426 protein-coding genes, 6 tRNA genes, 1 other RNA gene and 29 pseudogenes (2 of these 462 only partly in view) are annotated in these 461,373 nt (G+C 32.2%); 263 read left to right on the top strand and 199 right to left on the bottom strand.

From position 1 onward, the window contains the following. On the bottom strand, positions 1-390 hold the 5' end (the start) of the coding sequence (locus tag AD998_03585) for a hypothetical protein (protein KOY85356.1). Its footprint begins 1,104 nt before the window's first position; 390 of the gene's 1,494 nt are visible here — the first part of the coding sequence; its start codon is at positions 388-390; its stop codon lies beyond the left edge, outside the window. 83 nt (positions 391-473) lie between these two features. Here AD998_03585 and AD998_03580 point away from each other — a divergent pair, with 83 nt between their 5' ends. Then, positions 474-1,076 (top strand): hypothetical protein, encoded by a 603-nt coding sequence (locus AD998_03580; protein KOY85355.1) that lies wholly within the window; start codon positions 474-476, stop codon positions 1,074-1,076. Here AD998_03580 and AD998_03575 read toward each other — a convergent pair. Both AD998_03575 and AD998_03570 read right to left on the bottom strand, forming a co-directional pair. Then, a complete protein-coding gene (locus AD998_03575; GenBank protein ID KOY88035.1) occupies positions 1,073-2,068 on the bottom strand; it encodes a hypothetical protein in 996 nt (331 codons plus the stop codon). The genes AD998_03580 and AD998_03575 overlap by 4 nt on opposite strands. A 159-nt stretch (positions 2,069-2,227) precedes the next feature. Then, complete coding sequence (locus AD998_03570; GenBank protein ID KOY85354.1) at positions 2,228-3,202, bottom strand: sulfurtransferase; 975 nt, start codon at positions 3,200-3,202, stop codon at positions 2,228-2,230. A 1,318-nt stretch (positions 3,203-4,520) separates the two neighbouring features. On the opposite strand from AD998_03570, the gene AD998_03565 reads away from it, so the two are divergent. The 3 genes and pseudogenes from AD998_03565 (at position 4,521) to AD998_03555 (ending at position 6,377) form a co-directional block, all read left to right on the top strand. After that, positions 4,521-4,820: a hypothetical protein gene (locus AD998_03565; protein KOY88034.1), complete on the top strand. Its 300-nt coding sequence runs from the start codon at positions 4,521-4,523 to the stop codon at positions 4,818-4,820. After that, a pseudogene (locus AD998_03560) lies at positions 4,820-5,173 on the top strand (hypothetical protein). Before AD998_03565 ends, AD998_03560 begins: the two are co-directional and overlap by 1 nt. A gap of 388 nt (positions 5,174-5,561) precedes the next feature. Beyond that, positions 5,562-6,377, top strand: coding sequence for a 3-methyl-2-oxobutanoate hydroxymethyltransferase (locus AD998_03555; GenBank protein KOY85353.1), 816 nt, complete (start codon positions 5,562-5,564; stop codon positions 6,375-6,377). A 41-nt stretch (positions 6,378-6,418) separates the two neighbouring features. On the opposite strand, the gene AD998_03550 is transcribed toward AD998_03555, so the two are convergent. The 4 genes from AD998_03550 to AD998_03535 form a co-directional block, all read right to left on the bottom strand. Then, positions 6,419-6,949, bottom strand: a complete 531-nt coding sequence (locus AD998_03550) for a hypothetical protein (protein ID KOY85352.1) — start codon at positions 6,947-6,949, stop codon at positions 6,419-6,421. Next, positions 6,949-7,719: a diaminopimelate epimerase gene (locus AD998_03545; GenBank protein KOY85351.1), complete on the bottom strand. Its 771-nt coding sequence runs from the start codon at positions 7,717-7,719 to the stop codon at positions 6,949-6,951. Before AD998_03545 ends, AD998_03550 begins: the two co-directional genes overlap by 1 nt. 75 nt (positions 7,720-7,794) lie before the next feature. Further along, positions 7,795-9,996 (bottom strand): hypothetical protein, encoded by a 2,202-nt coding sequence (locus AD998_03540; protein KOY85350.1) that lies wholly within the window; start codon positions 9,994-9,996, stop codon positions 7,795-7,797. Between the two features lie 58 nt (positions 9,997-10,054). Then, entirely contained in the window at positions 10,055-10,843 is a 789-nt protein-coding gene (locus AD998_03535) for a hypothetical protein (GenBank protein KOY85349.1), read from the bottom strand. 41 nt (positions 10,844-10,884) lie between these two features. Between AD998_03535 and AD998_03530 the strand changes: the two genes are divergently transcribed. Genes AD998_03530 through AD998_03515 form a run of 4 tightly spaced genes read left to right on the top strand, consistent with a single transcriptional unit; the run spans position 10,885 to position 14,887 of the window. Continuing rightward, positions 10,885-11,256 carry an iojap family protein gene (locus tag AD998_03530; GenBank protein KOY85348.1) on the top strand — a complete coding sequence of 124 codons (372 nt, stop codon included), beginning with the start codon at positions 10,885-10,887 and terminating at the stop codon, positions 11,254-11,256. Positions 11,257-11,285: 29 nt separating this feature from the next. Then, the gene (locus tag AD998_03525) at positions 11,286-13,286 is read left to right on the top strand and encodes a peptidase M41 (protein ID KOY85347.1); all 2,001 of its coding nucleotides are present in this window, start codon (positions 11,286-11,288) and stop codon (positions 13,284-13,286) included. Further along, complete coding sequence (locus AD998_03520; GenBank protein ID KOY85346.1) at positions 13,264-13,461, top strand: hypothetical protein; 198 nt, start codon at positions 13,264-13,266, stop codon at positions 13,459-13,461. Before AD998_03525 ends, AD998_03520 begins: the two co-directional genes overlap by 23 nt. Then, a complete protein-coding gene (locus AD998_03515) occupies positions 13,406-14,887 on the top strand; it encodes a (dimethylallyl)adenosine tRNA methylthiotransferase (protein KOY85345.1) in 1,482 nt (493 codons plus the stop codon). The genes AD998_03520 and AD998_03515 overlap by 56 nt, the downstream gene beginning before the upstream one ends. Positions 14,888-15,004: 117 nt before the next feature. Here the strand turns inward: AD998_03515 and AD998_03510 are convergent. The 3 genes from AD998_03510 to AD998_03500 all read right to left on the bottom strand — a co-directional run bounded on the left by AD998_03510 (position 15,005) and on the right by AD998_03500 (position 16,965). Next, positions 15,005-15,082, bottom strand: a tRNA-Pro gene (locus AD998_03510). A gap of 44 nt (positions 15,083-15,126) precedes the next feature. Further along, positions 15,127-15,211: transfer RNA gene (locus AD998_03505), tRNA-Ser, on the bottom strand. Positions 15,212-15,327: 116 nt separating this feature from the next. Next, entirely contained in the window at positions 15,328-16,965 is a 1,638-nt protein-coding gene (locus AD998_03500; GenBank protein KOY85344.1) for a hypothetical protein, read from the bottom strand. A 137-nt stretch (positions 16,966-17,102) separates the two neighbouring features. Between AD998_03500 and AD998_03495 the strand changes: the two genes are divergently transcribed. The 4 genes from AD998_03495 (at position 17,103) to AD998_03480 (ending at position 22,252) form a co-directional block, all read left to right on the top strand. After that, positions 17,103-17,711 (top strand): hypothetical protein, encoded by a 609-nt coding sequence (locus AD998_03495; protein KOY85343.1) that lies wholly within the window; start codon positions 17,103-17,105, stop codon positions 17,709-17,711. A 37-nt stretch (positions 17,712-17,748) separates the two neighbouring features. Next, positions 17,749-19,026 (top strand): C4-dicarboxylate ABC transporter, encoded by a 1,278-nt coding sequence (locus AD998_03490; GenBank protein KOY85342.1) that lies wholly within the window; start codon positions 17,749-17,751, stop codon positions 19,024-19,026. Between the two features lie 120 nt (positions 19,027-19,146). After that, positions 19,147-20,295, top strand: a complete 1,149-nt coding sequence (locus AD998_03485; protein KOY85341.1) for a cysteine desulfurase — start codon at positions 19,147-19,149, stop codon at positions 20,293-20,295. A gap of 169 nt (positions 20,296-20,464) precedes the next feature. Continuing rightward, positions 20,465-22,252: a 30S ribosomal protein S1 gene (locus AD998_03480; GenBank protein KOY85340.1), complete on the top strand. Its 1,788-nt coding sequence runs from the start codon at positions 20,465-20,467 to the stop codon at positions 22,250-22,252. A gap of 35 nt (positions 22,253-22,287) precedes the next feature. Here the strand turns inward: AD998_03480 and AD998_03475 are convergent, their stop codons facing one another. From AD998_03475 to AD998_03465, 3 genes are read right to left on the bottom strand one after another with little or no spacing between them, the layout of a single operon-like run. Then, the gene (locus tag AD998_03475) at positions 22,288-23,793 is read right to left on the bottom strand and encodes a hypothetical protein (protein KOY85339.1); all 1,506 of its coding nucleotides are present in this window, start codon (positions 23,791-23,793) and stop codon (positions 22,288-22,290) included. After that, positions 23,793-24,368: a hypothetical protein gene (locus tag AD998_03470; GenBank protein KOY85338.1), complete on the bottom strand. Its 576-nt coding sequence runs from the start codon at positions 24,366-24,368 to the stop codon at positions 23,793-23,795. Before AD998_03470 ends, AD998_03475 begins: the two co-directional genes overlap by 1 nt. 11 nt (positions 24,369-24,379) lie before the next feature. Continuing rightward, positions 24,380-25,144, bottom strand: coding sequence for a hypothetical protein (locus AD998_03465; GenBank protein ID KOY85337.1), 765 nt, complete (start codon positions 25,142-25,144; stop codon positions 24,380-24,382). 116 nt (positions 25,145-25,260) lie between these two features. Between AD998_03465 and AD998_03460 the strand changes: the two genes are divergently transcribed. Genes AD998_03460 through AD998_03435 form a run of 6 tightly spaced genes read left to right on the top strand, consistent with a single transcriptional unit; the run spans position 25,261 to position 30,624 of the window. Further along, a complete protein-coding gene (locus AD998_03460) occupies positions 25,261-26,124 on the top strand; it encodes a hypothetical protein (protein KOY85336.1) in 864 nt (287 codons plus the stop codon). After that, complete coding sequence (locus AD998_03455; GenBank protein ID KOY85335.1) at positions 26,124-27,245, top strand: hypothetical protein; 1,122 nt, start codon at positions 26,124-26,126, stop codon at positions 27,243-27,245. Before AD998_03460 ends, AD998_03455 begins: the two co-directional genes overlap by 1 nt. Positions 27,246-27,263: 18 nt before the next feature. Further along, entirely contained in the window at positions 27,264-27,518 is a 255-nt protein-coding gene (locus AD998_03450; protein ID KOY85334.1) for a hypothetical protein, read from the top strand. A gap of 4 nt (positions 27,519-27,522) precedes the next feature. Further along, a complete protein-coding gene (locus AD998_03445) occupies positions 27,523-28,791 on the top strand; it encodes a peptide ABC transporter permease (protein KOY85333.1) in 1,269 nt (422 codons plus the stop codon). Then, positions 28,791-29,996: a hypothetical protein gene (locus AD998_03440; protein ID KOY85332.1), complete on the top strand. Its 1,206-nt coding sequence runs from the start codon at positions 28,791-28,793 to the stop codon at positions 29,994-29,996. The genes AD998_03445 and AD998_03440 overlap by 1 nt, the downstream gene beginning before the upstream one ends. 1 nt (position 29,997) lies before the next feature. Beyond that, entirely contained in the window at positions 29,998-30,624 is a 627-nt protein-coding gene (locus AD998_03435; GenBank protein KOY88033.1) for a polysaccharide deacetylase, read from the top strand. Between the two features lie 4 nt (positions 30,625-30,628). Here AD998_03435 and AD998_03430 read toward each other — a convergent pair whose 3' ends face one another. Next, positions 30,629-31,486 (bottom strand): ATP phosphoribosyltransferase, encoded by an 858-nt coding sequence (locus AD998_03430; protein ID KOY85331.1) that lies wholly within the window; start codon positions 31,484-31,486, stop codon positions 30,629-30,631. A gap of 87 nt (positions 31,487-31,573) precedes the next feature. After that, positions 31,574-32,578, bottom strand: coding sequence for a hypothetical protein (locus tag AD998_03425; GenBank protein ID KOY85330.1), 1,005 nt, complete (start codon positions 32,576-32,578; stop codon positions 31,574-31,576). Positions 32,579-32,722: 144 nt separating this feature from the next. Here AD998_03425 and gatA point away from each other — a divergent pair, with 144 nt between their 5' ends. The 5 genes from gatA (at position 32,723) to AD998_03400 (ending at position 37,235) form a co-directional block, all read left to right on the top strand. Then, positions 32,723-34,144, top strand: coding sequence for a glutamyl-tRNA amidotransferase (gatA, locus tag AD998_03420; GenBank protein ID KOY85329.1), 1,422 nt, complete (start codon positions 32,723-32,725; stop codon positions 34,142-34,144). Between the two features lie 61 nt (positions 34,145-34,205). After that, positions 34,206-34,283 (top strand) — tRNA-Val (locus tag AD998_03415). 6 nt (positions 34,284-34,289) lie between these two features. Beyond that, positions 34,290-34,367 (top strand) — tRNA-Val (locus tag AD998_03410). A gap of 59 nt (positions 34,368-34,426) precedes the next feature. Next, the gene (locus AD998_03405) at positions 34,427-35,779 is read left to right on the top strand and encodes a hypothetical protein (protein KOY88032.1); all 1,353 of its coding nucleotides are present in this window, start codon (positions 34,427-34,429) and stop codon (positions 35,777-35,779) included. A gap of 82 nt (positions 35,780-35,861) precedes the next feature. After that, a complete protein-coding gene (locus AD998_03400) occupies positions 35,862-37,235 on the top strand; it encodes an aspartate kinase (GenBank protein KOY85328.1) in 1,374 nt (457 codons plus the stop codon). A gap of 30 nt (positions 37,236-37,265) precedes the next feature. Here AD998_03400 and AD998_03395 read toward each other — a convergent pair whose 3' ends face one another. After that, on the bottom strand, positions 37,266-38,075 hold the full coding sequence (locus tag AD998_03395; GenBank protein KOY85327.1) for an enoyl-CoA hydratase: 810 nt from the start codon (positions 38,073-38,075) through the stop codon (positions 37,266-37,268). Positions 38,076-38,210: 135 nt separating this feature from the next. Here AD998_03395 and AD998_03390 point away from each other — a divergent pair, with 135 nt between their 5' ends. Then, a complete protein-coding gene (locus AD998_03390) occupies positions 38,211-39,842 on the top strand; it encodes a hypothetical protein (protein ID KOY85326.1) in 1,632 nt (543 codons plus the stop codon). 22 nt (positions 39,843-39,864) lie between these two features. Then, the gene (locus AD998_03385) at positions 39,865-40,080 is read left to right on the top strand and encodes a hypothetical protein (protein KOY85325.1); all 216 of its coding nucleotides are present in this window, start codon (positions 39,865-39,867) and stop codon (positions 40,078-40,080) included. 54 nt (positions 40,081-40,134) lie between these two features. Here AD998_03385 and AD998_03380 read toward each other — a convergent pair whose 3' ends face one another. The 3 genes from AD998_03380 to AD998_03370 all read right to left on the bottom strand — a co-directional run bounded on the left by AD998_03380 (position 40,135) and on the right by AD998_03370 (position 41,644). After that, on the bottom strand, positions 40,135-40,434 hold the full coding sequence (locus tag AD998_03380; GenBank protein ID KOY88031.1) for a ribosomal subunit interface protein: 300 nt from the start codon (positions 40,432-40,434) through the stop codon (positions 40,135-40,137). A gap of 67 nt (positions 40,435-40,501) precedes the next feature. Next, positions 40,502-41,383: an integrase gene (locus tag AD998_03375; GenBank protein KOY85324.1), complete on the bottom strand. Its 882-nt coding sequence runs from the start codon at positions 41,381-41,383 to the stop codon at positions 40,502-40,504. A gap of 66 nt (positions 41,384-41,449) precedes the next feature. Further along, positions 41,450-41,644: a 30S ribosomal protein S21 gene (locus AD998_03370; GenBank protein KOY85323.1), complete on the bottom strand. Its 195-nt coding sequence runs from the start codon at positions 41,642-41,644 to the stop codon at positions 41,450-41,452. Between the two features lie 203 nt (positions 41,645-41,847). Here AD998_03370 and AD998_03365 point away from each other — a divergent pair, with 203 nt between their 5' ends. Then, the gene (locus tag AD998_03365) at positions 41,848-42,846 is read left to right on the top strand and encodes a 3-oxoacyl-ACP synthase (GenBank protein ID KOY85322.1); all 999 of its coding nucleotides are present in this window, start codon (positions 41,848-41,850) and stop codon (positions 42,844-42,846) included. Here the strand turns inward: AD998_03365 and AD998_03360 are convergent. After that, the gene (locus AD998_03360) at positions 42,815-43,441 is read right to left on the bottom strand and encodes a ribonuclease HII (GenBank protein ID KOY85321.1); all 627 of its coding nucleotides are present in this window, start codon (positions 43,439-43,441) and stop codon (positions 42,815-42,817) included. The two genes, AD998_03365 and AD998_03360, sit on opposite strands and share 32 nt — an antisense overlap. Before the next feature lie 130 nt (positions 43,442-43,571). Between AD998_03360 and AD998_03355 the strand changes: the two genes are divergently transcribed. From AD998_03355 to AD998_03345, 3 genes are all read left to right on the top strand, one after another. Further along, complete coding sequence (locus tag AD998_03355) at positions 43,572-44,126, top strand: hypothetical protein (protein KOY88030.1); 555 nt, start codon at positions 43,572-43,574, stop codon at positions 44,124-44,126. Beyond that, positions 44,120-44,617, top strand: a complete 498-nt coding sequence (locus AD998_03350) for a hypothetical protein (GenBank protein ID KOY85320.1) — start codon at positions 44,120-44,122, stop codon at positions 44,615-44,617. The genes AD998_03355 and AD998_03350 overlap by 7 nt, the downstream gene beginning before the upstream one ends. Before the next feature lie 123 nt (positions 44,618-44,740). Further along, positions 44,741-45,331: a hypothetical protein gene (locus AD998_03345; protein ID KOY85319.1), complete on the top strand. Its 591-nt coding sequence runs from the start codon at positions 44,741-44,743 to the stop codon at positions 45,329-45,331. Here the strand turns inward: AD998_03345 and AD998_03340 are convergent. The 6 genes from AD998_03340 to AD998_03315 form a co-directional block, all read right to left on the bottom strand. Beyond that, positions 45,328-46,245, bottom strand: a complete 918-nt coding sequence (locus tag AD998_03340) for a ribosomal RNA small subunit methyltransferase H (protein KOY85318.1) — start codon at positions 46,243-46,245, stop codon at positions 45,328-45,330. The two genes, AD998_03345 and AD998_03340, sit on opposite strands and share 4 nt — an antisense overlap. A gap of 72 nt (positions 46,246-46,317) precedes the next feature. Then, positions 46,318-47,778 (bottom strand): hypothetical protein, encoded by a 1,461-nt coding sequence (locus tag AD998_03335; GenBank protein KOY85317.1) that lies wholly within the window; start codon positions 47,776-47,778, stop codon positions 46,318-46,320. 39 nt (positions 47,779-47,817) lie between these two features. Then, the gene (locus AD998_03330; protein KOY85316.1) at positions 47,818-48,768 is read right to left on the bottom strand and encodes a hypothetical protein; all 951 of its coding nucleotides are present in this window, start codon (positions 48,766-48,768) and stop codon (positions 47,818-47,820) included. Positions 48,769-48,815: 47 nt separating this feature from the next. Then, positions 48,816-50,273, bottom strand: a complete 1,458-nt coding sequence (locus tag AD998_03325; GenBank protein KOY85315.1) for a hypothetical protein — start codon at positions 50,271-50,273, stop codon at positions 48,816-48,818. A 63-nt stretch (positions 50,274-50,336) separates the two neighbouring features. Further along, positions 50,337-53,402 (bottom strand): hypothetical protein, encoded by a 3,066-nt coding sequence (locus tag AD998_03320; protein KOY85314.1) that lies wholly within the window; start codon positions 53,400-53,402, stop codon positions 50,337-50,339. A gap of 159 nt (positions 53,403-53,561) precedes the next feature. Continuing rightward, positions 53,562-54,050 (bottom strand): hypothetical protein, encoded by a 489-nt coding sequence (locus AD998_03315; protein KOY85313.1) that lies wholly within the window; start codon positions 54,048-54,050, stop codon positions 53,562-53,564. 44 nt (positions 54,051-54,094) lie between these two features. On the opposite strand from AD998_03315, the gene AD998_03310 reads away from it, so the two are divergent. The 10 genes from AD998_03310 to AD998_03265 all read left to right on the top strand — a co-directional run bounded on the left by AD998_03310 (position 54,095) and on the right by AD998_03265 (position 64,947). Continuing rightward, complete coding sequence (locus AD998_03310) at positions 54,095-55,960, top strand: hypothetical protein (GenBank protein KOY85312.1); 1,866 nt, start codon at positions 54,095-54,097, stop codon at positions 55,958-55,960. A 90-nt stretch (positions 55,961-56,050) separates the two neighbouring features. After that, entirely contained in the window at positions 56,051-57,928 is a 1,878-nt protein-coding gene (locus tag AD998_03305; protein KOY85311.1) for a peptidase M1, read from the top strand. A 48-nt stretch (positions 57,929-57,976) separates the two neighbouring features. Next, positions 57,977-58,459, top strand: a complete 483-nt coding sequence (locus tag AD998_03300; protein KOY85310.1) for a 2-C-methyl-D-erythritol 2,4-cyclodiphosphate synthase — start codon at positions 57,977-57,979, stop codon at positions 58,457-58,459. A 6-nt stretch (positions 58,460-58,465) separates the two neighbouring features. Next, a complete protein-coding gene (locus tag AD998_03295) occupies positions 58,466-59,350 on the top strand; it encodes a hypothetical protein (GenBank protein KOY85309.1) in 885 nt (294 codons plus the stop codon). Between the two features lie 101 nt (positions 59,351-59,451). Next, positions 59,452-60,435, top strand: a complete 984-nt coding sequence (locus AD998_03290) for a Vi polysaccharide biosynthesis protein VipB/TviC (GenBank protein KOY85308.1) — start codon at positions 59,452-59,454, stop codon at positions 60,433-60,435. Next, positions 60,411-61,040, top strand: coding sequence for a hypothetical protein (locus tag AD998_03285; GenBank protein ID KOY85307.1), 630 nt, complete (start codon positions 60,411-60,413; stop codon positions 61,038-61,040). Before AD998_03290 ends, AD998_03285 begins: the two co-directional genes overlap by 25 nt. A 64-nt stretch (positions 61,041-61,104) precedes the next feature. Then, complete coding sequence (locus tag AD998_03280) at positions 61,105-61,941, top strand: dienelactone hydrolase (protein ID KOY85306.1); 837 nt, start codon at positions 61,105-61,107, stop codon at positions 61,939-61,941. A gap of 107 nt (positions 61,942-62,048) precedes the next feature. Beyond that, on the top strand, positions 62,049-63,125 hold the full coding sequence (locus AD998_03275) for a hypothetical protein (protein KOY85305.1): 1,077 nt from the start codon (positions 62,049-62,051) through the stop codon (positions 63,123-63,125). A gap of 142 nt (positions 63,126-63,267) precedes the next feature. Then, a complete protein-coding gene (locus AD998_03270) occupies positions 63,268-64,317 on the top strand; it encodes a hypothetical protein (GenBank protein KOY88029.1) in 1,050 nt (349 codons plus the stop codon). A 138-nt stretch (positions 64,318-64,455) separates the two neighbouring features. Further along, positions 64,456-64,947: a hypothetical protein gene (locus AD998_03265; protein ID KOY85304.1), complete on the top strand. Its 492-nt coding sequence runs from the start codon at positions 64,456-64,458 to the stop codon at positions 64,945-64,947. Between the two features lie 19 nt (positions 64,948-64,966). Here AD998_03265 and AD998_03260 read toward each other — a convergent pair whose 3' ends face one another. Further along, entirely contained in the window at positions 64,967-65,740 is a 774-nt protein-coding gene (locus AD998_03260) for a hypothetical protein (protein ID KOY85303.1), read from the bottom strand. Positions 65,741-65,858: 118 nt separating this feature from the next. Between AD998_03260 and AD998_03255 the strand changes: the two genes are divergently transcribed. The 5 genes and pseudogenes from AD998_03255 (at position 65,859) to AD998_03235 (ending at position 71,754) form a co-directional block, all read left to right on the top strand. Then, positions 65,859-68,228, top strand: coding sequence for a hypothetical protein (locus tag AD998_03255; protein ID KOY85302.1), 2,370 nt, complete (start codon positions 65,859-65,861; stop codon positions 68,226-68,228). Positions 68,229-68,268: 40 nt separating this feature from the next. Next, positions 68,269-69,027, top strand: a complete 759-nt coding sequence (locus AD998_03250; GenBank protein KOY85301.1) for a hypothetical protein — start codon at positions 68,269-68,271, stop codon at positions 69,025-69,027. 20 nt (positions 69,028-69,047) lie between these two features. Beyond that, positions 69,048-69,671, top strand: a pseudogene (locus AD998_03245) (hypothetical protein). 287 nt (positions 69,672-69,958) lie between these two features. Further along, positions 69,959-70,975 (top strand): histidine kinase, encoded by a 1,017-nt coding sequence (locus tag AD998_03240; GenBank protein ID KOY85300.1) that lies wholly within the window; start codon positions 69,959-69,961, stop codon positions 70,973-70,975. Beyond that, complete coding sequence (locus AD998_03235; GenBank protein KOY85299.1) at positions 70,972-71,754, top strand: LytTR family transcriptional regulator; 783 nt, start codon at positions 70,972-70,974, stop codon at positions 71,752-71,754. The genes AD998_03240 and AD998_03235 overlap by 4 nt, the downstream gene beginning before the upstream one ends. Position 71,755: 1 nt before the next feature. On the opposite strand, the gene AD998_03230 is transcribed toward AD998_03235, so the two are convergent. Then, positions 71,756-73,327 (bottom strand): FAD-binding protein, encoded by a 1,572-nt coding sequence (locus AD998_03230; protein KOY85298.1) that lies wholly within the window; start codon positions 73,325-73,327, stop codon positions 71,756-71,758. Between the two features lie 103 nt (positions 73,328-73,430). On the opposite strand from AD998_03230, the gene AD998_03225 reads away from it, so the two are divergent. Together AD998_03225 and AD998_03220 are read left to right on the top strand one after the other, a co-directional pair. Beyond that, a complete protein-coding gene (locus tag AD998_03225; protein ID KOY85297.1) occupies positions 73,431-74,126 on the top strand; it encodes a succinyl-CoA--3-ketoacid-CoA transferase in 696 nt (231 codons plus the stop codon). A gap of 45 nt (positions 74,127-74,171) precedes the next feature. Continuing rightward, on the top strand, positions 74,172-75,002 hold the full coding sequence (locus tag AD998_03220) for a hypothetical protein (GenBank protein ID KOY85296.1): 831 nt from the start codon (positions 74,172-74,174) through the stop codon (positions 75,000-75,002). A gap of 70 nt (positions 75,003-75,072) precedes the next feature. On the opposite strand, the gene AD998_03215 is transcribed toward AD998_03220, so the two are convergent. From AD998_03215 to AD998_03170, 10 genes are all read right to left on the bottom strand, one after another. Then, on the bottom strand, positions 75,073-76,617 hold the full coding sequence (locus tag AD998_03215) for a hypothetical protein (GenBank protein ID KOY85295.1): 1,545 nt from the start codon (positions 76,615-76,617) through the stop codon (positions 75,073-75,075). A 116-nt stretch (positions 76,618-76,733) separates the two neighbouring features. After that, a complete protein-coding gene (locus tag AD998_03210) occupies positions 76,734-78,806 on the bottom strand; it encodes a hypothetical protein (protein KOY85294.1) in 2,073 nt (690 codons plus the stop codon). A gap of 135 nt (positions 78,807-78,941) precedes the next feature. After that, positions 78,942-79,736: a hypothetical protein gene (locus tag AD998_03205; GenBank protein ID KOY85293.1), complete on the bottom strand. Its 795-nt coding sequence runs from the start codon at positions 79,734-79,736 to the stop codon at positions 78,942-78,944. Positions 79,737-79,851: 115 nt separating this feature from the next. Next, entirely contained in the window at positions 79,852-80,634 is a 783-nt protein-coding gene (locus tag AD998_03200) for a hypothetical protein (protein ID KOY88028.1), read from the bottom strand. A 72-nt stretch (positions 80,635-80,706) separates the two neighbouring features. Further along, positions 80,707-81,141: a hypothetical protein gene (locus AD998_03195; protein KOY85292.1), complete on the bottom strand. Its 435-nt coding sequence runs from the start codon at positions 81,139-81,141 to the stop codon at positions 80,707-80,709. A gap of 4 nt (positions 81,142-81,145) precedes the next feature. Continuing rightward, on the bottom strand, positions 81,146-81,739 hold the full coding sequence (locus AD998_03190) for a hypothetical protein (GenBank protein ID KOY85291.1): 594 nt from the start codon (positions 81,737-81,739) through the stop codon (positions 81,146-81,148). A gap of 13 nt (positions 81,740-81,752) precedes the next feature. After that, on the bottom strand, positions 81,753-82,097 hold the full coding sequence (locus tag AD998_03185; GenBank protein KOY85290.1) for a hypothetical protein: 345 nt from the start codon (positions 82,095-82,097) through the stop codon (positions 81,753-81,755). A gap of 169 nt (positions 82,098-82,266) precedes the next feature. Beyond that, complete coding sequence (locus tag AD998_03180) at positions 82,267-84,378, bottom strand: hypothetical protein (GenBank protein KOY85289.1); 2,112 nt, start codon at positions 84,376-84,378, stop codon at positions 82,267-82,269. A 31-nt stretch (positions 84,379-84,409) separates the two neighbouring features. Next, a complete protein-coding gene (locus AD998_03175; GenBank protein ID KOY85288.1) occupies positions 84,410-84,904 on the bottom strand; it encodes a hypothetical protein in 495 nt (164 codons plus the stop codon). A 98-nt stretch (positions 84,905-85,002) separates the two neighbouring features. Continuing rightward, positions 85,003-87,285, bottom strand: a complete 2,283-nt coding sequence (locus AD998_03170; GenBank protein KOY88027.1) for a transglycosylase — start codon at positions 87,283-87,285, stop codon at positions 85,003-85,005. A 110-nt stretch (positions 87,286-87,395) separates the two neighbouring features. On the opposite strand from AD998_03170, the gene AD998_03165 reads away from it, so the two are divergent. Further along, complete coding sequence (locus tag AD998_03165) at positions 87,396-87,992, top strand: hypothetical protein (GenBank protein KOY85287.1); 597 nt, start codon at positions 87,396-87,398, stop codon at positions 87,990-87,992. Beyond that, positions 87,955-88,623, top strand: a complete 669-nt coding sequence (locus tag AD998_03160; protein KOY85286.1) for a hypothetical protein — start codon at positions 87,955-87,957, stop codon at positions 88,621-88,623. Before AD998_03165 ends, AD998_03160 begins: the two co-directional genes overlap by 38 nt. A gap of 37 nt (positions 88,624-88,660) precedes the next feature. Here the strand turns inward: AD998_03160 and AD998_03155 are convergent, their stop codons facing one another. The 4 genes from AD998_03155 to AD998_03140 all read right to left on the bottom strand — a co-directional run bounded on the left by AD998_03155 (position 88,661) and on the right by AD998_03140 (position 95,071). Then, positions 88,661-89,815 (bottom strand): hypothetical protein, encoded by a 1,155-nt coding sequence (locus AD998_03155; GenBank protein ID KOY85285.1) that lies wholly within the window; start codon positions 89,813-89,815, stop codon positions 88,661-88,663. Beyond that, the gene (locus AD998_03150) at positions 89,808-90,302 is read right to left on the bottom strand and encodes a hypothetical protein (GenBank protein ID KOY85284.1); all 495 of its coding nucleotides are present in this window, start codon (positions 90,300-90,302) and stop codon (positions 89,808-89,810) included. Before AD998_03150 ends, AD998_03155 begins: the two co-directional genes overlap by 8 nt. A gap of 13 nt (positions 90,303-90,315) precedes the next feature. Next, positions 90,316-94,647, bottom strand: coding sequence for an acriflavine resistance protein B (locus tag AD998_03145; GenBank protein KOY85283.1), 4,332 nt, complete (start codon positions 94,645-94,647; stop codon positions 90,316-90,318). 67 nt (positions 94,648-94,714) lie between these two features. Further along, positions 94,715-95,071, bottom strand: coding sequence for a hypothetical protein (locus tag AD998_03140; protein KOY88026.1), 357 nt, complete (start codon positions 95,069-95,071; stop codon positions 94,715-94,717). A 232-nt stretch (positions 95,072-95,303) separates the two neighbouring features. Between AD998_03140 and AD998_03135 the strand changes: the two genes are divergently transcribed. The 6 genes from AD998_03135 to AD998_03110 all read left to right on the top strand — a co-directional run bounded on the left by AD998_03135 (position 95,304) and on the right by AD998_03110 (position 101,802). After that, positions 95,304-95,798, top strand: a complete 495-nt coding sequence (locus tag AD998_03135; GenBank protein KOY85282.1) for an NADH-quinone oxidoreductase subunit I — start codon at positions 95,304-95,306, stop codon at positions 95,796-95,798. 125 nt (positions 95,799-95,923) lie between these two features. Further along, positions 95,924-96,442, top strand: coding sequence for an NADH dehydrogenase (locus AD998_03130; GenBank protein ID KOY85281.1), 519 nt, complete (start codon positions 95,924-95,926; stop codon positions 96,440-96,442). Between the two features lie 37 nt (positions 96,443-96,479). Beyond that, on the top strand, positions 96,480-96,800 hold the full coding sequence (locus AD998_03125; GenBank protein KOY85280.1) for an NADH-quinone oxidoreductase subunit K: 321 nt from the start codon (positions 96,480-96,482) through the stop codon (positions 96,798-96,800). Positions 96,801-96,837: 37 nt separating this feature from the next. Next, complete coding sequence (locus tag AD998_03120; GenBank protein KOY85279.1) at positions 96,838-98,775, top strand: NADH:ubiquinone oxidoreductase subunit L; 1,938 nt, start codon at positions 96,838-96,840, stop codon at positions 98,773-98,775. Positions 98,776-98,817: 42 nt separating this feature from the next. After that, positions 98,818-100,314, top strand: a complete 1,497-nt coding sequence (locus AD998_03115; protein KOY85278.1) for an NADH dehydrogenase — start codon at positions 98,818-98,820, stop codon at positions 100,312-100,314. Positions 100,315-100,401: 87 nt separating this feature from the next. Next, positions 100,402-101,802, top strand: a complete 1,401-nt coding sequence (locus AD998_03110) for an NADH dehydrogenase (protein ID KOY85277.1) — start codon at positions 100,402-100,404, stop codon at positions 101,800-101,802. 44 nt (positions 101,803-101,846) lie between these two features. Here the strand turns inward: AD998_03110 and AD998_03105 are convergent, their stop codons facing one another. From AD998_03105 to AD998_03085, 5 genes are all read right to left on the bottom strand, one after another. Next, positions 101,847-103,289 carry a hypothetical protein gene (locus tag AD998_03105; GenBank protein ID KOY85276.1) on the bottom strand — a complete coding sequence of 481 codons (1,443 nt, stop codon included), beginning with the start codon at positions 103,287-103,289 and terminating at the stop codon, positions 101,847-101,849. Between the two features lie 28 nt (positions 103,290-103,317). Then, positions 103,318-103,611 (bottom strand): hypothetical protein, encoded by a 294-nt coding sequence (locus tag AD998_03100; protein KOY85275.1) that lies wholly within the window; start codon positions 103,609-103,611, stop codon positions 103,318-103,320. Positions 103,612-103,683: 72 nt separating this feature from the next. Next, entirely contained in the window at positions 103,684-104,211 is a 528-nt protein-coding gene (locus AD998_03095) for a 3-hydroxyanthranilate 3,4-dioxygenase (GenBank protein ID KOY85274.1), read from the bottom strand. Positions 104,212-104,265: 54 nt separating this feature from the next. Next, complete coding sequence (locus AD998_03090; GenBank protein KOY85273.1) at positions 104,266-106,062, bottom strand: hypothetical protein; 1,797 nt, start codon at positions 106,060-106,062, stop codon at positions 104,266-104,268. A gap of 116 nt (positions 106,063-106,178) precedes the next feature. Beyond that, positions 106,179-106,871 carry a leucyl/phenylalanyl-tRNA--protein transferase gene (locus AD998_03085; GenBank protein ID KOY85272.1) on the bottom strand — a complete coding sequence of 231 codons (693 nt, stop codon included), beginning with the start codon at positions 106,869-106,871 and terminating at the stop codon, positions 106,179-106,181. Between the two features lie 171 nt (positions 106,872-107,042). Between AD998_03085 and AD998_03080 the strand changes: the two genes are divergently transcribed. From AD998_03080 to AD998_03065, 4 genes and pseudogenes are all read left to right on the top strand, one after another. Further along, positions 107,043-107,735 (top strand): ArsR family transcriptional regulator, encoded by a 693-nt coding sequence (locus AD998_03080; GenBank protein ID KOY85271.1) that lies wholly within the window; start codon positions 107,043-107,045, stop codon positions 107,733-107,735. A 3-nt stretch (positions 107,736-107,738) separates the two neighbouring features. Beyond that, on the top strand, positions 107,739-108,830 hold the full coding sequence (locus tag AD998_03075; GenBank protein KOY85270.1) for a hypothetical protein: 1,092 nt from the start codon (positions 107,739-107,741) through the stop codon (positions 108,828-108,830). Positions 108,831-108,836: 6 nt separating this feature from the next. Further along, positions 108,837-109,967 carry a coproporphyrinogen III oxidase gene (locus tag AD998_03070; GenBank protein KOY85269.1) on the top strand — a complete coding sequence of 377 codons (1,131 nt, stop codon included), beginning with the start codon at positions 108,837-108,839 and terminating at the stop codon, positions 109,965-109,967. Between the two features lie 169 nt (positions 109,968-110,136). Further along, positions 110,137-111,144: pseudogene (locus AD998_03065) on the top strand (hypothetical protein). Positions 111,145-111,276: 132 nt separating this feature from the next. Here the strand turns inward: AD998_03065 and AD998_03060 are convergent. Beyond that, positions 111,277-112,341: pseudogene (locus tag AD998_03060) on the bottom strand (hypothetical protein). Between the two features lie 687 nt (positions 112,342-113,028). Between AD998_03060 and AD998_03055 the strand changes: the two are divergent. From AD998_03055 to AD998_03020, 8 genes and pseudogenes are all read left to right on the top strand, one after another. Continuing rightward, positions 113,029-113,628, top strand: a pseudogene (locus AD998_03055) (hypothetical protein). After that, complete coding sequence (locus AD998_03050; protein ID KOY85268.1) at positions 113,625-114,299, top strand: hypothetical protein; 675 nt, start codon at positions 113,625-113,627, stop codon at positions 114,297-114,299. The pseudogene AD998_03055 and the gene AD998_03050 overlap by 4 nt, the downstream one beginning before the upstream one ends. Positions 114,300-114,424: 125 nt before the next feature. Beyond that, positions 114,425-115,486, top strand: coding sequence for a hypothetical protein (locus AD998_03045; GenBank protein KOY85267.1), 1,062 nt, complete (start codon positions 114,425-114,427; stop codon positions 115,484-115,486). A 174-nt stretch (positions 115,487-115,660) separates the two neighbouring features. Then, positions 115,661-116,794: a serine hydrolase gene (locus AD998_03040; GenBank protein ID KOY88025.1), complete on the top strand. Its 1,134-nt coding sequence runs from the start codon at positions 115,661-115,663 to the stop codon at positions 116,792-116,794. Between the two features lie 217 nt (positions 116,795-117,011). After that, positions 117,012-117,665: a hypothetical protein gene (locus AD998_03035; GenBank protein KOY85266.1), complete on the top strand. Its 654-nt coding sequence runs from the start codon at positions 117,012-117,014 to the stop codon at positions 117,663-117,665. 115 nt (positions 117,666-117,780) lie between these two features. Then, positions 117,781-118,659: a transcriptional regulator gene (locus AD998_03030; protein KOY85265.1), complete on the top strand. Its 879-nt coding sequence runs from the start codon at positions 117,781-117,783 to the stop codon at positions 118,657-118,659. 73 nt (positions 118,660-118,732) lie between these two features. Then, positions 118,733-119,371, top strand: coding sequence for an epimerase (locus AD998_03025; protein KOY85264.1), 639 nt, complete (start codon positions 118,733-118,735; stop codon positions 119,369-119,371). 18 nt (positions 119,372-119,389) lie between these two features. Then, a complete protein-coding gene (locus AD998_03020; protein KOY85263.1) occupies positions 119,390-119,773 on the top strand; it encodes a hypothetical protein in 384 nt (127 codons plus the stop codon). 149 nt (positions 119,774-119,922) lie between these two features. On the opposite strand, the gene AD998_03015 is transcribed toward AD998_03020, so the two are convergent. The 11 genes from AD998_03015 to AD998_02965 form a co-directional block, all read right to left on the bottom strand. After that, positions 119,923-120,369 carry a DinB superfamily protein gene (locus tag AD998_03015; protein ID KOY85262.1) on the bottom strand — a complete coding sequence of 149 codons (447 nt, stop codon included), beginning with the start codon at positions 120,367-120,369 and terminating at the stop codon, positions 119,923-119,925. Positions 120,370-120,375: 6 nt separating this feature from the next. Continuing rightward, the gene (locus AD998_03010; GenBank protein KOY85261.1) at positions 120,376-121,335 is read right to left on the bottom strand and encodes a carbon-nitrogen hydrolase; all 960 of its coding nucleotides are present in this window, start codon (positions 121,333-121,335) and stop codon (positions 120,376-120,378) included. Positions 121,336-121,388: 53 nt separating this feature from the next. Beyond that, a complete protein-coding gene (locus tag AD998_03005; GenBank protein KOY85260.1) occupies positions 121,389-123,779 on the bottom strand; it encodes a hypothetical protein in 2,391 nt (796 codons plus the stop codon). A 97-nt stretch (positions 123,780-123,876) separates the two neighbouring features. Next, a complete protein-coding gene (locus AD998_03000; GenBank protein KOY88024.1) occupies positions 123,877-124,680 on the bottom strand; it encodes a DNA polymerase III subunit epsilon in 804 nt (267 codons plus the stop codon). 4 nt (positions 124,681-124,684) lie between these two features. Further along, a complete protein-coding gene (locus AD998_02995) occupies positions 124,685-126,061 on the bottom strand; it encodes a peptidoglycan synthetase (protein ID KOY85259.1) in 1,377 nt (458 codons plus the stop codon). Positions 126,062-126,197: 136 nt separating this feature from the next. Further along, complete coding sequence (locus AD998_02990; protein ID KOY85258.1) at positions 126,198-127,595, bottom strand: hypothetical protein; 1,398 nt, start codon at positions 127,593-127,595, stop codon at positions 126,198-126,200. Positions 127,596-127,707: 112 nt separating this feature from the next. Further along, complete coding sequence (locus AD998_02985) at positions 127,708-128,427, bottom strand: hypothetical protein (GenBank protein ID KOY85257.1); 720 nt, start codon at positions 128,425-128,427, stop codon at positions 127,708-127,710. A 7-nt stretch (positions 128,428-128,434) separates the two neighbouring features. Next, positions 128,435-129,394 (bottom strand): hypothetical protein, encoded by a 960-nt coding sequence (locus AD998_02980; protein KOY85256.1) that lies wholly within the window; start codon positions 129,392-129,394, stop codon positions 128,435-128,437. Continuing rightward, positions 129,385-129,813, bottom strand: coding sequence for a hypothetical protein (locus AD998_02975; protein ID KOY85255.1), 429 nt, complete (start codon positions 129,811-129,813; stop codon positions 129,385-129,387). Before AD998_02975 ends, AD998_02980 begins: the two co-directional genes overlap by 10 nt. Positions 129,814-129,823: 10 nt before the next feature. After that, positions 129,824-130,438 (bottom strand): hypothetical protein, encoded by a 615-nt coding sequence (locus tag AD998_02970; protein KOY88023.1) that lies wholly within the window; start codon positions 130,436-130,438, stop codon positions 129,824-129,826. A 472-nt stretch (positions 130,439-130,910) separates the two neighbouring features. Next, positions 130,911-131,117, bottom strand: coding sequence for a hypothetical protein (locus AD998_02965; GenBank protein KOY85254.1), 207 nt, complete (start codon positions 131,115-131,117; stop codon positions 130,911-130,913). A 270-nt stretch (positions 131,118-131,387) separates the two neighbouring features. Here AD998_02965 and AD998_02960 point away from each other — a divergent pair, with 270 nt between their 5' ends. The 16 genes from AD998_02960 (at position 131,388) to AD998_02885 (ending at position 142,221) form a co-directional block, all read left to right on the top strand. Next, the gene (locus AD998_02960) at positions 131,388-131,570 is read left to right on the top strand and encodes a hypothetical protein (protein KOY85253.1); all 183 of its coding nucleotides are present in this window, start codon (positions 131,388-131,390) and stop codon (positions 131,568-131,570) included. A gap of 134 nt (positions 131,571-131,704) precedes the next feature. Next, positions 131,705-131,959 carry a 30S ribosomal protein S20 gene (locus tag AD998_02955; protein ID KOY85252.1) on the top strand — a complete coding sequence of 85 codons (255 nt, stop codon included), beginning with the start codon at positions 131,705-131,707 and terminating at the stop codon, positions 131,957-131,959. A gap of 94 nt (positions 131,960-132,053) precedes the next feature. After that, complete coding sequence (locus AD998_02950) at positions 132,054-133,487, top strand: hypothetical protein (GenBank protein ID KOY85251.1); 1,434 nt, start codon at positions 132,054-132,056, stop codon at positions 133,485-133,487. A gap of 124 nt (positions 133,488-133,611) precedes the next feature. Then, positions 133,612-134,907, top strand: coding sequence for a serine hydroxymethyltransferase (gene glyA, locus AD998_02945; GenBank protein KOY85250.1), 1,296 nt, complete (start codon positions 133,612-133,614; stop codon positions 134,905-134,907). A 60-nt stretch (positions 134,908-134,967) separates the two neighbouring features. Then, the gene (locus AD998_02940; GenBank protein ID KOY85249.1) at positions 134,968-136,011 is read left to right on the top strand and encodes a hypothetical protein; all 1,044 of its coding nucleotides are present in this window, start codon (positions 134,968-134,970) and stop codon (positions 136,009-136,011) included. 6 nt (positions 136,012-136,017) lie between these two features. After that, positions 136,018-136,722 carry a hypothetical protein gene (locus AD998_02935; protein ID KOY85248.1) on the top strand — a complete coding sequence of 235 codons (705 nt, stop codon included), beginning with the start codon at positions 136,018-136,020 and terminating at the stop codon, positions 136,720-136,722. Positions 136,723-136,734: 12 nt separating this feature from the next. Next, positions 136,735-137,175 carry a polyketide cyclase gene (locus tag AD998_02930; GenBank protein ID KOY85247.1) on the top strand — a complete coding sequence of 147 codons (441 nt, stop codon included), beginning with the start codon at positions 136,735-136,737 and terminating at the stop codon, positions 137,173-137,175. Positions 137,176-137,302: 127 nt separating this feature from the next. Then, positions 137,303-137,641 (top strand): hypothetical protein, encoded by a 339-nt coding sequence (locus AD998_02925; GenBank protein KOY85246.1) that lies wholly within the window; start codon positions 137,303-137,305, stop codon positions 137,639-137,641. A gap of 5 nt (positions 137,642-137,646) precedes the next feature. Then, the gene (locus tag AD998_02920; GenBank protein ID KOY85245.1) at positions 137,647-138,099 is read left to right on the top strand and encodes a GNAT family acetyltransferase; all 453 of its coding nucleotides are present in this window, start codon (positions 137,647-137,649) and stop codon (positions 138,097-138,099) included. A gap of 19 nt (positions 138,100-138,118) precedes the next feature. Further along, positions 138,119-138,625, top strand: a complete 507-nt coding sequence (locus AD998_02915; GenBank protein KOY85244.1) for a hypothetical protein — start codon at positions 138,119-138,121, stop codon at positions 138,623-138,625. Next, positions 138,622-138,951 (top strand): hypothetical protein, encoded by a 330-nt coding sequence (locus AD998_02910; GenBank protein ID KOY85243.1) that lies wholly within the window; start codon positions 138,622-138,624, stop codon positions 138,949-138,951. The genes AD998_02915 and AD998_02910 overlap by 4 nt, the downstream gene beginning before the upstream one ends. A gap of 2 nt (positions 138,952-138,953) precedes the next feature. Next, positions 138,954-139,205: a hypothetical protein gene (locus AD998_02905; protein KOY85242.1), complete on the top strand. Its 252-nt coding sequence runs from the start codon at positions 138,954-138,956 to the stop codon at positions 139,203-139,205. A gap of 20 nt (positions 139,206-139,225) precedes the next feature. Further along, positions 139,226-139,603: a hypothetical protein gene (locus AD998_02900; protein KOY85241.1), complete on the top strand. Its 378-nt coding sequence runs from the start codon at positions 139,226-139,228 to the stop codon at positions 139,601-139,603. Further along, complete coding sequence (locus tag AD998_02895) at positions 139,596-140,021, top strand: hypothetical protein (GenBank protein KOY85240.1); 426 nt, start codon at positions 139,596-139,598, stop codon at positions 140,019-140,021. The genes AD998_02900 and AD998_02895 overlap by 8 nt, the downstream gene beginning before the upstream one ends. Positions 140,022-140,030: 9 nt before the next feature. Further along, on the top strand, positions 140,031-140,858 hold the full coding sequence (locus AD998_02890) for a hypothetical protein (GenBank protein ID KOY85239.1): 828 nt from the start codon (positions 140,031-140,033) through the stop codon (positions 140,856-140,858). A gap of 67 nt (positions 140,859-140,925) precedes the next feature. After that, the gene (locus AD998_02885) at positions 140,926-142,221 is read left to right on the top strand and encodes a hypothetical protein (protein KOY85238.1); all 1,296 of its coding nucleotides are present in this window, start codon (positions 140,926-140,928) and stop codon (positions 142,219-142,221) included. Positions 142,222-142,253: 32 nt separating this feature from the next. Here AD998_02885 and AD998_02880 read toward each other — a convergent pair whose 3' ends face one another. Both AD998_02880 and AD998_02875 read right to left on the bottom strand, forming a co-directional pair. Continuing rightward, entirely contained in the window at positions 142,254-145,085 is a 2,832-nt protein-coding gene (locus AD998_02880; GenBank protein KOY85237.1) for a carbamoyl phosphate synthase large subunit, read from the bottom strand. Between the two features lie 72 nt (positions 145,086-145,157). After that, positions 145,158-145,577: a hypothetical protein gene (locus AD998_02875; protein KOY85236.1), complete on the bottom strand. Its 420-nt coding sequence runs from the start codon at positions 145,575-145,577 to the stop codon at positions 145,158-145,160. 148 nt (positions 145,578-145,725) lie between these two features. On the opposite strand from AD998_02875, the gene AD998_02870 reads away from it, so the two are divergent. Next, on the top strand, positions 145,726-146,175 hold the full coding sequence (locus AD998_02870; protein KOY85235.1) for a hypothetical protein: 450 nt from the start codon (positions 145,726-145,728) through the stop codon (positions 146,173-146,175). A gap of 66 nt (positions 146,176-146,241) precedes the next feature. Continuing rightward, complete coding sequence (locus AD998_02865; protein ID KOY88022.1) at positions 146,242-147,354, top strand: hypothetical protein; 1,113 nt, start codon at positions 146,242-146,244, stop codon at positions 147,352-147,354. 6 nt (positions 147,355-147,360) lie between these two features. On the opposite strand, the gene AD998_02860 is transcribed toward AD998_02865, so the two are convergent. Further along, on the bottom strand, positions 147,361-147,777 hold the full coding sequence (locus AD998_02860; protein ID KOY85234.1) for a transposase: 417 nt from the start codon (positions 147,775-147,777) through the stop codon (positions 147,361-147,363). 12 nt (positions 147,778-147,789) lie between these two features. Further along, complete coding sequence (locus AD998_02855; GenBank protein KOY85233.1) at positions 147,790-149,055, bottom strand: hypothetical protein; 1,266 nt, start codon at positions 149,053-149,055, stop codon at positions 147,790-147,792. A 108-nt stretch (positions 149,056-149,163) separates the two neighbouring features. Here AD998_02855 and AD998_02850 point away from each other — a divergent pair, with 108 nt between their 5' ends. From AD998_02850 to AD998_02840, 3 genes are all read left to right on the top strand, one after another. Then, positions 149,164-149,652 (top strand): hypothetical protein, encoded by a 489-nt coding sequence (locus AD998_02850; GenBank protein ID KOY85232.1) that lies wholly within the window; start codon positions 149,164-149,166, stop codon positions 149,650-149,652. A gap of 132 nt (positions 149,653-149,784) precedes the next feature. Beyond that, complete coding sequence (locus AD998_02845) at positions 149,785-151,407, top strand: hypothetical protein (GenBank protein KOY85231.1); 1,623 nt, start codon at positions 149,785-149,787, stop codon at positions 151,405-151,407. A 77-nt stretch (positions 151,408-151,484) separates the two neighbouring features. Beyond that, on the top strand, positions 151,485-152,375 hold the full coding sequence (locus AD998_02840; GenBank protein KOY85230.1) for a flavin reductase: 891 nt from the start codon (positions 151,485-151,487) through the stop codon (positions 152,373-152,375). 6 nt (positions 152,376-152,381) lie between these two features. On the opposite strand, the gene AD998_02835 is transcribed toward AD998_02840, so the two are convergent. Beyond that, complete coding sequence (locus AD998_02835; GenBank protein ID KOY85229.1) at positions 152,382-152,783, bottom strand: hypothetical protein; 402 nt, start codon at positions 152,781-152,783, stop codon at positions 152,382-152,384. Between the two features lie 60 nt (positions 152,784-152,843). Here AD998_02835 and AD998_02830 point away from each other — a divergent pair, with 60 nt between their 5' ends. Continuing rightward, positions 152,844-153,536 carry a hypothetical protein gene (locus AD998_02830; protein ID KOY85228.1) on the top strand — a complete coding sequence of 231 codons (693 nt, stop codon included), beginning with the start codon at positions 152,844-152,846 and terminating at the stop codon, positions 153,534-153,536. A gap of 114 nt (positions 153,537-153,650) precedes the next feature. On the opposite strand, the gene AD998_02825 is transcribed toward AD998_02830, so the two are convergent. Both AD998_02825 and AD998_02820 read right to left on the bottom strand, forming a co-directional pair. Next, positions 153,651-155,810 carry a hypothetical protein gene (locus AD998_02825; protein ID KOY85227.1) on the bottom strand — a complete coding sequence of 720 codons (2,160 nt, stop codon included), beginning with the start codon at positions 155,808-155,810 and terminating at the stop codon, positions 153,651-153,653. 148 nt (positions 155,811-155,958) lie between these two features. Then, on the bottom strand, positions 155,959-156,594 hold the full coding sequence (locus tag AD998_02820) for a signal peptidase (GenBank protein KOY85226.1): 636 nt from the start codon (positions 156,592-156,594) through the stop codon (positions 155,959-155,961). Between the two features lie 114 nt (positions 156,595-156,708). On the opposite strand from AD998_02820, the gene AD998_02815 reads away from it, so the two are divergent. After that, positions 156,709-157,443, top strand: a complete 735-nt coding sequence (locus tag AD998_02815; protein ID KOY85225.1) for a hypothetical protein — start codon at positions 156,709-156,711, stop codon at positions 157,441-157,443. On the opposite strand, the gene AD998_02810 is transcribed toward AD998_02815, so the two are convergent. From AD998_02810 to AD998_02800, 3 genes are all read right to left on the bottom strand, one after another. After that, positions 157,444-158,271: a hypothetical protein gene (locus tag AD998_02810; protein ID KOY85224.1), complete on the bottom strand. Its 828-nt coding sequence runs from the start codon at positions 158,269-158,271 to the stop codon at positions 157,444-157,446. A gap of 24 nt (positions 158,272-158,295) precedes the next feature. Further along, positions 158,296-159,558 carry a hypothetical protein gene (locus AD998_02805; GenBank protein ID KOY85223.1) on the bottom strand — a complete coding sequence of 421 codons (1,263 nt, stop codon included), beginning with the start codon at positions 159,556-159,558 and terminating at the stop codon, positions 158,296-158,298. A gap of 69 nt (positions 159,559-159,627) precedes the next feature. Further along, positions 159,628-162,171, bottom strand: coding sequence for a hypothetical protein (locus tag AD998_02800; GenBank protein KOY85222.1), 2,544 nt, complete (start codon positions 162,169-162,171; stop codon positions 159,628-159,630). 171 nt (positions 162,172-162,342) lie between these two features. On the opposite strand from AD998_02800, the gene AD998_02795 reads away from it, so the two are divergent. From AD998_02795 to AD998_02785, 3 genes are all read left to right on the top strand, one after another. Further along, positions 162,343-163,029 (top strand): phosphoribosylformylglycinamidine synthase, encoded by a 687-nt coding sequence (locus tag AD998_02795; GenBank protein ID KOY85221.1) that lies wholly within the window; start codon positions 162,343-162,345, stop codon positions 163,027-163,029. Positions 163,030-163,036: 7 nt separating this feature from the next. Then, positions 163,037-163,585, top strand: coding sequence for a hypothetical protein (locus tag AD998_02790; protein KOY85220.1), 549 nt, complete (start codon positions 163,037-163,039; stop codon positions 163,583-163,585). Between the two features lie 72 nt (positions 163,586-163,657). Next, complete coding sequence (locus AD998_02785; GenBank protein ID KOY85219.1) at positions 163,658-164,965, top strand: GTP-binding protein Der; 1,308 nt, start codon at positions 163,658-163,660, stop codon at positions 164,963-164,965. A 35-nt stretch (positions 164,966-165,000) separates the two neighbouring features. Here AD998_02785 and AD998_02780 read toward each other — a convergent pair whose 3' ends face one another. The 4 genes and pseudogenes from AD998_02780 to AD998_02765 form a co-directional block, all read right to left on the bottom strand. Continuing rightward, on the bottom strand, positions 165,001-165,942 hold the full coding sequence (locus AD998_02780) for a hypothetical protein (GenBank protein KOY85218.1): 942 nt from the start codon (positions 165,940-165,942) through the stop codon (positions 165,001-165,003). Between the two features lie 206 nt (positions 165,943-166,148). After that, positions 166,149-166,949 (bottom strand): annotated as a pseudogene (locus AD998_02775) (hypothetical protein). A 2-nt stretch (positions 166,950-166,951) separates the two neighbouring features. Beyond that, positions 166,952-167,608, bottom strand: a complete 657-nt coding sequence (locus tag AD998_02770; protein ID KOY85217.1) for a hypothetical protein — start codon at positions 167,606-167,608, stop codon at positions 166,952-166,954. Between the two features lie 25 nt (positions 167,609-167,633). Beyond that, a complete protein-coding gene (locus AD998_02765) occupies positions 167,634-169,652 on the bottom strand; it encodes a thioredoxin (GenBank protein ID KOY85216.1) in 2,019 nt (672 codons plus the stop codon). A 125-nt stretch (positions 169,653-169,777) separates the two neighbouring features. On the opposite strand from AD998_02765, the gene AD998_02760 reads away from it, so the two are divergent. From AD998_02760 to AD998_02740, 5 genes are all read left to right on the top strand, one after another. Continuing rightward, positions 169,778-170,437 (top strand): hypothetical protein, encoded by a 660-nt coding sequence (locus AD998_02760; GenBank protein KOY85215.1) that lies wholly within the window; start codon positions 169,778-169,780, stop codon positions 170,435-170,437. Between the two features lie 122 nt (positions 170,438-170,559). Then, positions 170,560-171,294 (top strand): Fe-S oxidoreductase, encoded by a 735-nt coding sequence (locus AD998_02755; GenBank protein ID KOY85214.1) that lies wholly within the window; start codon positions 170,560-170,562, stop codon positions 171,292-171,294. A gap of 64 nt (positions 171,295-171,358) precedes the next feature. Continuing rightward, positions 171,359-171,919, top strand: coding sequence for a hypothetical protein (locus AD998_02750; GenBank protein KOY85213.1), 561 nt, complete (start codon positions 171,359-171,361; stop codon positions 171,917-171,919). Between the two features lie 39 nt (positions 171,920-171,958). Next, the gene (locus AD998_02745) at positions 171,959-172,339 is read left to right on the top strand and encodes a nuclear pore complex subunit (protein KOY85212.1); all 381 of its coding nucleotides are present in this window, start codon (positions 171,959-171,961) and stop codon (positions 172,337-172,339) included. A gap of 71 nt (positions 172,340-172,410) precedes the next feature. Next, the gene (locus AD998_02740) at positions 172,411-173,307 is read left to right on the top strand and encodes a hypothetical protein (GenBank protein KOY85211.1); all 897 of its coding nucleotides are present in this window, start codon (positions 172,411-172,413) and stop codon (positions 173,305-173,307) included. Here AD998_02740 and AD998_02735 read toward each other — a convergent pair. Beyond that, on the bottom strand, positions 173,274-174,134 hold the full coding sequence (locus AD998_02735) for a hypothetical protein (protein KOY88021.1): 861 nt from the start codon (positions 174,132-174,134) through the stop codon (positions 173,274-173,276). The genes AD998_02740 and AD998_02735 overlap by 34 nt on opposite strands. A gap of 195 nt (positions 174,135-174,329) precedes the next feature. Between AD998_02735 and AD998_02730 the strand changes: the two genes are divergently transcribed. Further along, complete coding sequence (locus tag AD998_02730; GenBank protein KOY85210.1) at positions 174,330-175,787, top strand: hypothetical protein; 1,458 nt, start codon at positions 174,330-174,332, stop codon at positions 175,785-175,787. A 133-nt stretch (positions 175,788-175,920) separates the two neighbouring features. On the opposite strand, the pseudogene AD998_02725 reads toward AD998_02730, so the two are convergent. The 11 genes and pseudogenes from AD998_02725 to AD998_02675 form a co-directional block, all read right to left on the bottom strand. Next, positions 175,921-176,883 (bottom strand): annotated as a pseudogene (locus AD998_02725) (hypothetical protein). 172 nt (positions 176,884-177,055) lie between these two features. After that, positions 177,056-178,543 (bottom strand): annotated as a pseudogene (locus AD998_02720) (hypothetical protein). Between the two features lie 21 nt (positions 178,544-178,564). After that, on the bottom strand, positions 178,565-179,416 hold the full coding sequence (locus tag AD998_02715) for a serine/threonine protein phosphatase (protein ID KOY85209.1): 852 nt from the start codon (positions 179,414-179,416) through the stop codon (positions 178,565-178,567). Between the two features lie 6 nt (positions 179,417-179,422). Further along, positions 179,423-180,442, bottom strand: a complete 1,020-nt coding sequence (locus AD998_02710) for an ADP-ribosylglycohydrolase (protein KOY85208.1) — start codon at positions 180,440-180,442, stop codon at positions 179,423-179,425. 88 nt (positions 180,443-180,530) lie between these two features. Then, positions 180,531-181,022 (bottom strand): hypothetical protein, encoded by a 492-nt coding sequence (locus AD998_02705; protein ID KOY85207.1) that lies wholly within the window; start codon positions 181,020-181,022, stop codon positions 180,531-180,533. Positions 181,023-181,157: 135 nt separating this feature from the next. Next, positions 181,158-181,796 carry a hypothetical protein gene (locus AD998_02700; GenBank protein KOY85206.1) on the bottom strand — a complete coding sequence of 213 codons (639 nt, stop codon included), beginning with the start codon at positions 181,794-181,796 and terminating at the stop codon, positions 181,158-181,160. Between the two features lie 6 nt (positions 181,797-181,802). Beyond that, on the bottom strand, positions 181,803-182,432 hold the full coding sequence (locus AD998_02695) for a hypothetical protein (GenBank protein KOY85205.1): 630 nt from the start codon (positions 182,430-182,432) through the stop codon (positions 181,803-181,805). 163 nt (positions 182,433-182,595) lie between these two features. Continuing rightward, entirely contained in the window at positions 182,596-184,134 is a 1,539-nt protein-coding gene (locus AD998_02690) for a 2-oxoglutarate dehydrogenase (GenBank protein KOY85204.1), read from the bottom strand. A 26-nt stretch (positions 184,135-184,160) separates the two neighbouring features. Further along, entirely contained in the window at positions 184,161-184,835 is a 675-nt protein-coding gene (locus AD998_02685) for a hypothetical protein (protein KOY85203.1), read from the bottom strand. Between the two features lie 91 nt (positions 184,836-184,926). Then, the gene (locus AD998_02680; protein ID KOY85202.1) at positions 184,927-185,253 is read right to left on the bottom strand and encodes a hypothetical protein; all 327 of its coding nucleotides are present in this window, start codon (positions 185,251-185,253) and stop codon (positions 184,927-184,929) included. 2 nt (positions 185,254-185,255) lie between these two features. Then, positions 185,256-186,047 carry a hypothetical protein gene (locus tag AD998_02675; protein ID KOY85201.1) on the bottom strand — a complete coding sequence of 264 codons (792 nt, stop codon included), beginning with the start codon at positions 186,045-186,047 and terminating at the stop codon, positions 185,256-185,258. A gap of 89 nt (positions 186,048-186,136) precedes the next feature. Between AD998_02675 and AD998_02670 the strand changes: the two genes are divergently transcribed. The 3 genes from AD998_02670 to AD998_02660 all read left to right on the top strand — a co-directional run bounded on the left by AD998_02670 (position 186,137) and on the right by AD998_02660 (position 189,506). Beyond that, on the top strand, positions 186,137-187,288 hold the full coding sequence (locus AD998_02670) for a hypothetical protein (protein KOY88020.1): 1,152 nt from the start codon (positions 186,137-186,139) through the stop codon (positions 187,286-187,288). Positions 187,289-187,482: 194 nt separating this feature from the next. Beyond that, entirely contained in the window at positions 187,483-187,905 is a 423-nt protein-coding gene (locus tag AD998_02665) for a 6-pyruvoyl tetrahydrobiopterin synthase (GenBank protein ID KOY85200.1), read from the top strand. A 50-nt stretch (positions 187,906-187,955) separates the two neighbouring features. Then, the gene (locus AD998_02660; protein ID KOY85199.1) at positions 187,956-189,506 is read left to right on the top strand and encodes a serine hydrolase; all 1,551 of its coding nucleotides are present in this window, start codon (positions 187,956-187,958) and stop codon (positions 189,504-189,506) included. A gap of 16 nt (positions 189,507-189,522) precedes the next feature. Here the strand turns inward: AD998_02660 and AD998_02655 are convergent, their stop codons facing one another. Beyond that, positions 189,523-192,231, bottom strand: coding sequence for a hypothetical protein (locus AD998_02655; protein KOY85198.1), 2,709 nt, complete (start codon positions 192,229-192,231; stop codon positions 189,523-189,525). An 82-nt stretch (positions 192,232-192,313) separates the two neighbouring features. After that, the gene (locus tag AD998_02650) at positions 192,314-193,858 is read right to left on the bottom strand and encodes a hypothetical protein (GenBank protein KOY88019.1); all 1,545 of its coding nucleotides are present in this window, start codon (positions 193,856-193,858) and stop codon (positions 192,314-192,316) included. Between the two features lie 239 nt (positions 193,859-194,097). On the opposite strand from AD998_02650, the gene AD998_02645 reads away from it, so the two are divergent. Both AD998_02645 and AD998_02640 read left to right on the top strand, forming a co-directional pair. After that, the gene (locus AD998_02645; GenBank protein KOY85197.1) at positions 194,098-196,713 is read left to right on the top strand and encodes a Clp protease ClpB; all 2,616 of its coding nucleotides are present in this window, start codon (positions 194,098-194,100) and stop codon (positions 196,711-196,713) included. A gap of 67 nt (positions 196,714-196,780) precedes the next feature. Continuing rightward, positions 196,781-197,317 carry a hypothetical protein gene (locus tag AD998_02640; protein ID KOY85196.1) on the top strand — a complete coding sequence of 179 codons (537 nt, stop codon included), beginning with the start codon at positions 196,781-196,783 and terminating at the stop codon, positions 197,315-197,317. On the opposite strand, the gene AD998_02635 is transcribed toward AD998_02640, so the two are convergent. Next, a complete protein-coding gene (locus AD998_02635; GenBank protein ID KOY85195.1) occupies positions 197,314-199,899 on the bottom strand; it encodes a hypothetical protein in 2,586 nt (861 codons plus the stop codon). The two genes, AD998_02640 and AD998_02635, sit on opposite strands and share 4 nt — an antisense overlap. A 17-nt stretch (positions 199,900-199,916) precedes the next feature. Beyond that, the gene (locus AD998_02630; GenBank protein KOY85194.1) at positions 199,917-200,276 is read right to left on the bottom strand and encodes a hypothetical protein; all 360 of its coding nucleotides are present in this window, start codon (positions 200,274-200,276) and stop codon (positions 199,917-199,919) included. 165 nt (positions 200,277-200,441) lie between these two features. Here AD998_02630 and AD998_02625 point away from each other — a divergent pair, with 165 nt between their 5' ends. The 15 genes and pseudogenes from AD998_02625 (at position 200,442) to AD998_02555 (ending at position 215,056) form a co-directional block, all read left to right on the top strand. Next, a complete protein-coding gene (locus tag AD998_02625) occupies positions 200,442-201,707 on the top strand; it encodes a kynureninase (protein KOY85193.1) in 1,266 nt (421 codons plus the stop codon). A 16-nt stretch (positions 201,708-201,723) separates the two neighbouring features. Continuing rightward, positions 201,724-202,197 carry a hypothetical protein gene (locus AD998_02620; GenBank protein KOY85192.1) on the top strand — a complete coding sequence of 158 codons (474 nt, stop codon included), beginning with the start codon at positions 201,724-201,726 and terminating at the stop codon, positions 202,195-202,197. A gap of 4 nt (positions 202,198-202,201) precedes the next feature. Next, entirely contained in the window at positions 202,202-203,515 is a 1,314-nt protein-coding gene (locus tag AD998_02615) for a cell division protein FtsB (protein KOY85191.1), read from the top strand. Positions 203,516-203,958: 443 nt separating this feature from the next. Next, a pseudogene (locus AD998_02610) lies at positions 203,959-205,044 on the top strand (hypothetical protein). Between the two features lie 71 nt (positions 205,045-205,115). Next, positions 205,116-205,715, top strand: a pseudogene (locus AD998_02605) (hypothetical protein). Positions 205,716-205,905: 190 nt separating this feature from the next. Beyond that, complete coding sequence (locus AD998_02600) at positions 205,906-207,219, top strand: kynurenine 3-monooxygenase (protein KOY85190.1); 1,314 nt, start codon at positions 205,906-205,908, stop codon at positions 207,217-207,219. Between the two features lie 22 nt (positions 207,220-207,241). Then, positions 207,242-208,270: a hypothetical protein gene (locus AD998_02595; protein ID KOY85189.1), complete on the top strand. Its 1,029-nt coding sequence runs from the start codon at positions 207,242-207,244 to the stop codon at positions 208,268-208,270. Positions 208,271-208,327: 57 nt separating this feature from the next. Then, on the top strand, positions 208,328-208,867 hold the full coding sequence (locus AD998_02590; GenBank protein KOY85188.1) for a hypothetical protein: 540 nt from the start codon (positions 208,328-208,330) through the stop codon (positions 208,865-208,867). Positions 208,868-208,910: 43 nt separating this feature from the next. Next, complete coding sequence (locus tag AD998_02585; protein KOY85187.1) at positions 208,911-210,263, top strand: hypothetical protein; 1,353 nt, start codon at positions 208,911-208,913, stop codon at positions 210,261-210,263. Then, positions 210,260-211,324, top strand: coding sequence for a hypothetical protein (locus AD998_02580; GenBank protein KOY85186.1), 1,065 nt, complete (start codon positions 210,260-210,262; stop codon positions 211,322-211,324). The genes AD998_02585 and AD998_02580 overlap by 4 nt, the downstream gene beginning before the upstream one ends. A gap of 4 nt (positions 211,325-211,328) precedes the next feature. Beyond that, a complete protein-coding gene (locus AD998_02575) occupies positions 211,329-212,528 on the top strand; it encodes a hypothetical protein (GenBank protein KOY85185.1) in 1,200 nt (399 codons plus the stop codon). Further along, positions 212,507-212,932, top strand: a complete 426-nt coding sequence (locus AD998_02570) for a hypothetical protein (protein ID KOY85184.1) — start codon at positions 212,507-212,509, stop codon at positions 212,930-212,932. The genes AD998_02575 and AD998_02570 overlap by 22 nt, the downstream gene beginning before the upstream one ends. After that, entirely contained in the window at positions 212,929-213,597 is a 669-nt protein-coding gene (locus AD998_02565; protein ID KOY85183.1) for a hypothetical protein, read from the top strand. The genes AD998_02570 and AD998_02565 overlap by 4 nt, the downstream gene beginning before the upstream one ends. 205 nt (positions 213,598-213,802) lie before the next feature. Next, positions 213,803-214,453 (top strand): annotated as a pseudogene (locus AD998_02560) (hypothetical protein). A gap of 12 nt (positions 214,454-214,465) precedes the next feature. Then, positions 214,466-215,056 carry a hypothetical protein gene (locus AD998_02555; GenBank protein KOY85182.1) on the top strand — a complete coding sequence of 197 codons (591 nt, stop codon included), beginning with the start codon at positions 214,466-214,468 and terminating at the stop codon, positions 215,054-215,056. A 1-nt stretch (position 215,057) separates the two neighbouring features. Here AD998_02555 and AD998_02550 read toward each other — a convergent pair whose 3' ends face one another. Continuing rightward, on the bottom strand, positions 215,058-215,915 hold the full coding sequence (locus AD998_02550) for a hypothetical protein (GenBank protein KOY85181.1): 858 nt from the start codon (positions 215,913-215,915) through the stop codon (positions 215,058-215,060). A 161-nt stretch (positions 215,916-216,076) separates the two neighbouring features. Between AD998_02550 and AD998_02545 the strand changes: the two genes are divergently transcribed. Both AD998_02545 and AD998_02540 read left to right on the top strand, forming a co-directional pair. After that, the gene (locus tag AD998_02545) at positions 216,077-216,418 is read left to right on the top strand and encodes a PadR family transcriptional regulator (protein ID KOY85180.1); all 342 of its coding nucleotides are present in this window, start codon (positions 216,077-216,079) and stop codon (positions 216,416-216,418) included. 4 nt (positions 216,419-216,422) lie between these two features. Beyond that, positions 216,423-218,486: a hypothetical protein gene (locus AD998_02540; GenBank protein ID KOY85179.1), complete on the top strand. Its 2,064-nt coding sequence runs from the start codon at positions 216,423-216,425 to the stop codon at positions 218,484-218,486. Between the two features lie 147 nt (positions 218,487-218,633). Here AD998_02540 and AD998_02535 read toward each other — a convergent pair whose 3' ends face one another. Next, positions 218,634-220,751: a polyphosphate kinase gene (locus AD998_02535; GenBank protein ID KOY85178.1), complete on the bottom strand. Its 2,118-nt coding sequence runs from the start codon at positions 220,749-220,751 to the stop codon at positions 218,634-218,636. Between the two features lie 140 nt (positions 220,752-220,891). On the opposite strand from AD998_02535, the gene AD998_02530 reads away from it, so the two are divergent. Continuing rightward, positions 220,892-222,184 carry an X-Pro aminopeptidase gene (locus AD998_02530; GenBank protein ID KOY85177.1) on the top strand — a complete coding sequence of 431 codons (1,293 nt, stop codon included), beginning with the start codon at positions 220,892-220,894 and terminating at the stop codon, positions 222,182-222,184. 99 nt (positions 222,185-222,283) lie between these two features. Next, positions 222,284-224,713: a hypothetical protein gene (locus AD998_02525; protein KOY85176.1), complete on the top strand. Its 2,430-nt coding sequence runs from the start codon at positions 222,284-222,286 to the stop codon at positions 224,711-224,713. Positions 224,714-225,042: 329 nt separating this feature from the next. Here the strand turns inward: AD998_02525 and AD998_02520 are convergent. Then, positions 225,043-227,418: pseudogene (locus tag AD998_02520) on the bottom strand (hypothetical protein). Between the two features lie 299 nt (positions 227,419-227,717). Here AD998_02520 and AD998_02515 point away from each other — a divergent pair. The 6 genes from AD998_02515 to AD998_02490 are packed head-to-tail and all read left to right on the top strand — an operon-like array spanning position 227,718 to position 231,583. Next, on the top strand, positions 227,718-228,701 hold the full coding sequence (locus AD998_02515; GenBank protein ID KOY85175.1) for a fructose 1,6-bisphosphatase: 984 nt from the start codon (positions 227,718-227,720) through the stop codon (positions 228,699-228,701). Between the two features lie 12 nt (positions 228,702-228,713). Beyond that, positions 228,714-229,106, top strand: a complete 393-nt coding sequence (locus AD998_02510; GenBank protein KOY85174.1) for a hypothetical protein — start codon at positions 228,714-228,716, stop codon at positions 229,104-229,106. Then, a complete protein-coding gene (locus AD998_02505) occupies positions 229,099-229,863 on the top strand; it encodes a hypothetical protein (GenBank protein KOY85173.1) in 765 nt (254 codons plus the stop codon). The genes AD998_02510 and AD998_02505 overlap by 8 nt, the downstream gene beginning before the upstream one ends. Further along, a complete protein-coding gene (locus tag AD998_02500) occupies positions 229,827-230,588 on the top strand; it encodes a methyltransferase (protein ID KOY85172.1) in 762 nt (253 codons plus the stop codon). Before AD998_02505 ends, AD998_02500 begins: the two co-directional genes overlap by 37 nt. Beyond that, a complete protein-coding gene (locus AD998_02495; GenBank protein KOY85171.1) occupies positions 230,572-230,970 on the top strand; it encodes a hypothetical protein in 399 nt (132 codons plus the stop codon). The genes AD998_02500 and AD998_02495 overlap by 17 nt, the downstream gene beginning before the upstream one ends. A gap of 52 nt (positions 230,971-231,022) precedes the next feature. Beyond that, positions 231,023-231,583 carry a hypothetical protein gene (locus AD998_02490; protein ID KOY85170.1) on the top strand — a complete coding sequence of 187 codons (561 nt, stop codon included), beginning with the start codon at positions 231,023-231,025 and terminating at the stop codon, positions 231,581-231,583. Positions 231,584-231,700: 117 nt separating this feature from the next. Here the strand turns inward: AD998_02490 and AD998_02485 are convergent, their stop codons facing one another. From AD998_02485 to AD998_02455, 7 genes and pseudogenes are all read right to left on the bottom strand, one after another. Next, entirely contained in the window at positions 231,701-232,129 is a 429-nt protein-coding gene (locus AD998_02485) for a hypothetical protein (GenBank protein ID KOY85169.1), read from the bottom strand. 4 nt (positions 232,130-232,133) lie between these two features. After that, a complete protein-coding gene (locus tag AD998_02480; protein KOY85168.1) occupies positions 232,134-233,492 on the bottom strand; it encodes a succinate-semialdehyde dehydrogenase in 1,359 nt (452 codons plus the stop codon). After that, on the bottom strand, positions 233,493-234,044 hold the full coding sequence (locus AD998_02475; protein ID KOY85167.1) for a peptide methionine sulfoxide reductase: 552 nt from the start codon (positions 234,042-234,044) through the stop codon (positions 233,493-233,495). Between the two features lie 203 nt (positions 234,045-234,247). Then, positions 234,248-235,096 (bottom strand): hypothetical protein, encoded by an 849-nt coding sequence (locus tag AD998_02470; protein KOY85166.1) that lies wholly within the window; start codon positions 235,094-235,096, stop codon positions 234,248-234,250. Between the two features lie 10 nt (positions 235,097-235,106). Beyond that, positions 235,107-235,763 (bottom strand): hypothetical protein, encoded by a 657-nt coding sequence (locus tag AD998_02465; GenBank protein ID KOY85165.1) that lies wholly within the window; start codon positions 235,761-235,763, stop codon positions 235,107-235,109. Between the two features lie 117 nt (positions 235,764-235,880). Beyond that, a pseudogene (locus AD998_02460) lies at positions 235,881-236,111 on the bottom strand (hypothetical protein). A gap of 411 nt (positions 236,112-236,522) precedes the next feature. Further along, positions 236,523-239,588, bottom strand: coding sequence for a hypothetical protein (locus AD998_02455; GenBank protein ID KOY85164.1), 3,066 nt, complete (start codon positions 239,586-239,588; stop codon positions 236,523-236,525). A 140-nt stretch (positions 239,589-239,728) separates the two neighbouring features. Here AD998_02455 and AD998_02450 point away from each other — a divergent pair, with 140 nt between their 5' ends. Continuing rightward, positions 239,729-241,615, top strand: a complete 1,887-nt coding sequence (locus tag AD998_02450) for an ABC transporter ATP-binding protein (GenBank protein KOY85163.1) — start codon at positions 239,729-239,731, stop codon at positions 241,613-241,615. A 40-nt stretch (positions 241,616-241,655) separates the two neighbouring features. After that, positions 241,656-242,192: a hypothetical protein gene (locus AD998_02445; GenBank protein ID KOY85162.1), complete on the top strand. Its 537-nt coding sequence runs from the start codon at positions 241,656-241,658 to the stop codon at positions 242,190-242,192. 20 nt (positions 242,193-242,212) lie between these two features. On the opposite strand, the gene AD998_02440 is transcribed toward AD998_02445, so the two are convergent. Both AD998_02440 and AD998_02435 read right to left on the bottom strand, forming a co-directional pair. Further along, entirely contained in the window at positions 242,213-242,998 is a 786-nt protein-coding gene (locus AD998_02440) for a hypothetical protein (protein KOY85161.1), read from the bottom strand. 53 nt (positions 242,999-243,051) lie between these two features. Continuing rightward, positions 243,052-243,762 (bottom strand): cytidylate kinase, encoded by a 711-nt coding sequence (locus tag AD998_02435; GenBank protein KOY85160.1) that lies wholly within the window; start codon positions 243,760-243,762, stop codon positions 243,052-243,054. 658 nt (positions 243,763-244,420) lie between these two features. Here AD998_02435 and AD998_19250 point away from each other — a divergent pair. Beyond that, an RNA gene (locus AD998_19250) (bacterial RNase P) lies at positions 244,421-244,785 on the top strand. 75 nt (positions 244,786-244,860) lie between these two features. Beyond that, a complete protein-coding gene (locus AD998_02430; protein ID KOY85159.1) occupies positions 244,861-245,742 on the top strand; it encodes a MerR family transcriptional regulator in 882 nt (293 codons plus the stop codon). 31 nt (positions 245,743-245,773) lie between these two features. Here the strand turns inward: AD998_02430 and AD998_02425 are convergent, their stop codons facing one another. From AD998_02425 to AD998_02405, 5 genes are all read right to left on the bottom strand, one after another. Then, positions 245,774-246,799: a thiamine-monophosphate kinase gene (locus AD998_02425; GenBank protein KOY85158.1), complete on the bottom strand. Its 1,026-nt coding sequence runs from the start codon at positions 246,797-246,799 to the stop codon at positions 245,774-245,776. Beyond that, positions 246,796-247,293 (bottom strand): hypothetical protein, encoded by a 498-nt coding sequence (locus AD998_02420; protein KOY85157.1) that lies wholly within the window; start codon positions 247,291-247,293, stop codon positions 246,796-246,798. The genes AD998_02425 and AD998_02420 overlap by 4 nt, the downstream gene beginning before the upstream one ends. After that, complete coding sequence (locus AD998_02415; protein ID KOY85156.1) at positions 247,290-248,345, bottom strand: ABC transporter permease; 1,056 nt, start codon at positions 248,343-248,345, stop codon at positions 247,290-247,292. Before AD998_02415 ends, AD998_02420 begins: the two co-directional genes overlap by 4 nt. Positions 248,346-248,438: 93 nt before the next feature. Then, complete coding sequence (locus AD998_02410) at positions 248,439-249,629, bottom strand: hypothetical protein (protein KOY85155.1); 1,191 nt, start codon at positions 249,627-249,629, stop codon at positions 248,439-248,441. Next, a complete protein-coding gene (locus AD998_02405; protein ID KOY85154.1) occupies positions 249,613-250,176 on the bottom strand; it encodes a hypothetical protein in 564 nt (187 codons plus the stop codon). The genes AD998_02410 and AD998_02405 overlap by 17 nt, the downstream gene beginning before the upstream one ends. 138 nt (positions 250,177-250,314) lie before the next feature. Here AD998_02405 and AD998_02400 point away from each other — a divergent pair, with 138 nt between their 5' ends. Together AD998_02400 and AD998_02395 are read left to right on the top strand one after the other, a co-directional pair. After that, complete coding sequence (locus AD998_02400; GenBank protein KOY85153.1) at positions 250,315-250,734, top strand: hypothetical protein; 420 nt, start codon at positions 250,315-250,317, stop codon at positions 250,732-250,734. A gap of 43 nt (positions 250,735-250,777) precedes the next feature. Beyond that, positions 250,778-253,168 carry a DNA mismatch repair protein MutS gene (locus tag AD998_02395; protein KOY85152.1) on the top strand — a complete coding sequence of 797 codons (2,391 nt, stop codon included), beginning with the start codon at positions 250,778-250,780 and terminating at the stop codon, positions 253,166-253,168. A gap of 28 nt (positions 253,169-253,196) precedes the next feature. Here the strand turns inward: AD998_02395 and AD998_02390 are convergent, their stop codons facing one another. Next, the gene (locus tag AD998_02390) at positions 253,197-253,859 is read right to left on the bottom strand and encodes a hypothetical protein (GenBank protein KOY85151.1); all 663 of its coding nucleotides are present in this window, start codon (positions 253,857-253,859) and stop codon (positions 253,197-253,199) included. A gap of 190 nt (positions 253,860-254,049) precedes the next feature. Here AD998_02390 and AD998_02385 point away from each other — a divergent pair, with 190 nt between their 5' ends. After that, a complete protein-coding gene (locus tag AD998_02385; GenBank protein ID KOY85150.1) occupies positions 254,050-256,248 on the top strand; it encodes a hypothetical protein in 2,199 nt (732 codons plus the stop codon). A gap of 29 nt (positions 256,249-256,277) precedes the next feature. Here the strand turns inward: AD998_02385 and AD998_02380 are convergent, their stop codons facing one another. Then, positions 256,278-256,649, bottom strand: coding sequence for a reactive intermediate/imine deaminase (locus AD998_02380; protein ID KOY85149.1), 372 nt, complete (start codon positions 256,647-256,649; stop codon positions 256,278-256,280). 89 nt (positions 256,650-256,738) lie between these two features. Between AD998_02380 and AD998_02375 the strand changes: the two genes are divergently transcribed. Next, positions 256,739-257,407, top strand: coding sequence for a phosphatidylserine decarboxylase (locus tag AD998_02375; protein ID KOY85148.1), 669 nt, complete (start codon positions 256,739-256,741; stop codon positions 257,405-257,407). 66 nt (positions 257,408-257,473) lie between these two features. On the opposite strand, the gene AD998_02370 is transcribed toward AD998_02375, so the two are convergent. Continuing rightward, entirely contained in the window at positions 257,474-259,402 is a 1,929-nt protein-coding gene (locus AD998_02370) for a recombinase RecQ (protein ID KOY85147.1), read from the bottom strand. Positions 259,403-259,565: 163 nt separating this feature from the next. On the opposite strand from AD998_02370, the gene AD998_02365 reads away from it, so the two are divergent. Further along, complete coding sequence (locus tag AD998_02365) at positions 259,566-261,812, top strand: transcription accessory protein (protein KOY88018.1); 2,247 nt, start codon at positions 259,566-259,568, stop codon at positions 261,810-261,812. A gap of 54 nt (positions 261,813-261,866) precedes the next feature. On the opposite strand, the gene AD998_02360 is transcribed toward AD998_02365, so the two are convergent. Together AD998_02360 and AD998_02355 are read right to left on the bottom strand one after the other, a co-directional pair. Continuing rightward, the gene (locus tag AD998_02360) at positions 261,867-262,718 is read right to left on the bottom strand and encodes a GntR family transcriptional regulator (protein ID KOY85146.1); all 852 of its coding nucleotides are present in this window, start codon (positions 262,716-262,718) and stop codon (positions 261,867-261,869) included. Positions 262,719-262,831: 113 nt separating this feature from the next. Further along, the gene (locus tag AD998_02355) at positions 262,832-264,352 is read right to left on the bottom strand and encodes a malate:quinone oxidoreductase (GenBank protein ID KOY85145.1); all 1,521 of its coding nucleotides are present in this window, start codon (positions 264,350-264,352) and stop codon (positions 262,832-262,834) included. Positions 264,353-264,467: 115 nt separating this feature from the next. Here AD998_02355 and AD998_02350 point away from each other — a divergent pair, with 115 nt between their 5' ends. Continuing rightward, positions 264,468-265,316, top strand: coding sequence for a transketolase (locus tag AD998_02350; protein KOY88017.1), 849 nt, complete (start codon positions 264,468-264,470; stop codon positions 265,314-265,316). A gap of 3 nt (positions 265,317-265,319) precedes the next feature. Continuing rightward, positions 265,320-266,375, top strand: a complete 1,056-nt coding sequence (locus tag AD998_02345) for a dTDP-glucose 4,6-dehydratase (protein ID KOY85144.1) — start codon at positions 265,320-265,322, stop codon at positions 266,373-266,375. A 227-nt stretch (positions 266,376-266,602) separates the two neighbouring features. On the opposite strand, the pseudogene AD998_02340 reads toward AD998_02345, so the two are convergent. Further along, positions 266,603-268,024 (bottom strand): annotated as a pseudogene (locus tag AD998_02340) (hypothetical protein). Positions 268,025-268,142: 118 nt separating this feature from the next. Beyond that, positions 268,143-269,093 (bottom strand): annotated as a pseudogene (locus tag AD998_02335) (gliding motility lipoprotein GldJ). A gap of 908 nt (positions 269,094-270,001) precedes the next feature. Here AD998_02335 and AD998_02330 point away from each other — a divergent pair. Next, positions 270,002-271,276, top strand: a complete 1,275-nt coding sequence (locus AD998_02330; GenBank protein KOY88016.1) for an AAA family ATPase — start codon at positions 270,002-270,004, stop codon at positions 271,274-271,276. A gap of 2 nt (positions 271,277-271,278) precedes the next feature. Continuing rightward, complete coding sequence (locus AD998_02325) at positions 271,279-272,091, top strand: 4-diphosphocytidyl-2C-methyl-D-erythritol kinase (GenBank protein KOY85143.1); 813 nt, start codon at positions 271,279-271,281, stop codon at positions 272,089-272,091. A 12-nt stretch (positions 272,092-272,103) separates the two neighbouring features. Here AD998_02325 and AD998_02320 read toward each other — a convergent pair whose 3' ends face one another. Together AD998_02320 and AD998_02315 are read right to left on the bottom strand one after the other, a co-directional pair. Continuing rightward, positions 272,104-273,342 (bottom strand): MFS transporter, encoded by a 1,239-nt coding sequence (locus AD998_02320; GenBank protein KOY85142.1) that lies wholly within the window; start codon positions 273,340-273,342, stop codon positions 272,104-272,106. Between the two features lie 10 nt (positions 273,343-273,352). Then, the gene (locus AD998_02315; GenBank protein KOY85141.1) at positions 273,353-274,156 is read right to left on the bottom strand and encodes an oxidoreductase; all 804 of its coding nucleotides are present in this window, start codon (positions 274,154-274,156) and stop codon (positions 273,353-273,355) included. Between the two features lie 112 nt (positions 274,157-274,268). Here AD998_02315 and AD998_02310 point away from each other — a divergent pair, with 112 nt between their 5' ends. The 3 genes from AD998_02310 (at position 274,269) to AD998_02300 (ending at position 278,197) form a co-directional block, all read left to right on the top strand. Continuing rightward, positions 274,269-274,577, top strand: coding sequence for a hypothetical protein (locus AD998_02310; GenBank protein ID KOY85140.1), 309 nt, complete (start codon positions 274,269-274,271; stop codon positions 274,575-274,577). 75 nt (positions 274,578-274,652) lie between these two features. Next, on the top strand, positions 274,653-274,979 hold the full coding sequence (locus tag AD998_02305) for a hypothetical protein (protein KOY85139.1): 327 nt from the start codon (positions 274,653-274,655) through the stop codon (positions 274,977-274,979). 194 nt (positions 274,980-275,173) lie between these two features. After that, a complete protein-coding gene (locus AD998_02300) occupies positions 275,174-278,197 on the top strand; it encodes a hypothetical protein (protein ID KOY85138.1) in 3,024 nt (1,007 codons plus the stop codon). Positions 278,198-278,218: 21 nt separating this feature from the next. On the opposite strand, the gene AD998_02295 is transcribed toward AD998_02300, so the two are convergent. Beyond that, positions 278,219-278,917: a hypothetical protein gene (locus tag AD998_02295; GenBank protein ID KOY85137.1), complete on the bottom strand. Its 699-nt coding sequence runs from the start codon at positions 278,915-278,917 to the stop codon at positions 278,219-278,221. Between the two features lie 215 nt (positions 278,918-279,132). Here AD998_02295 and AD998_02290 point away from each other — a divergent pair, with 215 nt between their 5' ends. The 4 genes from AD998_02290 to AD998_02275 all read left to right on the top strand — a co-directional run bounded on the left by AD998_02290 (position 279,133) and on the right by AD998_02275 (position 282,961). Beyond that, positions 279,133-279,717 (top strand): hypothetical protein, encoded by a 585-nt coding sequence (locus tag AD998_02290; GenBank protein ID KOY85136.1) that lies wholly within the window; start codon positions 279,133-279,135, stop codon positions 279,715-279,717. Positions 279,718-279,829: 112 nt separating this feature from the next. Next, complete coding sequence (locus AD998_02285) at positions 279,830-281,212, top strand: hypothetical protein (protein ID KOY85135.1); 1,383 nt, start codon at positions 279,830-279,832, stop codon at positions 281,210-281,212. Positions 281,213-281,256: 44 nt separating this feature from the next. Beyond that, positions 281,257-282,360, top strand: coding sequence for a hypothetical protein (locus AD998_02280; GenBank protein ID KOY85134.1), 1,104 nt, complete (start codon positions 281,257-281,259; stop codon positions 282,358-282,360). Positions 282,361-282,391: 31 nt separating this feature from the next. Continuing rightward, the gene (locus tag AD998_02275; GenBank protein KOY85133.1) at positions 282,392-282,961 is read left to right on the top strand and encodes a hypothetical protein; all 570 of its coding nucleotides are present in this window, start codon (positions 282,392-282,394) and stop codon (positions 282,959-282,961) included. Between the two features lie 31 nt (positions 282,962-282,992). Here AD998_02275 and AD998_02270 read toward each other — a convergent pair whose 3' ends face one another. The 5 genes from AD998_02270 to AD998_02250 all read right to left on the bottom strand — a co-directional run bounded on the left by AD998_02270 (position 282,993) and on the right by AD998_02250 (position 286,596). Beyond that, on the bottom strand, positions 282,993-284,366 hold the full coding sequence (locus tag AD998_02270) for a nuclease PIN (protein ID KOY85132.1): 1,374 nt from the start codon (positions 284,364-284,366) through the stop codon (positions 282,993-282,995). A gap of 87 nt (positions 284,367-284,453) precedes the next feature. Then, positions 284,454-284,783, bottom strand: a complete 330-nt coding sequence (locus AD998_02265) for a cysteine methyltransferase (protein KOY85131.1) — start codon at positions 284,781-284,783, stop codon at positions 284,454-284,456. An 82-nt stretch (positions 284,784-284,865) separates the two neighbouring features. Then, positions 284,866-285,243, bottom strand: coding sequence for a hypothetical protein (locus tag AD998_02260; GenBank protein KOY88015.1), 378 nt, complete (start codon positions 285,241-285,243; stop codon positions 284,866-284,868). Between the two features lie 143 nt (positions 285,244-285,386). Then, on the bottom strand, positions 285,387-286,229 hold the full coding sequence (locus AD998_02255; protein ID KOY85130.1) for a hypothetical protein: 843 nt from the start codon (positions 286,227-286,229) through the stop codon (positions 285,387-285,389). 1 nt (position 286,230) lies between these two features. Continuing rightward, complete coding sequence (locus AD998_02250) at positions 286,231-286,596, bottom strand: hypothetical protein (GenBank protein ID KOY85129.1); 366 nt, start codon at positions 286,594-286,596, stop codon at positions 286,231-286,233. Between AD998_02250 and AD998_02245 the strand changes: the two genes are divergently transcribed. Next, on the top strand, positions 286,591-286,971 hold the full coding sequence (locus AD998_02245; GenBank protein ID KOY85128.1) for a hypothetical protein: 381 nt from the start codon (positions 286,591-286,593) through the stop codon (positions 286,969-286,971). The genes AD998_02250 and AD998_02245 overlap by 6 nt on opposite strands. On the opposite strand, the gene AD998_02240 is transcribed toward AD998_02245, so the two are convergent. Genes AD998_02240 through AD998_02225 form a run of 4 tightly spaced genes read right to left on the bottom strand, consistent with a single transcriptional unit; the run spans position 286,943 to position 290,628 of the window. Further along, a complete protein-coding gene (locus AD998_02240) occupies positions 286,943-287,737 on the bottom strand; it encodes an amidohydrolase (GenBank protein ID KOY85127.1) in 795 nt (264 codons plus the stop codon). The two genes, AD998_02245 and AD998_02240, sit on opposite strands and share 29 nt — an antisense overlap. Next, entirely contained in the window at positions 287,730-289,208 is a 1,479-nt protein-coding gene (locus AD998_02235; GenBank protein KOY85126.1) for a long-chain fatty acid--CoA ligase, read from the bottom strand. The genes AD998_02240 and AD998_02235 overlap by 8 nt, the downstream gene beginning before the upstream one ends. Positions 289,209-289,211: 3 nt before the next feature. Further along, positions 289,212-289,613, bottom strand: coding sequence for a hypothetical protein (locus tag AD998_02230; protein KOY85125.1), 402 nt, complete (start codon positions 289,611-289,613; stop codon positions 289,212-289,214). Between the two features lie 10 nt (positions 289,614-289,623). After that, positions 289,624-290,628: a protein kinase gene (locus tag AD998_02225; GenBank protein KOY85124.1), complete on the bottom strand. Its 1,005-nt coding sequence runs from the start codon at positions 290,626-290,628 to the stop codon at positions 289,624-289,626. Positions 290,629-290,721: 93 nt separating this feature from the next. On the opposite strand from AD998_02225, the gene AD998_02220 reads away from it, so the two are divergent. The 6 genes from AD998_02220 (at position 290,722) to AD998_02195 (ending at position 297,869) form a co-directional block, all read left to right on the top strand. Further along, a complete protein-coding gene (locus tag AD998_02220) occupies positions 290,722-292,104 on the top strand; it encodes a hypothetical protein (GenBank protein KOY85123.1) in 1,383 nt (460 codons plus the stop codon). A gap of 25 nt (positions 292,105-292,129) precedes the next feature. Continuing rightward, positions 292,130-293,281: a hypothetical protein gene (locus tag AD998_02215; GenBank protein KOY85122.1), complete on the top strand. Its 1,152-nt coding sequence runs from the start codon at positions 292,130-292,132 to the stop codon at positions 293,279-293,281. Positions 293,282-293,355: 74 nt separating this feature from the next. Further along, the gene (locus AD998_02210) at positions 293,356-293,850 is read left to right on the top strand and encodes an NADH dehydrogenase (protein ID KOY85121.1); all 495 of its coding nucleotides are present in this window, start codon (positions 293,356-293,358) and stop codon (positions 293,848-293,850) included. Between the two features lie 192 nt (positions 293,851-294,042). Beyond that, entirely contained in the window at positions 294,043-294,552 is a 510-nt protein-coding gene (locus AD998_02205; GenBank protein KOY85120.1) for a hypothetical protein, read from the top strand. Between the two features lie 1,090 nt (positions 294,553-295,642). Next, entirely contained in the window at positions 295,643-297,136 is a 1,494-nt protein-coding gene (locus AD998_02200; GenBank protein ID KOY88014.1) for a hypothetical protein, read from the top strand. 37 nt (positions 297,137-297,173) lie between these two features. Further along, on the top strand, positions 297,174-297,869 hold the full coding sequence (locus AD998_02195) for a hypothetical protein (protein KOY85119.1): 696 nt from the start codon (positions 297,174-297,176) through the stop codon (positions 297,867-297,869). 105 nt (positions 297,870-297,974) lie between these two features. Here the strand turns inward: AD998_02195 and AD998_02190 are convergent, their stop codons facing one another. Beyond that, positions 297,975-298,595 (bottom strand): 2-hydroxyhepta-2,4-diene-1,7-dioate isomerase, encoded by a 621-nt coding sequence (locus tag AD998_02190; protein KOY85118.1) that lies wholly within the window; start codon positions 298,593-298,595, stop codon positions 297,975-297,977. A gap of 1 nt (position 298,596) precedes the next feature. Next, entirely contained in the window at positions 298,597-300,756 is a 2,160-nt protein-coding gene (locus tag AD998_02185; protein KOY85117.1) for a hypothetical protein, read from the bottom strand. A gap of 110 nt (positions 300,757-300,866) precedes the next feature. Between AD998_02185 and AD998_02180 the strand changes: the two genes are divergently transcribed. The 5 genes from AD998_02180 to AD998_02160 all read left to right on the top strand — a co-directional run bounded on the left by AD998_02180 (position 300,867) and on the right by AD998_02160 (position 305,004). After that, the gene (locus AD998_02180) at positions 300,867-302,339 is read left to right on the top strand and encodes a phytoene dehydrogenase (GenBank protein KOY85116.1); all 1,473 of its coding nucleotides are present in this window, start codon (positions 300,867-300,869) and stop codon (positions 302,337-302,339) included. Positions 302,340-302,351: 12 nt separating this feature from the next. Next, on the top strand, positions 302,352-303,032 hold the full coding sequence (locus AD998_02175) for a hypothetical protein (protein ID KOY85115.1): 681 nt from the start codon (positions 302,352-302,354) through the stop codon (positions 303,030-303,032). A 72-nt stretch (positions 303,033-303,104) separates the two neighbouring features. Then, positions 303,105-303,179 (top strand) — tRNA-Glu (locus tag AD998_02170). A gap of 44 nt (positions 303,180-303,223) precedes the next feature. Next, positions 303,224-304,381 (top strand): hypothetical protein, encoded by a 1,158-nt coding sequence (locus AD998_02165; protein KOY85114.1) that lies wholly within the window; start codon positions 303,224-303,226, stop codon positions 304,379-304,381. Positions 304,382-304,383: 2 nt separating this feature from the next. Beyond that, complete coding sequence (locus AD998_02160; GenBank protein ID KOY85113.1) at positions 304,384-305,004, top strand: hypothetical protein; 621 nt, start codon at positions 304,384-304,386, stop codon at positions 305,002-305,004. A 129-nt stretch (positions 305,005-305,133) separates the two neighbouring features. Here the strand turns inward: AD998_02160 and AD998_02155 are convergent. Then, positions 305,134-305,706: pseudogene (locus tag AD998_02155) on the bottom strand (hypothetical protein). Positions 305,707-305,842: 136 nt separating this feature from the next. Between AD998_02155 and AD998_02150 the strand changes: the two are divergent. The 11 genes and pseudogenes from AD998_02150 to AD998_02100 all read left to right on the top strand — a co-directional run bounded on the left by AD998_02150 (position 305,843) and on the right by AD998_02100 (position 316,932). Next, entirely contained in the window at positions 305,843-307,261 is a 1,419-nt protein-coding gene (locus AD998_02150; protein ID KOY85112.1) for a hypothetical protein, read from the top strand. Between the two features lie 331 nt (positions 307,262-307,592). Then, complete coding sequence (locus AD998_02145; protein KOY85111.1) at positions 307,593-307,937, top strand: hypothetical protein; 345 nt, start codon at positions 307,593-307,595, stop codon at positions 307,935-307,937. Between the two features lie 282 nt (positions 307,938-308,219). Beyond that, positions 308,220-309,035: a transposase gene (locus AD998_02140; GenBank protein KOY88013.1), complete on the top strand. Its 816-nt coding sequence runs from the start codon at positions 308,220-308,222 to the stop codon at positions 309,033-309,035. After that, on the top strand, positions 309,029-309,616 hold the full coding sequence (locus tag AD998_02135) for a hypothetical protein (GenBank protein ID KOY85110.1): 588 nt from the start codon (positions 309,029-309,031) through the stop codon (positions 309,614-309,616). Before AD998_02140 ends, AD998_02135 begins: the two co-directional genes overlap by 7 nt. After that, positions 309,562-310,335, top strand: coding sequence for a hypothetical protein (locus AD998_02130; GenBank protein ID KOY85109.1), 774 nt, complete (start codon positions 309,562-309,564; stop codon positions 310,333-310,335). The genes AD998_02135 and AD998_02130 overlap by 55 nt, the downstream gene beginning before the upstream one ends. 61 nt (positions 310,336-310,396) lie before the next feature. Continuing rightward, positions 310,397-311,155: a hypothetical protein gene (locus AD998_02125; GenBank protein KOY85108.1), complete on the top strand. Its 759-nt coding sequence runs from the start codon at positions 310,397-310,399 to the stop codon at positions 311,153-311,155. A gap of 45 nt (positions 311,156-311,200) precedes the next feature. Next, positions 311,201-311,866, top strand: a complete 666-nt coding sequence (locus AD998_02120; GenBank protein KOY85107.1) for a hypothetical protein — start codon at positions 311,201-311,203, stop codon at positions 311,864-311,866. Positions 311,867-311,988: 122 nt separating this feature from the next. Beyond that, on the top strand, positions 311,989-312,399 hold the full coding sequence (locus AD998_02115; protein ID KOY85106.1) for a histidine kinase: 411 nt from the start codon (positions 311,989-311,991) through the stop codon (positions 312,397-312,399). A gap of 253 nt (positions 312,400-312,652) precedes the next feature. After that, positions 312,653-313,447, top strand: coding sequence for a hypothetical protein (locus AD998_02110; GenBank protein ID KOY85105.1), 795 nt, complete (start codon positions 312,653-312,655; stop codon positions 313,445-313,447). A 460-nt stretch (positions 313,448-313,907) separates the two neighbouring features. After that, positions 313,908-314,297, top strand: a pseudogene (locus AD998_02105) (hypothetical protein). Positions 314,298-314,580: 283 nt separating this feature from the next. Then, on the top strand, positions 314,581-316,932 hold the full coding sequence (locus AD998_02100) for a hypothetical protein (protein KOY85104.1): 2,352 nt from the start codon (positions 314,581-314,583) through the stop codon (positions 316,930-316,932). Here AD998_02100 and AD998_02095 read toward each other — a convergent pair. Then, entirely contained in the window at positions 316,912-317,148 is a 237-nt protein-coding gene (locus tag AD998_02095; GenBank protein KOY85103.1) for a hypothetical protein, read from the bottom strand. The genes AD998_02100 and AD998_02095 overlap by 21 nt on opposite strands. A 439-nt stretch (positions 317,149-317,587) precedes the next feature. On the opposite strand from AD998_02095, the pseudogene AD998_02090 reads away from it, so the two are divergent. From AD998_02090 to AD998_02055, 8 genes and pseudogenes are all read left to right on the top strand, one after another. After that, positions 317,588-318,427 (top strand): annotated as a pseudogene (locus tag AD998_02090) (hypothetical protein). A gap of 92 nt (positions 318,428-318,519) precedes the next feature. After that, on the top strand, positions 318,520-318,807 hold the full coding sequence (locus tag AD998_02085; GenBank protein ID KOY85102.1) for a hypothetical protein: 288 nt from the start codon (positions 318,520-318,522) through the stop codon (positions 318,805-318,807). Position 318,808: 1 nt separating this feature from the next. Then, on the top strand, positions 318,809-319,225 hold the full coding sequence (locus tag AD998_02080) for a hypothetical protein (GenBank protein ID KOY85101.1): 417 nt from the start codon (positions 318,809-318,811) through the stop codon (positions 319,223-319,225). Then, positions 319,212-319,934 (top strand): annotated as a pseudogene (locus AD998_02075) (hypothetical protein). The gene AD998_02080 and the pseudogene AD998_02075 overlap by 14 nt, the downstream one beginning before the upstream one ends. Before the next feature lie 701 nt (positions 319,935-320,635). Continuing rightward, a complete protein-coding gene (locus tag AD998_02070; GenBank protein ID KOY85100.1) occupies positions 320,636-321,052 on the top strand; it encodes a hypothetical protein in 417 nt (138 codons plus the stop codon). Positions 321,053-321,055: 3 nt separating this feature from the next. Continuing rightward, entirely contained in the window at positions 321,056-323,542 is a 2,487-nt protein-coding gene (locus AD998_02065; protein KOY85099.1) for a hypothetical protein, read from the top strand. Continuing rightward, a complete protein-coding gene (locus AD998_02060) occupies positions 323,529-324,002 on the top strand; it encodes a hypothetical protein (GenBank protein KOY85098.1) in 474 nt (157 codons plus the stop codon). The genes AD998_02065 and AD998_02060 overlap by 14 nt, the downstream gene beginning before the upstream one ends. Beyond that, positions 324,002-324,499 carry a hypothetical protein gene (locus AD998_02055; GenBank protein KOY85097.1) on the top strand — a complete coding sequence of 166 codons (498 nt, stop codon included), beginning with the start codon at positions 324,002-324,004 and terminating at the stop codon, positions 324,497-324,499. Before AD998_02060 ends, AD998_02055 begins: the two co-directional genes overlap by 1 nt. On the opposite strand, the gene AD998_02050 is transcribed toward AD998_02055, so the two are convergent. Together AD998_02050 and AD998_02045 are read right to left on the bottom strand one after the other, a co-directional pair. Next, positions 324,486-324,815 (bottom strand): hypothetical protein, encoded by a 330-nt coding sequence (locus AD998_02050; protein KOY85096.1) that lies wholly within the window; start codon positions 324,813-324,815, stop codon positions 324,486-324,488. The two genes, AD998_02055 and AD998_02050, sit on opposite strands and share 14 nt — an antisense overlap. After that, positions 324,802-324,981: a hypothetical protein gene (locus AD998_02045; protein ID KOY85095.1), complete on the bottom strand. Its 180-nt coding sequence runs from the start codon at positions 324,979-324,981 to the stop codon at positions 324,802-324,804. Before AD998_02045 ends, AD998_02050 begins: the two co-directional genes overlap by 14 nt. Positions 324,982-325,130: 149 nt before the next feature. Here AD998_02045 and AD998_02040 point away from each other — a divergent pair, with 149 nt between their 5' ends. The 8 genes from AD998_02040 to AD998_02005 all read left to right on the top strand — a co-directional run bounded on the left by AD998_02040 (position 325,131) and on the right by AD998_02005 (position 332,796). Further along, positions 325,131-326,294, top strand: coding sequence for a hypothetical protein (locus tag AD998_02040; GenBank protein KOY85094.1), 1,164 nt, complete (start codon positions 325,131-325,133; stop codon positions 326,292-326,294). A 63-nt stretch (positions 326,295-326,357) separates the two neighbouring features. Beyond that, entirely contained in the window at positions 326,358-327,251 is an 894-nt protein-coding gene (locus tag AD998_02035; GenBank protein KOY85093.1) for a hypothetical protein, read from the top strand. A 62-nt stretch (positions 327,252-327,313) separates the two neighbouring features. Then, a complete protein-coding gene (locus tag AD998_02030) occupies positions 327,314-327,667 on the top strand; it encodes a hypothetical protein (GenBank protein ID KOY85092.1) in 354 nt (117 codons plus the stop codon). Positions 327,668-327,672: 5 nt separating this feature from the next. After that, positions 327,673-328,872 (top strand): hypothetical protein, encoded by a 1,200-nt coding sequence (locus AD998_02025; GenBank protein ID KOY85091.1) that lies wholly within the window; start codon positions 327,673-327,675, stop codon positions 328,870-328,872. Positions 328,873-328,874: 2 nt separating this feature from the next. After that, positions 328,875-329,288, top strand: a complete 414-nt coding sequence (locus AD998_02020; GenBank protein KOY85090.1) for a hypothetical protein — start codon at positions 328,875-328,877, stop codon at positions 329,286-329,288. A gap of 26 nt (positions 329,289-329,314) precedes the next feature. Next, positions 329,315-329,674: a hypothetical protein gene (locus AD998_02015; GenBank protein KOY85089.1), complete on the top strand. Its 360-nt coding sequence runs from the start codon at positions 329,315-329,317 to the stop codon at positions 329,672-329,674. Between the two features lie 180 nt (positions 329,675-329,854). Beyond that, complete coding sequence (locus AD998_02010) at positions 329,855-332,200, top strand: hypothetical protein (protein ID KOY85088.1); 2,346 nt, start codon at positions 329,855-329,857, stop codon at positions 332,198-332,200. Then, positions 332,200-332,796, top strand: a complete 597-nt coding sequence (locus AD998_02005) for a hypothetical protein (GenBank protein KOY85087.1) — start codon at positions 332,200-332,202, stop codon at positions 332,794-332,796. Before AD998_02010 ends, AD998_02005 begins: the two co-directional genes overlap by 1 nt. Here the strand turns inward: AD998_02005 and AD998_02000 are convergent. The 7 genes and pseudogenes from AD998_02000 to AD998_01970 all read right to left on the bottom strand — a co-directional run bounded on the left by AD998_02000 (position 332,789) and on the right by AD998_01970 (position 336,579). Next, entirely contained in the window at positions 332,789-333,703 is a 915-nt protein-coding gene (locus AD998_02000) for a hypothetical protein (protein KOY85086.1), read from the bottom strand. The genes AD998_02005 and AD998_02000 overlap by 8 nt on opposite strands. A gap of 165 nt (positions 333,704-333,868) precedes the next feature. Next, positions 333,869-334,069, bottom strand: a pseudogene (locus tag AD998_01995) (hypothetical protein). Between the two features lie 71 nt (positions 334,070-334,140). After that, complete coding sequence (locus AD998_01990) at positions 334,141-334,344, bottom strand: hypothetical protein (protein ID KOY85085.1); 204 nt, start codon at positions 334,342-334,344, stop codon at positions 334,141-334,143. Beyond that, positions 334,319-335,299: a hypothetical protein gene (locus AD998_01985; GenBank protein KOY85084.1), complete on the bottom strand. Its 981-nt coding sequence runs from the start codon at positions 335,297-335,299 to the stop codon at positions 334,319-334,321. Before AD998_01985 ends, AD998_01990 begins: the two co-directional genes overlap by 26 nt. Then, on the bottom strand, positions 335,280-336,014 hold the full coding sequence (locus AD998_01980) for a hypothetical protein (protein KOY85083.1): 735 nt from the start codon (positions 336,012-336,014) through the stop codon (positions 335,280-335,282). Before AD998_01980 ends, AD998_01985 begins: the two co-directional genes overlap by 20 nt. After that, complete coding sequence (locus tag AD998_01975) at positions 336,002-336,316, bottom strand: hypothetical protein (GenBank protein ID KOY85082.1); 315 nt, start codon at positions 336,314-336,316, stop codon at positions 336,002-336,004. Before AD998_01975 ends, AD998_01980 begins: the two co-directional genes overlap by 13 nt. A gap of 35 nt (positions 336,317-336,351) precedes the next feature. Then, positions 336,352-336,579 (bottom strand): hypothetical protein, encoded by a 228-nt coding sequence (locus AD998_01970; GenBank protein KOY85081.1) that lies wholly within the window; start codon positions 336,577-336,579, stop codon positions 336,352-336,354. Between the two features lie 151 nt (positions 336,580-336,730). Here AD998_01970 and AD998_01965 point away from each other — a divergent pair, with 151 nt between their 5' ends. From AD998_01965 to AD998_01945, 5 genes are all read left to right on the top strand, one after another. Further along, positions 336,731-337,447, top strand: coding sequence for a hypothetical protein (locus AD998_01965; protein ID KOY85080.1), 717 nt, complete (start codon positions 336,731-336,733; stop codon positions 337,445-337,447). Between the two features lie 31 nt (positions 337,448-337,478). Then, positions 337,479-339,170 (top strand): hypothetical protein, encoded by a 1,692-nt coding sequence (locus AD998_01960; GenBank protein ID KOY85079.1) that lies wholly within the window; start codon positions 337,479-337,481, stop codon positions 339,168-339,170. Positions 339,171-339,175: 5 nt separating this feature from the next. After that, positions 339,176-339,805, top strand: coding sequence for a hypothetical protein (locus AD998_01955; protein ID KOY85078.1), 630 nt, complete (start codon positions 339,176-339,178; stop codon positions 339,803-339,805). Positions 339,806-340,108: 303 nt separating this feature from the next. After that, the gene (locus AD998_01950) at positions 340,109-342,091 is read left to right on the top strand and encodes a hypothetical protein (GenBank protein ID KOY85077.1); all 1,983 of its coding nucleotides are present in this window, start codon (positions 340,109-340,111) and stop codon (positions 342,089-342,091) included. A gap of 2 nt (positions 342,092-342,093) precedes the next feature. Then, entirely contained in the window at positions 342,094-342,975 is an 882-nt protein-coding gene (locus AD998_01945) for a hypothetical protein (protein KOY85076.1), read from the top strand. A 26-nt stretch (positions 342,976-343,001) separates the two neighbouring features. Here the strand turns inward: AD998_01945 and AD998_01940 are convergent, their stop codons facing one another. From AD998_01940 to AD998_01925, 4 genes are read right to left on the bottom strand one after another with little or no spacing between them, the layout of a single operon-like run. Continuing rightward, a complete protein-coding gene (locus AD998_01940) occupies positions 343,002-343,637 on the bottom strand; it encodes a hypothetical protein (protein KOY85075.1) in 636 nt (211 codons plus the stop codon). 2 nt (positions 343,638-343,639) lie between these two features. Then, positions 343,640-344,281: a hypothetical protein gene (locus AD998_01935; GenBank protein ID KOY85074.1), complete on the bottom strand. Its 642-nt coding sequence runs from the start codon at positions 344,279-344,281 to the stop codon at positions 343,640-343,642. Then, positions 344,281-345,510 (bottom strand): hypothetical protein, encoded by a 1,230-nt coding sequence (locus AD998_01930; GenBank protein ID KOY85073.1) that lies wholly within the window; start codon positions 345,508-345,510, stop codon positions 344,281-344,283. Before AD998_01930 ends, AD998_01935 begins: the two co-directional genes overlap by 1 nt. Positions 345,511-345,530: 20 nt before the next feature. Next, positions 345,531-345,986 (bottom strand): hypothetical protein, encoded by a 456-nt coding sequence (locus AD998_01925; GenBank protein KOY85072.1) that lies wholly within the window; start codon positions 345,984-345,986, stop codon positions 345,531-345,533. A 165-nt stretch (positions 345,987-346,151) separates the two neighbouring features. On the opposite strand from AD998_01925, the gene AD998_01920 reads away from it, so the two are divergent. Next, complete coding sequence (locus AD998_01920; GenBank protein KOY85071.1) at positions 346,152-346,550, top strand: hypothetical protein; 399 nt, start codon at positions 346,152-346,154, stop codon at positions 346,548-346,550. Positions 346,551-346,555: 5 nt separating this feature from the next. On the opposite strand, the gene AD998_01915 is transcribed toward AD998_01920, so the two are convergent. After that, the gene (locus tag AD998_01915) at positions 346,556-346,810 is read right to left on the bottom strand and encodes a hypothetical protein (GenBank protein ID KOY85070.1); all 255 of its coding nucleotides are present in this window, start codon (positions 346,808-346,810) and stop codon (positions 346,556-346,558) included. A gap of 192 nt (positions 346,811-347,002) precedes the next feature. Here AD998_01915 and AD998_01910 point away from each other — a divergent pair, with 192 nt between their 5' ends. The 9 genes from AD998_01910 (at position 347,003) to AD998_01870 (ending at position 353,002) form a co-directional block, all read left to right on the top strand. Beyond that, on the top strand, positions 347,003-347,935 hold the full coding sequence (locus tag AD998_01910) for a hypothetical protein (GenBank protein ID KOY85069.1): 933 nt from the start codon (positions 347,003-347,005) through the stop codon (positions 347,933-347,935). Between the two features lie 52 nt (positions 347,936-347,987). Continuing rightward, the gene (locus AD998_01905; GenBank protein KOY85068.1) at positions 347,988-348,224 is read left to right on the top strand and encodes a hypothetical protein; all 237 of its coding nucleotides are present in this window, start codon (positions 347,988-347,990) and stop codon (positions 348,222-348,224) included. Between the two features lie 305 nt (positions 348,225-348,529). Beyond that, positions 348,530-349,546 (top strand): hypothetical protein, encoded by a 1,017-nt coding sequence (locus tag AD998_01900; protein ID KOY85067.1) that lies wholly within the window; start codon positions 348,530-348,532, stop codon positions 349,544-349,546. 1 nt (position 349,547) lies between these two features. Beyond that, on the top strand, positions 349,548-350,111 hold the full coding sequence (locus AD998_01895; protein ID KOY85066.1) for a hypothetical protein: 564 nt from the start codon (positions 349,548-349,550) through the stop codon (positions 350,109-350,111). 2 nt (positions 350,112-350,113) lie between these two features. Then, a complete protein-coding gene (locus AD998_01890) occupies positions 350,114-350,893 on the top strand; it encodes a hypothetical protein (GenBank protein ID KOY85065.1) in 780 nt (259 codons plus the stop codon). 19 nt (positions 350,894-350,912) lie between these two features. After that, the gene (locus AD998_01885) at positions 350,913-351,293 is read left to right on the top strand and encodes a helicase (protein ID KOY88012.1); all 381 of its coding nucleotides are present in this window, start codon (positions 350,913-350,915) and stop codon (positions 351,291-351,293) included. Between the two features lie 10 nt (positions 351,294-351,303). Further along, a complete protein-coding gene (locus AD998_01880) occupies positions 351,304-351,621 on the top strand; it encodes a hypothetical protein (protein ID KOY85064.1) in 318 nt (105 codons plus the stop codon). Positions 351,622-351,639: 18 nt separating this feature from the next. Then, on the top strand, positions 351,640-352,635 hold the full coding sequence (locus AD998_01875) for a hypothetical protein (protein ID KOY85063.1): 996 nt from the start codon (positions 351,640-351,642) through the stop codon (positions 352,633-352,635). Positions 352,636-352,639: 4 nt separating this feature from the next. Continuing rightward, on the top strand, positions 352,640-353,002 hold the full coding sequence (locus AD998_01870; protein ID KOY85062.1) for a hypothetical protein: 363 nt from the start codon (positions 352,640-352,642) through the stop codon (positions 353,000-353,002). A 41-nt stretch (positions 353,003-353,043) separates the two neighbouring features. On the opposite strand, the gene AD998_01865 is transcribed toward AD998_01870, so the two are convergent. Next, positions 353,044-353,241 (bottom strand): hypothetical protein, encoded by a 198-nt coding sequence (locus AD998_01865; protein ID KOY85061.1) that lies wholly within the window; start codon positions 353,239-353,241, stop codon positions 353,044-353,046. 67 nt (positions 353,242-353,308) lie between these two features. On the opposite strand from AD998_01865, the gene AD998_01860 reads away from it, so the two are divergent. Genes AD998_01860 through AD998_01850 form a run of 3 tightly spaced genes read left to right on the top strand, consistent with a single transcriptional unit; the run spans position 353,309 to position 355,455 of the window. Next, positions 353,309-354,613 (top strand): hypothetical protein, encoded by a 1,305-nt coding sequence (locus AD998_01860; protein KOY85060.1) that lies wholly within the window; start codon positions 353,309-353,311, stop codon positions 354,611-354,613. Then, complete coding sequence (locus tag AD998_01855) at positions 354,610-354,939, top strand: hypothetical protein (GenBank protein KOY85059.1); 330 nt, start codon at positions 354,610-354,612, stop codon at positions 354,937-354,939. Before AD998_01860 ends, AD998_01855 begins: the two co-directional genes overlap by 4 nt. Positions 354,940-354,945: 6 nt before the next feature. Next, the gene (locus AD998_01850; protein ID KOY85058.1) at positions 354,946-355,455 is read left to right on the top strand and encodes a hypothetical protein; all 510 of its coding nucleotides are present in this window, start codon (positions 354,946-354,948) and stop codon (positions 355,453-355,455) included. Between the two features lie 21 nt (positions 355,456-355,476). Here the strand turns inward: AD998_01850 and AD998_01845 are convergent, their stop codons facing one another. Genes AD998_01845 through AD998_01835 form a run of 3 tightly spaced genes read right to left on the bottom strand, consistent with a single transcriptional unit; the run spans position 355,477 to position 356,755 of the window. Continuing rightward, positions 355,477-356,013, bottom strand: a complete 537-nt coding sequence (locus tag AD998_01845; GenBank protein ID KOY85057.1) for a hypothetical protein — start codon at positions 356,011-356,013, stop codon at positions 355,477-355,479. 5 nt (positions 356,014-356,018) lie between these two features. Continuing rightward, on the bottom strand, positions 356,019-356,405 hold the full coding sequence (locus tag AD998_01840) for a hypothetical protein (GenBank protein ID KOY85056.1): 387 nt from the start codon (positions 356,403-356,405) through the stop codon (positions 356,019-356,021). 32 nt (positions 356,406-356,437) lie between these two features. Further along, complete coding sequence (locus AD998_01835; protein KOY85055.1) at positions 356,438-356,755, bottom strand: hypothetical protein; 318 nt, start codon at positions 356,753-356,755, stop codon at positions 356,438-356,440. Positions 356,756-356,871: 116 nt separating this feature from the next. Between AD998_01835 and AD998_01830 the strand changes: the two genes are divergently transcribed. Then, entirely contained in the window at positions 356,872-357,258 is a 387-nt protein-coding gene (locus AD998_01830; GenBank protein ID KOY85054.1) for a hypothetical protein, read from the top strand. Between the two features lie 63 nt (positions 357,259-357,321). On the opposite strand, the gene AD998_01825 is transcribed toward AD998_01830, so the two are convergent. The 15 genes from AD998_01825 to AD998_01755 all read right to left on the bottom strand — a co-directional run bounded on the left by AD998_01825 (position 357,322) and on the right by AD998_01755 (position 364,161). Next, the gene (locus tag AD998_01825; GenBank protein ID KOY85053.1) at positions 357,322-357,684 is read right to left on the bottom strand and encodes a hypothetical protein; all 363 of its coding nucleotides are present in this window, start codon (positions 357,682-357,684) and stop codon (positions 357,322-357,324) included. After that, positions 357,671-357,937, bottom strand: a complete 267-nt coding sequence (locus tag AD998_01820) for a hypothetical protein (protein ID KOY85052.1) — start codon at positions 357,935-357,937, stop codon at positions 357,671-357,673. The genes AD998_01825 and AD998_01820 overlap by 14 nt, the downstream gene beginning before the upstream one ends. Then, a complete protein-coding gene (locus AD998_01815) occupies positions 357,934-358,383 on the bottom strand; it encodes a hypothetical protein (GenBank protein KOY85051.1) in 450 nt (149 codons plus the stop codon). Before AD998_01815 ends, AD998_01820 begins: the two co-directional genes overlap by 4 nt. Positions 358,384-358,396: 13 nt before the next feature. Beyond that, positions 358,397-358,708: a hypothetical protein gene (locus AD998_01810; GenBank protein ID KOY85050.1), complete on the bottom strand. Its 312-nt coding sequence runs from the start codon at positions 358,706-358,708 to the stop codon at positions 358,397-358,399. A gap of 12 nt (positions 358,709-358,720) precedes the next feature. After that, entirely contained in the window at positions 358,721-359,083 is a 363-nt protein-coding gene (locus AD998_01805) for a hypothetical protein (GenBank protein KOY85049.1), read from the bottom strand. 19 nt (positions 359,084-359,102) lie between these two features. Continuing rightward, the gene (locus tag AD998_01800; protein ID KOY85048.1) at positions 359,103-360,569 is read right to left on the bottom strand and encodes a hypothetical protein; all 1,467 of its coding nucleotides are present in this window, start codon (positions 360,567-360,569) and stop codon (positions 359,103-359,105) included. Next, complete coding sequence (locus tag AD998_01795; GenBank protein KOY85047.1) at positions 360,556-361,149, bottom strand: hypothetical protein; 594 nt, start codon at positions 361,147-361,149, stop codon at positions 360,556-360,558. The genes AD998_01800 and AD998_01795 overlap by 14 nt, the downstream gene beginning before the upstream one ends. After that, entirely contained in the window at positions 361,133-361,393 is a 261-nt protein-coding gene (locus tag AD998_01790; protein ID KOY85046.1) for a hypothetical protein, read from the bottom strand. Before AD998_01790 ends, AD998_01795 begins: the two co-directional genes overlap by 17 nt. Before the next feature lie 3 nt (positions 361,394-361,396). Further along, the gene (locus AD998_01785; protein ID KOY85045.1) at positions 361,397-361,744 is read right to left on the bottom strand and encodes a hypothetical protein; all 348 of its coding nucleotides are present in this window, start codon (positions 361,742-361,744) and stop codon (positions 361,397-361,399) included. A 157-nt stretch (positions 361,745-361,901) separates the two neighbouring features. Beyond that, positions 361,902-362,141 (bottom strand): hypothetical protein, encoded by a 240-nt coding sequence (locus AD998_01780; protein ID KOY85044.1) that lies wholly within the window; start codon positions 362,139-362,141, stop codon positions 361,902-361,904. Next, positions 362,141-362,335, bottom strand: coding sequence for a hypothetical protein (locus AD998_01775; GenBank protein ID KOY85043.1), 195 nt, complete (start codon positions 362,333-362,335; stop codon positions 362,141-362,143). Before AD998_01775 ends, AD998_01780 begins: the two co-directional genes overlap by 1 nt. Then, entirely contained in the window at positions 362,322-362,672 is a 351-nt protein-coding gene (locus AD998_01770) for a hypothetical protein (GenBank protein KOY85042.1), read from the bottom strand. Before AD998_01770 ends, AD998_01775 begins: the two co-directional genes overlap by 14 nt. A 23-nt stretch (positions 362,673-362,695) precedes the next feature. Then, positions 362,696-362,974, bottom strand: a complete 279-nt coding sequence (locus AD998_01765) for a hypothetical protein (protein ID KOY85041.1) — start codon at positions 362,972-362,974, stop codon at positions 362,696-362,698. 99 nt (positions 362,975-363,073) lie between these two features. Then, positions 363,074-363,343 carry a hypothetical protein gene (locus tag AD998_01760; GenBank protein ID KOY85040.1) on the bottom strand — a complete coding sequence of 90 codons (270 nt, stop codon included), beginning with the start codon at positions 363,341-363,343 and terminating at the stop codon, positions 363,074-363,076. Between the two features lie 401 nt (positions 363,344-363,744). Continuing rightward, positions 363,745-364,161: a hypothetical protein gene (locus tag AD998_01755; protein ID KOY85039.1), complete on the bottom strand. Its 417-nt coding sequence runs from the start codon at positions 364,159-364,161 to the stop codon at positions 363,745-363,747. Positions 364,162-364,784: 623 nt separating this feature from the next. Here AD998_01755 and AD998_01750 point away from each other — a divergent pair. From AD998_01750 to AD998_01690, 13 genes and pseudogenes are all read left to right on the top strand, one after another. Further along, positions 364,785-365,615: a hypothetical protein gene (locus tag AD998_01750; protein ID KOY85038.1), complete on the top strand. Its 831-nt coding sequence runs from the start codon at positions 364,785-364,787 to the stop codon at positions 365,613-365,615. After that, positions 365,615-366,088: a hypothetical protein gene (locus tag AD998_01745; protein ID KOY85037.1), complete on the top strand. Its 474-nt coding sequence runs from the start codon at positions 365,615-365,617 to the stop codon at positions 366,086-366,088. The genes AD998_01750 and AD998_01745 overlap by 1 nt, the downstream gene beginning before the upstream one ends. Next, on the top strand, positions 366,085-366,348 hold the full coding sequence (locus tag AD998_01740) for a hypothetical protein (GenBank protein KOY85036.1): 264 nt from the start codon (positions 366,085-366,087) through the stop codon (positions 366,346-366,348). Before AD998_01745 ends, AD998_01740 begins: the two co-directional genes overlap by 4 nt. Continuing rightward, complete coding sequence (locus AD998_01735) at positions 366,332-366,607, top strand: hypothetical protein (protein KOY85035.1); 276 nt, start codon at positions 366,332-366,334, stop codon at positions 366,605-366,607. The genes AD998_01740 and AD998_01735 overlap by 17 nt, the downstream gene beginning before the upstream one ends. After that, positions 366,567-366,857: a hypothetical protein gene (locus tag AD998_01730; GenBank protein KOY85034.1), complete on the top strand. Its 291-nt coding sequence runs from the start codon at positions 366,567-366,569 to the stop codon at positions 366,855-366,857. Before AD998_01735 ends, AD998_01730 begins: the two co-directional genes overlap by 41 nt. Next, positions 366,857-367,834 (top strand): hypothetical protein, encoded by a 978-nt coding sequence (locus AD998_01725; GenBank protein ID KOY85033.1) that lies wholly within the window; start codon positions 366,857-366,859, stop codon positions 367,832-367,834. Before AD998_01730 ends, AD998_01725 begins: the two co-directional genes overlap by 1 nt. A 1-nt stretch (position 367,835) precedes the next feature. Then, positions 367,836-368,399 (top strand): hypothetical protein, encoded by a 564-nt coding sequence (locus tag AD998_01720; protein KOY85032.1) that lies wholly within the window; start codon positions 367,836-367,838, stop codon positions 368,397-368,399. Beyond that, positions 368,399-368,686: a hypothetical protein gene (locus AD998_01715; protein KOY85031.1), complete on the top strand. Its 288-nt coding sequence runs from the start codon at positions 368,399-368,401 to the stop codon at positions 368,684-368,686. The genes AD998_01720 and AD998_01715 overlap by 1 nt, the downstream gene beginning before the upstream one ends. After that, a complete protein-coding gene (locus tag AD998_01710) occupies positions 368,683-369,774 on the top strand; it encodes a hypothetical protein (GenBank protein ID KOY85030.1) in 1,092 nt (363 codons plus the stop codon). Before AD998_01715 ends, AD998_01710 begins: the two co-directional genes overlap by 4 nt. Beyond that, the gene (locus AD998_01705; GenBank protein KOY85029.1) at positions 369,771-370,025 is read left to right on the top strand and encodes a hypothetical protein; all 255 of its coding nucleotides are present in this window, start codon (positions 369,771-369,773) and stop codon (positions 370,023-370,025) included. Before AD998_01710 ends, AD998_01705 begins: the two co-directional genes overlap by 4 nt. Next, positions 370,001-370,789: a hypothetical protein gene (locus AD998_01700; protein KOY85028.1), complete on the top strand. Its 789-nt coding sequence runs from the start codon at positions 370,001-370,003 to the stop codon at positions 370,787-370,789. The genes AD998_01705 and AD998_01700 overlap by 25 nt, the downstream gene beginning before the upstream one ends. Before the next feature lie 19 nt (positions 370,790-370,808). After that, positions 370,809-371,024, top strand: a pseudogene (locus AD998_01695) (hypothetical protein). Between the two features lie 291 nt (positions 371,025-371,315). Then, entirely contained in the window at positions 371,316-372,143 is an 828-nt protein-coding gene (locus AD998_01690) for a hypothetical protein (GenBank protein KOY85027.1), read from the top strand. A 1-nt stretch (position 372,144) separates the two neighbouring features. Here the strand turns inward: AD998_01690 and AD998_01685 are convergent, their stop codons facing one another. Both AD998_01685 and AD998_01680 read right to left on the bottom strand, forming a co-directional pair. Next, complete coding sequence (locus AD998_01685) at positions 372,145-373,620, bottom strand: hypothetical protein (GenBank protein KOY85026.1); 1,476 nt, start codon at positions 373,618-373,620, stop codon at positions 372,145-372,147. A gap of 151 nt (positions 373,621-373,771) precedes the next feature. Then, positions 373,772-373,844, bottom strand: a tRNA-Lys gene (locus tag AD998_01680). Between the two features lie 73 nt (positions 373,845-373,917). Here AD998_01680 and AD998_01675 point away from each other — a divergent pair. The 3 genes from AD998_01675 to AD998_01665 all read left to right on the top strand — a co-directional run bounded on the left by AD998_01675 (position 373,918) and on the right by AD998_01665 (position 376,811). Continuing rightward, positions 373,918-374,649, top strand: coding sequence for a hypothetical protein (locus AD998_01675; GenBank protein ID KOY85025.1), 732 nt, complete (start codon positions 373,918-373,920; stop codon positions 374,647-374,649). 61 nt (positions 374,650-374,710) lie between these two features. After that, positions 374,711-375,358 carry an acyl-phosphate glycerol 3-phosphate acyltransferase gene (locus AD998_01670; protein KOY85024.1) on the top strand — a complete coding sequence of 216 codons (648 nt, stop codon included), beginning with the start codon at positions 374,711-374,713 and terminating at the stop codon, positions 375,356-375,358. Between the two features lie 64 nt (positions 375,359-375,422). Next, entirely contained in the window at positions 375,423-376,811 is a 1,389-nt protein-coding gene (locus AD998_01665) for a peptidase dimerization domain protein (GenBank protein KOY85023.1), read from the top strand. Positions 376,812-376,848: 37 nt separating this feature from the next. Here AD998_01665 and AD998_01660 read toward each other — a convergent pair whose 3' ends face one another. The 4 genes from AD998_01660 to AD998_01645 all read right to left on the bottom strand — a co-directional run bounded on the left by AD998_01660 (position 376,849) and on the right by AD998_01645 (position 379,744). Continuing rightward, positions 376,849-377,385: a hypothetical protein gene (locus AD998_01660; protein KOY85022.1), complete on the bottom strand. Its 537-nt coding sequence runs from the start codon at positions 377,383-377,385 to the stop codon at positions 376,849-376,851. 110 nt (positions 377,386-377,495) lie between these two features. Continuing rightward, a complete protein-coding gene (locus AD998_01655; GenBank protein KOY85021.1) occupies positions 377,496-378,698 on the bottom strand; it encodes a hypothetical protein in 1,203 nt (400 codons plus the stop codon). A 3-nt stretch (positions 378,699-378,701) separates the two neighbouring features. After that, on the bottom strand, positions 378,702-379,322 hold the full coding sequence (locus tag AD998_01650; GenBank protein ID KOY85020.1) for a hypothetical protein: 621 nt from the start codon (positions 379,320-379,322) through the stop codon (positions 378,702-378,704). Between the two features lie 71 nt (positions 379,323-379,393). After that, positions 379,394-379,744: an alkylhydroperoxidase gene (locus AD998_01645; GenBank protein ID KOY85019.1), complete on the bottom strand. Its 351-nt coding sequence runs from the start codon at positions 379,742-379,744 to the stop codon at positions 379,394-379,396. Positions 379,745-379,887: 143 nt separating this feature from the next. Here AD998_01645 and AD998_01640 point away from each other — a divergent pair, with 143 nt between their 5' ends. The 4 genes from AD998_01640 to AD998_01625 all read left to right on the top strand — a co-directional run bounded on the left by AD998_01640 (position 379,888) and on the right by AD998_01625 (position 382,811). Further along, positions 379,888-380,220 (top strand): hypothetical protein, encoded by a 333-nt coding sequence (locus tag AD998_01640; GenBank protein ID KOY85018.1) that lies wholly within the window; start codon positions 379,888-379,890, stop codon positions 380,218-380,220. Between the two features lie 5 nt (positions 380,221-380,225). Then, positions 380,226-380,933 carry a hypothetical protein gene (locus AD998_01635; GenBank protein ID KOY85017.1) on the top strand — a complete coding sequence of 236 codons (708 nt, stop codon included), beginning with the start codon at positions 380,226-380,228 and terminating at the stop codon, positions 380,931-380,933. After that, on the top strand, positions 380,930-381,622 hold the full coding sequence (locus AD998_01630) for a hypothetical protein (GenBank protein KOY85016.1): 693 nt from the start codon (positions 380,930-380,932) through the stop codon (positions 381,620-381,622). The genes AD998_01635 and AD998_01630 overlap by 4 nt, the downstream gene beginning before the upstream one ends. 118 nt (positions 381,623-381,740) lie before the next feature. Beyond that, complete coding sequence (locus tag AD998_01625; protein ID KOY85015.1) at positions 381,741-382,811, top strand: hypothetical protein; 1,071 nt, start codon at positions 381,741-381,743, stop codon at positions 382,809-382,811. Here the strand turns inward: AD998_01625 and AD998_01620 are convergent. The 9 genes and pseudogenes from AD998_01620 to AD998_01580 form a co-directional block, all read right to left on the bottom strand. Beyond that, positions 382,792-383,124 carry a hypothetical protein gene (locus tag AD998_01620; protein ID KOY85014.1) on the bottom strand — a complete coding sequence of 111 codons (333 nt, stop codon included), beginning with the start codon at positions 383,122-383,124 and terminating at the stop codon, positions 382,792-382,794. The two genes, AD998_01625 and AD998_01620, sit on opposite strands and share 20 nt — an antisense overlap. A 3-nt stretch (positions 383,125-383,127) precedes the next feature. Continuing rightward, positions 383,128-384,381, bottom strand: a complete 1,254-nt coding sequence (locus AD998_01615) for a hypothetical protein (GenBank protein KOY85013.1) — start codon at positions 384,379-384,381, stop codon at positions 383,128-383,130. Beyond that, complete coding sequence (locus AD998_01610; GenBank protein ID KOY85012.1) at positions 384,381-384,917, bottom strand: hypothetical protein; 537 nt, start codon at positions 384,915-384,917, stop codon at positions 384,381-384,383. Before AD998_01610 ends, AD998_01615 begins: the two co-directional genes overlap by 1 nt. Positions 384,918-384,970: 53 nt before the next feature. Then, a pseudogene (locus tag AD998_01605) lies at positions 384,971-385,936 on the bottom strand (hypothetical protein). A gap of 4,154 nt (positions 385,937-390,090) precedes the next feature. Beyond that, positions 390,091-390,336 (bottom strand): annotated as a pseudogene (locus AD998_01600) (hypothetical protein). Positions 390,337-390,925: 589 nt separating this feature from the next. Further along, positions 390,926-391,156: a hypothetical protein gene (locus tag AD998_01595; protein KOY85011.1), complete on the bottom strand. Its 231-nt coding sequence runs from the start codon at positions 391,154-391,156 to the stop codon at positions 390,926-390,928. A gap of 142 nt (positions 391,157-391,298) precedes the next feature. Beyond that, complete coding sequence (locus AD998_01590; GenBank protein KOY85010.1) at positions 391,299-391,742, bottom strand: hypothetical protein; 444 nt, start codon at positions 391,740-391,742, stop codon at positions 391,299-391,301. Between the two features lie 22 nt (positions 391,743-391,764). After that, complete coding sequence (locus tag AD998_01585; GenBank protein ID KOY85009.1) at positions 391,765-392,199, bottom strand: hypothetical protein; 435 nt, start codon at positions 392,197-392,199, stop codon at positions 391,765-391,767. A 73-nt stretch (positions 392,200-392,272) separates the two neighbouring features. Continuing rightward, the gene (locus AD998_01580) at positions 392,273-393,502 is read right to left on the bottom strand and encodes a hypothetical protein (GenBank protein KOY85008.1); all 1,230 of its coding nucleotides are present in this window, start codon (positions 393,500-393,502) and stop codon (positions 392,273-392,275) included. Positions 393,503-393,697: 195 nt separating this feature from the next. Between AD998_01580 and AD998_01575 the strand changes: the two genes are divergently transcribed. From AD998_01575 to AD998_01565, 3 genes are all read left to right on the top strand, one after another. Further along, positions 393,698-395,893 carry a hypothetical protein gene (locus AD998_01575; GenBank protein KOY85007.1) on the top strand — a complete coding sequence of 732 codons (2,196 nt, stop codon included), beginning with the start codon at positions 393,698-393,700 and terminating at the stop codon, positions 395,891-395,893. Further along, a complete protein-coding gene (locus AD998_01570) occupies positions 395,871-396,257 on the top strand; it encodes a hypothetical protein (protein ID KOY85006.1) in 387 nt (128 codons plus the stop codon). Before AD998_01575 ends, AD998_01570 begins: the two co-directional genes overlap by 23 nt. Positions 396,258-396,336: 79 nt before the next feature. Continuing rightward, positions 396,337-396,573, top strand: coding sequence for a hypothetical protein (locus AD998_01565; protein KOY85005.1), 237 nt, complete (start codon positions 396,337-396,339; stop codon positions 396,571-396,573). Here the strand turns inward: AD998_01565 and AD998_01560 are convergent. Both AD998_01560 and AD998_01555 read right to left on the bottom strand, forming a co-directional pair. Then, positions 396,570-397,409 carry a hypothetical protein gene (locus AD998_01560; protein KOY85004.1) on the bottom strand — a complete coding sequence of 280 codons (840 nt, stop codon included), beginning with the start codon at positions 397,407-397,409 and terminating at the stop codon, positions 396,570-396,572. The two genes, AD998_01565 and AD998_01560, sit on opposite strands and share 4 nt — an antisense overlap. Before the next feature lie 22 nt (positions 397,410-397,431). After that, positions 397,432-397,887 (bottom strand): hypothetical protein, encoded by a 456-nt coding sequence (locus tag AD998_01555; GenBank protein KOY85003.1) that lies wholly within the window; start codon positions 397,885-397,887, stop codon positions 397,432-397,434. Between the two features lie 148 nt (positions 397,888-398,035). Here AD998_01555 and AD998_01550 point away from each other — a divergent pair, with 148 nt between their 5' ends. The 3 genes from AD998_01550 (at position 398,036) to AD998_01540 (ending at position 401,725) form a co-directional block, all read left to right on the top strand. Beyond that, positions 398,036-400,420 (top strand): hypothetical protein, encoded by a 2,385-nt coding sequence (locus AD998_01550; GenBank protein ID KOY85002.1) that lies wholly within the window; start codon positions 398,036-398,038, stop codon positions 400,418-400,420. Between the two features lie 28 nt (positions 400,421-400,448). Then, positions 400,449-401,018, top strand: a complete 570-nt coding sequence (locus AD998_01545; protein KOY88011.1) for a hypothetical protein — start codon at positions 400,449-400,451, stop codon at positions 401,016-401,018. A gap of 284 nt (positions 401,019-401,302) precedes the next feature. Beyond that, positions 401,303-401,725: a hypothetical protein gene (locus AD998_01540; GenBank protein ID KOY85001.1), complete on the top strand. Its 423-nt coding sequence runs from the start codon at positions 401,303-401,305 to the stop codon at positions 401,723-401,725. 66 nt (positions 401,726-401,791) lie between these two features. On the opposite strand, the gene AD998_01535 is transcribed toward AD998_01540, so the two are convergent. Next, positions 401,792-405,277 (bottom strand): methylmalonyl-CoA mutase, encoded by a 3,486-nt coding sequence (locus tag AD998_01535; protein ID KOY85000.1) that lies wholly within the window; start codon positions 405,275-405,277, stop codon positions 401,792-401,794. A gap of 104 nt (positions 405,278-405,381) precedes the next feature. Here AD998_01535 and AD998_01530 point away from each other — a divergent pair, with 104 nt between their 5' ends. Beyond that, on the top strand, positions 405,382-406,176 hold the full coding sequence (locus AD998_01530; GenBank protein KOY84999.1) for a hypothetical protein: 795 nt from the start codon (positions 405,382-405,384) through the stop codon (positions 406,174-406,176). A 22-nt stretch (positions 406,177-406,198) separates the two neighbouring features. Here the strand turns inward: AD998_01530 and AD998_01525 are convergent, their stop codons facing one another. From AD998_01525 to AD998_01510, 4 genes and pseudogenes are all read right to left on the bottom strand, one after another. Next, positions 406,199-406,996, bottom strand: a complete 798-nt coding sequence (locus AD998_01525) for a hypothetical protein (protein KOY84998.1) — start codon at positions 406,994-406,996, stop codon at positions 406,199-406,201. A 102-nt stretch (positions 406,997-407,098) separates the two neighbouring features. Further along, positions 407,099-410,158 (bottom strand): peptidase M16, encoded by a 3,060-nt coding sequence (locus AD998_01520; GenBank protein ID KOY84997.1) that lies wholly within the window; start codon positions 410,156-410,158, stop codon positions 407,099-407,101. A 79-nt stretch (positions 410,159-410,237) separates the two neighbouring features. Then, a pseudogene (locus AD998_01515) lies at positions 410,238-413,450 on the bottom strand (hypothetical protein). A 272-nt stretch (positions 413,451-413,722) separates the two neighbouring features. Then, the gene (locus AD998_01510) at positions 413,723-414,466 is read right to left on the bottom strand and encodes a hypothetical protein (GenBank protein KOY84996.1); all 744 of its coding nucleotides are present in this window, start codon (positions 414,464-414,466) and stop codon (positions 413,723-413,725) included. Positions 414,467-414,487: 21 nt separating this feature from the next. On the opposite strand from AD998_01510, the gene AD998_01505 reads away from it, so the two are divergent. Together AD998_01505 and AD998_01500 are read left to right on the top strand one after the other, a co-directional pair. Further along, the gene (locus AD998_01505; GenBank protein ID KOY84995.1) at positions 414,488-414,829 is read left to right on the top strand and encodes a hypothetical protein; all 342 of its coding nucleotides are present in this window, start codon (positions 414,488-414,490) and stop codon (positions 414,827-414,829) included. Between the two features lie 72 nt (positions 414,830-414,901). Continuing rightward, on the top strand, positions 414,902-415,426 hold the full coding sequence (locus AD998_01500; GenBank protein KOY84994.1) for a hypothetical protein: 525 nt from the start codon (positions 414,902-414,904) through the stop codon (positions 415,424-415,426). A gap of 8 nt (positions 415,427-415,434) precedes the next feature. On the opposite strand, the gene AD998_01495 is transcribed toward AD998_01500, so the two are convergent. Beyond that, the gene (locus AD998_01495; protein ID KOY84993.1) at positions 415,435-416,148 is read right to left on the bottom strand and encodes a hypothetical protein; all 714 of its coding nucleotides are present in this window, start codon (positions 416,146-416,148) and stop codon (positions 415,435-415,437) included. 94 nt (positions 416,149-416,242) lie between these two features. Then, positions 416,243-416,707, bottom strand: a complete 465-nt coding sequence (locus tag AD998_01490) for a hypothetical protein (protein ID KOY84992.1) — start codon at positions 416,705-416,707, stop codon at positions 416,243-416,245. A gap of 54 nt (positions 416,708-416,761) precedes the next feature. On the opposite strand from AD998_01490, the gene AD998_01485 reads away from it, so the two are divergent. The 4 genes from AD998_01485 to AD998_01470 all read left to right on the top strand — a co-directional run bounded on the left by AD998_01485 (position 416,762) and on the right by AD998_01470 (position 420,125). Continuing rightward, entirely contained in the window at positions 416,762-417,631 is an 870-nt protein-coding gene (locus AD998_01485; GenBank protein ID KOY84991.1) for a hypothetical protein, read from the top strand. 3 nt (positions 417,632-417,634) lie between these two features. After that, positions 417,635-417,961 carry a pyrophosphatase gene (locus AD998_01480; GenBank protein KOY84990.1) on the top strand — a complete coding sequence of 109 codons (327 nt, stop codon included), beginning with the start codon at positions 417,635-417,637 and terminating at the stop codon, positions 417,959-417,961. A 34-nt stretch (positions 417,962-417,995) separates the two neighbouring features. Beyond that, complete coding sequence (locus AD998_01475) at positions 417,996-419,372, top strand: [Fe-S]-binding protein (GenBank protein ID KOY84989.1); 1,377 nt, start codon at positions 417,996-417,998, stop codon at positions 419,370-419,372. A gap of 90 nt (positions 419,373-419,462) precedes the next feature. Then, positions 419,463-420,125 carry a hypothetical protein gene (locus AD998_01470; GenBank protein KOY84988.1) on the top strand — a complete coding sequence of 221 codons (663 nt, stop codon included), beginning with the start codon at positions 419,463-419,465 and terminating at the stop codon, positions 420,123-420,125. A 52-nt stretch (positions 420,126-420,177) separates the two neighbouring features. Here the strand turns inward: AD998_01470 and AD998_01465 are convergent, their stop codons facing one another. Both AD998_01465 and AD998_01460 read right to left on the bottom strand, forming a co-directional pair. Then, positions 420,178-420,558 carry a glycine cleavage system protein H gene (locus tag AD998_01465; GenBank protein ID KOY84987.1) on the bottom strand — a complete coding sequence of 127 codons (381 nt, stop codon included), beginning with the start codon at positions 420,556-420,558 and terminating at the stop codon, positions 420,178-420,180. 70 nt (positions 420,559-420,628) lie between these two features. Continuing rightward, the gene (locus tag AD998_01460) at positions 420,629-422,602 is read right to left on the bottom strand and encodes a hypothetical protein (protein KOY84986.1); all 1,974 of its coding nucleotides are present in this window, start codon (positions 422,600-422,602) and stop codon (positions 420,629-420,631) included. 262 nt (positions 422,603-422,864) lie between these two features. Between AD998_01460 and AD998_01455 the strand changes: the two genes are divergently transcribed. Continuing rightward, positions 422,865-425,327, top strand: coding sequence for a Lon protease (locus AD998_01455; protein KOY84985.1), 2,463 nt, complete (start codon positions 422,865-422,867; stop codon positions 425,325-425,327). Between the two features lie 34 nt (positions 425,328-425,361). Here the strand turns inward: AD998_01455 and AD998_01450 are convergent, their stop codons facing one another. Both AD998_01450 and AD998_01445 read right to left on the bottom strand, forming a co-directional pair. Next, entirely contained in the window at positions 425,362-425,616 is a 255-nt protein-coding gene (locus AD998_01450) for a hypothetical protein (GenBank protein ID KOY88010.1), read from the bottom strand. A 42-nt stretch (positions 425,617-425,658) separates the two neighbouring features. Continuing rightward, positions 425,659-426,243, bottom strand: a complete 585-nt coding sequence (locus AD998_01445) for an RNA polymerase subunit sigma (protein KOY84984.1) — start codon at positions 426,241-426,243, stop codon at positions 425,659-425,661. A 323-nt stretch (positions 426,244-426,566) separates the two neighbouring features. Here AD998_01445 and gyrB point away from each other — a divergent pair, with 323 nt between their 5' ends. The 3 genes and pseudogenes from gyrB (at position 426,567) to AD998_01430 (ending at position 430,578) form a co-directional block, all read left to right on the top strand. Next, entirely contained in the window at positions 426,567-428,537 is a 1,971-nt protein-coding gene (gene gyrB, locus AD998_01440) for a DNA gyrase subunit B (GenBank protein KOY88009.1), read from the top strand. A 135-nt stretch (positions 428,538-428,672) separates the two neighbouring features. Beyond that, positions 428,673-428,921 (top strand): annotated as a pseudogene (locus AD998_01435) (hypothetical protein). A 745-nt stretch (positions 428,922-429,666) separates the two neighbouring features. Next, a complete protein-coding gene (locus AD998_01430) occupies positions 429,667-430,578 on the top strand; it encodes a ribose-phosphate pyrophosphokinase (GenBank protein KOY84983.1) in 912 nt (303 codons plus the stop codon). Positions 430,579-430,599: 21 nt separating this feature from the next. On the opposite strand, the pseudogene AD998_01425 reads toward AD998_01430, so the two are convergent. Next, positions 430,600-430,878 (bottom strand): annotated as a pseudogene (locus AD998_01425) (hypothetical protein). Between the two features lie 457 nt (positions 430,879-431,335). On the opposite strand from AD998_01425, the gene AD998_01420 reads away from it, so the two are divergent. The 4 genes from AD998_01420 to AD998_01405 are packed head-to-tail and all read left to right on the top strand — an operon-like array spanning position 431,336 to position 435,480. Beyond that, complete coding sequence (locus tag AD998_01420; protein KOY84982.1) at positions 431,336-432,172, top strand: hypothetical protein; 837 nt, start codon at positions 431,336-431,338, stop codon at positions 432,170-432,172. Position 432,173: 1 nt separating this feature from the next. Continuing rightward, complete coding sequence (locus AD998_01415) at positions 432,174-433,439, top strand: sodium:proton exchanger (GenBank protein KOY84981.1); 1,266 nt, start codon at positions 432,174-432,176, stop codon at positions 433,437-433,439. Further along, positions 433,426-434,535, top strand: a complete 1,110-nt coding sequence (locus tag AD998_01410; protein ID KOY84980.1) for a ferrochelatase — start codon at positions 433,426-433,428, stop codon at positions 434,533-434,535. The genes AD998_01415 and AD998_01410 overlap by 14 nt, the downstream gene beginning before the upstream one ends. A 15-nt stretch (positions 434,536-434,550) precedes the next feature. Further along, positions 434,551-435,480 carry a hypothetical protein gene (locus AD998_01405; GenBank protein ID KOY84979.1) on the top strand — a complete coding sequence of 310 codons (930 nt, stop codon included), beginning with the start codon at positions 434,551-434,553 and terminating at the stop codon, positions 435,478-435,480. Between the two features lie 50 nt (positions 435,481-435,530). On the opposite strand, the gene AD998_01400 is transcribed toward AD998_01405, so the two are convergent. Then, positions 435,531-437,732, bottom strand: a complete 2,202-nt coding sequence (locus AD998_01400) for a peptidase S9 (GenBank protein ID KOY84978.1) — start codon at positions 437,730-437,732, stop codon at positions 435,531-435,533. A gap of 327 nt (positions 437,733-438,059) precedes the next feature. Between AD998_01400 and AD998_01395 the strand changes: the two are divergent. From AD998_01395 to AD998_01375, 5 genes and pseudogenes are all read left to right on the top strand, one after another. Continuing rightward, positions 438,060-438,365, top strand: a pseudogene (locus AD998_01395) (hypothetical protein). Between the two features lie 10 nt (positions 438,366-438,375). Then, positions 438,376-439,584 (top strand): hypothetical protein, encoded by a 1,209-nt coding sequence (locus AD998_01390; protein KOY88008.1) that lies wholly within the window; start codon positions 438,376-438,378, stop codon positions 439,582-439,584. Then, positions 439,559-439,942, top strand: coding sequence for a hypothetical protein (locus AD998_01385; GenBank protein KOY84977.1), 384 nt, complete (start codon positions 439,559-439,561; stop codon positions 439,940-439,942). The genes AD998_01390 and AD998_01385 overlap by 26 nt, the downstream gene beginning before the upstream one ends. Before the next feature lie 125 nt (positions 439,943-440,067). Next, complete coding sequence (locus AD998_01380) at positions 440,068-441,300, top strand: amino acid dehydrogenase (protein ID KOY84976.1); 1,233 nt, start codon at positions 440,068-440,070, stop codon at positions 441,298-441,300. A gap of 1 nt (position 441,301) precedes the next feature. Next, positions 441,302-441,730 (top strand): hypothetical protein, encoded by a 429-nt coding sequence (locus AD998_01375; protein ID KOY84975.1) that lies wholly within the window; start codon positions 441,302-441,304, stop codon positions 441,728-441,730. 35 nt (positions 441,731-441,765) lie between these two features. On the opposite strand, the gene AD998_01370 is transcribed toward AD998_01375, so the two are convergent. Together AD998_01370 and AD998_01365 are read right to left on the bottom strand one after the other, a co-directional pair. Further along, positions 441,766-442,557 (bottom strand): hypothetical protein, encoded by a 792-nt coding sequence (locus AD998_01370; GenBank protein ID KOY88007.1) that lies wholly within the window; start codon positions 442,555-442,557, stop codon positions 441,766-441,768. 11 nt (positions 442,558-442,568) lie between these two features. Further along, positions 442,569-443,666 carry an NGG1p interacting factor NIF3 gene (locus tag AD998_01365; protein KOY84974.1) on the bottom strand — a complete coding sequence of 366 codons (1,098 nt, stop codon included), beginning with the start codon at positions 443,664-443,666 and terminating at the stop codon, positions 442,569-442,571. Between the two features lie 453 nt (positions 443,667-444,119). Here AD998_01365 and AD998_01360 point away from each other — a divergent pair, with 453 nt between their 5' ends. Further along, positions 444,120-444,506: a hypothetical protein gene (locus AD998_01360; GenBank protein KOY84973.1), complete on the top strand. Its 387-nt coding sequence runs from the start codon at positions 444,120-444,122 to the stop codon at positions 444,504-444,506. A 72-nt stretch (positions 444,507-444,578) separates the two neighbouring features. Here AD998_01360 and AD998_01355 read toward each other — a convergent pair whose 3' ends face one another. After that, on the bottom strand, positions 444,579-446,150 hold the full coding sequence (locus tag AD998_01355) for a hydroxymethylglutaryl-CoA reductase (protein KOY84972.1): 1,572 nt from the start codon (positions 446,148-446,150) through the stop codon (positions 444,579-444,581). Between the two features lie 1,392 nt (positions 446,151-447,542). Here AD998_01355 and AD998_01350 point away from each other — a divergent pair. The 3 genes and pseudogenes from AD998_01350 to AD998_01340 all read left to right on the top strand — a co-directional run bounded on the left by AD998_01350 (position 447,543) and on the right by AD998_01340 (position 450,684). Then, positions 447,543-448,850 (top strand): annotated as a pseudogene (locus AD998_01350) (hypothetical protein). A gap of 94 nt (positions 448,851-448,944) precedes the next feature. Next, positions 448,945-449,880, top strand: coding sequence for a malate dehydrogenase (locus AD998_01345; protein ID KOY84971.1), 936 nt, complete (start codon positions 448,945-448,947; stop codon positions 449,878-449,880). Positions 449,881-449,904: 24 nt separating this feature from the next. Next, positions 449,905-450,684, top strand: coding sequence for a hypothetical protein (locus tag AD998_01340; protein KOY84970.1), 780 nt, complete (start codon positions 449,905-449,907; stop codon positions 450,682-450,684). 38 nt (positions 450,685-450,722) lie between these two features. On the opposite strand, the gene AD998_01335 is transcribed toward AD998_01340, so the two are convergent. Then, positions 450,723-451,331 (bottom strand): superoxide dismutase, encoded by a 609-nt coding sequence (locus AD998_01335; GenBank protein KOY84969.1) that lies wholly within the window; start codon positions 451,329-451,331, stop codon positions 450,723-450,725. 218 nt (positions 451,332-451,549) lie between these two features. On the opposite strand from AD998_01335, the gene AD998_01330 reads away from it, so the two are divergent. Genes AD998_01330 through AD998_01305 form a run of 6 tightly spaced genes read left to right on the top strand, consistent with a single transcriptional unit; the run spans position 451,550 to position 458,288 of the window. Further along, the gene (locus AD998_01330; protein ID KOY88006.1) at positions 451,550-453,337 is read left to right on the top strand and encodes an AMP-dependent synthetase; all 1,788 of its coding nucleotides are present in this window, start codon (positions 451,550-451,552) and stop codon (positions 453,335-453,337) included. A gap of 5 nt (positions 453,338-453,342) precedes the next feature. Further along, positions 453,343-454,317 carry a 6-phosphofructokinase gene (locus AD998_01325; GenBank protein ID KOY84968.1) on the top strand — a complete coding sequence of 325 codons (975 nt, stop codon included), beginning with the start codon at positions 453,343-453,345 and terminating at the stop codon, positions 454,315-454,317. A gap of 21 nt (positions 454,318-454,338) precedes the next feature. Further along, on the top strand, positions 454,339-455,883 hold the full coding sequence (locus AD998_01320) for a magnesium chelatase (GenBank protein KOY84967.1): 1,545 nt from the start codon (positions 454,339-454,341) through the stop codon (positions 455,881-455,883). A 53-nt stretch (positions 455,884-455,936) separates the two neighbouring features. After that, positions 455,937-456,842 (top strand): hypothetical protein, encoded by a 906-nt coding sequence (locus tag AD998_01315; GenBank protein ID KOY84966.1) that lies wholly within the window; start codon positions 455,937-455,939, stop codon positions 456,840-456,842. Then, positions 456,829-458,028: a phosphopantothenoylcysteine decarboxylase gene (locus AD998_01310; protein KOY84965.1), complete on the top strand. Its 1,200-nt coding sequence runs from the start codon at positions 456,829-456,831 to the stop codon at positions 458,026-458,028. Before AD998_01315 ends, AD998_01310 begins: the two co-directional genes overlap by 14 nt. 47 nt (positions 458,029-458,075) lie before the next feature. Next, positions 458,076-458,288 (top strand): hypothetical protein, encoded by a 213-nt coding sequence (locus AD998_01305; GenBank protein KOY84964.1) that lies wholly within the window; start codon positions 458,076-458,078, stop codon positions 458,286-458,288. Here AD998_01305 and AD998_01300 read toward each other — a convergent pair. The 3 genes and pseudogenes from AD998_01300 to ppnK form a co-directional block, all read right to left on the bottom strand. Beyond that, positions 458,285-458,971, bottom strand: a complete 687-nt coding sequence (locus tag AD998_01300; GenBank protein ID KOY84963.1) for a hypothetical protein — start codon at positions 458,969-458,971, stop codon at positions 458,285-458,287. The genes AD998_01305 and AD998_01300 overlap by 4 nt on opposite strands. A 313-nt stretch (positions 458,972-459,284) precedes the next feature. Continuing rightward, positions 459,285-459,776, bottom strand: a pseudogene (locus AD998_01295) (hypothetical protein). A gap of 347 nt (positions 459,777-460,123) precedes the next feature. Next, the gene (ppnK, locus tag AD998_01290; protein KOY84962.1) at positions 460,124-460,999 is read right to left on the bottom strand and encodes an inorganic polyphosphate kinase; all 876 of its coding nucleotides are present in this window, start codon (positions 460,997-460,999) and stop codon (positions 460,124-460,126) included. Positions 461,000-461,071: 72 nt separating this feature from the next. Between ppnK and AD998_01285 the strand changes: the two genes are divergently transcribed. Beyond that, positions 461,072-461,373 carry the 5' portion of a hypothetical protein gene (locus AD998_01285; protein KOY84961.1) on the top strand. 133 nt of this gene lie beyond the right edge of the window, so the window shows 302 of its 435 coding nt (coding positions 1-302); it begins with the start codon at positions 461,072-461,074; its stop codon lies off the right edge, out of view.

Genomic DNA, 461,373 nt, shown 5'->3' with positions numbered 1-461,373 from the left:
AGCATATTGAGAACCATCTTGACGAACTCCTACAAACTCGTGATAAAATTTTTGCTCTCTGATAATATTAGCAATAATGTATGTAACAGAAACAACATTGAAAAGTCTAAAGGCAATAGATAGTAAGGATACCTTTTCTTCATAAAATCCCTCTCTTAAAAAATCATATTGCTTTTTGAGTTGATTAAACCTTCTCAGAATCCATAGAACCGTTATTACTGTAATAATAATTTGTTCTACTATAAAAAAGATAAAATCCTCTGATTCATGAACAGGCTTTACACGCCAACGATACAAACCCATCGTACACCAACGCAAAAACATATCTACAATAAAAGGCATATAATAAAAATGCACAACTTTTGTTTCTTCACGAACTGGAGCACTCATAGAAATATTAGTTTTTTTGCAAATCTAATCATAAACTTGCAAACAGAAAAGAAGTCTTTTGTTAAACTTTACAATCAAGTAAAATGACTTTACAATATCTTTTTGAACTTTTAGGAACATATTTTTTTGCTATTTCTGGAGCTTTGGCTCTTGAAAATAAAGAGCAAGATGTATTTGGAGCTGCTTTTATGGGCTTCATTACTGCTATTGGGGGCGGTAGCCTTCGGGATATTCTGTTGGGCAGTTATCCACTTGTTTGGATAGGTGATATAAACTTTTTTTATGCAATTTTAGCAGGAATTCTTACATCATTAGTCGCTTGGGATTTCGTTAGAAAACTTAAAAGAACATTTTTGTTGTTTGATACTGTGGGTATTGGCTTTTTCACTATTTTGGGTGTCGAAAAAGCTCTTAGAATGGGTGTACGTCCAGAAATTGCAGCCATGATGGGTATGTTTACGGCTGTCATGGGTGGAGTTATCAGAGATACACTCAGTAATGAAGTCCCAGTTTTATTTAGAAAAGAAATTTATGCAACTGCTTGTCTTTTAGGAGCTATCGTATATTTATTTCTGCATTATTTTGGACTTGAAAGAGATTGGAACCTACTAATTTCCAGCTCTGTAATTATCACTATTCGTTTGCTTGCTGTACGTTACAAATTGAGTTTGCCAACATTGCGTTAAGCATATTTCCTACCTTTCCAAAATATTTTAAATGGAAGCAAATAATAAATGATTAAAACAATTGTCAAAATATTTGTATAAAAGTCATATACAGGCAAATACAACCAATAAACTTTCTGTTCTATTCGTTTCAATAATGTCAAGATAAATGCACTTTGAAAAACGATTTTGATACTCCAAATACCTAAAATGATTTGCCATTGTTCAGGGTTTGTAAAAAAAATACCTAAAAGGCTTACAATAAATATAAGTTTTATGAAAATATAAATTTTTGCATACCAAGGAGCTTGTACAGCTCCTTTCATCCATCGTTTGCGTTGTTGTAGAAGCATTAAAAAAGATTCTGTAGGTTTAGAATATGCTTTTACTTCTTTTTCTACAATATTGATAAAATTACCATTTTGTTTTATTACAGCCTGTAACAATGCAAAATCTTCTACAATGCTGGGTGGCAAATTTTCATAACCACCTGTTTTTAAGTATATTTCTTTCTTGATTGCCATATTGTTTCCCATGGCTGTTGTGGGCAGTCTAAAACCCGAAAATACTTTGGCTACTCCCAACGTAAAAGTCCATTCTATCGCTTGTAGTGTGTTGTCTTTTATCCATGTAAAGCCAGTTATCAAATCTTTGGTATGCCCATAGACAAGCATATTTTGAAGCCAGTCGGGTTGATGAGTAATATCAGCATCTGTAAAAAAAAGCCACTCTCCTATGGCTTGATGAGCTAACTGAGCCAATACATTTGCTTTACCAATAGTATCACCTATATTTTCAGAAATGTGGATAAGTTGAAACTTTGGCTTATTACTGATAAAGTTTTCCACAATTTCGACTGTTCTATCTGTGGACAAGTCATTTCCTATTAAGATTTGCAGTTTATTTTGTGGATAATTCAGATGATTTAACGATTCTAAGCAAGCCAAGATATTATTTTCTTCGTTTCTGACTGCAACTAAAATAGATATTGTAGGTAAATTATCTAAAATGATTTTTTGATTTTTCTTTTTAAAAAGAAAAAAACAAAGAATATCTATAATGATTACAAGTGTTGTAATAGAAAGAAATAGAAATAACATGCAATGATATTTGAAAATCAAATGTAGTTTTTTTACAATAAAAAATCCCACTTTTAAAAGTGGGATTTTGTTTTATTCAACTGTATGTTTGCGTTTCCAACCTTTGTAAGGGTTATAGCCGTTTGTCTTCTTTTGGTAATAGCCTGTTCCATCATAAGGACGTATATCTTCGTTTTCTTTACACTCTGTAGAACAAGCTCCTTTATATTCCCATCCACATTTATCACAAATTGGTAAGTGATTGTTACAATGAGGATTAGCACAATTCACCATTCTATCACACTCAGTATCACAGATATAACAATGTGAAAGTACCACAGGATTGACTTTATTTACATCAACAGCTATTCTGTTATCAAAAACATAACATTTTCCTTCAAAATCTTCGCCACCTGCTTCCATACCATATTTAATAATTCCACCATGCAACTGATAGACATTCTGAAAACCTTGCTCTAACAAATAAGCACTTGCTTTTTCACATTTAATACCTCCTGTACAGTATGTTACAATTTTCTTACCTTCTAATAAAGGATATATTTCTTTTACTTTTTCAGGAAATTCTCTAAAATTCTCAATATCTAAAGTAATGGCATTTTTGAATTTTCCGAGTTTATGTTCATAGTTAGAACGGGCATCCAAAATGATAATATCCTCATCATTTTTCATTTTCTTGAAATCTTCTGGTTCAAGGTGGATTCCTGTTTTTTGGTTAGGGTCTATTTCAGTTAAGCCAGAATGTACAATTTCAGATTTTACACGAACATGAATTTTTGTAAAAGTATGTCCATCTGTTTTTTCTATCTTAAAGTCAGTGTGTTTAAATCTTTCATCAGCAAGTACATAGTCCATATATTTCTGACAGTTTTCTTTTGTACCAGAAACAGCACCATTCAAACCTTCATTTGCAATAATAATACGACCTAAAATACCATTTTCAATACAAAACAGATGATGTTCTTCTCGATAAGCTTCTGGGTCTTGGATTGGGGCATAACAATAATAAAGTAGCCCACAATATTCTTGTTGGGGAATTGTATTTTCCATAAATACCTTTTTTGTTTAGCTCCGTTTCAGGGCGGAGTGGTTAAAAAAATTTCGCAAATTTATCGCTTTTTTAGAAGAAAATCAGAATTTTAGCAAATATTTTTTCGTTATATTAGCACTCTAAATCATTTAGACCATTTTGTTAAGTATGAAAAAGATTCTCGTTTTATTCTGGATTAGTGTGTATGCTTTTCAAGGCATAGCTCAAAAAATAGATATTGATAATCAAGGATTTCCCAATATTAAAGCTAAAATCACATCTGAAAAACCCATTACACAAGAAAACACAAAGATAACCCAAAATGGTCAAACTATCAGTTTCATAATCGCCAAAGACTCTAATAGTCAAGTAGGTGCAAAATCTATTTATTTTTTGATAGAAACATCAGGCTTCACAAGCTCCCAAGTAGTAAGTCATTTTAAGTCAGGTGTTTCCGATTTCATCAAATCTACTCCTGAAGGTACATTATTCAATGCTTCTTCATTTTGGAAAGCCAACAGCGACAGTAAAATTCTAAACAATTGGAGTGCCGATTTTACTGTCGATAAAGAGCTATTCATCAGCGAATTAAATCAAAAAATCAAACCTGTGAGAGATACTATCAAACAAGCAGATATTCATAAAGCTATTTATGATGCCATTGAGTATGTAAGCCAATCCACCAACGAGCCTGAAAAAATCATTGTGGTGCTTACAGCAGGTGTCAATAAAAGCTATTCTAATTTTAAAATTGAAGATTGTATTGATAAAGCCAATAGTAGTAAAATAAAAGTGTATTCTTTGGTTTATAAGACTGGGTTTCCGTATGCTTTGGATAATCTTAAAAAATTAGCTGACAAAACCAATGCACAAAGTGATATGGTAAGTGGTAGCTCAGAAATTACAGAAAAACTCAATAGTTTTATAGGTAGCTCAGAAAAACAATCTTCAGGAGTATATGAAATTTCTTTTACGCCACCTAACTCTGAAAGCGTAGAGGGGATTCAAATCAGTATAGATGGAAAGGCTCAAAATGTTACAATCACCAAACCTGAAAGCTCTAAAAGCGATTCAAAAACCAATAATTTACCATTATTTATAGCTATTGGTTTTGTAATAATGGCAGCTCTTGTTTTTGTATTTATTCAAAGAAATCAGAAAGCTAAAAAACGCCAACAAGAAGAGCAGAATGCCCTCAAAAAACAAATGGAACAACAAAAAGAGCAGTTTTTACAAGAGCAACAAGCATTACAGCAACAACTTCAAAATCAACAATTTACTCAACAGCCAACAGTTGTAAAAGAAGAACCTAAAAAATTTGACCCTAAAAAAACATATATTGGTGTAGGTGGTGGAACGCCAACCCTTTCTGTTACAGGAGAAGGTATCAGTAAAACTTTTGAGTTACACAAGCCCACCATGACTATTGGTAGAAAAGAAGATAATGACATTGTAATCCCTGTTCAAAGTGTTTCAGGTAAACATGCCATTTTGACAAACGAAGGAGGAAACTGGTTTATCACAGACAATGGTAGTACTAATGGTGTCATTGTAAATGGAAACAAAGTTGATAAGCATATTCTAAAACAAGGTGATAAAATACAGTTAGGAGGAGCTTTAATGACTTTTAACTTATGATGCCTCAGCCCTCTGTCATTGCTCCTGCCCCTTGGACACTCAGGGGCAATGGATATATTTTTTTGTATCGTTTTTCTAAAGAATTTATTGAAAAACAAGGTTTTTTAACAGAATTTCATAAAAAAGCTACTTTTAAAGGTGTGATTGGAAGCGTAATGCTCGTAGATTATCACACTTCGGAAGTAGGTGGATACAAAGAGCTTTTATTTATCCCTGGGTTGTTTAATTTTGAAAAGAAAACAGGTTTTAATATTTCTAAAATTTATGTTTCCACTTACGAAAGTGTCTATAATGGTATCCAGAATTGGGGTATTCCAAAAGAATTAGCAGATTTTGAGATTACTCAAATTGCTCAAAATCAAGCCTATTTTGAAGTAAAAAACAGTCAAAAAACTTTCTTTCAGGCTGATATAAAATCTTATGGCATACCTTTTTATATCAATACAGCTTTGTTTCCTTTCAATTTTTATCAACCATTAGAAAGTAAAACCTTGCTCACACAGCCCCAAGGAAAAGGCTGGGCTAAATTATGTAAGCTTAGAAATTTACAAATAGACTCCGCTTTATTTCCTGATATATCCACACAACGCCCTTTGGTATGTATGGCTGTTCGTAATTTTACTATGAAATTTCCCGTAGCAAAAAATATAGAATTGTGATAATTTTTGGATAAATAAGATAATTTACTCAATTTAACACTCCAAATTTGTATCAATATACACTCATAATTTATCGCTCCTTATGTCTGTTCATTCTGAAATAAAAAAAGTAACTACCCATAAACTCCTTGAAATGAAGCACAAAGGGGAAAGAATTTCTATGCTCACAGCCTACGATTTTTCTATGGCAAAAATTGTGGATGAAGCAGGTATAGATATTATTTTGGTGGGTGATAGTGCTTCCAATGTTATGGCAGGACACGAAACTACGCTACCCATTACTTTAGATCAAATGATTTACCATGCTTCAAGCGTTGTAAGAGCTGTTACAAGAGCTTTGGTTGTAGTAGATATGCCTTTTGGTTCGTATCAAGGTAACTCAAAAGAAGCTTTGATTTCGGCTATTCGTATTATGAAAGAGTCTGGAGGACATGCCATTAAAATGGAAGGAGGTTCAGAAATTGCAGAATCTATTACAAGAATTTTGAGTGCAGGCATACCTGTTATGGGACATTTAGGACTTACACCTCAATCTATTTATAAATTTGGAACATATAATGTCAGAGCTAAAGAAGAAGCAGAAGCTCAAAAACTTCTTGAAGATGCTGCCTTACTTGATAAATTGGGTTGTTTTGCTTTAGTTTTGGAAAAAATACCTGCTCAATTAGCCAAAAGAGTAGCTGAAAGTATTACCATTCCTGTAATTGGCATTGGTGCTGGTGGAGATGTTGATGGGCAAGTACTTGTATTACACGATATGTTGGGTATCAATAAAGATTTTAGCCCTCGTTTCTTACGCCGTTATGCCGATTTACATACAGTCATGACACAAGGTATCAATCAGTATATCAAGGACGTAAAAAATAAGGATTTTCCTAATGATAAGGAATCATATTAAACTTAAAAAACCTAAGAAAGCTATTATCTACAATTACTTTCTTAGGTTTCCATCTCTGTTATATATAAAAGTTCATGCTCTGCATCATCTTTGATTAGGTTTAATTCATATAATCTCCGTAAAAATGACACTCTATGTGTTCCTTCTATCAAATGTATTGGACTACCAAAACTACCTACACCAATTTTTATTGCTAATTTTGCATCAATTACAACAGGAGGAAAATGCCATGTTTTATTATAAGCTATATAGCTTATAATCTCATAATCAGCTCTACTCCCTTTTTCCAAAAAATCATCTATTTGGAAATACCAAAAATCAATTATTTCATTCCTATCATATCTAATAAAATCATATATTTCTCTCGTATTCTTTTTTATTCGAATGATTTTATGATATTTCAAGTCAAATTTGGGAAATCGATTATTAAATCTTTCAAAATGGTCACAACATATTTGACTTAGAAAATCATGGTCTATATGTGCTAAGTCTCCTATTTTCTTTAAATATTTTATCCATTTTTTTTCTGACTTAAATATATCAAAACTTCCCTTAAGTATTTTAGGTAACATTATACATTCACCTCTCCTTTAAAAACTTGCTCTGCTTTCCCAATAAGGTAGATGTTTTTATATAAATTTCCTTCTTTTTCATAAGAAATCTGTAAATCTCCTCCAAGCGTTTTTACTTGTACTGGGCTGGTTTGGTATTGCAATGAATAAGCTAATACAGAAGCTGTTACGCCCGTACCACAAGAGTAGGTTTCATCTTCTACCCCTCTCTCATAAGTACGAACTTGTATGGCATTTTTATCCAATACTTCCACAAAATTCACATTAGTACCTTTTTCTCTAAAACGGTCATTATAACGAATAGCTTTCCCTTTTTCAAAAACCTCGTACTGATTCAGATTTTCAACAAACTCTACATAATGAGGTGAGCCTGTATCCATAAAAAAGTAACTGTCTGTCTTCTCAATATGCTCTACTTCTTTCATTTTAAGATGCACCAAACCATTTTCTAAAAAGGCATCATGTTCGCCATCTACGGCCATAAAGCGAGTTTTAGTATCAAAAACATTTAGGAATTTAGCAAAAGCTACTGTACATCTGCCTCCATTTCCACACATAGAGCCTTCTAAGCCATTGGCATTATAATATACCATTCTAAAGTCGTAGCCTTCAGTATTTTCTAAAAGAATCAAACCATCAGCACCTACTCCAAAACGCCTGTGACAAAGATGAGCAATCACTTCTTGTGATTTAGGGAATTGCTGATTTCTGTTATCAATCATGACAAAATCGTTGCCAGTTCCCTGATATTTATAAAATTGAAGTGTCATAAATAAGTATTTTAAAAACCCTTGCAAGTGGAACTTACAAGGGTTAGATTGATGTCTTTTTAAACGTTTTATTTTTTATTTGAGTTCTATCAATTTCAAATCTGCCCTACGCATTTGGCGTTTGGCTGCTTCTGGGTCAGGAGAAGCATTTCCTCCAAAACCTTTAAATGTAATTTTATTTTTATCAATACCTTGACTTACAAAGTAATCATAAACTGCTTTGGCTCTATCCTCAGAAAGTTTTTGATTGGCATTTGCTTGTCCTTCTGATGAAGCATATCCCAAAATTTGTACTCCTACTTTTGGTTTTTGTTTAAGATAATCAGCAAAACGCTTCATTTCTTGTTTGGCTCGTGCATTTAGCTGTGTAGATTTACTATCAAAATAAGCTGTATAAGATTTATTGAGGATAATTTCACCACTATTTACAGAATAATCGTCTGTTTCTACTTTTTCAAGTGTCATAATGGTTTCATTACCAACTTTATAAGGTTTTAACTGTCCTTTATCATCAGTGTACATATATGTTACTTGCACAGCATCTTTTGCAGCTACACCGTTTTCTTTATTATCTATATTTTTATTTTTATAAATAACATCCAAAAGGTAGTTCAAAGCTACACTATCCTGAGACTCAATAATATCCTCCATCATATCATACAAATCTAAATCTCTTCCTTGAAAGTTATTAGGATTATCTCTTTCAGGGTCAAAATCACTTTTGATGGTAATTTCTTGTCCTACTTCCTTTCCATTTTCAATTTTTTTCTTGAGTGTAATTTCTTGATATAACTCATGGAAATAATCTTGATTAGGAATGTTAATATTTACTAAATAAGGCAAATAACCTTCTGCCGTAATAATCATGTCATAATTCTTACCTGGAGGGAAAATCATCAAATAATCTCCTGTTTGAGGATTAGGATTATACACATATTTTAAAAACTGTTGTGTTTCTTTATCTACAACTCTAATTTTAGCTTCTACTGGTATAGGAGGCGTTCCCGCCAAAATTTTTCCCTTTACCATTGTCAGAGCTGTTTTTTTATCATCAGGAAGAATAATCGAGTAAATATCTTGTTTTCCAGCTCCACCAGGTCTATCAGAAGAAAAATAAGCTTTCTTACCATTGGCTGTTACCACTAAATAACCATCATTAAATACTGTATTGATAGGATAACCCATATTTTCAGGTTTTACCCATTGATTATTTTGAAATGTAGTTTTAAAAATATCATTTCCTCCTATACTATTATGTCCTGTACTTGTAAAAAACAATGTTTTTTTATCAGGATGAATAAAGGGAGCATCTTCATCGTAAGGTGTATTAATGCCATCTCCTAAATTTTGAGGTTTACCCCAAGTTCCATCTGCTTGACGTTCAACTTTATAAATATCTTTCCCACCATATCCACCTGGTCTGTCTGAGGCAAAATACATCACACTTTCATCAGCACTGATACTTGCAGTACTTTCCATATAGCCTGAATTTACTTCAGCACCTAATTTTTCTGGAACACCCCAGCCATTTACATTTTGTTTACTACTATAAATGCTACCAACATTATTGGCTTCACCTATGTAAATAAACATTTTCTGTCCATCAGGCGAAAGCCCTACTGTTCCTACATTTTGGCTTGCTTTAAAATTAATAGGAGCTACTGACTCCCAAACATAATTTTTCTTTTTTCCTACAAAAACCTGTTCTTTTGCATTTTCTTTATAAGAAGAGAATGTATAAGCTAAAACACTTTCATCAGCAGAAATAAGTGGAGCAAATTCAGAAGCATCTGTATTAATAGGCTTACCCAAATTTTGTATAGGCATTTGGAGAGGCTTTGCTATAATAGTTTTAGCATAATTAGACACATCAATAGCCCTTTGGCTTTCTGTCTGAAATTTATCTGTAGCAGGAGCATTTTTCTTAAAAGCTTCAAATTGAGTAATTGCATCATCAAATCGTTGTTGTAAATGATATGCTTTTCCCAAATAATAATAAACCCTTTTAGGAGTTTGATCATTGATTTTATTTTTAGATGTTTCTAAAAAACTCAAAGATTTAATTTGTTCTTGTGCATCTTTAGATTTAATATAACAAACACCCAGTTTATAGTTTAAAATAGGGTCTTGGGGTGTTTTCTTAATAAGTGTTAGGTAAACAGGTAGAGCTTGCTCAAAGTTTCCTTGTTCAAAAGCCTCATCTGCTTTCTTTACGTCTTGTGCAAAAAGATGAAAGCAACTTAACATTGCCATGAGGCATAAAGCTATCTTAGTCATAATGTAAGAAATTTTGTCTTAGATTTAAAGCAATCTTGGTGCTAAAATATAAAAAAGATTACACTTTATCCAATAAAAATTGAATTTCCTTGAACTGATATGCTTTTAAATCACCCAAAACGTCAATTTGCAACCTTCCTAAATGATCCACACCTACAATTTTTCCTACAAAAGATTTGCCTTCTTTAGAAAACCATTTTTCTTCATCAAAACCATATAATCGTTTGTAATATTCTTGTCTTAAAAATTCTATCTTTTTCTGTTTAAGTTGCAAGTATCTTTTCTCAAGATTTATCAATAATTTTTCAATCAATATAGTCAACTCATAGTCTATCCCTGTAATCAAACTTAAAGAAGTAGCTTGTGGATACTGAAAAGATTTTTGATTGATATTCAAACCAACACCCACCACCGATTTACTAAGTGTATTGCCTGATATAATATTTTGAATTAATATGCCACAAAGTTTTTTTCTATCATACAATAAGTCATTAGACCATTTTATTTTCAATAAATCAGGATTGGGTACAAAAACTTCTAACAAATCATAGATACCAAGAGTTATAGCTATGTTGAGTTCAAATTGCTCTTTTAAATTTAAAAACTGAGGTTTAAAGATGACAGAAGTTGTGATATTTTGAAAAGGCTCAGTATCCCATGTATTGCCCTGCTGTCCTCTGCCAGCTGTCTGACAGTCTGTAAGAACTACTGTTCCATCAAAATAATCGTCATTTTGTACTAAATCTAAAGCGTAAAAATTCGTAGACTGACAAGATGGCAGATACCGTAAATCTTTACCAACAAATAAAGTATTAATTTTTTTTGAAAAATTTTCGTAATTTTGCATCTTACTTCAATATCGAACAACCAAAGTACCCAAAAAACAGAATGAAACAAAAAAAGACTCAACAAATTAACTCTGAAAATCTTTGTAACCTGATAGTCAAAGGAATGCAAGAGAAAAAAGCACAAAATATTGTATTGATGGATTTGAGAAAGGTACGCTCTTCTATTGTAGATTTCTTTGTAATTTGCAGTGGAACATCTGATACTCAGATAGATGCAATAGCAAGTTCAGTGGAGGATGAAGTGTATAAAACCGTGCAAGAAAACCCATGGCATCAAGAAGGTAGACAAAATAAGGAATGGATTTTGTTAGATTACGTTGATGTAGTCGTCCACGTTTTCAAAAAAAGTAAAAGAGAATTTTTTGCTTTAGAAGAATTGTGGGGCGATGCACAAATCACTCATATTGAATAAAAAGATTTAGAAATACTAATTCAGCCTATATGTCCGATAACAAAAGTCCGTTTCCGAATAAACCAAACATCCCTAAAGTACCCAATTCCAACAACTATCAAATGTGGTTGGTCTTTACACTCATTGCCATAGTGATTAGTGTAGTGTATTTTAGTCGTTCATATTCAGCTATCGAAACTCCTCCAAACAAGTTTGAGGAGATGCTCACCAACAAAGATATTACTGAAGTGGTGGTATATGCTGATGAGAAAGTGGCAGAAATCACGCTCAAAAAAGAAGCCGTAGAAACCCAAAAGTATGGTAGTTTGCTCAAACAACGTTCAAATTCTGTTGTGATGAAAGGACCTCATTTTTGGTTTAGAATTCCCTCAGCAGATAAATTCACTGAGCTTTATCGTGAAAGTATCATTAAAAATGGAGCAAGTCTTCGCTTCGATGAACGTTCTAATTATGGTGGAATGTTGATTCAGTGGGGTTTCTTATTCTTAATTATTTTCGCATTTTGGATGCTGATGCGTAGAATGGCAGGCGGACCAGGTGGTGGACAAATATTCAATATTGGGCGTTCAAGAGCAACACTCTTTGATGCAGAAAACAAAGTAAATATCACTTTCGATGATGTTGCAGGATTGGATGAAGCCAAAGAAGAAATCAAAGAAATTGTAGATTTTTTAAAAAATCCTAAGAAATTTACTGATTTAGGTGGTAAAATCCCTAAAGGTGCTTTACTAATTGGACCTCCAGGTACGGGTAAAACATTGTTAGCCAAAGCTGTAGCAGGTGAAGCCAATGTACCTTTCTTCAGTTTGTCAGGTTCTGACTTCGTGGAAATGTTTGTAGGTGTTGGTGCTGCTCGTGTTCGCGATTTGTTCAGACAAGCCAAAGAAAAGGCTCCTTGTATTATTTTTATTGATGAAATTGATGCAATTGGTCGTTCAAGAGGAAAAGGCTCTATGCCTGGTGCCAACGATGAAAGAGAAAATACTCTAAACTCTCTGCTTGTAGAAATGGATGGTTTTGGTACAGATTCAGGAGTTATTATTCTTGCTGCTACGAACAGACCTGATGTGTTAGACTCTGCATTATTGCGTCCAGGGCGTTTTGATAGACAAATTAGTATTGACAAACCTGATTTGGTAGGAAGAGAAGCTATTTTCAAAGTTCACCTTATTGCTCTCAAAAAAGGAAAAGATATTGATGCTAAGAAATTAGCTGCCCAAACACCAGGGTTTGCAGGTGCTGAAATTGCCAATGTGTGTAATGAAGCAGCTCTGATTGCCGCAAGACACGACAAGAAAGAAATAAATATGCAAGATTTCCAAGATGCTATTGATAGAGTTATTGGAGGACTTGAAAAGAAAAATAAACTTATTTCTCCTGACGAAAAGAGAATTGTTGCTTATCATGAAGCAGGACATGCCGTTTCAGGCTGGTTCTTAGAACATGCTGACCCTTTGGTAAAAGTAAGTATTGTTCCTCGTGGTGTGGCCGCTTTAGGTTATGCTCAATATTTACCCAAAGAACAGTTCCTTTACCAAACAGAACAGCTTATTGACGAAATGTGTATGACTTTGGGAGGTAGAGCAGCAGAAGAATTGGTTTTTGGAAAAATTTCAACTGGTGCATTAAGCGATTTAGAACGTATTACCAAAATGGCTTACGCCATGGTTACTGTCTATGGTATGAATGAAAAAATTGGAAATATTTCTTTTTACGATTCTAAACCTCAAGGTGATTTTGCATTAGGAAAACCCTATTCGGAAGCAACTGCTGAGGTTATAGACCAAGAAGTGAAAAAAATCATTGACCATGCCTACGAAAGAACCAAAGCATTGTTACAAGAGCATTACAGCGAACTTGAAATGATAGCCCAAGCTCTACTCAAAAAAGAAGTTTTATATCAAGCTGATTTACAAGAACTCATAGGAAGAAGACCTTTTGCAAAAGAAACTACTTATCAGGCTTTTACAAAAGAGAAAATTTCTTTAGAAAAAGATGATTCTCCAAATGACAATACAGAAGCTAACTAATTTCAAAGCCTCCAAAATTTTGGAGGCTTTCTTTTTTGATGGTCTTTTAGAAAAATTGGATATTTTAATTGTTTTTTGTACCTTTGCAGACTTAAATTTACAACTCTACCAATTTGTATATGAAGCAAATAATCGAAGATATTGGTATTTTAGAACAAGAAAACGAAGCTTGTGAAACTGTAAAAATCTCTAAAGAAGAAAATACAGGAAAACAACGTAAACTGTATATCGAAAGTTATGGTTGTCAGATGAATTTCTCTGATTCAGAGATTGTCACATCTGTCATGCAAGACAATGGCTTTGATACAACATCAAATCCTGAAAATGCAGATTTGATATTTCTCAATACTTGTTCCATTCGTGATAATGCTGAACAGAAAATCAGACATAGATTACAACATCTCAATGCCTTAAAGAAAAAACGCCCTGAAATGCTCATTGGAGTATTGGGCTGTATGGCTGAAAGATTGAAAACCAAGCTATTAGAAGAAGAGAAAATGGTTGATATTGTAGCTGGACCTGATGCCTACAGAGACTTACCCAAATTGGTTGACCAAGCAGATGATGGTAGCAAAGCCATCAATGTTTTTCTTTCAAGAGAAGAAACCTATGCAGATATTAGTCCTGTCAGACTGAACTCTAATGGTATCACTGCCTTCGTTTCTATCATGAGAGGTTGTGACAATATGTGTTCTTTCTGTGTTGTACCTTATACTCGTGGTCGTGAGCGTAGCAGAAATCCTTATTCTATTATAGATGAGTGTAAAAATCTTTTTGAAAATGGTTATAAGGAAGTTACACTTTTAGGACAAAACGTAGATTCTTACTTCTGGACTGATAGAGAAGATTTAATCTCTCTCAAAACCTATCAGAAAGCTATTGAAAAAGGCGAAAATCTTGAAGGACTTGAAACCATAAATTTTGCTCAATTACTTGAAAAAGTGGCTCTTGTTTCTCCTGAACTCAGAGTAAGATTTTCTACTTCACATCCTAAAGATATTACAGATGAAGTACTTTATACAATGGCAAAGTATGATAACATCTGTAAATATATCCATTTACCAGTACAAAGTGGCAATACAAGAGTTCTAGAAATCATGAATAGAACTTACACAAGAGAATGGTATTTAGATAGAGTCGCAGCTATCAGACGTATTATTGGTGAAGACTGTGGTATATCTTCAGATATGATAGCAGGTTTCTGCACAGAAACAGAAGAAGAACATCAAGAAACACTTTCTTTAATGGAAATTGTAAAATATGATTTCTCTTATATGTTCTATTATTCTGAACGCCCAGGTACCCCTGCTGAAAAAAAATTAGAAGATGATATTGATTTAGAAACTAAAAAACGCAGATTAAGCGAAATTATAGCAGTTCAAAACAAACTTTCTTTGGAGCGTAACCAACGAGATATTGGCAAAGTTCATAAAGTATTGGTAGAAGGTTACTCAAAACGTTCTCAAGAACATTTACAAGGTAGGAATACAGCTAATAAAGTCATTATTTTCCCAAAGAAAAACTATCAAAAAGGTGATTATGTAGATGTATTGGTTCATGAATGTAATTCTGCTACTTTATTTGGTAATGCAGTAGAATAAAATACTCTCTCTCATTATAAAATAAAAAGACTTGTTGGTATCAACAAGTCTTTTTTATGAGAAAATTCTATTTTTTTCACAAAGAAAAAGCCTTCAAAAATGATTTTTTGAAGGCTTTTGTCGGGGTGGCAAGATTCGAACTTGCGACCTCCTGCTCCCAAAGCAGGCGCGATGACCGGGCTACGCTACACCCCGAACTTTATTTTAGCAACTTTTGCCAAATTTTTTTTCCAAAAAAGAGGAGAGAATGGGATTCGAACCCACGCATCGGTCTCCCGATGACAGTTTAGCAAACTGCTCCTTTAACCGCTCAGGCATCTCTCCTTCCTGTTTTGAGTTTGCAAATATAGACACTTTTTTTCTATTCACAAATTTTTTATCTATATTTTTCAAAACAAGCATTTAATTCTCTGATAATCAAAAGTGAAGGTTTATTTTAGCTATCTTTTAGAGACTATTTGCTTCTCTAACATTTTGGCACTTTCAACCATTTGTATAAAATCTGAGCGATAACCATTATTATCTTTTCCCTTTGAACCTCTTGCCATTGAAAGGACTTGTTCATAATTGCTTTTTCCTTTATAGGGCGATTCTCTCAAAAGCATTCCAAAACTTGCCACTGATGCCGAAAATCTGAAATTATCTGATGTACTCTCCCAATCCTGAGAATTTTTTCCAATTACTTGAGTAATTAAAACGCTTTCTTCTTTTTTGAGTGGTTTGTATCTGAATTTCACTGTCATCAATTCATTACTTTGTGATTGATTGGAAAGTTGATTTTGTTGGTACTTCAAATCGTCCGTTTTGGAAACATATTCACTTTTTACGCCCACAGGTACTATTTCGTAAAGAGCTGTCACTGTATGCCCTGCTCCCAATTCTCCAGCATCTTTTTTATCATCATTAAAATCTTCATTTGCCATTATTCTGTTTTCATAACCAATGAGTCTATAAGCCTGAACCCATTTAGGATTAAATTCTACTTGAATTTTCACATCTTTGGCAATGGTAAACATATTAGCTCTCATTTCTTTGGCAAATACTTTTTGAGCTTCCTGAAGATTATCAATATAAAAATAGTTTCCATTAGCATTTTTAGCTACATCTTCTAATCTTCCATCTTTATAATTCCCCATTCCAAAACCACAGATAGTCAAGTAAATATCTAATTTTCGTTTTTCTTCAACCATTCTAACAAGTTCCGCAGTAGAGCTTACACCTACATTAAAATCGCCATCAGAACACAAAATAATACGATTATTTCCACCTTTAATTAAATTTTCTTCTGCAACTTTATACGCCAAAGTGATACCAGCCCCTCCTGCTGTCGAACCACCTGCTTGTAGATTGTCTAAAGCCTCCATAATTTTCTCTTTTTCACTTGCTTTGGTAGCAGGAAGAGCCAGACCTTCAGAACCAGCATAGACTACTATAGAAACTTTATCTTTATCTGAAAGTTCATTGAGTAAAATAGACATTGATTTCTTCACAAGAGGTAGTTTATTTTCATCATTCATTGACCCTGAAATATCAATCAGAAACACCAAATTAGATGGTTTGAGGTTTCTATAATCCAAGTTTTTACCTTGTAAACCAATATGAACAAGTTTGTTTTGTGGATTCCAAGGGCATGAAGCTAGCTCAGTGTTGATAGTAAATGGATGCTCTCCAGTGGGCTCTTCATAATCATAATCAAAGTAATTAATCATTTCTTCTATCCTAACTACATCTTTTTGAGGCAGTTGTCCTCTTTCGATATTATATCTTACTTGGCTATATGAAGCATTATCTACATCTATCGAAAATGTAGAAAGTGGCTCTTTTTGAGCAGATTTAAAAGGATTGTCTTCTATTTTATTATATTCATCTGTTTTATGCTGTGGGTCAGGTTCTTTGGGAGCATCTTTATCCATCATCGTTGCACTCTCTTCAGCTTGTGGAACTCTTAATTCTTGCTTTTGTACTTCATTTTTTGTGTAATTACCTGTTTCACGTTGTTGATTGCCACAACCTGTTAAAATTTGGGCAACAAAAAGCCCTACCAAGCTAACTGCTCGGATATTTGATAATCCTTTCATAGTAATAAAAAATTTGATGTGAAAAATGGAGTAGAATTTATACCATTTAGTAGAGGCTAAAACTTTTTACACTTTTTATAACAAAAACAACAAAAAGTAACCCAAAAATTGTAAGTTTGTAAGAAAAAATATAAGAAATGCTTGAAAAACATCATTTAGAGTCCTCTTTAAGTTATGAAAACTACATGAAGATGGCTCATGAGTTATTTGAAAAAGGTAAAACAACCTCACAAGACCCTCATTATAATGAACCTTGGGTTTTGGAACTTACCAAACTAAATTTTCAGCGTATTCAAAGAATAGAAAAAACTACTCAAGTTTCCGAAGATATACAACAAGAGCTACAAAGTTTGAAGAAAAATTGGATTTGGCTCATTTTGGTAGAATCTTGGTGTGGAGATGTCGCTCAGAATTTGCCTACCATTCATAAAATTGCAGAAGCCAGTAATGGCAAAATATCTCTCAAACTACTTTTAAGAGATGAAAACTTAGAGGTAATGGATATGTTTTTAACAAATGGAGGACGTTCTATACCTAAAATGGTTTGTTTAGATGAAAATTTGACTACTCTAGGAACATGGGGACCAAGACCAACTCCAGTACAAGAGCTCATGCTCAATGCAAAAGCCGAAGGAAAAACTTTTGATGAAATACATGATATAGTACATGGTTGGTACGCCAAAGATAAAACTCAAACACTTCAAAATGAATTTTTAGCTCTTATTAAATCTTGGAGCAGTCTTTAAACTAAATTTTATTTTTAAATTATTTTCAACTAAAAATATGTTTAAAAAGAATAAACTTACTTTTTATATCATTTTTGCAATGCTTTTGGGCATTGCTTGCGGTTATGTGATACATATTCGTGCCACTGAGAGCGTTATCACAGAGTTTTCTAAAAACATTAAACTTTTAAGTTCTGTTTTTATCCGTCTGGTACAAATGATTATCGCCCCCTTGGTATTTAGTACGTTGGTAGTAGGTATTGCCAAATTGGGCGATTTGAAGACTGTAGGGCGTGTAGGTGGCAAATCTTTGCTATGGTTTGTTTCAGCAAGTTTGATGTCACTTTTGATAGGTATGATACTTGTGAATATTTTAGAGCCTGGCAAGTTCATAGAGTTGAATCAAGCAGATAATGCTTCCCTAAAAGATTTGATGGATAAAAGAGAAACGTTTTCTCTACAAAAGTTTGTAGAACATATTTTTCCGAAAAGTATTGCTGAGGCAATGGCTACCAATGAAATTTTACAGATTTTAGTTTTTAGTATTTTCTTTGGTGTAGCTGCTGCAAGTATGGGCGAAAAAGCCAAGCCTATTATTAAAGCTTTGGATGCTTTTAGTCATATCATTTTAAAAATGGTTGGTTATGTGATGAATTTTGCTCCTATTGGTGTTTTTGGGGCATTATCGGCAGTGGTAGCTTCTAAAGGTTTAGGCATTTTTGAGTTTTATATCATTTATTTTGCTTATTTTTTGATAGGCATTGCTGTTTTGTGGGCTGTTCTGTTGGGTGTGGGTTATTTGATACTTGGTAAACGTATGACAGAACTCATGAAAGCCATCGGAAGTCCACTCCTTATTGCATTTAGCACAACAAGTAGCGAAGCTGTATTTCCAAAACTTACACAAGAGTTAGAAAAATTTGGTTGTAAAGATAAAATTGTGGCATTTGTACTTCCATTGGGTTATTCTTTCAATTTGGATGGAAGCATGATGTATATGACTTTTGCCAGTCTTGCCATTGCCCAAGCTTATGGTATGCACTTGCCCTCACATCCCCATTATTTAGATATAGGTACTCAACTTACTATGTTATTGGTATTGATGCTCACAAGTAAAGGGATTGCAGGTGTTCCGAGAGCCTCTTTGGTAGTAGTTTTAGCTACTTGTGCTATGTTTAATATTCCACCAGAGGGTGTTGCTCTTATTTTACCCATTGACCATTTTTGTGATATGTTTAGAAGCATGACCAACGTAGTAGGTAATGCTTTGGCTACTACTGCTGTAAGTAAATGGGAAGGCGAACTGACAGAAGGAAACCCCAGTATAGAATCTTAGATGATTTGTTGTGTATAGCTCACATTAAAGGAGATTACCTAAGTTTAGGTAATCTCTTCTTTTTTTAGCGTTGTTTATTCTCTTAGAAAGTCTTATCTTTGCTGAAAAATTGAAAGGTTTATGAGAGTTTATTTGGACAATGCAGCTACCACTCCTATTGACAAAGCTGTTGTAGAATCTATGATGCCTTATTTGACAGATTTTTTTGGTAATCCATCTTCTATTCATTGGCATGGTAGGCAGGTAAGGGCAGAAATTGAAAAAGCCAGAAAAATTGTTGCTGAGTTATTAAATGCAAGCCCTTCTGAAATATTTTTCACTTCTGGAGGTACAGAAGCCGATAATAGTGCTATTCATGGAGCATTGGAAACTTATCAGTTAGAACATATCATTACATCTCCTTTGGAGCATCATGCTGTTTTACATACAGCTGAAGAACTTGCTCATCATCACAAAGCTCAATTACATTTAGTTGAAATTGATAAAAAAGGATGTATTAACTTATCTAATTTAGAAACCTTACTCCAACAACACCCCAAAGCGTTAGTTTCTTTGATGCATGGAAATAATGAGATTGGCAACTTAATTTCATTAACCCAAGTTGGTGAGCTTTGTAAACAATATGGAGCATACTTCCATTCGGATACAGTTCAGACCATGGGGCATTATAAACATGATTTGAAAAATACCAAAGTTGATTATGTTGTGGGGGCAGCCCACAAATTTCACGGTCCTAAAGGAGTTGGCTTTTTGTATATCAATCACAAATCTAAGATAAATGCCTATATTACAGGAGGTTCACAAGAAAGAAATATGCGTGGAGGTACAGAAAATGTAGCTGGAATTATTGGATTGGCAAAAGCTTTACAACTTGCTTATGAAGATATGAGTGGACATGAGCGTCATATAAAAGAGTTGAAAGCTTATATGATGAAATCATTGAAGGATAAGATTGAGGACATAGCTTTCAATGGCATGAGTGATGATTTAGAAAATAGTTTATATACAGTATTGAATGTGAGTTTACCACCCTCAGAAAATGATGACATGTTGTTGTTTAACTTAGATATCAAAGGTATTTCTGCATCTGGAGGTAGTGCTTGTTCTTCTGGTTCAGAGTCTCGTTCACATGTTTTACAAGCTTTAGACAGCCCCAAAAACAGACCTGCTGTCAGGTTTTCGTTCAGTCGTTTTACAACCAAAGAAGATATTACATTCGCTGTAGATGTTTTAGCTAATTTATATCAAAAGGAAAAAGCTATAGCTTAAATTCTTTACTTTTCTATTTAAAACATTCTCTCAAGAGTTCATATAAAACTTTTAAGAGAATGTTTTGACTTTCAGGAAGAAATGCCTACCTTTGCGTTCCTATTTTTATAATGTTTCACTAATTCAATCTTAATGCCCGTAAGATTGATGTAAAAAGGGCAAAGTTATTATGAGTAAATCAAACGCAGATTTTAATTGGGATTTGTTGGAAGGCAACAAAGGCTTTGGTAATTCTTATACCAAAGAAGAACACAAAAAATTGATGGCAATGTACGATGCTACATTGAATGATGTTGAGGAAAGTAAAGTAGTAATGGGTAAAGTAGTTACAATTACAGACCGTGATGTTGTAATTGATGTTGGATTCAAAGCTGATGGTTTAGTCCCTCGTTCTGAATTTAGAGATATGCCAGAATTGAAAGCTGGTGATCAAGTTGAAGTTTTCATTGAGAAAAAAGAAAGCCAAACAGGTCAAATTGAACTTTCTCGTAAGAAAGCGAAAATTTTGACTGCTTGGGATAAAATACAAAGTGCTTTAGATAATGACACCATTATCGAAGGTTTTGTAAAACGCAGAACAAAAGGTGGTTTGATTGTAGATATTTTTGGTATCGAGTCTTTCTTACCTGGTTCTCAAATAGATGTTAAGCCTATCCGTGACTTCGACATTTTCGTTGGTAAGAAAATGGAAGTTAAAGTTATTAAAATCAATTATACTAATGACAACGTGGTTGTTTCTCATAAAGTCCTTATCGAGAAGGATTTAGAAGAGCAACGTGGTCAAATCCTTGCTAACCTAGAGAGAGGTCAAGTACTTGAAGGTGTTATCAAGAATATGACTAACTTTGGTGTGTTCATTGATTTGGGTGGTGTTGATGGTTTATTACATATCACTGATATTTCTTGGGGTAGAATCACTCACCCTGAAGAAATGCTTTCTTTAGACCAAAAAGTACGTGTAGCTGTATTAGATTTTGATGATGATAAGAAGCGTATATCTTTAGGTATGAAGCAATTAACTCCTCATCCTTGGGAATCTTTGGATGCTGGTATTGATGTTGGTTCTAAAATCAAAGGTAAGATTGTAAATGTAGCTGATTATGGTGCATTCTTAGAAATTATGCCTGGTGTTGAAGGACTTATCCACGTTTCTGAAATGTCTTGGTCTCAACACTTACGTAATCCTCAAGATTTCTTGAAAATCGGAGATGAAATTGAAGCTGTTGTGCTTACTTTAGATCGTGAAGAGCGTAAAATGTCTTTAGGTATCAAACAATTGACTGAAGATCCTTGGACTAAACAAGAAATGATTAGCAAATATGCAGTAGGTACAGCTCATAAAGGTACTGTTCGCAATTTGACTAACTTTGGTTTATTCTTAGAATTGGAAGAAGGTGTAGATGGTTTGGTTCACGTTTCTGACCTTTCTTGGACTAAGAAAATCAAACATCCTTCTGAATTTGTAAAAGTTAGTGATGAGTTAGATGTAAAAGTATTGGAATTGGATGTAGAAAATCGCCGTTTGGCTTTAGGACACAAGCAATTGGAAGAAAACCCTTGGGATACATTTGAAACTATCTTCACTGAAGATTCAGTACACAAATGTACAATCCAAGCAAAAACTGATAAAGGTGCTGTTTTAGAGTTACCTTATGGTATTGAAGGTTTCTGTAATACCAAAAACTTAACGAAAGCTGATGGTAGCCAACCTGAAGTAGGTGAATCTTTAGACTTCAAAGTAGTAGAATTTATAAAAGCTGATAAGAAAATTACACTTTCTCATTTAGCTACTTACACTGAAGAGAAAAAAGAGAAGAAAGAGAAAAAAGTTAAAGAAGAAGAGTCTACAGTAGCTCCTGAAACTTTAGCTGATATGGCTGAAATCTCTTCTGAAGAAAAGCCTAAGAAAAAGGGTGGAAGAAAGAAAAAATCTGATGAAGAAGAAACAGCAGAATAATATAACAAAAAGCCTCACTAAATTGTGAGGCTTTTTTATTTACCCAATTTCATCTTTATAAAATCAAGTCCCATTTTATAAAGATTATTTAATTCTGTAGAAATCTTCAACTTCAAAACAGCAGTAAAGTATAGAATTGTTATCAATCCAGCTTTTAAAGTTAGTATAAAAAGAGCTTGCCACATATTTTGAGCTTGTGGCAATAAAAGCATAGCAGCCCAAATAGCTATAGCAACAGCCAATACATACAATTGCTTTATTTGATAAGGAAGAATACCAAACTTCCAGTAAACATAAAACACTTGTGTACTGATATACAATATACTAGAAATTGTTGTTGCATATGCAGCCCCATCTATTTTATACAAATCTATCAACCAATAATTTAAAAAGATATTTACCAATACAAAAATAAATACCAAAAGGCTACTAATATAATATCTATGTGAATAGGTTATCACTTCTGCTCGTAGTCCTGAAGCTAAATTAAATAATGTAGTAAGACCTAAGAAAAAAACAACCCATTTCCCTTCACTATAAATTGCTCCTTTAGGGATAAGCATAAAAAGTTCATCAATACAACACCAAATCCCTAGAAACACAAATGCCCCTCCCATAAGCTGATGTAAAGCTACTTTATGGTATATTTCATTTAATTTTCCTGCATTATTGGTCTGAATAGCCTCTGAAAGTATAGGTATTGAGATTTGAGATAAAGCTTTTTTAGGTATTTCGATAGTGGTTACAATAAAAGTAGCTAATATAAAAATGGCACTTTGTGCTAATCCTTCTTGCCCTGCAAGCATTACTCTATCCACAAATTTGAAAATATTTTCACCCAGACCACCCAAAATAATAAAAAAACCATAAATCATCATGGGTTTAAAATAATCACTCTTGAATATTGACCAATTAATTCCCCAAAAAAGTTTTTTTAAATTTTTAATATATAGAATAAGAATAACGACAGCTAAAAAGTACATGAATACCATCCCATAAATCAGATAATCAAAGCTTATCCAACCTAATCCATAAATCAATACAATCCCTATATTGAAACTTTTTAAGAAGATTTCTCTAATTGCAGCAGGAATAGCAATACGAGAATTATTTCTACTATAAGCCTCAAAAACAATCATATACACCCAAAAGGCTGTAAGAGGTAAACTAAAAAAATGATAATCTATAATTTGAGGAGATTTTAAGCGAAAGTAATCTGCTATAGGTTCTCGAAAGGAAATGTATATTAATGAAAATAAGCCTACTCCAATCAATGAGATAAATAATAAAAAACCTAAAAAACCATCATGCTTTTTTTCTTGGTTTTTAAAGTGAATAAAAAATTTGTCTAAAATGAAAGGAGTCCCTAAATGAGCAAAACAAGCAAATACAAGGCTGTTTTCTAGCAGTAATCGGTTAATTGCTAACTGTTCGGGAGTGAGTATTTTAGTGGAAATAAACAGATTATTGATCAGCCCTAAACCTACTCCAATATAAGAAACAAAACTGGCTTTTAAACTTTGTCTAACAACAATTCCCATTATAAATCCTTTTCTCTTTCTTCAATTATTGTAACCAATTCTTTATACCAAGTTTCTCCATATTTACGAATTAAAGGTGCTTTTAAGAATTGATAAACAGGAACCGCTAATTTTTCTCCAAGTGTACAAGCTGGTGAACAAATATGCCATTGATGGTAATTAAGAGCATCATATTCAGCATACTGACTTATTCTGATAGGATACAAATGACATGAAATAGGTTTATGAAAATGTATTTTATTTTCTAGATAAGCTTTTTCAATACTACATTTCCAATGCCCTTTTTCGTCTTTTTTTGCAAAAACACATTCTTTTCCTCCTACTGTAGTGGTAGAAAAGTCTCCATCACTATCTAAAATATATAATCCTTGTTTTTCAGCAGTTTCTCTACCTATATCTGACATATAAGGTTTTACTGCTTCAAAAACTTCGTCCAGAATAGGTAGCTCATACAACTCTAGAGGTGCTCCTAAATCACCTTCTTCGCAACAAGCTCCTTGACATCTTTCCAAATCGCAGACAAACATTTTTTCAGCTATATCATCTGAAAGATATGTATTTCCAATTATGATCACTATTCTATATTTTAAGATTTATTAATCACTAAAAAAATTTCGAGTTGCAAATATAAAGGTAAAGATTCGAGTTTTTGCTGAATTTCTTTGCTTAAAAGAGTATTATGTAAAATTACTTTTTTGAGTTTTGGTAAATGAGTAGAACCAAATAATTGGATATAAGCCTCTAAAGGTGTACAATATTGTTCATAATTTTCCATATAAAACTCTGAATAATCCCAAAACTCTAAAGTCTCCAAATGCTCAAAAACACTTGTTTTTGCTAAATTTTCAATAAAATTTTGATGTGCAAAACCTGTTTGTATTTTTAAATGGATGATAGATAATTTTTGTTCAAAAAAGTTATTAGAGGGTGCTGATGGCAGTTGTAAATATTCTAATACTGGCATTTTCTTCATTACCTGCCCAATGATACCATTCTCTTCATAATCGTCATTACCTGTGATAATCACTCGATTATGATTCGTTGTATTCAAAGGAAAAACTAATTTTTTAAGATTCTTAAAAATGTTTTTAGGTTTTCCTCCTAATTTGGCCAAATCCCAGTTATTTGTACCATTAATCCCCTCATCTTCTGAATAAAGATTTAGGCTACCAATATATTCTGTTACTTCACTCTGATTAATATAATCGAAAAAAACATCACAAACAGGCATTGCAGACTCTTGTGATATAAAATCTATATCATAGAGATTATTTTTCAATGAATATCTAATTTCAAATGGTATATCACTGTTTTCTTCAATTTTTACCTGTATTTTCTCTATGATATTCATAATATAAAAGACATTTTTATAATGCAAGATAAGAAAGTTCATCTAAAATATTAGAAAGTTAACCTGAATATTTATATATTCGCCAAAACTTTTATTAGGTTTAGATAGCTTTTACCATGAATTTCCCCATTAGGAAAATTACTATCATCATAGCTTCCATTTTACTATTAGCTTATTTGTTTTCGAACTTTTGGCTATATAAAAAGCATTCTTATCTCTCTTTTCCTATTGTAAAAGATGATCCTTACTATTTTTTTGGTGATAAACTTGTAGGTTTACAACTTACTTATGAAAAAATAGAACTTACTGGTAGTTATGGCAATACCAGTGCTTGTATTTTACCCTCTGATTCTGACAAAAACATTTGGATAATCCACTTACATGGTACAAATAACATGTATTATTCCGAGTCAAATTTGTGGCGTTATAAAACATGGAATAATTTAGGTATCAATATTCTTACACTCAATTATATTACACAAGAAGGTAGTAAACAAATAGCTTCTTCCGAAAAAATGTATCAGTCAGCATTGATGGCATATAACTATTTAGTTACCAAGAGCAGTGTACCTTATGACCATATTATAGTATATGGAGAAGGTGTAGGGGCATACCCAGCTTCTAAATTGGCTAAAGAAATGCAAGTAGCTGGTTTAATTATTGAAAATGGTATTACGTCTATTCAAAATTTTTTAAAAGATTTATATCCTATTTTGATAGTTAGTTATTTGGTTGAAGAACAGTTTAATGTTCATGATTATATCAAAGAAGTTTCCATTCCCTCTTTATTTGTTTATATGGAAAGAGATGATACTTATCCTAATCAACATACCAAACAATTATTTGAAAAATCGGGAAGTATACAGAAAAGATTAGTCAATTTAAAAGATAAAAGTAAAGACCTTAAAAATAAAAATATCAAAACTTATCAAAAAGCTATTTCTGATTTTCTTAAAGAGCTAAAATTGCGTGTAATTTGATGTTTTGGGTATTTCTTTTCTTCTTTTCAATCTATTTTATCCTTGTTATTCTTTTTTCTATCATTTGGATAACAATGCCCTCTTATAAACTTCTCAAAAACACACACACAAATCTTACAGTCATTGTTGTATTCAGAAATGAAGCTCTAAATTTACCTTATATCCTTAAAGATTTAGACAAACAAACATTAGATAAAACTTTATGGGAAGTGATTTTTATCGATGACTTTTCTGAAGATGATAGTACTAAAACCATAAGAAAATTCTTAGAAAACAGTTTTATTCGTGCTAACATCCTTACAAACAATGTTTTTCAAGAAATCATCTCTCCTAAAAAAAGAGGTATTAGCCAAGCTATTAAACAAGCAAAAGGCGAGCTAATTATTTGTACTGATGCTGATTGTAGGCTTCCATCTACTTGGTTACAAGGCATCGCTTCATTTTACGAACAAACAGATGCTTATTTCATAAGTTCTTCTGTTAAGTTTTTGCCTACACAAAGTATATTTCAAAAAATGCAAGCTTTAGAATTTTCTAGTCTGATAGGTTCAGGGGCAGGGTGTATTGGTTTGCAAGCACCTACTATGTGTAATGGGGCAAATATTGCTTATAAAAAAACTATTTTTGAAGAATTAGATGGGTTTAAAGGCTCTGAGAATATTGCCTCTGGGGATGACGAGTTTTTAATGCATAAATTTGCTAAAGTATATCCTCAAAAAGTAAAATTTAATAAATCTAACAATGTAACTGTTTCTACAACACCACATTACAATTGGAAGTCTTTTTTTGAACAACGCAAAAGATGGGCAAGTAAATGGGAACATTACCAAAATTGGGCTCCAAAAGTATTAGCTTTATTCATATTTCTTATCAATTTATTATCTGTATTTCTCTACTTCTCGCCTTTTTTGATATCCAATAATATAATTTGGGTTTTAATTGGTTTGAAGTTTAGTATAGAATTTGTATTTTTGGCTTGGATATTATCTAGTTTAAAGCAAATTTGGTTATTATGTTGGATACCTCTTCTTTTTGTTGTGTATCCTTTTTATGTGTTGGTATTTGCTTTATTTTCAAGAAAAAAAAATTATATTTGGAAAGGCAGAACACATTTTATTTAAAATATCTGATTTTTTACTATGACTAACTTAGAATTTGAAGTATTAGACCAGCTTTATTTTGTAGAAAGCTTTAAGAAAGTTCAAGATGAGTTAGGTTTAGATGAAGATACATTGAAAAATGTATTGAAAGATATGATTGATAAGGGCTGGGTGAAGTGTTTCTCAGACCGTTATTCAGAAGTTACTATAGATACCAAGCAATTTGAAGAAAAATATACTTTATATCAATATTTAGCTACCAAAGAAGGCTTATTAGCCCATAACAGTCGATAATTTTATGCAAACTGTACAAGAGAAAGAAGTAGATATCGTTTATAAACCCTCATATTATGTTAGGAAACGTTTCTTTAGAAATATTTCAGCTGTAATAGGTTTGGGAGTAGTTGTAATTGCTGTGATTATTGCTTTTTTAGGTTATTTGATTATGCCTGACAATACTCCTAATGCTGATGATGGAAATCCTCATATACAAATTAAACCCCCAGGGTTTAAAGCTAAAATATTGAAAAAACACAAGAATATTCCTATTCATACTCCAACATTTGTAGAGAAATTGATTACAGGTGTTCCCAGTGAATACACTATTATTCCTATTGAAAGTTATAAAATTAATGAACAAGATTTGACTGTTTCTTATAAGGTTTTTGGAGGGATTAAAGAACAAAAGATACCTGTTATTTCAGCTGTAAAGTCTTTATTTGTGGGAGATGTGAATTCCATTAAAGAGGCTGCCCAAGCAACCAATAATTCCTTATTTCTTACAAAAGATAATTATGTGATTTATGTAAATTATGAAGGAAAAATAGAAAAAATATCTTCTTCAGACCTCATCAAAGAATTTGAAAAATATGATATAGAAGAAAGAACTTATTGGCTGGGAACAGATAAACAAGGAAGAGATATGCTAAGCCGTTTAATTTTCGGAACACGTATCTCATTAAGTATTGGTTTAGTTGCTGTACTTATTTCGGTACTTGTGGGGGTAAGTTTGGGTTCATTAGCTGGTTTTTTAGGTGGAAAAATAGACTATATCATTACTTGGTTTATGACAGTAGTATGGTCCATTCCTCAAATCATGCTTGTTATTGCGATTAGTTTAGCATTAGGTAGAGGTATTTGGGTTGCTTTTATTGCCGTAGGGCTTACAACATGGGTAGATATAGCTCGTTTGGTGCGTGGAGAAATTATGTCTATCAAAGAAAAGCAATTTGTAGAAGCGTCAAGAGCTTTGGGCTTAGGGAATTTCAGAATTGTTACAAGACATATTTTACCCAATTTGTTTGGTCCTCTGATTGTTGTTATTAGCTCTAATTTTGCTTCTGCGATTCTTACAGAAGCAGGCTTAAGCTTTCTAGGTTTAGGAGCTCAACCACCTATGCCTTCTTGGGGAATGATGGTTTATGAAGGTAAAAATTATATTGGTTCAGCAAACGGCTTCCATATGATTTTCTACCCAAGTTTAGCAATTAGTATTATGGTTTTAGCGTTTAATCTACTAGGAAATGGTCTACGTGATGCTTATGATCCTAAAACCCTTGTAAAATAATGGTTTCAACAGAATCATTACTACAAAGAAAAGAGTTAGCTCTAAGTTCGTTATTAGAAGTTACTCAAGCCATTAACAATAACATGGCAGAGGATTTCTTGTATCGTATTTATAATTTTACACTTCGGGGTAACCTTAGTATTAGTAAAATGTCTTTATGGGTAAATGATTTTGGTGTATGGAACTGTAAAACAAGTTTTGGAAGTAAAAACACTACTTCTTCAGATGTATTTTCTAACATTACCTTACAAGCTTCACAAAATGTATCTACACTTTCTGAAAGTATTTTTAATGATATATTTTCTGATTTTGAAATAGTAATTCCTATTTTTCATAAAGCCAATCCTTTAGCTTTTGTATTTGCATCAGGGATGAATGGTGGTGATGTAGATGCCGATTTTATTCGAACACTTACTAATATTTTAATTGTAGCTATTGAAAATAAAAAATTAGCTCAAAAACAATTAGAACAGGAGGCCTTAAGAAAAGAGCTGGATATTGCAGCCAAAGTGCAACAAAGACTTTGTCCAAAAGATTTACCTAATACAGAAAAATTACAAATTTCAGCTTGGTATGCACCCCACTCCTCTGTAGGTGGTGACTATTATGACTTTATTGAAATGTCTAAAGATAAATTTTTGCTTTGTATCGCTGATGTTTCTGGCAAAGGTATTGCTGCAGCCATGATGATGGCAAATTTTCAGGCTTCTTTACGAACATTGGCTCGACAAACAGATAATCTTAAGGAAATTGTTGAAGAACTCAATTATCAAGTATTACAAAATGCTCAAGGCGAAAATTTCATTACCTTTTTTGTAGCGACTTATCAATATAGTAATCAACAATTTAGCTATATCAATGCAGGGCATAACCCTCCATTTTTATCTTATCAAAATCATTTACAACGCCTTGATCAAGGAACAACTGTCTTAGGTATATTTAGTCCTTTACCTTTTATTACAGAGGCTCAGATTATCTTGAGAGATGATTTTTTTATTTTTGCTTATACGGATGGTTTATCGGAAATCATAGATGCTGATGATGAACAGTTTGGAGAAGAAAGAATTGCCAAATGTTTACAAAAATACTCTCAAAAAGATTTAGAAGTATTTCATAGTCAGATTATAGCCGAAATCAATCATTTTAAACAAGAAATGGCATATCCTGATGACATTACTTTCCTTTCTTGTAAAATTAATACTTAATATGCGTTATCATAAAACACCTGATACTCTTCAACGCATTTTTTCTTCATTTATCTGGAAAAAACCTCAAACCACACCTACCATTTACTTAACGTTCGATGATGGTCCTATTCCAGAGCTTACCCCTTTTATTCTTGATTTACTAACACAATACAAAGCTAAAGCTACATTTTTTTGTGTTGGAGATAATATTAGAAAGTATTCTACTATTTTTCAGGATATTATAAAAAATGAACACCAAATAGGCAATCATACATACAACCATCTCAATGCATGGAAAACAGACAAGAAAGTTTATTTGGAAAATATAGAATTGTGTAAACAAGAAATTGAAAATCAGGGAGCAAAAAGCAATTTCTTTCGCCCCCCTTATGGTAAACTTTCTTTCAACCTAAGAAAAGATATTATCAAAGAGCATCAAATTGTGATGTGGGATGTACTCTCTTATGATTTTGACCAAACTATCAGTCCAGAAAATTGCCTAAAAAACTCTATCAACTATACACAAAATGGTAGCTTAATTGTTTTTCATGACAATATAAAAGCTACCAAGAATATAGAATATACCCTTCCTCGATATTTAGAGTATTTTAGTGAAAAAGGGTTTATGTTTGAAAAATTATACTAAAAAATCAATTTATCATTTTTTGAATTGGAACGACTAAAATCCCCTCTGCTCCTGCTGCTTTTAAATTTTCAATAATATCCCAGAAGTAATCTTCATGAATTACTGAATGTACTGAACTCCAACCTTCCATTGCCAAAGGTAATACTGTAGGACTCTTCATCCCTGGAAGAATATTAATAATTTTGTCTAATGAATCATTAGGGGCGTTTAATAGTATATATTTATTTTTCTTAGCACTCTGTACAGCATGTATTCTAAATAAAAGTTTTTGAAGAATTGCTTTTTTGGATTCACTTAAATGAGGAGTACCCACCATCACTGCTTCTGAACGAAAAACAACTTCTACTTCTTTCAATCCATTGCTCATCAGAGTACTACCAGAGCTTACAATATCGCAAATGGCTTGAGCTAAGCCAATACTGGGAGCTATTTCTACTGAACCACTGATTTCATGGAGGCGAGCCTGTATATGATTTTCTGCTAAAAATTTACCTAAGATTTTAGGGTAAGAAGTTGCAATATCTTTGTCTTGCAAATCTTTCAATCCACTATATTCTTGCCCACGAGGAATTGCTAAAGAGAGTCTACATTTAGAAAAACCTAGTTTTTCTATCAATTCTACTTTTTGCTCTTTTTCAAGCATCACATTTTCGCCAATGATGCCTACATCAGCCACACCATCAGCTACATAACCTGGTATATCATCATCTCTTAAAAAAAGTATTTCTGCTGGGAAGTTTGTAGCTTCAGATTTTAATTTTCCTGTACCATTGTTAAAATCAATGCCACATTCTTTGATAAGCTCTAAAGAACTTTCGCTTAAACGTCCAGATTTCTGAACGGCTATTCGCAAAGTATCCATCTAATTATAATAAATTTTAAGATTATAAATAAAAAATTGAAGGGCAAATTTAGAGAAGTTTCGGAAAATACGAAATTGAAATGTATTTTAGTTTTGCAATTGAAAATCTATCATTCTTAATTCCTCATCTTCTAGTGCCTTTTGGTATAACCGAAAAACATGATGATAGGTTTCAATGCCAACTCCTTGTATAAACAATATCTTATTTCCATCATGTATTTCTTCTGAAATACGAATATTTTTACTATCTAAAAAATTAGCGACCAAAGGCTTGTATTTTTCAAAATCTTCTAAGACTTTTTTGTATCGAGTATCTATTTCTTTATATATTTCCTTAATTTTCGAATCCAAAATAATTTTTTCATACATCTTAGAATGCTTGTATTTTGCATATTGTATATACTTAAGAATAAAATATTTGAATTCTACATAAGCATGATACGAATCATAATAATTTGAGAAAAAACCTTCCCAATGTTTAGCTTCTTGAAATGATTCTCTTTCATAGAACTCTTTCGTTTCAAATGCCATCAAAGTCTGATGATAAAATGCATTCCATTCATCCAATAAGCCATGTATTCCCATTTTTTGTGGCAAAAGAGCCATATTATGGTCTGCAATAAAAGTTTTAAATCGTTCTTCTTTTAAAGAATGGGGAACTGTTTTTGCCATTTCATGAGCAGGAAATGTATTATAGATATCTGTAAGTATTTCACTTTTCTCATCAAAATAATATATCATGTAGTTTTGTCCTGGCTCGAAAGAATCTGGATTTTTTTCTAAAAATCCATAAGCTCCTCTATGTGAATAATCATGGTAAATTTCATGAATCATCAATGGAATTTCATGAATAATCACATCCCTATGTGTTGTATCTGTTAGATACGCCATAAAGTCTAAATGCCTACCAATATTGATGGTAGCACTTGGCAAATGAACAATAGAGTTGGTTTTATAATATTTATCTAAAAGCAACGCATGCTCAGGCGAGTAAATACGTAGGATTTGAATCGTATATTTTCGTGCTGAGATTTGCCCTTGGCTTAAATAGCTTAATAATAAAAAGGAAATAAGTATTAGTATTCTCTTCATGTTCTATCTTCATTGTTCTCAAAAATACAATTTTTTTATCAAGATAAATATTGATAGTTATATTTTTATATCATAATTCCTCTATAAAATTTTCTGAATTAGCTACAAAGGTTTATTTTTGCACGAATTAAAATTTTCAGAGCTTTGAAAAATTACAAAAAACTCACAGAAATACAACATGATATTGCACAAGGTAACCTTTCTTGTGTGGATTTGGTAAAAAGTCATTTAGAAGTTATCCAAGAAAAAAACACTCTTTTAAATGTATTTTTGAGTATTTATGACCAAGAAGCATTACAAAGAGCTCAAGATATTGATAATAAGATAAAGAATGGAAAAGCTGGTAAATTGGCTGGCTTGGTAGTTGGTTTAAAAGATGTAATTTGTTATCAGAATCATCCTTTACAAGCATCTTCTAAAATATTAGATGGTTTTATCTCTCAATTTTCTGCTACTGTTGTAGAACGTTTATTAGCAGAAGATGCTATTATTATTGGCAGGCAAAATTGTGATGAGTTTGCAATGGGTTCAACCAACGAAAACTCTGCCTTTGGGGCAACTCGCAATGCTGCTAATCCAGAGCATGTTCCTGGTGGTTCTTCAGGAGCTTCGGCAGTAGCTGTACAAGCCAATATGTGTCAAGTATCATTAGGCTCTGATACAGGGGGTTCTGTTCGTCAGCCTGCTGCATTTTGTGGTATTTATGGTTTAAAACCTACGTATTCTCGTATTTCTCGTTATGGCTTAATCGCTTATGCTTCTTCTTTTGATTGTATTGGAATCTTTGGAAAAAGTGTAGAAGATGTAGCATTGGTTTTAGAAGTCATTGCAGGAGCTGATGAAGTAGATAGTACAGCTTCTCAAAAAGTTGTTCCCAGTTATTCTCAAAACCTTAATTTTACACAAAAAACAAAAGTAGCATATTTGAAAGAAAGTGTTGATAGCGAAGCTATTCAGCCTGAAATTAGGCAAGCAATGAAGGATAAAATAGCTTTCTTACAAGCTCAAGGGCATACGGTAGAAGCGATTGATTTTCCTCTTTTAGAGTATATTTTGCCTACATATTATATTCTTACTACTGCTGAAGCAAGTTCTAATTTGAGTAGATTTGATGGCATCAGATATGGTTTTAGAAGCAAAGAAGTGGAAGATTTAGAACGTTTATACAAAAAAACTCGTTCAGAAGCTTTTGGCAAAGATGTTCAAAGGCGTATTATGCTTGGTACTTTTGTTTTAAGTGCCAGTTATTATGATGCTTATTATACCAAAGCTCAAAAAGTAAGAAGAGTTATCAAAGAAGCTACTGATAAAGTTTTTGAAAATTATGATTTTTGGTTGATGCCAACAGCTCCTACTACAGCTTTCAAATTAGGAAGTTTTTCAGCAGACCCTCTACAAATGTTCTTAGCTGATTTATTTACAGTACAAGCTAATGTCGTAGGTATTCCTGGTATTGCTATTCCTTGTGGAGAAGATCAAGCAGGACTACCTGTTGGTTTACAAGTACTTGCAAATAATTTCCAAGAAGAAGAATTGCTGGCTTTTGCAAAATTCTTAAGTGAGTAAAAATTTTTTATAAAAAATTTGCAAATAAAAAATAGGACTCCTATATTTGCAGTCCTATTTCGGAAGTTTAGCTCAGCTGGTTCAGAGCATCTGCCTTACAAGCAGAGGGTCGGGGGTTCGAATCCCTCAACTTCCACAAACCTTCGGGAGTTTAGCTCAGCTGGTTCAGAGCATCTGCCTTACAAGCAGAGGGTCGGGGGTTCGAATCCCTCAACTCCCACAAAAATCAAAAAACCTTATAGGCTACCACCTGTAAGGTTTTGTACTTTAAAGGCTTTTGGTATGGAAAACACTCTTCCAGCAGATTTCACAAACAAATTAGCTCATATTCTTCCTGAAAACGAGCACCAAAGTTTTTTAGATAGCCTTCAAAGCCCTCCTATTACATCTATTCGCTACAATTCTCAGAAAAAATTACAAAATTATATAGACAATCAGAAACCTGTTAGTTGGTGTAAAGATGGTTATTATCTTTCAGAGCGTCCTTCTTTTACAGAAGACCCCACTTTTTGGGCAGGTTCTTATTATGTGCAAGAGGCTTCTTCTATGTTTTTGGGAAAAGTTATTGAGCATATTTTACCCAAAAAAGCCCTTCGTGTGTTAGATTTGAGTGCTGCCCCTGGTGGCAAAAGTACACATCTTATTTCTCTTATTTCATCAGATAGTCTTTTAGTTGCTAACGAAATTATTAAAAATAGGGCTGACATTTTAGAAGAAAACCTTGTTCGTTGGGGAAATAGCAATTATATTGTTACTCAAACGGATTCGCAGGTTTGGGGCAGTTTAGAAAACTTTTTTGACATCATTGTTGTAGATGCTCCTTGTTCAGGTGAGGGTATGTTTAGAAAAGAGCCTCAAGCCATTACAGAATGGTCTTTGGATAATGTAAATCTTTGTGCTGCTCGTCAAAAACGTATTTTAGCAGATGTTTTACCTGCTTTAAAACCAAGTGGTTTTTTGGTTTATAGCACTTGTACATACAACACCCAAGAAAATGAAGAAAATTTGGCTTGGTTGGTTAAAAATCATCATTGTAAAAGTATAAAGATACCTCTAGAACATGATTTAGGAATTAAGGAATCAAGTCTTGATGATATTTTTGCTTATCGTTTCTTTCCTCATCTTTTACAAGGAGAAGGCTTTTTTATTGCTTGTTTACAAAAAACGGGCAACAATAATACTCACTCAAAAACCAAAAAGAATATTTTTACTCTTTTGCCTAAAAAACAAGTAGATATATTCAAAAATTGGATAAACATTCCTGAAAATCATCAATTTTATACTTATAAAAATCAAATATTTTTATTACAAGAACATCATACACAAAGCATTAGTCAAATAGCTGGAACAGCTTACATCAAGCATACTAGTTTACAAGTGGGTGAGTTAAAACAAAATGATTTTATTCCCAGCCATGATTTAGCCATGACAAATCTCGTAAATGCTAATATCTCTCGTTTGGAGTTAAGCTACGAACAAGCCATGCAATATCTTCGTAAACAAGATTTTACAATAGATACCCCAATAAAAGGTTGGGCTTTGATGCAATACAAAGGCTTAAATCTAGGTTGGGCAAAAATATTACCCAACAGAATCAATAATTATTATCCTGTTCATCAAAGAGTTAGAAAATAATACGAAGTTATTAACATAGCTTTTCCTAATTATCAAATAGAATTTTAAATTTGCACCTCAACCAATTAAAATTTTATCAGCTATGTTATCTGTCGAAAAAATTGGAGGGACGTCCATGTCGTCATTCGACCAAGTCCTCCAAAACATTATTTTATTTGACTCTAATCAAATTTATAACCGAATTTATATTGTTTCAGCTTATGCTGGTGTAACCAATTGGCTTTTAGAAGATAAGAAAACCCAAGCACCTGGTATTTATCATCATTTTATTCAAGGTAAAAATTTTCATAAACAGCTTGAAGAACTTACTTTACGTCTCAAAGAACTTAATAAAAAATATATTTCATTAGGTTTAAATATTCTAGAGGCTGATAATTTTATTGAAACTAGAATTCAAGAGGCTCAAAGATATTTGGATAGTTTGGCAGATGTTTTAGCTTCAGGATATTTGATAAAAGAAAATATTTTCCAAGCCGCTCGAGAAATATTGGCTTCTATTGGTGAAAGTCACTCAGCGTTCAATGCTGTAAATATCCTTCAAAATAAAGGCCATCATGCTACATTCGTAGATTTAAGTGGATTTCAAGATTCAGAAGCCCTTACCATTGACCAACGCATTCAAAAAACACTCTCTACTATAGATTTTTCAAAAACTATCTGTATTGTAACAGGCTATACAAAAGGTACAGAGGGCATCATGCGTGAGTTTGATAGAGGCTATTCGGAAGTAACTTTCAGTAAAGTAGCTGTGGCTGTCCAAGCTGATGAAGCCATTATCCATAAGGAATATCATTTGTCTTCTGCTGACCCCAATATTGTAGGAGTGGAAAATTGTGTTCCTGTGGGCTTTACCAATTATGATGTAGCCGACCAACTCGCTGATGTGGGCATGGAAGCTATTCATCCAAAAGCAGCTAAACCTCTGGAAATTAATGGTATTAATTTAAGAATAAAAAATACTTTTGAGCCTGCTCACCCTGGTACACTTATCACCAAAAATTATGTATGCCCTGATAGTCGCATTGAAATTATTACAGGTTCAGAAAAAGTAATGATTTTGGATATTCACGACCCTATGATGGTCGGTTCTGTAGGTTACGACCTCAAAATTATGCAAGATTTAGAGCATTTTGGAGTAAGTTATATTTTCAAGACTACCAGTGCCAACAGCATTTCGATGGTTATTTGGGAAAAAGATTTTAAAGAAGAGTTACTCAATATATTAAAATCGAAATATGAAAGTGTTACAGCCCGAAAAGTAGCCATTATTTGCCTCATAGGTACAAATATTAATCAGCCTGGAATGCTTGCTCGTACGGCTCAAACACTTGCTGATAATAAAATCAATATTTTGAGTATTGGCTGTGCTATGCGACAAGTAAATATTCAATTGGTTATAGAAAAAGAATACTTTAAAAATGCAATCCAAGCTCTTAATAAAGAGTTTGTGCAATAATATAAAGGCGAGAAATTTCTCGCCTTTATATTATCCTTCAAAAGTTGGTGTCTGTTTCTGCATTTGAGCTATGACTGAAATTTCAACATCTTTACTCATCAGTTGTGAGGCGTTCCAATGTGCAATAAAAGAAAGCCCTTCTTGTACTGCATGGTCTCGGCTATAAAGCAATGTTTTTTTCACTCCTCTGATAACCAGTGGAGATTTTGAAGCAATTGTAGTAGCAATTTCTTTTACACCTTCCATCATACTTTCTTTAGTAGAAAACAATTTACTTACTAACCCATACTTATCAGCTTCAGAGGCTGGCATCTTTCTAGCAGTATAAGAAAGCTCTGCAGCTACGCCTGCGGGAATAATCTTTGGTAATCTTTGAAGCGTTCCTAAATCTGCAATGATACCCATGTCTGCTTCTTTTACACAAAAATACGCATCCTCAGAAGCATATCTCAAATCACAAGCACTAATTAAATCTACTCCAGCCCCTACACATGCCCCATGAATACAAGCAACAACAGGCTTGGTACATTTTTCTACGGCATTGATGCTTTCTTGTAAACCTACTACAAATTGATATATTTTTTCTCCTGCCCTTCCTATTTCTAAATCTGCAATACTTTGTTTAAGTCCCATCAGCATTGCCAAATCGATACCTGATGAAAAGTGTTTTCCTTCTCCATAAAGCAAAATCACTCTCACATCAAGATTTTGCTCTAATGATTTTAGGGCTAACGGAAGCTCTTTCCAAAAGTCTTCATCCATTGCATTGGCTTTTTCAGGGCGATTGATACTTAAATAAGCCAAATGATTTTCTATTTTTACATTTAAAGATTGGTACATAAAATACTTTTTTTATCAAAAACAATATAATAATTGTAAAATTAAATGTTTTAACAAATCTTTTTATCATTTTTATTTGTCAAACCACTTTTTATTTTTTACTTTTAAGATTAGAAAAAAACAATTTCTGTATTCATGTTTCATTTTAATAAACCATACATTATGTTACATTCTTATCTAAACTTTTACAAGAAAACGTCTTGGCTCCTTACTTTGATTATAGTGCTATCTGGGACGAGCATAAAAGCTCAAGTATTATTAAATGAAGGTTTTGAAGGGACAACATTTGTTCCCACAGGCTGGTCCTCAGGAAATGCTCTAGTTAGTGGAACTGGGACAGGTTCGTCAACTTATTTTACAAGAATTACAACCCCCACTGCTGGAGCTGGTTGTACAGGCACATCTACTGGTGCCGCACAAATACGATATGGTATTACAACTGGTACACTTGACTCTTATTTAGCAACTCCATCATTGGTTATTCCTGCTGGAGGTGCCTCAACAAGCCTAACATTTTGTGAAACAGAACAATATACAGGTTCCTTTGGAAGTGTATTCTCTGTAAGAGTTTCTACTTCCCCTATTACCACTTCTAATGTTGGAAGTGCTACAGTTGTCTACACAAGGAATGAAAATAATGGTACTACATATACAAGCCGTACCGTTGACTTAACATCCTATGCAGGTCAAACTATTTATTTGGCTTTTGTGAATAGAAATCTAGATGGTGACACTTGGAGATTAGATAATATTAATGTAACAGCTATTTTGCCTCCAGATATTAATGTTTTAGGTACTGATAACTCATCCATTGCTACAGGCACAACTACTACATCTGTTACCAATGGAACAAATTATGGTACTTTCTCTGTAGCTTCTGGAACTGCTATTGAAAGAATTTTTACTATTCAAAATACTGGTTCAATTAACCTCACTTTAGGTACTATTACATCTTCCAATAGCAATTTTACTATTACACAACAAGCAACTTCTCCTGTAATTCCTGCTGGTAGCACAACCTTTAGGATTCGTTTTGCTCCTGGTACATTTGGAACATTCAATAGTACCATTAGCATACCAAACAACGACCCCAATGAAAATCCTTATACATTTGCTATTACAGGAACTGCTACTTCCCCTGAAATCAATATAGTAGGTTTAGGGAATAATATTAGTAACAATAAGTTCTTAACTACCACCACTGATGGTACGTTTTTGGGTGTTGTAACAGGTTCTGCAACAAGTTTATCTTCTACATTTACCATTCAAAATGCAGGTAATGAATCTCTTACTATTTCTAGTGTATCTATGAGAAGAGGCTCTTCTAGTGCTTTCTCTGTTGCAAATGTTCCAACAAGTATTGCTGCTGCTGGAAGTGCTGATTTTACAATTTCTTATGATGTTTCTAAAGGAGCTCAAATGGATACTGTGGCTATTGCTTCTAATGATGGTGATGAGTCTGTGTATCGTTTTACAGTTTCGGCTGGTGGAGTGGTTGCAAGTTTAGATAATAATTTGGCTGATGGTAATTTATTAATCACTCCTAATCCAAGTTCCAAAAACTTTAATATTAAGATTGGTGGAGCTAAATATACTTCTGTACATGCAGTTGTATATGATATGGCTGGTAGAGCAGTAAAAACACAGAATAATGCTCAATTTTCAGGTTCTATGGATATAGATTTAGGGAATTTAGAAAAAGGTACTTATATCTTGATGCTTGAAACTGGTGGTGAGAAAGTGGCAAGAAAATTGATAAAACAATAATTAACTTTTAAATTTTATAAATATGAAAAAATTTGCTTTGGCTTTAGCTTTGTTTGCAATGGTAGGTACAACTGCTGTAATTGCAAATAACTATTCTAATTCTGAAAATACAGAGTTGTTCAAAAAGAAGAAGAAAAAGAAAAAAGAAGCTTGTGCTACAGAAACTAAAACTTCTTGTGGAGATAAAGCAACTGAAGGAAAGAAAAGCTGTTGTGCTAGTAAAAAAACAGCACAGTAACCAAACAAAAAGCCCCAGTAATTTGGGGCTTTTTGTTTAAATTTATTTATATTTTTAATGCTCTAATGCCTTTTCCTTAAATTTGGTGATTTGCCTTCTCAAACTTTCTACAGCATCATCAGTAGCAGCTTCAAAAGAGCTTTTTTGTGATTTTGCAAAAATCACATTGCCTGGTACATTAATTTTTACCTCTACAATCTTATTATCTTTTTGTTCACTTTTATCTAATCGAAGAAAAACTTCCCCATCAGTCATACGGTCATAAAACGTTTCTAATTTGTCTAATTTTTTTTGAATAAAATCAAGCAATTTGATGTCTGCATCAAAATGAATAGATTGCATCTGAACTTTCATAATACATCTCATTTAAGGTTAAACCATTGATTAAGTAGAACAGGTATTTTTAGCATTTTTCTATATATTACGCCTTCGGATGAGCCTGTTCAAATATTTCTTTTAGTTTTTCTAAAGAATTATGCGTATAAATTTGTGTTGCACTAAGGTTACTGTGTCCCATTATTTCCTTAATAGCATTCAAATCTGCTCCTTTATTGAGCAAATGTGTGGCAAATGTATGCCTGAGTATATGTGGGCTTTTTTTGTTTGCATTGCTGACCAAATTCAAGTACTTTTTCACGATTCTATAAATTAGCATAGGGTAAGCAGGTTCTCCACTATCAGTTACAATTAAAAAGTCGTGTGATAGTTGTGGAAAAGCTTGTTGCTTCTGATACACATATTCTTGTATCAGATGACTTAATGTTGCTGTAATAGGAATGATTCTTTCTTTATTACCTTTCCCCAAAACCTTGATTTCCTCTCTTATATGATTAATATCTAATTCTTTGGTATTTAATAGTTCAGCTTCACGAATGCCCATATTATAAAGCATTTCAATAATGATTTTATCTCGATAGCCACTAAAATCTTCGCTAAACTCCACATGGTCAAGTAGTTTAGTTAAGTCTGCTTCTTCTATAAAAACAGGTGTTCTTTTGGGTGTTTTTAAGGCCTTGATTCTAAGAGTTGGGTTTGCTACAATATAATTTTGCTTCACCAAAAACTTATAAAAAGACTTTAGTGTAGCTATTTTTCTGTTAATAGAAGTAGCTTGTAAATTTTCTTCCGAAAGGGAAATAATCCAAGAACGGATAATGTGATAGTCAGTTTGAGCTAAATCTGATATTTGATAAGTTTGCTCTAAATAGCTTGCAAATTGCTCTAAATCATTGCGATAAGAACTCTGTGTATGGGTACTCTGACGTTTCTGAAAACTTATATATTGGAGGAATTTCTCAATCATATTTAGTGCTTAGACTTTTTCCTAAGCACTAAATAATGATTTTTTTTGATTTAAACAAACAAAAAGTTAGTTATTTTCAGCTTGTTGTAAAGTTTGGCGATAAGCAGCACGCAATACAGTTCTACGACGAGAAATAGATTTCTTTTCAAAAAAAGTACGGCTACGTAATTGCTTCAATACACCTGTTTTTTCAAATTTCTTTTTAAAACGCTTCAAAGCTTTATCTATAGTTTCATTTTCTTTTACTTGTATAACTAGCATTCTTGGACACCTCCTTCGATTTTTTTTGTGGGCTACAAAGGTAGTATTTTTTTGTCAAAAACAAAATATTATTTTTCTGTCAAGACTGTTTATACATTTTTTATAAAAACATATAATTATAAATTTCAAATATTTTATATCATTATTCAAAGATTAAAAAAATCAATGTATATTTGCCTTGTTATTTTTATTTAAACGCAGTTATGTACTATTCACAAATTAAGGGTTTAGGTTTTTATGTTCCTGAGAATATCGTAACCAATACAGACTTAGAAAAGCTCATGGATACTTCTAATGAGTGGATTATTGAGCGTTCTGGAATCCAAGAACGTCGTTTTTATACAGAAGGAAAAGATACAGTTGCAACGATGGCTGTTGAAGCAACTAAAATGGCTCTCAAAAATGCAAACTTAGAAGCTCAAGATATTGATTTCATTATTTTTGCAACACTAAGCCCCGATTTTAATTTTCCTGGTTCAGGCGTTTTGGTACAAAAATCTTTACCTTTCCGAGAAATTGGAGCTTTAGATGTAAGAGCTCAATGCTCAGGTTTTATTTATGCTCTTTCTATTGCAGATCAGTATATTAAGACTGGAATGTATAAAAATATCTTGGTTATAGGCTCAGAAGTACAATCAAATATATTAGAACTCAGCAATAGAAATAGAAATTTTGCTGTATTATTTGGGGATGGAGCAGGGGCTGCTGTAGTACAAGCAACTCAAGATGCCAATCATAGAATTTTATCTACACATCTTCATTCACAAGGACAATATGCTGAAGATTTATTCTTAGAACACCCTGGAAGCCGTTTAAAAGACAGAATGAGTCCTAAAATAATTGAAGAAGGCAAACATTTACCTTTTATGCAAGGTCAGGCTGTTTTCAAGCATGCTGTTGTACGTTTTCCTGAAGTAATTAGGGAGGCTCTTCAAGCCAATGGATATTCAGAATCTGAGCTTAATTTATTAGTTCCACATCAGGCTAATTTGCGTATTACCAAATATATTCAACAGGTAATGAATATGCCTGATGAAAAAGTAGTCAGTAATATCCAAAAATATGGAAATACAACGGCTGCCTCTATTCCTATTGCTCTTACAGAAGCTTGGCAAGAAGGGCGTGTTCGTTCAGGAGATTTAGTTTGTCTAGCTGCTTTTGGTAGTGGATTTACTTGGGCTTCCGCTCTAATTCGCTGGTAGCAAGTAGTTCTGCACAAGGTTTAAAAGTCATTCTGTGGTAAGGAGTTAATCCATATTTCTGAATGGCTTTTTTATGTGCAGGTGTTGGATACCCCATATTGCTATCCCATGCATACTCTGGATAATTTTTAGATAGTTCTATCATTTTTTTATCTCGATAGTTTTTAGCCAATACTGAGGCTGCTGCAATAGAAAAGTATTTTGAATCACCTTTCACTATACACTGATATGGAATAAAGTTATAGGGTTTAAACTTATTTCCATCTACCAATATCATTTCAGGGGTAATATTGCTCTCTTCAAATATTTTATCTAAAGCTCTATGCATAGCCAATATAGAAGCTTGTAAAATATTAATTTTATCAATTTCTTCAATTGAGGCTTCACCTATTGCCCAAGCAATGGCTTCTTTTTTGATATCTTCTTCAATACTTTCTCTTTGAGTAAAAGTAAGCTGTTTAGAGTCTGTAAGGGTTGTATGCGAGAAGTCAAGCGGTAATATGACAGCAGAAGCTACTACTGTACCCGCCAAACAACCACGCCCTACTTCATCAACACCTACCTCTATATATTTGCCTGAAAAAGAAGAAAGCATATTTATTAATTATTTGAAAAACAAGATAATGCTAAAAAAATTAAGCAATATTACTAAAAAGGTATTCTAAAATAATAAAAAAACACGAAATTTGCTTACATTTTATTTTTTAACATAAAATTGTATGCGTATTATTTTTACTATATCATTATTCTTTCTGAGTTTACTTTTACAAGCTCAAATTAACTCTCAAGTAAAAGAATCTGTTATTTATTTAAATAAAATTAGGCAGAATCCTGCTTTATATAGTAAAGAATTAGGCATTAATTTAGCTGGGATAAGCTCACGTCCTATACTTGTTTGGAATGATACATTAGCTAACGTAGCACAAAAAAAGGCAGAAGATATGGTTAAAAGAAGCTATTTTGGTCATACAGATCCTGATGGTAATGGTATTAATATTCTCATTTTACGAGCAGGTTTTACTATCCCAGAAGAATGGACAACTCCAAAGAGTAATAATTACTTCGAATCCCTTTCAGCAGGCAATGTCAACCCCAAAGAAGGCATCATTTATTTGATTAAAGATGGAGGAGTTGTTAATCATAAAGAAGCTGGGCATAGAAATCATTTGTTAGGTATAGAAAAATTTTATGCAAACCTTACAGATATTGGTATTGGCTGGGCAAATGGTGGCAAATATGGAACTTATATGTGTGTAATTATAGCAAAACATCAATGGTAGCAACAAGAAAACTATGGATAGCTCGCCATGCAGAAGCTATCGATGACTATGACGATTTCAATAGAATTCTTACAACAAAAGGTTATAGACAAGCTGTCAGTATTGGCCAAGAAATAGCTAATTATAGCGTTTCTATGAATGAAATTTGGACAAGTTCTGCTATTAGAACTTTTTTAACAGCTCATTTCTTTGCAGAACAATTGGGTTTTGATCAACAAAATATCCAAAGCCATAAAGAATTGTATAATGCTTCTGTAAGAGTTTGGTTACAGTTTATCAATCAACAATTCAACAAAAACTCTACAAATATTCTTATAGTGGGGCATAATCCTCATATATCTTATTTAGTAGAACTTTTAACAGGAAAATCATTTGAAGGCTTACAACCAAGCCAAGTTGCTTTGGTCGAATCGGACAAAGAATGGTCTGAATGGACAGAAAAAGTTGCTAATTTCAAAGCTCTTATAGTAGGATTAGAAGATAGTGATTAAGAAAAAGTATAAATCTAAACAGTTTTCATCAATTTGTTACACAAACAAAGTTTCAGTGAAAAGTTGGATAAATTATCTTTTTACTTTATTTTTGTATAAGATAGTAAGAACTTTACAAAACACGTGAGCAAAATACGTTTAGAAATTTTAGGTTTATCTTCTAGCCAAGCCCAACAAGGCTCTTTTGCATTGGTTTTAGGAGAGAAAAATGGTAGCAGACGATTACCAATTATTATTGGTATGTTTGAAGCCCAAGCTATTGCAATAGAAATAGAACGTATTACGCCCAATAGACCTATGACACACGATTTGTTTAGGTCAATGGCAGAAGCTTTTGAAATAAGAGTTATAGAGGTTATTATCTCTGATTTACGTGAAGGTGTCTTCTTTGCAAAGTTAATTTGTATTAGTGAAGATAGAAAAATTGAAATTGATGCTCGCCCTTCTGATGCTATTGCAATAGCATTACGTTTTAATGCTCCTGTTTATACATTTGAGAATGTTCTTACAGAAGCAGGTATTATTCTTACAGATGAAGAAGAAGATGATGAAGAGGATGGACATTTAGAAGAAGTCACACCCATTAATCGTCCCGAATCTCTAAAAGATTATCCCACAGATCAACTTCAAATACTTCTTACTGAAGCATTAGACAATGAAGATTATGAAAAAGCCGCTAAAATTAGGGACGAATTAGGAAAAAGAGGCTTTTAAAGTTTTTCAGCAACTCGCATTTTAGCACTTCTTGCTCTTGGATTTCTTTCTATTTCTTCTTCCGAAGGAATTATAAGTTTTTCTATAATTTTAAATGGTTTTATCTCATTCCCATAAAAGTCTTTTTCTACTTCACCAAAAAACTTTCCTTTCTGAAAAAAGTTTTTTACTAATCTATCTTCTAATGAATGATAAGATATAACCACTAATCTTCCTTCTTTTTTTAATACACTTACGGATTGAATAAGCATTTCTTCTATAACTTTCAGTTCATCATTTACTTCAATTCTCAACGCCTGAAATACTTGAGCCAAATACTTATTAAATTCTTTTTTAGGTATACAACCTTCAATTGCATTTTTTAAATCCTGAATAGTTATGATTTCTTTCTTTTTTCGGTTATTAACAACTGTGTTAGCTAATGTTTTAGCATTTTTTATTTCTCCATAAATTCCAAAAATTTTATGAAGCTCTTTCTCAGAATACTCATTCACAATATTCTGAGCTGTCAATTGTTGCTCTTGGTTCATTCGCATATCTAATTCAGCTTCAAACCGAAAAGAAAACCCCCTTTCAGCTGTATCAAATTGATGTGAAGAGACACCCAAATCAGCAAGAATACCATCTAGCTCTCCTATTATTTGTAACTTCTTGATTTCTTGTTCTAAATGCCGAAAATTATTTTTAATCAAATAAAAATTAGGGTATTTTTCTTTTATATTAACAGCATTTTCCCAAGCATCTTGGTCTTGGTCGAATGAGTATAATTTCCCCTTATTAGACAAATGTGTTAAAATCTCTTTTGTGTGTCCTCCACCCCCAAAAGTTAAATCTGCATAAATTCCATCTGAATATATGTTAAGAGCTTCTACTGATTGTTTCAGTAGTACAGGTATATGATATGCTTGTTCCATAGCAACTTGGTATAATAAAACAACCCGATAAAATTTTATTTATCGGGTTGCAAAATAAACATTTTTTAGATTTTATGGCACTTGCTTTAAATTTAATGCCTTAGGAACTTGCACTTTACGAAGTACATGCATATTTCCATTAGTAAGTTTCATATCTATTCTACCAGCAGAGGCATTATAAGGTGAAGCAGTAAAAACATAATTTACATTATCTGCTACAGGTGTTGGCATTTCCTCACCTTGTACTGTCTTCATAGTAACAATAGCAGAAGCTGATGTACTGAAGTCATTAAAGAAAGCTCTACGAGTAATGATGTGATATTCTAATAATATTGTTAACTTATCAACAGGAATATCATAAATAGAAGCAAAATTATTCAATGATAAGAAAGCTGTAAATGCTGCATCATTAGGTAACATCATCGTTACTCTAGATTTTTTCTCTAATTCTACATCCAAACCAGTAAGAGCCAATGCTTGTTTTGCTATAGCAAAAGAGTTAGCCAAATTAGATGGGTTTTCAGGTAATTGAGCTACTCTTTGACGAATATTAATTGTAGAAGGCAATATTGGGTAATCAACTTTGTGTATCACTCCATTTTTTGCAAAATGAGCATTTTGTCCTGTAAATTCTACAAAGTCATTGAATTCTCCACCTATAATACCAGCAGCATCCAACTGGATATCTTGTCCAAGTAAACTTACATAAGGTTTTTCATTACAAACACTTAGTCCAAATACTCTACCTCCTATCACATGGTATCTTAAAACACTGTCTAAGAATGCTATTTCTTCAGGAGTATCAAAGGTTGCAGGGTCAAGACCAACATCAAAAAGAGCAGCATTAGAAGGAGCTAAAAGCGTATAACTTTTAGAAGCATCTGCAAAAACACCACCTAAACCAGCCTTATTAATAAGTTGATTCAAAACAGCTAAATCTGGGTCACTATTGAGTATTTCTGCAATAGTACTTGTTGGTTGGAAGATTACGTCTTCAATACCATACACATAACCATTTTTAGAAGCTCTTTCAAAAGCTACAATAGTTTTGCCATTCAAATAAGGGTTACCATCACAGTCAAAATTAACATAAATATCTCTACCTGCTTGCAAAGTTTTATAATCTCCTTCTGTTAAATCAGCCAATTTGATATTTTTTTCTGCATTTGGTAATTCATGAATATGAGCTTTTACAGTTTCTGTAAGTACTGTAATATCTGTTTGAGCAACTGAAGCAGTTCCTAATTGTAAAAGTAATGCACTAAATGCCTTATTAGTAGGAGCAAAAACTATATAACGTTTTGATGGATTTTGATTAGCCTCAACACTAATTTGTTTGCCTATGCCTGTTAGTTCTAATGCTTCTAAAAACATTGTAAAATCTCCTTTTGTTTCACGTTGCATCACCTCCACTACATCTCTTTCATTTCTGGGTCGCAACAAAACATCTCCTTTATCATTCTTACAGCCTGATAATAGTATTATCAGTAATGTAATAGATAAGAAACTGTGTATATTTAATATTTTCTTCATATCAAAGATATTTTATTTTAGATAGTAAAATAATATATATTATTTCTTAATTTTACTTGTAACAACATCAAATGGACTGGCTGCAGCAGGGTTTTGCACAAAATAGTTCAATGTAAATGAGCCATCACAAGTATTTATCTTAGAAGGTACTGCTGCATCCAAGAAAACTACACGAGGTTGAGTTGTACTTGGGCAAGTTCCAGCTCTATAATAAGCATTTTGTGTAGCTGGTGTAAATAGTACATCTTTTGTTGCTGTATTGAACACTATTACTACAGGTGCTGGGCAAGGTGTAGGCGTTGGATACCTCGTTGCAGGGTCAAATAAACCTGTAATAGCAATAGAGTTTGTACTAATTTGAGTAGATGTTACATTATAAGTATTTGCAAGAGGTGGTGAACCCACTGCATTATCTTCTACTTTTAAAGTGCCTACAAATTTCGATATATCCAAAGGACAGTCATCATCTACAATGTATAAAACATTAGACTTATTTTTCTTATCAGGACCAGGATAACCTAAGCTAAAAGATGCGTCAGATGTAGATTCAAGAGTAATGGTTAGTTTTTTATTTCCATCTACATCATCATTATTTACAGCTGTTACAGTTAAAAATGCAAATGCTTCACCAGCTTTGATAGTAATATTAGAAGGACTTGATAAGTAGAATTGACCTTGTGGAACATCTCCAACCTCAATTTCTTCTCCATTTGTAGGAGAACCCGTCAATGTATCTATCTTTACATATTTAGCAGTGATACTAAAGCTAACGACTAAATCTTTACTAATATCAGATGTAGCACGATTGATACGAATGGTAGCAAGAGAAGGTATACTCTGAATATTACCGTTTGCATCTTCTTTTGCTGAAGATTCTGAAACACTTACAAGACTATCCTGAAAGTGAACAAAGTTATTACCTGTATAAGTTACAGGTCTACTTTTCTCACAAGAGGCAAATAAAATGGCTCCTGTGAGAATGGCAAACATATATATTATTTTTTTCATAAATACGTAGATTAAAAGATTAGCTTATTTTACCATCCTGGGTTTTGTTGGCTTTTCATGGCAGGATTAGCTTGTATTTCTCCTAAAGGAATAGGATAAACAAAACGATAATTTCCTGCTTGGATGCTACAATCAGGTGCTGTACTTGGGCAATCACCTTGACCAGGAGCTGCTCCTCTATCAAAACCTAAGTTGTAACGTTTTGCATCAAACCAACGATGTCCTTCTCCTACTAATTCTTTTCTACGTTCCAGTTGAATGTTTGCTAATACATCAGCAACATTGTCTGTTACAGAGTTATAGCCATTTATTCTATTAGTACGTAAAATACGAATATCATTTCTTGCATCAGTATTGTTGCCAAGATTAAAATTAGCCTCAGCTCTAATTAGATACATTTCTGCTATTCTAAATACTTTTACATCCACATTGCCATCACGAGCAATAGAAGTACCATTGAATCTTCCTGAGAATTTTTGATAAGATGCCGCAGCTGGAGAAGCCGCTCCATTATAAGTTACATTAAAACGAACATCATTAGTAGTTACTCCTACAAAAAGATTTCTCCAATCATTAGAAACAGTGTAACCATTCACTCCATCTAATGGAAAATTACCTGGAGCTCCTTGCCCAACATTAAAAGCTACTGCAAAGATTGTTTCAACTCCTGAATTCAAGTCATTAAACCAAACACTCTGAAAAGAAGTTGTATTATTGATTGCAGACGCTGTTAATCCAACACCAATACTTCCACTAATACTTCCAAGGTTAACACCACTTTCTGCAATTACCTTATCAGTATAAGCTTTGGCATCAGCCCAATCTTTTGCATATAAAGAAACTCTAGCTCTAATGGCTCTTACACCATGAATATCTAATCGTGTTTTTCTTATTCCATTAATAGGAATGTCTATATTACTTAGTAATGATTCTGCTTCTGTTAAGTCTTTGTAAATAAAGTCATAACATTCTTTGACAGTAGAACGAGGAGGAAAAGTTGCTTCACTTTTCGTTTTAATTGCTACTCCAAATTCAGAAGAGTTTCTATCATAAGAGGGGGCAAAGAAACGCATTAAGTCAAAATGAGCCAGTGCTCTTAAAGCTAAAGCTTGTCCTTTAATTCTATTTTTCTGCCCTGAAGCTGTTTCCGTTAAGTTATCAAGATTATCTAATACTGCATTAGCCTGATTAATAACTTGATATGGAGAACTCCATAAACGACTTACTACTGTACTACCAGAGTTATAATACCATTGAGCCAATGATCTATTATTACCTAAAGAGGCTGATGTCTCTATCATATTATCTGTACCAACATCTCCTCCTCCTGTATATCCAAATCGATAATAACCATCATTTCTCATAAAAGCATATCCTCCACTCAATACACGCTCAAAATCTGTGATTGTTTTTAAACGACTTGCTTCAATTGCATATTCTAATTCTGGGTCAAGTACTTTATTACAAGCAGCTGCAGAAAATAACATGATGCCTGCAAGTACGAAAGACTTTATATAAGATATTTTCATAAAATACTTCATTAAAAATGTTTAGAATGTAACATTAGCTCCTACAGTGTAAGTTCTTAGAGCAGGGTACAAAGCTCCTGTAGCAGTTCCTCCACCTCTTTCAGGATCAATACCTGTCCAGCGAGTAAATGTTAGTAAGTTTTGACCAATAGCAAAGACTCTTACTCCCTTAATTTTAGCCTTTTCCGTCCATTTTGTTGGTAAATTATAAGATACTTGTAAATTTCTAAGTCTTACATATCCAGCATCTTCTAAGTAACGAGTTGTAGCAGATCCTTCTTCAGTATATTGAAATGCAGTAAGTCTTCCGTCTGCTGTTTGGAAACGAGGCCAATCTGTTATATCACCAGGCTCTTGCCATCTACGTAACACTTCTCTAGAGAATCCATCTTGTAAATAACCAGGGTTGTCAATATTAGTTTTTTCATTATTATACAACTGATGTCCTGTTGCATAAGAGAAAAATACGGATAAACTAAAGTTTTTGTAATTAAATGCAGAAGTAAAACCTCCAAAGACTGTTGGAAAACGAGGTTTATATATTTTCTGAGCATCCCCATCTAAAGTAGGAGTAATATTGCCATTTTGGTCATAGAAAAGACCATCACCATTTGCAGGATTTACACCAGCATATTGCACTAAGTATGTGGAATAAAGAGGATAACCAACCTTAATAATATCTATAGTACCTGCTATTTCCTCCTGACCAGGTAGTACTTTTAGAACTTTATTTTGGTTATATGTAATATTACCACTTAAATTCCATGTAAAATCACCTACTCTTAAAACATCTGCAGCGATTTCGAATTCAATACCTCTATTTCGCAATTCGCCCACATTAACAAGAAGACTACTAAACCCTGACGTTCTTGATAATTGTCTAGGAAAGAACAAATCTTTAGTCACGTCATTGTATAAATTTACTGAACCCGTAATTCTATTTTCAAAAAAACCAAAATCAACTCCAAAGTTAGATTTTAATCTTCTTTCCCATTTCAAATCAGGAACAGGGACGTTATTTTGGAAAAATGCTAATCCATCAGCATAAACACCTTGTGTATATAAGCCAAAGGCAGGGAAATCATCTGCTATTGTACCTCTATTTGTGATTAAGTCTTGATTTGCAGTTGTTGCATAACTTGCTCTCAAACGTAGATTACTTACTTTAGAACCTTTTAAGAAATCCTCATCTGACATAACCCAGTTTGCTCCTACAGAGTAAGTAGTTACATATCTATTATCTTTTAAGAGTTTAGAAGAACCATCTCTACGAATATTAGCACTCAAAGAGTATTTTTTCTTGAATGTATAACTACCATCTAAGAATACAGAAAATAAACCATTGTTAGTAGTTAAACCGCCAACAGTAGGAATATAATTATTTGCAGGGTCATTAGGAGCAGCACTACCTGCTGTAATACCCGCCTCATTTAATAATAGAGGGTTTTGTAGGCCAAAACCTGTAAAATTAAATGTACGAAATTGACGAGCAACCACTTCTTGGAAAAGAGATATTCTGAGAGAATTATCTGCATTAATATCTTTTATATAGTTTATTGAAGTGGTTCCTGTATATGCTATTCTCCTTCTAGTACTTCTTTGAAAAAAGCCGTCTCTTTGTGAAGAACGTGTACCTCCTAATTCTGTTTTTAAATAGTTGATTTGGTAAGGATGATCTAATACCTCATTTTCTCTAGAATTCAAATCTACTCCCCAATTTGTTCTTACAGATAAACCTGAAATCCATGGTATTTGATATTCTGCGGTAATTGTAGAAAATCCTTTGATATCATCTGATTTATCACGGTTTAACATTTGTCCTTCTAAAGGGTTTGGCTGATTAGATGGAGATGTATTAATTACATTATAACCAGAAATATGAGTTGGGTCATAAATTACTTCATAAGGATTTGTCCAATACACAGCATTGATAGGAGAACCAATAGAGGTATTTCCTTCATCTGTAAAGTTACGATTAGTAAAAGACAATGTATTTTTGAAAGAGAATGTAAAATTTTTATCAACATAATCTAAATTCAAACGGCCAGAGTAACGTTTAAAGTTCGTATTTACAACTGTTCCTTCTTGATCGTAGTAGTTTAATGAACCGAAATATCTTAATTTTTCAGAACCTCCAGAAGCAGTTACTTCATGTTGTACAGTCCTTGCATTTTTAAATAATACTTTTTTCCAATCAGTAAATGTATTAGCCAAATTTTCCAACTCCCCATCTGTAGGTGTTCCCAGTCCATTCCTATCAAAAGAATAACCTAAACCTATTTCATTTTCTACTTGAATTTTTTCTTTAGAATTGAGTGTTTGTAGGAATCTATTATAATCAGGAGTACTTACACCATATTGAACATTGTATGTGAATATATTCCTATCTTTTACACCTTTTTTAGTGGTTACAACGATTACACCATTGGCACCACGAGAACCATAAATAGCTACTGCTGGTCCATCTTTAAGTACGTTCATTGATTCAAAATCATTTGGGTTTAAAGTTCCAAAAAAGTTTGCATCAATAGGAATACCATCTACAATGTATAAGGGGTCTGTACTACTGTTTACAGAACCTATACCTCTGATTAATACAGTTGCACGAGAACCTGGCTGTCCTGAAGAACTTTGTACTAAAACACCTGGTGTACGCCCTTGTAATATTTGGTCAAAACTTTGAATAGGAACATTTTCAATTTCTTTGTTACCTACTTTCCCAGCTGAACCAGTAAAAGATCTAGAACTTATTTCTCCATAACCTGTTGAAATAACTTCAATTTGTTGGATTTGATCTAGCTCTAGAGAAAAATTAACAACAGCTTGAGAACCGCTATTTATCTCTTTATCTTTAAAATCCACAGCTTTTACCACTAATATGGCACCATTAGGAACGTCATTGATAGAATATTTACCATCAACATCAGTAACTGCTCCAAGCTTGGTATTTCCTTTTACGAAAACAGTTGCCCCAATTACAGCTTGAGCTTTATCATCGGTTACCGTTCCCGACACTGTCCTTTGTGCAAAACCTTGTATTACAAAGGCTAAGACAAAGACAAAACTAAACAGTAGTTTTTTCTTCATAACTTTTTCTTTATTTTTTAGAAGTTGGTTCTTTCAAAAGTAGTAAGTCCTATTGAAAAATAAAAAAAATGCGAAACTTTTTTTTGATTAAGTTCGCATTATCGCAATTTTATTACTTAGGTTGTGTTTGTTAAGCATTTGTTAATTCATAAAATTAACTCAGTCCCAAATAGAGTATTTTTTGATTTTGAAACGAAAACTAATGAATATAATCCAAATCAAAACAATCAATATACCCAACATCCAATACAAAGATAAATCTCTAACCTCATTTTGGACATTTAAATCCCATATTTTGTACAACATGAAAGATGAATACAAGTTAATAGCTATCATGAAAGTAAAAAACCAAGCTTTTAATACTTTATAAAATTCATCTTTGCTGATTTCATTTTCTTTCCAAAAAATATTATTGGGAATATTTAATTTTTCAATAGGAATATTTTGTAACAAACGAAGAAAGAATATCATAATTAAATTAAATACGCCCACAAAGCCTAATGATACATATAAAACCCAATCTTTATGGATAATATTGATATAACTACCTACATAAATCTCTTTGGGATAGCTTTTATTAAGTATAAGCCAAACTGCTGCAAATGTGATGAAAGAAATATTTTTTAAGAATGCGATGATTAAATTCATATTTGTTTTGTTAATTGTTATCCTAGTTTTATAAATACTCCATTATGTCCTCAAAAGAAATTTTAGCCCAGCAAGTTAAAGCCCTCCAAGTAGAAAAGCAAACAGATTTACAACTATATACTGAGCAAATGCTCAAAACACCTTTACAAGAACGTAAATTGCAAGGCACTACATGGTATCCTATTAACTTATTGGAAACTGACTTTGTTTTTGATAAAATTAGAATTCAAGTAGAAAGAACACAACTCATCCATGAGCCACATCAGTTTCAGGCTGGAATGCCTGTTTCTGTATTTTCCAATCAAGAAAATGCTCAAAAAGATAGAATACAGGGCACTATTCAAAAAATAAGACAAAATATCATGACCATTGTACTACCTGTTGATGAACTTCCTGATTGGTTTGATGAAGGAAAATTGGGTATTGATATTCTATTTGATGAAACTACCTATCAAGAAATGGATAAAATCCTCCAAAATGTACTTGTTGCAGAGAACAATCGTTTGGCTGAATTGAGAGAGATTTTTCTTGGTGAAAAGCAAGCCCATTTTATTCAAAAACAAAATTTTTATCAAAATCCACAACTCAACTTTTCTCAAATTGAGGCTCTTGAAAAGACAGTTAATGCCCAAGATATAGCTATTATTCATGGGCCACCCGGTACAGGAAAAACTACTACCCTTGCAGAAATTATTTCATTTACACTTAAAACAGAAAAGCAAGTGTTGGTATGCACAGCCAGTAATTTGGCTTTGGATTGGATTGTGGAAAAACTTGTTCAAAAAAATGTTCAAGTTGTACGTATTGGTAATCCTATTAGAGTAAGTGAAAATGTAGTTAATAACACTTTAGATTACAAAGTAATTGGTCATTCACAGTATAAACAAATTAAAGCCCTTAGAAAACAAGCAGATGAGTATTGGAGTTTGAGTAAAAAATATAAAAGAAATTTTGGAGCAAGTGAGCGAGAACAACGTAAATTACTAATTCAAGAAGCTAAAAGTGCATCACAAGAAGCTGAAAAATTAGAAAATTTCATTACAGATAGTATTTTGGATAATGCTCAAGTAATTGCAACAACTTTAATAGGTGCCAATCATCATTATGTTTTCAAGAAAAAATATCATACAGTTTTTATTGATGAAGCTTCACAGGCATTAGACCCAGCTATTTGGATTCCTATTAGTAAAGCCCAAAGGGTAGTTTTGGCTGGTGACCACTGTCAACTCCCTCCTACTGTAAAATCGTATGAAGCCGAAAAGATGGGGTTAAGCAAGACCTTGTTGGAGCGTTTGATTAACAAACAGCCAGAAACTTCGGTAATGCTTAAAGTGCAATACAGAATGCATGAAGATATTATGGGCTTCTCTAATGAACAATTTTACCATAATGATTTAATAGCTCATGATTCTGTAAAAAACACTGTTTTAAGCGAGCAAGAACGCCCCTTTGTATTTATAGATACTGCTGGTTGTGGATTTGAAGAAAAACAAGGTGATAATCTAAGTATATCAAATCCTGAAGAGGCAAATTTGCTCATCAAAATTTTGGATGATTTTAAAAGTAGGTTTTCTATTCCTATTGCTGTCATTAGTCCTTACAAAGCTCAGGTAAATTATTTAAAAAGTCTTTTGGAAAATTCAGAAAATGTAAGAGTAGGAACAGTTGATAGCTTTCAGGGACAAGAAAGTGAAGCTGTTTTTATTAGTTTGGTAAGAAGCAATGATAAGAATGAGATTGGTTTCTTAGCTGATACTCGAAGGCTCAATGTGGCTCTTACAAGAGCTAAAAAGAAATTAGTTGTTATTGGAGATTCTGCAACACTTGCAAGTCATCCTTTTTTCAAAAATTTTTTAGAGTATGTTGAAAGAATAGATGCCTATCAAAGTGCTTGGGAATATTTGTACTGATAAAACATTTTGCTTTATATAACAATCATAAAATTTTTTCTACTTTTGTTGCGTTATTTTTTGCGTATTCATCAATCATTTACACTCATAATGAATAAAAACAGATATTTTTTAGTAAAATTTGCTTTTTTGTTAGCATTTGGGGCTTTTGCTCAAGCTGACCGTTGGCAACAGCGTGTTCAATACACCATGGATATTGATATGGATGTCCAAACCAATCGTTTCAAAGGGAAACAGAAATTGGTGTATTTCAACAACTCTTCTGAAACATTAGATAAAGTTTTTTATCATTTGTACTTCAATGCCTTTCAGCCCAATAGTGCTATGGATGTGCGTTCTCGTACCATTGCTGACCCTGATGGGCGTGTACGTGATAGGATTTCTAAATTGAAAGATAATGAAATAGGTTATCAGAAGATATTTTCTTTAAAACAAGATGGTACACCTTTAAAATATGCCATTGAAGGAACAATTCTAGAAGTTACATTAGCAAAACCTATTGCTCCCAAATCGCAAGTAACTTTTGAAATGGAATTTGAAGGACAAGTTCCTATCCAGATTAGACGTTCTGGAAGAGATAATGCTGAAGGAGTTCGTTATTCTATGGCTCAGTGGTATCCCAAAATGGCAGAATATGATTATCAGGGATGGCATGCTAATCCTTATGTTGGTAGAGAATTTTATGGTATTTGGGGTGATTTTGATGTAAAAATCACTATTGATTCTACTTATATGGTTGGTGGGACTGGCTATTTACAAAATGCTCAAGAAATTGGCAAAGGTTATGATACAAAAGGAAAAGCTGTAAAGAGACCTAATTCAAATAAGCTTACTTGGCATTTTAAAGCTCCCAATGTCCATGATTTTATGTGGGCTGCTGACCCTGATTTTGCTCATACCATTCGTAAAGAAGCAGATTTACCTGAAATGCACTTTTTCTACAAAAAAGAACGCCAAGTAGAAGAAAAATGGAAACAATTGCCTGATTATATGGTGAAATCATTCAAAATCATGAATGAACGTTTTGGGAAATATCCTTATGAACAGTTTTCATTTATACAAGGTGGTGATGGTGGTATGGAGTATCCTATGGCTACACTCATTTTAGGAAAACATAGAGAATTAGAAGGCTTGGTAGGGGTTTCAGTACATGAATCTATACACAACTGGTATTATGGCGTTTTGGGTACAAATGAAAGTTTATATTCTTGGATGGATGAAGGATTTACAACATTTGCAGAAGATATTGTAATGAATCAAATTTTCAATGTAAATGCTGACAATCCTCATGTAGATAGTTATAGAAATTATTTTGCTTTGGTAAAAGCTGGTCAGAATGAACCTTTGAGTACACATGCAGACCATTATAGAACAAATAGAGCATACAGTATCAGTAGTTATTCTATTGGTTCTACATTTTTGTATCAGTTAAGTTATGTGATAGGAAAAGATGCTTTTGAAAAAGGCATGAAAGAATATTTTGAAACTTGGAAGTTCAAACACCCCAATGCTAATGATTTTATCAGAATCATGGAAAAAGTATCTGGTTTGGAATTAGATTGGTATAAAGAATATTGGGTTTATACATCTAAAACTATTGATTATGGAATTAAGGCTGTTAGCTCAGAAAATAATGAAACTAATGTAGTTTTAGAACGTAAAGGAGATATGCCAATGCCCATAGATTTAGTTGTAACGTATAAAAGTGGCAAGAAAGAACGTTACTATATTCCATTAGACATTATGCGTGGTGAGAAAAAAGAAGAAATGAGTGGAGCTACTACCACTCTCATGGAAGATTGGGTTTGGGTTTATCCTGAATATGTTCTCAAAATCAGTTCTGATGTAAAAGAAATCAGTAAAATAGAAATAGACCCAACAGAAAGAATGGCAGATGTAGATAGAAATAACAACTCTTACCCTTATAAAAACACAAAAAATACAGATTTAAAAGGTAAAAAGAAATAAATTGCAGGGCGAACTAATCATTCGCCCTTTTATTTAAACATATTTTCAATGAAATTTAGAATTGGACAAGGTTACGATGTTCATCAATTGGCTAAAAATCATCCTTTTTGGCTTGGTGGAATACAAATAGAACATACACATGGAGCTGTTGGGCATTCGGATGCTGATGTACTCATTCACGCCATTTGTGATGCCCTTTTGGGAGCTTTGGCTTTAAGAGACATAGGTTACCATTTTTCTAACAAAGACCCTAAATACAAAGGTATTGATAGTAAAAAACTACTTGCTGAAGTAATGGTTAAAATTGAAGAAAAAGGTTATGCAGTAGGTAATGTAGATGCCATGATTTGTTTAGAAGCTCCTAAAATCAATCCTTTTATTCCTCAAATGCAAGAAATTTTGGCTAAAATCATGAAAGTAGAACCCGAAGATGTGTCCATAAAAGCCACTACCTCAGAAACTTTAGGTTTTGTAGGCAGAAAAGAAGGCATTACAGCTACAGCCGTTGCATTGGTTTATAAAAAAGACTAAAAGTTTATGATAGAAGATATTATTTACCAATGCCCAGTTTGTAATCATACTGAGTTTTCTCCTTTTTTGGTATGTAAAGATTATACTGTAAGTAGAGAGAGTTTTCAAATTCAAGAGTGTAAAAATTGTGGGTTTTTATTGACTTCGCCTCGTCCCTCTTTGGATACATTAGGAAACTACTATAAATCAGATAATTATATTTCACATTCTGACACACAAAAGGGACTTATCAATTGGGTATATCATAGAGTACGCAAAATTGCTTTAAAAAATAAATTAAAGTTGGTTCAGAAATATACCCAAACCAAAGGAACTTTGCTTGACAATGGGTGTGGAACGGGAGCTTTCTTAAATACTTGTATTCAAGCAGGTTGGCAGGTAGATGGTGTTGAGCCTGATGCAGATGCAAGAGGTATTGCTGAAAAACAAACTCAAAAAAATATTTTTATAGGTTTGGATGAAGCTGAGGGGAAAAAATATGATGCTATCACAATGTGGCATGTATTGGAGCATGTACCTGATTTGAACGAAACAATTGAAAAACTCAAAAAATTGCTAACAGAGAGAGGAAAGCTTATTGTAGCTGTTCCAAATTCTGAAAGTGATGATGCTTTGTATTTTAAAGAACATTGGGCAGCTTACGATGTTCCAAGACATTTATGGCATTTCAAGAAAAAAGATATTGAAAGTTTATTTAAAAAGCATGGCTGTAGTATAAAAGCTATTTGTCCCATGCCTTTTGATGCTTATTATATTAGCTTACTGAGCAGTCGTTATAAAACAGGTAAAACACAATATATCAAAGCATTGTGGAGAGGTTTTATTTCTAATAACAAGGCTGGTAAAACCAATACCTCAAGCCTGATTTATGTAATTGAAAAAAATCTGTAACTTTGAGCAATATTAAAAAAGTGAGCCATGCGTATTGAATACTATAAAATGTAAAGATCAAAACACATGACTCATCACTTATAATTTATTAACTATATAAAATGGTCGCTTTTCATCAAGAAGATTTAAGCAAGTATAATTTTTTAATTACAGGTGGTGCTGGATTTATAGGTTCAAATATTGTAGAATATCTTGTTTATCATAAAGCTAATAAAATCAGGGTTTTAGACAACCTTTCTACTGGTTTCTTTAAGAATATAGAGTCTTTTGTTAAAAATAATCAGATTGAGTTTATTGAAGGTTCTATTACTGATTCTGAGACCTGCATGAAAGCTTGTCAAGGAATAGACTATGTATCACATCAGGCTGCTTTGGGTTCTGTACCTCGTAGTCTCAACAATCCTATTGCAAGTAATGAAGCCAATGTAACAGGCTTTTTGAATATTCTATGGGCATGTAAAGAACAGAATGTCAAGCGATTGGTTTATGCATCTTCTTCTTCGGTATATGGTGATAGCCCCGTTCTTCCCAAGCAAGAAAATCAAATAGGAAAACCTTTATCTCCTTATGCTCTCACAAAGTATATCAATGAGCTTTATGCCGAAATTTTCGCTAAAAGTTATGGCACAGAAAGTATTGGTTTACGTTATTTCAATGTTTTTGGATATAAGCAAAGTCCTCAAGGTGCATATGCTGCTGTGATTCCTTTGTTTATCAATGCTTTAAAGAACAATCAAGCACCTACTATCAATGGAGATGGCTCACAGAGTAGAGATTTTACATTTGTAGAAAATGCTATACAAGCCAATATCAAGGCTATGTTTTCTAAAAATTCTGAAGCTCCCAACAAGGTTTATAATGTAGCCTGTGGCGAACGACTTTCTGTAAAAGAAATATTTGATTTGATTCGTGAAATTTTAGATAAAAAGATAGAACCTTATTTTGGAGATGCAAGAAAAGGTGATGTAAAAGATAGTTTGGCAGATATTTCACAAGCCAAAAGTTTACTGGACTATGAGCCTCAAGTTTTTGCAAAAGAAGGTTTACAAAAAACAATAGAATGGTTCTTAAAAAATCAAGCATAATGAAACAATTGCTTTATACCTGCATATTATCTCTTGTATTGTGGAGTTGCGGAGATGATGAAGAGAATTTTGCTCCTAAACCCAAAGGCTTTAACAGAATCAGTTTACCAAAAAGCGAATATGTTGGTTTGGATACTACTTATCCTTATACTTTTGAATATTCTAAACATGCAATTATTCGTAAGGATAGTTCCAAAATAGCTGAACCTTATTGGATTCATGTGATTTATCCAAAATTAGGACGAGCTGAAATCCAAATTACCTATAAAGACATCAGTGATGACCCACAAAAAAAGTTAATGGAACTTATTGAAGACTCACATCGTCTTGCTTCCAAACACCTATACAGAGCTGATGCTATGAAATATTATGAGCATAGAAATGCTGATAATCAACCTGTTTTGGCTTTGGGACTTACTGGTGAAATTCCCAGCCATTTACAGTTTTATACCACTGACTCTGTAAAACATTTTCTAAGAGCAGCTATTTATTTCAGAACTGCTACCGAAAACGACTCCCTTGCTCCTGTGATAGATTTCGTAAAAAAGGATATGTTACACATGATTGCCACACAAAAGTTTAAGAAAAATACTAATAAGAAATAGTTTCTAAAACCTTTTCTATATTCATAGTGTTCCTTAAATGTTACAACACATAAACTCAAATTTTATGAAAAAAATCTTATTATCAATTGTGATGGCACTTTTTGGTGGAGTACTATACGCCCAAACTTGTTGTCAAGTACCTTCTGCAACCAATAGTTTTGCAGAATTGGCTGATGAGCAATCTTTTAGAATGAGCCATGACTTGCCTTTACCTTACAAACATATTAGTGATGTGGGAAAAGACATTACTTTCAAGGCTGCTGATGGCACAGAAGCTTATGGTTATGAATTGAAGGCTGCAAAACCATCCAAGAAATATATTTTTGTGATTCATGAGTGGTGGGGCTTGAACGACCACATCAAGAGAGAGGCTGAAAAGATTTATAACGATTTGGGAGACGTGAATGTCATTGCCTTAGACCTTTATGATAAAAAAGTTGCTACTTCTCGTGAAGAAGCTGCCCAGTATATGCAAGCTGTAAAATCAGAAAGAGCACAAACTATTATCAAAGGAGCTTTTGCTTATGCTGGTAAGAGTGCTAAAATAGGTACAATTGGCTGGTGTTTTGGTGGAGGCTGGTCTTTACAAACTGCTCTTTTGGCTGGTAAACAAGCCAAAGCATGTGTAATGTATTACGGTATGCCAGAAAAAGATGTTGAAAAACTTAAAACCTTAAAAGCTCCTGTTTTAGGTATTTTTGCAAGCAAAGAAAAATGGATTAGCCCTGAAGTTGTAGCAGAATTTGAAAAGAATTTACAGACTCTAAAGAAAAAAGCATCTATCAATAGCTTCAATGCTGAACATGCTTTTGCCAATCCAAGTAACCCCAATTATGACAAAGAAGCTACTGAAAAAGCTTATCAACTAACCATTGCCTTTTTCAGAAATAAATTAAAATAGTTAAATGGTTATTTTACTCCAAAACTCCTAAACCTGAATTGTTTAGGAGTTTTTTATTGAGGATAGGTATAAAATTTGTATATTGTGATTTCAAATAATTAGATTCTATGCGTTTTTACTTTACTCTTTTTGCCTCTTTTTTCAGTATTGTATCGTATGCTCAAAACACAGGTTATCAATCTACAATTAAAGATACATCTGCTTGGTTTTATGCCAAAACAATTACTTCTCATGACTTAAAAAAGCATTTATATATTATTGCATCCGACTCTATGCAAGGCAGAATGACTGCCAGCATTGGACAAAAAAAGGCTGCCAAATATATTGCCAAAGAAATGAAACGTATTGGTTTATTGCCTGCTGTTGTAACAGGTAAAGATAGTTCTTATTTTCAGAAGTTTAAAGTAGTCAAATCTGGCTGGGGAATGGCTCTATATAGAAATAGGGATTCTGATAACAGAAACCCCAGTGAAGCCCTCGAAACTGAAAACGTAATAGGCTGGATTGAAGGCACAGACAAGAAAGATGAGTTTGTCATTATTTCTGCTCATTACGACCATATAGGCATTGAAGATAATAAAATTCATTATGGTGCTGATGATAATGGTTCGGGAACTTCTTCTATTTTGGAAATGGCAGAAGCCTTTATGAAAGCAAAAAAAGCAGGAAAAGGTCCAAGACGTAGCATTGTATTTATGCTGGTATCTGGCGAAGAAGTGGGTTTATTGGGTTCGCAGTATTATGCAGATTTTGACCCTATTTTTCCTGTCAATAAAACTGTTGTAGATTTGAATACAGACATGATTGGACGCATTGATGATAAATATTTAGCTACCAAAACTACTGATTATGTGTATCTGATAGGCTCTGATAAACTTTCTATGGATTTATACAACTTACAAGAAGATGTAAACAAAAACTCTTTACAACTCAAACTCGATTATACCTACAATGATGTAAGTCATCCTGAAATGCTTTATTACCGTTCTGACCATTACAATTTTGCTAAAAAAGGTATTCCTGTCATTTTTTATTTTAGTGGTTTGCATGAAGATTATCACAAACCCACTGATACTCCTGAAAAAATTCATTACCCCAAAATGACTAAAATAGCCCAACTCATTTTCCTGACAGCTTGGGAAATAGCCAACAGAGATGAGAGAATAAAATTGGATAAGAAGTAATTGATTAAATTCTTATTTTTTATATTGGATTTTCAAATATACATTCATGATTTCTTATATATCGAAGAAGATACTTTTTCTTCTCTTCATTATTATTTTTTTGGGACTGTGTAGTTCTGTAAATGCTCAGAAAAAGAAAAAAATTTTAGGCTTCTCTAGTTTAGATGATACTGTCAGTACAGAAAAAAAAGGTTTATTTTTTCTTCCACTCATTTATTATACGCCAGATACCCGATGGGCATTTGGAGGGGCAGGTGTGTATTATTTTAAAATTCCACCCAAAGATTCTTTAGAGAAAGAAACTCGAACTTCTTTTGTACAATTTTTGGCAGATTATACCCAAAATAAACAGACAGATGTTTGGGCTACATGGAATATTTTCACAAGAAATGAAGATTTTTTACTCAAAGGAGATATTCGTTTTCGTAATTTCCCTGATAGATTTTATGGTATTGGAAATAATACGTCTAAAGAAAATGAAGAAAGATATGCCTACAATCTGATGCAAATCAAGGCTATGTTTTTAAAGAAGATTAAACACGATTTTTTTATTGGTTTTGATTATGAATTTGAGAAAGAATATGGTTTTAAATATACAACTGGTGGCATTCTTGAAAGTGGTTCTATCTCTGGCTATAAAGGTGGTATAGGCTCAGCATTAGGTTTTGTAGCTGTCATTGATACAAGAGATAATATCATCAATGCTTATAAAGGCTCACTGGCTGAAGTTTCCAGTTATTTTTTTACTCCTATTTTAGGAAGCTCTTTCAATTTTGTAAATATCAATGGGGCATATCAGAAATATTGGCAGATTAAGCCTAAAAATATTATTGCTTTCCAAACCAAAGCCAAGTTTACATTTGGTGATGTTCCATTTTTAGATATGTCCACGCTGGGTGGTGAGGATATTTTGAGAGGCTACCCTAAAAACCGATTCAGAGACAAGAATTTTATTGCTTCGCAGGTAGAATACAGATTTCCATTAGTTTGGCGTTTGGGACTGACAACCTTTGCAGGAGTTGGTGATATTTTCAATAAAGCCTCTGATTTGCGTTTCAGAACACTGAAATATTCTGTCGGAACAGGTCTGCGTTTTGTGATTAACCCTGCTGAAAGGCTTAATATTCGTTTCGATTATGCCTATGGTCGTGAAGGTGGACAATATTATATTAGTGTGGCAGAAGCTTTTTAAAATAGTTATAAAAAACAAATGATTAATGAGTATGATATATGCTTGACAAATATTAACTAATCTTAGTATGAAATTATATTTTTGCTTGCTGGAGAAGCCATTATAATATTTATGATTTAATCAAGTCACAAGAAAAAGATGAAAAAGATGGTTATTTTACTTTTAGCAATATCAGCTATAAGTTTTTGTTATGGCCAAGTTTGGTTTAATGCAAAAGGCTTAACCCAAAAAAACTATATTTTTCATAAAAAACATAAAGAAAAAATTAAAAAACAATATAGGAATAAGACTTTTCTTTATTTCGTTTTAGATGGTTCTGGAGATCTACCCGATTCACTTAAAATATACATTAAAGATACCCTTTTCACTACTTTATGTTTAAATATACAAAATTGTAATTCTTCACAAGGCAATGTTTTTATGTTTAAGAGTAAACATAAATTAAACAATGTCCCTATACATTTACTATTGACTCAAAGAAAAGAGTATGTAGCATTTAAAGCAGATTTTCACAAAGGAACTTATTTATTGATTGACTTTGATGAAAATGGATGGACCATTTGGGAACACAATATCAGATGTATTACATATAGTGGAAATACGATTTGGTTTGAACATTGTTATGATTAAATAGCATATTTTTACTTTTTTACTTTTTCATTTTCTCCATCACACCAGTTCCAAAAAGAGCAAAATCATATTTTACAGGGTCATTGGCATCAAAATCTTTAAGGTTTTTGGTCAGTTCCAGAGCCATTTTCCAGTTGGTTTTAGGAAGTGTAATGAGTTTTAGCTCTCTTCCAATACGCTCCACATGCACATCACAGGGGCAGATGAGCTGAGAAGGACTTATATTTTCCCAAATCCCAAAATCCACACCTTTATCATCTTTTCGCACCATCCAACGCAAATACATACACAGACGCTTACAAGCAGAGTTGCGAGCAGGTGTAGAAATATGTTTTCGAGTACGTTTGGGGGCTTCAGGTAGGCTAAAAAATAGCTTTTCAAAACCTATTAAAGCATTTTCAATGGTTTCATCTGTATTTTTAAGATGCTGACTAAAAGCCGTTTCCAAAGATTCATTTTTACCATACCAGTATTTCAAGAAATGAATAAAATACAAGGTATCCTCTGCATTGAAGGTTCGGTGTTTAAAGCTCAGAAAACGCTTTAAATCTGATTCTTGATGATTTAAAGCAAACTTATAAGGGCTGTTATCCATTTTTTCCATGAGTTCTGTGCATTTCTTGATAATCGTTTTGCGTTGCCCCCAAGCAAGTACTGAAGCGAACAAACCTGCTATTTCAATATCTTGTTTTTTAGTAAATTGATGAGGAATACTGATAGGGTCGTTGGGTATAAAATTAGGTTGATTATACAACTCATATTGCTCTTCTAACAATTCTTTTAAATCTATCATTTTTTTTCGGTTTCTAATTTTTACGGTTCGGGGCAGAGTTTATACGGTTCGGTAAGTTTTACATTTTTAGATTCAGTGATAACCCACAAATTTGTTCAAACATCTAAACATAATTTTTATGAAAAAGATTTGGACTACACTTTTGTTTTGGTTGATACTTTTGATAGGCTATTCTCAAAACACCCAAACTGTAAAAGGCAGAATTATTGATGAAGCCTCAAAACAGCCTCTTGCAGGTGTTTTAGTGCAACTGATTGGCTCTGATACGCTCAAAAAAGGAGCAGTTTCAGATGAACAAGGCTATTTCAAAATAGAAAATGTTCCTTTGGGCAGACAGACTTTTAAAATATCCTTTACAGGTTATGAAGAAAAAACTTTTGCTGATATTATGGTAACAGCAGGTAAAGAAGTTTATCTAAATGCTGACTTACAAGAAGATTTATCTGAAATTGAATCTATTACAGTTTCTTATGACAGAACCAAAGATGGTTCTGTAACCAATAACGAATACACTACGTTAAGTGCTAGGTCGTTCAATACAGAAGAGACGAAACGCTATGCAGGTGCTTTGGGTGACCCAAGCCGTATGGCAGCCAATTATGCAGGTGTTATTTCAGGTAATGACTCCAGAAATGATATTGTGGTACGTGGAAACTCCCCTACTGGCATGCTTTGGCAAATGGAAGGTTTAAACATTCCTAATCCCAATCACTTTTCAGCTTTTGGGACAACTGGTGGTCCAGTAAGTATGCTCAATAACAACGTTTTGGCAAAATCTGATTTTATCACAAGTGCTTTTCCTGCTCAATATGGTAACGCCAGTGCTGGTGTATTTGATTTACGCCTGAGAGATGGAAATACTGATAAACACGAATTTGTAGGGCAAATTGGTTTCAATGGTTTTGAAGTAGGTGCAGAAGGACCTTTTTCTAAAAATTATAAAGGTTCTTTTCTAATCAATTATCGTTATTCTACACTTTCTCTTTTCAACACTTTGGGCATCAATTTTGGAACAGGCAATGCAACCCCTAACTATCAGGATATTAACTTAAAAATCAATCTACCTGTTGGTAAAAAAGGGAAATTCACGTTGTTTAGTCTTGCAGGGATGAGTGATGTAAGTTTCTTGGGTAACAAAGAAGATACTACCAAAAATAATTTATTTGGTGATGAGAATTCTAATACTATTGTAAACTTCAAAACAGGCATTTTAGGAGCAAGCTACGAACATCAAATCAGCCCTAAAACATTTGCTAAACTCACGTTTGGTATTATGGGTACAGAACAGAGATTTTTAGGTGATTCTATTAGTGTTATTACAAGAGAGGAGTTTAGAAACGGAGAAGCCAAATTTTCTACCCAAAAATATGCAACCGTTTTCACAATCAATCACAAATTGAATGCTAAAAACAGCTTTCAAGCTGGGGTAAACGTAGATTTTTTAAACTTTAATCTTTTTAACAAGGATATTTTTGGTGGAGGTGTAGCGGAGGCTGTCAGAATTGATATTGAAGACAATACGACACTTTCTCAAGGGTATGTACAATGGAAACATCGTTTCAGTCCATCTCTTACACTCAATACAGGTGCTCATTGGCAACATTATAGCCTGAATAATCAGCATATAGTAGAGCCTCGTGTAGGATTAAAATATTTGGTTACTCCTAAACAATCATTGAGTATTGGTTATGGATTGCATAGTCAAATTCAGAGTATTTATAGTTCTTATGTAATCACTCCAACAGCTCAAGGAGTTACTTACACCAACAAAGATTTAGATTTTACACGCAGTCATCATGCTGTATTGGGTTATGAAAATAATCTTGCTGATAAGTTGGTCTTCAGAGCAGAGGCTTATTATCAATCTTTGTTTGATATTCCTGTAGAGCAAAGAGCCACTTCATTTTCTACACTCAATACAGGAGCTGATTTTGCCCCTGTGGAGCAAGATAGCCTTGTAAACAATGGTACAGGCTATAATTATGGAGTAGAGATGACTATAGAGCGTTCTTTCAAAAACAATTATTATTTCCTGATTACGGGTTCTATTTTTGACTCTAAATACAAAGGTAGTGATGGCATAGAACGCAATACAGCTTTCAATACCAATTATGTACTCAATGTACTAGCAGGCAAAGAGTGGAAATTACGTAAAAATAATGTTTTGATTGCGAATATCAAGGTGAGTACTGTTGGGGGTAGGTTTTTCACACCTCTAAATATTGAAGCATCAAAAAGTGCTGGTGAAGCCATTTATGACAACGAAAAAGCTTATTCAGTTCGCCAAACACCTTATTTTAGAACTGATATAAAGGTTGGTTACCGTAAAGACTACAAAAAGAGCAGTTTAGAGTTTTCTTTGGATTTACAAAACCTAACCAACAATCAAAATATTTTCCAGCAGACTTACAATAGAAGAACCAATGCATTGGTGAATCAATATCAGCAAGGTTTCTTCCCTGTACCATTTGTAAGATATACTTTCTAACCAGAAGGGGCTTATAGCTCCTTCTAAACACTCTAAAACTATGTTTTTACAAGAATTAAAGTATCGAAATATAGAGTTATTTGTATTTGGAATAGTATGTTTGGTTTTAGCCTGTTTGTTTTTAATACTTTCTTACACTTCCAGCACACAAGTAAATGGTACAAACGCATGGTTTAAGCCTTTTAAATTTGCAGCATCAACATTTTTTTATAGCTGGACGATGGCTTGGTTTTGCTCTTATTTACCACAATTTAATACATCCAGATTCAGTTGGGCTGTTATTATCTTATTAGGTTTTGAGATTGTGTATATTACATTACAGGCTTTTAGAGGAAAAACATCTCATTTCAATGTAGGTACCCCCTTTTATTCGTTTATGTATAGTATGATGGCAATAGCTGCTACAGCCGTTAGTATTTATACAGCTTACATTGCTTTTTTATTTTTTCAAAATACATTTCCAGAATTACCCAATTATTATGTGTGGGCAATCAGATTAAGCCTTGTCATGTTTGTTATTTTTTCTTTGGAAGGATTTGTAATGGGTTCGAGGCTTACTCATACAGTCGGAGCAGTACATGAAGGCAGAAGTTTACCCATTTTAGGATGGAGTCTGAAATATGGAGACTTACGAGTATCACATTTTTTTGGTATGCATGCTATACAAATACTTCCTCTTCTTTCATTTTATTTTTTGAGAAATACTTCTTTAACCATTGGTGCGAGTATTCTTTATTTTGGCTTCACAGCTTACACACTTATACAAGCCTTACAAGCAAAAGCATTCTTTAGATTTTAAACATTTCAAATACTACATGTATGAAAAATCACACTAAAATTGCGTTTATCGGAGCAACAGGCAGATTAGGTTTACCAGTTGCACAAAAAATGGTTCAAAAAGGCTTTTCGGTGAGAGCTATTAGTAGAAATACTCTCCTTGCACGTACTAAACTCCCAGAAAGTATAGAAATAGTACAAGCCAATTTAGAAGACATCAACAGCCTTATAAAAGCGTTTAAAGGTTGTCAGGTGGTTTATATCAATTTAAGTACAGAAACCTTAAATACCAAACTGTCTTTTTACGAAGAAAGAGAAGGCATTAAGAATATTGTAGAAGCAGCAGAACTTGCAGGAATTGAGCAAATTATCAAGATTTCTGCTTTGGGAGCTTATCCATTGGCTACACATTTAAAAACTTATTTTTTTCCAAACGAAATCAAAAGAAAAGGAAATCAGTTTATTGAATCCTCTTCTATTCCTTTTACAATTTTTTATCCCAGTTCTTTTGAAGATAGTATGCTTTTCAATGTAAAAAACAATACTATACAATGGATTGGGAAGCCTGTAACTCAATATTGGACAAATTTGGAGGATTACAGCAATTTGGTCGTTTCAGCTATTGACAACCCAAAAGCTTTTAACCAGCATTATGCTGTACAAGGTAGAAACCTCCAAACTTATGAAGATGTTTTTGTGAAACTTAAAAAACAAAATCCTTCTCTCAAAATTCAATCTACTCCATTAGGAATGATAAAATTTTTGAGTCTTTTTAGTTCTAAGTTAAAAGTACTGTCAGCTTTATTTAACTATTTTGAAAACGACAAAGAACATTATTATGCTGAAAAAACTTGGAGTGATTTATTTGAAAACCAAGATTTTGAAACTTCTATAAGAGGTTAATAGTTTTTATTAAGATTATTTTATATCTTTAATATTATAATAAAAACATCGTGAATTCACCCAAAGCACATATCAACGATCTGAAAGCCAGACTAATAGGAATACCGACTATTAGCCTGAGTATCAATATTGCTTATCATTGGAATGATAAAGTTTTCTTTTCATCTGACGCCATATGGGGTTTGTTAATAGCTTTCCTAAATACTTTTTTTATTTGGGAAGGCTTAAGGAAAATCATGCATTTTTTGATAGAAAAATACCCAAGTTTCGAGCAAACTAAGCAAAGATTGATTACCCAAACTATTTTCTCTTTGCTTTATACTTCTCTGATTACCATTTTATTAGATTTATTTTGTAGAGTTATTAAGCCTGAAAGTGCAAAACCCAATATTTGGGTTGGGCTTGCCATTGGGCTTATACCTACTATTATTGTTACTCTTATTTATGAAAGTGTTTTCTTTTTTCAGTCTTGGAAAGCTGGCATCCAAAAGGCTGAGGCTTTGGCAAGAGCTAATGTTCAATCGCAGTTAGAGTCGCTTAAAAACCAATTAGACCCTCATTTTTTATTCAATAGCTTAAACACCTTGAGTTTTTTGATAGATGAAACCAATCAAGAAGCTCAAAAATATTTAGAAAAACTGGCAGATGTTTATCGTTATGTTCTTGTTAGTAAGCAAAAAGATATGGTAACTCTTCAAGAAGAGATGGATTTTGTGGATGCTTATATGTATCTCAATAAAGTTCGTTTCAGAGAAAATATACAACTTGAAAAACATATTGCTCCAGAAATTTTACAGAAAAAAATAGCTCCTTTGAGCTTGCAAATGCTTGTTGAAAATGCTATCAAACACAATATTATTTCTAAGGATAAGCCCTTAATGATTGATATTTTTGCTGATGACAATATTTTGGCTGTACAAAATAATTTACAGGAGAAAAAAACTTTTTATAAATCTACAAAAGTAGGATTAGAAAATATAAAGAATCGTTATGCCTTGTTGAGCAAAAAAGACATTTTTATAGAAAAAAATCAAGATTTTTTTAGAGTTGAAATACCTTTGCTATGACCAAAATACTTCTGATAGAAGATGAGTATCCTGCTGCTGAACGATTAAGCAAAATGATTCTGACATTGGGTGACACTGAAATTATTGCATCTTTGGATAGCATTGAGAATTCTATTGAATTTCTGAATTCAAAACCTCAAATAGATTTAATTTTCTCTGATATACAACTCTCAGACGGGCTTAGCTTTAAGATTTTTGAACAAGTAGTTATTCATACACCTATTATTTTTACAACTTCTTACGATGAATACGCTATCAGAGCCTTCAAAGTAAAAAGCATAGATTATTTATTAAAACCTATTAAGCAAGAAGAGCTTATCCAAGCTTACAAAAAGTACAAAGAACTTTTCAATAAAACTGAAAATCAAGATTATAGTACAAAAATAGCATCATTATTACAAGAAATTAGTCAGCAAAAAACCAAGAGTTATCAACAACGTTTTTTGGTAAAACATCAAGAACAACTCATCCCTATTGCCCAAGAGCAGATTGCTTATTTCTACTCAACCAATAAAATGGTTTGTTTGATTTCCAAAGAAGGAAAACAATTTCTGGTAGATTATACCCTTGAAGAGTTAGAAGACTTATTGAATCCTACTCATTTTTTCAGGTTGAATCGCCAATTTATTGCCTCTGTAGAGTCTATTAGCAAAATTCATCAGTATTTTCATGGAAAACTCAAATTAGAGTTAGAGCCAACATCCACAGAAGAAGTGATTGTCAGTCGAGAAAAAAGCCCTATTTTTCAGCAATGGTTAGAAATTGGCAGTAAAACTTAAATTACCCATACAATTCTGCCAATTTTTCGGCACATCTCTCTCCATCCATAGCTGCAGACATAATGCCTCCTGCATAACCAGCCCCTTCACCACAAGGAAATAAACCTTTTATTTGCGTATGCTCATAACTCATTTTATCTCTTGGAATGCTTACTGGCGAAGATGTTCTACTTTCTACACCTATTAATTGGGCTTCATTGGTAAAGTAACCTTTCATCTTTTTGCCAAAAGATTTTAACCCTTCTTGCAGTCGGAAAGCAATTTGTTCAGGCAAAACTTCTCGAAGATCTACTGATACAAGCCCTGGTTGATAGGATGTATCTAAAAGACTTTTAGATACTTTTTTTTCCGCAAAATCTACAACTCTTTGAGCAGGAGCAATCTGGGTGTTTCCACCTATCTGACAAGCTATTTTTTCTATATTTTTCTGAAACTCAAGAGCTGCAAGTACTCCAAAACTCTCAAAAGGCTTCCAATCTAACTCATCAACAGCTACAACCATTCCAGAATTGGCAAATCTGCCATCTCTTCGAGATGGAGACATACCATTTACAACTACCTCACCTTGTTCAGTAGCCGATGGCACAATAAAGCCCCCTGGACACATACAAAATGAAAATACTCCTTTCTCAACACCTTTGTATTTTACCTGCTCTACTAGACTATAAGATGCAGGTGGCAAATATTGCCCTCTCTGTTCACAATGATACTGGATTGAATCTATGATTTGTTGTGGATGCTCTATTCGTACACCCAATGCAAAAGGTTTATTTTGGATAAAAACATTTTTTTTGTGCAAAAGCTCAAATATATCTCTTGCTGAGTGTCCTGTCGCTAAAATTACGCCTATTCCTATAAACTCTTGTGTAGTAGTCTGTTTTTCACCTACTACACCTTTTATAGAATTTCCTTCTAAGATAAAATCTACAACTTTGGTTTCGAAATGAACTTCTCCACCAGCCTTGATGATACTTTCTCGAAGATCTGCTACAATCTTAGGGAGTTTGTTTGTACCAATATGTGGGTGAGCTTCTATGAGTATTTCTTCTTTTGCCCCATGAGCTACCAAAATTTCCAAAATTCTGCGAATATCTCCTCTTTTATTGGAACGAGTATATAATTTCCCATCGGAGTATGTACCTGCCCCTCCTTCTCCAAAACAATAATTACTGTTATTATTGACTACATGGTCTTTATTGATGGCTGCTAAATCTCTTCTTCGGGCTTGAACATCTTTTCCTCTTTCAATTACGATTGGCTTAATTCCTAATTCGATGAGTCTTAAAGCAGCAAACATGCCTGCTGGTCCAGCCCCCACTACAATTACTTGAGGTTTTTTACTTACATCCTGATAGTTTTTTTCGAAATTACCAAGTGGTTCAGCTTGTTCATTTTCATAAATAGAAACCTTGATATTTACTTTCACTTGCTTAGAACGAGCATCAATAGAACGGCGTTCTAAACGAATAAAAGCATGATCTGAAATTTGTAATTTCTCTTTTAAAAATTGATGTAAATTATCTGTATCAAAGCCTATTTCGGGGCTTACAACAAAGTCTAGGGTTTGTTTCATATTCAATTCTACAAATTGTACAAAGATACAATTTCTTTAGATTATTAGACTTTTGTTTGTATATTTGTCTAACTTCAAAATTATAAGATAATTACAGAATTTTATGATAAACAAAGTAATCACCGATTTAGACGCAGTCATTAAACAAATACCTGATGGAGCTACTCTTATGCTTGGAGGCTTCGGTTTATGTGGAATTCCAGAGCATAGTATTACTGCTTTACTCAAGAGTGGTGTAAAAAACCTTACTTGTATCTCTAATAATGCAGGTGTAGATGATTTTGGAATTGGCTTGCTTTTGAAAACAAGACAAGTAAAGAAAATGATTTCTTCGTATGTTGGTGAAAATGAGGAGTTTGAAAGACAATTATTAAGCGGAGAACTTGAAGTAGAATTGTTGCCACAAGGTACACTTGCTGAGCGTATCAGGGCAGGTGGTGCTGGTATTCCTGCATTTTTTACACCTGCTGGTGTAGGTACAGAAGTTGCCGAAGGAAAAGAAGTTAGAGAATTTGATGGTAAATTATATTTGATGGAACGCTGGCTCAAAGCTGATTTTGCTCTTGTAAAAGCTTGGAAAGCTGATACAGCAGGAAACTTGGTTTATCAGGGAACAGCCAGAAATTTTAACCCTATGATGGCAACAGCAGGAAAAGTTACTATTGTTGAAGTAGAAGAAATTGTACCCGCAGGCACTCTAGACCCTAACCAAATCCATACTTCAGGTATTTATGTAGATTATTTGTATCAGGGTTCGAACTACGAAAAACGCATTGAACAAAGAACTGTAAAGAAATAGTAATATAAAAACCTCTTCAATATCTAGAAGAGGTTTCCTTTTTCTATGTTATTCAAGTATATTTTAATATTTCATTTATTGATTTATCATTATTCTTTTTCCCAAAACTGTTTTCAAGATGCTTGGGGATTAGAAAAACTAAAATTTGGATATTCTACAACCTACGATGCAGAACAAGTTTTAGGCAAGGGTTTTTTAACATTTAACACCTTACGTTATGATAATGGAATTTCTCTTATTTTCAATGAAAATCAAATTTTAGAATCTCTTATATTAACTAAACCTTTTAAGGGTTCTTTCAGAAATGGGTTTCATATAATTTTAGATTCTTCTAATATTGAAGAAGTAGCTCAATCTTTTCCAGACCATGTTGCTGACTTAACACATAATGCACAACATTGTTCTCTGAAAACATCCTTAGATTCCTTCAATATTGAATTTCAAGCATCTTCCATCAAAATATCTGGTATTATAGAGTATAAAGATTATTCTCTACAAAAAATAAATATATCCCCTAAGGTTCATTATTTCTTGGAAAAGAAAGAAAGAGAAGATAGTTACTGTGAAGCTCCTTTGTATGCCCCAGAAAATGAAACTCATTTAAATTGTTGGGTTTTTGAATACAGTGGTGGTTTAATGGGACATTTAGAACCAGTTGAACAAGGTATTCATAAATATTACAGACTCAATCATAAACTTGAGAGTGAGGGTAATTTTAATAGAGGCGAAAGAACTGGAATTTGGAAGTATTATGATGACAATGGTAAACTTATTAATACCAAAGAACATTTTAATTTTCCAGCAAACTCATTATTCTTCAGCCTTTTTCTAATATCTTTATTCCTAATTTTTTATATTTCTCTAAAAAAGTCTTAGGAATATTTTCTAATAAGACCTAAAAACTTTCTTAAAACCACTTTATGCTCACCAGAAGCATACTTAAATTTTACTTTTTCAATAATTGTTCATATACTTTATCAGAAGTGTAGTTCCAAGATAACCATGAAAGTTTTTTGTAGTAATTCACAAACTCCTCTTTTTGATTATCTAATCTATTTTTACGACTTATTAGACCAGAGTAGTATTCACTTTTAGCTTCAGCAGTCATATCTAACTTATGTGCATTAGCTTGTACAATAGGAATAGTACTATGAGACCTGCTAAGCATAAAAGGAATATCAATGCTTCCTTTGTTTAGATTAGGATGGTTAAAATTAAATGAAACTATCAATACATCCCAATTCATAAAACTTGTAAACAATAACAAAATATATAACGCAATAGAATTGATATGCAATAAATAATAAGCTGTTTTTTTAGCTTTTATTTTGTGATATACAGAAACCAAGCCTATCAGAGTAAGTATCAGGAATAAAATTACGCCAATACGTTTGTAAGCAAGTCCATGTTCTTGTATATAATAATAGCATCGTAATAGGACTGAGATTAATAAAATACCATTCTGAAATAACCATAAATAAGCTATTTTCTGGAGAAATTTATTACGAGTATAGAAATTGAGATTCTGTCGAAAATAGTAAAACAAAATCCCCATAGAAAGTAATATACTGAAAATGAGTATATAAGTCCCTTCATGAACTAATTTTGCAAGCCTTACATCTGTAGAAGGTTCAAAACCAAACCAAAGAAAGCGAATATCTATAAAATTGATAACCAACAGTAACACATTCACAGACCCAATCGTTAGCATGGCTATTTGTGCTTCATTTTTGAGGTCTAATGTTTTGAATAGTCTTCCTATTTGGAGTTTATTTGGTCTGCGTTCTATCTGAAATTTATCAGGTATAGATGTTTGAGCAAAGGTAGTGTCTATTTTCCATCTATAGATAAAGCTACTTACAAGTAAAAGTCCCAAAAAACCAAATAGTAATCGAGCAAATGAAATATTTTCAAAGAAATGAGCAAAAAACTCTATAAGATTATCTAAAAACTTCTCGTTATAAGAAGCAAATACAGGATTAGCAAACAGAAAAATGCCATAGAAAATAATAAAAATGATAATAGGAACAACCAACAAACCCATTTTTCGATTATAGGTTTTTAGCTTCTTAGATTTTGGTGAAAGACCTTTAAAATTGTCTGATAGAGTAGGTAGCAGGTATTTTAGAGAACTTACTAGATTAATATAAAAGAAAATCCAAGCATTGAAAAGTTGCTTGAGTTTATGGTTTTGTAGGTAAGCAATCGTAGCTGTTAGCGAGAGTATCCATGTAATTTTACTGTTGAGGGTATTATGATAAAGCAAAACACAGTTCATCAGAAATGTACCCAAAACAAAAAGTAAAATTAAGGGTTTTGTTTTTAAAAATTGAGTATAAGGTCTTGGGCAGTACAAATAAATAGTAGCAAACAAAATCAAATTACCAAACAAGAAACCATTGAGTCCTAAATCTTCTTCCCAAAAAAATACGTTGTGTAGTAATGTGAGTATTACTAAAAATAATGGTTGTAAGAATGTTTTACGGGACATTGGGTGGGATTTATTGAGTATTTACGAAGTATAAATAATTAGACATAAGACACAAAAAGTAAGCCAAAGTTTTGGCTTACTTAGTTTTTATTTTTTATCTAATAAAAAGTCTTTCCTTAATAGCTCCCCAAGAATTTTCTCAAAAACCATTCCACACTCACCAAAAACACAATTAGGAAAAATATCCATTTGATATGGATTATTTCCAAAAGTTCCTCAGATGAATGAATAATATTAGGTTTTTTGGTGCTTAAAAGCTCTTTTTCTAATTGAGCTAATTCATTGATTTTAAAGAACTTGCCTTTTGTATTTTGAGATACCTTTCTCAGCAGTCCAAAATCTGCTGTACTGGTAAGCGTTTCGAGTTGTAAATCTTTGATAACAAACTCTCCTGAAGCTTTTTCTGTTTTCCCTAGAATATCAGCAGTAGCTGTATATTTGTATATACCTTTGGGTAGATTAGATACTTCAAATTTGGTTGTTCCACCTGTAATGGTAAAATTATAGTTGTAATTTTTCCCTTTTTCATCTTGAAGGCTCAAACTTACTTTCACGTTAGAAAGTTTTTCATATAGTTCATTGTAAGCTTCTGCTTCAAACACAACTCTTTCAAAATCAAGATATTCGTTGTTAGTTGTATAAATTCTGAATTTACGTTTGTCTTCTTTAGAAGATAAGAACTGGATTACTTTCAGAAATAGCTCATCCACCACATCATTTCTATCTGTAAGGTCAAATTCTTCCAAACGCCATTGCCAAAGCCCCTCACCTGCAAGCACTGCCGATTTATTTGCTTTTCCCATAAGCAAAGCAAGTAATGGCTTTTTGGTTTGCAATCTGCCTATATTCTGATATAAAACTGTTTCTACAGAAGTTTTAAAGCCATAGTCACCATAAGGAACAAGTAATGGAGGCATTTTAGCTAGTAATCTTAACTTTTCAGTATCTAAATTAAATTTAGAAAATGTACCATTTAACGAAGCAAATACCTCATCAATATCTCCTGAACGCCCTTTTAAATTCAATACACTATTTAATTGTGTAAATTTATTCAAATCGCTACTTTCTCCTAAAATATAGAAAACAGGTACATCTTTTTTGATAAAACTCTCTAAAACAGCATTTACAGCTCCTGACATATCAGGAACCTGATAAGCTATAATCAAATCGTAACGTTCTTCTTTGGGCTGTCCTGTACCTGCTACAAGGGCTTCAAAACTATAATTTTCATTTTTTTCAATAATGCTTCTCAATGCTTTTATATCAGGATGAGGAGCTGAAGCAAGTAAAAGTATTTTTTCTTTTCCATCAATTACTTCTACAATGGCATCTCTGGCATTGTTTTGAGCAGTCCATTCACCTTCTAATACTTCTACAGCTACTGTATAACGTTGGATACCTTTCTGGTTGGCTTGTACAAGAAAATCTACTTCCGAAATATCCTCTTTTCTGAGTCTTACAGTTTGGCTGGCAACAGTCGCTCCATTTTGGAGCAAAGACACATTGACTGTTCTCTCTTCAAATCCATTGTTTTTGATTTCGGCTACTATGGGGAATTTATTTCCTAAATAAGCCAATTTATTAAAAAATACAGCCTGAACTGCTAAATCTTTACGAATAGTAGTATCTCCAAGCCCAACTGTATAAACTGGCACATTAATATTTAAAAATTCTGGAGCAACACCTTGATTATGAATACCATCTGAAATTAGTACAATTTTATCTAAATGTCTATTTTCATAATTATTATTAATTGTAGAAAGCAATTTACCTAAATCGGAACTTGGGGTTTTAAAACGAACTTTCTTTAAATTTTCCTCATTATCAAATGTTTGAAGGTTTACTTCAATATCTTCACCTTCCAACTTGTTTTTTATTTTTTCTAATTCAGTAAGCCACTGTTTTCTTTGATTGCTATCTTGGGTGAGTGTCATGGATTGAGAATTATCCAAAGCAATTACCACAGAAGGTTTTTCTGTATTATTTCTAACACTTCTCAAAACAGGTGCTAATAGCAAAAAAGCAACTATACTCACTACTAGTGTCCTTAAAATGGCTAAAGTATAGCGTATTTTTTTATCAAAATATGTATCTCGCCAATACAATACAAAAGCATATACACCTCCTGCCAACAGACACGCCAACATCCACCAAGCTGAATAGGGAAAAATCAATGTACTTTTATCCATGAATACCTCAAATGTTCTTTACTTACTCTATAAAAACGAAATTATACTTTTTTTTGTATATATACACACAAATAGACAATAAAAAACCTCCATAGGTTAAATCTATGGAGGAATATTTTAAAAATTATAAAAATATTATTGAGCAGACCAACCACCGTCTACAGGTATAGATACTCCTGTAATTAATTTTGCAGAATCAGAAGCCAAGAATACAGCTAAATCTCCTAATTGTTCTACTGTTACAAAATCTTTGATTGCATGCTTATACAACATTACTTTTTGGATAACCTCTTCACGAGTCATGTTATGAGCTTTCATTTGGTCAGGAATTTGCCCTTCTACAAGTGGTGTAAGTACATAACCTGGACAAATAGCATTACATGTAATACCACAAACAGCACCTTCTAAAGCCAAAGTTTTTGTTAAACCTGTTACACCATGCTTAGAAGCCACATATGCAGACTTAAATTCTGACGCTTGTAAAGCATGAGCAGATGTAAGGTTGATAATTCTACCAAAACCTCTTGCTTTCATACCTTTCCAAACTGCTTTGCTTGTATGAAAAGCTGCTGTAAGATTGATGGCAATGATAGCATCCCATTTTTCTTCAGGAAAATCTTCAATAGGTGATACAAACTGAATACCAGCATTGTTTACAAGAACATCCACACTTCCAAAAGTTTGTTCAGCAAGAGCTACCATAGCTCTGATTTCTTCACCTTTCATCATGTTTGCTGGGCTAAAAAGGGTTTTTACACCATATTTTTCACCAACTTCTTTTGCTATTTTTTCTGCTGCATTTTTTTCATCATCGTTTCTAGCCAAACCATTAAACATAATATTGTAGCCAGCCTGAGCCAATGATGTTGCTATACCTAAACCTATACCACTAGAACTACCTGTTACGAGTGCACTTTTTCCGTTTGCCATAATAAATACTGTTTTTAAAGTTTGAAAAGGTTTTATTCTTTAGTTTAAAAATAGCGAAAAGCCTTTGAAAGCCAAACTTTTTCTGTAAAATCTTATCCTTCTACATTAATTTAGCTCATTTAGAGTATTTTTGTTTAAATTTTTTGTTTGTGTAAAACTGATAAGGTTTATTGAGCCACTCTTGTATAAAACTTAAAATATGCGAAAACCAAAATATTTTGGAGGGAATTATACTCTTTTTATTTTTTAATATTCCTTTTAAAATTGCTTTAGCTACTCTTTGAGATGTTTGAGAAGGGAAAAGCACAGGAGCATTTCCTGCTTTTTCAAAGAAATTAGTTTTAGTAGCAATAGGATAAATCAGCCCTAAAACACCTTTATCATTCATTTCATATCTATAGGAGTCAGCAAATCTATCCAAAGCAGCTTTTGTGGATCCATAGAGAGCATAACCAGCCAAACCCATTTTTGCCATAGCAGAGGCCGTCATACAAACATAATATTCCTTTTCTTGATTGATTTCTCTCATTTTGAGTAAACTATAAATAGGAGAAAATACATTAACCTGATATATTTTTTCCATACGTTCCCAATTGGGAGTATCCAACTTTTCGTAATAAGCAAAGCCTGCATTGGCTATAAAAATGTCTATTTGAGGGAATATTTGCAATGCATACTCAAATAAAGTACTATTATCAATTTGAGTACTTAAATCTGCTTTATAGCTTCTGATTTGAGCTTGTGGGTTTGAAATATTTAAAACAGTTTCATTTAATAGAATTTCGTTCAAGTCTACAGCTAAAATATGACACTTGTATTGAGAAAGTAAACTCAACAACTCCTTTCCAATACCTGAAGCAGCTCCTGTAAGTATGATATATTGATGATGTATTTGCATAATAAGCATTTATCCACCAAAGTATATCTTTTTACAGAAATAAAAAAGCCTCTTGAAAAAGAGGCTTCGTTTTTATGCTTTTGAGATTTTCTTATCGCTTCTGCTTTGCAAGAAACGCTGAATAATAAAAAATACCCAAACTGCTATAATCATATTGGCAAGCATCAGAAGAGATGCATTTACTTCAAAACTAAAGAATTCTGATAATTTACTAAAATTCAAACTTGGTAATTCCCAACTAATAGGTTTTAATTTAGGAATCGCTTGTCCAATAGCCACCACAAAAATAACAGCCCAAACACCTCCAAATAACCAAATTATGCCTTTATGAAAAACAGGGCGTTGTTTGGTTTTGATTTTATCCATGATATTGGCTGTGAACAATATAGAAGGTTCATCCAAAGTCCATGTTTTTTCTTCTTCCATCACTTTATGAATCCATTTAGATTCTGTGGCGAGTTCTTCTTTTTTATTTTTTTCTTCCTGAAACGAATTGAATGTTTCCATAACCTTAGCCTATTAGAGTTTCAAGTTCTTTTTTTGGTAATAAACAAGAAAGTTCATTATAGAGTTTCTTTCTTGCCCTGTGAAGCTTTATTTTTACGTTATTTTTGTCTATGCCCGTTACTTCTGCTATTTCTTCCAAATTGTGTTCTGCAAAGTAAAAAAGTGTAATAATCACAGCATCTTGCTCCGATAGAGCTTGCATAGCTATTTGAATATATTTTCTTTTTTCTGCCAAATTGAGTAAATCAAATTGGTTTTCAAAAGTAGTATCTTCAATTTGAAGTGTAGGGTGGTCTTCGTCATCTTGGTGAATAGACTCTTGCCACACTTTTTTTCGCTTTATTTTATTGAGAGATGTATTGTATGCAATTCTGTAAAGCCAAGTTGCAAATTTAGAATCTCTTTTAAAAGTATTGAGTTGCTGATATGCTTTTAAGAACACATCTTGTGCCACTTCTTCAGCATCTTCTTTATTTTTTGTAATTTTTAGGCATAGACTATATACTAGGCTTTTATGCTTATTGATAAGATAAGCATAAGCCTGAGTGTTGCCCTCCAACACTGCCGTTATATAGGCACTTTCTTCTTGTGAGGTCATTTGCCCAAAAAAGTTATTTATTAGAATTTTGTTGTTTCAAATTGATAACGTGGAATACTATCAATCCTATACCTCCCATCAAAAATATCATTGAGTTATAGGCTACTTCATCTTTCATACCTAAATTTTGGTGTAGAATATTTCCCATTAGAATACCAAATCCAATACATACAGCCAATATACCAAATTGTAGGCTATAAAATTTCTTTTCTTTTTGTTTATCTGATGGATAAAATACTGAAGCATCAGTACCTTTTTCAATAAGGGCTATTCTTTCTTTATGGCGAGTAGTATAGTGCATATACAAAACTCCAAAAACTGTGGCAAACATGCTGATAGGAACTAATATTGCTTCCATGACTGTAATATTTTAAAGTTGAACATCTACAGCCTTTGACAACACTACTTTGGAAGTGGTTACAAAAAAATTAAGATTTTTTTAGAAATTGTGTTTATCTGAAACAAATACCTTATTATCAGTTTTTTATAAAAATTTCAGATTTACTACTTATAACTCATCATTCAAATTACCTTAATTTCAGTGTAACTTTATCACCAATACCAATCCCACGCCCTGGGCGTACAGATTGTTGATAGACTTTGCCTTGCCCTTCTACTTTTACTTTTACGCCTCTGTTTTCAAGAATAAAAAGAGCATCTCTGAGGCTGTAACCTTTCAAATTAGGCATAAAACCTTTTTTTACGTCTGCTTTTTGCAAGTTAATAGAAGCATCAGGGTTAAAATTAGCCTTTGTCCATTCAGCAGTGGTGTCAATGCTTTGTGGAGAAATACCTAAAACATGATAAGCTTGCTTGAGTATAGGTGCATAAGCCGGTACTTGTGTTGAAACGAAATTGTTATTGGGTAAGCCTCCCAAACTGAGACTTCTTTGTAGTTCTATATCCTGATAAAAAAGTTTATCTGCTACTTTCTTAAAAACTGGAGCAGCTACATCACCACCAAATTGGCGTTCACCTCTTGGGTTATCTATAACCACAATACAACTGTATTTCGGCTTTTGAGAAGGAAAAAATCCTGCAAAAGAAGTATGATATGCTTTTACATATTTTCCATTCTTAAATTTTTGAGATGTACTTGTTTTTCCTGCTATTTTGTAAAGATTATTTCTTGCAAGTTTAGCTGTACCACGTTCTACCACACCCTCCAAAAGCATCTTCAGAAGCATAATTGTACTATCTGAACAGATTTTTTCTTTGAGTATGATTGTCTGAAAATCCTGAACTACCTCATCTGCATTTCTGATAGATTTAACGATAATTGGTTGTACCATTTTCCCATTATTAGCAACAGCATTATAAAACGCCAACATTTGAAGAGGTGAAATCCTTGTTTCATAACCAATTGACATCCAAGGAAGTGATGTAGCACTCCAAGTAGGGTCTTGAGGTGTTTTGATATATGGCTTTGCTTCACCTGCCATTTGGAAATCTAAAGGAGTATTTAACCCAAACTTTTGAAGGTATTCAATAAACTTTATGGGTGTTTGTTTGAATCTATCATTTACCAATTTGGCTATCCCAATACTTGAAGACACTTCAAACATTCTTTGTACTGTGATTGTTCCAAAGCCTCCTTTTTTTACATCATTAAGTCTTACGCCATAAAAATCTTTTATACCATCTTCTGTATCTACATAATCTGTAACTTTCACAGCTTTATCCTCCAACAAAGCCATCATAGATGCTAATTTAAAAACAGAGCCAGGGTCAGTGCTACCTCTATCTCCAATGGCATAATTATAATTTTCTGTATAAGAACCGTCTTCGTTTCTACCCAAATTAGCCAAAGCTTTGATTTCTCCCGTGGCAACTTCCATCACTACTACACAGCCAAAATCTGCTTCATTTTCTATAACAGCCTCACTTAAAGCATCTTGTGCGACATCCTGAATATTTATATCTAATGTTGTATGAATATCTAATCCATCTTCGGGTTCTATGTAAGAGCCTTTGTTATAAGGAACCCAATTTCCCCCTGAGATTCTTTGAAACAATGCTTGTCCTGTTCTTCCTGCCAATTGTTTATTGAACGCATATTCTAAACCCACACCTGCATCATCACTAATATAACCTAAAGTACGAGCAGCAAGCATACCAAAAGGCTTAAATCTTTGGTATTCAGGCTCAAATATCACCATTCCTCTTCTTGCTTTTTTATCTTTAGATGCTTTTTCAGGTCTAAATAAAGTCCATTCAGACATTACCTGTTTTGCCTGATAGTCAATGCGTTTATTACTTAGATAAATAAATCTCTTTTTAGCCCTTCTAGCCTTTATTATATCATTTTTATATGCTGTTGGAGTTCCTTCCTGAAAGAAATCAGATAGTTTTCGTGCTAATGTGTCTATACCTTTTTTAAAATCACTACTGTCAGGAATTGTAGGGTCTATCGCTACTTTATAATAAGGCATAGAAGTAGCCAAGAGGCTTCCATCAGTAGCATAGATGTTTCCTCTTTGGGATGGTATTTTACGAAAACGAATATCACGTTTAGCAAATTTTTCTTCCCATTTACCTTGTTGTAAAACCCAGATTCTAATAATGGATACAATAGATATTAGCGATATAGCTAAGAAGGCTATTCTGATGCGTAGTAGTATAGATTTTTTTATATTCATTGCCTAAAAAAAGGGCTTTTAGCCCTTTCATTTATTTTTTGTTATATTTCTTTTCGTCTCGGTTATAGAAAAAACTCAAGTCTTTATTTTTATCAAAAAATACTTTTAAATCACTTGCATTACTAAATTTCTCATCAATATTATCTGTTACTTCATAAATAACAAACTGCTTCTTATCAGCAGAAAGTTCTACTTTATGAAAATAATATTTATCTTCTGAGTTATCTTTTAAATTCAAGAAGTTTACATTACCAAGTTTTGTAAAATGTCCTGTCAATATTGTTTTCTTATAAGCTTTATCAGTATCGCTGTATTCATTCTTTTCAAACTGATAAGTTTTATCTGTTAGCTTAGTAATAACATAATAAGGAGCATTTTCAAACTGCGATTCTTCTCCCCAAGTACCTAAGTACTCATTTTTTATCTTTTCATTGGGTTCATTTAAAGCAAATTCAGCTGAATAAGGACATGCTGTAAACAAAAATAACATTACAAATAAGCTACAATAAGAAAATACTTTTTTCATATTTTTGTTTTTTAAGGTTTAAATCTAAACAAAAATACGTTTTATTTTTGTTTGCTTTCATCAAATTTTATGAAAGCAGTAATTTTCTTATTGAAATACTATCTATTTTTCTTTTTCTTATAATCATCCCCAACTTTTTCAATATTAGCATCCATCTTAGCACAATCTAACTCATCTAAATCGAAGTTTGCAGGCTTTTCGAAAGGTCTCTGTTTGTAAGGCAATGTCTGATCACCATAAATTCTACGCATAAAATATGCAAATGCTGGCAAAGCAAGTACTGCTCCTTGCCCTTCGTACATACTCAAGAAACGAACAGCTTTGTCATCACCACCAACCCAAACACCTGTGATAAGGTCTTGTGTTACACCTACATACAGGGCATCAGCTTGGTTTTGTGTAGTACCTGTTTTTCCTCCAATTTGGTTTTTATTGGCAAAAAGAATAGGATAACCATGTAAAGCAGCAGAAGTTCCACCTTTTTCAGTACCTGCCATAAGCATATCAACCATCATATAAGCTTTTTTCTCACTCATAACCTCTCTGATTTGTGGAGCAAATTCTTCTAAAACTTTACCATTCTTATCTGTAATTTTCGTAATCATCATTTGTTTGTTATGATAGCCTCTATTAGGAAACACTGTATAAGCTCCTAATAAGTCGTACATAGGCATTGCATGCGAACCCAAACAAATTGAAGCCACTTGAGGTAATTCTGTTTCAACACCCAATTCTTTAGCATAACGTCTCACAGCATTTACTCCAATTTCTTTGGTAATCCCTGCTGCAATGGTATTGATAGAGAAACCCATCGCTTTACGCAGAGGATACATTCCACCAGAATATCCACCATCTTGTTTGGGAATCCAGCCAGGGAATATAACAGGAACGTCAGGCATTTTATGACAAGGTGTATAACCCACATCTATGGCAGCTGCATATACAATAGGTTTGAATGTAGAGCCTGGCTGATGCCTACCTTGCCTTACTTGGTCATATTGGAAGTGACGATAGTTAATACCTCCTACCCAAGCCTTGATATGCCCTGTTTTGGGTTCTATAGACATCATTCCAATTTGTAAGAAGTGTTTATAATGGCGTATAGAATCCATTGGACTCATCACTGTATCTTTTTCACCAGCCCATGTAAACACACGCATTTGTTTGGGTTTATTAAATTCATTAAAAATGGCTTTTTCATCTTTACCATATTTAGCTTGTAGCTGTTTGTACAAGATTGTTCTTTTAGCATTTTGTTCAATATAACCTACTTTTTCTCTTCCATAATCATCAACCCAAGGGTTTCTGCCTATGGCTTTCCAGTGAGCATAAAATCTTCTTTGTTTGTCTTTCATGTGCTCTTCCATAGCTGCTTCGGCATGAGCCTGCACTTTGCTATCTATGGTTGTATAAATTCTTAAACCTGCTGTATAAATATACTCTTTTGCTTCTTTTTCATTTCTTGCATAGCCTTTTTCTATTACCCATCTAATAACCTCTTTGAAAGCCTCATTACGGAAATAAGGAGCAACCCCTTCACTATTATCTTGGGGATGGTAGTTTAATTTGATAGGTTCATTTTTATACTTCTCAAAGTCTTCTTCTGTAATAAATTTATAATTTTTCAATTGCCCTAAAACTGTATTGCGTCTTTCAATAACAGCTTTTTGTTTTTCAGGATTGACAGGGTCGTACGTACTGGGAGCTTGTAACATTCCTACAAGCATTGCAGCCTCAATCAGATTTAAGTCTGAGGCGTTTTTATTAAAATAAGTTTTAGCTGCTGCCTGAATACCAAAAGCATTATGTCCAAATCCACATTCATTTAGGTACATCGTAATAATCTCTTTTTTGGTATAACTTCTTTCCAAACGAACGGCTGTAATCCATTCCTTTAGTTTAACAATGCCTAAACCCAAATATGGGATTTTTGAAAGAGCTCCTCTATTTTCTTTACCTCTTGTATCAAAAAGGTTTTTGGCTAACTGTTGTGTAAGTGTACTACCTCCACCAGCACCTCCCATCTTGAAGAGTGCTCTACCAACAGCTTTGGCATCAATTCCAGCATGTTGCTCAAAACGTACATCTTCTGTGGCAATAAGAGCATTGATTACATAAGGAGAAATTTCCTCAAATTCGATAGGTTGTCTATCTATTGTAAAGTATTTCCCCATAAGTTTACCATCAGCAGTATAAATTTCTGATGCTTGTTCACTTTTAGGATTCTCAAGGGCTTTCAAGCTGGGCATACCACCAAATAAGCCTAAAAAGTCAATTGTAATTGCCCAAATAAATAAGAAAGCAAATAATGTCCCAAAAACAAAGCTAATCCAAATCCAACGGATTATCTTGGTATATTTACCTTTTTCAAGTTTTATCATAGTACTTTTTTTGAGCAAATGTAAGTTTTTTTCAAGCAAAAACAAAATTTTGATTGCAATCAAAATTTGTATAGTTTTTGATTACTATTTTTAGTAAAATTGCCTTTACTATGATTCTACATTGTATTATTTGGGTGTTTTTTTGGTTTAGTTTTACTACTAATATTTTTGCTCAAAACTATTATTACATTCATCCCAAAACAGGTATTCGAGAAAGGCTTCATTGGACACCCACACCCATAGGTACGTATGCTACTTATAAAACTGATTATGAAACTGGTGACGCCAAGAAAATTGAATATTTGGGTGATCCTTTAAAACAATATGCTACTACTATTTTTTTACCCAATTATGGAAAAGCTATTTTAACTGAAAAGGGGGATGATATTGAAATCAAGTTTGCATCAGGGAAAAAAAGAATTTATAAAAGCAGGCAATGTTGGGTAGATACAACCAACAAACCCTTTGTGGATTATATTGCATTTGATAGAGTTTATCAAAAAGAAGAAGATATAGATATATATTTTAGGGGTTTGGGATTAAGAAAGGAGGTAAAATGTATTATTTTAGCAGAGGATAAAATAGAAGGTACTTATCAGATTGTTATACCTAATATGGAAGGTATTTACCAGATTATTTCAAAAGAAGATATGATTTTAATACATCCAAATGGCAAGAAACAAATTTTTATATATGAACTCTATTGAAACATTCAACAAAAAAATCATGAAAAAACTCTTGTTATTAAGTATCTTATTTCTACAAATAAGTGTTGTTGTGGCTCAAAATTATTATTACATTCATCCCAAAACAGGCATCAGAGAACGCCTGATTTGGATACCTACACCTTTGGGTACAGATGCTCGTTACATTACAGATAATGATTCAGGTGAACCCAAAACCTTAAAAATTGTAGGTGACCCTTTGAAACAAAAAATAGTTTCAGTTGTATTGCCAACCAAAGAAACTGCCATACTTTCCAATAAAGGAACAGATATTCAACTCAAATTTGCCTCAGGGAAGACTCGTATCTATCAAAATAGAAATTATTGGGTAGATTTTAGCAAAAAGCCTGTTGTAGATTATATTGCTGTAAAATATGTTTGGAATAAAGTGAATAACCAAACTGATATTCGTATGTTTTTCAGAGGTTTAGGAAGTATTGAAGAAGCTGAGTTCACTATTTTAGAAAAAGATGAAGATAAAAACAAATATATTGTTACCATCCCAAACAAAGAAGGTAAATACAAAATTGAAGAAATTGAAATTGAGTATGAAAGATATTGGAAACTAACAAGCCCTGATGGAAAAACTCAAAACTTCAAAGGAGAATTTTAAAACAAAATAGCCAAGAATCTTCATTCTTGGCTATACTTTATTCTTCTTCGGCTGGCTCAGTAGCAGCTTGTAAAAAGTTTGCTCCTTTCTTTACTATCCAAGCTGATGGTGGAACTTGTTTGATAAACTCAAAAGCCACAAGTCCTGCCTCTCTGTTTTTTATTTTAATAGGAGTTGGATAAAAATGTTTTTTATCTGTTGTATAAAAAATCAAACTTTCATCACCTTCTTGAACCACAGCTTCTTCAGCAATTGCCAATACTTTACTTTCACCTACAGCAATTCGGGCATTGATATACATATTTGGCAAAAATGGCGTATTTTTCTCTTCAAAATGCACATGAATATTCACAGTTTTTGTCTGACTATCAAAACTTTGCCCTATCAAAAATACATCTCCTTCAAAAGTTTGACTACCAAGGTTAGGGCTTTGAAAATAAACCTTTTGTCCTTTTTTTATTTTTGAAATATCCTTTTCAAAAACTTGAAGTTCTACATGTAAGTGTTCTTTACTTGTAACTTCAAAAAGAACTGTTTCTGGTAATACACTTTGTCCTTTTGCTATATAGATATTTTTAATATAGCCAGAAATAGGAGAAACCACCGAAAACTGCGAAGAAATATTATTTATGCCAATGCCATTTGCATTCAAGCCAATAAATTGCAACTGTTTTTCTAAACTTGCTAATTTTATTTTTGCCATTTGGAGTTCAGAAGCTATCTTTTGTAGATTTTTCTTTGCCCCTACATCTTCTAAAGAAAGTTTTGTCTGCCTGTCAAATTCTTGTTGTAAAAAAATGATTTGGTTTTTAGCAGTCAAATAATCCTCTTGTAGCATAATGAGACGAGGTGTTTCTAAAACTGTAAGTACCTGTCCTTGAGAAATATAATCTCCAATAAGTAAGTTGGAGTGTTTCACAAAACCCTCCATTTTTGCAGTTACCACAGCTCTACTTTCTGGTGGAACATCTATGATACCATTGGCTAAAACGAAGTCGCTCATAGTTTGTTCTTGTAGGCTTTCAAGTTCTATGCCCATTGTCTGCATTTGTTTGGCATTTACTTCTACAACGGGTATAGAATCTATTTTTTTTTCTTTAGAGATAACTGGTTCATTTTTACAACTATAAAATATGCCCAATCCCATCATCACAATCCATATATTTGTTTTCATAATTTTTAAATTAATCATCATCTACTTCTTTTTCAATTTTCTTTTCTATTTGATTATTAGACTGTTCTGTTCTAATTTCAGGATGTCTAATTTCTCCACCTGAAGTACCTGTTTGCTTTGCAAAAAACAATACAACCAAACTAAAAACAACTGTAATATAGCTAATTACAGAGGCAAAACCTTTCTTTTTCCAGTTTGACCATAAACCTACAATAGCTATTAGCCCCAATACATAAGAGAGCAAAGCAAATGTTTCTGCTTTTTCTTCGTGTTCATGGATTAGTTTGTGGCTTACATCTTGCATTTTTTCTAAAACTTCTTCAGCTCCTTCTCCTGAAACAAAAGCTGGTACTGTAGCAATAGCTCCCAGTATAAATATGGCATAAGCTGTTCTTTTTATAACTTCTGACTTGAGTATCAGACCACCTAACATCACCAAAAGCCCTATGATAGGTACTATAATAGGTAAATGGTTTACAACCAAATGAAAATGTGCTGCATTCATAATTTTTTAGGTTTTAAGGTTTTAACAATTCTAAACGTAAAATCGCTTGGTTATACAAATTGACTTCGTCAAGATAATTGGTTTGAATTTGCCAAGCTTGTAAGCTATTTTGCACGAAAGTAGTATAGTCTATTTCTCCTAACTGATAACTCTTTCCTACATTCTGAAAAATCAATTCTGCTTGTGATAAAGCATCTTTTTCATAATGTCCTAAAATAAACATTTGCTTTTCTATTTCAGCAAGAAGTGTTTTTACTTCAATATTATAAACCTGCTTTTGATACTGATATTCTATTTCTGCTATTCTTTCTTTTACTTTGGATGCCTGTATATCAGCTTTATAACCTTTATTAAAAAGTGGCAAAGCAAAACCTAACTGATAAACTTGTGCCAAAGATTGATTTTCGATAGACATACCATAATAGGCTAATTTCCAGTCGGGTTGGCGATTGGCTTTGGCTACTTTTGTTTCTTGAGATGCAATATCTTTTTGCATTTTCCAGAGATTTACCCACATATTTTCATTACTAATTTTAGTAGTATCCAAAATATTGAGTTTAAAAGAGGCTGTAGTGTCCCAAGTAATCATTTCTTGCGTATTGAGCAGCAAAGCAAGAGCATATTGATGTTGTAATATGTCTATTTCAGAAGCATTAATTTGTTGGATAATTTCTTTAAAATAAGTTTCTGCACTAATCTTATCTAACAAATGCGTTTCTCCCGTTTCATGTTTTACTTTTGCCGATTTCACAAGTTTTTCATACATAGATTTTTTATTTTTCAGGAGTTGCATTTTTCTATTTAAGACAAGTCCTTCATAATAAAGCTTCTTTATTTCATAAACGAGCTGTTTTTTTTGCCATTCAAAATCTTTCTGACTATAATTTATCTTGTTTTGAGCAAGTCTTTTTTGTTCGGTATAGACTTTGGGTGGGGAAAACATTTGTGTAACCTGAAAAGAATAATCTCGCTTTGTCAGTATATTAATTTGTCCATACTGAAACTCAAATAAAGTTTTGGCAGGTTTAAAGAAAGTAGGTTTTAAGCTTTTTTGATAGGCTATCTCCAATTCTTTTGTTTGTAAAATCAGACTCTGCTTTTCTGCAATATCCAAAGCCTGATTCAATGTAACTGTTTTTTGTGCAAAAGTTATCTGGCTTGAAAACACAAAACACATAAGCATCAAGGCTGTTTTTGATAAATCTTTCATAACAGTAAGTTTTTGTTCAAAGATAATGTATAAAATAGGTAAAACTATCAGTGTCAGGAATGTAGCAGACAAAAGTCCTCCAATTACTACTGTTGCAAGAGGTCTTTGTACTTCAGCACCAGCCGAAGAAGATATTGCCATTGGCAAAAAACCTAAACTAGCTACAGAAGCAGTCATCAATACAGGTCTTAATCTCACAAAAACACCTATTAAAACTCTTCTATTTACATTTTTATATCCTTCTTTTTGTAATTGATTGAAATAGCCTATCAAAACAATTCCGTTTAAAACTGCTACTCCAAACAAAGCAATAAAACCAACTCCTGCCGAAATACTAAAAGGCATATTTCTTAGCCAAAGGGCTACAATACCACCTATTGCAGAAAGTGGAATAGCCGTAAAAATAAGAATAGCCTGTTTGATTGAATGAAAAGTGAAATATAACAATAAAAATATCAAACCCAATGCAATAGGCACTGCTATCATCAATCTTTGTTTGCCTTTTTCCAAATTTTCAAATTGCCCACCATATTCCACATAATAACCAATAGGCAGTTTAATTTTTTTCTGTTCAAAGATTTTTTGCATCTCTTTTACCACACTTTCTACATCTCTGCCTCTCACATTTGCACCTATTACAATTCTTCTTTTGGTGTTTTCTCTCGAAACTTGTACAGGAGCAGGCTGATAGCCTATTTTCGCTACTTCTTCTAATCTAATATATGTGCCATTGGCAGATTTTATATAAAGATTTTTTAGGTTTTCGATGTTATTCCTTTGTATTTCTGCCAATCTGATAACCAAATCAAAACGTTTTTCTCCTTCAAACACAACTCCTGCAACTTCTCCTGCAAAAGAGGCTCTCACAACCTGATTCAATTGTGCTATATTCAAGCCATATTGAGCTATTTTATTTCTATCATATTGAATTACCATTTGTGGCAATCCCAATACTTGTTCTACTTTTATATCTACGATTCCTTTAATTTTATGAAGTAAACGACTAGTTTGCTCTGCTTTTTTGGTCAATATATCTAAATTATCTCCATAGATTTTCAGTGCAATATCTGACTTTACCCCTGTCATGAGTTCGTTGAATCGCATTTGAATAGGTTGTTGAAAATCGAAGCTTACCCCTATAATGCTTTCCTGAAGAGCATCATTCATTTTTTCAGCAAGTTCTTCTTTTGTTTCGGCAGTTTTCCATTCTGATTTATCTTTTAAAATTACCATCAAATCATTGGCTTCAATGGGCATTGGGTCTGTGGGTATCTCTGAAGAGCCTATTTTAGATACCACAGTTTTTACTTCAGGAAATTTGAGAAGAATTCTTTCTGATTCTGTGGATATTCTAATAGTTTCGGAAAGAGATGTTCCTGTTTTGAGCCGAGTTTCAATAGCAAAATCCCCTTCATCCAATTCAGGGATAAACTCTCCCCCCAACCGAGCAAAAAGTATAAAAGAAGCAATCAAACCTATGGCTGTAAGTCCTAAAACGATTCCTTTCTTTCTTAAAGCCCAAATAATAAGAGGTTTATAAAATCTGCTTATCTTTACCATCATTTTGTCTGAAAAATTAGGCTTAAGGCTAATTTTTTTACTCAAAGCCCAAGATGACATCATGGGAACATACGTAAGAGATAAAATAAATGCTCCCAATATTGCAAAGCTAACTGCCTGAGCCATTGGCTTAAACATTTTCCCTTCTACACCAGAAAGTGATAAAATAGGCAAATAAACCATTAAAATAATAATTTCTCCAAATGCAGCAGACTGTCTAATTTTTTTTGTTGCAGAGAAGACATTATCATTCATTTGTTGTTGCGTTATTTCATAACTGAACCCTTGATGATATTTGTCTGGTGGATGACTATGTAAGTAATGTAAAATTGCTTCTACAATAATAACAGCCCCATCTACCACCAAACCAAAATCTATTGCTCCTAAACTCATCAGGTTTGCTGAAATCCCAAAAAGATTCATCATTGAAAGTGTAAAAAGCAAAGCTAAAGGGATGACACTTGCTACTACAAAACCAGCTCTCAAGTTTCCTAAAAAGAGAATCAGGACAAAAACAACGATTAGCCCACCCAAAGCAAGATTTTCTGAAACTGTAAAAATAGCTTTGTTTACAAGGTGTGTTCTATCTAAAAAAGGTTCTATCACCAAACCTTCAGGCAAAGTTTTTTGAATCTGTATGATTCTTTCATTTACTTTTGCTATCACTTGAGCAGAATTAGCTCCTTTGAGCATCATCACAATACCACCTACCACTTCGCCTTTGCCATCTTGAGTCATGGCTCCATAACGAATTGCATTGCCAAAATGAACTTGAGCCACATTTTTAATCAGAATAGGCATTCCATTTGACATATTTTTGATAACAATATTTTCAATATCAGCAAGTGTTTTTACAAAACCTTCTGTTCTAATAAAATACGCTTGTCCTTGCTTTTCAATATAGCTTCCTCCAGTATTTTCATTATTTTGATGCAATGCCTCAAAAACGTCTGTAATGGTTAGTTCGTATGCTCTCAATTGCTCTGTTTGGATTGCAACTTCATACTGTTTGACATTTCCACCAAAACTACTAACCTCTACAACACCCTCAGTGCCAGCCAAACGCCTTTTTACAATCCAATCTTGAATCGTTCTTAAATCTTGTGAGTTATATCGGTTTTCATAACCTTTTTTAGGATGTATTACATATTGATATATCTCGCCCAGTCCCGTAGAAATAGGTGCTAAAAAAGGTTGCCCCATTGAACTAGGTATATCTTTTTCTGCCAATTTTATTTTTTCTGTAATAAGCTGGCGAGCTGTATAAATATCCATTTCTTCTTTGAACACAATCGTAATTACAGAAAGTCCAAATCGGGAAATAGAACGTATTTCTTCTACCTCTTGCAAATTTGCAAAAGACATCTCCAAAGGAGCAGTAATAAACTGCTCAACTTCTTGAGCTGAAAATTGAGGTGATTGTGTAATTACTTGTACTTGATTATTGGTAATATCAGGAACAGCATCAATAGGTATTTGTGTTAGAGAATAGCTCCCCCAAATCACTAAAGCCAGTACAGCAACCCCAACAACGATTTTATTACGGATTGAAAACCCGATAATGTTATCTAACATGGAATAGAATTTTAGTTAGTAAAAGAATGAGATTGTAGATGTTTCTAAATCTCTATTAAGGATTGTACTAACTATATTTAGGGGGCTGAAAAATTCCTTTTAAGGGTTGGTAATGATATAGGTCTTGTTTATTAGGGAATATTATAGTTTTTTCTACAAACAGACCATAATACTTATCAATGTGTAAGCTTTTAATTTCTAAAGCTAACACACTACAACATTCTACATGATGATGCTGAAAAGGTAAGTGTTTATGTTTTTCATGCTTCTGACTTTTATGCTCAGAATTTGTATAGTGCATGACCATAAACTGCCAAAAGGAAAGATTATCTTGTTTTTGATGCTCTTGGTAATGCTCTACCAATGTTGGTATATCTACTAAATAACAAACATCAGTCTTTGGAAAAAGGCTAATTATGGTTATCCATAAACTTAGTAATATAGTAGATATATGTTTCATTAAGCACTACAAAATTATGATAAAACTTGTTTAGAAACAAGCTAAATTCAATGCTGTAAAAAAATACTTGGATATTTGAGGGCAATTTTTCTATATTTGAATCACCGAAGTTTTTTTGAAATAAAAAAAACAATACTTTTGTTTTCTGGTTAATTTTTTAGTATTGAACTTTAGTACACCTAATAAGTGAAGCAATATGAGACTTACCAATCGAGCAAAACAAGTCAGTAATAAAAAGATGACTTTTGCAGAAAAAATATATTTGCCTGCCATTGCAACAGGTTTGGGAATTACTATAAGCCATTTTTTTAGAAAGAAGCCTACTTTACAATACCCTGAACAACAACGACCTATGTCTCCTGTTTTTAGAGGTTTGCATATCTTAAAAAGAGATGAAGAAGGCCGAGAAAGATGTACAGCTTGTGGTCTTTGTGCTTTGGCATGTCCCGCAGAAGCTATTAGTATGGTCGCTTCTGAAAGAACCAAAGAAGAAGCACATTTGTACAGAGAAGAAAAATATGCCTCTGTGTATGAAATCAATATGTTGCGTTGCATTTTTTGTGGTCTTTGTGAAGAAGCATGTCCCAAAGAAGCTATTTTCTTGCAAAATGATGTGATAGCACCTGCTTTTACCAATAGAAATGAAGTTATCTTTGGAAAAGATAAATTAGTAGAACCTTTAAAAAAATAGTGTAATGTATTGGTATGTAGAATTAGGAGCGATAAAAGTGTTCTATTAAAAAAACTATTTGCTCAATTCTCTACACTCAATACTTTTTTTATATCTTTACCTCCACAACATCAAACAAACATCTTATGTCATTATCAGAGAATTTGTTTTACTTCCTAAGCTTTGTAGCTATTCTCTCTGCCTTAATGGTGGTATTCTCTAAAAATCCTATTCATAGTGTTTTATATTTAATTATTGTTTTCTTTGCTCTTACAGGACAATATATATTGCTCAATGCTCAATTTTTGGCAGTTGTAAATATTATAGTGTATGCAGGAGCTATTATGGTTCTTTTCTTATTTGTAATCATGTTTTTGAACTTAAAAAGAGAAACAGAACCACCTGCCAAACCAAAAGTTTTACAATTTGCCGCTGTTATTTCTGGAGGATTATTACTTTTGGTCATTATTGCTTCTTTAAAAACTTTAGAACCTTACAAAATACAAAGCAATGTCAAAGGAGATATTGGTTTAGTAGAAAATTTAGGAAAAGTTTTATACAACGATTTTCTATTACCATTTGAATTGGCTTCTATTCTTTTCTTGGCTGCGATGGTCGGTGCTGTTATGCTGGGTAAAAGAGAAGGTGGAGAAAGAAATTTTTAATAAAACATTTTTTATAGATTAAAATTGTAGCAATATCATGCCTGAAATCATAACCAAAATCCCTCTCGAATACTTTATTATTTTAGCTTCTACATTGTTTTGTATAGGAGTAATTGGGGTACTTACTCGTAAAAATGTTCTTATTATTTTTATGTGTGTAGAGCTCATGCTCAATGCAGTTAATATGTTATTTATTGCTTTTTCAGCATATAAAGGTGATGCGTCAGGGCAAGTTTTTGTATTTTTTATTATGGCTGTAGCTGCTGCTGAAGTAGCTGTTGGTCTTGCTATTATTGTTATGATTTATAGAAATACTCGTTCAGTAGATATTGGACAACTCAATAAAATTAAGTACTAAGATTGTTGCTTGTTTATAACTGCAATACCACAAAAAAATGGATAATAAGACTTTAGCTTTACTTGCATTACTTTTGCCTTTCATTGGTTTCTTAATCAATGGATTAGGCTTTAAACGACTACCAAAATCTTTGGTTGGCATAGTAGCAGTGGCAATGCCACTTGCTTCTTTCATCATTACTTTAATATTATTCGGAAAATTTCAAAGTAGTGGCTCTAAAGCCATGACATTTGTATATGCAGACTGGATTTCCATTCATGATATTAAAATTTCTTTTTCCTTACTCATTGACCAGCTTTCTCTCATCATGCTCTCGTTTGTTACAGGAGTAGGAACGCTTATCCATGTATATTCAGCAGGTTATATGGGTGAAGATGAAGGCTATGGCAAGTTTATGGCATACTTAAACCTGTTTATGTTCTCAATGCTTGCTCTTATTATGGGTAGCAACTATATGATTATGTTTATTGGCTGGGAAGGTGTTGGATTGTGTTCGTTCTTACTCATTGGTTTTTGGAACAAAAACAGACCTTATAATGCTGCTGCTCAAAAAGCTTTTGTAATGAATAGAATTGGTGATTTGGGACTAATTTTAGGTGTATTTCTGATTTTTATCTTTTTTGGCTCTTCAGAATATAAAGATATTGAAACATTTTTGGGTGCAGAAACAAACCCATATAAAGTAGGTGCTTGGCAAGTAGTAACAATCACTATCTTATTATTTGTAGGAGCTATGGGTAAATCTGCTCAAGTTCCTCTTTATACTTGGCTTCCTGATGCGATGGCAGGTCCTACACCTGTATCTGCACTTATACATGCTGCAACCATGGTTACGGCTGGTATTTATATGGTTGTTCGTTCTAACTTTTTGTATAGTTTGGCTCCTGCTACATTGGATATTGTTTTAGTCATAGCTTTGGTAACAGCCTTATTAGCAGCTTCTATTGGTATTTTCCAAAATGATATTAAAAAAGTATTGGCATACTCTACTGTGAGTCAGTTAGGTTATATGTTTATGGCTTTGGGAGTAGCTTCTTATACTTCTGGTATGTTCCATGTGATTACACACGCATTTTTCAAAGCCTTGTTGTTCTTGGGTGCTGGTAGCGTAATTCATGCTCTACATCATGAGCAAGACATCAGAAATATGGGTGGTTTACGAAAATACATGCCTATTACATTTATTACATTTTTAGTTGCTACTTTAGCCATTTCGGGTATTCCCCCATTTGCAGGTTTCTTTTCTAAAGATGAAATTTTAATGCATTTATATCAAAAAAGCCCTGTATTGTGGGTTTTGGGGGTTGCAGGCTCCGCTATGACATCCTTTTATATGTTTAGATTATTTTTCTTAACATTTTTAGGAGAATTCAGAGGGACAGAAGAACAACATCATCATTTACACGAATCTCCTATTTCTATTACCTTGCCTTTGATGCTTCTTGCTATTCTTTCAATTGGTGGTGGTTTGATAGGTATTCCAGAAGTTTTTGCAAAAGATGCTAATTGGTTAGCTAAATTTATGGCACCTTTATTTGCTACATCACAGAAACTCAATCCACAGTTGTTTAATCATGCTCATCTATCACATAGTACAGAGTATTTGTTGATGGGTGTTTCGGTTGTAGTTGCTATTATTGCTATTATTTTTGCCTATGTTAAATTTGTTTCTAATCGTACCATTCCTAAACCAGAAGCAGAACAACAAGGTATCGGAAAGGTATTGGCAAATAAATATTATGTAGATGAACTTTACAATGCAGTATTTGTAAAGCCTATTTTAGCTTTCTCTAAGTTTTTAGGTGAATCGTTTGAAGTTTTTGTGGATTTGGTTGTAGAAGGTGTTGGACAAATCGTAAAAGGTTTGGGCAATGCTTTTAGAAAATTACAAACAGGTAGTATTGGCGTATATCTTTTTGCAATTGTAATAGGTGCTGTTATTTGGATAGCATTTAACTTATTTATATACAAGTAATTATCGTTTTTGAGAATCTTTTAGGATACTATATATTTTTAAATTATGACACTCTGGTTAGTACTCATTCCATTAATAGCGAGTTTGATTGTATTCTTTATTCGTAATGAACAGGCAAAACGTATTGCATTGCTTTTTAGCTGTTTAGAACTTGTTTTTGGAATATATCTGCTCACAAAATTTGACCCATTGGGAAAACTCCAATTTGAAAGCAATTTTGCATGGATACCTTCTGCTGGTATAAATTTTCATTTAGGAATCGATGGAATTGGCATTTTACCTGTAATTCTAACAGTTTTATTAGTACCATTCATTATCCTTTCGGCATTTGAAACCAAATATGAGAAGCCCCATGTATTTTATGGTCTAATTCTCCTGATGCAAGCCTCTTTGGTTGGGGTATTTACAGCTCAAGGTGCTTTTGCTTATTATCTATTTTGGGAAGGTGCATTGATTCCTGTATATTTCTTAGCTGCTGTTTGGGGTGGTGAAAATCGTATCAGAGTAACATTTAAGTTTTTCATTTATACTGTATTTGGAAGTTTACTCATGCTGATTGCTTTGGTGTATATGTATATGCAAACACCTGGTAGTCATTCTGATGAAATACAAGCTTTTTATGCTTTAGGTTTATCAAAAGACACACAATATATTGTGTTTATAGGTTTATTTATTGCCTTTGCTATTAAAATGCCTATTTTCCCCTTTCATACTTGGCAGCCAGATACTTACACTATTTCTCCTACTCCAGCTACCATGCTTTTATCAGGCATTATGCTGAAAATGGGTATTTATAGTGTTATTCGTTGGTTACTCCCTACTACGCCTACTGCTGTATGGGATAATTCAACCCTTGTAATGACATTGTCTATTATAGGATTGGTTTATGGAGCTATCATCGCTATTCAACAGAAAGATATTAAACGTTTGTTAGCTTATTCTTCATTTTCGCATGTGGGCTTAATGGTTGCAGGGATTTTTGCTTTCAATCATGTAGGCTTACAAGGGGCTATGATACAAATGCTTGCTCATGGTATCAATGTGGTAGGACTGTTTTTTGTAGTAGATATTATCCAAAGAAGAACAGGTACTCGCAATTTAGCTGATTTGGGTGGTATTACACAATCCGCACCAGTTCTGACTGTTTTATTTGCTATTATTATGCTTGGAAGTGTCGGATTGCCTCTTACCAATGGCTTTGTGGGTGAGTTTATGCTTTTGATAGGGATTTTTAAATTTACTTATCTCAATTTTGCAATTATGCCTTTGGCAATTGCTATTACTGTAGGGATATTGGCTGGTTCTACACTCATTTTTGGGGCTGTTTATATGCTCAGAATGTTTCAAGGAGTTATGTTTGGAGAAAAAACTCTTCAAACTGCTGAATTTAAAGATGTAACATTTACAGAAGCATTGGTGCTTGTTCCCATTGCTCTATTGGTGATGGTGATGGGTATAGCCCCAAACATATTTATAAGGCTTTCAGAACCAGCAACCAAAGAGTTATTAGATTTTGTAATTTCTAAAATTAATAAATAAGAAATATAAAATCAGAACAAGTATTGAACTCTTTGGAGAAGAACAAAAAATAAAGTTGATTTAAAACATTAAAACATAAAGATACAAATGCTATCTATATTACTTTTATCTGTATTTGGTATTGCTAATTTATTCTTGGGATTTCTCAAAAATAGACAAATTCTTTTTGTAGGAGCTATTTTATTTGTTCTCATTACTTTTGGAGCAAATTTGGTTGAGTGGAGTAATCCTCTTGATTTTGGAGCTTCTATCAATAAAGGAATGATGGCTACCGATAAAACAAGTGTTCTTTTTACAGCCGTTTTATTATTTACAGCCTTCCTTATTATGCCTTTATCTCAGAATTATATTCAGGATAAAGAAGCACAACCAGCCGAATATTATGCAATATTACTTTTCTCGCTTGTAGGTGCCGTGATGATGGTGAGCTATGAAAGTTTATTGATGTTGTTTGTGGGTATTGAAATTCTTTCTATTTCTATGTATGTGCTTACAGGTGCAAATAAACGAAACAATCGTTCTAATGAAGCTGCCATGAAATACTTTTTACAAGGCTCTTTTGCAACAGGTATTTTCTTGTTTGGTGTAGCTTTGTTGTATGGAGCAACTGGTGGTTTTTCTTTATCTAAAATACAAGAATATGTAGCCAGCACTCAAAATATTTCTCCCATGTTGTATTTGGGTTTGATGTTTACTTTGGTTGGCATGTTGTTTAAAGTTTCTATTGCTCCTTTCCATTTCTGGACGCCAGATGTATATGATGGAGCTCCTACGCTTTTCACAACATTTATGTCCACGATTGTAAAAACGGCTGGTTTTGCTGCTCTTTTCAAATTGTTATCTTCTTCTTTTGGAGCAGTTTATGGTTATTGGCAAACTGGTTTTATTACTTTATCTGTCTTGACGATTGTTGTAGGAAATTTAACTGCTGTTTATCAACAGAGTTTTAAAAGAATGATGGCATATTCGAGTATTTCACATGCAGGATATTTATTATTAGCTGTTACAGCCTTTAATGAAAGAAGTTCTTCTGCAATTTTATTTTACTCATTGTCTTATTCTTTGGCAACTGTTTGTGCTTTTGGTGTACTGATGCTTGTTTCAGCAAAAAACCATAATGAAGAATACAATAGCTTTAATGGTTTGGCAAAATCGAATCCATTTTTAGCCTTAGTGATGACTATTTCGATGCTTTCTTTGGCAGGAATTCCTCTTACATCAGGCTTTTTTGGTAAACTTTGGATTTTTATTAGTGCTTTTGAAAGAGGAATGTATTGGGCAATGGTCATTGCAGCTTTAATGTCTGCTGTGGGTTTGTATTACTACTTCAAGGTAATTATAGCTATGTATCTGAAAGAGCCTCACAAAAAAGATACAGATACAAAAATAGAGGTATCAACACCCTATATTGTTGCCCTTTTGATAGGTACTATTCTTACTGTTGTTTTGGGTTTACTACCTGACACAATTTTTGGACTTTTCAAATAAGAAAATTTATATAAAAGAAAATCCCCAAATAGGGGATTTTTCTTTTATAGTGTCATATCATCTCCTATTTTTTTAATTTCTTCTATATTTTTGAGACATTTATTTCTTAGTGACTGAAGTTTCTCTTTACCTTCATAATCATTTTTATCTAAATGCCTATATTGCTCCTCTAATGTTTGTATAGTTTTAAGTGTAATTTTGAATATTCTCATCAATTGTTCTTGGCTATGAACATGTTTGAGATTCCCATTCTGATATTGGTAAGAAAAGTCAAGTCCTACTTCTAAAATTTCATCTGCAAAAACATCTAAATAGTTTATTTTTAATGCAAAGGGTATTACTTTTCTAATAGTATCTATCAGCCTTGCAGTTACAGCAAAATCATTTTTGCCGTAATGATAAATTTGGTCAAAAGCCTGATTGACAACTCTATCAAAACTTGCTTCATTCAGATATACTTTCTCTCCTTTCCATTTAGTAAATCCAACAGATGGCATTCCAGCTTCCATAATTTCTCTGATAATTTCTCCAAGATAATCCAAACAATTAATGGCAGTAGTGGGGTCATTGACTGCTGGAGAAATGGCTTTGAGTGCAATATCTACAAGTTGCCTTAAACCAAAGTGAATATCTTGACGATAGCTTCTGAATTTTCCAATATCAAACTGTTTTCTTATTTGGTTTTCTATTTTTTTGATTTCAGGGATAGGAGCATTGAGAGCTATATATGCTATTTCTACATCTTTTTGAATAAAACTTCCTACATCATTTATTTGCTCTATAAAATCTATTTGAGGGTACTGATTAGCTATTTTTCTAAGTTTTTCGATATTAAGGCTTCTTAAATATCCAAAATTTTCGCTTTTGATTGCTATTTTGTTTGTATGTTGAGGTCTTTCTTTCGTTTCTTCTTGATGTTGCCAAGTTTTTTGAGCTATTTGAACCTCATGAAGCGTATGTAAGGTAATTTTCCGAGTAATAGAAGCTGCATTGATACTTTCTGCAATGGTTACAATAAAATGAGGAAGTACAACTCCTATCAAACAAATGCAACCATAAATTCCCAGATTTAAAATGGGCTTCATCGAATCAGGAACTACTGATTGTTCAGGAGGTATGGCATCAATGAGCCAAAATTTAAGTAATAAACAGTACACTACCCAACCCAAAAATATACCCAACGTAATCTGTGTATAAGGATTGTTAGATAAAAAATATCTGAGAATACGAGGAGAAAATTGTGTTGATGCCAATTGTAAAGCAACAATTGTGATGGAATATACGGTTGCTACTATACTTGCAAGCAGACTAGCAAGTAGATTTAATGCATCTATGTAGCCTGCTTTATCAGTTTTAATAAGAAAATTAGCTTTTGTGGTAAATGTAAGTACTACTGTAAAAATGAGTACAATATAAATTACTTTAAATGTATTTGCCTTAAAAAGCCCAAGAGCATCTTTTAAGGCTTCTTTGTTTTTGAGGCTCATGTTTTTGTTTATTATTGTTCAAAAAACATCAATCTTTTAGTTTTTTAACCAATTCTGCCACTTGTTTTGCTAAATCATCATTGTTATTATGAGGTTTTAAAGCCAATAAATCTTTGTCTAGACTTGTGATAATTTGCTCTAAGTTTTCTACACGTTGCTTTAAAGCTTCATTTTCTTTGGAGACTTGTTTTAATATGTCTAAATCTTTATCAGAAACCTTGCTTTTATCTAATTCCATTTGTTTGAGTTTTACATAATAGCTACCTAGAATCGCAACAATAGGTATTGAAAGAGCTAATATAGTTCCTATAATTCCTGTCATATAAATTTTAATCTAAAAGTGAGTAAGTTATAATAACTGTAAAACATTAAATTATGAATAATTATTACTCTTTTATTTAACTATTTTAGCAGGTACTTGTAAAACATGCCCACATTTACTGCATTTATGCAATGCTGTATTGTTATTAAACTTTGCAAATGTTTCAGGAAGTTGCTTTTCGATATTGGTGAGTTTAAAGTACTCATCATAGAGTTTATTTCCACAATTATCGCAATACCATTGGAATCCATCCGTATCTTGAGGTTTACGACGTTCTTCTATTACCAAACCTACTGTACCTGCTGGGCGTTGAGGCGAATGGGGGATTTTAGCATTGAGGAGATATATTTCACCTTCTTTAATTTCTATGTCTTTAAACTCTCCATTCTCAACAATTTTCAGTACCATATCACCTTTTACCTGATAGAAGAATTCTGGAGTTTCGTTGTAATGATAATCTTTTCTAAGATTAGGACCACCCACTACCATTATAATCATATCGCCACCAGGGTACACTTCCTTATTGCAAACAGGAGGTTGTAAAGAATCCTTATTCTCTTCTATCCATTTTACCAGATTATGAACATTAATTTTAGTCATTTTCTTGTTGTTTTATTACCGTCTAAAAATAAGAAAATGCTTTGTATTTTGAAACTATTTTTCTCCTGTTAGTTTGGTTGCTCCTAAATTTTTCCTTCCTTCTTTTTTCTTAGAGTCTTCTTCAGTTTTTTTAGGCTGTTTTGTATTATTTTCAGGTTTTTTATCAGATTTTTCTTTTTCTACTGCAACTTTCAAACGAGGTTTGGGAGCATCCAAAATATTTTTCCTTGTAGGTCTTAACTCATTTTGCCACAAGAACCCCGGCAAACGTTTGCTACCTTCTTGTAACTCATGTGGAGGTACCAAATCACCATTAATTTGGTTATAAAATGTAACATCAGAAAGTTCTTTGCCCAATTCAAATTCTGCTTTTACACTTCCACAAATAATTTTATACATACCAATCAGGCTTTTATCTTCTTTGAGCTGAAAGTAAATAGTTTCTGCATTACCAGTTACAAATACCTTATCCATTTTTCCATCTTTCAGTAAAGCATCTATGTATTTGCCTTTCATTTGGTTATAGTTTCCTACACTGTCCTTAGAAATTACAAATGCATTCTCTCTCAAAAGTATTTTATGGGGTTTATTATTCTTATTCAAAATATCCAAAGAATCTGCTGATATCTGATTACCCGCATTCCACATAACAGGCTCTTTGTAGAAACGAACCACAGAATCTTTCATATTATACACCAAAGAATCACATATACCCTGTAAATCACTTTTATAGACTTTTACATTATGATATGCAAACATCATCTTGGGTTCTTTTGCTTCTCTGATGCTATCTTGTTTGGTTTGTTTTTCATTTTTATCTTTCATTTTTGAGCCTATCGAAACGAGGGTGTCTGCAACCACCCAAAGTGTATCTTTGTCTTCGCCAATCATACGCATATATGCCCGCCCACCATAAAAACGGCTTATCCCCTGCTTTCCATTGAATTTGCCTTCTTGAGCATTGATAATAATATTATCTTTTTTAGAGAAAATTTCTGCATTTCCTTTGGCATAGCCCGAACCTTGTATTTGATCATAGTCCAAAAAGTCTCCTTTGAAACGATATTCAGTATTCTCAACTACATTTTTCTTTCCTTTTAACTTTGATTTCTTTGTTTTGGTATTGAATTCTCCCTCATCCGACTCAATTACACCATCTTTGGTCGTAATTTTAGCATTTTTCCCTTTCCAATTCATGAGTTTGTTACCATCATTGTATTGGAGTGTATCACTGGCTATTTCATACGATTGTCCATCATCTGTCGCACCTTTTGCCTTTACATTTTTACGAGCAAATAAGTTTTTTGTACCTGTATCGTAAGATCCTGATTCACTGGAAAGCTGATTCTTTCCGTCTGTCATGGTACCATTTCCAAAATAATATGCAATTTTGGAATTGATATTATAGTCTATGGCTGGAGCTCTGAGGTTTGTTTGGTCTTTTGTAAAATTTGCATCCCCTCTTGCCATCAGTGTACCAGAATTGGCATCAAAATCCATTGTTTTGGCTGAAATGGTAGATGCACCCTCTTCCGCAATTTGTACATTACCCATAGCCTTTACAAAGTTTTTTCGAGGATAAAAGTATGCTGAATCACAGAAAATGAAACGATTACCTTGTTTGAACGTAATATTTCTTCCAACAACTCTTACCAAACTATCACCACCAATCACTTCACCATAACTTGCCCCACTCAAAAGTTCTATCATATCTCCTTTTTCATATTTTACAGTATCATAAGGGAGTTTCTGATAACGAAATGTGTCTTTTTCAATCACACTTTCGGGTTGGCGTTGTTGTTTTTTATTGGGTTTAGTTTTTTGGGCAAAAAGTATATGAGCTGATAACATTAAGATTATCAGTGTTGTATATTTAAAAAAACGAAGTGTTTGATTTTCCATGCAGACCCAAAAGCAAAAACATTACCAAAATGCAAAAATACAAAGACTATTTGGCTTCTCAAAAGTTAGTTTGTAAGTAATTCACCCCAATTTCCTTGCAATGTTTCTTTTTGGAGAGATTTTTTGAGAGATTCTAAGAATTTTTTTCTAGGGATGTATTCAGCTCCAAGACTTTCCAAGTGTTCTGTATGCACCTGACAATCAACAAGATTGAATCCTTTTTTTTCTAAAGCATTAACCAAAGCAATAAAACCATATTTGGATGCATTGCTTACTTTTGCAAACATAGATTCTCCAAAAAAGCTATCCCCTAAGGAAAGTCCATAAAGTCCCCCCACTAAAACTCCTGATTGCCAAACTTCTACCGAATGAGCAAAGCCTTTTTGATGCAATGAGCAATAAGCTGCCACCATATCATCTGTAATCCACGTACCATTTTGTCCTTCTCGTTTTATCTTTTTACAGTTTAGAATTACCTGTTCAAAACTTTTATCAAATGTTACCTCAAAAGTATTTTTACGAAATAGTTGTTGCATACTTTTTGAAACTTTAACATTCTGAGGATATAACACAAAACGAGGGTCAGGCGACCACCAAATAATAGGCTCACCATCCGAAAACCAAGGAAAAATACCTGATTGATAAGCTAATAACAATCTTTCTTCAGATAAATCTCCACCTATAGCCACCACTCCTTCAGAACTTGCTCTGGTAACAGGCGGAAAATATAATTCATCTCCAAGAAAATAATAAGACATTGAATACTAATTTATAAATTATTTGAATAAATGAAGATATGATTTTTCTTACAAAAACTTACGTTGTAACCTACGTAATTTATGACTTAAATATAAATTGAATGTTAAGTTTCTGCAAAAAATTTTTTTCAAGTGATTTTATACTTAATTTTGTTTTAAAATTATATTACTATGAGTTCAAAACCTAACCAACGCATTCTTATTGCGGACGACGACCAAGATATTGTTGAGATGCTACAATACAATCTCAAAAAAGAAGGTTATGAGGTCAAAACAGCTCAGAATGGGAAAGATGCCGTTGAAAAGGCCATTAATTTCCTACCTAACCTTATTTTAATGGATATTATGATGCCTCAATTAGATGGTATAGAGGCAAGCCGAATTATCAAAGAAACATCAGAACTTGCAGAAACTTATATAATTTTTCTTACAGCACGCTCGGAAGAGTATTCGGAAGTTGCTGCTTTTGACATTGGTGCTGACGACTATATCGTAAAGCCTATTAAACCCAGAGCTTTGATGAGTCGCATTTCAGCAATATTTAGAAGAGAAAACAAGAAAACAAAATCTGAGGATTCCATTACTATCAGTGATTTGGTCATTGATAGAAAGAGCTATACTGTTACACAAGGTGAACAAGTTTTTGAGATGCCTCGCAAAGAGTTTGAACTTCTTTATTTTTTAGCTCAAACCCCTGAAAGAGTTTATTCAAGAGATGATTTATTACAAAGTATTTGGGGAACAGATGTTTATGTACTTGCAAGAACAGTTGATGTACACATCCGAAAACTCAGAGAAAAATTAGGTGAAGGCTACATCAAAACTGTAAAGGGTGTAGGTTATAAGTTTTCTACTAATGATTAAATAATGAATTGGAAATCTAAGGTTTTACCTTTTTCTTTAGCTATTTCAGTAGCAACCATTACTACTCTTTTTTTATCATTGTTTGAGGTTGTTTGGTGGTTGCTTCTTATCAATTTTTTACTTTCTTTTGCTACCTGTTTCATCTTATTTGTTGCTGCATTGGAGTTTTTGGTTTTCAGAGAAATCAATGAAATTTATCATTCCTTTGCCAAAATCAGAAAAAAAGATTTTAAAATCACAAAACATCGTCTTTCTACATTAGCAACTAGTCCCTTAGAGCAACTCAATGTAGAACTTTATGATTATGCCTCTAAAAAGCAACAAGAAATCGACTATTTAGTTCAATTAGAAGCTTTTAGGAAAGAGTTTATTGCTGATGTTTCTCATGAACTCAAAACCCCCATTTTTGCTGCTCAAGGTTTTATTCATACACTGATTGATGGAGCTGTAGAAGATCCAGAAGTTCGAGATAAATTTTTATTAAAAGCTGCAAAAAGCTTAGATGGTTTAGACCATTTGGTTCAAGATCTGATTACACTTTCACAAATGGAAGTTGGTGTCATTACGATGCAATTTAGAGAAGCTCATTTGAATTTAATTTTAGAAGAAGTTTTTGAACAATTAGAAGAAAAAGCTCTTGAACGCCAAATTTCTTTAGAAATTGATGAAAGAACTAGTCCAGAGTGTACTATTTGGGCAGACCCTTCTCGTATCAAGCAAGTCTTGATTAATTTGATTGAAAATGGAATCAAGTATGGTAAAGATGGTGGTATGGTAAGAGTTTGGCTTCTACAAACACATGATTATTGCATTATTGAAGTAGAAGATAATGGTTCAGGTATTCCTAAAAGGCATTTGACAAGAATTTTTGAGCGTTTTTATAGAGTTGAAAAAAGCCGTTCCAAAGAAAAAGGTGGTAGTGGACTTGGTTTAGCTATTGTGAAACAAATTGTAGAAGCACATGAGGGTAAAATTGATGTAGAAAGTAAATTGGATAGAGGTACAACTTTTAGAGTGCAACTTAAACGATTTCCTTCAGCGGTTCTTAAAGAGCAACAAATACCCTCAGATAAAACTAAATTAGCTATCAAATAGCCCTCTATGTCTGCTCTTTATATTCATATTCCATTTTGTAAGCAAGCATGTCATTACTGCGATTTCCATTTCAGTACTAATACTAGTTTAAAATCAAAATTGGTGGATGCTATTGGTCAAGAAATTTTATTTCAGCAGGATTATCTAAAAGGAAAACACTTAAATTCAATTTATTTTGGAGGTGGCACACCTTCTTTGCTTTCTCAGAAAGAACTTGAGAAAACTTTTGAACAAATTAGTAAGATTTATACTTGGGACAGCCACACCGAAATTACATTAGAGGCGAATCCAGATGATTTAAACCTAGAGAATATACAAATATTTAAAAATTTGGGTATTAATCGTTTAAGCATTGGTATTCAGAGTTTTGAAGAAAACCATCTTCAGTTTTTGCATAGAGCTCATAACAGCCAAGAAGCTGAAAATTGTGTTCATTTGGCTCAAAATGAAGGGATTTCTAATATCAGTATAGATTTAATTTATGCGATTCCTGCAAGTAGTCATTTGATTTGGAAAAAAGATTTGGAAAAAGCCATTGCATTAGGCGTTTCGCATATTTCGGCTTATAGTTTGACCATTGAACCAAAAACTGTGTTTGGCAGTCGTTTACAGAAAGGATTCATGCCACCCATTGATGATGGTTTTGCTGCAGAGCAATTTCAAATACTGATGGATACACTTCAAAGTGCAAGTTTTGAACATTATGAAATTTCAAATTTTGCAAAAAATGGAGCATATTCCCGCCACAACAGCAATTATTGGAAAGATGGCGAATATTTAGGTATAGGTCCTTCTGCACATTCATACAATCATATTTCAAGACAGTATAATGTTAGTAATAATACAAAATACATTGAATCTATTGAAAAACAAGTTATTCCATTTGAAATAGAAGAGCTTTCGTGGCAAGATAGACTCAATGACTATCTACTTACAGGACTCAGGACGCAATGGGGGTGTACATGGGAAAGAGTTTTGCAAATTGCTCCTCATCAAATGTTTGAAACTAAGCAAAAAAATATTTTTGAGAAATATGTAAGTCAAGGCTTACTAGAAAATTCCCCTATTGGGTTTAAACTTACTTCCAAAGGTAAATTTTTTGCAGACCAAATAGCTTCTGATTTGTTTCTAGTTTAGAACACTGTTTTACAGCCACTTATATTCAAATTTCTACAACTAAACCTAAGTTATTTTGGTAGTTTTGTCTATCTTCTTTAAATTGACAAAACTTTTAAACACTTACTCTACTCAAAACGTTTTGAGGTATGAGACACTTATTTTGCAATCATTCAAAATAGAGATACGAATGGAACAGCCCACACTTCTGAAAGTTACGATAGATAATGTTACCATTGAGGTAGAGCCTGGTACTACCATTTTGCAAGCAGCCCGAAAAATTGGTGGAGAAGTTGTACCTCCAGCCATGTGCTATTATACAAAACTGAAAGGTTCAGGTGGTAAATGTCGTACTTGTATTGTAAAAGTTACACAAGGTTCTACCAAAGACCCACGCCCTATGCCTAAACTCGTTCCTTCGTGTATTACGACAGTCATGGATGGAATGGTTGTAGAAAACTCTGTCAATGAGGAAGTACAAAAAGCAAGAGATGGCGTAGTTGAATTCTTATTGATTAATCACCCTCTGGATTGCCCTATTTGCGACCAAGCAGGTGAATGTCATTTACAAGATTTGGGTTATCAGCATGGTAAACAAGCTACTCGTTATGAGTTTGAACGTAGAACTTTTGATAAAATAGACATTGGAGATAAAATCCAGCTCCACATGACTCGCTGTATTTTGTGTTATCGTTGTGTATTCACAGCAGACCAAATTACAAATGGTCGTGTACATGGAGTTTTGAACAGAGGTGATGCAGCTGAAATCAGTACTTATATTGCCGAAGCTATTGATAATGATTTTTCGGGCAATGTGATAGATGTTTGTCCTGTAGGTGCTTTAACTGATAAAACTTTCCGATTTAAGAGTCGTGTATGGTTTACAAAACCTGTATATGCACACAGAGATTGTGATAAATGTTCTGGAAAAGTAACACTTTGGTATCAGGGAAAAGAAGTTATAAGAGTTACAGGTAGAAAAGATCATTATGGGGAACTCGAAGAATTTATCTGTAATACCTGCCGTTTCGATAAAAAACAAACTTCTGACTGGACAATTGAGGGTATTGCAGATCAAGGTAGACACTCTGTAATGATGCAAAACAAGCGTGTAAAAACGGTTATCCCTGATTTTGGCTTTAAGCAAGCAGCCAAAGAATACAAAAAAATCAATGATGCCAGAGAAGATTCCAGTTTAACTTATGAAGAATCTCGCTTGAAAAATAAACTCACAACAAGTAAATTTTTATTAAACGATAAAGATAAAAAATAACCAAAAGCCCTGAATTCAGGGCTTTTATATTTAAAACTTTTAACACTTCGTATTCTTTTATTTATTTTGTGTAATAACATCTTGAATAAACTTCATTATTGGCATTGTAGCTCTGTCATAATTAGATAAAACAACAACTGTATATCCTAGATCTGGATAAATCTCCATTGCTGCATCTACACCAGGTGCTCCACCTGTATGTCCAATAATTCTAATATTATTTTTGTACGACTCTCCAAAACCGTAACCATATTTTATTTCTGGTAAATTTCTTTCTTTCATTCCAGGAAATAATATTACCTTCCCTGTTGTAACTATTCCTAAAGTTTTTGATGTTATTAATTTATTAGCTAATAAAGCTTGTGAAAATTTATGAAAGTCAACTGCTGTAGAATATCCTCCACCCGCCGAATTCCCTTTTAATTCTAGTATTTTTGTATTATTTTCTCTATTATTTAGTTTAGGTGTTTCATTGGGCATTTGTGGTGGATTGGCATAACCAATAGCAAAATTTTCATGTATTTTATTTCTTTCATAACTATCAGTATTTTTCATATTGGCTATTACAAAAATGTTTTGACGTACATAGTCATAATAGCTCATTTTTGATACTGATTCAATAATAGCACCTAATAAAATATAACCATAATTGCTATAACTGACTTTTGTTCCTGGTTTAAATAAAAGTGGCTCTTCAAGACCAATATTTACATAGGTAGTGATTGTTTTCGCAGTATCTGCTATTTGCTCGAATCTTGGAAATCTAAAAAAATCGCCTGTACCAGAAGAATGTGTAAGTAATTGCTCTATTGTTATGTCACCAAATATTTTTTTTGGAAGATTTGGCAAATAGCTTGTTATTTTATCAGAATAGCGTAATTTATTTTTTTCTGCCAATTGAGCTATTGCAATACCTGTAAACATTTTATTCATAGAGCCTATATTAAATTTGGTTTCTATGTTATTTTTCATGTTTTGCTCTTTATTAGATAGACCCACAGCTTTTTGATAGATAATTTTATCACCTTTAGCAATGAGTACTGTCCCCGAAAATGCATCTTTATTAGACAAATCCTCAATGAGATTGTTAATATCCGCAATTTGTTTTTCGCTGACTTGATTTGTTTGTGCATTACTAGTCAAACTGATTGCCAGTAATGCAAGACTAAAGAATTTTGAAGCTTGCTTTTTCATTTTATTTTATAATTTTTATTCAAAAGTATCTATGTTTTTTTTCTCTTTTGAAACAGAGTTACCATTCCCCTATATGAAAGGATAAAACCCAAAAAGAAAGTGATTTTAATCTTTCTAAGCTTTTCATCACATCAAAAGGTGATTTGGTAACATCTTTTACATAGAAAAAAATAAGATTACTATTTTTACAACATGAAAAATCGTTTTATAGAAATCATTTTACATAGTATTTTTTGGTTAACTACTGGCTGGTTACTTACCAATAGTTTTTCTGTGCAGATGAAGTATATGAGAATTGTAGAAGGTGTAGAGAAAATCCATACTATTCGCAATAATGGGCTGATATTACAAATTTTAAGTTGCATAACTATTGGAGCCATTATCTTTTATACAACAGTATGGTTATTGCAACATCATGAACTCAAAAAAAAATCTGTATTCTTTGTTTTATTAATCTTTGGAACGGGGATTTTGTTTGCTTACTTCATAACTGTCTTTGATTTTGGCTTCAAACATCCACCATTACCATCAGCAATTGCTTTTGGAATAGTTACATTTTATTTTACCATTTCAGTTGCATACAGCATTACAAAGTTATTATATCGAAATCATGAACGACAACAACAACTAATCCTTGATAAAAAGCAAACAGAACTCACTTTACTTCGTAATCAATTACAACCTCATTTTTTATTTAATGCCTTAAACAATCTGCTCTCAATGGTAAAACCCCATGAAAATCTCAAGTTGGTAAATTCATTTGAGAGGCTTTCACAGTTGTTGCGTTATGTAATTGAAGAAACACAATCTGAAAAAGTGAGTATTCAAAAAGAGATTTCATTTCTAGAAAATTATATTGAACTACAAAAATTACGATTTACAGAAGATGAAATAGTTGTAAATTTGAATATAGAAGGGAAGTTTATTAACCAAAAGATAGAACCTGGTCTATATATCACTTTTGTTGAGAATGCATTTAAATATGGAACAGAACCTGAACAAACAAGTGTAATTGATATATATTTTGATTTGAGTGTAGAAAATAATATAAGTTTTGAGATTAGAAATAAAGTGATGATGCCAAACTTAATGGGTAACAATACAGGTATTGAATCAACTCGTAAACGATTAGAGTTAATTTACCCGAACAAACATCAACTACTTATTAAGCAAAACGAGAATTTTATTGTAACCTTAAACATTCAAACCCAATGAGAGCGATTATAGTAGATGATGAACCCAAGGCTATTGAATTATTGAAAGACTATTTGGAACATTTTGGCACTATTGAATTGGTTGCTACATTTAGAAATGGTTTGAAGGCTTTTGAATACATTTCTAAAGAGCCTGTAGATATTATTTTTCTTGACATCAATATGCCACATATTTCTGGAATTTCTTTATCTAAAATGATTCCCAAAAACATGAAAATAATTTTTACAACAGCTTATTCTGAGTATGCTGTTGAAAGCTATGAAGTAGAGGCTGTTGATTACCTACTAAAACCCATCAGTTTGGATAGATTTACACAAGCGATTAGTAAGGTACTCCCTAAGAAAGTTCAAAAGAAGGATACTCATATAAGTTGGATTTCCGTAAAAAGCGGATTTGAAACATTTAGAATAACAACAGATAAAATAATGTATTTGGAAAAAGATGGCAATTATATGACTTATTATTGCGAAAATGAAAAAGTAATAGGAAGAGAAACGATACAACAAGCCATAGAAAAATTACCAGAAACATTTATTCAAACACATAAGTCTTTCATTGTGAATTTAGATAAAGTAAAACGTTATGACCGTAACATGATTTTTATTGATGAACATGAAATACCTATTAGTGACTCGTTTTCTCAAATAGTTTTTAAACAACTTGAGAAATGATCAAAAAAAATCTGTATTGATATATGAAGAGTCATATAAATTCACAACAAGTAAATTTTATTGAATAATAAAACACTTCTCATATCGTTTATAATTCTCACAAATAGTCTTAAAGTAGTATTTTCATGAAAAAAAATTCTAAATTTTTATCTTTTATTTTCTTATCCATTTTTATTTTCTGTGATAGTTATGGACAGTTGAAAGATGACTATTCTGCCAAAATTGATAGTTTAATACAAATAAAAAATCCAAGAAGTTTTAATGGCATTATTTGGATAACAAAAAAAGGGAAAACAAAGTATTTGAAAACATATGGTTATTCAAATTTTGAAGCTAAAACACCTTTTACATTAAAGGACAACTTCAGAATTCAGTCTAATAGCAAACAAATTACAGCTGTTATAATTTTAAGAGAGGTTGAAAAAGGGAAGATAGACCTTCATACCCCTATCAGGAAATACTTGCCTGATTTCAAACAAACTTGGGCAGATACAGTCACTGTTCATCATCTGCTTAACAACACTGCTGGAATTACAGATATTACCAAACCATTGTCTTTCAAACCTGGAACAGATTATTACTATAGCAACTCTGGTTATGGTTTGTTAAGACCAATTATTGAAAAAGTTACAGGTAAAACATTTATAGAAGTAGCCAATAGTCTTTTCAAGGAGTTGAAAATGAGCAATAGCTATTGTTATGAATTAGATAAACCTAATCTTGGACTTATTAATGGATATTGGGTTTCTAAAGATTCCGTTAGCTTATTTAATTTCAAAAGACTCAATTATACCATTGAATCTTGGGCAAACTTTATCCCTGCTGGAGGTATGATATCCAATGCCATTGACTTACATACTTGGGATAGTAAACTTCATAAGGGTAAAATACTAAAACCAGAAACTTATAAGTTAATGACCAATTACGAAATTACCAATCAACACGACTCTTTTGGTAATGAAAAAGTTGGCTATGGTTATGGACTTAGAATAAGTGATAAAACTCATGTTAGGTACTTAGGACACAGTGGCAAAGGACTTGGCTTTATATCATTTAAGTTTTATATTCCTTCTAAAGATGTAGATGTCATTATTCTTCAAAATTGTTATGATGTTGATAGTAAAGTACATTACTATTTTGAATCAAAAATAAGAGAAATAGTCATTAATAGTAACTTAGTAAAATAGTAACGCCAACATTAATTATTGTAATACTCAGATAAAAGTAGATTTTAATATTATTTTTTGACAAAAAGAGAGAGATTGGATATATTTATGAGGTAGCAGTCATTGTAGAGCAGGACAAAAAACAAAATAAAAAATATGGGACGACAAATTAAAATACCTAGATTTGGATTTTTAATGATTATTGCTTCAACACTATTGACTTCTTGTCAGTTGGGACGATTTGTTTTTTACAACTTTGCAGATATAAAAGACCATAAAAAATTTCAGTCAAGACCATTAAATGCCAACACTTCACCTTTCAATTTTCAAACTACTAATTCAGGGAAATTTCCAAAAGAATTAAACGGTGTTCCATTTGATAGATATCTTGATGATAACAAGACAGTAGCCTTTTTAATTATTAGAAACGATACAATCCAATATGAAAAATATTTTAAAGGGTATGACGAACAAAGTATTGTTCCATCATTCTCAATGGCAAAATCTGTTACATCAATTTTAATTGGTTGTGCTATAGACGAAGGTTTAATAAAGTCCGTTGACGAGCCAATCACTAACTATATTCCAGAATTAAAAAAAAATGGTTTTGATAAAGTAACTATTAAACACCTTTTACAAATGACCTCTGGTATTAAGTTTAATGAAAGCTATATAAATCCTTTTGGTGATGCAGCTTCATTTTATTATGGACTTAATCTTAGAAAAGAAATTAGAAAAATGAAGTTAAAAAGAGAACCCGGTAAACAGTTTGAATATGTAAGTGGCAATACGCAACTATTAGGTTTAGTTTTAGAGCGTTCATTAAAGGGTAAAACAATTACTTCATATTTACAAGAAAAGCTATGGACACCACTTGGAATGGAATATGATGCATCTTGGAGCATTGACAGAAAAAAGAATGGGTTAGAGAAAACTTTTTGCTGTTTAAATGCAAGAGCAAAAGACTTTGCCAAAATAGGACGGCTTTACCTAAATAATGGCAACTGGAACGACAAACAAATTATTTCTCAGAAATGGGTTGAAGAATCAACCGAAGTTGATACTACAAACGGTGGTGCAGTATTTTATAAATATCAATGGTGGTTACCTACAGCTCTATATAATTTCCGTAAAGAAAATTATAATTTAAAAAACCCAACAAAAGAAAAAATAAAGCTTAGCACAGACAAAGATTTTATGGCAGAAGGTATATTGGGACAGTTCATTTATGTTAATCCAACAAAAAAATTGATAATTGTTCGACTTGGAAAGAAAGAAGGAAGAGCAGACTGGTGGAATATTTTCACGTCATTAGCAAAAGCATATTGAAAATGAAAAAGAACCACTCGCTATAATTTAACACTAAAAAATAATATAATTGGGAAAAATCTTTTCTATAAATCCCTGAAATTTCAGGGATTTTTTGTTTGTATAATTTTAATTAGCACTTTCGTATTTTGTATGGTTTTTCATATAAAATATTGACAATTTGATATATCCATGAAGTTTGATATATTGTGTATATTTATGTGTTAGCAGTTATTTTATGAAACCACTGAGTTACATATTTATAATTATCTTTTTTATTTATGGATGTGAATCAAAAAATGATGATTATGAAATAATAAATCGAACTAAAATCATTTCAAAAAATAATTGCCAAATTAAAGTTTCATATCCTGAAATAGAGGGCTTGGCAGATATAGAAAAAATGTCTGGACTAAATAAAGTCTTGGAAGAATATCCTGAACATGAATATTATGCAAAGAATTGTGAACAAAAGAAGATAAAAAAGGATGAAGTTACAGGAGAATATCAAATTTTACTAAAAACGGATAGTATATTAAGCATTGAATTTCGCACTTTAATACCACGTGAAAATTTGAAAACCGATACTATTTATCAATCAGTTGTTATAAATCCAAAACAAAGTTACAAATCAAAAAATGGAATTGTAGGACTCAAACCAGAGCAAGTAATACCAAATTTTGACCGTAGGATGCTTTTTCCATATATTGAAAAGTATGGTATCAAAAATAAGAAACATATAAATTTATTAGCTTACAAAACTGGGAGCAATTATGTTATTACTTGGACAATATCTAAAAACGATTTTATTGTTTATGTTGGTGGTGAGGGAGAATGGTTTGGGGAAAATAAAATAATGATTCCTTTAAATAAAATAAAAAACAACTACTAACAGCAGCTTGGCAAAATGGCGGGTTTAGTGCTAAATTCATCAACAATTATTGGATTGAATATTTTGTACTTCGATTTCTACCACTTCGCCAAAAACTGCAAAACGTTGGAGCGAAATGACAACAGATATAATAGAAATTAACAATTTCATAGTATTAATTGAGCAATCAAACGCTGATAAAACAATTGTACAATCATGTGCCATTGATGGAGATGCTATAGGTTTTGCTTTCTATGGTTCTGGCAATGTAGAGCTTGAAATTAAACATCAAAATCAAACAAAAATAATAACCAACACAACAGGTATTGCTATTTCTTTTTTTGGCAACAATAAAGTAGAATTTTTTCACAAAATTGGTCCAAATAGACCATTACAATCTATAAGCATTTTTTCAAAACTTAATAAACTTCAAAATTTGCCCAAAGAAGAACAGGAAATTTTTACTGATTTTTTACCAGAATTGTTAAGCCCTAAGGCAGACTTTGTAGAAGGTCCAAGGTTTTACATGACACCTAACATGCAAAATGCTGTTTACAAAATATTAACCACTAATTACAAAGGCAACACAAGACGAATGTTCTTAAAAAGCCAAATAACAGAATTACTCTCTCATTTTTTCGCCTTTCTTGCTTCCGATAAAAAAGAAAGTGTGTCAAATAAAGATAAGGAAAAGCTTTTTAAGGCTAAAGAAATCATTGCAAATAACATCTCAAGTCCGCCTTCTTTAAGTGAACTATCTAAACTTATCGGACTTAATAACAACAAACTCAAAAGAAATTTCAAAGAACTTTTTGGTGTTCCTGTTTTTAAGTTTTTGCAGGAAGAACGTCTCAATAAAGCCTATGAAATGCTGAGTACTACCAACGAAACTGTACAAGAGGTGGCTTGGTTTGTTGGATATGAAAGTTTAAGTTCATTCTCTAATGCCTTTCAGAACAAATTTGGTGTCCGACCAAATGAAATCAGACAACAATTCTTTTCAAACAAATCATAATTCTTTTAAAACAATCGCTTAAGCCAGATTCTCTGCATTTTTGTTTCATTATTCATTCAAAAAAGAATTTATTATGAAACTACTCATTATCGGAGCGACAGGTGGTACTGGGCAATATGTTGTAAAACAAGCTCTTGCCCTTGGACATAATATAACGGCATTTGTTCGTAATCCCAACAATTTTAAAATTTCTCATGCAAATCTAAAAGTTATTCAAGGTGATGTCATGGTACTATCCTCTTTACAAACAGCAATGCAAAATCAAGAGGCAGTTATTTGTTGCCTTGGTGCACCAGCTCTCAAGGCTGGAAAGTTGCGGTCTGTTGGAACAGAAAATATTATCAAAGCTATGAATGAAAATGGTGTATCTCGTTTGATATGCCAATCATCATTAGGATTTGGAGATAGTGCTGTGATGTTGAACAATGCTTCATTTTTTACAAAATACTTTATCATTCCATTTATTTTAAGGAAAACCTTGAAAGAGCATCACGTACAAGAAAGTCTGATAAAAAAAAGTAATTTAAACTGGACAATTATTAGACCTGCCACTATGGATAATGGACCATTTACTGGCATTTATAAGCATGGTTTTCCATATACAGATACTAATTTAAAACTTAAAATTTCAAAGGCAGATGTAGCAGATTTCTTAGTTACTCAATTGACTTCTACCACTTATCAAGGTAAAATTACAGGTATTTCTTATTAATCAAAACTACTAAATAAAATGAAAAACTTTAGAGCAATTTTAACAGGAGCCTTAATATGGCTATTTATTTTTATCACATTCGTCGTTCTAGGTTATACCCCTACAATTAAAGATTCATTGAATCAACAGACACTCATTGTAGCGATATTCATCATACCATTTGCACTATTTGGGGCATCTATTTTCTACAAAAATGGCAACAAGGTTCATGGTCTTATTTCTGGAACAATTATGAGTGTTACGGCTATAATACTTGATGCTTTAATTACCGTTCCATTTGTAGAAATACCAAAGGGCGGTAGCTATGAAAGCTTTTTTACATTTCCACTATTTTGGTTACTAGTTACAATAAATACTGTAACAGTGTATTTTTATTGGTTTTTTAAAATTAAACGAAGCTGAACCGATAAACCAAAAAAGGAATAGAGAACAACAACCCACTAACATCATCTCTACACAAGCAGGTATTTTGTGCTTTGTAGGAAGTTCAGTGGGTAAAATCCCTTCCTTCATATAATTGATAACCAGTAGCAGAAAACTAAATTTTTTATCTATTTATCTAGTAATCTTCGGTGATAATTGATTTGACCTAAATGATATGATAAATGAGCTATCAAGTGAAACAAAAAATAATGTGTAGAAGTAGCTTTACCCAAAACAACCAAAGGATACTCTTCTTGTAGTTGATTTTCGGACACTTTTGATAAGGATTGCTCCACAACTTCTATGGTTTTCTCAATCTGTTCAGTCAGTTTGGTTCTAGGCACATTTTTTTCTGAGAATTCTAATTCTCTATTCCTTACATAATCTGTTTTTCCTAAAATAGTCCCAATAAAATGGTTCAAATTGCCTATTAAGTGCAAACATAAATTCCCTGCTGAGTTTGAAATATTTGGTTCTATGAGCCAGATAGTAGCCTCATTCTGATAAAGTTCTATTTCCGATTTAAGTTTTTCTAAATCTCTTCGAAATAAAGTTTGAAGTGTTTGAATATTCATAAGTTTTTAATTTTCAGTAAAATGTACAATAGCCTGCCTTTCTCGGTTTACAATGAGCTTTGTCACATCAGGACGTGAGTAATGCCCCACAGCATCAAAATTTTGTCTTTCTTCTAACACTTTATTAAAATCTAAGATTGCTGTAAAAACACCTTCCTGATTTACAACAGGCTCTAAGACCCATTCACCATCTGGCGAAGCTACACAAGAACCTCCATCAGTGAGTATATCAGGAGCATTTTCTAATATTTTTTCAATATGAGGTGTATCCAAAGGAAAATCTTCTTTTCTCATTAATGCTGAAACTGACACTACAAAAGAACGACCTTCTTTAGCTATAAATCTTGTGATATCGTGTGTATTGCGAATGCTCCCAGGCCATACAGCAATATGTAAATTTTCACCTAGACCATATAGAGCTGTTCGGGGTAAAGGCATCCAGTTTTCCCAACAGTTTAGCCCTCCTACTGTAAATTGTTTGAGTGGGTGTACCTGCAACCCATTTCCATCACCTTGAGACCATGTAAGACGCTCATCATAAGTGGGTTGCAATTTTCGATGTACAGATTTTATTTCACCAAACTCATTGATATATACCAAAGAGCAATACAAACTATGCCCTCCTCTATTATGAGCTCTTTCAATAATTCCTAAATAAATAGCGATTTTATGTTCTTTAGCAAGCTTACAAACATCTGAAAGTTCATTAGTTTCTATTTGGATGGCATTTCGGATATAATGGGCATGTATTTCTTTTTGTATGGAAGCATTCCATTCTGCTCCATTAGTGAGGGCAAGCCAAAAAGGATATCCAGGGAGTAAACCTTCACCAAAAACTACTAACTCACATTTTTTGTGAGCAGCTTCTATAATTGCTTCTTTTATTTTTTCTAAAGTTTTGAGTTTATTAAGCCAAACAGGAGCTATTTGAGCCAGCCCAACTTGCAATAAATTAGATTCATTCATAAAATAAATAGTTTATTCAAAAACTCTAAAAACACTTTTTTATTGTTTGAGTATTATGAAACTTGTAAAACCTTAATAGGAGATACAAAAACTCTCAAAATAGCTTGTAGCAACAATGGCATAAGAGCTACAAAAAGTGTTAGAATAAATGCAATAATAAATATAGGATATTCAATTGTAGCTGTATATGCGAAGTTTCTTAACCATATACTTATCAGGTGATAACCCACTGGAATGGCAATGATATTAGCAAAAAAGATAAGGTATACAAAATCTTTGGAGAGTAACCAAATCAATGACCATTTGCCAGCTCCCAACATTTTACGAATGGCGATCTCTTTAAGGCGAAGCTCCGAAACAAATAAAGAGAGTCCTAAAAGTCCTAAAGAAGCTACCAAGACCATTAGTAAAGAAAAATAGACCAAAAGCTTAGCCAATGTTTCTTCTGCTATATAATGTTTTTGATAATTTTCATTTAAGAAAAAATAATTAAATGGCTCATCAGGAAGCTCCTCTTGCCAAATTTTATGTAAATATTCAATTACTTCTTTTTTTTGTTTGGGAGCAATACTCAAAAACAAATTACCTATCCGATTACTTTGTACCAGAACCAAAGGGTTTATTTTGGAATGTAATGAGCTAAAATGGAAGTTCTTAATAACTCCAACTACTTGCCCAACAACCAAAGGGTTTCCTTCTTCATCTCTACTAATAATTAGCTTTTTACCAATAGGGTCTTTCCATTTTAGATACTGGACTGTCGCTTCATTGATGATTAGAGGCTGATATTCTTGCTCTTCCGCTTCTTCAAATTTATTACCCTCTACTATTTCGAGTCCCATAACATCAATAAAATCTGTACTGACTGACATTCTACCCATAACAGCCTCTTTATATTTACCTTGATGTTCTACCTCAAATCTGAACTGAGAAATCAAGTTTGTTCCCAACATTTCAGCAGCGTTAGCTACCTTAAAAATATCAGGACTTTCCATAAATTTACTTTTCAGAGAATCAAGTTTTTCTATAATTTCTTCATTTTTAGGCAGTCGTATCACCAATACACCTTTTTTATCAAAACCTAAATCTTTGCTTTTTAAGTACAACAACTGGCGTGTCACCATCAATGTTGTTGCCATAATTACTAAAGTTACAGCAAATTGAATAACCAGCAGAGTCTTTCTAAAAGATACTCTATAATATTTTTTCTCAACAATACCTTTAATTGCATTGAGAGCTGGTATTTTAGTTAAATAAAAGATAGGATAAACTCCTGAAACAACTGTAAGACTTACAAAAACAGCTATCCAAAAAATAACGAATTTATTTTCATAGAGTGTTTTGAAAGATAAATCTTGGTTTAATACTTCTTTAAATAATGGGAAAAAAAGTTCTGCAAATGATAAAGAAACCCAAAATGCCATAAATACAAGTATTGTTGTTTCTATAAACAATTGCATCAGAATTCCTAATTTATTCTCTCCCAGCATTTTACGAATACCAAACTCTTTGATACGTTGTACAGAACGAACAGTACTAATATTGATAAAATTAATACATGCAACTGTAATCATGAGTAAGGCTATTCCGAAAAATAGATATAAATAATTTTCATTTCCATTAGCAGATATTTCAGAGTCGAGTTGAGATTGCAGGTGTATGCTTTCAATGGGTTGAACAATAGGTTTTAGAGAAATTTCTTCATTGGGAAAATAACGTTTTAGGTAATTTTTGTAATAATCATCCCAATTTTTACGAACCTTCTTTACATCACCTTTAAATGTGAAATAAGTATAAGCCCATGAAGCTCCAACAAACTTATCTTCATGATTCCATGAGATAAGAGCTTTAAAATAAAAATGTGTTTTATATGGATTTTGAATGACCGCTTTTACAGTATAATCTCCATCATAACTAAAGGCATTGGTTGTACGGAGTTGTATTTTTTTTCCTATTGGGTTCTCCTGACCAAAAATTTCTTGAGCCAATTCACTTGTCAGTATGATTTCAGGGGTTTCTTTATTCTCAAAAACACCTTTAATCGAGCCGTTTAAAACTTGATAATTGAAAATATCAAAGAATGAGCTATCAGCAAAAAAAATATCATTGTAGTAGTTATTTTTTGTTTGATAAGCAACAATTGTCCCTTCTGTGGGCAAAATTCTTGTTATTTTTTGTACTTCTTTAAATGCTTTTGGGAATGTAGCAATAATGTTAGGCTCTGTTGCTGCAATTTTACGAGTTTCTTTACCTGTTTTATATTGAATAGCTAAACGAAATATGGGTTTTTCCCAAGTACTATCATAAGAAAACTCTTTTTCCAAATATAATAAAATGAGTAAGCTTACAGCCATTCCTATAGCCAAACCTAAAATATTGATCAGTGTATAGAATGGCTTTTTTAGTAAATTTCTCCAAGATATTTTCCAATAGTTTTTAAACATACAAAGGTTACTCAATATTCAAACGCATTTTGAATATAAAAACTTATATCATTTCTTCATAAAATATTACAAATAAAAAAAGGGTTAGTACTAACCCTTATGTATTAAAAGAACGAAGTTTTATTTCTGTGAGTTTACGTTTGGAGTCAAGAGGGAAATCTGCCTTTAGATACCAGTCATAATAATTGGGTTCTTGTTTGAGTACATCTGTTACAAGCTTTCCTTTATGTTTTCCGATATTAAACACCTCTATACCCTTCTCATTTAATACCATTGTACCTGCAAAATCTACTATCTTTTCTGCTGTAATTTGGTGCAATGCCTCCATATCATTTTTGATAGGAATATATTCTTTTCCAGTCTTATCTTTAAGCATTGTGCCTTCATAATGAAGAACTTGAGCTTGCAAAACCTCAAAAGTTGCTCGTGTATCTGCTTCAGCAGTATGGGCATCTTCAAGAGTTTTACCACAATAAAACTTATAAGCTGCACTTAGATTACGAGGCTCCATCAGATGAAAAATCTTTTGAGCATCTATTAATCTTCTATTATTAATTGAAAAGTCCACACTATTTCTCAAAAACTCCTCTACAAGCATAGGAACATCAAAACGAATAATATTGAAGCCTGCTAAATCTGCTCCTTCCAAAAATACAGCAAGTTCTTTTGCAACTTGTTTGAATGTTGGAGCATTTTTTATATCCTCATCATAAATCCCATGAATCAAACTTGTATAGATTGGGATAGGAATTTCTGGGTTTATTTTTTGAGTTTTTGTAGTTTGTGTACCATTAGGCATTACCTTCAAAAAAGAATATTCTACAATTCTATCTTTAGCAATGTTAGTACCTGTTGTCTCTAAATCAAAGAACACCAAAGGTTTTTTCAGATGTAAATTCATAGAATTATCCATTATTTTGGGTAAAATCATTGGCTAACTCTTGTAATGGCATATTTGCAAAATTGCCCGAACTCATCAATAAAAGATTGGTATTCTGATAATTTTGCTCTTTTAAAAACTTTTGTAACTCTTCAGCATTTTCAAAAACTTGCAAATTAGGATTATCAAAACCTTTTTTTATCTCATCAATACTGATGGGTGGCAATTTTTTATGTTCAATGGTATGTGGATTGAAATATACCACTGCTATATCAGCAGTATTAAGCGTATGTTTATAATGAGGTAAAAACTCCTTGTTTAGGCTACTAAATGTGTGTAACTCTAAACATGCTATCAGTTTTCTTTCTGGATATAGTTTTTTAACAGCTTTTGTAGTGGCTTTTACTTTGGAAGGTGCGTGGGCAAAATCTTTGTAAACTGCACAATTAGCATTTTTGGCTAAAAGTTCTAACCGATTGGCAGCTCCTTTAAAACTACTAATTGCTTCATAAAATTTTGTTTCACTGATATATAACTTTTCGCAAATAGCTTTTGCACCACTAATATTTTTCATATTATGTTCTCCAAAAACCATCACAGAAATTTGTTGCTTATCTTTGGTAACCAAATATGTTTGTCCATTAATTACTTTATGAGTATGAGCTTGATAAGGAACATTCGCTACATCTGCTCTTTCTTTTTCACACAAAAAATTAGCCATATAGTCATCACTATCATATAGCAAAGCTCCTCCTTTGGGAGTTGAATCAGCAAATTTTTCAAACTGTCTTACATAATCATTTTCAGAAGGATAGACATTGATATGGTCCCAAGCAACCCCGCTTACAAGTCCTATATGGTGTTTGTAATAGGAAAACTTTGGTTTAGGAGCTGTTGGAGCAGCAGGATATTCATCTCCCTCAATAATAATTAGTGGAGCATCTTCACTTAACTTCACCATTACATCAAAACCATCTATTTTAGCCCCTACCAAATAATCAAAGTTACGATTATGATATTTAAGAACATGCATTACCATAGCTGTAATGGTGGTTTTTCCGTGACTACCAGCTATTACAACTCTTTGCTTATCAACACTTTGCAAATAAACATATTCTGCGTATGAATACACAGGGATTTCGAGTTCTCTAGCCCTGACCAACTCTGGATTATCTTTTCGGGCATGCATACCCACAATGATGGATTCAATAGATTTATCTATTTTTTCAGGAAACCAGCCCATTGTACTAGGCAACAGTCCTGCTTTTTCGAGGCGAGAGCGTGAAGGTTCGAATATTTCATCATCAGAACCTGTAATTTGATAGCCTTGTGTCTGAAGAGCCAATGCCAAATTGTGCATGGCACTTCCTCCAATAGCGATAAAATGTATCTTTTTATTCATTGTTGTGTCTCAAAAGTGCAAAATACTCAAGCAATATTTATTTTGCTTTGTCATGCCTAAGTTAAGAATTTTTCAAGTATAAAGGGCAAATATAAGTTTTTTCGGATAGGGTGCAAATTTGAGAGCGAATGTTTTTTTACAAGGCTTTATATTGTTGTATGATTTTAAACAAAGCTTTTTGAACTTCTAAATCATCAAAAAAATCATATAAAAGAATATGTTGGTCATAATGCAATGCTAAGGCTATTTCTAAGCGATTGAAAGCTTCTTTGTAACTTCCCATACTCATCAAGTATGCAATTTGGCGATACAATAAACTTGGGTCATCAGGTAATTCTTCCAAACCTTCTTCAATTACATTGAGGGCTTTCTCACTATTACCTTGTTCATGATAAACAAAAGACCAGTTTAGCCAAATATTTGCATTGAATGGGTCCAATTCTGCTGCATTTTGATATGCATCAATTGCCGAAAAAAGATTTCCAAATTCGTATTCTGTATCTGCAAGGGCAAGCCAATAAGTAGGATTATCAGGATTGAGTTCAGTTGCTTTCTTGAATACACTCAAAGCCTCAAACCATTTTTCTTGTGCATACAAACACGAACCTACTCCATACCAAGCTTCATCCCATAAAGCATCCGAACGAATAGCTTTTCGATAATATTCGATAGCCTGGTGATAATTTCCCAATTTTTCATAAGTAGCTGCCAAATGGCAATATGTTTCAGGGTCTTCATCTTGGTCTATATCCAAAACTTTCTGAAAAACTTCTCTGGCTTTTAAATATTCTCCTAAATTCATATAGGCTGTTCCCATACCAAAATAAGCATCTGAAAAGTCATCTTTGATGAGTGTAGCATATTCGAACGCTTGGAGAGCTTCAGCCTGTTTGCTCATTCTATCATGGATTTCTCCTAAATAATACCATGCAAGATGGCTATAAGGCTCATTATCTATGATTTTTTCATAAAACTTAACACCTTCTGATAGTTTATTTAAGCTTTCTAAAGCATACGTAAGTTCAAAAGTAGCTGGTTCATGACTGATATTTCTAAGAATTGTTTCTTTGAAGCATTCAACAGCTTCTTCTAGTTTCCCCCAATTCTGATAGACTAAGCCTAAACTAAAATATATTTCATCAGCTGATTCTTGGTGAAATTCAAGCACTTTATCAAGTGTTTCAATAGCCTCATCAAATTTACCTAAAAAACATAAAGCATTGGATTTAAGCAAACAAGTATCTAAATCGTAAGGCTGTAAAACTTCCACAGATTCTATCATTTCAAGAGCTTGATCGTAGTTACCTATATATAAAAGTAGTTGAGCTTTTTCTAATTTAAAATCTGTAGAAAAAGGATATTGAGTGAGAGCTATATTACAAGCTTTTAAGGCTTCTTTAAACTTACCTTTTTCGGAATAAAAAGCAATAATATCTTCATAAGCATCCTCTGCAAAGTGTACAGTTTCTTTGTTACGAAGCATTCCTTCAAATTTCCTGATTAAATCGTTTCTTTCCGTATCTTTAAAAGCCATATCTTGCAGTTTTTGGCACTTTTCCTAACTATTCACACAAGAAAGATAAACATTTTAGGAATTAGTGCCAAGTAAAAATTAAGTTTTTTTAGTGGTTTATGAGTCAATATATTTATTTGCTTATCAAATCTCTGATTACAACAGAGGCACAGAAGCAACCAAATAACGAAGGCATGTAAGAAATTGTTCCCAAATAAGATCTTTTATGCCTTGCTCCTTCAACATGTTGAACTTTTGTTTTATCAGGAAGCTCTGTAGAAAATACCGTCTTAAAATTGCCTTTAATCTTCCATTTACGAAGAGTTTTTCGTACTTGTTGAGCCAAAGTACAGTTAAAAGTATCATAAATATTGGCAACTTTTACTTTTTCAGGGTCTAATTTTCCTCCTGCACCCATAGCACTCACAATAGGTATTTTTCGTTTTAAGCAATTTTTTATCAATGATACTTTTGGACTGATGGTATCAATGGCATCTATTACATAATCGTATTTTGTAGTATCCAGAATCTCAGTAATTTTCTCCTCTACAATATAAGTTTCATGAACATATAATTTCAAGTCTGCATTAATATCTAAAAGTCTCTGAGCCATCAATTTGGCTTTGCTTTGCCCTTCTGAGCTAATCAGAGCTGGTAATTGTCTATTTCTATTAGTAGCCTCTACTACATCTCCATCAATAATGGTCATTGTACCTATTCCTGCTCTTGCAATATATTCAGCAGCAAAAGAGCCTATTCCTCCAAGTCCTGCTATAAGAACATGTTTATTTTTAAATTTTTCTATAGTTTCTGCTCCAACAAGGGCTTCACTTCGTTGTAACCAATTCATCATAAATATTTTAACTCAAATTCAATAGCATTAAAACCAAGTTGCAGAGGGGCATTATTACCTCCCTGATAAATTTTTCGTGAAATAATAAGGGCATGGGTAGAATAAGCCAAAAACAAACCCACAAACGTGATAAAATTGGCTGTTCTATTAGCTTTTTTATCCATAAAATTTTACTCTCCAAGTACATCAGTATTCCATGAATCAGAAAATATAGCAAAGGTAAGCCATAACCAGCACTTACAGGAAAAGATATGGCTATTTCATGTAAAATTCCAGACATTAAGAAAGATACAAACATAGCTATATTGATCCCCATTTTAGCTTTCAGAGGTTTGTATGCAATAAGAGCTGTCATTTCGGAGAATGCCATGTTCCAACGTTTTCCCCAAAACTCTTTCAATGATTTTGATTGATAAGGAGCTATAAATAATTCTTTTACATCTACACCCATTTTTCGCCATGCTCCTGTACTGATATTCAATATCCCAAAATGCAATATAAAGCTCAAACCTATAAGTCGAAGTAAATTTGCAAATATTTCTAATGAAATAAAATTTGCTGTAAAAATCAAACTTACACCTACCAAAATTCTAGAAAATCCTTTCAGAAAAAAATATGTTGTATTGTTTAACGATTCACCTCTGAATTTTTCAAAAAGTATAGGTCTCATGCCAAACCAGCCCAAAGCAAAGACAGACCACTGAATAAAATTAAGTTTCGGTTTTTGTGGATAACTTTCTACTAAAACAATTGGTTTCATAGCCACTAATTGTAGAGAAACTATCACTAACATTCGATAAAGAGGCTTTAATTCTGTACTCAACACAATAGAACCAACAGTTGTAAGAATAGCCAAAAGCCATGTAATTTTCCTTTTTATATTTTTGTTAGATAACAAACCTATACTATACCCTGCTACCCAAATAAAAATGCCCCAAAGAATTAGAATTAATAAATTTATATCCATGAGCAATTGTATAAAAATGCAAGTGCATAAACAACTGTAAATATTACAAAAAGTCCTACCAAACCTATTTCGCCCAATGTAAAGAACCAGCCTTTTGGAGCATTTGTTTTATCAAAGTATAAAAATTGAATTAATACTCTTGCAAGCCAATATATTGCAATAAAAAATGTCACACATTTCGCTAAAAAAGAAGTGTTTAGTAATTCTACTGCTCCAAAAACAGAAACCAAGCCGAAGCAAAAATTAATAACCAAAATATAGCCTGCATAAGTCCAAAACATTTGTCTAAGCAATTTTTGCAAAGGGGCTAATTCTTCTTTCCACTTTAAAAACTTAGGAATAGCAAGACTGGCGAGACTTAATACAATATGCCCTATTCCGCTCCAATAAATCAGGAATTCTAAAACATTTTTATTCATAAAAAAATGATTACGAAACCATTAAGTGTTTTCTATCATTGTGTTTTATAATTCTGAACATAGAACCTGTGTATTGTAAATGATACAAAGACGTATTATAATGCTCAAAATAATCCATTTGAGATAAAGGATAACCCAACCACCAAGAAAACAGTATTCGCATGGCACGCCCATGTGAACAAATCAGAATATTTTGTTCAGGCGATTCTAAAATAATTTTTGTGATTTCTTTTTGACGAGTTACAACTTGTTCAGGTGTTTCAGCATTTTCTATAGCAACATGTGTATTTCCCAAACGCCACTGATTGGTATAATAAAGATATTCTTGATGTGTTGCTTCACTAAAAGGCTTACCTTCATGAATACCCCAACTAATTTCATCAAGCCCTTCGTGTCTTTCGTAGGGGATGCCCACATTCAAAAAGTGCTTAACGGTTTGTTCTGTTCGTTTGAGAGTTGATAAATAGATTTTTTCAATAGGAAGATGCTGATAATACTCAAAAAAAGATTTAGCTTGTTTTTCACCAGTTTCGTTTAATTCAGAATCTACACCCCTACCTTGTGCCATCCCCAACCGATTAAACTCAGTTTCTCCATGTCTAACAATATACAAATTCTTGAGCATATCCATATTTTTTTAACACAAAAACCCGTCAGATTTTATCTGACAGGCTCTTTGAAATAACTAAATTTTTTAAGAAAATTACTTAGCTTTTTTTTCAGCAAACTCCTTCTTAATTGCCTCTATATCAACCATTTTCAAAGAAGGCTTAGTAATCAAGCGACTCACGTCTTTTACATAAGCTTTTGCACGAGCTATGTTTTTGCGATGCTTACGCTGTAATCTGGTAACTGCCATATCTGTACGATTTTAATTTCAAAAATTGAGGTTGCAAAATTAGAAAATAAAAAATTACAAGTCAAGATTATTTGCTTTTCTTTTTAACTTTTTTAGCTTTATTCCCTTTTTTGACCTAAAATAAAGAGCAGACTATGGTAGTCTGCTCTTATCAGAATTTATTTTTTATTAGAACGTATAGAATTTACGGACTAAACCTTTCTATTTGTTCTTTAAGACAAGGGTTTTGGAATTTTAATTATTTGTTTTCGCGTATGCTATCTGCTTCTTCTTCAATATTTTTCTTAATTTCTTTAGAAGCATCTTTGAACTCACGAATACCTTTACCCAAACCTTTTGCTAATTCTGGTATCTTTTTTGCACCAAAAAGTAACAGAACAATAAACAAAATCATTAATATTTCAGTAGCCCCAAGGTTACCCAAAAATAAAAAAGCTGAATACATAAATTTCTTTTTTAAACGATTCAACTGCAAAGATAATAGTTTTTTTGGTGTTTTTCAACAAAAACTTAATTTTTAAAGTAGGCGTCATTTTCAGCAAATGCTGTGCCATTTTGAAAGTCAAAAAAAATTAACTTCTAAGTATATACAGAATAACAAAAAATACTTAGATTTAGACTCAAGATACAACTAAATAAGTTTCAAAAAGCAATAAATATCTGATTATCAGAATAAAATTCATGAATCTTATTTCTAAATTAAAGAACATTTATTATGATACACCTTAACAAAGAAAAATTACTGGCTGATAGAGAAAGGCTTATTAATATTCTAAAAAGCAAGGACTTAGACGAAAATACGCATCGGCTTGTACGTGAAGATTTGCGAAGTGTAGAAAAAGAATTGGAGGAAATAGAGCCAAACATCCTAAATCATGAAGATAGTAAGCACGAATAAAAGATTTTGAACAATATAACAAGGAGAATAAAAAAATTCTCCTTTATTTTTCATCTTTTTTTTGGGATAAAAAAATAAATTGCTAATTTTGCAATCCTTTGAAAAAGAACTCAAAAACCAAAATAAATACCCCAATGGCAAATCATAAGTCTGCATTAAAAAGAATCAGAGCTAACGAGGCAAAAAGACTGAGAAATCGCTTTTACTTAAAGACAACTCGTACTTTTGAAAAGAAACTTCGTAAAACCACTAACAAAACTGAAGCAACAGAATTGCTTTCTAAAGTGAGTGCAATGTTGGATAAACTTGCAAAGAAAAACATTATCCACAGAAACAAAGCATCTAATCATAAGTCGAAATTGGCTAAATTTGTAAACGCCTTAGCTTAAGCCACAAACCTACACCTCTAAAGTGTAGGTTTTTTTTTGGCTTTTTTAGAAAAACAAATTATCTTGTTTCTCGTTTTAAACCAATAAAAAGCCTATGCTTCGAGTCCTTTCCTTTCTATTTTTTTACATGGCATTTTTTCAAAGCTATGCACAATTTTCATCTGCTCAAAAAGATTCTGTACTCAATGTCTTAGGATATGGCAGTAGCTCTTATACACTCACTGTGGGCTTTGTTCCAAACAATTACAAAGCTGATGAGAAGCCCGGTCCCTACGAAAAACTCTCTGAAAAAGAAGCTCTTGCCAAAGTAACCAATACTTATAAAGATGCTGCTATTTATAAATACTTGTGTTTAGACTTTTACTATGTAAAAAGAGATATGACACAAGCTGAAAAATATTTTAATCAAGCTCTTACAAGTTATGATGAATGGTTAGAAAAAGAGCCTACTAATGTAGAACCTTTTTTAGATGTCTTAGGACTTTTGTATGGTACAAAAAGCTATGGCATGCTTACCAAAGTTTTAGAAGAATCTCTTAATAGATTTCCAAAAGACAAAGATGTTTTAGGCTGGGCTATTTTACTTCATCTCGATTTATTCAAAGATTTTAACAAAACTCAAAAATACATCAACGACTTATTAGCCTTAGAACCTTATAATCTTACGGCTTGTACTTATCAAGTGATGTTGTATCAGTATCAATACATTATTGCCCTCAATCAAAATCAGATACCTCCTAAAGTAGATATTAGTATTGCAGAAAAAGCCTTACAAGCAAAACCCAAAGAAATTGGTTATCAGCATCTTTATCATTTTTCAAAAGTTTTAAGAGCTTATATGATAGCTATGAACAACTTCATGAAACAAGCAAATGGTGATATTACAGATTACCAGAAGCTTTTCTCTTCTCTTAATAATGACCAAATAAAAGAATACAAAGAAGCTGAGAAGTTTTTCAAAAGTCAATATAAAAAACAAAAAAAGGCTCGTAACAATATGCTGAATTCTTTGGGTTTTGTAACTATGTTTCTGAATAAACCTAAAGACGCTAAAAAATATTATCAAATGCTTTATGATGAAACCAAAGAAATAGGAGCTCTGGAAAGTCTTATTTTAATTAATTTTATCGAAAAAAATTGGAAAGAAACTGAAAGATTGTTGGAGTTCAATATTAAAGAACATAATGATATAAGAGGTTATACCTCTTTGGTTTCTTTGTATGACAAATATGATAAAAATGATACTAAAAAATTAGAAACTTTGAAAAGATTGGAGCAGACTTCCACTTCAGACGAAAACAAAGTTACAACACTCTCTACGTGGTATCTCAAAGAAAAAAACATTGAAAAAGCGACTTTATACTGTGATTTGCTCAACCCTGAAACCTCAGAAGCAAGTTGGCGAAAATTAGCTCTTGCTGTACTTAAAGATGATATAGAAAATGCTAAGGCAAATTTGTATAGAATCTTACTCAATGCTCCCAACGATAAAGATGCTCTAAATATAAAAACTATACTAAATCTGTAAAAAGAGTTTGCCCTGAAAGTATAAATTTTCAGGGCTTTTTTTATAACTTCTGATTTGTTGATATGGCATTTTTCCTGTAATTTTGTATCACTTTTTATCCATCAAATATTTTATCCTTTGTTTTATGAACTCCACTGCTTCTCACTCTCATAAAGACAGCACAATTTTTAATCTTATTGAAAAAGAACATAAACGACAATTGCATGGTATTGAGCTAATTGCATCAGAAAACTTTGTTTCAGAACAAACCATGCATGCAATGGGTACTGTACTTACCAACAAGTATGCTGAAGGTCTACCCAACAAACGTTATTATGGAGGTTGTGAAGTTGTAGATGAAATTGAACAAATAGCTATTGACAGAGCCAAAGAACTCTTTGGAGCTACTTGGGCAAACGTACAGCCTCACTCTGGTGCTCAGGCGAATGCTGCTGTAATGCTTGCAGTATTACAAGCTGGGGATAAAATTTTAGGGTTCGATCTTTCTCATGGCGGACACCTAACACATGGTTCTCCTGTAAACTTCTCTGGAAAACTGTATCAACCAAGCTTTTATGGCGTAGAAAAAGAAACAGGATTGATTAATTGGGATAAAGTAGAAGAAACGGCTCTCAAAGAACGCCCTAAACTCATTATTTGTGGGGCTTCTGCATATTCGAGAGATTGGGACTATGCTCGCCTGAGAGCTATTGCAGATAAAGTTGGTGCTTTATTATTGGCTGATATTTCTCATCCTGCTGGCTTAATTGCCAAAAAGTTATTGAACGATCCTCTTGAACATTGCCATATTATTACAACTACCACTCACAAAACTCTTCGTGGACCTCGTGGTGGCTTGATTATGCTTCGTAATGATTTTGAAAACCCTTTTGGAGTGAAAAACCCTAAAGGTAATTTGAGATTAATGTCTGAATTATTGGATTCTGCTGTGTTCCCTGGTACACAAGGAGGTCCTTTGGAGCATGTAATTGCTGCAAAAGCTGTTGCTTTTGGTGAGGCTCTTAGCCCTTCATTTGGCGAATATGCTCAACAAGTTTGTAAAAATGCCCAAATCATGGCAAATGAGTTTGTAAAGAAAGGTTATCAAATTATTTCTGGTGGAACAGATAACCACTTGATGCTCATAGATTTACGTTCTAAAGGTTTGACAGGCAAATTGGCTCAGGAAACATTGATTAAAGCTGATATTACCATCAATAAAAATGCTGTTCCTTTTGATGACAAATCTCCATTTGTTACTTCTGGTATGCGTATTGGTACAGCTGCTATTACTACAAGAGGTATGAAAGAACAAGAAATGTCGTTGATTGTAGAATTCATTGACGAAGTTTTACAAAACCATGATAACGATACCAAACTAGTTCAAATTCGTGGAAAAGTAAATGAATTGATGCAAAAATATCCATTGTTTGCATATTAACACATAAACGCAAACGCCCTCAATTGAGGGCGTTTTTTTGAATGAGTAAATATCTATAATATGTTGAATATTCAGTTTGTAGAAATGGGCAATGATTCCTATGTTACTATAAATGGAATTGAAGATAAAAATGCAGATGTGATAGGTCAAAGCCATTATTGCAAACTTTATAGAAAAGAGGCAATTGATATTATCAAAACATACACCCTCAATGATATCCAAAAGTATTTTGAAGTTTGGGTTCATGATATTTTTATTGATGATTGGCAAAGCGGGCATATATCTGCTCTATTTGATGATAGTGCAGAGATTGAAATACAAATTTCCGTTGAGAATTGGAGTAATTTGTATAGCATTACTGATTTCATAAAAGAGTTTGAAAAAATAGCTAAAACACATAATAATATTGATTTTTTTTTGTATCAAAATGCTGATAATGCTATACCCTCATTTGGTTTTCATAATTTAAAAGTATCAAAAACATCTTCCATAGGAAACATTGAAAATGGTATTATTGCCATAATCAAAGAATTTATTGAATTAGCAACAATATCTTTATTGAGTAAGATTGACAAAAATAAAATTTCCCTATTTTTCAATTTTCCAGAACACATTAAAGTTTCCTGTAAACAATATTTAGTTTATTTTGCACAGTTTTTAATGGATTTAGGTATTGATGCTGATACAGAAATAAAAGAAGATGCAGGTAAAACCCTTTTTAGAGTGATTCCAAAAGATGGAATAGATGCTTTAGAAAAAATTAGAGAAGCTTTACAGATTTATTTAAACCCTCCTACTGAAATAATTTTATCTCCAGTCTCTCTAAATGAGGATATTGCTATAATGCAATGGAAAGCAAATATTATGCACTTACAATCTCAATTAACATTGGCAAACTCTATTATACAAGCAAAAGATGCTACAATACAAAGTTTGCAATTATCAAATTATCAATTTCAAGAAATTCTAAAAACAAAAGAACCACAAAATAATGATACTGAAGATGTAATTAAAGATTTGGTAAGTGTCAAGAAATATGATGGTAGTGCTTTTTCGATTAATTTACCAGAGTTTTTAAGAAGACTCAAAAGATTATTTAAATAATTATTTATGTCATCTCATAAGTTCATTCGTAAATCGCATCGTTATTTAGGTATTTTTATTGGAATACAGTTTATATTCTGGACTGTAAGTGGCTTGTATTTCAGTTGGACAAACATAGACGAAATTCATGGAGATCATTTTAAAGCAAAACCTAAAAAAACGACTTTTAATAATCTAAAACCCATCCATGAAGTTTATAAAAATGATGTTTCGAGTATAGAATTAAGAGATATTCAGGCTATACCTCATTATTGGATTAATAATGAAAAGTTGATCAATGCTCATACAGGTGAAGAAAAACAAGGAATTACAAAGGAAGAAGCCATTGCTATAGCTAGTAATCATATCCGAAACGATTTAAAAGTAAAAAATGTTACTCTTTTAAAAGAAATCACCAAAGACCACGAATACAGAGAGAAAAAACTTCCTGCCTATGTAATTGAGTATGAACATAGAGATATAATCAAGGTGTATGTTTCGCAAGCTGATGGGAAATTCCAAACCATCAGGCATCAATCATGGCGTTGGTTTGATTTTTTGTGGATGACACACACTATGGACTTTGAAGGCAGGGACAACATCAATAACACTCTTTTACGTATATTTTCGTTATTAGGCTTGATTACTGTCTTGAGTGGCTTTGTACTGTGGTTTGTAAGTTCACCTACACTTAGAAAATTGAAAAGAAAATCTATCCCTATCAACTCTTAAATATTTAACAGTATGGATGGTATTAAATTTACTGAGAAAATACTGATTCGTTGTAAGCAAGAAACAGCCTTCGATTTTACACAAGATTATAACAATCGTCTTCGTTGGGATACTTTTCTAAAGAAAGCCGAACTGATGGATGCAGTAGAAGCAGATAAAGGTGTAAAAGCCTATTGTGTTGCTAAAAATGGCTTAGGAATGATTACTGAATATGTTTCGTTCAATAGACCCAAAGTAACAGCCATCAAAATGACTCAAGGACCTTTTATGTTCAAAAGTTTTTTAGGTTCTTGGAATTTTAAAGAAATAGAAGACAATACAACAGAAGTAACATTTTTATATTCTTTTATACTTCGGTTTCCTTTTAGTCTGCTCACAGGTTTTATCAAAAAAAATCTTCAAAATAATGTAAAGCAACGTTTGAGAGATTTAAAAAATAATTTAGAGAGGTAATATTCTTATATCATTCATCATCTATTAAAAGCAGTTTAGTCTTATTTACTAAACTGCTTTTAAATTTTATATTTCTATAATTTTCTAGAAAAGAATATATTGTGTGATATATTTCACCTTTTATTTTATGAGTTTTATTCCCTTTCAAACTATTTCTTGGGAAAACATTCCCAAAATTGAACATATAGGAGAGTTTGGTACATCTTTTTGGCAAACAATACAATATGATGGATTCAGGATACGTATTGTAGAATATTCAATGGGTTATTTAGCTGACCATTGGTGTCAAAAAGGGCATATAGTCCATTGTTTAGAAGGAGAGTTTATAAGTGAATTAGACAATGGTGAATCTTTTCTTTTAAAAAAAGGAATGAGTTATATTGTATCAGACAATCTAAGCTCACACCGTTCGTTCTCAGAAAATGGTGTAAAATTATTAATTATTGATGGAGATTTTTTAAAATAATATTTATGATACAACCTATAAATGCCTATACAGGAGACTTTTGCATTTCAACAGATAAATCTAAATTAGATTTACAAGCTGTGCATCATTTTTTATCAAAAGAATCTTATTGGAGTCAGAATATACCTTTTGAGACTGTGAAAACAGCCTCCGAAAATTCTCTAACATTTGGAGTTTACCACCATAACCAACAAATTGGTTATGCCAGAATTGTTTCTGATTATGCTACTGTTGCGTATTTAGGAGATGTATATATTTTGCCTGAGTTTAGAGGGCAAGGTCTCTCCAAATGGCTGATGGCAACGATTATGAACCATCCAAATTTACAGGGATTACGCCGATGGATTCTGCTTACAGCAGATGCTCATGGGTTGTATAAACAATATGGCTGGACTGAAATTACCAAACCCGATAGATGGATGGAGTTACACAATCCAGATGTTTATAAAATATATTAGGTCAGAGTGAATAAATATTATGAATATAGAATTAGTCTCTTGGCATTTGGGCTTTTTGGATGAATTGGTAGAACAAGCTAATAATTTTAATATTGCACGTTTTGTGAGAGATATTTTTCCACATCCTTACACTCACGAAAGTGGAAGGTTTTTTATAGAAAATGTGGCTCAACCCAATCCCAAACAAATTTTTGCTATTGTTATAGATGGAAAGCTTGCAGGTGGAACAGGTATTTTTCCACAATCTGATGTATATAGAAAAAATGCAGAAGTTGGTTACTGGCTTGGTGAAAGGTTTTGGGGAAAAGGCATAGCTACAGAAGTTCTCAAAAGAATAGTCAATTACGGTTTTGAAACTTTTGATATAACTCGTATTTATGCAGGAGTATTTGAGGGTAACATTGCCTCTATGAGAGTTTTAGAAAAAGCAGGCTTTCAGCTAGAAAAAGTTTCTTATAAAACTGTTTTCAAGAATGAGCAGTTTTTGGATGAATATCTGTATGGTATTAGAAAAGAAAAGCTATGAAAACAAGAATTATGTACATAGAAGAGAAAAGTGGAGAAAACAATCTTATTGGAATTGCCAGAATTGGGCGTGTAAAATTCTCTAAGACTGGTAAATCTATTCATTATCAAGGTAAAAATTTTGCCAGATTTTCAGGTTTCAAAGCAAATTATTTTGATACAGAAACTGGTGATGTATACTGGATTTCAGGTTGTAAAAAAGATGGATCAGATAGATTATATGGTGAAAGATTGCCTATTCTGATTGATGAAGATGCAAAAGAAGAATATTGGGTAAATATTAGAAATAAGCCTGAAAATAAAAATTTGGACATTATAAATGGCTAACTATGCATTTACGTCTGTTTATATATTTTTGTATTACTTATTTCATTTTGGTTGCATGTTCTCCAAAAAAAGAAGAAATAAAATACCCTATTCAATATACTGATTTATATAACCCTACACTTATAGACTCTCTTGTTGAAATGAGAAAGTTTATTCCAAGAGATTCTATTTTAGCATATATAAAAAACACCCAACAAATAATTTTAAAGAATTTAAGGGACATCCTTTTGATAGTATTCAGTTTAACAAAGTAATAGCTTATGAATTTGATTGGATGGAAGATAGATATCGTTATATTGTTGATGAAAACCATCAACTTGTACCAAGTATTTCACAACAAGTGGCTTTAAAACCAGATGATGTATATTTTGTGACAAGACTTTTCAGCAATAAAAACACTTATAATTGGATTGTTATGGCTTGTTTTATGCCACATTTGGGTTTGGTTTTTTATCAAGATAACAACATAGTAATGCACATTAGTATCTGTTATTCGTGCAATCGTTTAGAATCTTCTATACCTATTCCCGCAGAAACAACTATCAGTAATACATATGTAGGTTTTAATAAAAACGCCAGAGGGGAACTAAGGAAATTTTTAGATAAACATCATTTCACTTATAGCAAACATAAATCTATTCTTGATGAATAATCATTTAATTATTGACTATGACCTTGAGGTACGAATTCGTAGCATTCAGCAGAAATATACTTATGAAGGTCTTTTAGAAGGATTACCCACCAAAGAAATGAATAAAAACCGTATTCAGCGTTTTAAACAAGAAGCAGAAAGGTTTTGTGGCATGAGCCATATTCATTTAATTGAACCTATAGAAACTCCCATTCATTATAATGGCACATATCCTTTTGGAGAACCCGCACAACTACCAAGTATTATTTGTATTATGGAAGTTGGTTATTATAAGGCTTTTCGTGATATGGAGAAAGATTATTCCCGTTTAGGTATTATTTTCTTTCAAAACGATTTTGCTTTTCCAATAGATTCTGAGATTCTTGAAAAAATAAAACAAATTCCTTATAGGCAAATATGTGGTGAGTTCGAATATTAATTTTTTTATATGACTATAGAATCTTTTATTCCTAAGAATAGCCTTCTGAGAAGTCTTATTAGATGTATATATATTATAGAAAATCCTATCCAAGAAAAGAGATTCAGTTTTTTGATTTTTCCAAGTGTTAGTACCTATCTTTCAGTTTCTTTAGGAACTACATTCTCTATAAAAGAAAATACCATTACTACTCATTTCTCTGATAATCAATGTTTAGATTCATCTGTTCAGTTGTCTTTATCAAAATCGTATATTTATGAATATCAGGGATATACAAAAGAAATATGTATTTTATTCAAACCATTGGGAGTTTATTCATTTTTTGATGAACGATATCTTTGGAATAACTTAAACTCTTTTACTCCTTCTCATACTTTTCAGGATTTTTTTACAGAAATATTAATGTTAAAAGATTATGAGAATATGATAACAAGAATAGAAGATTATTTTTTAAGTATCTATACTCCTTTTTCTCATAAATATCTTCAAGAAATTGTCTCTATTTTAGAAGGTATCGACGATTATCAGAAAATAAATCTTACAGGAATTGCTCATAAATACCAAATTACCAGACAAACACTTCATAATCAGTTCAAGAAATATCTTGGTTTATCTCCTTCCCAATTCAAGCAAATATGGAAATTTCGAAAGTTTATAGATTCTAAACTTGCAGATAACTCCCATGCTAAACTAACAGATATAGTGTATGACATAGGATTTTTTGACCAATCCCATTTAATCAAATATTTCAAAAAATTTTCGTCCCTTACTCCTCTCGATTTTTTCAAGAAAATTCAAACCTCTGAAAACAAAACTATTTTGCTCGTTTGGCAGTAAATTTTACATTCTTACAATTTTATCTTTTTATGGTTTATTATTTTTGTTCAATCAAAAACTCAAAACCATGAAATATCATCTTATTTTTTCTCTGTTATTTTTCAGTTTCTTTGCAAATGCTCAAGAAGTTATAACATCAGATATTGATAACTTTTGGAAAGCTTATGACCAAATCAAACAGGTCAGTGACACCAATCAACATGCAAAAATTCTGAAAGAACTATTTTTTGATAAAGGTACTGAAGGTTTACGTCTGATTATGGAACGAAGACAGTACACTCCTGAAGAGTATCTTTCTGCAATTCGTCAATATCCTAAATTTTGGAATTCTATTAGAAAAAACACTCTGAAATCTAAAAATTTAGCTTTAGAGTTAAGTAAAGGGATTCAAAAATTGAAAAAATTGTACCCGAATTTAAAACCAGCGAATGTGTATTTTACAATAGGTGTTTTTAGAACAAATGGTACTATTTCTGGAAATAATATTTTAATTGGTAGTGAACTGGCAATGGCTGACGAAAATACCATCACAGAGGAGTTTCCTGAACGGATGAAACATTTAAAAACTTTCTTTTCAACAAACCCCATCAAGTCTGTTGTGTTGCTCAATGTTCATGAGTTTGTTCATACTCAGCAAAAAAGCATGAGACAATCTCTTCTTTATCAATGTGTTTATGAAGGTGTCGCAGAGTTTGTTTCAGTGAAGGCTATGGGGCAACCCTCTTCTACACCTGCTATTGATTTTGGAAAGAAAAACTATGCAAAAATTCGAGATAAATTTGAAAAAGAAATGTTTATGAATAATAAAACTAATTTTTGGCTATGGAGTTCTCAGAAAAATGAATTTAATATGAGAGACTTAGGTTATTATATCGGTTATGAAATAGCAGAAAAGTATTATGAAAAAACAAAAGATAAAAAAGAGGCTATCAAAACACTCATAGAACTAGATTATAACAATACAAAATTAATACATGATTTAATTGATGGTACACAGTTTTTTTCAAGTCCGCTAGGGTCACTTATACAAAATTTTGAGAAAACAAGACCACAAATTACAAAAATTACGCCTTTCGAAAACCTATCAAGAAATGTTGCAACTGGTCGTATGCAACTTACTATTTGCTTTTCTCAGCCTATGGATACTAATTTTAGAGGCTTCGATTATGGTCCTTTGGGAGAATCAAATGTATTAAGCATACAAAGAGTAGTAGGTTTTTCAGAGGATAAAAAGTCTATTGTTGTAGAGGTAGATTTAAACCCCAACAAACAATATCAACTCTTAATTACAGAACGGTTTCAAAATTTAGATGGTGTACCCTTAAAGCCTTATCTGATTGATATTACAACTATATCTAAATAAAAAAAGCCCCAATTTATTTTGGGGCTTTTTCGTTATCTACTCAAATACAAATTCCTTTCTTCATATAATTTTTGGAATGTTTCGTCTTGTAAGTTTTCCACAAACAAAATAGCTTCCCCAGTCGATTTCATTTCGGGTCCTAACTCCTTGTTTACATTTGGGAATTTATCAAAAGAGAACACAGGCAATTTAATTGCATAACCAGAACGTTGAGGTGTAAAAGTAAAGTCTTTAATTTTCTTTTCACCAAGCATTACCTTTACAGCATAATTCACATAAGGCTCTTTGTATGCCTTACAAATAAACGGTACTGTTCGGCTGGCTCTTGGGTTCGCTTCAATTACATAAACTATATTATTTTTTACAGCATATTGAACATTTATCAAACCTACAGTATTGAGAGCCAAAGCAATTTTCTTAGTAATCATTTCAATTTGTTCCACAATCATAGGTGAAAGAGAGAATGGTGGAAGCATTGCGTTGCTATCACCAGAATGGATGCCAGCAGGCTCAATATGCTCCATAATACCTATGACATAAGCTTCTTCTCCATCACAAATAGCATCAGCTTCTGCTTCAATAGCTCCTTCTAAGAAATGATCAAGTAGTATTTGATTATCAGGGATGTCATGTAAAATTTTCACAACATGCTCTTCCAATTCTTTTTCATTAATAACAATTTTCATGCTTTGTCCACCTAATACATAGCTAGGGCGTACCAAAAGAGGAAAACCTAACTCTTTAGAAAGTAGCACTGCTTCATCTGCATTGGTTACTACTCCAAAGTTAGGATATGGAATTCCTAAATCTTTTAATAGATTAGAGAATTTTCCTCTATCCTCTGCTATATCCAAAGACTCATAACTTGTACCAATAATCTTTATTCCATAACGACTAAGTTTCTCTGCCAATTTAAGAGCTGTTTGTCCTCCAAGTTGTACAATAATGCCTTCAGGTTGTTCCTTTTGAATAATATCGTAGATATGTTCCCAAAAAACAGGCTCAAAATATAAAGTATCTGCTGTATCAAAATCAGTGGAAACTGTTTCTGGGTTACAATTAATCATGATTGTTTCATAACCACATTCTTTTGCTGCCAAAATTCCATGTACACAAGAATAGTCAAACTCTATACCTTGTCCAATACGGTTTGGACCAGAACCCAAAACTACTATTTTCTTCTTGGTTGAAGTAGTTTTTGGCTCGTTTGGTAAAGAACTCTCTTTAGAGAAAGATGAATAATAATAAGGTGTAACAGCCTCAAATTCAGCAGCACAAGTATCTACCATATTATAGACTCTTTGTATACCAAGTTCTTGACGCTTTTTATAGACTTCACTCTCCAAACAACGAACCAAATGAGCTATTTGCCTATCTGCATAACCTTTTTGTTTCGCTTCAAGAAGTAGTTCTTTTGATAAATCAGTAATATTGTATTTTTGAATTTCTCTTTCAAGTAATACTATTTCTTCAATTTGGTGTAAAAACCAAGCATCTATTTGGGTAAGTTTTTGAATAGTTTTAAAAGAAATACCCATTTTAAAAGCGTCATAAATATGAAAAAGACGATTCCCTGATGGGTTTTCTAAACTTTTCAGAATAAATTGTTGATCTGTAATTTCTTTACCATCAGCACCTAAACCATTTCTCTTAATTTCTAAACTCTGACATGCTTTTTGTAGAGCTTCTTGGAAATTACGACCAATACCCATTACTTCACCCACAGATTTCATCTGCAAACCAAGTTTATCATCAGCACCTCTGAATTTATCAAAGTTCCAACGAGGAATTTTCACAATTACATAATCTAAGGCTGGTTCAAAATAAGCAGAAGTAGTTTTTGTAATTTGATTTTTGAGCTCATCCAAATTATAACCTATTGCTAATTTTGAAGCTATTTTTGCAATAGGATAACCAGTTGCTTTGCTTGCTAATGCAGAAGAACGTGATACACGAGGGTTCACCTCTATCACAATAATATCATCTTCATCTTTAGGATTTACGGAAAATTGAATATTACATCCTCCTGCAAAATTCCCAATACCATTCATCACTTTGATTGCTAAATCACGCATTTTTTGGTATGTGGTATCAGAAAGTGTCATGGCTGGAGCAACTGTAATGCTATCTCCAGTATGAATACCCATTGGGTCAAAATTCTCAATAGAGCATATAATAATCACATTCCCTACACTATCTCTAAGCAATTCTAATTCAAACTCTTTCCAGCCAAAAATAGATTGTTCTACCAGTACTTCGTGTGTTGGTGAAGCTTGTAAACCTTTTCTTAAAGCTTCATCAAAATCTTTTTCGTCATTTACAAACCCACCACCTGTACCACCAAGTGTAAAAGATGGTCTGATAACAAGTGGAAATCCTATTGCTTGGGCTATTTCTTTTCCTCTTAAAAATGATGTAGCTGTTTCTCCTTTACAAACTCCAGCATTAAGCTCAATCATTCTCAATCTAAATTTTTCTCTGTCTTCGGTAGTTTCAATAGCATCTACATCCACACCTATCATTTGAACACCATATTTTTCCCAAATGCCTGCTTTATGGCATTTGATAGCTAAATTTAATGCCGTCTGACCTCCCATAGTAGGCAAAACGGCATCAATTTTATGGCGTTGTAAAATGTATTCAATGGACTTTCGCTCTAATGGCAACAAATATACATGGTCAGCGGTAACGGGGTCAGTCATGATAGTAGCTGGATTTGAGTTAATCAGTACTACTTCGATTCCCTCTTCTCGTAATGACCGAGCTGCTTGTGAGCCAGAGTAATCAAATTCGCAGGCTTGCCCAATAACAATAGGACCAGAGCCAATAATCAGAACAGATTTGATAGCAGGTTTTTTAGGCATCTTTGCAAAAAATTTTCGGCAAAGATAACAAAGTATCTAAGAGAAAATAAAAAAATTTAGTATCTAATTTTTTTAATCTAATGGAAAGTCTTTTTTTAGCCTATCATCTAAGAAATCGGCTGTATTACTAATTTCTGTCATGATGGCTACCACCTCATCTGAACTCAAGCCATCCAAGTAACGTGAGGCTGTAACATAGACTTCATTATCAAATATTTCAAACCTTTCATTAACAAAAGAGCTATTCATTTCCAAAAGTCTTCTGAAAAAATCTTTTTGTAGTTTTCTTGGAATAGGCATAATGTATGCCATCATGGAAAGTGTTCTTTGGTCTCCTTCAGAACTTGGTGAAGAATTGAGCATTACACGAATGGTCGCCGAACCTCTTTTGAAAATCCAAGCTCCTTGAATAGGAGATTGAGCATCTTTAGGGTTCATCCCTAACTTTTTAAAAGCTTCTTCTACTGTTCTGATATAATCAAGATGCGACATAACTTAATTTTTTAATACAAATTGCTTTTCAAAGTTAATCTTTTGAAAATGTTATACAAATTTTTTAGCATTTTTTAGAATGACTTAGGAATTATCAGAGAAAATACGCTTCTTGCAGAAGTTTTGTTCATTAAAAAAATTAACGAGTATGAAATTTATGAAATTCTCACAATTAGCATTCTTGGCTTTAGTTGTGCTTATGATGGCTTGTAAAGGTAATCCTAAAGAAACTCTTACGAAAAAATGGAAAGTGGATGCTACTGCATTTAAAACCATTATGAAAGAAGAAATGGATAAAATGAAAAAAGAAAAACCTGAACAAGCTAAACAACTGGAAGCTATGTTACCTATGATGGAGGGCATGCTTACTAATATCACATTAGAGTTTAAAGCTGATGGCTCTGCTGAAATGGTTGCAATGGGAAAAACACAAACAGGCAAGTGGTCTTTAAGTGATGATGGCAAAAAGATTACGGTAGATGATAATGGTAAAAAAGAAGAAATGGATGTAGTTGAATTAAGTGCAAGTAAATTGGTTATAAAAATGGGTAAAACTGATAAAGATAAATTAAAATTACCTTTTATTCCTGCAAACTAATTTTTTCCAAAAAATATATTTCTTAGCTCTCTGTAAAATATGTATTTTGCAGAGAGTTTTTATTTTATGATAGTTAGCATCAATACAGGATTAAATAAGTTTAAAACATTCTTACAAATAGGATTGGCTATTATTGGCTTGTTGTTTGTAACATGGGTGTTTTCCGATATATTTACTTATCTACTTATATCATTAGTTATTGTTACAGTTCTAAGACCTTTGGTAGATTATATTTCTGAGATTTACATATTTAGAATTAAAATCCCTCGAGTTTTCGCAGTTTTTCTTTCCTTAACAGCTTTTGTTTTATTTATTACTTTATTTGTTCGTTTATTTCTTCCTTTATTATCAGATCAACTACGCTTGATTCGCTCCATAGAACCAGAAGTGTTAAGTTCTCAAGTTATAGAACCCATAGAGCAGTTAGAGTTTTTCTTGATAGAACAACTCAAAATGAATGAGAAACCTGGATTTATTTTAAAAGAAATCAATCTCATTCTAAAAAGTTTTTTAGAAAAAATAGATATAGGCAATATTATCAATAATTTGGCAGGAATAGCAGGTTCTTTGTTTGTATATTTATTAGCCATTAGCTTTATGACATTTTTTTTACTTTATGAAAAAGGGCTATTTCGTAAAATTGTCATTTCATCCATTCCCAATCGCTATTTCGAAGTTTTAATTACAGCTTTTTATAAAATAGAACACCTTCTTTCTAATTATTTGAGAGGAATTTTGATTGAAACCATCATTGTTTTTACTTTTTACTCTGCATTAGGCTCCCTTTTTGGTATTCCTTATGCCTTTACTATTGCAGCTTTTGCAGCTTCTATCAATTTTATCCCTTATTTGGGTCCATTTACAGGTTATGGCTTTGGGTTATTGGTTATTATTTCGAGTAGTTTCAACGATCCCTCTTTTCCTTTATCACTTACATTAATTAAATACACATCTGTATTTTTTGCTGTTCGCCTTATGGATGATATTTTCTTACAGCCTTTTATTTTCTCCAAAAGTGTAAAAGCCCATCCGTTAGAGATTTTCGTGATTATTTTTGCAGGAGCAACTTTGGCTGGAGCTTTAGGAATGATTGTAGCCATACCTTCTTACACTATTGTAAAAGTTACTTTCAAAGAGCTACAAAAAGGATTTCGACAATATCGAAGTTTTAGGGGATAGTATTTTTTACTTTTTAAACCTTTCCCATTTAATGAGCATGAATTTATCCCCTATTTCAGTAATAATCATACCTGTTCCTTTCAAATTTGAGCTATTCTGCATAAATTCTGCCAGTTCCTGATGATTAAAAATTTTATAAGTGGGATGGTAATCGTAGTTTTCAGGTGGATGAATTTTGTACTTTCGTACCCAATTCATTACTGAAACATGGCTAATTCCTAAAATTCGTTCTATTTCACGGTAGCTTATACCTTCTAGATACAACTGTAAAGCCTTCACCACATAATAGTTATCTATTTGTTTGCCTGGTTTTTGTACTGTAAAAAAATAAGAGCAGTCTTTACATTTATACCTTTGCCTTTCAGCAATTACTCCACTCTTAATAATTTTCAAGGAATTACATTTTGGGCATTGAGGCTTCATAGTATATGATTATTACCAACTTACACGAATAACCTCCAAATGCAGAAGTTCATTTTCCAACACCTCAAAAAGTCCGTTTGTACTTTCAGCTTCATCTAACGCTGCTTGTAAAACTTCTCTTACCAATTCGGGAGTATCAAAATAGTATCCAAGAGTTGGAATAATCTGATGATTTAAAATTCTTATAAAATCTAAACTTTTGGACGATTGTAATAAATAACCATGCCCAAACATAAAATCACTTCCTTTATAATAACTAATTTTTTTATTGAGAGCTTTTAAAAAATCCCCATAACTCAAATTGAGCAAGTCGTAACGAGGATATATGGGTATCATTTCAAAATGTTGCAAAAAGCTACTATCCGTATTATAATCTATTTCAGCAACATTGATAGTGCCTACAATATACAAATTGGGTGGCAAACTGAATAATTCACCAGAATTGGCTAAGGTAATTGCTATTTCATTTTCCTCTCCTATACGTTTATCTGCTCCTAATACACTGATAGTCTCTCCAAAGATTTCTGCAGGTTCAGCTCTATGCATTTCGTCTATAATCAGGATATAGTTTTGAGGTTTTTCAGGATTTTGTTCATAACTTTTTGTTGCTCTTTGAGCCATTTTCTTTAAAATACCCTCTCTGATATGTCCTTTAGAATCTGTATATTCTACAAAATGCTCATAATGGTAATTAGGATGTAAAGATATGATTTCCAATCTTTTACCTTGTTCTGCTTTCAATGCTTTTTTACTATCTTTTATTTTTTGTTTATCTAAACCTAATATCTTAATTGCTATATCCATCGCTTGAGAAGTTTTTCCTGTAGCTGGTGGTCCATAAAGCAAAATATTTTTACTAAAACTCTCTGTTTGTTCTCTTTTTTTACGAGAAGCTATTACCTTAGGAACAAATGTATTTGCTTCTTTTTCTTGTGTTTTAGATGCTTTTTTACGAAGAATACGGCTAATTTCTTTAATCAGTTCTTCTTCATTGATTTGCATTTTTTTAGCTTTCTCTGTAAGAGACCAGCCTTTTTTTCCGTAAGGGTTTGACTTAGTTGTATGAATAATCCCAGCCTCCACCAAATGCAAAGAAGCTTGTCTGATACGATTTTTTAGTTTTAAGCGAACCATTCCCCAAAATTCAGATTCTCTTTCTAAAGGCAAACCAGCTATTATCTTTTGTGCTACTTCCGAAGCTTTTAGAGGCTTTTTATGTTCTTTGAGTAATGTAACAACAGGGTAAAAAAAATCTTTGGCTTTGAAGGCTATATTCATGGTTATTCAGATTTGTATAATTCTAATGCTCAATTTTAGAAAAAAAAAATGATTTTTACTGCATTTTAGGATTTTATTTCTATTTTCAGTTGTGAAAATAAACTTATCATGACCAACAACGAAAAATTTGAACTTCTGCTTAAAAAACATAATTTAAGTATAACTCATTATATTCGCTATGTCTATTTGTTAGAAAATGAACAAAATGAGATTCTTTTCATTCACAAAACACAAAAGTCCAATGAGACAACCCTTTATTTAGGTTGGCAGATTTTTTCAGAAACATACTGGGGTTGTGACTGGGATGATGAAGATATTTTGGATTTGGCAAAAGGTGTTATTCAGCAATTCACAGAACTTTCTTTGAATGTATCAGACATAAAGTTAGTACATCTTGATAAAGACACAAACCCGCATGAAATACTTCATATCGTGTATTATGTCAAGTTTACAGATACTTCTAATTTTGAATTTTGGTATGAATTTGATAAAGAAGCTGTATGGCTCAAAAAGGATAATGCTTTAGAGTTATTAGATTTTTCAATAGATAAGGCTATCATAAATTTAAACCATATTAGCTTGCAAAATTTATTATGATGATATCATAAGCATTTATTCATAAACAAGTAAACTTATTTCTATACAACTCGTATAATTTAAAAAAGGCTCTCTTTTTTTGCTTTTTTGATAAAATATTAGTATATTGCCAACTATTGTAAGTTTACGGAAATGAGTATGAAGAAATTGTACTGTATAACGGCTTTAATATTTGCCTTTTTTGCTTCTTTTGCTCAAAAAGACTATGAAGAAGCTTTAAAGAAAAGCAACTATAATACTAGATTACTCGAAGAAAAAATTCGATTATTGGAAGGTAATTATCAATTTCAATTGCAAAACTTACAATCACAGCTTCTGTTACTATCAGCAAAAGACACCACAAATCAGAAGCAACTTTTATCTACATTACAACTTTATTTGCAGCAAGCCGATAAAAAGTATGCTCAAGAGCTTGCAGACTTAAAAAATTTAAAAAATGAACGTAAATCAGAAGTTAGTACCATAGTGCAAAGCCATGTTGGTACTCTTCAAGAACAAATAAACCAACAAGCGTCTATGTTATTGTACGGTGGATTAGGCATTATTGCATTATGCATTATGTTGTTTTTGGTTGCTCTCAAGTATATCAAAGACCAACAGGAACGTTATCTGAATGAGTTTGCCAATAACCAACATGCTCATTTGAAGAATATTATTAAAGATACCTTGCAGGAAAATCTGGGTAAGGAAATGCAACAATATTTTGCTAAAAATGCTGTGACAAGCTCTTCACAAAGTCAAGTCAATGAATTGACAAACTTTATGCAGACCAAATTAGCAGATTTAGAAGCAAAAATAGCTAACGATGTTCTCAAAAAAACAGACATTTCTGAAACTCTAATAGAGGAAACTATTGCTGAAACACCTCAAGAAGAACAGATTATTACTATTTCTGAAACCCCTAAGAATCCTAATCAAATAACAAACCCTATTCAAGAAACCTTAGAGCAAGAAACAATCATCAATCTCAACACAACTGACAAGCAAGAAGAAATTGAAATTACACAAGTAGAAGAGATAGAAGTAGAAGATACAAAAGAGGAAATAATACAAGAACATAGCTTAATCAATAATAGAGAGTGGGTTGAGCAAATTGAACAAAAAATTAATGAATCTTTACAAGCATCAACCATTGAAGAAGAAGTAGAAGAACAAGTTATTTATAACAATACGAATAAAGAACTTTTTGAAGCCAATATTTATAGTCCTGAGTATGATACTCTTCTAAAAGAGGCAATGGTCTATTATGAACAAAAAAAATATGAAGAAGCCATTGAAACTTTCACTAAAGCATTACAAGCAACTCCTGACTATAATGCTTATACTAGAAGGGCAAATTGTTATCATATTTTAAAGAAATACGACCAAGCAGCAGAAGATTACGAAAAAGCTATCAGACTGAAAAAAGATTTTATTCCTGCTTATAACAATGCCATTGAAATCTATATCCTAACTGATAATTTCTTCCAAGCTCTTACTCTTCTTGAAAGACTTTCTCAAATAGAAAAAGCTTATGCATACAAAGCTGTAGAGTTATATTTAAAACTTATTGCTCAAAAAGGTTTGATGCAGAATACTGAAAAAACTGAAAAGGAAATGGATGCTTTGCTGAGAGAGAATTTTACATTTAGTTTTTCTGTTCGTGAAATTGAAGACTGGCTTATTACAGCAGATATAGATACCACAGATAAAAAGATGATTCGAGTTAAAACTGAATTATTAAAAATGAAAAAAGAATATGCTGGGGTAGCTTAAAATCTATAAAACTTTACATCAAAAATCAGGAAAAAGGTCTATATTGCCTCTGTTTCCTGATTTTTGATTTTATAAGCATGATAAAAACAATTTCTCCAAAAGATGTTAGTGTTGCTGAATTCCATAGTTATTTTCTTTCAGCAGTTGCTCCTCGCCCTATTGCATTTGCAAGCACGATAGATAAAGATGGTCATATCAATTTAAGCCCTTTTAGCTTTTTTAATGCTTTTGGGGCAAACCCACCCATTCTTATTTTCTCCCCTGCCAGAAGAGTTCGAGATAATACAACGAAACATACCCTTGAAAATGTGAAAGAAGTAGGTGAGGTGGTTATTAATATTGTCAATTATGCAATGGTAGAACAAACTTCTCTTGCAAGTACTGAATATGATAAAGGGATAAACGAGTTTGTAAAAGCTGGTTTTACACAAATGCCTTCTACATTGGTAAAGCCTCCTCGTGTGGGCGAATCGCCTGTGGCATTTGAATGTAAAGTTTTGCAAATTATAGAAACAGGTACAGGTGGTGGAGCAGGGAATTTAATTATTTGTGAAGTAGTTTTGGCTCACATCAAAGAGGAAATTTTAGATGAAAAAGGTAAAATAAACACCAAAAAAATTGATTTGGTGGGCAGAATGGGTGGAGAATGGTACTGTAGAGCTAATGGGGATGCTCTTTTCGAAATTCCCAAACCCTTACTTACAAAAGGAATAGGCATAGACCAACTTCCTTCTTTCATCAAAAATAGTTCTGTGCTTACAGGAAATAATTTGGGTAGACTTGCCAATGTAGAACAATTACCTTCAGAAGAAGAAATTAAAAATTTTGAAGATGTAGAGGTAAAAAAACTTTTAGGTACACATTCAAATGTAGAACTGCAAAATGCTTTACACCAATATGCTCAAAAGTTATTGGAACAAGGTAAAATCCAAGAAGCATGGCTCACTTTAATGCAACAAAAGAACTAAGCTTACTTAGTTCTTTTGTTTTTGAAGAATTTTCAGGAATTCCATTGCCGATTTGTAACCTATTTCTTTACGAACCACATTACCAGTTTTATCAATAAAGTAGATACTTGGATAACTGTCTATTTCATACTTTTCTGCCAATTTAATGCCCTCACCCTTTTCACAATCTACTTTATATGGAATAAAATAAGCATTGGCAAAATCACCCACATTGGTATCTGCAAATGTGGTTTTGGTCATCAGTTTACAAGGGGCACACCAAGTAGTGTAAAAATCAACAACAAGTATTTTATTTTGTTTTTGGGCTTCTGTAAGTGCCTCCGACCATGTACCCTGAAAAAATCTGACTTGAGCATTGCTTACCTGTACACAAAAAAACAACAGGCAAGAAATGAATAATGATTTCATATTTTTTTAATTGTTTGAGATTAGATTTTGTTATATTGTTATACGATTTGAAGACTCATTATGTTACACAAAACTCAAGGTATCTGTATTCATTTTATTAAATATAAAGAAACCTCTATCATTGTTAAAGTTTATACCAAAAACTTTGGAGTACAAAGTTATCTTATAAATGGAGTAAGAAAAGAACGTTCAACTTTTAAAATTGCTCTTTTCCAGCCTCTTACGCAGCTTGATATGGTGGTCTATCATAAGGAGGGGAAAGATATGTTGCAAAGGATATCAGAAATTAGATGTCCACAACCCTATCAAAGCCTGCCCTTTGATGGTTTGAAGATGAATATTGCTTTTTTCTTGTCAGAAGTACTTTCCAAAACCTTACAAGGAGAAGAAGAACACCAAGAACTTTACGATTTTTTAGCAACAGAACTCAATGCTCTAGATGCTTCGCAAAATCCAGAAAATTTTCCGATTTACTTTTTAGTTCACTTGATTGAAAAACTGGGTTTTTTGGGCAAAGATGCTTCTGTTATTTTTGAACAACTATATCAGGTTCAGGCTATTAAACAAAAGCCTACTTATTTTGAACCTGAAATTCAATGGTTAGAGAAGTTACAACAAACCCAAAACTTTGAATCTTTAGAGATTCCGACAAGCATTCGCAAACAACTACTCAATTACCTTTTGGCTTATTATCGATTTCATTTTGAGTATTTTGGAGAGATAAAATCTCTTAATATTCTTAGAAGTTTATAAAAAACAAAATCCACTTTTCAAAAAGTGGATTTTTAAGAATGTATCATAGTTATAGTAGAACGGAAATATTAAAACAATTATCTTGCCAAAATAAGTTTTCTACTATAAAATTTTTTAAGGTTTTTTCTCTTCAATAGCAGCGTTCATTTCTTTGAATCGCTCCATCAGTTTAGAATCTGGGTATTTCTTAAAAAATGCTTCCATTTCTTCTTCAAACTTTTTACGCTCTTCTGTTTTTCCTATACATATTACTCTCAGAGCATCTATTTTATCAGGAATAGTATTGTTAGGGTATTTCTTTGATAGTTCGCCCAATGCTAATATTGTTTCTTTAAATTTCTTTTGTTCATACATTTGTGCATAGATAATCGCATATTCTTTTTGAGCAGCCTCATCTCTTGTCTGATTCTCTAAAAGATAATTTGGGTTTTCTATGAGTTTTGCATACAACGAATTAGGATATTTTTCTAATAAATTAGTTCTCATATCTTGAGCCTTTGAGCTATTTTTTTGTTGATTATAGAGCAGATACAATAAATAATAAACTTCTGCTTCATACTGACTCTTAGACATTCTTTTCACAATATCCAAATATGTATTTTCTGCATCAGGCAATTCTTCTAACTGAAAATGATAGATTTTAGCTAAATTAAAAGAAGCTCCTTCCCAAGCAAGAAGGGATTTTTCTATTTGTTCAGGAGTTTTAGGCAACAATACTTTTATCCCTTGCTTTCTATTAGCTACTTCTTTTTGTATATATTCTTGTTCAGCAATAGCTTGCTCTTTGGGGTTCCCTAAATCTTTGGGTGTATTTTCATCAATTTCATTGGAAATTCTAGAGAGGTTTCGCCAATTATCAGCCAAAGGTCTATTTCCCCATCTAGTTCTAAATTCTCTTTTACCTTCTTCAACTTGCGTAAGGTTATCAAAATACCATTCACTATTTTGTTTATCCCGTTCTTGTTGAAGTGTTCCTTTATTGGGTTGTAGATTATTTGATTCTGCTTGTTTTTTAGCTTTATCTAATGCTTTTTTTCTTTCTACTTCAGCTTTTACTTGTTTGGCAATATTTGAGTCTAAATAATCATCTAACTGACTTTCAGACATTTTTGCCATTCGTTGAAGGCTATCTTCCAATTGAGCTACACGCAAATATTTAATAAATTCATCAAGTACTTCGTGGCGTTTTGCTACTTTTTCGTAACCATCTTCATCTTTAGGTAACACTTTGATTGTACTATCATAATAAAGTTTTGCTGTTTCATATTTTCGCATTTTATCAAAATGAATCTCAGCAAGACGTAAATATGTATAAGGCTTTTGTCCTCCTGAACCTTTTGATTGAGAAGATTTTTGAAATAGTTCAATTGATTTACTCAAGTTCTTTCTTCTTAGCTCTATGACTGCCAAATCGTAATAGATTTCATCCAAAAAATCCTGATTTTTAAAATCTTTTAACATTTTTTGGAGTTTTCTTTCAGTTTTATCAGAAAAAACAACACTAGAATCTCCTGTCAGAAGCATTGCTAATTGTGTTTGCAGTTCTATTTCGTAAGTAGGCTTATTTTTCAAAACAGCCCGATAACTTTCAAAAGCCTTTTCGTTTTGTTTCTGTCTTTGGTAAATTTGCCCCTGCAAGAATAATAATCTAGCTTTTTGCTCTCCTTTTTTCATTTCAGGAATAGCCAATTCCAAACTTTTGCCAGCACGATCATAATCTTTACGTGTTCTATAAAAATGAGCTTGTATTTGATAGTAAGAAGCTAAATTAGTTTTTTCTACTTCCATTTTACGAAGATAGTTTTTTACCATATCAGCATCATTAAACTCTTTTTGTTCGATATAAGTCCTCATTAGTTCTATGAGAGCCTTTTGTTGTGTGATTTTATCTTTAGAAGTACCATTTACATATTTGAATGTATTGATAGCATCCTGATATTCTCTGTTATAAAACCTTGATTTCCCAACTAATATGTAACCGTCATCAGTCCAGTCGCTTTGTTCATGACGTTCTATGGCAAAAGCAGCCTTTTTGATACAATCATCGAATTCAGCTTTTAAGCCTTTTAGCTGATTGGTGTCTAAAGGAGGATAAACAAAAAGTATTCTGTTAAAATTATCTTTTCTTTCATTGAATAGCTTTTTTTCTATTTCTAGCATTTTCTGATTTGCTAAGAAATAACCATTATAATGTGCTGCAACATTATGATAATGCTTACAAGAAGAAATAGCAAGGATAGCTCCAAAGCTCAAGATAACACCCCAAATTCTCATTTAAATCATTGATTTTGAAAAGCAAATATAAATTAAAATAAAGTTTTATCAAAAATTACACCAATTTGTAAAACTCAATACAATAAAAAAATAGTTGAGTTCAATGAAAACCCAACTATTTTTATTTGTTAATTTCTTTATAGTTCAATTATATATTTTTCTGACTACTCACAGATTCCTCTGTCTTTTGAATTTCTATATCTTCAGTTTGCTCATGTGCAAAAAATCTTCTTTGGAAAAGTAGAATAAGCACAACTCCAACAAATATAGACGAGTCTGCTATATTAAAGATGGGAAAAGCAAAATATTCCCCTCCCCAAATAGGTATCCAATTGGGTAAAATACCTTGCCAGAAGTCAGTGAAAATCATATCTATTACTTTTCCATGAAACCAAGGTGTTGGAGAATCCACTATCACATTGTTTTTCAGGAAAACACCATAAAATGTACCATCTATTACATTTCCTAAAGCTCCTGCCATAATGAAAGTAAGACTTACCAGCAAACCCCAATGAGCCTGTTTTGTAATAAGCCCTCGCAAATAGAATCCAATAGCTGTAACAGCAACAAGTCTAAATAGAGAGAGTATTATCTTTCCATAAGGGGCAGGTAGTTTGATTCCAAATGCCATTCCTTCGTTAAGGGTATAATGGATTTTGAGCCATGAAATTCCCAAAAATGGGAATTCTTCACCTAAGTGCATATTGTTATACACCCACATTTTAGAGCCTTGGTCTAATAACAAAACCAAAATGGCTATGCCTACATATTTTAAGTATTTCATTGTATTTTTTAAAATGGTCGCAATTTAGTACATTTTTATAATAGAAACGTTATTTTTTCTAATATTCTGTTTCTTTGGAAAGATTTTTGTGCAAAAAAGTTAAAAATAGATTTTATGAAACCTATTGGAATAACTGTCTTAGTTATCATATTGTTAAGTCTTGGTTTGTGGGCATTTAGAAAAAAACCTGCACCCAAAGATCGAGTAAAAACAGCTTATAAAGAGAAAAAAGAAATTATTGAGAAAAAACTTGCAGAAAAAGGTTTAAAGCTAGAAGATATCCACATTCTCTTTGTGACATACAAAGCTGAAAAGCAGCTTGATATTTATGTAAAAAATAAAAAAGGGAGTCAATACAGCAAGCTAATAAGTTATGATATTTGTGCCAGTTCAGGAGATTTGGGTCCTAAAAGAAAAAGTGGCGATTATCAAGTTCCTGAAGGTTTTTATCATATAGATAGATTTAATCCTGCTAGCAGTTATTATCTTTCGTTAGGAGTAAATTATCCAAATCAGTCAGATAAAATTAAAAGTACAGCAAAGGATTTAGGTGGAGATATTTTTATTCATGGGTCTTGTGTAACCATTGGTTGCATGCCCATGACAGACAATAAAATCAAAGAAATTTACATTTATGCCCTTGAAGCTAAAAATAATGGGCAAAACAAAATACCCGTTTATATTTTTCCGTTTAAAATGACCTCTGAAAACATAAAAAAATATAAAAGCAATTATGCTCATCACACTTTATTTTGGGAGAATCTAAAATTGGGTTATGATAAATTTCACCAAAACTATAAAGAGCTAAGTTTCAGCATTAATAAAAATGGTGATTATCAGTTTAAATAATTATAATTTATTCATTTTGGCATACATTTGGGCTACTTGCTCCCACATAAAGTTGAATTGATGTTTTATGTCAGATGAAAATATTTGTTCTACATTTTTAGATTTTAACTCATAACGTTTTTTATTTGAAACTACTTCAATATTTGATTTGGGAACATATATTTTCTCATGAAAACCCATTTTTATCATATAAATTATCTTACTCTTATACTTTTCTTTTCGTTTATAACGTCTTCCACTTCTACTTCGCTTAACTATAATCGTTTGTTTGATATAAAAACCTAAAGAAAGACTAATAGAGGTTTTATCTAAAAATATCGTTTTTAGAGTAAAATTATCTCCTTTATAAATATTCAAAGGTCCTTCTCCTCCATTTTTCTTAATTTGAGTTGAAGAGATTCTATTATTGTAGCTAATTGGTGGATATAATTTATAAGTAATTTTGATTTTTGTATTTTCTGCCACTTCTTTACTTATAACATTTATAATAGATTTAAGCCCTGGTATTTTTTTAGGTAACTCCTTTATAGGCACAATAAAATAAAGCCAACTATCATTCATTTTTCTTTGAAAAAACCAAATTAACGAAGGTATAATACATAACAATAACCACCAAGAAAATAAAAAACTAACTATTACACTTATAATACAAGAAAGTATTAAAAGCCATTTGGATAGCTTATTTTTAAGTCTTTCATTTTTTTGCCACACAAGATGGTGTGTATAATTTTCTAAAAGATTGTCAATAATATCTAACCATTCTTGAGCTGTTTTTTCTCCTTGAATAACTTGCTTTTTGATAAAATCTCTTTGTTCTGATGTAAGCATTATTCTATGTTTTGATGAAAAATACTATTTTTTCATCCATTTTTCTATAAAACCTATCAATTCTTTTTCGTTATTAGCTGTAATATTGAGCAAATAATAAGGTTTTCCTGTTTTGAGCCATTGCCAACGCCAATCCCATAAATGTATAGACTGTTTTTCTCCATTATCCATCCACCAAGCTGTGTATAGTTGGGAATTATCCTTTCTAAGAACACCCAGCCAAATTTCTGTATTATTTATTTTACTTTTTTTGACTTGCTCAAAGGTGTAACCACTTCCTTTCCAACATATAAGAGGGCTATGTTCTATACTATAAAAGTTTTTTAGGAGTTTCTGGTAAACTAAAATCTTATCATTATTAAATTGAATAATATCATTAGGGAGTTCTTTTTTTTGTAATAAAGGAATTTGTAAAACAATATTTTGATGCTTTATCAAAATGTTCTCATGCCTCTTTAATAAAAAAGACATGAGAAGTACTATAAGAAAAACACCTCCAAACACAACATATTGCTTCCTTGAAGTTGCAGAAAATTTATTAATAAACTCCTGATATACAAGTTTTTCTTTTCTAAAAAACCATTTTATAAAGATTCCAATAGGCAATATGATGTAAACGAGTACAGAGGCTATTCCTATCCATTCATGTAAAGAGTTTTCTGGAGGAATCTGAAAGAACACTAACAACAATATTCTAACAAAATTGGCAAAAATATTTAAGAAGAATACTCCTATAAAAATACTAGATAAGAACACCCATGATAGCTCTTTTTGTAGTTTTTTTTCAATAAGAGCAAGTAATATCCAACTAAAGAGATAAGCAAGTGAAAAAAGCTTTAAACCCATACAAGCATCATCTACTGTAAAATGTTTTCCTCTCAAAATGACTACATTACCTTCTGCAAATGCTTTTAAACCTAAATTATTAAAAGCTATGGCTGTAACTTCTGAAATCCCTATTTTTAAAGGAAAACTCCAAACCGAAAATAAGTAGTCGAAGACTGGAGAAGCTATAAAAGGCAATAGAAACCATAGTTTACTAGTTTTTCCTAAAAATGTTTCTATCCACAAAATGCCAGTAAATACCCATGCAAAATAAAAGAATGTACGAACCTGAAGAATTACACCTAATATGGCAAAAAATATAACGATGGGGGCATATCGGTATGAAGTTTTAGTTTGAGTAGTAAGCCCTAAAGGAGCTATACACAAAACAACAATAGATATGTTAGATACTAAAAGAATTTGATTGAAATAGGCATATATGCCCAATATTCCCCAAAGCAATAAAAATATCCATTGGATTTTATATTTTGGGGAAAGGGAAAGATTCAATGTGTTCAAGTATTTAATTGGTTACAGTTTAAACCCTTTTCTATAGAAAAACCAAACACTCAACACCAAAATAATTATCAAAGCCCATTCATGAGGTTCTGGTACAGCACCAGCATTTTTGAGGCTCGCATTTTCTAAACTATTCTTACTTTTCTGAATATCAAAACGTTTGTAGTCTTCTTGTGTTTCTAAAACTATCAAACTAGAAAGTGGAGATACAATATAGGCTGTCTGAGCTTGTTTTAACAAATCTTCTTTAATATGTTTTTCAATAAAAAAATCCTTACCAATTTTTCGCATCAAATCATTGTAGGCAAAAAGTCGGAGTAGATGATCAGGGGCATCGGAAACTACTTTTTGTGTCGTATCTGCATTTTTTTCTGTGATTTTCATTTGAGCATTTTCCAAAACTACAGTTTGTTCATTTTCCTGATATTGAGCCACTTCTTCATTTTTCAACTGTTTAATAAACCCATTTAAATCATTTTGTTCTATAACCAAAACACGTAATTCTTTTAGTGTTTTGAGGTATGGGGTCAGTTCAGTATCTAAATTCCAATAACGAATAGGTTGTTTCAAGTCTCCTAAAAACTCTTTTAGATTTTTACCAAATTCATCTTTTTTTACATCATTGATGTTAGGTGATATAACTCCCGATTTGCCAATCACTAAAACGTTTTCTGTATGAGGCAACTTATGAAAAGCAAACATGCTAAATTTATCTTTTTGAAGGCTCTCAAATATACTTTCAGCATTTTGGGAAGTTATTTGTATAGGATTAGGATTTAATACGAAAACTCTTTTTCCCTTCGTTCCTTCAAGAATAGCTTCATACTCTTTTTCTGTCCATAAAGCATTGATATCTAAGTATACATCAGTAATGGTCTGTTTTACAAATTGTGTTTGATAGGGACTTAATTCATAGCTTTTTCCATTAAACACAAATTGTGTTGCTTTAAGGGGTTTTTCAGGGATTTCTAATTCCCAAAAACCTTTAAAATCTCCTTCGTATTCTAAATTTTGTCCCTCAGATTTCAAGAAAGATGCATTTTGAACAAAATTTTTACCATTGATAATTCTAATAAATTCTTGTGTATCATTTAATTTTGTTCCTTTAAAATAAAGACTTTGATAGACCAAACCTTTATCTGTTTTTTTAAGAGGTGCTGTAACACCTATCTTAAATTGTCTTTTTTGCTCAGGTGTACAAGGGAAAACACGCACAGTAACGCTATTTCCTTCTTGCCAATGCACCAAAGCAGGGTCTCTGACCTCTACTCCTACAATAGCTTTGTAAGCTGAGTCGGCTTTGCTTTTAGAGGTTAAATATCCTTTTTCTTCTTTTCCATTAATCCACAAAGAAAGAGATGTAACTACGCCACCTTCAGGTAAATAAAATGTATAGAGAGCTTCTTCTGTCGATGAGCGAAAGTTATCTTCGAGTCTATTTTCTATTTGAAATGTTTTTTCTGTGTAAGCAAGTCTATATTCTGGATAAAGCTCTACTTGTGTTACAATTTGATTAGTATATAGATTTTCTCCTGTCCAAAGACGTTGTTCTGTATGATGTCTTTTATCATGAATAGCTTCTAAAATTTTACGGCTTTCATGTTCATCTAAGGCATGTTTGGTAGTTATAAGGTCTAAAATAACCAAAATAGGGTTGTGTTTTCTTTCAAAACCATCAGAAAAGTCTAAAGAAAATCCTCTGCCCCAATCTTGTCTTACAAAAAAGAAATCTTTTTTGAGAGCTTGTTCTGTAAACCAGTCATTATTTAGTCTCTGAGCAATTTTTATCCAAATAGGTTTATCATCTTTGGGCTCTAAGGTATTTTTTACAAATTGTTGATTACTAATTTTAGCAATCTGACTATATTTCATAGCAAACATACTTACAAAAACTATAAATACCACAAAAGGCAATACAAAGCCTCCAGCCATTGTATAGGCAAGCCCTTTTTGATTGTTTTTATAGGCTTTGTATCCGACCAAAAATACTTGCAAAGAAAGTCCCAATGGTACGAAAGTATGCAAAGAAAGTCCCATTACCCAAAAACCAGCCAAAGACATTGGATAAAAGGGTAATAAATAAAATGCAAAATAAAAGAACATAAGTGAACCTGCACCCATACAAGCATACAAGATATATTGAATAGATTTTGGCAACAATGACCGAAAAGCATATAAAATACAACTCACAACAGCTCCAAATGTATAATAGCCCGCCCAATCTTCCAATTCTTCAAAAACTCTAATATCTATATTAAGAGCGAAACAACTGATAGTGGCAATAGAAGCCCACAGAAAAATATATTCTTGGGGAATTCTTCCTAAACGAAATTTGTATTTAGAAACTAATGCAATGCCATATCCAACCATTGTTACATAAATCCCTAAAATGTAATTGGACATGACTGGTCGAAAAATATTTCGGTCATTGGAACGTTCTGGAATAAGCAACGCAGCAGCACATAATAGAAGAAGCCCTAAACCTACCAAGAATAATGTATCTTTATAGTAAATAGGGCTTTCTTTTTTAATTTTTAAATCAGTTGGAGAGGTCATAGTTATGATAAATAAGATAATTTATAACAACAAAAAAAATACCAAACAATCATAATCTTTCATAAAAAGTATAGAATGGTTTTAAAAGGTTTTCAGATTTTCTAAAATAAATATTTCAATTTGTGGGTTAGAATTTGTTATTTTACGTCCACGTTCAAACTCTCTCAAATCATGAAATTTGGTGTAATTGTATTCCCTGGTTCTAATTGTGATGAAGACATGGTTTATACCCTCAAAGACCTCATGGGGCAAAAAGTGGTAAAACTATGGCATAAACAGACTTCTTTAGATGGTTGCGATTTTATAGTATTACCTGGTGGTTTTTCATATGGTGATTACCTACGTACAGGTGCTGTAGCTCGTTTCTCACCTATTATGAATGAAGTGGTACGTCATGCTGAAAAAGGAGGATACGTCATGGGTATTTGCAATGGTTTTCAGATTTTAGCAGAAGCTGGTTTAGTGGATGGCGTTTTGTTACGCAATACAAATCAGAAATATGTTTGTAAAAATATTTACTTAAGACCACAAACAAAAGATTCAATTATTACCAAAGATTTATCTCCTAAAAAAGCTTATAAAATCCCTATTGCTCATGGAGAAGGCAGATATTATGCACCTAAAGATGTAATTAAACGCATCAATGATAATGGGCAAGTATTATTCCGTTATTGTGATGAGAACGGTAATATTTCTGATGAATCCAACCCCAATGGTTCTTTAGAAAACATTGCTGGTATTTGTAATGCAACAAAAAACGTTTTTGGAATGATGCCTCACCCTGAAAGAGCAGCCAATACTCTTTTAGGAAATACAGATGGAAGAGCATTTTTTGAATCTGTTTTAGCTCATATTTAACAATTAAATGAAACAAACATTCTTTAGAACTCTGATAGCTACTGCATTAGTCAGTAGCTTTTCTGTTGCATTATTTCTTACATTGATAATGCTATTTTACAAAAACCCTCTCAATAGTGTACCCAAAGGCTTTGACTGGCTTTTTTTCTTAGGATTTCCTGTATGGGCTATGCTGTACTACAAACTCAAGGTCAATAACAAAACGCTTATTTTTCAGGAAGGTATGGTACTTGGAGCACTGGTAAGTTTTACGATGCTTTTATCACTTAATTTGGTGGTGCTAATTACTTATGGTATCAATCATAATATTTTGGATATTTATATACAAGACTGGATTACAGAGCTCATTACCAATAAAAAACTTTGGATAGCTAGACTTAAAACAGAAAAAGATTATGAAAGCCTCATGAATTCATATAAAAGTCTGACTATTGGGCAATATTTGTTCAAAGAATCCGCTGCTAAAATGATGCTTTTGTTCTTAGTTTCGGTTGTAGGTGCTACTGCTTTTAGGGGTGAGCCTAAGCCTATAACCACAAAGAAAGCAAAAAAATAAGTATTCATTTTGCAAGTTTTCTCATGAAGTCTAATAAATTTTATAAATTTGCTGTCTTAAAACACAAAGAGTATGTCGAATATTGTAGCCATTGTTGGACGCCCAAACGTAGGGAAATCCACACTTTTTAACAGACTGACTGAATCCAAAGATGCTATTACTGATGACCAAGCAGGTGTAACTCGTGATAGACACTATGGACTCGCAGAATGGCTCGGTAAAAATTTTACAGTAATAGATACAGGCGGATATGTAGTCGGCTCTGATGATTTATTTGAAGATGCCATCAGAAAACAAGTAACCATTGCCATTGAAGAAGCAAATGTAATTCTATTTGTAGTAGATACTATGGAGGGTTTACACCCTTTGGATAAAGAATTTGCTAAAATTCTACGCCGTTCTAAAAAACCTGTATATGTAGTTGCCAACAAAGCTGAAACTTTTGATAGAAATAATCAAGCTCACGAGTTTTATGAGTTAGGATTAGATAATATTTTTCCGATTGCTGCTGAAAGTGGCAGTGGTACAGGGGATTTATTGGATGCCGTCATTACTCACTTTGAAGAAGATGCTCCTGAAAATCCGTTTGAAGGTTTGCCTCGTTTTGCTATACTTGGACGCCCCAATGTTGGTAAATCTTCGTTCTTAAATGCTTTAGTTGGTGAAAATAGAAGTATCGTAACAGATGTTGCAGGCACTACTCGTGACTCCATAGACACACATTACAACCTTTTTGAAAAAGAGTTTATTCTTACAGATACAGCTGGCTTACGCAAAAAGACAAAAGTAAGGGATAGCATTGAGTTTTATTCTGTGATGCGTTCTTTGAGAAGTCTTGAACAGTGTGATGTGTGTATCATGCTTATTGATGCTACACAAGGACTTGAGTCTCAGGATGTAAACATTTTAAGACTTGCCGAAAAATCTAAAAAAGGAATGATTTTGATGGTAAATAAATGGGATTTAGTTCAGAAAGATACCAAAACAGCCAAATTATTTGAGGATGCTATTCGTAAGAAATTAGCTCCTATGGACTATATTCCTATTATTTTTACGTCTGTATTAGAGAAAAAGCGAATTTTCCAAGCTGTAGAAAGAGCTGTAGAAGTATATGAAAATCGTAAAAAACGTATTTCTACTTCGCAACTCAACGAAGTTATGTTGGAAGTGATTGAAAAATATCCACCACCATTTATCAAAGGCAAATATGTGAAAATAAAATATGTAACTCAATTACCTACACATACACCTACTTTTGCATTTTTTTGTAATTTACCTCAGTATGTACAAGAGGCTTATCAAAGATATTTAGAAAACCAACTTCGTAAACACTTTGATTTTGAAGGTGTTCCTTTGCAGTTGTTTTTTAGAAAGAAATAAAAAAAGCTCTCAGAAGAGAGCTTTTTTTATACAACTTATTTACAAGTTGCATAAAATAATGTTTGCTTTGTAATATTAATTTGTTTTTTAACTTTCTCAATACAAGGTAATTCTAAGTATTTATACAAAAAGGTATCTCTATTATAGTCTTTTTCTCCATTTTCTTCATTTTGCTTATAATTCAATTTATCATAGTAAGCATTTTTATTCTTATCGAATATATATCGTTTATCAATTTCTATATCATATTTATCAAAAAAATTGTATAGATGGTTGCTGTATAAATAATTTCGGCCAGCTTCAAAAGATTGTTGTATTTCTGTAATGTACTTTTTTTCTTCTTCCTCTATAGTTTTTAAAGACATTTTTTTCATTAATTTACCTCGATTAGAAGTTAAGCCTTTTGGTGTTACTTCAAAAATAAATGGGCGGTAAGTGTCTTTATTAGAATGGTATATTGCTACAAAATCATTATAATTATCATGTACTTGAAATTTATACTCTTCTTTCATAGAATCTTGGTAAGATAAGTTCATAGCTAATGCAATAGATTCAATTTTTTTAGAAAAATTGGCTACACTTGGATAAGAAACACAATTTGCATCTTCATTGAAAACAGGCATAAACTCCTCTTTACCATTTATTTGTATAAAAGTATTTCCTGTCTCAAAATTTTGAAACATTATTTTCGCTTCTTCTTTTATATTAGGGTTATATCTACCATAGATTTTAAATGAAGGGGTTATATTAGGATATAATGTTAGTGTATGATTGTCTTTCACTTCCCATTTTCCATAAATAACAGTTGCATAGGCTAGAATAATAAAATTATTATTTTCTAAAATATAATAATTTACCCCTCCTCCACCATCTCCAGCTATACCAGCTTCATGATAAACACCAACTATATCCGTTTTTTTTTGTGAAAAAGATTCTAAATAACTGATAAAAGTGAGTATTCCTATAAGATATTTCATAATTATATCATTTATTATTTTGAGCGAGTATTTGAAAGAAATACATTAGAAAAAAAATTGAAAGATACTCTTAATGAAGTAGGATTAGTCACTTTAGAGAGTGGCAAATCCAGTATATCAGCAATATTTTTGCCTAATAGGAAACGCATTTGGTCTATGAGATAATTAGAAATCCAACTGATTGTGTTTTGTTTTTTATATACATTAATAAGAGCTTTCGTAAGCTCTTTTCCTTCAAGACTTGGCCTAAACTCTTTTTCAACAATCATTTTATCTAACCAATATGCTTCTTGCATGGTGTTGGGTAAGAGTTTTTCATCTACACCTAGTAAAGCCCCAATTACATTCCAAAGATGCAAAAAACTTTCAGCTTCAGTTTGTGTGAATTCTATACCTAATTTTCTCATTCCCCTCAAGACTACATACGAAAAACTAAGATTGGTACCAGCCATATCTTCTTGATTGATAGGCATTCCCCAATCAGAATTCCATAACTGTTTATCTTGAACATAATAACGAGCTATAGCATGTAAAACTCTGATTTTCAAAATATTTTCTTTCCATTCAGTTATATTTTTTTCATCAAACTGGCTCACTTTTATAACAAATTCTCCCGTTTCTTGTAAACGTTTGAAAGTATCATTCTTGAGTCTTTGAGATAAATACAAAACTTGTACACCCTTTTGAGCAGCATAACAGTATGGAAGAGATAGTGTTCCTAGTAGAAACAAAACAACTTTTTCATGTTTTTTATAGAAAGATGAGCCATTTTTTATTTTTGAGAAATCAGCCCACAAAGGTATTGTTGTTTCACTAAAAAAAGAGATAAGACTATCATCTATCTCTTTCAATATAGGTTGTTTATCAGTAGAACCGTTCAACCATTGCATTAGTAAGTGAATTTCTTGGCGTGAATACTTTTTCAAGAGCTCTATCACCAACATATCTGCTTTTTTATCAGCAATGTAGCGGGATTTTTCTAAGATTTGTTTATCAAATGTTTTCATTTCTATCCTTGATTCATATATACAAAACCTAACCAACCTGCCAGCACGATAAATAAAACCAAAATAATACCCATAGAAAGATACAAGGCAAGTCTAATACCTTTTGCCTCTGATAATGAGTCTTCTCTCAGCTCCTGTCCTATTTTAAGTTGGATATTTGTCATTTTATGAATAGGTTCTATCATATTTCTAAACTCTTCAGACGATTCTCTAGAAAACAACATTTTCGCTCCTTCTACATCTGTTTTAGAAAGCATTATAATTTCTTTTTCTAGATGTCTGTATTTAGAAATTTCTGTTCTATAAATCAGTAAATTTTTATTTTCATCATCAACCAAATGACTTTCTGCATATTTTGAGATAAGGGAATCTATTTTTTTATTGTTTTTAGTAATACCCATAATAAGTTCTTGTTGGGTTTCTAACTCTTCTGTGTTCAGGTTTTCTTCAAGAAAAAGTCTATTTTCATAGAGTTTTTCTGTAATTTGAGCCATCTCAACAGCAGGATAAAGCCTATCATAATACAAAGCATTTACATCTTCAGCCATACGGTTTATCCCTGTAATCCCGACCAAAGAAACGATCATAATGATAATGACAACCCCTGTAAATACACCAAATACTTGTTTACGAATATTAGTTTGTTTATACCAAGCCATTTTATAAAAAATATTAATAGTTTTTTTAAAAATTTAATTGCTTCATTGTGTCTTTCACATTAAAAGTAGGTAATTGACACGTTTTATCAAAACAAACATACAATGTAGTTTTTCCATTGATAGCTGTTCTATGCTCCAAAATAGGCAATGCAGAGCTTTCATTTTTAGAACCTACTAAAATTTTATTGGGATAGAAATACTGTTCTAATTCTTTTCTAAATAATTCTAAATCTTCCCCGACAATTACGATTTCAGTTGTAGGAATAAGACTATGTGCATATAACCAAGCCCAATTAGTTGCATATTCTACCTGAATAGACAATACTCTTTTAAGTCGAGAAAGCATTTGGTTGGCTATATGTTTGTATTGTTCGTTGTCAAATAATATTCCTGCAAAATATAAATTTTGAGCCATAATAGAGTTTGAACTAGAAATTACATTATCAAAAATCTCTTTCTTTCTGGCTATTAACCCTTCGCTATTTTCATCAGTAAAGAAAAACATTTCTTCTTTTTCATCATAAAAATTTTTGATGGTATATTCTATCAAATCTCGAGCAAATTCATAATATTTTGATTTAAAAGAAACCTGATACAAAGCTAACAACCCTTCTATAACACTTGCATAATCTTCTAAATAAGCTTGTATTTTGGCAGTACCATTTTTATAAGTTCGCCATAAGAATCCTTGTGAGGATGTCATGTTACTCATTAAAAAACTTACATTTTCTTCTGCTAAATCTAAAAACTCTTTTTCTCCAAATACTTTATAAGCATCTACTATTCCTTTGAGCATCAAACCATTCCATCCTGTAAGAATTTTATCATCTAATCCTGGATGTACTCGTTTTTCTCTATAAGAAAGCAATGTATTTTTCCAAGCATGTACCTTTTCCTTCAAAATATTTATACTTATATTATTTTCTTGTGCAAAATTTTCATCCGTTTGGTTTTTATACAAGATATTGTTTCCAAATTCCCAATTTCCAGTATTTGTTATGTTATAATATTTACAAAACAATTCGGTATCCTCTCCTAAAATTTCTTCTAAATGACGTTTTTTCCAAATATAAAACTTTCCTTCTTCTCCTTCACTGTCTGCATCCAAAGCAGAGTAAAAGCCTCCTTCAGAGCTTTTTAACTCTCTCTTTACAAATTCAATAATTTCATAAGCAACCTCTTTATAAATAGGATTTTTAGTGAAACTATATGCCTCAGAGTAAAGAGTGAGTAACTGTGCATTGTCATAAAGCATTTTTTCAAAATGTGGGCAAAACCACTCTCCATCCACAGAGTATCTGGCAAAACCTCCACCTATTTGATCATAAATACCTCCAAATGCTATTTTTTGAAGAGTTATTTCCAAATGTTCTTTTGCCTCCTGATTTTTGGCAATATAAGCGTATTGTAACAAAAAACGCCAAATACTTGGCATAGGGAATTTTGGTGCTTTTGCCATCCCTCCATGTATTTTATCAAAATCTTTAGAAAGGTTCTGATACATTGTATGAAGCTCTTCTAAAGTATTAGTAGCTTGATTAGGTAATAAACCATATTTTTGAATTTCGCTAATTGAAATATTTTGAGCAAATTCATTTGCAGAGTTAGACAGTTCTTCGTAATGACTGGTAAAAGCTTGTCCAATATTTTCTAAAAGTTGTTTCCATTGTAAAATAGGGAAGTATGTTCCTCCATAAAATGGGCGTTGATCAGGCATTAAAAAGACATTGAGAGGCCAACCACCTCTTAAGCCCATTGCTTGTAAGGCATCCATGTAAATCGCATCTACATCTGGGCGTTCCTCTCTATCTACTTTAATACACACGAAATATTCGTTCATCAAGTCTGCCACTTCTGTATTTTCAAAACTTTCTCGCTCCATCACATGGCACCAATGACAAGCAGAGTAGCCAATACTTACAATAATTGGTTTGTGTTCTTTTTGAGCTTTTTCAAGAGCTTCTTTGCCCCATGGATACCATTGAACTGGATTATGGGCGTGTTGCAATAAATATGGACTGGTTTCATTGGCTAATGCATTCATGATATTAGTAAAAGGTTTCCTATAACAAAACGCTTCTTTTGTAAAATAGTTTGCTTATTTAATAAACTCATCTTCTAATAATGGTAAAAATTATATTTTCTTGCAACGATTAAACTCATTTTCTTATGAAAATAACATACCTATTTGGACTTATTTGTACACTTTCTGCTTGTGAAGGCAATATTAGCATGCAGTCAGAAAATAGTAGCCGTACAGAAAATCGGACAACGATAAAGAGTCAGACCATTCATAATGGAGACACAACTCTTAGTGATTATGAGAAAAACGACCAAAGTTTTTCAGAAAGTCAGGATAGTAAAAATATTGATTTCAATGTAAAAGATAAAACAGGTATTACAGACGAATATCGTAAAAAACTGAAAAGAGAAAATGACTCTTCAGGTATAAAAGATACTGATACTCCACAAAACACAAAAAAAAATGAAAAGAATGAGAAAAATGCTCAACCCAAACAAGAGTTAAAAGCTAATATTCAATGTGTTGCTTCTATTTCTGCTGATGAGCTTGTCAATTTAAAAAGCGAGTTAGAAGATCAAAAAATGGATATGGCTAAACTCAAAAAAACGAAAGAGCTTTTCAATAAACGTTGTATCACAAGTAAACAAGCAAGAGATATTATAAGCATTTTTAGAATGGAAAGTAATCGATTAGAATGTGCAAAGTTTTTGTATGGCAGAACACTTGACCCCAATAATTTCATGCAGGTTGCCGAAGAATTTAATTTTTCAGATACCAAAGCCAAATTAAAAAGTTATATTCAATAATTTACGAACAGTCTGATGGTTTAATCAGGCTGTTTTTTTTGTTTTTTATCTGATAGGTTATCAATATTCCAAAGTATTTCTTTTATTTTGCATCCATTGGATTTGGATAATATATATAAAGAATGAAAGATACTCCCGTAGTCGATTTATTTATCCCTTGTTTTATAGACCAACTTCGCCCTGAAATTGGTTGGGCTACTATTAAAGTATTAGAAAAAGCAGGTTGTAGGGTACGTTATAAAGCTAAACAAACTTGTTGTGGACAACCTGCTTATAATGCTGGTTATTGGAAAGAAGCGTGCAGTGTTGCTGAAAAGTTTTTAGTAGACTTTTATGATGAGCATGCTTATGTAGTTTCGCCTTCAGCATCGTGTATAGGCATGATTCGTAATAGTTATGATGAACTTATTAAAACAGATAAACACAAAAATAGTTATTATAATTTGCAGTCAAGAGCTTTTGAGCTTACAGAGTTTTTGGTCGATGTATTGGGTATTGATAAAATAGAAACGGCAAGTTTTCCTCATACAGTTGTATATCACGACTCGTGTAGTGCTTTACGTGAATGTATGATTACAGATGCTCCACGAAGACTCTTAAAAAATACAAAAGACCTTGAACTGATGGAGCTTGCTGGTAGTGAAACTTGTTGTGGTTTTGGTGGAACATTTGCAGTAAAATTCCCCGCTATTTCTACAGCAATGGCAGAGCAAAAATTAAATAGTGCTCATCAAACACAAGCAGAATATATTACATCTACCGATTTTTCTTGTTTGATGCATTTAGAGGCTTTCGCTAAAAAAAATAACATTACAACGAAATTCTTACATATATCAGAAATTTTAGCAAATGAGTAGAAAAAAATTTGTTTTTTTCCTTAAATTTCCAAATATTTCAGAATGATTTAATCTGCACAAGGATATGTCAGCAATTGACCGATACTACCAATTAATCCAAAATGAAAAAATTTTGCTAACCTATAAAGGCTCTATGGATGGTGAAACCATAAGCTTTTTGGTAAAGTTGGTAGAAAAGAGCATTACTGAAGCTGGAGAAAAATTAGCTATTAGAAAAAAAATAGTTAATATCCTTGTAGAATCACTCCAAAATATTCTAAATTACTTCGCAGAAGAATCTCTTGATAAATCTCTTGAAAATGAATCGTTTGTGGTTGTTACATGTACCAAGCAAGAATATGAGATTACAGTAGGAAATTACTTATCTGCTCAAAGGATGAAAACATTGAAGAAAAGGATAGACAATGTTAATATCATGTCTCAAGAAGATTTACAGAAAGTGTATTTGGACATACTTGAGAATCCTAAGGTATCTATGAGTAGAGGGGCTGGTTTAGGTCTAATTGATATGGCAAGAAGAACACAAAATAAAATTAATTATAGCTTTAGCCCATACGACAATGATTATGTATTATTTATGATGGGCATGGTCATTAATAGGGTAAAAGATACAGTTATTATTTAAAGTTAAACACATCAGTTATAAAATTATCACTTTATTTATATGGAAAGCCTCATCATTGAAAATACTAATAAAACGCCTAAGGTCTTTTTCAATGCTCTTAACGGAAAAATGGAATTGACAGGAAGGTCAATCCCTGAAAACTCTTTCCAATTTTATGAGCCCCTATTGCAGTGGATTGATGAATACAGTAAAACACCACAAGAGCAAACTCAATTTGCTTTTAGGTTAGACTATTTCAATACGAGCTCCTCTATGTATATTTTAGGTATTTTAAAAAAATTAGAACGCCTTCATTTAGATGGAAAAGTTGTAAAAGTATTTTGGCATTATGACTCTGAAGATGAAGATATGCTTCAGACAGGAGAAGATTTAAAACAAATTGTCAAGATACCTATAGAAATGACAGAAGCTGAAGCATAAATATTTTTATTTTATACAAAAGAATAGGGCTATGGTTATCTAACTATAGCTTTGTTTATTTTCTGAAATATATGGCAATAGCTATACAACGAAAAAGCAAGAATTTGGGTAGTTACCCTTATGCAAGTGTTATTTTGAGCATTACCATTGCACTCATGGCTTTGGGAATACTTTGTATGCTCATTATTGCTATTCTAAATTTTAGTAAAGCAGTCAAAGAAAATGTGGAAGTTCAAATCATGCTAGATAGTGGTTTGACCAATGAAGAAATTACTAGAGTTAAACAAGTATTGGAAGAGAAAAAGTATATCAGGCAACAATTTTCGGGCAAACCAGATGTTGTTTTTAAACATAAAGATGAAGCAGCCAAAGAGCTTACCAAAAATCTTCAAGAAGACTTTGTTACATTGCTTGGAGAAAATCCTCTACGTCATAGCTTCTTAATCCACATTAAATCAGAGTTTTACTCAAAAGAGAATTTAATACAAATAAAAAAGGAATTAGAAATTACTTCTGGAATTTTTGAGGTTGTATATGCTCAAGAGTTTTCTGATCAAGTCAATACCAATGTAGCAACCATTAGCTTTGTACTCTCAGGTTTTGCTCTATTCATGATGATTATTGTTATTATTTTAATTCATAATACTATTAAATTAGCTTTATTTTCTCAACGTTTTATTATTAGAACCATGCAATTGGTGGGAGCTACTGCTAACTTCATTAGAAAGCCCTTTATCAAAACAGCATTCATACAAGGACTTATGAGTAGTCTAATAGCTTTTACATTGCTTTACACAATAATCCCTTATCTAAATATTGGTTTTATCAAGGTAGAAAGACTTTATACACCTTTACAATTAGTTTTTGTAGGAATTGTTCTAGTCACACTGGGTGTTTTATTGAGTATTTTTAGTTCTTATAGAGCTGTTAATCGCTATTTAGACATGAATTTAGATGATTTATATTGAGCTTTCACAAAACGGTTTTTTCCATAAAAATCTTTGATAAGTTCAATATTTATAAAATACATTTTTTCTAACTCAGCAACTGTTTCTTGCCCTAATGCCTCATTAATTTCAAAATACAGAAAACCATTATCATTCAAAGACTTTTGAGCTATTTGAGCTATGGCTTTATAAAATACAAGAGGGCTATTATTTTCTACAAAAAGTGCTAGATGTGGCTCATAATCAAGTACATTTTTTCTCATACTATTTTTTTCGTCTTCTTTGATATAAGGTGGATTGCTAACAATAATGTCCCACATATCTTCAGGCTGCCACTTTAACACATCCGTTCTAATAAAATCAACTCTAGCCTTTAAATTATGAGCATTTTTTTGAGCTGTTTCAAGAGCCTTTTCTGAAATATCTATAGCAGTAACATTGGCACTTGGAAAATTCAGTGCTAAGGAAATAGCTATACATCCACTTCCTGTACCAACATCTAAAATTTTTTGAGGAGTATTATCTTGATGCTGTTCATAAATATAATTTACAAGTTCTTCTGTTTCGGGGCGTGGAATAAGTACAGATGCATTAACCTCAAACTTTCGATTACAAAAATAACATTCTCCTAATACATACTGTATGGGCTCATAATACTTTAATTTTTCTAAATACTCATTTTTTTGCTTTATTAAGTTCTCACTTTCAGCCACTTTTTTGTTCATTAAAATATCAGTTTGAGAAACCTGATAAAGTTTTTCTAATAGCCAAAATGTCATTGTTTCTGCCTCAGAGCTTTGGTAATATTGTTTCAAAAAACTTATAACTTCTTGTTGAATGCTTTTTATATGAGTCATATTTATTTGTGTAAATAGCTAAAATACTGTAAATTACCTAAAAAAATTAAATCTCCCATGAAAGCATTTATTTTTATTCTATCTCTGTTATGCACCCAAGTTGTTGCCCAAAACAATGAAAAACGAAATCAAGCAGTGAGGTGCCTTAATTTGTACATCCATTATTGTAATGAAACCATCCATGGCATGTGGAGTATTTTCAGGAGCTTGGAAGATTTCAATGGCGATTTACTATACAAATATGGAAAAAAAATAGAGCCTAATAGCTATTTTTCAACTTTCAGAAACGATTCTGTTTTTAAACAGATATTTAACTACAAAGATTACAAAATACCCCAACTTGTTTACGAAGAGTGTATTGCTAAAAGCTCAATTTTAGAACCACAAGATCAAAAAAATCTGAACGAAAAGTTAACAAAATTGAAAGTGATTGTAGATAAATTTATCAAAAATGGAGTATACCTTGAAGATTATTGTAAAAACAAGACTTTTCTTACAGACAATAATTTCGTTGAAGCTTTTAAAAAACTTGATGAGTATGAGGCTCTTTTTCAGGAATATGATGACGTAAAAGACAACTTATTTTCCGAAATACAAACTATTTACAAAAAAAAATACCCTCCTACTAATCAACAAAAAGCTCTTGTAAGTATCGTTGCACAAATGGAAGAGCCCATGGCTATTTATCAAAGTATGATGAATGATTTGAGTAAATGTGATACAACACAATTTGTAACAAGAAAGGAAAAAGTAAAGCCTTTGATAGATAGTTTAGAGGCTCAAATGGAGATAAAAATAAAAAACCTATATCGTTTTGGAAAAAATAATGGTTTGGACGTGGGCTGGCGTTATGAAAATGTAGTTGGTGGATTGAAAAATATGTATAAAAATCAAGAAACTTTTTTGAAAACAAATTGGGATAAAAAATCGAAGCAAGTGAGTCGTTATGAAAGAGTGAGCAAATGTATGTACTTTTATAATACAAGTTTTACAAACCGATACAATCGTTTTGGGATGGGTGTTATCTCCAGATACAATAGTTTTGTAGATTTGGCTGATGGCAAACAGATTCAGAAAGAAGCTGAAATTCCTGATTATTATATTCAAAATAAATCTATTAAATTAGATGTCTCTACAAATGTTTTGCTTTATTGGGTAGAACAACCTCATTTATACAAAGTTGTACGCCCTGAAAAAGAAACACCTCAACAAAATAACACCAATACAGCCATCACAACAACTACTAATACAACCAATACTCAAGAAAACACCTCTATCGACTTTAACAATGTAGAAGTGGGCAAGACTATTAATCTGAAAAATATTATTTTCAGAATCAGTGAAGATATTTTATTGCCTTCTTCTTATACAGAGTTGAATAGTCTTTTGAAATTCATGCAAGATAATCCGAAAGCTAAAATTTTGTTAGAAGGGCATACAGATTACTTTGGCAATCCTGAAGGCAATATGAAACTCTCTAAGAAAAGAGTGAATGTGGTAAAAAATTATTTAGTAAATAAAGGTATAGCTGGTAAACGTATTGAACTTAAATGGTATGGAGGAACTCGACCTCTTATAAAAGGTGAAACAGAAGAAGAAAGAAAAACCAATAGAAGAGTAGAATGTGTTATTTTGGAGAAATAGAATCTTAAATAGCAAATAGTTGCTCTATAAACCCTTTTTCTATTTCAAAATTTGATAATTTAATTTTATCCATTGGAAATAATACAATGTCTATTTCTAAAGATGTGTCATATTTCCAATGGATGATTTGATGAGATATTTCTTCTATCTCAGGATAAATAAGCATAAGTTTTTTTACTTCGTATTTTTTTGCATAAGCAAACATCTGATACAAATCGGCTTGTACAATCCCTAAGTCTTGGCGTGTAAAATCCAATTTTTTCCATTTGGCATCAGCAATATAAATTGCTTCATTCTCTTGATACACAACTATATCGGGAATCAGTTTAAACTGCTTTGGTGTTTCTAATAAAAAATGCTTTTTATCTTGCAATACAACATCATAGCTATTGGGAATATATTTATAAAACATTTTCCCTATGTAGCTTTCAAATACTTTTTCCATAGGAAATAAAATAGCCCAATTAACATGATTTCCTGAAAAACTTGTAAAACTTTGATGTTGAAGAAATATTTGACACCATTCTAAAACAAGCATATAATGGCTAAAAAAGCGATTCAAGTTTTTACATACTTCTAAATCTTGTTTAAGATGTTTACAGGCAGGAATTTCTGATAAAATACTGTGATATTTTTTAATTTCTTGTTTGTTTTTTAGATTTCTTGTAGCTTTTTCTAAAAATAAAAGTGTAGTTTTTATAACCCGATTGGGTATAATATCTGCTTTATATTCATCATAAACCACAAAAAATCGTTCTTGATGGAGTATATTTTTTTGAAATTGCTCTTTAAACTTAATTTTTCCCTTCAAAAAAATCTGATTTTCTTCTACTTCTATATAATCAGATTTGATACCTTTCTGAAATAGTGTTTGCAGCTCTTCTAAAAAAGATGTTATAAAAATCTCAAAAATACTGATGTTTTGAATACTTATATTAGCTTTTTGGCTGTATTTAAAGGGTATGTAATCAGCATTTTGAAGCATTTTTAAAAGTACCCTTTGAGTAGTTAAAATATGTATCTCTTCTGTTATTTTTGGTAAAATCTCTATTTGTGTTCCATCTTGCAGTTCTATTATACCTACAAAATTCTTGACCTTGAAAAAAGTTTTACCATTTTTTCTACCAAAACTCATGATACTGTCTCGTTCGCTCTCCAAAATCCAGTTTTCGAGTAACTCAAAACTATGAATAGGTAAAAATATTTGGTCAATGGTAGAATTACCTTCACCACGCCAGATATAACCATATTCTCGTATCGTATAATTTTTAGGCATAAATACTAGTATATAACTCTGTATTCTGAAGTTGTTTTATATTCAAAACAGAGTATGCTACTTTATCATCCATACTATCTACTTCTTGATTTCCAAACAACTGTCTTTTAGAGAGCTGTCTTTTTTCTAAAAACCCACAATTACCATTTTTATCAGAAAGAACGAGCCAAATTTTTTCCCAATCATCATAAAAATACTCTTGCAATAAAGGAATAACTTTAAACACAAAAATTTGTGCCAAATCACTGATAGATTGTATATTACAAAAATAAGCATGCCCAATTTGGTGTTCTTTGTCATACAAATATTCTATCCTCTGATTAATTCTGGTAAGTAATAATCTTAAATTTACACCTTCGCAGTTTTCAGAAAGTAATTCTGTATTTGGTAAAATTTCCAAAAACTCAAATCTACGTCTCAAAGCTATATCTAAATTGGCAATAGAACGGTCTGAGGTATTCATGGTTCCTATTACATACAAATTGGGGGAAATTCCAAAGTTTTCTTTGGAGTAAGGCAGTTTAGAAGTCTGTTGGTCAGATTCGCCCAAACGTTTACTTTTTTCTATCAAGGTTATCAATTCTCCAAATACTTTCGAAATATTTGCCCTGTTTACTTCATCAATTATCAGAACATAATTAGGAATATTTGATGAAGTGTTGATTTTAAAATCTCCATTTAAAAATTTCTCTAAATAACTCAAATACAATTCTTTATTAGAAATTATATCAGGCTTAAATTCTTTTTGAGAAGTAAACTGGGGACTTTGGCTTTCATAGTCATCAGTGTTGGAAGTGAGTTGATAATGAATAAATTCATGATAAAATTTATAAAAATCATTGTAAACAGCCCAATCTTCCGAGTTGTAGGCTGCTGTACCTGTAATTTTACGAATTTCCTCACGCATATTTCCCTTCTGAAAATCCTCAGGTGTTTTATTTGTTTGGTAAATAAGCTCTAAATGCTTTCTAGAAACGGTATAAGATGTACTTTTTCCCTCATAACGAACCACCAAATTCCCCCAATCAGTAATTCTTTCAATAAAAAGTGTTTTTTTAGTGATGGTAGTTATTTTTTTGGGGATTTGAGCGTTCAATCCTTCTAAATAATTCTGATAAACTTCTAAAAACGAGATAATTCCATCTTGAAAACTATCATATTCTTCTACATCTGTTTCTAAGGCTTTAAACCAGTTCAAACCTGCATCAATAGCTATTTTCTTAAAGATTCCATCTTCAATTTGATACGAAATTTGTCCACTTTCAGTTTTTGCTCTAATTCCTTCTATAAACTCTTCATAACCAAATGATTGGTGAAAAGTGACAAATTCTATTCTGCCTTCATTTTTAAGTAAATTAAATTCTTGCATATTTTCTTCTACTGAACCAAGAGGTTTTCCTAGAATTTCTAATGCTTTTTCTACTACTAAATATGTTTTGCCCGTACCTGAGGGTCCGTATAGTATTTGATTAAGAGGCATAAAAAATAGTTTTGTGAGATATTACCAAAAATGCCAGTTACTTTTTGTAAACTGATATAATATTTTATTGGAGACAATTTCTAAAGACAACTCTTCATTTTGTTGTTTTTCCAATACAACCATACTCCCATCTCCCAAGATACCAGTACCAGAAAACTCTAATTCTTTAATTTTTATGCTTTTAGTAAGTCCATTGTCTGCAAGTTCTTCTTTATAATCTTCTCCAGTATGCCCATAAAAGTGATAATTGGGGATTAAATGTTCTAAAGCCTCCGATATTTCCTCCATACCATATCCTCTTATGGATAAATCATCTTTATCATGGGTAATCAGGAGTTCTATATTTTCTTTGGTTTTCAAAAGTTTGCGAACCTGAGCTCTTTCATAATCCTGAATAAATTGCTTGTTTTCTCTACCTTTCCTATCACCTATACGCCCTATTCCTGCCCAAGTAAGTTTTATGCCATCTTTTTCAAAATATTGAATGTAACCTGTTTTACAAACATATACTCTTTTGTACACATCTATGGGAAACATTGTGGCATCCATATATTGCTTTTCCAAATTGTCTAAGTAATCATGATCTTCATGGTTACCACGAACACAAATCATATCAAGATTCAATTCATCAAGAAAACGCTTGATTTCAGGTTTTTCTTTGGTAAAGTCATCATGAAAACCCAATTCATCTCTATCATATTTTGCATGTCTAAGGGTAGCTCTATCCAAATTATTCATATCAGGAAAAGCCCCTATATCACCACATTGTACAATAAAGTCTATTTTGTTTCCAGTTTCTTGTTGGTAATAATCTACCATTTTAAAGGGCAATAATATTTTGCCATGTATATCAGCAAATATGGCAATTTTCATAGTTTTTTATTTTATTAAATACTCATACCATTTTTGAGACAACTTTATAAGTTTATCTCTACCTTCCACATTTTCAAGCATATAGTTTGGCAATGATTCTATGCCATACAAACCCGCCAAAATACCAGTAACCACAGATGCCACAGAATCTACATCTCCGCCCAGCCATATAGCTTGCTTTAATCCTTCAAATGCAGTATCAGCATGTTTGACAAAATAATATATACTCAAAGCTGTTTGCATAGCATCAGAAGGCAATCCCTTAATTCCTTCAGGGTACCAAGGTTTTATAATAGGCTGTTTACCACAAAGAATCTCATAATCAGGTTCTTGAAGCATATTTGGAGAAGGTAATTGTTCTACCAATTCAAATTTTTTTAGAAACTCTTGGTCTATGTTTTTCAAATGCTCTTTACAATAATCATAAGCATCAGTTTTTTTCCTTTTTTTTATAATTAAAAACTCTGTCAATCTTGCAACTAAAATACTGGAAGCTACTGCTTTGGGATGTGGATGTGTAGCCATAGCATTGATAGTAGCATACTCATTGATTTGCTCAGAAGGCAAAAGTCCAAATGGGATAGCCCTCATCGTTGGAGCATTGCCAGGGTTAGGTCTATTTCTCTGAAAATCTTTGATTTCTTCTATACTTTTTTCACTATTATAAACCCAACGCATAGAACCATGCCCATGTCTGCCAATTCCTTTTTCTATTTTATCTTGCTCATATTCAAGAGTCCAGTATTTCATTAATGTTTCTTCGCTAATACCCTCCCCAGAAATAATTGTTTTAACACAACCAATCGTCATTTCTGTATCATCTGTATAATCCCATTCGTTATAATTATCAACTTCTATTCCTTTGTTATTCAGCACTTTTATAACATCATTTCGTCTCATTACGAACTTAGAAAAATCTATATTTGCTTTGAGCCAGTCTCTATCTTCAAATTCTATACCTGCTCCATAGGCATCTCCGATGGCTATTCCCAGTAGTATATCTTGTAGTTGTTTTTTTGTTGTCATAGTTAGTATCTTGATTTTGCAATTTACAAAAAAACACCTCAAAAAATATATTTTTGAGGTGTTTAGATTAAACTTAATACCTAAATTTCTATTCTATTTTCATTGTACCATTTTCATCCCAAGAAAAGCGATAAGTTTCTTTTTTCTCTTCTTGGTTACTATATAGCCAATAACTATCCATCATTGCTGTATTTGGGCTTACTATTTTAAAGATAAAACTACCTCCAAACACCATTTTTCGATTGCTTCCTAATTCTTCTAATAATTGTTTTCTTCTAGAAAGATTAACTCTTGCATATTGAGCATTATTACCAGCATTTGTACTTGTTTTTTGGTTTTGATTAACATCCCAAACATCTGTATTTAAAACATAATCATAGTCTTTTTGTGTATGATTAGCCCCTGAAATTGCAGAGAAATACATCACAAAATACAGTCCTTCTTTTAGTTTAAACTTACCAACAGGCATAATATCCCATTTACTAATATCATTTGCATTACTATAAATGAGTGTTTTATAGTCTATTTGAGCAATCATTTCTTTTGGGATACGTGTTTCGAGTGCTTTTTTACACTCCATTTCCCCTATTGAATTACCTACCTCTAAAGTCGGAAAACAGGATAAGAACTTTTCAACATTATTTTGTCCGCAAACTTTCGTGGTTAGAATAAATAGGAAACTGAATAAAAATATTTTTTGCATAGTATTTTTTGTTTATCTGCTTGTAAAAATGGTTGCTTTCCCTTTTGAATCTATCAGTTTGATTCGAGTACGTATATCATTTTCTTTGTAGCTCATTAGGACTAGTTTATACTTTCCTACTTTTTTGGGAATACTAACAGTGTAGTATACCTCTCCAGAGGGTAAAGTTTGAGAATTATTAATTTGTTCTTGAGGAACATTTATGGATGTAATAAGTCCTTTTTCATTAAGAGCATAATAAAAAGGGAAGAATATAGGTCCACCTGATGTAATAATCATTTCTCCATTGGGAGCAAAACAATAAACTTCTCTGCCAAATTCTTTTGTTTCACCATTAGCAAGTATCATTGAGCCACCCATCATCCAAGAGTCTGTAAATGTAAGTATCTGTTTATTATCAGGGCGTTGTGTAATCATTCTCATATTTTCAGTATCCCTTTTTATAATATTAAGCTTGACAGGTGATTTATCCAACTTACCTTGATAACTTATATTTATAACAGCTTGTTTATCATCTGTTTCTACTACTACTTTTTCTACACTTGTAGCTGTACGATACACATAAGTTTCTATAAATGTTTGTGTTTGCCCTTGAGCATTTAAAACAAGATTGATAAATATGATAGATAACCAAAGTATTTGCTTTTTCATAAAATTTTATTTTTTATTAAATGTAAATTTTCCTGTATTTTTATTAAAAATAAGCTCGCCAAATTGCATCTTCCAGACAGGTAAACCTTTATTTTTTTTCAATTCAGAATTCAATACTACATAAAGTTTAATGGTCGTCCCTTTTCGTGGCATTTCTGCATAAAAGCATTCCGTTCCTTCTGCTCCTTTTGCTTGAATATTAGCTAAAGCATCTTGATAAGCTTTTTTTACGGCTTCTTCATCATAAATTTTTATAAAGTTCTCTTGTTTTAAATCCAAGAAATTGAGATTCAAACCACCTAAATCTGCCACTATCTCACCATATTGCCCAATTTTAGTCTCAAATATTCCAATAATATTTTTTCCTGCATTTGTTTTCCAAAGTCCATATTGTTGATAGTATTCTGTTTTTATGGTGGTATTAGTTGCTCTATCATCAAAAACAGCTATTAAATATTGCATCACATAGCCATTGGCTTCGTCTACTGTCATAGGCATAGCCTTGTATACAACAGGAGACATCCCATTACCACTTTCAGCTCTCTCTTTTGCATATTTTGCTAAAGATATTTTTTGGGCTTGTATACTATAACTATATAAAATAATAGCTACAGAGAGAAGGATTATTTTTTTCATAAGTGTTTTATTTTTATACAAAAAGAATCAAAAAAAGTGAATTTTTTATGAACGCTTTATGAACAAAAGCTTTTACTTCATGAAGCTTCATTATAAGTTTAGGAATAAAAAATACCCCTCAAAATTTGACTTTTGAGGGGTATATATTTGATATAGATTTTTTTTATACTTCCAAAAGCATTCTTTCAGGTTCTTCAAGAAGTTGTTTTACTCGTACCAAGAAGCTTACAGAGTCTTTTCCATCAATAATTCTATGGTCGTAAGAAAGTGCCAAATACATCATTGGCAATATTTTTACTTCTCCATTTACAGCCATAGGACGTTCTACAATGTTATGCATGCCTAAAATAGCCGACTGAGGAGCATTGATAATTGGCGTACTCATCATGGAGCCAAAAACACCACCATTGGTAATGGTAAATGTACCTCCTGTCATTTCAGGAATGGTCAGTTTACCATCTCTTGCTTTTACTGCAAGTGCCGCAATAGCCTTTTCAATATCAGCAAAACTCATTTGGTCTACACCACGAACAACGGGAACAACCAAACCTTTTTCTGTCGAAACAGCTACCGAAATATCCACAAATTCATTATAAACAACAAAATCACCTTCTATCTGGGCGTTTACCACAGGGAACTCTAATAGAGCAATGGCACAAGCTTTTGAGAATATAGACATAAATCCTAAGCCAATACCATGTTTTTCTTTGAATTTATCCTTGTATTTGCCTCTCAAATCCATAATAGGCTTCATGTTTACTTCATTGAAAGTCGTAAGCATGGCTGTTTCATTTTTCACAGCTACCAAGCGTTTTGCGATAGTTTTACGTAAAGAAGTCATTTTTTCTTTACGTTGATTACGTTCTCCTGTTACTTTCACAGTTTCAGTTGTTTTGTTTTCTTGTTTTGTTGTTGGGGTTTGTTCTACTTTTTTCTCAGCTTTTAAAGCATCTTCTTTTGTTATTCTGCCACCTACACCCGTACCTTGTACATCTTTAGATTCAATTCCCTTTTCTGTTAAAATTTTAGAAGCTGAAAGAGATGGATGTCCTTTTGCATAAGTTTCAGTATCTGTAGCTGTTTTACTTTCTGTTGTAGTTTGAGGAGTATTGGTTTGTGGAGTAGAAACTGTAGCTCCTCCAGCCATTACCTCTATTTTACACATCAAGTCACCTACTTTGAGTGTAGAGCCAGCCTGAGCTACGATTCTGAGTACACCTGCACCTTCTGCTGTTAGCTCGAAAGTTGCTTTATCAGATTCTATTTCTGCAACAATTTCATCCATCTTCACAAAATCACCCTCATTTTTTGTCCAACTGCCTAAAACTACCTCCGTAATGGACTCTCCTAAAGGCTTCACTCTCATCTCTATCACTTGTCCTGTTGCTTTTGCAGGTTCGGATTTAGTTTCTGTTTGAGGGGTACTTACTTTTGCTTCGGTTTTTACCTCAGTTTTAGCCCCTGCCTCAGTGTTGATTTTACATAATACTCCTCCAATGGGTACGGTTGCTCCTGCTTCTGCAACAATCTCCAATATTCCTTCTTTTTCTGCTGTAATATCAAAACTTGCTTTATCGGACTCTAAAACGCCTATTACTTCATCTAATTTGACGCTATCACCTGTATTTTTATTCCAAGAGCCTACAGTAACTTCTGAAATAGACTCGCCCAAAGTAGGGACTTTTTGTTCTATAATAGCCATAACGGATTGGTTTTCTGTATATTTAATTATCTTTTGAATATTTTGTCTAAAATTGGAGAATCTATTATTATTACAACATCAATATACCCTTGCTCATCATTTGTATCACGTATAATCAAGAGATATTTATTGTATCCTTTATAAATATCTATAACCCAATTGATATTTATTTTTTTTCCAATTTCTTGTAGTTTTGTTCCATCAGAAACAAAATAAGCAATGTAGTCTGAAAATATTGGCTCCTGATTATGTATATTAATTTGTTGTATTATCTTATCAGCTGTAACAATAATTGTATTATCCCCTTGCTCTTGTACTTGATAAATAGTGTTTTTTTCAGCTTCTATTTGCCAACTGTATCGCTCAACTGACTCAAAATGCTTATACTTTTGTACATTATTCTTTCTTAGAAAATCTATAATATCTGTTTTACCTAAGTATTCAATTTGAACATCTTCACTATCTTTCTCTTTTTTAGTAATCTCTCTTAATATAAGATTTCCATTAAAGTCTTTCACAACAAATTCTGTTGTATATTTAACGAGTTCCCATCCATTTGTTTTCAAGCAAGTATTTCTCATATAGCAATACTTATTACCACCAAAAAAACCCAGAAATTCCACTTCAGAGGACATATAAGGTTCGGGTGTGTTATTTCCCAAAAGGATTGAAAAAATCAATATTTTTAACCCTGAAAGCATTGTTTTTGTCTAAACTCTTTTGCTCCAAATATATATTTTTTTCTTGATTAAGTGAATGTTTTATTTTAACAATATAGACTTACTATTTTATTCATAATTTTATTTTTTCTTCTAGTTCAATAATAAGTTCTGCTTGCATAAAAATATAGATATCTCTTATATTTAAAATAATTATTTTCTCTTGATATTTTTGATTTGTATACTTATTTATAATTTCCTGATGATGTTTTTCCATTACAAAAGCTTTATCAGCCCATATCAATAATTCTTCTGTAAGAAGTTTGCTATTGTTTTTCAGGCATTCTTTATGGTTCGTCCCTGCTGATTGGAATTGATATTGAGGACATTTGCCTTGAAAATACACCTCAGCCGTTTTAGACCTATTTTGGTTTGCAGAACAAACAAAAAGTATATTCATACTTACGCCAAGAATATCAAGCAGGTGGCAAAAAACAAGATATTGATAAACATTACTGTGATGACCCATGCCCAACTTGGTTTGGAGAGCATAGGTATGGGTACTTTTTCAGCAGCTTTTTCAGCTACATAATTTTTGAGGTTATCCAAGCTCAGGTTTCCACCTAACTCATTTTGAGCAGAAGAAAACAAGCCCAATAAATCTATATTTCCTGTAAATTTTTTAAAAACCCTTTTGAGTGTTCCATTCATATTTTCAAGCCTTCCCAAATACTCTGGCACTGTAGTATTAAAAAAATCATCTGTTTTATCATTTTCTAATTGAGCCTTGATAGTAGGTTTTTTGTAAGCATAATCAAATAACTTATCAATGAAATACTCAAAAATGCCTTTTTTGAAGTGATTACCTATATAGTAAATAACAGATTGCAAGGCATGTTTGTGTGCTACAAAAAAGTATAAAGCAGGAAAAACGACAAATAAACAAACTATTGCACCTATGGCAAACAAGCTACCTATTCCTGCCTGATTGAGCTGATGGTCTATTTTATTTTGTAGAAATATAAAAAATATAATATTGACTATTATTCCTAACATAAATACTAAAAAAAGACGACTCACATACTTCCATGCTGTACCAGTAGTAATTTTAAGAATATTTGCTGAGCCTCCTAATTTATCTTTCCAATTAGATGGAGCAAATTTGGATACTTGTTTTTCTTCTTCAGCCATAATTTTATTTTTTGGTTCAAAGCTATTTACTATGCAATTTATCAATTTATCAGAATAAGCCAAATGGTTTAGTCAAAAGGCTCTTAGAGCTTTTTTATATTGTACTTCATTTTATTTTGAAATATATTGCTTCAACTTTATTAATTGAAAGGATGTTAAACATTGTTGGAATATTTTTGGCTATTTTTTTATCTTTTATTCTATTTACTAAGAAAAACAAACTGAAAGCAGATAAAATTCTATCCATATGGTTTTTCATAGTAGGTTTACATTTATTTCTATTTTACCTATCAAGTATTATTAATCAATATTATCAACCTTATCTTTTGTTAGGAGCATCTTTTCCATTATTACATGGCCCTATGCTTTATTTCTATACAAATGCTCTCACCAGTCAAAATAAAATTTCGTTTAAAGAATATTTTCTTCATAGTTTACCTATTGTTATTTTCTATATTACCTTAACCACCTTTATTTTTTTACCACATCAAGAAAAATTATTGGTATTCACTCAAAAAGGTTTGGGTTATGAAACTGAAAAGCTCATTCGAAAAATCCTCATTTATGCTTCAGGTATTTTTTATGTTATATTGTCTCTAAATTTATTATACAAACATTCTAAAAATATTCAAAATAATTTTTCTGATACAGAAAAGATTAACCTTGTTTGGCTACGCTATTTAATTTGCTCTATGGCTATCATTTGGTTGGCTGTATTTACTGGGAACAAAGCTTTTATATTTTCTTTGGTAGCTATTTTTGTAATACTTCTTGGATATTTTGGAATCAAGCAAGTTGGTATTTTTACTCAAACCCTATCAAACTCACCATCTATAGAAAATAATCAATCAATTAGTCAAATACCTGATACACAAATCACTTCTTTAAAATTTGAAGAAAACGAATTTAATACAAAAATATTAAAAAATTCATTATCAAGCTCTTATTTATCGGAAGTTCATCAAAAACTAATTGAATTGGTAGATAAAGAAAAACCTTTTCTCAACCCAGAACTTACCATAGCTCAACTAGCTAGTAAGATTTCAGTACACCCTAATTATTTATCTCAGGCAATTAATTTGCTTGAAGAGAAGACTTTTTATGATTATATTAATGAAAAAAGAATAGATGAATTTAAAAAAATCATCTTTAAGCCTGAAAACCAGAAATATACAATTTTAGCACTTGCTTACAATTGTGGATTTAACTCAAAAACTGCTTTTTATAGAAATTTTAAGAACGTAACTGGACTATCCCCTACTCAATATCTCAAACAACAAAATATACAACTCGAAGATAATTAAGTATCTAAAAACTATTTCGATTTAATAAAAAACTAATAATCAATTATTTTTCGAAGATGCTCTAAAAAATACACTTAGTACATGGTTTCATATTTTTTTGCAAAAACAAGAAAAAAGCTGTAAGTTTGCATGTTTTTAGCCGTTTCAGTTCGCAAGCACTAACCTGTACGGCTGCTCATTAAAACTTGCGTCTTATGGTATATGTTTGCAGAAAAGAGCACTTCAATGCTGCTCACAGACTCTACAACCCTGCGTGGAGTAAAGAAAAGAATGAAGAAGTATTTGGTATTTGTTCCAATGAGTATTTTCATGGTCATAACTTTGAACTCATTGTTACAGTAAAAGGAATACCTCAATCTGATACAGGTTGTGTGATTGATTTAAAAAAGCTTTCTAAGCTTATTAGAGAGGAAGTTGTTGATAAATTAGACCACAAAAACATCAATATAGAGGTCGATTTTATGCAAGGCAAAATTCCGAGTTGTGAGATTCTTATCATGGAAATTTGGAATATTTTAGCCCCTAAAATTAGTGGAGTTGCATACGACAAACAAGCTCAACTACATTGCATCAAACTTTTTGAAACTAAAAATAACTTTGTGGAGTATTATGGCTAATACTCCACTTTTTTATGTATTTGCTTACTTTACTAAAACTTATAAAGATTATGCTGAAAAAGTCACTTCTGCTACTTTTCTTATTCTTAGGGCTAAATTATTATCTGAATGCCCAAATAGCTCCTGAAAAATTAGATGAACTTGTCAAAAACACTTTAAAAACCTTTGATGTACCTGGTATCTCAGTAGGTATCTTAAAAGATGGGAAACTTATCTATGCCAAAGGGCATGGTGTTCGTTCGCTTAAAACCAAACAACCCATGAATGAAAACACCCTTGTTGGAATAGCCTCAAACAGCAAAGGATTTACTTGTATGGCACTTTCTATGCTGGTAGATGAAGGTAAAATTACATGGGATGATAAGGTTATCAAGCATTTACCTGATTTTAAAATGTATGATGAAGCTGTTACAAAAGAAATTACCATCAAAGATTTAGTAACTCACAGAGCTGGTTTAGGTCTTGGACAAGGCGATTTGATGTTTTTTCCTGAAGGTGGGACTCTTACTACTGAAAATATTGTGTATAATGTTCGTTATCTCAAACCTTATTATTCTTTTAGAAACACAATGGATTACAATAATATTATGTTTATTGTAGCTGGAGAAATTATCAGAAAAGTAAGTGGGCTTTTTTGGGCAGAATTTATTGAAACAAGGATTCTAAAGCCTGTCGGTATGGTTTCTAGTGTAGGTTCGTACAATCGTATAAAAAGCAATACCAATATCATTGATGCTCATGCTCCTGTAAATGGAAAAGCTATTGCCATTCCTCACGATTGGAATGAGACAGCCAATGCAGCAGGTGGAATAATGAGTAATATTACAGATATGGCAGTATGGGCAGAGTTTTTGATGAATGGAGGTGTAACTAAAGACGGAAAAAGACTTGTGAGTGAAAAACAAATGAACTATTTGTGGCAAATTCAAACTCCTTTGACTGCCAATAATATACCACCTTATAACTCACAATTTTATGGATATGCATTGGGGTGGTTTGTCAGTGATGTGAAAGGACTCAAACAAATTCAGCATACAGGTGGGTTATTGGGAACTGTTACACAATTTACACTGATTCCTGATATGAAATTGGCAATTATTGTGCTGACCAATCAACAAGTTGGAGCAGCTTTCAGTACCATTACCAACACTATCAAAGATAGCTACTTAGGTATTGAAGATAGAAATTTACTTAAAATATATTCTGAGAGAGTGAATAAATCTTGGGAAGAGGCAAACAAAGTCACTCAAGAAGTTTACAAAAAAGTAGAAGAAGCCAAAACAAAAAAAATCTCTTATATATCTGAAAATATTGTAGGTATTTATAAAGATAATTGGTTTGGAGAAGTAGAAATTTTATCAAAAAATAATCAGTATAGAATATTTTGCAAAACTTCTCCAAGACTTAAAGGAGACTTATTACCTTACTCAGAAAACACCTTTGTAGCCAAATGGGATGATAGAAGTTATGATGCTGATGCGTTTGTTATTATCTCATTTGATAAAAATGGCAAGGCCGAAAGCTTCAAAATGAAAGCTTTTTCACCTATGACAGATTTCAGTTTTGATTTTCAAAATTTAGATTTAAAAAGGGTAAAATAATTAATCAAACGCCTCATTAGTCAGATGGTCTTCTATTTGTAATGTCTTTAATTTGCTGAACATTTAAATATTCACCTATGTCTTTGAGGCGTTTTCTCCAACCTATTTTCTTTGCTAAAGCATCCAAATATTCACTGTTTTGTAAATATTTTTGGATTTTCTTCTCCATAGGTATTAATGAAACTGCCAAAAGGATATTTACAACTAATTTAAAAACAAATACCCCACCAGAAAAATTATCAATTAATGGTTCTATAAGTAAGAACAACAATTCAAACACTGTAATAATTGCCACCAAAGTAATAACAGAAGCCACACGTGATTCTGCTCCTTTCCTGTTATAAATTACTGCTGTCAGTAACAAGCCAAATAAAACTCCTATTTGCATAAGGTAAAACCACCATGTTTGCCAAAATGGAGATTCTATTTCAAAAACAAATGTTTGAGTTGGACTAAGTTCTCCTAAAGCATTTTTAGAACGATATTTTAAAACATATTCTCCACTTGGTAAATACGGAAATTCTATCAAAGCTTGACTTCTCCAAGGAGACCAATCTGAATCATCTAAACCTTTTAAATAATACTGGAACTGTGTATTTTCTTCTGCAATAAAAAATGGAGAAGCTATCTGAATTTGAAAATTTTGGATACTACCATTACTTTCTATTGTTGCTTTTCCCAATTGTTGTAATACTCCATTTCCACTCTGAACTTGTTTTATGAATAAGTCAGGGGCATAAGATTTGTTTTCTTGTGGATAAATTCGATAAATACCATTTGAATTGACTACCCATAAGTTTTTTTGAGCATCATAATAAATATCCTCAATATTAGGAATAATAGCTAAAAATTGAGATGAAAGAACAGGTTTCCCACTTAATTCTTTATACTCTATTCCTTCTGTTGCCCAAATATAAGCATCTTGATTTGTATAAAACTTACTGCCTTTTAAATTGTAGTGTTGCAATTTGACATCTGGGATAAAAATATCTCCTACAATCCATTGTTGTTTTAGCACACCAAAATTAGTAAAGAAAAGCACCTCTTTTTCAATAACCCTTACAAACGTTTTTAGATTTTTATTTTCTAATGTATATGAAATTGTTTTTTCAGGGAAGCCTTGTAAATTAAGTTTTATTTTCCATATTCTGCCCTCACCAGCTACCCACAAATTATTTTCATATTGTGTTAAATTAAATACTGTATCCTGTATATCTGCAACAGGAGTACTTTGCCAACCAATAGCAGTTTTTTGAAGAATGATAACTCCCTTTTCAGTAGCTACATACAATAGATTAGAATTAGTTTTAGAAACTTCAGCATACAATAAATTTCTATCTTCAAAGATTTGAGTAGCTATTCCAAATTGCACTTCATATAAACCCGTATTAGTAAGAGCAACAACTTTTTCCTGAAATTGGATAAGTTGTTTACATTTTCCATCTACTCCACTTATTTTTCTAAAGTTATAAGGTGTTTTCTCCAACAAATAATTACTATAATTGTAGTTATACACATTCGATTCTACAACTACTGTTACTACTTTAGGTGTCTTATCTTCTGTTTTTTTAAGAGAATTTAGTTTTTGGAGTAAGGTTTTTTTCCGGTTTTGGGCTCTTTGCCAAGCTATTTGCTGGAGTTGTCTTTGTTTTTCAGCTGCTACTTGTCCAGAAACATCATCTTTGTTGCTATAACTCAAATAAAACAATCCTGAGTTTGTTCCTACATATAATAAGTCTTTTATTTTTGTAATTGTAGATGGTTTGCCCTCAATGCCAGGGTAATGTCCATAATTATATACAGGTAGATTTAATGCTACTCTTGAAACTCCTTCTGTATGGCATAACCATAATCCTTGTTGTTTATCTACCAATACAGCACTAATTTCATTATCCGCTAAACCTGTTTCATAGCTAATAATCTGTCTGATACTCCCATCTTTTTTATTAACAATAATAGACCCTCCTGCAAGTGTAGAAATGACAAACTCTTGAGGTGATAAGTCTGTCATTTTCTCCAGAAAATGATTTTGCAGATATTCTGTAGCATAAGTAGGAAAAGGATAGATATTTTTACCATCGCAAAGCCATAATGTATTATCGTCTGTTGCTATTAATATACTTTGGTTATCAAAAGGAATAAAACTTAATATTGTTTTTTCTACAAAATCAGTTCTTATTGATGTTACATTGCCATTAGAAAGTTTACAAAATCCTTTTTCTGGCAAGTTTAAGAATATATCTTCTTTCAATACAGCCCAGCCTGCCAATTCTTCTTTCTGAAATTTATAAAGAGTTTTTATTTGACTATTGGCATAACTAAAAACGCCTTTTGAGCTATAAAATAGAACTTGAGATTCCAAAACTGCAATATCAATAATATCTCCAATTTGTTTTTGCTCATACGAAAGGTTAAAATATTCTAATTTTCCTATTTGGTTAGGCTCTATCTTTCCAAAGAACTCTTTCCCACCTACATATATAATATCCTTATTATCAATGGCTAAACTATGGGCGTTTACTTCTAAATTAATGTCATCCCATCTAAAACCATCATAACTCAGTATCCCACCTGAATGGGCAAAATATAAAATCCCTTTACTATTTTGAACAATATCTGTCACTTGTGGAACGGATGGCAGTTTATAGTTTTTTACCAATAAATTACCCCTTTGAGCAAAAACAGAAATATTTAGAAAGAAAAAAAAGAAAAGAAAACGTAGCATAATGTTTTGTGGTGTAATAGTAAATCTATGAAAGTTATTGCTAATAAACAATAATATTTTGTGAAGGTTTTGTTATCTTTATTTATGCCTGATACAATGCTGGTTCTACCATCACTACAGTTTCTTTTTCTACAATGACCTGCCCAAAATCAAGGTCTTTAGTTTTTCGTACAAATTTTTTAGGTGTTACAATCACAGGACAGAGTGTTTCGTTTCGGCGTTTAGAAAAATAGGCAGCCAATTGAGCCGCTTTTTCAATTACACTCTTAGGAAATACTTTCCCTGATTGATATTTGATAACTACATGCGAACCACTTACATCCTTGGCATGTAACCACAAATCTTCTTTATAAGCATATTTTTGTGTGAGCAAATCGTTGTTTTGAGCATTTCTTCCAACTAAAACCGTAAAACCTTCTATTTGATAGCTCTTAAAAGGGTTTTCATTGGCTTGCTTATCATCTTGAAAGTCCAAAGCATTTTCTTTCAAATAGTTTCTTAAATCTCTAATATTTTCAATGGCTTCTATTTGTTGCAGATGGTTTTGGAGCATTGTTAAATGCAATTCTCTTGCTTGCAAGTTTTCTTCGAGTTTGGCTATTTCTATTTTCTGATTCTTCGATTTTTTATAATACCATTCTGCATTTTTTTGAGGATTGTATTCCGTTTTGAGTTTAATGGTAATATCTTTTTGAGTATAAAAGTTATGTAACACGACTTTTTCGGCTTTTTCTGGAATTTGGTGTAGGTTTGCCATCAAGATATGCCCTATTTTCTCTAAATCGTGGCTATCTGAGAGGTCTTCCATTTTCAGGTAGGTTTTTTCTACATAGTTTTCTGTTTTATCTATTGCTTTCTGAAGGCTTTTGATAGCTTGGTTTTGTTCTTTTTCAAGATGGGAAAGACGTGCATAAGCGTAATAATATGCATTGAGAGCTTCTAATGCAGATATATACTCTTTAGCTTCTTCAATGGTATCAGGTAAAAAGTGTAATGCTGGTAAACCATTATACACTCCCACATAAAAATAATGATTAGTTATTTTTTGAATAAGATTTTCTGTTTGTTGCCATCTTTTATCTAAATTCTCTTCCGTGATTTGAGCCAAAAGTGTTTTATCCAGAGTAGGATATATTTTTTTTACATTACCTTCTTCTTTGATAAAATTTTCTTTGGTCTGCTCTATATTTTTGGGGATTTCGGACAAATGCAACTCCCAATCATTTTGAAGTTTTTTATGAAATAAATCTATTACATCATTTCCTTCAAATACAATTACATTCGACCTATTCCCATACATTTTAAACAAAATTGTAAAATTATCTTCTAATAAAATCACTAATGAACGGTCATTAGCCAATGCTTCAATTTTTAAGACTTTTTTACCAATTATAATGTCAAATAAATCCAATGTATTTTTTTTTGCTCTTTGAAACTCAGAAAGAGTATTGATACAAGCAAAATCAGATTGCAAAACAACTCTAATATAAAAATCTTGATTAGGTTTACAAAAACCTAATATCATTTCATCTCTGTTTTGTGTAAAACAAGTAGCCAACTCCATTCCTTGCATTTCTTTATGCAATTCTTCTCCCAATGGCTTTAAAAAGTAATAGTTTTGATGCAACATAGTTCTAAAAATTTGACAAAGATAGCTAAAAAATGGCTATTTTTCAGCATTGAGCTTAAAACTGCTAAATAGTCCGTTAGTTTTTATTCAAAGAAATAAAATATCCGACTTTTTGACACCTAAAATTTATAAATAAAAACAAAAAAATGCCATTGTGTCTATATTTTAGCTTTGGCTTAGATATTGTTCTTCAAGTATTAAAATATTTTAAAATTAGGGATTAGCAATTTACCACTATGAACTTCAATCGTTATACAATCAAAAGTCAAGAACTGATTCAACAAGCAAGTCAAATAGCTTTAGGAAATCAACAACCCATTATCGAAACAGGGCATTTACTCAAAGCTCTTTTGGGTGCTGATGAAAATACTATCAATTTTTTATTCAATAAAACAGGTTCAAACAAGAATTTGGTTGCAACCAAATTAGAAGAACTTATACCTACTTATCCAAAATCTTCTGGAGAAAGTCCATATCTTTCCAATGAGGCTGCAGCTGCCTTGCAAAAAGCAGAACGCTACTTATCTGAATTTAAAGATGAATTTGTTGCTATTGAACATATTCTTTTGGGTTTACTCTCAGGCAAAGACAAAACAGCACAAATATTAAAAGATTCGGGTTTCTCAGAAAAGCCTCTTATACAAGCTATTAAAGATTTAAGAGGGAATACTCGTGTAACAGACCAGAATGCTGAAGCAAAATATAAATCTTTAGAACGTTATTCTAAAAACTTAAACGACCTTGCTCGTAAAGGCAAAATAGACCCCGTAATTGGTAGAGATGAGGAAATCAGAAGAGTTTTACAAATTCTTTCGAGAAGAACCAAAAATAACCCCATTCTTTTGGGCGAACCAGGGGTTGGTAAAACTGCTATTGTAGAAGGTCTTGCCCAACGTATTGTAAATGGAGATGTTCCTGAAAATCTTAAATCTAAAACTATTGTAGCCTTAGATATGGGTCTTTTGGTGGCAGGAGCTAAATACAAAGGAGAATTTGAAGAACGCTTAAAATCTGTAATTAAAGAAGTTACAGATTCTGAAGGAGAAATTGTTTTATTTATAGATGAAATTCATACACTTATTGGAGCAGGTGCAGGAGGAGATTCGGCAATGGATGCCGCCAATTTGCTCAAACCAGCTCTGGCTCGTGGTGAGTTGCATGCTATTGGAGCAACAACTCTCAATGAATATCAAAAATATATAGAAAAAGACAAAGCCCTTGAACGCCGTTTCCAAGCTGTTACAGTAGATGAGCCCAACATACAAGATGCAATTTCAATTTTAAGAGGTATCAAAGAAAAATACGAATTACATCATGGTGTTCGTATTAAAGATGATGCCATTATTGCTGCTGTAGAACTTTCAAGTCGTTATATTGCTGATAGATTTTTACCTGATAAAGCTATTGACCTGATGGATGAAGCTGCTGCTAAACTCCGTTTGGAAATAGACTCTATGCCAGAAGAATTGGACGAAGTCAATCGTAGAATTATGCAATTAGAGATTGAAAGAGAGGCTATTAGAAGAGAAAAAGACATAGAAAAAGAAAATATCCTTTCAAAAGAAATTGCAGAGTTTTCTACCAAACGTGATAGCCTGATGGCAAAATGGAAAACTGAAAAAGATATTGTTGATAAAATACGTGCAGAAAAAGAAAATATAGAAAATTATAAATTTGAGGCTGAACAAGCTGAACGTAGTGGTGATTATGGAAAAGTTGCTGAATTGCGTTATGGTAAAATTTTGGAAAGTGAGAATTTTTTAAAAGCATATCAGCAACAACTCAAAGAAATGCAAGGAGAAAACTCCATGCTCAAAGAAGAAGTAACAGCTGAAAATATTGCTGAAATAGTAGGAAAATGGACAGGAATCCCTGTTCAGAAAATGTTACAGTCTGAAAGAGAAAAATTATTATACCTTGAAGATGAACTTTCTAAACGTGTGGCAGGACAAAGCCAAGCTATTCAGGCAATCGCAGATGCTGTAAGACGTAGTAGAGCAGGCTTACACGACCCCAAACGTCCTATTGGTTCGTTTTTGTTCTTGGGTACAACAGGGGTTGGTAAAACGGAACTTGCCAAAACACTTGCTGAGTATCTGTTCAATGACGAAAATAATATGGTCAGAATAGATATGAGTGAGTACCAAGAAAGTCATGCTGTAAGCCGTCTGATAGGAGCTCCTCCAGGTTATGTGGGTTATGATGAGGGTGGACAACTCACAGAAGCTGTTCGTAGAAAACCTTATAGTGTTATTCTTTTAGATGAAATAGAAAAAGCTCATTCTGATGTGTTTAATATTTTATTACAAGTATTAGACGAGGGAAGATTAACAGACAATAAAGGCAGAACGGCAAATTTCAAGAATACGATTATCATTATGACTTCAAATATGGGTTCGCAGATTATTCAAGGGAATTTTGCAAAAATTACAGAAGCCAATGAGTTTGATGTGATAGAAGATACCAAAGAACAAGTGGTTAATTTGTTGAAGAAACAAATCCGACCAGAGTTCTTGAACCGTATTGATGAAATAGTAATGTTTAGACCACTCAACAAAAAAGATATTGTCAAAATCATTGATATTCAATTAAATGGAATAAAAGTATTGCTCAAGGAGAATGATATAGAGATTGAATTTGAACCCAAAGTAAAAGAGTTACTTGCAGATGTAGGATTTGATGCTGAATTTGGAGCAAGACCACTCAAAAGGGCTATCCAAAAACGAATACTCAATGAACTTAGTAAAGATATTTTGGCAGGTAAAATTCAAAAAGATGCTATTATACTTGTTACTACTGACGAATTTGATAGGATTGTATTTGAAAATGTAGTAAAACAAGAGCAATTATAAAACAAAAAAGCCCAAATTGGGCTTTTTTGTTAAGTGCTTTTGCTAAATTTACAAAAAAATGTCTTTTATGAATCTGAAGTTTATTCCTTTGATTGTAGCCATTACAGCATGTGTTCCTGATATGAAAGAACGAGGTTATGACACTAAAAAATTAGCCCAAGAAATTAAAGATAGAAAAATCAAGAAACTTTCCCCTACTCAAATCAGTACTTGGGTATATGATAAAGGAAATTTAATTACGCAAAATCTTAATAACGCTTATAGTAAAACTGATTTTAGCAATAAAGAAATAGCCTTGCTCAACAGCTACAAATCCCTTTCAGCAATAGATTCTTTAGAAAAAGCTTATAGTGTAGATATTGAACCTCTCGAATTAAGTAATGAACAATCTTGGCAGAATTATTCCAAAAAAACAAAAGAGGTCTTAGATGCATGTTTGTATCAAACCCAAAATAATCAACCTATTCAGCCCAATCTTCAGAAATTAGAGGATGATAAGTTTCTTTTTACAAGTGCTACCAATTCTAATAAAATTATTTGGTTGGTTTTTTTTACCAAAAAAGAAGTGATTCGTAAAATAGACCAAAAAGAGTTTAATCCTTAAACCAAATCTTGATTAGGGTTTCCAACCTCATAATCATCTCTATTAAACCTATCTGGAGAAACAAGTTCTTCACTTACAACAGGTTTTTGAGGTGACAAGAAGTTTTTGAGCATATTCTCAAATGGAGCAATGACTGTTGCCAAAATCACATTCGCCAGTACTTTGTAAATAGGAATATTACCAGTATAGCTTTCTATAAAATTTTCAATATAAACATTGACAAACTCAAAAAGCATCAAAAGGGTTGTAAATGCCAAAACCAAAGTATATCTGGAGCTACGGCGTGTGAATCCTAAATATAAAGAGATGAGTATAAGAGCCAAGAAAAATGATATTTCAGAAAGGTAAAACCACCATTTTTCCCAATAAGGCAAGTCTATTTGAAATTTGAAAGATAAAGGTTGTGGGTTACCTATATCATCACTATTATAAGCTCTTACCAAAAAATTGTACTTGCCTGGTGGTAAATTGGTATAAGTTGCAATATTAGTAACATCTTTATCTGACCAATCTTTATCAAAACCTTCTAATTTATACTGATAGCGTATTCTTTCGGGAACTGTAAAATGAACCCCCACAAATTCAAAAGTGATGCTATTCTCATTATAAGGCATTTTTACAGCTATCTCACTTGATACCTTACTGAGAGGTATCCCAAAATCTGGGTCAAGTAGCTCAGAATAGTTTTTCCAGTCTGTTTTTTTATTAAATAAACGAACGTCTATTAAGTGAATAGTTGGAGGATTTGGATTTGGAATATCTTCATAAGGAAAATACTTCACCAATCCACCAAAAGTTCCTATCCAAATATTGCCTCTTCTGTCTTTATTAAGTGCATTTGGATAAGTTTGTATCAAAGAAAAACCATCAATATATCCATAGTTTTTAATTTTTTTATTGGAAGGATTGAACTTATCTATTCCATTACGATGCCCTATCCATAGATTTCCTTCACCATCTTCAATAATTCCCCATAAGTTTTGGGAAGCTAATCCATGTTGTTTAGTGTAATTAATAAAAGCATCTGCTTGTTTATAATCAACATTGGGCTTCATTTGACAAAGCCCATTTTCTGTTGCAAGCCAAATTGTTCCTTTAGAGTCTTGAGTTATTGACAGAACAATATTGTTAGCTAAACCATTTTTTGTTGTAAAATTCTGAAAAACACCATCTTGAAATCTGCTCAAACCTCTATAAGTTCCAAACCACATAATTCCATTGTTATCTTTCAGCATACATCTGACATAGTTATCAGCTAAACCCTGATTTTCGGAAAAAGTTATTATTTTTCCATTTGTTTCAATACGGCTAAGACCTTTATCTGTTCCTAACCAAATTCGTCCTTGGTCATCTTCAGCAATGCAATAAATAGTATTATCTCGGAGCCCCTCTTTTGTTGTATAATTTTTATACTTCCCTTCTTTAATTTGCAACACTCCATCTCCTATTGTCCCTATCCATAAACTATTTTTAGAGTCTAGAAATAAACTCCTTACACTTGTCTCAGCTTTTTCGATGGTTATTTTTTTGTTTTCATAGGATAATAAATGGTTACTTGTACCTATCCAAACTTTCCCCTTTTTATCTTCTATAGTGGCTGTAACAGGAACATTTTTGAGTAAATCGTTCCCAGCATCTAAAATCATAAAACGTCTATTGGTAATTTTGGAAACTCCTAAATTTCCCCCAAACCAAATATTTTCATTATTATCTTGTAAAATACAATTGATAAAATCTCCAGACAAGCCATTTTTAGGGGATATCTTTTCTTTTAGAATACTGTCTTGTAAAACATATACTCCCTCATCAGAAGTAAGCCAAATCTGATTGAGTTTATCTTTTAGTCCAGCATTAATAGACCCTGTAATTCCTTGTTTTTCAGAGAAATCTTCAAATTTTCCATCTAAATTATTTAAGCGACAGGCTCCTTTAGGTGTTCCAAACCATAAATTAAGTTTTGCATCTTGAAAAATACAATTAATCGTATTATCAAGAAGACCATCTTCAGTTGTAAATGTTTCAAAGGTTTTTCCATCAAATCGACAAACACCTTTATCTGTACCTACCCAAATTAAGTTTCTATGGTCTTGCCATAAAGAGAATATTTGGTTACTTGGTAATCCTTGAAATGTGGTATAGTTAACAAATCTTTTTCCATCAAATTTACTCAAACCTCCATTAGTAGCGACCCAAATGTTTCCATTTTTATCTTCTAAAATATAATTGGCATCATCATCTACAAGTCCCTGTTTTTCCGTAAACACCTCAAATTTATCACCAACCAATCGAGCAATACCCTGCCTTGTTGCAGCCCAAATATGATAGTTTTTGTCTTCTATCACATGGTGCACAACATTATTTAAAAGTCCTTGTGTTGTTGAAAAATTAATGAAACTTCTACCATCAAATTTACATACCCCACCTTGTGTAGCTATCCAAATGAAGGAATTATGGTCTTCTGTGATGGCATTTACATTAGACTCAGGTAAACCTTCTTTTAAACCATAATGGCGGAAAGGGTAAATTTGAGGATATGCTGTATAAAATAATACAAAGAATAAGAAGGCTAAAAAATACCTCATAGTTTCATACAAATGCCTTAATAAGCATTTTTAGGCTTTTTTTTGTTATTGTCTTTACCATTGGTTTTGGTAGAACCCTGATTCTTTTCAAGATAAGCAATTTTGGATTCTAAATCTTTTATTTTTTGTTCTAAAGAATGGATTTTTTCGTCTTTATCTTTACCTGAAGACTTAGAAGAAGTTAGTTTTCGTAAATCTTGTGTAAGAGCTTTTTTCTCTTCTTGGCTTTCTTCCAGTTGCTTATTCAATGTAAATATTGTAGCTTTTGCCTCTGTAAGGGCTACATCTTTTTCATCTACTTGGCTTTTCAGAGCATTATATTTTTTTGTAGAAACACAAGAACATGTTATCAATAAAATGAATGCGTATTTTTTCATAAAGTTATGGCATGATTTATAGTAAGCACAAAAGACAAAGATGCCGAAAATATTTATTAAAAAAAAGTATTATTTTGCTCATAAACAAACAAGTTGTTAAATTTGTTTAAAACTAATTTTAAAGTTTATATTACCACATACAATTATTCAGGATTCTATTAATATATGCTACCTTACGAAAATTCTTTGTCATTTGCCCAAAAACTTGATAGTCAAGATACTTTAAAAAGTTTTCGTGATTACTTTTTTATTCCTCAATACCAAAATAAAGATGTAGTTTATCTCTGTGGCAATTCTTTGGGCCTACAACCAAAAAACACCCTAAAAGCTCTTGAAAAAGAGCTAACCAAATGGGAAAAATTTGGTGTAGAGGGGCATTTTGAAGGAGACCAAGCATGGTGGCAATTTAGAAAACCCATAAAACCCTTGGTTGCAAGTTTATTGGGAGTTGATGGCTCAGAAGTAACCATCATGAATAATTTAACAACAAACTTACATCTCATGTTGGTCAGTTTTTACCAACCACAAGGTAAAAGAACAAAAATCTTGATGGAAGCAGGGGCTTTCCCTTCTGATCAATATGCTTTAGAAACACATCTGATTAGTAGGGGCATCAATCCGCAAGAAAATATTGTAGAAATAGCTCCCAGAAGTGGAGAACATACTCTTAAAACAACAGATATTCTTCAGACAATCGAAAATATTGGTGATGAATTAGCTCTTATTATGTTTGGAGGTGTAAATTATTATACTGGTCAAGCATTTGAAATGGATAAGATTACTCAAAAAGGGCATGAAGTTGGTGCTATGGTAGGCTTTGATTTAGCTCATGCCATTGGAAATTTACCCTTAAATTTGAGTGATTGGGGCGTAGATTTTGCCGTTTGGTGTTCTTACAAATACCTCAATTCGAGCCCTGGTGGCGTATCAGGAGTATTTATTCATAAAAAACATCATCAAAGTAATTTGCCACGTTTCGGGGGTTGGTGGGGGCAAATAGAAGAAGAACGTTTTTTAATGAAAAAAGGCTTTAAACCCATTCCAGAAGCGGATGGATGGCAATTATCAAATGAGCCTATCTTACCAATGGCTGTACACCAAGTTTCTTTAGAAATTTTTAAAGAAGCTGGTTTTGATAATTTAGTTGCAAAAAGTAAGCTTCTAACAGGTTATTTGTACTATTTGCTTACAAATTATGCTCAAGAATATATAGACGTGATTACACCATCAGAATTACCTCATAGAGGTTGTCAGCTATCTTTATTTGCTAAAAAAGATGGAAAAAAGTTGCATCAATATCTCATGCAACAGGGCATTATTACTGATTGGCGAGAGCCAAATGTCATTCGAATGGCTCCAGTTCCTTTATACAATACTTTTGAAGATGTTTATAAAGCAGTCAATAGTGTTGTTAATTTTTATCAATCTTAAAACTCCATAAAATTGTATGTCAGATATTACTATTATTTCTATTTTTGTTATTGCAGGAATAGCCCTTGTTATTGTAGAAGTTCTTTTTATACCAGGGACTACATTTGTTGGGTTGTTAGGTTTTTTAATGATAGCTTTTGGAGTTTGGTATTGTTTCGACATTTATGGAAAATTGGCTGGTATGTCATTGGCTGGAGGTTCTCTCGTGGTCATGTCATTGGCTTTTTATGCAGGTTATAAGAAAGGTGTTTGGAAAAAATTTGCTCTCAATACAGAAAACGATTCCAAACTTTCTCAAAAATCCATCAATGATTTACATGTAGGACAACAAGGGGTTGCTGTATCTGTATTACGTCCTACTGGAACTGCCGATTTTGATGGAAAAAGAGTAGAAGTTCAATCTTTGGGGGAAATGATTGATGTAGGACGAAAAATAGTCATTGTAGAAATAAAAGGAAATGAGATATTTGTAACTTTAAACGCTTCATAAAAAATTGTATCTTAATAATCGCCTCTTTCTTATACTTTTAGGCAATGTGCTATTTTTGATAGCTGCATTTCCAATGCCTTTTTTGTTACCCCCTGCAAAAGTTAGTGTATTAGTCACCATCGGACTAATAGGGCTTGATGCTTTATTGCTCTATGCAGGCAATGGTAAAGTTATGGGTAAAAGAAAAACAGGTGAGAAACTCTCTAATGGAGATGAAAATATCATTCATATTGAGTTAAAAAGCTCTTATCTTACTCCTATGTACGTCAAGATTATTGATGAGCTTCCTGAACAACTACAAAAACGTGATTTCAAATTATTAGATACACTTTATCCCAAAGAAATCAAAAAAATCACTTATACCATACGCCCAACCAAAAGAGGTGAATATGAATTTGGAAGATTAAATGTTTTTGTATCTTCATTGTTGGGCTTAGTAGCTCGTAAATTTATTTTTTCTGAAAATGTTTCTGTTCCTGTTTATCCTGCCTTTTTACAACTCAGGAAATATGAATTACTCGCTATATCAAACAGATTAAGTGAACTGGGCATCAAAAAAATAAGAAGAATTGGCAACAATAGGGAATTTGAACAAATCAAAGAGTATGTACAAGGTGATGATATGAGAACTATCAACTGGAAGGCTACAGCAAGACGTAATAACCTCATGGTCAATCATTATCAAGATGAACGTTCACAGCATATTTATAGCATTATTGATAAAGGTAGAACTATGAAGATGCCTTTTGAGAGTTTAAGTTTACTAGATTATGCTATCAATTCGGCTTTGGTTATTTCTAAAATTGCCCTACTAAAAGATGATAAGGCAGGTTTAATTACATTTGGACATAAAATAGATAGCTTTGTAAGCCCTAATAAAGATTTTATGCAGATGAATAAAATCTTGGAAGCATTATATAAACAAAAGACAGCTTATAAAGAGGCAAATTTTGAGAAACTTTATATTACTATTAAACACCAAATAAAGCAAAGAAGTCTTATTTTGCTTTATACCAACTTCGAATCCTTATCTTCTATGGAAAGGCAACTTTCTTTTTTGAGAAAAATTGCAGCACATCATGTTTTGGTTGTTATATTTTTTCATAATACAGAGTTAGATAGCCTTATCAATTCACAAGTAGAAAATACTGAAGAAATATATCATCAAACTATCGCAGAAAAACTCGCTTTTGAAAAAAAATTAATTGTAAAGGAACTTCAAAAACATGGTATTCAAGTAGTACTTACAAAACCTCAAAATCTAACTGTTAATACCATTAATAAATACTTAGAAATAAAAGCAAAAGCAATGATATAATTCCAAAGAAAATTTTGCATTTTCAAAAAATAGAAAAAAAAAGTTTTTTTAGGTAAAAAAGAATATTTTATTAATATTGCAAATAAGTTTATGTAGATATTTTACAAAAAATAACCCTTATGAGAAAAATAACTTTACTATTTTTTGGTATTTTCGCTTGCTGGCATGCTTCCATGGCTCAAAGTTCTGATTGGACTTTGGGAGTAGGTGGTACAGCATTTGATTTTGCAGTACCTGCCAAACGTTCTCTTAGTGTAAGTGACTGGAATTGGGGGGTTTACTTGACAGCTACTAAAAGAGTTCATCCAATGATTCAAATAGCTCCTTCGTTTGCTGCCGTAGAAATTAGCAATTTTAGTGATTTATTTCCTGATCAACTACAGACAACAGGTAGAAGCACTGCCGTCTTACAAGGTAGCATTGCAGGGCAATTTCACCCTTTAACAGACAAAAAATTTGACCCTTATATTACTTTAGGTGGTGGCGGTAATTATATACGTAGAAATCTTTATGGGTTAGCAGAAGGTGGTGTAGGTATAAATTATTGGATTGATGAGGCTGTTGCTTTAAATGTACAAGCAGGTTATAATTATGTATTTGATTTTGAAGATTATATGCACTATCGTGCAGGTTTCCGTTTTGGTTTAGCTAAACCTGTTGATACTGATGGTGATGGTATTCCTGACAAAAAAGATAAATGCCCCAATGATAAAGGTTTAAAGCAGTTTGCTGGTTGTCCTGATACAGATAATGATGGTATCATTGATGGTGATGATGCATGTCCTCAAGATGCAGGAAGTAAAGAATTAAAAGGTTGCCCTGATAAAGATGGTGATAAAGTAATTGACAAAGATGATGCGTGTCCTGATACACCTGGTTTAGCTGCTCTACAAGGTTGTCCTGACAAAGATGGTGATGGTATCGCTGATAAAGATGATGCGTGTCCTGATGCTGCTGGTTTAGCCACACTACAAGGTTGCCCTGATAAAGATGGTGATGGTATCGCTGACAAAGATGATGCTTGTCCTGATGCTGCTGGTAAAAAAGAATTGAACGGTTGTCCTGATAAAGATGGTGATAGTGTCGCTGACAAAGATGACAAGTGTCCAGATGTTCCAGGTATTGTTGAAGAGCAAGGTTGTCCTCGTAAAGCTCCTAAAGAAGAAGAATTAGCAGTAATTGCTAAGAAAATCAACTTTGCAACTGGTAAAGCAACTATCTTGAAAACATCTTTCCCTCAATTAGATGAATTAGCTACATTATTACAAAAATACCCTGAAGCTAAGATTTCTATTGAAGGACATACAGATAATGTAGGTAATGCTACTGCTAACAAGAAACTTTCTCAGCAAAGAGCTGATGCTATCAAGAAATACTTGGTGAGCAAGAAAGTGGGTGCTGATCGTATTTCTGCTATTGGTTATGGTTCAGAAAGACCTGCTGATGGAAGCACAGACGTAAAAGCTGCTAACAAAACTAAAGAGCAACAAGCTTCTAACCGTCGTGTTGAAATTCATTCTAAAAAATAATTAAATTTTATAACTTAAAACCTCACTAAATTATAACTTAGTGAGGTTTTTTTATGTTAAACTTTTTTGCTATGCTATCTCTCCAACATCTTGCCACTGATTTCGAATTACAAAATGCTATTCACTTAGCTGAACTCTCTGATATAGTTTATCATGATGGGAGTTATATTCGGTCCAAAATTGAACATCTATATAGCAATTTTACTTTTATTGATATTCATCCCATGTCTGGATTTGACACTGAATTATTTGTAGCTGGCAATGATAAAACTATTGTTGTTGCTTTTAGAGGAACAGAAGCTGACAGTTTAGAAGACTGGGTAAATAATTTAGATAATCGACCTTTTACTTACTCATCTGGAAATGTACATAGAGGTTTTTGGGAAGCATTAGATCAAGTATGGAATCTCACATTGGAAACAATACAGTCTTTCCGAAATAATAATCAAACTATTTGGCTTACAGGCCATAGCCAGGGTGGGGCATTAGCTATGCTTGCAGGAAGAAGACTCTTAGACATTGGAGTATCTGTGCAAAGTATTTATACATACGGACAACCAAAATCAGGTGATATGTTGTTTGTTTCTAATTATAATTCCTTTCTGAAGAACAAGACTTTCAGAATTTACAATGAAGGGGACTCTGTCATTGAAAGCCCTCCCAAACTATATCATGCAGGTGTTGGAGTAAAATTGAAGCAAGAAGGTGGCTTTGAAATACAGTATAATGCTACTATATTTGAGCAAAGTGGTGGCGACTTTTTATCGTTGTTAGATTCTATATTTGATTATGCAACTGATGGACTACAAGTACATAAGATGCAAGAATACATCAGAAGATTACAAAAAAGCTATTAAAAATATGAAAGTATGTATCATTGGTGGAGGCTTAGCAGGCTCTTTACTATCTATTTATATGGCTCGCCGTGGCTATGATGTTGAAGTTTTTGAGAAACGTACAGACAGCAGAATAAAGGGTTATGAAGGTGGTCGTTCTATTAATTTGGCTCTCTCTCACAGAGGTATTAGAGCATTGAAAGAATTGGGGGTTACTGAACAGATTTTGCCCCTTGCTATTCCTATGCATGGAAGAATGGTTCACGATTTACAAGGAAATCAAGCATTTTTTCCCTATGGAAAAGATAACTCTGAGTACATCAACTCTATTTCTCGTGGTGGATTGAATGAAGCTCTTATCAGTATTGCTGAGAAGTATAAACATGTAAAATTTCACTTTGAGACTCCCTGTCAAGACATTGATTTTGAAACAAATACAGTATATTTCAAGAATTCAAAAACTCAAGCAGATTTAATTATTGCAACTGATGGAGCTGGTTCTATCATTCGTCATAAAATGATTGATACTGAAAAAATTAGTGAAAATATTGATTTTCTTGATCATGGTTATAAAGAGTTGGAAATCCCTGCTGGCCAAAATGAAAGCTTTCTAATAGACAAACACTCTCTACATATTTGGGGACGAGATTCCTTTTTATTGATTGCATTGCCCAATCTCAATGGAAGTTTTACAGTTACATTGTTTTTACAAAATAAAGGAGACGAAAGCTTTGAAACGCTTGATACACATGAAAAAGCAAAGGCATTTTTCAAGAAATATTTTCCTGATGCATTAGCTCTGATGCCAGATTTTGAGGAAGATTTCTTCAAAAATCCTGTTGGAGTACTCGCTACCCTCAAAGCATATCCTTGGGTGATAAATAGAACTTTAATTTTAGGAGATGCGGCTCATGCTGTTGTACCATTTTACGGACAAGGGATGAATGCTTCTTTTGAAGATTGCATTATTTTCAATGATTTGATTGATGAATACAAAGAAGATTGGGATAAAATTCTTTCTATTTATCAGGAAAGGCGTAAAAAGGATACAGATGCTATTGCAGACCTTGCTGTTGAAAATTTTTATGAAATGAGAGATAAGGTTAATGACGAGGAGTTCCAACGAATGAGAAAATTGGAGCATATTTTAGAAAATACTTATCCTGAGTATCATTCCAAATATTCAATGGTAACATTTCATCCAGAATTTCCTTATTCTTTTGCAAAAGCAAAAGGGAATAAGCAAAATGAATATCTTTTGAATCTCTGTAAAAACATTACAGATATACAGAAAATTAATATTCAAGATGTTTATGAAAAACTAAAAAATCTTTCATAACGTTGATTCAAAAAATATAGTTATGAAAAAATTCTTTATTCAATTTAGTTGGATTACCATTATTGCTGTTTATTTACTCATTTTAGTAGGCGGGATAGTCAGAAGTACAGGTTCGGGCATGGGTTGCCCCGATTGGCCCAAATGCTTTGGGCAATATATCCCACCAACAGAGATTGGCCAATTACCCACAAATTATAAAGATATTTACGCTCAAAAACGTAAAGAAAAAAACTTACGTTTAGTAGGCTTCTTGAAAGCCATAGGGATGAAAGAAGCTGCTGAAAGAGTACAAAATGATGATACGATTTATATTGAAGAAGATTTCAGTGTACGCAAAACATGGATAGAGTATCTAAATAGGCTTTTAGGTGTTCTAATTGGTTTATTTATTATCGTTACTCTAGTTAGTTCTTTGAGTTATTACAAAACTAAACCCATAATTCCACTTTTATCATTCCTATCTTTAGTTTTAGTCGGTTTTCAAGGTTGGATAGGCTCTATTGTGGTGTCTACCAATCTTTTACAAGGTATGATTACTCTGCACATGTTTTTGGCAGTAGTACAAGTTCTATTGATGGCTTACACTGTGAATTTAGCAAATTCAGATGCTTTTCAATCTCGTAAAATTAGTTGGGGACTCTCTGTTTTACTTTGGGTAAATATTTCATTTTCATTTGTACAAGTGTTATTAGGAACACAAGTTCGTGAAAGTGTGGATGTTGTAGCTCATCAAATAGGGAATAGCCAACGTAGTCTATGGATTGAAAACTTAGATTGGCGTTTTTATATTCACAGAACATACTCTTTAGCCCTTATTGCCTTCAATATCTTTTTATTGTACAAATTAAGAAAGGAAAGTTTCTTTGCTTCTATTAAAAAATTCTATTGGGGTCTTATGGCTGTATTAGTATTTGCTACGCTTACAGGAGTTATCATGGCTTATTTTGCAATTCCTGCATTTGCACAACCTTTACACTTGCTTTTAGCTACCCTTATGATGGGCTTGGAATGGGAAATTTGGCTTAGAATAAGAAAAGAACCTCTTTTATAGACAAAAAGCAAGAAATGTGGATAAATTGAAATTTTCATAAATATTTATTTTTTTTATATGCTTACTCTTCAAGAAATTAGTCAAAAATCATCTGAACATCTGAATAGTTATCTTGATAAACTTTCAGAGTTTTCTCAAGAGCAGTTTTCTCATAAATCTGATGAAGAAACATGGTCTTTGGGGCAATTATACGAGCATTTAGTAACTTCAAGCACCTATTTTCTAAGGCAAGCAGAAGGTTGCTTAAGAGAAGATAAAGGTAGCTTTGAAGGAGAAAAAACAGAGCAAGGCAAACAAATATTTGCTTTTGGAGGTTTCCCTCCTGTCAAAATTAAGGTTCCAGAAAAATATAAGCCTACTTCAGAAATCGTTTCTCAAGGTGTTGAGCATTATCAGATAACTTTTAAAGATTTATTAGAATATCTACCCAAAGTAGAAACTGCCATAGAAGCAAATTCTACTACATACAAAAGGCAACATGCTATTTTTGGGATGATTACTGCAACTGAATGGGTTTGGTGTTTAGAAACACATTTAAGACACCATCTTAAGCAACTAAAAGAATTGGAAGACAAAGCGTTGCAAATTGATAAATAATCTTATATATTTACTCAAAGCATTTAATGTATTTTTTTGATTTATGAATCAACTTTCTGAAGAACAAGTAGAAGCCCTTTCACCTGATACTCCTTCCTTAAAAGCTGGCAGGGACTTAGCCAATGCAAAAAAATGGGTTAATTTGTTTTATAATGACCGAGTATTATGGGGGGAAATTCAGGGTAGTGGAAGAGATACTTACAAAACTCAAATTGACCTCAATAACACAGCTTTTAAATGTACTTGCCCAAGTCGAAAATTTCCTTGTAAGCATGGATTAGGAGCTTATTTATTATTTGCCAAAGATTCAAGCATTGTTACAAAAAGTGAGGAAGAGCCTGCTTGGGTAAAAGATTGGATGGATAAAAGAGTACAAAAAGAAGAAAAGAAAGCTACTGCTGAAGCTGAGCCTATAAGTCCTGAAAAGGCTGCCAAACAAAACAAAGCCAAAGAAAAAACCCAAAATGAACGTTTAGATAAAATACAAGCAGGTATTGCAGAGTTAGATTTATGGCTCAAAGATATGCTTAGAGCAGGCTTTTTAGCTGTTCCCGAAAAAGATTATCAGTATTGGACAAGAACTTCTACTCGCCTCATTGATGCACAAGCTAAAGGGCTTTCTGCAATGGTAAAAGAAATAAGTCAAATTAATTTCTTTCAAGCACCTGTTCAATGGCAAACTGAACTTATAGAAAAAACCTCTCATTTATACTTACTTTTAGAGGCTTTTAAAAATATAGAAGCTTTACCTGATTTACTCCAAGAAGATATCAAAGGGCTTATTGGTATTAGTAAGACACAAAAAGAAGTTTTAGACTCTACTCCTGAAAGTTTCAAAGATTCTTGGCTTGTTTTAGCTAAACAACGTTTTAATGTAGAAGAAGATAATTTAGTTGGACAAAGACAGTGGTTGTATGGCTTTAAAACCAAAAAAATGGCATTGTTATTAGATTTTGCATTTGCCAATGCTCCTATCAAAAATTCTCTTGTACCTAGTACTGTTTTAAATGCTGAATTGGTATTTTATCCCAGTAATTATCCCTTAAGAGCCATTATCAAGAGTCAAGGAAGTAGCTCCACAGATATTCCTGCAATCCCACATATGCTACAGTCGTGGCAAGAATGGCAAGAGTCTTATACAGATGCTCTTATCAAAATGCCTTGGATAGACATAGTACCCGCTCACATAGCTAACTTATCTCTTATTCAATATCAAGGACAATGGCTTTTAATGGATAGTAAAGGTCATTCGAAAACGCTCTATCTTTCTGAAGAAAAAGTTTATGAACTTTTAGCACTTCTAGGAGGTAAAAAAGCTGATTTTTCTATTGTAAGTACACTTAAAAGTATAGAGCCTGTTGGTGTTTGGTTAGAAGGCAAATATATTTTTCTATGAAAAAACCTTCTAAAATAGACCTTTATAAAAAAGAAACCTCAAACAGAAAGGGTTTGAAAATCGTTTTATTGTCTATTTTATTAACTGGTCTCATTATACCATTTTCTTTTTGGATGCATGAGTTTTCTGCAAAACGCTATATTTCCAATGTTTTACTGAAAGATAGCCAAATATATATCATTCAGACGAGTCTTTATCCTAGCGAAGATGGCGACTATACCAAAAGCAAACTTATTCTTTTAGATAAAGATTTTAAGCAATTCAAAAGCGTAGATTTGATTACAGATATAAAAAAAGTATTTGTTTTGGATAATGGCTTTGCTTTTTTGAGTTTTGACACTTGGAAAAGATTTGAAGGGATTGTAAAAGTAAATTCTATAACACTTCAATCTGAACTCATAGATAAGGGTTTTTTGACCAAAAATTATTTTCCACAAGGTATAGAGTCAATTGATTATCAAGAAATTAGTGGTTTATTAAAAGTTACAGATAAAAAAGGCTTTGTGTCATTTATAGATTTTGAGACTTTTAAAAACTACGGAAAAATTGAAAACGAATATACTTTCCGAGATAAAAATCAGAAACTAGAGCAAATACAAGAAGCTATAAACGACCATAATGTAATGTATAATCATTATGAGCAATTTAGGATGGATTATTCGCAACGTAGAAGAAAAATATATAAAACGCCCACAAATCAAAAAATAGAAGTAAGCATAAAAAATGAACAACAGCTTAAAGCAGAACAAACACAAAAAGAAGCAAATAGCTCTTCTATGGATTTTTTGGATGGGAAATTTTTAGGTGCTTCGCTCAAACATAAAAGGCTAATTGTATTGAGTTTTGAAGATACTGAACACACAAAATTTTATATTCATGGGCTTCATACAAATTTACAACAGTTGTGGCAAAAAAGTTCATTTGAACTAAATATTCCTATTAAAAATCTTATTCATACATCTTTTGCTATTGATGACAACAAAATATATTTATCATTTAATAATGAACTCATTGCCTTAGATTCTCAAACAGGTACTCTAATAAAAAGAGTAAAAATTTAATCTTATGACAATACCTAAAACTCCCAAGCCTAAGGCATCTGCCAAACAAGGCTGTATTTCTCTCATTCTAACAATTGCCCTTTTAGTAACTGGATGGCAATTAGCCCGAAAATTTCTGTTTCAGCATAGTATTCCTGATTATTATTATGCAGGACAGTTTAATATCAATCCCTATTCTGTACAAGTAAATACATTAAAGGTAGGCTTTAAAAATGATAAACCTTATATATGGATTTTTACTTACAACAAGAAATTTAACAGAGGTTATGACTACAGAATTGACATTATTGACCCTATTGAAAAAAAGCTGATAAAGTCTATTCCTTGTGAACAGACAACCTCTATAACAGCAGGCTCTCAAATGAGTGACTTTAACTGGTATAATGATTTTTTCTTTGCAGGGAATGAACTTTTAGGCTTAGAGTCAAGAAATGTGGATAATGGAGATATTAAAGAAAACAATGAAACTCTTTCCAAAAAATTTCCACAGTTGGCAAGTGGTATTGGAAAGGTTGAAAAGTCCTCTAACTGTAATCAATGTGTACAAATTACAACCAAAGATGGTTTACAATTTTTATATTTCTTTGAAAGAAATATTTTAATGGCGGAAAATGAATATAAGCAAAAAGAAGAAGCTCTTTCAAAGTTTAATGCCCCCATAGATACAACGAGTAAAGACTTTGAGTTAAAACATTTCTGGGGACTTACCCGAAAAGAGCAAAATATCAGACAACAATTATATCTCACTAAGCAACATATATATATATTAGCTCGTAATTTATCTGCTTCTGAAATTTCTAGATTGGAGGAAATGAGTAAAAGTGTTGCCAATATAGATTCCGATGAAAAACGAAATGAGTCTATTAGAAATGAAAAACTAGTCGTTTTAGTTCCCAACAAAGTGTTTTTGGAAGCTAACATAATTGCCTCAAATGCTCAATATTGTGTAGTACTACATAATCAGTCTATCGAAAAAGATGCTAAAAAGGTCATTACCTGTGTAAATAATCAAGGGAGAATTTTATGGGAACTTGTTTCGCCTAATTTTGAATCTTTTGAGAAACTTGATGGACAATATCCACAACTTTCAGGCAAAATTGGTAAAAATCAAGTTATTTTAATCAATAACACTTATCAAAATAGAGCTGTTTGTGGATTGGATATCCAAACTGGCAAGCTTATTTGGGAATTTATAGCTTATTAGTTTTTATGAATCAAGAAAATAAAATAGATATAGAACAAGTCCATAATTACTGTTTAGAAAACTTCCCTATTCTAATGAAAGAATATGGCTATGGAAAAGAAAATTTTCAGGAAGATAATGTTTTTTATTCTTTTGATAGATTTGCAGAATTTTTGATAGAAGAAGGTTTTATCAAAAATGATAACCTTCTGATTGATAAAGTTAAGGCTTATATTTTGACTTTATTGGAGTGTGGAGAAGATAAAGTCAGGAATGCTGTATATGTGAGTTTTATTGAAGGGCTTGTAGATAAAGGATACAAGTACCCTCATTTAAAAGGTTTTATAACAGATATGCCCGAAGATGTTAAAACTTTTATCAAAAGCTTTTTTATTGATGAGGTTTTGGTTAGTTTAGATGTATGATGTATGTGTTCAAAAATATATTTGAATGGTTTTACAAATCGAAATTATATGCGTTCATTCTAATTTTTTATGCATATCTGTGTTGGCTAATGCTTGAAATCACTCTACAATACATTCCAATCAAATTAGATGTAGCCTTTTTAGCCATCAAACAAGATTATATACATTTTTTACATTATCGGATAGCATTTTTTATTCATGTTTTTAGCTCTGTTTTTGTACTTTTAGCTGGTTTCACTCAATTCTCTAAATATCTCCGAAAAAAACATCCTTCTATTCATAGGAAAGCGGGTTGGCTATATATTGTTTGTATTTTATTTTTTTCTGCTCCTTCAGGTTTTATTATTGGTATATATGCTAATGGAGGTTCTTTCTCACAGTTAGCTTTTTGTATATTGGCTGTTTTATGGTTTTTATATACATATAAAGCTACTACAAGTATTATCAAACATCAAATTATCTCACACGAAATATGGATGATACGGAGTTTTTCATTAACTTTATCTGCTCTCACACTAAGAGCATGGAAGTACATTATTGTTGCGATGTTCCAACCACGCCCAATGGATGTATATCAAATAGTTGCTTGGTTAGGCTGGGTTTTAAATCTTGTTATTGCTGAAATTATAATTTTGAAGAAATATGAAAAGAAACATTTTATATAGCTTACTCATTAGCTCAACTCTATTTGCTTGTAATAGCTCTCCTTCTCAGAAAAGTGATGAAAATAAAAAGCAGGATACAGCGGTATCTCAAAACTCTGAAAAAGCAAAAGACAATATTAATTCAGAGAATCAAGAGTTTTATGGGTCTTATGTGGGTTCTTTCAACGCTATTGAAATTGAAGAAAAGGAAAAACTAAAATATACTAATAAAATAAATCTATCCATAGACCGTATAGAAAAAGACTCTATTTGGGGACATTCTGTGGTAGCAGGAAATGACAGAAAATTTAAAGGTACATTTATCAAAAAAGATACTCTTTGGTCTGTTGTAGCCAAAGAAGCAGGCAATGATCCTTATGATGGAGTTTTTACATTTGATTTATATCTTTCTAAAAAAGCAATAGAGGGTATTTGGAAGCCTTATGACAAGAAGTTAAGTAAAGAAGGCAGGAAACTTAATTTAGAGAAAAAAACTTTCAAATATGACCCAAAACTCAATATTACTGCTGATATGATTCCTGTTTATAACTCTTATAACGAAAAATCTGGTGAAAGCGAGTTAATAACTCCTGACGCCAGCAAATTTAATGCATCAACACACCAACTAACATCTAAAGATGTAGAAAATATGTATAAAAGAGATTTAGAGATTCTTAGAAATACCATTTATGCAAGACATGGCTATGCATTTAAGAATCGTAAAATGAGAGACTTTTTTGATATTTATGTGGATTGGTATATTCCCGTTTCTACAGATGTATCAAAAGAACTAACAGATTTGGAAATTAAAAATATTGAACTCATTAAGCGTTACGAAAAACATGCAACAGCTTACTATGATAGTTTTGGCAGGTAAAACATTGATTCTATGAAAACATTGATTCTTTTTATACTATTATCCACCAATATATTTGCTCAAACATCTAAATTTCAGATAATTGAGAAGACTATTTACTTAACTCAGGAACGAAAGTTTGAAGATAAAAAAACATGGTTTAATGAAGCTATTTCTATTTCTACTACTCAACCCATCAAATCCATTTCATATTGGATAGGCGTTGGAGATGAGTCTTTACAAGAGTTAAAGAAAGCTGAAAAGAAATTAAAACTCAAAAAAAATACCTTTTTAGAAGCCCTGCATACCAAAAAAATTTCCTCTCAAGATACCCAAAAACAATCAGGAGAGTTAGAAATCAGGCTTTTACACAATTATACAGATAAAAGTATCTATGATTGTGAAAAAAAATATTTAGAAGGTGGCTTCCTAATTTATCGTATCTACTCTGATTGTTATTGGTATGGAAGAAAAGCTGATAGTGGCACTTATGAACAAGCTATTGGCTGGGAATCCCCAAAAGGAAATAATGATATATCTCTCACTTCAGCCTCTTTTATTGTTCGTTCAGATAAAAAAGTTGACAAACCTATCCATATTAAAATTTTAGTAGAAACTTTATAGGCTATTTTATTTTTGTTTCTCTAATTTTCAAATCATAAACTGTATAACAATCTTTTGATAGAATTGTACGCTGGTCTTTTCCTATACAGTCTCTTGTATCTCCAGAAGCTAATATTTGTAGTTTAAGCAGATTATCACTACTCCAGTCACAATTCCAAATAAACCTTGTATCAAATGAATAGAATTTTTCTATTTTTTTGCCTTTTACATACCAAATATTTAAGCTACTATCATTAAAATAACCTCCTGCGTCATAAGAAGTTGTAGCTATCATTTTTTTATTTGGTGATATTTGAGGTATTCCATTTATCATAAATTCTTCTCCTGTAGTATCATTAATTAGTAAATAATGTGCTCCTTCATACAATGCTACAAAACATATAAAGAAGCCTATATCCTGTAAATATTCTCGATAATAATAATGTACATAGGCTTCTCCAGATCTATTATTATCCTTTAAAATTTTTAATTTCCCATTTTTAAGGCTAAATATTAAATCTAAACTATCTCTTTTTACCAAAAGTGAATCTTTCTTAATACTATACTTTTCTATATACTTTGCTCTTTCACTAACTGGATAATGGGTATATTGAATGGTATCACAGAATTTTAGAAATTCTTTTCTATCTACTAGAAAAATCCAATCTTGAAATTCCGCCTGTTCTACATCCAATCTTGTACCTTTTATATCAACAGACATTTTAAAGAAAGGATGTATTCTTTCTACTTTTTTTTCTTTTAAAAGAATATTCTCGTTTTTAGTTTTTGTTGTGTCTTGTTTACTCTTTTCCGATTTCTTTTCTTGTTGCTGACAACTTATCAAAATCAGAATTATTGGAATAAAAAGGAAAGGTTTCATACCTACATCATTTTTTATCAATATACAAAATATTCATTATCAAATCAATAAAAAATATTTTTTAATAATTAGGTAAAAATTTCACCAAGTACCTTGTATAACAAAGTACCTTTTTATATATTTGTATCAGTTATAACATACTACCTTATAACACATAGTCTATGAACTTAGAAAACACACAAGTCCAGATGCGGAAAGGGATATTAGAATTCTGCATTTTGGGAATTATAGCAAGGGGAGAAATTTATTCTTCAGATATTTTGGAGGAACTGACAAGTGCTAAAATTATGGTTGTGGATGGTACACTCTATCCCCTACTGACAAGACTCAAAAATGCTGGATTGGTTGAGTATCGGTGGGTAGAATCTGATTCTGGTCCTCCAAGAAAGTATTTTACCATTACAGAAACAGGTAAGTCATTTTTAGACCAGTTACAATTCACTTGGGATGAGCTTGTTAGCTCCACACAACAAATTATTCAAAAATCAAAATTAACTGCTTAACTATATGAAAAAGAACCTAAGTATCAATATCAGAGGCATTTTATTATATATCGAGGAAGATGGTTATGAAGTGCTTCAAGAATATTTGAGTAAGATAAATTCTTATTTTGCTAACTACGAAGGCAACAAAGAAATTGTTGAAGATATAGAAAGCAGAATTGCTGAAATATTTTTAGGCAAACTTGATTCCTACAAGCAGGTCATCACTTTAGAAGATGTACAAGCTCTTATTACACAAATGGGAGATATTACTGATTTTGAGGTAATTGAAAACATAAAAGAGCAAGTTTACAACAACACTATTCTTGAAAAAGAGCCTTCTACTAAAAAATTATTCAGAGATGAAGATAATAAAGTAATTGCTGGAGTAGCCAGTGGTTTAGCAGCCTACTTTGGAGGAGGTGAACTCATTTTTCGCTTATTATTTATTGTTCTCGCTCTTATGGGTGGTATTGGGATTTTAATATATCTAACATGGTGGTTTGCTGTACCTGTTGCCAAAACAATTACTGATAAAGTTGCCATGAAAGGTGAGCCTATTACACTCAACAATATCGAAAACAATTTAAAAATTGCATTGGAAGATAAAAAGGATGACAACAAAATCGTCAAACTTATCATGACTCCTTTTTATCTCTTAGCTCGTGTATTAGAATATTTACAACCCAAAGTAAATACAATTTTCAAACAAACGAGTCTGTTTTTGGGTAAAACGTTAGGCATTTTTTTAAGTGGTTTTGCTGTATTGAGTTTGGTAGTTGCTACACTGATTGCTCTGATAGCCTTTCGCTGGATAGATGGGGATGCTTATTGGGGACAAGATATTCCTCTCAATGTAATACTTAATAGCATCGAAAATTTAAGCTTTATTACCTTAATTAGTTATTTGGGAATATTATGTTTAGCCATACTTATGTTTTTAATAGGTTTAGGTTTAATTTTCAGAAAACGTTTTATCAATAATTCATTGGTTTGGGGCTTATCTGCCACTTCATTTGCTTGTACTGTTTTATTTTTTGTGCTAATACCTCAAACAGCTATTCATTTCAGAAAAGATTATTCTATTGAAAAAGAAGAGGTTTTTGTTTTAGATAAAAATAAAGTCCTCACACTTACTATCAATACCATAGAAGGACATGATTTTTATTATGAAGATTTTATCGATGTAAAAGGTTATGAAGGCAATACTATTAAAGTTATCAAAGTTTGGGAATCAGCAGGGAAAAATAAAGAAGAAGCCTTAAAACACATAGAAATGGTGGATTACCAAATATCCAAAAAAGATTCCTCCTTATTTTTTGACAATAATATCACATTCAAAAAAGATGCAAAATTTAGAGATCAAAATCTTTCTTTAAAAGTACTGATACCTTATAATCAGAAATTTACATTCTCTAAAGGTTTTCAAAGAAAAACCAGTTTGTATTCGAGTGTATCTTATGACAGTGAAAATGTAAAGAAAATCTGGTTTTTTACCTCTAATGGCTTGGAATGTGAGGGCTGCGATAATAGTACAATTGTAACTACAGAAAATTACGATGAACTAAAAAAGTTTACCTTAGAGAAATTTCAAGATATTGAGATTTCAGGACATATAGAAGTTCAATTTAAACCTTCCAATATATTTGAAGTACACATTTCTTCTAATTTGGCTAAAGTAGATTCAAAAAATGGAGTTTTAAGTATAGTTTCACATACAAGAGACAATATTCAAGTGATTATTCATGCTCCAATTCTAAATAAAATTAAATTATCTAATTATGCTGAAGGCGTGTTCGATTTACCTTTCACAGAGCAATTACAAGTAAATCTTGAAAATCATGCTTCTTTACATTTAAGTGGAAAAAGTAATATTCTTAAAGCAAATTTAGATTCGTTTTCTAATCTAAATGCTTGGGATTGGATAGCACAAGAAGCTATTATTGATTTAAATCGTAATAGTGAAGCCAATATTCATGTAGAAAAGAAATTGATGGTTACAGCTAAACAAAACAGTGAACTAAACTATCATGGTAACCCTACAGTTTCTACATCTATTTCACAAGACAGTCATATTCAACCACAATAATATCTATCAAATCAAAAACTTATAATTTTATGAAAAGCTATTTTTTATTAATCTTCATTTTTCAGACGGTTTTTACTTTTTTATTGTAGTAGAAACAGAACATCTATCTATTCATGCAAAAAGCCTTGCTAATCAGCAAGGCTTTTTTTAGTCAAATAATCGAGCTTGTTTTACTATCTCTTCTGTAACTTTATAAAACTCTTCATGAATATTGAAAGCCTTTTCTCCATTTTTAGGTTCGATTTTAATATAGGAACCATCTTCTTGTAAAGCATAAGAGTTTACATTATCCTTAAAATTATAAACCAGCATATTTTTGCATTGCATTCTCAAGAATTTATCTGTTATGAGGAATAAAGACTCTAAACGTCTATCAAAACTACGAACCATCATATCTGCACTACCACCATAGATTCTTGGATTGCCCTCATTATGAAAATAATATATACGTGTATGCTCTAAATAATCACCTACTATTGAATGCACTTCAATATTTTCGCTTAAGCCTTTTCTATTAGGTCTTAAACAGCATATTCCTCTGATGATAAGCTTAATAGATACCCCTGCTTGAGAAGCTTTATAAAGCTCATCTATAATTTCTTTGTCTTCTAGTGAATTTACTTTGATAGCTATTCCAGATGCTAAACCTTTTTTCGCATTTTCAGCTTCATTTCTTATTAAACTCACCAAATGTCCACGCATTTCTCGGGGAGCTGTTATGAGACTCTTATAATAATCTGGTACAGAATGCCCCGTAATTACATTAAAGAACTCCGAAACATCCTCTGCATAATCCTCATCTGTTGTAAGTAAACCCATATCTGTATAAATACGAGCTGTTTCCTCATTATAATTCCCACTCGATAAGTGAACATAACGAACAATTTGATCTTCTTCTTTACGAACAATTAAACAGAGTTTTGTATGTGTCTTATACCCTCCTACTCCATATACTACATAACAACCTGCTTTTTGTAGCCTTTCTGCCTCTCTGATATTATTTTCTTCATCAAAACGAGCCTTCAATTCAAAAAGTACAGAAACGTGCTTTCCATTTTCAGCAGCTTTAAGGAGAGCATTGGTAATTCGAGAGCTTTTAGCTAGTCTGTAAATAGTCATCTTAATAGCCAAAGTATTTGGGTCTTCAGCAGCTTGCTCCAAAAGCTCTAAGAGAGGTTCAAAAGAATTGTATGGATGGTGTAAAAGGACATCTCTTTCTTTGAGTAATTCAAATAAATCTACTTCTTGCTGAAAGCCACGCATACGCAAAGGAGGTACTTGCTCTGTTAATGGAGGCAATTCATCTACAAATTCAGGATGTTTTACAATTTGCCATAAACAAGTCAAATCCAAAAGTTTATCAACAATAAAAATATTGTCATCATCAATTTGCCAACGTTCTTTCAGAATACGCATGAGCCATTCCGAATATTTTGAAAGTACCTCAATTCTTACCACCCTACCTGTTCTACGAGTTTTAATTTTACTTCTGATTTCATTGATAAAGTTTGCTTCTAAATCATCACTTTCATCTAAAGTAAAATCTCCATTTCTCGTAATTCTGATTAAATCTACAGATAAGATTTTTACATTTTTATAAAGTTTACCAATTTGCCAACGAATAATGGTCTCTATAGGTACAAATAAAACTTCTTCATCTTCTTTTCTTCTTATTTCAAAAAAACGAGGTAAATTTTGAGGAATTTGAACAAATGATGCTTTTCTGATAGCTTTTCCATTCTCTTCAAATTGAGTTACAACTCCAAAAACCAAAACTTGTGCTCTTAGAATAGGGAAAGCATGATGACTGTCATACACCATAGGTGTAAGCATTGGGAAAATAGTTTTACGAAAATAGCTTTCTACCTGCTCTTTTTCTGTATCTCGCAAATCTCGAATAGTAGCCAATCTGAATCCATTTTCTTCAAAATGCTCTACCAAATCATGTAAGACCTCATATTGGTCTGCTACAAATTGATGAGCTTCATCCAAAAGAATTTTTCTAAAAGGTCTCCCTTTTAAACCCGAATAATCTAAACGTTCTTTTCCGTAATCCAAGTAATTATACAAACTACCAGCTCTAATTGTGAAAAATTCATCCAAATTGGACGTTGTAATAGCTAAAAACTTTAGTTTTTCAAAAATATTTCTACGTTGAGCTTTCGCTTGGTCTAAAACTCTCCAATTAAATTTGAGCCAACTCAAATCACGACTAATATAATCACTTTGGTCTATGGTATGATTTACTTTTTCTTTTACAAGCATAGATTTCACATATATTTTTACCAAATTTATTTGAAAAACCTGAAAAAACAAGTAGCTTAACAAAATAGTAACATGAACTATAAGATGTCTCAATGATTTTCTCTAATATTGAGCAAAAGTTTTAATCTAATTTTTTTCCAATGAAATACGCACCCATTCCTAAAGAACTTTTTATTGAAAATAGAAGAACTGTAGCAAATGCCCTTTTTCCTGAATCTGTTGCAGTTTTCCATTCTAATGATATTATGCCAACCAGTGCTGATGGAACAATGCCATTTAAACAAAGTAGCGATTTGTTCTATTTGACAGGTGCAGACCAAGAAGAAACCATTTTAATTATCTGCCCAGATGCTCGTGATAAAAAAATGCGTGAAATTTTATTTATCAAAGAGACCAATGAGCATATTGCTACTTGGGAAGGACATAAACTTACCAAACAAGAAGCTCACGAAGTTTCAGGCATCCAGACAATTTATTGGCTTTCAGAGTTTGAAAAAGTATTTGCTTTGCTTGCCTTTGAATCTGAAAATATTTACCTGAATACTAATGAACATACCAGAGCTGTTGTAGAAGTAGAAACTCGTGATGCAAGATTTATTAAATATTGTAAAGAAAAATTCCCTTTACACAATTACAAGCGTTTAGCTCCTATTATGCATCGCTTGAGAGCTGTAAAATCTACTTGGGAGATTTTTCTAATGAAAAAAGCCTGCCAAATTACTGAAAAAGGTTTTAGAAGGCTTTTAAATTTTATCAAACCCAACGTTTGGGAGTATGAGATTGAAGCTGAGTTATCTCATGAGTTTTTACGCAATCGTTCAAGAGGCTTTGCGTATACACCTATTATTGCCTCTGGTAAAAATGCTTGCGTTTTACATTATATTGAAAACAATCAGCAATGTAAAGAGGGTGATGTAATTTTGTTAGATGTGGCTGCTGAATATGCTAATTATGCTTCTGACCTTACTCGTTGTGTCCCAGTTAGTGGACGTTTTACCCAACGTCAAAAAGATGTATATAATGCTGTTTTGAGAGTTATGAAAGCAGCTAAAATTATGCTTGTAAAAGGTAATAATTGGGACAAATATCACAAAGAAGTTGGTAAAATGATGGAGAGTGAACTCATTGGACTTGGTTTATTGCATAAACATGAGGTAGAAAAGCAAAATCCTGATTATCCTCTATACAAAAAATATTTTATGCATGGAACATCTCATTTTTTAGGTTTAGATGTACATGATGTGGGTAGCAAATATCATACTTTTGAAGCAGGTATGGTTTTCACTTGCGAACCAGGCATTTATATTCCTGAAGAAGGTTTGGGTATTCGTTTAGAAAATGATATTTTGATTACAGAAGATGGAAACATTGACCTTATGGAAAATATCCCCATTGAAGCTGATGAAATAGAAACTTTAATGAATAGTAAATAACATGAAGCCCTTTTATAGGGCTTTTTTTATTTTAAAAATATCTTTAAAATAAAAAAAAATAGAAATATTTTTTAATTTAAGAGTTCAACTCTCAATACTATGCTACCACGTCTATTTATCTTTATTTTTTGCATTTCTTGGAATTTGCATGCTCAAAAAACTAATATTCAGGATATTGAAAGTAAACTTAATAATAAACCTAAGCCTGACTCGAATTATGTAAACCTACTTAATCAGGCTGGAGATTACTATTATGATGAGCAAAATCATTCAAAAGCTTTGGAGTATTATAAACAAGCTCTTCAAAATGCCCAGAAACTGAATTTCAAAAATGGTATTGTTCGTAGTTATAGCAATCTGGCAAGTGCTTATCGCTTTATGGGAGAGTATAATTCTTCTATTGAAAATCATAAAAAAGCTATTGAAATAAGTAATACTCGAAATGACGAAACTCAACTTGCCAAAAGTTATATCAACCTTGGAAATGTTTATAGAAACACCGCAGATTTTACAGAAGCCATCAATTGTTATCTAAAAGCTTTAGAATATTCTACCAAAATCAAACATATACGCTATCAATCTGCTTGTCTCAATAATTTAGGAGAAATCTATCGCCAACAAAACAATCTTGATGAAGCACTCAAATATTACCAACAAGCTTTAGACATCAACACCAAAATCAATGATGAACGCCAGATTGCTACAAATTTAAATAATATAGGCATTATTCATTTCAGAAAAGAAGAATACCAAAAGGCTTTGGAAGTAATTGATAAATCTGAGGCTCTTAGCGAGAAAGCTAATAACAAAAGGTTATTACAGTTAAATTATATCAACAAAGGCAATATTTATTTCAATACTAAAAAAATTACTTTAGCCAAAACCTATTTTGAAAAAGCTTTGGTATTGATTAGAGAAGCCAAAGATTTGTACAATGAAGCTCTTGTAAAGCAAAATTTAAGTCGAATTGCCTCAGCAGAAAAAGACTATAAACAGGCAGAAAAGCTCTTAATTGAGAGTTTAAGTCTTGCTGAAAAGACAGGCTCAAAAGCTATTTTAGCAGAAACTTATTACGATTATATGCTTTTAGGAGCTTACATGAATAAACCTGCAGATTCTGTTTCTTATTATGCAAACTTGTACACCAAACTGAAAAACGAACTTTATAGCCAACAAAATGCAGAAGAAATTGCTAAACTTCAAAATCGTTTTGAGTATAATCAAAAAATACAAGAAAACACTTTGTTAAAAAAAGATAATCGTTTGAAAGAGTTAGAAGCTATTGGAATGAGGCTTTTAAGTTCTAAACAAGCTCAAGAAAACGAAATACTCCAAAGAGATGCAGAGGTAAATGAACTGAAAATAAAAGAACAAGAAGCGGAGCAAAAAATACAGGAACAACAACTCAAAACAGAAAAAGAAACATCTCAAAAAGAAAAAGCTCTCAGACAATTAGAACAACAAAAAAGAGAGATTGAACAACGCCAAAGAGATAAAGAAAGAGAAACGCAAGCTATTATCAATATTTTATTAATAACCATTATTGGATTGGCTGTTATGGGGCTTGGTTATATGTTTTATTCTCTTTCAAAAATCAGAAAACAAAAACAAGCTATTGAGAAGCAAGCTATTGCTATTAGAGAACAAGCAGATGAGATTTTTGAACAATCCAATCAAATTACTGCTCAAAATGAAGAACTTAGACAAAGTTCAGAAGAAATTTTAGCCCAAAGAGATTTATTACATGAACAAAATAATCTTTTAGAAAATGAAAGAAAAAATACTTTGGATAGTATTAGATATGCAAAGAATATTCAACAAGCTCTTCTACCTTTTCCAAAGCGTTTAAACGAATATTTTTCCCATTTTTTTGCATTGTATCAACCCAAAGATATCGTTAGTGGTGATTTTTATTATTTCATTGAAAAAGAGGGAAAAGGTTTTTTGGCTCTTGCAGATTGTACAGGGCATGGTGTACCTGGTGCATTTATGAGTAGTTTGGGCATTGCGACTCTCGAAAATATTATTATGGCTAAAAATATTTATACCCCTTCTGAAATTTTACAAGAATTAGATAAAACTATTCAAGAATCTTTACACCAACAAGATACTGGAAATCAAGATGGTATGGATATTTCAATCTGTGTAATTGATAAGCATCATAAAACTATTGAATTTGCTGGTGCTCATAATGGGGCTTACATCTTGATAGATAATGAATTTAAAGAGTTAGAAGCCAATAAACATGGTATTGGAGGATATGAAATCACAAAAAATAAATCTTTTCAAAACCAAACATTATCTTTTGAGCAATCTTGTCAAATATTCTTGTTTTCAGACGGTTTCCAAGATCAATTTGGAGGAGATAAAAATAAAAAATATTCTAGGAAGAGGTTTAAGGAATTAATAGAGCAGACATCTCTGCTTTCTACTGATATTCAAGAACAATATTTAATCAATGAGTTAAATGAATGGAAAAGAGATTATGAACAAATTGATGATATCTCAGTCATAAGAGCTAAAATATAGATAACATAAAAAAGCCCCTGCATTAGCAAGGGCTTTTATTTGATTTATTATTTTTAGTTGATAATTAGTTTTTTTGTTGCTTTACCTTGTGCAGACTCCACTTGAAGCACATACATACCTCTTGCGAAACCTTCTGTACTCACTTCTACATTAGCACCTTTAACAGTTTCTTTTCTTACAACTTTACCAGAAAGATCTATAATTTGAATTGATCCTTCCATCTCTTGAGAGAATTGTAAGTTAATTTTAGCTCCTGTTGTACTAGGGTTAGGGTAGATAACTACATCCAATTCTCCTTCTAAACCATCAGTAGTTGCAAGTGTACGAGCTCCTGAACTAGTAACATTGATTGTATAGTCTTCAACTTCACCATAAGTAAATGTTGTACAAGAACTTTGACTTGCATCACTCATAGACACTCTCATACGAGTTTGCCCTAAAGTTGCTGTACTTGGTACAGTAAATGTTGAACTTAGCGTAGCACTGCTATTTGATGTTCTGTTTACAACAGTTTCACCAGCATCTAAGAAGTCTCCATCAGCATTCCAGTCTATATATACTTTCCAGTATTCTGTGTAAGCAGTTGAAGAGAATCCAGCACTATAAGAAACGGTTTGAGAAGAACCTCTTACTAAATTTGTAGAGACTCCTGTATTCAAATAACCATTGGTTTCTCTTGAAGATGTACGGTTGATACTTCCCAATTGTACCAAATCAATCCACTCATAAGTATTGTTTGTACCTCTTGAAGCACACCAAGAAGGTGTTGTAGTGGCAGTAGTTGTTGTAAATGTTGTACTTGAAGAATATGCACTTGAAGAACCTGAACAATTTGTTCTGATTTGCCACTCATAACCTGTATTTGCAGTTAAGCCTGTTACAGCCAAAGAAGTACCTGTTCTTCCTAAGAAGTCTGTCCAAGTAGTTGCACCAGTAGCTCTTACTCTTACATCATAAGAAGCTGCACCAGAAACAGTACCCCAATTCAATGTTGCACCTGAAGAAGTAATTGAAGAAGTTGTTAAGCTACTAGGGACAGCACAAACTGGAGGAGGTGTACTAGAGCCAATTCCTGTAACGATTAAAGAATATGCTTGAGCAGATGCTAATGTACCTTTGTGAGATACTGTAATTGTATAAGTTGCACCAGCTACAGGGCTATCAATAATGATTTTTTCTACGTTATCTCTAAAATTATCTCCTTTTGTTGCAGCATTTGCAGGAGCAGCAGGATCTAATCTCCAAGGTAAAGTAGTTGTTCCGTTATAAGTAACTCTGATGTCTAAGTCGTTTACAAGTCTTACAGAAGTAGAGTTAGATGTTCCATCTGCTAAAGGAGTTCCTTTAGGGTCGTTCCATGCAATTGTAACTTCTAAAGGAGCAGAACCATTTGCTACAGCATTGGTAGAATAAGTTGTTGCATTGCTTAAACTCCTTTCATCAATAATAGAAGATGTTCCTCTGTTTGTAATTACGTTTGCAGCTTTTTCAGCATTTAATAATCCCCATCCAAAACGATAGTCAGGACCAGCAGCAGAACCAGCCTCATCAGCAGTATGAATAGCCAAGCCTCTTAGTGTAGCAGAACGCATGAAACTTCCACTATTCAAGTTTTTATAATGTTGTTGAATCAGTGTAAGTGTACCTGTTACGTTAGGGCTAGCCATAGAAGTACCAGATAGTGTAGAATAAGCTGTATTGCTTGTACTTGTTGTTGAATACACACCAACACCCATCCCTGAAATATCTGGCTTGATACGACCATCGTCAGTAGGTCCCCAAGAGCTAAATGATGACATGGTTACACTTGATGGACCTGTATAGTTTGTTACAGCAGATACAGCAGCAACAACCAATACATTTTTAGCTGTAGCTGAACCACTCAATAAATTATATCCTGTTGTGCCAAATACACCACCAGGGTTATAACCTGCACCTCTATCGTTACCAGCAGCTTTCACAATAGTGTAGAAAGGAGCATTGAACGCTATTTCGTCCCATGCAGCAGCCTCACTATCGTAAAATCCAAACATCCATGTAGGTAACAAATCAGCTCTATAACCATAAGAGTGATTAGATAAAAGTAAGCCTTGAGATGCTTGTGTTGGCATTTCAGCAGTATCATTATTCCATTCATTAGCCCATAGAGTAGCCTGATGAGCCATTCCTTTTGCATTGGCAGTTACCCCTGAAGCTATCATAGTACCACCTACGTGAGTAGCATGTTGATTATTTCCATCAGATGTTGTAAAAGTAACTCCATCTTTTTGTACTACTCTTGTTCCAAACTCTTGGTGAGTTCCACGAACTGGACCACCATCCCACTCTCCCACAATCATGCCTTGTCCGTTTAGGTTTAATCCCATTGAGCCACCAGTCCAAAGTCTATTGGCTCTTGTAGTTGCAGCTGCATTCAAATTGCTTTGAGTGATGTAGTAAACTGGATTCCCGAGATTATCTACTCTTTGTAATTCAGCAAAATTACCATCTGGCATGTTTACAAAAATCTGCCATCCTTTTTTGTGTGCTAATTCAATAGCCTTTTTCTTTTCTTCAAGACGTTTGGTAGCAAACTCTTTACTAATGTTTTGTAGTTTGGAAACATTTGTTCCTGAAACAATTTTTTGGCGTTCTGACTCATTCTGAGCGAACAAACCTGTTGCGAGTAACGAAAACGCACAAGCAAGAAGTGTGTTTTTTTTCATGGGTTTAAGTTGTTTAATAGAGCATAAAAATTACGTATGCAATACTAAATAATAAAAAAATATAATGCAACAAAATTGCACAATAAAATTTCACAAAAACTACTTATTTCAGAACAAAAGAATATTTTAAAACAATTACTCAAAACAAAATCTAATAAAACACAATAAAAACTTATTTTTATTGTAAAAATATTACATAAGAAAACTTTGATAAACAACTTTATCAAAAAATTAAAAAATGTGTATCTTTGAAGCCATTTTAACCTGATTTTTAGTAATTTTTAAATTCTGCTAAAATTATGAATACATTAGTACCCTCAGTTGGTAGAACCCTCGACCGTTTTATTAAACAAGATCAAGCCCAATTTCCAAATGCAACAGGCGATTTATCTCAATTATTGAGAGATATAGCTTGGGCAAGCAAGATTATCCACAGAGAAATTAACAGAGCAGGACTCATTGATATTACAGGCTCTTATGGTACTCAAAACATACAAGGAGAAGAACAACAAAAATTAGACGTCATTGCCAATATTCGCTTTATCAGAGCTTTAAAAAATGGTGGTGAAGTTTGTGCTGTTCTTTCAGAAGAGGAAGATGAGGCTATTGATACAGGAAATTTGAATGGAAAATATGTAGTCGCCATTGACCCACTTGATGGTTCATCTAATATTGACGTAAATGTTTCTATTGGGACTATTTTTTCTATTTACAGACGAATAAGCCCTGTAGGTACACCTCCAACCAAAGAAGATTTTTTACAAAAAGGTTCTGAACAAGTAGGAGCAGGTTATGTGTTGTATGGTTCATCAACAATGCTTGTTTATACCACAGGACATGGTGTAAATGCTTTTACTTACGAAGGTTCTTTAGGAGAATACATTTTGTCAAAATCAGAATTTCAAACTCCTGAAGATGGAAAAATTTATTCTGTAAATGAAGGTAATTATAATGATTTCTCTGATAGTGTAAAGAAATACATAGATTTCTGCAAAGAGAAAAAATACTCAGCTCGTTATATAGGATCATTAGTTGCTGATTTCCATAGAAACTTATTAAAAGGTGGTATTTATATGTATCCTGCAACTCATAAAGATAAAAATGGCAAACTACGCCTCATGCATGAATGTAACGCATTGGCTTTTATCATTGAGCAGGCTGGTGGTATGGCTACTGATGGCAAAAACAGAATTTTGGATTTAGAGCCTACTGACATTCATCAGAGATGCCCTTTGTACATTGGAACAAAATCAATGGTGGAAAAGGCTCAAAGTTTTTCTTAATCATTTCTCTTTATGAACCAACTAAAAAAATATCTCTATCACATTCTACTGATTTGTATTGCTTTAGTTTGGTTTGTGAATGGTTTGTATTGTAAAGTACTAAATTTTGTACCTCGCCATAAAGAAATTGTTGGCAAAATTTTGGGTACAAACTATGCTGATATTCTCACCAAAATGATTGGTTTTGGTGAGATTTTTCTTTTTGTATGGATTCTTAGTCGTTTATATAGCCGTTTGTGTACCATAATACAAATTGTATTAGTACTTACCATGAACGTCATTGAATTTATGCTAGCACCAGAACTACTTTTATTTGGTAAGCTCAATATTTTTATAGCCATTATTTTTGCAATAATTATTTATTGGCATGAGTTTGTTTTAAAGAAATCCCTAAAGAATGCTTAATTTTTTAAAAAATCACCCATTTGCAGTAGACGCTTTCTTTGAAAGCTCTTTAGTGCTTACCTATGCTGTTCCATTTCAAGAGGCTATTCCACTGATTCCTGAATGTCTAGAGCCTGATACATTTCAAGATAAATGGGCTTTTTTGGCTATTGCAATGGTGCAAACCAAAAATCTACGTCCTAAAGGCTTTCCAAAGTTTTTAGGAAACGACTTTTTCTTGATTGGTTATCGAATTTTTGTCCGCTACCATACCAATGCTGGTAAAAGACTAAGAGGCTTATATATTTTAAAGTCTGAAACCAACAAAAAGAAGATGGAGTTTTTTGGGAATATCTTTACACATTATAATTATACCACCACAGATATTAAGCATACAGAAAATCAGAATTTTATTCAAATTAATTCTCAAAAATCTGATTTTCATTTAAAAGTAAAATATGGGGATGAAAATATTGCTTTGCCTACCACTTCTCCTTTTAAAGATTGGAAAGAAGCAAGACGTTTTGCAGGTCCTTTGCCATTTACATTTACTTATAACAAACAAAAATCAGAAGTTTTAATTATTGAGGGTGTTCGAGAAGACTGGCATCCACAACCTGTACAAGTAGAAGAAGCTCATTTTAAGTTTTTAGAAAAATTTAACTTCTCCGAAATTCATTTAGCCAATGCCTTCATCATCAAAAATATTCCTTATTATTGGAAAAAAGGAAGAATTGAAACATGGAACAAACAAAAAGAACTGCTTTCCAAGGAGTAACCAACATTGTCAAATTTAATTGGCATTTTTTTGTAATAGCTTCTTTAGTTATGATGGTTAGTTTTATAGGTTCTACTTTTAGCTCTGATTATCAATTTTATTTTCTTCTTTTAGGTGTTCTAACAACTTTAGGCACATTTATTCCTTTATTGGTATCGTGGTATGTTTATGATTTATCAGGTTTGTATAATTTTTATTGGTTAGATATTAACATTCCAGAAAACAGCCAGATAGTCAATATTCATGCAGGTTTTGACGAAACAAGCACTTTATTAAATCATAAATTCCCTAAAAACTCATTACAAGTTTTTGATTTTTACAATCCTATTTTGCATACAGAAGTTTCTATCAAAAGAGCAAGAAGGGCTTATCCACCTTATCCCAACACTCAAAATATCAGCACTTCGCAAGTACCTCTTGAAAATAATTCTACTTCTCATATTTTTATTATTTTTTCGGCTCATGAAATCCGAAACCATCAAGAAAGAATCATCTTTTTCAATGAATTGAATAGAATTTTAGCTCCTTCAGGAAAAATAATTGTAGTGGAACATTTAAGAGATTTTTGGAATTTTTTAGCCTATAACATTGGTTTTTTTCATTTTTTAGGCTTATACACATGGCTTGATACTTTCAGAAAATCTAATTTTATAATTTCTAAACAACATTCCATCACTCCATTTGTCAAACTTTTTATTTTAGAGAAACATGGACATTCATCTTAAAATTATAGGCATTATTATGGTTGTTTTGGGCATTATTCATGTAATTTTTCCACGTTATTTCAACTGGAAAGAAGATTTGAAAAGCATCAGCCTAATTAACCAACAACTTATGTATGTTCATACATTTTTTATTGGGTTTTTGGTTTTTTTATTGGGACTTTTGTCTTTGTTTTCGACGCAAGCAGATTTCAATACACCCATTGGAAGCAAAATAGCATTAGGAGTTTCTATTTTTTGGGGTGTGAGGTTGTTTTTTCAATTTTTTGTGTATTCAAGCAAACTTTGGAAAGGTAAACTTTTTGAAACCATTGTCCACGTTCTTTTTTCTTGTTTGTGGGTATATTTTACAGTTGTATTTTTTCTTTTATTCTACTCGTTTTAACTTATGATGACATAATGAAAAAATAGTATCTTTATCATTCAAGTCTAAAACTATGAAAATTTATATTTTACTCATTTGGTTATTTTTTAGCTTCTCTCAAAGTTCTTTTTGCCAAAATAAGCCTGATTTTAAAAATCAAGGAGAACAAGAATTATATTGGGCAAAAAAGTTTTTTGAAAAAAATTATAAGAAACAAAATCACAAAATTTTTGAAGGTAAAATTAAAAGAGTTGGCAATACCTTTGAATTTAGCAGTAGGAGTTTTACTTTAGATAATTCTAATGGACTTGAAATTCTATTAGAAAAAGGTGTATTTTATCCACAGATTATTTTTGGGGAATGGGTACAACCTTCGGATTCTACCCAAATATCATTTCAAGATATTATGGAACCAAAGAATGCTACTATTTCTAATTTTAAGGAGCTAAAAAATTTCACTAATAATTATAAAGTTAAAAGATTTTGGTTTTGGTTATTTAAACCATTACACATGAACCCAGATGTTTATTTAATGGAATTAACAAATGAATCCGCCACTGAATTCACCCCTTTGGAAAATTTCATGAAAGGTGCTAAGCTTACTTTTATTAAATATGCTTGGACTAATATATAAACCTACTTCACAAAAATAGCCTTCATATTTACAAATTCTCTGATGCTTGCAATAGAAAGCTTTTTGTTATAACCAGAATATTTGAAATGAATGATATTTTAGAAAAAGTAGAGGATATTAATCAGAAACTTCATATAAATGAGCATTTTTAATGTAAGAAGGTGGTTCTTTCCAACCCTCTTGTGAAATATTTGTTTGTATATAATCAGGCACTTCTGTACCTGAAAAGAGTATCATTATACCTCTTGGGTTATCTGGTAAAATTTTAATGTAATATAACTTACCAATCTCAGGGCAACAATTTTCGTGAATACTTCTTAGAATAGTTTTATTATTAAATTTATATTCTATTACAATATTAGCTGTACCATCATCAATTGTTACATCCACAATTTCAGCAATAGAATACACTCCTTTCTCGTCCAATAATTTTTTTTTGTCCTCAGCTTGTTTTATAAAATAAAGGATTAGAAAGAGAAATGAGAAAAAGCCTAATGTAACAATACAACCACTTTTTTGCCATTCAAACTCTTTTTTTTCTTTCATAAACCTACTTCACAAAAATAGCCTTCATATTTACAAATTCTCTGATGCCTGCAATAGAAAGCTCTCTGCCATAACCAGACCTTTTAATGCCTCCAAAAGGCAATAAAGGTGTAGATTTTACAATCGCATTCACAAAACAGCTTCCTGCTTCGAGTTGTTGGGCTACTTTTTCACCTTTTTCTAAGTCTTTTGTCCAAACAGATGCTCCCAAACCATATACTGAACGATTTGCCAGTTGAATGGCTTCATTTTCGTCTTGAACTACAATCACAGAAGCCACAGGACCAAATAGCTCTTCATTGAAAACCAACATGTGAGGTGTTATATTTGTTAGAATTGTTGGCTCAAAAAAGGCTTTGTTAGCTTTTGAGTTACCTAAAATCATATTGGCTCCTTGCTCTATACTTCTTTGCACCTGATTTTCTATATTTTTAGCCAAATCGGGACGTGCCAGACAAGCATAATCTGAACTTTCTTCTAAAGGATTACCAAATTGTAACTTTTTGAATGAATCTATGAACTTCTGTAAAAAGCTCTCATAGATGTCTTCTTCTACAATAAATCGTTTGGCTGCGATACAACTTTGCCCCATATTTATCATACGGCTTAGCCTTGCATTGGGAATTGTTATATCTAGATCTGCATCTGCAAGTACTACAAAGGCATCACTTCCACCAAGTTCTAAAACTGTTTTTTTCAGGTATTTTCCTGCTAAACTTGCTACTTGCGAACCTGCTCGTTCGCTACCTGTAAGTGTGACTGCCTGTACTATGTCTGAGGCGATAATACTTTCAACATCAGTTATTTCCAAAAATAAATTCTGAAAAACACCTTCTTCAAAACCTGCTTGCAGAAATATATTTTCAATTGCCAGAGCACATTGAGGAACATTAGGAGCATGTTTTAAGAATGCCACATTTCCTGCCATGAGTGAGGGTATAGCAAACCGAAAAGCCTGCCAAAAAGGGAAATTCCAAGGCATGACTGCAAAAACTGCCCCTAAAGGTTCAAAACGAATGTAGCTTTTTGTTCCTTCGGTGGCTACTATTTCATCTACCAAGTGTTTTTCTGCATTTTCAGCATAATAACGACAGAGCATTGCACATTTTTCTATTTCTGCCCTTGCCTCTCTGATTACTTTACCCATTTCTACAGTGATGAGTTGAGCATATTGCTCTTTGTTTTTTTCAAGAATTTCGGAAACTCTAAAAAACAAAGTAGATTTTTTATCAAATGGGATGTTTTTCCAAGAAGCGTATGCCTGCTTGGCTAACGTTAATTTTTGCTCAATTTGTGAGGTTTTTAGGCTTTCAAAACTGGTGATAAGCTCCTCTGTAAAAGGATTTCGACTTTCAAATGTCATTTATTTTTTCAGTTTGTCTTTAAATACTTTTTGAAGTTTTTCAATTTTGGGACGAATGACGAAGTAACAATAGCTTTGACTGCCGTTTTCATTATAATAGTTCTGATGATAATCCTCAGCCACATAAAACTTTTTAAATTCTGTAACTTCTGTTATGATAGGATTTGAGAAGACTTTTTCTTCATTGAGTGTTTTGATTACTTTCTCAGCAGTAGCTTTTTGTTCAGGTGTATGATAAAAAATAGCTGAACGGTATTGTGTACCCACATCATTACCTTGTCTGTTGCGTGTAGTGGGGTCATGTGTCCCAAAAAATACTTCCAAAATAGTTTCAACACTTACTTTGGTTTTGTCGTAAGTAAGTTGGCAAACCTCAGCATGTCCTGTTGTTTCGCTACATACTTCTTTATAAGTAGGATTATCTTTAAAACCACCTGAATACCCTGATTCTACTTTTGTTACTCCTTCTATACGTTGGAACACTGCTTCTACACACCAAAAGCACCCTGCCCCAAGTGTAATTGTTTCTAAATTTGCTGAGTTGGTTGTCATATTCTGATTTGATTGCGTTTTTTTCTGTTTTTGTCCACAAGCGGAGAGGGAAATCAATAAGAAGAATGAAAAAGCTAAAACTCTGGAAAAGATTTGCATAAACTTTGAGGTGTTTTATTCTTTCAACATTATAATGAGGCTTTTTGTTCAACAAAAAAGCCTTGATAATAAATTATCAAGGCTTTCATTTTTTATTTTACAGATTATTCTACTTTTATTTTCATACCTCTGATACCCATATCCACTACCTGCTCACCTAACAACGGTTCAAAAAAACCGTTTGGGGTGGTATCTCTCCATTCAAAACTTTTGTTGGTAGAAAGAGATGCTGTGATGATAATATCTTTGGTTTCTTTACCAGTAATCTGTAAAGGAGTATCAAATTTGGCTGTTACCACACATGAGCCTGCTGGAATGGGCGAAGTAGCTGCAATAGGGTTAGGCACAGTTGTACCTGGTGCCTGCCCTTGTGTGATTCCATTCACAGTTTCAAAAGCCCAAAATCCTTGTTTTTTATTTGCATTTATAGTAATAGAGTTGCCTTTTACTTGAGTATTCTTGATGTAAGAATTGTAGCCAATAAAAGAAGCGATTGTACCTGTCAAATCTGAGCCATTTGCTCTAAAACTAATATCATAGTTTTGGTATGCCAACGAAATTCTCAAATACTCATAACTTTGAGCCTTGATATCTTTGATAGGAATGCTCAAATATACCTCGTTTTCGCCTTTCAAAATACTTTTTTCAAAATCAATGGCTGTTTCACCTCCCAAAGCAGTTTCTGTTGCATGATACAATACACTTCCTTGCCCCAATTGAGTAAGAGCATTGGGAGATAACTCAAAATAATGAGCCGAAATTTTATTGAATGTGGGGTTTTGTCCTGCATTGCCTGCTGGCATTGTAGCAACATTTCCAAAACCATCCAAACGTTCTTGGGTAGAGTTGAATTTGAATTTAAAAATCACTTTTACTTCTGGGCTTGGGTCGTTTTTTTTACAAGAAACAGTCCCAAGACTTAAGATTCCTAAAAAAAGAATTGCTTTCTTCATATATTTTTAATTATTGAACTTGTACAGTTTTATGTTTAGGAACATAGCTTGTTTCCCAACGTCCACCTGCTCCTGTTACCTGAGAAGCTGTTCCAAAATTTTTACGGTTCAAAATCATGGATACACTACCATTGGGTAATTGTTGTAATTGATTAACTGGTAAAATCATTTGTGTTGCTCCTGCTCCTGTTTGCGAAAAAAGTCTTGCATCACCTTCTGCTTGCCCATTTACACCCAAATATACAGTTTCTCCTTGAACAAGAGCATTGCCTTGCCAAGTAAATGTAAAAGCACTATTTTTAGAAAGGTTTGTAAAGTTTGTGGGATATTCAATTGTATTTGCTATTGTTACAGTGTTTGTATATTCCTTCCCATTCACATCTTTCCAAACAAAGTTTCCAGTATTTTTTAGTCCAGCAAATTCACGTTCATAATAGGTAAGGTTTAATACATTTTTTTCAATCATAGCTCCTCCATCAAAAGTAACTTGACTATTGCCAGTAAGTTTTAGTTGTGTACCAAATTCGTTGCCAAATCTAAAATAAGCCTTAGCGAATGTTTTATCGAAATTTGCATCATAATAAAGTTCATAGATTACAAAAACTCTATTTTGATCAACACTGGCAGCATCTTCGGCAGGTGTACACGACCACAATAAAGAAGCCATTAAGAAAATAAAAAGAGAGACTTTTTTCATAAGAGTTACATTATTTTAAGTTAAAACTATGTATGCTCTAACAAATTCGTTGCCTAAAGGCTACCAAAAATTTAACCTATGTTAAATTCAGTTTTTTAAACCTCTTATTCTGCTTAAAGATGGCAAAGTAATGCCCAAATATGATGCTATTTGCTTGAGAGGAAGTTCTTGTAATATGGAAGGTCTTCTTTTTAATAAATCCTCATATCTTTCTTTGGCAGATAGTTTAATTAAGAAATCTGCTTGTTCTGCTACTCTTAAAACATAGTGTTCAGCAACCAGTCTTCCCAAACGCTCCCAAAGTGGGTTTTTTTGATAATACCCTAACAATACATCTTTATGTAATCTAAATCCCTCAACATCTGTACAAGCTGTATAATATTTTTTATTGGGGTTGTGTACATCACGAATAAATCCATAAATATCTGTAAGCAATTCATTCTCAAATGTTAACCACCCTATTCTTGGTTTGTTTTTAAACTTTTCTTCTTCTCTTACTATCCCTTGACTGATAAAATACAGGTGTTTGCATACCTGTTGACCTCCATGTATAATTTGCTCTTTCTGATAAGAAACAGGTTGAAAATTAGATAGAAATGCTATCAACTCACTTTCTTCTACTGTAATAAAATTTCGAACAAAAAATGCTATGGGTAATAAATTGACAGGAATGTTCATATATTGTTATGATAAAATTTGGGGCTTATTGTGATAAGCCCCAAATCATTTTTAAGGTTTTATTTTAATAGGCAGATTATTCTTAATTCCATTTTTGATTTTATCATCAGCCAATTTTTTCAAACTATCAGCCTGACGTTTAAGTTTTTCATTTTTAATTTTTTCTAATTCTGCTTTCAATTTAGCTTCACCTTCTTTTTTCAATCTATCAGCTTCAGCTTTTGCTTTTTCTTCTGCTTCTTTTTTAAATTTATCAGCTTCGGCTTTTGCTTTTTCTTCTGCTTCTTTCTTTTTAGCATCTAATTCGTTTTGCAATTTATTTTTCAACTCGTCTTTTTTTGCATCTACTACATTCTTTACTTCGCCTTTCAGATTGTTTTTATCTACTGTTACTTTGATGATAGGTTTTGCATAAGTACCTCCCACTGAGATAATTAAAGGAACTTTATCGAAAGCTACACCTGCACCCAATTGGCTTGTAACCAAACTATTGAGTTGCTGCCCTGCTCCTTTAGCAGGTACATCCATTTTTAAAGTATACTCTAAAGAACCATCCATGATGCCATTACTACCCGAAACATTCATCATATATTTATCAACTTTCATGTTGTAAGGATCCACTACAAAACGTCCATTCTGAATTTTGGCAGTAGTCAGCACATCAGCAAATTTTGCCGATTTGAGTTCAGGCATCTTGATTTGGTCAGCAATTTTTTCCATTAAAGGTACATTTTGAATAGCACCTTCCAAAACTGTTACAAGTCCATCACCTGTAAGCGTATTATAGATGGGCATCATGTCTTGTCCTAGATCGCCTTTCATTTTAAACTTCGTAGAAAACTTCCCTGCTACATTTTGTGTAATAGGGGCTAATTGTTTGATCGTTACAAAAGATTTAGCAGCATCACCCATTTGTAAATCTTTAATACCCAAATCAAAATCAAATTTTGGTTTCTTTTCATCTTGAGTATCATAAGTTCCATTCATTACAAAATCGCCTCCTAATGTATTGAAAGCTCCATCTTGTAGGCTCACTTTACCATCTTTCACAATAATATTTCCTTTCATAGCTCTCAATATCAGGTTATCATACACCACCTCTCCAATAGAAGAATTTAATAGAAAATCTATATTTTTAGGAATAGGAATTACTGTAAGCGGAACATCTTGTTCAGGTGTTGGATTAGCTGGTGTTGGGCTATCAACCAACCATTCATTTACATCAAATTTTTTGGATGTAAAATTAAGTTTGCCTTTGATAGTTTCATCTTTAAAGATATATCCCAAGTAGTTTGAAATAGTTCCATTGGCTTGCATATCACTTCTACCCGCAGAACCCTCAAATTTTTCTAATACCATTTCTTTTGGATTAAACTGTAAATGAGCATTGTTGACTTTTACAATGGGCATGTCTTTGGTTTCATACACAAAACTTGTCATGGTTACATCACCACTATTCGTTATTTTTTCATATTGTCCCTTATCTATATACGACATTCTACCTGCTGAAGTGATATCTCCTTTTACCCTTCCTGCCAATTTCATCCCTTCTAAAGGATATATTTTTGTGATTTTTGTCAAATCTATGACTCCATTTGCTTTTACATTGAAGTCTATATCTTCAAAATTTCTGAATGTAGCTGTTGCATTAAATGGTTCATTTTGAAGCATCATAGAAAAATTTTGCACTGAAAACTCACTATTGGGTAGAGTTCCATCACTTTTTGCTGTTGCCTGCATATTGAGTTTTTCAAGAGGTTCAGGAAAAGCTGAAGATTTTACATAACCATTTTGCAGACTCATGGCTGCATTGACGGTTGGCATTTGCTTGCCATCATAAATACCTTTTGCTGTACCATCTAAACTAAACAAACCTGAAAGACTTAACCCTGACATTGGGAACATTTTTGTTACATCAGCCAGATTTAGTTTTGCTTTGGCATTGGCATCAATATTCATTTTGGTAAGTCCTTGTACCAAAGCTCTGGCATCTATAGGGTTTTGCCCTAAATCCATGTGGAATTTTTTCAAGTCAATTTTCATGTTGTCAATAACTCCATCGTCTGTCCCAAGATTCAAATCTACTTGAATATTATTAACAGGAGTAGGAACAGCAGGGTATTGGAAAGACCCATTATCTACTTTAAGCCCTAAATGAAATGCTGGCATTTGTACAGCATTGTAAGTTCCCTTTACATCTCCATTAAAAGCTATTTTACCACTAGCTTTAATATCTTTAAAATCTTTTGTATAGACACCTGGTACTAAAGATAGTAATGTTTTGAAATCAGTATCTGTGGTAGCATATTTGATATCCATAGTGATATTGGTATCAGGCATAGCCACAAAACCATCGAATTTTAAACCAAAATCGTTGAGTTGTACTTTATTTTCTTTGAAAGTGAATTTAAACCCTTTCAAATCCATGCCCATCGTTACCTCTGCTGTTACTTTTTTCTCTGTGAGATATTCTGTTCCATCAAAGCTAAAAGTAAACTTTTCAATATTAGTTTCTGAGTACAAATCAAAAACATCAGCATCTAAATTTCCTTTCCCTTCGTGGTTTATTTTATCAATTTTCACATACATGGGCATGGTTTTATCTTCATAAACAACCAAACCCTCTGTTACTTCCCATTTTTTGATGGCTAAACTAAATTTGGAGGTTGTATCTTGTGTCTTTTTGGCTGTTGTGTCTAAAGGTTGTGGGCGGACAATATCCCAGTTTGCTTTTCCTTCTTTATTGACTTTGGCGAAAACTCTTGGCTTATCCAAAGAAATTTTATTAATCTTCATTTTATCACCAAAAACACTCCATAAATCTACTGTGATGTTAAAAGACTTAATAGAAGCAAGTGTATCACCTTTGAATGGAGCATTGTTTACAACACTTAAATTATTGAGTGATGCAGTTACATCAGGGAAGCTTTTAAAAAGGCTCAAACTAAAATCATTCGCCTTAAAATTGACTTTTGCATCTACATACAAAGCAATTTGCTTGTCTATTTCTGCTTTTATTTTGTCTTTAAACAAAAAAGGAACAGCTATTGCAAAGCCCAAAATAGCGACTAAGAATATACCCAGCCCGATAAAGACTCGTTTCAATATTTTTTTCATAATTGAGTTTGGTTGAACTAATAGTTTTACGATATAGAGGGAAATTTAGTTGCTTTTTAAAAGAACAACAATAGTAATGCCGAAAAAATTATATATTTGTGGTAGTTTAAGGTTTTTTAGTGATTTTTCGTTGAATTAGAATGCTTACAATACACAACCTCTCTTTTTCTTTTGGTGGAAGAACCATGTATGAGGAGGCTTCATTGCAAATCAAGCCCAAAGACAAAATCGGTTTGATAGGTTTAAATGGTACAGGAAAATCTACATTATTGAGGCTCATTGTTGGTGAATATCAGCCTGATGCAGGTAATATTTCTAAAAGTAAAGAGTGTACCATAGGTTTTTTAAATCAAGATTTACTTTCATATCAATCAGAAGAATCTATTTTGCAAGTAGCTATGCAAGCCTTTGAAAGGCAAAATCAGATTCAATCAGAGATTAATGAAATTATCAAGAAGCTTGAAAAAGACTATTCTGATAGCTTAGTAGATAAACTAAGCCACTTACAAGAAGAATTTGGCATTTTGGATGGCTATAGCATGCAAGCTAAAGCTGAAGCTGTATTAGAAGGTTTAGGTTTCGCAACAGAAAACTTACAGAAGCCTTTAAGTACTTTTTCGGGTGGATGGCGTATGCGTGTGATGCTTGCCAAACTATTACTACAACACCCTGCTTTACTCATTTTGGATGAACCTACCAACCACTTGGATTTACCTTCTATTCAGTGGATAGAAGAATACTTGGCAGATTATGATGGGGCTGTTTTGGTAGTTTCTCACGATAGAGATTTTTTAGATAATATTGCTGATACTATTGTAGAAATTTCTCAAAAGAAACTCAATATTTATACAGGCAATTATACTGATTTCTTGGAGCAAAAAGCTGAAAGACAGGAAATTCAGAAAAATGCTTTCCAAAATCAACAAGCCTTGATTAAACAAACTGAGCGTTTTATTACTCGTTTTAAGGCAAAAGCCTCTAAAGCGAAACAAGTACAATCAAGGGTAAAGGCTTTAGAACGTCTGGACAAAATTGAGGATGTAATTGAGGAAAATGTAAAACTTCATTTCAGGTTTACTTTTTCACAAAATTCGGGTAAGCAAGTCATGGAATTGAAGAATATTTCTAAAAATTATGGAGATTTAAAAATTTTACAAAATAGTTCTATTAATATTGAGCGAGGCGATAAAATTGCCTTGGTTGGAGCAAATGGAAAAGGAAAGTCTACAGTTTTAAGAATTTTACTTGGGACAGAAAATTTTGAAGGTGAAAACAAGTTGGGACATAATGTAAGGATGACATATTATGCTCAACATCAGATAGAAGCCTTAAACTTGAATGTTGATTTGCTAACAGAACTGAACCAAACAGGTACAACCAGAACAGAAGTAGAACTTAGAACTATTTTGGGTTGCTTTTTATTTTCAGGAGAGGAAGTTTTCAAAAAAATAAAAGTATTATCAGGAGGAGAGAAATCGAGGGTTGCGTTGGCAAAAACATTGCTTTCTGATGCTAATTTTTTACTTTTAGATGAGCCTACCAACCACTTAGATATTATTTCAGTATCTATTCTTTCACAAGCATTACAAAGCTATGAAGGCTCTTTTATAGTAGTTTCCCATGATAGAAACTTTATTAGGAACATTGCCAATAAAATTTGGTATATTGAGAATCATCAGATTAAAGAGTTTTTAGGTACTTATGACGAATACGAAATTTGGCAAGAAGAAAGGCTTTTAACTCAAATTTCTGAAAAAGAAAAGGCACCAAAAGAAAAAATTAAAGAAACTACTCCCAATAAATCCAATACCACAAAAGATTCTAAAAAAATAGAAAAAGATATTGAGAGGATAGAACAAGAAATTACTAAATTGGAAGAAGAAAAACTATCTTTAGAACAAAAGCTTGCTGATTCAAGTTTATATAGCCAAAAAGATGTGCTTGAACAAACTCAACAACAATATTCTTTAGTAGAATCATTATTATTCCAAAAAATGCAAGATTGGGAGAATCTCTTAACTAATTAAACTTTTTGAATACACCACTGTCTTTTTTATTGATTAATTTATGGAAAAAGTTTACATCAAAGAGGTTAATGAACTTCATAGAGCTAAGAAAATAGAGGAAAATCTTGATTTACAAGAGACTGACTTAAAAGAAGAATATAGAAGACTTCTAGATAATTTTGAGGAAGCTATTGGGCAAATGAGACTGATTACGAATGTAAGCGATAAAATTCAAAAAAAACTAGATAGATTAAATGCTGCTTTAGATCAAAAAAATCAAGAGTTAGATGGTAAAAACCAGGAATTAGACATCAAAAACAAACAACTTCAGGAAACTATAGATCAACTTACACAAGCTCGTGCAGGCAAAATAGCAACCACCATCGTTTTAATATTAGCAATTATATTATTTTTGATTGAAGAAATTTTATTGGAGCCACTCATCGTAGATTTTGTGAGTGCCAATCAGTGGGTAAGTATAGGTATTAAATTATTCTTGGTACTTTCATTAAAACCCATAGAGTCAGTGTTAGAAAATGTAGTCTTAAACTATATTTATAAAAAGAAGTTAGAATCTAAAGGTTCTGAAAAAATATAGTTTTTCCATTTTCTTATTTTTTAGTATAATAAACCTGTTTTGTTTGGGTCTTTTAGGTTTATCCAAAAAATATTAATAGGTTCATCGTCATCTATTTGCCCATTTGCATTTTTATCCCATTTTGCAAAAACATACATAAAGTCATTTTCTAAATCATATTCAGATTTGAACACTGAATAATTTTCAGGAACAAGATGATTTAATTTATCCCCATTGCTATTAAACAGATAAAATCGTCTTAAATCTTTTTGATTAATAAATTTATCTTTGTTGGTATCATCATTATAAACTGACACTAAAAAATAATTTCTCTTAATAATTTTATTGTTTAATGTATCTTTTGAGAATGTTGGATAATAGAGTGTTTTTATCAGAACAGGTTTATCAAAAAAATCTTTTTTCTTATTGCTTAGAATGTCATAATGTGAAACATTTACTAAATTATAACCAAAAATGCCTTTCAATCCAGGAATATAATTTCCATTCCAATTGTTTCCTCGTTCCAATTCCATATCATTACTTAAATACTTGTTAGAACCAATAAATTTTATTCCATCATTTTTGTTGATATTAACTTTATAAATTGTTGTAAGCCTTATATTAGAAATTCCTGTAAGTAAAACGTTGCTTGGTCGTGTATCAATTTTTACAGAATCTTTGCTTATTGTATTTGTCTTTTCATCTTCACTATTGCTTGATGTTTGTGTATTATTTATGGGAAATCCTTTGTTATCAAGTTTTCTTTCAGAACATCCAAACAAAACATTAAATGATAGTACAATGAAAATTACAGTTTTATTTTTCATTTAATTTATTCTACTCTAAATTTTCAAATTATTCGAAATTATAGTAAAAGAAACTATATTTCTAAAGGTTTTGCAATTTTATTGATTTTGATGATATGACTTGTTGCAAGTTGCAATACATATTCTACTTGTTCATCAACAGTCATAAAGGTAGTATCAAGATAATGAGCATCTTCTGCTTTTTTCAGAGGGCTTTCAGAACGAGTAGTATCAATTCTATCTCTAGTTTTCAAGTTTTCAAGAATTTCATCTAAATCTACAATTTCATCCTTTTCGATAAGCTCTTTTTGTCTTCTAAAAGCTCTTGTATATACATCCGCTGTCATAAAAATTTTGACCTCTGCATCAGGAAATACAGTTGTTCCAATATCTCGTCCATCCATAACCACACCTCTTTTTTTACCTAATTTTTGTTGTTGGCGAACCATAGCCCTACGAACTTCAGGTATTGCACTAACAGGGCTTACCCTTTCAGAGATATACATTTTTCTGATTTCGTCTTCAACATTTAAGTTATTAAGATAAGTATCACTATGTTGAGTATTAGGGTTAAACCTAAAAGAGATATCTATTTTTTCTAATGCATCTAGAATTGCTTTTGGATTGGTTAGTTCTATATAATTTTCATAAAAGTATAGTGTAACAGCTCGATACATAGCTCCCGTATCAATATAGGTATAACCTAACTGAGAGGCTACAAGTTTGGCGGTAGAACTTTTACCACATGCTGAATAACCATCTAAAGCAATTACTATTTTTCGCATTTTTAGCAGTCTTTAATAGGACAAGGAATACGACCCGATTTAGGCATTTTGCCATTTCGTCTTCTTGGAGGATTTTGTGATTGACAAGATTCCAAAGTAAATACGATTAGAAAGCCTAAAAAAAATGGCAATAAATTGATTTTTTTAAAAAACTTAGTTTTCATGGTTTCGAGTTTTATCTACGGTTACCACGAGGATAACCACTATAAGTACGCAAGTTTATATCACGATGTTTACGTGGAGTCCATGTTTGGCTATCATACCCACCATGTTTTCTTCGATATGCACTGTTATCTACGCACGAGCTAAGCATAAAAGTAGACAATAAGTACACTGTAAATACAATCAGTAACTTTTTCATATTCCTTTTTATTTTAAAATCCCTATTCTTAAAGCTTCCAATTATCTTGCCTTTTTATTATAATAATAAGGGTAATGTTTTTTTGGAATCCAATTTTGAGAGTCATACCCACCATGTTTACGACGATATGACATGCTATTATTTCCGCAAGCTCCAAGTATCATCATTAAAGTAAATAAGCAAATTGAAGTCTTTAACCATTTCATAAGGCAAGAGTTTTTTACAAATATTAGTAATTTTTAGCTTAATACAAAAAAAGTATAAGAAAAACTCTGACATTTTATGTATTTTTGTATCACTACAAGTCGTCTTATCGCTTTATGAAAATAAAGAGGAAAGTCTGGGCAACACAGAGCAACTTGCTTCCTAACGGGAAGGCAGCTAAAAAACTGACAGCCAGTGCCACAGAAAACAAACCGCCTGAAAAGGTAAGGGTGAAAAGGTAGTGTAAGAGACTACCGCTTTGTTGGTGACAACAAAGGCAGGGTAAACCTCAAGTGTTGAAAGACCAAATAAGCCGATGTTTACTTTTTTGTAAAAAAGGTTGCTCGCCTGAGTCGGCGGGTAGGTCGATAAAGGCTTACTGTGAAGTAAGTCTTAGATAAATGATAAGAAGCACAATTTTTGTGTTACAGAACCCGGCTTACAGACTTGTAGTTTTTTAAACATTTTAGAAAGTATTCTGTTATATTCATAACAAGACATTTTTTATTTTGAGATTTTAAGATGAAGATACCATGAGCAACTACTCTATAAAAGATGTAGAAAGTCTTTCAGGAATTAAAGCACATACACTTCGTATTTGGGAGCAACGTTACAATATTCTAAAACCTAAACGCACTGATACTAATATTCGTTATTATGATGAATTAGATTTAAAACTCATTCTCAACATTTCTGTATTAAATAAACATGGGCACAAAATTTCTAAAATTGCCCAAATGTCCGAAGAGGAATTAAGAGAAGAAATGATTAGCCTTTCGGACAGAACCCAAGATGCTTCTGATAAAATACAAGCTTTGACTTTGTGTATGATGGATATGGATGAAGAAAAGTTTGAGTATCTCTTATCTCAAAGTATTAAGCAAGTTGGTTTTGAAAATACGATGCTCAAAGTTATTTTTCCTTTTCTTAATAGAATAGGTATTCTATGGCTTGCTGGTTCTGTAAACCCTGCCCAAGAGCATTTTATGACTCATCTTATCAGACAAAAGGTAATAGCAGCTATTGATAACTTAAAACCTAATTATACTGAAGGTAAAAGATATATGTTATTCTTGCCAGAAGGTGAATGGCATGAGCTGTCTTTATTATTTGCAAATTATTTATTGCGTAGCAGAAGACAAAGAACTTCTTATTTAGGACAAACATTACCCCTTGGAGATTTAAAAGAGGCTTATAGAGTTTGTAAACCAGATTTCTTATTTACAGTTATTACAAGTGTCCCTTCATTTCATCATGTACAAGGTTACATCAATGAACTTTCCTCTCTATTTCCTGATACCACAATTCTCTTGAGTGGTAGCCAAGTAGTAGGGCAAGGTTTAGACACACCTCATAACACTCAAATTTTCAGCAAGATAGAAGATATGTTTGAGTTTATTGAAGAGAATTTTTAAACAAAAAGCCCAAATAAATTGGGCTTTTTGTTTAAAAATGTTGCCAGCCTTGAGCTTGCAAAGGAATTACGTTTCCTGCTCTCATTGCTAAATTAATTTTTTTATCAGGCTCTGTAGTATAGCCAATAGTAGAAATATCTGGATGATTTTTAATTTTTTCGTAATCTTCTTGTTTAATAGTAAATAATAACTCATAATCTTCCCCACCATTCAAAGCACAAGTTACAGGCGAGATATTCAAATCGTTGATGGCTGTGTCATAGGTTTCTTGAGCAATCGGCAACTTATCTTCATAAATCATAGCCCCCAAATTGGATTGTGTACAAATGTGAAAAACTTCAGAAGCCAACCCATCCGAAATATCAATCATAGATGTAGGTACAATTCCTAACTCTTCTAATTCATAAATAACATCCATTCGAGCTTCAGGACGAAGCTGTCTTTTTACTACAAAATCTTTACCTTCTAACTGTGGTTGCATATCAGGATTTGTCAAAAACACTTGTTTTTCTCTTTCCAAAATTTGTAAACCAGCATAAGCTCCTCCCAAATCACCTGTTACACAAATAATATCGCCTTTTTGAGCAGTATTTCTATAAGCTATTTTATGTTTTTCTACTGTTCCTAAAACAGTAACAGATAAAACTAATCCACTTCTTGAAGAAGTAGTATCTCCACCTACCAAGTCAACTTTATAGTTTTGGCAAGCAATTTTCATTCCTTCATAAAGCTCTTGCAATGCTTCTACTGAAAAACGGTTACTCATAGCCAAAGAAACAAGTACTTGTTTGGGTTTGGCATTCATGGCTGCAATATCAGAAACATTAACAGCTATAGCTTTGTAACCCAAATGTTTAAGAGGATAATAACTCAAGTCGAAATGAATCCCCTCTACCAACATATCTGTGGAAGTAACCAAGTATTTATCTCCTAAATCCATAACAGCAGCATCATCCCCTACTCCTTTTATCGTTTCTGAATGAAATATGGTCGTGTTTTGCGTTAAAGCCTTGATAAGTCCAAACTCTCCTAAAGTACTGACTTCTGTTCGTTTCATATATTTTTAATTAATTCTAATTCAAAAAAATCTAACTCATTCATAATTTGATAATGAGCTTTTTGATAAAAGGGCTTTCTTTGTTTGTATAGTTCTTCTAATTGCTTTTGAACAGCTTCTTGTGTTTTCCCTTGAAATATAGGGCGTTGTGAAATATTTTGACAAATTCTATCTATTATAGTTGAGAGAGGAGTATCTAAAAAAATTGCTATTCCTTTTTCTATGATAAATTCCATATTATCATAAAAACATGGTGTTCCTCCCCCTGTGGATATGACCGTGTTTTTATTAAAAATTAGTTCTTTTAGGGATTGTGATTCTAATTTTCTAAAAAAGAACTCTCCTTCTTCTGCAAATATTTGAGGGATTGTCTTCTGATATTTTTTTTCTATTAAGTTATCTAAGTCAACAACAGTAAAGTTATATATTTCAGCTATTTTCTTAGCCAATGTACTTTTGCCTGAAGCAGGCATTCCTACCAAAAAAATTATCATTGCAAACGAATACGAGGATCTATTACTGCATACAATAAATCTACAACAATACTAATGATAATAAATATTACCCCTACAACCAATGCTGATGCCATAATAATGGGTAAATCTAAATTACTTACAGCAGAAATAGTTTCATAACCTAATCCCTGATAATTGAAGATCCACTCAATAAAGTAAGCTCCACCCATTAGAGATGCTAACCATCCTGAAACCGAGGTTACCACTGGGTTTAAGGCATTTTTAAGAGCATGTTTATAGATAAGTAGTTGTTTAGGAACACCTTTAGCTCTTGCTGTTCGGATATAATCTTGTGAGAGAACATCTAACATAGAGCTTCGTGTAAGTTGAGTAATAATAGACAAAGGTCTTATTCCCAATGTAATAGCTGGTAAAATCAAATTGCCTAACATTAGCCTTTCTTCTCCTTCATAATCTAATTCCCACAAAGAACCTATACCATTTAAGCCAGTGTATTCAGCCCAAACATATCCAAAATAACGAGAAATAAGAGCTGCTGCCACAAATGAAGGTACTGAAATCCCTATTGTAGAAATAACAATAAGAGTTTGATCGAGCCATTTACCTTGATTGAGAGCTGTTACAATACCTAAGAATACCCCGACAATAGTTGCAAATAGCATAGCTGTGATTGCAAGAATCAAAGTATTCCAAATTCGTTCATTGATAATTTCAGAGACTTTTTTCTGGGTTTGAAAAGATTTTCTTAGATAAGGAAATTTCAATACCAATACACTCTTTCCCACAGGAATAACACGAGCATATCCATATTTATCTTTTTCTTCAGGTGTATCTGAATGTACTGAAATAGGAGAAAGATCTCTTAAATAGTTATAAAGCTGATAGCCGATAGGTTTATCTAAACCTAAATCTTGCTGAATAGCCTTTCTTGTTGCTTCGTCAGAACGTTGCCCTGTAATCATAGAAACTGGGTCGCCAGGTAAAGCATGGAATAGTAAAAACACTACGATAATGACTCCCAAGAGAATCATGAAACCATAGCCCAAACGTTTGAGTACATATTGCAACATGAATTTTTCAAAAAATTAAAACACCTTTTCTATTTTGCTTACAGCCAAAAATAAAAACTTTTGAAACAGTAAACAAGTTTATATGATTTCATTTTATAATTTCGCCTTCAATTCATTTAGATTAGGTAGGCTGTTGTAATGCCATTTTCCTTTTACTATTCCATCTTTCAATAACAATATTCCAGGGTTAGAACGAATCATGGCCTTTAGAATTTTAGCATCCATAGAGTGATGTTCCATAGGCAATTGATATTCGTGGCATATGATTTCTAAGTTTACCTTATCAGAGCTCAATCCAATTGGCTCAATTCCTGAATCTTTTAAAGATTTGAGTACAGGACTTAAATTTTTATATTTTTTAGGGTCAATTTTTTTAAGGTCAGAGAAAACAAGTATTAATTTATTTCCTTTAAACATTTGTTTAGTTGTTGTGGTATCACCATCTATCCAAACAAAATCAGCACCTATTTTAGATTGAGCCTCAGGGTTTAAAAGTTCCTGTTTAAAGTCTTTGTATTTATATTTTGTACTATCAGCTAATTTTTTGTCCCATTGGGCTGTAAATTCTTTTTCGGTATATTCTTCATCTTGTTTTGTTTGCAGATTAGAATAAATATACTTATTCTGATAACGTAGAGGCTCTTTGGGTTTCATAAGAGCTGGTATATTGTTACCTACTTTGTAGGGCATAAAATCTATAAATGGCAAATAATTTACTGCATAAATACCTGAACCAAAAGCTATTATAGAAACAAGTATGTTGCTTCCCCATGCCCATTTTTTATCATTAGGTGCAATATTTCTACTTTGCCATAGTAAAAAGCCTATTAAAGTTGTCAGAACTATATCTTTCATAAAAGACTGGAAAGGTTGAAGTTTGATAGCATCTCCAAAACATCCACAATCTGTTACTTTGTTATAGTACCAAGAATAAAATGTTAATCCTGTAAAGAATAAAATTAGTAAAAATAAAGACCAGAGTGTAAGTTTTGGTCTAAAACGAATCAGTAAACTAAAACCCCAAATGACCTCCAAGGCACTCATCAGAATTGCAAAACTAAGTGAATAAGGCTTTAATGCTTCAAAAAAGTCGCTCATAGAAGTATTCTCTGAGCCTTTCAATTGTCCATTCACCATGATTTTATCTCTAAAATCATCAGCAAAAACGTCAAAATATTCTTCTAATTTTATTTCTGTACCAACAGGGTCGTTGAGTTTGATAAGACCCGAAAAAATAAATAATCCACCTACTAACCAAATAATTATATTAGTTGCTATTTTCATTTTCTAAGAAGTTTAATTGTATCAAACAAAAAACTGAATAATTTAAAATATCTTGATAATTTGCATCTATACCTTCTGAAGCCACTGTAACGCCCTGATTGTCTTCTATTTGCTTAATTCTTTTGATTTTCATTAAAATTAAGTCTGTCATAGAGCTTACTCGCATTTGTCGCCATGCCTCGCCATAATCGTGGTTTTTCTTCATCAGTAAATCCAAAGTATTTTGAGCATGGAAGTTGTAACTTTGTGTAACTTCTTCAAGACTTAAATCCAAGTTATCGTTTTTATTTTCTTTCAGTTCAATTTGTATCAGGGCAATAATTGCATAATTTATCATAGCTACAAACTCCAAACGAACATCATCAGCAATTTGTTGTGTACCCGCCTCTTGAATAGATCGAATACGATTGGCTTTGATAAAAATTTGATCTGTAAGAGATGGCAAACGTAAAATTCGCCATGAAGAACCATAATCTTGATGTTTTTTGATAAAAAGATTTTTGCAATAGTTGATAATTGCTTGATATTGTTGTGCTGTTTGCGACATTCAGTAGATGTATTTTATCTTTTTTTGATTTTTTCTTTAAAGATTTCACAAAGATAGAGAGTTTTTAGAGAAAAAAATTTCAAGAAAACACTAATTTTGGAAAAATTTTTGCTCAATTCCCTTGAAAACTAAAAAATAATGAAAATGAGAGTATTGATAAGCTGTTTTTGCATGTTGCTTTTAGGAGCAATGGCATTTAAACCTGACCCAACAACAGAAAAACTGGTTAGGAAATGGGAACTTGTAGGCGTACAAACAGCCAACATGAAAATCTCTGAGGAAGAAATCAGGTCTAAAAATAGTAATATAATGATGGAATTTTTGGGTAATGGATATTGTATTATCAGACCCATAAAAGCTGAAGCTGCTATCAAAAAAAACAAATGGACACTGAAAAAGGAAGAAAAGGAAACCTACATTATTATGGAAGCTGACAATGGTTTTGGAGAACCCTTTAAACAAAATATGATTATAGAGGAGCTTTCAACAAAAAAGTTAGTATTAAGTGTAGGGAAAGATAAAGACAAAGAAATTTATACTTACAAAGCCCTTAAGTAAAAGAGTGTTTTCTTTTACTTAAAATTAAAGAAAACAAAGTTATATGTTATACCCTAAAAATATTGAACAAAAATTAGGTTTTGATAAAATACGTGTAATCTTAGAAGAGTTGTGTTTGAGCACTTTAGGAGAAAGCTATTTAGAAAAAATGCGTTTCTCTGATGACTATGAACTGATTGCTAAATTAGCCAAACAAACACAAGAATTTAAAAATATACTTGAATTTGATGAGCCCTTTCCAGCACAAGGTTTTGTAGATGCAAAGCCTTCTTTACAAAAAGCCTCCATTGAAGGTGCTTTTTTAAACGAAGAAGATTTTTTCGAATTAAAGCTTTCATTATCAGCTATTCAAGCTTGTTATTTGTATTTACATGGTCGTGTAGAGCGATACACAAGTTTAGCAGAATTGCTCCGTTTGGTTGAGTTGGATAAAAATGTATTCAAACGTTTAGACCAAACCATTGATGAACGTGGTAAAATCAGAGATACTGCCTCTACCGAGTTACAACGCATCAGAAAAGAGATTTTATCAGAGCAAAATAGTTTAAGAAAAACAACTGATAAAATTTTAAAGCAAGCCAAACAAGCTGGATGGTCGAATGAAGATGCAAGTTTGACAATTAGAGGTGGTAGATTGGTCATTCCAATTGCTGCTGAACACAAACGTAAACTCAAAGGTTTTGTCCATGATGAATCTTCTACAGGGCAAACTGTTTACCTTGAACCTGCTGAAATTCTTGATTTAAACAATCAGATTAAAGAATTAGAATCTCAAGAAAGGAGAGAAATTATTCGCATTCTAACTGAACTTACGAATTATTTACGTCCTTTTTTACCAAATTTACAAAAGGCATATCAGTTTTTAGGTTTGGTAGATTTCATTAGAGCAAAGGCTCTTTTTGCTATTAAATTAAATGCCATAGAGCCGATTTTTAATCAGAAAACGATTTTGCGTTGGCGAAAAGCTGTGCATCCTTTGTTATTTTTGGCTCACCAAGAGCAGGGTAAAAGCGTTGTACCTTTAAATATAGAAATTACTGAAAATCAACATATTTTAGTGGTTTCTGGACCCAACGCAGGTGGAAAATCTGTTTCTCTTAAAACAGTCGGTTTGCTTCAATATATGTGGCAATGTGGTTTGCTTGTACCTGTGGCTGAAGGTTCTGAAATTGGTGTTTTCAAAAATATTTTCATTGATATTGGAGATGAGCAAAGCATTGAAAATGACTTGAGTACGTATAGTTCACATTTAACTGCCATGCGTCAGTTTGTCAATTTTGCTGATAAAAATTCTTTGTTTCTGATTGATGAATTTGGGACAGGAACAGAGCCTCGTTTGGGTGGAGCAATTGCCGAAGCTATTTTAGAGGATTTGTATGAAAAGAAGGCTTTTGGTGTTGTCAATACACATTATGGTAATCTCAAAACTTTTGCCCAAAATAAAAGTGGTATCAGCAATGGAGCTATGCGTTTTGATACTGAAAATTTAGAGCCTTTGTATCAGCTTGAAATCGGACAAGCAGGAAGCTCTTTTGCTTTTGAAATTGCTAAAAAAATTGGTTTACCAAAGAAAGTTTTAGCTAAAGCCAAAGAAAAATTGAGTGATAAAGAAGTAAACTACGATAAATTGCTCAAAGAACTTGAACAAGAAAAAAAGCAATTCAACGAGAAAAATGCTACACTTTCCAAGCAAGAGAAAGAATACAAAGAACTGTTGAAAAAATATCAGGAACAAACTGATTATCTGGAGAATGAACGTAAAAAAATCTTGAATCAAGCAAAAACTGATGCAAAAAAACTACTGGCTGAAACCAATCAGAAAATAGAAAATACCATCAGACAAATTAAAGAGCAAAAAGCTGAAAAAGAGACAACTAAAAAACTCAGATATGATTTAGAGAAACTCAACGATGATTTGATTATCGAAAGTGTACGTTCAGAGGATAATGAAGAAATAGAAGTTTTGAGTGGTGAAATTTTAGTAGGTGATTGGGTTCGTATTAAGGGGCAAACTGCTATGGGTGAAGTAGTCAATATCAAGGGAAAAGATGTGGATATTATTATCGGAGAACTCAGTTCCAATGTTAAACTCAACCGTTTGGAGAAAATCAGTCGAAAAGTAGTTAAAAATGCTCAAAAAGAATATTCTAAAAAGAGTATTGGCATTAATCTAACTGAAAAAATGGCTAATTTTAGCTACCAAGTGGATTTACGTGGAAAAAGTGCAGAAATGGCTCTTACTGAAGTTGATAAACTCATTGATGATGCTTTACTGGCTGGTTATCCAGAAGTACGTATTTTACATGGGAAAGGTGATGGTATTCTCCGTAAACTCATCAGAGAACATTTGAGGGCTTATCCACAAATAGCCTCTTTTGAAAGTGAACATGCCGATAGAGGTGGTGATGGAATTACCATTGTAAAAATGAAATAAAACAAAAGGCTGTGTAAAACACAGCCTTTTATCTTGATACCACTTGCTCCGAAAGCTTTTGTTTAGAAATCTGATATAGATTTTTAACCTTTTCAGATGGATAGAAATAGTATGCTTTATTACTCAATGAAAGACTTTCTAAATATTTTTGGTCTTGAAATGCCAAAACAGCCTCGTTATAAAATTGCATTCCTGCCAAATTCATCAGGCTTGCCGTTCCTGTAGGGCGTAATTTTGAGAGCTCTTCATCTATTTTCTTTTCATCATCTATCATCCCCTCTCCAAAAAATGCCGTTGATTCTACTAAGATTCTGTCTTTTTCAGAAAGAGATACAATCATAAAAACATGGTTATCAGACTCATAAATTTGATATTGATAACCTATTTTTTCTAAAAAATAAGCAAATAGAATATTTCCTGAGACACAATTATAATACCCTTTGGAAACTATATCATAGAAATTTGCTTCTTTTTGGTAAGTTTTAAGATAATGAGTATGTATGTAATTGAACGTATGTTGTAAAAATTGCTTTTCATTATGAATTCTTACTTTCTTGTTCTGCAATTTTTCAAGACTTCTAACAATTTTATCTTCAAATAGTTTCTTCTTATGAGCAGATACATCAGATTGTACAGCCCAAAAATAAGGCATCATATCTTGTCCAAAAGCCCAAGAAATGTGAAATAACAAAATAAATATGTAGATTACTTTTTTCAATGTTAAATTTATGTTAATTTTTATTAACATAAATTTAACATTAAATTTATAATTAAACAAATCTTTATTGCTGTTTTTATTACATCTCCAAATATTTCGTGATATAAAGTATAATTTTGTGTAGAGAAATTCGTTTTGTCTTTTTGTTAAAAAAATTGATTCTGTGAGGACATTTTGTATCTTTTTATTTTTCTTTTCATTTATTGAAATTTTCGCTCAAAAAAATATTTATCATTTACGGGCAAAAAAAGTGACTTCTAAAATTGTGTTAGATGGCTCTTTAAATGATTCTATTTGGAGCGAAGCAATGATTGCCAAAAATTTCTACTTGAATTTCCCCTACGATTCATCTTTTGCTAAGTATCAAACAGAAGTAAAAATCACCTTTGATAAGGATTTCGTTTATATAGGGGCAACTTGCTATCAACCTCAGTCCAGTTATGTTGTTACATCTCTCCGCCGAGATTTTGGCTCAGACGATAATGATTTTTTTGGAGTATATTTTGACACATTTCAAGATAAAACCAATGGTTTTGCATTTGCTGTAAACCCTTTGGGTATTCAGCAAGAAGGTTTACTCTCTGATGGAGGAAATGGAGGTTCTCAAACGGACTGGGATAATAAATGGTATTCTTCTGTTAGTCAATCGGCTGAGTTTTGGGTAGTAGAAATGGCTATCCCCTTAAAAACGCTTCGTTATAAAAGTAGTGCTACCGAATGGTCTATCAATTTTGGTCGTGCTAATCGAAAAGCCAATGAAGTTTCATCATGGGTGCCTGTTACCCGAAATTTTCGAGTTTGGAACTTAGGTTTTACAGGAAAAGTAGTTTTTGAAGAACCTCTTCCTAAACCAGGTGCAAATATTTCTTTAATTCCATATATTACAGCCAGCCATAGCGAAAACTATATTCGGAATGAAAATAAAACATCTGGTAATTTTGGAGGCGATGCAAAAATTGCTGTAACACCCTCTCTCAATCTCGATTTAACATTCAATCCCGACTTCTCACAGGTAGAAGTAGATAGGCAAGTTACCAATCTTGACCGTTTTGAAATTTTCTTCCCAGAAAGAAGGCAGTTTTTTCTTGAAAATGCTGACTTATTTGCTCGGTTTGGTTTTAGCAGAATCCGTCCTTTCTTTTCTCGCCGTATTGGAATAGGTTTTGACACCATTACCAAAACCATTGTTCAAAATCCGATTCTTTATGGTGCAAGACTGAGTGGCAAAGTGAATAAAGATTGGCGAGTGGGTTTACTCAATATTCAAACAGGTTCACAACGTGAAAAAGGAATTTTAGGAGATAATTATACTGTTGCAACTTTTCAAAGAACTGTTTTTAAGCGTTCTAATATTGGTGGTATTTTTGTGAATAGGCAAAAAACGGCTGATTCTTTACGAGATTTTACATTCAACACCAATGATTTCAATCGTTTGGTAGGTTTGGATTACAACTTATTTTCACAGGATAATAAATGGAATGGTAAAATTTTCTATCACCAACAAATTAGCCCTGACCCTAAAATAGACCAATTTGCTCATGCTGCTTATATTGGTTACAATACTCCTGAATGGAATATAGCTTGGAATCATGAATACATTGGTAAAAATTACCGTGTCAATGATATTGGTTTTGTACAACGAAATGGTTTATATCGCTTTGAACCTTTAGCTTTTAGAAATTTCTTCCCAAAAGGTGCTGCCAGCAAAAAAGTTGTTCGTTTTCAAGTTGGACAATACAATAATTTTTATTGGGACACTAACTTTAACTTAAATGACAGAAATACATCTCTAACATTTAATGTTGTTTTCCAAAATACTTCTTATTTTGAAGTTTTAGTAAGAAATACTTACACTCGTCTATTTTTTGATTTTGACCCAAGTGGCACAAATGGGCAAAAATTGCTTTCTGGTACAGATTACACTAATAGTTGGGCAGAAATGTTTTACCGTTCTGACCGTAGAAAATTATTTTCTTATGGAGGATTTTTAGGTTATGGTCAGTATTTTAATGGAAAACAGTTCAATCCTTATATGTTCCTTAATTACAGATTTCAGCCGTATGGCTCAGTAGGTGTAGAAGCAGATTATTATAGAATCAGACTTCCAGAAGGATTTAACAATTCTGATTTGTTACTTTTAAATACAAGATTAGATATTTCTTTTACAAAGAATTTATTTTTAACTACTTTCTTACAATATAACAACCAAACACAAAATGTAAACCTAAATGCTCGTATGCAATGGCGTTTCAGACCTGTTTCAGATGTGTTTTTGGTTTATACAGATAATTATACTTCTCAAGATTTTTCTGTAAAAAGCAGATTCATTGTACTCAAAGCCACTTACTGGCTTAATTTATAAAAGTAAAAGCCCTCTGATGAGGGCTTTTTTTATTTAAACGCAATACACGAAATCTCTACATTGGCATCTTTGGGCAAACGACTTACTTCTACTGTTTCTCTTGCTGGAGGGTTTGCTTCAAAATATGTTCCATATACTTCATTGATAGCCTGAAAGTTATTCAAATCCTTTACAAAAATGGTACATTTCACAATATTGTCAAATGTCATTTCAGCAGCTTCTAAAATAGCTTGAAGGTTTTTCATCACTTGGTGAGTCTCATTCTGGATGTTATCCTGAATCATTACCCCATTTTTAAGAGCTATTTGCCCTGATACAAATAATTCATTTCCGAATTGTATAGCTTGGCTATAAGGTCCAATAGGAGTTGGTGCTTTTTCCGAAAAAATAACTTTTTTCATTTATTTAAAATTTTGCTTTGAATGCCTGCAATATACCAATAAATTTATTTTATTTGCAATTGTTTTAGTTTACATCTAATCTCTATTATATGTCTATTCATAAAGAAGGCTTTAAAACTATTTTCTTGGTTTTGATAGTATTTACAGCCCTATATTTAGGTGTTTCTTGGTTATTAACTGACAATCCAGACGTTGCTAAAATTGTATCAAACATTATTTTAGCTATTGGTTTAGTTATCTTTGTGATTGTTTTGCAGTTTTTCCGTAATCCAACACGCAAAACTCCCAAAAATGTTAATCACATTATAGCTCCTGCTGATGGTAAAGTAGTTGTGATTGAAGAGGTTGATGAACCTGAATTTTTAAAAACGAGATGTAAACAAATTTCTATTTTTATGTCGCCTTTCAATGTACATGTCAATAGAAATCCTGTTTCTGGAGTAGTAGAATTTTGCAAATACCACGCTGGAAAATATTTGGTTGCTTGGCATCCAAAATCTAGCACTGAAAATGAAAGAACAAGCATTGCTATCAAAACTTCGGATGGAAAAAGAGTTTTATTCAGACAAATAGCTGGTGCATTGGCTCGTAGAATTGTTTGGTATGTAAAAGAAGGCACACCTGTAGAACAAGGTGAAGAATTTGGCTTTATAAAATTTGGTTCGAGAGTAGATATTTTTATACCTTTAGAGGCAAAAGTGTTAGTAAAAATAGGTGATAAGCCTGTAGGTGGTGAAACTGTTATTGCTGAATGGTAACAGCTTAAGTGAAGCTTTATTAAATCAACTTAATTATAATTGTATCTGTAAAAAAGGTTTGAGTTCTCAAACCTTTTTTAATTTATTCTCTTCTGTATATTCTAATTCTCCTACTTCTATAATTTTTTGCAAAGCTTCTATTAAAGCTTCTCTTGTTTTTGGATTAATTACATTTAATAATTCTTCAATTGTTAAAGATCTGAACTCTAAAGCGTTCAAGATTCTTTCTCTGTACAATTCATAGTAATTTTCACTGAGTCTATGTTCTTTCTTTTTTTGCAAACAGACATCACAAACCCCACAAGGTTCGTAACTAATTTCTCCAAAATATTCTAAAAGTAACTGCGTTCTACAACGATTCTGATGCTGTACATAATGCCCAACAGATTTTGCTTTTCTTAAATCTCTTTCTTTTCTACCCTTTATTTTTTCTAAATCTAATGGTAAATTATCTGCATGCTGACGAGGCATAATAAACGTAAGTTGTGGCTTATTTTTTTGTTTTTCATAAATCAGAACTCTTAGTTTCTCCAAGTGTTCTAAGGCTTTTACGATATTTTCTACACTTGTTTGAGCATTTTGGGCAATTGCATGCTCAGAAATTTTAGAAAAATTTGTGAGTGTTTCACCACCATACATTCGTAATATCAGTTGAATAACAGATTCTAAGTTCTGATTAGCTAGCTGGAAAGCATATAAATCGTTCTTATTCAACACAAATAAAATTTTAGATGGGCTAAAATAAGCTTCACTTAATTGTATCATCCCCTCATCACAAAGAATTTTTAACGAAAAATGTGTTTCTGTTGCATCTAAATTGAACGTCTTTACAAAATCATTGAAGTCAAAATCAAAACTAGCCATAAATCCACTCCCTACAGCCAATTGATAGTTATTAGCAAGCATCTGATATACATTCTTGATAACCCCAATATTAGGGTATGCTTTTAAGACATTGATTTGTAATTGTTCAATATCATTTTTATCATACATAGCCACAGCATAAGCTTTTTTTTCATCTCTGCCTGCTCTACCTGCCTCTTGATAATATGCTTCTAAAGAAGAGGGCAAATCCCAGTGAATAACAACCCTTACATCTGGCTTATCGATACCCATTCCAAAGGCATTTGTTGAGACAATGACCCTAGTGTTGTTTCTAATCCATGCATCTTGTTTTTTATCTCTTTGTTCATTGGTAAGTCCAGCATGATAAAAATCTACACTTATTTTATTTTGAGCCAATAGTTGTGCTATTTCTTGCACTTTTTTACGAGTATTGGCATAAATTACTGCCGAACCTTGTACATTTTTAAGTATTTGAAGCAATTTTTGACTTTTGTTTTCTTCATAAAAACAAGAATAAGAAAGGTTTGCCCTTGAAAAGCTTTTTTGAAATACTTTTCTATCTACTTTAAATAATAACCTGTCTTGTATATCTCCTTTTACTACTTCAGTAGCTGTTGCTGTAAGAGCCATACAAGGTACATTAGGGATTAATTTCCGAATTTCAGCAATTTGCAAATAAGCTGGTCTAAAATCATAACCCCATTGCGATATACAATGAGCTTCATCTATTACAAGCATACTCACTTTCATTTTCTTAATTCGTTCCTGAAAAATATCTGTTTGGACACGCTCAGGTGAAACATACAAGAACTTTACCTTGCCATATACACAATGATCTAACGTAATATCTATTTCTCTTCTACTCATACCTGAAAAAATGGCATAAGCACTAATATTTCGTTTCTTTAGATTTTCCACTTGGTCTTTCATAAGAGCAATCAGAGGCGAAATAACCACACATACTCCTTCTAAATATATGGCAGGTACTTGAAAGCAGATAGATTTTCCACCACCTGTAGGCAATAGTGCTAATGTATCATGTCCTTCTAAAATAGAAATCACTATATCTTCTTGCAATGGTCTAAATTGCCGATAACCCCAATATTTACTTAGTATTTCGTGTACCTTCTGCGAAAGTTCGGAATTCATAAAATTTATGATATTTAGACAAGAAAGTAAAGCCTTACAAACAACTCATTCGTTTTTAGCTTATTCTACAAAAATACGATTTTTTATAGATAAAAAATCAAAAATAAAGGCTCTTGAGATAGATTTTTTTGCTATTTTTGTCTCCCTAAAAATTTCATATACAATGTCAGAACGTTATTTCATAAAAATTGCTGCCGAACTTTCCATTGGCATCAAACAGGTAGAAGCAACATCTCAATTATTAAAAGAAGGAGGAACTGTTCCCTTTATTTCTCGTTATCGTAAAGAATTAACTGGCAGTTTAGATGAAGTACAAGTAGCAGCTGTTCGTGATAGATTAGAACAATTGGAAGAATTAGACAAACGCAGAGATAGTATTTTAAAATCCATCAAAGAACAAGGTAAACTTACTGATGAATTGGAGCAGAAAATTCTGAATGCTGAGACTATGAGTGTTTTGGAAGATATTTATCTGCCTTACAAACCTAAAAAACGTACAAAAGCAACTATTGCTAAAGAAAAAGGCTTAGAACCCTTAGCAATACTTATTTTAGAACAAAATGATATAAATTTAGAAGCAGAAGCTCAAAATTTTGTAGATGCGGAAAAACAAGTAAATAGTGTAGCTGAGGCCTTAGAAGGAGCAAGACATATCATTGCTGAATACATAAATGAAAATCAAGAGGCAAGAGCTAAAATGAGAGATTTATTCTTGAAAAAAGCTCTCATTGTTTCAAAGGTTATTCCTGACAAGGAGAAAACAGAAGAAGCTCAAAAGTTCAAAGATTATTTTGAATGGTCTGAATCTATTGCAACTGTTCCTTCCCACAGATTGCTTGCTATGCGTAGAGGTGAAAAAGAATTGTTTTTAACTTTAGACATTGCTCCTGAAGAACAAGATGCCATTGATATACTTGAAAATGAATTTATAAAAAGCCGTAATGAATGTGGTCAGCAGATTAAACTTTCCATTGCAGATTGCTACAAACGCCTTTTGAGACCTTCTATGGAGACAGAAATTCGTTTACTTTCTAAGAAAAAAGCTGATGAAGAAGCTATCAATGTGTTTGCAAGTAACATCAGAGAGTTGTTAATGTCTTCTCCATTAGGTGAAAAAACTATTTTGGCTCTTGACCCTGGTTTTAGAACAGGTTGTAAATTAGTTGTTTTAGATAAAAATGGTAAACTTTTACATAATGAAGCCATTTATCCAAATGAACCCCAAAGAGAATTTGCCAAATCCGCTTCTGTTGTCAAAAAGCTTTGTGCTGAATATCAGGTAGAAGCCATTGCAATTGGAAATGGAACTGCAAGTCGTGAAACTGAAGCATTTGCAAGAAGTTTAGAAATCCCAGATACTCATATTATTGTAGTCAATGAAAGTGGAGCATCTATCTACTCTGCTTCAGATGTAGCAAGAGAAGAGTTTCCAGATAAAGATATAACTGTTCGTGGAGCTGTTTCTATTGGTAGAAGGTTACAAGATCCTCTTGCCGAATTAGTAAAAATAGACCCAAAATCTATTGGTGTTGGGCAGTACCAACATGATGTAGATCAAAACGCTCTCAAAAAGAGTTTGGATGATGTGGTGGTTAGCTCTGTAAACCGAGTAGGTGTAGAATTGAATACAGCCAGTAAACAACTCCTTACATATGTTTCAGGTTTAGGCGAAAGTTTAGCTCAAAATATCATCAATTATAGAAATGAGAAAGGTGCTTTCAAAACAAGAGATGAACTCAAAAAAGTACCTCGTTTGGGAGATAAAGCATTTGAGCAGTGTGCTGGTTTCTTGAGAATTAGAGAAGCTCAAAATCCTTTGGATAGTAGTGCAGTTCACCCTGAAGCCTATGCTATTGTGGAACAAATGGCTAAAGATTTGAACTGTACAGTAAAAGATTTAATGCAAAAAGATGATTTGCGTAAACAAATAGATCCTAAGAAATATGTAACTGATAAATTTGGTTTGCCAACATTACAAGATATTATCCAAGAATTGGCAAAACCTGGTAGAGATCCAAGAGCTCAATTTGAAATTTTTGAATTTGCAGAAGGCGTCCACGAAATTTCAGATTTACGAACAGGCATGAAACTCCCTGGCATTATTACTAATGTTACAAAATTTGGAGCTTTTGTGGATATTGGTGTTCACCAAGATGGCTTGGTACATATCAGTGAAGTTGCAGATAAATATGTTTCTGACCCTTCGGAAGTAGTAAAAGTAGGGCAAAAAGTACAAGTAACAGTATTAGAAATAGATACTGATAGAAGGCGTATCGCTCTTTCTTTGCGTGGAGAAGCGAAACCAGAAATGAAAAAATCTGAGAAAAAAGACCTCAAAGACCGTAAAAGTCAAGGAAAAGAAGAAAGTTATGAAGATAAATTAGCAGCTCTGAAAGCTAAATTTGGATAATAAAAAAGCCCTAGAAATAGGGCTTTTTATTTTATAATTGTATTTGTTACTGTTTTACTCTTTAACCAAGTAAATCCCATCTTCTTTTATTTCGATAAGTTTTTGTTTGTAAAGCGTCCCAATTGCTTTTTTGAATGTCTTTTTACTCATTTTGAGTATTGTTTTGATGTCTTCGGGATCTGAATCATCGTTCAGTTTTAAAAATCCACGACTAGCTTTTAGTTTGTCTAAAATAGCTTGACCTGAAATATCCACACGTTCCATTCCAAAAGGCTGGTGAGAAACATCTATTTTACCATCAGGTCGTATATTTTTAATATATCCAACAATTTTATCACCAGTACGCAGGTCTTCAAATACTTCATTTTTATACAAAAGTCCTTGATGCTTTTCATTGATGATAACATTAATCCCCAATTCGGTAATATGAGAAACTATCAAATCGACTTTTTCTCCGTTTTCAACCGTAATATTTTCGTTATCTAAAAACTGATTGATTTTACTAGAACCTACTAAACGATCCGTCATTTCATCCATATACATATAGATTAAATAAAGATGTCCTTGTTCCATGGGACGGGCTTGCTCTTTGAAAGGAACAAACAAATCTTTTTCCATACCCCAATCCATAAAAGCTCCAAATTTATTAATGTAATTTACTCTAAGTAAAGCAAATTCATTCAATAGAATGTAAGGTTTTAAAGTAGTTGCCACTGGTCTTTCTTCATGATCAAGATATACAAAAACAGTAATATCATTACCAATTACAAAATGCTCTGGAACATATTTATTGGGTAGTAATATATCTTCACTGGGGTCTGTATTTTCATCAGGTAAACCTAAATATAAACCCACTTTGGTTTCACGTAGTATAGTAAGTGTGTTGTATTTTCCTATTTCAATCATTTGGAGTATAATAGTTCAAAGCAGTAAAGATACAAAGATAAAAGGCAATTAAAAAACTTCGCTGGTACAAGCTACAACTCGCACCAGCAGAAAGTCTTAACAGTTTGTAATATCTATTGACTACTTATCTCTAGCCATTTATGGTTATCTTCTCTTATTTTTTTACATAGTTCTCCATTTTCTATCAATGATTCTTTGTAACTCGGTATCATCTCTTTTAATTTGGTTTGCCACTCATGACTTTGTATTTTTGTTGGGAAGCATTTTTCTAATAATTCTAACATAATAGAAACACAAGTAGAAGCCCCTGGCGAAGCTCCAAGCAATGCAGCTACCGTTCCATCTTTAGAGTGAACTACCTCCGTTCCAAACTCTAAAACGCCTATTTCTTCCTTATCTCTCTTAATAACTTGAACTCTTTGTCCTGCTTCTCTAAGTTCCCAATCTTCAATATTTGCTTCAGGCATAAATTTTTTCAAAGAAACTAATCTTTCCTCAGGACTTTGGGTAACTTGTCCAATCAGATATTTTGTAAGGGGGATATTTTGTATGCCTGCTGCTATCATAGGAATAAGATTATCAAACTCCAGAGAGCCTACTAAATCCATATAAGAACCTTTTTTCAAGAATTTAGTAGAAAATCCAGCATAAGGACCAAAAAGAAGAGCTTTTTCTCCATTAATCATTCGAGTATCTAAGTGAGGCACAGACATTGGTGGAGCTCCTATTTCTGCTTTTCCATAAACTTTGGCATGGTGGCGTTCTATAATTTCTTTCTTTTTACAAACTAACCATTGCCCGCTTACAGGGAAACCTCCAAAACCTTCTGCTTCATCAATATCTGTTTTTTGTAAAAGTGGTAAAGCTCCTCCTCCTGCACCAATAAACACAAATTTTGTGTCAATATATCTTTTTTCTCCTGTTGTTAAATTTTTGATTTTCATTTGCCAAATTCCTTCCTCCTCTTCTACTTTATCAATATCTTTTACATCATGATTCAAAAACAATGTAACTCCCTCTTGTTCACATAGATATTTCATAATAGCTCTTGTCAATGCTCCAAAATCTACATCTACACCTATATCAATTTTCGTAGCAGCTATCAAATCTTCTTCTTTTCTACCCTCAAACATCAAAGGCATCCATTTTTTTAGTTCTTCTTTGTTTTCCGAATAAATCATTCCTTCAAACAAAGAGCTGTTTTTTAGAAGTTCATAGCGTTTTTTTAGAAAATCAATATCTTTTTCTCCAAATACAGCACTGATATGTGGTATTTGATTCATAAAGCTTTTAGGATTAGAAATATATTGCTTTTTGAGCATATAAGCCCAAAGTTGCTTCGATATTTCAAATTGTTCAGCAATTTTAAATGCTTTTTTGACATTTACAGAACCGTCCTCATTTTGAGGTGTATAGTTTAATTCACAAAAGCCTGCATGTCCTGTTCCTGCATTGTTCCATGCATCAGAACTTTCTCCTGCCACCACATCCAATCTTTCATAAATTTCTATGGTTAAAGATGGATCTAATTCTTTCAAGAGAATTCCAAGAGTAGCACTCATAATACCAGCCCCCACCAAAACTACATCTGGACGGGCTGTGGTGTGATAACGTGGGTCAAAAATATTGGACATAATGAAGTTGTTTGAGATAAATGTAATTATTCTTTTTGTTTCAATAAATCATAGCCAAGATTATTTTTTTATGGATATAATTAATATTTTTGCACGAAAAAAAAAATCATTTCCAATGAAACATTCAGTAGAAGAGCTCAAAAAAATAGCTTCTCAGGTACGTAGAGATATTGTTCGTATGGTTCATGCCTGCCAATCAGGACACCCTGGTGGCTCTTTGGGCTGTGCCGATTTGCTTGTAGCATTGTATTTTGAAGAAATGGAGCATAATCCCAAACCTTTTGATATGAAAGGTGATAACCAAGATATGTTTTTTCTTTCAAACGGGCATATTTCACCTGTATTTTATAGTGTTTTGGCTCGTAGTGGCTATTTTGAAGTTTCCGAACTGAGTACATTCCGTAGAATTAATTCTCGTTTACAAGGACACCCAACCACTCACGAAGGTTTAGAGGGAGTTCGTATTGCATCTGGCTCTTTAGGTCAAGGGCTTTCAGTGGCTATTGGTGTCGCTCAAGGTAAAAAACTAAAGAAAGATGATAAGTTGGTTTATGTATTGATGGGAGATGGAGAACAACAAGAAGGTCAGATTTGGGAAGCAGCCATGTATGCAGCTCATCATCAGGTAGATAATCTTATTGCAGTGATAGATTACAACGGTCAGCAGATAGATGGTCCTGTGGATGCTGTCATGTCTTTAAAGAACTTAAAAGCAAAATGGGAAGCTTTTGGATGGCAAACATTAGAAATGGATGGCAACAATATGGAAGATGTTTTGAAAACATTGGATGAAGCCAAAAAATTAACTAAACAAGGTAAACCAACGCTTATTTTGATGAAATCTGAAATGGGATTTGGTGTAGATTACATGATGCACTCTCATAAATGGCATGGTGTAGCTCCCAATGATGCAGAATTGGAAAAAGCATTGGCTCAATTAGAAGAAACTTTAGGAGATTATTAATTTATGGAGAAAATATTGATTACTGGTGGTGCAGGCTTTATAGGCTCTCATGTTATTCGTTTATTTGTGAATAAATATCCTAATTATCAAATTTTTAATTTGGATAATCTTACCTATGCTGGCAACCTTGCAAACCTAACAGACATAGAAAAAGCTCCTAATTACGTTTTTGTAAAAGGCGATATTACAGATGCAAATTTCTTAAATCAGCTTTTTGCTGAACATGATTTTAAAGGAGTTATCCATTTAGCTGCTGAATCTCATGTAGATAGGTCTATTTTAAACCCTTTGGAGTTTGTAATGACCAATGTCATTGGAACCGTTAATTTACTTAACTCTGCTAAAAATGCGTGGAAGAATGATTTAGAAAATCATTTATTTTATCATGTTTCTACAGATGAAGTATATGGCTCTCTACACAACCCTGAAGAGTTTTTCTTAGAAAGTACACCTTATGACCCTCAGTCGCCTTACTCAGCCTCCAAAGCAAGCTCAGATCATTTTGTAAGAGCATATTACAATACCTACAAATTACGTGTAGTGGTTTCCAATTGTTCTAATAATTATGGACCCAATCAATTTCCCGAAAAATTGATTCCTTTGTTTATCCATAACATTCAAAAAAATAAGCCTTTACCTGTTTATGGGAAAGGAGAAAATGTAAGAGATTGGTTGTATGTAATAGACCATGCCAGAGCTATTGATATGGTTTTTCATGGGGGGAGAAATGGAGAAACTTACAACATTGGAGGTTTTAATGAGTGGAAAAATTTGGATTTAGTATTATTGTTATGCAAAATTATGGATAAGAAATTAGGCAGAGCTGAAGGAGAATCTGCAAAATTAATTACTTATGTAACAGATAGAGCAGGACACGACTTACGTTATGCTATTGATGCCTCTAAAATTATGAATGAATTAGGTTGGAAACCAAGTTTGCAATTTGAGGAAGGTTTAGAAAAAACAATTGATTGGTATTTGGCAAATACAGCTTGGCTCGATAATGTCACTTCTGGTGATTACCAGAAATATTATGATACTCAGTATGCTCAAAGATAAACGAAAAAGCCACTTTATAAGTGGCTTTTTTATTCTTCAGTATTTTCTTCCTCTTCTTCGTTCTTTTTCTTTTTTGCTTTTACTTTTTTCTGAGATTTATTCTTTGCTTTTTGAGCTTTCTTGGCTTTTGCCTCAGCTTTCGCTTTCGCTTTCTTTTGAGCATCAGTCAAATCAGAATCACTCGTAACAGTCTTATCTTTAGGCAACTCTCTTTTAGGTGCATAACTCATAGCACACCTAAAGCCTACTGTTGGAAGGCTCTTATCCATTTCTAAAAATCTTCTTGTACCAGGAGCAAGCCAGTAGGCTACATCTTTCCAAGAACCTCCTTTATATACTTTGAAGTTTTGCATTTTCTCTTTTGGAAGAGGTGTAGCTGGTAGTCCCAATAAGTTTTTACCTAAAGCACTCGGAAAGTTCATCAGATTCTCTTTGGCTATATCAATGGTATCTTTGTACTGTCTTTCTAAATTTTGTTTTTTACTCTTCATGGTTGTATCAGACCTTCCATAAAGAAGTATATCCATTGTCATTTTAGTTTGATAGGTAGAATCTGTATAAGTGATAGCCCTTTTGGCTTGTCTCAAATCACCATAATCTTCCCAACCATCAATCACATAAGTATCTTCAACCCATTCATTTACATTACCTGCCATATTATATAAACCAAAATCATTAGGAGGATAAGCATATATATGAGCTGTAACCATTGATCCATCATTTTGTCTTCCTGCAATGCCTGCATAATCTCCTCTACCACGCTTAAAGTTTGCCATAAACAAACCCGTATTGGGTTTATATGGATTTCTTACATAGCGTCCATCCCAAGGATACAATCTTTGCTTGGAGTTTCGTATATCGTCATACTGTGTGGAGAACATTGCTTTGGCTGCATACTCCCATTCTGCTTCTGTGGGAAGGCGATAATCAGGATATTGAATAAGATTGGATGTATCTGTTTTTATTCCCCCTTTTTGAAATTGTCCAACTGTTAATTTCCCATCTCTTTTGACACCTGTATAATACTGGCTTTCTTGTACATATTGGTTAACCATTTTAGTTCTCCATTTACAAAATTCTTGAGCTTGAATCCAAGAAATACCTACTACAGGATATAATCTAAAACCAGGATGTCTTAAATAATTAGAAACATAGGCATCATTAGCAGAAGCTTCTGAGGCCCAAACAGTTGTATCAGGTAAAAGTATTTCTTCACTAAATTCTTCAAAGGTAAGACCCGCAGGAATGGAATCTCTATTTCTATAAAAGAAATTCATGAACTCAATCCAATGAATATTGGCAATTTCAGTTCTATCCATATAAAATGATGGAATAGTAACCTTAGTAACTCTATTTCTAGAGAGATTAATCACGTCTTCTTCCGTAATACCCATTACAAATGTGCCTCCTTCAATAAACACCATGTTAGGGGCATTGGGCATCTCTATATATTTTGCCACTGACATACTATTGTCAATAGTAGAATCGCTATAGGGAATACCTGTAACTTGGCTTACTTGTCCATTCAAATCTGTTTCTTCAAATGATTGTTTATCACTTTTATCCTTCTTTTTGAATAGAGAACAAGCTGAAAACGTAATTACTAAGACGCTCAACACCAATCCAAGACGCTTAGAAATCTTTTTCATAAGGTAAATTTTTGAGTATTAGCTCAAAATACAAGTTTATAATTGAGAAATTTAAGCTACAAATACAAAAAGGCTTTGAGCATCAAAGCCTTTTTGAAAAAGATTGCAAATGCCTTTATTATCTATATTGATTACCTACTTTCTTATTTTTACGACGACTCTCTCCTTGCATTTCACCAGCCATAATCATCGCACAACGGAAACCGATATAATCAGTAGATTTATTTTTATCTAAATATCTTCTCGTACCTGGAGATAAGAAGTAAGCAACATCTCTCCAAGAACCTCCTTTATATACACGAGCATTATCTGTTACTAATGAGAATGGGCTACCTGCACCTGCAGTATTAGGTTTTCCTTTGATAGTGATTACATACAAACCGGCAGAATCTCCAAACACAGATTTTCTAGGATCAGCTTTTAATTTTGTAGAATCTAACTGAATACGTCTTACAGGGTTTAAATCAGACACATCTTCATAAGATAATGGACGATATACATCTTCAACCCATTCTGCTACATTACCACCCATGTTATACAATCCAAAGTCATTAGGAGGATATTGATAAATCCATTCTGTAATTAAAGCTGCATCATTTTGTTTTCCAGCAATACCAGCGTAGTCACCTCTACCTCTCTTAAAGTTCGCTAGGAAGAAACCCATTTGTTTTCCATAAGGGTTACGAGTAGCATGACCATCCCAAGGATAGATACGACCATTAGACTGGTTTTCATCTTCATATTGAGTACCTATCATGCCTTTGGCTGCATATTCCCATTCAGCCTCAGTAGGAAGACGATAGTCAGGGAATTTCAAACCACTTTCTAAAGGTATATTTTTTACATCCTTACCTTTGTATTCGGCAAGTTTGCCATCTTTATCTTTTAATACTTGCTTCGCTAAGAAATATTCATTGGCTGATCTTGTACGCCATTTACAGAACTCTTGTGCTTGCACCCAAGAAATACCTACCACAGGGAAGAATCTAAAACCAGGGTAACGTAAGTAGTTTTGTACATAAGAATCATTAAATGCTGTTTCTCTTGCCCAAACGGTTGTATCAGGCAATAAAATTTTTCTTCTGAAACTTTCAAGTAAGGGAGCTGCAATCTTGTCCTTAGGGTCAGCTATCATCGGAGCTTTAGCATTAGGATCAGGGATCTGTGCTTGATAGTTAGGATCAGGGATCTTTCTTTTTCTAGATTCAGGGACATTTCGTGTATCGTTAGGATCAACGATTTGCTTCTGTGGCACAGGATTGGCAATCATTGGTGCAACAAAGGCAGGATCAGGAATTTGTCTTGCACTAGGGTTAGGAATAGAATCCTGATAGATTGGGTCTATTTGATTTTGATTCTCAGGTTTCGAATAATGATTCATAAATTCGAGCCAGTGAATATTTGCAATTTCAGTTTGATCCATATAGAATGACTGAACACTTACTGTTCTCTCTCTATTGTCACGTGTATAAAGAATATCTTCCTCACCTGAACCCATTACAAAGCGTCCACCTTCAATAAATATCAAGTTGGGAGCGTCTTTTTGTCCAAAATACTCTTTAACTGCTAAAGAAGTATAAGACCCTGAGTCCTGACTATTGTAGTCTATACCTGTGACTTGGCTTATCATTCCTTTTTTATGAACAGTATTACTATACTGAGTCTGGAAATTAAACCCTTCTTGTTTGTCTTTCTTTTTAAACAGACTGCAAGAACTGATACTTCCTGCTACAACACCTGCATAAAGCAAAGCCTTAACACTTTGATTCATAATCATATACGTTTAAACACCATTTCTGAATATACCAAAACTACAACACTAATTGTACCAAAGTTTGCATTTTTTTTTCAGTCTGCAAAAAAAATTAAACTTTTTTTTAATTAGTTTGGTTTAATGTTGTCAAAAAATCCGACATTTTGTCATATTTTTGCAACCATTTTATTATTTTTGAGGTTGTAAAGGTAAATATTTTTTTGATGAAAAACAACTTAGATATACAAACTGTCAAGCAAAGATTTGGCATCATTGGTAACTCTCCTCTTCTTAACCAAGCTCTTGAAAGAGCTATCCAAGTAGCTGCTACAGATATCAATGTTTTGATTACAGGAGAGAGTGGTGTTGGGAAAGAATCTTTTTCTAAAGTAATACATCAGCTTAGTGCTCGAAAACATAATAATTTTACAGCTGTAAATTGTGGTGCTATTCCTGAAGGAACAATAGACTCTGAACTTTTTGGACATGAAAAAGGCTCATTTACAGGAGCTATCGAAGCAAGAAAAGGTTTTTTTGAAGTCAATAATGGTGGTACTATTTTTTTAGATGAGATTGGAGAAATGCCCTTAAGTACACAAGCAAGACTTTTAAGAGTACTTGAAAATGGGGAGTTTATAAAAGTAGGATCATCCAAAGTTCAAAAAACAGATGTCAGGATTGTAGCTGCTACCAATGTAAATTTAGAAGAGGCTATCCGAAAAGTGAAATTTAGAGAAGATTTATATTATAGATTGAGTACTGTTCCTATTTATGTACCAAGTTTACGAGAGAGAGGTCAAGATATGTTGCTCTTATTCAGGAAGTTTGCAACCGATTTTGCTGAAAAATATAAAACTAAACCCATAGAACTTACAGATGAAGCCAAAAATATAATTTTAGATTACAGATTCCCTGGAAATATTCGTCAGTTAAAAAATCTGATTTATGACATGGCTATTACATCTAATAATCTTATCATTTCTAAAGAAGTTTTGCAAAAATATTTACCTAAAGCTACTCAAAACAATTTACCTGTATTGTTAGAGCATCATCAAGAAGGAACTAACCAGAATTTTTCTGATCGAGAACTTTTATACAAAGTACTTTTTGATATGAGAAAAGATGTAACAGAGCTAAAAAAGCTTGTTTTTCAACTGCTTACATCTAATGTAGCTGGAGCAGATGTATTACAACAACATCAAGATTTGTTTCAAGATATACAGACGATGAAACCTACAATTGTAGATAATAATAGACAAACTGCTATTGTACCTATCAACGATAATATCATTCAAATACCGAATGAACATGAAACAATAGAGGATATTAGTCACGAAACAGAAGAAGAATCTTTATCTTTAGAAAGAAAAGAAAAAGAAATGATTGTAAAGGCTCTCAAACAACATAATGGTAAACGCAAATATGCTGCTGAAGATTTGGGTATTTCTGAACGAACTTTATACAGAAAAATTAAACGCTATAATCTAGAATCTGTATAAGTATGCTTAGTTTTCCTCATGCCAAAATCAATATTGGTTTATATATTACTGAAAAACGCAATGATGGTTTCCATAATTTGGAGTCTTGCTTTTATCCTGTTGGCTGGAGTGATGTTTTAGAAGTACTTCCATCTGAAAACAACTATTTGAAAATTAGCGGATTACAAGTAGATGGAGATACTTCTGAAAATTTGTGTATGAAAGCCCTAAATTTATTATCTAGAGATCATTTCATTCCTGCTACATCCATGTTTTTACACAAAGTAATTCCAATGGGTGCAGGTTTAGGTGGTGGCTCTGCTGATGCAGCTTTTACCATCAAACTTATCAATCAGCTTTATAATCTTGGCCTTGAAACCTCTCAAATGCAAGAATATGCTCGTTTATTGGGTAGTGATTGTGCTTTTTTTATAGAAAGTAAACCTCTATACTGTTATGAAAAAGGGGATAAATTCAAAGATATAAAGTTAGATTTGAAAGGAAAATATTTAGTTTTAGTATATCCGAATATTCATATTTCTACAAAAGAAGCTTATTCAGGTGTTAAACCACAACCTTTAAGTTTTGATTTAAAAAACTTTTTAGAAACAAATCCTTTGAACAAATGGAAAAATATCATCAAAAATGATTTCGAGACTCATTTGTTTGAAAAATATCCTAAACTAAGTGAAATAAAAGAATACTTATACAAGCAAGGAGCTATATATGCTTCTATGTCTGGATCAGGTTCAACAATTTATGGAATATTTGAAGAAAAGCCTTCCAGTCTTAAATTTGAAGAAAACTATACGATTTGGCAAGAAACTCTCAAATAGAGAGTTTCTTTTTTATGATTCTTGAAAGTTTAAATCTTTTCCAAAAGTTTCTTCTAGTTGTGTTACAGCCCATATAGCCAATATAAATACAACTGCTCCTACCCACATCGCACTTTCAATTTTCCCTAAAGGTTCTTTTAATAGATTATAACAAATATCTACGAGTACAAATGAGCCTCTTACAAAATTAGGTACTGTTGTAGTAACAGTAGCTCTTAAATTTGTACCAAAATGCTCAGAAACAGAGGTAATAGAAATTACCCAATAACCTGAAAACATTCCTAAGACAAAACACAATCCATAAAATACTTCTAAACTTAAATGAGAGCTTGTTAAATAAATTATACTCATTATAGCTCCCAAAGAAATAAAACCATATTGTACTTTTTTACGTGAGCGTGTCCATTGGCTAATAATACCACTTGCCATATCTCCTACACTCAAACCTGCATAAGCAAACAAAATAGCAACAGCAGGTTTAGGAATTTCAGGCATTTGGAGAGCCTGTCCAAACTCTTTACAAAATGTAACCAAGAGCCCTATCACATACCAGACAGGAATTGTACATAATATAGAGCATAAATAGGTTTTTAAGCGTTTGGAATTTGTAAGAATCATTGAAAAATTACCAAGTTTTACACCTTCTTGTTTAGCCTTTCCAAACAATCCTGATTCTGCTACTCCCACACGAAGCAGTAGCAGAGCTACTCCCATTCCTCCTCCTATCCAATAAGCTGGCCTCCATCCAAATTCTTGACTCAATACAGATGCAAAAACAGCTCCCAAAAGCCCCACAGAAGCAACAATGGTTACACCATAACCACGTTTTTCTTTACTCATAATTTCATTGACAAGTGTAATACCAGCTCCCAATTCTCCTGCTAAACCTATTCCAGCTATAAATCTCAAGACAACATACTGTTCAATATTTTGAACAAAGCCATTGGCAATATTGGCTAATGAATAAGTAATGATAGAGCCAAATAAAACTGACAAACGCCCTTTTTTATCACCCAATGTTCCCCACAAAAGTCCACCCAATAAAAGCCCTATCATTTGGGTATTAATGAGTAAATGTCCATAGTTTTCTATGTCTTTGTCAGAAGTATAACCTAAACTTTTTAAACTATCTATTCGGATAATACTAAATAATAACAAATCATAAATATCTACAAAGTAGCCTAAAGCAGCTACCATAACAGTAATCCAGATTTTCTTAGAAGAAGGTTGTGATGTTGATAATGATTGCATGTTTATATTTTTATTGAACTATTAATTGATCCCCTAATTTAATTTTACCCAATCCATGATGGATGATATTCTGCCCAAAAAGTATTTTATTATTTTGTTTTCTGTATTGATTTAGAGTTACTAAAGGCTCTTTACCTTTTTCACCTGTTTCTTGATTGATAGTGGTAACAACACATCTTGCACAAGGTTTTGCACAAGTAAAAAGAATATTAGTAATTGAAAAGTCTTTCCAAGTATCTTCGATAAAAGCTTCTCCTCCAGTAAATACTATGTTAGGTCTGAAACGATTCATAGGAATAGATTCACTTGTTTTCTTATTCAAATCATTCAATGAACTCTGCCCAATCAATAAAAATGGGTATCCATCTGAAAAGCTCGTTAATTCACCTTCTTTAGCATATTTGGTATCTATCAGTCTATGAGAGTTATCAGCCATATATACTAGTTTCACTTCTTGTTTGAGCAAATCAGAGAAAAAGGTATTGATATTTTCTGAAACTGTATTTGCCTGACAGGTATCATCCCAAATTACTACATCCTGATTTTCAGAGTTATATTCAAAAGGTATAAAAATCTTTTGAGAAGGATATTTTTTATGATACACTTCCAAACCATTTGACTTTATAACAGGTTGAAAAAAACAAAGTTCTACATATTCTCTTTGGCTCAAAAATCGCCCATTGTTATCTATGAGCATCCATCTTCTATCATATTGAAATCCTCTATCTGTAATTTCAGCCTCTTGGATTTCAATTCCTGCAAAAGATTTGATAGGATAAATATATAATTCACTAATATGGTATTCTCCTTTCATATATAAAATTAAGACTTTCGTAAAAATAAGAAGCGTTTTGATAAAATGACAAAACTACAATCAAAATCTTTCTTATACTTTTGAAACATAAAACAATAATAAAAAACTTTACATGCTTTTTAAAACATTATCCATATTGCTTTTTACAATAGCCATAACACTGAAGGCTTCAGAGCAATGGAGATGTATATCTCAAGAAGAGACAAAAATTGATTTTACTTTAAAAAATGATTTAGCTGTGAGGGTTGTGGTAGCAACAGAAAAATCTACAACAGCTTTAGAAAGTAGTGCTGTATATAGATTTGAGAAAAATGTTGGAGAAAAAATTTTTTTAATCAGAAAGAATGAACCCCAAAAGCTTCTCATCATTGTTCAGAAGAATCACAAAGGAAAAAATTTCAATATTTCGCAGTTACTTTAAATTTCTAGTTAAATAAAAATTGAACATTTAAAATCTTTTTAAACAAAAATTGAACATTTAAAATCTTAAAAAATCATGAAAAAATTAATTCTTGGCTCAGCATTAGTATTTGGTATTGTGGCAATGAGTGCCTTTAAGTCTAAACAAGCAGATGCAACAATAACTGTAACCAAAAAACCAAATGGTGAAGTTTGTTTCAAAGTGAAAAATGATACAGGAGGTTCTATAACGTTACATACTGGTTCAGGTACTGCACCTATGAATAGTGGTGTTCAAAAAGAATTCTGTATTCAAGAAGGTAAAAAATTAACAGTTGCAGAAAAAGGGCAGCCAGGCAAATTATTGGTTAAAGTAGATGGTAGCATAGCTGGTAAAACTTTCAAATTATCAGAACTTATGTAGTTTTAAGTTAAATAGGTAGTTTTTATAAAAGGTTTGATACTTATCAAACCTTTTATTTTTTTATTACTCTTTCTTTTTGCAAAATATTATTCAGTTTTTTAAGTGAGTTACAAACTAACATTTGCCATACAATATTTTTCCACTTATATTTAACGCAAGTTTTACAGCCTAAAACACTTAAGCTATATTTTTATATGAGTGAAAAAGTATTAAGAGCCATCATTCAATTGCTTGCTGCATCTGCTCAAGTAGATGGTGTAAATGAAAATGAACGTTTGCTTATTCAAAAATTCTTAGAAGATAATTTTGGGGAAGAATATATAGAAAAATATTTAGAATTATTTGACAAATATGCTTCTCAAAACGTAGACGTAGTTAATATCTGTAAAAATCTAAACGAAGAACTCACACGAACTCAGAAGGTTATTGTTATCACAAATATCTTAGAAATGAACATTTCTGATGGTATTGCTTCTGAAAAAGAACAAACTTTAGTAAAGAAAATTGCAGAAATTTTCCACTTAGATCCTGTTGAGTATGAAACAATCCGAAAATTTGTCTTAGAAAGCTTTTCTGAAGATAATATTCATCAAAATATAGTTTGGATTGATGGCATCCCTAAAACAGATATTGATTATAAGCATGTTTATAGAGATAAATTAGATGGAGCTATAGGCATTTTGCGTATTCCAAGTATGGAAATGTACTTATTGAGGTATGCAGGAAGTAGCAATATTTATCTGAATAGTGTAGGTATCAAAGACCGTCATGTTTATACATTTCCAGTTGGTAGTAGTATCCGTTCCGATAAATTTGACCCTGTATATTATAGTGATGTAGTTGGCTTATTTTTAAATGAAAATAGGAATCAAGTCATTTCCTTTGAGGCATTAGATATTTGGTATTATTTTCCCAATCATAAAGTAGGGCTTAGAAATGTAAATATTGCTGAAGAATCGGGCAAATTAATAGGTTTGATGGGAGCAAGTGGTTCAGGAAAATCTACTTTACTCAATGTTTTAAATGGAAATCTAAAACCTACCAAAGGACAAGTTCTCATTAATGGGATAGATATTCATAAAGATAATGAAAGTATTTCAGGGGTTATTGGCTATGTACCTCAAGATGACCTACTTATAGATGAATTAACCGTTTACCAAAACCTTTATTATGCTGCCAAGCTTAGTTTTAGCAAGGCTTCTGAAGATGAAATTGATGCTTTGGTTCAAAAAACATTACACAGTTTAGGGATTCATGAAATTCAAGATTTAAAAGTTGGCAACCCTCTTCAGAAAACGATTAGTGGCGGACAACGAAAAAGAGTAAATATTGGATTAGAACTTCTTCGAGAGCCTTATGTACTATTTGTAGATGAACCTACTTCTGGACTTTCTTCAAGGGATTCTGAAAATATCATGGATTTACTTAAAGAGCTTTCTTTAAAGGGAAAACTTATTTTTGTAGTAATTCATCAACCTTCTTCAGATATTTTTAAGATGTTTGATAAATTACTTATTTTAGATGTAGGTGGTTATCCTATTTATTATGGAAACCCTATTGAAGCCATTACCTATTTCAAAAGTATTGCAGGTTTTGTAGATAAAGACCAGAATGTTTGTGTGGAGTGTGGAAATGTTAATCCTGAACAGATTTTTAATATTATTGAAACTAAAATGGTAAACGAATATGGAACATTTACCAATCAAAGAAAAATAACACCACGAAAGTGGAACGAATATTTTGAAAAACTTATCAATCCTCCTCAAACAAACACACATCAAGAACAACCTGTTACTCATCTGAAAATTCCACCTAGAATCAAACAGGTTGGTATTTTCTTGACAAGAGATATTCTTTCAAAATTGAGTAACACTCAATACATGACTATCAATCTATTAGAAGCACCTCTTTTAGCAATTATCTTGGCTTATATTGTTCGCTTTTACCAAAGTAGTGATGGTGGTTATGTTTTTGCCAAAAACAACAATTTACCTGCATACATTTTTATGTCTGTAATAGTTTCTTTGTTTATTGGCTTGTCTGTCAGTGCAGAAGAAATTATCAAAGATGCTAAAATGCTTAAAAGAGAAGCATTTTTACATTTGAGTAGAGGCAGTTATTTACTTGCAAAAGTTATTTTGTTGTTTGCTTTTTCTGCAGTACAAACCTTGAGTTTTGTTTTAATTGGTAATTGGATTTTGGGCGTAGAGGGCATGAATACATCTTATTGGCTTGTATTATTTGCTACTACTTGTTTTGCCAATATGTTGGGCTTAAATATTTCTGCAACATTCAATTCTGTTGTTACCATTTACATTCTTATTCCTTTGCTTTTAATACCTCAATTACTTTTAGGTGGTATTGTAGTTCGATTCAACGAAATTAATCCAAATCTTTCTTCGGACAAAAAAGTACCTTTGTTAGCGGAAAGTATGGCTGCTCGTTGGGCTTTCGAAGCATTAATGGTAGCACAATTCAAATACAATGAATATCAAAAGCATTTTTATGATTATGACCAAAAAATGTCTCAGGCAGAGTTTCATAAATCTTTGTATATTCCTGAATTAGAAACAAAATTGGATGATTGTTTAAATAGCCACAAAATAGATTCTCTTAGAGAACAAGTAAAACAAGATTTGCTTATTTTGAAAAACGAACTTGTACTTCAAAATGAAATTACACCTTATCAGTTTACACAATTTGATAAGTTTGTACATAATCAGTTTAATTTAGATTTGTATAATAATCTGAAGAAACATCTTCAAGTTTTAAAGAAGCATTATATTAAAATTTATAATGAAAATAGCCAAGCAAAAGACCAAGTAATAGGAAGTCTTACAAAAACATCAGTAGAAAGAAAAGAGTTTTTAGATTTAAAAAATAGGTACCACAATGAAGCCATTGAACGTCTTGTAACAGCAACAGAAACTCCTGAGCGTATCGTTGAAACAAGCTCAAATCTTATTCAGAAAGTATACCCTATTTTTAAAAATCCAGAGAAAAGTACTGCTTTAGATTTCAGAACTCATTTTTTTGCCCCCAAAAAGCGTTTAGGAGGAATGCTTTATGATACTTTAGGCTTCAATATTCTTATAATTTGGTTGATGAGTGCTTTTTTATATGTTACATTATATTTTAATGCTCTTAGAAGACTCATTGAAGGGATTGGAAACCTATATGTTAGAATATTTCATTCTAAGAAAAATTTAGTCAATTAGTATTCATATGCTTCATATAATTTAAGCGTATGAAGCATATTTTTCTTCATTGTAAACTTCTTGGAGGTATGCCGATTCAAATATATGAAAACCTTCTCTCTTTTCTTTTGTAAGTTCATACATAGCAATAGCTACCACTTTAGCCTCTATGGGTTTATATTTTTTTAATCCACCTACCATCATAAATTCTAAACCTTTGGCTACAGCCTTACCTATTTCTTCGCCCAAACGAAATTCTTGACGTTCCCCAAGCAACAATGAAGGGCGTATAATATTACAACATTTAAATTGAAGATGTTCAATTGTTTCTTCTACTTCACCTTTTACTCTATTATAGTAAAAAGTAGAATTTTTACATGCACCCATTGCTGTAACAATGGTAAATGAAGATGCTCCATTAAATTTTGCAATTTTTGCAATCTCGGTGGGATATATATAATCTACTAAGTAGAATTTCTCTTTACTTTTTGCCTTTTTTATAGTCGTACCTAAACAACAATAAATATCTGTGGCTTTGATAAGGTGGGCATATGCATCAAGATTATCAAAATCTATAATGTGTTGTGTTAGTTTGGGGTGTATAACATTTACTTTTTGTCTCGAAACTACAATAACTTCTTCATAGTAGTCATCATTAATCATCTGAAAAAGCAATTCGGAACCTACCAAACCAGTAGAGCCTATCAACAAAGCTGTTTTTTTACAATAGGGATTATTCATTAACACTTGTTCAATTTTTCAAAAAACACAGCAAATCTACAATCTTTCTTATATATAACCTATATTTTATTTTTAAAACATTTACTTTTACGCCTAGATGGCAAATAAACCACTGTTTATCAAGCAAATAATTATTTTCTTTAGATTTTTCATAAAATTTTACTTACTTTGGCATCATTCCTGATTATATTTGTTTAAACTAAATTTATATTTTTATGAAGAAGTCATTTATCTATTTATTAGCTGTTACATTTTTAGCTACTGCTACAATTTCTTGTAAAAAGAAAGACAAAGTAAAATTGCCTGAAGGCGAAAAAGAAGTAGTTGTACCATGCTCTGGCCCTGAGTTTTTCACTGATAAAAAAACTTTCCGTGCTAATGCAATGGGAGAAAGTCAAGACCAAATGGTTGCGAAGCGTAAAGCATTGAGCAATACTCGTGATGAACTTGCTCGTAGCATTAATACCAAAGTGAAGGCTGTTACTGATAACTATGTAAACTCTCGTGAGTTTAACAACAAAGAAGAAGTTGAAGAGCGTTATGAAAACTTAACTCGTGAAGTAGTTGACCAAGAGCTTGCTGGAACTAAAACAATTTGTGAGAAATTAGTAAAAACTCAACAAGGTACTTATAAGTATTACATTGCATTAGAATTGACAACTGACGATTTGTTGGAGTCTTATAACAAAAGAATGCAGAAGTTAACTAATGATGAACGTATCAAAATTGATTATGATTATGAGAAGTTCAAAAAGACTTTCGAAGCTGAAATGGATAAACTAAGCAACGGAGGAAGATAATCTGTATGAGTAGTTTCTAAAATTAAAGCCTTTTCAAAATTTATTTGAAAAGGCTTTAATTTTTTTATTGGATTTTCTATATATTTGAGTTTTACTCCGCAAGACAGAGTATATGTTACAGAGATACAGCAAGTTAATAAAAATAAGTTACTCTATTGGTGATTTAATCGCACTCAATTTAGCATTTTTAATAGCCTATTGGTTACGTTTTAAAACTTTTTCTGGTATAGACCAAGTTCCCTATTGGTATGTAGGAATATATTATAACGCTATTTGGATAGTTATTTCTGTCTTATCTAAAACTTATCAGATATCTCGTTTAGATGATTATTTGACAACTGCTCGTAAAAATTTACGAGCAGTTGCTTGGCATTTTGCTTTGGTAACTATCTTTTTAGTTCTACTCCAAGTCCAAGATTACTCTCGATTCCATTTACTTGCTTCTTATGGATCTTTTAGTTTGCTTGTCTTAGCATGGAGAGTCCTTATTATTTGGATGTTAAGGATTTACAGGCGTTCAGGCTATAATCAAATTAAGATTGTAATAGTAGGTTATGGAAAAGCTGGATTAGATTTATATAATTTTGTAATGAAAAACCCTGACAGAGGGTACCAATTCATGGGTTTTTTTGATGATAAGTTCAGTGATAACTCTCTTATTAAAGGAGCTTTGCCAGATTTAGAAAGGTATGTTTTAGAAAATGAAGTTGGTGAAATTTTTTGCTCTTTAGATAGAGTAAATAGGGAGCAACTTAAAAAAATCACTACAATAGCAGATAATCATTTGAAAAGAATTAAGTTATTACCTAATTTAAAAGATTTTACTGCAGCTGAAGTTGCTGTCGAACAGTATGGCTCTATTCCTGTTGTTCTTTCAAGAACAGAACCTCTTAATGATGCAATCAATCAAATTCTAAAACGAAGTTTTGACATATTTTTTTCAATTTCAGTAATTTTATTGGTTTTTACATGGCTTTTTCCTATCTTAGCTTTGATTATAAAGCTGACCTCAAGAGGTCCTATATTTTTTAAGCAGAAACGAGCAGGAAAAGATAACAAAGTATTTTGGGTTTATAAATTCCGAACCATGACCTATAAAAAGAATGCAGGATTTATACAAGCTACCCAAAACGATAATAGAATAACTAAGTTTGGACGATTTTTGAGAAAAACGAGTATTGATGAGTTACCACAATTTTTCAATGTTTTGTTAGGAGACATGACTGTAGTGGGTCCAAGACCTCATCCTCTTGAACTCAATGAAACCTTCAAACATATTGTAGAAAAGTATACTGTAAGGCATTTAGTAAAACCTGGAGTAACAGGCTTAGCACAAGTGAAAGGCTATCGAGGAGAAACAAAAGATGTTCGCTCTATGATTAATCGTGTAAAAATGGATGTTTTTTATATAGAAAATTGGTCTTTTTGGTTAGATATCAAAATTGTGTTTTGGACTGTCCAGAGTATGCTGAAAGGTGATAAGAATGCATTTTAATATTATGAAAAACAGGTAAGCAAAAGCTTATCGTAAAAGGTGTTATGATGATTTATATTTTGGTTGCCACATTTCTGGTTGCTCTGATAATTGCATGGATAAGCATTCCTGTCATTATTAAAGTTGCCGAACAAAAACATCTTTATGATGAACCTGATGAGGCAAGAAAGTCCCATTTAAGTAAAATCCCCACTCTAGGAGGAATAGCTATTTATGCAGGCACTGTTATCTCTGCAAGTTTTTTTGCACATCAAAGCAGACATTTAGATTTAGGAGCTTTTCTTTCTGCAATGACTATCCTATTTTTTACAGGCATCAAAGATGATATCATTCCTCTTCCTCCCTATAAAAAATTTTTAGCACAGCTTTTAGCTACTTCCATTATTGTTTTTTGGGGTGAAGTTCAACTTAGTAGTTATTATGGTTTTCTCTCTATCTATGAAACCTCGCCCATTTGGCTTAATTTAGCTACTATATTTACTGTCATCGTAATTATCAACGCCTTCAATTTGATAGATGGCGTAAACGGCTTGGCTGGAGGAATCGGATTTATTGTTTTAGCAACTTTTGGGGTATGGTTTTATATGCATCAGGAAGAAAGTTTGGCTATTTGGGCATTTGCTACATGTGGTGCTGTACTTGGTTTTTTAAGATACAATCTACTTGTCAATGCTAAAATTTTTATGGGGGATACTGGTTCTCTGATACTTGGCTTTATTTCTGCTGTATTTGCTATTCAGTTTATAGAAATGAATAAAACAGAATTAAGTTTTTCTGGAGGAAAGGCTCCTATATTTGCTATTGCTGTATTGATAATTCCTTTATTTGATACTATTAGAGTTTTTACTATTAGATTAGCAAATAAACGCTCTCCTTTCTCTGGTGATAGAAACCATCTACACCATCTATTATTAGATGTAGGCTTTAATCACATTCAAACATCATTTATTTTATATGGAATGTGTATAGGATCTATTTTGATAGGTTATTACTTACGTTTTTTACCTGCTTATGGTTACTTAGGAGTTATTATCACTTTTGTACTTGTGTTTACTCAAATAATAATTTTGTTCAAGAAAAAACGGCAAAAAAAAAAGTTATCCAATAATATTGGAGAACTTCAATATAAATTTAGTTCCAATTCCTGATAAAACTCATTAGAATAATATTATTACTTTTATGAAAAAACTTAGTACTTTAATAATCCTATTGTTTTTTACTTTTTCTTGTAGAACTATTAGAGAAGTAAAAAACTTTGCTCAATGTGAATTTAGCACAACTACTATTGATAATATGCGTTTAGCTAATATCAATGTGCAAAATGTATCTGAAATATCTGATATTAACCCCTTAGAGATAGCAGGAATTCTTAAGTCTGTATCACAAAAAACTTTACCTCTCTCTTTTGTCGTAAATATTAATATCAGCAATCCAAATGATAAATTAGCCGCTTTAAATTATTTAGAATGGATTGCAGAAATAGATAATGTTGAAATTGCTAAAGGTATTGTAAAACAAAGATATGAGATACCTTCAGGGACAAGTATCGTAATGCCATTAAATGTAGCTTCTGATTTATATAAATTTTTTTCTCAAAAAGAGAGTAGAGATCTGATTAGCAAGAGCTTAGGTGTTAAAGATGACCAGAACAAACCGAAAAATTTAAAACTTAAGGTAAAACCTTCTATTTCTATTGGAAAAGGCTACGTAAAATACCCAGGGTATATTACTGTCAAACAGAAAATATAAAAAAGAAGGGGAATTTAATTCCCCTTCTTTTTTATACCAATATTAATTTAAATACATAAAATAATAACATTGATAACCCAATAGACACAGGCAATGTTAATAACCAAGCTAATGCAATGCTTTTAACTGTCGATTTCTGAAGATTTTTGACACCATTAGCAGCTATCATACTCCCTGCTACACCAGAAGATAAAATATGGGTTGTACTTACAGGCAAGTGATAAACAAAAGATGAAAATCCAATCGTAATCGTAGCTATTAACTCTGCTGATGCTCCTTGTGCATAAGTCAAGTGTTGTTTACCTATTTTTTCACCTATTGTTACTACTATTCTTTTCCAACCAATCATTGTTCCTAAACCTAAACTTAAAGCTATTGCGATTTTCACCCATAATGGGGCATGCTCTGTAGTTTCTCCTTTAAATTTACTTAAAGTGTCTTTCACTTTAGATTCAACTGATGGCTCTTTTTTATAAATACTTTTAAACTCTTTATCTATTTTTAATATATTTTTTCGTACTTCTTTTAACTCGTCTTTGTTCAATTTTTCTTTTTGAAATATTGTTTTTATGGCAGTTACTTCATCTTTTATTTCTCCAAAAGTATTTGCTGGATAATCACGAGCTATTATTTGTACTTTTTCATCAAATTGATTGATTGCATTTCTATAATCTGTAATGTTTTTCTCAGAATTTAATGTATAATAAGTTGGGAGTGTCATAATAAGAACTAACATCAACAACCCAACACCTTTCTGTCCATCATTAGACCCATGAGCAAAACTTACACCAGAACAAGTGAAAATAAGAATTGCTCGAATCCATGTTGGAGGAGGTGTATCACCATCAGGAGCTTCAAATATTTTTTTATTTTTAACAGAAATTTTCAAAACCCATAATAAAATAGCAGCTAAACTAAGTCCAATTAAGGGTGATAATAACAATGACAACCCAACTTCAGCAGCTTTTCCCCAATTTACCCCACTAATTCCTTTTCCCATATCCAAAGAATAGGCAATTCCCACACCTAAAATAGCTCCAATCAATGTGTGTGAACTCGAAGAAGGTATTCCCAGATACCATGTTCCAAAGTTCCAAATAATTGCAGAAAGAAGTAAAGCCAAAATCATGGACATTCCTAACCAAACATCTCCTAATAAGAGAGCATCAGTTGGAAGCAAGTTAATAATACCCATTGCAACTCCTATTCCTCCAAAGAAAACACCTGCAAAGTTAAATATCCCAGAAAGCACTACAGCCGATTGTGGTTTTAACGATTTTGTATAGATAACTGTTGCAACAGCGTTGGCAGTATCATGAAAACCATTGATGAATTCAAACCCCAAAACAAAAATAACACTAACAAATAACAGAATGATAACAGAAATTTCTAAACCTTCTAACATAGAATCATATTTCGTAAAAACCACGCAAATTTAAAAAAATTAGGACGTGATTTTAGCCATACATAATTTTTTAACAAAAAATTAATATTATAAAGCTAATTCATCGTTAGGATTCCAGAAATGTTTTTGAAAATCTTGGATTTCATCATCTACAATTTTTAGTCCTTCTGCTTCCAAAAGACTTTGCATGGTTTCAGGTGTTTCAAAAAAATGTTTACCTGTTAGTTGTCCATTTCTATTTACAACTCGATGAGCTGGCACATCTTTTTCGGTATGAGCAGCATTCATAGCCCAACCTACCATACGAGCTCCGCCTTTTGTTCCAAGATATTGAGCTATTGCACCATAAGAAGTCACTCGCCCTTCAGGTATGAGTTTTACAACCTCATATACTTCAGCAAAAAAGTTTTTTTCCATTATGTTTTCAGTTTTAGCATAAAAAAAGGTCAGTAAATTTACTGACCTTTTTATTTTTTATAAAGAGAAAAATTACTGGTTTTTATTTAGGTTGTATTGTAGGATTTGCTGAACCACCTTGTTCTTTTGCTACTACTGTACCTTGTAACATTAAAACCACTGGCTCTCCAGCATTAGATGTTACTGTAATACTCTTGTTGAATTGACCTGCTCCTGCTGCATTGTAAGTAGCTGTAATTGTTCCTGTTTTGCCAGGAGCAATAGGCTCTTTTGTATAAGAAGGTGTTGTACAACCACAAGAAGCTTGTACATTTGAAAGAACTAAAGGAGCTTTTCCTGCATTTTTAAATATAAATGTAGTAGTTACTGGTGTACCTTGAGGTATATTACCAAAGTCATGGGTAGTCTTTTCAAACTTAATTTGAGGAGCTGGGGCTACAGAAGCTACTTTTTGAGCCATAGCCGTTCCACTTAGAGCAAAAAGAACTATTAAAAAAATACCAAAAGGGTTTCCAAAAGGAGTACGATTTTTCATTTTATTACAAATTTTAATTTTAACTTTTTTCTTTTATACTGAAAGTTAGCAAAAGGTGTTCCAAATTTCTAAAAATTTCTTTTCTTTTTCCAACGTTTATGAGACCAAAGCCAATTGGCTGGTGTTTTTTGTATTTGAGCCTCTAAAGCTCTAACGTAATTTTCTGTAATTTTGTTATCTGATTTTTCTTGAGGATGATAAATTTCTTCAAAATATAATTCATAATGCCCTCTTTTGAGCCTAGTTGCACCTCCAAACACTACAGGTAATTGAAGTTTTGTCGCTATTTTCTCTGCTCCAGCAAAAAAGGCAGTATCTTGATTTAGAAAATCTGTCCAATGGTCTTTTTCATTTCCTGCTGGACTTTGGTCAGCCAACAAAGCTACAATTCTGGCTTGATTATGATTTTGCAAAACATCTTTTAAAATATTTTGCATCTTAAGAGGCTGACCTCCAAAATGAGTCCTAATTTTGAGCATCAAGTTATCAAAAAACTTACTACTAAGTTCTTGATAAACAAAATGTACTGAGTAAGGTTGTTTTAGACTTGTAATGAGTGAAAGCCATTCCCAATTAAATAAATGAGCTGTAAGCACCAAAACAGTTTTTCCTTCATCCAATCTTTCTTTGAGTATTTCAATATTTCTGACAACAAATCGTTTTTCTAATTCTTTTTTTGAGATACTCAATATTTTTAAAGTTTCAATGAAAACTTCTGCAAGGTGTTTGTAAAAATCTTTTTGAATTATCTTTAACTCTTTGTCTGTTTTATTTGGAAAAGCATTTTTAAGATTTTGCCAAACAACCTCTTTACGATACCCAATCACATAAAAAGCTAAGAAGTACAAAAAATCTGCCATCAGATACAGTATAGACAATGGCAAAATTGATAAAAACTTAAAAATCAACATTTTAATCTTCAGGATAAGGCAAAAACACAAAATTCATAAAATCTTTGTCTACCACAAAAAGGCAACAAAATTCATCTGGATCTTTATAGGCATTTTTGAAGCCTTCCAAATCAGTTATCAATTGTCTTTGTTCAAACTCCCCAGCAAACGAAACAAAACAATGCCAATCTAACTGCACAGCAGTTTTATCTATTAATAAATTACCAATAGCAATATGCTCCTTACAAATTGGAAATATGGGAAATTCGAAACCTCGTGTACGTAACTGATAAGATACTTCTTTAAGTGTATCGGCTACTACTACAAAGTCTTTGGTAAATGTGCCCAAATATTTAGCTTGTTGTTGTAATTCGGGGTCGTTATGCATAATTTATTCGTGAAATTTTTCACTGCAAATATACTTGATTTCCTTTATTTTTCATTAAATTTACTTACATTAATTGCTATCATGGAGTCTGATTTGGTACTTATTAAAAACTCTATTCATTCGTATTGGGATGATGCCTTGCCTGAAGAAAACTTTTCTTGGGAAGATTTAGAAGGAAACTTGAAAAAATTTATAGCTCATTTACTACAAAAATCTCCTGAAAGATTGTTGCAAGCTGCTTATCGTTTAGATTTACCCGAAAAAGATTTCGAAGAAGCTTTTTACAACCAGAATACAAATAGAATTACAGAATTAGTTTTAGAAAGAGAGAAAAAAAGACTTTATTTTAGGAAAAAGTATTCAGACTCTCAGTAATTTTATCAGCATCTAAGTAAATTGGAAATTTTGTTCTAAAATCTTCTAAAGGAGCTTTTTCCAAAACAACACTTGCTATTTTCTCTTCTCCATTTTCTATTTTCACTATTTTATTTCCTTTAAAATCATAAATAGCAGAGTTTCCATCATATTCATTTCCTTTTGCATCTTTACCTACTCTATTTACACCCACACTATATGCCTGATTTTCAATGGCTCTCGCTTGCAACAAAATATCCCAAGCATTGAGACGAGGGTTAGGCCAATTGGCTACATACAAAATCAAATCGTAAGCTAAATTTACATTTCTTGCCCAAACAGGAAAGCGTAAATCGTAGCAAATTAGGGGAAAGATTTTCCAACCTTTTATTTCTTTGATAACTCGTTTGTTTCCTTGAGAATAAACCTCATGCTCCCCTGCCATTCTAAACAAGTGTTTTTTATCATAAAAATCAACTTTTCCGTCAGGCTCTACCCACAAAAGTCTGTTAAAATATTGTTCTTTTTCTTTGATTATACAGCTACCCACCACAACAGCATTTTTCTTTTTGGCTTGTTGTTGAAGCCATTTATAAGTGGTTAAGTTCATAGGCTCCGCCAGAGCAGAGGCATTCATCGTAAAGCCTGTTGTAAACATTTCAGGTAATACAATAAGGTCTGTTGATTGGCTGATTTCTTCTATTTTTTCTTCTAACATTGCCAGATTTGCAGTTGGACTTTCCCAATGCAAATCTGTTTGTATGATAGTTATATGTAAATTATCCATGAAATAGTTTTTTCAGTTCAGGTTTCAATACTTTCCCCATTGCATTTCTAGGCAATTCGGATAGTATTTTTATTTGTGTAGGAATCTTATAATGAGCTATTTGCGTTTTAGCCCAAGTTCTTAAATTTTCAAGGGATAAGTCTTGATTTTCATGTAAAATCAAACATGCAGAAACTTTTTCACCCCATTCTTCATCTGCAATTCCTACTACAGCACAATCTTGAATAGATGGATGTAATCTTAAAACTTCTTCTATCTCAATAGCTGATACTTTATAACCTCCCGTTTTGATGATATCAATAGATGTTCTGCCTAATATTTTAAAATACCCCTCTTCATCTTGTATAGCTGTATCTCCAGTTTTAAACCAGCCATCTTCTGTAAAACTCTCTAAAGTAGCTTGTTTTTTATTCCAATATTCTAGAAAAACATTCTCACCTTTCACTTGTATTTCCCCTATATCACCTTGATTAACAACACTATTTTGTTCGTTTACCAATCTAACATGTACATTGGGTAAAGGTACACCTATAAAACCAGCCTTTCTTTTTTCATGTAAAGGATTAGCAATTGCCATACCTATTTCGCTCATTCCATATCTTTCTAACAAAAAATGTCCACTAATTGCCTCCCAACGCTCCAATATACCTACTGGCAAAGCAGCAGAACCAGAAATCATCAATCTCATTTTTTTGCAAGCATTTGTCATTTTTTGTTGCTCTTCTTTATTTACATTCTCCCATTCTGTTATCAAACGGCTGTAAACTGTAGGAACAGCCATAAAAATGGTAAAATCTTTCTTTTGCCACCAACTCCAAACTTTATCAGCTTCAAATTTTGGTAAAAAATGTACTTCTGCCCCAACATATAAAGCACAACATAAGGCGTTTATAATTCCATGGATATGATGTAGTGGCAAAATATGTAAAATTTTATCATTTGCTTTCCACTCCCATGCTTCTACAAGCGTTTTGATTTGGCTTTCAATATTTTGATGTGTACTTACAACACCTTTGGGTTTGCCTGTCGTCCCTGATGTGTAGATAATTAATGCTCTTTGCTTTACCTGAATTGTTGGCAAAAGTTGTGTTTCTTGTATTTCAATATTTTTCAGATAAGTTGGTTGTATAACTGCTTCTTTCAGAATATTTTGAAACGATTCTTCTGCAAGTAAAATTTTGCAGTTGGCATCCTCAAGCACATAGTTTATTTCTGAGATAGGGTGTGTATTACACAATGGTACAGCTACTCCACCCGCAAGCCATATTCCCCATTGTACAACCACATATTCTATACTTGGGTTTACCAAAAATGCAATTTTAGTTTCTTTGAGATGATTTGTATTAAGTTTTTCTAATAAGAAATGAGCTATTGTGGTTGCATCACTGTACAATTCTTTATAAGTTACAGAATCAGAGCTATCTGTAATGGCTATTCTATCTTCAATTTCAGTTTTATTATCAAACCACATATTTTATTTAATTTCTTGACAAAGTTCTACAAGTACACCATTGGTAGATTTTGGGTGTAGAAAGCAAATCAGTTTATTGTCTGCACCTTTTTTAGGTTCTGTATTTAAAAGAATAAACCCTTCATTTTTAAGCCTTTCCATTTCTTCATAGATATTAGAAACTTCGTAGGCTATATGATGAATGCCTTCTCCTTTTTTTTCAATAAACTTAGCAATGGCACTATCAGGACTTGTAGCTTCCAAAAGTTCTATTTTTGTTTCACCCATCTGAAAAAACGAAGTACTTACACCCTCACTTTCAACAGATTCCACTTTATAATGAGGTTTTCCAAACAGTTTTGAAAACAATTCATTTGATTCTTGTAAGCTTTTAACAGCTATTCCAATATGTTCTACTTTTAACATCATGGTTGTACTATTTTAATTTAATAATTTTTTCTAATACTTCTTGTGCTGCATGGATAGCATCTTTTTTTCCTTCATTTACAGCATTTTTAGCATTTTCAAGGGCCAGTTTGACTCCTTCTTGTTTATAAAAATGTTCTAATAAATTGTTTTTAATGGTTTCCTCAAGCCAAGTGAGTTGTTGCTTTTTGCGTTTTTTCTCAAAAAAACCTTTTTCTTTGCTGATTTTAAAGTATTCTTCTATTTTTTCCCAAACTTTATCCAAACCTTCTTTTTGTAAAGCTGAACAGGTTTGTACAGGCACTTGCCAACCCATTTCAGAGAGTCTGAAAAGATGCAAAGCTCCTTCATATTCTACTTTTGCAACCAAAGCTTTGTGCTTATTTTCTCCATCTGTTTTTGTAATTACAAGCATATCAGCCATTTCCATAATTCCTTTTTTGATACCTTGTAGTTCATCTCCTGCTCCTGCAAGCATCAAAAGCAAGAAAAAGTCTGTCATTTCACTTACCAAGGTTTCTGATTGCCCTACCCCTACTGTTTCGATAAAAATGATTTCAAAACCTGCTGCTTCGCAAAGTAAAAGAGTTTCTCGTGTTTTTTGGGCTGTCCCACCTAACGAATGTCCTGCTGGTGAGGGTCTAATATATGCTTTAGGATGTAAAGCAAGATGCTCCATCCGAGTTTTATCTCCTAAAATACTTCCTTTAGTTTTTTGGCTAGTAGGGTCTATTGCTAAAATCGCAATTTTCTTACCTGTCTTTTTTATTACTTCTAAACCAAAATTTTCTATAAAAGTACTTTTACCTACCCCTGGCACACCAGTAATTCCCAAGCGAATACTTTTACCTGTATGAGATAAAAGTTCTTCTAAAATTTCTTTTGACAGTCCTTTATCATACTCTAAAGTACTCTCTACAAGTGTAATAGCTTTAGACAGCACTATCACGTTACCTTGTAAAATCCCTTCTATGTATTGCTCAGGTTTCAAACGTCCTTTGGGGAAGGCTACCATTTTTTATCTTGTTTTTTTTTTTTATATTTATGAAAATATTACATTTACTTTTATCACATCAAAAGTATTAAAGTTTAGATATTTTTTAAGCAAATGAGAACATTTTTTCGATTTTTTTTCAATAAAGATAATATCCTCATCTTGGCTTTCACGGCTGTTGTGGCATTTATCATACAAAGTGTCAATCTTAATTTTGATGCATTAAATCCTGTTGAAAAAATGTTCGGAGATTTTGACATAACAGATATGTATTTTCACGGAATTAGAGCTAAAAAAACTGATTTAGATGATAGTACAGGTATAAAGGTAAATGAAACGAGACCAGATACTAATATTGTAGTGGTTGGGATTGGTAAACTCAACCGTCAAGATTTAATTCCATTACTTGAAATTGTAAATGCTCAAAAACCTAAGTGTATAGGTATAGATGTTTTGTTTAAAAAATTCAGAACAGACTCACTCAACGCTCCTATTGATAGTGCTTTTGGAAAAACTTTACAAAGCATAGAAAATTTGGTCATGGTAACAGATATTTCCTTTAAACATAAAACAAATCAAAAATTAATTAATAATAAAATAGAAAATCCTCAGTTTGATAGTTTAATTACCTCACACCCTTATTTTATCAAAAATGCAAAAGGAGGATTAGCTAACTTAATTACAGCAGGAACAAGAGATAAAGCATTGCGTTCTGATTTGGCAGGAGGTTTGGCGACTTGTCGTTCATTTTCTCCAAAAGAAAAAGTAAATGGTAAGACAGAATTGGCTTTTGCTGTACAATTGGCAATGTTGTATGATTCAAAAAAGACTGAGAAGTTCTTAAAGCGAAATAAAGACGTAGAATATATTAATTATATTGGACATCATGAAAAATTTGGCTACGTTCCTTATCAACAAGTATTTGAGATGGATGAAGCAGGAGCAAAAGATGAATTAAAAAGATTATTGCAAAATAAAATTGTATTGATGGCCTTTACAGGTGAAGACATGAATATTATGAATGTTACTTCTGATGAAGACCGATTTTTTACTCCTCTCAACGAAAATTATGTAGGTAAAGCTGATAAAGATATGTATGGTATCCATGTTCATGCCAATATTCTTTCCATGATTCTCAATGAAGATTATATTGATACCATGCCAGATTGGGCAAATTATTTAATTACTTTTGTAATTGCATATCTTATAACTGCACTTTTTGTATTTTTACATGCAAAATTAGATTTTTGGTATGATGGACTATCTCTTTTGGTACAATTTTTGCTAAGTATCTCAATAGTTTTCATTATCTTACAGGTATTTGACAACTTCAAAATGAAAGTGGATTGGAGTTTAGGATTTTTGGCAATTGTATTTATTCCTAATTTAGTAGAAGTTTATTATGGAGCAGTTACCAAACTTTATGAACGCAGACAAAGATTAAGAAGGTTAAAAAACAAACAAGTTGCAACTTTAGGAGTAGAGGAGCAAAATTAATATCAAGAATTAAAATCAAAATCCTATGAAAAACATAAGCAACAACACCGCTAAGAAAAAAGCTCTTATTTTTGCTTTGATTGTATTAGCAATCATAACAAGAGCTTACGCACAAGATTACGCATTTAAGGTACTCGCTACCAACGGAAATGTAAACCTAAAAACTAGCAATAAAAAAATATGGTCTGGTTCGACACTAAGCCCTACTGATGAGGTAGTTGTTGGAGCAAATAGTTATGTAGGTTTGATGCACAAAGGAGGTAAAACTCTTGAAATTAAACAAGCTGGTAGCTATAAGATTAGTGATTTAAACTCAAAAGTTGGTGCAGCTAATAGTAGTACATCAGCAAAATATGCAAGTTATGTAGCTGGCGAGATGGCAAAAGCTGACCGTCAAGACATTAACAAAAATCACCGTAAGTACATGGCCATTACAGGTTCGGTAGAACGTGCAAATCCTAATACAGCCTTTGCTTATTTTGCATATCCTAAAGATCAGCATGCAAATCCTACAATGGATGTACTCAATTCTATTGTAACTGTTAGACTTTATGGAAGTCCTTTGCAAGAAGGCATCGCTAAAAATAAAACATTTGCTATTAGAATTACAGATTTTTATGGTAAAGTTATTTTTACACAAGAAATCAAGGCTGATGACAAAGGTGAAGGTTTAGCTCAATTAGATTTTTCAAAAATGCAATATAAAGGAGAGCCTTCATTCATTTTAGAGGTAACTGTAAAAGAAGCAAAAGAGCCTGCTAAAGAGCGTAGTGTTTATAATATCAATTTGGTTTCTAGTGATTCTAAATTCCAAGAAGTAAAGAAAGATGCAGCTGAATATATTGCAGAACCTTCTGCTCTTAACAAAATGCTTGAGGCTCGTATCTATGAAGAAGCTCAATTATTTTTAGATGCTGCTACTTGTTATGAAACAGCTATTGCTATGGAACCTAATGTAGATACTTATAAAATTGCTTATCAAGACTTTATAGCTCGTAATAGAATGAAATTAATGGCAAGAAAAGACCAAAGTGGTAAATTAGAATTAGCTCCTATTACAATCAATACAAATGTAAAAGATGAAGAAAGCTATAAAGATGGAGCTAACACTCCTGTTGAAGAGCCTAAAACAGAAGAAAAACCTAAAAAAGAAAAAGGTACTAAGAAAATAAAATAGTCTTTTTAACAAAAAGAATTTCAAACGAGTGATAAAACTATCACTCGTTTTTTTTTATCTTGCACAAAAAAAGTATGTTTTTTTCGGAACTCAAAGAATTATTGATAAATCAATTTGGTGAAGAGATAATTATAGGAGAAAATGCTAAACTGCAACAACCTCAGTTATTCATCAATCCTGATGCTGTTGCCAAAGTTTGCACATTTCTCTATGAAAACGAACAGACCTACTTCGATTTCCTTTCTTGTATTACTGGTCTTGATGCTGGCAACAACTTTTTAGAAGTCATTTATCATCTTTATTCTATTCCTTATAATCATTCTATTATTTTAAAAGTTTCTCTAGAAAAAAATAGCGATACTTCTTCTTTACCAAAAATAGATACCATTAGTCACATTTGGGCTGCTGCCAATTGGCATGAAAGAGAAATTTTTGATTTGGTGGGCATCGAGTTTGTAGGGCATCCAGATTTAAGAAGAATTCTATTGCCTAACGATTGGCAAGGGCATCCCCTTCGTAAAGACTATCAAACTCCTGAAACATACCATGACATAAAAATCAAGTATTGAGGTTTATAAATTAGAGTACCTGTTTAATAAATAATACTTGTTGATTCGTAAAGAACTAAGGCTTTGTTAATTTATATCAGAGTATTTTTGCGTAGTCTATTATTTTTTAATCTTAAAACTACTCTTTTATGATAAGGCTTTTGATTCTATCTATGTTCTTGTTTATAGGTTTCTTTAGCTCAAAGTTCCATTATGGACTTTTATAATGCCAAAGTTAAGGAAATGTCTAATGCAGATATGGGTGGTGGCAGCTTCAAATTAACTCTTATTAAAAAAGATATAAAAAATGGTTTCTTAACTTATAATTACTCTCCTGCCTTGCATTATATGCTTGGGGTACTTGATAGTCCAGAAGAAATGGCATATTTTGTAGCAAAAAATGGTAAAAAGTTTGTAGCCACTTCAACTCTTTCAAAACAGAATTTTGATGGCAGTATTTCTTGGTCTGGTGAATTGCCTAAATTTTATGAATTAGAAAAAGGCGTATTGGTTGATAAAACTACTTTTTACTTTCCTACTTCTTCTAAAATAGATGAAGAGCTTTCTATAGAAGGAAAAAGCATTTACACAAAACTTCCTCAAACAGGAACAACTATTCAGATTGGTACAATTGATAGAAAGTTGGGGATTTCCTCTTTCAAAGCAGTATATCAATTAGTTTTTGATGTCAATTCTGGTTCATTCAAAGTTGTAAAAATCTAATTAATCATAAGTTTCTCAATTATTGAACACTCTTTTTATGAAAGTATTTTATTTCTATATTTTCTTGCAGATTTCTGTTTTACAGGTTTTTGCCCAGAAATATCCTAAAAATCCTAATAATACAGATGCAAGTAGCAAAAGACAAGGTAGTTGGACCATTTTTTTTGATGCAGATTGGGATGAAGTCCCTGCAAATAGTAATCGTATAGCCTATTACCGTATTATTAGTTATAAAGACGATAAGCCTGTTGGTGTTGTAAAAGATTATTATAAAAATGGTATTATACAATTTGAGGGTGTTTTAACACAAGACCGACCTGAAGAATTAAAAGAAGGCGATTGTATTTATTATGATGAGAAAGGGATTAAAAGGATGGTATCATCTTATCAGAATAATAAAAGAATTTCCTTAGTTTATTATGACAAACAAGGAAATATAAATAAAAACGGCTTTGAATCCATTACAGAACAAGCTGATGGGCTATATGATGAAAAAAAATATAAAGAAGCTGTTGTTCTATATGAAAAAGCAAAAATCATTGCAGAAACTGAAGATGGAAAGACTAGTAGTAATTATGCCACAGCTTGTAATAATTTAGCTTTTTGCTATGAAGCATTAAAAGAAAGTCCTTCTAAAATAGAAGCTCTGTATTTAGAAACCTATAAGGCTAAAAAAGCAAGACTTGGCGAAAAAAATGCAATTTATGCTTCAGCATGTTATAATTTGGCTTACTTCTACAATCAACAAGGAAATTATGCTAAAGCTGAAGAGTTCTATTTAGAAGCACAAAAGATATATGAAGAAATTAATAAAAAAGATAGAAATGCCTATAAAGAAACAATTCTACAATTAGCTGGTATGTATGATAAACAATCATTATACAGCAAAGCAGAACCTTATTGCAGAGAAGCTCTTGCCATTTCAGAAAAAAAGAATTCTAAAGAAAGTACTTCATATATATTTTATCTATATAGGTTGGCCAAATATTATAAAAAATTGAATAAGTATGCAGAAGCTGAAAAAATGATGGATGAGGTAATTCAAATTAATGCTAAATTATTATCAAAAAAACATCCAAGCAAAGCTAATATACCTATCCGATTAGTAAAAAATGTTCCTAAAAATATAAAGCATACCAATTTAGGTACAAATGTGAATACTAAATATGCAGAATTAGCTCCCTTTATAACTGCTGATGGTAAAACATTATACTTTGACACTAAATACAGTCCTGATAATACAGGAGGAGCAACCGATTCTGATGAGATTTATGTTTCAGAATTACAACCTGATGGAAAATGGGGAAAATCGAAAAATATAGGTAAACCTCTTAATAACAAATCTCCTAATGCTATCATTTCAGTAACTCCTGATAATAATACAGCTTTAATTATTGGCACATACAAAGAGGATGGGTCTTGGGGTGGAAGTGGCATTTCGATGAGTCAGCGAACAGAAACAGGCTGGTCACTTCCTAAGAAAATCCAAATTAAAAATGATTATAATAAAAACAAGTTTGTGGATTATTCTCTTTCTGCTGATGGTAAGACTTTGATTATGGCTACACAGAGAGATGATTCATATGGAGGAAATGATTTATCTGTTTCTTTTTTACAAACAGATGGTACATGGTCTGAACCTAAAAATTTAGGAAACACTATCAATACTTTTGCTGATGACTCAAGCCCTTTTTTAGCTCCAGATGGTATTACACTGTATTACTCATCAAATGGTTTACCTGGTTATGGGAATACAGACATTTTTGTTTCTCGTCGTTTGGACGATACTTGGCAAAAATGGTCTGAACCTGAAAATTTAGGGCATGAAATTAATACAGAAAAGGCTGATGCTTATTTTGTAATTCCAGCTTCTAGTAAATATGCCTATATGGTTACTTCTTCAGAATCTATTGGTGACCAAGATATTATACAATTAGAACTTCCTGCTGAGCTTGCTCCAAAACCTGTTGTCATAATTTCTGGAAAAGTACTAAATGCCAAAACACAAAAACCTATTGGAGCCAGAATTACATATAGAGATTTAGAAACGGATACAGAGTTAGGTGTAGCTAATTCTTCTCCTATTGATGGTAATTATAAAATCGTTCTGCCTTTTGGAAATGCCTACAGCTTTTTAGCTGAGAAAAAAGGCTTTATAGCTACATCCAATAACCTTAATTTAGAAAAAGTAGCTAACTATCAGGAAATACAACAAGATCTTCTACTTTCCCCCATAGAAATAGGTCAAACCATCAGACTTAATAATATTTTCTTTGATACAGATAAATTTCAGTTGAAAAATGAGTCTACTGCAGAGCTTAATAGACTTGTAAAAGTTCTTCAAGAAAATTCTAGTTTAAATATTGAAGTTTCAGGGCATACAGATGCTATCGGAAATGAACAAAAAAACATTCAACTTTCACAAAACAGAGCAGACGCTGTTAAGAATTACTTGGTGTCAAAAGGTATTAATAATACAAGACTTGCAAGTAAAGGTTATGGAAAATCAAAGCCTGTAGCTTCTAATAGTACAGAACAAGATAGACAACAAAACAGAAGAGTTGAATTTAGTATTGTAAAATAATTTTTATATAAATTAAAGTAATAAACAAAACATTATTATGAAAAAACTATCTATTATCATCTTGGTATTATTGACAATTGCTTGTAAAAAAGCAGATAAGCAAGAGCAAAAAGAAGCACCTAAAGATTCTGTTAAAGTTGAACAGAAAATGACAACAGTAGAAACAAAGCAAGATTACGAAAAACTTATTCAGGGGCGTTGGGTTTTACCTTCTCCTAAAGAGCAATTTGAACCTTGGGTTTATTATGATGGCAAGAAAGTCTATGGAGATGGCAATGAGGAAGGATCTACTTATCAAATAAAGGGTGATGTCATTTTATATCCAGATACCCAATCTGAAGTAAAAGTACTCAGTATGAATGAAAAAGAAATGGTTATTCAATTGCAAGAAGGTTCAAAAGAAACTTGGATAAAAGCTGATTTAAATAAAGAAGACAAAACTGTTTCTAAAAATATTGATGCAAAACTACTTGTAGGATTATGGAATTTAGAAGGTGGTGATGAGTTTTCATCCATAAGGTTTAAAAAAAATGGTAACTTTGATATGGTACCTTACAATGATTTTTACACATACAAAGTTCAAGGTAACAAAATATATTATAAGAAGACAGCCAATACACCTCAAAATGCTAATGCAGAACCTACAGAAGAAATATTAAAATTAGATGATAAAACTTTGATTATCAAAAGAGATGGCAATGAATTCAAATATCAGAGAAGTAAAAGTAAATAAATAATTTTATGGCAAAGGTTTTCTCACATATCATTGTATTTTTCTTTTTATTACATACAACTCAAGCTCAAAGCACGAAAGTATATCCAAATTTTTATGAAGTTTTTATTTTATTTCAAAATCTAACATTTTTTCACCTTCAATATATGCACACAATCTATCTCCTATTTTTACAGCTCCAACCCCTTCAGGAGTTCCTGTAAAAATCAAATCTCCTTTTTTGAGTGTAAAATACTTTGATAAAAAGGAAATAATATAATCTATTTTAAAAATCATCATGGATGTATTTCCTTTTTGGCGTGTTTCTCCATTGATTTCCAAATGAAAATCAATGTTTTGTACATCAGAAAAATTTGTTTTAGGTACAAAACCAGAAACAGGAGCAGAGCCATTAAAAGCCTTAGAAAGTTCCCAAGAGTAGCTATTTTGCTTCAACTTTGCTTGTAAATCTCTTGCTGTAAAATCTATTCCAATGCCTATTTCATCATAATATTTATGAGCAAAGCGTTCTTCGATATGTTTGCCTTCTTTCCCAATTTTCACAACAATTTCTACTTCATGATGAATATCTTTACTAAACTCTGGATAATAAAAAGGTGCATTTTCTTTCAGTAAAGCTGTATCTGGTTTCATAAAAACAACTGGTTCGCCTGAAAACTTATCGAATTCACTTTTCATTTCAGCAATGTGATTGGCATAGTTTTTACCAACAGCAAGTATTTTCATATTATCGGGTAAATTTATGTGGTATATCTGTTTTTCTTTCTTCAGTAGAGGTTTCTTTAATTCTAATTTCAGCCTTTTGTCTACTAGCTGTTGGCTTTATTTTAAAGCCAACAATGAGTTGGTCATCTATTTGTTTATAACTTCCTCTCCATTCTTCCATTACTTTATTGAGTTGGAGGTGTTGAGCTTTCAAGCTCTTATCATTAAGTTCTAATAATAGTTTTTTCAAACTCCCTGCCATGAATTTCTTATTGCTCTCTCCACCAAACTGGTCTGCAAAACCATCCGATGCCAAATAAACAATTGTATCTTCTTTACCCAATTTGATAATCTGATTTGTAAAGTTTCGCTCTACACCACGTTTAGCTCCACCTATTCCCATTCTATCACCTTTTATTTCTTCTAGTTTATTATTTCTTATCAAATACATTCCATTATTTGCTCCTGCAAATTCTAAGATATTATGTAATTGATGGAAAACACAGATGGCTATATCCATACCATCTTTTGCTCCCTCCTCTAATATCTCATCTTGCTTTAAAGCAAATCTAACTTCTTCATGCAACTGATTCAATATCTCGGCTGGTCTTGTAATACCTCTTTCAAGAACTATTTGATTCAATAATGTATTTCCTATCATACTCATAAAAGCTCCTGGTACACCATGACCTGTACAGTCAACAACAGCCACTACTATTTTATTATCTCTTTCAGCAAACCAGTAGAAATCTCCACTTACAATATCCCTTGGTTTAAAGTAGATGAATGTTTCTGGAAAGGCTTGCACAATTTGATTCTTGGAAGGTAAAATTGCCTTTTGTATTCTTTGAGCATAAATAATACTATCTGTAATTTGTTTGTTTTGTTCAGCTAATTCTCTTGTTCTTTCTTCTACCAAAAGTTCCAATTTTTTATTTTGTTCTGTAATAAATTCTCTCTGTTCTTTTTCTTTTTCTACACGTTCTCTCTCTAAGGCTTTTTGAGCAATTTCTCTTCTTAGTGTATTAATTTTATCTGCCAAGGCTAATGACAAGAGTACGACTTCCAAAGCTGAGCCAATTTGGATACCATAAACAGTTACAAACGTATAAGGTAATATTCCAAAAGACCTCAAAGCAGTTATAAATGAACCTAACAAAAATATACTCCACGCCAAAGTAAAAAAACGAGCTGGTCTGAAACCTTTTTTTAAAGAAACGACAGATATATAAACCAAAATAATAACCGAAGGCAGTCCCATGAAAACAGCCATCATAGTACTTGTTCGAGAAGGAAGCAATAGAGACAATACTATGATTAAAAAGCTTACTAACATCATAATTTCAAGCACTCGATTGGCTTTAGGCATCCTTTGAGCAACACTCAAAAATTCTCTACCAAAATTTAATGAATTGAATATCAATAGAGCTATAAAAAATGGTATATTAACTGCATTAAAACTTGGAAAATTAGACCATAAATATTGAAATCCGTGTCCGTTGAAAGACATAACAAATAATAACATTGATAGTATAAACAAAATATAGTATAGATAACTCTTTTCTTTTAAAGCTGTATAAACAAATAAGTTATAAAATAACATGGCTAACATAATACCATAATACAATCCAAGCCCCAAGTAACCTGAGCTATTACTTTCTGTATAAGTTTCTGCTTTCCAAACTGTAATGGGAAACGTTGTATTGCGTTTGCTTCTAAACCTCAATACGATTGTTTGTTCTTCTTGTGGTTCAAGATGAGTTACAAAAACAAAGTTTTTGGTTTTAATTTCTCTTGTAGAAAACGGTAGTCCGTAGCCTGTATTGTTTTTTTTGACTATTTGATTATCTTTTAAAACAAAGAAACTCACAGAATCTAAGGAGGGGTAATCTACTTCTATCCAAATGTCTTGGGGTTTATTTTGAGCATTTTTTACAAAAAACTTTGTAAAAAATGCAGAATTGGAATACCCATAATTTGGACTATCCATAGTAGATGGTACAAAACTCTCTTCTAAAGCTTTTGTGACAGTTAGAAAGCGTGTTTTATCTTCAAAAATATTTAGGAATTGTTTTCCAACTGTATATTTGCTTTTGTTTTCTTCTATCAACAAAGTTTGACTTTGTGGGAAAACATCTAATAAATAAAAAGAAAATAGTATAATAAGCAGTGTGTTTTTCATTTTTATGGTATTTATCGCATAACAAATTCAGAAAAAAAAATTAAATCTACAACATTTTTAATAGCTTTCTGTTTCATAATTTAATGACTATATTTTTTAACTACTTTTCTATGAGTAAAAATATTATTGTAATAGGTGCTGGTTTTGCAGGTCTTTCTGCTGCTACTACACTTGCAGACAAGGGTTATAAAGTTACACTTCTGGAAAAAAATGAATCCGCAGGTGGAAGAGCAAGAGTTTTCAAAGCAGAAGGTTTTACTTTTGATATGGGTCCTAGCTGGTATTGGATGCCTGATGTATTTGAAAGATATTTTGCTCGCTTTGGTAAAAAAGTAGAAGATTATTATAAACTTATTCGTTTAAGCCCTTCTTATAGAGTTTGTTTTGGAGAAAATGATTTTGTAGATATTCCTTCTGATTTAAATGAATTGTATGCTTTATTTGAAAGTTATGAAAAGGGAAGCAGTCAAAAATTACAAGAACTCTTAAAAGATTCCGCCTATAAATATGAAGTAGGTATCAATAAGCTTGTTTACAAACCAAGTCTTTCTGTTTGGGAATTTGTAGACATTAAATTACTTATTGACATGATTCGTATGAATATTTTTGAGTCATTTCACAAATACGCTCGAAAATACTTCAAAAATGAAAAATTACTTAAGCTAATTGAATTTCCAATTTTATTTTTAGGAGCCATTCCCCAAAATACTCCAGCTTTGTATAGTTTAATGAATTATGCAGATATTAGTTTGGGAACTTGGTATCCAATAGGAGGAATGCATAAAATTGTAGATGGAATGGTTTCTTTAGCTCAAGAAAAAGGGGTGAAAATTTTATATAATCAGGAAGTAAAAAAAATAAAAGTAATTGATGGTCAAGCTAAACAAGTAATTACAGATACTGATACTTTTGAAGTAGATGCTGTAGTGGCTGGAGCTGACTATGAACATATAGATCAGAAAGTTTTAGAAAAACCTTATCAAAGTTATTCTAAAGATTATTGGGATAAAAGAGTCATGTCACCTTCTTCATTAATTTTCTATTTAGGACTAAACAAAAAACTTGAAAATGTAAAACATCACACATTGTTTTTCGATGAAGATTTTTCTTTACATTCTCACGAAATATATACAGATCCTAAGTGGCCTTCTAAACCTTTGTTTTATACATCTATACCTTCACAAACAGACCCATCAGTTGCCTCAGAAGGTACAGAGAACTTATTTATTCTTATTCCTGTTGCAGTAGGGTTGGACGATTCTGAAGAAACACGTGAATACTATTATAATTTGGTCATGGATCGATTTGAGAAGCTCATTGGACAAAATATTAGAGAAGCTGTTATCTATAAAAGAAGTTATGCTCACAAAGATTTTTCTAATGATTATCATTCTTTTAGAGGTAATGCTTATGGCTTAGCTAATACACTTATGCAAACTGCAGTTTTAAAACCCAGTTTAAAAAGTAAAAAAGTAAAAAATTTGTACTTTACAGGTCAACTAACTGTTCCAGGTCCAGGTGTGCCTCCGTCTCTTATTTCAGGACAAGTAGTAGCAGAAGAAATTGCAAAAAAAATACGTTAAAAATTAAACTTTATGGAAATTGAAATTTGGAGTGATGTTCTTTGCCCATTTTGTTATATTGGTAAAAGAAAATTTGAAAAGGCTCTCGAACAATTTGAGTATAAAAATGATATAAAAATTATTTGGAAATCTTTTCAATTAGATCCTGACTATCCAAAAACTTCCCCTAAAGAGGAATATACCTCTTATCTAGAAAAACGAAAAGGTTGGAGCAAACCCCAAACCCAACAAATTTTAGATAATGTAACTCAAATGGCTAAAAGTGTCAACTTAGACTTTCACTTTGAAAATGCTATTGTTGCAAATTCTTATGAAGCTCATAGACTTTTACATTTTGCCAAACAGCAGAATTTACAAAATACGTTGAAAGAAGTCCTTCTTGAAGCTCATTTTGTAAAAGGTTTAGATATTGCAGATAAAAGTATCTTAGTAGAATTAGGTAAAACCGTTGGTATGAATGATATAAACATTCAAAAATTTTTAAACACCAACGAACAATCTGAGTATGTTGAAAAAGATATTTATGAGGCATTTCAGATAGGTGTAAAAGGGGTTCCTTTTTTTGTTTTTAATAAGAAGTTTGCTATTTCAGGAGCACAAGATAGCTCCATTTTTCTTCAAGCTCTTCAACAGAGTTTTGTAAAACCTATAGATCAACCTGTTAATAGTTGTGATATAGATGGAAATTGCTAATTACAAAAAAAAGATATTTTTTCTTGCATAGTTATTTTTTTATATGCAAATTTGCAATCCTAAATCGCTAATGCTCCGTTCGTCTAGGGGTTAGGACACCAGATTTTCATTCTGGTAACAGGGGTTCGATTCCCCTACGGAGTACTAAACCCAAGCCCTGCTCATCACAGGGCTTTTTTACTATTTAGCCTATGAAATCAAGTATATTTTCTTGGAATTTACTTATTATTTTTCTTTTTCTTAATCAATATATTTTTGCTCAAGACCAAATCATTACGAAAAAAGGAGATACTTTAAGAGTTTATATCGTTAAATCTTTCAAGGCTACTAATTCAAAAAAACTTTCTTATAAAATAGCCCCTGAAAGCACTTCTGAAGAAATATTATTACCTTCTCAAGTACAATCTTTCAATGGCAATGGCAATTATGAGTCTGTATTCATTACTCCAGAAAATGAATTTATTTTTTTACAAAAAGCCATAGATAAAGGAAAAATACACTTATACAAAGGTGTAGATGAACAAGGTAATCCAGACTTTTTTATCCAAAAAGATAGTAAAGTTGTGGCTGTAGATAAGTTAAACTTAACAGCCTTTATTGAGAGTTACTTTTTAGATTGTTCTAATTTTGACAAAAATCGCTATTTACCAGCCAAAATAGAAAACTATCGCCAAGATTACCTCATGGATTTAGTTTCTTATTATAATAATTGCTCTGAGCCTCAAACATATTCTTATATCCGTTATTATAGCTTCCCTAAACCCAAAAGAAATGATGAAATCCGTTTTGGTGTAAAGGCTGGAGGAGGCGTACAAGAATATGCTTATCGTTCTTTTTCTACAACTGCCAATCTAAATTTGTATGGAACAGGCGTTTTTAATCCACAAGTAAGTTTTGTTGGTGGTATTTATAGTAATGTTCAATATGGAAAAGTATTTAGTATTCATTTAGAAGCATTATATCTTTATAGAAATGCTAAATCTACAGATGGAGCTATCAATATGCGTTTTAGTGGCTTGAATATTCCTTTTTTATTGGAATTTAACCTTTTTAATAAGAAGAAAACACATCCTTTTATCAATACAGGGTTAAATACTGTTGTAGGAATAGGTTCAAAATACTCTATCACTCCACCTGCTGGATTTCAAATCCTCAGACCATTGAGTATGAGTCCTGTAAGTTTTGGAGGACTTATTGGAGGTGGTATCTATCTCAATACATCCAACAAACCTATTAAAATAGAAGCAAGATTTTCTTATGATTTTTTTGAGGTAAATAATATAACTGTAGGAAGTGATAAAATGAGAAATGCTAATTTTATGGTTATGGCTAGCTATCCTCTTTTATAAAAATGGAACAGTTTTCAATTTGGTTTAAAATAGGGTTTGGACACATCATTGGGATAGAAGCCCAAGATCACATCCTTTTTTTGGTGGCTTTATGTGCTTGCTATTTGGTATCAGATTGGAAAAAATTGCTTGTATTGGCTACTGCTTTCACAATTGGGCATTCTATAACTTTAGCTCTTATTACTTTTAAAATTATCCATATTAATACGGCACTTGTCGAAAATTGGCTTATTCCATTGAGTATCTTACTTACTTCTCTATTCAACTTATTTTGGAATAAAGATGAACGCCCTTTGATGTGGTTAAAGTATGGTGTTGCTACCATTTTTGGACTTATACATGGTGCTGCTTTCTCAAATCAGTTGAGTCAATTGCTGACTAGCAATTCAAAAGATTGGTTTGAAAACACCACAAAAGCAACTGAACCAAGTATTGTTATGCCACTCTTAGCATTTAATGTGGGTATTGAGGCAGGGCAAATTTTAATTATTGGGTTTATTTTATTCTTATCTGTAATTTTTGTAAATATCTTAAAAACTAAAACTTTCACTTGGACGACTTTTCTTTCAGGGATTGCATTTGGCGTTTCTTTAAGTATTTTATTGGAAAGAACGTTGCAATAACTACTACTTAGGTTTAAACTTTGGTTTAAATGTTATTTTTGCAGTTTTTTGGGTTTCTTCTTTATTTTCTGAATTACCCAAACTCTCCTGATTTTCTTTTTCCTGAGCTTTTAAAGCTTCTTTTTCCTGTTGTTCTTTCTTTTTAGCTTCCTCTTTTTCTTTGGTGTACTGTTCATAAAGAGCTTTTTTCTCTTCTATTTCTGTTTCAGAAAGATTTCCAAATTTAAAATTGTGTTCTAAAATATTGGTTACACTAAAATCGTATTCGTCTGTCATAGTTAGGCATTCTGTGGGGCAAACAGTTGTGCATAAACCACAAAAACAGCATTTTGCCATATCTATATCAAACTTGGCAGCATAAAGGCGTTTACTTGTACCATCAGAAGTTTTACCAAACTCACCTACTGACTTAATAGGCTCAATATCAATACAATCTACTGGGCAAATTTTGGCACACTTATCACATACAATACAATCATCCATTTCGTTGTGAAGCTGATAACGTCCAATATCAGGTAATGGCAACGTTTCTTTTGGATATTGAAGGGTTACTCTACCTTCTTTTTCTTCAAAATAATTATGATTACTCACATAAATTTGTTCTCGTCTTTTGCGAGCTTTCCACAAATGTTTGAGCGTTAATTTTATTCCTATCAGGCTACTTTGGATGCCTTCTGCTATATTTTGCCAATAGCTTTTCATATTCTTTATTTCTGTAAAGATAATAAAACATATTTGTTCTAAAAAGTTTCAGAAAATATACATTTTAAATGTTATTCCTTATTGTATTTACGGATTGACTCTTATATATTAGTCTTGTTATCAAAACCTTATTATTATGTCTTCTCTCATTTCTTTCAATATTTTATCTAAAAAGGCTAATGTACTTGATGTGGAAGTGCAGATTGTACACCCAGATGAACATCATATCAACGATTCCCCCAATTTTGCTCTCCAAATTATCATGGAACTTTATGAAAACATGGTATTAGGGCATGTTTATAATAGTAATTGGTCTTCCTATCCCTTTGATGAAGAAAAGGCAAAACAATTGCTTGATACAAATTACAAAAAAGAAATGGATGAACTTTTGGAAAAAATGCGTTGGAGAAAAATCCCTATCACAGAAGAGGAATACGACCAAATGGAAAAAGATGGAAGTTTTGAGTATAAAGGACAAAAACTTTCTAGTAGAGGCATGGAAAATGGAGAATACTATGTTTCTTTAGAAACAGAATATGATGAATTTTGTAGAGAGGCAGAGAAACACATTGAGAAAGTAGAAGTTTTACAAGTCAAAGACTTTCCTCATTGGTTTGATAGAGTAGAAACATGGTTGGAGTACGAAAAAATTTCATGGGGATTTGATGATGAAACGTATGACAAACATCAAGATGAGCCCAACCCTACTTATCATTTACGTATTATAGCCAATCCTAAAAGTGTGTTTTTGTTGCATCATGTTCAAGAAAAATGCTACTGGGAGTCTGCTACTTTTAATTTTTTATATTACACAAAAGATTTTGTAGAAACCAAAACACCTGTATATCATACACTTGCTTACAATTCTGACATTATCCCACCCTCTGATGATATATTAGAAAATTGGTGGTCTGGGCTTTCTGAAAACTGGAAGAAAGTAATTCATGCAAATTATCATATTCAAAAGAATAATATTTTCCCAAGTATCAAACATAACTTTGATGGAATGATTACATTCAATCAATTTCAGCATATTTATTCAAAAGATTTGCTTGGTCAATTATTAGAAACTCCTCTTAGCCCTGAAGATTTGAGAAATATCAGCAAAATGAAAATGCTTTATGCAGGTGGCTTTGAACTCACAGATCTCACACCTATCCATATTTTAAAAGGTCTAAAAATTTTAGAATTGGAAGCCAATCCTTTACAAAATATTGATGCCATTGGAGGGTTAACAGATTTAGAAAAGCTAACACTAATTATTTACGAATCGAGTAAGCCCAGCCAAATAAACCTTCAAAATTTAACCAAAATGCGAGATTTATCATTTGACCCCAGTTCACAAGAAGAATTGGAAGTAATTACAAAAATGCCCAATCTTCGTACTTTTTATACGCTTCTCAATTTTGAATTGGATGCTTCTGTGTTTGAGGGTTTACAACATCTTAAAAAAATTGTGGGTTGTAGCCCCAGTATCAAAAAAGGCAGTCAAGAAATTTTAGACAATCTCCGTAAAAAAGGTGTAGAAGTTCATTGGGATATTGAAGAAATGTAGTTCTTTTTTATCATCTAAAAGTTGTTCTTCTCGAAGGTAATTTTTTTGTTTTTCAAGCATATACTTTATTTTTCAAACTTCTTTAAAAAGTTAAAAAATTAAAAAAACTCAAAAACATTACACCTTTTTTTTCTTTGTTTTTTATACAAAAGTGCTATAAAAATCTAAAAACACTGTTTTTCTTATCAATAAAAAACGAAGTGATATTTTTTATTACACATATCAAAAATCAGGGATTCCCTGATGCATAGCAATTTTCTGTTACTTACCTTTGTACAAACACCACTAACTATTTTAAGTTAATCGTTACACACTCTAACCCTTTTTAATTATGGCATTTGTAGTAAACCCTGAAGATGGTCTTATACCTCTCAAAGTAGCTAACGAATGGGCTAAGCGTTGGCAAGAATTTGTAGTTCCTTTCAACAAAGAAAGACCTGCAGACAATCCATATTTCCCAAAAGCTTATTTACTCCACAGAAGAGAGATAGAAAAACTCTTGAACGCTCCTAATGTTGTCAATATTCGTATTTACTTTGGTATGGATGAAGACTTAAATAATCATTTGATGATGGTTGGAGTGGACGAGAAGGGAAATAATATTTTAGATAGCATTTATAATTTAGCATTACCTTGTCCTCCTATTTGTCCTGGAACAGGTGGATTAGGTGGATAATCATTTAAACCTTTTCAACCAGCTATTTTGAGTCTAAGCCCACTAAAATTATTTTAATAATCTCAAATGATGATGTTATGAAAAATACAATTATGTTTTGGATAGCCCTTATACCTTCAACTATTATGGTATTAGGTATAATTTTGGGTATTATAAAAAAGGTTTATATAAAGCATGGTATTAGATGGATTTTTTTTAATGAAGTTGTCTAAGGTTATAATACTATAAACAAAGATGCTCAAAAAAGTATACTATTGTAGTGCAAACAAACAAAATTACTTTATGAGCATCTTGAGCAAAGATAGAATAAAAAAGCTAATATTACCTCATTTAAGTGTTGGAAGACGAGGACTAAGTATTTCAGAGAAAAAAAGGGTTGGTATTCTTTCAGCAATTTTATATAGACTAAAAACAGGTTGTCAGTGGAGAGAACTTCCTACAGAACGTTTTTTTGAAGAAAAATATAGTTATCAAAGTGTATTTTATCATTTCAAACGCTGGTGTGAGGATGGTTCATGGGAAAAATTGTGGGTTTATTTGTTGAAGCACTATAAAAAGTATTTGGATATGTCTAGTATTCAGATAGATGGTTCAAAAACAAGAGCCAACAGAGGTGGACAAGCAGTGGGATTTAATCATAAACATTCCAAAGCAAGTACTAATTTAGTATATTTATGTGATAATCAGGGGATATTAATAGCTATTTCAGAACCTGTTAGTGGAAATCATCATGACATGTTTCATTTCTCACAACATTTTAAACAACTGATAGTTTGGCTTGAAAAAGCTGATATTTCCATAGAAGGTTTGTTCTTGAATGCTGATGCTGGATTTGATAATGATATTTGTAGAAAAACTTGTGAAAAGTATCAAATAGAAACTAATATTGATTTTAATAAAAGAAATACACAAAATAATCAACTTTGTCATCATTTTGATGAAGTGCTATATCAAAGAAGATTTGTTATTGAAAGAACTTTTGCTTGGATGGATGCTTTCAAAGCTCTTTTGATTAGATATGAATACCTTGCTAAACATTGGTTCTGTTTTAATATTTTAGCTATGATTGTTATTTTTTCTAGATTCATTAAATGTTAAACAAGTTCTATTTGTGTTTAGGTTTAGTTGCCCAACTCATTCAGCATTTTCTTTGGCCAGGAAAGCCTAAAAATAATCTCTATTTATACCATTTTTATACACCTCTTGAATTCATATGTCTGTCTTTATTTTATCAGCATATTCTTCGTAATGAAATCCATAAAGCTGTTTTTAGTACCATCAACATTTTATTTTTAGCTTTGGCAGTTTATTTTTCTATGTATTTACAAAGTTTACAGAGTTTTAATACATATGCTCGTTTTGCTGAATCCCTGATTTTATTAACTTATAGTATTACTTATCTTATCAGAACCATTCCTAAAATTGATACTATTAGAGAATTTCAAGAAAACAACAATAATTTTGCGATTGTAACAGGCATTTGCTTGTATTTTTTAGGGAGTTTCCTTATTCTTTCTTTAAGCAATTCTGTGCTAAAATTTGGAGGTACAGATTTTAATTACCTTATCTGGATGCTACATATTGTATTTTTAGTTGTTCTCTACACTGCTATTGGCATAGGAATATGGATTACACCCTCATCCCCAAAGAAACATCATTATACGCCATACTTCTCATAGGTACAGTTATTATCATTGTGGGTTTTGGAAGTTTGGTTTTGATTCTTTTTATATTTTCTCAAAAAAATCTCTATCAAAAGCTTTATTTACATGCTTTAAGAGAGAACATTCAAATACAAGAACAAGAAAGAGAAAAAATAGCTCAGGAACTCCATGATGAAGTAAGTTCCATTTTAGCAGCAGCTAAGATGAAAATTGCTTTTTTACCTGAAATATGGGATAATTGTCAGTTAAGAAAGAACACCATTGATGAAAGTAAAAAACTTTTAGAAATATCTCTTAATCAAATCCGAGACTTATCCCATGAGCTTTCACCTACTCAATTAATTACTTTTGGCTTGAAAGACAGCTTAAAATATTTTTTAGAAAATCTAAAGGAGCATATTGCCATTCATTTTACTTATGATATTCAACAAGACTTGCCTTATGAACACCAACTAACCTTTTATAGAATTGCATTGGAGTTGGTTCATAATACACTTAAACATGCTCAAGCCAGTCAAATTTCTATTGTATTTTTGGAAGAGAATAATCATTTGATATTCAGATATTATGACAATGGAATAGGAATGTCTAAAACTATTTTAAAACAGAAAAAAGGATTTGGGCTCAAAAACATTGAAAATAGAATTAATGCTTTGAAAGGAAATTTGGAATTTATAAATGTTTCTTCTGGTTTTGCCCTACAAATTAATTTATCACTGAAAACCCATTCATAATAAAATTTGCTTATTTGAAGTTTAGTATTTAATTTGGTTTGCAACAACTCTGATATTAAATATGGATAATTTCGAGAAAAATTGGATTGATACTATTATTCTTGTTGGAACATTACTTATTTTCGGATTAGGAATAGTAATCATACTTCTTATATTAAAATTTCAGAGGAATTTATATAAAAATGAAATTAGGCTACAAAAAGAATTAACTAAAGTAAGTATTGAATCTCAAGAAAAGGAAAGAGAAAAAATAGCTCAGGAACTCCACGATGAAGTAAGCTCTATTTTGGCAGCAGCAAAAATGCAAATTGCGTTTTTACCCGAAATCCTCAACAATCCTTCTTTATTACAAAATACGATTGCAGAGAGCAAAAAATTGTTAGAAAGATCTTTAAATCAAATTCGTAACCTTTCACACGAACTCTCTCCTACTTTTCTTGCTACATTTGGTTTAGAAAACAGTTTAAAACAGTTTTTTGATAGTATTCAACATCTTATAGAAATCCAGTTTTCGTATGCAATAGCTTATAAACTTTCTTATGAACAAGAATTAGCTTTTTATAGAATCATTTTAGAACTTTCTCAAAATACTTTAAAACATGCTCAAGCCAAGTCAATTTCTGTCAATCTCTCTGAACAAGGCAAAAAGACTGTTTTAGAGTATTCGGACAATGGGAAAGGCATGGAGCAAGCTGTCATTCTTCAGAAAAAAGGTTTAGGTTTAAAAAATATTGAGAGTAGAGTCAATGCTTCTCAAGGAGACATAAAATTTCTAAACATACCCCAAGGTTTTTGTGTACAAATTGCTTTGCCTATTTAAGTTTTTTTTGTAGATTGTTAGCAAAACAAAACACTTTTGCACTACATGGCTATATCTGAACCCATCAAAGTTGCCTTAATAGATGACCAAATACTTTTTCGAAAATCGCTTGTCAATATCCTGAATTTTATGGGTTCTATACAGGTGATTTTGGAAGATACAAGTGGTATTACATTCATAGAATACTTAGAATCGGGACAGGTAGCTCCTGATGTGCTTCTATTAGATTTGCAATTGCCTGATATGGATGGTATAGCTGTTACCAAACAAATCAAAGAGAAATTTCCAGACCATCCACTCAAAATCATTATTTTATCTTCACATCCTCAAGAGCGTTATGCTACACATCTTTTGGACTTAGGAGCAAATGGCTATTTGAGTAAAGATTGTGAACCTAAAGAAGTTATCAAAGCCATTGAAGACGTATATTCTAAAGGTATTTATTTTACAAAAAGTTTAAGGGATGCTCTCAAAGATCACCATGAAAAACAAATACCTAGTTTAGATAACACTGCCCTCCTAACTGATAGAGAAAAGGATATTGTTTTATGTGTTTGCGACGAAATGGGTAGTCGAGAAATTGCAGAAAAACTTTCTATTAGTGTGAAAACTGTTGAAACACATAGAAATAATATCATGCACAAACTTGGAACAAAGTCCATATCTGGTGTCATTTTATATGCTGTAAGAATGGGTTGGGTGGTTTTATAAAATTTTAAGATATGCTCTTTTTCTTTTTCAAAAACACTTTGAGTAAAAAATACAAGACAATGTCAGATAAGTTTGGCTCATTGTAAAAAATATAATAATTTTGTATAAAGCTTATTGCACTTATGACACAAAAATTACACTCTATACTTTTGATAGATGATGATGAACCGACCAATTTTCTACATCAATTGGTTATCAATCAAACTGATTGTACAAACCATTGTACCATTGTAGAAAGCGGACAAGATGCGTTAGAATATCTAAATGATTCTAGTAATCCTATACCTGATATGATACTCTTGGACATCAATATGCCCATTATGAATGGATGGGATTTTTTAGAAGCCTATCAAAACCAGAACATCCCTCATAAAGATAAAATTATGGTGGTGATGCTCACCACTTCTATCAGTTTGCATGAAGAAGAGAAAGCCAAAAGCATGAAAGTCATTCAAGATTTTAGAAGAAAACCCCTGACTACTACCATGCTCAAAGAATTGGTTGAAGTTCATTTTTCAGCTTCTGTTTCTTAGTCTTTTTTGGTGAGTCTTTACAATTAAAATCTTTTTTTTTTAAAATTAAAGTGGAAAATTAATAAAAAACTTACATCAGTTTTTCATTAACAATATAGGCTTATTGCACAAATTCTGTAATTTTGTCCATTTTTTTTGTTAAAAAAAATTATTTTATTACACCATTGTAAAATCAGGGATTCCCTGATGTATAGAAGTTTTTTTTTGTGTAAGTTTAGGTATAAAAATAGCCTTTTATCATATCTATACTTACATGGAAATCATCTCCGAAAACCAAAAAACTCTTCGCCGAAATATTCTGATGAATCTCCTTTCAGAATTAGGTTTTAGTAGCATCAAGGCTTTTCAGAAAAGTCAAAAGCTTGCCCAAGATGGCTTGGCAGGTTTGATAACCTACAATGCTCTTTATCAAAAACTTCTGAATGTCGTAGACCTCCAAAATTTTGGAGGTTATTATTTTCAGCAAGCCTATTCCAAAAACCAAATTGTATGGCATCATTCGGCTGGTTGGGATAATGCTCGTGGCATGTTCGATTGGTGGCGAAATGATGGGGTGATGCATGTAGCCACAGCAGTAGGCATTGTAGATGATGGCACTGTTTTTAGAGGTTACGATGAAAGCTATTGGGCTCACCATATCGGCATGAAACACCTCAATAACCTTGCCCGAAACCAACAGAGTGTAGCCGTTGAAATCTGCAATTGGGGTAATCTGACAGAAAAAAACGGAAAACTTTATACTTGGGCAAATGTAGAACTTCCCAAAAGCAAAGCCATTGAACTCAATTACAAAGGCTCAAAATATTATGAAGCCTACACCAAAAAAGAAATAACAACTCTTAAATATTGGACGCTCCTCAATGCCATGCGTTTTGGTGTGCCTCTTGCCTACCGAGAAGCCGAAATGTGGCAAGTAAGCCAAAAAGGGATTGATGGTGTAGCGGGCATTTATACCCACAATAGCTTTATTTCTTGGAAAACAGATGTAAGCCCCCAGCCCAAACTCATTGAAATGGCAAAAACCCTTACAGACTACGAAAAGAAATAATATTATGATATACTTCATCACCAACCGAGAAATCATCAAGAAGGGTAGCGTAGAAACTATCCGAGAAGATGGAAAAGAAAGTGCAAGTGATAATTTGCGTTTTGGAAGTTATGATATAAGCAAAAAAGAGTTTGTTTTATTCGCTGAACCCCAAACAGATTCAGATTTAGATTATGCCAAAGCAACTTCAGAGGCAGAAATGAGTACCAAAAGCACAGATCTCAAAGGTTCTACTCGTTTTTTCACAGATTTGTACAAAGCATTCACTGCAAATACGGTTAAGACTTCTTCAGGTGTAGAAAAATCTGATACTTTGTTTTTTATTCATGGTTTTAATACAGATTTAGAAAGTTTGAGAAAAACTATTGATAACCTTCATAAAAAGTACGTAGAAAACCCCAACTCACCTGTGGGGCATATTATTATATTTACTTGGCCTGGTAGGTCGCCTGCTCTTCCATTGCATTACCATGATGATAAAAAAGATGCCATTCGTTCAGGAGAGGCATTGGCAAGAGGCATTTTAAAAGTTACAGAATTTTTGAGAAAAACACTTGTACAAGAAAGAAACCCAGCCTGTAACAAAAAAATACACCTCATGGCTCATTCTATGGGCAACAGAGTTCTCAAACACACTATTCTGGAACTAGAACACTTGCAAGCAGGCATTCCCGAATTGTTTGAGGAAATACTCATCATGGCTGCTGATGTAGAATATGATATTTTTGAGCCTCAAGAGGCTTTTTATAAACTTATAGATTTTGGCAGAAGAGTTCATATCTATTTCCATGACAAAGACCATGTTCTGAGTATTTCAAAATATACCAAAAATTTCAGCAATCGCTTAGGTAAATATGGCAGGAAATATGTAAACACCTCTCTTACAGATGTTTTTGATGTAGATGTATCTAAAACCAAAGATGATAAAGGCTCTGATGTGGGTACACAGGTCTTAAATCATTGGTATTATCATTCTTCTCAGATGGTGGTAAATCATATAATAGAAGTGCTAAAAGGCAAAAATCCTAAATTGTAGTAAAAGAAAGTTATATCCAAAAGGGCAAATTTACAATTTGCCCTTCTTTGTTGCTATTAAATAAAATCGTATCTTGAAGACAGTAAATCCACTTTCTATGGAAAACAAGATACAATCTATTCTTGAAAAAATAACACTTATCAATACACAAAGAAAAGAAGAAGGCAAAAAGCCATACACACTCAATCCCACACTTTCTGAAAAAGAAATTATAGATTTTGAGAAAAAGTACCAAATCCAACTCCCTGAAGAGTATAAAGCTTTTTTATTACACATTGGAAATGGGAATCAAGAAGAATATCACAGACATATTAATTCGTTAGAAGAGTCTGTTCGATACCATTATACAGACACAACTACTTTACCCATTCATTTACCTTTTCCATTCACACAAATAATGGGTATAGAGATTATAGAAGACAATATTTATCGTTTTTATCCTGCTGAAAAGGTAAGAAACATACTGGATTCCAGTCAAAAAGGTGATTTACAAGGCTGTTTAATACTTAATTATGAGGGTTGGGGTAGCAGCCATACAGCTTTGGTAGTAACAGGAGAATCAAAAGGTTTTGTTTGGCATGTAGAAGATATGTATCATCCATTTTATACCCAAAAAGGTAAAAAAATAATTTGTTATACCTTTTTAGATTGGCTTTCTTACAATTTAGACATGGAATTATCTGTGTCTAATCTCAAACTCATTCAAGATAAGCAATATGCTAAAGTAATAAACCTTGATTTAAGTGGAGAATCTCAAACATGGCGAGAAGAAATCCATTTTGAAGAAATTTTTAAATGTTCAAACTTAGAAAGTTTAACTTTATCTCGAAATTATCGAATTCAAGAGCTACCAACTCAAATAGGCAATTTACAAAATCTAAACACTTTTAAGATGAACGGAGGGAGTTTGAAACAGCTCCCAAAAGAATTTTGTGATTTAAAAAATTTGGAAGTATTAGAGTTGTCTTATCAAAGCCTCCAAAAACTACCCAAAGACATTGGTCAATTACAGGCTCTCAAAAAGGTTAGTTTATATTGGAACTCCTCTCTCAGACGCTTGCCAAAGTCTTTTTCAAAGCTAAAAAACTTGACATATTTATCTTTGGGGCATTGTGAAAAGCTTAATTTGAGCCAAACACTACCCATTATAGGAGAGTTACCTCATATCAAATCATTGTCTTTGGAAACAGCTATCATTCCAAGAGAAATTATTTTCTTAAAAAATATAGAAGATTTAAGTATTCGAAAACTTTATGGAGAACAAAGCGTAGAAATCAGTCATTATTTACAATATCTTACTCATCTAAAAAGCCTTCATCTGAATGAGTGTGGCTTAAAAGAAGTTCCCGATTGGATTTCAAAATTAAAAAACTTAGAAGTTTTATCATTGGGTCAAAATCCTTTCAAAACTTTGCCCAAAAGTATTGGAGAACTAAGCAATTTGAGGTATTTATCTCTTGAGAATACTAAAATCAAACGTCTTCCAAAAACTCTCATAAAACTTCAGAAATTAGAAGAAATAGAATTAAGATATGTTCCCAATATTCAATTACAGAATATTTTTGAGATAATAGGTAAACTTCCGAAAATGAAAACTGTACATTCTATAAGTATTGCTACAAAATTTCCATCAAAAATTGAAGAAGTTCCTTATTTAGAAGAATTGGTCATAGACTCGGATTATAGAAGAAAACAAGTTGTTCCAGATTCTATTTCAAACATTAGCAATTTATCTTTTTTAAGGTTGGCATTTTCAAGCCATTTGAAGCTATCCGAAGAGTTTACAAAACTTTCTAAACTTGAAATCATCAGAATAGAAGCAAAAAAATTGCTTCTTCCTGAAAATTTTGGAGAGCTACAAAACCTCAAAGAACTACAAATTAGTAAATGTAATTTGGAACATCTTCCCAAGACATTTGATAAACTTAAAAATTTAGAAACTTTATATTTAGAAGGAAATTTTCATTTAGATTTAAAAGACACCCTCAAAAAGCTTTCCAAACTTCCTAAATTAAGGTTTTTACGAATTACTGCTAAAGAGTTACCTGCTGAAATAGGTTTGTGTACTCAACTCGAAAAATTAGAGATTTATAACTCTTCTCAATATAAACATTATCGTGTTCCGCTTATTCTACCAAACGAAATCGGCAATTTGATACATCTTAAACACTTAGATTTAGAAGAAAATCATTTAACTTCAATACCTAAGAGTATCGGAAATCTAAAGGCATTATGTTATCTTGCTTTAAATGAAAACAAATTAAGAGAATTGCCAGTCGAGATTTGTAATTTAGAGAATTTACAAGAGTTATACCTTTTCAAAAATAGATTAAGAGAGTTGCCGAAAGAATTTGACAAATTGAAAAATCTACACTATTTAGATATTTCAGAAAATCAGTTGGAGAGTATTCCTCAAAAATTACATTCTTTAAAGCACTTTATTTATTAGTAAAGCATAAAAAAGCCCCAAAACAAATTGTTTTGGGGCTTTAGTGATCCCGCTGGAAACATAACTTCTTATAAACCTATATAAAATATCCCTTCTACTTTGCCATACAAAGATTTTACGAGCAAATATATATAAAACTTCAATATAAGTTTTATAAAGTTTTTCAATAAAAATCGGGAGTAAAATCAGGAGTATGGAAATCTTCTCAAGAATCATTAAAACTGAGAAATTTAGATGGAAAGATGCTAAATGGTTTCAGAATGAAAACTTCAAAGAGTTTTCTGGTGAAAAAGCTAATAAGTTAAAACAATCACTAAAAGAATTTTTCTTTGTGATGCCCTTCATGGTTTGGGAAGATTCTGATAAAACCATTTGGATACTTGATGGTCATCATAGACAAGATACTTTGGAGGAAATGGAAGCTGAGGGAGTTATTATTCCTGAACTTTTAGAGGGTTGCTTTATTGATTGTGAAAATAAGCAAGAGGCTGCTAAGTTGGTTTTAGTTTATACAAGTCAATATGCAAAACTTACTCAAGATGGGTTGAATGATTTTGTAACTAATTTCAATCTTGACCTCCTACACCTAAAAACAGCTATTGATATTCCTGATTTTAGCTTTGACCGTTTTGAGCAAAAATTTGATTTGTACTCTGTGAAAGAGTCCATAGAAGATGATTTCCCACCAGAAGAAATTAATACTGAGATTCTAGTCAAAAAAGGTGATATTTTTAGATTAGGAAAACATATCTTTATTGTGGGTGATTCTACAAAAGCAGAAACATTTGAAGCATTGATGCAGGAAGCAAAAGCTCAAATAGTTTTCACAGACCCTCCTTATAATTTACCTTATAAAGAATTTGGAGGAAAAGGCAAAGTGCAACATAAAGACTTTGCTATGGCTATTGGTGAAATGTCAGACCATGAATTTGTAGATTTTCTTAGTTCTTATATGCAAAATCTTGTTAAGCATTCAGTAGATGGCTCTATACACTATCACTGTATGGATTTTAGACACATATGGCATGTATGCCAAGCTGCTGGGCGGGAAAATACATACAAATCTATACAGCCCAAACAGTTATGCGTATGGAATAAAACTGTTGCAGCCAATGGGTCTTTTTATCGGTCAAAACATGAACTTTGTATCATTTTCAAGAATGGACAATTTAAACATAAGTCCAATCTAGATTTAAAAGACAGATATCGATCTAATGTTTGGGATTACCATTCAACAAACGACTTTTCAAATCCTGACAGAAAAGAAACAGGAGGAATTGGGCAATTAGCCAATCATCCTACTCCTAAACCTTTGCAAATGGTCGCTGATGTTCTTCTTGATGCTTCTGATGAAGGAGATATTGTAATTGACTGTTTTCTTGGTTCTGGCACTACTCTCATCGCTGCAGAAAAAACAAATCGAATTTGTAGAGGTGTAGAGTTCGAAGAACATTATGCCCAACTGATTATTCTTAGATACCATAGCTATTGTCAAAAGCATGGGATAGAATTTGAATTTGAGCATATAAATGGTGACCTCAAAATAGAGGATTTATTGTAAATTGTAGAGTTAAAACTCTACTTAATATGAATGACTATATAGAAATCGATTTAAAGCTAATTATCAATATGGGCGATAAAACTGCAAGTGTCAAAGAAATTAAGGTTGTTGAAGACCCTGAAACAATGTCCTTCAAAGAAAAAGCTATTTCATACATGAGAAAGCAAGAAAGTTTACTTGCTGAACAAGTAAAAAAGTTTGAAGTAGGTGTGGCTGCTTCTGAATTATCAGAACAGTTTAGAACTGAAAAATTAATAGCAGAAACACAGTTTTGGCAAGTTAAATCATATTTACAAGTTTTAGAATTATTATAAAATGTCTAAAAAAGCTTATAAAAAACCAGATGTTGAAACATTTAGATGGGTTTGCGAAAGAAAAATGGGTAATAAAACTCAGGTCGCAAAAGCCCTCGAATGCTCATTGTCTGGACTGAATAAGTGGCTAAAAGATGACCCAAAACTAAAAGAAGTATATGATGAAGTGATAGAATCGAGACTTGATTTTTGCGAAAGTCAGATGTTTACACTTATACAAGGCATTCCTGTATTAGATAAACAAAAGAATTTAGTAAAATGGGTAGAGAAACCTTCAGAAAGGCTTATAGAACTATATCTATTAACTAGAGGCAAAGATAGAGGCTATGTAAGACAGCAAGATGTAAAACATTCCGGGGAGATTGGTTTCAATTTTTTCCTTGTAACACCATCTGATGTAACAGATGAAAACGATTGATATAAAATTTAAACCTTCTCAAAAGCAGTATCAAGCATGGCAACATCTTGAAGATTTAGATTCTGATGAGATTTTTTATGGCGGAGCTGCTGGTGGTGGAAAAAGTATGCTTGGATGTGCATGGCATATTTACAGAAGACTCCGATATCCAAATAGTAGAGGTTTAATTGGAAGAAATGAACTTAAAGCTATTACTGAAAGTACACTTATTACTCTTAAAGATGTAGCAAAGAGTTTTGGTTTGATAGAGGGACTACACTTCAAATATAATAGTGTAATGCATATTATTGAATGGTGCAATGGCAGTAGAACTATTTTGAAAGAACTGAAATATCAACCAAGTGACCCAGATTTTCAAACATTAGGATCTATGGAGTATACAGATGCTTTTATTGATGAAGCTCCTGAAATTACTGAAAAGGCTTTTGAGATTGTAAAAACAAGGGTCAGGTATAAACTTCAAGAATATGGAATTGCTCCTAAAGTTTTTTTAACAGGCAATCCTGGTCCGCATTGGGTAAAGTATAGATATGTAAAAGATAGAAATGACAATCCTATTCAATTAAAACCTAATCAGAGGTATATTTTTGCATCTCTTAAAGATAATCCAGATAAAGCATTTGTCAAATTATATAAGCAAAGTCTTGAATCAATGACTTCTGAATATGATAAACAAAGATTATTACATGGAAATTGGGATGCTGAAGAAAGAACAGGAGGAGAATTCTATAAATGTTTTGACAGTGGGCTTCATATAGCAGATTTAAGTGGTTCCTATGATTATACTAAACCTTTACACTTAACTTTTGATTTTAACGTAGTACCGTATATAACATGTGGAGTTTGGCAAGTAAATGGCAAAAAAAGTGAAAAAATAGCTGAATTTTGTTTGGAATCGCCAAATAACACTACTGCAAAGCTTTGTAGAGCTATTTTAAAAAATTTCAAAGATCATATTGGTGGTTGTTATGTGTATGGAGACCCTTCTGGGCATCATCAGGATACAAGAGAAAATAAAAATGATTTCCAAATCATTATGGATGAACTTTCAATTTGGAGACCTAAGAAAAGAGTAGCATCTTTTGCACCAGGTGTTGCTATGAGAGGAGAATTTATCAATGAGATATTTGCATACGAATATGCAGGTATAAGTATTCTCATAGATAAAAGATGTCAAAAGAGTATTCTTGACTTTCAAAATATCAAAGAAAATCCAGATGGTACAAAAAATAAAAAACGTGTTACAGACCCAAAAACAAAAGTCAGTTATGAAAGTCTAGGACACTGCTCTGATGCAGATGATTATTTCCTTACTGAATGCTTCAAAGAAGATTTCAAAAAATTCTTCAAACGAGGAACATCCAAACCAACCGCAGTTCATAGACCTACATCCTCAAATATATTTTAATTATGTTTTTAGTAGAAACTGACTATCCTAAAGCAATTCGTATAGAAGCTCTCAACCAGCAATTGGATGGAACAACTGTAGAAGAAATTGAAAAAGATGCAAAGGTTGAGATGGAAACTTATCTCAGAGTAAAATTCAATACAACAGCTATTTTTTCTGCTGTGGGGGAAAATAGACATAGAGATATTGTAAGGATAATGATTGATCTTGTTTTGTATTATGTCTCGTTAAGGATATCACCTAAACAAGTACAAGAAACACGATTGACACAATACAACAAAGGCATTAAATGGCTTAAAGAAGTAAGAGATGGTGATCTTACACCTGATTTACCTAAATACATGACTGAAGATAATGAAACGAAACCCTCTAGTTTTCGATTCACCTCAAAACAACCTCCACACGATATGTTTTTTTAAAATATGAGTCAAACTTTTTTTTCAAATAGAACAAAACTTCTACGTTTTGACAGAGGCAGAAAAGGTATTCAAGAGTTTTTAGCTGCTTGGCAAACAGCAGAGAGCATTGAATTTCCTCGCAGACAAAAGTTGATGGATGTGTATGATATGGTTATGTTGGATAACCATTTATCTGGTATCATTGAAAATCTAGAGTTTAAAATACTTGGTGAAACATTTTTGCTATTAGATGAAAAAGATAAACCATCAGAACAAGTAAAACTTCTTCAAAAACGATGGTTTGGAGAATTCATCCATCATGTTTTGTCTGCTAAGTATTATGGTTATTCTCTAATAGAATTGAAAGAGTTTGACAAAGATGGGCAAGTTGAAAAAATTGCACTTGTTGAAAGAAGAAATATAATTCCTGAAAAAAAAGAAGTCCTTATCAATACATTTGATACTAAAGGAGAAAGATTCGATAATCCAGCCTATTCAGATTTTTACATATTTATTGAAAATGGATTAGGTATGTTATTAAAAGCCTCTCCAATGGTTATCTACAAACGTTTTTCTATGGGTAGCCATGCAAGTTTCAATGAACGTTTTGGATTACCCACTATCATCGTCAAAACAGATAAAGATGCTATCGAAAAAGAAGAAATAGAAAAGCAAATGCTTAAAGTAGGCGTTGAGGGCTTAGGTATTCTTGATAAGGATGATGAAGTTGATTATTTACAACCTCAAAGTGGTGCAGATTCATCTAAAACATTTGAAAACCTTACTGAACGTGTAAACTCCGAACTATCAAAACTTGTTCTTGGTCATACAAAAAATGCTGATGATGAAGCCAAAGGAGGCAGTCAGCAAACTTATATCAATAAAGATGCTATCAATAAGACTCCCAGCGAAGAGCGTGTTGAGGCATATATGGAAGACTTACAAACCATTGTAAATGAATTGCTAATACCAAGATTGATTAGATTTGGTTATCCATTCAAAGGATTAAGATTTGTTTATAATAGGCTCCGAAATCAAAAAACAGAGGAAAACAGAAAAAGTATATCACCAGAATTGCTTAAAGTAATATTAGAGCATTATGAAATTCCTGAAGAGTTTTTTAATGAAAATTTTGGATTAAAAGTCACAAAGAAAAACGATAGTAATCCCTTACCTGCAACAAAACCTATTGATGTCTCAAATATTAAAAACAAGTATGATTTTGGATGTGTAATGCTGAATGTATCCGAAGCATCAATAGCAATATGGACATTTCTAACTCAACATATCAAAGCTGAAGATTTATATATCAATCTTGAAGAAAATATTGCAGGCATTGAAAAAGAGCCTCATGTCACTCTTTTATATGGATTACATTCAGACATAAATGATAATGATGTTTTAAGCATCATGAGAGAAATTCCCAAGATAGATGTCAACTTATTAGATATCAGTTTTTTTGAAGCAGAAGATTATGATGTTCTTAAGTTTTCAGTTAGCAATCCCCTTTTGAATGAATTAAATTTAAGGTTTAAGGAATTGCCACATACAAGTCCAAGGTTGCACTACAGTCCACATGCCACTATTGCTTATTTACAGAAAGGAACAGCACAAAAATATGTAATTGAGTATGGTTTTTTGATGAAAGAATTCTTAAAACTTTCACTAGATACGGCTGTATATTCAAAGTCAGATGGCAATAAAATTGCTATTCCTCTACTTGATAAAACGCTTGAAAACAAAATATCAAATCTTTACAATTATCAGAATACAATTGATGATGAAATCAAAAAATTATTTAAAAGGTTTACAAAAGCTTATGAAAACATTGCAACAAAGGTTTTTTCAAAAGGCTCACTCTTATTTGACAATACTATTGCTAAACTAACTTCTAAATATTTAGAGCAATCTATTTCCACATTAACAGATTATGAAAAAATCAATGCTCTAAAAGAGAATGTCTATTGGTTCTCTGGAGTAAAAACTTATCAGCAATTATCTGAATTGAGTTCAAAACTTGTTGATGAAAGTGGAAGAGCTCGTAGTTTTGAAAGGTTCATGAAAGAAGCAAAAAAAGTAAATGAAAGATATAATCTGAATTACTTAAAAGCAGAGTATGAACACGCCATGGCTTCCGCACAAATGATTTCAATTTGGAATCAGTATGTAGGTAAAAATCCAAATGTCTTATTGAAATATTCAGCTGTAGGTGATGATAGAACTACTCCCCTATGTCAGCAAAGGGATGGCATAATTCTACCCGCATCAGATTCATTCTGGACAATAAATTATCCCCCTAATCATTGGGGACCTTGTAGAAGTACTGTTGTTCCTATGAATGAGGATACACCTTTAGTATTACCAAAAAACAATTTACAGCAACCTGAGGGAATTTTTGCTAGTAACGTGGCTCTTGATGGTATAGTTTTCCCAAAGCAACATCCATATTTTGAGAATATTTCCAATGAAGGTTTAGCAAGAATTAAAAAGTTTGTAAATGAATCCATTTAAAAATATCATAGCGAAATTCCAATCAGTAAAGAAAATCCCTCAAAGAATGGGGTTTATTGTTTTGGATTCAATCAATGATAATTTTAAGAAGCAATCTTTTGATGGACGACCTTGGAAAGCAAAGCAGTTAAATGACGGTCGTAGTTTGCTGGTAAAATCTGGAAAGCTAAGGCGTTCCATTCGGTTGGCAGAAGCAAGTTGGAGAAGAATAGTCATATCAACAGATATGCCTCAGGCTAAAATACATAATGACGGAGGAGAAATTTCTGTCACAGCCAAAATGAAGAAATTCTTCTGGGCTAAATATCAAAGTACTCAGAACCCATATTGGAAAAGGCTTGCATTGACTAAAAAACAAAAGTTAAAAATTCCTCAAAGGCGTTTTATGGGAGTGGATTCTAACACTAAAAAGAAGTTAGAAAAGGAATTCTACAACACATTCAAAAATATCTTTAGATAATGTACGAAATATATGCTTCCATCAAAAACAGGCTCAAAGATAAAGTTTTAGGTCTGAAAACCATTGGTTTATACAATAACCAATTTGAAACAGAAGAACATGAAACAAGTTTTTTATACCCTGCCACCTTTATTTCTTTTCCAGATATTGATTATACCAATGCAGCCAGAGGTAGTCAGCAAGCAAAATGTATTATTACCATTTGGATTGGATTTGAAAGTTATCAAAAAGAAGATGCTGCTGATGGAGTTATTGGAGAAGAGGGTGTTTTTCTATTGGCAGAAGTTATCAACAAAGCTTTGCATCTTTATAGTGATAGCTTTGGTAAACTATCTCGTATCAAAATGAGGACTCCTTTAGCATGGGGAAATATTTATGTGGTTGCAATTGATTATGAATGTAAATTCACTGATAATTCTGCAAAAATAAATACAATACTACAAGAATTTAGTTTACAATATGGGATAGAGTTTGTGGATAAACTTAATGATGTTTAAAACCATACTTACGAAAATACCTCATTTCTTTATTTAGATACATCTTTGCATATTTTTCTGTTCTTGTTTTGCTCATTTGTATTTGCTCAAATATGAATGGGAAAAAGGAACATGTATCTTCATTTGTTAAAAAAACAGCATAGCTATAGAGAAAAATTTGATAATCCTTCTTACCCATTCCTTTGGCAATACTGAATGCCAATTTTTGCATAGATATGTCACTATTCAAAAATGACATAAGATTTTTAAAATCAATATCCTTTCTTCTTTTTAGAAATAAGGGATAAATATGCCTTGTTCCATTATTTTTTTGCATTAGACTTCTCTACTTTACGATATGCCTTTTCTATAGTTTCATTCTCAAGTCCATACTTGAATGCAACTATTTCGACAGCTTGCCAAAACATTTTCGCTTTATTCTTCATCAAAAAATCTACATCCTCTACAATTCTTTGATTTCTTAATTCTAAGTTTCTAAGCATAAACAAGTTTTTACTTGCAAATATATAAATTTTTCAGAGTGCAATCAATACTCTTTTGGAGTGCAATCATTCTTTTTTATTTATTAAGCAATTATTTAATTTACTATTTTTGGTTTCATTAATTAAAGTAATTACTTTATTTAAAAACAATGAACCAACCTGATTTAAATAAACTTCTATATTTTCAAAATGCATCTGGAGATACAGCAACTATGCGTATCTATAAACCTATTGGAGGTGAAAAAGGAATACAAGGAGATGTTTTTGCTCAGGAATTAGATTATCTATCAAGTTTCTTCAAAAAAATTAATGTAAGAATCAACTCCCCTGGAGGAAGCGTTTTAGAAGGCTATGCAATATTTTCAAGTATTGTAACATCTAAAGTACCTGTACATACCTATAATGATGGAATCGCTGCAAGTATGGCAGGAGTAATTTTGATGGCAGGTAAAAAAGTATTTATGGCTGATTATGCCAAATTAATGCTTCATAACCCTCATAATGGAAACCCTTCTCCAAACAAAAAAGAACAGGAAGTTCTTGGCATTTTAAAAGATAGTTTAGTAAAGATTTTTGAATCAAGAACATCTCAGAATGCATCTGCGATTGATGATATGATGAGCGTAGAAACTTGGTTATCTGCTGATGAGTCACTATCCAAAGGTTTAATTGATGAAATAGTTTCTTATCCCAACAAACGTACAACAACACAGCCAGAAGGTGTTCAAAATACACTTCAATTGTACTCGTATTTTAATTCTCTTCTTGGTGAAGAGCCTATCATAGATAACAAAAAACCTGAAAATAAAATGGATCCTAACAAAGTTTTTGACAACGTAAAAAATGCACTTGGGTTAAACCTTGATTCTTCAGAAAAAGAAACTCTTGGTGAAATTCAAACTCTCAAAGCAAAAGCTCTTCAAAATGATGCTTATAGAGATGAAATTCAAACTCTCAAAGTGGAAATTGAAGATTTAAGAAAGCAAAATGAAGAAACAAAAAAGGCTAGTGCAAATAATTTAGTAGAGGATGCAATTGCTAAAGGCAAAATCAGAGCCACTCAAAAAGATCAGTTTATAAAACTGGCTCTTGCAGATTTTGATTTAGCAAAAAGCACTATAGAGAATATGTCTGGACACCCAAATCTTTCCACACGAACAACAACTGTTGATGAAAAGTCTAAATGGTCATTTAAAGACTATTTGCAAAAAGATCCTGACGAACTAGAAAGAATCAAGGATGAAGATCCGACTCTTTACAATAGTTTATTTAAGGCAGAATACGGTTTTTTACCCTCCAAGAGAGAGGAATAAATCAATATTTAAAAGCATTCAATTTTTATTTAGCAAGGTTTAAACAAAATACTCATAAATATTATGGCTGTACACGAAGAAGTTTGGACAGGCGAGGCTCTGAGAAAATTCAGAAAAGATACTGGATTTATGGAAAGAATTCCTGCTCGGAATGAATGGGTAAAAAACAGGGTAATTCACTTTACAGATTTGGGAAATGACCCAGAAGTGTTGGTGGACAATACCACTTATCCCATCCCAACAGTAGATGTAAATGATACGGATATTCCCATTTCTCTAAAACACTTGGAAACCACCAACACTGGGATTCCCATCAAATATTTACATGGACTAAACTATCCCGTAATCGAAGAGTACACTCAGAGCCATACAGAAGTTCTTCAAGAAATGGCTGCCGATTTGGCTATACATGCTTTGAGTCCTTCTAGTAATACTGGTGCTACTCCTGTAGTACCAACAACAGGAACAACTGATGGGGAAACTAATGCAAAGAAGCAAATTACTCCTAAAGATATCATCAAATTGAAACGATTATTTGATGATTTGAAGATTCCTAAAAAAGACAGAATCTTGGTCTTGTGTCCTCAACATGTTGAGCAATTATTAAATGTTTCAGAAACGTTCCGAGAACAATACAAAAATATTGGTAGTGGTACCATAGTTCCAAAACTATTTGGTTTTGATATTTATGAATATCAAAGTGTGCCTTGGTATGTAGCTGCTACTGGTGCGAAAAAAGCATTTGGTTCTGTTGTTAATCCTGCAACTGATAATTATGCATCTACTGCATTTTATGCACCACGTACTTTCAAAGCATCTGCTGACCCTGAAATGTTCTACACAGAAGGTAAAAAAGATGCTGAAGGCAGAAAAACAAAGGTCGGTTTTTCTTTATGGGCAATCACAATGCCGAAAAAATTAGAAGGGCTTGGATCAATTGTTTCTGTAGCTGCTTAATAATTGTAGCTAACATTCTACTTTAATAAAATTTAATTCATAATCCTTAAAAGAACCATACCATGGCAGAGGAAAAAGACACTGGGAAAACTACTCCTGAAACAAAAAATCCTTCAGAAGAAAACAAAACAGTAGATACAAAGACCACAAAAAAAGACACTGGGAAAACTACTGTCAGCAAATCTAACAAAGTAACAGGACTTTACTCAGAAGAAGAATTAGGTGAAATTGTAAAAGGGCTATTTGATGATAATAAAAAGCTAAAAGTGCTACTTGTTACTGAGGATGGTCAAGCATTTTTTGAGTCCAATTTGCAATATGCTAAAAGGCATGCTCAAACAAAAAGATTAAAACTCTATAAGATAGACCGAAATCTTGAAGTAGAGGAATTTTCTGAACCTGAAAACAACGACTAAACAAAATGGGACAACTACCAGGTGTAAATATTGGCTATGAAAATGGACAACTTGGGAGAACAGCAAGTTCTTCTGATGGTGTTGTTGCTCTCATTGTTACAGGGGTGGCTGTAGCTGGTAAGTTTGCACTAGGAGATGTTATTGGTCCCTTGTATAGTTTGGATGATGTAATAGAGAAAGGTATCACAGCCTCTTATGATACTACCAATGTTACAAACGCCCACAAGCAATGTAAAGACTTTTATACTGCTGCAGGAGAAGGTGCAGAATTGTACTTGATGGTCGTAGGACAAGCCATTACAATGGAGACTATTCTTGATCCAACAGGCACAACTTATGCTACCAAACTATTGAACCAACTTCAAGGTAAAATCAATATTCTAGGTGTTACTAGAATGCCTGCTACTTATAATCCCACTATTACAGAAGGAATAGATCCTGATGTGGTGACTGCTGTAACAAAAGCTCAATTACTTGCTATCCAAGAACAAGAGAATCATAGACCTGTACAAATTATTGTAGAAGGCAGAGATTTTCAAGGTAATGTTGGAGATGCTAGGGATTTCCGTTCAGGAACACAAAATCGTGTTTCCGTAATACTTGGTTGGGATGCTTCAGGGTCAGATGCAACACTTGTTGGTTTGGCACTAGGCAGACTTGCAAGAATCTCCGTGCAACGAAATATAGGTTGTGTTGAAGATGGTGATATTGGATTGCAAAATGCTTGGATAGGTGCTAAAAGATTTGAAGAATACAGTTTATCCGAACTTGAAGCACTACATGGAAAAGGGTATATCTTCCCTCGAAAATACATGGGCTTTTCTGGATTTTACTGGTGTAATGATAGCACTTGTACTCAAGAAACTGACGATTATGCCTTCATATCTCGCTCTCGTGTAATAGATAAGGTAGCTCGAATCACTAATCAAGTTTACACAGGAGAACTGAATAAAAACTTTATCGTTGATGAAGAAACAGGAAAACTTCCTCCAGCAATCATCAAAGATTTTCAAACAAAAGTAGATAGAGCTATCAGACAAAGGATGGTTGCGTTTGGGGAAATTTCAGGTGTTGAAATAATTGCTGATCCTAATCAAGATGTAATAGCAACAGATAATATAGTTCTTAATATCAAAGCTGTACCAACAGGCATGGGCAGAAATTTTGATATTACGGTTGGCTTCTCAAACCCTAATCTCACTTAATTATGGCAATTAACGGAACAGAATACGCTTGGGAAGATATTGACATTGTTCTCTTTGGTAGAATAGTTGTTGGAGTAACAGAGATCAATTATAAAATAAAGCGAGAAAGAAAAAATATATATGGTAGAGGTAAAAAGCCTGTTGCTTATGGGCGTTCGTCTGCTGAGTATAGTGGTTCTATTGGTCTATTACAGTCTGAAATTGAGGCTATACAGTCATCACTACCAAGAGGTAAAAATCTAACAGACATCCCTCCTTTTGACGTAACAGTCTCATATCGATATGAGAATAACACAGTGATTGATATTTTACGTAGTTGCTCTTTTACAGAGTATGAAAAAGGAATGAAAACTGGCGACACTAATATGGAAATTAAACTTCCTATTGATATTGGTGATATAGAGTACAATGCTTAGTGAATTTATCATTTTAAAATAATTTTATGAACGATAATAAAGAGTTCTCTAAAGAAGATTTAAAGAACCAAACAGCCTTCACAAAAGAAGAGTTAGAGTGCTTGGAAAAAGAATACGGTACTTTGACTATTTTAGAACTGACAAAGAAAAATTCTGAAGAAAAACATGTTTTTTGCTTCAAAGAAATCAATAAAAAGATTCTTAAGTCTGCCAACGCAAAGATGTCACAATCTAAGATTGCAAGTGATTTTATAGATGTTGTATTAGAAAGTACCATTATTAATGGCAAAGAATTACTTGATGATGCAAAAATTTACTGGGCTCTTCAGGGTAAGATGGATGAATTCCTAAATGATTACTCTGTTGAAGTAGTAAAAAAAAGATAGAATATTATAAAGACCTCATTGAAAAAGACTACCTCAGCCAAATGGAAACACAGCTGAGGTATTATTTTAAATACACTCGCCAAGAAGTAGAAGATTTAAGTGATGATGAGTTTTTTGCTGAATGTGCAAGACTCGCATGGGTAAGAGAAACCGAAGCAACATCAAATCCTTTTTTGAAAAATGTCAGCAACCTTTGAATTATTATTGAAGTTACAAGACATGGTTTCTGGACCCGTTGGTCGTATGATCAATATGTTAGATGGATTAGGAACAGGTGTTACAAGAACTAATAGAACATTTTCTTCTTTTGGAAATACCATGTCTTCAACATTTAATAAAATGTTAGAGGGAGCATTGGCTATCAATATTTTAGATAGAACTTTCGATACATTATCAGATGGATTTAATAAGCTAATGGCTCCATCCATGAGTTTTGATGCTCAAATGAGTGAGTTAAAAGCTGTTGCAGAACCTACATCACAAGAATTTGATACCCTTAGAAATAAAGCTCTACAACTAGGGAGAGATACTAAGTTTTCTGCAACAGAGGCTTCTATGGGACTTACAGAATTAGCAAAAGCAGGTTTTACAGCTTCTGATGCTACAAAAGCAATAGATAGTGTATTGAGTTTAGCTGCAGCATCAGGCATGGAGCTTGGTAGATCATCTGAGATTGTAGCTAATAATATGGCTGCTTTTACATTACCAGCAGAACAAGCAAGTCGAGTTTCTGATGTATTTGCAAAAACCGTGAATCTAAGTACAGTTGGCATGGAAGACATGGCTGAAGCAATGAAATACATTGCTCCTACAGCAAATGCTCTTGGTATGTCGATTGAAGAAACTTCTGGAATCATTGGTATTTTGGGTGATTATGGCATGAAAGGTAGTATAGCCACCAGAGCTTTAGGAACGTCTCTACAAAGATTTTCAAAACCAACAGACCAAATGTTGGATAAAATGAAAGAATTAGGTTTTTCAGTATTTGACAGCACAGGCACATTCAAAGGAATGTCTAGTGTGATAGAAGAGTTATCAGCAAAAACGGCAAACTTCACACAAGAGCAAAAAATGTCAGCTGTAGCTACATTATTTGGATCAGAAGCATCAGGAGAAATTCTTACACTCCTAAATGCACAAAAGAAGCTACAAATATCTGCTTTAAATGAAGAACAACAGGAAAGATTGAAAACTCTTGTTGGTGTCGAGGCTTACAATCAAGCTCTTTCAGGATCAGGAGAAATTATTTTAAAAGGTGCTGATGCCTTAAAAGGATATACTGCTGTATTAGAGGGTGCAGGAGGAGCAGCTGATAAAATGGCAAAAACTATGATTGATAATCTCAAAGGAGATGTTACAATTTTAAGTAGTAGCTGGGAGGGGTTGTTAATCAGAATGGGTGATAGTTCTGGTGGTTTTATGAGAAATTTGGTGCAAAGTATTACAGATATAGTTAACTCTATATCAAGTAATTTTGCATTGATTGACAGTATTTTTAGTTCTTTAGGGAATGCTCTTTCTCCCATATTTGATGCAATATCTAATGGCTTTGGCTCTTTAGGAGGCTCAGGAAATACTACTAAACTAATTATGGAAGGCTTGGCAGGTATTATCAAGAATGTTGTTGCCCCATCCATATCATTTTTATCTACACTTTTATCTCCTTTGGTTGAGGGACTTGCAATGATGGCTCGTTGGGTTGCAGATAACAGTAGTTGGCTGAGTGTCTTAGCAGGTATTTATGGAACTGTTATTGCATTACAATGGGCGTGGAATCTTGCTTTAACAGCAAATCCTATTGGATTAATCATTGCTGCATTAGCCACATTAATAGGTTTGCTAAAAATGGCTTATGATAATTCTGAAACTGTTAGAATTGTTTTTGATGCCATTGGAATGGCTGGAAAAGTAGCATTTGAAGCAATAGCCAGTGCAATTGATTGGGTTTGGGATAAAATTATGGGGTTTGTTAATACTCTCAAAGAAGTTTATGGAGCTATCCAAGATATTATAGGTACAAGTGAGAAGGTAGAAAATGCTACGGGAATAGCAAACTCTGTTCTTTCAGCAAGCCAAAATTCTACTGGTTCTGGAGGTGACGTTGATTTGTCATTTTTAACCAATAAGGCTTCAACTGTATTTGATGGTGCAAAGTCTTTGTTTAATATGGCAACTGATGAGAACAGTACAATTGGCAAAAGTGTATCTTTTGTAAAAGACATGTTTTCTCCAACAAAAGTACCAGCATTAAATATTCCAACAAGTGCATCGTCACTAGGTTCATCTTTATCGTCATCAAGATTGACTCCTAATGACTCTGTAAAGAAGGGAATAGACACTATTAGTGCTGGCGGTAATAAACAACTCCATGTAACAGTAAATATTTCCAAAGTACAAGCGTCAGAGAGAATCGAAGTTTCAGGTGCTGATACTTCAAATAAAGGTATTGATGATTTGGAAACAAAAATAGTTACAACTTTGACAAGGGCTATAAATGGTTCTATTCAACTTCAAACATCTTACTAATGGCTATAAATGAAGTAAAATATAATCTTAAAGATATTTACCAATCTGTTTTTGGATTAAAAGCCATACCATATCCTTTGCTTGTTGAAGAAAATGGATATTTCAAAAATCCGTTTGATGGTGATAGACTACAAAATATTATTGATAGCGTAATAGGAAATAAGCCAAGTGCTTATAGTGGGCAAGTGATGAATAAAGTTGTTTTAAATGATATAGAACTAGCCAATGAGCCTTTAATTGATTTAGGATTACGTAAAAATATAGTCTTCACAGATATGGTTAAATACCAAGGTACTGTGAAAGAAAGTATGGGACTAAAAGATTGGTCAGTTACAATTAGAGGAGTTATCATTGGTGAAAATGAAGATAGCTATCCAATAGATGAACTAAATAATTTAAGGAAAATCTGTGAAACTGAAGATGTTGTTGAAGTTCTATGTGAATATTTGAATATTTTTGATATTTTCTATCTTGCAATAGAAGACTTACAACTACCTGCTTTTGAAGGTGCAAAACATATACAACCATATGAAATAAAAGCCTTTAGTGACCGAATAACAGAGTTAATCATCCGAGAAGATGAAGAATTTATATAATTGGTGGATTAGTATTCAATGCTTTATTTTTAATTTTCTCAAAAACATCTTCATTCCCCATTAAAAAAATGGGGATATTTTTGTTTTTATCAGCTAGGACAATTCCCTCAAAAATAAAATTTTTTCCATTATATCTGATGATACTCTTTTCAAGAGCCATCTCTACTATTTCAGTTACTTCCATTAAAAACCTCTCACCTGGTACAACATCCATTTCAAATTCCATTCCTTCAAAATCCATAGCAATTTTATTCTTCTTTAAGAAGATACTTAATCGAAATCCATCAGCAAGGAACTTAGTTCTATTGGCTATTTTAGTAAGATATAATTTTATTGAAAAGAAACGAGAGAAGTAGTTTTCTCCATAGGAATATACTCCACCATTTGGTGCATTTCTGAACTGATTTGTTACAATACATGCTGTATTTGTGTATCTAATGGTATTATTGATGGATTCTATTTCTTTGACAATAGCTTTGATATTTAACGAAGCATGCTTTGACCCATATCCTTTTTCATAAGAAATGGCTGCTATGCTATCTATAATCAGTAAATCCACAACTTTAGAGAGTAATAAGTCCTTAACAGCATGGAAATCACAGAATATAGTTCTTTCTTTGGATAAGTTAAATTTATGAGCCATAAGCAAACAATCTTCACTATCCACTATGACTACTATACCGTCATTTTTTTGTATTTCCTGAGCTGCTTGTAAGCATAGTGTTGTTCTACCTGTTGTTTCCCAACCTACTATTTCAGTAATTTTACCACGAGGAAAGCCTCCAAGCAAGTATTTGTCTAATGCTGAAGATCCTGATGGGATATGTCTTTTGGGAATGTTTGTTGCAACAAAAACAGGTAGTCCTGCCTCCTGCAATTTTAAGGCTATATCAGATGCCTTCTTCATGTATTTTTCTTGGGAAAAAAGTATGTTAGTTTGTAAAATTTGTGAGGAGTAATTTTATTTTTTTTCTGAGTCTTTCATTTTCAACCATTTTTTTTCAAAATCCTCAAATGTTTTTGCTACGATGACAATACAGTTATTTTTATAAGCTTGTAGAAGAAAATCTTTTTGATCTTGAGAAAGAGTGTCTTTCCCAGTTTTTACTTCTACATAAATAGCCTTACCATCACTTTTTCGGTAACCCATAATATCACTTACTCCTCTTTTTGATAAAGGATTTTGTATATATCGCTTCCTTTTTTCATCCCAAATACCAGCATTATTCTGCCTCCAAGCAACACAACCAGATTTGTTTAGATAATAAACAATTGCTCTGGTTGTTTCGGAGGTAGTTGCAGGTTTTATGGACTCAATAGTAAGTTGTATGGGTTTTAGTGCCATTAGTCAAATAATTCTGGTTGCTCTATTTTATCAGCATTATTATATTCTTCATCCAAATCAATATCTCCTTCAAAATCATATCTTATGACAAGTTTATCCAGAGAGTCTTGTATTTCTTTTTTTACTTCATTGATTTGTTTGGCTTCAGCCTTAATTTTATTTAGTTCAAGGTTTTTGTCAGCTATTGCTTGGCTTAATTTCATATATGTAGGGGTTTAAAATTTTTTCGACATCATTGTTCATTATAAAATCTTGGAATAAAAGAGATTTTGCTCTATTGATTTTGGCATTTTCGCTTGGAGGCTTTATAGTTTTTTTTACAAAATTTTTAAATTCAGTTTCTGCTTGTTTTAGTAGCATTGAGTTTGCACTTATCATGGCTGCTGTTTTATCACTATCAGAGTATTGCAGAATTTTCTTTCTATCTAGGAAATCATAATAAACATTAGCCAGTATATTCATGAATCCAAAATCAATATACTCTCCTATTTCTCTGCATTTTTTCCAGTGATCTATAACAGTCTTGAAACTTTCTTTATCTTGTTCTTCTTGACTAATAGTTTTTGGAACATCTATTACTTTTTTTCGAGGTTTAGCATAATCTCTACGATCTGAACCAACAAGTGGGATCATATTGCACATCTCTTTTAATCTGCTCCAAATACGAGGGTTGTATTCTTTTTCGATTTGCTCTACAGTAAGATTGGTTGTAAAATGAGTTTTGATTCCATTATCAATAAATTTCTCATATCTATACATTACAATTTCTTCAAAAACATTTGTTTGATTTCCCCATCTTTTCACATCTTCTTTATCAAAAAGACCTATATCATCAACCAATAAATCTTTTTGGTTGTATTTCTCAAGTGAAGATGCACCTTGTTCGATATAGTTATTTGCAAGAGCATTAATATGAAGTATAGAAAAAGTTTTTTTGTCTTTGTATAGCATAAATCTTTGCCATATCCGCATTAGAAGCGTTTTACCCGTACCAACAGGACCCAATAACATAAGACCTTTACCCAAATCAAAGAAGTCATTGTAGTTATGAAATTTCTCATCCTGCATGAAATAAGCATTCAAGCACTTAATTTCATTCTCATTATTTTTATCAATATCATATCCATCAACAAAATCTTTAGTTACTTGGAGAAACATTTTTAATTCCGACGAATTGGCTACTAGTGTATTCATCTTGTTTGGTTGTTAATGCTGACCTTTGTTTTTGGTTTGTTATAATTATTTCATCAAGATACTTCTGTTCTGAGAGGTATTTGAGTGGGTTTGGACGAAACTGTTTTTCCGTATTTTTTGCAAATTCTCTTGCATGGGTAATGGCTTTGTTTTGATTCTCCTCCGACATCTTATCCCATTGTATTTGGGTGGCAGATTTTCCGATATTTTTATCATAGATTTTCCAAAAAATTTCAAATGATTCTGTATTAGGCTGCTCTTCTGAAGTATGCAAATTGCATGTTTGCTTTTCTGTATCGTTTTTTTTTTGAGTATTAGATATTTGATTTTCATATCTAGTTTTTACATTTTCTGGATGCTCTAAAAGATGTTCCAAATGCTCAAAATCAAACTTATAATGTAATAGATTTCTCAGTTCTCGTTTCTCAAATACTATTTTTCTCTTTTCAAATAGTATGTTATTCTCTTTTAGTAGTTTTCTTACAACTTTTTGTTTTGTTTCCTTTAAACCTGTTTCCTTATATATCTCTTCTTGTCCTTTATAAATCCAACCATCTATGTCTTTTTGTTTGCCAGTCCAATATTCGAACTGACTCAGGAAGACAGCCACCTCAACGCTATCAAATAGAATTGCATAGTCTGGGCAGTAGGCTATTCTCTTCCTTTTCATCGATTGCATACTCTTCTGATTTTCTTATTTTCGCTATACCATTTTTGGACTTCGGATGCTAAATACTTATTAGGGCTGCTTTTAATATAAGGCATCCCTTGTTTACGGTATAGAGCAAGTGTAGAGGGTGTACAATTTAATAATTGACAAACCTGCTCTCCACTGATGTATTGCTCTTTAAACCCTAAATTCTTAACCATATCTGGCAAATCCTCTCTAAGAACTTCCCTAACTTGGTTTGCAAAGTCTTTATCAGTTTTGATGCAATTCCAAATCCTATTTTTTATGTATTCATCGCTTAATTCCAGCATAACAAGTATTTACTTGTAAAAATTGATAAAAAAATTTAGTTTTCTTTTGGACCGTACTCTTCAGCGACTTCAAGAAGAAGTCTTGCTATTTTCAAATTACATGTTTTTCCACTTTTAGTATTCTGAATTTGAAAATCTGAAATGTATTTACCACTCTCTTTTAGCTTTTGTCTTACATATTTAATGTAATTACGAGGCATTCTACCTTTGATTTTTTCGAGAATATTTTCATATTCTTCCTGTGCTTTTGTTTTCTGTTCCATACATATATTAAAAAACTTGTAAAAACTTGTAATTACTTGTAAAATGTTGCTACATTTGCAAATAGAACCTATGCAAACATAATCAACATAAAGAGAAAAAACAAGTATTTACTTGTAATTTTATTCAAAATACTCAAACATCATTAAAATTATGGATAAAACAATACAAACCATCAATGACAGAGTAGAAAAGTTGATGAATATTGAAAACCTCAACATCAATACTTTGGCTTTAGCATTGGGTTATAAAAACAACACCACTATTTATGATATAATTAAAGGCAAACTTATAAAAGGCACAGACCAAAGAAAGAAGACTAAACCAGGGCGAATTATTCTTGAAAAAATATGTAAAACATTTGGTGTACGATATGAATGGCTTGTTGAAGGTAAAGAACCTATGTTTGAATCTCAAGATAGAAACCTAAAGAGCTTAGATATCAAACTTATTGAATTACCATTCATAGATTTTTATGCTTCAGCATCTTTTAGAAATGATTCTGGTGTTGGATTAGATCGTATCACTCAGAAAAAGAAGAAGATTATCAAGTTTGAAGAAGATGAATATTATAAAGGTACTGTTCTTATTCAAACCATGGGTGATAGTATGGAACCATCTCTCAATAGTGGTAGTACCCTACTTGGAAGAATCGTAGAAAAGGAAAATTGGAAGTATGTAGGAAATGCTATTTATGCAGTATTTTTTGCAGGCAGATATGAAGTAAAAAGGATTGTAGAGAATAATTTTGCTGATGGTTATTTAATGCTGATTGCTGATAATCCAGAACATGGGAAACAAAAAGTAAACATACAAGATATTACTGATATACTCAAAATAGAAGAAATTGTACGTTCAAAAGTTTTTTAAAAAATAACCATTTAACTAAAACTATTTATCAATGACAAAACCTATTTTAGCCTTTTTATTGGCTTTGGTGTTTTTTGCGTCTTGTAGGAAACCGCAAGAAATGAAGCCTCAAACCTCAACCCAGCAAACTCAACTTCAAAATGACTTAATTGTAGCTGCCCAAGAGTGGTTCAAAGTTGTTCAAACTAATTACAAAAAAAATGCTTCTTTGGGTAGAAGTGTCAATCTCCAAGATTTACCTTGGATGCCTCAATGGGGCAAAGCCAAATTTTATCCAATTTCAGAAGAAGAAACACTCGTACTTATTCCTGTTTGGCGTTATGCTGATGTAGGTTACAACCCAAATTTCGGTTTTGCAAGACGCTTGAAGATTATTGTAAACCATACCAAACAAACTATGACTGGTGTCATTGCTGAAATGATAATGGAAAAAAGCACTTTAGAACGCTATCAAGATGATATGTTTTATTATGCTCACATGCAGATGTTACAAGGTAACAAAGGGAAATTTGTGTATTATGAGCTTGCTGTGGATAATCCTTTGTACCTTTTAACCAGTATCAATCCAAACCAAAAAGGGAACGAATGTCAAGGAGATGAACACCCCACAAAACTCTTTACAATCTATGTAACATTCGCTGATGTGTGTATGGTTTTCTATACTGATGGTTGTACACAATGGGTTGAATTTGATGATTGTGGTACCGGTGGTGGTGGTGGATTAAATCCTGTTAATACTACTCCACCTGTGGTAACCATTCCAAATATACCTCCATTGAATTTGGGGAATTTTCCTGGCATGTTACCTACACTCATCCCTATCAATAGCCCTATTAATTTACCTCCAATACCCTCACCTACACCTTGGCTACCTTGGTTGAGTTATCCAGTTGGTGGAGGAGATTATGGTGGTGGCTATCCCATTGACCCAGGGAGCAATGTATTAGTACCTGAAAATCCTCTCACACCAGAAGACCAAAGAGTTTTAGACCAATTAGATAAAATTACAGAACGTTATGGATTATTGGTAAATGCACCCAATAACCCTGCGGGCTATATCGAAATGTATAAAATAGAAGGACAAGATAGGCTACAATTGGCACGCAGTTTGGATAAAATTATCAAATCGCATCCTGCTTATAAAAATATGTATAATTTGTTTATCTCTAAAAATATAAAAATTACTTGGCAATTAAATCTTAGAGCAGTGAGTAATGGTGATGCTAAAGCTACTATTAAAGAAGATAATATAAGAAGGACTAACTATATTATCTTCAAATATGCAAGTACACTCAAACGAGAAGATATTTTTGCAGAAGAATTGATACATATCTTACAATTGGATAAATTGGGAGCACCTTTTGAAGTACCTTCGCATCAGCGTGTATGTATTGAGTTTGAAGCCAAAGCTACTGTTGCAATGCTTTCCAAAAATGGTTCAGGTATTTATATGTATGGACTTTTTGATGAACAAAATATTTATAAAACTACTAATCCTGAAAGATGGGATGCTGTACAAGCTTTTAAAGATGATTTTAAAGATTTCAATAGATTTGAAGCAGGTACAATTTTACCTAAAAACAGAAATCAAATGGATTGGACAACCTTTATGAGTTTACTTGCCAAATACAAAGAATTAGCACCACCCTCTTATAATTTTACAGGCACTTATGATGCCAGTAGCTGGCAATGGGCAATTATGTTTGAACTTTTTAACTACTAAACTATATGAAAAAAATATTGATATTATTGGCGTTGATTGCATTTCAGGCAAATGCTCAAATTCCCACTTCTAATTTTACGGTCAATGGGCAAACTTTCTTAGTAAAAAATTTATCAAATACTTTGGTCATTACTAATAGTCAAAGCCCTATCAAATCAGGTGAAATCGTTCCCACAGGAAATGCGGATAATGAATGTTATAATCAACTTATAAAAAATGATTTTTATAGATTTTTTTATAGAAAAGAAGACTTTTTGAGATTTTATAATATTTTAAGAGAAGTTTTCCCCAGCAGAAGAATTCTACAATTTGGCTCTAATAAAACGATTGATTTTGAATTTCAAATAAGTACACAAGGAAGGTTATTAGAAATAAAATATCAATTTGCAAAGACTTTGCCCATCACCACCCAAGAAATAGCTCTTTTGGATAAAAGACTTAAAGAAAGTATGTCTTTCACTCTAAAACCCAACAATATTTGTATTGTAAATGGGCATACAGTTTTTAGTTATGATTGGGATATGCGTTTTGAGCAAATTCATGATTCTTTTGGTCATGGGCAAGGCGAAGAATGGGAATATCATGATGATAAATTACGAAGAATGATAGATGATGGTGAAGACCCAAGAAATTAAAGATTAAAGTTTTCATAGTTATAGTTGTAAAGACTCTACCAAATTGGTAGAGTTTTTATTTATATCTCCTATTTTTTACAAAATCAATAAATGTTGCAACATTTAATTTTGACGCTTTTGAAAAATTTTACTCAAAATATTACATTATAATTTAAACATACAAACCTTTATTTTATTCCCAAAACTACTATTTCTATTCTAAAATCTTCTCAAAAAATTATTTTATTACACCATGCAAAAATCAGGGATTCCCTGATGTGTGAGTCTTTTTTATTACTTAAATTGTGAAAAATTTTGTCTTTTATGGAGTTCAATTTAAAAAAGAAAGTAGCAGATTTACAACTAAGACCAAGTGAGTACTTATTACCACTTTTTGAGGTAATAGTTAATTCTATTCATTCTATAATAGAGTCAAAAAGACCTGATGGTAGAATAATGGTGGAAATAAAAAGAAATATTGTTCAACAAGGTGCTATTTTTGAGGAAAATCCAGAATTAGGTTATATTGAAGGTTTCAATGTTACAGATAATGGCATTGGTTTTAATAAGGATAACTTTAAATCTTTTAATACAGCTTATACAGATTACAAACTAAAACATGGTTGTAAAGGTATAGGTAGATTTCTTGTTTTAAAAGCTTTTAAAGAAATGTATATAGATAGCACATATTCTGAAAAAAACACATTAAAACATAGAGAAATATCTTTCACATTAGATAATGAAGTAAAAGTTTTATCAGAGAATGGTATCTTGCCTCAAAATATAGAAACAAAGATTGAGCTCAGAGCCTATTTGCCAGAATATAGGTCTAAAACATCTTTAGAAACAGTTGCAGACAAATTGTTAGAACATTGTTTAATATTTTTTATCACAAGGAAAGCCCCATTAATTATAATAGAAGATGAAGGAAAACAAATAAATTTAACAAGTCTTTTTGACACTAAAATGTCTTTTGAAGGTTTGATGGACAATTTTAAAATAGGAGATAATAATTTTGACGTATACTACATAAAAGAATATGATAAAAAAGGTAATACACACAAAGTACATTATTGTGCTGATGATAGAGAAGCATTGACTAAAAATGTAAATAGTTTTGTGCCAAGTTTTATTAGAAGTCTAACAGATGAAGTACAAGGAGAATATTATCTTTCCATATATATAACATCTAAATATCTGGATACTCATGTAAATTCAGAAAGGACTAAATTTCCTATACCCATCAAAGAAATTGATGAAGATTTAGCATCACCCATTTCAATGGAAAGAATAAATAACGAAATAAAAAAATCAATATATAAACATTTTGAAAATGATTTAAAAGAAACAGAAGAAAATGTATTGAATGATTATCAGGAATTTATAAAAAATAAAGCTCCAGAATATCGCCATTTGATACAGCTACTAGACCAACATTTAGATAAACTTTCAGTGGATGCGGATGGTGATAAAAAGGATATGATTCTCCATCAAATCAATCATGAATATGAAAAAAAACAAAAAATAAAAGTTGAAACTTTATTGCATCAAGAGATAGACCCTAAAAACCCAGAAAAATACACAGATGCACTAATAGAAGTTTTACAAAGTGAACAGGATTTTTCATATGCTAAATTAGCAAACTATTTAGTTAGGAGAAAAACCATAATTAAAATGTTTGAAAAACTCTTAGAAATAAAAGAATCAGGTAGCTACGAACTTGAAAGACACATTCATAGCTTGATTTTTCCTATGAAAAAAGATAGCAATAATATTACATATAATGAGCATAATTTGTGGATGTTAGATGAAAGACTTGTTTTTCATACATATGTGGCATCAGATATGGAATTTAAAAAAATGTCAGAAGGTGTAATTCAAGATGATGATAAGCCGGATTTAATAATTTTTGATAAACCATTCGTTTACAGCGAAGATAATGAATATTCATCAATTATAATTTTTGAATTTAAAAGACCTGGCAGACGAGATAATGATGTATTGAAGCAAGTACAAGATTATATTAGCAAAATATGTGATAATATTTTACAAAATTATAAAGGAAGACCTGTTAAAATAAAACAAACCACACCAATTTACTGCTATATTGTTTGTGATTTGGATGATAAATTAGAAAAAGCCCTACGCAGAAATAATAATTTTAAAAAAACTCCAGAGCAAGAAGGGCTTTTTTGTTATTTTGAGGATACTAATGCTTATGTTGAAATAATAACATATAATAAATTATTAAAAGATGTTGAAAAAAGACATAGTGCTTTCTTTAAAGAATTAGGTTTAAAATATTAGTTATGACTTTAAGACAGTTTGCTTATGTTGGTATTTTGTTAGGGCTAATTTTAGCCTGTTGGTATTTAATCTTTAGCAATTATTTTGGAGGTAATATAAAACAACCTGATATAGAAAAGATAAAAAATCTTCAACATTTTCTTTCAGGAGTTGTCGTTCCTATTTTTACATTTAGCACAACATTATTAGTGGTAGAAACCTTTAGAAATAACACCATCCAAAATATTTATACTAATGTTTTGAAGATGATAGATCAGAATAGGAAAATACTAGATGGAATCAACTGTGATACATCACATTTAGAAAATGGAGATATTACAAGCAAAGGAAAAGATTTTTTTGATGATATAGCAGGAAAAATTGCTGATACTTTTTCTGCTATAGAAACCAACAACACTAATGAAATTGATGAAGATTTAATTAAGAATATAAAAAGTACAGACCCGAAAGATGTTTTAATAACTATTTATGATTATTATTTCCATATTTATCAAAGTGATTTAGGTCACTACTTTAGAAACCTTTATCACTTAGTAAGATATATTGATAATGCTAACATTAAATTATATCATAAGAAGGAATTAGCGAAGATATTACGATCTCATCTTTCTAATTATGAATTACTATTATTGGCATATAATTGCCTCCATGATTATGGGCTATATTTTTTTAAGTATGTTGAAAAATATGACTTGCTAAAAAGTTTAAACAATGAATCTTCTTTGCCTCAAAGCTATAAAAAAAGAATTATAAATGATCTTCAAATTCTTACTAAAAGCTATCCTCACCTTAAGAAATTATGGGAAAATAATAATACAAAAGAGAGTTTTTGGGAAAAGATAACAAGAGTATTTTTCTCTAAGAGAGATTTTAATGAAAATTAGTCTTAAATTTTAGAAAATAGTTTCTACTAATCTTTAGGTAATAAATTCCCCCCAGTACCATCTGTCAGCATATTGAAAAAATCAATAGTTTGCTCATAAGCTTTCCAACCTTTTATTGTGGATGAGGTTCTTTCTGGAATAGGAATCAGACGATCTTTTATTTCTTCTTTTTGGCATCCCAAATCCACAATATATTTATCAATAATTTTCTCATCATCTATATGTTTGAAGAGTATCTCATTGAGGTATTCATAAAGATTTGTTTTAAGATTGGCTGGTAATGGTACTATATTTTTTACATTTTTCTCATTTTGATAATCAGGAACAAAATAATCTGAGCCAATATCCTCATCATCCCAAGCAGTATCATAGCTACCTTTCAATGTCTCAAATCCACTAAAAACTCCCATAAAACAAGGAACAAAAGTGATTTGGACTTTCATTGTTAATGTACCTGTTCTGAGGGTATTGGATAGATTTATTTCATGTTCAATAAAAGCATGGAAGGTATCCCCTACTTTTGCCTCTCTGGGTATTCTAAAAATGATTCCCTTTTTTCTGCTGTATCTTCCTACTACAAAGTGAGGCGTTTCTTGAATTACTTGAGAATAATCAAAAAGTACCTGAGGCAATTGAAGTGTTGTATAGTTTATAGTTGCCATAATCAGAATTGAATGTAATTTTGGAGTTTATTTTGATTTTTCATTTGCTTCAAGATGTCTATACACTCTTGAAGTCCTATTTCGATGAGAACATCATCCCTACTAAATGGAGGGACGATGTATATATCATGATTTTTTGATTTACTTACACCTACGATAGTATAGGATTGAAAATCATCAGCAAGAAAGTACCAAGCAGCTTGTCTATGGTAATCAAAAGCCATTACACTACTCAGAAAAGATTCATAAGATTCCGAAGCAGTAGTTTTATAGTCTAAACAGTGCAGACCATTTTCATCTTGATAAACCAAGTCTGTTTTGGCTTTGCATTTTACGGAACCAATCTCATCAAACTCTTGAGTCCAATAATACTCTTTCTCAACAGAGACTTTCTTTGAAATGATATGACCTAACTCTTGTCGGATTTTTTTAGCCATTTTCATGGCTTCAAATCTTTTATGAGGTTTTAGTTTATCAAACTCATCATTACTCTCCCCAGAAAGGAGAGCATGGAAAACGCTCCCAAATAGAAAATTTTGTTCTTTCTTTGCCAACTCCTCTTCCGTTTCAACTTTTCCATCTAAAAGTTTTTTCCACTCTCCTATCTTTGAATTGTTTATAGCCTTTTCTTCAAAGTATCCCATTACTTTTCTATGATTTCATAAGTAAGTTCACCACCATCCCACATAGCTCGCTCCAAACAAAGCTGTAAATCTTTCTCATTTGCCCATTCTATAATCTTCATTGCATTATCTTTATCCAGAACAGAAGCATCAAAATGTAAGTATCTTACGTCACCAAGCATTTTCTCAGCAATTTCTAAGGCTGCTATCATTTTTCGAGAAGTTGCTATCTGATTACTTTCAAATGGCAAACCGTCTATTTCTAATCCATCATCAGTAAATTTTACACCTGAAGGTAGATTTGCCATCTTGAGTTTAGATTCCTTTTCAGACTCAATAGATAGAACTAAAGCATGTGCTTGATCAGATTCTTTTTCATATCGTTCACATAGCTTATATTCCTCAGCCAACCTTCTTGCTTCATCTATTTTTTGATTAATAGTTTCTGATTCAGAGATTTCCTTTTGCATTTCTGCTAAAGCATTTTCTTTCACTTCAACATTGTTATTGAGCCATTCTGAAACCTCCATTCTTTCCATATTGAGATTTACCAGCTTTTGTTGTAATTCTGTAATCTTTTTGGAAACTTCATCAGATTCTACTTGAATAGTCTCTAATTTGGATTTCTTGTGAGAATAAGTTTGATTATGGGTAATGGCTTCTGCATATTTTTGTGATGCCTTGGCTATCTCTATTTTCTCTTTATTCACCAACTCCTCATCATAGGGTTTTATTCGAGATTGTTGGGTTTTAAGCCTTGTATTAGCTTCGGAACGAGCTTTATAAGCAGTCTCATATCTTTTATCTATATCTGTCAGATCGATTCCTGATATTTGCATCAGCATATCTCTACGTGGTTTGGGAGACATTGCCAAAAACTTATCAATATCGAATTCTAAACCTTTACCTGATAGTTTTTTGAATAATTGGGCAGCTGACAAATCAGTAGTATCATTGGAAACTATGTTTAGTTTTTGACCTACTTCATCAAAAGCATAATGGATAATTGAACCATCAGAAAGTTCAATTCTACAAAACCCTTGTCTTTCACCTTCTTTTAAAGGTTTGCTAGGTTGGTTCTTTGTGAGTAAATCTTGTAGCAATTTACCAATGGTAGTCTTACCTATACCATTTTTGCCCATAATCATAATATGAGCACCATTCAAGTCTATATTTGCTTCTTCAACAGCCTTGAAGTTTCTAATTTCGATTTTCTTTACATGCATAATAAAAAGAGGTTTAGCCCTCATTTCTGAGGGCTGGTGATAGACTAAGCTAATTTGAGATGCTTTACAGACCAAGTTTCAGAATCAAACTGATTTGTTTTATTTTTCACCTTTCCAAGATAAGTCACAAGAAGTGGAGTATTTGGTTGAACATTGTTATCAGCTAAAAGACCCAGTAATTTACGAGAAGAATTACATACTCGTTTTACTGTTGTTTTACCACCCTCTCCAACTACATTCTCAATAAAAAAAGCTGTTGGTAGCATAACTCTTTTGCTAGGATCATTAATGTCATTGACCTCTCTATCTTGGATTACAAGGAATAAGAGTTTTTTACACTCAAGAAGTGTTTTTGGTGACCAATAGTCTGATGCTAAATCAACATCAATAACCTCTGCATCATTAAGATTTTGGGCAATCTTCGCAATCTGCTCCAATGTTACAAATTGGCTTCCTACTTGTTGTAGTTCTGTTTTTTGTGATTCTTTTTCTTGTTCCATTTTTTTATTCTTTATGGTTTATAGCACAATTTTACAAGTAATTACTTGCAATTGCAAATCTTTAGAAGATTATTTTTTTACTTATTTTTGAAAATTTAGATATTTAAAATATTTCTTTGATAACAAGTAAATACTTGTAATTTTGCATAAAATATTTAAAATAATATGTTATCAGAAGATTATACATCATGGTTACTGACAGCATTTAATAAGTCAGGTAGAAAGGATTTAAAATTATCAGCTTGTGTAAAAGATTTCTATAATACTTATAAGGATGTTTTAGATTTGAAGAAAATGCAACCTTATCAGGTTGGCAATTGGTTTCAAACATTTTTGAATGAATATCCAAAGTCTGTCGCAATCGACACAGAAAAGGAAAATTGCGACATCAAAACAATTGATGATGCGTCAAAGACTGCGACACATGTCGAAACTGCGACAACGCAAGATGACGCAATGACGCAACAAATAAAAGAAATGAAATTACAAGGAATGAGTAATCGAGAGATTGGAAAAAACTTCGGAGTATCTGAAGCAACAATTAGAAGAAAATTAAAAGGGTAGGTTGGCTACCCTTCTATTTTTTTAAGATATTCGTTTAATGATTTTTCATCAGCAAATAAGTGTGTTATCTTTTTATTGTTTATAAAGATAAATTCTACTTCGTATCCAAAAAACTTTATGAATTTGGTTACTCCTTCCTTTTTTTGGCTTATCAAAGTGATTTTCTTCCATGTCCAATCTGTTACTAAATCAAGATTCACACTTCTATGATTATCCGCATGAGCTACTGTACTTTTGTTTGGTTTTATAAACTTTGCCATATTTTTTAGTACTTTAAATGTATGACAAAATAGCTACTTATATAATTGATAATCAAGTTATTGTAAATATATTTATGAAAATAATCTTATGTAATAAAACTTTCGTTTTTCAGTCAAAATACATACATAAATACTTGATATAGAGGAAACTAAATTGCTACTTTGTTATGTAATTAAAACAAAGCAAAGCAGATGACACAAGAACAAATATTAGCCCAGACAAACACTACCAAAACTGAGAAAATAAAACAACTTTTAGGATTGGGACTGACTCGAACAGATGTTGCTCAAATCATGGGAGTCGGTTATGGATTTGTACAAAATGTATATGCAAAACTTAATGGCACTCAAAGACAAAATGCAAGCCAAAACATTGATTTCAGATTAATCCCCTTTGGCAGAAAGTTTGGAGTTGAAATTGAATCTTTTGTAAAACGAGGTAAAACAAAAGAAGCACTGAGAGATTTGATTCAAAGCAAAGGGGTAAATTGCCAACTTAATGACTACAACCATACAACGAGAGATTACTGGAAAATAATTTCTGATGGAAGTCTCAGAGCTGATGGAGTTACTTTTGAATTGGTTAGCCCAATATTGCAGGGAGCAGATAGATTGGAACAACTTGAAAAAGTTTGCCAAGCATTGAAAGAGTATGGTGCAAGAATCAACAAGACTTGTGGATTGCACATTCATTTTGATGCAGAAGCATTTAACCTTCAAACTTGGAAAAACCTTTTAATAAATTATGCAAAACTAGAAGATACCATTGATAAATTTATGCCTCCAAGCAGAAGAGGAAATACAAATACCTACTGTCAAAGTTTAAAACAAAATGTTTCAGAAATTAAAGAAGCCACTAACCTCCAGCAGATTACAAGAGCAATGGGTACAAGATATAAAAAAATAAATACAGATTCTTATGCAAGGCATAGAACCATTGAATTTAGACAGCATAGTGGAACAATCGAATTCTTGAAAATTAAAAATTGGATATTATTTTTACATAACTTAGTTGAAGCATCAAAAATTAAAATCTTAACCAACACAAGTTTGGAAAGCCTTACAGAGTTTAACCAAGAGGAAATAATTGCTTTTTATGCTGAGAGAATAGAGGAGTTGAATTAAAAACTCCTCTCAATAATATAAAAATTAGTTTAAAATATAAACATTAAAATATATGGATATGAAGTTTCAAATTCAGAATGAAAATCAAATAGTAGAAGGCAGCGATTACAAAGGAGTTGTTGAGTCCATCAGGAATGGAAGTAAATTTGCCTCTCAGGAAGACCTTTCCACTTTTATGAAAGGTTTTGCTCAACGATATGAGGAAACGACAGGTAAAAAAGTATCTTACAACAATGCCTCTAATTTTGTTAAAAGTCTTGTCAATGTGGGGTATCTAATTGAGCAATAACTCACTCTAAATTTGTGATATTTTCTTACTGATTTTGCCTTCGATTTTTTGGTCGAAGGCTTCTTTTTTGTGCATATACTTTGTTTTTCAAAGTAAAAAAGTATAAAAAACACCTATAATATTACATATCTACAAAGTTGATTCAAACAACTAATACTTTGTTTTTTCAGAATTAAACAAGAAAACCCATCAAAAAAAGTTAAAAAAAATTATTTCATTACACCACTGCAAAATCAGGGATTCCCTGATGCGTAGCAATTTTTTATTACATATTTTGCTAAGAAAATTTTAACAAAAATTACATCATGAAAAAAATTCTACCACTGCTACTATTTATATCCTCAATTGCTATAGCACAAACTCCAATAGACATAGCAGAAAATACTTTTAAAGTAGCTGCTGTTGGTCAAGAAGTTTTTTATTTTGGTTTTGCGGAAGGAGATCAATTAATTTTCAGTTTTCAAGAAGTGAATGGAAAGGAACTCAAGGAAATAGAAATTTCAGAATGGAATGTTTCTTCAAAATTCATGGATTACAAAAGTAAAAAAATAGATAATAAAGTCCTTAATATTAATAAAACAGGGATTTATCAATTCAGGTTTTATAATTCATCTTTAGGAGGTAGAGTTTGTAAATTTAAATTACAAAGAATACCTATGAGTGATGCTACAAAAAAATTTGATAGTAATGTTTATAAAAGAATTGTTTATGATACTATCTATAATACAGTCAAAGAAAATTATTTAGTGAAAAAAGAATACAAGCCTATCAGCATTGTTCCAGTTACAGATTTTTATGTAAATAGTGGTTCCAATGCAACTTTTAAAAATGGGAAATCTAGAATCACAGTACCTGTTAATTTACCTAAAAATACACAAGAATGGTATTATGAATTTTCTGCTTCTAGAGAAAAATCCGATATTAATAAGGCTAAACTTGCGTTCAATCTTCTTGGTCAACTATCAAAATTGGTAGATAAAACTGGAGCAACTAGTATTGGTATTAATATGCTGACTGCCCCTCCTGGTAGTGATTATTGTGATGTATATTTACTTGACTATAACAATAGCCAATTATTTGAATTAAAGGCAGCCTATAGTTATTTCACAAGTGGAACCAGACTTAATATAAAGTCTGGTATCGTGAAAATGCCTGGTGGTGCTGGGCAAACATTTTATATTGGTATTAAAAATCCTAATGATTTATATGGTATTCAGGCAGCAATAGATGTTGTGGCAATTGTTTTAGAAGAAGAATGGGCAACGAGAGAAGTCAAAAAACCTACTGTTACATCTAAAGAATTACTTTATTTAAAAAATTGATATGTTTACAGATATAATAAAACTAGCTCAAAAAATATCAGAAAGCGGAAAAATCATGATACAGAGGCTCTCCAATATGAAAGGAGAAGTTGTGAAACCAACGAGTTTTTACAAAGCAGAAATGTTTGAAGCGTATGTTGAGGATAACTTATTTCCTACTGGTGCCTACGACTTAATTACAAGAACTGATATTTATGAAAGAAATAAGAAAAGGTTTGCTAAATCATCATTAAACCCAGACTTATTCTTTCAGTGTAAAACTACTAAAGGATACTTCTTTGTTGAGTGTAAATATCGATACGGTTTTGAAAAAGATGGTACATTGATTTGGTGTAAAGATTATCAATTTGAGAGATATAGAAAACTAAACAAGCCTGATAGACCTGTTTTTGTAGCCATTGGGTTTACAGGTTTAAGTAAAAACCCCAATAGGTTGTTTTTTTTTCACATAAATCAAGTAGAAAGCCATATCATAGATCAGAATGTTATTACTCAATTTGAGGTAGAAAAAAAAGCTATTAATTATATTTATTTAAAGTCTCTTTCTGGAAAGCAAAATTTATAATTATGGCAGAGTTTTTCTTTTTCATAACCTTCTTAAACCTTATTTTATTAATTTATGGGCTTTTTGCTCCCAAAAAAGCAGTTTTTTGGCAAAGCGATCCAAGTAAAAGAACAAGAAAAGTAGTTATAAAAACATACTTTTGGGCAATGATTTTATCCTTTTTTGTGTTTGTAGGGGCTATTCCAAAAGAAGAATCACAACAAAATCAAAAAACTATATCAAAAGCAACGGCTTCAGAACAAAAAAAAGCAGGAGATGAAGAAAAAGTTGAAAAACAACCTAAAACAGAAAAAAGAGATATTGATAGCTTAGATATATGCATCAAAAATGGAGATAGTGCTTTTTATAAAAACAACTTTCAAGATGCTATGAAAAACTATGAAAAATCAATTAAAATAAAACAAAATGAATATGCCTATGCTAAGATAGCCTTCATTTACTCAAAACAAAATTTGAAAACTAAGACAATAGAATATCTTTCCGAAGCACGTAAAATAACAAATAATGATAGTATCATAATTGCCCTTGCAAAAGCTTATTATAATAATGGGCAAAAACCAGAATCTTTATCAGAAATCAAGTTTTTGAAACAACAGGGTAACAAAGAAGCAAGTCAATTATGGGATTTATACAATCCTGAATTAACAAGAGTTACTGGATACATAACTCGTTGTTGTGATGGTAGCACATCTATGGCAACAGGAAGAGGTGCATGTTCGCATCATGGGGGAGTTTGCAACTGGAATGAACCTATTTATGTAAAATACAGAGAATTTGAATAAACGTAAAATCAATAAAAATATGGGACTTTTTTCATCACTTCTTGGCAATGCAGGAGCTGTCAGCCAAGACGAATTATCACAAAAATATGGAAAGCTACTTATGGATGGGGAATCCATTGAGTTAGGGTTCAAATTAATTCGTGATACTTTTATCTTCACAAATAAACGACTTATTCTAATTGATGTGCAAGGTTTAACAGGTAGCAAGGTTGAATACAAAACTATTCTTTACAAGAGTATTTCTAGGTTCAGTATCGAAACCGCAGGAACTTTTGACTTAGATGCTGAACTAAAAATCTGGATATCAAGCGAACAACAACCTAGTATTAAAAAGCAATTCAATAAATCAGTAGATATATATGAAGTACATAAAGTTTTAGCACATCATGTTTTAAAATAAACTTATAATCATGGACATAGATTTTAATTGGGAAGAGTTTTTTAATAATTTTGAAAAGAAACGTACTCAGAATATTGTAGATATTTTAAATAACAAAGGTATAATTACAGACGAGGATTTTATTTTTTCAAAAATTGCTATGAAAGATGGAGGATCGGCTCTTAAAAAATTTATAACAGATAATGGTTATTATGGAGGAGAGCTACAAATTACAGGAAAATATTATGATCAGTATGGAGAGATTATTGCAATTTTTGATTCTTCAAAATTTTCTCATAAGGAAGTTTATAAGTTTTTTGAAAAATATTATGTAAACAAAAATATATAATTTAAAAATAGTTAACATATGGGATGGAAAGGAAATTTCAGAACTGGCATGGCTATAATAAGAAAATTAGAAAAAGCTGAACAAAAAAGAAGTCAAGCTATTGCCAAACAATATAAATTATTACAAAAGCAAGAAGAATTTAATAATGCTCAACAAGCTGTAGTAGAATATGAAAATTATCTTAACTTAATTACATCAATACACAAAGAGGCTAATGATAAAGTTAATTGGGAGGAAGTAATAAATGAAACTGCACCAGAAAAGCCAAAAATAGCCAATAAACATGAAAAAGATGCTCAGTTTAAGCTAGATAATTTTAAGCCTAATTTCTTAGATAAACTTTTTGGATCAACAAATAAAAAAATAGAAAAACTCAAGGTTTCAGTACTACAAGCTAAAAAAGAAGATGAAAAAGATTTTGATTTAGCAATGAATCAGTATCATCAAGATATGATTGATTGGGAGAAAAGCCAGAATTTAGCAAAAAATGTATTAGCCAAAGATATAAATGCTTATAAAGAAGCAATCGAATATCTCAATCCCTTTTCTGAATTGAAAGATGTAGGCAGTGGATTTAAAGTAAGTATTGAAAAAGATTATGTTGAGGTTGATTTAATGGTAAATGGAACAACTGTGATACCAGACTTTGTACTCTCACAACTAGCATCAGGAAAGTTATCTAAGAAAAAAATTACACCATCAAGATTCTATGAGCTATACCAAGATTATGTATGTAGCAGTGTTTTAAGAATTGCACAAGAGTTTTTTTCTTTTTTACCTATAAAATTCGTTTTTGTTAATGCCGTTGGAGAAGTTTTGAGTACAAAAACAGGTTTGATGGAAGAGCAGGCTATACTTTCTGTGGCAATACCTAAAGAAACTCTTGAAAAAATTAATCTTGAAAAAATAGACCCTTCTGATTCTATCTCTAACTTCATTCATAATATGAAGTTCAATAAAACAAAAGGATTTAGTCAAGTTGAAAAAATAAATCCCATAACTTTTTTAAAATAATATAATGGCTCTATCTGATTTTTTTAGAATTAATATGCCCTATGGCATGAAAAAAAACTCCAAAAATGAGTGGTTTGTCTTCAACCGAGAATACATGCCTTTAGGTTGGAACTCTATGGAGTTTAAAGAAAGTATTAAAGAGGAATATCCTTATGATAAACAACCTATATATACCAAATATGAAAAATTAACAGATGAATTCTTAAAAAGTATTATAACTAATCCTAAACATATAATTTTCAATGAAAAAGGAAACATAGAATCTATATTCTTCTATTCAGATGTCAATAATCCCTCAGATGAAGCTAAGTATTGGAATGAATATTTTGAAAAAATCAAAAAAATTTCAGTTCTAATCGCAAAATAACTTTTAAAGTTTATCAAAAGGATGGCTAACTTTATTAATTGTCATTTATATTTTATAGGATTTTTTATATTTTTAAAATCATGCATTGCATGTTCAGAAGAATCTATAATTTCTAAATACCTTAATGGTAAAGTTTCCAAGAAACAATTAAATCTTTCACTAAGTTGATTTAATTGTTGCGATTCTACCAATCCAAGCTCTTTCAGTTTGTTTGTATAATCTGCAAGTTTATTAGTCATGATTTTTTGATATTAATCAATTTTGTTAATTAAATTTTATATACTTAAATTTGCAAAAAAAATAGAAATGAGGAAAATTTGTGCTAAGAAAAAACCTGTTTTTTTAAAAATTAGTTATGATAGATATTTGAATAAGATAAATAGAGCTTTTAAAATTAAAAACTCCATAAGATATAATCATACACTTTATTCATCTAATATTAAGCATATAATATCCATAAATAAATGGAAGAAAAATTCAGATTCTATAGTTCTTAAAATGCCACAAATATTTTCATTATCAGAGCGTTATGAAGAAAGTATGGTTTTTTTGCAAAATATATTTTGTGTTTTAATCAATGATACATATAACTTAACAATAGATTACCAAGATAATCAGAAAATAGATTTGGATGCTTCCATATGTATGGACGTTTTGGTAAGAGATTTTATTCACTACAATAAAATTGCTTTAAAGTTTGATAAAAGTATAGCACAAAGAAGAAAAATTCAAGCAAAAAACTTCAAAGATTTGAATGAATCCTGTAGAAAATTGTTATATTCTGTGGGTATATTTAAAAATTTGGGTATTACAAATATGCAGTTCAAAGATGTTTCACCATTTGAATTAATAACAGGTGTCAGAGACAGTAAAAATACAGGAGCTAAAAATGAAATTTATAATACCCAAATAGTAGATTATATAAAGCAATGTTTATTAAAAGTTAATCGAAAACTAACATCTAAGGTTGTAACACAGTTGTGTAATGTAATTGGTGAAGCATTAAGTAATGCAGAGGAACACTCAACAACAAATAGGTTTTATGTAATAGGATATTTTAAAATTAATGAAAATAATGATGAAGGAGTATTCAATTTTGTTATATTTAATTATGGAGATACAATACATCAGAAATTTAAGCTATCAACTAATCAACCAATAGTTGATAGAATGAAAGAATTATCTTCAAAATACACTAAATGGTCTTTATTTAGAAGCAAAATTTTTGAAGAAGAAAATTTATGGACACTTTATGCATTACAGCAAGGTATTACAAGTACATCAAAGTACGATTGGAAAAAGCGTGGAAATGGATATATTAATCTGATAGATAACTTTTTTAAGTTAAAAGGAGATGGTGAGAAAGATAATAAATCTAAAATGATTTTAGTTTCGGGACATACACAAATACTTTTTGATGGTGAATATAAAACACAAGAAGTTGTAAGAGGCAAAGATCAAGAAATTTTTAAAGCAATGACTTTCAATAATACTGGAAATATTGAAGAAAAGCCAGACGAAGAATATGTTAAATTCGTAAAATCGTTTTTTCCAGGCACATTATTGGGAGCAAAAATTTATATTACCAAAAACCAAACACAAAATATATGAATAACACAATCATCAATCTTGAAGAATACAGAACGCCTAGTGCTAAAGTATTTAGTGGGAGACCAAGAGGAAAAGAAGTAAGAGAAAAATCAGGAATTGACGAGTTAGAAAATAAGTTTGACAAAATTGAGATTATTATTCCTGATGATATTTATGCTATTAATCCCTCTTTTTTAGAAGAATTTCTCTTAAACATAGTGACAAAGTTGAAGGAGGATGATTTTTATAAAAGAATTAAATTTACTACTCATGGAGAATATGAGATAGAAGAGGATTTACATGAAGCCGTAAGCAGAATTTTGAAAAAATATAATGCCTTAGCTTAATATTCTATGTGTAAAGAAATCTTAAGTGCACTTATACAGAGTTTAGCCACCTTAATTGTAGGTGGCTTCTCTATTTATTTTATAAGAAAACAACTAATTGATAACCAAGGATTACAAAAAAGAAATATTGATTTGCAGTGGTTTAAAGAAATAATATTTCAGCCTAATATACAAAGAATAGAAAGCTATTTCAATAAAATATTTGACCTGATAGAAGTGGAGTTAAGAGAAGAAACTCCAAGCCCTCTTAGTTTATCAAAAGAAATAAAAGGAGTGCAGTCTTTATTCAGAGAGCAGTTTTTATTTTTAATTCATGAAGTAGATGAAAAATTTGAGAGATTACTTTTGGATATTTTAGATAAGTTAACAGATGAATTAACTATAGAAGCAGGAAACATAGATTTAATGAATGATCATGATGAAAAAGAACGATGGAAAAACAAATTAAAAGACTTAATTTTTACTTCTAAAAGTACATTTTTGTATCAATTCTATAAATATAAAGAAAATCATTAGAATTGTATAATAAATCAAATATTACAAATTTCTCATTGAAAAATATATTTCTTTTTCTCTAACTAAATGATTTGGTTTCCCTGTAAGTCCTTCAACAAAAATCTTATACTTGTTATAATAATCATCACTTTTAGCCATCAGCAAAGTTAATTCTTCTGTATCAAACCCTTTGCCTTCATGGTAAAAATTATATTTAATTTTTTCAATTTGATATGAAGTATCCTCACAAATAGCTCTTAAAAAGCTATAAATTGGTTTTAGAAAATCTTTCTTTTTTTCATTACTCAATCCTGCATTTTTTATCACTGTTAGAGCAGAGACAACCAAAGTGGAATCCCCAGAAATAAGAAAATCTCTAATATTTTGACTACTGACATTATTTATTGTTTCCACTTGTGTGATACAAACCTCATTATTGGTATAATTAAACTCAGGATTCTCAAAAGTCAAGTTTCCTTGATCTGTTATAATCTCAATATTACCTATATCTAAGATTTCTTCTTCAGGAAGGCTTGACAGAATCTCTTCAATCTCATGTCGACTTAAAGTTATTTTCATATTGATTATTGTTTTATACAAACTTCTAAGACATTATTGCCAAAAGAATCTATTTGATTTATTTGAAATGTTTTTCTATAGTCTTTAGGTATTAAATGTATCTCTGTTATCAGTTTGAAGAATTTTGTATCTGAAGAAATGCTATATTTTTTTGCCCTCTCAAGAGTTTTTCTAAGTATTTTAATTTGACCACAACTTATAGTAAAGGACTCGTTATTATTGCAATTCTTAATCACAATTTCATCTGACTTTATAGAAATCAAATTTGCAAGTAAATAGGTTTTAGTCCAAAAATCCCAACCATAATTTTTTGCAAGACTCAAAGCTAAATTTTTATTTTTTTCATCTCCTGAGTCAGCTAAATCTAATATTTTTTGTTGCTCTGTGGTCATAATAATACATTTTCACCATATTATTAAGGGATTTATCCAAGTATATTTTTGTCAATACTGCCTTTAAAAAGACACTTAATTACCAAATTATAATAAAACCCACTATTGTCTTTTCTGAGAATGCAAGCCTCTACTTGTGCAGACTTTCCATCCCAATTTTTATTTGACTCCTCATTGAGCAAATCTGAGTAACTTGACTTTGCCTGCAACTCATCGAATATTTCTTGTAGATTTATAAAAGACCCAGTGGGTGGCAAAACACTCAAAGACTCATTATCTATATCAAAATCACTCCAACTAATGTTGGATTTTTTTCCGTTTGTTGTGAATATGGAAAATACAAATTTCATGATTTGGTATTTTTAGGTGATACATTGGAATATTTTTAAATTTAAAAATATTTATGAAATCTTAGTTGTTTTTATTCGAAGAATGTATTTTTATTTTTCATAAAAAGCCCGCAAAGATGTCACGATTGGAAATAATAAATTTTGACGAAGAAGTTTTTTTTTCGGATTATAAAATTCTGCATTATGAAACGCTGTCTTATGATTATATTGGTAAGAGGCTCACAAAGAAATTGCAAAGTCAACTTGATGAACTTGTAGAGGTCACAAAAGCCCCACTTGTGGAATTCTGCAATTATTTCAAATTTACAGTTTTGAAACATTATGATATAGTGGAGCAAGGGCCTGACGATTTTCGCTCATATCATTTATGTTTTCAGGTTGTCAAAAGGATTGAAAAAATACAAGATATTTTTCATCATAAGCATCTACTAGATTTTTTTTGTGATGAAAAAGGGTTGGGATTCAGTATTGAGTCTTTCACTATGACAAGATACCATCAGTAAAAAGCCCATCTATGCTGCCAGTCAGGAATTGGGATTAAAGCTCATAAGTTTGCCCATTAACTTTTAAATTACATTATTAAATAATTCCAGAACTAATTCATGTTTATCCAAAGCTATTCTGCATTTTTTATAATATTGGTTTTGTTGATTTTTCAAAATTTCAAGTTCTTGATTTGTTTCATCAGCAAGTTTATATGTCATTGCTACATAAACTAGTTCTTTGTACCTTTTTTCATCAAAGTCAGGAGTTTTTTCAAGTTTTTCGTATTCCCAATAAAGCCTTCTTGCAACATGATTTCTGAGTTGATATAACAATTCTTTGCTAAAATTAGCCTTAGCAATTTCAATGGCTACTATTATCAGACCCTCATCACCAGACATGAGCATCTTTTCTATGTTTCTAATTTCATTATCAGTCAATTCCATTTTTGGTCATTAGTGATATTACTTCTTGTAAATAACTTACATCTCTCATATGCATCTCATCTACTTCTTCTGAATTAATGCCCTTATCATCTATTCTGACAAGTTCAATAATTAATTGTTTACTGAACAATCCTTGGTCTCCTTTGGATATAGTCAAGGCGTTAAAAAGGTTTTTGCCTGTGCCCTCCAAAACAACAGCTTCCAAATCAGAAACTGGCAATTTTACTGTTGTAAAAATTTTATCTTTTTTCATCGCAAAATTATTGTTAGTATTTGGTCTATATATTTTTGTGTATCTTTTATTTCTATAGAATGCTTTATTTGGGGAGTCATTGAGTATATCTCGTCTGTTATTTGCAAATATTGAAATCTAAGATTTATTACATTTGGGTGTTTAAAATCAAAGTCTCTGGTAAATTTCCCTATATAAAACCGACCATAAGAAATATACAAGCTAGCTTCTAAACCTTTTCTATAAACGCAATACTTAAGACTATGATAATCATCAGGAATAATATTCCTCATAAGGAATTTCTCTAAAATTGGCTTCAGAAATACAAACCACTCTGCGTCTATAATGGGATTTGGTAACTGATAAAGTTCAACATGTTGCTCATACATAACAAGTTCTTGCTCTTCCATTTTACGCTTTACTTCAATAAGATCATTTAAAGTGATTTTTTTTCTTTCATTATCCATAAATACTGTAAATTTAAAGTCCTACTGATCCTAAGTTTGGATACCAGGTTCCAAACTTTTCGAGGAATTCTTTTTGGCTTATTTTATATTCATTGGGCGTTTCTAATTCTGGTAGAATTGCATAGGCAACAACATTGATTTGAGCATCATTATGCCAAAGAAGCCAGCCTCTACCCTTACCGTCTTCATAATCATTTGGATTATCAAAATAGCCTATTGCATATTCCAATGACCAAAATCCCCACCTGGGCTCTAAATACTGCACCAAAACTTTTCCTTCAGGTGCAGTTTCATTTGTCATATTTTTTGTTGAGATGAATTCCATAGTTATTTTTGTTTATTCTTTGTTTGTATAAATTTTGTACCAGTCAAAACCTCCATAAGTTTCAAAAGGGACTCCTTCAACAAGAGCAATACCCGCTTTTTCTTCTAAATTGTAAATATCTCCAACACATCCATCAACACTTAATCTGAGTTGGTAGAAAGTACGCTCTAGTTCAAGGACAAATATGGTGGTAATATATATGCCTACATATGTCTTCTTCTTTCTACGGTGCTGTCTTTTAAAGTAGTCAATTATCCTCTCAGCCTCTTGCAAGGATCGGTAACGCTCCTTTTCTTGCTTTTCTTCCATTTCTTGCTCTATGGTGAGGCTTACTCGCTCTTTAGCTTCCTCAATTAAATCGTTTATGTTTTTCATAAAACCAAGTTTTATTTCATTAAGCTACTAGTTTTTTATCATTACAAGCCTCATATAATACTTCTATGATTGATTTAGCCATTTTAGGTACTACAGAGTTTCCAATAAATTTCTTCTGATCCTTCAATGAACCAAAGAGTTTATAATTTTTGTCAAAACCCTGAATAACCTTCATTTCATCCACTCTCAACATCCTTTGATAAATATCATTGATACCATGTTCAATACAAAATAGCTTTACCTGTTTCATGTAATACCCATCCATATCATTTATTTGCAAGGGTTGAGCAACTTTTTTTAACTGAATTAAATGGGTATATTTTTGACTTGCTAAAATCGTAGGATGTGGTTTATTTAAGTGATGCCCAACATTTTGAAAATTATCATCTAATAGAAAAGGCTGTATTAATGAAAATGTATCAACTGTTGTTATTGTACCCAACGGTTTTTCAATACTTTGAGGTCTGCCCTTTCCATGATATTCATCTATAAACTGACATTGTATTAAGCTATGATGATCGATTGTAGTTATTGTCCCTGCAGGAGCTTCTATAGTTTTGCATTTCTGACCTGTATAAGTCATATCAAAGAATATAGGCTGAATTAAACCTAGTCTTCCCTGTGTTGTGATGGTATGGCATGGATCATCCAATGAAGCACCTCTATTTGTACCAGTTTTAGCATTATTGCTATTATATTTTAGGATATAAGAACCAACAAACTTTTGCAATCCTGCAAGTATCCTTTTCAATGTATTCTCACTCAAAGGCTTTTTTCTATAGAAAACACTTTCTCCCAAATCTCCAAAATCTAAAAGTTCCTTTACTGGTTTCCATTTTTGAAGTCCCATTGCACCCGTTTTATGATGAGTAGGTGATGGAAAACGGATAGGAAACCCCTTTTTAGAGAAGATACCAAAGTATCTTGTACGAGCTGTATATTCCCCAAAATCTGCTGAGTTAAGCAGTTTGTAAGAATAATTGACATATCCCATTTCTTTTAGAGTTTTCACCCAATATCTATAATATGATCCTAACTTTTCAGGATCTTTATCTGGTGTCATGGTTGGGCTACCATCTTTCTCATACATAAACTCTCCTTCTTTATTCTTTTTATGTATCAAAGGACCCCATGTCAAAATTTCTCGAAGATTTTCTACTATTATATAATTTGGTTCACAGTGCTGTGCATAACGAAATACTTCAAATGATAATGTTCTACTATCAGCATTCCGACTTTTACCTCCTTTAGCGTTGGATATATGTGTGCATTCAGCACTCATCCAAAGAGCATCACATTTGGGAAGTTCTTTTTCATCGAATAGACGTATATCTTCAACGTAATGTTGACATTCAGGATGATTAGCCGCATGGGAACGTATAGCCAATGGATCATGATTGATACAAGCTATTACCTGGGCAAAATCTGTTGCTTGTATTCCTGAAGTTGCTCCACCAGCACCACAAAAAAGATCAATTACTCTCATTTGCCACCTCCTTTTCAATCCCTAAATACAGTAAAAACAATTCCTGATTATCTTCTATAGCCAATGCAAGTGTTTCATGGTTTGGGAATAATAACTCTAAAGCAAACTTGGCTTGATACTTGTAAATATCACTTTTCTTAATTCCATCATTATACCAAGCATAACAAATATCATCTCCATTTTTCGGCTCCCAATATTCACCAAAAGGTGAATTCTTTAATATTTCTGCTCTCACGTGTGTGAGTTTTGCAAAGGCTGTTATTTGATTGTATTGGGTCTGAGTTTTCGGAAAAGTTGGTGTTTTTTCAAACACATAATTAATTTCCATTTTGTCAATTAAAATATCTTCAAACTTATAACTTAAACGTTCAACATAAACAGCATAGCCATCCTTTATCCATCTATCAATATGATGTTTAGGCATCCACATTACAGAAGTTGTTGAGTTTATTGGAAAAATATTATATCCTTTTTCATTACAATAAAATTCTTCCAATCGATAAGTCTCTCCAACAGTAAGTAAGCCTGTATCTTTGATTGCTTTAATTTTCATAAAATTGTGCTTAAAATGTGATTTCATCTGAAGAAGTATGAGCATCTACTCTTTTGTAGCAGACAGGACATATATATTCTATTCTCTTATGTAAATTATCTTTTGAAATAATTTCCAAAAGCCAGACAGCATTCTCTATTGTTGATCTATTATCCCACTCATGAGCTTCTGATTTACTCATAAAAGCTTCAATGAATGGATATTTCTCAAGTGCCTCCGTTGCCTCTTGAGGAACGACTTGAAGTAGTTTTTCAATGCTTTTTATATTCATGAATCAATCTTTTTCAAATAGTGTTGGTATTTTTCGAGTAGTTTTGAGGAGCATAAAGTCGAAATCTTGATTTTCGATGTTTTCAATATTTTTATACATCTTCTTCACAATTTTGGCAAACTCCTCACGATTGTATCCTGTATCAATGTGAGCCATAAACTCATTCACTTCTGATAGTTTGACCTTTTTTATCTGCATAATGATGGCTTCCTTGATTGGAGTACCTTTCAGAGAAATTATCAAAGAGTTTCCTACTGCATACTTCTTGGGATTGTGAAGACGAAAAGTTGTAAAACAATCCATATTCAGTTTTCCACCATTCCAGTTTGTCTCAAAGTCTAGGGTTTCCATTATTTATTCAGGTAGTTTTTGACACAAGCATATAAAAACAATGGAAGTGCTATAAACATACTCCAAAGAGCATGTGCCTCAACTTTTAGAAAATCGTGTAGGGATATGTTGATAAACACATATACAAGTATCACAATAAGGGTTATTTCAAGTGTTGTCATGATTTTATAATTTTTAGTACAGACTCTACATAATCTTTAGCATCTTCTTCATTAAAAATTTGAAAATATCCGTTTCGTGCTTCCTTTGCTCCAAATGACATCTCCTTTCTTGTTTGAACATTCTCATCAACCCACATGATAAGTACACACAGAAACTTACCTTTTTTAGTATTTTCCTTTACCACCAGCAATTGATGACTATCCACTTCATATATTTTACAAAATTTAACTTTCATTATTTCGAGTTTTTAGATTTCCAGTTTTCAACTATTTCTTTGGGCAGAAAATATCTATTTCGTAAAGTATGCCCCCTTTTAAATGTATATGTTCCATTTTCCTCATAGGCTGGAGTTTTCTCTACTTCTTCTCCAGCCTTTGCCTGCCCATTGAATAAATCGTAGGGCAGGACATAGTAACTAAGCTGCTGCATGGCTTCCTTCTTGGTTAGTAGGTTCGTCGTCTTCTTCCTCATATTCCTTCATTATTTCTGTCACATCAAACTCCTTATAGAAAAACTTGCCATCAATCTTATGAATCATTATTCTTAATTCTACTTCATCATGAAATAAGCCTATTGTACCTATGTTATGACTCAAAGAATTATGCACTAAATTTTCTTCTTTGAAGATTTCTGTTACATCAAATCCATCCCAAAGGATTTTTTGTACATCATACCACCAGTCAGAACTTGATGGTGTTTCGTAATCGCCTGGGTCATACTCCTCATGACCTTTTGCTTCGATTTCTAAAATTATTGATTTTTTCATTTTGCAAGTATTTACTTGTTAAATTAAATAAATTTTTTTATACTTAAAATATTTGATGTGATTGCAATTCTGAAACCATTATTAGTTTCAGACCAAAAAAGTAAGTGAGTGGCGTTTTTCAGTTTTGCAGAAGAAGCAGTCCTCTTGGTAATTTCCCCAGTGCTTTCTTTTACAAACTCTATTTCAAACTTTTCATAAGTTTGTGCTTTTACCACATTCCAAGCAATTTTTAAAGCTTTCTGAAAACCAATGGCTGTTTCTCTTACCAGATTCCAAGCCATTTGAAACACTTTGTTTTTCATATCTTTTATTTTATTGATACAAACATAAATTATTTTTTTATATTTTACAAGTATTTACTTGTATTTTTGTTCAAAGAAATAGAATAGTGAAGATTTCAACTATTCTTGTTTTAGATATGAATCCCTCTCTTCTTCTTGTTGACTAAGAAAGAACCATACGGCTTCTGTAAATAATTTTTGAAGTGGAATTGAATGCTTTATTGCAATATTTCTTGCAATATCTAAGACTTGTTCAGGGAAGGTGAATTTCATTTGTATTGTTTCTTCTTTACAGAAAATCACCTCTCTGGGTGCGATAGGTTTTTGCTCAACCACAATAGTAGGAGCTCCTACATTTTGAAATGTAGATTTGTTTTCTTTACTTTGCATAACATTACTTTTTTGTAAAGTTCACTTCAAGTTTGCCGACCCATAGTGAACTTTTCTTTTTTTTAAAATATTGCCGAAAGGCAACAAATAAGATAAAAAAATTAAGATTTTTTCTCGGCAAAATATTCTGTCAATATCTTGACATATATTTTACTTATTCTAACACCATTTTCCCATTTGCTTACACGGAATCTATTAGTTCCTATTGCTTGTGCAAGTTGTTCTTGGGTCAGATTATGTTTTTCTCTTAATGTTTTTAATTCTGTTCCTTCCATAGTTTAAAGTTACCTAACGGCAACATGATATCCAAATATAAAGGCAAAAATATTTTGCCTTTATTCGTTACTCACAGGCTTTTTGAGACTCTGTTATTAAATGGGAGATATTTTTCTTTATTTTACTTAGTTACAACAGCTTCTATCAACATAAACTTTTGATTTACCACTAAGATAGTAGCAGCCTCCTTTCGGTCCTCTTCTGAGAGTGACACCACTGGGACCGCAATCTGAATTATTTCTTTTATAGCTAAAATCAGTTTTTGTAGGTTTTTGAGAAGGCATCTCATCAACTAAAAATCCATTCCAGATATATCCAACTACTTCTTTGCATTCTTCATCCTTCACTGCTACAAATCCGCTTTTGAGAATTGATTCATCTATATTGACAATCTCTCCAAATTTCTTTGTTTCAATTACATCTGATGTTTTATCTGGTTTTTGCCTCACATTTAGGCTTTGGGCATTTACATATTTCTGTAAACATTGGGATGATGCTATAAATGGCATCATGATAAACGATAGTAAAAAAAGATTCTTCATAAAGATAATGGTGTTTAAACTGTTAAATAAAAAATATTTTGATAGAAAAACAAATTTGTAAACCTGCAATTTGGAGATTTCGAATTATGCAATTTGCATATTTGGTATTTTTCAAACCTTGATAGATTTATCTAATTAATTATCAAATATTTACAATCAAAGTAAATCTGCAATTTGCATGTTTCAGCCTATTTGCAAATTTTAGAAGTCTGCAATTTGGAGATTTGCTTTTAAAAATTAAAAATGTTTATATATTTTTGATTATCAAATAATTGTATCGTTAGTAAATCCGCAATTTGCACAATTCTATGATTTTTAAACAATTAGCTTTGAGTAAATCTGCAATTTGCATGTTTCAGAAACCTCGACTTTGGGAGACTTCTTATATATGATACACTAGATTACTGCATTATATTATTATATATATATTATAATGTTTTTAAAATTTTAGAAAAAATAGAATTATGTGGGATGAAAAAGCTCCCATAAGTCAAAAAATAAAATCGTCCTGCCCGACTTTGTTTTTCAAAGCAAAGTGCAATGATTCTTTTTTGTCCTTAGAATTTTGATTTTACAGGATTTTTTTTATTTTATTTGTGCTGTTTACCTAAAGTGTACCCAGCATGTCTCTCCTTTTAAATAAGATATTTGCACAAAAAGCCCTCAAGAAAATCCTTGTAGACTATTATTCTGGCATCGGTATTAATGAATTTCAGAAATATGCTCAGGATAAAAAGTTATACACTGGTAAAATAGATGGGGACTTTGGTTTGCTCTCTTATGCTGCTCTTTACTCTGATCTAATCAAACCCGTTGAATTATCAGGTTTTAATGACTTTATCCGTGCTGAATATCCAAAAAATCAAATTATTCTCCACCACTCTGCTGGTTGGGACAATGCTCGTGGCATGTTTGAGCATTGGCAAAAAGATGGACAAAGGGCTGTCGCAACCAGTATTGGTATTACTGATGATGGTATAATCGTTCGTGGATATGATGAGAAGTTTTGGGCTCATCACATTGGATCGTTGGCTTTGAACAATGTAGCCTTAAATCAGCAAAGTGTAGCAGTTGAAATCTGTAATTTTGGTAGCCTCATCAAAAAAGGCGATAAGTATGTTACTTGGGTAAATGAATTTGGTACTAAGGGACCAGCAGTTGCTCTTCCAGAAAGCAAGGTCATCGCATTAGACTATAAAGGCTATAAATTCTACGAAATCTATACAGACAAGGAAATTCAATCTCTCAAGAAATGGATTTTAGTAATGTCTCTGAGATGGAATATTGATTTGACTTATAACCACGCTGACATGTTCCCTGGTCTTAGACAAACTTCAATAAAAGCTTTGAGTGGAGCTAATGGTATGTTTACACATAACAGTTTTATTGACTGGAAAACGGACATCTCTCCTCAACCAAAAATAATAGAAATGTTAAAGTCATTAACAATGTAATGAAAGAGGGATTAGAACTTTCACACCTACTATTTGGGGTGGTTGGTGCATTATGTTTGGTTATTCTTTTCATCTGGAAAACTGGGCAGAGTGAAGCAAAAAAGGATTCTAAGGTAGAATCTTCTTTAGCCATGCAGGATAGAGAAATTCGATACTTAAAGGGTTCTAAAAAGAGAATGAAAGAAGATATCGAAAAGTTAAACCATAAAATTGAGGAAAAGGCAGTTAAGAATAATGAGTTGATACAAGTACAAAGGACTCAATTTGAAAATAAGATTATAGATGTGAAAGATGATTTTGACAAAAAAATCATTAAACAGGAAGAAACTTTCAATAAGCAAATTGATAAAATTCAAAAAACGGTCGAAAATACAGAGAGCAAAGTAGATGATGTATTGATTGTTATGAGAGTTATAGAATCAAAATTTGAAGATAAGCTACCAAGAAAACCTACTACAAGAAAAAAAACATGAAAGCATTTTTGAAAGAATTATGGAATAGATTATGGTCTGAAACTCCAAAGTTTTTTAAGAAACTGAGGAATTTTCTTGCTGTGTTTGGTACACTCTCAGGTTTAAGTTCTTATGCTATCACAGGACTTGGACAATTATCTTATTTACCTACTTGGCCTTGGATAGAGCAAACTTTGCGAATTATGGCTTTTATAGGTCTCGTAGGTGCATTTATAGCTCAATTACCTAAAGTTGATAAGCCTAATGAAACCCAACAGTAACCAAAAGAATACCATTCAGGCTTTTGTATCCATAGCCATTTTCATTTCAATTACACTTATCATTTTCTTTTATTCCAAATGGCAGAATGAAAAAGCAGATAAGAAAAGAATTTATCAAGAGAAAAAGAAAGTGGAACTAGAAATAAAACTTTATAAGCAAAATATCAAAGATGAAGAGTTACAAGAAAAAATACAATCAGATGTTGATAGCCTTCATAATGCTATTGAGTTTTTCTCTTCAGGCTCAGACTCCTTGTAGAGATAGTTTGCGTTTAGCTATGCAACACGGAAGAGTTTTAGTCAGGAATGTGGCTCTCAGAGATAGCTTATTGAAAATTCGATTAGAAACCATCAATATCTTAAAAACACAGAATTTAGAATTACAGACTCAGAATGATAGTTTAGGAAAGCAGAGTTTTGTATTTGAACATAAACACTCAAAAGTAAAAAAGCAACGTAATATCTTATTTGGTATACTATTGATAGCAACTTTTATATTGATAATCTGATGTTTGTATTTGATTGTGAGCTGATAATTGGAAACTTTAAATTAAAAACATTCAATAGTGTCAAGATAACTACCAGCAGAAAAACATTAGGAGATACAGCTGTTATAAAAATTGGAGACGCCGGCAGAAAGCAAAAACTTAGAAACTCCATAAAAGTTGGAGATAAGGTAATTTTAAAGATGGGCTACAAAGGTTATCCAATACAAACAGAGTTTGAAGGGTATGTAAGTGAAGTTAGTCCAAATGTTCCATTTGAAATACATTGTTTGGATGAGATTTTCAAAATGAGAAGAGATGTGGTAAAAACTCCTGAAGGTAAACTAGGAATGAGTTGGAAGAAAACTACACTCTTAGATGTTTTAAAGTACATTCTTCAAGGGTATGAAACTGACCTATTTAATGTACCAGATGTAGAACTTGCACCATTTGTTATTGAAGCAAAAGTTAATAGGGCTCAGGTTCTCAAGAAAATCAAGGAAGAGTATGGTTTTGATGTATATTTTAGAGGTAATAAGTTGATTTGTGCTTTGGGTTATACAGAAGTTATTGAAGAACAGCCTATTTTCCATTTACAAAAAAATGTAATCAAGACTGATTTAATCTATCGAAAAAAAGAGGACTCAAAGATAAAATTAAAAGCTGTATCAATTTTACAAGATAATACTAGAGTTGAAGTAGAAGTAGGAGATCCTGACGGAGAAATCAGAACGTGGCACACAGAAACTCCTATTAAAGATAAAGAAAAACTTAAATTATTAGCTGAAGCTCAAATAGAAAGCTATAAGTATGAAGGTTATACAGGTAAGATTAAAACCTTCGGAATACCTTATGCAACTCATAGTATGTCTGCTAAAATTCTAGATGATACATATCCAGAAAGGGCAGGAATTTATTTTATCGAACAAGTTGAAACCTCTGTTTCTGTAACGGAAGGATTTAAAAGGGATATTATTTTTGGTAAAAAAGCAGGAAGATAGTATGGGTGGAGAAACAAAAGAATCAGAGGAATTAGTAAAAGCTATAAGAAATGCAGTTGCGACATCTGCGTCATTTGCGACAGGTAAAGTAAAAGAAGTTGACGCACAAAATTTCACTTGCGACGTCGCATTCGACAATGATGTCGCAGATATGCCAAGTGTGCGACTCAAAGCAGTTATTGATGATAAAGATTTTGGATTGATAGAAATCCCTAAGGTTGATAGTGAAGTTATTATTTTCAAATTAACAACATCACAATGGGTTGTTATTAAAACAAGTGAGTTAGATTCTATTCACTTAAAGATTGGAGAAAATACATTAAAGATAAACTCAGATGGTTTTACCTTTAATGGTGGAGAGTTGGATGGTTTGGTAAAAGTAAATGAATTAGTGCAGAGGCTTAATGCTATAGAAAACAAAGTAAATGATTTGATAGCACACTATAAAACTCATAACCACGCTCATCCAAATGGACCGACAACAGCTTTTGTATCTCCTTTTACTGGAAGTAATCTAACTCTGACACAAAAAAATAACTTAGAAAATCCTCTAATTAAACAGTAATGAATGACTTGATATTAGATAAAGATGGAGATATTTTAATTGAAAATGGTGATTTTAAAGTAGGTGATGCTACTCTACAACATCAAAAGTTAATTATTTATTCAAGCCCTGGGCATTGGAAGTTTGCTCCCACAACAGGTGTTGGAATTGAAAAGTATTATTTAAATGAAAATTTTGCAAAGCTAATATCTGAAGTAAGGAAACAAATGGTGATAGATGGGATGAAAGTAGAAAGTGTTTCTCTCTCAAATACAGGTAATATTTTAGTAAAAGCTGATTATCAATGAAAAACTACATAGTAAAATATGGACAATCGTTACTGGATGTAGCATTAGGTGAGTATGGAGATGCTTCTGCTATTGTGCAATTAGCAAAAGACAATAATCTCTCCATTACATCTGATTTGGAAGTTGGACAGGTTTTATTAGTAGATGAAAACAAAATTATAAAACAAAACATTGTGAGCTTTTTTAGCAAAAATGGAATAAATTTAGCCACAGATATTCCTAAACCAAATAAATCACAAACTATTACATTTCCGAGTATTCCACAATTACAAGAAGGTGATACTCATTATTTATCCGCAACAGCATCATCTGGCTTATTTGTACGGTATGTGAGTAGCAATCCGAGTGTAATTTCTATTGAAAACAATCAAATTACTGTACTTGCCACAGGCGAAGCCACCATTACAGCATATCAGGATGGGGATAGTATTTACTACCCTGCTATTCCTGTTTCGCAGACATTAATCATTGAAGCCATTATCAATCTTGAAGATTTTCTAACACTTTGGTTAGATTATTTACAAACAGACAAATTTAGTTTGAGGGTCAGTGGTGGACATTCTTATGCAGTAAATTACACAGATGGAGCGTACAATGCCAGTCAAGAAACAGGGTCTCTGCAACCTAAACTTACAAGTGAAGGACTGGTTTTTGATGGACTGGATGATGTGTTTAGAACAAATGATTTGGGCGAAATCGTTTTTTGCATTGTGGTGGCAAAAACAAATTCATTATTTACTCCATATAAGCCATTTCTGAGTGGGTTTCAGGGGGGTGTTCCATATCCAAGTATTATGGGTCAGGAGAATCTGGATATATTTTATAGTGGAGGTCCTGCTGGCAATTATACTCAATATGATATCAGGATTAATAATATTTCAACGTCAACAATGTCAGGAGTTGGTGTATTTGATGTTATTTCTGCAAAGTTTGGAAATAGTGCTTCAAACGTATATGATATTGGTGGTAACTATTTAAATGGCAATTTGAATGGTGTTATCAAGGGTATTTTATTTTGTCATACTGAGCCAAATGAAGAGCAAAAAACGTTGATACAAACATTTTTATCAGATTATTATTCTTTATGAGTTTCTTAACATTCAAAAAATTAAAAGATGCTGAGAAAGCATGTCAGCAGATAGATAATTTGATGGGATTTCCTGATAGGCAGGGAACAGAACACTGGGCAGTGCCAATTAAAGCTTACTCAAAGAATTTATGGTATATACCTAAACCTATAGAAATCATAATGGATGGTATTTTATTTTTTGAAGAAAGAGACAGTATTGAAGATTTAAGACAACCAAATGTATTATGCCACGAAGCAAAGAAGAAATAGAAAATCAAATTATTACAGCAAAAGAGGCAGAACCTACTTTGAGCACTCTGAATTCTGTTTCACAAACAGCATTGTGGCGGTCATTTGTAAAATTATCCGCTTTTATCATTAATATTTTCGAACAATTATTTGATGTTTTTAGAAGTGAAGTCAATCAGATTGTGGAAGAAAATCGTGTTGGTAAGACAAGTTGGTATGCAAAGAAAGTCAAAGAGTTTCAACTTGGGGATATTGTGAATGAAAATGCGGAGTATAACAAATTGGATGTTACAAAACAGATTATTACAAGGGTATCTGTAAGGGAAATAGAAGTTGATAATCGAAAACGGTTACTTATAAAAGTTGCAAAAGGAGAACCTCCTGAAAAACTTTCTACTACTGAGTTTCCTCAATTAAAACAATATGTAGAGAGATTCAAGTTCGCTGGTGTCTGGGTGGACTATATCAGCCAAAATGCTGATGATATTTCTGCCAATATAAAAGTTTATTACAAAGATTTGGACGAGGCTACTGTCAAAAGTAATGTAGAATCAAAAATCAATGAATTTCTCAATAGTATTGATTTTGATGGGGTATTCACAAAGAGCAAGTTTATCCCATTCGTTGAATCCGCTGTTGGAGTAGTGGCTATTGAAATTAACAGTGTTACAGCTACTCCTGAAGCAGAAGCATCTACAGTAATTGACCAATTTTATGTATCCAAATCTGGTTACTTTAAATATAACGTATCAAGCGTAATCAATATGCAACTTTATGAAGTATAATTTTGATTTGCCAAAACTAATTATTCAATACATCTCTCTTGCACTTAGAGAACCTAAGTTTTCTACTTTTTTGATTGTATTGTTATCTCCATTAAATCCGATTTTGGCGAATTTTCTATTGTTTGTTGCCAACACAAAAGTAGAATTGATGCAAAACGGGCAGGTTGTCCGTTTGGAGAATTTGCTTAATGATACTTTTGACAATGACCTAAGGCGTATCAGTATTACAGATGCCAATGCAGATTTACTTATAATAGGTAATACAAATCCCATCATGATAGGAAATATAAATCCAGTTATTGTTCCTTATGGAGATACGGACAGCACAGTGGATTTTGTCGTTAAAGTGCCTATCCAAGAACAACCTTTTTTGATTGGAGAGAATGTTCCACTAATAATTGGTAACACAATTCCTCTTATCCTCAAAGACACTCCTCCAGATGGTTTAATAAATAAAATAAAGCGAGTTGTGCAAAAATATAAAATATCAGGAAAAAGCTTTGTAGTACAAGAAATTTAAAAATTTATGAAACAGATAAAATACAATAATCAAGACCAACCATTTGTAAATTCTGATTTTGAGCTACAAAATGAAGAAATTTATAAAGCTATAGAAAACCAGCATAAAGGAAGACAAGCGTTTGTGTTTTCTGGTTGCATTGTGAGTGGCTTAGATATTTCCGAAGGTCTATGTTTCATCAATGGTAAAATTGTAGAATTAGCCGCTGCAACAGTCGCAGCTTTTCCCCGATACATTAAACTTACTCAAGTCGATTACAACCCTCGCTTACACCCACAATCAGGCTCAAACTTGGACACTAAAACAAACTACAAAGCGGAAATTGTAGAGGATAATGATGGCTTAACAGATTATATCACTATCACAAGTTCAGGATGTAATAGAAGGATTCAAAATCACTTTATAAGTGAAAATGGTCACAGGCTTAACTGGTCATATGTGGAATGTCACAAGGATTTTGGAAGTGGTAATCAAAATATAAGTGCAAATTCATCTTCACGTGTTATTTTTACCTCTGAAGTTGATGACCTTGGAGAGTATGATGCATCAACTGGAATATTTACAGCAAATCAATCAGGAACTTATACTTTTCACTGGGGTGGAAGAGTTGATTTAGGCGGTGATGGTTTTTCATTTTTAATAGAATTTTTGGATAATGCTACATGGAGAGTCTTAGCTCAATCTCTGAGAAATGTAGTTTCAATGCAAGGAAATATTACAACAGGTTTCTCAAGAAGGTTGAATGCTGGACAACAAGTAAAATTCTCTGTAGTTTCATTTGCTGCAAATATTTCCGTTCAAGAAGCACATTTAAGTATTATAAGAACAACATAAATTACTTTAATAAGTTATAGGCTTGTTTTATTACGTCATGAGCATTTGCTTTTGCATAAATCTGTGTGGTTTTTAGGTCAGAGTGTCCAAGTAGTTTTTGTATAAAACTGATAGGTAATCCTGAGTTCAAGAGATATGATGCAAAGCCATGACGTGCTGAGTGAAATGTAATGGCTTCATATCTGGGCATTATTTTGGTTATAGTTTCTTTCCCTCTATAATTAATTTGGGTAACCTCATCATTGAAAAGTTTTGATTGCTTTAGTGCAATGTGACCATAAAAATTCATTTTTTGATTAGTCATCATGGGTAATAATCTTTTTTGTTTGCCTCTGTATTTTTCAATAATTTCTATACATCTTTGATTGAGAGGAGTAACAAGGATTTTCTTATTTTTATCCCTATGATATTGAATTATAGGGATATTCTTTTTAGATATTTTATTTTCATAGGATATATCTGTTGAGTCAGAGCCCAGTTGGTTTTTATTTTTTATTAGGAATCCCATTAAACTTTGAGAGTCTTCAAAACTTAGATTACCTAATTTGTAAATCACTTTTTCTTCAAATATTTCCACAGAAGAAATACTCAATTCCGTTAAAGTGCAAAGCGGTTCATAAGGGATACCTGTATTGAAACTAAAAATATAGCAATCTTTTACAATTTCTAAGCTATTTTTAGAAATAGACAATGATTTGCCATCTATCTCTATTTTTTCGTTTTCAAAAGCCGTTTGATAAAACAGTTCTGATTCTTGATAACTCATAGTAAATCTCTGTTCATCAGGTTCTGGCATTCTTTTTAGTTTACTACTGGGTACAAATAGTGTAGGATACTCATCTTTATAGAAATTAGATACCTCTTTAACCTTTTTTATTTCCATATTGATGGTACTATTCATGTATTGATAGATGTCAATAAGGTATTTTTGATAATTCATATAAAAATCAAGATTTACATCATTGATTGATAAAGTGTGGTTTTCTTTTTTTGAAAACTCCATCAAGTGTCTTTGTACTCTTCTGAATATTCGTAGTGTTGCATCATTTAATTGATGTGATTTTATCTCAGTGTATTTGGAGAATAAATCTGTCAATGTAACATCTTTTTGTATTGTGATACTATCTTTCTCACTTTTTTCTGGTGCATACTTTTCTAAGAATTTATTTTTTATCTGATAAAAGTCCATTTCTCGCTTTTCATTCAAGCACAGAATCTTTATTTCAGATACTATTTCTTTTAAAGTTGATTCTAAAGTGTCTAAATAGGAATTTATATGAATAGCATCCGTTGAGTTTCCCTTCATTCTATATCTTCCTTTGACTGGAATATCAACCCCCTTGATTTTTTTCATGGAGTCTCCATCCCAATTTTCTTTTTTGCAAGAATGAGGTGTATAGAACTGAAATTCTTTTTTGCCTTGTCGATAATGTAGGTATATTTTCTCCCCGTCTAGTTTGAACTTGATTGTTGCCATTGTTGTTTTTTAGGAATTTTTTTGTAATTTTACGGAAGCACAACGTAAAATCTTTGTGTTTTGGCAAACCTATAAATCGGGAGTTAAATCAGGAGTTAATAAAATAACTCCTCGTAAATTACTAGCTTACAAGGAGTTATTTATTTATCAGTGATCCCGCTGGGATTCGAACCCAGGACCCATACATTAAAAGTGTATTGCTCTACCAGCTGAGCTACGGAATCATTTGTTTTTTAAGGAGCATTTTCCTTAATTGCGTTGCAAAGGTAGTAATAATAATTTATATCCTCCAAATAAATGCTAAAAAAAATTATTTATTTTTTACTATTATTTTTATTCTGCACTTATAAATATACTTATAGTCAGAGTTTTAAAAATAATTTAATAACGGCAGATTCTCTATTTAAGAAAGGAGAATACTTAAAGGCTGAACCCATTTATCAGAATATTTTTTACAAGGAGAAAAAATATTCGAGTGAAATGCTTTTACATTTAGCCTTCATAGCCAATAAAAAACAAGATTATGTAGCTTATTTATATTGGCTCAATTTATATTTTCAGGTACAACCATCACTCAAAACCTCTGAAAAAATCGGCAATACTGCCAATACATACGAACTTGCAGGATATGAACTTACAGATCGCAAATGGTTTACTATTTTATATCATCATTATTATAGATTCATTGTTTTAGGTTTATGCTTAATAGGCTGTTTAGTTATTTGGTTGTTTCTCTTTCGTAAACAGTCTTTATTAGTTTATAGACGTAATGGTATTTTATTACTTATTTTTTTACTTTTTTCAATTATTTCTCTTAATATTATTCCAGAAACAAAAGAAATAGTCATTGCCCAAAGCAATACATACCTAATGTCCGCACCATCAGGAGCTTCATGGGTTGTAGGTATTGTTCAGAAAGGTCAGAAACTTCCTGTAAACAATGAGCATGATATTTGGGTTGAAGTAATATGGAATAACCAAAAGGTTTTTGTAAAAAAAACACAAGGTTATTTCGGCTCTATATTTTGAGATTTCATCTTGTTTTTGTAAATTGCAAACCGTTTTACACTTTTAAAATTGCTTATTTTAAATGGACACAATTGCTGTTATTGTAGTATGTATTTTAGCCTATTTTTTAGGCTCTATTCCTACAGCTGTTTGGGTAGGAACAAAGATTTATGGGAAGGATGTTAGAGACTTTGGCAGTGGAAATGCTGGAGCTACTAATACCTTTAGAGTCTTAGGTAAAAAAGCAGGCATATTTGTCTTGTTTTTTGATGTTTTAAAAGGTTTTTTAGCTACACATTTGGGTACATTGTTACTTGAGAGAGATAATATTGTTAAAGATGATTTAATTTATTATCAAATGGCTTGTGGGATACTTGCTATCATTGGGCACATTTATCCTATTTTTGCCAATTTTAAAGGAGGAAAAGGCGTTGCGACTATTTTGGGTATGGTGATAGCCTTACATCCACAAGTTTCTCTTCTTTCTATCTTAGTATTTTTATTAATTTTAATTGCAACTCATTACGTTTCTTTGGGTTCTATCATTGCTGGTTTTTCATTTCCTATATTTTTGATGACTGTTCCTGTTTTTAGGCAGAATAATCCCACCTTGGTGATATTTAGTACTATTTTAGCTTTGGTATTGGTTTATACCCACCGTGTTAATATCAAGAGGCTACTTGCAGGTAATGAAAATAAAATTTACTTATTCAGACGAAGAAACGCATAAAAAACATTAATATTGAAAGGTTGAATCACATCAACCTTTTTTAATTTAAAAATATCCAAATTTTATGAAATCTTATATCGAAGAAAATCAGGATAGATTTATTGCAGAATTAATAGAATGGCTTAAAATTCCTTCTGTAAGTACTGATGCAAGCAAAAAGCAAGACGTTCAGCATGCGGCAGAATTTGTAAAAAATAAGCTCTTAGAAGCTGGCGTAGATAAAGCAGAAGTGTGTCCCACAGCTGGACATCCGATTGTGTATGCTGAAAAAATTGTCAATCCAGCATTACCAACTGTATTAGTATATGGACATTATGATGTCCAGCCTGCTGACCCTTATGAACTTTGGAATTCTCCCCCATTTGAACCAGTCATCAAAAAAACCGAATTACACCCTCAAGGAGCTATTTTTGCTCGTGGGTCTTGTGATGACAAAGGACAAGTCTATATGCATGTAAAGGCCTTAGAAATGATGAATAAAATGAACAATATTCCTTGCAACCTAAAATTCATGATTGAAGGTGAAGAAGAATGTGGTTCTGATAATCTTGAGCCTTTTGTAAAAGCCAATAAAGAGCGTCTAAAAGCTGATGTAATTCTTATTTCTGATACAGGCATTATTGCCAACGATATTCCTTCAGTAGAAACCGGACTTCGTGGTTTGTGTTATTTAGAAGTAGAAGTAACAGGACCTAACAGAGACTTACACTCTGGGGTGTATGGTGGGGCTGTTGCTAATCCTATCAATACACTTTGTCAAATGATAGCCTCTCTGAAAGACGAAAAAGGAAGAATAACAATCCCAGAGTTTTATGATAAAGTGGTTGTACTAAGTGCAGAGGAGAGAGCTGAAATGGCAAAAACACCTTTTAGTTTAGAAGAATATAAAAAAGACTTGAATATTGATGATGTTTTTGGTGAAGATGGTTTTTCTACTATCGAAAGAACATCTGTACGTCCTACATTAGACGTAAATGGTATTTGGGGTGGTTATACCCAACCTGGAGCTAAAACTGTATTGCCCTCTAAGGCTTATGCCAAAATCAGTATGCGTTTAGTGCCTAATCAGCACCCAGATGAAATTAATGCATTATTTGAAAAACATTTTAAGGCTATTGCCCCTAAATCTGTAAAAGTAGAAGTTCGTTTTCATCATGGAGGTTTCCCTTATGTAACGCCTACAGATTCTTTGGAGTTTAAGGCTGCAAGCATGGCTTTAGAAGAGAGTTTTGGTAAAAAACCAGTTCCTACTCGTGGTGGTGGCAGTATTCCTATTGTAGCTCTTTTTGAGAAGGAATTAGGAATAAAATCTGTTTTGATGGGTTTTGGCTTAGATTCTGATGCAATCCATTCTCCAAACGAGCATTTTGGAATATTCAATTTTTTGAAAGGTATTGAGACTATTCCTCTTTTTTACAAGCATTATACAAATTTAATGGCTCAAAAAGGATAATAAAAAAGGTTAGCGATTTGCTAACCTTTTTTGTTTTTTATGCAGTTTTTGCAAATTGAATATTGGCGATAATTTTTACTTCATCACTTACTACTACTCCACCTGCTTCTGTAAGAGCACTCCAAGCCAAGCCAAAATCTTTACGATTAAGCTTTCCTGTTACTTCAAAACCAGCTTTTGTATTACCCCAAGGGTCTTTGGTGATACCTCCAAATGCTACTTGTAGTGTAACAGGCTTAGTTGTACCTCTAATAGTCAGGTTTCCAGCAAGTGTATAGTTATCCTCATCTACTTTCTTAAATTCCGTTCCATCAAAAGACATTTTTGAGAAATTTGCAGCATCAAAAAAATCAGCAGAACGCAAATGTTCATCTCTTTGACTATTGCCTGTATTGATCGAGTTTACATCAGCTTCAAAACTAACAGCTCCGCCATCAAAACTGTTTTCTCCACCATGGAGCTCACCATTAAAAATGTTGAAAGAGCCTGTAACTGTTGAAATTACAAGGTGTTTTACCTTAAACTGAAGTTCGGAATGTGCTGGGTCTAAAGCCCATTTTACTGTGTTTGCCATAAAAAGTAGAGTTTTAATATTTTATGTTATATCATTTAATGTTACAACATTTAAAATTAAAAAAAGTTTAAATAAAACAAAAATTTTTTCTAAAAAATAAAGCGAGTTTTTTAAGACTCGCTTTGTGTTTCTGTTTTAGCTTCGTAAGTTCTGATAGGATGCCTATTAAATGGCTTTGTTGAGTCAAACAATTTGCGATATGTAACATGCTTTTTGCAAACTGTAAATTCAAGATTTTGCATTAGTTTAAGCATAGGAGGGTTAAAATCACCTATCCAGTTGAGTTCTAAGTCTGTATAAGGGAAATCTGTTTTTTGGGTTTCACGTTCCAGACAAACTGAAAGAGCTGCATCCAAACCTTTGCTATGATGCGATTTAGCGATACCAAACGCCACTCCCAATACTCTTGTACAAGAGCCTTTCCAACGATGGTATAAAAATTTTAATTTACCAACAAGGTTGAGTTTTCCATTGATATGTTTAAAAACCTGATTTAGTTCAGGCAAGAAAACTCCAAATGCAACAGGCTCTTCATTATGATATGCAAAAGTAATAAGCCTTTCATCAATAATAGGCTTCATTTTTTTCATAATTTTATTGGCTTCTTCTTTTGTCATTTCAGTAAGCCCTTCTGCCAAAGCAAAGCTTTTGTTATAAATCTGCCTAAAATCTTCAGCATATTTATCCATTTGCTTGATTTTAATATTTTCGAAATGGTAAGTAGGGTCTGCAAAAATTCGATTGGCTTTTGCATGAACAATTCTACTCAAACCATAAACTTTTCTAAAGAAGGTCAATTGATTAAAATATACCTGAAAACCATAATTTTCAAAAAATCTTTGATAATATGAAAAATTATAATTTTGTTGGTAATTAGCCTCTTTATCAAAACCTTCTACCAGTAAACCCCAAAATTTATCTCTGCTGCCAAAATTAATAGAGCCATCCATTGCTTCACAACCTCTTTTTTCGAGCCACTCTTTACAAGTATTAAAAAGCATGAAAGCTCCTTTCTCATCTTCAATACACTCAAAAAAGCCCATACCACCTGTGGCTTGGTCATTATTTTTAAGTTTGGTTTTTTCATTTACAAAAACAGCTACTCTGCCTATTGTTTCTTTATTATCATTTTTTAGGAGGAAACGTGTACACTCTCCATGTTGAAAAGTGGGGTTCTTGCTTTTATCAAAAACAGATTCTACATCATTGTCTATAGGTCTTACCCATTGGGGTGTATTGGCGTATAGTCTTTTAGGCAGGTCAAAAAAATCTTTTTCTTGAGATGGGGATTTTACTTCCTCTATGTACATCATTTTTTATTTCTTATAATTTTTCTCTTTACGTTCTTTTTCGTTCTTAGTTTGTTTTACTCCTTTTACAAATTCTCTCCATGCTGTTGGGCTAAACAGATTAAGTGTTGGCAAAGAGCTGTTTGTAATAGGCTGATTAGCTTGGTTTTGAAGTTGATTTTTTGATGCACTTTGACTATCTTGAGCTGATTGTCTTGCTGCATCTTGCAATTTTCCTTTATCCAAATTTTCTTTCATAGCTTTGACCTCTTCTGTTTGAGTTTCAATATTCAAAAAAGCATCTTTAAAAGATTTTTCATCAGAATAAGGATAAACCTGAATTGGAGCAAGTACTTCAATAGATTCTTCTAAAGGTAATGTAATAGAATAAGATTCTGTCTGATTGGCAGGAACTTTATAAAAAGATGTTCTATGTCCTGTTGAACGGATGACTAAACTATCATTAGGCATAACTTTAAGTGTAAAAACACCTTTATCATTAGTAATAGTTCCCTTACCTGCTTGTGGTACAATTACACGAACAGATTCAATAGGAGCTTTCGTATTTTTATCAATAATCAGCCCTGAAAGCAAAACTGGTTTTTCATCTTGAGCCTTTGTAATGGTTGTTATTAAAAACAAGCCCATACAGAGATAAAGTAATTTTTTCATAGAAGTTTTTCGTTTAAGTTTTATAACTAAACGCTCAAAAAAAGGTTTTAGTTGGTCGGCTCTGATAAAGCTTCCCAAAATTCTACTGCTCTTCTTAAATGAGGAATAACAATCGTGCCACCTATTAAATTAGCTATTGCAAAAACCTCAAAAACTTGTTCTTTAGTAAGTCCTACTTCTTTACACTTACCCAAATGATATTTGATACAATCATCACAACGCAATACCATAGAACAAGCAAGTCCAATCATTTCTTTGGTTTTTATGTCTAATGCTCCTTCTGCATAACAGTTTGCATCTAAATTAAATATTCTCTTTAATACTAAATTATCAGCAGACAAAATTTTCTCATTCATCTGGCTACGATATGCATTGAATTCTTCAACAATATTTGTCATAAATACTTTTTATTTCCTTATTTTTTCTTTTAGTTTTAAGTCCAAATGTATAATAATTTTCTATCTTTATTACGGATTTTTTCAAATTCTTTGGCTATTTGGAATTTGATGCTTATATTCACATCCGAAAACAGTGTTTCTATATGGATAACTTCAACGACATATCTTCAAGTACAAACAAACTCGATGAAATCAAGAAAATCATTTTTGGTGAGGAAATCCGCACCTATAATGGTGAGATAGAGAATCTACGTAAAACGATAGAGAGCTATCGTACTGAGATTTCTGTGAAAATTGACGAAGTCAAAATTGAACTTCTCAAATCTATTGAAAGTGTAGAGAGTCGTTTGTTAGATAAGGTGCTATCAGCCCAAAATGTCCTTCGTCAGGATTTAGAGCAGCATCGCCGTAATGCTGTCAATAAAAATACTTTGGGTAATATTTTCGAAGATATTTCTAAAACCTTAGCTCAATAGTCATTATGGAGGATATCAATAAGAACGATAGCTTTAAAAAGCCCGAAGACTTCCCTACAGAAGATGTTTCGAGTTATAAAGAAGCTGTCATTAACCCTGACAAGCAGGAACTCGAAGTAAAGTTTCAGGGAATGAAAGACTTATTTACATCTATTATTTCTGAAAATCGTAAGGACTACGAAAAACAGCTTACAGAAGTAAAAGGTTTATTTTCTTCTGTAATTGAGGATAATAGAAAGCAAATGCATATGCAAATGCAAGATATTTATAAGGCTCTTCCCCGTTTATTGAGTGAAGCTGATAAATTGCGTAAGCAAGAGGAGTATGTAACTATCAATGATGAAGATGCTTTTGGTAATAATCTCACTGCTAAGGCAAGCAAAATGACAAAGTTAGGAGCTATTAAAGAATTTATCTTAGGCAAAGATTCTAAAGATCTAAAAGATAAATTGGAAGGAGCTTATACTTTAATTGATTCATCTATCAATCAAGACCAAGAGCATTTGAGCAATGTAGTAGAAGAAGTTTATGCTCGTTTAAATAAAATGGAAAAGAAGATAGCTGAAGAATTAGAAAAAATAACAAATATATTCCGTTCCGAAATGGACGAAGTAGCTAATGCACAAGCCAATAAAGCTGATACTTATCGCATTCTCAGACAAACTGCTGAACAATTGCGTTTGGGTAAAATTCAGCAACAAAATAATTTATGAAGAAATTAATCAAAGATTTTTTCTCTCTTATATTCCCTGATAACTGTTATAGTTGTCAGGGAGTTTTGCTTCAAGGAGAACATAAAATATGCACAGCCTGTCGTGGCAATCTTCCTTTTACCAATTATCATAAACTCAACCCAACGAACAATTCTGTTACTCAGAAATTTTTTGGTAAAATACCTATTCTTTATGGTTTATCTTTTCTTCAATTTGCCAAAGATGGAAAAGTACAAAGGCTTCTACACCATATTAAATACAAAAATGAGCCAGAATTAGCAGAAATGCTTGGCATTTGGTATGGCTCAGAATTGTTTGAAAACTCTTTTGCTGAAAAATTTGATCTTATTGTGCCTGTCCCTCTTCATCCAAAAAAACTTAAAATAAGAGGATATAATCAAAGTGATTATTTTGGAAAAGGTTTGAGTCATCAACTCCAAGTTCCTTTTCATGATGATATTCTTATAAGAAATACACATAGCTCTTCTCAAACTAAAAAGAGCCGTTATGAACGATGGCAAAATGTTAATACCATATTTGGTGTTTCAGATAGTTTAGAAATAAAAGGCAAATCTGTCTTGATAGTTGATGATGTTATTACTACTGGAGCCACTTTAGAAGCCTGTGCTATTATATTACTTGAAAAAGGTGTTCAATCTATTAGTGTTGGAACAATCGCTATTGCATAACCCAATAATTAAAACAAAACATTAGTTTTTTTCATATATTTTTTTTAGATTAGAGCTATACAAAGCTCTTATTTCTTGACAATCATTGAACCTATTTATGTAATTTTTATTAGTTTTTATGAAAGAATTGAATGTCATTCATTCTACAAATGATTCTTTATTCAATGAAGTTATCAATCTATTACCCAATCCTGTAATAATTGATGTTATAGAAAATGGTGTGCCCAATACAATTTATTGTAATAAAAAATTTATAGATTTAGTAGGCTATACATCAGAAGAAATAAAGCATCATAAAGAAACTCATTATTATTATTTCAATCAAATCAAGAATCATATTTTTCGAGATGGTGAAGAGCCTGTAGAAACAAGAATTTGGGTTAGATGTAAAGATGGAAAAAAGAGACTTTTTCATGTAGCATTTACTCTTTGGAAAGAAAATATTCTAATTTCTTTACTGACTGATATTACAGATAAAGAGCTTTTTGTAGAAATGGAAAAGCTCAACAAACTCAAAGACAGGCTCATTTCTATTATGGCTCATGATATTAGAAATCCACTTGCCACGTTACAAGGGCTATTAGATATACTTCATACGGATGATATCAGTCTTAAGCAATTCAAAGAACTTGTACCAGCCATTAGTCAACAAATAGATCAAGTAAGGTATCTTCTAGATAATCTATTAAATTGGGTTAAGAATCAGCTAAATAGAACTAATGCAAGACCACAAACATTATCTCTTCAAGAAATTATTTATTCTATAGAACAATTATTCATTCAAGATTTTAAGCATAAAAACATTCATTTTTCTTATACAATTCCTCAAGATGTATATGTTTATGCAGATAAAGATATGCTGGAACTGACTGTACGTAATTTAGTTTCTAATGCCATCAAGTTTACTCATGGTGGGGGAAAAATTAGTATTTTGGTAGAAAAACAAGAGAATTTAATTAAAGTAAAAGTGAAAGATAATGGTATTGGATTAAACCAAGAGAAAATTCAGAAAATTTTGAATGGAGAAGCTATTAGTCATATAGGTACAAATAAGGAAATTGGAACTGGTTTAGGACTAACTTTGTGTTTGGAATTCATTAAAATGAATAATGGTTATATGGAAATTCAAAGTGAAGAAGGAAAGGGGAGTGAATTCATATTTTTTACTCCTATTGGAAGCAATCCTTAAGTGATTTTTGTTTTTCAAACCATAAAATCAAGATTTCTTCAAATTCTTTTATAAGAGCCTCATTTTGTTTAGGAATTGTAAAATAAATAATATCATCATCTATGGCTCCAGAAATGTAAGCATAGTCTTCAAAAGCTATTTTAAAAGTATTTTTAGCTGTAGGAATATATTTTTTAAAGTCTTGAATTTCTGTAATCCCGAAGTTTCCTAAAAGCTCCACCAAAGTCATATTGGTAGGAGCTTTTAGAGAGTAACATCTCTTAATAAACTTTCGACAAGTTTGATTAATTTTCAGAGAAAAAGACTCTTCCATTTTTTATAAATAGACTTCAAAGATATCTTCATTATCTCCCATTGCTCTACATTTAGTTTGTATTACAGAGAAAGCTTTAGGAGAATTACAAATTTCTGCATAATAACTATCTGTAAGGCTTGGCTCAGTTATGATATCACCATTATAAATCAGGTTCATAATTCCTTTTGTACCACCTTTTGCCAAGAAAGAAACTGGTATAGGGCTTTTACCAAAAGTTTGCAGATATGAATTAGATTCGTATCCATTTGTAACTTTTAACACCAATTTTTTAGCAGGCTCCAATTCTAAAACTTCCCAAAATCCCCATCCAAAAGCATTTACAACAGCTACTATACCATGCACCCAATCTTCTCTGGTCTGACACATCGGTTTTATAAGTCCATTCCATTCTGCTGACTCCATAATTCCACCGAAAGTATTGAAAGCACAAACATGCCCAGCTTCTGTAAGAAGTTGGTCTGCAAGCATCAAACCATCTGTTCCCATTGTTTCTTCAAGCTTTTTGAGCATTCTGTAAGAAATTTGGCAATAGTAATTTGAATACATTCTTGTCAGTAATACTCCAAAAGCATCTATCATACCTTTAGAGGAGTGTGTTCCTTCTATAGGCATATTGGTAAGGGCTTCTCGGATACCTATATAATTTACGCTTGTACTACTTGGATTGGTTAAGGTGTAGTTTTGTGTTTTACCTTTTTTGGGTGAATGAGATAAATTTTTAGCGTTAGTAGCTTTGGATAATTCAAAGCTTACAAAATTATCATTCTTTGTATAACAACTCAGTTGTTTGCAATCCATAGAACCAAGTGGCAAATTAAAAATAGCCTCCGTAGCTCCTGCTAAAAAGCCTTGTGTAAAAAATGAAACCATGGGTTCATTCTCAGAACGTAGTCCAAACTTTGATTTCCAACCATAACTATAATGATCTGCTTCTGACATTACTTTACCTCCGTTAGATGAAACTTCATCTAACGAAAATTTACCATAACCACAAAACATAAAAAAGTCTTCTGCTATTTGTTTTCGTTCTGTAATGTCTATAATATTACTTTCTGTAAAATATTCCAACATTTGGCTATATACAATTTCTTGGGCAGAGTCAACGAGTATTGGATAAATATCAATATAGTCTTTAGTATCTTCTAAAGTAGCTTGCAAGAAAGTATTATAATGATGACAATGAAAAATCAAAGGTTCTCCTGCTGCAATATATGTATTGTATTGGGTGTCAAAATTGCCTCTTAATGACTTCATTATTTCGTGATGTTTAAAGTTTTATTGTATATCTTAACTGTAATGTTTTGAATTTCTTGTAATACTTTATTATCAAGAATAAAAGTATCATCCTCTAGATTTCTCCAAGTCATATTAAATTCTCTCATTTTTGGCAACATACTCATAATGACTGTATTCCAAGCTGTTGGCGAACAGTTTTTTAAAACCCAAGCTTTCACTTCTTTAACAGGAGTATCTACAAAATTTTGATCAGAGGTATTATTTTGGACAGATTTAGAAGTTTCATCTATTTTTGTTTCAAAAGAGTTTTTGATTGTTGAAGAATCCTCTTTTGTAACATAAACATATTTTTTCTTGAATATTTCTTCAAAACCTGTATTAATGATGGCCAATACATCTTCTTGAATTAAATAATCGTCTTTTTCAAAGAAATGTAAAAAAACACCTTTTTGATTAAGTTTCGGGAGCACTCTAAAGACTACTCTCTGCCACGATAAAGGAGGACAGTTGTCCCTAGCCCAATCTTTGACTGATTTTACTGACACTATTTCCATAACTTTCTTATATCAAATCTAAGAAACTATTCTTGTTAATTTTTTATATAATTTTAAAGTGAAGCTTTAGGCAATTGTATAACAAACTCTGTTCCTCGTCCTTCTTCACTATTTACAAAGATATTTCCATTATGTTTTTCAATAATACCAAATGTAATAGATAAACCCAAACCTGTTCCAACTCCTACTGCTTTTGTAGTAAAAAATGGCTCAAATATTCTACGTTTCACTTGTTCACTCATACCTGAACCATTGTCTTTGATACGAATTACAATATTTTCTTGTAGATTCTCTGTATAAATTTCAAGAACGCCATCTTTTCTATCTTCTGGAACAGCTTGGATAGCATTATTGATGATATTCATAAATACTTGGTTCAACTGTCCTGGGTAACATAAAATATCTGGCATCGATTCGTCATAATATCTTTTGAGTTCTACTCTACCTTTTATTTTGTTATTCAAAAGGATAATTGTGGAGTCTAAGCAATCTTTAATATTTGCCATTTTACGTTCTTCTTCATCTAAACGGCTAAATACTCGTAAACCTTTCACAATTTCCATAGTCCGAACAGCCCCTTTCTTAATATCAGAAACCAAATGCTCTATATCTTGAGTGAGTTCTTCAAAATCTAAGCTATTTTTTAGTTGTTTTGCTTCCTCTATTATTTCTTCTTTATTTCCATTAGCTTTATCAAGTTCATTGTATTTATTTACAATCTCCATCAAATCATCCAATGAAATCTTTAGTGTATCAATACCATTATACACAAAATTGATAGGGTTATTAATTTCATGAGCAATACCTGCTGTAAGTTGTCCCAACGAAGCCATTTTTTCATTATGTACGAGTTGGGTTTGTGTTTCTTTGAGCTGTCCAACTAGTTTATCAAGTTCCGATTTTTGCTGTTGCTCTTGTTCCAATGTTTTCTTCAAGCTCATTTCAGCCATCATCAATCTTTCGTTGGCTTCCAATTGAGCTTCTGCCAATAAACGCATTTCTTCTTCAGATTTCTTAATACGTTCAAAAGTTTTTTGCAACTCTTTCTCTGTTTCTTTACGATCACTGATGTCCGATTCGATGGCAATGAATTGCTCAACACCACCATTATCATTTAAAATTGGTGTAACATTGAGTGATAACCAATAGCCAATACCAGATTTTGAATAATTATAAATTTCATGATAAAAAGGCATCTTACTATTAAGCTTTTTGCGAATACCTTCTATATCCTCAGGATTTGTTTCAGGTCCTTGTAAAAATGACCCAGGTTTTCTACCTTTTACCTCATCAAAAGTATATTCTGTAAGTTCAACAAAGGCATCATTTACCCATTCTATCAAACCATCACCATTTGTAATGATAACTGCATTATCTGTTTTAGATGCTACTAATGATAAACGTTTTACTTCTTCTTCCGCCTTTTTACGTTCTGTAATATCTTGTGCTATTCCATCTCCTTTAACTTTTTGCTTTATTTTATCAATTTTAGTATTAATACTTGTATAATAATTTATAATTTCACCATTAATTTTTCTCAGTTTAAGTTCAGCATTAAGAGAATATTCATCATTTTTTATTACACCTTCTAATAAAGACATTAAATAAGGTAAGTCTTCTGAAACTACAAATTTATTTGCCCAAATTTCAAATGGCAATACATAACCTCCTTCTTGTTCTACTGTTGTACCCAAAAGTGTATAATATTCATCTGTTAAAATAAGTTTTGCATCACTACCATCTAAGTTAGCCTCTATACCCCAAACTCCTGATTTAGCAATTAAAAAGGCTTGTTTCATTTTTTGAGTTTGCTCTTGGATGAGCTGTTCTGCTTTCTTACGTTCTGTAATATCTGTAACAACACCTACAACACCTACCACTTCATTTTGTACATCTTTTACAGGTGTAACTTGATTATAAAAGATAAGACCTGCCACTTCTGTTTCATACTGAACAGCTTCACCAGCAAGAGCTCTATCATTAAATTCTATAATTTCTGGAGCGTCTTTATAAAGCTCTCGAATATTTAAACCAACAACTTGCCCAGGTTTTAAACCTAATTTTGCTAAAATTTTTCCTTCAGATAAAGTAAATACTCCATTCTTATCCAAAGAATAAGTAATGATTTCTGCACCTTCAACTACATTTTGATAACGTTGTGTTGAGATTAATAGCTCTTGCTCAGCTTTTTTACGTTCTGTAATATCCTCTACTATACCTAAATATCCTGTAATATTACCTTTTTCGTCTTTAATAGCAGAAACTGTAAGTGATATAAGAAATTTAGTTCCATCTTTACGGTTATAAGTATATTCGTATGAATTCGTGATTCCTTTTTGAGTTTCATAGATAAATACCCCAAATCCAGGTTCAATATTATCATTGTGTTTCCTACTCAGTACTTCTGCCATTTCTACCACCTCACTTATATCATGAAAAATTGCAGGACTTTGTTTATGAACTAGCTCATCCTCTGTATATTGTAGCCACCTTAGTGCTGTAGGATTGATAGAAGTAATTATTCCATCTGTGGTAGTAGATATAATTGCTACTGTTGCTCCTTCCAAAATACCTTTCTGAAGAGCTGTTGTTGCTTGCAATTGTTTCTGAGCAAATAAAAGTTGCTCATTGGCTTCAATTTGAGCTTCAGCCAAAGTACGCATTTCTTTTTCTGAACGTTCCAGCTCTTCTGAACGACGAGATAGTTCTTTTTGAGCAAGCGTCAAGCTTTCATTAATAATTTTTTGATTATCAAGAGCTTCAGCAAGTTCCTTTTGTGCTTGTTGGCGTTTATCAGCTTCTATGGTCAATGAAACAATATCAGCTATACCACGAGCAAAAGTTTCATCTTCTGAAGTCCAATCTCTGTAATCAGAACCTACATATTCACAACAAATTACCCCTGCAAGTTCACCACCAACCCTAATAGGAACATCTAACATAGAATTAATTCCCAATGGTGTTAAATAAATATCGGAAAATTCAGCAGTATTAGGATGTGTATGAGCATTTGAAGCATTAATTACTAACCCATTCTTCACAGCATCAAAATATGCAGGAAAATCTTTATCAAATAATTCTACACCTTTAGAGTGATTATCTTTACTTTTTTCGTATAAATTGTGGCTAATAATGCTACTACCTGTATAATCCCAAATGCTTGCTCTATCTATTTCCAATCCATTGGCAATAGCTTCTGTAATAGCTTGCATAGCATTATCCAAAGAACCATATTCTTCGTAAGGAGTTACTGAAAGCTTTGTTAAAAGTTGATTATATCTTTGTATTTTCTCTTGGCGAGATTGTTTTTCTAATTCCGCTTTTTTACGTTCAGTAACATCCTGAGCTGTACCTGTAATAACTCTATTACCATTTGGCAATGTCTTGAGTGCTATACTTGTTTGTATATCAACTATTTGCTTGTCATTTGTACGTACTAATTGATATTCTATATCTGACTCTGCTTCAGTTACAAAAGCCATTTGTTCAATAGAAATCATAATATTGGGAACACTTTTAGGGTGTAGATAATTTTCAATCCAGTCTTTAAAAGAAGTCCTATATCCCCCTTGTTCTGTTGCTGTTGTTCCCAAAAGATCATAATATTCATCTGAGAAGTAGCATACAATTTTATCGAGTGGTGTATCTGTTCCTTCTGACTCAATTCTCCAAGAAGCCATTTTCGCTATTTTAAATGCTTCTTTTAACTCTTTATTTCTTTGTTCTCTTTCTTCTTCAAGTTGCTTACGTTCTGTGATATCTTGAGCTATTCCCTCTCCTCTTATTTTCTCTTGTAGTGGATAATGTTTAGTTTTTAAGTTCGTTTGATAATTAATAATATCCCCATTCACTTTTTTAAGCCTAAACTCACTTACCAAGTTAAATTCTTCATTTTTCAAGACATCAACAAACTGAGCTAAAACATCAGGAGCATCTTCAGGCACTAAAAACTTCTCTGTCCAAGCCTGAATAGACATTCTATAACCACCTTGTTCTTCTGCTGTTGTACCCAAAAGAGCATAATACTCATCTGAAAAAGTAAGCATCGCATCTGTACCATCTATATTCGATTCCATACTCCAAGCTCCTGATTTAGCAATTACAAAAGCTTGTTTCATTTTTTGAGTTTGTTCTTGAATTTGTTTTTGGGCTACTAACAATTGTTCATTTGCTTCTAATTGAGCTTCTGCCAATGCTCTCATTTGCCTCTCAGATTGTTCAATTTCTTTTTGAGCTTCTGTAAGTTTTTGGTTAGCTCTATTTTGCTCAACTAAGTTCTTTTGAAGCTCTCTTTGAGCAACAGCAAGCTTCTGATTAGCTTTTTCTTGCTCTTCTAATAGACGTTTTGTTTCTTGATCAGAAGTTTCCAACTGTACATTTTTTTGTTGCATCTGCCTTTGAGCTAAAAACAATTGCTCATTAGCTTCCAACTGCTTTTCAGCAATTTCACGCATTTCTAATTCTGATTGTTCTAGTTTTTTAGTCTGTTTTCCAATTTCTTCTAAGTATACATTCATTTTCTTCACTACAGGCTCAAAAAAGAAGATAGCTAATAAAACGATTATACCTACAATAGTAATACCTACGCCCCATGTAATTAAACCTACAGTATTAGACCTACCTTTAGAATCTTGTGTATATAAGTTTGTAATACCATCCATAAGAGGTAAAAATTTAACCTCGTTATTTAAGATTATTTCAATATTAGCATTCATTTCTACACGACCTATGCTATCTAATGTATTGAAATCAAGTACAGATATCTTAGATGCTGCTTCCTTCATTTGGTCAAATATAGGTTGTACTTCAGCATATTTTCCAAGAATTTCTTGACTATTAGGCGGGGTTTTTATTCCCAAAACTACATCACCTTTTTGTAAAGCTTCATGAGATTTTTTCCAATTATTGAGGGCCTCTGTTAATTCTCGCTTTCTAGTCTGAAATACCTCTAGACTAGATGTTTGCCCCATAATTAAAGCACTCTTTGTAATCCTTTGACTCAACATTCTTTGTCTACCAGAGATATTAATTACACGAGCATCATCTGCTAAAGTTGTCAAACCTAGCTGAACAGCCAACTCTCCAATAATTACGAAAACTGCAATTACGAGCAGAGCAACAATGTATGTAGTTTTAAAGCGTTTCATTTTTTAGTGCTTTTATATGATGTTATTTAAAGTTTGATTCCTATGCCACCTGCTAATGTCCAGTAATTTTTAGGACCTGGCAAGTAATAAGCTGGCATTGCCAATATAAATTTTTTATATTGAAATTGCAAACCTATTCCTAAAATAGGAGAAACAATCTTATTACTATCTTTTTCTTCTAAATTAATTCTGAGCGAAGGTAACATCCCAAGAGAAAGAGATGATTTTTTAGAAAACTCTGCTTTGATACTGGGTCCTCCAAAATTTGTAAATAAAGAGTTTCCATTAGTTGCTACTACAAATTGGCCACTCCAAGCTACAGCTTTGGGTTTGGCGTCCTGAGCATATATAAAATGCCCTACAAAAATACATACAAGTGTTAACAATTTTGACTTCATACTGCTATTGATTTTAAATTTTGACAAAAAACAAAATACATTTTTATATTTTGAATAAATCGCCATATAAAAATGTCTTTACCTATAATTTTATAGAGTTCTAATAATTTAGTCCTTCATAAAAATAACTTCTATCATTACTTCTGAAACATTTTGATATATAACTTTTCAAGCATTTTTTAATTCAGTATTCTGACTACTCTTTAAAAAGTTTTTAAACATATAAATGAGTATCTGCTCAAAATGAGCAAAGTGTTCTGTCGATAATCTGTAATTGATATGTTTTTTTGTTATAGTTTTGAATTAGGCTTTATAGCTTCTCAGTTATCAACACTTTTTAATTAATTAAAACTATTTACCATATAAAAACTAGTACCCATAATAGTTTTCACCAATACCTTTTGCAAAGATTGTTGTATAAGATTTTTTCAAAATTTGGACAAAAATAGATTATTATGATTTTTTATAGAGCATGTACAGGTATCTCTATTTGATAAACCTCTTTAATAGATTCTTTTACCAAGCTAACAAGTACATCATTAAGTTCCATAGCATCAGTAGGATTAGAAAGCTCAGTAATGTTTAAACCTGTATTTTTGAGGGCATCTAAATTTTTCATTACTATTCTTTGCCAAGCTAATGGAGTAATATTATCATCACACCATTTTTTTATAACTACTATTTTCATATGCATAGATATTTAAGTACAAAACAAATATATATTTATTTTAAATAGATTCTGCTTGGTTTTCGGTAGAATTGTTTTTTTGCTCGATGAAATGGATGTGTAGGCCGATAAAAAAGTCTTCTAAAATAGTTTTAGAAGACTTTTTTTATTATGCTTTAATCCAACTTTTAGCTTCTTCTATATCATCAAAAATAGTCATTGTAAAGTCTGCAATGGTATTGCTTGAGCTAATATAGTTTACAATGGAAAGATTGGCTGTAATATCTTTAGAGGCAACAAAAGCTTTTTTACTGATTTTATTCATGGCATAGAGCTTATGAATTTCTGTATTGAGCCAGTCTATTACTTGTGGTGTAAAAGTATTGCCATCTAATTTTCTACAATCAGCTATTAAGTTTATAGGTTTCTTATATTTTATTCTTATTTGAACGATTTTCATAACCAATTCAATAATTAAACTTCTAAACTTATTTTCAGAAACGGCTTGTTTCCATTCTTTTACAATAGTAGAAATAGACGAATCATAATAGAGTGTAAGGTATTCATCATCATACAGTACTTCCCTTTCACTCATAGCTTGTTTTTGTTCCATATATTTTATTGTTTATCTAATTTTATACTTTAGCCCAACTTTTAGCTTCTTCTATATCATCAAAAATAGTCATTGTGAAGTTTTCAATGGTATTACTAGAACTAATATAATTCACGATAGAAAGATTGGCTGTAATATCTTTAGAGGCAACAAAAGCTTTTTTACTGATTTTATTCATCGCATATAACTTATGGACTTCAGCATTTAGCCAATCTATCACTTCTTGGGTAAATGTATCTCCTCCCAATTTTCTGCAGTCAGCTATTAAGTTTACTGGATTTTTGTATTTAGTTCGAGTCTGAACTATTTTCATTAAAAGGTGAATAATCAACTCTCTAAACTTATTTTCTGGGACAGCTTGTTTCCATTCTTTTACAATACAAGAAATGGCTGGGTCATAATAGAGTGTGAGGTATTGATCATCAAATAATACCTCATTTTGAGCGATAATGTTCATAATTTTGGGAGTTAAAAGTAAATAAATACTTAACTATCAAAATAAAAAAAGGTTTTCATCTGAAAACCTTTTTTTATACTTTAAATCCAAGAACCATAATATCATCTATTTGATGGTCATCAGCTATCCAATCTTTGATAAAATTTTCTAAAAAATCTTTTTGTTCATGAAAAGGTTTTTGATGAATTTGAAAAAGTATTTCCTTTAATTTCCTTGAACCTAGTCTCTTTTTTTCAGCTCCACCAAACTGGTCTTGTAACCCATCTGAAAACATATAAAAATAAGTATTTGGTTCAACCTTAATCTCTTGCTTTGCAAAAACATGGTCTGTATCATCAGCACCACCTATGCTTCTTCTATCTCCTTTCAACTCAAACATTTCACCATTATAAAAATAAAGAAGATTTAACCTTGATGAAGTAAACTCTAATATTTGACTATTTGGATGATAGGCAATAATTCCTATTTCCATGCCATCTTTGTTATCATTATCATCTTGCTTGAGAGTTCTTATAACCCCTGAGCGTAAAGAATTTAAAATATTATCTGTTGAATACTCATCTTTATAATCAATAATAGAATGTAACAAAGAACTTCCTAAAATACTCATCAAAGCACCAGGCACACCATGTCCTGTACAATCTCCTGCTGCAACAATAATTCTATCATCTTTATCGAAAGATGCGTAAAAATCTCCTCCCACTATATCTTTAGGTTGATATAAAGAAAAATTATCTTGAAAATATTTAGAGAAATCTTGTTCTGTTGAAAGAATACTTCTTTGTATCTTACGAGCATACCTAATACTATCTGTAATTCGTATATTGGTCAGCATTAATTGATTAGTTCTTTCTATTACTTTAGCTTCCAACTCCTCATTTGCCTTTTGAAGTTGCTTTACTAAATCTTTATTATCGTTTTGTAATTTAAAGGATTCAAGAGCTTTATCCAATGTCAATTTCATCTCCCCATTATCATAAGGTTTTGTCATATACTGATGAATAGAGCATTCATTAACAGCTTGTATTAAATCTTGAATATCGGAGAACCCTGTTAAGACAATCCGTATTACATCTGGATAATATGGTAATACAGACTTTAAAAACTCTGTGCCTGTCATTTCAGGCATTTTTTGGTCTGTAATGATCAGGTGAATATTATTTTTTTCTAATATTTCTCTTGCTTCCTTAATCTCAGTAGTAACAAAAACATTATAGTGTCTTTTAAAGTTAATCTTGAATATCCTTAAATTGGACTCTTCATCATCGATATATAAAATATTGGGAGTGAAATCAATGCTCATAGAATTAATTATTTTTTGCTATTTAACACAAATTTATATATATATTTTTAATAGTCTTTTAAAAGACGGTGAAACATTAGTTTTTCTCGATTAAATATAAGATTTTTCCAAACTTAAAATATGAAAATATTTGTTGAGTTTAGTTTAATACTTTTTATTTAATGCATATATTTATTACAAAATAACTTAATTAAAATGATAAGATTTTTGATTGCTTTGGTATTTTTAATGCTACTTTATGCAAAAGGATATACTCAAGTATATAGTGCAGAGAATATATATCAAAATCTAAAATCTACCAATGATTACGTATTACAACATCATCTTATAGAGCAATCTTTAGGTTTTACTTCCCAAAAATGTGATTATTTAGAACAATTAGAAAATTTAATAGGCACAGACGAAAATTTAAAAATCACTTCTGCTATCATTCTAATATTAAAGGCAAAAGAATGCTCTAATGAAAATGCTTCTCAACAAGCATCTTTAAGAGAGAAAGCTTTTCAATTGATTCGTTCATCAAAAGAGCCTTGTTTTGAGGCATTTATTGCTTCAAGAATGGCATTAGGCAAATTTAATAGTGCTAATTTTAAATCTAATATAGATTATTTAGAAGATACAAAGTTATTTATCAAGCAACAAAATTGCTATCAATATGCTTATGTAGTTCATGAAATTAATCACCTCATTTTATTGAAACAAGGTAAAAACGATTTGGCTTTGAAAGAAATTTTAGAAGCGGAAGAGTTATACAATAAATATTCTCGTTTAAATGGATTCGCTTGGATAAACCTACAAAAAAATATTGGTTTAATTTTTTACCAAACTAAGAATTATGCAATGGCTCTAAAGCATTGGTCTGCTGGTCTGAATACAAGTGAGAAATTATTACCCAAAATTAGAACAGTCATAGGTCTGAAAAATGATGTAGGTTTAGCCTATAAAGCTTTAAAAGATTACAACAATGCTTTAAAACATTTTTCTTTAGCTATAGATATGGCTAAAGAAATAAAAGACTCTGTTTGGATAGGAATTCCACAAGGCAATATGGCAGAAATTTTTATTGAGCAAAATAAGTATGAACAAGCCAAAACGTATCTTAATAATTACTTGGAATCTGGTTTTAAATTTGGAGAACATGGTATTGTAGTGGCTGCTTATACAAAACTGGCTATTGTAAACTATAAACAACAAAAAGTACAAGAAGCTCTTAAAATGCTTAGTTTGGGTGAAGCATACTTAAAACAACATGAAACAAAAATTTATAGAACCAATCAAATTGCTTATTTAGAATACCAAAAAAAACTTTATAATACATACGTACAAGCTTTTGAAAACATTCAAGATTATCCTAAAGCATTCATCTATCAAAAAAAATATCAAGAAATTACTGACAGTTTAAATACTATTTTCAATAGAGGTAAAATTTCTGAAATAGAAGGATTCTATAAATTTAAAGAGCAAGAAGTAGAAAATAACTTGCTTAGGCAACAAGCAAAAAGCAAAGAAAAAGAGCTTTTTAACCAAAGAGTTATTATTTTTACCACTTCTATGATTGCATTCATCAGTATTATAGGAGGTATTTACATGTTTACTTATTTTAATCTTAGAAAAAAATATATTAAAAATTTAGAATATGTAAATAATTTTAAAAGCAAGGTTTTTTCTGTGGTATCTCATGACTTAAGAGGCTATATGAGTAGCCTAAAGGGTTTCGTTTATTTAATACGAAATCAGAATCTTGATAAAAAGGATTTAGATACTATTACTGAAGAACTATCTAAAAATACAGAATACACATCCGATTTAATGGATAATTTATTACTTTGGGCAAAATCACAACTTGAAGGACAAAAGTTGAAAATAGAAAATCATTATGTAAAAGAAATAGTTGTTGAAACTATTTTTGAAGTTGGTTGGTTTTCTAATAACAAAAAAATATCCATTGAGATGGATATTTCAGATAATTTAATTATCAATGCTGATAAAAATGTTTTTGAGATAGCTTTAAGAAACTTATTAACTAATGCTATTAAATTTACCAAAATTGGTGGAAAAATTTGGGTAAAAGTAGTTCGAGTGGATAAATTCTGTGAGGTTTCTGTTATAGACATGGGAGTAGGTATTTCTCCTGAAGATTTGAAAAAAATACAAAATGGAATAAGTCTGACCACTAAAGGAACACAATTAGAAAAAGGCATTGGATTGGGACTCGTCTTGTGTCGAGACTCTATTCAGGAAAGTGGTGGAAATTTTTATATAGAAAGTACATTGGGTAAAGGCACTATTGCAAAATTCACTTTACCTTTAGCTACACCATCTCAAACAAAAAATAATAACATGCAAATTTCAAGTACAAACAACTCTTATGAAAATTCTATTAGTAGATGATGAAATTATTTTGCAAAATCTTTTTAAGTTTCATCTTAAAAATATGGGGTTTGAGGATGTTATGGTTACTCAAACAGGTGAACAAGCTATTGCTCTTGCAGAAGAACACCAACCTCAAATTGCATTTTTAGATATCAATTTGCTCACCAATGTAGATGGTATTCAGGCTGGTAAAGAAATTAAGATTAAATCTCCAAATACTTATATTATTTTTGTTTCTGCTAATGAAGATAGTCTGATTATGGAAAGAGCTTCACAAGTTGAAAACTTAGGCTTTTTAAATAAGCCTTATAATCCTGAACTGATTGAGCAGTACATCAAAATGGTTGCTATGCGTATAAGAAAAGCCAATCGAACTAAATAAAATAGTTAAGCTTTTAATTTACTATTTTTTGTTTTTTTGGCAAAATTTTTGCAACTTTATTCAAAAAAGAGTGAAAGCTATGTTGGGGTTATTTGTTTACTTATTCTTTTTCACTGCAATTTTCACAATTGTAGCTATCCTCATGTTGCGTAATTTTAAAAATAACTCTTTTCCCCCAGACTCTGATGATGATGGAGGTATTGGAGGTGGGAATGATTTTCCTATTATTGACTTACCACCTGGTGGCAAAATTGAAGACTTATTGGTTGATAGATGGCATGGTGACCATGTTAATAATAAAATTAAAATTCATTAATCTTTTTGTTTAGATTTTATCCAGTTTCCTATTAACTGAGCTATGTTATTTGCTCCCCAATCGTTAAGATGAATGTAATCTGTTAATGTTAAAAAACCATGTGTTTTGCTAATGGCATTCCAACTTCTTCCAAATATATAACGCTGTAACATAGCCATTTCAATTAGTTTATGTTCGTCTTTGTTTTTTTTAGGCTTTGATGTCCTTTTTTCTAAATATTCTTTATGCAGTTCATAAAAAGGTAAATAATTTATTTGATTTTTTTCAGCTACTCGTTTCAACACCATGATATATTCTTGTAAGTGTTGATGTTTTTTATCTCGTAAATCTTCTCCCAAAACAGGCATGGAAACAAAAGCTATTTTAGCTTGAGTATGGAGTTGGAGTTGTAAGACAATGTTTTGCAGATTTTCTTCATACTCAAAAATAGATGGTGGATGGGGTAAATTTTTAAGCTTTTGGTAAATTTCTTTATTTCTTTTACTCAGAGTAGCATTTGCATCATTGGTTCCTATTAAAATGGTGATATAATCAGGATTACAGGCTATGATTTCTTCCAATCTGCTCAACAAATTGTAACTCAAATCTGCATTGATACCAGCATTGATGTATTCATATTGACGCCCTAATGCATTTTCAACAATTTCGGTATAATTAGCACTCATATTCCCGCAGGTTAAGCTATCACCTGCAAAAACTATTCTTTTCTTTGTTTTGGACTGTTGAAGAAATGCGTTGGGGTTATTTTTTGGCTTCTTGAAAAGAAATTGATATAAATAAAGATAAATGCCTACTCCTATTAGAGTAAGCACTACCAAAAATATCACAAGAAACATTAAAGCGTTCATAAAATGCTTGTTAGTATCTGAATAAACGTACACTATCCCAAGGAATGCGACTTAGAATTAATAACAAGGCAATCGTATAAAAAATTGCAGATTTTTTGTGTTTTGCTAAATCAGTAGTAGCTTTTTTAGATAAACTTCTTCCTGTTTGAGCAACTATAACAGCTAATATCATTACTGTTATATGTTCAACAGCCCAATAGCGAGTTCCTGCACTTTGCATTACAGCTTTCATTCCCATGCTCTGAATAGCTTGTAAACCCATAGGACTAAATGCAAAGTATAAAAGCCCCCCTAATAGAGTCTGTAAGTGTATAAATCCAACAAATGAAGCACCCAAAATATTATCTTGTTTGGTGAAAGGTTTTTGCCCCATCCAGCCTGAAAAAGCTTTAAAAATTGCTAAAACAGCAAAAATCAATATAAACCAGCGTGTCCACGAATGAACTATCAAAAGAATATCGTACATAATTTTTAAGAATTAGTTTAAATGTTTAGGTAAAAACTGCCCAAAACTATAAAAAGTTTTTAGGATTCTTATAGTTCATGAATAAATTATTCGTTTTTACTTTGCAACAAAGTTGCACTTTTGTAAATTGCAAACCTAATTTTAGAATATGAAGAATTTAGTTTTTGTTGGGTTGCTTTTATTGATGAATATTAATATCCTTTTAGGACAGTGTGTAGGTTCAATACATGGGCATGTTTATAAAAAGAAAGGCAAAGTATCTTTAACAAACGTAGTAGCCCAGATTCCTTCCGTTAGTTTAGAAGCCATAAGTAATGAACAAGGCGAATTTTTATTTGAAGGCATTTGTGAAGGCTCTTATTTAATGAGAGTTTTTAGAGAAGATTTTGATACACTCTGGATAACTGCAAAAGTTACAGCAAAATCGCTTCACTTTCACCAAGATATTTTTTTAGAAACTCACAAAGAAACATTGGAAAGCATTGAGATTCTTCAAAGAAAAGATGCTCCAATTAGCTCTCAGACACAACAATATCTCAGCAATGCTGAATTAGAGGCTTCCAGAGGAAAAACACTTGGAGATATGCTCAAAAATATTGCTGGTGTTAATTCGCTCAGCACAGGAGCTGGTATTTCTAAGCCCATGATTCATGGTTTACATAGTCAGCGTGTTCTCATTTTAAATAATGGAGTAAGGCAAGAAGGGCAACAATGGGGCGAAGAACATGCTCCTGAAATAGACCCATTTTCAGCAGAACAAGTAGCTGTTATCAAAGGAGCTGCTGGTGTACGTTATGGTTCTGATGCAATGGGTGGTGTTGTTATATTAAATCCTAAACCTTTGACAACCTCTTCAAAATTTTCAGGAAAGGCATACTTAATAGGACACAGCAACAGTAGAATGGGAAATATAGCATTTCAGATGCAAAAAGCATTTAGTAAAGGTTGGGCATGGAACTTTCAAACTTCTGCAAAAAAAGGAGGTGATTTCCATACACCTAATTATGTACTCTCCAATACAGGCATACAAGAGTTAAATTTTTCTGGCACAATAGGTTATACAAAAGAAAATTGGAATATACAAGGCTATCTTAGTCGTTTCGATTCTGAAATAGGTATTCTGAGGGCTTCACATACTGGTAATATTAACGATTTGGCATTATCTATTAGTCGTCCACAACCTTGGTATATTGCTCCTTTTACTTATGATATTAATAACCCTCGCCAGCGAATTATCCATTATTTAGGCAAAATAAATGCTGAAATAAAATTAAACCATGTAGGAACACTTTCCTTGCAATATGCTTTTCAGGATAATTCTCGTAAGGAATATGATATACGAAGAGCTGGGCGTTCAAGTATGCCAGCTTTGTCTTTATCTTTACAAAGCCATAATTTAGAAGCTGTTTTGGAACATCATGCTTGGCGAGATTTTAGAGGTAGTTTTGGTATTAATACATTGTATCAGACCAATTATAACATCCCTGAAACAGGCATTGTACCATTACTTCCCAATTTTACAAACATTACTCAAGGTATTTTTTGGGTTGAACGTTTTATAAAACCCAAATACGATTTGGAGTGGGGACTTAGATACGATTATCGTCATACACAAGTTCGAACATTTATTCAAAATCGAACTTATATCGAACCCAATTATCAATTTAATTTTATCACTGGCACAATTGGGTATAGTTACTTTCCTAATGATTCATTTACATTTAAAACTAATATTGGAGCTACTTTCAGACCTCCACATACAGCCGAATTGTTTAGTCAAGGCTTACATTTGGGTATTGGCAATATTCAGGAAGGGTTATTATTTGAAAATGGATTTCTAAATCCCCAAAAGAATTTCTCCATAGAGCAATCTTATAAATGGGTAGCATCTTTTTCTTATAAGCAAAAAAACTGGACTCTAGATATCCAGCCTTATTATAATATTATCAATAATTTTATTTATCTCACCCCCACAGATATTAGATTAACAATAAGAGGGACATTTCCTGTATTTAATTATATACAGGATAATATTAGTATGCGAGGTATTGATTTAACAAGTATCTATAAACTAGGCAAATGGGGATGGCAAAGCAAATTCGCTTATTTACAAGCTCAAATTCAACAAACCAAAGAAGGACTCATCAATATGCCCCCTTTACGTTGGGAAAATAAATTATTTTTTGAACAAAAAAAGTGGAAAAGTTTAGAAAATATAGATTTTTTTGCAACTTTGTTGCATGTTTCAAAACAATCAAATGCTCCAAGAGTTATATCTCCAACGATCTTTGAAAATATTACTAACGAAGAACAAGCTACTATTTTGGCAGGAGGTAATTTTGATTTTATGGAAGCTCCTAAGGGCTATACCTTGTTAGGGTTAGGAGTGCAGGCTTCTTATAAAAACTTTACATTTTCTGGTAAAGTAGAAAATGCTACAAATCTTATCTATCGAGATTATCTGAATCGTTGGCGTTACTATGCCAATGATCTAGGTAGAAACTATATTTTTCAATTAAACTATAAATTTTAAATCTTAATTAAATTTTAATCGTATGAGAATGAAACCTTTTAACAGATTAACCATGTTTTTATTAGCAGGTACATTATTTTTAGGAGCTTGTAAAAAAGATGATCCAGAACCTGTAAATGAACAAGAAGTTATTACAAAAGTTACTGTAAACTTTACAAATACCACTAATAGCTCTGAAGTTGTTACGTTTACATACGAAGATACTGATGGCGTAGGGGGTAATGCTCCTGTTGTAACAAATGGTACATTAAAAAAGAATACTTCTTACAATGTTTCTGTAACTGTTACAGGTGAAGGTAATGAAGATATTACAGCTGAAATAGCTGAAGAAAAGGATGAACACCAAATTTATTTTGGTTTTTCACAAACTACATTATTTGCTTCTTTTGAGTATTTAGACAAAGATTCTAAAAATCAGCCTGTTGGGCTTTCAAGTCGTGTAACAACTATCAATAATAATGGTGGTGGTACATTACAAGTTATTTTGGCTCATGAACCTAATAAAACTTTGAATGTATCTAGTAGCCCTTGGGTTTATAGCTCTAATATTGGTGGCGAACAAGATTTCAATATTACATTTAATGCTACTGTTCAATAAGTTAGTATTATTTTAAAATTAATAAAAGAGTTCTTTCTTAAAGAGGAACTCTTTTATTTTTATCTATAATTTAACACAGCTTTTAAATAATATGTATGCATGCAGAATAAAATTTGGAATATCTTGAAATAATTATATTTTAAAATCAAAAAAAATCAATTTTTGTTAAAAAAAAAGAAAAAAGTGCAAAATTTCTTAGTGAATGTTTGCAGGACTTAAGAGCTAATCGTAATTTTGTATCAACAATTTAGAAAAACATTGTATAACCCTTAACATATACTATTATGGCAACTGCAAAAAACGCTGCTACTGAAACAGTAAACAAAATGGCAGAACAAAATCAAGAAAGCTTAGTAAAAGTGAAAAACACTTTGAAAGACGCATTCACTAACGTAAAGAAGACTGTAGGTTTCGATAACGCTCCTGAGTTTGTTAAAGAAGCTGTAGAAGCTAACGAAACACTTGCTTCTAACTGGTTCGATTCTTTGATTCGTGTAGCTCAAGTGAAATCTGTAGAAGAATTAAACGAAGTGTTAAACTCACAAGTGAAACATTTCCAGAAGAACATCACTACCGCAATGGACTTAGAATTTTGGAAAAAATCTTCTAAGAAAGGTGCTGATTGGAAAGCTGCTGACTACATGAACGCTGATTTCGCTAAAGAAACAGTATTGAAAGTAATTGATCTTTGCCAACCTGCTAAGTAATTCCTCTTCAACTGTTATGAAATTAAAAAGCCGAGCTAAGCTCGGCTTTTTTCACGTTTATTAAGTTTACATATTTCTTCTATATTGTCCCCCTACCAAGTATAAGGCATTTGACATTTGTCCTAAACTGCAATATTTAGCTGTTTCCATCAAGGCTTCAAAAATATTTCCGTTTTCAATGGCTATTTTCTGGAGATATTTAAGCATTACAGCCGAATTTTCAGAATTTCGGGAATGGAAAGCATTTCGTTGAGCAATTTGGAATTCTTTTTCTTCAGTGGTACTTCTAATTACTTCAGCGGGTATAACTGTTGGAGAGCCTTTAGGGTCTAAGAATGTATTTACTCCCATAATAGGTAACTCTCCTGTATGCTTTTTCATTTCGTAGTGCATACTTTCTTCTTGTACCTTACTACGTTGATACATTCTTTCCATAGCACCTAATACACCACCACGTTCTGAAATAGATTTGAACTCATTTAGTACTGCTTGTTCTACCAGATCAGTCAGCTCTTCGATAATAAATGCTCCTTGTAGAGGATTTTCATTTTTAGCAAGTCCCAACTCATGATTGATAATGAGTTGGATAGCCATTGCTCTTCTCACACTTTCTTCAGTGGGCGTTGTAATTGCCTCATCATAAGCATTGGTATGCAATGAATTACAGTTATCATAAATTGCATAAAGAGCTTGTAGTGTCGTTCTAATATCGTTGAACGCTATTTCTTGAGCATGCAAACTACGTCCCGATGTTTGAATATGGTATTTTAATTTTTGACTTCTGTCATTTCCTCCATATTTGTATCTCATTGCTTTCGACCAAATACGTCTTGCAACACGTCCCAAAACAGAGTATTCTGGGTCCATACCATTAGAGAAAAAGAAAGATAAATTAGGAGCAAAATCATCAATATGCATTCCTCTACTCAAATAATATTCTACAAATGTGAAGCCATTAGAAAGCGTCAGAGCTAATTGAGTAATAGGATTTGCTCCAGCCTCAGCAATATGATAACCAGAAATAGAAACTGAATAAAAGTTTCTTACTTTTTTGTTGATAAAATACTGCTGAATATCGCCCATCATACGTAAGGCAAACTCTGTAGAGAAGATACAAGTATTTTGAGCTTGGTCTTCTTTGAGAATATCAGCTTGTACTGTTCCACGAACTTGCGAAAGTGTATAAGCTTTAATTTGGTCATATACATCTTTGGGCAATACTTGCTCACCTGTTACACCTAAGAGCATCAAACCTAAGCCATCATTGCCTTCTGGTAAGTTATCTGCATTGTAGCGAGGTCTTGGTAAACCTTTCTTCTTATAAATTTCTTCAATTTTAGCATTTATTTCAGTCTCCAAACCATTTTTCTTGATATATAACTCACATTGTTGGTCAATGGCTACATTCATAAAGAATGCAAGAATCATGGGAGCAGGACCATTGATGGTCATGGAAACAGAAGTTGCAGGGTCACAAAGATTAAATCCTGAATAAAGTTTTTTTGCATCATCCAGTGTAGCAACATTTACACCTGAATTTCCAATTTTACCATAAATATCAGGTCTGTGGTCTGGATTTTCGCCATAAAGTGTTACACTATCAAAAGCTGTTGATAAACGTTTGGCAGGAAGTCCCTTTGATACATAATGAAAACGTTTGTTTGTTCTTTCGGGTCCACCCTCACCTGCGAACATACGAGTTGGGTCTTCACCTTCTCGTTTAAGAGGAAACACTCCTGAAGCATAAGGAAAGAAACCTGGTGCATTTTCAGTAAGCAACCATTGTAAAATATCTCCCCAATCTTCGTATCTAGGTAAGCTTACTTTAGGAACTTTAGTACCTGAAAGAGATGTATAATACAAGTCTTGTTCTATAATTTTATCACGAACTTGGAATTGGTATTTTTCTGCTTTGTAACGCTTTTTAGTGGCGTCCCAATCTTTAAGCATTGCTTTACATTCAACATCCAAACTTTTTTCTAAACGATTGTATCTATTTACCAAATCAGATAAATATTCTGGCTCACCTTGAACGTGTTCGACTGCATGAACCAAATTTTCAGATTGCTCCTTGATTTCAATAGTTTTTTTACCAATATCTGCTCTCAGCATGTCAATTGTACCTTTGAGTTGATACATTTGGCGAGCAATGGCACTTTGTTCCTTTACAAATTTATCATAGCTTTCACTGTTTTCACAGATTTCGGACAAATAACGAACTCTTTCAGGAGGAATGATGTAGATTTTTTCCGACATTTTTTCTGTTATCTCAAAATCGGATTGAAGAGCATTTATATTTGTTTTTGCTACAATCTTATCCATGATATTTCGATAGAGAACGTTTGTGCCGGGGTCGTTGAACTGACTGGCTATTGTTCCAAAGATAGGTAATTCTTCATCAGGTGTTTCCCAAAGGTTTTTGTTGCGTTTATATTGTTTACGAACATCACGCAATGCATCCAAAGAGCCTCTTTTATCAAATTTATTGATTGCAATGATGTCTGCAAAATCGAGCATATCAATTTTTTCAAGTTGAGTTGCTGCTCCATATTCAGAAGTCATCACATACATACATATATCTGAATGTTCTACAATTTCAGTATCTGATTGTCCAATACCAGAAGTTTCAACAATCAACATATCAAAACCTGCAAATTTACAAATATCAATAGCATCTTGTACATATTTGCTCAGAGCCAAGTTGCTTTGACGAGTCGCTAAACTACGCATATATACACGATTGCTGTGTATAGCATTCATTCGGATACGGTCACCCAGCAAAGCTCCACCTGTTTTGCGTTTGGAAGGGTCAACGGAGATAACAGCTATATTTTTTTCTTCAAAATCTAAAATAAATCTTCTTACAATTTCATCAATCATGGATGATTTCCCTGCTCCTCCTGTTCCTGTAATACCCAAAACAGGTATTTTAGTTTTTATACCTACGATTTCATCTTTGATAGTTTGATAAACTTCAGGGAAGTTTTCTGCAATAGAAATCAGTCTGCCTATTGCCAAATGACTTTTTAGTTTTGCTTGAGCCAATAAAGAATGTATTTCGGAAATAGCCTCTGCTTGAGTAGAGTCAGGATTTACAGTTTTCTGATTATTATAAGTTGCAAAATCGCATTTTTCAAGCAAATCATTTATCATTCCTTGTAATCCCATGGCTCTGCCATCATCTGGATGATAAATTCTTGTTATTCCATAAGTATGTAATTCTTCTATTTCTGAAGGAAGAATTGTTCCACCTCCTCCTCCAAATATTTTGATATGCCCTGCTCCTTTTTCCTTCAATAAATCATAAGCATATTTAAAATATTCTGTATGTCCACCTTGATAGCTTGTAATGGCTATGGCTTGGGCATCTTCTTGTATTGCACAATCTACAATTTCGGCAACGGAACGATTATGTCCGAGATGGATTACTTCGGCTCCTGATGCCTGAATAATTCTTCGCATAATATTGATAGCAGCATCATGTCCATCAAATAGCGAAGCAGCCGTAACAATACGAATATGATTTTGAGGTTTGTAAGGCGTTGTCTGCATATTCTATGTTTTATCTTGGTTTTATTACAAAAATAATAAAATTTTTACAATTTTATTTTTGTTAGAATTCTTAATTTTACCATATCATCAAATTTCTTACTAAAATGTCTTTTGAAGTTATAGCCTCTGTGGAAAATCTCACTCCTGAAACATTAAATCTATTTGAAAGTTTAGGGGTGGGTGTTGAACTATCTTATTTTTCTTTACCTTGGAATTTAGATAAAGAAACTCTTCAAGAGGACATTGGTCGTTATAAAAACATGCTAGTCGGGTTTTCAAAAAAAATTACTATGCATGGAGCTTTTTATGATTTGAACCCTGTTGCCAGAGATTCTAAAATTATGGAAGTTTGTCAATTTAGAATTTTACAATCCATAGATATTGCAACACAATTAAATATTCATAAACTCGTTTTTCATGCAAACTTTATTCCTTCCACAGCAAAAAACTATGAAGAAATTTGGATTGAAAAACAGACTGAATTTTGGAAACAATTTATCCCTATAACTGAACAAAGAAATATTAAGATTTTTATAGAGAATACAAGAGAGGAAAGTCCTCAGTTAATTTTAAGAGTATTAGAAAAAATCAATCATCCAAATTTTAAAGCTTGTTATGATACAGGGCATTCTTACTGTTTTACAGATAGTAAAATGTCACCAGATACATGGTTAGCAGGTTATCAAGGAAAAGCAATGTATATACATTTGCATAGCAATCATGGTTTTACAGATGAGCATATTGCTTTTACAAAAGGTACTCAAAGCTTTGATAAGTTTTTTGATTTACTCAATAGTTTAGAGAATAAGCCTTTAATTGTTATAGAAGTGAAAAAGAAAGAGGATTTTTTAGAAAGTGTTGAAGCTCTCCAAAACATTGGTATTTTAAAAACAAAATAAGGTAGTTTTCACTACCTTATTTTTATCTTCTACGTACTTTTCTTGTTTTCACAACTGTTGTCTTTCCTCTTCTATTAGTATGAACCACAGTTTTTCCATGTGGTTTATGAATTATTACAGTCGTAGATCTACGAGGAGCATAAACCCTACGAGCTACAACTACTCTACGTATGGGAGTTGGACGGTAATATACTCGAAAAGGTGCTGTTCTAGTATAAAAAACTGCATGTCCCCATGGTCTCCAAGGTTTCCACCACATAGGATAGTAACCCCATCTGTGAGGAGATACCCAAACTCTATAACTAGGAGCATAAACAAATTGTACGCTAGGCCAAAACCATACATTTACACGAACAAGTTGGATGTCTGATACACTAGGACCTCTTTTATTTGATTTTTGTTCTTCTTCAAAAGGTTCAACAATAGTATTAGTAGCGTATAAATCTTCATCACCTTCTATTTGCAAAATAGCTTCTTCTTTACCTGTTTTTTCAATTCCAATAGTTGCAATATCCTGCTTTTCTTTTTCATTAATATAAGTACTAAGTACAATTACGTGTGTTTCTTTATCTTGTATATCTTGCACAACCACATAATCAGTTTGCCCATCATTATTTAAGTCTAAGTTATTGACATTATTATCTTCTTGATTTAATAATTTTTCAAATTCTTCAAGACTTTTTGATTTTTTGAATAAATCTAAAGCACCTTCAAGACTAAAATTTTGACCTTTAGCTTCTGTATTATCGTTTTTTTGTGCGTATGTATGCGAAATGCCTATTCCAGAAATTATCAGCATACTCAAAAATATATTTTTCATAATTTATATTTTATTTGTTTTATAGCTTCGACATCTTTTATACAGAAAGGTTTAAAAACTCCATAAAAAAAGTGGGATAGTTTTGCTATCCCACTTTTAGAATTATTTAGATTCCTCGTCTTTAGATTTTTTCTTTTTCTTCTTTTTGCCTTTTTTACCAGCTTCTTCTTCAGCTTTTTTCTTAGCTTCTTCATCTGCTTTCGCTTTCGCTTCGGCTTCAGCCTTTGCTTTGGCATCATTAGCTGTTTTTGTGGCTTTTTCTGCTTCTGCCTTTATAACATCCTCAGCCAATACTTTACCAGTAGCATCCAATTCTGTAATTTGGTAACCCAAACGACCTAAACCTTTCAATACCACAGATTTATCACCTACTATCACAATAAGCATGTTGTTGTAAGGTAGATGCTTCTTAGCCAAAGCATTGATTTCTTCTTTTGTGATACTTTTTAAGATTTGGTTCTGAGTTTGAGTATAATTTGTAGGTAAATTGTACTCCAAAAGTCTGTTTAGGAAACCTGCTTTTTGGAAGCCTGTTTCGTAACGTAAAGCTTCAGATTGGCCAATAGATGCTTTTGTAAATGTTAGTTCTGCATCTGTAATACCTTGTTCTGCATAATTCCTTATTTCTTTCATGAATTCGTAAACAGCACTATCAGTAGCTTGGATTTTGATACCACCAGAAGCTGTATAACGAGTATCGAAATTATCTCCTGAGAATGCACCTCTTGCACCATAAGTCCAACCTTTATCTTCACGAAGATTTAAGTTGATACGGCTATTGAATGCTCCACCTAATACATAACTCATCAAACCTACTTTATAATACTCATCTAATGCTCCATATTTTAAGTTAGGGTTTACAAATCCTATTCTAATTTCTGATTGAGCAGACTTAGGCTTATCTATTAAATAAATACGTGTTTTTTCAATAGGCTTGATAGCTTCTGGTTTGTATTCGGTACGGAAACCTGTTTTTTCAGTTACAGTTGCTGTAACAGGTTTGTTTTTACCTACTTTACCTAAGAAAGATAATTTTGGTAAAATTTCAGCTTCTGTAATATCCCCTACTATAATCAAGTTACCTTGTAATGTTTGGGGTGTAATTTGTCCAAGTTCATAAAGAGCCTTTACATCATCCAAAGTAATTTTTTCTAAAGTTTCAGGTGTTCCAGATTCAGAAATTGCTCTGATTTCTTTATTACCATGCAATAGTCTGCCAAAAATATCTGAAGCAATAAATGTTGGTTGTGATTGTTGAACTTTTAAACCTTGAATGCTTTGCTTTTTAATTCTTTCGAATTCAGCAGCATCGAATTTAGGCTTATATAATCTTTCTTCAAATAATTTCAGTGTTTTATCGAGGTTTTTCTTTAATGTCAGAACACTAAAGCTAAGTCCTTCATCATCTACAGAAACAGAAATACTACTTCCAAGCTTTTCTAGTTCCGCTGACATTTGTTCAGCAGTGTAGTTTTGAGAAGATTCATTCATTAAACTTCCAAGCAAACTCGCTACTCCAGCTTTTTCAGATGTTGTATTAAGGAACCCACCTTTCTTAAGATTGAATACTAAAGTTACAGTAGGGGTTTCAGAATTTTTTGTTCCAATAATTTTTACACCATTATCCAATTCTTTTTTCCAAACAGCAGGAACATTTACAACAGGGCTTGCACCAGAAATAGGGCGTTTGCTTCTATCAAAATTATCTTTTGCCTTGTTATATTTTAAGCCATCATAACCATAATTAGGAGCAACATAACCTGTTGTATTAATTGTATAGTTATCCTCAGCAGCAATATTTTTTTGCCCTTTAGGATAGTAGCTTAAAATTACAGAAGGCTTACCTTTGATATATTGGTTGAATACTTTTAAGACATCTTCTTTTTTAAGAGCTTTTAATCTCTTCATTTCCTCTTGAATAAAGTTTGCGTTACCTGCAAATGTCTGATAAGCAGCTAATGAAGAAACTTTACCAGAAACACTTGATAAGCGATTTACATATCTGGCTTCTCTTTGAGCAACAAATTTCTGTATATCTTCATCTGTAACACCACGTTTTTCAAATTCGGCAATACTTTCACGAATAAGTTTTTCCATATCAGCAAGCGTTTTTCCTGGGTTAGGAATTACTTGCAAGAAAAACTCACCCGATAATTCGCTTGTAGAGCTAAACACATTCGCTTGTAAAGCTTGTTGTGTTTTTACCATTTTTTGATACATGATTGAATTTTTGCCTTGTCCCAAAATTTCTGCTAAACAGTCTAAAGCAAATTCATCATTAGAACGAGCTTGAGGTACAGGAAAAACCATTGCAAATAAAGGCAAACGAATATAGGGATCTTCAAAAGACACATAACGATCTTTGTCTAAAGAAGCCACCATAGGTGTCATATTTTTTACTTCAGGTCCTTTTGGGATTGAACCAAAGTATTTTTCAACCAATTTAATAACTTCCTTAGGGTTTACATCACCACCTACTGTTACAACAGCATTGTTAGGACCATACCAACGTAAGAAGAAATTTTTAAGGTCTTCTGCTCCCACTCTGTCCAAATCTTCTACATAACCAATTGTTAACCAAGAATATGGATGTCCATAAGGATAAAGATTTTTAGAAAGAACTTCTTGAACCAAACCATAAGGACGGTTATCGTAGTTTTGTCCACGTTCATTCTTTACAGTTGATCTTTGTACTTCAAATTTTTTCTGAGTTACGGCATCCAATAAAAATCCCATACGGTCAGCTTCAAGCCATAAAGCAATTTCTAATTGATTTGAAGGCAATGTTTCAAAATAATTTGTACGGTCTCTGTTGGTTGTACCATTAAGTGTACCTCCTGATTCCGTAACAATTTTGAAATGTTCTTCATCTGCTACGTTATCAGATCCCTGAAACATCATATGCTCGAAAAAGTGAGCAAATCCAGACTTTTTGATTTCTTCACGAGCTGAGCCCACATGGTAAGTTACATCTACATGTACAATAGGGTCAGAGTGGTCTTCGTGAACAATTAGGGTCAAGCCATTGGGTAGAACGTACTTTTCGTAGGGAATTACAACCTCACTACCTTTTTTAGTAACTTTTTCTACTAATTTCGCCTGACTAAAAGCACCAAAAGCTACTCCAGCTGTTAGAGCGAAGCTTAAGAATATTTTTTTCATCGCGTTAAGTTTATGTGTTTTTAGTACAGCAAGTATAACGGATAAGAAGGCAAAAAGATATAAAAAAGTCTATTTTTTTTTAGAATAACACTCCCGCTTGCACCTGTCCAAAGTGAATAATTTTAGATTGACTTGGTATTTTTCTACCATTATAAAGAATATTTATTTGAAGTCCGTTTGCCAAACGTTGTTGATAGGTAGCTGTCCATACCCAATTTTTACCTGTTTGCAAGGCTTCTAACATTTCATAAGCTACTGGTGAAGCCGTTTCGCCTGTAAAACGAATATCTACCAAACGGATTTGAGCTGATAGAACAAAAAAAGAAGGTTTACTCCAACGCAATTCACTACTCCACTCTTGTAAATTGACTTTTTCATTGCCAAATTCATTTTGTTTGTCATTTTGTAGAAATGCAATGCTCAATCGCCAATTATTGGAGGGTTGATATGCTACTTGTGGTTGAAAACTTAAAGCATTTATTTTAAAATTCCGATTTACCAAAAAATCTGACTGATTCTGAATCTGATTGTTTTTTATTTGTATTTGTCCATTCCAGTGCTTTCCAAGATTTTTGCGTCCAGTAAAACCTATTTCCTGAAGTTCTCGTGTTTCAAAACCATTGGTTAAGAGTTGTTTCTGATTACTTTTATTAAAATTCACATCTGCCCCAAATTGTGGATTTCCTCTATTGAAAAATAATATACTTCGTATACTTTCTTGTACTGATAAAATACTCTGATTATCAATATTTGATAAAGGAAAAATTCTTTTTAAGAAATCTTGTTCAGTCGTTTTTCTACGAAGTAGAGCACTTCCATTAAAAGAAAATTTAGATAAAGCGTATTTTAAGCCTTTCTTTTTACTCCATTCGGTAGGTGTTTGTAAATTTAGACGATAATTAATATCAGTAAAAAAAGCTTTGATATAATTATCCGTTGGCGTAAATATCTTAGCGTATTGTCGTTCATCAGGGTTGATAGCTAAATAAAACTCATTGAGTTCTACAATATTGTTGTTGTTGTCATCTCGCCAAGTATGTGTACCCTGCCCTGTAGGTACTTGTATGTAGCTAAATTCTCTTTGCAGTTCTCTTGAAGCTGTATTCTGCCAAATTAGTTCTGAACGAATATTTTTCTTCCACAATTGTCTTGTCCATTCCAATCGTCCCATTAAATTTTCTTCATTCTGATTACTCATAATGAAATTTTGAATATTACGATATGTTGCTAATAATTTGAGAGATTGAATAGCATTTGCTTTGGTTTGCAAAGAACTCTGTATAGTTTGAGCAATTGTCCTTAATTTTAATTCGCCACCAACTGGCTGGTTGTCTGTTCTGTAACTATAATCAGAAGAAAAACGAACTTTAGAGCTATCTGTTGTTTTTACAAAAACTTTATGTTCATCAAAATTCATGGCTGAGAACGTAATAGAATCGTTTTGAGTATTTTTAAGTACATTTTTATCTAAAGAAAACACATAACCTTTTGTTATTTTTTTACTTTGATGTGCTACCTCAGCATTGAGCCTTTGCCAAGTAGAGTTTTGCTTTTCAAGATTATTTTGCTGACTATTGAGCAAAAAAGCCTCTCCTCTTAATAACCATTTATCTTTAGTTTGGGAAAAATTTATTCGATTCTGAAAACCAGACAATTTATTTTGCCTATTTCGGTAAATATGTGCAGTTGAAATAAAATTTTGGATATCTTTTTTAAGTGATAACTGAATTTCGCCAATATTTTCAACTCTTTGTTCAGGAACAGAAAGTGTATCTAAATTTAAGTTCCAATCTCTATTAAATTCAATATTTCTGAATCTGTCTATGGGCAAAAAAGTTGGATTATTTAATTCATAACTCAATTTGCTTTCAAATTTATATTTTTTCCATTCGTACCTGTCTTTATGTTCAACAATTGTTTTTAGAGCAAAACCATTGTTATCTTGGTCATCTAGGCTAGAGAATCGATTCAAGTCTCTTTTGGAAAAAGCCATTTCAAAATACACTTTTTCATATTGATTTGGTTTCCAAATACTTCCCAGTGTAAAAAGTTGTCTTTTTTGAGGTAGAGGAACAAGGCTAATAGGTTCATAATTACCTTGAGGTATGCCTCCCAAAGGCTCTACCCATTCATAAATTCTGCCATTTTGCAAGGTTTGTTTGAGAACATAATTCCCTTTATTGGCTCCAATTTCTGTAAAAGCCACTTGCCAAAAAGCTTTTTGAGGATTTTGGGAGTAAATAAATATAGGATAAATTCCTGAAATAGTACTTGTATCCTTTTTTTCATATAAAATAGCCTCATTGGAAAATCCAACAGAATCAGCTGTATTCAAAAATGCTTGATTCACATTATCTCCTATTTGAGATAGTTGTAATTTCTGATTATCTGATAACTGAATGGCTAATGGATTTCGTGGATTATCTGTTTCTGCATAATATTGTCCAAAAATTGTATATTTTGTATACTCCTGAAAATGAGCAGCATATAAGTTAGTACGACTGTAGTTACGTTCTGTGTATTCATAATCTACCCTGATACGAGTGTATTGTGTAATAAGAATATTAGGGTTAAATGTGATTTCTGCAAGATTATAATCTATTACATAATCAGCATCAAAACCTCTACGAAGCAGTTTACCATCCAAATACACTTTTTCTGTATTTGCGATAATTACAATAAATCGTTCATTATTAGCTCCTCGTAAACGATAAGGTCCTTGTACTCCTTCCAAAGGGCTTACAGCAACAGAGGCAAATCTACCCTTAGCAAGAGCAACTCCAAAAGAAGTAGTTGATTTTGAGCTATCTTTGTAAATTTGTTTTGTTTCAATCTGTATACCTTGTACATTTTTATAATATCTTAAAAACTCTGAATTTTTATTTTGCATAATGACGTCACCAGCTTGTAAAGTGGTTTTTTTGCTCTGTAGTTCTATAAGTATTCTGTCCAACTGCTGAACTTGTTGGGTATTTCCTTCAGGCTGAAAAGGCACTTGTTGGTCATTAAGTAAAGCTTTTAATGTAACATCAGGAGTAATCTTCCCTTCTAATTGTAGATTGAGTGAAGAATTTACAAATGCATTTTGCTGGTTTCCAATGGCAATACCTCTATAAATAGCTCCTGTTTTTTGGATGCTATCTGTGCTGATAATTTCTTCTCTTTTTTCTGTTTGCTTATCTAAAGGAATTAAAGGTGTTATGAAAAAAGTAAGTGTATCAATACTTTCTCGGCGTTGATATTGTTTGTGTAAAGAAAAAGGTAAAGTCTGGTAGCAAACTAAAATGCTATCCGTACTAGTATAATCTCTTTTACTTATCCAGACAGCTTCATTTTTAGAAAAATTGAAATCAATACGCAGTGTGGAGTCTTTTGTTTGGAAAACAAAGCTATTAGGAACAATAGTAAGGGTATCTGTAATTTTCTGATGGAGAGCTACTTTTTTGCATTGTTGCTGGGCTTGCAACTCATAATGAAAAACTATTAGAATACATAAGCAAAAAAAGTATCTGCTTGTAAAATATTGGCTATAAGCAATATGTAAGGGTTTACTCATTTATATACTTACAAAAAGGCTATTCCTATTTTTGCTCCCAAATGGATTGTACCTCCCGTATATACTTCTGTTTTTTTGTAGTTATATTTGTTTTTTACAGGTTCAAACTTATTTTCAAATTTATAGTAAAAAATATCTCCTTTTGTACGTCGAGCCCCTATTCCCCAATAAGGTTCAAAGAAAAACCCTAATTTTCCTTTGATTGCTTGATACATAAAGCGTTTACCCATAATAACTTTAAGTCCTGTTATGGATGTATTAATATCTGCATGTATCCAATATTCATTATCCATGCTTTTGGGTGTCATATAATGCCAATTACTACTTTCTGCTTTGCATTCTCTATAATAAGCTGAAACAGAAATATACATATTTTTTTTAAAATGATATTTATACGCAAGTTCTATCATACGAGATTTATTGAATTTTGCCCATCTCAGTGTTTCATAAAGAAATATCCCATCTGTATTAAGACTTCCATAAAAACCTGGGCTTCTAACTTCGGAAACATCACGTATGGGTTGTGTGCTTCCTATTAATTCTATTGAACTTCGTTTGGTAAGTATTCTTTCATAGCTAAACTGATATTCTTTAAAAATAGGTTGTGTTATTTGAAAACCAATGTAGTTTTTAGGTAAGTTTTCATTTTGAGCTAAACAAACAGAAGTGAATAGTAGAAATATAGTAAGAAATATTACAAAAATCATTTGTATAAGTTTCATAATTTTGGCTATTTTAATCATTGTATTCATTACAAAAATAAATTATTTCTGATGGAAAACACTCAAACTCCTCAACAAATTGTAAATGATTTTTTGGATTGTCTTTTTGGACAATATCACCCTATTATCAGAACTTTTATAGAAGATATGGGAACTTTAGGAGAAGCGAAGGCTTCACAATTATTACTTACAAATGTATTAGCATTAGGCCCAGAAGAAGCTCAAAAAGCCCTTTCAGATGCTCAAAAGTTTAGAGATACAAACACAATGTCTTTCTGTATAGAAGAATTTAAACAAAAGATAAACATATTATCTCCAGCACAAGCCTTAGAAACAAAAGATTTATTAGAAAAAACCTCTATTGCCAAATTTGTAAATAATATTTTATCTTAATCCTTATAAAAATAGCACGTTTTTTGATGAATTTATTAAAGTTTTTTTTAAATTTATCAAAATTAAAATTTTATGAAAAAATTACTGACAACATTAGCACTATGTTTTGTGGTAGGTTTTGTGGTTGCTCAAGGGCAATTGCCTATCAAATCGAAAGCAGCCTCTAAAGTAAATTCAAACACTAATTCGAGAGCCAGCAGTACAGGAAGCTCCACAAAAGCTGGAGAAACTCCTCAGCAAGTCGCTGAAGAACTTTGTAATTGTTTCAATAACTATTTTAGCCAATATCATCCTCTTATCAAAAATCTTATAGAAGATATGGCTATTCATGGAGAAGACAAAGCTGTTCAAGCATTTCAAGATAAGGTTGTTAAATTGTCTCAAGAAGAACAACAAAAAGTAATTGCTGACGCTCAAAAATTTGCAGAAGATGCAAGTAAAGAGAATAATGGTATGACTGGCTGCTTTGAAACCTTCCAGAAAAAAACAAGCACCATGCCTGAAGAAGAAGTAAAAAAGGCTCTTGCTGAGTTAGAACTATCTCCTTCTTGTAAAACAGTTGATGAATTGATAAAAATAGGTAATGCTAAAAAATAAATTTTTAGCTACATTTTATTAAGATTTTTCAAAAACTCTTCTTTGTAGGTATTGCCTATGGGAAGAGTTTTCTCATTGATAAGTACTTGTCCGTCTTCAATACTTTTAATTTTAGAAATATTGATAAGATATGAACGATGAATTCTCTTGAATTTTTGATAGGCTTGCATTTTTTCCTCAAATTGTTTGAGTGTAGAATAGACGATGTATTGCCTTTTTTCTTCAGTATGAATAATTACATAATCGGACATTGCCTCAAAATAATCAATTAAATTCACTTCAAGCCTCACTAATTTACTATTAATTTTTACGTAAATTTCGTCCTCTGTAGATTCATTTGAGACAAGAGAAGAACTTTTAGATTCTAAAAAACTTATAGCTTTTGTAACAGCTTTTAAGAATCTTGGGTATTCAGGTGGTTTAATGATGTAATCTATAGCATCCAGTTCAAAAGCTTCCAATGCAAATTCTAATTTTGATGTAATTAGAATTGTTTGAGGCTTTTTAGGCAACATTTTTAATAAATCTAAACCTGATATTTCAGGCATATCAATATCTAACAATAAAATATCTATTTCATTTTTTCCTAAATACTCAAAGGCCTCAACAGGGTTATTGAACGTAGCTTTTAATTCTAACCGAGAGATTTTTTTTACATAATTCTTCAGTATAACAAGCTGAACATCGCTGTCATCAACTGCAATGCAGGTATAATTTTGCATATTTTTGCTAATAGTTTTGTGGTATTAGGTATTTTTAAATAGTATTACTCTTTTTACAAATTTAATTTTTTTTCATAAATATCAAATTTTCTCATTAAGAATTTAACTTTAGCTTTTCTTGTTTTACCATCTCTTTTATTTTCTTACGGCGAATTTTCAAGCTATCTTTGTTTATAAACATACTAGAATCCTTCTTTTTTTCTATGATGATGGGTTTTCCTATGTTCAAGGTAGATTCTCTATCAACTAAACTATCTATCACTTGTGCATAGATTTTTTCAAACTCTTGTAAATTATTCAAGTAATACCTATAACTTTGCTGATATGTTAGGGAGTCTATTTGATGCTTTTGAAATATTTTTTTTTCATAAGCTTTATAAAGAAAATGGGCAGAATCAGGCATTCGAGTAAGATGTGGTACTTGAGATTCTAACAAATGTATGTCTATCAAGACTGCAACCATTTTTTTGGGTTGGATTACATTTCTGGGAGTTTCTGTTTGTTCCTTACAAGAAAACATAAAAATCCCAATAACAATTATATAAAAGAAAGACTTCATCGAATATACTTCAATTTCTTCAAAAATAACAATTTTTATACCTAAGTTAAAATTATGGAAGAAATTTTAGCCAAACTCCGAAAATATGAAATAAAAATCAGAAAAGTTATTAACTCTCAGATGAGGGGAGATTTCCACTCTATTTTTAAAGGTTCAGGTTTGGAGTTTTCTGACGTTCGAGATTATTTGTATGGAGATGATGTTCGTAGGATAGACTGGAACGTAAGTGCAAAAGGGCAAGGCACTTTTGTGAAGGAATTTAAAGAAGAAAAAGAACAGACTGTATTTTTCTTGATAGACGTTAGTGCATCTCAAGATTTAGGTGCAAGTATAACCAAACTTCATACAGCTCAAGAAATTTGTGGAGTACTAGCTATTTCGGCAGCCAAAGAAAATAATGATATAGGGCTTATTTGCTTTTCAGATCAAAAAGAACGCTATATGAAACCCCAAAAAGGACAAAAGTATGCGTACGAAATGATTTTAAACTTATTCAAATTAGAACCCAAATCTTTGAAAACAGATATTTCTAAGATGATTCTTTATACTTTACAAACTGTTAAAAGAAAGAGCATTATTATTTTATTATCTGATTTTATTGATGAAAATTATGAGTCGCATTTGAAAGCATTGTCTAAAAAGCATGATTTAGTAATCATTCAACTTTATGATAAAAAAGAGATTAGTTTACCTCGACTGGGTATTATTCCAGTTTATGATAAAGAAACTCGTAAAACATTTTGGCTCAATACATCGTCTAAAGAATTTAGGTTAATGCAAAAAGAACGTTTTGAGAAAACTCGAAATCTTCTTGAAAACATAGCTCTTAAAAGTAATGCTAATTATCTATCTATCAATACTGAAGAAGATTTCGTACCACAACTAATAGACCTTTTTAGAAAAAGAAACAAAAAAATCAAATAAAATATGACTATCGAAGAAGCTCAAAAAATTATAGATAAATGGATTAATAGTATTGGAGTAAGATATTATAATGAATTAACCAATACTGCTATTCTGATGGAAGAAGTTGGAGAACTTGCTCGTATCATGGCTCGAACTTATGGGGAGCAATCATTTAAAGAAGGAGAAAAACACGATTTAGCAGATGAAATGGCAGACATTATGTTTGTCTTAATTTGTTTAGCAAATCAAACAGGGGTAAACCTTACAGATGCATTACAAAAAAATTTAGAGAAAAAAACAAAAAGAGATAAAGACAGGCACCAAAACAATGAAAAGTTAAAATCTTAAATTTCTTGTATATTTGCTTTTTAATTAACATTCCATGAAAACTCAAGATATATTTTTAGATAAAGCAGAACAAAAAGCTTTTGATTTAAAGCATCGTCAAACTATTAACTTTAATATTGGTAAATATGACAATGCTGTAAAATCAGGGTTAAAACAATATGAAAATCATGAGCTTGCTCGTGAAAGAGCCTCTTTTCTTAAAACTCAAGCCATTGCTCATTTAGATGAGCTACTCATAGATTTTGAAGAAACATTTACTAAAAGAGGTGGTAAAGTAATATGGGCAGAAAACAGTGAATCTGCCTTAAAAAGCATTTGGCAAATTTTTGAACGCCATAAAGCTAAAATGGCTGTTAAATCAAAATCTATGACTACTGAAGAAATTCACTTAAATGAATTTCTTGAAAAAAAAGTAGTTGAAACCATAGAAACAGATCTTGGCGAATATATTGTCCAATTAGCTGGGCAGAAGCCTTATCATATTGTCACACCTGCTATGCATATGTCTAAAAAAGATATTGCAGAGCTTTTTGTTGAAAAGCTTCGTATTTCTCCAACTGATGATGCCCAAGAGCTTACGCTTACTGCAAGACGAATTTTAAGAGAAAAATATGTAACTGCTGATATTGGTATTACAGGGGCAAATTTTATTATTGCAGATGCCGGGGCTATTGCTATCACAGAAAATGAAGGAAATGCTCGCATGAGTACTACATTTCCAAAAGTACATATTGCTATTGTCGGAATTGAAAAAATTATACCCAAACTTGAGCAACTAGATATGTTTTGGCATTTACTTGCTACAAGTGGAACAGGGCAGAAAATGACTGTTTATAATTCCATATTTTTTGGTCCTAGACAATTAGATGAAATTGATGGACCTGATGAAATGTATGTAGTTCTTTTAGACAATGGCAGGACTAAACTTTTAGCTGACCCTGAAAAGAGAGAAGCCTTGAATTGTATTCGTTGTGGAGCTTGCCTTAATGCCTGCCCTGTTTATAAAAATATTGGAGGACACACCTACGATACGACTTACAGTGGTCCTATTGGCTCTGTTATTACTCCACACCTTGCAAGTATGAAAGAATACAAGCATTTAAGTTATGCAAGTTCTTTGTGTGGGGCTTGTAGTTCTGTTTGTCCAGTAAAAATAAATATTCATAATTTATTGTTACTCAACAGAAAACAAAGCGTAGAAGAAGGACACAGCACCTTTAGTGAAAAAATAGGTTTCAATTTTTGGAAAAGGGGGATGTTGAGCAGAAAGCTCATGGATTGGCTCAGTGCAAAAAGTAAAACGAACTTTATTAAGAAGTTTTTTAGTAAAACTTGGGGTAAAAAACGAGAAATGCCACACATTGCTAAAAAAACGTTTGCCCAACAATGGGAAGAAAAAATGAAACTCTAATGTATTGTACTTTCAAGATATTTTTTATAAATTAGTATATTCTAACAGAATCATAAGATTATGAAAGCGAGATTTTTATTGTGTTTGTTGATGCTTACAGTTAGCTGGAATATGCTATGGGGACAAGTTAAAAATCAACAAAACAAGACAACTCAGAATCAAACCAAGCTCAATAAAGATAAAAAGGACGAAAGGGTAAAATTTCAACCAATTATTAAATATGATACAGTAAAGAATAAAAAGAAAAAAGATGAAAGAGTTGCCTATAAAACTATTATCAGGTACGATTCTGTTAAAAACAAAGTTAAGAAAAATGAAAGAGTTGCTGTTGCTAAACCTGTAATTAGGTATGATAGTGTTCCTAAGGTAAAAAAAGAATACGTTCCACCCCCTATTCAAATAGATAGTACTTGTACACGATGCAAAGGCTACAAACATGATAGGGCTTGTGATGACTTACATTGTTATCAAGGGCATTGCTCCACTTGTAAGGGTTATAAAAAATGTGTGCATTGTGCAGGAACCATGATGAAAAATGTAGGATTAGAAGGTTGTCCAGATTGTACAGATGGGAAATGCAGGGTATGTAGAGGTTCTGGTTTATGTGCTAAGTGTGAAGGAACTGGCAGGCTACCTTGTACAAAATGTAATGGAACAGGGAAAAAAACAAAAGAGCAGATAGATGCAGAAATACGAAAAAAAGAGGCAGAGCGAACAGCCAATATTCCTATGCCAACCTTTAAGCCTGAGTAAAAACTAGAGGGCTATTCAATTGAATGCCCTTTTCGTTTTATATATGAGTTTTTTATACCCCAATCAGTGTTTTATAAGCATCTGAATCCATCAGCGTAGTAGCTTCTGCAACATCTATTACTCTTACTTTTACCATCCAACCATCACCATAAGGGTCTGAATTTACCAATTCTGGACTTCCAGAAAGCTTATCGTTAAATTCAACTATTTCGCCAGTTATTGGCATAAATAAATCTGAAACTGTTTTTACAGCTTCTACTGTTCCAAAAACTTCATTGGAGGCAATGGTTTGTCCTACTGTTGTGATATCCACATACACAATATCACCTAATTCTTTCTGAGCGAAATCACTAATACCAATATATGCAAAATCACCATCCAAACGTAGCCATTCGTGGTCTTTAGAGTATTTTAATTCATTAGGAAAATCCATAATTTTCAAATTTTAGGTTTTAATGAAGATGCACAAACATAAGAAATCTATCTAAAAAAACAAATGAGTTTTATTTCTTTATCAAAATTTCAAACTCCACTCTTCTGTTAAGTTTTTTGTCTTCTGGAGAAACTTCTGGCACAATAGGCTTTGTATTTCCATAACCTATAGCATCTATTCTGCTAGGAGAAATTTTCCCTCTTAGAATAATAAATTCTTTTATTGCATCAGCACGAGATTGTGAAAGTTTAAGATTAGCATCTTCATTACCATCTGAATCTGTATGTCCACTAATTTTAATTCTGATATTAGGATGGTCAGCCATGAAGTAAACCACTTTCATAAGATCTGCCTCCATATTTGTTTGAATTTTTGCACTTCCTCCATCAAACTCTAAGGAAGCAAATTTCCATTTATGAAATTTAATAGATTCAGCTTTGATGTCCAATTGTGTATCTTCTTTCAAGAAAAACTTTTTTTCTATCCTGAAAAAATCATCTCCTGTAATAATAACTAGGTAATTATTATTTTTGATAAGGTCAAATTCATATGAACCATCTGGACGAAGATATTTGGGAGCTACCTCTATACCATTATCTAAATCTATAATAGACACAATTCCTTGAAAAGGGTTACCAGTTTCAGCATCGACTACTCTTCCCTTAAAAACTACGGTGGCTGTGGGTTGTGCTTCCATAGGTACAGGAAAGGAATATAAATTCAGGTTCTCTGGGTCATCTTCAGAGGCTTTTGCATAATACAAATCTTTAGCTTTGCTATCAATAGCAAAGTAATATTCATCATCAGCACTATTGACTAGTGGACCCAAATTTACAGGTTCTTGCCATCTGTATAAAAATTTATAAGACTTGTAAATATCGAAACCTCCTAAATTCACCAAGTGGCCATTTGAGCTAAAATACAATAAATCGTATTTGGGATGCATATAAGGGCTTACTTCACTTTGACGAGTATTGATAGTGGGTCCCATATTTTTAGGTTTTGCCCAAACTCCATCTTTTTGTTTGTAGGTATAATAAATATCTGAAAGTCCAAATCCACCTAATCTATCTGATGCAAAAAACAAAGTATCTTCACTTTTTGAAAGAGAAGGATGCGAATCCCAAGCGACACTATTAATATTAGGACCTAAATTTTTAACTATCCACGAACTATCTTTCTGCATGTGAGCTACATACAAATCACAATTACCATAACCATCATTGGGAGAGTCACATCTTGAAAAATAAATTGTCCTACCATCTTTCGTAATATGAGCAGAACCTTCATTATACATAGTATTTAACCCTTTGAACTCCTTTGCATCACTCCAATATCCATTTTCTTTTTTAGAATAAAATATATCTTCATTGGCTTTGGTATCTTTTTTAATAGCCATGACATTTTTATATTTTCTTTTAGAGCTAAAAATCATCATACTATCTGTAATATTGATAGTAGGAGCATAGTCTGCTTTTTTAGAATTGATGGCATAATCCATTTCTAACAATACTCCTTTGGGTGGTATAAGAGTATCAACAAGTTTTCTATATTCTACCAATTCATAATAATATTCTAAAGGCACATAATAATCTCTTTGATTGACAGTCAGGGAATCGTAATGAAGTTCAATGGCTTTTACTTCAGAGCCTCTATGATGTTTTAAAATGGTTCTATACAAACTTTTTGAAATCTCGAAATCATCTAATAATTCTATCATTTTGGCTAACTGCCACATTCTTTCAGCATCTTTATAGAAATTTTCAACACCAAAATTCATCACATAATTATAAAGTAGTGGATAAGCTTTTTTCCAATCTCTGTTTTTAATATATTTATCAATTGTTTTTAACTCAGATTCATTGAAGTAGTATTTAGTATTATTGATATTATTAAATTGGAAAACACTCTCTTTATTACGAGCTACAATTGGGTCTTTTGCTTGAATAACACCTTGGGATTTAACTTTATCTATTTGCCCAAAAGAGTACTCATACATTGTTAAAACAAGAAATATAATCAGATAAGCTCTCATAGATAGCATTCGTATGATTAGAAGATTATAATTTGTAAAGGTACAAAAAATTTATTTTTAGCCAAAATCTTACACAAAAATCCCATAATACTGCCTTTTTTACAGTTTTCAAATTTGGCACAACACTTGAACAAACATAGAACCTGCTTCAAGAAAATTCATTTCATTATTTTCTTTGAAAATATACTCTGTTATAGACTTGAAGCTGACACTGACAAAAAGACAGTTTTTATTATTTTCCTGTTATACGTAATTTTTTTATAAAAGATATATGAGTTCTCACAAAAATTATACACCTTTTTTGCTTGCTGATACTGATACAAATGGAGGTGTTGATATTTTTCCACTTTTTGATGAAAAGGTGAACGGCAATGGAGAAAAACTTCCAGAACAATTGGGTATTTTACCTTTGCGTAATACTGTTCTTTTTCCAGGGGTAGTTGTACCTGTAACTGTAAGCCGTAAAAAAGCAATGCGTTTGGTAAAGAAAGTTTATAAAGGAAATAGAATTTTAGGAGTAATTGCACAACAAAACTCCCAAGAAGAAGAGCCTGCAACCTCTAATCTGTACAATGTAGGCACTATTGCCCAAATTTTGAAAATGATTACCATGCCTGATGGTAATGCAACTATCATTATACAAGGGCGTTCGAGATTTCAAGTAGAAGAGTTTTTAAAAGAAGAGCCCTATATCACTGCAAAAATAAAACCTTTACAGGAAAATTTTCCTGAAAAAAATACAAAAGAGGTAAAAGCTCTTAAGTCTTCTTTAAAAGATGCTGCTCTTAAAATTTTACGTTTGAACCCAGAAATTCCACAAGAAGCTCAAATTGCTTTGGATAATATTGAAGCTATAAGCTTCCTAACTCATTTTTTGGCTTCTAACTTAAATGCAGAAGTAGGAGAAAAACAAGATATTTTAGAAATAGATAATGGCATACAACGTTCTACAAAGCTTTTGGAACTTATGCTTCGAGAGGTACAAATGTTGGAGCTTAAATTTGAGATACAAAGTAAAGCTCATAACGATATGGAGCAACAACAACGTGATTACTTTTTACGTCAACAACTCAAGGTTTTACAAGATGAATTGGGTGATGAAGTAGGGGGGATTCGTATTGATGAACTAAAAGCCAAAGCTAAAGCTAAAAAATGGAGCGAAGTAGTATCCAAACATTTTGATAGAGAGTTAATTCGATTACAACGTTCTAATCCAGCTTCTCCAGAATATGGCATAGCTCTTAATTATATCGAATTGCTTTTAGATTTACCTTGGAGCGAATACTCTGAAGATAATCTAAATTTACAAAATGCTCAAAAAATATTAGATGCTGACCATTATGGTCTAGAAAAAGTAAAAGAACGCATTTTAGAATACTTGGCTGTTCTTAAACTACGCCAAGATATCAAAGGTCCTATTTTATGTTTATATGGACCTCCAGGTGTAGGGAAAACCTCGTTGGGGCGTTCTATTGCAAAAGCTTTGGGCAGAAAGTATGTAAGAATGTCTTTAGGTGGATTGCATGATGAAGCTGAAATCAGAGGACATAGAAAAACGTATATTGGAGCTATGCCAGGAAAGTTTATCAGTAATATTAAAAAAGCTGGTACATCTAATCCAGTCATTATCTTAGATGAAATTGATAAAATTGGAGCTGATTATAAAGGTGATCCTGCTTCTGCATTATTAGAAGTTCTTGATCCAGAACAAAATAGCACATTTTTAGATAACTATTTAGAAGTAGAATATGATCTATCTAAAGTTTTGTTTATTGCTACAGCCAATACTCTTGATACTATTCATCCTGCATTAAGGGATAGAATGGAAATTATTGAAATTAGTGGTTATACAACTCAAGAAAAACTTCAGATAGCCAAAGAACATTTAGTTAAAAAACAAAGAGAAGAGAATGGGTTAAAAGCTTCACACATTCAACTTTCTGATGAAGCTTTGGTAAAAATTATAGAAGATTATACAAGAGAATCGGGTGTTAGAAATTTGGAGAGAAAAATTGGTAATGTAGTTCGTAAAATAGCCAAATCTGTTGCTCTTGAAGAAAAATACGAGAAGAAAATAACACCTGAAATTGTGGAAAAACTTTTGGGAACACCTATTTTCGATAAAGAACTTTACCAAAGTGATGATGTGGCAGGTATTGTTACAGGACTTGCTTGGACTGCTGTTGGAGGTGAGATTTTATTTGTAGAATCTTCGTTGAGCAGAGGAAAAGGTAAATTAACGATTTCTGGACAACTTGGAGATGTTATGAAAGAATCTGCATCAGCAGCACTTTCTTATCTAAAAGCTCACGCAGAAAATCTGAAAATTGATTACCGAGTTTTTGAACACTTCGATTTGCATGTCCATGTACCAGCAGGAGCTGTACCTAAAGATGGTCCTTCAGCTGGTATTACATTACTTACCTCTTTGACTTCCGTTTATACTCAAAGAAAGGTCAAAGATAAAATAGCTATGACTGGAGAGATTACTTTAAGAGGTAAGGTATTACCTGTTGGAGGTATTAGAGAAAAAATATTGGCAGCTATCAGGGCTGGTATTAAAGAGGTTATTTTATCTGAAAAAAATCAAAAAGACATTTTAGATATTCCTGAACATTATTTGAAAGGATTAAAAATCCATTATGTCAATACAGCTCAAGAAGTTTTAAAAATAGCTTTATTGCCTAAAAAAGTAGCTGAACCAATGGATTTAAGTGTTATTATAGAAAAGTAAAAGGAGGCTTTTGCCTCCTTTTTTTATTTTTAGTTTATTGAGTAATTGTAATAGTAGCTATTTTCTCTCGAATGCAATCAAGCAAATCTTGTGGTGGGCATTTTTTTGCTAATCGGGTTTGTAACAATTCTCGAATAGCGACCTCCAAATCGTATTGTTGATAACAAGGCAAACATTTTTCTATGTGAGCCATCAATTCTTCTGTATTTTCTTCTGAAGCCTCTCCATCTAATATTGTATAAAGAGAGTCCAAACAACAACAGTTGCATGGGTCTGAACTTTGTTTCATATCATTTTTTTCGTGAAAATTCTTATCTGAGGTCATAGTAATTTATGATTTTTGCAAATAACCCATTTTTTTTGCATAACTACTCAATTTTTCTTTTAACAAACCTCTTGCTCTATGCAATCTGGAACGTACTGTTCCAATGGGAATGTCAAGAATTTTCGCCATTTCTTCGTAAGTAAACCCTTCTATATCACACAAAATAATGGCTATTCTGAAATCTACTTCCAACGAATTGATAGCATTAGCCACTTCATCACCTATTAAATCTTGTACAGATTCGCTACGCAAATCTGAGGTGGCTTCTATTTCATTATCAAATTCTTCAGAATTATAGAAAGTCTCAACTTCCTGATAATCAACTTTAGAAGGTTCTTTGCTTTTCTTTCTAAAGTCATTTATGAAGCTGTTTTTTAATATTCTAAACAACCAAGCCTTTGCATTAGTTCCTTTCTCGAAGGAATTAATAAATCTAAATGCTTTTAAATAAGTATCTTGTACCAAGTCCTTGGCATCATCCTCATCCAACGTAAGTCTAAAAGCAAAATTATACATAGAATCCAAATGTGGAAGCATCTCGCTTTGGAACACCATGTTTTTTTCTTTTTCTGTATATGTAGTAGGTATCATAATGCTAAATCGAAACCAGTGATATAACGCAAATGTAACAATAAGATTGCTAATTTCTTTTTATTTCAGTCAAAATAAATGCCAGCATAAAAAGTCTGCTTTATTGGCAGATTCTTGGAAAAATAGACAATTGAATGTGTATTTCCTGACAAAAAGTTTATGAATTTATCATGATTATTTTCTGTCTAAATCCTTTCAAAAAATTAAGTATTCCTCTACCAAAATCTATTTGGTTATATGTACATCATTTTGTATCTTTGTTGGGTTAAAGTATATTCATAAGCCTATAAATTTATATCCCTATACACAATATGAGCGATTCGTTGGAAAATTTGAGTCAAGCCGAACAACCCACCTACAATGCAGAAAATATCCAAGTTTTAGAAGGTTTAGAAGCCGTAAGAAAACGCCCCGGTATGTATATCGGTGATGTAGGTGTCAGAGGCTTACATCACTTAATTTGGGAAGTTGTAGATAACTCAATTGATGAAGCATTGGCAGGCTATTGTAATCGTATTGAAGTTGCCATTCATGAAGATAACTCTGTTTCTGTTTCTGATAATGGTCGTGGTATTCCCACGGATATGCACTCTAAGGAAAAGCGTTCTGCTTTAGAAGTAGTTATGACAGTATTGCATGCTGGAGGTAAATTTGACAAAGGAAGTTATAAAGTATCTGGAGGTTTGCATGGTGTCGGTGTATCCTGTGTGAATGCCTTATCTTCTTTGTTGCATGTAACTGTTCAACGTGAAGGAAAAATATTTGAACAAGAGTATTCACAAGGAAAACCTTTATACTCTGTAAGAGAAATTGGAAAAACTGATAACCATGGAACAAAGGTTCATTTTAAACCTGATGATACTATTTTTCAGAGTTTAGAATACAAATACGAAACAGTTGCTACTCGTTTAAGAGAACTATCCTTCCTAAATAAAGGTATCATCGTTACACTTACTGATTTTCGTGAAAAAGACGAAAATGGACAAGCTTTGTATGAAGAGTTCTTCTCAGAAGGAGGCTTGAAAGAGTTTGTAGCCTATTTAGATGACACTCGTGAAAAATTAATTCCTGAACCTATTTATTTTGAAGATGAGCGTGGAGAAATACCTGTTCAGGTTGCTATGCAATATAACACCTCTTACACCGAAAATATATTTTCGTATGTAAACAATATCAATACTATTGAAGGTGGTACTCATGTGGTTGGTTTCAGAGCTGCCCTTACAAGAACCCTTAAAAGCTATGCTGACAAAAATGGTATGTTGGATAAGCTCAAAATAGACATTACAGGTGATGACTTTAGGGAAGGACTTACAGTTGTTATTTCTGTAAAAGTTTCTGAGCCATTATTTGAAGGACAAACTAAAACTAAGTTAGGAAATTCTGAAGCTCGTAGTTCTGTAGAAAGCACTGTAGGAAAAGCTTTAGAAGCATATTTAGAAGAAAATCCTAAAGTAGCCAAAGTCATTATTGATAAAGTTGTTTTGGCTGCACAAGCTCGACATGCTGCCCGTAAGGCTCGTGAGATGGTTCAACGTAAAAACGTTCTTACGGGTTCAGGCTTACCAGGTAAACTTGCCGATTGTGCAGAATCTGACCCTGCTATTTGCGAAGTATTCCTTGTGGAAGGTGATTCGGCAGGTGGAAGTGCCAAGCAAGGTAGAAATAGAGCTACACAAGCTATTTTGCCCCTCAAAGGTAAAATATTGAATGTTGAAAAAGCTCAAGAATACAAAATTTATGATAATGATGAAATCAAGAATATCATAACAGCATTGGGAGTTAGTTTTGGAAGAAAAGATGAAACAGGAGAGTTTGATGAAAAAGCTCTCAATATGGAAAAACTACGTTATCATAAAATTGTAATTATGACGGATGCTGATATTGATGGTAGCCATATTCGTACACTTATCTTGACATTATTCTTCAGATACATGAAAGAACTCATTGAAAAAGGATATTTATACATTGCTCAGCCTCCATTATATTTAGTTAAAAAAGGTAAAAAACAAACCTATTGTTGGACAGAAGAACAACGTAAGCGTGCTGTTGCTGAACTTGGTGACGGAAAGGATGAAAGTGTTGGTATTCAACGTTATAAAGGTTTGGGAGAGATGAATCCTGAGCAACTTTGGGAAACAACAATGAATCCAGAAAATAGACTAATGAAGCAAGTTACTATTGATTCAGCAGCTGAAGCAGATCACTTATTTTCCATGCTGATGGGTGATGAAGTTGCTCCTCGTAAAGAGTTTATTGAAAAAAATGCAAAATATGCAAATATTGATGTATAGTATAAAATACTGATAATGAACAAAAAGTGTTAGAAATAAATTTCTAACACTTTTTTGTTTGTAGATTTTTTTTAACTAACTTTTCTTTATATAGTTCTAAAACCCTAACTTTCGCATTCAAAGTCATCTATTACAATGAGTCAAGTAAGCAAAAATATACGTTATCTTAGAAGATTACATGATTATACCCAAGAGGAGTTTGCAGAACTTTTAGGCATAAAGCGTTCTTCTTTAGGAGCTTATGAAGAAGGAAGAGCCGTTCCTAACTTCAATACTTTGATGCAATTGGGTAAACTCTTTAGCTTGACTATTGAACAAATTGTTTCTTCTGATATTTCTACCATTATTCTTGAACCTAAGAAGATTTTGATAGATATAGAAGGAGATGATATTTTAGAAGAAAATGACAACAAAGAACTTCTTGAAATTCTTAGAAAAGAAGAAATTAAAACTGATACTCTAAAAGAAAACATAGAAAATAAAAATGATTGGAAAGCTCTTGAAAAAGAGAAAGCCACACCAGAAGTAAAAAAAACAAGAAGAGAAGAAAGTCATGAAGAAATAAAGGAAAAATTTTATCCAACCTTAGAAGATGGTTTGTTTTCAGTAGAAAATCAGGTGGAGCATTTTTCTGAAATTGATAAAGGTGATATTCCTTTTGTAAAACAAAGTAATTTGGCTAGTTATTTAGCTAATTACACAGAAAAGACATTTATTGAAACGTTGCCCAAACTTCAAATTAGTTTGTTGGCTAAAAATCAGGAATATAGAGCTTTCGAAATGGATAGAAACTTTCCTTTGGAAAAATCTATTTGTATTGGCTCTTATCTTAAAAATTGGTACAACGTTCAAACAGGCGAAACATATCTTTTCCTTACTCAAAAGCAAGGTTTGATATATGGAAAAGCTGATAACCGTTTGCGTAATGAGGGTTATATCAGAGTACAAGGAATTGGACAAGAATACAAAGTACTTGTTAGAGAATTATTCGAAATTTGGCAATTTCAGTTGTTTGTTAGTGCTGGAAAAATTGAAAATATTTAAAAACCCTCCTCAAACATTCCAAAGCTCACAATTTTGGAATGTTTTCGTTTAAAGACCTTTATCTAAGTTAAACTGTTTATTCTTCATGCAACCTTTACTTTTCTCAATTCAATCATATTTATATCTTCAGGAACGTATCTTAACTTTAGGAGGCTTTGAAAAAGGAGAAGTAGAAGTAAAAGTCTTTCCTGATGGAGAACGTTATCAGCGTATTTTATCAGATGTTGAAGGTCGAAATGTAGTATTATTGGGAGGAACACCTACAGATACTGATACACTTGAGGTATATGATTTGGCTTCTGCTATCGCCAAATATGGTGCTAAAACACTCACTGTTGTTATTCCTTATTTTGGATATTCTACAATGGAGAGAGCTGTGAAAACTGGAGAAGTGGTTACAGCCAAAACAAGAGCAAGATTGCTTTCATCTATACCCAAAACAGGAAGCAGAATTACATTTATGTTGCTCGATTTGCATACAGAAGGTTTACCACATTATTTTGAAGGGGATGTTCAAGCTACTCATCTGTATTGTAAAGAGATTATTATAGAAATATGCAAAGAAATTGCAGGAAATGATTTTATTTTGGCTTGTACAGATGCAGGAAGAGCTAAATGGGTAGAATCACTCGCCAATGATATGAATGTAAATGCAGCTTTTGTATTCAAAAGGCGTATAAGCGGAAATGAAACTGTCGTAACAGGTATCAGTGCTGATGTGGTGGGAAAGACTGTTATTATTTATGATGATATGATTCGTACAGGAGGCTCACTTATCAATGCTGCAAAATCGTATAAAGAAGCTGGAGCTACTCACATTTTTGCCATCACCACACATGGTTTGTTTACCAACAATGCTTTAGAACGAATAGAAAAATCTGGTTTGTTTGAAGGCGTTTATTGTACAGATACGCATCCAAATACACAAAAAGAATCTCAAAATCCGTTTTTGAGTGTAAAATCTGTTGCTAAAATTATTTACCCTAAAATAATTTAGAACGGCTTAATGTGCCGTTCTAAATTTGAATATTGTTTGCCCGATACGGATGGTATCACCATCCTTTAGATTTCCTTCTTCTATGAATTCTTCGTTGATAAATGTTCCATTCGTAGAAAGCTCATCTTTAAATTTAAAATCGCCCATTCTATAAAGAATAGTCAAATGCTTTCCTGAAACCTGACTATCAGGGATTATAATATCACAAGCGTTGTCTGAGCCAATAATATTTCTACCTTCTCTGAGTTTAAAATCTGTACCCAAAGCATCCATTGTAAATGAAACAAGCCAACCAACCAATTTTCTACCTGATGTATTGGCATTGGTGGTTACTGTTTGTTTTTCTTCAACAATATTACCTGAAAAAATAGAGGTCTTATTGAAGTTCGCTATTTTATCGTTTTGGATGCTTGTTTTATCATCAGGAGTCATAGAGTTTATCTTTTGGTCAGTATTCTGAATAATTTGCGTTTTGTTAAAATCAGTTTCTTTTGCTGTAGGGCAATATGGACAAGCTTTTAGAGTAGTTTCATAATAGTGTCCATTGGGGCATAATTGATACGACATAGTTAATTGATTGTTAATACTTTGTAAAACTATAAAAATTATTCTAAAATTAAAAACAAAAATCTATAACTCTTTGATATACAGAACACATAAATAACATAATAAAAACTTCTAATAGCCTCTCATTAATTTGTTCTGATAATTCTTATCTTTGCTTTAGTGCTTTTCTCTTAGAAAATCCTCATAAAATATGGATACTCTTTACAAAAAAATAGCTTTAGCCATTGGTTTAAATCCCAGAACTGAGGCTTTGGTTTCCGAAGCTAAAAGGATACAAAAGGCTTTTCAAGCTGAATTGTTACTAATTCACGTAGGCGAACAAACTACTGAAAGAGAGCAACTTATGAGTGAATTTTTACAAAATGCCCAAGCGAAAGATTTACCCCTTAAATGGATTGATAAAAGCAGTGTAACAGAAAATATTATTAAAACCTGTGAATCAGAATCGGTAGATTTGCTCATTATTGGAGCTTTTGCTCGTGAAACTTTTTTGAAAAGGCAAATAGGCTCTGTTTCAAGAGCATTGGCTCGTAAAGCATATTGCTCATTACTGATACTTACAGAACCATCTAAAGCACCTACACCTTTTAGAAAAATAGTAGTAGATGGAAATGATCCAACCAAAGCTCTTGAAACTATTTCAGTGGCTCTTGCATGGGAAAAAATAGAAGATGCAACCCAAGTACATATTCTAAAAGAAGCTAATATGCTTGGGCTCAGTATTATGGCATCAGAAGATAGAAGTGAAGATGAGATTGTTACACTTAAAAGAGATGCCGTAAAAAATACCATTGACGAACTTGAAAGACTCATTCAACCTGTTATTTCACCTGATTCTAAAATCAATATTAAAATTATTAGTGGTAAATTTGGTTATGAGATTGCAAGATTTTCTTCCCGTATTTTAGCTGATTTACTCATTGTACCAGCCCCAGAAAGAAGTTTAGGTATTTTGGATAGAATTTTTACCCACGATTTAGAGCACATATTAGCTGATTTACCCACCAATGTACTAATTACCTACTAAGATGGAGAGTTTAAGTCATCATGAAGTAGTGCTGTTTTTGGTACAGCTTAGCCTTATGTTATTATCAGGCAGAATAGTAGGGGAAATTATGCGTTTTTTCAATCAGCCTATGGTAATTGGAGAAATTTTAGCAGGGATTATTTTAGGCCCAACACTATTGGGTAATTACTTTCCTGAATTTTCTGCTACTTTATTCCCAAGAACAGGACATTCTCCTGTAGCACTTAATGGATTTACTCAGGTTTCTGTTGTTCTTTTACTTTTTATTGGTGGTTTGGAAGTAGAACTTCCAACTGTTATCAATCAAGGTAAAAAGGCGTTTGTTACAAGTTTCTTTGGGATTTGCATTCCTTTTGCAATAGGTTTTTTTGGTAGTTATTATAACATGGATTTCTTCCATATTCCACCACAAAAGCACTTGGTTTTTTCATTATTTATAGGAACTGCTTTATCTATTACAGCATTACCTATTATTGTACGAACACTCTTAGATTTAGGAATATTCAAGTCGCAAATTGGTATGTTAATTATAGCAGCAGCTATGATTGATGACTTTTTGGGTTGGATGATTTTTTCTATTATTCTAACCATGATGGAAGAAGGAGCAGAGCAATCTATTATTTATACAGTAACTTTTACTATTATTTTTGCCCTTCTGATGCTCACAGTATTCCGAAGGCTGATGGATAGGGTTTTACCCTGGTTTACAGAACATTTAGCTTTCCCTGGTGGCATTTTGTCTATTATGCTGGTTTTGAGTTTTTTAGGAGCTGCTTTTACAGAGTATATTGGCATTCATGCTGTATTTGGGTCGTTTTTGGTGGGTGTAGCTCTTGGCGATTCTGTTCACATGACTGAAAAAATCAAAGAAATTGTACATCACTTTGTAACAAATATCTTTGCACCATTGTTCTTTGTAAGCATAGGACTCAAAGTGAATTTTGCTACAAATTTTGACCTTATTTTGGTAATTGTTATTATGGTTATGGCATTTACTGGTAAAATTGTAGGTTGCTCCCTTGGTGCTATCTTATCTGGTTTTACTAAGCGTCAATCATTAGCTATCGGTTTTGGCATGAACGCAAGAGGAGCAATGGAAATTATTTTGGCAACACTTGCCTTACAAAATAAGCTTATTAATGAAAAAATGTTTGTGGCATTGGTAGTAATGGCTATTGTTACCAGTGTAACAGCTGGTTCTATGATGAAATTTTTCTTACAACTTAACCCTAAAAAAACTCAAGGAATACCCCATGAATCCCACTAATAAAACACGTTTTGGTATACTAATTGTAAATTTAGGAACTCCCAACTCTCCTAAAACTCCTGATGTCAGAAAATACTTGAGAGAATTTTTGATGGATGGTAGAGTCATTGACATCCCTTTGATTCCTCGTTGGATGCTCGTAAACATGATTATCGCTCCTTTTAGAGCACCGAAATCAGCAAAGATATATCAAAAAGTTTGGACTGAAAATGGTTCACCACTCAAAATTTATGGTATAGAAACCGAAAAAATGCTTCAAGAATCTCTCAATTCAGAAGAATATGTGGTTCGCTTGGCTATGCGTTATCAAAATCCTAGCATTGACTCAATTCTCAAAGAATTTGAAAAAATGAATTTAGAGAAAATTGTTGTCATTCCTTTGTTTCCTCAATATGCTTCTGCCTCATCGGGTTCGGTACATCAGAAGGTAATGGAAATTATCAGCCATTGGCAGATAATTCCAGAGGTTGTATTGGTGCGTCAATTTTTCGATAATCCTTTGTTTATCAAAGCTTTTGCAGAAATTGGCAAAGAGTATTTGAAAAAAGAATCTTATGACCATTATATATTCACTTATCATGGTTTGCCCGAACGCCAAATCCGTAAAGGTGATTGTAGCAATACCTGCCTGAAAAATACCAAAACACCCAATGAAGCCAATTGTTGTGCCACTTATGGCATCCAAAATATAGGTTGTTATCGAGCTCAATGTTTTGAAACGACCAGATTACTTGCTTCAGCAATGGGACTCAAAGCAGAAGATTGTAGTACTACATTTCAGTCTCGATTAGGCAAAGACCCTTGGATAAAACCTTATACAGATGATGTCATCAAGACATTTCCAGCTAAAAATAAAAAACGCATTTTAGCATTTTCGCCCTCTTTCGTTGCTGATTGCTTAGAAACAACTATAGAAATAGGAGAGGAATACAAAGAACTTTTTGAAGAAGTAGGTGGAGAGCATTGGCAACTTGTAGAAAGTCTTAACAAAAATCCGATTTGGATAGAAATGCTTCACAAAATGGTTTTAGAGCATACCACTCCCCAAGTAGGCTTAGACAAAATGTTGCAGGTAATTGCTGAAGAGAAGATTTAGAAATAATATTAATTTATGATTTTAAGACCATATTGTTTTTTACTTTTTTTCTTCTTTATACAATCAAATGTATCTTTTTCACAAAAAATACAATTAGAGGTTTTGGGTCATCAGAAAAGTGCTTTTTTTAAAGATTATTCAGAGAAAGATACCAAAAAAATTATTAGTGATAGTTTAATCAATCGAATTTATCTTATTGCTGCAAATCAAGGTAGAAAAGGGGATATTATCATTGATTCATTAGTAGCCCAACCTGATTATCATTGGCAAGTAGTAATCTTTGATACTGTTTTATATAACCAAAATCACATGGGTTTCAAGTATAGAATTTTTGAGAGTTCCTCTCCTAAAATACCACCCTATGAATATGGTTCTATTTCTTTTATGCTTTCTTATAACAAAGAAAGGCAAAAAAGCATATTTAACATGATCTATACAATTATAGCTTCATCAAGTATAAGTAGAATACCACTAAAAAACCCTCAGCAAAAAAATACTCTTGATACTGACTCTTTAGACACCTTTAATGAAATCATTATTAGAATACATAATAAAACAAATAATGTTAGGTATTTTACACACCTTAAAAAATTATTTTTAAGTACATTGTCATCCATCCAATCTAATTTTAGCTTAAGAAAGCAACAATACATTAATTTCTACATTTTAGAAGAAAAAGATAAGTTACCTCCAATTTCTTCCAAAAAACCTATTATTTTACATTATTCTTTAGAACAAAATAAAGATTCCCTATTATTAAGAATATCTGCAAATTCACCAGAGATAGAAACCAAAGGGCAAATATTTTTTCAAGATTTTGATTTATTAAAAGAATCTAAACAGACTTTTTCAATAGAAGAACTTCTTTTTTATCCATCTGATATATATTCGAAGTTTCAAGTGAGTATAATGGGTCTTTTATATATTAATGGTCTTAAACCTTAAACTGTTATAATATAAAAAGGCTTCCTGATAATCAGGAAGCTTTCTTATTTCTATTTCAAATTTTTATTCAAGTAATCTGTGTATTGTTGGAAGAGGAGCAGACGGCTTTGAGGGCTGTATGCAACTCCATGGTTACCAGGGGGATATATACGCAAATCTACGTCTTTTCCTGCATCTGTCAAGCCTTTTACAAGCTGGAATGTATGTTTTACGTGTACGTTTTCGTCCATAGCTGAGTGAACAAGTAACATTTTACCTTTCATGTTTTTAGCATAAGTTGTACTTGCAGAAGCTACATATTTAGCATCATTTTCAGGTAATAAACCCATATAACGTTCTGCATAAGCAGAATCGTACAAACGCCAGTCTGTTACAGGAGCTCCTACAATTGCCACTTTAAAAATATCAGGATAGTTTAAAACTGTAAAACTGGACATATAGCCTCCGTAGCTATGTCCACGAATCGCAATTTTATTGGCATCTACATAACCTTGTTTTACCATAAACTGAGCCGCTTCTGCAAAATCTTTACTTTCATATTTTCCTAATTGCTCATAAACAATTTTCTCGAAAGCATAACCATAACCTCCACTACCTCTGTTATTTACATTGATAATCACATAGCCTTGCTGAGCTAAATATTGCTCCCAACCATCTCTGCCAAACTCATTATAAACACCCTGAGCCCCTGGACCACCATAAATATTTACAAGTAACGGGTATTTTTGGCTTGGATTAAAATTTGCTGGTTTCACTACATATAAATCAATTTTTACACCATCAGAATTGGTAAAACTTGTCAATTCTCTTGGAGAATAAGTATTTTGGTTTAGATATTCTGTAACTTGAGCGTTATCAACAATTTTTTTAAGCATTTTAGACTCCTTGCCTGTTTCCCAAAGCTCTATCTGAGTGGGTGTAGTTATATTTGAATATCTATCCAAGAAGTATTTGCCATTAGGTGAGAAGTCAATATTGTGCCTTCCAGCTACTTGTGTAAGTTTTTTCTTATTCTTACCATCAAAGCCTACTTCGTACAAATGTCTTTCAAGAGGAGAGACTTCTGTAGAAGTATAATAGATTTTCTTGTTTTTAGCATCTACACTATGTACAAAAACTACTTCCCAGTTCCCTTTGGTTACTTGTCCAAGTAGTTTTCCTTTGTAATCGTAGCGATAAATGTGTGCAAATCCATCTTTTTCAGAAATCCAGAAAAACTCTTGTGTTTCTTTTGGAAAAAAGGCATAATGCATAATACCTGCAAAGAAATCAAATACATCTATCCATGCTTTAGAAGTTTCTTCCATAATGAGTTTTGCATCACCATTTTGAGCATTTGAGAAGAATAGTTTCATTTGGTTTTGCTTACGATTGAGATGCATAACAGCCAGCTGTCCCGAAACAGATGTCCAATAGATACGAGGAATATATCCATCTCCCAAATCTACTTTTACCCATTCTCTTTTATTTTGAGCAAGATCAATGATTCCAATTTTTACAAGAGGGTTTTTGTTTCCCACTTTGGGGTAAGGCAATTTTTCATAAGTATCAGCCAATCCACTATAATCTGTCATCTGGAAAATGGGGACTTCTCTTTCGTCTGTTTGCCAAAAACCGATGAATTTGCTATCAGGAGACCATTCCCAAGCCTGAGCCAAACCAAATTCTTCTTCATACACCCATCCAAAACGACCATTCCAAACATTTTCTTTGGCATCATTGGTCAGTTGGGTTTCTTTTTTGGAAGCAAAATCGTAGATATATAAATTTCCACCCTTTTCATAACCTATTTTAGATCCATCAGGAGAAAGTTCTCCTGTTTGAGCATCTTTGGCTGCTAACTGAAGCGTTTTACTTGCTACATCATAAAAATAATAATCTGAAATACCCGATCTACGCCAAACAGGACGAAAATTGCTTTGAAAAAGCAAATATTTACTATCCTTAGACCACTGAAAAGAGCTATAATTGAAAGCTTTATCAGAATCAGGAAACTTCATACCTTCACTTTTAAAAACTACCTCTTCTTTACCATCTTTAGGCGAAAAAGTTTTGATAACACCTCCACCCTCAATGTAAGAGTATTTTTCTCCACCCTCAATCCAGTTTACACCACGAGGACCAAAATTTCCTGTAAGTCTGCCTCCAGCTTGCAAACCTTCTTGAAGAGAAGCAAACTTCTTCTTGTCTTGGGCATAGCCTTGTATTGCTATAAATAACAACAATACCCAAATCAGATTTCTTTTTTGCATATAAGTTTATGTTTTAGATAAAAAACGCTTTTTAAAAAAGCAATATTACTCATACTTATACAAAAAGACAAAAGTCTTTTATTTTATCATAGATAGTTTTTATTTTTACAATTATTAATAGAAATCATGGAAAACACTTATAATAAAGAACTTGCAAATCTTCTTAAAGACTTAACACCAACTATTTGGTGGAAAAGGCTTTTAACTTTTATTATTGATAGAGCTATTTTATATGGTATATTCTTCTTTTGGGGAGCTGTTGCAGGAGCAACTGGTTTTGGGCTTGATTTATTATTAGAAATAGCAGACAATCGACTTTTAGATATTCTAGTGACAGCTTTGGTATATGTAGTTTATTGCGGTATTTTAGAATATGCAAGTGGAAAAACCATTGGTAAAATACTTGTAGGGACAAGAGTTATTAGAGCAGATGGTTCAAAACCTGATTTACCAACTATTATTAAACGAAGTTTATCTAGAATCATTCCTTTTGATGTATTTTCATTTTTAAGTAATAATCCAAGAGGCTGGCATGATAGTTTTTCTGATACTATTGTAGTAGATGATGTCGTTTTAAATTCTTACAGCAAAGTGTTATCACAAAAAAATGATGAAGAGGAAGATACTTTTTAAATTAAAGCACATGAAGATACTTTTCTGGACTATCATATTTGTTGTTTTTTCTTTTCAGAGTATTGCTCAAATTAAATTTGAACAGGGATATTTTGTTAAAAATGACTTAGATACCATTAAATGTTTAATTAAAAATTTGGATTGGAAGGATAATCCTAAGTTTTTTAAATATAAATTCTCAGATACATCAGAAGTAAAGACGGCTTCCATTGATTCTGTTATGGAGTTTGGGATACAAGAAACGGTGAAATACAAAAGATTTGATGTAGAAATTGACCGTTCTAGTGAACAAGTAAATCTGTTAAGTCTAGATAAAGCCCCTATATTTATAAAGGAGAAACTATTTCTTAAAGTTTTGATAGAAAGTAACGCTAATCTTTATTATTATGAGGATGGCAATTTGAGACGTTTTTTTTATAATGTTAGTCATCAGCCAATCAAACAATTAGTTTATAAAAGTTATCGAACAGCAAACGATTTAATAGCTACAAATGAATCTTACAAACAACAACTTTGGGCTAGTTTTCAATGCTCTTTAATAGATATTGAAGATATTAAAAAGCTAAATTATAGTACACAGGCCTTAATTTCTTTATTTATAAAATATAATACTTGCAAGTCTGCTCAAATTCATAATTATTTTCAACAAAGGAAAGGAAAACTTCTGTTTGATGTAAAAGCTGGTCTTAGATATTCTACGTTATTAATCCAAAATGATGTTTCAGGTCTATTTTTTGATTTTGGAAGTAGTTTAACAGGTAGTATTGGTTTTTCTGGTGAAATTGTATTGCCTTTTAATAAAAATAAATGGAGTATTATTGTTGAGCCAAGTTTTCAATACTTTAGTTCAATTATAAAAAACTCCTATGATCAAAGTTTTCTTCGTCCTATAGATATTAGTGTAAATTATAAATCTATAGAAGTACCTGTTGGCTTAAAACACTATTTTCATCTCAATAAAAAATCGAAATTATTTATAAATGCCCTTTATGTATTGGATTTTCAGTTAAAATCCAAAGTAGATTTTTCATCTTATAGAGAAGACTTATTGGTTACATCAGGTAATAACTTTGCTCTAGGAACAGGTTTTTTATACAACAGATACAATATTGAGTTTCGCTATCATTTTCAAAGACAAGTATTATCAAGATACATGAATTGGAATTCCAAATATCAAACCATTGCTGTTATACTTGGGTACAGATTTAAAAAATCTTAATCTTTATTTTGTGATGAGTACGTATTATATATTCAAAGGAAAGCTAACTTTTGAAACTCCTGAATTGGCTCAAATAGCTTTTGATTATCTCATTCAAGAAGAAAAATGTTATTTTTTTATTCCTGAGCAAAATAGAAACGACCCAAGTTTCTCTAAAACTCTTTTTCTCAAAGGAAATACACTTCAAATCGAAGATGAAAACTTTGGAAGTGGAGGTATTTATGATACAGCAGATTGTATAGCCAATGTAATTGGTATAGCAAAATCAGGAAAAGTTGTTTTTCAGGATGGTGATGATGAAAATGACGCATATTATCTAAATCCAAGTTATGAGCTAAAAAATAAATTAGGTTTGTAAAATACTTGATAATTTTTCATATCAAACCTCAATAGTTTTCAATTCTATCAGAACATATTTGTTTGATGTAGGATTTTTGTGCAATTTTATCCCCACAAAATACAACGTCGTTATATTGTTTACTTATGAAAGATTTACTTGCCAAATTTGAAAACAAAGCCCCAGAAATCGTATTTGAGTGGCATGACTCAGAAACAGAAGCCAAAGGTTGGATCGTTATAAACTCTTTGCGTGGTGGTGCTGCAGGGGGAGGAACACGTATGCGTAAAGGCTTAGACCGTAGAGAAGTAGAGTCTTTAGCCAAAACAATGGAAATTAAATTTACTGTTTCAGGTCCTGCAATTGGTGGAGCTAAGTCAGGTATTGATTTTGACCCACAAGACCCACGCAAACATGATGTTTTAAAGCGTTGGTACAAAGCAGCTTTTGCGTTGCTTAAAAATTATTATGGTACAGGTGGTGATTTGAACGTGGATGAAATCCATGAAGTAATTCCTATTACAGAAGAATATGGTTTGTGGCATCCACAAGAAGGTATCGTAAATGGGCATTATAATCCTTCTAAACCTGATAAAATTAAGAAAGTAGGACAATTACGCCAAGGTGTTTCTAAAGTAATCGAAGATTCTAATTATATTCCTGATGGTGCAAAACGTAAATATGTAGTCGCTGATATGATTACAGGTTATGGTGTTGCAGAGGCTGCAAGACATTTTTATACTTTGTGGGGTGGAAATGTAAAAGATAAAAGAGTAATTATTCAAGGTTGGGGAAACGTAGGAGCTACAGCAGCTTTGTATTTAGCAAAGGAGGGGGCTAAAATTGTAGGTATTATAGATAGAGTTGGTGGTATTATGAAACCCGAAGGAATGACTTTGGATGAAATAAAAAAATTATTTGCAGACAGAAGTTCAAATTTTTTGGTAGCAGACAATTTAATTCCTTTTGAAGAAATTAATGCCAAAGTATGGAGTATGGGGGCAGAAATTTTTGTTCCTGCTGCCGCTTCTAGGCTTGTAAAGCGTGAACAGGCTGAAGCTCTGATTCAGAATGGTTTAGAAGTGGTTTCTTGTGGAGCCAATGTACCTTTTGCAGATCCTGAAATTTTCTTTGGAGAAATTGCTCAATTTGTAGATAGTAAAGTAGCTTTACTACCAGATTTTATTGCAAATTGTGGTATGGCAAGAACTTTTGCATATTTGATGAGTGAAAGAGGTGGAAATATTACAGATGAAGCTATTTTCTCTGATATTTCTAATACTATTCATAATGCTCTTTTGAAGGTTTATGAAGCAAATCCTAAGAAAACACAAATCACAGAAAAAGCTTTTGAAATTTCACTTAAACAATTAGTATAGTATGAAATATTTCATTTGGGTATGCTTTTTCAGTTTAATGTCTTATGCTTGTAAGCAACCTCCTCAATCCAATAAAACGATGGATATAGAAAATAAAAAATGGTTTTTAGTTGAGTTAAATGGAAAAGCATTTACAAACTCTCAAGGAGAAGATAAAAAGGTATTTTTGAAGTTTAACAAAGAAATCCAAAAAATTGAAGGTTTTGCAGGGTGTAATAGCTTTTCAGGTGTGTACAAATTGGAAGACAGTAAAGTTTCTCTTTCAGAAATGATTGCAACAGAAGCGTATTGCGAGGAAATTATGCCACAAGAAAGAGCTTTCTTCAAAGCTTTGGCAGAAATGAAAACTCTTTCTACTTCAAAAGATGGTAAAAAACTTTCTTTAGTTGCTGAAAATAAAATAATATTGGCAACCTTAAAGTCAGAATAATAAAAAAGCCTATCAAATTGATAGGCTTTTATTTTTTAAGCTTCCTCAGCAAGTTTCTTGATTCCTCCTCTTTTTTTGGTAGATTTTTCTTCTACTTGAATTACTATTTCTTCTACACCTGCCAAAATACGTCCACAATGCTCGCAAACGATAAGTTTTTTCTTTTCTCTAATATCTACTTGACGTTGAGGAGGAACGATATTGAAACATCCACCACAAGCATCTCTTTTTACCATCACTACAGCCAAACCATTAGAAGAGTTTATACGAATCTTCTCATAAGATGTTAATAAACGCTCGTCAATATGAACTTTTTGCTTATCTCTATCAGAAACTAAACCCTTTTCTTCTTCTTCACTTTCACCAACCAATTGGTCTAGCTCCTTTTGTTTTTCTTGAAGATATTTGTTTCTGTCATTTAATATTTTCTTAACAGATTCAATTTCATTTTTTTTGCTTTCTATTTTGTCTTTGGCTTCTTTTGTTCTTTTATCACAAAGTACCAATTCCAATTCTTCTGATTCTATCTCTTTTGACAAAGCATCAAACTCACGATTATTTTTTACGTTCATTTGCTGATTTTTGTATTTGTCAATAAGCTTTTCTGCTTCTTTTTTCTTGTTTTTTAAATCAGTGATGGTTTGGTCTAACTCTTTGATTTGTTCTTCAAACCTTTGAATACGAGTTTGATAACCAGCTATTTCATCTTCTAAGTCTTGCACTTCATTGGGTAAATCTCCACGAAGCTTTTTGATATTATCCAATTCGTTATCAATGCTTTGTAGTTTCAACAAAGCATGTAATTTCTGTTCTACTGTTTTTTCCATTGATTGTGCCATTAAAGGTAATACACAGGATTGGTATTCGTTTGTGAAATTTGAACTGCAATATTAGGAAATTTTTCTGATAAAACCTTATGCAATAATTCTTTTGTAAAAATTTCACTTTCATAATGCCCAATATCCGCCAAAATTATTTTATTTTCAGTATCAAAAAACTCATGATACTTTACATCAGCTGTAATAAAAATATCAGCTTTAGAGGCAATAGCAGTTCTCAGAAGGAATATACCACTTCCTCCACAAACAGCTACTTTTTTGATAGATTTATTGAGTAATGTTGTGTGTTTCAGAACTTTTAGATTCATTTTTTCTTTTAAATAAATTAAAAAATCTTTTTCATTCATCTCATTAGAAAGCTCTCCAATAGCTCCTGAACCTATCTCTTGATTCTCGTTTTCTAAATGATGGAGATAATAGGCTACTTCTTCATAAGGGTGAGCTTGTTTAAGTGTTTGAATTATTTTCCTTTGCAAATATGTGGGAAAAACCACTTCTATACGTATTTCTGATGCCTCTTCCAATTTACCTTGTTCTCCCAAAAATGGATTGGCTTTTTCATTGGGTTGAAAAGTACCAGTTCCTTCTAATTGAAAACTACAATTTTGATAATTACCAATTTGCCCTGCTCCTGCATTCCATAAAGCATCTAAAACCTTTTGGCTATGCTCTTTTGGGCAAAATGTTGTCAGTTTGGATAAAATTTGTGATTTAGGTGCTAATATCTTTATATTTTTTAAACCTAAACGTTCTCCAATATGAAAGTTTACTCCACCTTGTACATTATCTAAATTGGTATGAATTGCATACAAAGCGATATCATGTTTGATGGCTTTTAAGATGGTTTTTTCTACATAATTTTTACCTGTAAGGCTCTTCAATGGCTTAAACAAAATAGGGTGATGGGCTATTATCAAATTACATTTTTTTTTGATAGCTTCATCTACAACATCTTCTGTCATATCTAAAGATGTTAATACTCCTGTTATTTTTGCTTCATAATTTCCTACAATTAAACCTGAATTATCATAACTTTCTTGATAAGCAGGTGGAGCAATACCTTCTAAAAACTGTGTAATTTGCTTGATTGTATCCATTTTTATTATATTTCTAAGTATTTTACAATGATAATGCATTTTAGGTATTTTTCTATCTTCAAGGATGCTCCCCTTATATGACTTTTACTATTTTATGTAATATTTATACTCATTATTGAACATATTATCTTATCTTATTTTTATAGAATGATAAAAATTTAGAGTAGCTTTTTATAGTAAATTAAAGATAATCACTTTATATTGTTGATGTTCAAAAGTCATTATATTGTAATTTTTCTATCAAGATTTTCTATAATTAAGATTACATTATCATATTTTTTCGATATTTTGAAAGAGCAAGTACTTCCAATAGCTTTAAAACGCATTTTGTTGATATTTCTACCTATTCACAAATCTTTTTTATTGATGTAATTTTAAAGTATTTTTTGCAGTTGTTCTAAACATTTTTTTTTTTAGATTTACACAAAAATAGCCTAAAGTTGGCACTTTGATATGGAAAACTTATTAATTAGAGCTACCGAACAAACCGCAGAAGTTATTTTAGATGCCAAAGAAGGGAAAATATCGTTCTCAGGGGTTTCTATACCTGAAGACTCATACACCTTTTTTACACCCATTTTACGATGGATAGAGCAATACAACGAAAAACCTCAAAGCAAAACCACAGCTTCATTTAATATCATGTATTGTAATACTAGTTCATCTATGTATATTTCTGAGATTTTACGAAAACTACGTAAAATAAAAAATGCTACACAAGAAATAGAAATACTATGGTATTATGAAGAAGAAGATGATGATATGAGATTGTTAGGGGAGGATTTTAAGAGGATTAGCCAATTAAATTTCAAGATTATTTCTATGCCCTCAGTTTCATAAAAAATTATTACTTGACTAAAAAAGCAAAGCCTCTGTTATACAGAGGCTTTTAAAATTTTTGGGATATAAAAATTATCTGTTTCTACCATATTGTTCGTGGCTCGATACCCAATCAGATGATGAAATAGCAGAAGCCAAAGAGATTTCACCAGCCAATACCACACCAGCGATAATTTCAGCCAACTTATTGACAGTATTTCTACCTGTACATCCCAAAATTTGTAAAGATTCATTTTGAGTGGCAAGTTTTACTCCACCTCCATGAGTTGCAATAATCAGAGATGGAATTGTGATACTCATATACAAATCTCCTTCTGGTGTAAGTTCAGAATATAACAAACCCGCTGATGATTCTGATACGTTTGCTACGTCTTGTCCTGTAGCTATAAACAAGGCTGTAATCCCATTGGCAGAATGCAAACCGTTGTTATTTGCTCCAGATAAAATTGAGCCAATATTGGCTACATTATAATGAGCCACTAATTTTTCAGGTTCTACACGCATCAATTGAACCAAAACATCACGTTTGATTACACACTCAGCTACAACACGTTTACCACGTGTACGCATTACATTAATTTGAGAAGCTTTCTTATCTGTTGCAAAATTTGATTCTAAATAAAAGTTTTTAATTTTATTAGGAATATAAGCATCCAACATCCAGCTACAAGCTGCAAAAGTAGCTCTGCCTACCATATTTTGCCCTGCTGCATCACCTGTAGAGTAGTTGAAACGTAGATAAGCAAACTTATTTGATAAATATGAATCTATATATTGCAATTTGGCTACACTTGAAGTAGCTTCTGCTTCTTCTGCAATTTTCTTGAAGTTGGCTTGAACCCATTTTTCAAATTCTCTTGCTTCACGAGCATTTTCAAATACAAATACAGGAGCCCTTTGCATAGCATCTCCTATTACAGTACAAGTTACTCCACCACTTAAATTCAATACTTTTATACCTCTATTATAAGAAGCAACTAACGTTCCTTCGGCTGTTGCCATAGGAATTAAGAAATCTCCTTTTGCATGTTCTCCATGAATTGTAATAGGACCTGCAATACCCATAGGTACTTGAGCTACACCTACGAAATGCTCACAATTTCCTTGTGTAAGATGTGGATCAAAAGAGTATTTTGTAATATGATTTACACCTTTAAAATCAGGGTATACATATTTCTTCACATAATCATCCAAAAATTTCTGTCTAGTTTTGATAGCCTCTTCAGAATAATCATCCATATCATTTCTGGGTATTTTGATGACTCCTGTATCTTGTTTGGCAATAGAATCTTCAACCTTTATTTCTAAACTACCAAAAGGGCTTGCTTTAAATTCTATTTTTACTTTATATTTTCCTTCAGGTAAAGCATCTGTTTTAACTATTACATTAATAGCCTTACGAATTGGGAAGTCAATAGGTGTAGCTTCTGTTATTTGTTCTGCTGTTAAGAGATTGTTATCACCCAAATCAAACAAAACATCTTTTAAAGGAATATTTTTATCACCTATTACGACTTCTTTTAAGCCTGTTAGTTTAGCATCACTTAGTCTATTTTTAACAGAGAATACAACTCCTTGTGGGTCATTACGAAGGCTACCTCTTGTATAGAGTTGTTTCAGTAGCATACTTGGAATGAAATTCATACGTTTGTGCTTTAATGAGTGAAAAGAATATATTTTAGATACGCATAATAAAGAATTTCGCAGAAAAAGCAAACTTTTTCATAAAACTTTTATATTTTCCAATCATAAAATAAACCTTAACTTTTTATGCAAGAAGAACTTCAACGTTTGTATAATTTTCTTGAAAGTGATGATGAAGCCAACATCCTTTTAGCTTTAGAGTTATTAGAAAATTTTTCTTTTGAAGAAAAATTCTTGACTCCACTTATTTATTATGCCTTCTTACAAGATGAATATGCAGGTTTAGATGAAGCTATTACAGAAAAGTCTAAAGAGTTTTTTTTGAAAAATGCCTCAAAACCACTCCAAGAAATTGCTTCAAAAATAAAAAGAGAACATATAACAGGTTATTATACACAGGAAAACACAAAAGTTCTTACGGAAATTATTTCACACCCTAGTATTCAAGATAAAACATTTTTTTTCCAAAAAACGCATAGACTTGGTGATGAAAATTATACGCTTCATTGTTTAGAGTCTTATGATGAAATAGAAGATGCCGATTGGATTGATAGCTTATATATTGATAATAAACAAATTAAAGATTTTAATAAAATTCTAAAAAAAGCTTCTAATGTCTCCTATATCAGTATAGGGAACAATAAAATTAAAGAATTTGATATCCCATCTGTTAATTATAAAGTTCAAAGTTTTTATGCAAGCAATAATCAAATCAAGGAAATTCCTAAAAATATTGGTTATTGGCAGAATCTTAGCAATTTAGATCTTTCAAATAATCGTTTGGAGGACATTAATGATGAAATAGGCAATTTACAAGAATTGTGTTATTTATACTTATCAAGCAACAGAATTAAGCATATTCCTATAAATGTAATTGGTTTGAAAAAACTTGTCTCTATCACTTTAGATGATAATATACTTGTCGAAATTCCTAAGGAATTTGAAACAATGACTCAATTACAGATTTTAAATGCTAATAGAAATAAAATAGTTTTGATTCCTGATATTTTTAAGAAACTCCCTTTGACTACTTTTAGTTTTAGTAATAATTGTATTCGAGAGTTACCCGAAAGTCTATTTCAAATAAATACACTACAAAATTTATATCTTAGTAATAATCGTATCAATAAACTACCTGATGATATAGGTGGTTTGACTTCTCTTCAGTATCTTGATATAGCCAATAACAAAATTCAGTTTTTGCCAAAAAACTTAGAAAAACTCACTCAACTATATACTTTATATGCAAGTGGTAATAAAATTACTAGTTTTGATTCTCATGTTTTAGGGAATGGTAGTATCCAAACAATTTATCTATCTAATAATAAGATTAAAGAGTTTGTTCATGATTGTCCTGAGAACTATAAACTTCAAACAATGGATTTAGGTTCAAACCAAATTTCCAGTTTACCCAATAAAATAGGGAACCTTAAAGGCTTACAATATTTTTATATTTCTAATAATAAGATTAATCATCTACCTGAAAGTTTTTCTCAACTCGAAAATCTATCTTATTTTGATTGTAATAGTAATAATTTACAAAAATTACCCAAAGATATTGGCAAATTAAAAAATTTAGAATCGCTATATATATCTAACAATAATATATCTGAGTTACCAGAAAGCATTTGTTTTCTAGAAAATCTTAAAAATTTGAACTTAGGGAGTAATAAACTCAAAAAATTACCACAAAATATAGGCAAATTAAGTTCTATCTCTTATTTATATTTAGAAAACAACTTCTTAGAAGAACTCCCTGATTCCATAGGTGAAATGGAAGCCTTAAATTCTATTTACCTCTATAATAATCGTTTAAAAACTATCCCAAAATCCATTGGAAATTTAGATAATCTAACTTATTTGTCTTTAGATTCAAATAAATTAGAGATTTTGCCCAAAGAGATTGGAAAACTTGAGTCTTTAGAAACCTTACAAATGGGCAACAATCGTTTGATAGAGCTTCCTAACTTTGAGAAAATGGAAAGGCTTACTTATTTATATGTCAATAATAATAAAATTTCAAAAATAAATCCTGATATTAAAGCATTAGAAAATCTTACAACTCTCAATTTATCAAGCAATCAAATTAAGGATATTCCAGTAGAATTATTCAGCCTATCTCATCTACAGGAGCTTTATTTGGGAGATAATCATATTCAAAAAATAGATAATAGCATTCATCAATTAGAAAATCTTAAATATTTATACTTCCAAAATAATAAAATAAAAAGTATCCCAGAAAAAATTGGTAATTTACAAAATCTACAAACTTTAGACTTATCCTATAATATGCTGAAATCTCTGCCTAAGAGTATTTCCCAATTATCTTTATTGGTTCATTTATATCTTCAAAAGAATCTATTTACAGAAATTCCACAAGAATTATATCATTTAACTTCATTAAGTCATTTATACTTGTCAGATTGTAAAATTTCAAGTATAGACTCAAAAATCAAGAACCTGATAGATTTACAATATTTATCTTTAGAAAATAATCAAATTGACACTTTACCAGAAGAATTAGGTTTATTAGAAAGTCTTGAAGGTTTGTATTTGAGTAATAACAAACTTACCACTCTTCCTGATAGTGTACTCAAATTGGAGCAATTATCATATCTAAATCTTTCTGGCAATCCTATTGCAGAAAAAGAAAAAAAGAGAATACAAAAAGCTCTCAAATACACACAAGTTACTTTTTAAAAGTAAGGGATTTTTATAGTTTCTTTTCGCTTTATTTTTAAATTTGTGCCTGATTTTTAAAATATATTTTTCATTCTAAAAAAGATAAATTTTTATGAAAGCAACCGTAATTGGGGCAGGAAACGTAGGTGCAACTACAGCAGATGTACTTGCATATCGTCAAATTGTTGATGAGGTAGTTTTACTTGACATCAAAGAGGGTGTAAGTGAAGGTAAATCATTAGATATGCTACAGGCAAGCACTCTTTCAGGTTCACAAACCCGTTTTATTGCTTCTACAAACGATTATTCTCTTACAGCTAATTCTGATGTAGTAGTCATTACTTCAGGTGTTCCTCGTAAACCAGGTATGACTCGTGAAGAACTGATTGGTGTAAATGCAGGTATCGTAAAAAGTGTTGTAGAACAAGTTGTAAAATACTCTCCCAATGCAATTTTAGTGATTGTATCAAATCCTATGGATACAATGACTTATTTAGCACATAAAGTAGCTGGTTTGCCTCAGAATCGTATCATTGGTATGGGTGGAGCTTTGGACAGTGCAAGATTTACAATTTATTTATCAAAAGCTCTTAATTGTTCTCCTGCAGATATTCAAGGTGTTGTAATAGGTGGACATGGTGATACAACCATGATTCCTCTTACTCGTTTGGCTACATACAAAGGTGTTCCTGTAAGTCAATTTTTAAGTGCTGATGCCTTAAAACAAGTAGCTGCGGATACAATGGTGGGTGGTGCTACACTTACAAAACTTTTGGGTACATCTGCATGGTATGCACCTGGTGCTGCTTCTGCAAGTGTTGTTGAAGCTATTGTAAGGGATCAAAAAAGAGTTATTACATCTTGTGTACCTTTGAATGGCGAATATGGTCAGAATGATATTTGCTTGGGTGTACCAGTTGTAATTGGAAAAAATGGTTGGGAAAAGATTATTGATTTCAAATTGAATGCAGAAGAACAAGATTTATTTGGTAAATCTGCTGAGGCTGTTCGCAATATGAACAGTGTATTATCTACACTTTCTTTATAATCTACTCATTTTCAGAAACAAAAAATGTCAGAGCTTAAAAACTTTGACATTTTTTGTTTCTTTAGCATTATATTTGAAATAGAGGTTTCATCATCAAATCAATTTTTTATGAAAAAGATTAGTGTTTTATTTGCTTTATTATTGACAAGTTTTTTTGCTTCAGCACAAACAAGATTTGGCGTAAAGGGTGGTTTACAGCTAGCTGATATGCGTAATAAACCAGACGACAGAACAGGACTTACAGACGAAACCAAAATGCTTTTTGGCTATCAGGCTGGTGTTGTTTTAGATTATAGCTTCAATAAGGTGTTGTTCTTTCAGCCAGCATTACAAGTTAATAGCAAGGGTTCTAAAATACAAGAATCTCTAACACTAGGTGGTATTACTACCAAAACTACTATCAAGGCTAATCCTTTGTATGTAGAAATGCCTTTGCTTTTGGGGGTTCGTTTTGGTTTAGAAAACTTAAAAATTTATGGGATGGCTGGTCCTTACTTGGCTTATGGGATAGCTGGAAAAAACACTGCTAAAGTAGAAACTACAAGTGGAGGAACTACCACTATTCTTTTAGATTCATCAGAACCTATCAAATGGGGTAATGAAACTTCCTTATCAAATCCTGTAAATCTTCGCCGTTTTGATATGGGGCTTACTGTTTCGGCAGGTGTAGAACTACGCAATATGCAATTGGGTGTATATTATAGCCCAGGGTTTGTGAATATCAGTCCCGATAATAGTGGAAGAGAATTATTCAATACCAATGTAGGTATTAGTGCTACACTTTTATTTGGAGATAACGACTAAAAAACAAAAAGCCCCGAAAATTCAGGGCTTTTTGTTTTTTAAAGAGCTTTTTTGTATAATTCTGTAACTTTATTCCAGTTTACCACATTAAAAAATGACCCTACGTAGTCTGCTCTACGGTTTTGGTACTTCAAGTAGTAAGCGTGTTCCCAAACGTCTAAACCTAAAATAGGTGTTCCACAACGAACTCCTTCAATATCCATCAAAGGGTTATCCTGATTAGCAGTAGAACAGATTTTTAGTTCTCCATTTTCTACACAAAGCCAAGCCCAACCTGAACCAAAGCGAGTCATAGCAGCCTTAGAAAACTCCTCTTTGAATGTATCAAAAGAACCAAATTTCTTAACAATAGCATCTCCCAATTCGCCAGTAGGTACTCCACCAGCATTAGGACCCATAATTTCCCAGAAAAGTGTATGATTGAAGTGCCCTCCACCATTATTGCGTACAGCAGGAGAGTATTTACTAATATTTTTACAAATTTCTTCAATACTTAGATTTTCTGCATCTGTACCAGCCACTGCATTATTGAGATTTGTAATGTAAGCCACATGGTGTTTGCCATAATGGATATTCATTGTTTGAGCATCAATATGAGGCTCTAAAGCATTTTCTGCGTAAGATAATGGGGCTTGTGTAAATGCCATAGATTTAGAAAGTTTAATTGAAAAATAGATTTATCTGTTTTATAAATAACCAAATAGATTCTAAAAAAGTTATTTATTGGGAGTAATTTTAATGAATTTGTTAAAAAAAGCCAAGACATTCTCTTGGATAAATATTGGTTTTTTATTCTTTTCAAAAATATTTTTGATTATATTAGCAAATGATTTTTTTTTCTAGAAAACAAAAATACCTTAATAATATGGAAGTTACACGCGTTTTTGACCTGTTAGAATACCAAAGTTATCATTTTCCTAAAAGAGATGCTTTAGCTTTAAAAGAATATGGTGGATGGACGACTTATAGTACACAAGATTTTATTGATGCAGCCAATAGAATATCCTTAGGATTGAAGAAATTAGGTATAAAAAAGGATGACAAAGTAGCTATTATTTCTCCAAATCGTCCAGAATGGAATTTTGTAGATTTTGGTATTCAGCAAATAGGTGCTGTAAGTGTTCCTATGTATCCTACTATCACTTCCGAAGATTATGAATATATTCTTAAAGATTCTGAGACTAAAATTGTTTTTGCTGGGACTCAAGAAATTTATGATAAAGTTTTGAAAGCTGTCAAAAATGTTCCTGAACTCACTCCTGATAAAATTTACACTTTTGATAAAATAGCTAATACACAACATTGGAAAATTGTAAGCGATTTAGGTGGGCAAGAAAATGTCAAAAACTTAGACTCTATCAAAAAATCTATCACTCCAGAAGATTTATTCACAATTATTTATACCTCAGGTACTACTGGTACACCCAAAGGAGTAATGCTTACTCATAAAAATGTGGTAAGTAATATCAAGGCTGCTATTAGTAGTCTTGTATTGGGAGAAGAGCATATAGCTCTGAGTTTCTTGCCCATGTGTCATATTTTTGAGCGTACTGTAACCAATGCTTATATTTATAAAGGCATTTCTATTTATTATGCTGAAAATATGGATACTATAGGAGAAAACATGAAAGAAGTTCAACCTCATGTATTTACAGCAGTTCCAAGAATTTTAGAAAAAGTTTATGAGAAAATATTAGGTAAAGCTCGTGAGCTTTCGCCTGTGGCTCAAAAAATGTTTCATTGGGCATTAGATTTAGCACAAGAATATGATACTCAAGAAAATAAAGGCTTAGTTTATAATATTCAGTTAAGTATTGCAAACAATTTAGTATTTGATAAATGGCGAGAAGCTTTAGGAGGTAATGTAAAATATGTTATTTGTGGTAGTGCTGCTCTCAATCCTAAATTGGCTCGTATTTTCTGGGGAGCTTGTATTCCTGTTTTAGAAGGATATGGCATGACTGAAACATCTCCTGTTATTACAGCTGGTATGCCAGCGAAAGAAGATTATTGTATTGGTACAGTTGGCAAAGTAGTTGAAGGTGTACAAGTAAAAATTGCTGATGATGGCGAAATTCTTGTGAAAGGAGATAATGTAATGAAAGGTTACTACAAACAACCCGAAAAAACTGCAGAAACTTTTACAGAAGATGGTTGGCTTAAAACAGGTGATATAGGGGAGTTCATCCAAGGGAAATACCTAAAAATTACAGATAGAAAGAAAGAGATTTTCAAAACTTCAGGGGGTAAATATATTGCTCCTCAACACATTGAAAATCAACTTAAACTTTCTTTGTTTATTGAACAAGCAATGGTTATTGGAGAAAACCAAAAATACCCTGCCGTTCTAATTGCTCCTATGGAGCAAGAGCTTAAAAATTGGTGTTTAGAAAATAATATTGTTTATACAACATTAGAAGAAATGGTCAATAATCCTCAGGTAATTTCTTTATATCAAGATGAAATTAATGAAGTAAATCATGGATTAGCTCAGTATGAGAAACTAAAGAGATTCATGGTATTACCTTCTGTTTGGAGTATTGAAGGAGGGGAGTTAACACCTACTCTCAAGTTAAAAAGAAAAAATATTCTTACAAAGTATCAAATTTATATTAATCATATTTACCAAGAAGAAGCCACTTTAAGCATCTAAATTTTATGAAAAAAATAGCTGTTTTTACTTCTGGAGGAGATTCCCCTGGGATGAATGCTTGTGTGAGAGCTGTAGTAAGAGGTGGCATTTATAAAGGTCTTGATGTATTTGGAATTATTAGAGGTTACAATGGAATGATACAAGGTAATATTATCCCTTTACAATCTCATTCTGTAAGTAATACCATACAGAAAGGAGGAACAATTCTCAAATCTGCCCGTAGCAAGGAATTTTTGACAGTAGAAGGTAGAAAAAAAGCTTTTGATAACATCCAAAAATTTGGAATAGAAGGCATTGTAGCAATTGGAGGTGATGGAACATTCAGAGGTGCAGCAGAATTTTACCAAGAATATGGAATTCCTACTGTAGGTTGTCCAGGTACTATTGATAATGATTTATATGGTACAGATTATACCATTGGCTATGATACAGCTATCAATACGGCTTTAGACGCTATTGATAAAATTAGAGATACCGCCGATTCTCATGATAGGGTATTTTTTATAGAAGTTATGGGGAGAGATTCTGGTTATATTGCTATTGCTTGTGGTATTGCAGGGGGGGCAGAAATTGTAATGGTGCCAGAAACTTTGATGGGTTCAGATGAAGTGGCATCTATTTTGCAAGCAGGTTGGAGCAGGTCTAAGACCTCTTCTATTATTGTAGTAGCAGAAGGTGATGAAGAAGGAAACGCTCAAGTAGTTGCAGAAAAAATAAAAACATTACTCCCAAATCAATTTGATATTCGTGTCAGTACATTAGGGCATATCCAAAGAGGTGGCTCACCTACAGCCAGAGATAGAATTTTAGCTAGTCGTTTGGGTTTGGCTGCTGTAGATGGACTTCTGACTGGGTATAAAAATGTAATGGCAGGCATCATTAATGACCAAATTGTTTTTACTCCTTTTGAAGACACGTTCCAAAAAGACAAACCTATTAGCCAAGAAATGATAGAAATGGTGAAAATACTGAGTATTTAATATATAAACGAGAAATATAATATGCTTGCAAAAGTTTTTGGTAGTGCTGTATATGGTGTAAACGCATTTCCTATTACCATTGAAATAAATGTTGGGCAAGGGCAAGGCTTATTTATGGTTGGTTTGCCCGATAATGCTGTAAAAGAATCCGCTCAAAGAGTAGAATCAGCTCTCAAACATTTAGGTTATTTTTTTCCAAGACAAAAAATTGTTGTTAATCTTGCTCCTGCCGATATTCGTAAAGAAGGAGCAGCTTATGATTTGTCTATTGCAGTAGGTTTATTAGCTGCCTCTGAGCAAATTCATGCTAAAGACATAGACAAATACATTATTATGGGTGAACTTTCTTTAGATGGATTGCTTCGCCCTATCAAGGGGGTATTGCCTATTGCCATTGAAGCTCGGAAACAAGGTTTTAAAGGCTTTATTTTACCAAAAGAAAATGCCTCAGAAGCTGCCATCGTAAATAATTTGGATGTGATTGGTGTAGAAAAATTAGAAGAAGCCTTAGATTTTCTTACAGGAAAAAACAATGTAGAGCCTCTCCAAAAAGATACACGAAAATTGTTTTCTGAGAATTTAGATAAATACGAAGTAGATTTTGCAGATGTTCAAGGGCAAGAAAGTATGAAAAGAGCCTTAGAAATTGCTGCCGCTGGCGGACACAATGCCATCATGATTGGACCTCCTGGGGCAGGAAAAACCATGCTTGCTAAACGTATTGCAACCATTTTGCCTCCACTTACATTACAAGAAGCTCTCGAAACCACCAAAATTCATTCTGTAGCAGGAAAATTAGGTACAGAAACTTCTCTGATTTCTACAAGACCCTTTAGATCCCCACACCATACCATTAGTGATGTTGCATTGGTTGGAGGTGGAGCTATTCCTCAACCTGGTGAAATATCTCTGGCTCACAATGGTGTTTTATTTTTAGATGAATTACCTGAATTTAAAAGAACAGTTTTAGAAGTAATGCGACAACCTTTGGAAGAAAGACAAGTGAGTATATCAAGGGCTAAAGTTTCTGTGGATTTTCCTGCAAATTTTATGCTCATAGCTTCCATGAATCCTTGTCCCTGTGGGTATTACAACCATCCTGAGAAAGAATGTGTTTGCCCTCCTGGAAGTGTTCAAAAATATTTGAATAAAGTAAGTGGACCTCTTTTAGATAGAATTGACTTACATGTAGAAGTTACTCCTGTTTCTTTTGATGAATTAAGTTCTACAAAAAAGGCTGAAAGTAGTGCTACTATCAGAGAACGTGTCATCAAAGCTCGAGAAATACAAACCAAACGTTTTGAGACGTTGGGCATGAAAAATATCTACTCCAATGCCATGATACCTTCGCAATTAGTCAAAGAGATTTGTTTTATTGATGATGTAGGAAAGCAGCTTTTAAAAGTTGCTATGGAGAAAAAAGGTCTTTCTGCAAGGGCTTATGATAGAATTCTAAAAGTAGCTCGAACTATTGCCGATTTAGCTGAAAGTGAACAAATTAAATTAGAACATTTGGCAGAAGCTATCAGATATAGAGATTTAGACAAAGAGGGTTGGGGAGCTTAAAAATTATTAGCTTTTTAACTATATTTGCAACTCCTAACTTTTTTCTAAATTTTATGGATATATCTTATTTTGAGAAAATATTAGCTTTTGTTACTATTCCTATTTATACCATTTTTATTGCTCTTGAAATGATGATTGGGAATTTTCAAGGTAAAAAGTGGTACTCTTGGCAAGATATATTCAATAATTTGCTCATGGGTAGTTTCAATGTAGTTATTGATATTGCTGTTCGTGTTATTTTTGGACTTGCATTGCTTTCTATTTTTGAAAAATATAGTTTTGTTCATTGGGAGCATACGAACTGGTTGTATTGGATAAGCCTGTTTGTTCTTCAAGATTTTTTTTATTACTTAATTCATTTTTTAGAACATCGCTGTCGTTTTTTTTGGGCTGTACACAATATTCATCATTCTTCCGAGTTTTTTAATTTTACAACTGGGTTACGTTCATCTATATTTCAACCTATTTATAAATTTCCTTTTTATATACCTCTTATTTTAATGGGTTTTAAAGGAATTGATATTATGTTGGTTTATGCATTGGGACAAACTTATGGTTTTTTTGTGCACAGTTCATGGTTTAAACGTTGGAAATGGGTAGAGTGGATTATGGTTACACCTTCACATCATAGAGTGCATCATGCCAAAGAACCTGAATACATAGATAAAAATATGTCTATGGTTTTTATTATTTGGGATAAATTTTTTGGAACATTTATACCCGAAAACACTCAAAAACCTATTAGTTTCGGTATTACCAAGCCTATCGAACAAAATAATCCTTTTAAAGTTGTCTTCCATGAATGGTTTAATATCTGGAAAGACGTAAGACACGCATCCACTTGGAAAGAACGTTGGATGTATATTTTCGGACCTCCAGAGTGGCAACCAACACACGAATTAGAAACCACAGAAGAACAAACAGCCTCTATAATTCTTTATAAAAATGATTCAAGGTAAGAAAATTATTGTAATTGTTACAGCAAGTATCGCTGCTTATAAATCTGCTTTACTTGTTCGTTTACTTATAAAGCAAGGAGCAGAAGTACAAGTACTTATGTCTGAAAATGCTACAGAGTTTATTACTCCTCTTACACTTTCAACTCTTTCTAAAAAACCTGTATTGATAGATTTTGTAAAAGATAAAACTGGACAATGGAATAATCATGTCGATTTGGGTTTATGGGCTGATTTAATTGTTTTTGCACCAGCCTCTGCCAACTCTATAGCCAAATGTGTCCATGGCTTATGTGATAACCTAATTTCTGCTGTTTATCTTTCTGCAAAATGTCCAGTATTTTTTGCACCAGCTATGGATTTGGATATGTACAAACATCCAAGTACACAAAATAATCTAAAACAATTACAAAACTATGGTAATTATATTATTCCCTCTGAATTTGGTGAGTTAGCCAGTGGACTTATAGGCGAGGGGCGAATGGCTGAACCAGAACATATTGTACAATTTATAGAAAATCACTTTACTTCAAAATTTATTTTTGCAGGCAAAAAAGTACTCATTACAGCAGGAGCAACCCAAGAAGCCATTGACCCTGTTCGTTTCATTAGCAATCATTCTACAGGTAAAATGGGTTATGCTATTGCAGAAAATTTTGCACAAAAAGGTGCAGAAGTAACCCTTGTTTCAGGAACTACCAACTTGCCTGTACCACAAGGTGTTAAGCTAATTAAAACCCCTTCTGCTCAAAATATGTTTGATGCTTGCCAAAGTATGATTGATAATATTGATATTTGTATTTTTTCTGCTGCTGTTGCTGATTATCGCCCTAAAGAAATGGCAAAAGAAAAAATCAAAAAGAATAGCCCTGAAATGGTTTTGGAACTTGTAAAAAATGTAGATATAGCTGCTACACTTGGAAAAAACAAAAAAAATGACCAAGTTTTTGTAGGTTTTGCTTTAGAAACCAACAACGAAACCGAAAATGCTTTGAAAAAGCTTGAATCCAAAAATTTTGACATGATTGTTCTCAATTCTTTACAAGATGCTGGAGCTGGTTTTGCTCATGATACCAATAAAATTAGTATTATGACAAAAGAAGGTAAAAGAGTAGATTTTAGTTTAAAATCTAAAAAAGATGTTGCAGAAGATATCGTTCAGACAATTCTTAAAGAAAAATTTGAGTAATTTATTTTTTAAATTTTATATTTGAACTTATTAAAACATTTTAAGCCATGAAAGCCCTTGTTTTTATTTTAAGTATAGCATTTTTTACTGCTTGTGGCGGTGAAAACAAAAAAGATGTTAAGTCTGATACTACCAAAACAGAAGTAAAAAAAGACACCATAAAGGTTGAGTCAGAAAAGAAAACTGACACTACGAACAAAACGTCTAAAGATACTTCTGGTGTAAAAGTAACTTCTGAAACTGTAAAAGAAGAACCTTAATAGCGAATCTTGTAGAAACTTGGACAAGGACGTGACTGAAATACATAGCTAATGCCTATACTTGCATTGAAATACATATCCTTGTCATTAGGATTACCCGCAAACAATTTGGGGTCTCTTGTACCTGTTACATACACATCATCTAAGTAATCTGTAAACGTTTTTCTTGCTCCAAACTGCAAACTAATATTCCAGTTTTCATTTACCATAAATTTAGCTCCCACACCAAATGGTATAGCAAATTGCATGGTAGTATAAGGAGCATTATTATCTTGGCTATTTTGTGGGCTCATTACAAAACCTGCTACTCCTCCAAATAGATAAGGTGTCCAAGGATGCGTTTCCGCAAAATGTCCAAAATCATAAAAATTATATACCAGTTGGGCAGAAAGCTCTGTAATACGAGTTGTAAATTCATAATTTCGTTGTTGAGCAATAGCTCCTGTACTATTTCTATCCGCTCCTTTCGCATTCCCTCTTGAAAAGGTTAGTTGCGTTGAAAATGCTCTATTCCAGTTTTGTCTAAACATCAGTCCGCCTAAAGCTCCTGGGCTTTTCCAACTAAAATCTGAGACTTCTCCTCTGTAAAATGTTCCACCAGCAAAAACACCTATTTCATTTTTTTGGGCAAAAATTTGACTATAAAAAAGGATAAATAATGTAAGAATTGAGATTTTTTTCATGGTTTTTAAAAAAATAAAGGCTATCCACAAATCGGATAGCCTGCAAAATAAGTACCAAATATGAAATATCCAAAATAAATTATCTTCTTACTCTTCTAAATTTAGGACATCTTACACCTCTTTGTTCAAAGAAATATTGTAATCTGAATGTATTTACAATATAAATATCTCTATCTTTTGCCTCTCCTCTTTTATCACCTGCTCTACCAAAACCATTGATAGTTTCTCTACCTAATCCATCTGTAACATAACCATTTGTACTTTCGGCTACTGGTCTCCAGTCTCTCACTGAGCCAGAAATAGGGTCTCTATCTTCCGTCGTTCTGTTTCCCATTGTGGCAGAAAGAGGATTGAAAGCAGCTAAATCAGCAGCATTTGCATAATTTCCGCTCACATCATCCAAATAATCTGTAAATGTAAAACGATAACCTATTTCAAATGCAATATCTAAATTATCTGTTACTCTGTATTTAATACCTGCACCAAAAGGAATGGCAACATTCACCAAAGAATATGGTTTGCTTTTGTATGAGCCTGTTATGCCATTTACATCTGGAGTTGCTCTTAGACCTTGTCCTTCTGTACGTAAAGGTTGTAAATCTACCCATCTGCCATCAGGAGTCATACCTTTAGGATTATGATAGAAACCTGCTATACCTCCAAATGCATAAGGTCTCCATGTAGGCCTTCTGAAGATACCTCCAATGGTTGGTTTAAAGTCAAATTCACCCGTAACTGCAAACTCAAAAACATCATTTCTAAAGTTTTGATTACGCATATATCTGTAGCGGTGACGAACATTACGTGGATCTGCTGTTTCAAAGTCAGAAGAAATCAGTCTTATCCAAGCTATATCAGCCTCTACTGCAAAACTTTCAGTAAATTGATATGCAACATCTATACTTGGGCTTAATCGAGTATATTTTATATCTGTACTAACATCATTGGCTTTAGGTACTATATCACCAAAATAATTGGCTACTCCCACACCCACACCCATAGACCATGAGTTCATCTTCATTTGTGCTGTCGCCAACAAAGAAGCACACATCAATACACCTGACAAAAACGCTTTTTTCATAAAATCAACTAGTTATGGAGGCTTTTAAAAGTACAAAGATATAAGTTTAGGAAATAAAAGCAAAAAAAATGCTAATTTCTTGCATCCCATCCCCAATTTAATTTACTACGTAGTGTGTTTAAGAAGTTTTGGTCATTTATTTTTATCAATTTTGCTTTAAATTGTTCTTTACTAATTGCTAATTGTACAGAAGCGTCTATTACTCTTGAACGAGAATCTAATGAAATCAAAAAATTCTTGCTTCGTCCTTCTATTTCAAAAGAAATTACACTTTCATCAGAAATAACCATTGGTCTAACAGTCAGGTTATGAGGGCTTACTGGCGTAATGACAAAATTATTGGAACGTGGCAAAATCAAAGGTCCTCCACAACTTAAAGAATAGCCCGTCGAGCCTGTTGGCGTTGCAACTATCAATCCATCAGCCCAGTAAGAATTCAAATACTCTCCATCAATATAAGTATGAACCGTAATCATGGAGGCTGTATCTCTTTTTGTAATGGTAAAATCGTTTAAGGCAAAGTTGTACCCATCAAATAAATTTTTATTACACTCTAAGTGTAATAAACTTCTCTCTTCTATGCTATAATAACCTGAAAGAACAGTTTTCAATGCAGACTTTATTTCATCAGGAGAGTTTGTTGCTAAAAAACCTAAACGTCCTGTATTAATACCTAATATAGGTGTTTCTTTTTCTCCAATATGTGTAACAGATTCCAGTAAAGTGCCATCTCCTCCCAAACTTAAAAAGAAATCATTATCTTGTAACTCTGTATGATCTGTATAAATATTATCAGGAATATGTTTGATAATAGCTTTTTTGAGCACTTTCTGAAAAGAAGATGATATTTGAACTTCAACATCCAATTTAAAAAGTGCGTCAAATAAATCTTGGATATGCTTACGAATATCTTTATGAAAAATTTTGCCATGAATAGCGATTTTCATATAATTAAGTTATTTAACGTAGTTACTTAAATACAGTATAATTTATTTTCTTCACCAAAATACAAGAAAATTATGTATTTAAAATGGATTTTATGGACTTCTATTATTTTTTATTTAATAGCCTGCTTTTTAAATGCATTTAAAGATACCAAAAACAATAAAGGCATGTATAAAGGTGGGGTTTGCTTATTTTTTGGTTGGATGAGCTTTATGTTTACAGATTGGTTTGCTTTAATTGCTTGGTTTGCAAATATTTTGTATTGGATTTCCGTTATCAATTATGACAAAACAGATTTATTATTTTTCGTTTTTAGTATTTCATCTATTTTATCATCATGTTTAGCCTTTTTTATAAAAAAACTCTTAATAAATGA

It is taken from the genome of bacterium 336/3 (genome assembly GCA_001281695.1).
Lineage (GTDB): Bacteria > Bacteroidota > Bacteroidia > Cytophagales > Thermonemataceae > Raineya.
Note: the sequence above shows the minus strand (reverse complement) of the source record. Positions and strands in the feature narration are given on the sequence as shown.

Coding starts and splice junctions, on each gene's coding strand:
- AD998_01315 (KOY84966.1), top strand. CDS start 455,937: ATGGATATATCTTATTTTGAGAAAATATTAGCTTTTGTTACTATTCCT.
- AD998_02660 (KOY85199.1), top strand. CDS start 187,956: ATGCTGAAAAAGTCACTTCTGCTACTTTTCTTATTCTTAGGGCTAAAT.
- AD998_01625 (KOY85015.1), top strand. CDS start 381,741: ATGAAAGAATTGAATGTCATTCATTCTACAAATGATTCTTTATTCAAT.
- AD998_01470 (KOY84988.1), top strand. CDS start 419,463: ATGCTTACAGTTAGCTGGAATATGCTATGGGGACAAGTTAAAAATCAA.
- AD998_03080 (KOY85271.1), top strand. CDS start 107,043: ATGAGTTCAAAACCTAACCAACGCATTCTTATTGCGGACGACGACCAA.
- AD998_01580 (KOY85008.1), bottom strand. CDS start 393,502: ATGAGCATTGATTTCACTCCCAATATTTTATATATCGATGATGAAGAG.
- AD998_01355 (KOY84972.1), bottom strand. CDS start 446,150: ATGAATTTCATTCCAAGTATGCTACTGAAACAACTCTATACAAGAGGT.
- AD998_02480 (KOY85168.1), bottom strand. CDS start 233,492: ATGACATTTGAAAGTCGAAATCCTTTTACAGAGGAGCTTATCACCAGT.
- AD998_03330 (KOY85316.1), bottom strand. CDS start 48,768: ATGTTTGCCATTCTCACAGGAGCCATTTTATTTGCCTCTTGTGAGAAA.
- AD998_02795 (KOY85221.1), top strand. CDS start 162,343: ATGAAATTTGGTGTAATTGTATTCCCTGGTTCTAATTGTGATGAAGAC.
- AD998_02595 (KOY85189.1), top strand. CDS start 207,242: ATGAAAAAATTCTTTATTCAATTTAGTTGGATTACCATTATTGCTGTT.
- AD998_02925 (KOY85246.1), top strand. CDS start 137,303: ATGAGTTTTATTCCCTTTCAAACTATTTCTTGGGAAAACATTCCCAAA.
- AD998_02030 (KOY85092.1), top strand. CDS start 327,314: ATGGCAGAGGAAAAAGACACTGGGAAAACTACTCCTGAAACAAAAAAT.
- ppnK (KOY84962.1), bottom strand. CDS start 460,999: ATGAAAATCGCTATTCATGGCAAAATTTTTCATAAAGATATTCGTAAG.
- AD998_01910 (KOY85069.1), top strand. CDS start 347,003: ATGACACAAGAACAAATATTAGCCCAGACAAACACTACCAAAACTGAG.
- AD998_01650 (KOY85020.1), bottom strand. CDS start 379,322: ATGGGCTTGTTTTTAATAACAACCATTACAAAGGCTCAAGATGAAAAA.
- AD998_02145 (KOY85111.1), top strand. CDS start 307,593: ATGGCATTTGTAGTAAACCCTGAAGATGGTCTTATACCTCTCAAAGTA.
- AD998_02760 (KOY85215.1), top strand. CDS start 169,778: ATGAAAATAACATACCTATTTGGACTTATTTGTACACTTTCTGCTTGT.
- AD998_03480 (KOY85340.1), top strand. CDS start 20,465: ATGAGTAAATCAAACGCAGATTTTAATTGGGATTTGTTGGAAGGCAAC.
- AD998_03015 (KOY85262.1), bottom strand. CDS start 120,369: ATGAATATTCAAACACTTCAAACTTTATTTCGAAGAGATTTAGAAAAA.
- AD998_02825 (KOY85227.1), bottom strand. CDS start 155,810: ATGAGAATTTGGGGTGTTATCTTGAGCTTTGGAGCTATCCTTGCTATT.
- AD998_01630 (KOY85016.1), top strand. CDS start 380,930: ATGAAGAAATTAATCAAAGATTTTTTCTCTCTTATATTCCCTGATAAC.
- AD998_01400 (KOY84978.1), bottom strand. CDS start 437,732: ATGCAAAAAAGAAATCTGATTTGGGTATTGTTGTTATTTATAGCAATA.
- AD998_01510 (KOY84996.1), bottom strand. CDS start 414,466: ATGAATACAATGATTAAAATAGCCAAAATTATGAAACTTATACAAATG.
- AD998_01795 (KOY85047.1), bottom strand. CDS start 361,149: ATGAAATCACATTTTAAGCACAATTTTATGAAAATTAAAGCAATCAAA.
- AD998_01755 (KOY85039.1), bottom strand. CDS start 364,161: ATGAAGAATCTTTTTTTACTATCGTTTATCATGATGCCATTTATAGCA.
- AD998_03425 (KOY85330.1), bottom strand. CDS start 32,578: ATGAAGAGAATACTAATACTTATTTCCTTTTTATTATTAAGCTATTTA.
- AD998_02910 (KOY85243.1), top strand. CDS start 138,622: ATGAAAACAAGAATTATGTACATAGAAGAGAAAAGTGGAGAAAACAAT.
- AD998_03535 (KOY85349.1), bottom strand. CDS start 10,843: ATGCAAAATTACGAAAATTTTTCAAAAAAAATTAATACTTTATTTGTT.
- AD998_03250 (KOY85301.1), top strand. CDS start 68,269: ATGTTTTTACAAGAATTAAAGTATCGAAATATAGAGTTATTTGTATTT.
- AD998_02375 (KOY85148.1), top strand. CDS start 256,739: ATGTCTATTCATAAAGAAGGCTTTAAAACTATTTTCTTGGTTTTGATA.
- AD998_02130 (KOY85109.1), top strand. CDS start 309,562: ATGGATTACACCCTCATCCCCAAAGAAACATCATTATACGCCATACTT.
- AD998_01480 (KOY84990.1), top strand. CDS start 417,635: ATGACTATCGAAGAAGCTCAAAAAATTATAGATAAATGGATTAATAGT.
- AD998_01750 (KOY85038.1), top strand. CDS start 364,785: ATGTCTCTCCTTTTAAATAAGATATTTGCACAAAAAGCCCTCAAGAAA.
- AD998_02785 (KOY85219.1), top strand. CDS start 163,658: ATGTCGAATATTGTAGCCATTGTTGGACGCCCAAACGTAGGGAAATCC.
- AD998_03045 (KOY85267.1), top strand. CDS start 114,425: ATGAAAAAAAATTCTAAATTTTTATCTTTTATTTTCTTATCCATTTTT.
- AD998_01320 (KOY84967.1), top strand. CDS start 454,339: ATGCTTGCAAAAGTTTTTGGTAGTGCTGTATATGGTGTAAACGCATTT.
- AD998_02770 (KOY85217.1), bottom strand. CDS start 167,608: ATGGCTTGGTATAAACAAACTAATATTCGTAAACAAGTATTTGGTGTA.
- AD998_02485 (KOY85169.1), bottom strand. CDS start 232,129: ATGAAAGAAAAAAAAGAGTTTGAATGGCAAAAAAGTGGTTGTATTGTT.
- AD998_01940 (KOY85075.1), bottom strand. CDS start 343,637: ATGGCAACTATAAACTATACAACACTTCAATTGCCTCAGGTACTTTTT.
- AD998_03325 (KOY85315.1), bottom strand. CDS start 50,273: ATGTTATTTTCTGCAGCTGCTTGTAATAAAGTACTTGACCCAGAATTA.
- AD998_01620 (KOY85014.1), bottom strand. CDS start 383,124: ATGGAAGAGTCTTTTTCTCTGAAAATTAATCAAACTTGTCGAAAGTTT.
- AD998_02865 (KOY88022.1), top strand. CDS start 146,242: ATGATAGTTAGCATCAATACAGGATTAAATAAGTTTAAAACATTCTTA.
- AD998_01775 (KOY85043.1), bottom strand. CDS start 362,335: ATGCAGCAGCTTAGTTACTATGTCCTGCCCTACGATTTATTCAATGGG.
- AD998_01900 (KOY85067.1), top strand. CDS start 348,530: ATGAAAAAAATTCTACCACTGCTACTATTTATATCCTCAATTGCTATA.
- AD998_01730 (KOY85034.1), top strand. CDS start 366,567: ATGCTATTGAGTTTTTCTCTTCAGGCTCAGACTCCTTGTAGAGATAGT.
- AD998_02290 (KOY85136.1), top strand. CDS start 279,133: ATGAAGAAGTCATTTATCTATTTATTAGCTGTTACATTTTTAGCTACT.
- AD998_02820 (KOY85226.1), bottom strand. CDS start 156,594: ATGAAATACTTAAAATATGTAGGCATAGCCATTTTGGTTTTGTTATTA.
- AD998_01550 (KOY85002.1), top strand. CDS start 398,036: ATGAAGAATTTAGTTTTTGTTGGGTTGCTTTTATTGATGAATATTAAT.
- AD998_02160 (KOY85113.1), top strand. CDS start 304,384: ATGGAACAGTTTTCAATTTGGTTTAAAATAGGGTTTGGACACATCATT.
- AD998_02095 (KOY85103.1), bottom strand. CDS start 317,148: ATGATTCTTGAGAAGATTTCCATACTCCTGATTTTACTCCCGATTTTT.
- AD998_02010 (KOY85088.1), top strand. CDS start 329,855: ATGTCAGCAACCTTTGAATTATTATTGAAGTTACAAGACATGGTTTCT.
- AD998_03520 (KOY85346.1), top strand. CDS start 13,264: ATGACAATACAGAAGCTAACTAATTTCAAAGCCTCCAAAATTTTGGAG.
- AD998_03405 (KOY88032.1), top strand. CDS start 34,427: ATGGAAAACACTCTTCCAGCAGATTTCACAAACAAATTAGCTCATATT.
- AD998_02210 (KOY85121.1), top strand. CDS start 293,356: ATGTTTTTTTCGGAACTCAAAGAATTATTGATAAATCAATTTGGTGAA.
- AD998_02455 (KOY85164.1), bottom strand. CDS start 239,588: ATGAAAAAAATATTGAAACGAGTCTTTATCGGGCTGGGTATATTCTTA.
- AD998_02545 (KOY85180.1), top strand. CDS start 216,077: ATGAACTTAGAAAACACACAAGTCCAGATGCGGAAAGGGATATTAGAA.
- AD998_02310 (KOY85140.1), top strand. CDS start 274,269: ATGCTTTTTAAAACATTATCCATATTGCTTTTTACAATAGCCATAACA.
- AD998_03315 (KOY85313.1), bottom strand. CDS start 54,050: ATGAATTTAATCATCGCATTCTTAAAAAATATTTCTTTCATCACATTT.
- AD998_02550 (KOY85181.1), bottom strand. CDS start 215,915: ATGAAACCTTTCCTTTTTATTCCAATAATTCTGATTTTGATAAGTTGT.
- AD998_01885 (KOY88012.1), top strand. CDS start 350,913: ATGGGACTTTTTTCATCACTTCTTGGCAATGCAGGAGCTGTCAGCCAA.
- AD998_02065 (KOY85099.1), top strand. CDS start 321,056: ATGAGTCAAACTTTTTTTTCAAATAGAACAAAACTTCTACGTTTTGAC.
- AD998_02045 (KOY85095.1), bottom strand. CDS start 324,981: ATGCTTAGAAACTTAGAATTAAGAAATCAAAGAATTGTAGAGGATGTA.
- AD998_02150 (KOY85112.1), top strand. CDS start 305,843: ATGTCTTCTCTCATTTCTTTCAATATTTTATCTAAAAAGGCTAATGTA.
- AD998_02530 (KOY85177.1), top strand. CDS start 220,892: ATGAAATACGCACCCATTCCTAAAGAACTTTTTATTGAAAATAGAAGA.
- AD998_03255 (KOY85302.1), top strand. CDS start 65,859: ATGAAAAAGATTTGGACTACACTTTTGTTTTGGTTGATACTTTTGATA.
- AD998_02670 (KOY88020.1), top strand. CDS start 186,137: ATGTTAAACATTGTTGGAATATTTTTGGCTATTTTTTTATCTTTTATT.
- AD998_01565 (KOY85005.1), top strand. CDS start 396,337: ATGTTGGGGTTATTTGTTTACTTATTCTTTTTCACTGCAATTTTCACA.
- AD998_03530 (KOY85348.1), top strand. CDS start 10,885: ATGAAACAAAAAAAGACTCAACAAATTAACTCTGAAAATCTTTGTAAC.
- AD998_02700 (KOY85206.1), bottom strand. CDS start 181,796: ATGAAAAAGCAAATACTTTGGTTATCTATCATATTTATCAATCTTGTT.
- AD998_02555 (KOY85182.1), top strand. CDS start 214,466: ATGAAAACATTGATTCTTTTTATACTATTATCCACCAATATATTTGCT.
- AD998_01310 (KOY84965.1), top strand. CDS start 456,829: ATGATTCAAGGTAAGAAAATTATTGTAATTGTTACAGCAAGTATCGCT.
- AD998_03515 (KOY85345.1), top strand. CDS start 13,406: ATGAAGCAAATAATCGAAGATATTGGTATTTTAGAACAAGAAAACGAA.
- AD998_01815 (KOY85051.1), bottom strand. CDS start 358,383: ATGGATAATGAAAGAAAAAAAATCACTTTAAATGATCTTATTGAAGTA.
- AD998_01335 (KOY84969.1), bottom strand. CDS start 451,331: ATGGCATTTACACAAGCCCCATTATCTTACGCAGAAAATGCTTTAGAG.
- AD998_02000 (KOY85086.1), bottom strand. CDS start 333,703: ATGAAGAAGGCATCTGATATAGCCTTAAAATTGCAGGAGGCAGGACTA.
- AD998_01380 (KOY84976.1), top strand. CDS start 440,068: ATGAAAGATTTACTTGCCAAATTTGAAAACAAAGCCCCAGAAATCGTA.
- AD998_01805 (KOY85049.1), bottom strand. CDS start 359,083: ATGAAAAACATAAACGATTTAATTGAGGAAGCTAAAGAGCGAGTAAGC.
- AD998_02345 (KOY85144.1), top strand. CDS start 265,320: ATGGAGAAAATATTGATTACTGGTGGTGCAGGCTTTATAGGCTCTCAT.
- AD998_03085 (KOY85272.1), bottom strand. CDS start 106,871: ATGTCTTATTATTTTCTTGGAGATGAATTATATTTTCCGCCTGTTACC.
- AD998_03360 (KOY85321.1), bottom strand. CDS start 43,441: ATGCTTTCTTCTTTTTCAGGCAAATATATAGAGGTAGGTGTTGATGAA.
- AD998_02990 (KOY85258.1), bottom strand. CDS start 127,595: ATGGCTTTTAAAGATACGGAAAGAAACGATTTAATCAGGAAATTTGAA.
- AD998_01925 (KOY85072.1), bottom strand. CDS start 345,986: ATGGAACAAGAAAAAGAATCACAAAAAACAGAACTACAACAAGTAGGA.
- AD998_02885 (KOY85238.1), top strand. CDS start 140,926: ATGAAATATCATCTTATTTTTTCTCTGTTATTTTTCAGTTTCTTTGCA.
- AD998_02190 (KOY85118.1), bottom strand. CDS start 298,595: ATGAAAATACTTGCTGTTGGTAAAAACTATGCCAATCACATTGCTGAA.
- AD998_01405 (KOY84979.1), top strand. CDS start 434,551: ATGATTTTAAGACCATATTGTTTTTTACTTTTTTTCTTCTTTATACAA.
- AD998_02995 (KOY85259.1), bottom strand. CDS start 126,061: ATGAATAAAAAGATACATTTTATCGCTATTGGAGGAAGTGCCATGCAC.
- AD998_02810 (KOY85224.1), bottom strand. CDS start 158,271: ATGCTTACATCAGAACAAAGAGATTTTATCAAAAAGCAAGTTATTCAA.
- AD998_03260 (KOY85303.1), bottom strand. CDS start 65,740: ATGATAGATTTAAAAGAATTGTTAGAAGAGCAATATGAGTTGTATAAT.
- AD998_01465 (KOY84987.1), bottom strand. CDS start 420,558: ATGGATTTTCCTAATGAATTAAAATACTCTAAAGACCACGAATGGCTA.
- AD998_03445 (KOY85333.1), top strand. CDS start 27,523: ATGCAAACTGTACAAGAGAAAGAAGTAGATATCGTTTATAAACCCTCA.
- AD998_03005 (KOY85260.1), bottom strand. CDS start 123,779: ATGTTTAAAAACTATTGGAAAATATCTTGGAGAAATTTACTAAAAAAG.
- AD998_01495 (KOY84993.1), bottom strand. CDS start 416,148: ATGCAAAATTATACCTGCATTGCAGTTGATGACAGCGATGTTCAGCTT.
- AD998_01305 (KOY84964.1), top strand. CDS start 458,076: ATGAAAGCCCTTGTTTTTATTTTAAGTATAGCATTTTTTACTGCTTGT.
- AD998_02135 (KOY85110.1), top strand. CDS start 309,029: ATGTTAAACAAGTTCTATTTGTGTTTAGGTTTAGTTGCCCAACTCATT.
- AD998_01725 (KOY85033.1), top strand. CDS start 366,857: ATGTTTGTATTTGATTGTGAGCTGATAATTGGAAACTTTAAATTAAAA.
- AD998_02265 (KOY85131.1), bottom strand. CDS start 284,783: ATGGAAAAAAACTTTTTTGCTGAAGTATATGAGGTTGTAAAACTCATA.
- AD998_02470 (KOY85166.1), bottom strand. CDS start 235,096: ATGAAGAAAGCAATTCTTTTTTTAGGAATCTTAAGTCTTGGGACTGTT.
- AD998_02305 (KOY85139.1), top strand. CDS start 274,653: ATGAAAAAATTAATTCTTGGCTCAGCATTAGTATTTGGTATTGTGGCA.
- AD998_02490 (KOY85170.1), top strand. CDS start 231,023: ATGAAAATTTATATTTTACTCATTTGGTTATTTTTTAGCTTCTCTCAA.
- AD998_01945 (KOY85076.1), top strand. CDS start 342,094: ATGACTTTAAGACAGTTTGCTTATGTTGGTATTTTGTTAGGGCTAATT.
- AD998_02100 (KOY85104.1), top strand. CDS start 314,581: ATGGAAAACAAGATACAATCTATTCTTGAAAAAATAACACTTATCAAT.
- AD998_02830 (KOY85228.1), top strand. CDS start 152,844: ATGTTACACAAAACTCAAGGTATCTGTATTCATTTTATTAAATATAAA.
- AD998_01475 (KOY84989.1), top strand. CDS start 417,996: ATGAAAACTCAAGATATATTTTTAGATAAAGCAGAACAAAAAGCTTTT.
- AD998_01980 (KOY85083.1), bottom strand. CDS start 336,014: ATGCAATCGATGAAAAGGAAGAGAATAGCCTACTGCCCAGACTATGCA.
- AD998_01855 (KOY85059.1), top strand. CDS start 354,610: ATGAATAACACAATCATCAATCTTGAAGAATACAGAACGCCTAGTGCT.
- AD998_03335 (KOY85317.1), bottom strand. CDS start 47,778: ATGAAGAAAATATTAAATATACACAGTTTCTTATCTATTACATTACTG.
- AD998_02205 (KOY85120.1), top strand. CDS start 294,043: ATGGACTTTTATAATGCCAAAGTTAAGGAAATGTCTAATGCAGATATG.
- AD998_02510 (KOY85174.1), top strand. CDS start 228,714: ATGAACCAACTAAAAAAATATCTCTATCACATTCTACTGATTTGTATT.
- AD998_02035 (KOY85093.1), top strand. CDS start 326,358: ATGGCTGTACACGAAGAAGTTTGGACAGGCGAGGCTCTGAGAAAATTC.
- AD998_03220 (KOY85296.1), top strand. CDS start 74,172: ATGTTATTCAAGTATATTTTAATATTTCATTTATTGATTTATCATTAT.
- AD998_01880 (KOY85064.1), top strand. CDS start 351,304: ATGGACATAGATTTTAATTGGGAAGAGTTTTTTAATAATTTTGAAAAG.
- AD998_01330 (KOY88006.1), top strand. CDS start 451,550: ATGGAAGTTACACGCGTTTTTGACCTGTTAGAATACCAAAGTTATCAT.
- AD998_03215 (KOY85295.1), bottom strand. CDS start 76,617: ATGTCCCGTAAAACATTCTTACAACCATTATTTTTAGTAATACTCACA.
- AD998_01810 (KOY85050.1), bottom strand. CDS start 358,708: ATGGAATTCATCTCAACAAAAAATATGACAAATGAAACTGCACCTGAA.
- AD998_02915 (KOY85244.1), top strand. CDS start 138,119: ATGAATATAGAATTAGTCTCTTGGCATTTGGGCTTTTTGGATGAATTG.
- AD998_03570 (KOY85354.1), bottom strand. CDS start 3,202: ATGGAAAATACAATTCCCCAACAAGAATATTGTGGGCTACTTTATTAT.
- AD998_02165 (KOY85114.1), top strand. CDS start 303,224: ATGAAATCAAGTATATTTTCTTGGAATTTACTTATTATTTTTCTTTTT.
- AD998_01590 (KOY85010.1), bottom strand. CDS start 391,742: ATGGAACAAAAACAAGCTATGAGTGAAAGGGAAGTACTGTATGATGAT.
- AD998_03295 (KOY85309.1), top strand. CDS start 58,466: ATGATAGAAGATATTATTTACCAATGCCCAGTTTGTAATCATACTGAG.
- AD998_01720 (KOY85032.1), top strand. CDS start 367,836: ATGGGTGGAGAAACAAAAGAATCAGAGGAATTAGTAAAAGCTATAAGA.
- AD998_02930 (KOY85247.1), top strand. CDS start 136,735: ATGGATGGTATTAAATTTACTGAGAAAATACTGATTCGTTGTAAGCAA.
- AD998_02790 (KOY85220.1), top strand. CDS start 163,037: ATGAAACAAACATTCTTTAGAACTCTGATAGCTACTGCATTAGTCAGT.
- AD998_03300 (KOY85310.1), top strand. CDS start 57,977: ATGAAATTTAGAATTGGACAAGGTTACGATGTTCATCAATTGGCTAAA.
- AD998_02415 (KOY85156.1), bottom strand. CDS start 248,345: ATGTTGCAATATGTACTCAAACGTTTGGGCTATGGTTTCATGATTCTC.
- AD998_03170 (KOY88027.1), bottom strand. CDS start 87,285: ATGATAAAACTTGAAAAAGGTAAATATACCAAGATAATCCGTTGGATT.
- AD998_03320 (KOY85314.1), bottom strand. CDS start 53,402: ATGAAGAAAAAACTACTGTTTAGTTTTGTCTTTGTCTTAGCCTTTGTA.
- AD998_01740 (KOY85036.1), top strand. CDS start 366,085: ATGAAAGCATTTTTGAAAGAATTATGGAATAGATTATGGTCTGAAACT.
- AD998_01975 (KOY85082.1), bottom strand. CDS start 336,316: ATGCTGGAATTAAGCGATGAATACATAAAAAATAGGATTTGGAATTGC.
- AD998_02185 (KOY85117.1), bottom strand. CDS start 300,756: ATGAAAAACACACTGCTTATTATACTATTTTCTTTTTATTTATTAGAT.
- AD998_03525 (KOY85347.1), top strand. CDS start 11,286: ATGTCCGATAACAAAAGTCCGTTTCCGAATAAACCAAACATCCCTAAA.
- AD998_02905 (KOY85242.1), top strand. CDS start 138,954: ATGCATTTACGTCTGTTTATATATTTTTGTATTACTTATTTCATTTTG.
- AD998_02300 (KOY85138.1), top strand. CDS start 275,174: ATGAGTGAAAAAGTATTAAGAGCCATCATTCAATTGCTTGCTGCATCT.
- AD998_02855 (KOY85233.1), bottom strand. CDS start 149,055: ATGAATATAGCCTTCAAAGCCAAAGATTTTTTTTACCCTGTTGTTACA.
- AD998_03500 (KOY85344.1), bottom strand. CDS start 16,965: ATGAAAGGATTATCAAATATCCGAGCAGTTAGCTTGGTAGGGCTTTTT.
- AD998_02750 (KOY85213.1), top strand. CDS start 171,359: ATGTCAGCAATTGACCGATACTACCAATTAATCCAAAATGAAAAAATT.
- AD998_02740 (KOY85211.1), top strand. CDS start 172,411: ATGGCAATAGCTATACAACGAAAAAGCAAGAATTTGGGTAGTTACCCT.
- AD998_02400 (KOY85153.1), top strand. CDS start 250,315: ATGAAAATGAGAGTATTGATAAGCTGTTTTTGCATGTTGCTTTTAGGA.
- AD998_02875 (KOY85236.1), bottom strand. CDS start 145,577: ATGTCGCATCTTGATTATATCAGAACAGTAGAAGAAGCTTTTAAAAAG.
- AD998_03310 (KOY85312.1), top strand. CDS start 54,095: ATGTCCTCAAAAGAAATTTTAGCCCAGCAAGTTAAAGCCCTCCAAGTA.
- AD998_01690 (KOY85027.1), top strand. CDS start 371,316: ATGAAACAGATAAAATACAATAATCAAGACCAACCATTTGTAAATTCT.
- AD998_01830 (KOY85054.1), top strand. CDS start 356,872: ATGTCACGATTGGAAATAATAAATTTTGACGAAGAAGTTTTTTTTTCG.
- AD998_02070 (KOY85100.1), top strand. CDS start 320,636: ATGTTTTTAGTAGAAACTGACTATCCTAAAGCAATTCGTATAGAAGCT.
- AD998_02755 (KOY85214.1), top strand. CDS start 170,560: ATGAAAGATACTCCCGTAGTCGATTTATTTATCCCTTGTTTTATAGAC.
- AD998_03025 (KOY85264.1), top strand. CDS start 118,733: ATGAAACTACTCATTATCGGAGCGACAGGTGGTACTGGGCAATATGTT.
- AD998_01785 (KOY85045.1), bottom strand. CDS start 361,744: ATGGAAACCCTAGACTTTGAGACAAACTGGAATGGTGGAAAACTGAAT.
- AD998_01450 (KOY88010.1), bottom strand. CDS start 425,616: ATGAAACAAAGTTCAGACCCATGCAACTGTTGTTGTTTGGACTCTCTT.
- AD998_02355 (KOY85145.1), bottom strand. CDS start 264,352: ATGTCCAATATTTTTGACCCACGTTATCACACCACAGCCCGTCCAGAT.
- AD998_03365 (KOY85322.1), top strand. CDS start 41,848: ATGTACTATTCACAAATTAAGGGTTTAGGTTTTTATGTTCCTGAGAAT.
- AD998_02370 (KOY85147.1), bottom strand. CDS start 259,402: ATGAATTCCGAACTTTCGCAGAAGGTACACGAAATACTAAGTAAATAT.
- AD998_02495 (KOY85171.1), top strand. CDS start 230,572: ATGGACATTCATCTTAAAATTATAGGCATTATTATGGTTGTTTTGGGC.
- AD998_01840 (KOY85056.1), bottom strand. CDS start 356,405: ATGACCACAGAGCAACAAAAAATATTAGATTTAGCTGACTCAGGAGAT.
- AD998_02020 (KOY85090.1), top strand. CDS start 328,875: ATGGCAATTAACGGAACAGAATACGCTTGGGAAGATATTGACATTGTT.
- AD998_01430 (KOY84983.1), top strand. CDS start 429,667: ATGCAACCTTTACTTTTCTCAATTCAATCATATTTATATCTTCAGGAA.
- AD998_01905 (KOY85068.1), top strand. CDS start 347,988: ATGGATATGAAGTTTCAAATTCAGAATGAAAATCAAATAGTAGAAGGC.
- AD998_01640 (KOY85018.1), top strand. CDS start 379,888: ATGGATAACTTCAACGACATATCTTCAAGTACAAACAAACTCGATGAA.
- AD998_03165 (KOY85287.1), top strand. CDS start 87,396: ATGATTCTACATTGTATTATTTGGGTGTTTTTTTGGTTTAGTTTTACT.
- AD998_02330 (KOY88016.1), top strand. CDS start 270,002: ATGAAAAACAACTTAGATATACAAACTGTCAAGCAAAGATTTGGCATC.
- AD998_02015 (KOY85089.1), top strand. CDS start 329,315: ATGAACGATAATAAAGAGTTCTCTAAAGAAGATTTAAAGAACCAAACA.
- AD998_01420 (KOY84982.1), top strand. CDS start 431,336: ATGGATACTCTTTACAAAAAAATAGCTTTAGCCATTGGTTTAAATCCC.
- AD998_03275 (KOY85305.1), top strand. CDS start 62,049: ATGCGTTTTTACTTTACTCTTTTTGCCTCTTTTTTCAGTATTGTATCG.
- AD998_01850 (KOY85058.1), top strand. CDS start 354,946: ATGTGTAAAGAAATCTTAAGTGCACTTATACAGAGTTTAGCCACCTTA.
- AD998_03490 (KOY85342.1), top strand. CDS start 17,749: ATGTTTAAAAAGAATAAACTTACTTTTTATATCATTTTTGCAATGCTT.
- AD998_02920 (KOY85245.1), top strand. CDS start 137,647: ATGATACAACCTATAAATGCCTATACAGGAGACTTTTGCATTTCAACA.
- AD998_02540 (KOY85179.1), top strand. CDS start 216,423: ATGAAAAAGAACCTAAGTATCAATATCAGAGGCATTTTATTATATATC.
- AD998_02435 (KOY85160.1), bottom strand. CDS start 243,762: ATGCGAAAAATAGTAATTGCTTTAGATGGTTATTCAGCATGTGGTAAA.
- AD998_02730 (KOY85210.1), top strand. CDS start 174,330: ATGTGGAGTATTTTCAGGAGCTTGGAAGATTTCAATGGCGATTTACTA.
- AD998_02120 (KOY85107.1), top strand. CDS start 311,201: ATGGCTATATCTGAACCCATCAAAGTTGCCTTAATAGATGACCAAATA.
- AD998_03195 (KOY85292.1), bottom strand. CDS start 81,141: ATGGAAACATTCAATTCGTTTCAGGAAGAAAAAAATAAAAAAGAAGAA.
- AD998_01370 (KOY88007.1), bottom strand. CDS start 442,557: ATGGAAAAAACAGTAGAACAGAAATTACATGCTTTGTTGAAACTACAA.
- AD998_01930 (KOY85073.1), bottom strand. CDS start 345,510: ATGAGGGCTAAACCTCTTTTTATTATGCATGTAAAGAAAATCGAAATT.
- AD998_03375 (KOY85324.1), bottom strand. CDS start 41,383: ATGATTGAGAAATTCCTCCAATATATAAGTTTTCAGAAACGTCAGAGT.
- AD998_01555 (KOY85003.1), bottom strand. CDS start 397,887: ATGTACGATATTCTTTTGATAGTTCATTCGTGGACACGCTGGTTTATA.
- AD998_03235 (KOY85299.1), top strand. CDS start 70,972: ATGACCAAAATACTTCTGATAGAAGATGAGTATCCTGCTGCTGAACGA.
- AD998_03390 (KOY85326.1), top strand. CDS start 38,211: ATGTTTCATTTTAATAAACCATACATTATGTTACATTCTTATCTAAAC.
- AD998_02380 (KOY85149.1), bottom strand. CDS start 256,649: ATGAAAAAAGTTATTTTTTCGGAAAAAGCACCAACTCCTATTGGACCT.
- AD998_01655 (KOY85021.1), bottom strand. CDS start 378,698: ATGATGTACATAGAGGAAGTAAAATCCCCATCTCAAGAAAAAGATTTT.
- AD998_03395 (KOY85327.1), bottom strand. CDS start 38,075: ATGTACCAATCTTTAAATGTAAAAATAGAAAATCATTTGGCTTATTTA.
- AD998_01345 (KOY84971.1), top strand. CDS start 448,945: ATGAAAGCAACCGTAATTGGGGCAGGAAACGTAGGTGCAACTACAGCA.
- AD998_02705 (KOY85207.1), bottom strand. CDS start 181,022: ATGGAGTGTAAAAAAGCACTCGAAACACGTATCCCAAAAGAAATGATT.
- AD998_02765 (KOY85216.1), bottom strand. CDS start 169,652: ATGAATGCATTAGCCAATGAAACCAGTCCATATTTATTGCAACACGCC.
- AD998_02955 (KOY85252.1), top strand. CDS start 131,705: ATGGCAAATCATAAGTCTGCATTAAAAAGAATCAGAGCTAACGAGGCA.
- AD998_01715 (KOY85031.1), top strand. CDS start 368,399: ATGAATGACTTGATATTAGATAAAGATGGAGATATTTTAATTGAAAAT.
- AD998_02115 (KOY85106.1), top strand. CDS start 311,989: ATGACACAAAAATTACACTCTATACTTTTGATAGATGATGATGAACCG.
- AD998_03185 (KOY85290.1), bottom strand. CDS start 82,097: ATGGAAGCAATATTAGTTCCTATCAGCATGTTTGCCACAGTTTTTGGA.
- AD998_03460 (KOY85336.1), top strand. CDS start 25,261: ATGAATTTCCCCATTAGGAAAATTACTATCATCATAGCTTCCATTTTA.
- AD998_02140 (KOY88013.1), top strand. CDS start 308,220: ATGAGCATCTTGAGCAAAGATAGAATAAAAAAGCTAATATTACCTCAT.
- AD998_01460 (KOY84986.1), bottom strand. CDS start 422,602: ATGCTATCTATGAGAGCTTATCTGATTATATTTCTTGTTTTAACAATG.
- AD998_02215 (KOY85122.1), top strand. CDS start 292,130: ATGAAAAACATAAGCAACAACACCGCTAAGAAAAAAGCTCTTATTTTT.
- AD998_02225 (KOY85124.1), bottom strand. CDS start 290,628: ATGGTAGCCTTCCCCAAAGGACGTTTGAAACCTGAGCAATACATAGAA.
- AD998_01525 (KOY84998.1), bottom strand. CDS start 406,996: ATGAAAAATATATTTTTGAGTATGCTGATAATTTCTGGAATAGGCATT.
- AD998_02325 (KOY85143.1), top strand. CDS start 271,279: ATGCTTAGTTTTCCTCATGCCAAAATCAATATTGGTTTATATATTACT.
- AD998_01670 (KOY85024.1), top strand. CDS start 374,711: ATGGACACAATTGCTGTTATTGTAGTATGTATTTTAGCCTATTTTTTA.
- AD998_02645 (KOY85197.1), top strand. CDS start 194,098: ATGAACTTCAATCGTTATACAATCAAAAGTCAAGAACTGATTCAACAA.
- AD998_03075 (KOY85270.1), top strand. CDS start 107,739: ATGAATTGGAAATCTAAGGTTTTACCTTTTTCTTTAGCTATTTCAGTA.
- AD998_01705 (KOY85029.1), top strand. CDS start 369,771: ATGAGTTTCTTAACATTCAAAAAATTAAAAGATGCTGAGAAAGCATGT.
- AD998_02500 (KOY85172.1), top strand. CDS start 229,827: ATGGAACAAACAAAAAGAACTGCTTTCCAAGGAGTAACCAACATTGTC.
- AD998_02450 (KOY85163.1), top strand. CDS start 239,729: ATGCTTACAATACACAACCTCTCTTTTTCTTTTGGTGGAAGAACCATG.
- AD998_02620 (KOY85192.1), top strand. CDS start 201,724: ATGTCAGATATTACTATTATTTCTATTTTTGTTATTGCAGGAATAGCC.
- AD998_02965 (KOY85254.1), bottom strand. CDS start 131,117: ATGTATTCAGCTTTTTTATTTTTGGGTAACCTTGGGGCTACTGAAATA.
- AD998_03435 (KOY88033.1), top strand. CDS start 29,998: ATGCGTTATCATAAAACACCTGATACTCTTCAACGCATTTTTTCTTCA.
- AD998_01890 (KOY85065.1), top strand. CDS start 350,114: ATGGCAGAGTTTTTCTTTTTCATAACCTTCTTAAACCTTATTTTATTA.
- AD998_01965 (KOY85080.1), top strand. CDS start 336,731: ATGGATAAAACAATACAAACCATCAATGACAGAGTAGAAAAGTTGATG.
- AD998_02950 (KOY85251.1), top strand. CDS start 132,054: ATGCTTCGAGTCCTTTCCTTTCTATTTTTTTACATGGCATTTTTTCAA.
- AD998_02040 (KOY85094.1), top strand. CDS start 325,131: ATGAACCAACCTGATTTAAATAAACTTCTATATTTTCAAAATGCATCT.
- AD998_01520 (KOY84997.1), bottom strand. CDS start 410,158: ATGAAAAAAATATTCTTAAGCTTCGCTCTAACAGCTGGAGTAGCTTTT.
- AD998_01790 (KOY85046.1), bottom strand. CDS start 361,393: ATGAATATAAAAAGCATTGAAAAACTACTTCAAGTCGTTCCTCAAGAG.
- AD998_02940 (KOY85249.1), top strand. CDS start 134,968: ATGTTGAATATTCAGTTTGTAGAAATGGGCAATGATTCCTATGTTACT.
- AD998_01770 (KOY85042.1), bottom strand. CDS start 362,672: ATGAAAAAATCAATAATTTTAGAAATCGAAGCAAAAGGTCATGAGGAG.
- AD998_02180 (KOY85116.1), top strand. CDS start 300,867: ATGAGTAAAAATATTATTGTAATAGGTGCTGGTTTTGCAGGTCTTTCT.
- AD998_03190 (KOY85291.1), bottom strand. CDS start 81,739: ATGACCTCACAAGAAGAAAGTGCCTATATAACGGCAGTGTTGGAGGGC.
- AD998_01570 (KOY85006.1), top strand. CDS start 395,871: ATGAAAATTCTATTAGTAGATGATGAAATTATTTTGCAAAATCTTTTT.
- AD998_03400 (KOY85328.1), top strand. CDS start 35,862: ATGTTATCTGTCGAAAAAATTGGAGGGACGTCCATGTCGTCATTCGAC.
- AD998_02475 (KOY85167.1), bottom strand. CDS start 234,044: ATGACAACCAACTCAGCAAATTTAGAAACAATTACACTTGGGGCAGGG.
- AD998_02960 (KOY85253.1), top strand. CDS start 131,388: ATGATACACCTTAACAAAGAAAAATTACTGGCTGATAGAGAAAGGCTT.
- AD998_03120 (KOY85279.1), top strand. CDS start 96,838: ATGGATAATAAGACTTTAGCTTTACTTGCATTACTTTTGCCTTTCATT.
- AD998_01685 (KOY85026.1), bottom strand. CDS start 373,620: ATGGCAACAATCAAGTTCAAACTAGACGGGGAGAAAATATACCTACAT.
- AD998_01535 (KOY85000.1), bottom strand. CDS start 405,277: ATGCAGACAACGCCTTACAAACCTCAAAATCATATTCGTATTGTTACG.
- AD998_02260 (KOY88015.1), bottom strand. CDS start 285,243: ATGGCTCAAAAAGTAGCTTCTGTAGCCCCAGCTCCTCAAATTAAGTTT.
- AD998_03290 (KOY85308.1), top strand. CDS start 59,452: ATGGTCGCTTTTCATCAAGAAGATTTAAGCAAGTATAATTTTTTAATT.
- AD998_02975 (KOY85255.1), bottom strand. CDS start 129,813: ATGAATAAAAATGTTTTAGAATTCCTGATTTATTGGAGCGGAATAGGG.
- AD998_01875 (KOY85063.1), top strand. CDS start 351,640: ATGGGATGGAAAGGAAATTTCAGAACTGGCATGGCTATAATAAGAAAA.
- AD998_02420 (KOY85157.1), bottom strand. CDS start 247,293: ATGATAATTTTTTTGGTAGGAATGCCTGCTTCAGGCAAAAGTACATTG.
- AD998_01860 (KOY85060.1), top strand. CDS start 353,309: ATGAGGAAAATTTGTGCTAAGAAAAAACCTGTTTTTTTAAAAATTAGT.
- AD998_01645 (KOY85019.1), bottom strand. CDS start 379,744: ATGACAAATATTGTTGAAGAATTCAATGCATATCGTAGCCAGATGAAT.
- AD998_02430 (KOY85159.1), top strand. CDS start 244,861: ATGAGCAACTACTCTATAAAAGATGTAGAAAGTCTTTCAGGAATTAAA.
- AD998_03130 (KOY85281.1), top strand. CDS start 95,924: ATGTCATTATCAGAGAATTTGTTTTACTTCCTAAGCTTTGTAGCTATT.
- AD998_02900 (KOY85241.1), top strand. CDS start 139,226: ATGGAAGATAGATATCGTTATATTGTTGATGAAAACCATCAACTTGTA.
- AD998_02285 (KOY85135.1), top strand. CDS start 279,830: ATGTTACAGAGATACAGCAAGTTAATAAAAATAAGTTACTCTATTGGT.
- AD998_01585 (KOY85009.1), bottom strand. CDS start 392,199: ATGAACATTATCGCTCAAAATGAGGTATTATTTGATGATCAATACCTC.
- AD998_02025 (KOY85091.1), top strand. CDS start 327,673: ATGGGACAACTACCAGGTGTAAATATTGGCTATGAAAATGGACAACTT.
- AD998_03340 (KOY85318.1), bottom strand. CDS start 46,245: ATGGAACAAGCATATCATATACCTGTACTACTGAAACAATCAGTAGAA.
- AD998_01970 (KOY85081.1), bottom strand. CDS start 336,579: ATGGAACAGAAAACAAAAGCACAGGAAGAATATGAAAATATTCTCGAA.
- AD998_02535 (KOY85178.1), bottom strand. CDS start 220,751: ATGCTTGTAAAAGAAAAAGTAAATCATACCATAGACCAAAGTGATTAT.
- AD998_02880 (KOY85237.1), bottom strand. CDS start 145,085: ATGCCTAAAAAACCTGCTATCAAATCTGTTCTGATTATTGGCTCTGGT.
- AD998_01455 (KOY84985.1), top strand. CDS start 422,865: ATGAGTTCTCACAAAAATTATACACCTTTTTTGCTTGCTGATACTGAT.
- AD998_01530 (KOY84999.1), top strand. CDS start 405,382: ATGTCTTTTGAAGTTATAGCCTCTGTGGAAAATCTCACTCCTGAAACA.
- AD998_02835 (KOY85229.1), bottom strand. CDS start 152,783: ATGAAATCATTATTCATTTCTTGCCTGTTGTTTTTTTGTGTACAGGTA.
- AD998_02275 (KOY85133.1), top strand. CDS start 282,392: ATGAAAAAACTTAGTACTTTAATAATCCTATTGTTTTTTACTTTTTCT.
- AD998_03380 (KOY88031.1), bottom strand. CDS start 40,434: ATGAAAGTTCAGATGCAATCTATTCATTTTGATGCAGACATCAAATTG.
- AD998_01595 (KOY85011.1), bottom strand. CDS start 391,156: ATGCATATGAAAATAGTAGTTATAAAAAAATGGTGTGATGATAATATT.
- AD998_02985 (KOY85257.1), bottom strand. CDS start 128,427: ATGATGAATTGGTTACAACGAAGTGAAGCCCTTGTTGGAGCAGAAACT.
- AD998_03430 (KOY85331.1), bottom strand. CDS start 31,486: ATGGATACTTTGCGAATAGCCGTTCAGAAATCTGGACGTTTAAGCGAA.
- AD998_03210 (KOY85294.1), bottom strand. CDS start 78,806: ATGGATAAAAGTACATTGATTTTTCCCTATTCAGCTTGGTGGATGTTG.
- AD998_03485 (KOY85341.1), top strand. CDS start 19,147: ATGAGAGTTTATTTGGACAATGCAGCTACCACTCCTATTGACAAAGCT.
- AD998_02665 (KOY85200.1), top strand. CDS start 187,483: ATGGTATATGTTTGCAGAAAAGAGCACTTCAATGCTGCTCACAGACTC.
- AD998_02220 (KOY85123.1), top strand. CDS start 290,722: ATGAGAACATTTTTTCGATTTTTTTTCAATAAAGATAATATCCTCATC.
- AD998_01835 (KOY85055.1), bottom strand. CDS start 356,755: ATGAAATTTGTATTTTCCATATTCACAACAAACGGAAAAAAATCCAAC.
- AD998_02800 (KOY85222.1), bottom strand. CDS start 162,171: ATGACCTCTCCAACTGATTTAAAAATTAAAAAAGAAAGCCCTATTTAC.
- AD998_02320 (KOY85142.1), bottom strand. CDS start 273,342: ATGCAATCATTATCAACATCACAACCTTCTTCTAAGAAAATCTGGATT.
- AD998_02575 (KOY85185.1), top strand. CDS start 211,329: ATGACAATACCTAAAACTCCCAAGCCTAAGGCATCTGCCAAACAAGGC.
- AD998_02505 (KOY85173.1), top strand. CDS start 229,099: ATGCTTAATTTTTTAAAAAATCACCCATTTGCAGTAGACGCTTTCTTT.
- AD998_01410 (KOY84980.1), top strand. CDS start 433,426: ATGAATCCCACTAATAAAACACGTTTTGGTATACTAATTGTAAATTTA.
- AD998_01390 (KOY88008.1), top strand. CDS start 438,376: ATGAAGATACTTTTCTGGACTATCATATTTGTTGTTTTTTCTTTTCAG.
- AD998_01990 (KOY85085.1), bottom strand. CDS start 334,344: ATGAAATTAAGCCAAGCAATAGCTGACAAAAACCTTGAACTAAATAAA.
- AD998_01660 (KOY85022.1), bottom strand. CDS start 377,385: ATGGCAAACACAGTAAAATGGGCTTTAGACCCAGCACATTCCGAACTT.
- AD998_03090 (KOY85273.1), bottom strand. CDS start 106,062: ATGTTATCAGCTCATATACTTTTTGCCCAAAAAACTAAACCCAATAAA.
- AD998_02745 (KOY85212.1), top strand. CDS start 171,959: ATGGAAAGCCTCATCATTGAAAATACTAATAAAACGCCTAAGGTCTTT.
- AD998_02655 (KOY85198.1), bottom strand. CDS start 192,231: ATGCTACGTTTTCTTTTCTTTTTTTTCTTTCTAAATATTTCTGTTTTT.
- AD998_02440 (KOY85161.1), bottom strand. CDS start 242,998: ATGAAAAATAAAACTGTAATTTTCATTGTACTATCATTTAATGTTTTG.
- AD998_01360 (KOY84973.1), top strand. CDS start 444,120: ATGGAAAACTTATTAATTAGAGCTACCGAACAAACCGCAGAAGTTATT.
- AD998_02840 (KOY85230.1), top strand. CDS start 151,485: ATGATAAAAACAATTTCTCCAAAAGATGTTAGTGTTGCTGAATTCCAT.
- AD998_02365 (KOY88018.1), top strand. CDS start 259,566: ATGTCAGAACGTTATTTCATAAAAATTGCTGCCGAACTTTCCATTGGC.
- AD998_03030 (KOY85265.1), top strand. CDS start 117,781: ATGACAACAGATATAATAGAAATTAACAATTTCATAGTATTAATTGAG.
- AD998_03110 (KOY85277.1), top strand. CDS start 100,402: ATGCTATCTATATTACTTTTATCTGTATTTGGTATTGCTAATTTATTC.
- AD998_02270 (KOY85132.1), bottom strand. CDS start 284,366: ATGTTAGAAGGTTTAGAAATTTCTGTTATCATTCTGTTATTTGTTAGT.
- AD998_03050 (KOY85268.1), top strand. CDS start 113,625: ATGAGAGCGATTATAGTAGATGATGAACCCAAGGCTATTGAATTATTG.
- AD998_01675 (KOY85025.1), top strand. CDS start 373,918: ATGCTAAAAAAAATTATTTATTTTTTACTATTATTTTTATTCTGCACT.
- AD998_03475 (KOY85339.1), bottom strand. CDS start 23,793: ATGGGAATTGTTGTTAGACAAAGTTTAAAAGCCAGTTTTGTTTCTTAT.
- AD998_01300 (KOY84963.1), bottom strand. CDS start 458,971: ATGAAAAAAATCTCAATTCTTACATTATTTATCCTTTTTTATAGTCAA.
- AD998_02410 (KOY85155.1), bottom strand. CDS start 249,629: ATGAAAATAGCAACTAATATAATTATTTGGTTAGTAGGTGGATTATTT.
- AD998_03180 (KOY85289.1), bottom strand. CDS start 84,378: ATGAATATAAAAAAATCTATACTACTACGCATCAGAATAGCCTTCTTA.
- AD998_01575 (KOY85007.1), top strand. CDS start 393,698: ATGATAAGATTTTTGATTGCTTTGGTATTTTTAATGCTACTTTATGCA.
- AD998_02295 (KOY85137.1), bottom strand. CDS start 278,917: ATGAATAATCCCTATTGTAAAAAAACAGCTTTGTTGATAGGCTCTACT.
- AD998_03020 (KOY85263.1), top strand. CDS start 119,390: ATGAAAAACTTTAGAGCAATTTTAACAGGAGCCTTAATATGGCTATTT.
- AD998_03105 (KOY85276.1), bottom strand. CDS start 103,289: ATGAGCCTCAAAAACAAAGAAGCCTTAAAAGATGCTCTTGGGCTTTTT.
- AD998_03010 (KOY85261.1), bottom strand. CDS start 121,335: ATGAATGAATCTAATTTATTGCAAGTTGGGCTGGCTCAAATAGCTCCT.
- AD998_02250 (KOY85129.1), bottom strand. CDS start 286,596: ATGCATAACGACCCCGAATTACAACAACAAGCTAAATATTTGGGCACA.
- AD998_01635 (KOY85017.1), top strand. CDS start 380,226: ATGGAGGATATCAATAAGAACGATAGCTTTAAAAAGCCCGAAGACTTC.
- AD998_02635 (KOY85195.1), bottom strand. CDS start 199,899: ATGAGGTATTTTTTAGCCTTCTTATTCTTTGTATTATTTTATACAGCA.
- AD998_01745 (KOY85037.1), top strand. CDS start 365,615: ATGAAAGAGGGATTAGAACTTTCACACCTACTATTTGGGGTGGTTGGT.
- AD998_03125 (KOY85280.1), top strand. CDS start 96,480: ATGCCTGAAATCATAACCAAAATCCCTCTCGAATACTTTATTATTTTA.
- AD998_02525 (KOY85176.1), top strand. CDS start 222,284: ATGCTACCACGTCTATTTATCTTTATTTTTTGCATTTCTTGGAATTTG.
- AD998_02465 (KOY85165.1), bottom strand. CDS start 235,763: ATGGCTTCTTTATTGTGGTCGTGTACACCTGCCGAAGATGCTGCCAGT.
- AD998_03370 (KOY85323.1), bottom strand. CDS start 41,644: ATGCTAGTTATACAAGTAAAAGAAAATGAAACTATAGATAAAGCTTTG.
- AD998_03155 (KOY85285.1), bottom strand. CDS start 89,815: ATGATTAATTTAAAAATTATGAAAACAAATATATGGATTGTGATGATG.
- AD998_03495 (KOY85343.1), top strand. CDS start 17,103: ATGCTTGAAAAACATCATTTAGAGTCCTCTTTAAGTTATGAAAACTAC.
- AD998_03205 (KOY85293.1), bottom strand. CDS start 79,736: ATGGCAAACGGAAAAAGTGCACTCGTAACAGGTAGTTCTAGTGGTATA.
- AD998_01920 (KOY85071.1), top strand. CDS start 346,152: ATGTTATCAGAAGATTATACATCATGGTTACTGACAGCATTTAATAAG.
- AD998_03175 (KOY85288.1), bottom strand. CDS start 84,904: ATGAAAAAAGTATTTTCTTATTGTAGCTTATTTGTAATGTTATTTTTG.
- AD998_03070 (KOY85269.1), top strand. CDS start 108,837: ATGTCTGCTCTTTATATTCATATTCCATTTTGTAAGCAAGCATGTCAT.
- AD998_03550 (KOY85352.1), bottom strand. CDS start 6,949: ATGTTACCTAAAATACTTAAGGGAAGTTTTGATATATTTAAGTCAGAA.
- AD998_02580 (KOY85186.1), top strand. CDS start 210,260: ATGAAAAAACCTTCTAAAATAGACCTTTATAAAAAAGAAACCTCAAAC.
- AD998_03230 (KOY85298.1), bottom strand. CDS start 73,327: ATGAAACAAACCCTAGACTTTGTTGTAAGCCCCGAAATAGGCTTTGAT.
- AD998_03160 (KOY85286.1), top strand. CDS start 87,955: ATGGCAAGAAACAAATTTTTATATATGAACTCTATTGAAACATTCAAC.
- AD998_02565 (KOY85183.1), top strand. CDS start 212,929: ATGATGTATGTGTTCAAAAATATATTTGAATGGTTTTACAAATCGAAA.
- AD998_01540 (KOY85001.1), top strand. CDS start 401,303: ATGGCAACTGCAAAAAACGCTGCTACTGAAACAGTAAACAAAATGGCA.
- AD998_03200 (KOY88028.1), bottom strand. CDS start 80,634: ATGCAAATACATCATCAATATATCATACTTACAGGAGCTGCTTCAGGT.
- AD998_02125 (KOY85108.1), top strand. CDS start 310,397: ATGGATAATTTCGAGAAAAATTGGATTGATACTATTATTCTTGTTGGA.
- AD998_02280 (KOY85134.1), top strand. CDS start 281,257: ATGATGATTTATATTTTGGTTGCCACATTTCTGGTTGCTCTGATAATT.
- AD998_03095 (KOY85274.1), bottom strand. CDS start 104,211: ATGACTAAAATTAATGTTCATAATCTGGTAAAATGGATAGAAGAGAAT.
- AD998_03040 (KOY88025.1), top strand. CDS start 115,661: ATGATTATTGCTTCAACACTATTGACTTCTTGTCAGTTGGGACGATTT.
- AD998_02680 (KOY85202.1), bottom strand. CDS start 185,253: ATGAATATACTTTTTGTTTGTTCTGCAAACCAAAATAGGTCTAAAACG.
- AD998_01615 (KOY85013.1), bottom strand. CDS start 384,381: ATGAAGTCATTAAGAGGCAATTTTGACACCCAATACAATACATATATT.
- AD998_02590 (KOY85188.1), top strand. CDS start 208,328: ATGCTTACTCTTCAAGAAATTAGTCAAAAATCATCTGAACATCTGAAT.
- AD998_01820 (KOY85052.1), bottom strand. CDS start 357,937: ATGAAAAAAGATAAAATTTTTACAACAGTAAAATTGCCAGTTTCTGAT.
- AD998_02060 (KOY85098.1), top strand. CDS start 323,529: ATGAATCCATTTAAAAATATCATAGCGAAATTCCAATCAGTAAAGAAA.
- AD998_01560 (KOY85004.1), bottom strand. CDS start 397,409: ATGTTTCTTGTGATATTTTTGGTAGTGCTTACTCTAATAGGAGTAGGC.
- AD998_03545 (KOY85351.1), bottom strand. CDS start 7,719: ATGACACTTCAATTTTATAAATATCAGGGAACTGGCAACGATTTTGTC.
- AD998_03035 (KOY85266.1), top strand. CDS start 117,012: ATGAAACCACTGAGTTACATATTTATAATTATCTTTTTTATTTATGGA.
- AD998_02085 (KOY85102.1), top strand. CDS start 318,520: ATGAATGACTATATAGAAATCGATTTAAAGCTAATTATCAATATGGGC.
- AD998_02780 (KOY85218.1), bottom strand. CDS start 165,942: ATGAAATATCTTATAGGAATACTCACTTTTATCAGTTATTTAGAATCT.
- AD998_03350 (KOY85320.1), top strand. CDS start 44,120: ATGGTAGCAACAAGAAAACTATGGATAGCTCGCCATGCAGAAGCTATC.
- AD998_01325 (KOY84968.1), top strand. CDS start 453,343: ATGAAAAAAATAGCTGTTTTTACTTCTGGAGGAGATTCCCCTGGGATG.
- AD998_02080 (KOY85101.1), top strand. CDS start 318,809: ATGTCTAAAAAAGCTTATAAAAAACCAGATGTTGAAACATTTAGATGG.
- AD998_02890 (KOY85239.1), top strand. CDS start 140,031: ATGACTATAGAATCTTTTATTCCTAAGAATAGCCTTCTGAGAAGTCTT.
- AD998_02690 (KOY85204.1), bottom strand. CDS start 184,134: ATGGCTATTATAGAACAAAAAGTCCCTACTTTGGGCGAGTCTATTTCA.
- AD998_03280 (KOY85306.1), top strand. CDS start 61,105: ATGAAAAAAATCTTATTATCAATTGTGATGGCACTTTTTGGTGGAGTA.
- AD998_02600 (KOY85190.1), top strand. CDS start 205,906: ATGAAAGTATGTATCATTGGTGGAGGCTTAGCAGGCTCTTTACTATCT.
- AD998_02245 (KOY85128.1), top strand. CDS start 286,591: ATGCATAATTTATTCGTGAAATTTTTCACTGCAAATATACTTGATTTC.
- AD998_02625 (KOY85193.1), top strand. CDS start 200,442: ATGCTACCTTACGAAAATTCTTTGTCATTTGCCCAAAAACTTGATAGT.
- AD998_01545 (KOY88011.1), top strand. CDS start 400,449: ATGAAACCTTTTAACAGATTAACCATGTTTTTATTAGCAGGTACATTA.
- AD998_02845 (KOY85231.1), top strand. CDS start 149,785: ATGAGTATGAAGAAATTGTACTGTATAACGGCTTTAATATTTGCCTTT.
- AD998_01375 (KOY84975.1), top strand. CDS start 441,302: ATGAAATATTTCATTTGGGTATGCTTTTTCAGTTTAATGTCTTATGCT.
- AD998_02405 (KOY85154.1), bottom strand. CDS start 250,176: ATGTCGCAAACAGCACAACAATATCAAGCAATTATCAACTATTGCAAA.
- AD998_03145 (KOY85283.1), bottom strand. CDS start 94,647: ATGTTAGATAACATTATCGGGTTTTCAATCCGTAATAAAATCGTTGTT.
- AD998_02685 (KOY85203.1), bottom strand. CDS start 184,835: ATGCTTTCAGGGTTAAAAATATTGATTTTTTCAATCCTTTTGGGAAAT.
- AD998_01485 (KOY84991.1), top strand. CDS start 416,762: ATGGAAGAAATTTTAGCCAAACTCCGAAAATATGAAATAAAAATCAGA.
- AD998_01895 (KOY85066.1), top strand. CDS start 349,548: ATGTTTACAGATATAATAAAACTAGCTCAAAAAATATCAGAAAGCGGA.
- AD998_02710 (KOY85208.1), bottom strand. CDS start 180,442: ATGACAACAAAAAAACAACTACAAGATATACTACTGGGAATAGCCATC.
- AD998_01780 (KOY85044.1), bottom strand. CDS start 362,141: ATGAAAGTTAAATTTTGTAAAATATATGAAGTGGATAGTCATCAATTG.
- AD998_01490 (KOY84992.1), bottom strand. CDS start 416,707: ATGAAGTCTTTCTTTTATATAATTGTTATTGGGATTTTTATGTTTTCT.
- AD998_01870 (KOY85062.1), top strand. CDS start 352,640: ATGGCTCTATCTGATTTTTTTAGAATTAATATGCCCTATGGCATGAAA.
- AD998_02935 (KOY85248.1), top strand. CDS start 136,018: ATGTCATCTCATAAGTTCATTCGTAAATCGCATCGTTATTTAGGTATT.
- AD998_03305 (KOY85311.1), top strand. CDS start 56,051: ATGAATAAAAACAGATATTTTTTAGTAAAATTTGCTTTTTTGTTAGCA.
- AD998_02630 (KOY85194.1), bottom strand. CDS start 200,276: ATGAAAAAATACGCATTCATTTTATTGATAACATGTTCTTGTGTTTCT.
- AD998_01735 (KOY85035.1), top strand. CDS start 366,332: ATGAAACCCAACAGTAACCAAAAGAATACCATTCAGGCTTTTGTATCC.
- AD998_03385 (KOY85325.1), top strand. CDS start 39,865: ATGAAAAAATTTGCTTTGGCTTTAGCTTTGTTTGCAATGGTAGGTACA.
- AD998_02425 (KOY85158.1), bottom strand. CDS start 246,799: ATGAAACGAACAGAAGTCAGTACTTTAGGAGAGTTTGGACTTATCAAG.
- AD998_02640 (KOY85196.1), top strand. CDS start 196,781: ATGAATCTGAAGTTTATTCCTTTGATTGTAGCCATTACAGCATGTGTT.
- AD998_01955 (KOY85078.1), top strand. CDS start 339,176: ATGAAAAAAATATTGATATTATTGGCGTTGATTGCATTTCAGGCAAAT.
- AD998_03580 (KOY85355.1), top strand. CDS start 474: ATGACTTTACAATATCTTTTTGAACTTTTAGGAACATATTTTTTTGCT.
- AD998_01950 (KOY85077.1), top strand. CDS start 340,109: ATGGAGTTCAATTTAAAAAAGAAAGTAGCAGATTTACAACTAAGACCA.
- AD998_01710 (KOY85030.1), top strand. CDS start 368,683: ATGAAAAACTACATAGTAAAATATGGACAATCGTTACTGGATGTAGCA.
- AD998_01845 (KOY85057.1), bottom strand. CDS start 356,013: ATGAAAATAACTTTAAGTCGACATGAGATTGAAGAGATTCTGTCAAGC.
- AD998_02695 (KOY85205.1), bottom strand. CDS start 182,432: ATGAAAAAAATAATCCTTCTCTCTGTAGCTATTATTTTATATAGTTAT.
- AD998_01340 (KOY84970.1), top strand. CDS start 449,905: ATGTCAGAGCTTAAAAACTTTGACATTTTTTGTTTCTTTAGCATTATA.
- AD998_02230 (KOY85125.1), bottom strand. CDS start 289,613: ATGTTAAAAGTAGAACATATTGGAATAGCTGTTAAAAGCTTACAAGAA.
- AD998_01700 (KOY85028.1), top strand. CDS start 370,001: ATGCCACGAAGCAAAGAAGAAATAGAAAATCAAATTATTACAGCAAAA.
- AD998_03150 (KOY85284.1), bottom strand. CDS start 90,302: ATGAATGCAGCACATTTTCATTTGGTTGTAAACCATTTACCTATTATA.
- AD998_02005 (KOY85087.1), top strand. CDS start 332,200: ATGGCTATAAATGAAGTAAAATATAATCTTAAAGATATTTACCAATCT.
- AD998_02970 (KOY88023.1), bottom strand. CDS start 130,438: ATGCTCAAGAATTTGTATATTGTTAGACATGGAGAAACTGAGTTTAAT.
- AD998_02895 (KOY85240.1), top strand. CDS start 139,596: ATGAATAATCATTTAATTATTGACTATGACCTTGAGGTACGAATTCGT.
- AD998_01935 (KOY85074.1), bottom strand. CDS start 344,281: ATGGGATACTTTGAAGAAAAGGCTATAAACAATTCAAAGATAGGAGAG.
- AD998_03455 (KOY85335.1), top strand. CDS start 26,124: ATGTTTTGGGTATTTCTTTTCTTCTTTTCAATCTATTTTATCCTTGTT.
- AD998_02050 (KOY85096.1), bottom strand. CDS start 324,815: ATGCAAAAAAATAATGGAACAAGGCATATTTATCCCTTATTTCTAAAA.
- AD998_02515 (KOY85175.1), top strand. CDS start 227,718: ATGAATACATTAGTACCCTCAGTTGGTAGAACCCTCGACCGTTTTATT.
- AD998_02255 (KOY85130.1), bottom strand. CDS start 286,229: ATGTTGATTTTTAAGTTTTTATCAATTTTGCCATTGTCTATACTGTAT.
- AD998_02870 (KOY85235.1), top strand. CDS start 145,726: ATGAAATTTATGAAATTCTCACAATTAGCATTCTTGGCTTTAGTTGTG.
- AD998_01915 (KOY85070.1), bottom strand. CDS start 346,810: ATGGCAAAGTTTATAAAACCAAACAAAAGTACAGTAGCTCATGCGGAT.
- AD998_03465 (KOY85337.1), bottom strand. CDS start 25,144: ATGAATATCATAGAGAAAATACAGGTAAAAATTGAAGAAAACAGTGAT.
- AD998_02235 (KOY85126.1), bottom strand. CDS start 289,208: ATGTGGTTTGATAATAAAACTGAAATTGAAGATAGAATAGCCATTACA.
- AD998_01765 (KOY85041.1), bottom strand. CDS start 362,974: ATGAAAAACAAAGTGTTTCAAATGGCTTGGAATCTGGTAAGAGAAACA.
- AD998_02445 (KOY85162.1), top strand. CDS start 241,656: ATGGAAAAAGTTTACATCAAAGAGGTTAATGAACTTCATAGAGCTAAG.
- AD998_02715 (KOY85209.1), bottom strand. CDS start 179,416: ATGAAAATTGCCATATTTGCTGATATACATGGCAAAATATTATTGCCC.
- AD998_01505 (KOY84995.1), top strand. CDS start 414,488: ATGGAAAACACTCAAACTCCTCAACAAATTGTAAATGATTTTTTGGAT.
- AD998_03135 (KOY85282.1), top strand. CDS start 95,304: ATGAGACTTACCAATCGAGCAAAACAAGTCAGTAATAAAAAGATGACT.
- AD998_02980 (KOY85256.1), bottom strand. CDS start 129,394: ATGGATATAAATTTATTAATTCTAATTCTTTGGGGCATTTTTATTTGG.
- AD998_03285 (KOY85307.1), top strand. CDS start 60,411: ATGGTTCTTAAAAAATCAAGCATAATGAAACAATTGCTTTATACCTGC.
- AD998_01415 (KOY84981.1), top strand. CDS start 432,174: ATGGAGAGTTTAAGTCATCATGAAGTAGTGCTGTTTTTGGTACAGCTT.
- AD998_01865 (KOY85061.1), bottom strand. CDS start 353,241: ATGACTAATAAACTTGCAGATTATACAAACAAACTGAAAGAGCTTGGA.
- AD998_02815 (KOY85225.1), top strand. CDS start 156,709: ATGAAACCTATTGGAATAACTGTCTTAGTTATCATATTGTTAAGTCTT.
- AD998_01445 (KOY84984.1), bottom strand. CDS start 426,243: ATGATACCTACTACATATACAGAAAAAGAAAAAAACATGGTGTTCCAA.
- AD998_01610 (KOY85012.1), bottom strand. CDS start 384,917: ATGGAAATAGTGTCAGTAAAATCAGTCAAAGATTGGGCTAGGGACAAC.
- AD998_03555 (KOY85353.1), top strand. CDS start 5,562: ATGTCTGTTCATTCTGAAATAAAAAAAGTAACTACCCATAAACTCCTT.
- AD998_01365 (KOY84974.1), bottom strand. CDS start 443,666: ATGGATACAATCAAGCAAATTACACAGTTTTTAGAAGGTATTGCTCCA.
- glyA (KOY85250.1), top strand. CDS start 133,612: ATGAACTCCACTGCTTCTCACTCTCATAAAGACAGCACAATTTTTAAT.
- AD998_02195 (KOY85119.1), top strand. CDS start 297,174: ATGAAAAAACTATCTATTATCATCTTGGTATTATTGACAATTGCTTGT.
- AD998_02055 (KOY85097.1), top strand. CDS start 324,002: ATGTACGAAATATATGCTTCCATCAAAAACAGGCTCAAAGATAAAGTT.
- AD998_03000 (KOY88024.1), bottom strand. CDS start 124,680: ATGAATTTACATCTGAAAAAACCTTTGGTGTTCTTTGATTTAGAGACA.
- AD998_02585 (KOY85187.1), top strand. CDS start 208,911: ATGAATCAACTTTCTGAAGAACAAGTAGAAGCCCTTTCACCTGATACT.
- AD998_02240 (KOY85127.1), bottom strand. CDS start 287,737: ATGGATAATTTACATATAACTATCATACAAACAGATTTGCATTGGGAA.
- AD998_03440 (KOY85332.1), top strand. CDS start 28,791: ATGGTTTCAACAGAATCATTACTACAAAGAAAAGAGTTAGCTCTAAGT.
- AD998_01800 (KOY85048.1), bottom strand. CDS start 360,569: ATGAGAGTAATTGATCTTTTTTGTGGTGCTGGTGGAGCAACTTCAGGA.
- AD998_01665 (KOY85023.1), top strand. CDS start 375,423: ATGAAATCTTATATCGAAGAAAATCAGGATAGATTTATTGCAGAATTA.
- AD998_02350 (KOY88017.1), top strand. CDS start 264,468: ATGAAACATTCAGTAGAAGAGCTCAAAAAAATAGCTTCTCAGGTACGT.
- AD998_01985 (KOY85084.1), bottom strand. CDS start 335,299: ATGTTTCTCCAAGTAACTAAAGATTTTGTTGATGGATATGATATTGAT.
- AD998_01960 (KOY85079.1), top strand. CDS start 337,479: ATGACAAAACCTATTTTAGCCTTTTTATTGGCTTTGGTGTTTTTTGCG.
- AD998_02175 (KOY85115.1), top strand. CDS start 302,352: ATGGAAATTGAAATTTGGAGTGATGTTCTTTGCCCATTTTGTTATATT.
- AD998_03265 (KOY85304.1), top strand. CDS start 64,456: ATGAAAAAGATGGTTATTTTACTTTTAGCAATATCAGCTATAAGTTTT.
- AD998_03225 (KOY85297.1), top strand. CDS start 73,431: ATGATAAACAAAGTAATCACCGATTTAGACGCAGTCATTAAACAAATA.
- AD998_02315 (KOY85141.1), bottom strand. CDS start 274,156: ATGAAAGGAGAATACCATATTAGTGAATTATATATTTATCCTATCAAA.
- AD998_01825 (KOY85053.1), bottom strand. CDS start 357,684: ATGGAATTGACTGATAATGAAATTAGAAACATAGAAAAGATGCTCATG.
- AD998_03450 (KOY85334.1), top strand. CDS start 27,264: ATGACTAACTTAGAATTTGAAGTATTAGACCAGCTTTATTTTGTAGAA.
- AD998_03100 (KOY85275.1), bottom strand. CDS start 103,611: ATGACAGGAATTATAGGAACTATATTAGCTCTTTCAATACCTATTGTT.
- AD998_02850 (KOY85232.1), top strand. CDS start 149,164: ATGACCAACAACGAAAAATTTGAACTTCTGCTTAAAAAACATAATTTA.
- AD998_02110 (KOY85105.1), top strand. CDS start 312,653: ATGGAAATCATCTCCGAAAACCAAAAAACTCTTCGCCGAAATATTCTG.
- AD998_02860 (KOY85234.1), bottom strand. CDS start 147,777: ATGAAGCCTCAATGCCCAAAATGTAATTCCTTGAAAATTATTAAGAGT.
- AD998_01760 (KOY85040.1), bottom strand. CDS start 363,343: ATGCAAAGTAAAGAAAACAAATCTACATTTCAAAATGTAGGAGCTCCT.
- AD998_01500 (KOY84994.1), top strand. CDS start 414,902: ATGAAAAAATTACTGACAACATTAGCACTATGTTTTGTGGTAGGTTTT.
- AD998_03540 (KOY85350.1), bottom strand. CDS start 9,996: ATGACTAAGATAGCTTTATGCCTCATGGCAATGTTAAGTTGCTTTCAT.
- AD998_02395 (KOY85152.1), top strand. CDS start 250,778: ATGTTATACCCTAAAAATATTGAACAAAAATTAGGTTTTGATAAAATA.
- AD998_02360 (KOY85146.1), bottom strand. CDS start 262,718: ATGATTGAAATAGGAAAATACAACACACTTACTATACTACGTGAAACC.